This window comes from Bradyrhizobium sp. USDA 4502 (assembly GCF_054063355.1).
In genome coordinates this window covers 4,871,801-5,328,883 of the sequence record NZ_JBSSGF010000001.1, presented here as the reverse complement: position 1 = coordinate 5,328,883, position 457,083 = coordinate 4,871,801, and the positions used below count along the sequence as shown (strand labels likewise).

Here is a 457,083-nt window from a genome sequence, read left to right as displayed (position 1 = left end):
CCGTAAGTGGCGGCTCCAGTCGAGATCGTCGAAGCCGACCACCGACAGGTCGCGCGGCACCGAAAATCCATCGCGCTCCGCCTCGAGCAACACGCCGTAGGCGATCACATCGTTGCCGCAGACGACGGCGGTCGGACGATCCTTCAGGTTGAGGAGATAGCGGGCTGCTTCGCGCGCGTCGTCCAGCGTGTAGGGCACCTCGACATGCCATTGCGGAGGGAGCTCCAGGCCGTTCTCGGTGAGCGCGCGGCGAAAGCCGGCGACGCGAGCGCTGGCGCGGTCGTTGTTGCGCTGGAGCGCCGAGACGATCCCGATGCGGCGGTGGCCAAGCTCGATGACGTGCGCGGCGGCGCGGTGGGCGGCCGCTTCGTTGTTGGTTCCGACGCAAGGGTGGGGTCGATCAGGCTGGTAGATGCCGACATTGATGAAGGGAACCGCGTTGTCCGCAAGCAACTTGCGCAGTCCCTCGTGATGGCAGTCACCGCGCAGCACAAGTCCATCGACGCCGCGGCTGATCAAATTGCGCGCTTGCTGCAATTCGACGTCGAGATCGTAGCCGCTCGTGGTGAGAAACAGCATGTATCCGACCGAGGAGAGATACTGCTGGAGCGAGGCGATGCCGCGCGCGAACATCGTGTTGTCGATGGTCGGAACGATCGCGCCGAGCGTGCGCGAGCGCCGTGACGACAGGATGCGCGCCGGCGCATGCGGGATGTAGCCGAGCGCGTCGATGGCCTGTTCGATGCGCGCCCGCAGGGAAGGGCTCACCGCATCGGGATTGTTCAGCGCGCGCGACACCGAGGCGGTTGAGACGCCGGCACGGGCTGCTACGGCGCGGATGCCCTGTTTCACGGATTTGGCGTTGGTCAATCGCATCAATGTAACGTTACATTCGATGGAGCAAACCGCGTGGTAGCGGTAATCTCGTAAATTTGCCGCAGAATATCCGGTTTGTCCATTGCTTGACACAACCGATGTGAAGTCTAAATTGTAACCGTTTTCAAGCCGCATTCAAAATGGCCACCAGCTTAAGGCGGCCAGCCGGGAGGAGAGTTCGATGAAGGTCAGGATGCTCGCGATGCACGTCGCGTTGCCCGTTCTCGCGATCGTTGCCGTCAGCGCGCAGGCTCATGCGGCCGATTTCGACTGGACGAAGTTCAAGGGCAGGACTGTCACCTTTCTCGCCAATAACAATCCGGTCGCGCAGGCGCTGCTGACCTACAAGGCCGATTTCGAGAAGCTGACCGGCATGACCCTGAAGGTCGACGGCTATCAGGAACAACAGATGCGCCAGCGTCTGGTCACCGTCATGAATGCGAACAGCGACGAGGTCGACGTGTTCATGACGCTGCCTTCGCGCGAGGGCGAGCAGTTCGCCGCGGCCGGCTGGTACGGCGATCTCACTGCGATGGCCAAGAACGAGGTGGCCAAGGAATACGACCCGGCCGGCTTGAGCCAGGCCCTGCTCAAGGCTGCGACCTTCGGGGGCAAGCTGACCAGCATGCCGATGAACATCGAAGGTCCGATCTTCTATTACCGCACCGACATCTTCAAGAAGTGCGGCATCGAGGCGCCAAAGACCATCAAGGATGTCGAGGCGGCGGCCGAGAAGATCAAAACCTGCGACAGCGCTGTCACGCCCTTTGTCTCGCGTGGCCTCAAGCCCGCGGTCGCCTACACCTTCAGCAACATGCTGCACAACATCGGCGGTAGCTACATCACAGGCGGCAAGTCGAACCTCTGCTCGGCCAAGGGCAAGGAAGCACTCGACACCTATAGCCGGCTGCTGCGCGACTTCGGTCCGCCGGGTGTGGTCAACTACAGCTTCCAGCAGATTTCGGCGCTCTACCGCAGCGGCCGCGCCGCGATGGCATTCGAATCCTCGAATGAGTTGCGCACGGTGATGGAGGGCGGCGCGCGCCTGAAGGACACCGGCCTGTTGCCGTTCCCGGCAGGCGAGGCCGGCCAGGTGCCGACCACGATTGGCTGGGGCATGGCGGTGTCTTCGCACAGCAAGCAGCCGGACGCAGCCTGGTACTTCGTGCAGTGGGCAACCAGCCCCGAGGTGCAGAAGAAAATGGCGCTCCAGGGCATTGCCCCGCCGCGGCCGTCGGTTGCCCAGGATCCTGAGTACCGCAAATGGATCGACGAAGAACCCGTCCGCAAGGAATGGCAGGCTGCGCTCGATGTGCTGGCCACGAAGGGCTCCTCCGAGGTCGGCTATCCCATCATCGCCAATCCGGAATCGCGCGAGTTCATCGGCCAGGCCGTGCAGGACCTGATCCTGAAGCAGAAGCCGATCGACCAAGCCTGTGCCGATGCTGACAAGGCGCTCGATGCGCTGATCGCCCAGAAGTAACCGCTTGATGCCGGTAGGCTCGTGCCTGCCGGCGCCTCACTCTCAAGGAAACGGACGCATGTCGGACGCGGCTGCGACACTCACGCAGGACCGGCAGAAGCTGGAAATGACGGCGCTATCGGCGCCGGCCGTGATCTTTACGGTCGCGATGATCGCGTTTCCGGTCGTCTATACGATCTGGCTCGGCTTCCAGACATTCTCCTCGACCGGCAAGCAGTCCTTTGCGGGCCTCGCCAATTACTCGAAGCTGATCTCCGACTACGAGTTTTGGCACGGGCTCTGGATCACCATAGCGCTCTATGTGCTGTCGTTGGTGCTCCAGCTCGTCTTTGGCGTGTGGCTGGCTCTGGTGTTGTTTCACGCCAGGCGCCTGCCGGGAATCGTGCGCTCGCTGTTTATCTCCCCATTCATGATGCCGCCGGTGGTGGCGGGCATGATGTGGCTGGTCATCCTTGATCCCTCGCTGGGCGCGGCCAACTACATCCTCCAGTCGCTCGGCCTGCCGCCGTCGGACTGGCTGGCGTCGCCGACGTGGGTTATCCCGACCGTCGCTCTGATCGACAGCTGGCAGTGGACGCCATACGTCGCCTTGATCGTGCTGGGCGGCCTGCAATCGCTGCCGCCGAGCGTCTACGAGGCTGCGCAGATCGACGGGGCATCGCCGTTCAAGACCTTCCAGCGCATCACTTTGCCGCTGCTGCTGCCGACCATCGTCACCGCGGCCATCCTGCGCAGCGTCGATCTCCTGCGTTTCTTCGACATCATCTACATCACGACCCAGGGCGGGCCGGGCAACGCCTCGAACACGCTCAACATCTACGGCTTCCGGGTGGGTTTCGAGTTCTTCAACATCGGTTACGCCAGCGCCCTGATGCTGACGCTGACGGCGATCGTGTTCGGCGCCGTGCTCGCCTTCAACCGCCTGCGCGGCGCCGTGGCGTGGTGATGTCATGACGGATGCCGCCAACACCGACCGCTGGATCCGCTGGCTCAACACCGTGCAGCTCGTGCTCGCCGGCGTGCTCATCATGGCGCCGACGGTCTGGATGGTGTTGTCCTCGTTCAAGCCGTCGTTCGAGGTGACGGCCTATCCGCCGACGCTGATCTTCACGCCGACGCTCGACAATTATGTCGAGCTGACCAAGACCACGCCGTTCCTCAGCTATGCGCTCAACAGCCTCATCGTCACCGTCGGCTCGACGGCGCTCGGCTTACTGTTCGGCATCCCCGCCGCTTTCGCCGTCTCCTGGACACGGATCTCGTGGCCGGCGATCCTGACGCTCGCGGCGCGCATGGCGCCGGGCACGCTGTTCCTGCTGCCGTGGTACGTCATGTTCCGGCAGGTCGGGATGATCGGCTCCTACACCGCGTTGATCCTGAGCCACGCGGTCATCACGCTGCCGATCGTGATCTGGGTGCTGCTGCCATCCTTCGACGGCATCCCGCGCAGCGTCTTCGAGGCGGCGCAGGTCGACGGATGCAGCGTCACGCGCATCCTCTGGCGTATCGCGCTGCCGCTGGTGGCGTCCGGCGTCGCCGTCTCGGCGATCCTCGCCTTCGTCTTCTCATGGAACTACTTCCTGTTTGCGCTGGTGCTCTCCAACGGCGACACCAAGACGCTGATCGCGGCGGCCTTCAACTTCATCGGCGAAGGCTCGACGCAATGGGGCGCTCTCATGGCCGCGGCGACGCTGATCGCACTGCCGCCGCTGGTGCTGGCTGCCCTGGTTCAGCGCTGGCTGGTGTCCGGACTGACGCTCGGTGCGGTGAAAGGCTAGGTATCTGATGAACGTATCACCCCGTCCGAATTCGATCATGCAGGCCGCGGTCTTCCACGGCGGCGACCGCATCACCATCGAGCGCGTGGCAATGCCTGACGTCGGCACAGGTGAAGTGCTCGTGCGCGTTTCGCGCACCGCGCTGTGCGGTTCTGACTTCAAGCTCTGGCACAAGGGCGCAGAGTTCACCGCCGGCCATGAGATTTTCGGCGTGGTCGAGCAGCCCGGTCACCGGCTGCATGGTCGCCGCTGTGCCGTCTATATTCCACTCCACTGCGACCATTGCGCGGCCTGCAAGCGCGGCGATACCCAGATGTGCCTGGAGGTCTCCAGCCTGATCGGCTGGAACCGGCCGGGCGGCTACGCCGAATACGTGCCGGTGCCGGAAAATTGCCTGCTGCCGGTGCCCGATGACATCGAGGACAGCCTTGCGCCGCTCTTGCTCGACACCATCGGCACGTCGGGCCACGCCGTGCGTTTCGTCAGCCGCGTGGTGCCGCCCGGTGAGGCCGGACCTGTTCTTGTCATGGGCGCCGGGCCGGTCGGCCTCGGCGTCGTGCTGGCGCTCCGTGCGCTCGGCTACAACGACATCTACGTTGCCGACCCCAATGCGACGCGGTTGAAGATCGCGCAATCCTTCGGCGCGAAGGCGCACCCCGTGGGCGACACCTCGAAGCGCTTTGCTCTCATCATGGAATGCTCCGGCGCGCATGCGGCGCGCAACCTCGGCATCGAGCTCGTCCTGCCGCGCGGCGCGCTGGTGCTGGTCGGCGAGAACGCCGCGCCCTGGACCATCGAAGAGGGCAAGGTGTTCCGCCGCAAGGACTTCTACATGATCCGGACCTTCTACTTCCCGGTCTCGGATTTCGAGCCGAACATCGAATTGCTGCGCAAGTTCAAGGACGAATACCGCGTCCTCGTCGACGGCGAGTTCGGCCTGTCGGCCCTGCCTGAGAATTTCGCCCGCTTTGCCAGGGGCGAACTGATCAAGCCGGTACTGGCGCTGGGTTAGGCGATCATGGCCTCGATCTCGATCCGCAACCTCGTCAAGCGCTACGGCAGTTTCACCGTGATCCCCGATCTCAATCTGGAGATCGCGGACCATGAATTCGTGGTGTTCGTCGGGCCGTCCGGCTGTGGCAAGTCGACCCTGCTGCGAATCATTGCGGGTCTCGAGCCGATCACGTCGGGTGACCTTTACATCGGCGACAAGCGCGTCAACGGCGTGCAAGCTGCACAGCGCGATATTGCGATGGTGTTCCAGGACTACGCGCTCTATCCGCACATGCGCGTCTACGACAATATGTCGTTCGCATTGGAGCTGCGGGGAACGCCAAAGGCGGAGATCGATGCGCGCGTGAAGCGTGCCGCCGCGCTCCTGCACATCGAGCCCTATCTCGATCGCAAGCCGAAGGAGCTCTCCGGCGGACAGCGCCAGCGCGTCGCCATGGGCCGTGCAATTGTGCGCAATCCCAAGGCGTTCCTGTTCGACGAGCCGTTGTCCAACCTCGATGCAAAATTGCGCGGGCAGGTGCGGGCCGAGATCAAGGCGCTATCGCAGGAGCTCAAGACCACCATGGTCTTCGTGACCCATGACCAGATCGAGGCCATGACGATGGCCGACCGGATCGTGGTGCTCCAGAACGGGACGATCCAGCAATACGACACGCCGGAGACGGTCTACGAGCGGCCGGCCAACCAGTTCGTCGCCGGCTTCATCGGCTCGCCGGCCATGAACTTCTTCCCGGTCGAATGGCGTGAGGAGCGCGCGATCCTTTCGCAAGGCGCAACGGCGGTGCCGCTGGACGGCGAAGCCGCAAGCCGCCTGCGGCAGGCCGGAAACGCCGTGCTCGGCATTCGTCCTGAACATTTTGCCGTCGCGACCGATGCGGCCGACGGCATCGCCATCAACGTCAAGCTGGTCGAGCCGCTCGGCTCGGATACGCTGATCCATTTCGATCTCGCGGGCGTCTCCGCGATCGCAAGGGTCGATCCAGCGCTGCGACCAAAGCTCGGCGACCGCCTCAGCTTGCGGCCGCAGCCGGGCAAGACGCATTTGTTCGATGCAGCGAACGGGCAGGTTTTGCGGTGAGCGCATCGGCGAACATAGCAGCTCTTTCGGCGCTCGCGGATGTGGCGTCGGGAGCCAGGGGCGTCCAGGTGATCTGCCTTGGGCTATCCGCGCTCGATCAGGTCTGGCGCGTCGATCGGCTCTTTGCGGGCAACAGCGAGAAGATAAAGGCCATCGACTACGGTACCCTTGGCGGCGGAATGGCCGCCAATGCCGCGGTCGCGGTCGCGCGGCTCGGTGCCTCCGTCGCGTTCTGGGGGCGGGCAGGGGACGATGCCGCCGGGCACGAGATGCGGTCGGCTTTTGCGGCCGAAGGTGTCGACGTCGAGAATTTCCGGCTGTTTCCCGATGGCCGCTCATCGGTCTCGGGGATCATTGTCGACAGTTCGGGCGAGCGGCAGATCGTGAACTTCCGTGGTCTCTTTCCGGAAGCGGCCGATTGGCTTCCGCTTGAAGCCGTCGCTCGCGCATCCTCGGTGCTGGCGGATCCGCGCTGGGTGGAGGGCGCCGCGACGCTGTTTCGCGAGGCGCGTGCGCGCGGCATTCCGACGGTACTCGACGGCGATATGGCTGATGCCGAGGTATTCGAGCGACTGCTGCCCCTGACCGACCACGCGATCTTTTCCGAGCCTGCGCTCGCTTCTTTCGCCGGATCTGCCAAAGACGAATCTCTCGCAGCACTGGCGCGGTTCGGCTGCAGTGTCATCGCCGTCACGCGCGGCGAGGGCGGCGTCAGTTGGTACGAGAATGGCCAGCTGCACCGGCGCGCCGCCTATGCCGTCGATGTCGTCGATACCACCGGTGCTGGCGATGTCTTCCACGGCGCTTATGCCCTTGCGATCGGCGTCGGCCTCGATGTGGGCCACGCCATGGCGTTTTCCGCAGCCACGGCCGCGATGAAATGTCGCCACGCCGGTGGCCGCAACGGAATCCCCACCATCAACGACTGTCTTGCATTCATGAGGACGAAGCCATGAGAACGATTGGAAAGAACCGCGGGCTGGGCCGCCTTGCTGACGCGGAAGGCCACTTTCGCATGGTGGCGCTGGATCAGCGGCCGCCGCTGTTCGATGCCATTGCGAAGGCGAAGGGAATCACGCGGGATCAGGTCGAATATTCCGACGTCACTGCGGCCAAGCGGCTCCTCGTCGAGAACCTCGCACCGCATTGCAGCTCGATGCTGTTCGACCCGAATTTTGCCGTGCCCGCAGCGATCGATCTGTTGCCGCCGCGCTGCGGCCTGATCATGACGCTGGAGGAGCATCGCGTCGAGGAGACCGCGGGCGGTCGCAAGTCGCGCGCGATCGCCAACTGGAGTGTGGAGAAAATTCGCGCTATGGGCGGCGACGCCGTCAAGGTGCTGGCCTGGTATCGGCCGGATGCGGACGCCGCGGTCAACGAGCATCAGAAGCGCTTCGTGCGCGAGATTGGCGAGGAGTGCGCCCGCCATGACGTTCCCTATGTTCTTGAACTGCTGGTCTATCCGTTCCTTGGCAGCGCCAATCACACCGCCGATTACGTGGAATCGCCCGGCAAGCTGCCGGGCCTCGTCATCGATAGCGTGCGCGAGTTTGCCAAGCCCGAATACGGCGTCGATCTCCTGAAGCTTGAGAGCCCTCTCGCGGCCAACAGTCTGCCGGCCCGTGACGGCAGCGCCGAAGCCAAGGCCGCGCAGAAGGAATTCGATGCGATCGGCGATATCTGCCGCGAGCGGAGCATTCCCTGGGTCTTGCTGTCGGGCGGCGCCGCGCCGGAAAAATTCGAGCGCGTCCTCGACTTCGCCTATGCCGCGGGCGCGGGCGGTTTCCTGGCCGGCCGCACCATCTGGCTCGATGCCGTCCTGAAGAATTTCCCGGACCTTGCGGCGGTCTCGGCGGGCCTGCGCAAGGATGGCCTCGGCGTGCTTGAGCGGCTCAACAAGCTGACGACGGCCAAGGGCACGCCGTGGAAAGCGCGCTTTCCGGTATTCACTGACATCAAGCAGGAGGGTGACTTCGCGCGCGCCTACTGAAACGGTAACGGCTCAACGTGTCTTGGTGGGCCGGGCAGGACTCGAACCTGCAACCAGACCGTTATGAGCGGCCGGAAAAGGGATGCGGTTGTAAGCTTGATGTGCTCAGTTCGCTTGCCGAGGGAATCCGTGTATCAGATAATCCGCCGAGATGCGTCCCGGTCCCCAAGCCATGATCCCGAGCGCCATCGCCGCCCAGGTGAGGTGGATCGGCCAGCCGTCGGGCACGGTGAGTTCGACAATCATGGTCATGAACAACAGCCCGAGTGCGGCAAAGCGGGTGCCAAGGCCGAGCACCAGCAGCACCGGAAAGGTGATCTCGCCGCATCCGGACAGGAATGCCATCACCGCAGGTAGCGGATAGTGATAGGGCCCGCCTGGCAGGTGCAGCATGAACTCGTCGGTAAACAGCGTCACCGCGGTGTCGCTCAGCTTGAGGAAGCCGGTCCATTTCAGGATGCCGGATTTCCAGAACGGCACCGCCAGCGCCACGCGCATCACGAATTGAACCAGCGACGGCAAGGCCACTGTCTGGATCAGGTGCTCGGCCTTGTCAGCGAGGTGGCTCAGCCGGTGGCGTTCACTGGCGCCAAAATGCTGATCGATGACCATCATGCTTCTCCGAAATTGATTGATGTGAAAGCGCCAGCCTCGATCATGCCCGCGATGTTCGCCGCGATGTCGAAGCCGGGCGAGGACTGAAGTGCCGACGCTGCGGCGTCGCCAAGCGGCCGTCCCGACATCAGGTTTGTCAGAAATACCGCGCCGCCCTCGGGCAGATGGCGCACGACGACGTCCATCTCGGGCCGGGTGATCAGAGCATCTTCCGGCGTTCCCGCGTCGATCTGACCCGGCATCTCTCCGCCGCGATTGGCGGCGAAGATCGTCACCGCCGCGAAAGGCGAGCGGACGAGTCCTGCTGCAGGATGTGCGGTGAACACCACATCCGCCAGCCGCTCCGGCGGAACCAGAGCGAGCACATCCCGTGACAATGGCGCGGCATCGGCGGCATGATAGGCGTCGAGCCAGGCCCGCTCGATCCGCGCGACATCCGCTAGCCAGGGCATGGCACAGGCATATTCGTAGGTTTCGATGAACGCGGGAAAGTCGCGGCCATAGTCGAGCAAGAGCGGCGATGTTGGCGGCGAGGCCCGGACATGGAAACGCGCCATGGCACGGAAGAACTCGACGCCCGTGATGCGCTGGACCGCAGGGTAGACCGCGGCAAGCGCATCGATCAGGCTGACCGTGACGTTGTTGCGATAGACATTGTAGCGCCGGACCGCCGCCTTTCCGTTCGGCCCGGTGACGAGCGAGGGTGTCTCGCGCCCGGGGTCGATCAGCGCAGCCGCGAAGCGCGCCGCGTAGGACGAGAGCTCCTCCTCAAGCGGCAGCATAGCGCATCTCCCGCTGGTGGCGGTCGAGGATTGCTTGCGCCGCGGCCGCTTCGGCCTTCAGCACGGGCCAGTCCGGAATTTTGCTGTCCCATTCGACCAGCGTCGGGACGGAACCACAGCGCGAGACGACGATCTCGAACAGCTTCCACACCGCGTCCGTGACCGGCCCGTCATGGCTATCGATCAGGAGCAGGTCGCCTTCATCGTCGAGCTGCTCGGCATGACCGGCGAGATGGATTTCGCCGACGCGTGACAACGGAAAGTCGGAGAGATAGTCGAGCGCGGAGAAGCCGTGATTGTTTGCCGAGACAAACACATTGTTGATGTCGAGCAGCAGTCCGCATCCGGTGCGCTCCGCGACGCGGCGGATGAACTCGGTCTCGCTCATCGTCGATTCGGTGAACGCGAGATAGGTCGACGGATTTTCCAGCAGCAACGGCCGCCAGATGGCGTCTTGCACTTGATCGATATGATCGCAGACCCGTGCGAGCGTCGCTTCGGTATAGGGCAGCGGCAACAGGTCGTTGAAGTAGGTGGTTTCGTGGGTCGACCAGGCGAGATGTTCCGAAACCAGCGCAGGCTCGTAACGCTCGACGAGATCGCGGAAGCGCTTCAGATGCGCCTTGTCGAGCGGCCGTTCGCCGCCGATCGACATGCACACACCATGCAATGATACCGGATGATCGCGGCGCACGGCTTCCAGCGCTCGATGCGGCGGCCCGCCCGCGCCCATGTAATTCTCTGCATGCACCTCGAAGAAGCCACGCTGCCGTCCCGCGCCAAGGATCGCAGCAAGGTGCCCGGGCTTGAAGCTGGTGCCAGCCAGGCCATGTACGGCAAGCGCGGGAAAGCGGGGAGGCTCGGCTGCGAGCAACCGGGACGAGATCGCAGCGTTCATGTCGTCTCTCCGCTTTCTCTATGATCGTGAACGTCTGCCGTGCGGTGCGACTAGACCGGCTTGAGCGATCCGGTCTTCCCGTTCGGAAGCTGGATGCTGGTGCAGGTGCCGCCCTGCACGAACTTCCACGCATTGCCCTGAAAGTCGACCGTCGAGGTGCCTTGGCAAGTCGTGCCGGGGCCGGCCGCACAATCGTTCTGGCCCTTCAGCGCGACGCCGAAGCACTTCTCCTTGTGGGCCGCGGTCGCTGCATCCGCCTCGGCCTTGGTGAGGGGAGCGGCGGTGGCAAGGGTTGCAAGCGCGGTCGAAACGGCGCCGGCAAGGACAAGCGAGCTGATGACATTCTTCATAGATCTCTCCACATCGTTATTTTGCGTCGCCTCCTGAGGCGTCGGGGGCGCATCGAAAGGTTCGTTCCGTTCGCTGCCGCCGTTACGGTTTTGGCAGCTCACGAATCCGTGACTTCGCTGCAGGTGTCCCGCAAATGGCTCTTGTGCCGTCTGCGTGCCGATCAAATACGCTGACATCGACCGGAGCCTCCAATGCCTTGTCGCTATGGAAACCGGGCGGGTCGAGCATTGGCGATGGCGACGCTCCGCCTGTCATAATTCCGAGACGTAACAATCTGCCGGACGCAAGCGTATCGCCATCAAGCTCTCCGACCGCCGGCGAAGGCCAACATGAACGCCTTTGAACGCTCAAGCGCCCTCGAACGACCGCGGTCACCGTCTTCGGCGAGGATGCTGACGATCAGCATTCGTCTTGCCGTCTCGGCGCTGGTCCTTACGGCGATCCTGCTCACCGCAGCAGCCTCGAGCCTGCTCTGGTGGCGCACGGCCGAATCGATCAGCCGGCAGCTCGCCTCGACGATCAACGAACAGATCGTTGCTGCCGTTCGCAAAGAGGTGTCTGCGATCGTCAATGAAGCGCGCACCGCCCACACTGCCGTGCGCACGCTGTTCCTGCAGAACGTGCTCGATACCCGCGAGGCCGACAAGCGCGAGTTCGTGTTCCTATCACAATTGCAGTCGCAAGCGACGATCTCCTGGGTCGCCTTCGGGTGGCCCGACGGTTCCTTCTTCGCCGCACATAAGCTCGGTGACGGTCACCTCGAGATGATGGAGATCTCGAAGATCGACCATGTCGGCCAGCGCCGGATCGACGAATATCAGGTTATCCCCGGCGACATCGAATTTGAATCCCGCCGTTTCGAACCCACAGACTTTAGCGTCACGATGCAGGACTGGTTCAAGATCGGCATGGAGGCCAAGGGCCCGCAGTGGTTTGGAGTCGTCGACCATCCGATCGGCCCGCGCCCATCGATCGCCTTCGCGGGGCCGATCGATGTCTATCAGGAACGTCAGGGCGTCCTTGCGATCATCATTGAATACACCAGGCTCTCCCGTTTCCTCGCCCAGCTCGAGGTCGGCCGCACCGGAACGGCTTTCATCCTCGGTGCCGGCGACGAATTGATCGCGGCTCCCGACAAGAACGCCGACGAACTGCATCCCGCGCACAGCCGGATCGATCTGTTGCCGTTGGCGCGCATGGCTCTGACACTGGCCGGCGAGGAAGGTCGCAAGGAAGCCTGGCGGCGGCGGCTTACCCTCGATGGCGCAGCCTATGAGGTTGGGCTGACGCCCCTACCATTTACCGGCTGGTGCCTGGCGACCGTGATCCCTGAGGCTGAGTTTCTTGGCCCGGTCGAAACCACGTTGCGACGGCTCATCATCGGTCTTGCCATCGGTGCGCTGCTCGCCGCCCTGTTCTCTGCGATGCTGGCGCGGTCGGTGATCGCCGCACCGCTCGCCCGTGTGGTCGGCGAAATCCGACATGTGGAAAGTTTTGCGCTGGACCAGGTGCGCCGCCACCCGTCGCGGCTCGCCGAGATTTCGAGCCTTTCGGGCGCGATAGCCGAGATGGCGCAGGGCTTGTCTGCTTTCCGCAAATTCATCCCGGCCGATCTGGTCCGGTCGCTCCTTCGCCAGGGCATCGAGGCGAAACCTGGTGGCTCGATCCAGGAGCTGACGGTAATGTTTATCGATGTGGCCGGCTTCACCGGGCTTTCCGAGCGGATGGGGGATCGCGTTGTGCCGCTGTTGTCGCGATATCTCGATGTCGCCTCCGAAGTCATCGTCGCCCACGGCGGCACCATCGACAAATTCATTGGCGACGCTGTGATGGCATTCTGGGGCGCGCCGACAGCGCAGGCCGAACATGCCCTGCTCTGTTGCCGTGCAGCACTCGTCTGCCGCCAAAGCATTGAGGCCGCGGGCGTCAGGGACGACCAGGGCCATCCCCTGCAAATCCGGATCGGCATCAATTCCGGCCGCATGCTGGTTGGCAATGTCGGCTCCGAATTGCGGCTGAACTATACCGTGATTGGCGATGCCGTGAACGTGGCGAGCCGCCCTCGAAGGCGCCAACAAGCACTATGAGACGCAAATTCTGATCGGCGCCGAGACCAAGCGCCTGGTTCAGGGGGCCATGATCACACGCGAGATCGATCGCATAGCCGTCTACGGCAAGACAGAAGGCCTCGCCGTGCATGAACTGATCGGTTCGGCTACAGGCGACGCTTACCCGGCCTGGATCATCGATTACGAACAGGGACTGCTTCAGTATCGCAAGCGCGACTTCGCCAGCGCCGTACGCTGCTTCGAGGCTGTGTTGCGCCAGCGTCCTCACGACAGGCCGACTGAACTGATGCTCGACCGCTGCAAGCTCCTCGAGCAGTCGGGTGTTGACGACACGTGGTCACCTGTCGTGACACTTCAATCGAAATAGCCGACCCGCCGGCACCAGACAGACGACCGGATGCTGCCCATGCTCGAAAGCGGCAGCATTCGATATCGAAGAAGGTGCCGGCCCGCTGGTCAATCCTGAGTTCTGGCGGGAAATACCCTATCCGTGGGCTGTCGGTTCGCTTGTCCACGAGGCGATGAGATCGGCGTGGCTAGGTGAGGTCCCTCTTGCCGACAAGGCTCTCTTCGCTGCGGAAGCTGGATCGGACGAGTAATTCCCCCATCGCGCAATCCTGTTCCTGGCGCGCACCTTATTCCGCCGCCACCGGCATCAATTCCATCTGCTCATGCAGGATCACGCCCGACAGCGGATCAAACTCGCCAACCCACGGCGCGTGTTCAAGGGCTGCTCTCGTGTGCGAGTAACCAGCGTCCCACCGCTGCATGATGCCGCGCGGGCTGAAATCGATGTCCTTGGTGTGGGTTTCGCGATCAAGCTGCGGCGCAAGCAGACGCACGACGTGCATGCGTGTCTGACAGCCGTAACCGACCAGTTCGCGCACCTCCGGGGTGTTGCGTTCGCTGTCGGGCAGCCGTTTGGCCAATTGGTTGATGATGTGACGCAACCGATGCGCCTGCTGCTGGCGTGCGATGTGGCTCATGATGCGGCTGGAGTATTGGACATCCTTGTGTCGATTCAGCACCTCCGCCATCGTGGTCGGCTCCAGGCCTGCAGGATTCCACAGATGGACAGCGAAGATCAGCGAGTTCTTGCGGGGATTGTCATCGAACACGACTTCAGTCGGCGTGTTGGACAGAATACCGCCGTCCCAATAGAGCTCGCCGTCGATGCGGACGGCGGGAAAGGCCGGCGGCAATGCGCCGGAGGCCATAATATGCCTGATGGTGAGCTCCCCGTCGCGGCTATCGAAATAGTGCATCTGGCTGGTCCGCACGTGGGCGGCCCCGACCGTCAGGCGCGGCGAACAGCTATTGAGTAGCTTGACGTCGACGAGTTCGCACAGGGTCTGCTCCAGTGGCGCGGTCGAGTAATAGCCGGCCCGTTCGGCACCCAGCGGGTAGCTGTCACCCGCATGAGCAAGGGCATTTGGACGAAAAAAGCCGGGAATTCCGTGGGTGATGGTCGCCCAGTAGGATAGCCGGTCATTGAAGTCGGGAAAGGCCGTCCGGATGTTCCAGACCGGATTTTGCTCCATCCGTTTCCAGAACTCTTTCAGGCGTGACAGCCGGTTCTCGACCGGATTGCCGGCGATGAGGCTGGCATTGATGGCGCCGATCGATGTGCCGATGATCCAGTCCGGCTCTATGCCTGCTTCGTGCAAGGCTTGATAGACACCTGCCTGGTACGAGCCCAAGGCGCCGCCGCCTTGCAACACCAGAACGACCTGGCCGGGGAGATCCTTGGCCAGCCATTTGATATTTCGCGACGAAGTTCTGTCCTGCATGTTGTGCTCCCATTCCGGCCTGGTCTAATATTCGCAAGCGCGCCCGGCTCTGTTACGAGCGTCGTCTCAATGTGCTGTCCAACCGCCATCGACCGGCAAAGCAATTCCGGTAATCGACGCGGCTGCTTCGCTCGCCAGGAAAACCGCCAGCGCACCGATCTCCTCGACTGTCGCAAAGCGCTTATTCGGTTGCTGGGCTAGCAGCACGTCGCGGATCACCTGATCCCGAGAGATTCCATTCGCCTTGGCTTGTCCATCGATCTGAGCTTCGACCAGCGGGGTATAGACATAGCCAGGGCAGATGGCGTTGCACGTAATACCTTCCTCGGCGATTTCGAGCGCCGCTACCTTTGTCAAGCCGACAATGCCGTGTTTGGCGGCGACATAGGCCCCCTTGAACGGCGAGGCGACCAGCCCATGCGCAGATGCCACATTGATGATGCGGCCGAATCCTTGTTTGCGCATCGCCGGCAGTGCCAGCCGCGTGGTGTGGAACGCGGACGATAGATTGATCGCAAGGATCTGATCCCATTTTTCGACCGGAAACTGGTCGAGCGGTGCGACGTGCTGAATACCGGCATTGTTGATGAGAATGTCGAGCCGACCAAAGTCGGCCAGCGTCACCGCGACCATCTCGGCGATCGCATCTGGCGACGTCATATCGGCCGCTGAATAGCCGACCTTGACGCCATGATCGGCTTCTATCGCATCCTTCGTCCTGGCGATCTCGGCCGCGGCTCCGAAGCCATTCAGCATCACGTTTGCGCCAGCCGCGGCAAGCGCGCGGGCGATGCCAAGCCCGATCCCGCTGGTTGAGCCGGTCACCAGGGTTACTCTGCCATCGAGCATTCTTGCGTCCATTGCGGCATGCGATTTGATCTGGACATTCATCTTCTGAATCCCGCTTGCGTCGTCGGTGGTATCCGACGATCGCCAAAATCTGCATCGCAAAATGGATTCACGGAAATACCCTTTGACTTCCAAAACCATAGGTGCGCGCTATGGCCGCCTTGGCCCTCAATCGGCTAGACTGTGAGCCGGATCAGGGGAGTTCGGCCATGGAAATGCATCAGGTTCGGTACTTCCTCGCGGTCGCGCGGACGCTCAACTTCACGCGTGCTGCCGATGAGTGCAATGTCACCCAGCCATCGCTGACGCGAGCAATCAAGCAGCTCGAGGCAGAGCTTGGCGGCGACCTGTTTCGCCGCGAGCGTCCGGCCGGATTGACCGAGCTCGGTCAGCGCATGCACCCCTTGCTGAAGCAATGCTACGAGGCCGCCGCCGGCGCGCGCTCGCTCGCCTCGTCATTCAAGAGCGGCGAGATCGGCGCGCTGAGAATCGCGCTCACCCACTCGATCGATCTGTGTCTGCTGATTCCCTTCCTCGATCAGATCAAGCGCCAGTTCAATCGGCTGGAATTCCGTTTTCTCCGTGGCAATGGCCGCGAAGTCGGAGACATGCTGAAGAAAGGCGAGGCGGAGCTAGGAATTGCAGCTGAGCTCGACCCGAATTGGGGGCGGCTCGACACCTGGCCGCTATTTACGGAGGACTTTCAGCTCGTCGTCAACGCTGACCACCGGCTTGCCGATCAGGACAGCATCGACCTCGATGATCTGCGTTCCGAACAGCTTTTGTCGCGTGGATACTGCGAGTATGGCCCGCGCTTGAACACCGTCTTGCGAGAGCACGGCATAGACGTCGATCATTGCCACGAAATCTCGAGCGAGCGCGATCTCATTGAGCTGCTTGAGGCCGGTATCGGCATCGCCGTGGTTCCTGACACCTCGCGGATACCGCAGACGCTCAAACGTACCTCGGTCGAGGGACTCGATGCCCGACGCACGGTCAATCTCTACGGCGTCGCCGGTCGCGAGCGAACTGCGGTCGCATCTGCCGTCATGCGCATGCTGCGTGGCACGGATTGGCGGCAGTTTTTGGAGAAGAGCCGAGCCGCGTGAGAGTACCAATGCACGCGGGTCGCCCGGAAGCGCCTACCTCGCGTCCTTCAGAGCTCCGAGTAGATCCTCGATCGCCATGCGGCGCCGGAAGTCGGGATCAACAAAACGCGTTTTGACGATGCCATCGCATCCGATCACAAAGGCCGCAGGAATCGGCAACACCCAACCGTCGTTGCCGTGAAAGCTCGGCATGTCGAGATAAGAGAGAAGCCGCTCAATCTCTGCACCAAGCCAGATCGCCAGGTTGAGGGACAGCGCATAGCCATTGTCGAGATCGGTCAGCACTGGAAACGGTGCTCCGGCTTCGGACTTGAATTCTGCCGCATATTCCTGTGTCTCGGGCATGACGGCGACGACGTCCGCCCCCAGAGCCTTGATGCGGTCATAGGCCTTGATCACGGCCCTGACATTGAGTCGGCAATACGGGCACCAATGGCCGCGGAAAAACATCACCGCCACCGGGCCTCGCTCGAGCAGAGAGGGCAAGGCGATTAGGCGACCGCTTTCGTCGGGTAGCACGAAAGGTGGCATCGGCTCGCCAGGACGCGGCGCGTTTTCGCCGCCGCCATTTTCGTTGACCCTGATAACGAGGCGATCGACTGCGTCGCCATAGGCCGGAAAGATTTCCCGGCCTGCTGCCGCATAGGCTTGGAGCTGCTCGTTGAGAGTGCCTTCCATCTCCCGGCAGCGCTGAAAGGCGACCTTGAGCCGCTCGGCGTCGGCTGGGGAAAGCGATGTCATCCCTTGCTCCCGTATGTTTGACCTTCAGATGGCAATTCCTGCGCGGACCGCCCACCAGAGGCGCCTTTGTCTCCGCCAGGAGCATTGCACAAAGCACGATAGCATTGGGCTATCGATATCAGAGCGGGCCCGCATTTCGTGTTGGACGCCTGAGCGGGGATGGCCGTCCCCCGAGGGGTTTTCTATGTCCCGCTATAACGTACTGTGAATTGGCAAATTCGCTACCGTTCCTTTCCTGATGTCCATCGTGGGCCATGCCGGTCATGAACTTGGAGATATGTTCGGCCTTGCAATGAAACTCGGCACCCGCGGGAGCGAGCTTCGTGACCACATCTCCGCCTGTCCGACCTTCGCGTCCGACATCAAGCACATGCTCGGCCGCGCTTGAGTCGCATAGCTCGCCGCTATCGACTCAACAGCCAACCGGCATTTCCCGAAGCAAGGGCCTTGCGCGATGCTCCTGACACGCCGGCCAGCCTTTCGGGGCCGCGACATCAAGGAGACAACAACATGTTCAATGACATCGCAACCTCGCGCAAGATCCGGCGAGCTCTCGGCGTCGCGAGCGCCATTGCCATTTCGCTCGCGACAGCATCCGCGGCTTTCGCCGGCGAATGTCCCGCCGACAAGATGAAGGCCAATGCCCGCTCGATGGTGGACTACAAGCCGGTTGGTGTTACCGACGTGACGCTTGGCTCCATCGATCTCGGCAAGCAACCCGCGCATATCGAGGGACGCGAACTGCGCTTCCGCAAGCTGACCATCGAGCCCGGTGGCATCGTGCCCTGGCACAGCCATGACGATCGGCCGGCGCTGATCTTTGTCCAGCAGGGCGAGGTCGTCGAATACGCCAGCAACTGCGTCGACCCAATTGTGCACAAGGCAGGTGACCTGCGACCGGAGGTCTACGGCACCTCGCATTGGTGGAAGAACCTCGGCAAAGAGACCGTCATTCTCTATGTCGGCGACGTTCGCAAGGATCCGACTGACCACAACATGTAACGAGTGCTCCAGCCCCACGCCTCGTTACCGGATGTGACGACCCGGGAGCCACGTGTTGGCCCCGCACGCCCGGGCGTCACATCCCCCTTCGATCACAGGAGCTGCGGCGATGACTGATATGCCGATGGAAGTCACAGCAAAACCAATGCAAGAGCACGGTCATTCGACCGGCGTGGCGCTGCGATCTCTGGTGATCGGCCTCACCGCATTCCTGACCGTCGTCGACCTGTTCGCAACGCAAGCAATTCTGCCAACTCTGACGCGGCACTACGGCGTCACGCCCGGTGCGATGGGCTTCGCCGTCAATGCCAGCACGATCGGCATGGCAGTCGCAGGACTGGTGGTCGGATCCTTCAGCCCGCACATCGATCGCAGGACCGGCATTCTGGCAAGCCTGCTTCTGCTCGCGATTCCGACGAGCTTGCTTGCCGTCGCACCGAACCTTGCCGTCTTCACCATTCTTCGCATCATGCAGGGCCTCTGCATGGCGTCAGCCTTTACGTTAACCCTTGCCTATCTGGGCGAACAGTGCAGCGCAATGGATGCTGGCGGCGCCTTCGCCGCCTATATCACCGGGAACGTCGCAAGCAATCTGATCGGACGTCTCATCTCGGCGTCCGTGTCCGACAATCTGGGCCTGGCGACGAATTTCTATTTCTTTGCCGTGCTCAATCTCGCAGGCGCGCTGCTGGTCTACTTCACAATCAAGCGCGTCCAGCCCATGCACTCCATCGGCCCGGCACAATCGCCACTTTCGGCAATGATAGAGCATTGGCGCGATCCGGCGCTACGCGCGGCCTTCGGCCTTGGCTTCTGCATCCTGTTCGCGTTCATCGGCACCTTTACCTACGTCAACTTCATCCTGGTCCGCGCCCCACTGTCGCTCGGTATGATGGGGGTGGGTTTTGTCTATTTCGTATTTCTCCCCTCCGTCGTCACGACGCTGCTGGCTGGCAAAGCGGTGGCACTGTTCGGTATGCGCCTAACACTTTGGGGCGGTCTCGCTATCGCCGCTCTAGGCCTGCCACTGATGCTCTCATCGCACCTTGCGGATGTGCTCGCGGGGATGGTGCTGATCGGGGTCGGCACCTTCTTTGCGCAAGCCTGCGCCACAGGCTTCGTCGGGCAGGCGGCGCGAACAAACCGCGGGGTTGCCAGCGGCACCTACCTTGCCTGCTATTTCTTCGGCGGCCTGGTCGGCAGCGCGGTGCTTGGTCAATTGTTCGATCATTTCGGATGGGCGGCCTGTGTAGCAGGCGTGGGTGTGGTGTTGGCATTGGGGTGCATTTTGACCGCAAGCCTCAGGATCCCGGTGTCCGGTCGATAACACGAGTGGTGGGCCCGGCAGGACTCGGACCTGCAACCAGACCGTTATGAGCGGCGCAACAAGATCGGCTTCGTTGATCTTGCTGCACCATGCTTGAGTTCGATGGCGTTCGTCGCGCTTTTGGTGAGGTCGTTTTCTGGCGCGAAACCGGTGCGGTTCGCGGCAATGGCGGATTTCGGCCGAAGCTGAGGCTGCTCGCGCGCCCAATCGCTTTGTTGAACGTTCAGTAAAGTCGCATACTAAACATGCTGGCTGCGGCTGACCTTCCGGCTTCCCTGTTATCGGGACGGACCGAATTGCGTCCTCCGGACCAGGTCGGCAATCGTTGTTCGCCGCATTCGCTGCAATTATGGGGAAATTTGCTGCATTGCAAACGTCGACGCTTGCGCGTGCGAGCGTCGGGAATATTTTCGCCAAGGTCGCGAGAACCGGCTTGACGGGCCAAAAAATTTAGTACTACGTTTAGTAATACAAAAAACTAAACATCGCGCATCGAGCGCCGATGTGCAGGAGGAGCCCAAGCCATGCCGGAGCCGTCTCCGGCAGCGGTCCGTCTCGTCCTTCACTCATCGCTCCTCAAACTCGGTTTCAGGGTCTTGGCGTCGCTCCGGCAGGGCGCGCTGAGCGGGTTGGACGCTTCAACGAGAGAGGAAACGGATATGCGGACATTCAATTGGCTGAGAAGCTCGGCGGCCACCACGGTTCTCGGGGCGGCGCTGCTGGGGATATTTGGCGGGGGCGAAGCTGCGGCCCAGGGTAAGCAGCTCACGCTGTGCTGGGCGGCATGGGATCCGGCCAACGCGCTGGTCGAACTCGGCAAGGATTTCACCAAGCAATCCGGCATCGAGATGAAGTACGAGTTTGTCCCCTGGACGAGCTACGCGGATCGCTTCCTCAACGAGCTCAACTCCCACGGCAAGCTCTGCGACCTGATCATCGGCGACAGCCAGTGGATCGGCGGCGCCGCCGAGAACAAGTGGTACGTCAAGCTCAACGATTTCTTCGACAAAGAACACATCTCGATGGACGACTTCGTCCCGGCGACCGTTGTCGGCTATTCGCAGTGGCCAAAGAATTCGGCGAACTACTGGGCGCTGCCGGCGATGGCCGACGCCGTGGGCTGGACCTATCGCAAGGACTGGTTCTCGCGGCCCGACATTCAGTCGGCTTTCAAGGCCAAGTACGGTCGTGATCTGGCGCCGCCGAAAACCTATGACGAGTTGAAGCAGATCGCGGAGTTCTTCCAGGGCCGCGAGATCGACGGCAAGAAGGTCTATGGCGCCTACATCTTCACCGAGCGCGGCTCCGAAGGCATCACGATGGGCGTGACCAACGTGCTCTACAATTACGGCTTCAGCTACGACAATCCGAAGAAGCCGTACCAGATGCAGGGCATCGTCAATTCCGCCGATGCGGCCAAGGGGCTGGAATTCTACAAGGAGCTCTACAAGTGCTGCACCGCGCCGGGCATGACCAACGCCTACATGCAGGAAGGGCTCGATGCCTTCAAGTCGGGCCAGGTGGCGATGCAGATGAACTGGTTCGCCTTCTTCCCCGGCCTCTACAAGGATCCGAATGTCGGTGGCGACAAGATCGGCTTCTTCGTCAATCCGGCCGGCCCGAACGGGCACTTCACCCAGCTCGGCGGACAGGGCATCTCGGTGGTTGCAACCTCCGACCGCAAGGACGACGCGCTCGCCTATATCAAGTGGTTCGCGCAGCCCGCCGTGCAGCAGAAATGGTGGCAGATCGGCGGCTACTCGGCGCTCAAGGCGGTGGTCGACGCGCCGGACTTCCCGAAGAGCGCGGCGTTCGCGCCGCAATTCCTGGAGTCGATGGGCATCGTCAAGGACTTCTGGGCCGAGCCGTCCTACGCCCAGCTGCTGCTTGATATGCAGAAGCGGGTGCACGACTACGTCGTCGCCGACAAGGGAACGGCGCAGCAGGCGCTCGATCTCCTGGTCAAGGACTGGACCAAGGTGTTCAAGGAGCAGGGCAAGCAGGTCGCCTCGCAATAGCCCGAACGCCGCGTCCCAACTGAACTGGCTTCCCCGAGGTCAGCCTCGGGGAAGCCGAACCAGCCAGCCGATGGACAAGATGACGACGATCCTGCAACCCGACCATGCTACGATCCCGGGCGTGAGCGAGCCCGCCAAATCCCGCGCCGCGCGCCGCGGCCATGGTCTGTCCGACCGGACCATCGCATGGCTGTTCGTCGCGCCGACGATTGCGCTGCTGCTCGCGATCAACATCTTCCCGCTGGTCTGGATGATCCGGCTGTCCTTCACCAGCCTCAACCTCAGCATGTCCTATTTGCCGCTGCGGTTTGTCGGGCTCGACAATTTCAGCGACATACTCAACGACGAGGACGTCTGGTTCCGGCTCCAGACCACGGCGCAATTCGTGATCTGCTCGGTCGCCTTGCAGGTGGTGGTCGGCTTTGGGCTCGCGCTTCTGATCAACCGTCAGTTCCGCGGCCACAGTTTCTGGACCACGATCATCCTGCTGCCGATGATGCTGTCACCGGCGGTTGTCGGCAATTTCTGGACGCTGCTGCTGCAGCCGCAGATCGGCCCGTTCAACTATCTGATCAGCTTGTTCACCGGTGTGTCGCCGAGCTCTTTCAGCATGACAGGGCAGGTCGCGCTCGCGCCATGGACCATCGTGCTCGTCGACACCTGGATGTGGGCGCCCTACGTGATGCTGATCTGTCTCGCCGGGCTGCGCTCGATCCCGGATTACATCTACGAGGCGGCTGAAGTCGATCGTGCCTCGGCCTGGCGGCAGTTCTGGTCGATCACGCTGCCGATGACGGTGCCGTTCCTGATGCTGGCGGTGCTGTTTCGCGCGATCGAGAACTTCAAGATGTTCGACATGGTCAACCTGCTGACGTCCGGAGGGCCAGGATCGACCACCGAGCTCGTATCGATCACACTGAAGCGCGCGGCATTCGAGAAGTGGCGCACCGGCTATTCCTCCGCGCTCGCCATCATCCTGTTCGTGACCGTGTTCGGGGCCGCCAACATCTACGTCAAAGCGCTCAACAAGGTGAAGCAACGATGACCGCTGCCGTAGCCAAATCCGTCCTGGCCAGATCCAGCGCACACTCGATCGTCGAGGCCTCGCCGCGCACCAAGGCATTCGCTGGCGCTCTCGTCATCCTCTATGCGTTGATCACGATCCTGCCGCTGCTCTGGATCGTCGCCACCGCCTTCAAGTCGCAAAGCGATGCCATCGCCTATCCGCCCAAGGTGATCTTCGAGCCGACGCTCGAAGGATATGTCAACCTGTTCACGGTACGCACCCGCCAGACACCTGATTTCATCGCCAAGTTGCCGCCGCCGGAGACCTGGTATGACAAGCTGGTCCGCAAGCATGACATGGTCATTGCCGGACCGTCCAAAGTCGTCCCGCGCTTCGTCAACTCGCTGATCATCGGGTTCGGTTCGACTTTCCTCGCCGTCTTCCTCGGTACGCTCGCGGCCTACGCCTTCTCGCGCTTCCGCATTCCGTTGGCCGACGATCTCCTGTTCTTCATTCTGTCGACGCGGATGATGCCGCCGGTCGCGGTCGCGATCCCGATCTATCTGATGTACCGGCAGCTCAACCTGACCGACACCAGGCTCGGAATGATCCTGCTCTATACCGCCGTGAACGTCTCGCTCGCGGTCTGGCTGCTCAAGGGGTTCATCGACGAGATTCCGCGCGAGTACGAGGAGGCGGCCCTCGTCGACGGCTACACGCGACTGCAGGCGCTGCGCAAGGTGGTGCTGCCGCAGGCCGTCACCGGAATCGCGGCGACCGCGATCTTCTGCCTGATCTTCTCCTGGAACGAATACGCCTTCGCGGTTCTGCTGACCAGCGGTGAGGCGCAGACCATGCCGCCCTTCATCCCTTTCATCATCGGTGAGGGCGGGCAGGACTGGCCGGCGGTTGCCGCCGCGACCACGCTGTTCGTCGTCCCGATCGTCATGTTCACCGTGCTGCTCCGCAAGCATCTGTTGCGCGGCATCACCTTCGGAGCGGTGCGCAAATGAGCGGTTCAGCTGTTGTTAAGGAGGCCAAGGGAACCAAGGGGACATTGCACCGCTTCTTCAGCCGCGGGCGCTGGGAGGCCGTTGCGATGACTCTGATCGGGGGCGGCATCTTCATGCTGGTGCAGCCCTTCTCGATCGATCTCTACAGCTATTCATTCGTGACGATTCTGGCCGGCACGGTAGGCTTCGTCGTCGTCAGCCACTTTCCGGAATAGGGACATGGCTCAGATCCGCATCGAAAATCTTCGCAAGTCGTTCGATCAGTTCACCGCGGTGGAAGGGTCGACCTTCACCATCGACGACGGCACTTTCTTCGCGTTGCTCGGCCCTTCCGGCTGCGGCAAGACCACCACCTTGCGCATGATTGCCGGCCTCGAGCTGCCGACCGAGGGCAAGATCCTGCTCGACGGGGAGGACGTCACGTTCCACCGCGCCGCCGCCCGCGATATCGCGTTCGTGTTCCAGCTGTTCGCGCTCTATCCGCATATGAATGTCGGGCAGAACATCGGCTTCCCGCTGAAGTGCCAGGGCATGGCGCGGCACGAGATTCGCGAGCAGGTGCAGGAGACCGCGCGGATGCTGCGGATCGAGCATCTGCTGTCGAGCAAGACATCAAAGCTCTCGGGCGGCGACCGCCAGCGTGTCGCGCTCGGGCGAGCCATGGTGCGGCGCCCGAAGGCCTTCCTGATGGACGAGCCGCTGGGCGCGCTGGACGCCGAGTTTCGTCATCTGATGTGCGGCGAGCTGCGCGATTTGCACGATCGCATCAAGGCGACCACGGTCTATGTCACTCACGACCAGCTCGAAGCAATGTCGATGGCCGACCAGATCGCAATCATGAACAAGGGGCGCGTGGAACAGATCGGCACGCCGCAGGAGGTTTATGACCGGCCCGCCAGCATGTTCGTCGCGGACTTCATCGGCTCGCCACCGATGAACTTCCTGCGCTTCGAGGGCGGCCTGCGATCTGGTGACCGGGCGATCAATTTTCACGACACCAGGCTCGTGGTGCCCGAGATCCGCGAGGACCGCGCCAGCGCCGCGCTGGCCCTCGGGATTCGTCCAGAACATATTCGATTCACCGACGCCGGATCCGTTCGCGGCGAGGTGTTCGGCGCGGAATATCTCGGCACGACGCAGATCGTCACAATCGACACCGCCTATGGACGGGTTGCGGCGCGGCTGCCGTCGAGCGCCTCGGTGCGGATCGGAGAGACCGTCGGCCTCGAATTCAACTCCGTTCGACTCTCATTGTTCGATGCCGGCAGCGGCCTTGCAATCAGGACCGCCGGCGAGGAGGGAGGGCGCCATGGTTGACGTCAGCTTGCGCAACATCAGCAAGCGCTTCGGCGCGGTGGAGGCGGTGCGCGACCTCTCACTGACGGTGAACGACGGTGAGTTCCTCGTCCTGCTCGGGCCGAGCGGTGCCGGCAAGACCACGACGCTGCGGCTGATCACCGGGCTCGAGAGCCCCGACGCCGGCTCGGTCATGATCGGCGGGCGCGACGTGACGCATGATCCGCCGGGTTCACGGGACATCGCGTTCGTGTTCCAGCAATATTCGCTGTATCCGCATCTGTCGGTCTATGACAACCTCGCATTCCCGCTGCGCTCGCCGGCACGGCGCGTGCCGGAGCCGCTGATCCGCAAGCGTGTCGAGCAGACCGCGGAGCTCCTGCACATCGCCAGCAAGCTGAATAATCGTGCCACCCGCCTGTCGGGAGGTGAGATGCAGCGGGTCGCGATCGGCCGTGCGCTGGTGCGCGATCCCTCGATCTATCTGATGGACGAGCCGCTGTCGTCGCTGGATGCAAAGCTTCGCGCCGAGCTTCGCCTCGAGCTGAAACGGATCCAGCTCGAGCTCGGCGCGACCATCCTTTATGTGACCCACGACCAGGTCGAAGCCATGACGATGGCGTCAAGGATCGGTGTGATCAAGGACGGCCGGCTGCTTCAGCTCGGCACGCCGAGGGAGGTCTACGAAAATCCATCCAGCAGCTACGTCGCGTCGCGGCTCGGGACGCCCCAGATCAATTTCCTTCCCGCACGGCTGTTATCCGATGTGGCGATACCGCCGGAAACGGAGACGGTCGGCATCCGCACCGAGCACCTCCAGATCGCCGCGCGCAACGGCGGGCAGATGGTCGGTCGGGTGCATCGCGTCGAGCATCTCGGCGAGCAGAATCACGTTCACCTCGACTATAAGGGCGAAACGCTGGTGACGCTGGCGGATCCGCATCAGCCGCTGCGGGCCGGCCAGGAGGTTGAATTGCAACTGGTGCGTCCGCTGTGTTTCGACCGCGCGGGGCAACGCATCGGCGCGATGGTCCAATAGAGGAGCGAGAGGTTCAGATAGATGTCTGTGCAACCGGAGACATTCAGGTCGCTGCTCAAGGCGGCCGCCGAGCAGGTCATCGCCAGCGCGCCGGAGCTCACGAGCCTGGACCAGGCGATCGGCGACGGCGACCACGGGACCAACATGAAGCGCGGCTTCGAAGCCGTGCTCGGCAAGCTCGATGCCATCTCGGCGCAGCCGCTCAACGAGGCATTCAAGGCGATCGGCAAGACCCTGGTCATGACGGTCGGCGGCGCCTCCGGCCCGCTTTATGGCAGTTTCTTTCTCGCCGCGGGCGAGGCGCTGTCGCAAGACAAACACCTGCCTGACGATCTCGCCGACGTGTTCGGTAGCGGAGTGGACGCGGTGAGCGCGCGGGGCCGCTCGCAGGCCGGCGAGAAGACGATGCTCGATGTGCTCGTTCCGGTGCTGGAGACACTGAAAGCGGGCGCCGGCCAGCCCGATTTGATCGCGCGGGTGCGCATCACCGCAGCTGAAGCGGTTGAGCGCACAGTGCCGATGCAAGCCACCAAGGGCCGGGCGTCGTTCCTCGGTGCGCGCAGCGTCGGTCATGTCGATCCCGGGGCACGATCGAGCTGCGTTCTGCTGCACGCTGTGTGCGCTGGCCTGGAGGCGCGGCAATGACCGATACCGTAGGGATCGTGATCGTCTCGCATTCCCGGGATATTGCCAAGGGAACCGCGGACATGGTGCGGCAGATGGTCGGCAGCGAGGTCAAGGTCGCCTTCTGCGGCGGCAATCCCGATGGTGGTCTCGGCACCAGCGTGCCGCTGATCATCGACGCCATCAACGATGCCTGGTCGTCAAAAGGCGTTGCTGTGCTTGTCGACCTCGGCGGCGCCGAGACGAACAGCGAAATGGCGGTCGAAATGCTGGAGCCGGCGCGGCGTGATCTCGTTGTCGTCTGCAACGCCCCGATCGTCGAGGGCGCCGTCATGGCGGCGACCGAAGCTGCGGGCGGCAGCTCGCTGGCCCAGGTCAGGGCCGTGGCCGAGGAACTCTCTGCCGACTGAGCCGGCGGGGAAGCGATGATGGATGATGAGCATGCTTGATAAAGCGGACGAACAGATCTTCACCGGCAGTGTGCGGTTGGTGCATGCGGTTGGCATGCACGCGCGCCCCGCGGTCAAGCTGACCAAGCTCGCCAAGAAGTTCCAGGCGCAGATCTCGGTGCGAGTCGCGGGCGCGCCTGAATGGATCAATGCCAAGAGCGTGGCCAAGATCATGGCAATGCGCGCGGCACACGGCAGCACGATCGATATCAAGGCCTCCGGCAGCGATGCCGAGGTCGCGGTCGCGGCGTTGGTCGATCTGATCGCGAGCGATTTCCCGGATGGAGCACCATAGCATGCAGGGCGGCGCTGCAGGGCTGGCCTACCGCGGCAGGACCGCCTCGATCGGCTTTGCCCATGGCCCGTTCGTCCGTGTCGACGCGGGCGCGGCCGGCGAGCGTGTGGCCGGCACACTGGTCGAGGAGGCGCTGGCCTTGCGCAATGCGATCGACGTCGCGAGTGGCCAGATCGCGGATCTTGCCGCCAGCGCCGGCGGCGAAGCTGCGCAGATCCTCGAATTCCAGGTTGCGCTGCTGGAGGATGAGGATTTGATCGAGGCGATCTTCGCGTCGATCGGCGAGGGACGTCCAGCCGATATCGCATGGCGTTCGACGCTCGACGCGCACATCGCCGACTACAATTCCGCGCCGGACGACTATCTGAAAGCGCGTTCCTCCGATCTTGCGGATTTGCGCGACCGCGTGGTCCACGTTCTGCGTGGCGACCAGGGGCAGCCGCTGAAGGTCCCGAGCGGGGGCGTGATCTGCGCCGACGATCTGCCGCCATCTCGATTCCTCGAGATCGACTGGTCCGGCGGCGGTGGCCTGGCGCTGTTGCGCGGCAGCCCGACCAGCCATGTCGCGATGCTGGCGCGCGCGCGCGGCATCCCGATGGTGGTGCAGCTCGGTTCAATTCCAGACATCGGCACCATGGCGTTGCTCGACGGCGAAGGCGCGACGCTGGAACTCGATCCCAATGCCGAACAGGTCCGTACTTTCGAGAAGCGGCGCGACAGCCATCTCAAGAGCAGGGCATCCGCGCGCGCAATCCTGCGGCGGCCGACAGCCTCCTGGCGCGGCGAGCGGATCAAGCTCTTCATCAATATCCAACGCGTCGAGGATCTCGAGCATGCCGACGCGCAATATGCCGACGGCATCGGCCTGATGCGCACCGAGTTCCTGCTGACGGAGCGTGGTGGCCTGCCCGACGAAGAGACACAGTTTCAGGCGTACGATGCGGTGTTGCGTTGGGCCGGCCAGCGGCCTGTCACCATTCGCACGTTTGACGCGGGCGGCGACAAGCCGGTGCCGGGCTTCACGGTGGACGGCGAAGCCAATCCGTTCCTCGGGGTGCGCGGCCTGCGCCTGTGCCTCGCCCGGCCCGAGATCTTTGCGGTTCAGCTCCGCGCGCTGGCGCGGGCCGCGGTGCGCGGCAATCTCAAGGTCATGTTCCCGATGGTGACGTCCGCCGACGAGCTCGAGGCGGGACGGAAGCTGTTCGCCGCCGCCGTGCAGCGCTTGCAGGCGGACGGCGTTGCCGCGATGCTCCCGGAGCTGGGAATCATGGTCGAAGTCCCGGCGGCGGCCCTTGCGGTATCTAGCTTCAAGGCCGCCTTCTTCTCGATCGGCTCGAACGATCTCGCGCAATATGTCCTGGCTTGCGATCGTTCCAACGGAGCTCTCGCCCCATTGATGGACCCTCTGCATCCCGCAGTGCTCGAACTGATCGCGCGGACCGCGGAGCACGGCCGCCGCGCCGGCATCAGCGTCAGCCTGTGCGGCGACATGGCGGGTGATCCGCGCTGCCTGCCCGCTCTGCTGAATTGCGGACTGCGCGAATTGTCCGTGAACGCCTCGGCGCTGGCGCAGATCAAGCACACCATCGACCGGCTGAGCAGCGGAGGCAGCGTTGGCTGACACGGCGGCCGATGAAGCGCCCGAAGCGGGCGCGGTTGCGGTCTACAAGCGCATCTTCAAGGAAGTCCTTGAGAGCCGCCCGTCCGGCATGCGGCTTCGACTGGCCCATGCCATGGGCAAGAACCGCAGCTTCGTCAGCCAGATCAGCAATCCCGCATATCCGGTGCCGATACCGGTGCAGCATCTCAACACGATCTTCGATGTCTGCCACTTCCCGCCACAGGCGAAGGCAGCCTTCCTTCGCGCCTATGCGCGCGCACATCCGCGCCGCGTCGGCCGGTTGAGCGAAGGCTCGCACGAGCGGACGCTGACGCTGCATCTGCCAGACCTCGGCAGCGCCAAGCGCAACGCCGAGCTCGACACGCTGCTCCAGGAGTTCACACGGCGACTGATTGCCATCATGCGGGAAAAATAGGCGAGAAACGCCAAACGGACGAAGCGGGGAGAACACAATGAAGAAGTTCATCAATGCGGTCGACAACGTGCTCGCAGAGAGCCTCGACGGCTTTGCCGCCGCGCATGCCGACCTCGTCATGCTCGGCCCTGAGCGGAAATTCGTCCGCCGCCGCGAGCTGAACTCGAAGAAAGTCGCGCTGGTCTCGGGCGGCGGCAGCGGACACGAGCCGCTGCATGCCGGCTTCGTCGGCTACAGCATGCTGGATGCCGCCTGTCCCGGCCAGGTGTTCACTTCGCCGACGCCGGACCAGATCGTCGAGGCCGCACAGGCGGTCGCGGGCGATGCCGGCGTCCTGTTCATCGTCAAGAACTATGCCGGCGACCGCATGAACTTCGAGATGGCAGCCGAGATCGCCGAGGGTCGTATCGCCACCATCGTGACCGATGACGATGTGGCGGTCGAGAAGTCGACCTACAGCACCGGGCGGCGCGGCGTCGCCGGCACGTTGATTGTCGAGAAGATCGTCGGCGCCGCCGCCGAGAGAGGCGCCGATCTCACCTCCTGCGTGGCGCTCGGCGAGCGCATCAACGCACAGACGCGCTCGATAGGCGTTGCGCTGACCAGCTGCACCGTCCCGGCTGCGGGCACGCCGACCTTTGCACTTGGTGACGACGAGATGGAGATGGGGGTCGGCATTCACGGCGAGCCGGGCCGCCGCCGCGTCAAGCTTGCGGAGGCCGATGCGATCGCATCGGAAATGACGGCAGCCATCGCCGGCGATCTCGCGGCGCCCGCGGGCTCCGAGGCGCTGCTGCTCGTCAACGGTTTCGGCGGCACGCCGACAATCGAGCTCTATCTGATGTACAACGCGGCGCGCCGGATGCTCGAGGAGCGAGGCCTGCGCATCGCCCGTTCGCTGGTCGGCAGCTACGTCACATCGCTGGACATGGCGGGCTGCTCGCTCACCGTGAGCCTGCTCGACAGCGAGTTCACCGCGCTCTGGGATCATCCCGTGCGCACGGCCGCATTGAAATGGTGACCGCCGTGGCGGGCGGCCGCTGATTTTCAGATTGCGCCCTGACCGACGATGGGCCGGGTCTCAGGCATGCACCGGAAGTCTGCCGGTTCACCCTCCCTGAAACTTGCCGTGCCCTTCGGGCGCGGCATCTTTTTTGCGTGGAGTAGACAGGATCTCCGGCGATCGTGAGTGCCAAGCCATTGATTTATTGCTGGGCCCGGCAGGACTCGAACCTGCAACCATGAACGGGCATAGCGGTTCGGTTGTGAATTTGCCCTTGGATGCTTGCTCCACAATTCGCCTGACGCGGAGCATTTGGACTGTTCGGACGGCGTTAAGAGGCAGCAGAACCGAGTGAAGGATGAGGATTGGATACAAGCCGTCGAAGAACGCGTATGCGATGAACGCGACATTGCTCAAGATGGCCGTGATCCTGAGCTGGAGCATCGTCTTCATGCAAAACGTGGCGAAGACGAGAAGAGATGCGAGATAGCCGGCGGCTTCAACCCAGGACTTCGAGCCGCAAAGCAAAACGTCTGAGCCGCGCATTTCCGCGTCTTTCTATGAACTTGCCCGTGAAGAGCGCGACGACGCCTGCACCTGTGGCTCAACGGGCCTGGATACCGAAGCAAACGCAAAAATCAGATGCTGATCGGCTAGAAGAATCCGGCACTGAGATCCAGCCCATAACTCACCGACAGCAGCCACACCAAGAGGGCGGCTCCACAGAACAACCCGGTCTGCTTGAGGACGTTTGCCTGCAATGACGATGCGGGGAATACCCGGACAAAAGCGTTTGCAATCGCAGCAATTGCAGCGGCGCGCATGATGATCTCCAGGAGTTGGCAAATGGTGCGCCAACAGCGCCTCGATCAGGGAATGTTGATCGCCGGCAGCGGGCCAGTGGGTCGGATCAACGCTTTAGCAGGTTGCTCCTGCGTGAAGGCCGCGAGTGCAATCAAAACGGCGCATAATAGGGCGATGAAAAAGCCGAGACGCCACCGCCGCTCCGTCCGGTCGTCGTCGGGCGTGTCAAGCCGGCGCGCGCCCGTTGCTGTGCGCATCGTTAATCTCCGAATATCGTGACGGTGAGAAGGCCAGTCTTCCCAACACCCGCACTGAATATCTCGCCAGTTGATGCGTCTGGGAACTACCTAGAAAGGTGGTCCGGTGTCTCCTATGCTTGCTCGAAGGTCGGTGACCTGCGCACTCGGTTCGGGGGGGACATGTATCTATCGACGGATTCCACCAATCCGCAGAATCAAGATGTCTATGCACTCTGGGATCGGCTGGCCGAGTTCTCCGTCGGCGACGGCGACGCCGCACTGATACATCTGCTAGCCGCACTGCGTACCATGTTGTCGGCACGCAATGTGCTATGGGGTGTGGTCGTGCGATTGCCTTCGCCGAAGCGGGCCGATCCCTTGCTCGGTTGGCGTCCGCGCCTCGTCCGGGTGCTGGACCCGATACCGGCGGTGGCTGCATCCGTGCAGAAGCAGTTCGATACGCTCTGGTCCCGCGACGTCGACCTGTCTCAGATCCTTTCCATGTCGGGAGATGAGCCGTTCCGCGTCCGCCTGCTGTTCGAAGCGCTGCCGCCGGAATGGTTCGAGGGCGAGCATTATCGGCGGCACTATCTGGACGTCGGCTTCGCCGACAGCATTTCCGTGCGCATAGCGCTCAATGACGACGTGAGGATTCGCCTGTTCGTATTTCGCGATGCGGAGGCCCCTCGCTTCTCGGCGCAGGACGGCCAGCGTCTGGGCTTCGTGATGCGCGGGTTGAGATGGTTTCACCGTCAGCAACTGCTCAGCCACGGCCTGCTCATCGCCAATGCACCCCTGACACCTGCTGAACGCAGGGTGTTGCTCGCACTGCTCGACGGGCACACCGAAAAGCAGATCGCGCAGAGGCTTGACCAAAGTCCGAACACCACGCATTTCCACGTCAAGTCGATCTACGCCAAGTTCGGCGTGCGCAATCGCTCGGCGCTCACCGCGCTGTGGCTCGGCAAGCTGCGATAACGAACTTACAGTTGATTTGCTGGTGGGCCCGGCAGGACTCGAACCTGCAACCAGACCGTTATGAGCGGCCGGCTCTAACCATTGAGCTACAGGCCCCGCCGCCTTGCGGGCCGCGGGGCGCGGCCGGCAACGGTGCGGGCTCCGTTTACAGGCTGACTGCGGTTTCGGCAATGCCGCCCGCACCCCTGTGCCGACGCCGCCGGGCCAGCCACGTCTTGCGGCCGGCATCGCTGGAACAGCGGCCGGCAGCCATCCTGCCTGGCCCTCCGTTTCCCTGGCGACCGGCGCCTCAATCCACCGAGACGCTGGCAAACTCGACGACTTTGCGCCATTTCTCGGTCTCGTCGGCCACCAGCTTGCCGAATTCGGCCGGGGCCATCGGCTTCGGGATGCCGCCGACCTCGGCAAGGCGCGCCACGAGCTTGGGATCCTTCAGCGCTTCGCCGACCGCCGCATTGAGCGCGTCGACGATCTCCGGCGGGGTGCCCTTCGGCGCCGAGATGCCGTAGAAGCCGACCGCCTCGAATCCCGGCACGGTCTCGGCGATCGCCGGCACGTCGGGCACGCTCGCCCAGCGTTTCGGCGAGGTGACGCCGAGCGCGCGGACGTTGCCGCCGCGGGCCTGCTCCAGCGCCGACGGCAGATTGTCGAAGATCAACTGCACCTTGTTGGAGATGATGTCGGGGAAGGCGATCGCGGATCCCCGGTACGGCACATGCAGCATGTCGCACTTGGTCATCGCCTTGAACAGCTCGGCCGACATGTGCACCGAGGTGCCGTTGCCCGACGAGGCATAGGAGATCTTGCCGGGATTGGCCTTGCAGTAGTCGATGAACTCCTGGACGGTCTTCACCGGCATCGCGTTCGACACCACCAGCATGTTGGTGAGCTGCATGATGCTCGCGACCGGGGTGGTATCGCGCAGGAAGTCGAACGGCAGCTTCTTGTAGAGCGAGGTCGAGATCGCGTTGTTGGGTGCGACGAACAGCAGCGTATAGCCGTCAGCGGGCGAGTTGATCGCGGCCGCGGCGGCGATGTTGCCGCCCGATCCGGTGCGGTTCTCGACGATGAATTGCTGGCCGAAATGATCCGACAGCCACTGGCTCATGATGCGGGCGACGATGTCGACCGGACCGCCGGCGGCAAACCCGATCACCCACCGCACCGGGCGGTTCGGATAGTCGGATGCGGATGAGGGGGCAATCGAGGCGAGGCAGCAAATCAAACCAAGCAAAGCGACACGCGCGAACCGGATCATCGTCTCTCCCGTCATTTTCTTGTGACTGTTGCCGGCATCGTTTCACAAAACGCTGGCTTTGCCTACGATGTCGCCCGTGCGACGATAGTCGGGTTCGTGTGGAATGCTTGAGGCTCGGGATGAAATTCGCTGTTATGATGTGCGCCGGCGTGCTGCTGCTCGCGGGCGGGGTGGCGGCGCAAGAGGGGAGCAAGACCATTTCCAAAACCACGATCAGTTTCGCCACGGCGACACCGGGTGGCGGCTTTCCGCTCTATGGCAATGCCTTCGCCGAGGTGATGAATGCGGCGGACGCGACGCTGTCGATCGAGCCGCGCAACACCAAGGGCTCGAATGAGAACATCCCGCTGCTCGAGGCCGGCAACGTCGATATCGCGACCGTGGCCGGCGAGCCGTCCTATGAAGCCTTCATGGGCATCGGCCGGCCGAAGGCCACGAAGCTGAAGATCCTCACCGCGATGTATTCGAGCCCGGGCATGTTCGTGGTGCGGGCCGACAGTCCCTACAAGACGATCCAGGACCTGGTCGGCCAGCCCGTCGCGTTCGGCGCCAAGGGCTCCGGCCTGCCGATCCTGTCGCGCTACATCCTCGACGGCATCGGACTGAAGCAGGACGAGGACTTCAAGTCGATCTATCTCGATCACGCCGGCGACGGGCCCGCGATGGTCGAGGACGGCCGCGCAGCCGCATTGTGGGGCGCCGGCATCGGCTGGCCCGGCTTCACCAAGATGGCCGAGAGCGCCACCGGCGCGCGCTTCATCGCGCCGACCACGGACGAGATCGCCCGCATCCGCGCCAAGCACACTTTCCTCAAGCCGCTGACGATCCCCGCCGGCAGCTATCCGAAGCAGACCGCAGCGATTTCTTCGGTCGGCTCCTGGAGCTACATCCTGGTGCGCGAGACCTTGCCTGACGATGTCGCCTACCGGCTGGCGAAGACGCTGCACGGCATCGAAGCGACCTTCTGCAACAAGCTCGCCCAGGCGTGCGAGACCACGGCGGCGAACACGCTCGCCGCCGCGCCTGATATCAACCTGATCCACCCCGGCGTGCTCAGATATTTCCGCGAGATCGGGGTGGCGAAATGACTTCTGCATGGACGCGCTATCGCGTCTATGCAGAGGTCATTCCGGGACGCGCGAAGCGCGAACCCGGAATCTCGAGATTCCGGGTTCGATGCTGACGCATCGCCCCGGAATGACGACCTTCGGTCGTCATTTCTTCGCCATCGCGCAGGCCGGGTCCGGCGGGCCGAACGCGTCCTCGCCGGAGATCTTGGCCAGGATCTTGTAATAGTCCCACGGATATTTCGACTCGGCCGGGGTCTTGACCTGCACGAGCCAGAGGTCGTGCACCATCAGATTGTCCTCGCGCAGCTTGCCGTTGCGGGCGAAGAAGTCCTCGACCGGCTTCTCGCGCATCTTGGCCGCGACCTTGAGCGGATCGTCGGTGCCGGCATCCTTGATCGCGTTCAGATAGGCGGTCACGGAGGAGTAGACGCCGGCCTGCCACATCGTCGGCATCCGGTTCATCTTGGCGAAATAGCGCTTCGACCACTCGCGGGTCTTGTCGTCCATGTCCCAGTAGAACGAGGTGGTCAGCAGCAGGCCCTGCGCGGCCGACAGCCCGATCGAGTGGATGTCGGTGATCAGCGCCAGCAGCGCGGCCATCTGCTGCCCGCCGGCGAAGACGCCGAACTCGGCGGCGGTCTTGATCTCGTTGGTGTTGTTGGGCGGTCCGCCGGCAATGCCGATGATCTTGGCCTTCGAGGCCTGCGCCTGCAGGATGAAGGACGACAGATCGGGCGTCGCAAACGGCGGCCGCACCGCGCCGAGCACCTTGCCGCCGTTCTTGGTCACGATCGCGGAGGCGTCCTTCTCCAGCGAGTGACCGAACGCATAATCGTCGGTGATGAAGAACCAGCTGTCGCCGCCGCGCTTCACCACCTCCTGCGCGGTGCCGACCGCGAGCGCCCTGGTGTCGAATACCCACTGTATCGCGTAGGGCGAGCAGAACTTGCCGTGGAAATCGGTCGCGCCGGTCGAATGCGTGATGAAAAGCTTCTTTTTCTCGTTGGCCATGTTCTGCACCGCGAGCCCGACCGCCGAGACCGGCACGTCGACGATGAGGTCGACCTGATCGACGTCATACCAGCGTCGCGCGATGGTCGCGCCGATATCCGGCTTGAGCTGGTGATCGCCGACGATCACCGAGATTGGCTTGCCGAGCACCTTGCCGCCGAAATCGTCGACGGCCATCTGCGCGGCGGTGACCGAGCCTTGGCCGGTCGGCGTCGAGGCGGGGCCGTTCATGTCGGTCAGCACGCCGATCTTGACGATGTCGTCGGATACCTGCGCCGATACGCTCGGGGAGGCCAGCAGCGCGGCTGCGAGCGTCCCGAACATGGCTAGTCTGGTGGCCTTCATTCTGTCTCCCTCCTGAATTGGCGCATTGGCCATTATTGGTTGTGCCGGGCCTTCGGGGACCCGGTCATATTGGTTTCTTTTGCAACTATATTGGGGACCGCGTCAACGCGCCATCGGTCTAATGACGCAGCCCCGGTGCGGCGAGAGACAGTTTCTTTCGGGGCCGATTCAGTCCATAGCGAGCCATGGTCACCGCCCAGCGCCTTCCGCCTTCGCTCACCCCGCTCGTTGCGGCACTGGCTGCCGTGCTGCGCGACGTCGGACCGGTCCAGCCGATCGCGTTGCCACCGGCCGACGCCTTGCGCTGCATTGCGGCCGAGATGCCGGCCTTGCGCGCCTATCCGCCGCGCGATGTCGCGGTCAGCGACGGGTGGGCGATGCGCGCCAATGACCTGGTCGGCGCGTCGTCCTATGCGCCGTTGCCGCTGGCCGAACCTCCGGTCTGGGTGGCGGCAGGCGCTGCGATGCCTGATGGCACCGACTGCGTGGTCGATGCCGATGCCGTCGATACCTCCGGTCCGCTTGCGCAGGTGCTCGCCGAAGCAATCCCGGGGCAGGGCGTCAGGCGTGCCGGCAGCGACATCGCCGTTGGGCGCACCGTGATCGCAGCAGGGGAGCCGCTGCTGCCGCGCGGCCTGCTGCTCGCGCGCGCGGCCGGACTGCAGATGTTGCGCGTGCGACGGCCGCGGCTTCGCATCGTCAACGTCGCCAATGGTGAGCTGACCGCACAACTGATCGCTGACACCGCGCGCCTCGCGGGCGCTGAGGTCGTCGGCATCGAGGCGGCACCCGATGTGGCGGCGATTGCAAACGCACTCGAACCAGACGGCTGCGATCTGATGGTCACGATCGGCGGCACCGGCGTTGGTCACACCGATGCCGCGGTGAATGCGCTGGCAACGCGTGGCGCACTGATCGCGCACGGCATTGCCCTGCAACCGGGGCGCACCGCAGCGGTCGGCCGTATCCACACAACGCCGGTCGTCGCCTTGCCGGGCGCGCCGGATCAGGCTTTCGCGGCCTGGTGGGCGATTGCGCTTCCCCTGCTCGACCGCCTGTCGGGCCGGCGCGCGCGCAAAACACTGGCGCTGCCGCTGGAACGCAAGATCGCCTCCGGCGTCGGCGTTGCCGAGGTCGTGCTGCTGATACGCGAGCAAGGTTCCTGGGCGGCGCTTGCGACCGGCGACCTGTCACTCGATGCCATCGTGCGCGCCGAAGCCCTGCTGATCGTGCCCGGCGCTGCCGAGGGCTTCGCTGCGGGCGCGGTTGTCGATGCCTATATGTTGCGGGAGTGAGTTCCCGAGATGAACAACACGTTCACGCCGAAACCCAACCCGTCCGTCGAGCAGGACCAGTTCCTGACCATCCTGTCGCGCGAGGAGGCGCTCGCGCGCTTCGAGGCGGCGCTGTTCCCGCGCCAATTGCCGTCCGAGAAACGGCTGCTCGCCGATGCGCTCGGCCGTGCGCTGGCGGAGGACGTGGTGGCGCCGATCGATGTGCCGCCATTCGATCGCTCCAATGTCGACGGCTTTGCGGTGCGCTCGGCCGATCTGGCGCGCGCCGGCGAGGCCGCGCCGGTGCAGCTCGCGCTGAACGACGAGACGATTTCGTGCGGGACCGCGCCCACCATGCCGGTGCTCCCGGGTACTGCAACCGCGATTGCGACCGGCGGTCCGGTACCGCGCGGCGCTGATGCCATCGTGATGGTCGAGCACACCCAGCCTGCCGGCCACGGCACCATCGAGGTCCGGCGTGCGGCGTCGCCCGGCCAGTTCGTGTCCTATGCCGGCTCCGACATCGCGCGCGGCGAGGCCCTGCTGCGCGCGGGGACGATGATCGGGTCGCGCGAGATCGGCATGCTCGCGGCCTGCGGCATCGCCGAGGTTGCGGTGACGCGCCGTCCGCGCGTCGCGATCCTCTCGACCGGCGACGAACTGGTGCAGCCGGGTGAGAAGCTGCGGCCGGCCGCGATCTACGACACCAATGGTGCGATCGTCACCGCGGCGATTGCCGAGAACGGCGCCGACGCGGCGTTCCTTGGCGCGATCGCCGACAACGAGGCGATGCTCGAGGCCGCGATGCGCAAGGCGCTGGCGGACAGCGACATGCTGGTGCTGTCAGGCGGCACCTCCAAGGGCGCGGGTGACGTCTCGCACCGGATCATCGCTCGCCTCGGCAAGCCCGGCATCATCGCGCATGGCGTGGCGCTGAAGCCAGGCAAGCCGCTGTGCCTTGCGGTGTGCGACGGCAAGCCGGTGGTCATCCTGCCGGGCTTTCCGACCTCGGCGATGTTCACCTTCCACGACATGATCGTGCCGGTGCTGCGCCGGATGGCCGGGCTGCCGCCGCGATCGGATGCCAAGGTGGCGGCGAAGGTGCCGGTGCGCATCGCCTCCGAGCTCGGGCGTACCGAGTTCGTGATGGTGTCGCTGGTCGAGGGCGCCGACGGCCTGATCGCCTATCCCGGCGGCAAGGGCTCGGGCGCGATCACCTCGTTCGCGCAGGCCGACGGCTTCCTGAAGATCGAGGCGCTGGCCGACCAGTTGCCGGCCGGCAGCGAGGCCGAGGTGACGCTGTTCACGCCGCATGTGCGGGTGCCCGATCTCGTCATCATCGGCAGCCATTGCACCGGGCTCGATCTTGTCACGGCGCCGCTGGCGCATGCCGGTCTCGTGGTGCGCTCGATCGCGGTCGGTAGTCTCGGCGGGCTCGCTGCCGCCAAGCGCGGCGAATGCGATCTCGCCCCGATCCATCTGTTCGACGACAAGACCGAGACCTACAACACGCCGTACCTGGCCGACGGGCTCGAACTGGTGCCGGGCTGGCGGCGCATGCAGGGCATCGTGTTTCGCAAGGACGACACGCGCTTTGCCGGCTTGAGCGCAGAGCAGGCGGTGCGCGCCGCGCTCGCCGATCCCGCCTGCCTCATGGTCAACCGCAACCAGGGCGCCGGCACCCGCATCCTGATCGATCGCTTGCTGGCGGGCCGCCGGCCCGACGGTTACTGGAATCAGCCGCGCTCGCACAATGCGGTTGCGGCCGCGGTGGCGCAGCGCCGCGCCGACTGGGGCATGACCATCGCGCCGGTCGCCGATGCGTCGGGACTCGGCTTCATACCGCTCGCCGAAGAGCATTATGACTTGGCATTGGTGACGGCGCGCAAGCAGCGGCCCGCGGTGCAGGCCTTTCTCGACGCACTGGCGTCGGATGAAGGGCGGGCTGCATTGACGAAGGCGGGGTTCAGGCCGGCGTAGCCGGTGTGCCGCTCTGCCGCACCATCACAGCTGTCGTCCCTGCGAAAGCAGGAACCCATACGCCGCGGCGGGTTTTGAGAAACGGGACTGGTCGTTCCAGCATCGCGTAACAATTTGCATTTGTGGTTATGGGTCCCTGCTTTCGCAGGGACGACACTGAGTTTGTTGCGCTAGTTGTGAGTCAAAACATCCGCATTCTCGCGACATTCGGGGACTTCCTGACGCGGTGTGCCGAAGGCACCCTGATCACTCGCTCAGCTTGCGGTCCAGGAAGTCGACGTAGGAATTGTCCGGGTCCAGTTTGACGGCCAGGCGAAGCGCGGCCCGGGCGGCGGACTTGTCGCCGTCGGCCGTGGCCTTGTGCTCGTCCAGGATCGCATTGGCCACCGTGCGCGCGGTGTCGAGACGGGCCTCGTCGATGGAACGGTCGGCAAGATAGGCTTCCACCGGCTCGCGGAGGCGCTTCAGTTCGTCCACGCTGACCGAACCCAGCGGATACCAGTTATAATATTCAAGACGCGGCCGATCATCCGTGAGGCTCGGCACATCTCCGACAAAGGCTGCGAGTTTTTCATCGGCGGCGATGAACGTCGCCAGGAAATCCTCGGGCGAGCCGAGGCCGTTTGCCGTCAGGTCTTCAGCCACCGCGGGCTTCGACATGCGCATGGCGAGCTCGCGCGGATCGATGTTCAACGGTTCATCGGAGGCGATCGCCACGCCTTCCATTCTGGACGGCAGCCACAGCGAGACATGCTTGAACTGGCCCATCATGGCCTTGAGTATCATCTTCGGAAGAATGCCGCGGTTGAAATCCAGCGGCACCCATTGCGCGAGAACGGCGCCGGGACGCATCTTCTGCTTTGCCAGCGCATAGAATTCCTCCGTGTAGAGGTTGATGACGCCGGCATCATGGGGCGGTGGCGGCTCGAGCGTGATGACGTCAAATGTCTCCTTGGTCCCCAGCAGGAAGTGGCGCCCGTCCGCGACGATCTGATGGACCTTGGGATTTTGATAGAATTGCTTGTTGATCGGCACGAAGTGGGGCGCGAATTCGAACACCGTCGATGCCAGATCGACCGCGTCGATGGATTGCAATTCTTCATGGGTGCTCACCGCTCCCACCGTGGTTCCGGTCCCGATGCAAATGACGACAGCCGTTTCAACCGGGCCCTGGTGCAGCAGAACGGGATAGTGCCCCATCGCGGCCATGTAGCGTCTGCCCTCGGGACGGTTGTTGGCATAGCTCTTCGAATTCACCACCAACTGCTGATAGGTGCCCGCCGCCTTCTCGCGATACTCGACCACCGCAAACGTCGCTTGCCGGGTTTCCCGCAACTCGAGCACATTGGCGCCTTCAATCGCGGTCAGGACCCGCTCCAGATAGTGCGGAGTGAAGAGCAGCAGTGCTACGGCGATGACGCTCGCGGCGATCGTCCCCTGCCGCCACAGGCTCCTTTCTCTCAGAAGATCCGGCTGCGACACGGTGGTCGCGACGAACAGCAGGACGTTCACGACAATCAGCGCGGTGAGCGCACCCTGGCTGCCCAGATACGGGATCAGCAGAAAGCCCGCCGCCAGCGAGCCCACGACGCCGCCAATCGTGTTCAAGGCGTAGAGCGTGCCGATCCTGCGGCCCAGCGCGCTCATCTGCATCACGGTCAGCTCGCTGGCCAGGGGAAAGCTGATGCCGATCAGCGTCGTCGGCAGCAACAGGGCGACAGCGCAGACCAGGAAGAATGAAACGTCGCCTCCCAACAGCTCCTGCACCGGGACTGGAAGCAGGCCCGATACGATGGGAGACAGCGCTACTCCCATGGTCCGCGCCTTGCCGAGCATTCCGACGGTCAGCGTGGCTGCAACCGCGATCAGCAGCTGCGTCACGGCGAAGTATCGCAGCAATTGATCCTTGCGGGGGGCGAGCAGCCTGGCGCAGATCAGGGCGCCGATCACGAGCCCCAGCAGGTAAACGCCGAGCATGCCCGAGAACGCGTAGACGCTCGAGGTGCTGACATTGGTCAGGAATCGAAACCAGACCACCTCATAGGCGATCGATACAAAACCGGAGCACGCGAAAATCCAGATCAGGACCGACGTCCTGCCACTCGCGGTCGCGGCGGTTTGCACCGGCGCCTGTGCCGCGACCGGCAAGAGCGGGCTTGCGCCGCGCGCAACGAACAGGGCCACAACGCCGACGCAGACATACAGCGCTGCCGCAACCAGGCTCGATCCCGCGATGCCCCAAAGGCCCATCAGCACAAAGCCGACCGCCAGGGTGCCGATGGCGGCGCCCAGGGTGTTGAACCCGTAGAGCAGACCGATCCGATTGGCGAGGTCGGTTTGTGTGCGGGTCAGGAATCTCACCAGGAAGGGCAGGGTCGCGCCCATCAACATCGTCGGCAGCGACAGGATGGCGAGCGACACGGCGACCATGAGAGGCGGCCGGAATGGCGACTCCAGATCGAGCATCGGTGACAGCCAGCCCACCCATGTCGGCCAATGCGACAGAAACGCGGTGACCGCGAGAGAAACGAGGGCGAGGGCGAGTTCGAGCAACCCGTAAATTTTCAGCGGGCGGCTGACGGTGTCGGCGATCCGGCCTCCCAGGGCGCTGCCCAGCGAGAGACCGAAAAAGAAGCTTGCCACCGTGACGCTGACGGAGACGGTCGCGCTTCCCAGCACGAATTGCAGTTGCTTGAACCAGAGAACCTGCAGGATCAGCGATGCCGCGCCCGATGCCAGAAAGATCGCCGTGACCAGAACCCGGTTTTTCAGGCTCACGGCGTCTCGAACGTCACCACGATTGCGCACTGGACCGCTCTCCCGTTGAACGGAGAACAGGTAAGGCGAATGCTCTTAATATTGCCTTATGGCGGAGCAGCGCTGCGCGGCAGCCGTATCCCATTGAAATTGCTCGTAAAATTGCCGTTTGGCGGATGCTTGCAGGGGGCCGAACGATCGCGCTGTGAGAGGGCCTTTTGCGTTGCGGATCCAGCTCAATGCCGCATCGCCGTCTCCACGAACTCCAGCACGGAGCGCGGGACCTCTTCGTATTCGACGAAACGGCGCCGAAGCTCGTCGGCAATGTCGGTCGTGACGTCGCGCGACCATCCTTCGTTGGTATTGAAGGCCACGATGCGGACCGGACGGCTGTACTGGTCATCCAGCAGGCGGCGGATCAGCGTTTTCCGGTCAGTGCCTTCTTCGTCGGTTTCGCTCCAGGCACGGCCCAGTCGGCCAAAATCGTTCAGCACCAGATAGGTGTCGTGATCGATTGAATGCGGCACAATCGAAGGCGAGCGAGGCATACATAGTCCTCCATGCTGCACATTATCGTGTTCCGATCGCCCTGCGTATCGGAAATTTCGAGGTAAATCCGCTGGATAGCGGGATCGCGCGTGACGTGAGCGGGGGCTGCAACATGCATTGGAGCAAACCGTCCCGTCGCTGGTTATCTCTTGTCACCGACATGGGCCCTGTTGTGGATGTCGGTGGTTGAGCGACCGATGGGGCTCCCACCCGCTCGAGGAGCGGAGCGATGTTAAGAAGGCTTCGTTTTAGGAATACAACGCTGGAAGAAGTGCTGGCAGTCGATACGCAGCGGCCGCGGAAGAGGCTACGGATGCGTGACCAGCCCCCGAGAGAGAGCCGATCGGCAAGGCTGGCCAAGCCGGGGCGGCCTGTCAGTCAACGAAACGACTGACCCTGCGGGATAGCGAGCCGAGCCCAACTTGCGCGGCGGCCCGTGAACGGGTTCGCCGATTGCGGCGACCAATCCATCATGGCATTCGACACCGCCAACTTCCGTAAGATTGCCGCGCTCGTCGCGGCGGCCGGCACCTTGTTCTGGCTCTACACCTTCTACGCCATCGCCCATGTGCCGCCTGGCGACGGTACCGGCTTCCAGTGGCTGGCGGTGTTTCCGCTCGGCCTAGTGTTCGGCCTGTTCTTCCTGCCGGCCTGGCTGCTCGTCGCCATCGGCCGATTGCCGAGATTCACCGCGGCGCTTGGGGTCTGTGGCCTGATCGCGTTCGCGGTGCTGTGGGCGCAGCTGCTGCAGGAGTTTCCGAGGGCAGTCCTCTAGCGCGCCAGCCCATCCTCATCCGCCGGCGAGCCTGGCATGACATTGCTCCAAGGCTGATATAAGCAGCGTTGGGCGCAAGTCGCGGCTTTCCGCCATCACGGCTGGTCCCGGCCATCCATGTCGGGCGGAACCGCGGGCGTGGATACCCAAACGATTGGCATGTCTTCGGAGACGCGTATGAAAGTGATTGGCCTCGCGGGCTGGAGCGGTGCCGGCAAGACCACCCTGCTGTCGCGGGTGATCCCCTGCCTGCTGGGCCGCGGCCTGCGCGTCTCCGTGATCAAGCACGCCCACCATGAATTCGATGTCGACGTGCCCGGCAAGGACTCCTGGGTGCACCGGCAGTCCGGTGCGACCGAGGTGCTGGTGTCGTCGACGCGGCGTTGGGCGCTGATGCACGAGCTGCGCAGCGCCGTTGAGCCGCGGCTGCCGGAGCTGCTCGCCAAGATGGCGCAGGTCGATCTGGTCGTGGTCGAAGGCTTCAAGCGCGAGCCGATCAACAAGATCGAGGTGTACCGCGCCGCCAACGGCAAGCCGCTGCTGTTTCCCGACGACCCGCGCGTGGTCGGGATCGCCAGCGACGTCGCCGTTGCAACCACGCTGCCGGTCGCGCATCTCGACGACATCGAGGACGTTGCCGAATTGATGCTGCGCGCCGCGATCCCCGTCGACGACGTGCTCGCGTCGGCTCCGGCCGAAGGCTGACGTGGACGAGGAGGCGGCGTTGACGATGCCGCGCGGCTTCGCCATGGTCGAACCATGACAACGACGAAGCTCGATCTCACCGGCCTGAAATGCCCGCTGCCGGCGCTGAAGACGCGCAAGGCCCTCCGGAGCGTGACGGCGGGAGATTTCCTCGAGGTGCACTGCACCGATCCGCTTTCGGTGATCGATATCCCGACCCTGATCCAGGAGACCGGCGACAAGGTCGAGATCACCGAACGAAGCGACGCCCGGATCGTTTTTTTGATCGAGAAGATCAATGGAGCGATAGGCAATTCGAATGCTGCGTTGCCGCGTACGCGCTAGATGCAGCTTGATATCTACCTTTTGCCTATCGACACCTATTTTCCATTCTGCGCGAATTGATAATGTCCGCCGGGTTGTGGTGATGGCGTTGTGCTCGAGTGTGGGCGCATCGACGGACAACGACTGGGCCCGTGCCCAGATCACGGGCTGCACGGCCGGGCATATCCGGTCGTATTGGGGGTTAGCATTTCCGGAATGTGCGTGGTTGGTCCCGACGCATTGAGGAAATGTGCGGAGCTGCCGGCTGACGCTGGCCGCAATGGGCTGAGACGGGATCGAAGATGCAGATGCGCCTGTCGTAATGGCGGCTGCAGGGGAGGTGTCAATGACCACAGTGAGCAGCGCCGGACGCGTATCCGCGACAGGCGCAGGTTTCCTCGACAAGGAACATACAATCGCGACCGCCGGCTTCAACCGCTGGCTGGTGCCGCCGGCCGCGCTCTGCATCCATCTGTGCATCGGCATGGCTTACGGCTTCTCGGTGTTCTGGCTGCCGCTGTCGCGCGCGATCGGCCTGACCGCGCCGAAGGCGTGCCCCGACATCTCGCTGGTGCAGGAGCTGTTCACCACCACCTGCGACTGGAAGGTCGCGAGCCTCGGGTGGATGTACACGCTGTTCTTCGTGCTGCTCGGCGTCTCCGCCGCGATCTGGGGCGGCTGGCTCGAGAAGGTCGGTCCGCGCAAGGCCGGCTTCGTCGCGGCGCTGTGCTGGGCCGGCGGTCTCGTGATCGGCGCGCTCGGCGTCTACACGCACCAGCTCTGGCTGATGTGGCTCGGCTCCGGCGTGATCGGCGGCGTCGGCCTCGGCCTCGGCTACATCTCGCCGGTGTCGACGCTGGTGAAATGGTTCCCCGACCGGCGCGGCATGGCGACCGGCATGGCGATCATGGGCTTCGGCGGCGGCGCGATGATCGGCGCCCCGCTCGCCGACAGGCTGATGAACTACTTCAAGACCCCGACCTCGGTCGGCGTCTGGGAGACCTTCCTCGCCATGGGCGCGATCTACTTCGTGTTCATGATGATCGGCGCGTTCCGCTATCGCATCCCGCCGGCCGGCTGGCAGCCCGAAGGCTGGACGCCGCCGACGAAGGCCAACGCGATGATCTCGAGCAAGCACGTCCATCTCGACAACGCGCACAAGACGCCGCAATTCTGGCTGATCTGGTGGGTGCTCTGCCTGAACGTGTCGGCGGGCATCGGCGTGATTGGCATGGCCTCGCCGATGCTGCAGGAGATCTTCGCGGGCAAGCTGATCGGCCTGCCCAATGTCGGCTTCAACCAGCTCGATGCCGGACAGAAGGCGCAGATCGCGGCGATCGCGGCCGGCTTTGCCGGATTGCTGTCGCTGTTCAACATCGGCGGCCGCTTCTTCTGGGCGTCGCTGTCGGACAAGATCGGCCGCAAGAACACCTACTACACGTTCTTCATCCTTGGCATCGCGCTCTACGCGCTGGCGCCGACCTTCGCCGCGATGGGATCGAAGCTGTTGTTCGTGCTCGGCTTCGGCATCATCCTGTCGATGTATGGCGGCGGCTTCGCCACCGTGCCGGCCTATCTCGCCGACATGTTCGGCACCCAGTTCGTCGGCGCCATCCACGGCCGTCTGCTGACGGCTTGGTCGACCGCCGGCATCATCGGTCCTGTCGTGGTGAACTACATCCGCGAGTTCCAGCTTGCCGCCGGCGTGCCGCGGGACCAGCTCTACAACACCACGATGTACATCCTGTGCGCCATGCTGATCGCGGGCCTGATCTGCAACTACCTGATCAAGCCGGTCGATTCGAAATGGCATATGAGCGACGCCGAGGTCGCCAAGCTGCAGGATGCGAGCGCCAGTGCCGCGGCGGCCGGACCGCACGGTTCCTACGGGATCGGGTTCGGCGGGCTCGACGCCAAGGCGGCGCTGTTCTGGCTGTTCGTCGGCATTCCGCTGGCGTGGGGCGTCTACATGACGCTGCTCAGCGCGGTCAAAATCCTCTGATCGCAGTTCATGCCGCGCGCGGGCCATCTGGCATCCTGCGCGCGGCTTGAAAGCGTTTTCGAGCGAAGTGGATGCCGGTTCGCGTGAAGAAGACGCGTCAAACAAGAAGCTCTACGCCGTTCAAATCAACAGATAATCAAGGGACATTTCAGTCATGTTTCGTACCGCAAGCTGTCTTGTGGCCGCCTTGCTTCTCGCCGGCGCGCTGCACACCGCGTCAGCCCAGACCACCGAGGCCAAGCCGTCGAAGGTCAAGCTGACCATGCAGAAGCTGAAGGACATGAAGGCGAAGTGGAAGGCCAACAAGCCAAAGCTGAAGGTCTGCCGCGCCGAGGTGAAGTCGAAGGGCCTGACCGGCGACGACCGCTGGTTCTACATCGAAGAATGCATGGGCAAGAGCTGAGCGGCACCGCTCCGCTATCTGCAACGCAAGAGGGCGTGACGGCGATCGCTGTCACGCCCTCTTGTTGCGTTTGAGACGCGATCACTCCGCGGCGGCGGGCGTCGTCTTGGCGGCCTCCAGCGCTGCTGCGATCGCCTCGTCGACCCGTTCGAGCCAGATGAACTCCAGCTTGGCGCGGGCGCCGGCGGGGATGTCGTCGAAGTCGCGCTTGTTGCGCGCCGGCAGCATCACCCGGGTCAGGCCGGCGGCCGCGGCCGCGACCACCTTCTCCTTGATGCCGCCGACCGGCAGCACCAGGCCGCGCAGCGAGATCTCGCCGGTCATCGCGGTGTCGCTGCGCACCGTGCGGTCGGTCAACAGCGAGGTGAGGGCGGTGAACATCGCAACGCCCGCGCTCGGGCCGTCCTTCGGCGTCGCGCCGGCGGGAACGTGGACGTGGATGTCGCTCTTCTCGAACACGCCGGGATCGATGCCGAGCTGGGAGGCCCGGCTCTTCACCAGGGTCAGTGCGGCCTGCACGCTCTCGCGCATCACCTCGCCGAGCTGGCCGGTGAGGATCAACGCGCCGCGGCCCGGCGTGCGCGACGCCTCGATGAACAGGATGTCGCCGCCGACCGGGGTCCAGGCCAGCCCGGTGGCAACGCCCGGGATGCTGGTGCGCATCGCGATCTCGTTCTCGAACCTCGGCTGGCCGAGCAGCGAGACGATGTCCTTCGGCGCGATGGTGACGTGGCTGGTGCTGCCCTCGGCGATCTGCACCGCGACGTTGCGCAGCACCTTGCCGATCTCGCGCTCCAGGTTGCGCACGCCGGCCTCGCGGGTGTAGCTGCGGATGATCAGCCGCAGCGCATCCGGATCGATCTCGACCTGCTCGGCCTTGATGCCGTTGGCCTCGAGCTGGCGGCGGACCAGATAGCGCTTGGCGATCTCGAGCTTCTCGTCCTCGGTGTAGCCGGCGAGACTGATCAGCTCCATGCGGTCGAGCAGCGGGCCGGGGACGCCGTCGAGCATGTTGGCGGTGGCGATGAAGACGACGCGCGAGAGGTCGAACGGCACGCCGAGATAATTGTCGCGGAAGGTGCCGTTCTGCTCGGGGTCGAGCACTTCGAGCATCGCGGCCGACGGATCGCCCTGGATGCCACGGCCCATCTTGTCGATCTCGTCCAGCATCATCACGCAATTGCGCGCGCCGGCCTTCTTGATCGCCTGGATGATGTTGCCGGGCAGCGCCCCGATATAGGTGCGGCGATGGCCGCGGATCTCGGCCTCGTCATGCACGCCGCCGAGCGAGACGCGGACGAATGGCCGCGCCATCGCGCGCGCGATCGATTGGCCGAGCGACGTCTTGCCGACGCCGGGCGGCCCGAGGAAGCACAGGATCGGCGCCTTGCCGCCGGGCGCGAGCTTGCGCACCGCGAGATATTCGATGATGCGGCTCTTGATCTTCTCGAGGCCATAATGGTCCTGGTCGAGGATCTTGCGCGCCTCCGCGATGTCGATCGGCTTCTCCTCCGGAATGCTCCAGGGCAGGTCGATCAGCCAGTCGAGATAGCTGCGCACCATGCCGGACTCGGCCGCGGCCTCCGGCATCCGCTCGTAGCGGCGCAGTTCCTTCTGCGCCTGGCTTTCGGCCTCCGGCGGCATCTTGGCCTCGACGATCGCCTTGGTCAGCTCGGCGACTTCCGCGGCCTTGCCGTCGCCTTCGCCGAGCTGGCGCTGGATCGTCGCCATCTGCTCGCGCAGGATCGCCTCGCGCTGCCGCTCGTCGAACACGGCCTTGGTCTTCTGCCCGATCTCCTGGCTCAGCCGCAGCACCTCGATGCGCTCGGCGAGGTGACGCGACACCTTGTCCATCCGCGCCACGAGATCGATGGTTTCCAGGATGTCCTGCTTCTCCGACGGCTTGATGTCCATGTAGGACGTCGCAAGGTCGGCAAGGGTTGCCGGCGAGGTGGTGCCCTGCAGCGCGGCGATCAGCTCCTGCGGCACCTGCGGCAGCAATTGCGCGGCCTCCAGCGCCTGGCGCTGCAGATTGAGGAAGCGCGCCTCGATCTCGGGCGAGGTGGTGGTCGGCTCCGGGATTTGCAGCACGCGGGCCGCGAGGAACGGCGTGCCCGGCAGATAGTCGAGCACGCGCATGCGCTGCACGCCCTGGCAGACCAGATGGTGGGTGTCGTCGGCGCCGGTGATGTAGCGCACGATGTTGGCTGTGGTGCCGACGCGGTAAAGCCCGTCGGGGCCGGGATCGTTGGTCTCGGGATCGCGCTGCAGCAGGATGCCGATCGGCCGCTGCTCGCGTACCGCCTGCTGGGCCGCGGCAATCGACGTCGCGCGGGCGATCGTGATCGGAATGATGACATCCGGAAACAGCACGGTGTTGCGCACCGGGACGATGATCAGCGCGTCGCTCGGGATCGGCGTCGAAGTCGATGCTGGGCTTGAAACGTCTGAGGCAGCCATGTCGAAATCCTTTAGCTCGACTTTCCGAGCCGCAGGCCGACGCAACCATGCGCGGCAAAGCGGCTGATGGTGTAGCGGCCGGTCGGCAGCGCGATGCGGCGCTCGAACCGGCCCTGCGGCAGTTCGAGGCGCAGGATGCGGGCGTTGCGGAGTTCAGGGGGCAGGGTGCGGCGGCCGGAGATCACCAGCGTGCCGCCGTCGAGCGCGGCCTCGACCTCGTCGGGATCGACCCCCGGCAACGCGACCAGGATCAGGATTTCATCCTCGGTCTCGATCACGTCGGTCGGCGGTTCCCAGCTCGGCTCGGTGCTTCCCGCGCGCGGGTGCAAATTGAGGAAGCTCTGGTGCAACCGTTCGGCGCGGGCGAGCGCCTCGATCGCATCCGACAGCATCCAGTTGATCTGATCCTTGGGCCGCATGGGCACTCTCCACGTCGCATTGGGAGGCGAGGTTAGCGGTCTTGCCGCCGACCGTAAACCGGCCCCTCGCGCGGCTGATCGAGGGTAAAATTGTCCGAAATCTCGCGATTTGCGGCATGACCGCGATGCACGGACCGCAGCCGGACGCTTATGCTGCGGCTATGTGACAGGGCCGCGGCTGCTCTCGAATTCCTACGGCCTTCCACGCATCTTTTGCCGTGATGCGGCGCGCTCGCGCGCGCCGCCAAACGGGAAGGTGGCACATGACCTTGCTCCATTACCACGATGCCCGGCCGCACGGTTCGGCCGGCGCCATGCCCTTGATGCTGCGGCGAACCGTCAGGCGGATCGGCCTCGTCTTCAGGACTGTTCACCGCGCGATCGCCGCCGCCAAGATTCATCGGCTCCGCAATGAGCTGCTGCTGCATCGCGGCCACGAGGATTGGGCGCGGACCAACCTCAACGTCGGCATGCTCGGCGGCGACGCCGAGAGATATCCACGGGCGCCGGTCGTGCTCGGCGAGAAATGGGACTACTGAGATGCGCACAGTTTCGTTCATCGCTGCCCTGCCGCGCCGCGCCGCAGAAGGGCTGCTCGCATTCCTCGCCTGGATCGGCGAGGAGCCGATCAGCGGCTACCGGCCCGAGGCGCATTACATGCGCGGTCCAGGACCTGCGTGGCGGGCCAAGCATCGCGGGCGTTAAGCCCCGAACCCATCCGCGTCATTGCGAGGAGCATGGCGACGAAGCAATCCATATCTCCGCATGTGGCGCGATGGATTGCTTCGCGGAGCCTGTCATCGGGCGCGCGTTCGCGCGACCCGTTGGCTCGCAGTGACGTGCAGAGGCCGCGGCGCCTACGAGACCCACGATCCCGAGCGCGCCGACCTTGAGCGACCGTCGTTTCTGCTCCCAAACCAGTTCACGTCGCTTCACGTCGCGGCGCCAGATGATCGAGCAGGTTCATCGGCAGCGGGAACACCACGGTCGAGGAGCGCTCGCCGGCAATGTCGTGCAGCGCCGCGAAGTAGCGCAGCTGCATCGCTTGCGGCTCCTGGGCGAGGATCCGGCCGGCCTCGACCAGCTTCTCGGCGGCCTGCTGCTCGCCCATCGCGTTGATCACCTTGGCGCGCCGCAGCCGCTCCGCCTCGGCCTGCTTGGCGATCGCCCGCACCATCGTCTCATTGAGATCGATATCCTTGATCTCGACCCCGGTGACCTTGATGCCCCAGACGTCGGTCTGCCTGTCGAGGGTCTCCTGGATATCGGCGTTCAGCTTGTCGCGCTCCGCCAGCATCTCGTCGAGCTCGTGCTTGCCGAGCACCGAGCGCAGCGTGGTCTGCGCAAGCTGGCTGGTCGCAGCCATGTAGTCGCTGACCTTGATGATGGCGCGCTCGGGATCGACGATGCGGAAGTAGAGCACGGCGTTGACCTTGACCGAGACGTTGTCGCGCGAAATCACGTCCTGCGGCGGCACCACCTGCACCACCACCCTGAGATCGACCTTCACCAGCTGCTGCACCACCGGAATCAGGATGATGAGCCCCGGGCCCTTCACCCCGGTGAAACGGCCGAGCGTGAAGATGACGCCGCGCTCGTATTCGCGCAGCACGCGCACGGCCTGGGTCAGGAATACGATGATCAGCAGCGCGATCGCCGCATAGGTGAAATAATCAAGCATCATGCCTTACCTCCTTCGCCGGGAGAGGCCGGCGTGCGCCGTACCACCAGCGTCAAATCGATGATGTTGGCGACCTCGACCGTGTCTCCCGCCGTGAATGTCTCGGTGCTGCGCGCTTGCCAGCGTTCGCCGTTGGTGAAGACGTGACCCGTGGTCTCGGACCAGTCGAGCACCTCGGCCGATAGCCCGCGCATGGCTTGCGCACCGATCCGCACCGGGCCCTTGCGCGCGCGGCGGAGCGCGCCGAGCACGACGAGAATGAGCCCGGTGAACATCGCGGCGACGATGCCGATGACCGGCCATGACAGCCGGTATCCGGGCGCCTCGATCCGAAACAGCATGGCTGCTCCAAGCACGAAGGCGACGATTCCTCCGAGGCCGATCACGACGGTCGGGTTGAAGGCTTCGATTGCGAGCAGCGCGATCCCGACCAGCATCAGGGCGAAGCCCGCGTAGTTGATCGGCAGCATGTTGAGTGCGTACAGACCGAGCAGCAGGCAGATCGTCCCGACAACCCCGGGCGCCACGGCACCGGGCGACATGAACTCGAAGATCAGGCCGTAGATGCCGACCATCAGGAGAATGAATGCGATGTTGGGGTCGGTGATGACCGCAAGCGCGCGCGCGATCCAGGTGGGATCGATGGCCTCGATCGCGGTGTCCCTTGTCGCCAGGCGTTGCGTCTTGCCGCCGGGAAGCTCAATGGTCCGGCCATCGACCTGCCTGAGCAGGTCGGCCGGGTCGCGCGCGGTGAGATCAATGACGTTGGCCTGCAGCGCGGCGTTGGCGGAGAGGGTGGCGGCATCGCGGACCGCCTTCTCGGCCCAGTCGGCATTGCGGCCACGCAATTCGGCGAGGCTGCGGATGAAGGCAACGGCATCATTCGTCACCTTCGCCGTCATGGCATCCTTGGTTTCGGACGGATGGCCGCCGTCCTTCTGGTCCTTGCCGCCCTTGTCCGGAGTGCTGCCCGGCAGCCCCGGTATCGGGCCGCCGATCTGCACCGGCGTCGCGGCGCCGATATTGGTGCCGGGCGCCATGGCCGCGAGATGGGTCGCATAGAGGATATAGGTCCCGGCGCTCGCGGCATGGGCGCCGGATGGCGCAACGTAGCCGACCACGGGAACGGGCGAGGCCAGCACGTCGGCGATGATCTCACGCATGCTGGTGCTGAGGCCGCCCGGCGTATTCAAACGCAGGATAACAACCTCGGCGTGGCGCTCGGCGGCCTTGGCCAGGCCGTCCTTGACGTAGCTGGCCGCTGCCGGCCCGATTGCCCCGTCGATTGAAATGGTCAGGGCAAGATGGCTGTTGTCCGCGGCCGGACCGGGACGGATGGAGATAACCAGAGCGACCAGGACGGTCGCAACAACGAGGGCCGCCTTGAAGGTGGTGTGCACGGCAAGCACTCCCTTGCCGTGGATATGGGGCGCCGTTTCGGAACCTCAAGTTGGCGCCGTGTCACGGGCACCGTGTGCTGATCGCATTGTGCATTGCGATGGGTCATGTCGGGTCGGCAAATCTCAATGCGCGGCTGCGAGGTACTCGTCGGCAAGCTCAGCCATCGCCTGCGAGACCTCGGCCTTTGCCGACCCGTTCAATTGCACGATCGGCAGCCGCGTCGTCGGCGGCATGAATCCCAGAAGCGCCAGCGCGAACTTCAATGCGGCGGGATGCTCGCGCTCCAGCAAGGTCGCAAGCGGCACCAGCCGCTGGTGCAACTCCCGCGCCTGATACAACCGTCCCTCGCGGAAATGCCTGTGAACGGCCACGTACAGATCGGGCGCGACGTTCGTCACGACCGAGATGCAGCCATCGCCACCGGCGGCGAGCCAGGCCAGCGAGGAGGCGTCGTCGCCGGTCAGCATCCGGAATGCCGCCGGCAGGCGTGAGCGCAGGCGCGCCAGCCGGGCAACGTCACCGCTGCCGTCGCGCAAACCCACGAAGCGTGGCGATGCGGCGAGCTCGAGCAGGGTCTCGTCGGCAAGGCCCTTCACCGTGCGCGACGGAATGTCGTGCAGGATGACAGGCAGCGTGGTGGCCGCGGCGACCGCGTGGAAATGCGCCGCAGTGCCCCGTGGCATCGGCTTGTTGTAATAGGGTACGACCGACATGACGGCATCGGCGCCGCCCGCTTCCGCGGCCCGGGTGAATGTGACGGCGCGATCGGTCGCGTTCGATCCGGCGCCGGCGATGATGCGAACCCGCTTGCGCGCGACGCCGGCCGCGATCCGGACCAGCTGCGCACGTTCCGCGGGCTCCAGCGTCGCGCTTTCACCTGCGGTCTCGCCGACCACCAGCGCGGTGGCGCCGGCCGCGATCTGGCGCTCGCACAGCCGGCCGAACGCCTCCGCGTCGATCTCGCTCCGATGGTTGAAGGGGGTCGGAAGATCGGGGATGAAGCCCGACAGCCATCCGGCCGTGTCGGCTTTCGCAGCCGTTTGCCAGGTCATGGGTGGCTCACGCCACGCGGATTGCGGGGAAGCTCGCGGTCTCGCCGCGCATATCGAGCTCGATCTCACGCGACAGCTCGACGATCATTTCAGGATGCTGGCCGTTCTCGAACAGCGCGTATTTGACGGCCTGGGCGCGGTTGACGAACAGGCCGCCATAGAGGCCGTTCTGTTGCTGGGCGACCCACTGGCCGTGATGGTTGCGGCCGATGAAGACGACGGTGGACGCGGCGCTACACGAGGGAGGTTCGACGAGTTTCACGGTGGTGGTCCTTCTTTTTGTTTCTGACGCGTTTTCCTCACGCGAACCGCGTATCCGTCTCGCTCGAAAACGCTTCAGTCACGGTCACGCGATCAATGTCTGATTTGCGGGATATGAAATCGAGCGCGTGCGAGCAGCGACTTCATAGGAGCGGCATAGGATTTGTGAGGATGGTCTAGAGGCGCTGGACGATGCCGGTGCCGAGCGCGCACAGCGCGACATAGGCGGTCATCTCGTCCCAGTGATTGAGGTTTGCGGCAAACGGCATTTCGCGCTTGGCGATCCCGGCGAAGGCGCAGATCACGGCCGACATCCACAACAGCGTGACGAGGCCCTTGCCGAAGCCGGCGCCGGCGAACACGGCAAAGCCGATCATGATGGCAAGCCGGAAGCCGAAGCGGACCATGACCTGGACCGACTGCAGCTGCCGCGGCAGTTGTTTGGTGTCCACGGCCGCGCCGCCGTCAGCCGATATTGTCGACGAACAGCGGCTCGTACAGCGCGCGCGTGTCGCGACGGACGGTCGGCACGCTGGTTCGGCTATCGGGCGTCGAGATGCGCTGCGCCTCCACGAAGGCGCTGAGGATCGCGAGTGCAAGATCGGTGTGGTGGGTCTCGATCGACTGGTCGAGCCAGTCCGGCAGCTCGCGTTCGCGCGACAACGCACAGTGCCACTCGCCCTCGTCATAGACCAGGCGGCGGATCTGCCATTGCGGCAGTTCCAGATCGAGCAGCGCGATCGCGGCGTCGGTCCAGGCGCCCGACTGGATCAGCCGCTCGACCCGGCGGGTCTTGCCGCTCTCTCCGACCGAGGGAAAGCGCCGGCAGGTCTGGCTGATGATGTCGGCCATGAATTCGGCTGTCACCGCATAGGCGTCGCGCAGCCGTTCGCCGAGATCGATGGAGGTGTTCTGGGAAAGCACTGACATGGCGTCATCTCGTCTTGCGCGGCCCAGGGTATTGGCCGCAAGCCAAAAATGGCCGGACCGCCATTTGAAAACGAGATGAGGCGGGGGACGGAGATATAGGGATTCCATAAAGACCAAGCTGTCGTCCTGGCGAAAGCCAGGACCTGAGTTCACAAACGAAGTGCAACACTTCCTTGAGGAGGTGTTGCCATGGGGCGGACTTACAAGCAGCTCTCTCTGGACGACCGATGCGAGATTGCCTGCCTATCGGCCAATGGCAGCTCGGTCCGGCAAATCGCGGCAGCTCTGGATCGCTCGCCATCAACGATCTCTCGGGAACTGAGGCGCAATCGGGGGAGCCAGGTCGGCTACAAGCCGAGCTATGCCCAGCACCAGATGCGAGCGCGGCGCTGGACGGGCGGACGCCTCGAACGGGAGCCCGGCCTGCGCCGGGACGACGGCTGCGCAGCTCGTGGCACTTATAGGATTCCTATAACGTCCTTATTCGCCACCTCTCGAAAACCTATGCCCCGGATGGCACCTCACGGCCATCCGGCGCGGAGCCCTTATACGGTCGTCCCGCGCCTCTCGGATGCATAGGAGTCTCACATGATGGACATTCTCATGGCGGCGCTTGCGATCGGCTTCTTCGCGGCCGGCATCGGCTACGCCTACGCCTGCGAACGGCTGTAACGGAGGCGACGATGATCTTCGATTACTCGCTCGCCGGCCTCGTCTCGCTCGGCCTGCTGTTCTACCTCACTTACGCATTGCTGCGGCCCGAACGCTTCTAGGCGGCCCGCGATGTCAGCGCTTTGCACAATTCTGTTAGCCGACGCGATGTTGACCGGGCTGTTGCTCGGCTTGTTCGCGTCGATGCTGCGCTTCGCTCCTATTCGAAAGGTTTGACGCAATGACCGTCATCGGCTGGATTCAAATTATTCTGTTCTGCGCGATCGTTGCCGCGCTGGTCAAACCGCTCGGCTGGTACATGACCCGCGTGTTCAACGGCGAGCGCACCTTCCTGTCGCCCGTGCTGCGCCCGGTCGAGCGCGGCATCTACTGGGTCGGCGGCGTCGACGAGCGGCGCGAGCAGCACTGGCTGACCTATACGGTCGCCATGCTGCTGTTCCATGTCGGCGGCTTCGCCATCATCTACGGCCTGATGCGGCTACAGGCGGTGCTGCCGTTCAACCCGGCCGGACAGTCGGCGGTCGCTGAGGACCTCTCCTTCAACACCGCGATCTCCTTCATCACCAACACCAACTGGCAGAACTACGGCGGCGAGAGCACGCTGTCCTATCTGGTCCAGATGGTCGGCCTGACCCATCAGAATTTCCTGTCGGCGGCGACCGGCATCGCGCTGGCGATGGCGCTGATCCGCGGTTTCACCCGCTCGTCGATGCGCACCGTCGGCAATTTCTGGGTCGATGTCACGCGCTGCACGCTTTACGTGCTGCTGCCGATCTGCGTCGTCTACGCGCTGTTCCTGGTCTGGCAGGGCATGCCGCAGACGCTTCATCCCTATGTCGACGCCACCACGCTGGAGGGCGGCAAGCAGACCATCGCGCTCGGACCGGTGGCCTCGCAGGTTGCGATCAAGATGCTCGGCACCAACGGCGGCGGCTTCTTCAACGCCAACGCCGCGCATCCGTTCGAGAATCCGACTGCGCTGTCGAACCTCGTGCAGATGGTCTCGATCTTCGCACTCGGCGCCGCCATGACCAACGTGTTCGGCCGCATGGTCGGCAACGAGCGCCAGGGCTGGGCGATCTTCGCCGTGATGGGTATCCTGTTCGTCGCCGGCGTCACCGTCACCTACTGGGCGGAAGCCAACGGCACCTCGGCGCTGCACGCGCTCGGTCTCACCGGCGGCAACATGGAGGGCAAGGAGGTCCGCTTCGGCATCGTCGCGTCCTCGCTGTTCGCCGTCGTCACGACTGCCGCCTCCTGCGGCGCGGTCAATGCCATGCATGACAGCTTCACGGCGCTCGGCGGCATGATCCCGCTGATCAACATGCAGCTCGGCGAGGTCATCATCGGCGGCGTCGGCGCCGGCTTCTACGGCATGTTGCTGTTCGTCGTGCTGGCGATCTTCGTCGCCGGCCTGATGGTCGGCCGCACTCCGGAATATGTCGGCAAGAAGATCGAGGCGCGCGAGGTCAAGATGGCGATGCTCGCGATCCTGGTGCTGCCGCTGATGTATCTCGGCTGGACCGCGGTCGGCGTGGTACTGCCGTCGGCGGTGGCCTCGATGGCGAACTCCGGCCCGCACGGCTTCACCGAGGTGCTGTACGCGTTCACCTCGGCGACCGGCAACAACGGCTCGGCCTTCGCGGGCCTCACCGGCAACACCCTGTTCTACAATCTGACGCTCGCCTCCGCGATGTTCGTCGGCCGCTTCTTCATGATCGTGCCGGCGATGGCCATTGCAGGTTCGCTGGTCGAGAAGAAGTCGATCCCGGCCTCGGCGGGCACCTTCCCGACCACCGGCGGGTTGTTCGTCGGCCTCGTCATCGGCGTGATCCTGATCATCGGCGGTCTCACCTTCTTCCCGGCGCTGGCGCTCGGGCCGATCGTCGAGCACCTCGCCATGAACGCCAACACCCTGTTCTGATCGAATTGTCCGGAGTGACAACCATGGAAACCACAAGACTGCAAAAGCAGGTGACGGCGTCGACCATGTTCGACCCGAAGATCCTGGTGCCGGCGATCCGCTCGGCCTTCGTCAAGCTCGACCCCCGGCTGATGGCGAAGAACCCCGTGATGTTCGTGGTCGAGGTCGTGGCCGCGTTGACCACGGTGATCTTCGTCCGCGACCTCGTCACCGGCAGCGCCAATCTAGGCTTCACCTTCCAGATCATCCTCTGGCTCTGGTTCACGGTGCTGTTCGCCAACTTCGCCGAGGCCGTCGCCGAAGGCCGCGGCAAGGCGCAGGCGGAATCGCTGAAGAAGACCCGCACCGAGAGCCAGGCCAAGCTGCTCACCGGCACCGACCGGACCTATCGCATGGTTCCCGGCACCTCGCTGAAGGTCGGCGACGTCGTGCTGGTCGAGGCCGGCGACAACATCCCGTCCGACGGCGAGGTGATCGAAGGCGTGGCCTCGGTCAATGAAGCCGCGATCACGGGTGAATCCGCGCCCGTGATCCGCGAGTCCGGCGGCGACCGTTCCGCGGTCACCGGCGGCACCCAGGTGCTGTCGGACTGGATCCGTGTCCGCATCACCGCAGCCCAGGGCTCGACCTTCATCGACCGCATGATCAAGCTGGTGGAGGGCGCCGAGCGGCAGAAGACGCCGAACGAGATCGCGCTCAACATCCTGCTGGCCGGCCTCACCATCATCTTCGTGTTCGCGACGGTGACGATCCCGAGCTATGCGGCCTATGCCGGCGGCTCGATCTCGGTCGTGGTGCTGGTGGCGCTGTTCGTGACGCTGATCCCGACCACGATCGGCGCGCTTCTGTCGGCGATCGGCATCGCCGGCATGGACCGCCTGGTGCGCTTCAACGTGCTGGCGATGTCCGGCCGCGCGGTGGAGGCTGCCGGCGACGTCGATACGCTGCTGCTGGACAAGACCGGCACCATCACGCTCGGCAACCGCCAGGCGACCGCATTCCGTCCGATCCGCGGCGTCGCCGAGCAGGACCTCGCCGACGCGGCGCAGCTTGCCTCGCTGGCCGACGAAACGCCGGAAGGCCGCTCGATCGTGGTGCTCGCCAAGGAGAAATACGGCATCCGCGGCCGTGACATGCATGAGCTTGCCGCGACCTTCGTGCCGTTCACCGCGCAGACCCGCATGAGCGGCATCGATGCAGGCACGTCGTCGGTCCGCAAGGGCGCGGTGGACGCGATCCTGGCCTATGTCGACGGCGGCTCGCCCCGCACCGTCGCCTCGGGCAACACCGTCCGCGCGGTCGCGGCGACGATGAGCGCCGAAGCGCGCGAGATCCAATCGATCGCCGACGAGATCGCCAAGGCCGGCGGCACGCCGCTGGCCGTCGCCAAGGACGGCAAGCTGCTCGGCGTCGTGCATCTCAAGGACATCGTCAAGGGCGGCATCCGCGAGCGCTTTGCCGAATTGCGCCGCATGGGCATCCGCACCGTGATGATCACCGGCGACAATCCGATGACCGCCGCGGCGATCGCGGCCGAGGCCGGTGTCGACGACTTCCTGGCGCAGGCAACCCCCGAGGACAAGCTCAAGCTGATCCGCGACGAGCAGTCCAAGGGCAAACTGGTCGCGATGTGCGGCGACGGCACCAACGATGCGCCGGCGCTCGCTCAGGCCGATGTCGGCGTCGCCATGAACACCGGCACGCAGGCCGCCCGCGAGGCCGGCAACATGGTCGACCTCGATTCCAACCCGACCAAGCTGATCGAGGTGGTCGAGATCGGCAAGCAGCTGCTGATGACCCGCGGCGCGCTGACCACGTTCTCGATCGCCAACGACGTCGCGAAGTATTTTGCGATCATCCCGGCGATGTTCCTCGCGTTCTATCCGCAGCTTCAGGTGCTGAACGTGATGCACCTGGCGAGCCCGCAGAGCGCGATCCTGTCGGCGATCATCTTCAACGCGCTGATCATCATCGCGCTGATTCCCTTAGCGCTGAAGGGCGTCAAGTATCGCGCGGTCGGTGCCGGCGCGCTGCTCGGCCGCAACCTGATGATCTATGGCTTGGGGGGCATCATCATCCCGTTCATCGGCATCAAGGCGATCGACCTCGTCGTCGCCGCCTTGGGCCTGGCTTAACCACAACGTCATTGCGAGGAGCGAAGCGACGAAGCAACCCATCCATCCGTTATGCCGATCCATGGATTGCTTCGCTTCGCTCGCAATGACGAAGGAGATTTAGGAGACCTGTCATGTTGAAAGAAATCCGCCCCGCCATCCTCGTGCTGGTCCTGCTGACCGCGATCACGGGCCTTGCCTATCCTCTCGCCATCACCGGCATCGCCGGCGTCATCTTCCCGCGGCAGGCGCAAGGCAGCCTGATCGAGCAGGATGGCAAGGTGATCGGCTCCGCCCTGATCGGGCAGGAGTTCAAGGAGGACAAATATTTCCATGGCCGGCCGTCGGCGACGGTCGCGCCCGATCCGAACGATTCCACGAAGACCGTGCCGTCGCCCTACAACGCGGCCAATTCCGGCGGCTCCAACCTCGGCCCGACCAGCAAAGCGCTGAACGACCGGGTCAAGGAGGATGTCGAGAAGCTGAAGGCGGAGAACCCGTCCGCCAGCGTGCCGGTCGATCTTGTGACCACGTCGGGCAGCGGGCTCGATCCGGACATCTCGCCGGACGCCGCGCTGTTCCAGGTGCCGCGGGTCGCCAAGGCGCGCAGCATGTCCGAGGACGCGGTGCGCGAGCTGGTGACGCAGAACACGCAGGGCCGCTTCGCCGGCGTGATCGGCGAGCCCCGTGTTAACGTTCTTGCGCTCAACCTGGCGCTCGACGCGGCAAAGCCGAAATAGGGGAGTAGGCTGCCCCTCGCAGGATGACTATATTGCGGTATGGCCAATCAGCGCGACCCTGATAAACGACCCTCGCCGGATGCGCTGCTGGAGGCGGCGCGTCGGGAGACCGATCGATCGGGGCGGCTGAAGATATTCATCGGCGCCGCCCCCGGCGTCGGCAAGACCTACGAGATGCTCTCGAGCGCTCACGCCCGCCTCAAGGCGGGCGTCGACGTCGTGGTCGGCGTCGTCGAAACCCACGGCCGGGTCGAGACCGAGACGCTGCTCAGGGGTCTCGAGGTGCTGCCGCGGAAGCGGCTGACCTATCGCGACCAGACGCTCGAAGAGATGGACCTCGATGCATTGATCGCGCGGCGGCCGCAGCTCGCGCTGGTCGACGAACTCGCCCATACCAACGCGCCGGGCAGCCGGCATCCCAAGCGCTATCTCGACGTCGAGGAGCTGCTGTCGCACGGCATCGACGTCTATACCGCGATCAACATCCAGCACATCGAGAGCCTCAACGACGTCGTCGCGCAGATCACCCATGTGCGGGTGCGCGAGACGGTGCCGGACTCGGTGGTCGATCGTGCCGATGCGATCGAGCTGATCGACCTGACGCCCGACGATCTGATCCAGCGGCTGAAGGAGGGCAAGGTCTACGTGCCCAAGCAGGCCGAGCGGGCGCTGGAACACTACTTCTCGCCCGGCAATCTGACCGCGCTGCGCGAGCTGGCGCTGCGCCGCACCGCCGAGCGGGTCGACGAGCAGCTGCTCAATCACATGCAGGCCAATGCGATTGCCGGCCCCTGGGCCGCCGGCGAGCGCATCCTCGTGTGCCTGAGCGAGGATCCGCGCGCAGCCGGCCTCGTGCGCTACACCAAGCGTCTCGCCGACCGGCTGCATGCGCAATGGACCGCGGTCAGCATCGAGACGCGGCGCAGCCTGCAACTTTCCGACGAGCAGCGCGATCGGCTGGCCGACACCATGCGGCTCGCGGAATCGCTCGGCGGCGAGGCGCTGACGCTGCCAGGCGTCGGCCGCCGCATCGCCGACGACATCATCAATTTCGCCCAGGCCAACAACGTCACCCAGATCATCATCGGCAAGTCGACGCGCTCGCGCTGGTTCGAGCTGACGCATGGATCCGTGGTGCACGATCTGGTGCGCCGCGCCGGCAATATCAGCGTCAACGTGATCGCCGGCGACGAGCTGCCGGTCGGCAAGGCGGCGGTGCAGACCGCGCAGCGGCAGGAGCCGTTCAATCCGCGGCCCTATCTGATGGCGCTGCTGCTGGCGGCGCTCGGGCTCGGCGCGGCCAAGCTGATCCAGCCGTTCTTCGGCATCGAGAATGTCGACCTGGTCTTCCTCACCGCCGTGGTCGGCGCCGCGGCGCGCTACGGCCTCGGGCCGTCGTTGCTGGCGAGCGTCGCGGCCTCGCTGTGCTACAATTTCTTCTTCCTGCCGCCGGTCTATACCTTCACCATCACTGACCCGACCAATGTCGCGGCGTTCTTCTTCTTCATGCTGATCGCGCTGCTGGTCTCCAACGTCGCGGCGCGGGTGCGCACCCAGGCTGACACCGCGATCAGCCGCGTCCGCACCACCGAATCGCTCTACGCCTTCAGCCGCAAGCTTGCCGGCACCGCGACACTGGACGACGTGCTGTGGGCGACCGCCTACCAGATCGCGCTGATGCTCAAGGTGCGCGTGGTGCTGCTGCTGCCGGAGGACGGCATGCTGACCGTCAAGAGCGGCTATCCGCCGGAGGATCAGCTCGATCAGGCCGATCTCGCCGCCGCCAACTGGGCCTGGGGCAATGACCGCCCGGCCGGCCGCGGCTCCGACACGCTGCCGGGCGGAAAGCGGCTGTTCCTGCCGATGCGCACCGGCCGCGGCCCGATCGGGGTGATCGGCATCGACGACGACCGCACCGGGCCCTTGCTGACGCCGGACCAGCGCCGGCTGCTCGATGCGCTGGTCGATCAGGGCGCGCTGGCGATCGAGCGCGTGCTGCTGGTCGAGGACATGGATCGCGTCAAGCGCACGGTGGAATCCGACCGGCTGCGCGGCGCGCTCCTGACCTCGATCTCGCACGATCTCAAGACGCCGCTGGCCTCGGTGCTCGGCTCGGCCTCGGCGCTGCGCGACCTCGGCGCCAACCTGAGCGATGCGCAGAAGCACGATCTGCTCGCCACCGTGATCGACGAGTCCGAGCGGCTGAATCGGTTCATTGCCAATCTGCTCGACATGACCAAGCTGGAATCCGGCGCGATCGTGCCGAACACGGCGCGCCATGATGTCGGCGAGATCGTCGGCAGCGCGCTGCGGCGGGCGAGCAAGATCCTGGTGCATCACCGGGTGTCGCTGGAGCTCGCGGCTGATCTGCCGATGCTGGAGCTCGACGCCGTGCTGTTCGAGCAGGTGCTGTTCAACCTGCTCGACAACGCTGCCAAATACGCCCCGTCGGACACCACGATCTCGATCCGCGGCGCCCGCGACCGCGACACGATCGCACTGCAGATCCTCGACGAAGGCAACGGGATTCCCGCGGCCGAGCTCGAAAGCGTGTTCGACAAATTCTATCGCGCCGAGAAGGGCGACCATGTCCGCCCCGGCACCGGCCTCGGGCTTGCGATCTCGCGCGGCTTCGTCGAGGCGATGCGCGGCACGATCGCGGCGGCCAACCGCGCCGACCGCAGCGGCGCCGTTATTACGATCCGCCTGCCGATCCCCGCCGACACCAACGCGCTGGACACTGCTGCATGAACGCCACGCCGATCAAGGTCCTGGTCATCGACGACGAGCCGCCGATCCGCAAGCTGCTGCGGATGGGGCTGAGCACGCAGGGCTACGACATTCTCGAGGCATCCAACGGCAAGCTGGCGCTGGAGATGCTGGCCGAGGGGCCGGCGCTGATCATCCTCGACCTCGGATTGCCCGACATCCAGGGCCACGATCTCTTGCGCATGATCCGTGGCCGCAACGAGAGCGTGCCGATCGTGGTGCTGTCGAGCCGCGGCGACGAGGCCGGCAAGGTGCAGGCGCTCGACCTCGGCGCCGACGACTATCTGACCAAGCCGTTCGGCATGGACGAATTGCTGGCGCGGCTGCGCGCGGCGCTGCGGCACCAGTTGCAGGTGCAGGGTGAGCGGCCGGTGTTTCGCTCCGGCGATCTTTCAGTCGATCTGGTGCGCCGGATCGTCAAGGTCGGCGACAGGGAGATCAAGCTGTCGCCGAAGGAATACGACCTGTTGCGCGTGCTGGTGCAGCATGCCGGCAAGGTGCTGACCCACCGCTTCCTCTTGAAGGAATTGTGGGACGAGCTGACCGACGCGCAATATCTGCGCGTCTATGTGCGCCAGCTACGCCAGAAGATCGAGGCCGACCCGGAGCGTCCGCAATTCGTGCTGACCGAGACCGGCATCGGCTATCGGCTGCGCGCGGCGGACTAACATGTAGCCCGGATGAGCGAAGCGATATCCGGGGCACCTCCCGCATGTCGCTGCGCTCATGCGGGCTACGTTGGTGCCGTCGCCCGACGACACCAAACGGAACTTTCGCTGCCATCGAGGCTTGTTTTCCGTTAGCGGGAGACAAGCCATGGCAAGGAAATATTCGCGGAAGGCATCGGGCGATGTCGAGCGTGCGATGAAGAAACGCAAGGCCGGCACGCTGCGCAGCGGCCGTTCCAAGAAGAAGGTGAAGAGCCGCAAGCAGGCGATCGCGATCGGCTTGTCCGAGGCGCGCGCCAAGGGCAGGAAAGTGCCGAAGAAGTCGTCGAAGAAGACGGCGAAGAAGCGGAAGACGACCAAGAAGCGGAAGAGCTCGAAGAAGAAGTAGGGCAAGCTGCCTGCTTTCGTCATGGCCGGGCTTGACCCGGCCATCCACGTCGTTCTGACCAAGTCGATGGATGCCCGGGTCAAGCCCGGGCATGACGAGTGGAATTTGCCTCACCCCGCCTGGCGTCGCCGCGCGCTTGAGCGGTGCGCCTTCTTGGCGGCGCGGCGATGCGCGGTCGGGCGGCGCGCGGTGGAGCGCGAGCGCCTTGCGCCGCTCTTGCCGCCCTTGAGGCTCTGCTGCAGCGCGTCCATCAGGCTCACGACGTTGCTTGGCTTCTCCGCGCGCTCGGCGGCCTTGATCGGCTTGCCGGCTGCCTTGCGGCGGACCAGGGCCTTCAGCGCGGTCTCATACTCGTCCTTGAATTTCGACGGATCGAAATGCGCGGCCTTGCTGTCGAGGATATGGCCGGCGAGCTCGATCATGTCCTTCGTGACCTTCGGGCTCTTGATGTCGTCGAAATAATCGTCGGCATCGCGCAGCTCGTAGGGGTAGCGCAAGGTGGTGCCGAGCATGCCCTTGTCGAGCGGCTCGATCGCTATCACATGCTCGCGGTTGGTCAGCACGATCCGCGCCAGCGCGACGCGGTCCTGATCCTTCATGGCGTCGCGGATCACCGCGAACGCGTCGACGCCGGCCTTGCCGTCGGGCCTGATGTAGTAGGGGTGGTCGAGATAGCGCTTGTCGATCTCGCCCTCGGGCACGAAGCTGTCGATGTCGATGGTATGGTTGCTCTCGATCTGCACCGCTTCGAGCTCGTCCTTCTCGATCTCGACATATTTGCCCTTGCTGACCTCGTAGCCGCGGCCCTTCTGATCGCCCTCGACAACGTCGCCGGTCTCGGTATCGACCATCTGCTGCTTCAGCCGGTTGCCGGTCTCCCGGTTGATCATGTGGAAGCGGGTCTTCTCGACCGCGGTCGAAGCCGGGTAGAGCGCCACCGGGCATGACACCAGCGAGAGCTTGAGCGTGCCTTTCCAGTGGGCGCGGGGAGCGGCCATGATCGCCTCCAAACAGCTTGAGTTTGGAACTTGAACGGATACCGTGGGTTTTGGTTCCTGATGGCCGCACGGAGGCGGCGGCCGTCGTTTGCGCCGAGGGTTTGCCGAGGTTTGTTGTGTCGCTGAGAAACCTGTCCACCTATCGCAAGAAGCGCGACTTCGAGAAGACCAACGAGCCGTCGGGCGACGTCAAGGTCGCACCCAGCAAGCAGCGGCGCTTCGTCATCCAGAAGCACGACGCGACGCGGTTGCATTACGATCTGCGGCTCGAATTCGACGGCGTCTTCAAGTCCTGGGCGGTGACGCGCGGGCCCTCTCTCGATCCGCATGACAAGCGGCTGGCGGTGGAGGTCGAGGATCATCCGCTCGACTATGGCGATTTCGAAGGCACCATTCCCGAAGGCCAGTACGGCGGCGGCACCGTGCAGCTGTGGGATCGCGGCACCTGGGAATCGGACGATCCCGAGCGCGGCTTCAAGAAGGGCGACCTGAAGTTCACGCTTGAGGGCGACAAGCTGCACGGCAGCTGGGTGCTGGTGCGGATGAAGGGCGACCGCTTTGGCGGCAAGCGCACCAACTGGCTCCTGATCAAGCACCGCGACGAATATGCCGTTGACGGCAACGGCGAGGAGATCCTCGACGAGGACCGTTCGGTCGCCTCCGGACGCTCGATGGCGCAGATCGCGGCCGGCAAGGGCCGGGCGCCGAAGCCGTTCATGCTGGCCAAGGGCAACGGCAAGGCCAAAGCGGACGCGGTCTGGCAGTCCAACCATGGCATGGCTGCGGACGCGCGCGCCAGGACCAAGGCGCCGGCGCCCAAGGAGCGGCTGAAAGTGGCGCGGCAGGCGAAACCGAAGCAGGTATCGGAGATGCCCGATTTCGTCGCGCCGCAGCTCTGCGCCGCGGTGGAGTCTCCACCCAACGGAACGGGCTGGTGCCACGAGATCAAGTTCGACGGCTACCGCGTACAGTTGCGTGTCGAAGACGGCGAGGCCGTGCTGAAGACGCGCAAGGGGCTCGACTGGACCGCCAAGTTCGGCGCGATCGTAAAGGAGGCGGAGAAGCTGCCCGACGCGCTGATCGATGGCGAGATCGTCGCGCTCGACAAGAACGGCACGCCGCATTTTTCGACGCTGCAGGCCGCGCTCTCCGACGGCAAGACGGATCGGCTGATCTTCTACGCGTTCGACCTGCTGTTCGCCGGCACTGAGGACCTGCGCCCGCTGCCGCTCGCCGAGCGCAAGACGCGGCTGAAGCAATTGCTCGCGGCGCGCAAGGGCAAGAACCACCTGATCCGCTATGTCGAACATTTCGAGCAGCGCGGCGAGGCGGTGCTGGAATCCGCGCGCAAGCTCGGCCTCGAAGGCATCGTCTCCAAACGGCTCGACGGCGCCTACCTTTCCAGTCGCTCCGACGACTGGACCAAGGCAAAAATCCGCGCCGGCCATGAGGTGGTGCTCGGCGGCTGGAAGACCACCAATGGCAAATTTCGCTCGCTGATGGCGGGCGTCTATCGCGGCGATCATCTGGCGTTTGTCGGCATCGTCGGCACCGGCTTCGGCCAGGACACGGTCCGCCGCATCATGCCGGCACTGAAGGCGGCGGAGGCGGACAAGAACCCGTTCGGCGGCAAGGACGCGCCGAAGAAGACCCGCGACGTGCACTGGCTCAAGCCGGAGCTGGTCGCCGAGATCGAGTTTGCCGGCTGGACCGACGCCGGCAATATCCGCCAGGCCGCCTTCAAGGGCCTGCGCCAGGACAAGCCGGCGCACGAGGTCGAGGCCGAGCGGCCGGTTGTAACCAAAGTGGTGAAGCCGATGGCCAAGGGCGTGGCGAAGAAGGGCACCGGGAAGGCGTCCAGCGAGGTGATGGGTGTCGTCATCTCGCACCCGGACAAGGCGCTGTGGCCCGATGCGGGCGATGGCGAGCCGGTGACCAAGCTCGACCTCGCGAACTATTTCGAGGCGGTCGGCGAATGGATGATCTCCTATCTCAAGGGCCGGCCGTGCTCGATCGTGCGTGCGCCCGACGGCATCAAGGGCGAGACCTTCTTCCAGCGTCATGCGATGGCCGGCACATCAAAACTGCTCAAGCTTGCGAAGGTCTCGGGCGACCGTAAACCCTATTTGCAGATCGACCGGATCGAGGGCCTGGCAGCAGTCGCGCAGCTCGGCGGTCTCGAGCTGCATCCCTGGAATTGCGCGCCCGATGCCTATGACACGTCGGGCCGGCTGGTGTTCGATCTCGATCCCGCGCCCGATGTTGCATTCACCGACGTGATCGACGCCGCCAAGGACATGCGGCAACGGCTGACCGCGGTCGGCCTCGAAAGCTTCTGCAAGACCACCGGCGGCAAAGGTCTGCACGTCGTCACACCGCTGCTCGCAGGCAGCAGGGACAAGGTGACGTGGAAGGAGGCCAAGGCGTTCGCGCAGGCGGTCTGCCAGTGGATGGCGCAGGACGATCCCGAGCGCTATCTGATCAACATGTCCAAGGCCAAGCGCACGGGAAAGATCTTCCTCGACTATTTGCGCAACGACAGGATGTCGACGGCGGTCGCGGTGTTGTCGCCGCGGGCGCGGCCGGGGGCGACGGTGTCGATGCCGCTGACCTGGCCGCAACTGCGCGGTGATCTCGATCCGAAGAAATTCACGCTGCGCACCGTGCCGGCTTTGCTCGCGAAGACGAAGGCTTGGGATGGCTACGAGGACGCGGCCTCGTCGATCAAGTCGGCGATGAAGAAGCTCGCGGCCAAGTAAGCGCCGTCCAACGAAGCACCACCCGCTTTCGCGGGTGATGCTGGTCGTCGATATCGGCAGGACGCAACGCTACCAAGGGCTACAGTCGTCCCATCAGGAGCAGGATCAGCAGAATCACGACGACCAGGCCGAGCCCGCCGCCGCCGTAATAGCCGGTACCGTAAAACGGTCCGCCGCCGATGCCGCTGAAGCCGCCAAGCAGCGCAATGACCAGGATGATGAGAATGATCGTTCCAATTGACATCTAGCGTCTCCTCAGCCCCGCGGGCCCGTCTCGTTTCTGCCCTTCGGGAAGGAAAACAACCCGTAACTGTGAAGGTTCCGGAGTTGGCGCTGCGATAAACCTGTGTGGTTCTTCCGTTTGCCTTGGAACAGAACTACATCAACCAAATCCATGGAGGAGTGCATCGCAATGTCGGCGCCGCTGATCGTTTCGATACCCCATAGCCTCGGCCGCGACGAGGCGATGCGCCGCTTGAAAACGGGCCTGTCGCGCGCGACGGCGAACCTGCCGGTCATGAGCGTCGACGAGGAGCGCTGGGACGACAACCGGATGAGCTTTCGCGTCCGGGCGCTGGGGCAGGTCGCAGCCGGGCATGTCGATGTCGAGGAGTCCCATGTGCGGGTCGAGGTGACGCTGCCGTGGCTGCTGCAACGGTTCGCCGAGGTCGCGCAGGCGGCGATCCGCAAGCGCGGGCAATTGCTGCTGACCAAGCGCTGACGCAGGACGTCAGGCGTGCGAGCGGGCCGGCCTTGCGGTGCGTTTCGTCCCCGCGACCTTTGTCTTGAGCACGGCAACCGGCAGATTGCCGAACAGTTCCGGGAGCTGAATCCGGGTTGCGCCATCCCTGAGCGCATATCCCGTCACGTCGATTTCACCTTCAAAAGCCTCGGGGCGCGGCCAGCTGCGGCCGCCCTGCGTGAACGGGGCGAATGACCTTGCCACCGCAACGATGGCCGCCTCGCGGCCATGGCGCCGCGCGAAGGCAATGACGTGATCGCGGTGCGGGCCGCTGACCGCGAGCGGCATGTAGTCGCCGCTGGTGAACACATCGGCCAGCTCGTTGCGGAGCCGTAGCAGATGCCGCGTCCATGCGAATTTGAGACGGCCGTCGCGCCAGTTTTGCGCCAGCGCATCCCAATCCGGCATCTCCAGCGCGGCGAGCATTCCTGCCCGTTCGGTAAAGTCGACCGGGCGGCGGTTGTCCGGATCGACCAGCGAAAGATCCCAGCTTTCGGTACCCTGGTAGAAATCCGGCACGCCCGGCATGGTTGCCTTCAGCGTGATCTGGCCGAGCGAATTCAGCGCGCCGATCAACGCGGTCCGTTGCGCCAGCGTCCCCAGCGCATCGAGGAATTCCGGCGAGGTCTTGCGATCGAGGATCCGCTCGATGAAGGCTTTCACGCCGGCCTCGTAAGGCTGGTGCGGATTGAGCCAGCTGGTTTCCTGCTTGCCCTCGCGCGCTGCCTTTAGCGCGTAGGCCTGGATGCGGGCGGCGAGCGACGTATCATCGGGATCCCAGGCGCCGAGCAGGGCCTGATACAGCATGTATTCGAACGTCGCCGATGGCGCGCGCATCTCGCCGTCGAGCACGAGATGCGGCGCATTCAGCACTTTCCAGCGCGCCACCGCGCTGGTCCACTCGCCAGGGATTTCCGCAAGCGCCATGATGCGGGTGCGGGCGTCCTCGCCGCGCTTGGTGTCGTGGGTCGCGGTCGCCGTCATGCCGTGCGGCCATTCGCGGGCGCGGGCCTGCATCATGGCGTGAAAGGCCTCCGCTGCGATCGCACCCGCCGCCGGATCGCCGCCAACCTCGTTGAGCGCCAGCAGCCGGTGATAGCGATAGAAGGCGGTATCCTCCAGCGACTTCGCCATCATCGGCCCGGTGAATTGCTGCACCTTCAGCGCGAAGCGTCGCACCCGCGGCGCGCCATGCGGCGGCCGGCCGGGCTGCAAAAGGTCCATGGTCAAGGCATCGCGCAGGAAATCGAAGATACCCTCGTCGGCGGCGAACCAGTCGGCGCGAGCGCGCTCGATGGTCTCGCTGATCAGCGTGCGGTCATGCGCGGCGGGGCCGGAGGCGGTCAGATAGGTCCGATAGACCGGAAAGTGCAGCACATAGAGCTCGAGCGCCTGCCGCAGACTGTCGCCGGAGAAGTCGCGGGTCGAGTAGTGTCCGCTGGCAATGCGCGCAAGCAGCCGCGCCAGCACGGTGAATTCGCTGGTGAGTAGCGTCTCCAGCACGCGTTGCTTGGCCTCGCGCAACACTGGCGTCAGGTTCGGCGACTGGTTGCTGATCTGGCGCCAGATCTCGTTCAGTGGATCGAGGCCGCGACCGTCGACCAGTGCCTGGCTGATCGTGTTCATCCATTCATAGCCGGTGGTGCCGTGAACGCCGCTGAATCTCGGCAGCTTCTCGTGCTCGCCGAGGATCTTCTCGATCACCATGTAGAACGGCCCGGCCTTCGCGCCCTGCGCGGAGCGGATCAGGCGGCGCAGCCGCTGGAAGTATTGCGCGGGATCGCGCAGGCCGTCGATATGGTCGAGCCGCAGGCCCTGCAGCCGGTCTTCGGCGATCAGCCGCTTCACGAGGCTGTGGCTCGCCTCGAAGGTCGCGGCGTCCTCGACCCTGAGGCCGGCCAGCGTGTTGACGTCGAAGAAGCGGCGATAGTTGATGTCGCTGGACGCCAGCCGCCAGTGGCCGAGCTTGTAGTGCTGGCGTTCCAGCAAATGATGCAGGGCCAGCGTCTGGGTCGGGCGGTCCTCGCCGGCGCGATAGGCATCGAGGCCGCGTGCGATGATGTCGGCGCCGCCCTCGATCGCCTTGATCGCCGCCTTCAGCGCCGGCGCTTCGACGCGGTTGGGGCGACGCAGCGCCCGGTATTGCGCGGCGAGCTCGAGCATCGCGCGTCCGGTCGGGCTGTCTTCGGCCGCGGCCTCGCGGACGATGGTGCGCAGCACCTCGCCATAGCGCTCCGGCGCGATCGGCAGGCGGTGCTCGAAATACCAGGCCGAGAAGCTGCCCTCGTTCGCGTCATAGCGCAGCTCGATGTCGCCGCGCTCCAGCGCCTGGCCATAGGACGAACCGAGGATCGGCAGCAGCACGCCGCCGCGCGCGCGATAGGGCAACTGGTCCCAGTCGATGTCGAAGGAGACCGCGTGCGGCGACACCGGTCCCCATTCCAGCACATCGAGCCACCACGGATTGTCGGCGAAGTGAACGCCGACATGGTTCGGCACGAAATCCAGGATCAGGCCGAGATCATGGCGCTTCAATGCGTCGCTCAGCCGCGCAAAGCCCTCTTCGCCCCCGAGCTCCGGGTTGAATTTGGTGTGGTCGACGACGTCATAGCCGTGGGTCGAGCCCTTGCGCGCCTTCATGAAGGGCGACGCATAGACATGGCTGATGCCGAGCGCCTTCAGATACGGCGCCACGCCGGTGGCGGCATCGAAGTCGAAATCGGCAGTGAGTTGCAGACGGTAGGTTGCGATCGGGATCGCCGGAGGCATTGTGCTATCCGATGTGCCAGCGCACCGCCCAGCCGGGGAGGTCGCTCGACAACGCGCCGCCCCAGATCGCAGTTCCCTTCGGCTCCGGTCCATCGGGGATGTCGCGAGCGGACAAATTGGCTGTCAGCCGCAGCGTGCTGCCGTCGCCCATCTGCCAATGCGCCGTCAACAGGTCGCCAGCCACGATGGCATCGCCGAAACGGCACCCTTTGAGCCGGGGCATGATCTCCTGCCGGCGAACGGCGAGCAGGTCGCGCACCAGCGCAAGCCGCGCGCGCGCCGGATCATGGCCGAGCGCCGCCCAGTCGAGCACGGCCGACCGCACCGTTTCGTCGGCAAGCGGGTCGGGAATGTCGTTGCCATATTTGGCATAGGCCCAGGCGAACTCCTTGCGCCGTCCGGCGCGGACGGCATTGGCGAGGTCGCCCTTGAAATCGCAGAAGAACGGGAAGGGCGTCGTCGCGCCCCATTCCTCGCCCATGAACAGCATCGGCGTGGTCGGCGCGATCAGCGTCACCGCCAGCGCCGCCGCGACCGCCGCCGGCCGGGCAATGCTGACGAGACGATCGCCGAGCGGCCGGTTGCCGATCTGGTCGTGGTTCTGCAGGAAGTTGATGAAGCAGGTCGGCGACAGCATGCCGCTCGGCTCGCCGCGGGCCTTGCCGCCCCAGAACTCCGAGACTTCGCCCTGGTAGATGTAGCCGGACGACAGCGCGCGTGCGAGGTCCTGCTTCGGCGCCCGGTAGTCGCCATAATAGCCCTGCGTCTCGCCGGTCAGCAGCACGTGCCAGGCGTGATGATAGTCGTCGTTCCATTGGCCGCGGAATTTGCCGTGCGGCGGATCCTCGGCGGCATCGAGCAGGCTTGCAATGTTGTCGCCGTTTTCGAGCACGAGGTTGATATAACGGCCGGTCTCGGTGGCGAGCTTGCCGGCGGCATTGCTGAAGTCATGGAGCACCGAGACTTCGCCGGCTTCGACGATGGTGTTGACCGCATCGAACCGCAGCCCGTCGAAGCGATAGTCGCGCAGCCAGCTCACGACGCTGCCGATCGCAAACGCGCGCACCTCGGGCACACGATAATCGATCGCGCTGCCCCACGGGGTGTGCGCGTCACTGAAGAAGGACGGCGCATAGCGGCCGAGATAATTCCCCTCGGGGCCGAAATGGTTATAGACCACGTCGAGCATCACCATCAGCCCGCGCAGATGCGCTTCGTCGATCAGGGTCTTGAGGTCCTCGGGCCGGCCGTAGGCGCTGTCGGGCGCGTACCACAGCACGCCGTCATAGCCCCAGTTGCGCTTCCCGGCGAAATCCGCCAGCGGCATCAGCTCGAGCGCGGTGATGCCGGTCGCCACCAGATGATCGAGCTTGTCGATCATGGCGCGATAGGTGCCCTCGCGGGTGAAGGTGCCGACATGGGCCTCGAGGGCGACGGCCTCATGCCAGGGACGGCCGCGCCAGTCCGTCGCGCGCCACTTGAAGGCGGCGTGGTCGATCACCTCGCTCGGGCCGAACACGTCGTCCGGCTGGAATGCGGAGGCGGGATCCGGCACATCGACTTCGTCATCGATGCGGAATTTGTAACGCGTGCCGGCGCGCGCGCCCGGGATCTCGGCGACGTACCAGCCGGCTGCATCGCGCGTGAGCGGATGCGGTTTGTCGATCAGGAGGTCGACGCGCTTGGCCGCTGGCGCCCAGAGCCGGAAGCGCGTGCCGTCAGATGTCAGCTCGGCGCCGAAATGTTGTCTGTTCATGTGGAGCCTGCAAATGCCAGCACCGAGCGCGGGGGTGCCTTGGTATCGGCGCCGGATGCGAATTGCTCAGCCGTTTGCTCGGCCTTGGTCGTGTTCAAGACCTGCCGCCAGCTCTTGTATTCCGCCATCCTCGGCATCCTGAACACGATCTCCTGCGGTGCGGCATTGAGCACGATAAAGATCGGCGCCTGTCCTGGTTCCATCGGCCCCAGCACATAGGCGAGGAATCGGCTCTCCGGGAATTTCCAGTCGGATTCCTTCATCTCCTCCGCTGCCGGCGTCAGCCAGAGCACGCCGTAGCTGCCGTCGGTGCGGCGGCCGTCGAGCCAGCGCTGGCAGCGGATCTGGCCGAAGCGCTGGCGCAGCGCAGTGAGGTGGCCGATGAAATCGATGGCGTCGTCGTCCGTACCGAGGTTCTCCCAGCCGATCCAGCCGGTCTCGTTGTCCTGGCAATAGGCGTTGTTGTTGCCACCTTGCGTGTTCGCGACCTCGTCGCCGGCGAGAATCAAAGGCGTGCCCTGTGCCAGCAGCAGGCAGGCCAGCGCATTCTTCCGCAGCTGCCGGCGCAGTGCGATGATGGCGGGATCGTCGGTCGGGCCCTCATGGCCGCAATTGTTGCTGTGATTGTCGTTGGAGCCGTCGCGATTGTCCTCGCCATTGGCCTCGTTGTGCTTCTCGTTGTAGCTGAAGAGATCGGCGAGCGTGAAACCGTCATGCACCGTGATGTGATTGACGCTGGCGCGGGTCGCGCGGTTGTCGTGGTGAAACAAATCCGAGGATGCGGTCATGCGGCCCGAGATGTCGCCGATCAGGCTGCCTTCGCCGCTCCAGTAGCGCCGCATCGCGCTGCGATAGCGATCATTCCATTCCGACCATTGCGATGGAAACGCGCCGACCTGGTAGCCGCCGAGACCGAGGTCCCAGGGCTCAGCGACCATCTTGGCGGTCGCCAGCACCGGGTCCTGGCGGATCGCGGTGAGGAAGGGGTGGTTGCGATCGAACCCGTTCGGCCCGCGCGCCAGGGTGGTGGCGAGATCGAAGCGGAAGCCGTCGACATGGCAGACCTCGACCCAGTAGCGCAGCGAATCCATCACCATCTGCAGCACGCGCGGATGGGTGAGGTTGACCGAGCTGCCGCAGCCGGTGAAGTCGTCGTAGAAGCGCGGGTTCTCGCGGTTCAGCCAGTAATAGGAGGCATTGTCGATGCCGCGGAAGCACAGCGTCGGGCCCATATGGTTGCCCTCGGCGGTGTGGTTATAGACGACGTCGAGCAACACCTCGATGCCGGCATCGTGCAGCCGCGCCACCGTGGTGCGGAAGGAATCGAGCGCATTGTCCTGGGCGTAGCGCGCCTCCGGCGCGAAGAAGGCGATGGTGTTGTAGCCCCAGTAGTTCGCCAGCTTCTTCTCGACCAGGATACGGTCGTCGATCAGGCCGTGGATCGGCAACAGCTCGATGGTGGTGACGCCGAGCCGCTTGAGGTGGGCGATCATCGCCGGTGACGACAGGCCGCCATAGGTGCCGCGCAGGTTCGGCGGCACGTCCTCGCGCTTCTGCGTCAGGCCCTTGACGTGGGCCTCGTAGATGATGGTGTCTTCCCAGGGGATATGCGGCCGGATCTCGCGGCGGCCCCAGTTGAAGGTCTCGTCGACCACGACCGCCTTCGGCATGCCGCGGGCATTGTCGCGCCGGTCGAACGAAAGGTCCTCGCGCGCGCTGCCGGTGCGGTAGGCGAAATGCGCATCGCTCCATACCAGCCGGCCGGCGAGCCGCTTGGCGTAGGGGTCGAGCAGCAGCTTGTTGGCGTTGAAGCGATGGCCGCGCTCCGGCGCGTAGGGCCCGTAGACGCGATAGCCGTAGAGCTGGCCCGGCGAGACGTCGTTGAGATAGCAGTGCCAGACGTCTTCGGTGCGCTCCGGCATCTCGATCCGCTCGAGCTCGCGGCGACCCTGGCCGTCGAACAGGCACAGCTCCACCTTCTCCGCGTTCGCCGAGAACAGCGCAAAATTGGTGCCTCTGCCGTCCCAGCTTGCACCGAGCCGTGCGGACGTACCCCCGGTCAGTCGCATCAATCAGCTTTCCGGTACGAGGAAGATCGCAGCCAGCGGCGGAATGGTCAGGCTCAGCTCGGGCGTGGCGTCCTCCGATGCGCGCACCTCGCCGACATTGCCGACATTGGTGCCGCCGTAATGCGCGGAATCCGAGTTGAACACCTCGTGCCACTTGCCCGCGAACGGCACCGGGACGCGATAGTTGCGGTAGACGTTGGGTGAGAAGTTCGCGATCACGAGGCAGCGTGCGCGCTCAGCATTGCCCTTGCGGATCCAGGCAAACACGTTGTTGTTGGCATCGTCGGTGATGACCCATTCGAAGCCGGCCTGGTCGCAGTCGAGCTCGTGCAGCGCCGGCAGCGCGCGATAGAGCCGGTTGAGGTCGCGGACCAGGTTCTGGATGCCGCTGTGCCTCGGCTGTTGCAGCAGATGCCAATCGATCGAGTAGTCGTGATTCCACTCGCGTTCCTGGCCGAACTCGCAGCCCATGAACATCAGCTTCTTGCCGGGGTGGCCGAACATGAAGCTGTAATAGGCGCGCAGATTGGCAAAGCGCTGCCAGTCGTCGCCGGGCATGCGGCCGAGGATCGAGCGCTTGCCGTGCACCACCTCGTCGTGGGACAGCGGCAGGATGAAATTCTCCGAGAAGGCGTAGTGCAGGCCGAACAGGATGTCGCCGTGATGGTATTTGCGGTGGATGGGATCCTTGCCGATATATTTCAGCGTGTCGTGCATCCAGCCCATGTTCCACTTGTAGCCGAAGCCGAGCCCGCCATACTCGACGGGACGCGACACCTGCGGCCATGCGGTGGATTCTTCCGCCGCCGTCGTCGCCTGCGGAAAATGCGCGAACAATTCGGTGTTGAAGCGGCGCAGGAAGTCGATCGCCTCGATGTTCTCCCGGCCGCCATATTTGTTCGGAATCCAGCCACCGGCGGGACGGCTGTAGTCGAGATAGAGCATGGAGGCGACGGCATCGACGCGCAGCCCGTCGATGCCGTAGCGATCGAGCCAGAACAGTGCGTTCGACACCAGGAAGTTGGTGATCTCGGTGCGCCCGTAATTGTAGATCAGCGTGCCCCAATCGAGGTGACGGCCCTGCAGCGGATTGGCGTGCTCGTAGAGCGCGGTGCCGTCGAAATTGCCGAGCCCGTGCGGATCATCGGGGAAATGCCCGGGCACCCAGTCGAGCAGCACGGCGAGCCCTGCGCCGTGGCAGGCGTCGATCAGCGCGGCGAAATCGTCCGGCGAGCCGAAGCGGCTGGTCGGTGCGAACATGCCCGTCGGCTGGTAGCCCCAGGAGCCGTCGAACGGATGCTCTGATATCGGCAGGAATTCGACATGGGTAAAGCCCATGTCGCTGGCATAGGCCGGCAGCTGCTCCGCCATCTCGCGATAGGTCAGCCACTCGTTGCGCCCCTTGCGCCGCCACGATCCGAGATGGACCTCGTAGATCGACATCGGCGAGCTCAGCGCGTTGACGCGATCCGGCGCCGGGCGCGGATGCGGGATCTTGCGCTCGTCGATCACGATCGAGGCGGTCTTCGGGCGCACCTCGGCGGCGAACGCCAGGGGATCGGACTTCAGCGGCAGATGCTGGCCGTTGCGCCCGATGATCTCGAACTTGTAGTGGTCGCCGACCCTTGCACGCGGGATGAACAGTTCCCAGTAGCCCGAGCCGCGCACGCGCATCGGATGCCGCCGTCCGTCCCAGAAATTGAAGTCGCCGACCACGCTGACCCGGCGCGCATTCGGCGCCAGCACCACGAAGCCGATGCCGTCGACGCCGTCGAGCGTCATCGGATGCGCGCCGAGCGTGTCGTAGACGCGCTGATGCGTGCCTTCGCCGAGCAGATAGAGATCGAAATCGCTCAGGATCGGCGGAAAGCGGTAGGCATCCTCCAGCTCGACGACGTTGTCGCCGAAACGGGCGCGGAGCTGGTAGCGCGTCGAGCCGTTCGGCAGGGGGCCTGCGAACAGGCCGGCGTCATGGATCCGCGCCAGCTGTGCGGTCTCGCCATGCTCGCCGATCGCCTCGACATTGCTGGCATCGGGCAGGAAGGCGCGCACGACGTTGCGGTCCCCCTCGGGGTGAAGCCCGAGATAGTGGAAGGGGTCGGAGTGGCGGCCCTCGATGATGGCATAGGCCTCGGCGGGCAGTTTGCTCATGCAACCTCATGCGGCTGTTGCGCCAGGATCCTCAGCAGGCCGGTGAGCGGCACCCGCAGCCAATCCGGCCGGTTGGCCAGCTCATACTCGATCTCATAGAAGGCTTTCTCAAGCAGGAAAAAATTGAGCAGGCGGTCGGCCGTCTTGGCGTCGGCGGGCCACAGCCGCTGGCCGGCCACCGTCTCGCGATAGGCCGCCAGCAGGGTATCCGCGGCCTGGTCGCGCCATTCGGCCAAGGCGAGGCTCAGCCGGCCGCTCTCGTCGGGGGAGACCTTGAGCGTGCGTTCCAGCGCGGCGGTCGCCGCATAGTCGATCGAACGGATCAGGCCGGCGACGTCGCGCGCCGGCGGTGCCTTGCGCCGCCGCTCGGCGATGGTGCGGCCCGGTCCGCCGTCGAAATCGATGATGAAGACGTCGTCCTTGACCACCAGCAACTGACCGAGATGCAGGTCGCCGTGATGGCGGATGTTGAACCCGTCGGTTTCTCGCGGCAGCAGTGCCTTGAGCCGCTCCGGCAGCGTGTCGTGCTGGGCCTGCAACTGATCGGCCAGCAGCCGGTCGGCCTCCTTCAGGGAGCCGCGCCGCTGCTTCAGCGTATCGAACACGCGCTCGGCCCGCGCCATGATCTCGTCGGCCCAGCGCTGCAGGTCGTCGGGCTTGGTCGGCTCGGGCGCGAAGTCCGGCAGGTCGCGGTTGCTGGCGAGCGCCAGATGCAGCTCGGCGAGTCGCTTTCCGCTATGCGACATGTGGCGCAGATAGGTGGCCTGGTCGCCGTTCTCCACGGGGTGCTCGCTCACTGTCAGCAGGCGCTGCCGTTCGACCAGGCGGTCGAGGTGTGCGCCTGCGATGGTCCAGAGGTCGCCCTGGTTGACGACCATCGCATGCAGGACGGCGATGGCGCTGCGCTTGTCGCCTTCGATCAGCTCGGCGGTGCCGAGCAAGGCAGGGGTGTTCGGAAAGTTGACCACCTCGGTGAGGAAGCGGCCCATCTCGATCTCCGGATTGATGCCGACCTCGAGCTTGCGGTAGATCTTGGTGACATATTCGTTGTCGACCAGCGCGGTCGAATGCGGCTGATCGTTCTCGAAGACCCGGATGCGCTCCGGCTGCCGCACCGGCCGGTCGGAGAAGCGGCTGGTCGGCCGGAATTCGAGCTTGAGGCCTTGCTCGCCTTCGTCGACCGTGAGGTTTTCCCGCAGGTTGCGCAGGAACAGGCCGGTGAAGATCTGGTCGGTGGCGACATCGAGCAAGGTGCCCTCGCGCGCGCCCTGGCGTATCGCGGCGAATGCGCGCGGATTGTAGCGCTCGCGGTCGAAGCGCACCCACTCGATCTGCATCGGCAGCACGTAGCGGCTGGTGGTGCCGCGCTGCGTGGTCTCGAAGAAGGCGAGCCACGGCCGGTTGTCGCCGATGTCGCAGAACGGGATCGCGGAGACCAGCATCGGCTGGATCGCGCTCGCGGATCGTTCCGGATACCAGCGCGTGCGGGCGAGATGGCCGGGCAGCACGTCGTGCTCGAACACGCCGCGGGTGCGCGCCAGTGACATCCAGGTCGAATTCAGCGGCACCACCAGCGTCTCGAATTCCGGCACCGCGCGCGGCGTCACCGGCTCGGACTTGTCGCGCTCCTGCAGCTGGAACCAGTAGAAGCCGTATGGCGCGAGCGTGATCATGTAGGGCAGCTCGCCGATCGCCGGGAAGCGCGTGCGCCCGAGCATCTCGAGCGGAATGCGGTCCTTGAAGGCGGAGAGGTCGAGCTCGGTGGCCTGCGCCGACCGCGACAGATTGGCGACGCACAGGATCGCCTCACCCTGGTACTGGCGCACATAGGCCAGCACCGAGCGGTTCTCCGGGCGGATGAAGGTCATGGTGCCGCGCCCGAAGGCAAGCGTCGACTTGCGTACCGCGATCAGCCGCTTGGTCGCCGACAGCAGCGACGACAGGCTGCGTGACTGCGCCTCGACATTGACGGATTCATAGCCGTAGACCGGGTCCATGATCATCGGCGCGTAGAGCCGCGCCGGGTCGGCGCGCGAGAAGCCGCCGTTGCGGTCCGGCGACCACTGCATTGGCGTCCGCACGCCGTTGCGGTCGCCGAGATAGATATTGTCGCCCATGCCGATCTCGTCGCCGTAATAGATGATCGGCGTGCCCGGGAACGACAGCAGCAGCGAGTTCATCAGCTCGATCTTGCGCCGGTCGTTGTCCATCAGCGGCGCAAGGCGGCGGCGGATGCCGACATTGATGCGGGCGCGCGGATCGTTGGCGTAAGTCGACCACAGATAGTCGCGCTCGACGTCGGTGACCATTTCCAGCGTCAGCTCGTCGTGATTGCGCAGGAACAGCGCCCACTGGGCAGCGGCCGGAATGTCGGGCGTCTGCCGCAGGATGTCGGTGATCGGAAAGCGGTCTTCCTGGGCGATCGCCATGTAGATGCGCGGCATCAGCGGGAAGTGATAGGCCATGTGGCATTCGTCGCCATGGCCGAAATATTCCTGCACGTCCTCCGGCCATTGATTGGCTTCGGCCAGCAGGATCTTGCCCTTGGCATAGGCGTCGAGCTCCTGGCGCAGCCGCTTGATGATGGCATGCGTCTCCGGCAGGTTCTCGTTGTTGGTGCCGTCGCGCTCGCACAGATAGGGAATGGCGTCGAGCCGGAAGCCGTCGACGCCGGTGTCGAGCCAGCGCTTCATCACCTGCACGATGGCGCGCACCACGCGCGGATTGTCGAAATTCAGGTCCGGCTGGTGCGAGAAGAAGCGGTGCCAGTAGAACTGACCGGCCTCCGGATCCCAGGTCCAGTTCGACTTCTCCGTATCGGTAAAGATGATCCTTGTATCGAGGTATTTCTGGTCGGTGTCGCTCCAGACGTACCAGCTGCGCGCGCTCGAATTCGGCGGGCTGCGGCGCGCGCGCTTGAACCACGCATGCTGGTCCGAGGTGTGGTTGACGACCAGCTCGGTGATGACGCGCAGGCCGCGCTTCTTGGCCTCCTGGATGAAGCGCTTGAAGTCCTTCATCGTCCCGAAATCGGGATTGATGTCGCCATAGTCGCCGATGTCGTAACCGTCGTCGCGGCCGGGCGAGGGATAGAACGGCAACAGCCACAGCGCGGTGACGCCGAGCTCCTGCAGATAGCCGAGTTTCTCCGTCAGCCCCGCGAAGTCGCCGATGCCGTCATTGTTGCTGTCGGCAAATGCCTTGACATGCAGCTGGTAAATGATCGCGTCCTTGTACCACAGCTGGTCCGCAGTCTCGGTTGCGACCTTCTCCTGGGTATTGACGGAGGAGAATACGTTCATGACGGCTCCTTCAGGCGACACAGCGCAGCAGCAACGCGGGATCGCGCGCAGGATCTATACGTAGACGGATGCCTCCCCATTCGAGCGCGTGGCGCTCGCCGGTGACAAGGTCTTCCACTGCCGAGACGGGCCGGCGGGCATCGCCACGGCCGACCATGACGTCGCCGAGCGGCAGCCAGACCTCACGCAGCTCGGCTGACAATGCAATCGCGGCCGCGATCACATTGCTCTGATCGACCGCCTCCTTGATGAAACCGATCACACCGCCGTCATCGACACTGATAAAGCGCAAATTGGCGAATTGTTGCAGGGCCGGATTGCCGCGTCTGATCCGGTTGAGAGCTGCGATATAGGGCTTGATGTTCCCCGGCTGCTCCCAGTTGCAAACCTTGATCTCGTACTTCTCGGAGTTGAGATATTCCTCGCGGCCGGGGACCGGCGTGTGCTCGAGCAATTCGAAGCCGCTGTAGATGCCATAGCTGCTTGAAAGCGTCGCGGCCAGCGCGAGACGCGACTTGAACATCCAGGATTCGCCGCTTTGCAGGTGGAAGGGCAGGACGTCCGGTGTGTTGACGAAGAAATTCGGCCGAAAGAAGTCACGCTCGGGATAGGAGGTCAACTCGCCGAGATATTGTTCGAGCTCAAAGCGCTGCGTCCGCCAGGTGAAATAGCTGTAGGACTGCGTGAAGCCGAGCTTGGCGAGGCCCTTCATCAGTTTCGGGCGCGCGAAGGCTTCCGCGAGGAACAGCACGTCCGCGTCGCGGTCCCGCACCTCGCGGATCAGCCACTCCCAGAACGCCAGCGGCTTGGTGTGCGGATTGTCGACCCGGAAGATCCTGACGCCCTGTTCGACCCAGAACAGCACGACGTCGCGCAGCGCGCGCCACAGGGCGCCGGCGTCTTCGGACCCGAAATCCGGATTGACGACATCCTCCCAGCGCTGCGGTGGATGCTCGGCCGTGCGCATCGATCCGTCCGGGCGCCGCTTGAACCACTCTGGATGCTCGGTCAGCCAGGGATGATCGGGGGAGCACTGCACGGCGAAATCGAGCGCGACCTCGAGGCCATGCGCCTGGCATGCCGCCACGAAGGCGCTGAAGTCGTCGAGCGTGCCGAGTTCCGGATGCACGGCGTCGTGGCCGCCCTCGGCTGCGCCGATCGCATAAGGGCTGCCGGGATCGCCCGCCTGCGCGATCGCGGCATTGTTGCGGCCCTTGCGGTGCTGCCGGCCGATCGGATGGATCGGCGCGAGCAGGACGACGTCAAAGCCCATCGCGGCGATGTCGGGAAGCCGCGCGATGCAGTCGTTGAAGGTTGCATGCATGCCCGGTGTCTTGCCCTGGCTGCGCGGAAACATCTGGTACCATGCGCCGCTGCGCGCCCGCGGGCGATCCGCGGTCAGCGGGTAGAGCTGCGATCGCATCAGGTCGCGGCGAAACTGGCTGCCGGCCATCGCCTCCCGCAATTCGGGCGCGAGCAGCGCACCTGGTTCGCCGGTCTGCAGAAAGATTTCGCACTGCCTGATGATGACGGCCGCCGCCGCCGGGCTGCCGGCCTGCGCCTGGGTCAGCATGCCCGCGCCTTCGAGCGCGTCCAGCGTGTGATCGCTGCCGTCGCGCGGCGTCTGCTCGAAGCGATGCCGCCAGCTGGCGAATTCATCGGTCCAGGCCTCGATCGCGAAGGCGTAGCGGCCGGGCCGGTCGGGCACGAAAGCGCCGCCCCAGCGGTCATCGCTGTGCGCCGTCATCGGCGCGACCTGCCATTCGCTGTCGCCCTCGCGCCGCCACACCAATGCCGCCGATATCACGTCATGTCCGGCACGGTAGATGTCGGCCCACACTTCGACAGGTTCGCCCACAATGCGCTTGACCGGAAAGCGGCCGCCATCAACCGACGGATAGACATCGGTGATATGAAAAGTGCCATGGGCACTCTCGACAGGCCGGAGGGTTTTGTTCACGGTGATGCCGCCATTAAAAATGCAAATGACGTCCCGGCGCCGGGAAGGAGGAGCGCCAGACCCATATAGAAAGCCGCTCGCCGGGCAATGGTTCCCGGTGGGAACGCCGGATAGGGTAGAGCGTTGAACATCAACTATCCCTTTCCCGTATCTGTACAATTTAGCAACGATCCACCAACCGTTGCGAGCAGGCAGCGTGCCGAATGGACCTTTACGCCAAAGCCCAGACCCTGGGAATCCAGACCGAGTATATCGATGGCAGCGGTCACCGCCGTGTGACAACCCCCGAGGCGCTCACGGCGATCCTCGACGCGCTGCCGCCGCAGGCGCCCCGTCGGATCATCGCCGATCCCGTGGTGGTCAGAGGCGGCCAGGCTGCGCAAACACAGTTCTCGGAGGCTGCCCGGCTTCCGGTGCAATGGAAGCTTGCGAATGGCACCGGGGTGCTCGCGCAGGGCGAGGCGCGTGAGCGCAGTGTGACGTGGCCGTCCGGTCTGCCCGAAGGCGTGCATCGGCTGCAACTGTCGGACGCATCGGGCGCCAGCGAGGAGCTGCCACTGCTGGTGGCGCCGCACGGCGCCTTCGGCGGCGAGTTCGACCGCTGCTGGGTGATCGCGGTGCAACTCTACGGCGTGCGGTCAGCGCGCAACTGGGGCATCGGTGACTTCACCGACCTGCAGCACCTGCTCGAATTCGCCCACCGGCTCGGCGCCGACGGCGTCGGGCTCAATCCGCTGCATGCGCTGTTCGACGATCGGCCCGGCGATTGCAGCCCGTACTCGCCGAACAGCCGGCTGTTCCTCAATGGGCTTTACATCGACGTCGAGCAGATTCCCGAATTCCGCGTCGATGCCGAGACCAAGGCCGCGCTGGCACCGCTCCGCAGCCACGACATGGTCGACTATGTCGGCGTCGCGGCGCAGAAATGGCCCGCGCTGCGCGCGGCGTTCGCGGCCTTCAAGGCCAACCCGGGCCTCGGCCGCTGGCAGGATTTCGAGGCCTATCGCAACGAGCAGGGCACGCTGCTGTCGCGCTTCGCCTGCTTCGAGGTGATGCGGCACAAATTCAACACGCCGTGGTGGGAATGGCCGGACGAATGGCGGCAGCCGAGCGACGCAGCTTGTGCAAAATTGCGCCGCTCGCGCGACTCTGCCGCCGAGGTCGAGTTCGTCGAATTCGTGCAATGGACCGCGGACCGTCAACTCGGCGCCTGCCAGGCGCTGGCGCACAAGCGCGGCATGCGGGTCGGGCTTTATCTCGACGTCGCCGTCGGCGTGCAGTCGGACGGGTTCGACGCCTGGAATGAGCAGATCGCGATCTCGCGCCATCTCGGCGTCGGCGCGCCGCCTGACCCGCTCAACACGGCGGGCCAGGACTGGGGGCTTGCCGGCTTCAATGCTGCGGGTCTTGAACAGCGCTCGTTCGAGCCGTTCAGGCAGATGCTGCGCGCCTCGATGCACCACGCCGGCGCGATCAGGCTCGACCACGCGTTCGGGCTGAAGCGGCTCTATCTGGTGCCGCGCGGCTTCGGCCCGGCCAATGGCGCCTATGTGCTGATGCCGTTCGAGGCGCTGCTGGCGGCGACCGCGCAGGAGAGCGTGGCGAGCCGCTGCGTCGTGATCGGCGAGGACCTCGGCACCGTACCTCCCGGGTTCCGCGAGCAGATGAACGGCTGGGGCATCTGGTCCTATCTTGTGATGATGTTCGAGACCGACGACCGGGGCGTCTTCCGCAACGCCGACTACTATTTGCCGGATGCGCTGGTGACCTTCAACACCCACGACCTCTCGACCTATGCGGGCTGGCGCTCGTTCAGCGACCTCAAGACCAAGCGTGCGCTCGGGATCGATCCCGGCGAGACCGACGAGGGGCGCTGGCACGCGCTCGGCCAGCTCGACGACGTGCTGCGCCGGCACGACATCCACGCGAACGATTTCTATTCGGTGGCGAGCTTCCTGGCACGGACGCGGTCGCGGATGATGGCGGTGTCGATGGAGGACCTGCTCGGCATTGTCGAGCAACCGAACATCCCCGGCACCGTCTACGAGCATCCGAACTGGAAGCGGCGGCTCCCGGTCTCGATCGAGCATCTCGCGTCGGCGATCGACGTCGACGCCCTCAAGCGCGCGACCCGCGAGCGCTCGCACACCGGGTAGCGCGGAGCGTAGCGCGTGGCCTCTCGTATCGAAGACTATGGACTGATCGGAGATTGCGAGACCGCCGCGCTGGTTGGCCGCGACGGCTCGATCGACTGGCTGTGTTGGCCGGCGTTCGATTCCGACCCCTGCTTCGCGGCGCTGCTTGGCACGTCGAGGAACGGTCGCTGGCTGCTGGCGCCCACAGGCGAGATCAAGCAGACCTCGCGGCGCTACTGGGACGATACGCTGATCCTGGAGACCCGGTTCGAGGTGGAAGGCGGCGCGGTCGCGCTGATCGACTTCATGCCGCCGCGCGGCAACGCCTCCGATGTGGTCCGCCTCGTTCGCGGCGTCAGCGGCCGCGTCAAGATGCGCATGGAGCTGGTGATCCGCTTCGGCTTCGGCGTCGATGTCCCCTGGGTTCGGAAGAATCCGGATGGTGACGGGCTTCTGGCGATCAGCGGGCAGGACATGACCGTGCTGCGCACGCCGGTCGAAACCCGCGGCAAGGATCTGACCACGATCGCCGATTTCGAGGTCGGCGAAGGCGATACCGTGCCGTTCGTCCTGACCTATGGACCGTCCTATCACCCGGTGCCGGACGCGATCGACCCTGAGGCTGCGCTGAAGGACACCGAGGAATATTGGCGGGAATGGTGCAGCCGCTCGACCTATGACGGCAGCTATCAACGCGCCCTCGTGATGCGCTCGCTGATCACGCTGAAGGCGCTGACCTTCAGGCCGACCGGCGGCATCGTCGCGGCACCCACCACGTCGTTGCCGGAAAAGCTCGGTGGCGCGCGCAATTGGGACTACCGGTTCTGCTGGCTGCGCGACGCCACCTTTACGCTGCTGGCCCTGATGAACTCGGGCTACACCGAGGAAGCGGCAGCCTGGCACAACTGGCTGCTGCGGGCCGCAGCCGGCGCGCCGGCCAACATGCAGATCATGTACGGCATCCTGGGCCAGCGACGCCTCCTGGAATGGGAGGCAGGGTGGCTGTCCGGCTATGAAGGGGCGCAGCCGGTACGCGCCGGCAACGCCGCGCATGCGCAACTTCAGCTCGACGTCTATGGCGAGCTGATCGACGCCTTCCATCAGTCCCGCATGGCCAAGCTGAAGCTCGACGAAGAGAACTGGTCGCTCGAATGCACCGTCGTCACCCATCTCGCCGATGTCTGGGATCAGCCGGATCACGGCATATGGGAACGCCGTGGCACCCCCAGACACTACGTGTTCTCCAAGGTGATGTGCTGGGTCGCCTTCGACCGCGCCATCAAGAGCGCGGAGCGGTTCGGCTTCAAGGGGCCGCTGGTCAAATGGCGGGTGCTGCGCGAGGCCATTCATCGCGACGTCTGCCAACGCGGCTTCGATCCCGGCCTCAACAGTTTCGTCGAGAGCTATGGCTCAAAGTTGCTCGACGCCAGCCTGCTGCTGCTGCCGTCGGTCGGCTTCCTGCCGTCGGGCGATCCGCGCATCTGCGGCACGATCGACGCGGTCGAACGGCACATGATGCGCGACGGCTTCGTGCTGCGGCACGATCCGCGCGAGGTGTCCGATGAGGTCCAGCCGATCGAGGGCGCGTTCCTGGCCTGCAGCCTGTGGCTTGCCGACGCCCATGTGCTGGCGGGAGATGTCGACAAGGCGCAGACCATGTTCGACCGCGTGGTGGCGGTCGCCAACGATCTCGGACTGTTGGCCGAGGAGTTCGATTCCGGCGCCGGCCGGCAGACCGGCAATTTCCCGCAGGCGCTGACCCATATCGCGTTGATCAACACCGCGCACAATCTCAGCGCCGCCAGAGCCGACGCCGAGAAGCCCGCGGTGCAGCGGTCGACTTAAACCACCGCGGCGATGCCGCCCTCCGTCTTCCGCTTGCGGGACCGCCGCAGGTCCGCGCTGCCAAAATATCGAAAACAACCCCATGCAAAGGAGCCGGCAGCTGCCGGCATTCGGCCAGGCAACTTGACACGTCGGGCAAATCAAGAATATATTTCCAATATTCCGAAATCGTGCGAGTGTGATCGGCCGCCTCAAGGAACCGCGGATTGGTCGGGTGACAGATCTCGCCGTGACAAAGGGCCGCGTGATCAGCGTGACGCGATCACATGATCGATTTGACTCGATTGCGATGTAGCGGACTGTAACGGCGATCACGCTGCGGCCCGCGCTCGATCACGCGTGGGGCGATCGTTCGCACGCCTCAGCGAAGCTGCAACACCGTGTCCATCGCGCGTGCGAAACCGTCCTGCTCGTTGGATTCGGTGACATGGGTGGCGCGCGCCTTCACGTCATCGCTGGCATTGCCCATCGCGAAGGAGACGCCGCTTCGCGCGAACATCGGCAGATCGTTCTGCATGTCGCCGATCGTGGCGACGTTCTCCAGCGGCACGCCAAGGCGCTTCGCGATGCCCTCGACGAAGGTGCCCTTGTCGTGGCCCGGCGGGGTGACGTCGAGATAGTAGGTCTGCGAGCGGACCGCGGTGGCATCACGGCCGACCATCTGCTGCATCTCCGCCTCGCAGCGTTGCAGCAGGGCCGCATCCGAACTCGCGCCGACGATCTTGCAGGCCTGATCGAGATAGGGCGTGAAATCGCCGACGATGGTCGGATCATGCTTGATCGTGTGCTGCTCGTGGGCGGTGTACTCGCCGTCAGGATTCCGCGTCAGCCAGCGGTCGTTGGTGAACAGCCAGATGTCGACGTCGCGTTCGCGCAGCATGTCGATGCAGCGTTTTGCGACCGCGGCCGGGATCAAATGCTGCTCGAGGGGCTTGAGCTGCGGATCGACGATCGAAGAGCCGTTGAATGCGCCGATCGGCTGTGTGATCGCAAGCGGCGCAACCAGAAAGCCCATCCCGATCGTCGGCCGGCTGGAGACGATGGTGAAGCCGATGCCGGCCTCGTGCAGCCTGCGCACTGCCGCCCTGGCGCCGTCGGTCAAGGTCTTGTCCTTGGTGAGCAGCGTGCCGTCGACATCGGATACGACAAGGGCGATGCGGGTCATGTGCGGTCCAGCTTCAGTTGAGTGACGATGTCTTCGACGATGGTTTCGACCGGACGGTCGATCGCAACCGTGATCGGGCGTTCCTCCGGGGTCGGCGGCTCCAGCGTCTTGAACTGGCTGGCGAGCAGCCCCGGCGGCATGAAATGGCCCTTGCGCGCGCCGAGCCGCGTGGCGATCAGCTCCTGCGAGCCGTCGAGGAAGACGATGCGGATATCGTCGCGGCCATGCACCAGGATGTCGCGATAGGCGCGCTTCAGCGCGGAGCAGGCGATGACGGCGCGTTCGCGGACGCCGCAGGTGCGGTCGATCTCGTCGGCGATCGCGCGCAGCCAGGGCCAGCGATCCTCGTCGGTGAGCGGCTGGCCGGAATGCATTTTGGCGACATTGCTTGGCGGATGAAAACTGTCGCCGTCCTCGAAGCGCCAGCCGATCCTGATCGCCAGGCGGTCGGCGATGGTGCTCTTGCCCGAACCCGACACGCCCATCACGACCAATGCGCAGGGGTTTTGTCCGTCACCCACGAAAGTCCTCCGGCAGCGCGGCCTGATCGATCAGCCAGACGGTCTCGCCCAGCGATCGCGCGCGGTTTGCCGGCAGGTTCTCGCCTGCGAAGAGGCGCGTCAAGATCGCGCGCTTGTTCTCGCCCGCCACCTCGAACAGCATCTCGCGGCAGGAGGCGAGGGCGGGCAGGGTCAGCGACACGCGCGGTACGAACGGCTCGACATTGGCCTTCGGCACGCCGACCACCCAGCGCTGCGTTTCCTCGACCGCGGGATAACCCGGAAACAGCGACGCGGTATGGCCGTCGGGGCCGATGCCCATCAGCACCAGGTCGAACAGCGGTCGCTTCGGATCGAGCTGTTCGGCGCCGTAGAATGCCATCAGCTCGTTCTCGTATAGCGCCGCGCTGGCGTCGGGATCCCTGAGATCGGCGGTGTCGGTCGCGATCGGATGGACATTCGCGGCCGGTGCACAGCGGTCGAGGAAGGCCTGGCGCGCCATGCTCATGTTGTGCAGCTTGTCCTTGCGCGGCACCAGGCGCTCGTCGCCGATGAACCAGTCGACGCGGTCCCACGGAATCCTCGCGCGATAGTCTGGCGTCGCCAGCAGCTGGTAGAGCGCCTTGGGGCTGGAGCCGCCGGTGAGGCAGACGGCGATCCGGCCGCTGTTCTGGTCGATCCTGGCGATCACCCGCTCGGCGGCCGCCTGCGCCAGTGCCGCCGGATCGGCGACCGTGATGATCTGGCGCTTGCCGGTCGCGGTCATGTCAGCCCAGCTTCCGCCAGCTGCGGCCGTCGCGCGTCAGCAGCGCATTGGCGGCCTCCGGGCCTTCGCTGCCGGCCTTGTAGGGTTGCAGGCCACGGCCGCCGGCGCTCTTCCAGGCGTCGATGAAGGGCTGCACCGCCTGCCATCCGGCCTCGACGCTGTCGGCGCGCTGGAACAGCAGATTGTCGCCGATCATGCAGTCATAGATGAGTGTCTCGTAGCCGGTCGACGGCTCGGCCTTGAAGTAGTCCTTGTAGCGGAACTTCATCTCGACGCCGTCGATGTTGATGGTCGGGCCGGGTACCTTGGTGTTGAACTGCAGCTCGATGCCCTCGGTCGGCTCAGTGGAGATGACGAGGTAGTTCTGCGACAGGCGATCGACCGACGTGTCGCGGAACATAGCGAACGGCGCCTGCTTGAACTTGATCGCGATCTCGGTGCGCTTGGTGGTCAGCGCCTTGCCGGTGCGCAGGTAGAACGGCACGCCGGCCCAGCGCCAATTGTCGATGGTCAGCTTCAGCGCGGCATAGGTCTCGGTCGAGCTGTCGGGCCTGACGTCGGGCGTCTTGAGAAAGTCCTCGATCTCGGTGTCGCCGATCCGGCCGGCGCGATACTGGCCGCGCACCGAATTGTGCAGCGCCTCCTGTTCGCTCTGGGTCTGGATCGCGCTCAGCACCTCGGCCTTTTCGGAGCGCACCGCGTGGGCGTCGAACCGCGCCGGCGGCTCCATCGTCACCAGCGACAGCAGCTGGAACAGATGGTTCGGCACCATGTCGCGCAGCGCGCCGGTGGCGTCGTAGAAGCTGCCGCGATGACCGACGCCGAGCTTCTCGTCGACGGTGATCTGGATATGGTCGATGTGGTTGCGATTCCAGATCGGCTCGAACATGCCGTTGGCGAAGCGCAGCACCAGGATGTTCTGGACGGTTTCCTTGCCGAGATAGTGATCGATCCGGTAGATCTGGTGCTCGTCCATCAGCTTCAGCAGCGCGGCATTCAACGCCCTGGCCGACACCAGATCGGTGCCGAACGGCTTTTCGATGATCAGCCGCCGCCAGGCGCCGTTCTCTTCCAGCATGCCGGTGCGCCCGAGCTGCTCACTGATCGGCAGGAAGGCGCTCGGCGGGGTCGCGAGATAGAACAGCCGGTTGCCACCGGTGCCGCGCGCCGTCTCGAGCTTGTCGAGCCGTTCGTTCATGGCATCGAAGGAAGCCGGATCGCGCGGATCGGCCTCGATCGAGGTGACGCATTCGAACAGCCGCTTTGCGATCGCCTCGTCCACCGGGCGGGTGGCGAACTTGCGCAGCCCCTGCATCAGGCTGTCGGTCAGCTGCTCGCTCGACATGCCCTTGCGGACAATGCCGACGACGCAGAATTTGTCCGGCAGCAGATTGCCGGCGGCGAGATTGTAGAGCGCCGGGATGACCAGCCGGTGCGTCAGATCACCGGTGGCGCCGAAGATGATGAAGGAGCAAGGATCGGGTTTCTTCTGCACGTGACCTTCCGCGGTTCTCTTCAAGCTTTTTATGCCTTTTTCGGCGGCTCCTTGTGGCCGCCGAAACCTGCGCGCATCGCCGAGAGGATCTTCTCCGCGAAGGTGTGATCCTTGCGCGAGCGGAAGCGCGTGTAGAGCGCGGCCGTCAGCACCTCGGCCGGCACGGCCTCGTCGACCGCGGCGTTGACGGTCCAGCGGCCTTCGCCGGAATCCTCGACAAAGCCGGAATAATCGTCGAGCGTGTGGTTCTGCGCCAGCGCCGATGCCGTGAGGTCGAGCAGCCAGGACGGGATCACGCTGCCGCGCCGCCAGACTTCGGCGATGTCGGCGATGTCGAGGTCGAAGCGATGCTCGGCCGGCAGCGCCTCGATATTGGCGTTCTTCAGGATGTCGAAGCCTTCGGCATAGGCCTGCATCAGGCCGTATTCGATACCGTTGTGGATCATCTTGACGAAATGCCCGGCGCCGATCGGGCCGGCGTGAATGTAGCCCTGTTCGATGCGCGGATCGCGGCCCTCGCGGCCGGAGGTGCGGGGAATGTCGCCGATCCCGGGCGCCAGCGTCTTGAAGATCGGGTCGAGCCGGTCGACCACTTTCTTGTCGCCGCCGATCATCATGCAGTAGCCGCGCTCGATGCCCCAGATGCCGCCGCTGGTGCCGACATCGACGTAATGCAGCCCGCGCTCCCTGAGCGCCTTGCCGCGGCGGACGTCATCCTGCCAGAAGGTGTTGCCGCCATCGATGATGACGTCGCCTGGCTGCATCAGCTTCGACAGCGCCTCGATGGTGGCTTCGGTGATCTTGCCGGCCGGCAGCATCACCCAGGCGGTGCGCGGCGCCTCCAGCTTGAGGACGAAATCCTCCAGCGACGAGGACCCGGTCGCATTGTCGGCGACGAGCGCCGCGACGGCCTTCGGATCCTTGTCGTAGACCACGGTGGTGTGGCCCTGGGTCATCAGGCGCCGGACGATATTGCCGCCCATCCGCCCGAGGCCGATCATGCCGAGTTGCATCCCTCGCCTCCGTCAGTTCAGTGCAGCCGAGATCGCGGCATCGAGCGCCGCGAGCCCGGAGCTGAGATCGCCCTTGAGATGCACGCGCAGCGCGCGCCGGCCGCGCTCGGTGAGCACGTCGAAATCGCCGCGCGCCTGTGCCGCCTTGATCACGCCGAAGCTCGCCTTCTGGCCGGGCACCGGCAGGTCCGCCGTATCGTCGGTCGTGACCTGCAGGAACACGCCGCTGTCGGGGCCGCCTTTGTAGGCCTGCCCGGTCGAATGCAGGAAGCGCGGACCGAACTCGGCGCAGGTCGCAAGGTGTCTTGCGTCGCGTACCTTCAGCCGCATCGCCTGCATGGCGTCGATGGTGTCGCCATCGCGCTCGATATAGGCGAGCAGGGCGACATAGTCGCCGCGGCCGGAGCGCGAGAGGTGCGCCTTGATCCAGGAGTCGAGATCGCCGTTCGCACCGGCCTTGCGCAGCTCCTCGGCGTTCTGCGCGTCGGTGTAGAGATCGACCCCGTCCGCCGACACCACCGGCTGTTCGGCCGGCAGCGACCCGGTCTTCTCGAACGCTGCCGTCAGTTCGCGGGTCTTGATCTTGGCGGCTTCGACGTCGGGCTGGTTGAACGGGTTGATGCCGAGGATCGACCCGGCGACCGCGGTCGCGATCTCGAAGCGGAAGAACTCCTGACCGATATGGTCGATCGACTTCATCACGATCCGAACCACGGGATGGCCGGCGGCCTCGAGCGCCGCGAGCTTGGCCTCATGCGCTGCATCGTTCTCGCCATCGGTGCGCAGATCGATGAAGAACCGGTCGTTGCCGTAGACCGCGGCGTCGCCAATCGTCTCGCCCTCGATCGGGATCAGGCCCTTGCCGTCCTTGCCGGTCGATTCCGCGATCAGCTGCTCGGCCCAGGCGCCGAAATCGGCAATGTCCGGCGAGGCGAAGATCGTCACCTTGTCGCGGCCTTCGAGCCCGGCGATGCCCATCGCGAGCCCGAGCTGCACGCCCGGGTTCTCCTGCGGCGGCACGTCGGCACCGCAGGAGCGCACCATCGCGAGCGTATGGCCGAGCAGGCTGCGGACGTCGATGCCGGCAGCGGCCGCCGGCACCAGACCGAACGGCGACAGCACGGAATAGCGGCCGCCGATCGCGGGGTCGCCGTAGAAGATGCGGGCAAAGCCCTGCTTGATCGCGACCTTCTGCAGCGATGAGCCCGGATCGGTCACCGCGATGAAGCGGTGGCCGGCCTTGTCCTTGCCGATCGCCTTCGCCACCCGATCGAAGAAATAGTCCTTCATCACGTTCGGCTCGGTGGTGCCGCCGGATTTGGAGGAGACGATGAACAGCGTCCTTGCGATGTCGACATACTCCTCCATCGCGCGCACCTGCGCCGGATCGGTGGAATCGAGCACGTGCAGCCGCGGGAAACCGGACCGGTGCGGGAAGGTCTGGGCCAGGACCTCCGGCCCAAGGCTCGACCCGCCCATGCCGAGCACGACGGCATCGGTGAAGTTCTGCCCCTTCACGCGCCGGGCGAAGTCCTCGTAGTCGGCGACATCAGCGGTGGCCGCGCTGGTGAGCCAGCCCAGCCATTTGTCCTCGTCGTCGCCGGTCCAGACCGATTTGTCCTTGTGCCAGAGCCTTCGGATCCGGGCGGAGGCGCGCCATTCCTCGGTGCTCTTCTCGACCGCCTTCTCGATGGTGGCGCCGAGCGCGAGCTTCTGGCGGTCGATGCCGCCGCCGAGCGAGGTGGCGCGCTTGTGGGCGACCGCGCCGTAGAGCTTGTCGGCCGCGTCGGCGAACAGCTTGACGCCGTCCCTGACCAGCTCCTCGGTAATCGCATCGAGCGAGATGCCGGACTTCTCCAGCTCTTCCAGCACGTGGCGGGCGTCCTCGACATTCTCCTCGAGGCTGTCGCGGACCTTGCCGTGGTCGCGGAAGGCATCGAGCGTTGCCGGCGGCACGGTGTTGACGGTGTCGGGGCCGATCAGCTCCTCGACATAGAGCACGTCGCTATAGTCCTTGTTCTTGGTGCCGGTCGAAGCCCACAACAGCCGCTGCGGCTTGGCGCCCTTGGCCGTCAGCTTGTCCCAGCGGTTGCCAGCGAACAGGTGCTTGTAGTCCTGATAGGCGAGCTTGGCATTGGCGATGGCGACCTTGCCCTTCAAGGCCGCGAGCCGCTCCTTTTCGTGCGGATCGTTGGCCTTGGCGATCTTCTCGTCGAGCTGCTTGTCGACGGCGGTGTCGATGCGGCTGACGAAGAAGCTCGCGACGCTCGCGACATGGGAGGGATCGCCGCCCTTGCCGACGTATTTCTCCAGGCCCTTGAGATAGGCCTCGGCGACCTGGCGATAGACCTTCTGCGAGAACAGCAGCGTGATGTTGATGCTGATGCCTTCGCCGATCAGGTACTCGATCGCCGGCAGGCCCTCGGGCGTCGCCGGCACCTTGACCATCAGGTTCTTGCGGTGGACGTCCTTCCAGAGCCGTTCGGCTTCCGCGATCGTGCCCTTGGTGTCCATCGCGAGATAGGGCGACACCTCGAGGCTGACGAAGCCGTCGCCGCCGTGGCTCTGGTCGTAGACCGGGCGCAGCACGTCGGCGGCGTGCTGGATGTCCTCGACCGCGAGGTGCTCGAACAGGTCGGCGACCGAGCGGTCGCCGCTCTTGAGGGCCTTGCCGATCGCCCCGTCATATTCATCCGAGCTGCCGATCGCCTTCTCGAAGATCGAGGGGTTGGACGTCACGCCTTTGACGCCGTCGGTCTCGATCAGCCGCTTCAGGTCGCCATCGGCGACGAAGCCGCGCGCGAGGAAGTCCAGCCAGACGGCCTGACGGTGATTTTCGAGTGCTTTGACGGGGTTCATGGGTGCCTGTTCTCGTTCGATCGAGGGTCGATTTTTGGGTTCCCGGGCAGCTTTCGGGGGCGGAGGGGGATTGTCAACATGGCGGGAGCCCCGGGCGGAATATCAGCATTTCCAAGGGATAACGCCATTCACAACAGTTCGATCCGCTCGGACGCTGTGCGAGCAGACCCCCATCTCAGCACATTTTTATGACGCGTTGCGGCGCAGGACCGCGCGTCAGGGGCGCAGGTAGAGGTAACCTTGGGATTGCAGCTCGGCGAGGCGGACCACCCCGCCGCGCTCGGCGGCAACGAAGCCGGGGAGCAAGTCGGCGAGGCCGATGTTCTGCGATTTCATGGTGTTGCCGCAGGCGGCGAACTCGATCCCATCCTTGGTGAACCGCGCGACATGTTTTGACAGCTCGGGATTGGCGGCTGCTGAATGAAACGCCTTCAGCGCCCGGCCGTGCACCACCAGCGCAATCGTCACATTGCCGGGGCCGCCGACGCCGTCGAGATGGTTCTGGATGTTGCCGATCACGAAATTGACCTTGTCGAGGTCATCGAGGTGATAGACCACCTTCAGCTTTTGCGGCGGTGCTTCGGTGGCGGCGCCGGCCTGGGACGCTGCCAAGACGGCGCCGATCGCTGAAAGCGTGCCCCAGAGGATGCTGCGTCGGCGCATGGCGTCTCTCGCGCAATTATTGTTGATCCAGTGTTGTCCCTTTGGGCAAACCTATCATTTGTGGCGGAGCGCAGCGAGTTCCTTGCGGTCGGTCACAAGTTCGGCGCATTCGCCCAAGTCCGCGCGATCGACGCGAAAGATCTTGTCGTCGGCGCCGGCGAACAGCGCTTCGCCCGCATCGTCGTCGGGCTTGTTGCGATTCCACACCATGATGCGGCCAAGGCGCGCAATCACGGATTTATTGTCCTTGGACAACGCCACGGTGATACCGCCGCCCTCGCAATCCACGCCGCATTCGAAGCGTATTTCGTGGCCGGATTCGGCCGCGATGGCATGATTGCAGTAGCCGCTGGAGTCGAAATTGCCAGGGCGGTGGCGGTACGCGACGCCGAGCCGGAATGAATAGTTGGTGGCCTTGTCCTCCGGAGCGTCTTCCGCTGACACCAGCAGCTTCATCGCGCTGACCTTCTGCTTCGGATGCTGCGCCAGATGATTTGCATCGTAGCGCCGCACGAAGCAGGCATAGGCTTTCGCGCCGGGCGGGCCCGCGAACATCCTGTTGTCGAAGGCGGCCGCCGCGGCCTTGTCGACGCCTTCCTGCGCCTGAACGGCTAACGGCGCGCCGGTCCAGGCGGCGGCTGCGAGTGCGACAACAAGGAGCGCCTGCTTCATGACCGGCTCGGGAATAGCCAGCGCCTCCAAGGTGTCATCTTTAAAGCGCGGCAATGGTGCCGCGCGGAACTGCGCGGGCTCGTTGCCTTAGTCGCGGCGACAAGGAGGCACGTTCAACCGCGGCTGAACGTTTGTTCATGAGAGTCTATGGCGCGTGCATCTTGACGCCACGGCTGAACGGTCACACTTTTTCAGGGAAGCCCAACGTCCATCGCCGGACGGGAAGTTGCCCGCTCGGATGTCCGCTTCGGAGGCCTGGGCCCCGGTAAACCACGGATGTGGCGAGGGGGTTACAGCCACCAAAAACAAGGGGATATTGATGAACCATTAAGCTTCCTGCCTGTTGATAAGGCAGAGGCTGCACGCGCCGTGCATTGCCGAACTGAGTCGGTCGAGTGTCCAATGGACTCAGCGTGCCGACGCTGATTCGATCCTAGGACGCTCTTGTTACGACTCGTGTCAGTCGTGCGGCGATACATATCGTGGAGAGAGGGATCATGTACAACGATTCTTTGTTCAACGCCTTCGCAAGGTCGTTTGAAGCGCGAAGCCAGACCGACATGTCGATGGCCGAGTATTTGGAGTCGTGTCGAAGTGATCCGATGCGATATGCAAATGCGGCCGAGCGGTTATTGGCGGCAATCGGTGAGCCCCAGATGATCGACACGGCCAAGGACCCACGCCTTGGCCGTATCTTTTTGAACCGTACGATCAGGTCGTATCCGGCCTTCGCCGGGTTCTACGGCATGGAGGACACGATCGAACGCCTCGTCGGCTTCTTCCGTCACGCCGCGCAGGGCCTCGAAGAGCGCAAGCAGATCCTCTATCTGCTCGGGCCGGTCGGCGGCGGCAAGTCATCGCTCGCCGAACGCATCAAGGCGCTGATGGAGATTCATCCGATCTACGTGCTGAAGGCGGGCGACGAGCTGTCGCCGGTGTTCGAGAGCCCGCTTGGGCTGTTTGATCCCGAGACGCTTGGCCCGATGATCGAGGAGAAGTACGGCATTCCGCGCCGCCGGCTGAGCGGGCTGATGTCGCCCTGGGCCTACAAGCGGCTCGAAGCCTTCGGTGGCGACATCTCGCAATTCCGCGTCGCGCGCATCCAGCCTTCAAGGCTGCGCCAGATCGCGGTTGCCAAGACCGAGCCCGGTGACGAGAACAACCAGGACATCTCCTCGCTGGTCGGCAAGGTCGACATCCGCAAGCTCGAGACCTACGCCCAGAACGATCCCGACGCCTACAGCTATTCCGGCGGCCTCAACCGCGCCAACCAGGGCGTGCTCGAGTTCGTCGAAATGTTCAAGGCACCGATCAAGATGCTGCACCCGCTGCTGACCGCGACGCAGGAGGGTAACTACATCGGCACCGAGAATATCGGCGCGATTCCGTTCACCGGCATCATCCTCGCGCACTCGAACGAAGCCGAGTGGCAGAGCTTCAAGACCAACAAGAACAACGAGGCCTTCATCGACCGCATCTGCGTCATCAAGGTCCCGTACGTCCTGCGGGTCACCGAGGAGCAGAAGATCTACGAGAAGCTGATCCAGGGCTCCGAGCTTGCCGCAGCACCTTGCGCTCCGGCGACGCTGGAGACGATGGCGCGCTTCTCGGTGATGTCGCGGCTGCGCAAGCACGAGAACTCGACGCTGTTTGGCAAGATGCGGGTCTATGACGGCGAGAGCCTCAAGGAATCCGATCCGAAGGCGCGCAGCGTTCAGGAGTACAAGGACGCGGCCGGCGTCGACGAGGGCATGGACGGCGTCTCCACCCGCTTTGCTTTCAAGGTGCTCGCCTCGACCTTCAACCATGACACCACCGAAGTCGGCGCCGATGCGGTGCACCTGATGTATGTGCTGGAGCAGGCGATCCGCCGCGAGCAGCTGCCTGACGAGACCGAGAAGCGCTATCTCGAATTCATCAAGGCCGACCTCGCGCCGCGCTATGCCGAGTTCATCGGCAACGAGATCCAGAAGGCCTATCTGGAATCCTACGCCGACTACGGCCAGAACCTGTTCGACCGCTATGTCGACTACGCCGACGCCTGGATCGAGGATCAGGACTTCAAGGATCCCGACACCGGTCAGCTGATGAACCGCGAGCTCCTGAACCAGGAGCTGACCAAGATCGAGAAGCCGGCCGGCATCGCCAACCCGAAGGACTTCCGCAACGAGGTCGTCAAGTTCTCGCTGCGCTCGCGGGCCCATAACGGCGGCAAGAACCCGAGCTGGACCTCCTACGAAAAGGTTCGCGACGTGATCGAGAAGCGGATATTCTCGCAGGTCGAGGATCTGCTTCCGGTCATCTCGTTCGGCTCCAAGAAGGACGGCGAGACCGAGAAGAAGCACGGCGAGTTCGTCGAGCGGATGGTGGAGCGCGGCTATACCGAGCGCCAGGTCCGCCGGCTCGTCGAGTGGTACATGCGGGTGAAGCAGGCCGGCTAATGCGCGATCCGGAAAGCCGGCACCGGCTTTCCGTTTCGTCTCGTCCCGTCCAATAAAATGCGATGCGACTGTCATGATCGCATCCGGTGAGGCAGATGCAACGTGGTCATGCATATCGTCGATCGGCGGTTGAATCCGGGTAGCAAGAGCCTGGAGAACCGCCAGCGCTTCCTGCGGCGCGCCAAGGCGCTGGTGCAGGGGGCCGTCAAGAAGTCGTCACAGGACCGGGACATCAAGGATGTCCTGGAAGGCGGCGAAGTGACAATCCCGCTGGACGGCATGGACGAGCCGCGGTTCCGGCGCGAGGGCGGCACGCGTGACATGGTGCTGCCCGGCAACAAGAAGTTCGTCGAGGGCGACTGGCTGCAGCGCCCGAACCAAAGCGGCGCCAAGGGCTCCGGCGCAGGCGAGGGCGACAGCGAGGACGCCTTCCGCTTCGTGCTCAGCCGCGACGAATTCGTCGATCTCTTCCTCGACGACCTCGAACTGCCCGATCTTGCCAAGCGCAAGCTCGCGGAAACCGAAAGCGAAGGCATTCAGCGCGCCGGCTATGCGACCTCCGGCTCGCCCGCCAACATCTCGATCAGCCGCACGGTGAGCCGGGCGCTGGCGCGACGCGTGGCACTGCGCCGGCCGCGCAAGGACGACATCGAGGCGCTCGAGGCGGAGCTTGCCGAATGCGATGACGATGCGCGGCGCCGCGAGCTGCTGGCGCTGCTCGAAGCGCTGAAGGCCAAGGCCAAGCGGATCCCGTTCATCGATCCGATCGACATCCGCTATCGCCGCTTCGAGACGGTGCCGAAGCCGGTGGCGCAGGCCGTGATGTTCTGCCTGATGGACGTATCGGGCTCGATGTCCGAGCACATGAAGGATCTGGCGAAGCGGTTCTATATGCTGCTCTACGTGTTCCTGAAGCGGCGCTACAAGCACGTCGAGATCGTGTTCATCCGCCATACCGACCGCGCCGAGGAGGTCGACGAGGACACCTTCTTCCACGGACCGGCTTCCGGCGGCACGCTAGTGTCGAGCGCCTTGGTCGCGATGAACGACATCGTCCGCACCCGCTTCCGTCCGGCCGACTGGAACATCTACGCCGCCCAGGCCTCGGACGGCGACAACATGACCTCGGACAGCGCGCTGACCGGTCACCTCCTGACCGACAAGATCCTGCCGGTCTGCCAGTTCTTCGCCTATCTCGAGGTCGGCGAAGCCGCCAACTACACCTTCGACATGCCGGACTCCTCGCTCTGGACGCTCTATGAGCGTCTGCGCAACGAGGGCGCGCCGCTGTCGATGCGCAAGGTGAGCGAGCGCGGCGAGATCTTCCCGGTGTTCCAGGACCTGTTCAAGCGCCGCAGCAAGCAGGAAAGGGTGTAGCGTGATGGGTTCTTCCGGGGAACGGCTGTTCGAGGGCGCCGATTGGGATTTCCAGACCTTGCAGCGGGTCCACGACGCCTGCGAGAAAATCGCGCGCACCGAGCTCGGGCTCGACGTCTATCCCAACCAGATCGAGGTGATCACCGCCGAGCAGATGCTCGACGCCTATTCCTCGGTCGGCATGCCGCTGTTCTACAAGCACTGGTCATTCGGCAAGCAATTCGCGTTCCAGGAAGCGTCCTATCGCAAGGGCCTGATGGGCCTCGCCTATGAGATCGTGATCAATTCCTCGCCGTGCATCTCCTATCTGATGGAGGAGAACACGGCGACGATGCAGACGCTGGTGATCGCGCACGCGGCGTTCGGGCACAATCACTTCTTCAAGAACAACTATCTGTTCAAGCAGTGGACCGATGCCGACGGCATTCTCGACTATCTGGAATTCGCCAAGGGCTACATCGCGGTCTGCGAGGACCGCCACGGCCGCGAGACGGTGGAGCGGACGCTCGATGCCGCGCATGCGCTGATGTCGCATGGCGTCGACCGCTATCCCGGAAAGAAGACGCTCGATTTGCGTGCCGAGGAGAAGCGTGCCGGCGAGCGCCGGCAGCACGAGGAAAGCGTGTTCAACGATTTGTGGCGGACGGTGCCGAACACCAAGGCCAAGAGCAAGGCTACGCTCACGGCCGAGCGCCGCCGCGCGCTGCTCGGCTTGCCGCAGGAGAACATCCTCTATTTCCTCGAGAAGACCGCGCCGCGCCTTGCACCCTGGCAGCGCGAGCTGATCCGCATCGTCCGCCACATCGCGCAGTATTTCTACCCGCAGGGCCAGACCAAGGTGATGAACGAGGGCACCGCGACCTACGTCCATTACCGCATCATGAGCCGGCTGCATCAGCAGGGCCGGCTCACCGACGGCAATTTCCTCGAATTCCTGCAGTCGCACACCAATGTGGTGTTCCAGCCCGAATTCGACGACCGCCGCTATTCCGGCTTCAATCCCTACGCGCTCGGCTTCGCCATGATGCAGGACATCGAGCGGATCGTGAAAAATCCGGAGGACGAGGACCGCGAGTGGTTCCCCGATATCGCCGGCAAGGGCGACGTCGAGGGCGTGCTGCGCGAGATCTGGAGCAACTACCGCGACGAGAGCTTCATCAACCAGTTCCTCAGCCCGGCGCTGATCCGGCGCTTCCGCATGTTCCATTTGCACGACGACCCCGCGGAAAGCCAGGGGATCAAGGTCGACGCGATCCACGACGAGCGCGGCTACCGCCGGGTCCGCCGCGAACTGGCACGGCAATACGACGTCGGCTTCGTCGACGCCAATATCGAGGTCGTGGATGTCGATCTCGACGGCGATCGCCGCCTGATGCTGCGCCACACCACCGTGAAGGGCGCGCAACTCAACGAGACCGACGCGCGGCGCGTGCTGCAACACCTCGCCGATCTGTGGTCCTACGACGTCGCGCTGACCGAAATCGACGGCACCGACAAGGTGCTGAAGGAATACGTCGTCAGCCCGCGCGCGGCTGCGGTCGCGGCCTGAGGATCACGCTCTCGCTGACATGAGCGCGGCGCACACCGCCGCGCGGAATGCGAGTCTTGCTCGGTGAACCTTCATGTCTATCGAAGGCTCACATCATGAACATGCCGGCAACATTCCGACTTGAAAGCGCATGGCGTTCTATGCGCGAACGCGATTGCCGGCATGCGGAAATCTCGCGAGACGTTCTTGGTGATTGCCTGCGCGGACGCGATGGATAATGTGCGCCGCGTCAAGAAAACCAAGAAAAGGATATGCTCTTGTCAACTCGCTCCCGCCTGGCGGGCTTTCTCGCCTTCACCGCGCTCACGGCCTCGTTGACCTCGCCGTCCGTGGCAGCCGATACCGCGATCAAAATAGGAAACACCGCGCCCTATAGCGGCCCGGCGTCGGCCTACGGCACGATCGCGCGTGCCGAAGCCGCGTATTTCCAGATGCTCAACGATCAAGGCGGCATCAACGGCCGCAAGATCGACTTCGAGAGCCTCGACGACGCCTATTCGCCGTCGAAGACCGTCGAGCAGACCCGCAAGCTCGTCGAGCAGGACGAGGTGCTCGCGATCTTCAGCGCGGTCGGCACCGCGCCGAACATCTCGGTGCAGAAGTACCTCAACATCAAGCGCGTGCCGCAGCTGTTCGTGTCCTCCGGCGCGACGCGCTGGAACGATCCAAAGCAGTTCCCGTGGACGGTCGGTTTCAATCCGACCTACGAGCTCGAAGGCCGGCTCTACGCAAAATACATCCTGAAGACCAAGCCGGATGCGAAGATCGCCGTCATCACGCCGAACGAGGACGCCGGCAAGGACTATCTGAGGGGTTTCAAGGACGGGCTCGGCGAGCATGTCGGCCAGATCGTCGCCGAGACCACGTATCTCACGACCGATCCCACCATCGATTCCCAGATGGTGACGATGCGCGAGTCCGGCGCGGACGTCTTCTTCGCGGAGGCGACGCCGAAATTCGCGGCCCAGGCGCTGCGCAAGGCGGCGAGCATGGGCTGGAAGCCGCTGACCATCCTGCCGACCGTCTCGAACTCGGTCTCCGCGGTGCTTGAACCGGCCGGTCTCGAGAACGTCATCGGCGTCGTGACCGGGCTCTATCTGAAGGATCCGACCGATCCGCGCTGGGCCGACGATCCCGCGCAGAAGGAGTTTGCGGACTGGATGAAGAAGTACCAGCCGAATGCGAGCCCGGGCGACCTCTTCAACGTGCAGGGCTACACGGTGGCGCAGGTCATGACGGCGGTGCTGAAGAACTGCAACGGCGACTACAGCCGTGCCAACATCATCAAGCAGGCGACCAATCTGAAGGCGCTCGAGCTGCCGATGCTGTTGCCCGGCATCAAGGTGCAGACCGAGCCCGACAATGTGACGCCGATCCGGCAAATCCAGATGGCGCGGTTCGACGGCAAGTCCTGGGCGCTGTTCGGCGACGTCTTGAGCGACAAGTAGCCGTCACCAACTCCGCTGTCGTCCCTGCCTAGTGCACAATTGCACACGGGAGGACGACACGGAGTGTGCTGCCGCTGCTCAGCGCAGGCTGGCGTTGATCTTGTCCAGCACGGCTGAACCCGGGCACAGCGCTTGTTCGTCGAGCGTGTTGAGCGGCGTCTCGACGGTGTCGAGATGGGTGTGCAGATCCTCGGCATCCGGATCGACATAGAGCAGGCCAGTGACGATCTGGCCCTTGGCCGCGTGCTTCTGCAGGAAGGTCATCGCGCCCAGACGATCATGCGGATCGTAATCGGCGTCGAGCTTGCGCAGCGCGAGCCGCGAGCCGTCATGCTGCTCGACCACCTGCACGGTGCCCGGCGCATAGTCGACGCTGATCGGATCGCGGCCGACCAGCACGTCGAGGCGGTTCACCGCGTCATTGTGCTCGCGGACATAGTCAAAGCTCTTGGTCGAGCCGGCGTGGTTGTTGAAGGCGATGCAGGGGCTGATCACGTCGATGAAGGACGCCCCCTTGTGGCGGATCGCAGCGGCAATCAAGGGAACCAATTGGGTCTTGTCGCCGGAGAAGCTGCGCGCCACGAAGGTGGCGCCGAGTTGCAGCGCGATCGCGACCAGGTCGATCGCATTGTCGGTATTGGTGACGCCCTTTTTCGATTTCGAGCCGCGGTCGGCGGTGGCCGAGAACTGGCCCTTGGTCAGACCGTACACGCCGTTGTTCTCGACGATGTAGGTCATGTTGACGGCGCGCCGGATCGAATGCGCGAACTGGCCGAAGCCGATCGAGGCGGAATCGCCGTCGCCGGAGACGCCGAGATAGATCAGGTCGCGGTTGGCCAGGTTGGCGCCGGTCAGCACCGACGGCATGCGGCCGTGCACCGAGTTGAAGCCGTGCGAATTGCCGAGGAAATAGTCCGGCGTCTTCGACGAGCAGCCGATGCCGGAAATCTTCGCCACCCGGTGCGGCTCGATCGAGAGCTCGTAGCAGGCCTCGATGATCGAGGCGGTGATCGAATCGTGGCCGCAGCCGGCGCACAGCGTCGAGATCTTCCCCTCGTAGTCGCGGTGGGTATAGCCCAGCTCGTTCTTCTTCAGGCCGGGATGATGAAACTTCGGCTTTGCAATGTAGGTCATGTCACGGCCTTGCGGAGAGGGGTCACCTTGAGATGATCCTGGTGGTCGCCGATCGCGCCCGCGATGAAGCGCGCGGTGATCGGCGTGCCGTCATAGTGCAGGATCGGCACCAGCCTGACGGGGTCGATGCCGTTCTCGTTGACGATCAGCTGGCGAAGCTGCGCGTCGCGGTTCTGCTCGACCACGTAGACGAAGTCGTGGTCGGCGATGAAGCTCGCGACGCTGGAGTGGAACGGGAAGGCGCGGATGCGCATGCGGTCGAGCTGGTGGCCGCGCGCCTCCAGGATCCCGATCGCCTCGTCCATCGCGGGCGAGGTCGAGCCGAAATAGATCACGCCGTATTTGGTGGGCTTTGCCGCATTGGCCTGCAGCGGCCGCGGCACCATGTCCTGCGCGGTCTCGAACTTGCGCACCAGGCGTTGCATGTTGTCGGCGTAGACCGCGCCTTCCTCGGAATAGCGCGCGTAGCGGTCGCGCGAGGTGCCGCGGGTGAAGTAGGAACCCTTGGTCGGATGCGTGCCGGGATAGGTGCGATAGGGGATGCCGTCGCCGTCGACGTCGAGATAGCGGCCGAAGTCGCGGCCTTCCTCGAGCATCTCCGCCGTCATCACCTTGCCGCGGTCGTATTGCTTGGCGTCGTCCCACTTCAGCGGGCGGCACAGCCGGTGGTTCATGCCGATGTCGAGATCGAGCATCAGGAAGATCGTGGTCTGCAGCCGCTCGGCGAGGTCGAAGGCGGCCGCGGCGAACTCGAACGCCTCCGCCGGATCTTCCGGGAACAGCAGCACATGCTTGGTATCGCCGTGCGAGGCATAGGCGCAGGCGATCACGTCGCATTGCTGGGTGCGGGTCGGCATGCCCGTCGAGGGGCCGGCGCGCTGGATGTTCATGATCACGGCCGGGATCTCGGCGAAATAGGACAGGCCGATGAACTCAGTCATCAGCGAGATGCCCGGACCCGACGTCGCGGTGAAGGCCCGTGCGCCGTTCCAGGAGGCGCCGATCACGATGCCGATCGAGGCGAGCTCGTCCTCGCCCTGCACGATCGCGTATTTCGCCTTGCCGGTCTCGGGATCGTGGCGGTACTTCTTGCAGTGGCTGGTGAAGGCTTCCGCCACCGACGATGACGGCGTGATCGGATACCACGCGCACACGGTGGCGCCGCCATAGACGGCGCCGAGCGCGGCCGCGCTGTTGCCTTCGACGAAGATGCGGTCGCCGACCTTGTCGGACTTCTTCACCCGCAGCCCGACCGGGCATTTCAGGTTTTGCAGCGCCCAGTCGCGGCCGAGATGCAGCGCATGGACGTTGGAGGACAGCAGCTTCTCCTTGCCCTTGTACTGCTCGCCGATGAGCTGCTCGACCAGCTTGGGATCGAGGTCGAGCAGGGCACAGAGCGCGCCGAGATAGATGATGTTCTTGAACAGCTGGCGCTGCCTGGGATCGGTGTAGGTCGAGTTGGTGATCGCGGTCAGCGGCACGCCGATGACGGTGATGTCCTCGCGGAATTTCGACGACGGCATCGGCTTGGTCGAATCGTAGAACAGATAGCCGCCGGGCTCGATCGAGGCGACGTCCTTGTCCCAGGTCTGCGGGTTCATCGCCACCATCAGGTCGACGCCGCCGCGGGCGCCGAGATGGCCGTCCTCGGTGACGCGCACCTCATACCAGGTCGGCAGGCCCTGGATGTTGGACGGGAAGATGTTGCGTGGCGAGACCGGTACGCCGTGGCGCAGGATCGAGCGCGCGAACAGCTCGTTGGCGGAAGCCGAGCCCGAACCGTTGACGTTGGCGAAGCGGACGACGAAGTCGTTTACGCTGCTGATCGGGCTTTGGACTGACATGTTGATCCCGCTTGAACCATATCGATGAGGTACTTCTGCATGTCCCAGGCGCCGGTCGGGCAGCGCTCGGCACACAGCCCGCAATGCAGGCAGACGTCTTCGTCCTTCACCATGACGCGGCCGGTCTTGAGGTCGCCGGAAACGTACAGCGCCTGGTCGTGATGCGGCGAGGGCGCTTTCAGCCGCTGCCGCACCTCATCCTCTTCGCCGTTCGGGGTGAAGGTGATGCAGTCCATCGGACAGATGTCGACGCAGGCGTCGCACTCGATGCAGAGCGGCGCGGAAAACACCGTCTGCACGTCGCAATTCAGGCAGCGCTGCGCCTCGCCGAGCGCGAGCTTGAGGTCGTAACCGAGCTCGACCTCGGCGCGGATGTCCTTCAGCGCGACCACCTTGTCGCGATGCGGCACCTTGAAGCGCTTGTCGGCGGAGATGTCGTTGTCGTAGCTCCACTCGTGGATGCCCATCTTCTGCGAGGAGACGTGCACCTCGGGCAGCGGGCGCTCGTTGATGTCCTCGCCGGACAGCATGCGGTGGATGGAGAGCGCGGCGTCGTGGCCATGCGCCACCGCCCAGATGATGTTCTTCGGCCCGAACGCCGCATCGCCGCCGAAGAACACCTTCGGATTGGTCGAGACGAACGTCTTGGGATCGACCTTCGGCATGTGCCACTTGTCGAATTCGATGCCGCAATCGGCTTCGATCCAGGGGAACGCGTTCTCCTGGCCGACCGCAACGAGCACATCGTCGCAGGGCACGGTCTCGTCAGGCTCGCCCGAGGGCACCAGACTGCGGCGGCCCGTGGCGTTGTACTCCGCCTTCACCTTCTGGAAGGTAACGCCGATCAGCTTGCCGGCCACATGCTTGAACGCCACCGGCACCATGTAGTTCAGGATCGGGATGTCCTCGTGAAGCGCGTCTTCCTTCTCCCACGGCGAAGCCTTCATTTCCTCGAAGCCGGAGCGGACAATCACCTTGACGCTTTCGCCGCCGAGGCGGCGCGCGGTGCGGCAGCAATCCATCGCCGTGTTGCCGCCGCCGAGCACGATGACGCGGCGGCCGATCTTGTCGACGTGGCCGAACGACACGTTGGCCAGCCACTCGATGCCGATATGGATGTTGGCGGCGCCCTCCTTGCGGCCGGGGATGTCGAGCTCGCGGCCGCGCGGTGCGCCAGAGCCGACAAAGATCGCGTCATAGTTCTCGGCGAGCAGCTGCTTCAGGCTGTCGACGCGCTGACCACCCTTGAACTCGACACCGAGGTTCAGGATGTAGTCGGTCTCCTCGTCGATCACGCTGTCGGGCAGGCGGAATTTCGGAATCTGGCTGCGCATCATGCCGCCGGCCTTGGGATCGCCGTCGAACACGGTGCAGTGATAGCCGAGCGGCGCGAGATCGCGCGCCACGGTGAGCGAGGCAGGGCCGCCGCCGACCAGCGCGATGCGCTTGCCGTTCTTCGGCCCGGGCTTCGGCAGCCGGTGCTTGATGTCGTCCTTGAAGTCCGCGGCGACGCGCTTCAGGCGGCAGATCGCGACCGGGTTGTCCTCGACCCGGCCGCGGCGGCATGCCGGCTCGCATGGACGGTCGCAGGTGCGCCCGAGAATGCCGGGGAACACGTTGGACTTCCAATTGATCATGTAGGCGTCGCTGTAACGCCCCTCAGCAATCAACCGGATGTACTCGGGAACAGGGGTGTGTGCGGGACAGGCCCATTGGCAATCGACTACTTTGTGGAAGTAATCAGGCGCCGAGATATCAGTCGGTTTCATTCCTACCTTTGACCCGCGCGAAAATGCCAGACCCGCGCGGCCTTATCGTTGACGACGAACGCTCACGTGGCGTTGTTCTGGTTTTTGAATTGGATCATAGGCTTATCTTATTAGAGCCGTTCCAGAGAAGGCAAAGGCTAAATTGTCCGATCATCAGCTTTCGCGCGGCTGATGCGCGTGTAGCGTTAATCTCGATTGCGTTATGTGGCGGTGCAGCATGATCTGCATCGCCACGCTTGCTTGAGAAAATGTTTTTCGGGACAGCGCTTCGCACGCTTCCGGATCAGGCTTACTCGCGCGGAAGGTCGCTCTTCGCGATATCCCACAACAGCTTGTAGACTCCGCTGGTGACCACGAGCGGCTTCAAGGCTGCATTGCCGGTGATGCCTGCGGCCGCTGCGGGGACCGCGCCGACGTCGGTGGCGTCGATCAGCACGAACCAGTCGCCGGCGCCGGGATCGGGTTTCGCCGCATCCGGCGTGAGCGGTTTCGACAGGTCAGGGTCGTTCTCCAGGAGGTGCATCGAGATGATGCCGTCGCGCGAAGCTGGATCGAGTTGCTCCCGCAATGCAACGCGAAGTTTGTCCGCGCCTTCGGCAGGCGGGCGCAGGCGGATGATGCCGAGGGCTGCGCCCCTGCCGACGCCGCGGCTGATCGTGATGCGGGCAACGCCCCGGATCATGTTCTGAAAGCGCGCGATATTGGCCTTCGACCAGTCGGTCTGGTTGGCGAGCGCCTTGCGATAGGCCGGGCTCTCGAGCACATCGAAGGTCGCGGTCGAGTAGAGGCTGAGATATTTCGGCTTGCCATCATGGGCGACGTAGCGGCGGGCTTCCAGGAAGCCGTCGATGGCGACCCGTTCCTCGAGATGTTCGCGGTCGTACCAGCGATTGAATTCAGCTTCGTGCAAGCTGTCGATATCCATCGAAGTCAGCAGCATGCCTTGTCCGGCGATTGGCATCGAGTGCTCCTTTTTTGCCTGTTTTATCCACGCAATATCGCCTGATCGCGCAAACCAGGGAAGCCGGTTCCCGTCACCACAGACCAAGGATTGCCACAATTGCTGCAATGCTGTTCAGCACCGGTTCACAGAGGTAGCATTTCATTCGTTACGCCAACTCTCGAGAAGAAAAGGGACGACCACCATGGCACGCATTCTGTGGGCATTGATCGTCGGTCTGGTGTCGCTCGCCTCGCTTCCCGTGCATGCGCAGGATCAGGAAAAGCGTCTCGCACTTGTCGTCGGCAACGGCGCCTATGAGGCCGGCGCGTTGCAAACCGCCGCGAACGACGCCGGCCTGATCGCGCAGACCTTGCAGGCCGCCGGCTTCGACGTGATCGGCGCACGCGATCTCGATGGCGAGACGCTGCGCAAATCGTTCCGCGATTTCATGCAGAAGGTGCAGGAGGCGGGGCCCAATGCCGTGGCCTTCGTGTATCTCGCCGGCTACGGCGTGCAGCTCACCGGCGAGAACTATTTCGTGCCGGTCGACGCCAAGATTGCCCGCGACACCGACGTGCCGGTCGAGGCGATCCGCATCTCCGACTACAGCCATCAGCTCTCGGCGCTGCCGATCAAGGCCGGCGTGATCGTGCTCGATGCGGCGCGCAGCAATCCCTTCGCCAAGGAGGGCCAGCCGCTGGCCGGTGGTCTTGCGCTGGTCGATCCCGATCCGAAGATGCTGATCGGCTTCAACTCGGCGCCCGGCACCGTCGCCCCTGACGGTGCGCCGCCGTACGGGCCTTATGCGCAAGCGTTGGCGGAAATGATCCGCACCGGCGGCCTGACCTTGCCCGAGGTGTTCGACCGCGTTCGCCTGCGCGTCAACGAGATGACCAAGGGCGCCGAGATCCCGTGGGATGCGCACAAGGTCGACGCGCCCTTCATGTTCTTCGAGCGCAAGCCGGACGCGCCGCCGCAGCAGGTCGATGCCGGGCTGCGTACCAAGCCGATCCGCGATTTCTCGGCGCAGGATGCCTACGCCGCGGCGCTGGAGCGCGACACGCTGCAGGGCTACGAGGATTACCTGCAGGCCTATCCGAACGATCCGCTGGCCAAGCGCGTGCGCGCGATCGTGGCGGCGCGGCGCGAGGCGATCACCTGGCGGCGCACCTACAACGCCGACTCGACTGATGCGTATTGGTCGTATCTGCGGCGCTATCCGCGCGGGCCGCATGCCTACGACTGCCGGCGCCGGCTCGCCTATCTGTCGGCCGCGCTGGAGCCGCCGGCGCAGTTCACGGTGCTCGACTACGACGTGCCGCCGCCGCCGCCCGACGAGATCGACTATGTCGACCGCCCGGTGCTGTATTACAGCGATCCGGTGTTCGCCTTCGCGCCGCCACCGCCGCCGCCGGTGTTCTTCCTGCCGCCGCCGCCGCCGGACTTCGTCGTGCTGCCGCCACCGCCGCCGCCGATCGGCCTGTACGTGCTGCCGACGCCGATGTTCGTGGCGATGCCGGCCTATGTCGCCGCACCGGCCTATGTCGTGCCGCCGCAGAACAACATCGTGTTCAACAACATCCACAACACCACGGTCATCAACACGGTCATCAACAATCCCAACCCGACGCCGGCGCAGCTCCATGCGGCCGGGGTGACGGCGGCGATGGGCGGCGCGCCGGTGACGGCGGCACCGCGACTGCCGGCCGCGGCGATGCAGCGCGCCAATCTGCCGGGCGCTCCGCAAGGCGCGACGCCCGCGCAGGGCGCGGCGATGGGAGCTCCGCGCGCCGCACCGAACGCTGCCGCGGCGCCGAACGCTGCTGCCACTCCGAATGCTGCCGCCGCTCCGAATGCGATGGGCGCGCCGGGCACGCCGGGTGCGCATACACTGCCGGGCGCGAAAAATGGACCGCCGCTGCCGCAGTCGGCGACCGCACCGGCCAATGCCATGCAGCATGGCGCTGTGCCGCCGGGAGCCGCACAACCCGGCGCCGCGCAACCTGGCGCAAAGCCGAATGCGGTGGTGCCGGGCAAGCCGGCGACTGCCATGGCGCCTGCCAATGCGCAGCCTGCTCCTCCGGCCAAGCCCGGTGTCGCGCCGGCGACCAGCGCGCCCGCCTCACCCGCGGCCGCCGGCAAGCCAGGTGCGCAACCGCTCCCGCATGCGGCGACCGCGCCGACCGCAAACGTGAAGCCCTCGGCGGCACCGTCACCGGCGAACCGCGCGATGTCGACACGGCCGACCCCGGCCGCGCGCCCGGCACCCGCGCGCGCGGCGGTGTCGCCGGCGCCGGTCTCCCGGCCCGCGCCGGCGCATGCGGCAGCTCCGCCGGTCCATGCCGCAGCTCCGCCCGTGCGGGCTGCGGCTCCGCCGGCGCGGCCGGTTGCCCCGCCACCTCGTGCTGCGGCTTTGCCGCCGCGTCCGGCTCCGGCACCGGCTCCGCGCGCCGCGCCGCCACCACGGCCGGCGATGCAGGTGCAACACGCAGCGCCGTCACCGCGGATGGCGGCGCCACCAAGGCCCGCGGCCGCGCCACGGGCAGCGCCGGCATGTCCTCCCGGCAAGTGCAAACATTGAGGGAAGCAGGGAGTCGGTCGAGTTCTTCACCGGCTCCTGATGTCGAGGGTGTTCCGGCGGCGGTCTAGCGCTTGGCCGCAAGGTCGGCGATCGCCTTCATCACGGCGTTGCGGATGCCGGGATCGTAGAGGATGTGGCCGGCGCCATCGATGATGCGGACCTCGCTGCCCGGCCAGCGCGCGGCGAGCGCGTGCGATGTTGCGGGCGGGCACAACAGATCGTAACGGCCCTGCACCAGGATGCCGGGAATGCCGGCGAGCCTGCCGGCCTCACTCATCAATTGATGCGGCCGCATGAAGCAATTGTTGGCGAAGTAGTGCGCCTCCATGAACGGCGTCGAGGGCAGGGCGCCCGAGGCCTTGAGGTCGAGCCGCGTCTGCTTCGGTGTGTGCTCCGACAACGCGCGTTCGGTGTCGTGCCAGGCGCGCGCGGCCGGCGCATGCAAGGCGGCGTCGGGATCGAGGATGCGGCGATAATAGGCCGCAAGCGGTGCTGCGCGCTCGCTCTCGGGCAGGAAGTTGAGGAAGTCCTCATGGAGGGCGGGATAGAAGCGCGGCAAGGCGCGCAGGAAAACGTCGTCCAGCTCCTCGGCTGTGCCGAGAAACGTCGCGCGGAGCACCAGCCCGCTGACCCGCTCAGGGTGGGCCTGCGCATAAGCCAGCGCCAGCGTCGCGCCCCAGGAGCCGCCGACCACCATCCAACGCGCGAAGCCGAAGCGCTCGCGGATCTTCTCCATATCCGCGATCAGGTGCTGCGTCGTGTTGTTGTCGCGGCTGCCCTTCGGCCGGCTGCGGCCGCAGCCGCGCTGGTCGAACAGCACGGCGTGAAAGCGCTCGGGATCGAACAGCCGGCGATGATCGGGCTGACAGCCGCTGCCGGGGCCGCCATGCAGATAGACCGCGGGAATGCCGCCCTCGCGCCCGACGCTCTCGACATGGAGATCGTGGCCATCGCCGACGTCGAGCCATTCCGACGTCAGCGGCGCAAAGGGATCGGCACGCCTCGCGGCCTTGCCGACGTCGGCGTCAGGCGCCATTGCGCTTGTCCTGGGATTCGTTCCGGGGGTGGTCCGTCTCCAACGTGCCGCCGGCGAAGTTGCGATACAGGAAACGGTTCTGCGTGCCGGCGGATTCCCGCTCGGCCTGCTTGAAGATCTCCTCGTGTCGCGGCGACAGCGCGCAGGCCGGGTCGGTGTTGCCGGCATCGCCGGTCAGCGCAAAGGCCTGGCAGCGGCAGCCGCCGTAATCGATCTCGCGGAATTCGCAACTCTTGCACGGCTCCGGCATCCAGCCGGTGCCGCGATAGCGGTTGAAGGCCTCCGAGTTCTGCCAGATCCAAGCGATCGAATGATTCGAGCGCACCGATTCGAATTCGAGCCCGGTGATGCTTTCGGCGGCGTGGCACGGCAGCACCTTGCCGGCCGGCGAGATGTTGAAGAACTGGCGGCCCCAGCCGCCCATGCATTTCTTCGGCCGCAGCGCGTAGTAATCCGGCACCACATAGTCGATCGCAAGCGTGCCCTTCAGGCGCATTTGGGCTTCCTCGACGATGCGGCTGGTCTCCTCGATCTGCTCGATCGTCGGCATCAGCGCGGCACGGTTCTTCAGCGCCCAGCCGTAATACTGCACGTTGGCGACCTCGAGCCGGTCGGCGTCGAGGTCGACCGCCATCTGGATGATGTCGGTCAGCTGATGCAGGTTCTGCCGGTGCATCACCGCATTCACCGTGAGCGGCAATTCGAGCTCGCGCGTCCATTTCGCGACCTCGAGCTTCTTCTTGTGCGCGTCCTTCAGCCCTGCCACGCGGTCGGCGACGTTGGGCTCGTTGCCCTGAAAACTGATCTGCACATGGCTGAGGCCGGCGTCGGCCAGCGCCGAAAGCTTGTCCCTGGTCAGCAGCACGGCCGAGGTGATCAGGTTGGAATAGAGCCCGACATCGGTCGCGTGCTGCACCAGCTCGACGATGTCCTTGCGCGCGGTCGGCTCGCCGCCGGAGAAATGGATCTGCAGCACGCCGAGCTCGGCAAGCTCGCTCAGCACCTTCTTCCATTCGTCCGTGGTGAGCTCGGTCGAGCCGCGGTCGAGCTCGACCGGGTTCGAGCAGTAGGGGCATTGCAGCGGGCAGCGGTGGGTGATCTCGAGCAGCACCGCGAGCGGGATGCCGTAGGTCTCGGCCGCCGAGCGGCGGCTCTCCAGCACGGCGAGCCCATCGCTTGGGGCTGCGCTCGGGCCCGGCGCTGTCGTCTTGTTGTCGGCGAGCGTGTCACTCATGCTGTGCTCTCGCGCGCTTCGGTGAGAAAACCCTTGTCGGCCAGATCCTGCAGCATCGCGACCACGTCGGTCGCGATCGCCTCGCGTGGAGCGGCGTATTTTTCCGCGAGCTGGTCCACCATCTCGGCGACGCTGTGCATGCCGTCACACAGCTGCAGCACCTCGACCGCGATGTCGTCCGGCGCCAGCACGCGCTCCGGCGCCAGGATCACCCAGACCTGCCGCGTCTCGTCGAATTTCAGCTTGGTATGGCGCGGCAGTTTCGGCCGGCTGGTCTCGCTGACGCTGATGTTGCGGCTGGCCATGATGTTGTCTCTAACCTGTCTTCGGCACGAAGGCGCCGGGCGGAATCTGGCCGTCGACATACGCATGATACAGCGCGTCGAGCTGCACCCACAGCACGTTGGTCTTGAAGATCAGCGCGTTGCAGACCGCTTCGCGCTCCGCCGGCGTCTTGGCGTGCTGCTTGACATAGTCGAGCGCGAAACCGGCGTCGCGCGGCGCCTGGGTCAGGCGGCGGCTGAAATAGCTCATGATGTCGGGGTTGACGAAGTCGTAGTGCTTCAGCATCCCCGAGATGCGCTCCTCGTGCAGGTTCGGCGCGAACAATTCGGTGAGCGAGGAGGCGATCGCTTCCAGCGGCGTGCGATCGCGGCAGAAATGCACATAGGCTTCGACGGCAAAGCGCGTCGCCGGCAGAATGCCTTCGGTGGACTCCACATAGGCCGTGTCGAGGCCGAGGCCCTCGGTCAGCTTCAGCCAGCGCTCGATGCCGCCCTCATTGCCGAGATCTCCGTCATGATCCTCGATGCGGTGGCGCCATTCGATCCTTGTATTGCGGTCGCGGAAGCGCGAGATCACCATCGCGTCCTTCAGCGGGATCGTGCTCTGGTAGTAATAGCGGTTCAGCGCCCAGGCCTGGACCTGGCCCTTGTTGAGCTTGCCGCCGTGCAGCAGGCGGTGGAACGGGTGCAGGCTGTGATAGCGCGTGGCACCGATCGTGCGCAGCGTCGCCTCCATCTCCTCGGCAGTGTCGAGCGTGATGCCCTTGCCGATCGAGAGCGCGGTCATTCCTGAGGTCAGCACGACATTCACAGCACGATCTCCGTTCCGTCGGAGGGAATCTGCCAGCCCGCCTGTTCGGCCGCCTTGCGTTCGGCCGAGGTCCCAAGCAGCGCCGGGTTGGAGTTGTTGATATGCAAAAACACTTTTCGTCCGATGTCGAGCCCGGCGAGGCTTTCGATCGCACCCTGATCGCCCGACATCGCGATATGGCCCATGCCCTGGCCGGTCTTGTTGCCAAGGCCCGCCGCGATCAGTTCGTCGTCGCGCCACACCGTGCCGTCGAAAAACACCAGCGGGGCGCCCTTGAGCCGCGATTTCAGGTCGTCAGTCACCCGTGCGCAGGCGGCCAGGAAATAGAAATATTTGCCGCTGCGCCGGTCCGCAATACGCAGGCCGAGCGTATCGCCGACGCCGTCGGCGCCCGCCGGATGCGCCTTGCCCTCAAGATACCACGCGCCCTTGCCGGGAACCTCAAACGGCAGCACCTCGAGCCCGGACGGCGATCCGTCGGGCAGGGCCGGTTCGAAGGCCTGGTCGACCGCGATCGGCCGGCGCTCGACGTTCTTGTCGCTGAGCACGTTGAAGATGCTGTTCGAACGCAGGATCGCAAGCACCCGCTCATGCGCGTAGATCGTGAACGGCGAACCCTCGCGCATCGACAATAGCCCGGCGACCGCGTCGATCTCGCCATTGGTGAGGATGACGCCCGCGATCGGGCTATGGCGCAGTGCGCCGTGCTTCGGATGCAGCTGTGGCGTGGCAATCAACTGCTGGCGCAGATCCGGGGATGCATTGACCAGGAACCAGTGCACGCCATCGCCGCTGACGGCGATCGAGGCTTGCGTGCTCTGCAGCTCGGGATGGTCGCTTCGCGCCGTCCTGCAGACGGCACAGCCGCAGTTCCACTGCGGAACGCCGCCACCCGCCGCGGCACCCAGGACGACGACACGAAGCATGATCCGTCCCCTGGAGAAGCTTGGCCCTGGAGAAGTTTGTTGGACCCAGAAACGTTACGAGGTGGACCCCGGATTTGAAACACACTCCCTTGCTCGGGAGCGCGTTACGCCCGGATGTCCACCTGCGCTAAAACGCTAAACGTGTAGAGGGCGCTGCCGCTTACTTGCGGGTTGCGCACATATACATGTTGATTTCCATGCCGACCGACACTTCGACGATCTTCGGTGCTTTCCAGGCCATTTGGCTCTCCTTGTTGCAACCGGACGAACTTTCCGCCCTGCAGAGTAAACTACTGTGGTTGGAAAAGTTCGCCAGTTAAATTTTCTGTAAGGTGCCGCCTCGAAGGGCATGCTGCACTGCGGCAAGCAAATCTTACCCACTCACAAATTTGTGCGCGCGTTTCCCGTCAAAAGCCCGTGGCATCAGACCTTTTTCCTGTTGTTCGCCACACGGTGAATGGTGATGTTGGAATAAGTAAACAGCAGCCCGCGGTCCTCCGAAGGTCCCGGTGGCGATCCATGCTTCCCCGTGACGGGAGGCGACTAACCGAGCCGAGTTCAGCCGATGCCACGCTATTTCTTCAACACCCGTATCGGTGACGAGCTGATCTCCGATCCCGACGGCGAAATCCTGCGGGACCCCGATCGTGCGTGGGAAATGGCGCGGGCGATGATTCGCGAACTGCTCAAGACCGAGGGCGCCGATGGCGCGCTGCTCAGCGCCGTGATCGAGGTGACCGACGACGAGGGCGAGGTCGTGCTGGAGTTTCCATTCACCGAGGCGATTCTCGATCGCCCGGACCATTCGATGACAAGGCACTGACGCGCGCTGGCCCGCCGCGCGGCCACAACCATGCGTTGGCCGATGCCAGCATGTTTCCGATTGCAATTGTCCGGACAAATTCGCAAGACTATGAACGGAAAGCCGAACCGCGCCGCGTGACGTCAATGGCGCAATCAACAACGGCTTCCACCCAGGGGAGATCTTCATGAAAAAACACTCGTTCGCACCGCGCAGCTTGCTGCTCGCGGGGGCCATGCTCGGGGCGTTCACGCTCTCTGCTGCGGCGCAACAGCCGGCCGCGCCGGCGGCAGGTGCCGCCCCCGCCGCCCAGCCGCTGCCGCCTGGCTCGCCCTTGATCGGGCGTCCGGACAATGAAGCCGCCGCCAAGCTCGCGCCGGTGGCGCCGCCGCCGCTGCCGTCCGCGCCCGACAAGCTGCCGCTCGCCAAGCTCAAGGCGCCGGCCGGCTTCAATGTCGAGGTCTATGCGGCCGGCATGGCCAATGCGCGCTCGCTGGCGCTCGGCGACAAGGGCACGGTGTTCGTCGGCAGCCGCCTCGTCGACAAGGTCTATGCGATCGTCAACAAGGACGGCAAGCGCTCGGTCAAGGTGATCGCCTCCGGCCTCTATCGTCCGAACGGCGTCGCCTTCAAGGACGGCACGCTCTACATCGCCGAACTCTCGAAGGTCTCCAAGATCGACAAGATCGAGGACAATCTGGATAACCCGCCGAAGCCCACCGTCATCTACGACAAGCTGCCGAAGGACGAGGCGCATGGCTGGAAGTTCATCGCCGTCGGTCCCGACAACAAGCTTTATGTTCCGGTCGGACAGCCCGGCAACAACGTGCTGCATGATGCCGACCACGGCCAGATCCGCCGCATGAATCTCGATGGCTCCGGCGCCGAGGTCTACGCGCTCGGCGTGCGCAACACGGTCGGCTTCGACTGGAATCCCGAGAACAAGCAGATGTACTTCACCGACAACGGCCGCGATTGGCTGTCGGAGACGGTGCCGGAAGACGAGCTCAACCGCATCACCAAGGCGGGCGAGGATTTCGGCGCGCCGTACTGCTACCAGGGCAACATCATCGACCAGGAGCTCGGCTGGGGCAAGACCTGCAAGGACTACACCGCGCCGGTCGGCCTGATGGGCCCGCATACCGCGTCGCTCGGCATGCGCTTCTACACCGGCAGCATGTTCCCGAAGACCTACAAGAACGTGATCTTCGTCGCGCGTCACGGCTCCTGGAACAAGTCGCAGAAGCAGGGTGGTGACGTGGTCGCCGTCAGGCTGAACAAGGACGGCACCGTGAAGTCGATGGAGCCGTTCCTGACCGGCTTCCTCGAAGACAACAAGTATGTCGGCCGCCCGGTCGACGTGATGCTGCTGAAGGACGGCTCGCTGCTGGTCTCCGACGACTGGAACGGCGCGGTCTATCGCGTCAGCTACGGCAAGCCGAAGGTCGCCAATCAGTAACAACCACCAACGTCATTCCGGGCTGGTGCGACAGCACCAGACCCGGAATCTCGAGATTCCGGGTTCGCCCTTCGGGCGCCCCGGAATGACACTGAAAGTCAGGAGCAGCCGATGCGTAAGTTCATGATCCCTGTGCTCCTGTTTGCATCCGCTCTTTCCGCAAATGCCGAGACCATCCAGGAGCGCGCCGCGGCGTGCTTTGCCTGCCATGGCGAGCATGGCACGTCGGAGACCGAGAACACGCCGTCGCTTGGCGGCCAGACGGCGCCCTATGCGCTGATCCAGCTCTTCATGTTCCGCGAGAAGCTGCGGGTGTTCGACCCGATGAACGAGATGGCGAAGCCGCTGACCGACGACGATTTGCGCAGCTTCTCGGATTTCATCGCGACCCTGCCGAAGCCCACGCCGCCCGCTGACGCCGGCGATCCGGCGCGGATGGCGCGGGGCCAGGCGCTGGCGCAGCAGAACCGCTGCAACAGCTGCCACAACACCGATTTCTCCGGCAAGGAGAATGTCCCGCGCATCGCCAACCAGCGCGAGGACTACCTCGCCAAGACGCTGGCCGAATACAAGGACAACAGCCGCCATGGCTATGACGCCACCATGGCCGACGTGATGCAAACGGTCACCAAGGAGCAGATCGGCGACCTTGCCTATTACATCGCGCATGTCCGCTGAAACATCAGGCGGCGGACCGCTGGCCATGTTCTCCGCGCGGCGCTAAAACGCAGCGTCACACGGAGTTGCACATGCAGGATATTTGGCGTCTGTCGGCGGCCGAGCTCGCCAGCCTCATCAGATCGAAGAAGGTGTCGGCGAAGGAGGCAGCGGAGGCCGGGCTCGCCCGGCTCGACGCGGTCAACCCGAAGCTCAACGCGGTGGTCGATCACCGGCCGGACGACGTGCTGGCGCAGGCGGCCAAGATCGATGCGGCCATCGCGCGCGGCGAGGCGGTCGGGCCGCTCGCCGGCGTACCCGTTACCATCAAGGTCAATGTCGACCAGGAGGGCTACGCCACCACCAACGGGCTGAAGGCGCAGCGCGATGTCATCGCCAAGGTCGACAACCCGGTGGTCGCCAATCTGCGCAAGGCCGGCGCGGTGCTGCTCGGCCGCACCAATTGTCCGGCGGTCTCCTACCGCTGGTTCACCACAAACCTCATTCACGGCGACACCAAGAACCCGCGCGATCCCGGCATCACCCCGGGCGGCTCGTCCGGCGGCGCGGGCTCCGCGGTCGCGGCCGGCATCGGCCACATCGCGCACGGCACCGATATCGCCGGCTCGGTGCGCTATCCGGCCTATGCCTGCGGCGTGCACGGCCTGCGGCCAAGCATGGGCCGCATCCCGGCCTTCAATTCGGCTTTGCCGGAGCGGCCGATCGGCCCGCAGATCAGCGCGGTGTCGGGCCCGCTGGCGCGCACCGTCAACGATCTGCGCATTTCGCTCGCGGCGATGTCGGCGCCGGACTATCGCGATCCCTGGTATGCGCCGGTGCCGCTTGAGGGTCCGCCGCGCGAGAAGCGCGTTGCGATGTGCCTCAATCCGGATGGTCTCGATCCGGTGCCGGAAGTGATCGCCGCGGTGGCCGACGCCGGCAAGCGCTTGCAGAAGGCCGGCTGGATCGTCGAGGAAGTTGCAAACACGCCGTCCTTGCGCGAGGCGGCCGAAATCCAGACCCGGCTCTGGCTCGGCGACGGCTATGAGGCCCAGCTCGCCTTCGCCGAGCGCGAGGGCGATCCCGGCGCACTGGCCTGCCTGCGCGGCGTCCGCGCCCGGGTGCATCCGTTCGACCTGTCGCAGGCACTGACCCGCCGCGCGACCCTGACGCGCGAATGGTTCGCCTTCTTCGAGAAATATCCGGTGCTGCTGATGCCGGTGTCCGGCGAGCTACCGTTCCCCGACCATCTCGACCGCAAGGACGAGGCGTCGTTCGCGCGGGTGTGGCACGCGCAGCTGCCGCAGATCGCGATCCCGTTCATGGGGCTTCCCGGGCTCGTCGTCTCCACCGGTCTCGTCGGACGGATTCCGGTCGGCGTGCAACTGGTGGCCGGACGCTACCGCGAGGATCTCTGCCTTGCCGCTGGTGAAGCGCTCGAGGCCGGTGGCACGCCGTCGTCTCCGATCGATCCGGTCAGTTGAGATGGCGACCGTTTACGATTTCACCGCCAAGTCGCTCGCCGGCGACGACGTGCCGCTGCAGCGGTTCGAGGGCCAGGTGCTGCTGATCGTGAACACGGCGAGCGCCTGCGGGTTCACGCCGCAATACAAGGGCCTGCAGGAGCTGCACGCCGGCCTCTCGGCGCGCGGCTTTGCCGTGCTCGGCTTCCCCTGCAACCAGTTCGGCGCGCAGGAGCCGGGCGATGCGAAGCAGATCGCCGCGTTCTGCGAGACCAACTACGCCGTGACGTTTCCGATGTTCGCCAAGATCGACGTCAATGGCTCAGGTGCGCATCCATTGTACGAACACCTGAAACGTGAGAAGTCGGGCCTGCTCGGGCCCGCGATCAAATGGAACTTCACCAAGTTCCTGGTCGATCGCGCCGGCAAGGTCGTGGCGCGGCATGCGCCGACCGCCCGGCCCGAAGGATTGAGGAAGGATATCGAGGCGCTGCTATGAGCGACGACAACGACACCAACGACCAATTCCCCGACCGCCTCTCGGTCGATCCGAACAGCCCGTACTACAATGCGGATATTCTCGCCCGCGATGTCGGCATCCGATTCAAGGGTGTCGAGAAGACCAATGTCGAGGAGTACTGCATCAGCGAAGGCTGGGTCCGCGTCACCGCGGGTAACGCCAAGGACCGTTACGGCAATCCGCTGACCATCAAGGTGCACGGGCCGGTCGAGCCGTATTTCCGGGACAAGACGTAGCAACCGTCATTCCGGGATGGTCCGAAGGACCAGACCCGGAATCTCGAGATTCCGGGTTCGATGCTTCGCATCGCCCCGGAATGACGTGCCTAACAAATTGCGAAAGCAGCGCCATGTCCGTCCGCATCGTCGACGTCCGCGAAATCACAAAACCGATCTCCTCGCCGATCCGCAACGCCTATATCGACTTCACGAAGATGACCTCGAGCCTGGTGGCCGTGGTCACCGACGTGGTGCGCGACGGCAAGCGGGTGGTCGGTTACGGCTTCAATTCCAACGGCCGTTACGGGCAGGGCGGTCTGATCCGCGAGCGCTTTGCGCCGCGCCTCAAGGAAGCCGATCCGAAATCGCTGCTCGATGCCGATGGCGGCAATCTCGATCCGGACAAGGTCTGGTCGACGCTGATGTCGAACGAGAAGCCGGGCGGCCATGGCGAGCGCTCGGTCGCGGTCGGCACCATCGACATGGCGGTGTGGGACGCGGTGGCGAAGATCGCGGGCAAGCCGCTGTTCCGGCTGCTCGCCGAGCGCCACGGGCTATCAGCCAATCCGCGCGTCTTCGTCTACGCAGCCGGCGGCTACTACTATCCTGGCAAGGACCTCGGCGCGCTGCGCAAGGAGATGCGTGGCTATCTCGACCGCGGCTACAACGTCGTGAAGATGAAGATCGGCGGCGCGTCGCTTGGCGAGGACCGCGAGCGCATCGAGGCGGTGCTGAAGGAGATTGGCAGCGCGGCGCAGCTTGCGGTCGACGCCAACGGCCGCTTCGATCTGGAAACCGCGATCGCCTACGCCAAGATGTTGCGTGAGTATCCGCTGTTCTGGTACGAGGAGGCCGGCGACCCGCTCGACTACGCGCTGCAAGCCGCGCTGGCCGAGTTCTATCCCGGCTCGATGGCGACCGGCGAGAACCTGTTCAGCCACCAGGATGCGCGGAACCTGATCCGCTACGGCGGCATGCGGCCGGACCGCGACTGGCTGCAATTCGATTGCGCGCTGTCCTACGGGCTCTGCGAGTATCAGCGCACGCTCGAGGTGCTGAAGACCCACGGCTGGTCGCCGAGCCGCTGCATTCCGCATGGCGGCCACCAGATGTCGCTCAACATCGCGGCCGGCCTCGGCCTCGGCGGCAATGAGAGCTACCCCGACCTGTTCCAGCCCTATGGCGGGTTCCCGGATGGCGTGCGCGTCGAGGGTGGCCACATCGTGATGCCCGACCTTCCGGGCATCGGCTTCGAGGGCAAATCCGATCTCTACAAGGAGATGAAGGCGCTGGCGGACTAAGTCCGGCCCGCGAGTGCCGATCCGCTGGGCGCGGGGTGGGCATGAGCTTGCTCGCAAAATAATGTGAGCAATGCTCAAGAAATTATTGAACGTTGCTCATTTCCGGATATACTCATGAGAACAGGGCGTCTTTGTCCCGGATGATCGGGAGCAGGCGCAAAAACCGGCCGTGAGGATAGCCGTATGCCATATTCAGCCAAGGATCTCCGGGACGCCGCCAATGCCGGAGTGATCAGCCCCGCCGATCTGGAACGGTTGCTCGCTTTCCTGGCGAGCAGCGCCGGGCAGGGGCCGGCGGGCGATGCAAGTCCCGCCGCCAAATTCGATGCCGCGCATGTGCTCTGGTACGCCGGCGCGCTCATCGTGATCGGTGCCATGGGCCTGTTCTCGACCCTGGCCTTCACCCAGATGGGCGGCCGCGCGCTCACGGCATGCGCGATCGCCTATGCGGTCGGGTTCAGCGTGGCGGGTCACCACCTCTGGCACGACAAGAATCTGCGGGTTCCCGGCGGCCTGCTGATCGCGATCGCGGTCTCGATGGCGCCGCTCGCGGTCTACGGCATCCAGGACGAGCTTGGCTGGTGGGGCAAGTTCGGCAAGCCGGGAACCGTGCAGGACTTCTACGTCTGGGTGAAGGGCAGCTGGATCTTCATGGAGATCGCGACCGTCGCCGCCGGCGTCGTGGCGCTGCGCTACTACCGCTTCGCCTTCATCGTCGCGATCATCTCGGTCGCGCTGTGGTTCATGTCGATGGACCTGGCGCCGTGGTTGAGCGGCGTGGCTCACGCCGATTTCGAGATGCGCCGCAGGGTGTCGATCTGGTTCGGGCTTGCCGTGCTCGCGGTCGCGTGGATCGTGGACTATCGCAGCCGCAACGGCGACTTTGCGTTCTGGCTGCATCTGTTCGGCCTGATGGCGTTCTGGGGCGGAATTAGCGCGTCCGAAGGCTCAACCGAATTGAGCAAGGCGGTGTACTGCCTGCTCAATGTCGGCCTGATCGTGATCGCCGTGATTTTGATGCGGCGCGCCTATGCGGTGTTCGGCGCGTTCGGAATCTGCCTCTATCTCGGCCATCTCGCCGACGTCGTCTTCAAGGACTCGCTGTGGTTTCCGTTCTCGCTGTCGCTGATCGGCATTGCCGTGATCGCCGCAGGCCTGCTCTACCATCGCAACGAGCGTGCGATCACCGGCTGGATCGATGCGCATCTGCCGGCGGGGTTGCGGCCGCGGTCCGCAACCGCGTGACCGCGACGTCCTGATCGTTTTAGAACCGCTACAATCTGGAATCGCTACAAGAAGTGCGGCGCGCAAGCGCCGCTCTTCGTTTCCAGGCGCAAATCCGGAAGCCAACAGAAACCATTCGCATCCTTGACTTTTCCAACCCTGCGCTCGCCGCGAGGTGTATCCGCGTCCATTCGTCGCGATTTTATTCCGTCGTCACGCAAAAATTTTCTCGCGCCCGTCGTCTGGACGCACAGCGCCTCACCTCTCTAGAGGACGGCGCATCGCCTTCAGCGAAGGCGAGAGTTGCTTGGGGACGACGTCATGACATCAAGAACACAAGCCCATCGTCGCACTGTCTTGCTTGCGCTGCTCACGGCGAGCTATCTCGCGCTGAGCGTTCCGCTCGCAACATCTGCCGCACAGGCGCAATCGGCGCCGTCGCAGGCCGGCGCCTCGTCGCTGCCGCCGGTGACCGTCACCCCGCCGGCCACGCAACGCCGCCGCAGCGCGCCGTCGACATCGCGTAACACCGCCGCAGCACGAGGCCGCCGCACCCAGACGGCACGGCGGATCGCGCCCGCGGCGGCGGCAAAACCGTTCGCGGAATCGCAGGACGCCCGCACCGGCACATCGGGCTATTTCACCAACAGCACGTCGGTTGCGACCAGGACCAACACCGCCATCGTCAACATCCCGCAATCGCTCAACGTGATCACGCGGGAGCAGATCCGTGACCAGAACTATCAGGGCCTCACCGACGTCACCCGCTATGTCCCCGGCGTTGCCGTGCACCAGGGCGAGGGCAATCGCGACGAGCTCGTGATCCGCGGCGTCGATTCCAGCGCCAACTTCTTCGTCAACGGCTTTCGTGACGACGTGCAGTATTTCCGCGACATGTACAACGCCCAGAGCATCGAGGTGCTGAAGGGGCCGAGCGCACTAACCTTCGGCCGCGGCGCCGGCGGCGGCCTGCTCAACCGCACCCTCAAGGAGGCCGACGGCAACCGCGTCTACGAGGCGACGGCGCAGACCGGCTCGTGGGGCGATCGCCGCGTCAGCCTCGATGCCGGACAGGCGATCAACGACAACGTCGCAGCAAGGCTCAACGTGTTCTACGAGGGTGCCGACGCCTTCCGCGATTTCAATCATCTGGAGCGCTACGGCATCAATCCGACGGTGACGCTGAAGCCCGACGACAACACCAAAATCAAACTGAGCTACGAGTACTTTCACGACGAGCGCACCGCCGATCGCGGCAATCCCTCGCAGGGTCTGCCGGGCGGCGCGACCCGCTTCAACCCGACCACGCCGTTCGCGCCGAACGGCGACTTCTCGACCTTCTTCGGCAGCCCAAGCCTGAACACTGCGCAGGCGACGGTGCAGACCGGCATGGCCATCATCGAGCACGATTTCGAGAACGGGCTGACGGTGCGCAACGGCACCATCGCCGCCGACTACCAGAAATTCTATCAGAACGTCTATCCGACCGGCGGCCCGCTCGCCGGCGCGGTCAATCCCGCCGACACCGCGGTCAACCTCGGCGCCTATCAGCACACGACGAACCGCGACAATGTCTTCAACCAGACCGATTTCACCTACAAGACCTGGACCGGGCCGCTGTTCCACACGGTCGGCTTCGGCACCGAGTTCGGCCGGCAGACCGGCGTCGATATCCGTAACACCGGCGTGTTCCCGAACGGAACCAACACCATCGTGCAGAACCCGTTCGCGCCGACCTATTTCGGCCCGGTGACGTTTCTTCACCACCTCACCGGCACCAATAGCGACGGCGTCACCACGCCCGATTCGAACAGCCGCTACGCGCTGAACATCCAGTCCGGCTATCTCAGGGACACCATCGAGATTTCGCGCGCCGTGCAGATCATCGCCGGCGCGCGGTTCGATCGCTACGACATGTCGGCCACCGACATGAACACCAACATCAATCGCAATCGCGTCGACAATCTGGTGTCGCCGCAGGGCGCCCTGATCATCAAGCCGATCGATTCGATGTCGGTCTATACCGCCTACAGCGTCTCGTTCCTGCCGGCCTCGGGCGACCAGTTCAGCGCGCTGAACGACGGCACCCTGATCCTGCAGCCGCAGCGCTTCGAGAATGTCGAGCTCGGCATGAAGTGGAACATCAATCCGAAGCTGCTGTTCTCGACCGCGGTCTACAATCTGAACCGCACCAACCAGCCGATCGCCGACGGCAACAATCCCGGCTTCTTCTTTCCCTCCGGCAGCACGCTCACGCGAGGCGTCGAGGCGAGCCTGACCGGCTATGTCACCGAGCAGTGGCAGTCGTCGCTGGCCTATGCCTACACCGACGCGAAGATCACCGGCGCGACCTCGGCGACCGTCGTACCCGGCAACCGCGTCCAGCTGGTGCCGTACAATCAGTTTGCCTGGTGGAACAAGTATCAGTTCACGCCGATGTGGGCGGCCGCGCTCGGCGTGATCTATTTCGGCGATTCCTTCGCCTCGTCCGACGACACGGTGCGGCTGCCGGGCTTCGTGCGCTTCGATGCGGCGATCTATGCCAAGATCGACGAGACCTGGAGCGCCCAGCTCAACGTCGAGAACATTTTTGACAAGGGCTATTGGGCGTCGGCCGACGGCAACAACAATATCTCGCCGGGACAGGGGCGGACGGTGCGGCTGATGGCGCGGGCGAGGTTCTAGGCGGCGGCCATGATGAATGCTGGGACGTCATTGCTGTCGCCCCGTCATCCTGAGGAGCCGCAAAGCGGCGTCTCGAAGGATCGACGGCCACCGGCCGGGCCGTGCATCCTTCGAGGCTCGCTCCGCTCGCACCTCCAGCGACAATGGCGAAGCCATTGCGCGGGGATGACGGTGTTGGAATGCGAGCGCTCCCAGTCGTCGTTGCAATGACGTGGATAGAGCGGCGTCCTACCCCAACCGCATGTCCAGCAGCCGCCGGCCTTCGCCCTTCAACAGCTTCTTCACCGCGCTCGAGGCGATCACCTCGCCATTGTTGGCGTAGGCTTCGTGGTTCTTCTCGATGTCGTCGAGGCGGTAGAGGTAGTTGACCATGATGCCGGCGGATTCGCGCAGGCCCTTGGGTGAGAGGTCGCCGAGCCAGTTGATCCGCTCCAAGCGTGCGCCGTTGCCGAGATGGAAGCGCGCGACCGAATCGATCAGTCGTCCCTTCGGCGTGCGCGCCTTCAGGAAATAGTAGGCGGCAAGCGGCTCCAGCACGGCGCGCAGCTGGGTGGCGAGCTCGGCGTTCTCGAACCAGTCGGGCTTGCCGAGGCTTTCCAGCAGCTGGCGGTCCTCCTCTGTGAGCGGCACGTCGTCGGCCTGCTTGACCCACTGCATGAAGCCCGGCACCGGCGACAGAGTCACGAAGTTGTCGAGCTTCGGCAATTCGCGGCGCAGCTCCTCGACCACCTGCTTGATCAGGAAGCTGCCGAAGGAGATGCCGCCAAGGCCGCGCTGGGTGTTGGAGATTGAATAGAACACTGCGGTGCGGGCGCGCTCGACCGGCACCGGCTCGCGCTCTTCGGCCAGCAGCGGCGCGATTGCGCCCGAGATGGCTTCCGTGAGCGCGACCTCGACGAAGATCAGCGGCTCGTCGGCCAGCGCCGGATGGAAGAAGGCGTAACAGCGGCGATCGATCGGATCGATGCGGCGGCGCAGATCGTCCCAATCGCGGATCTCGTGCACCGCCTCATAACGGATGATCTTCTCCAGAATATTGGCCGGAGACGACCAGTCTATCCTGCGCAGCACGAGGAATCCCCTGTTGAACCAGGACGAGAGCAGATGCACCACGTCGCGATCGAGCGCGGCAAGGTCCTTGTTGCCCTTCATCAATGAAAGCAGATCCGAGCGGATCGACACCAGCTCGCCAGTGCCGCCCGGCGCGCGATTGAGCCGGCGGATCAATTCCTGGCGGCGCGGCTCGGAGGCGAAATGCAGGTCGCTGGCGTCGTCGCCATTGGCTTTGGCGCGCCAGCTTTCGATCGCCTGCGCCAGCTTGGCGTGATCGGGGCCGAAATCGCGGGCCAGCGTCTGGAAGAACGACAGCCGTCCGGCGGCATCGAGGTGGTGGTAGCGGTCGAGTACTTCGCGCGCCATCGCGGTGCCGGAGGCTTCGCCGCGGCCGGACAGCAGTGCTTCGCACAATTCCAGCAGTTCGGACGCATCCTGCTTGTCGTTGGCCGGGCTGGCGCGGCCGAGCAGGACGCGGCCGCGTTCGGAAATCGTCGAGAGCAGATCGGAGAAGAAGGCATTGGCCATGAGCAGGTCGTATCCAGCAGGTCGTATCCAATGAAGCCGGACCTTACACGGGATTTAAGGTCGGGAGCACAGCAATCAAGCGCATGGATCGTACGGAAATATGTCGCAGCGCGACAGCGGTATAATTCGTCGTCGCTGCGCCCGGTGACAAACCCGGTTCACGTTTTCTCGCACGTTTTCTCCGCGAACGCGGTCGGTGTCTTGCCGGTAACCTGGCGGAACGCGTGGGAAAATGCCGGTACGCTGGCATAGCCGAGGTCGGAGGCGACCTGCTTGACCGAAACATTCGCGCTGCTCGACAGGCGCTCGATCGCGGCCGCGATGCGGGCGCGCTGGCACCAGCTCTTGAACGAGAGCTGCGTTTCCGCCGAGAACAGCCGCGACAGCGTCCGCGCCGAGGTGCCGACGGTGCGCGCCAGCGCATCGATGTCGTGGTCCTGCGTCGGATCGGCCAGCACGAGGTCGGCGGCGCGGCGGCAGCGCGGCTCCTGCGGCAACGGGATGAAGGTCGCGGAGTCCTCGGCCTGGTGCAGCTCCAGCATCACGAGGCGGATCAACAGATCGGTGCGCTCGCGTCCGCATGAGGCGTCGAACAGCGCGAGGATCGCCTGGTGCACCAGCGGCGACACCCGCACCACGAATTCGTGGTCGAGGCTGTCACTGCGCTTTTCGCGCGCGAGCCAGGCCTGGTCGAAATACAGCGTGCGCATCTCGATGTCGGCAAGCACGTCGATCGCGTGCGGGAGCAGGGCAGGGACCCACACCGCGCGGTCCGGCGGCACCAGCCAGCGCCCCTTCGGCGTCGTCACCTGCATGGTGCCGCTGGCGGCATAGACCAGCTGTGCCTCGCGGTGCATGTGCGGGTCGAGCCGGACGCCCTTGCGGTAGGTGCGCGCCACCAGATGCACGCCGTCCCCGGTGACGCGCCGGTCCTGGTGGAGGGCTCTTATTGGCGGCTCAGCGATAGTCATTGGCGACATCCCGTCAGGACAAGCACCTATAACCTATTTTCGAGCAATTGAAGAATCGCGTGAGAGACGTGCCGATGAACAGTCCTAGCAACAGTCCAAGCCGGGTGATCACCTTCGTCAACGCCGCCCATTTCATCGATCACTACGCGATGCTGATCTTCGCCGCCGCCGTCATTATCATGGGCCCGGCGCTCGGCATGGCCTATTCGGAACTGCTGCCCTATGCGACCCCGGGCTTCATCGCCTTCGGCGCCGGCTCGCTGATCACCGGCTGGCTCGGCGACCGCTGGAGCCGCCGCCACATGATGGTGATCTTCTTTGTCGGCATCGGCCTGTCGATGATCTCGGTCGGCTTCGTGCAGACGCCGCTGCAGCTCGGCGCCGCGCTGCTGGCGATCGGCGTCTTCGCCTCGATCTATCATCCGGTCGGCACCGCGATGATCGTGTCCTATGCCGAGAAGCTCGGCGCCCAGATGGGGATCAACGGCGTCTGGGGCAATCTCGGCGTTGCCTCGTCGGCGCTGGTCACCGGCGTGATCGGCCAGTATCTCGGCTGGCGCTGGGCCTTCATCGTGCCCGGCACGGTCACCGTGCTGATCGGCATCGCCTTTGCGATGACGGTGGTGCATGAGGACCGCAAGGGCTCCAGGCAGGCCGCAGCGCAGGTGCGGGTCGCCAAGGAGGACATGTGGCGGGTGGTGCTGTCGCTGCTGATCGTGGTGATCGCGATCTCCACCACCTTCAACGCGGTGACGGTGGCGCTGCCGAAGCTGTTCGCCGAACGGCTCGCCGACCTGACCAAGAGCCCGGCGCTGCTCGGCGTGATCGCGGCCGGGGTCTATGTGTTCGGCGCGATGACGCAGTACACCATCGGCAAGCTGCTCGACAGATATTCGCTGAAGACGGTGGCGCTGCCGCTGTCGTTCCTGCTGGCGCCGTTCCTTTATCTGGCGGCGAGCCTAAACAACCTGCCGCTGATCGTGGTCTCGATCGGCATCGTGATGGGCGCGTTCGGGCAGGTCACGGTGAACGATGCCATGGTCGGCAAGTACACCACCGAGGAATGGCGCTCGCGCGCCTATGCGGTGCGCTATTTCGTCGGCTTCACCGCGGCCGGCGCGTCCGTCGGCCTGGTGGCATGGCTGTACGACCAGGGTGGCTTCTCGATGATGCTGCGCGCGTTCGCGGCGCTCTGCCTGCTGGCGATCGCCGCCGCGATCATCCTGCCGCGCGAGATCCGCACCCCGGCCGCGCAGGCGGGCTGACGCAGGCGTTTTGCCGCCCGTTTGCCGTTGCGACGAGGCGTGCCCGCCCGACCGGCGGGCCTCGGCCGACGGCGGACAACCGTGACATGGTCACGCTTCGCGAACTTTGTCCCGACCCGCAGGTGTGGTAGGTTGAAACGGGCCTCGGGGACGAAGGCGCCGGTTGCGCCTTGAACACGTCTTTGCGGAGCAGCCGGAGCGCTATGGGAGAAATTCGCGACTTCAAGTCAGGCCGGTCACAGGCCGACAATACCCAGCCTCCCGGCGATTCAATGCCGCGGCGCCTCGCGGCGATCGTAGCGGGCGATATCGCCGGCTACAGCCGGTTGATGCAGCTCGATGAGGAAGGCACGCATACGCGCGTCAAGCGGACCCTGCGCGATCTGATCGAGCCCACCATTGCCGAGCACCACGGCAAGCTGGTCAAGACCACCGGCGACGGCTTTATCGCGATGTTCGACAGTCCGGTCGAGGCCGTCCGCTGCAGCATCGTCATCCAGCAGAACATGATCGGCCGCAACGCGGCGATCGCGAGAGATCACTGGATCGAGTACCGGATCGGCGTCAACCTCGGCGACGTCATCATCGAGCCCGACGATATCTATGGCGACGGCGTCAACGTGGCCTCGCGCCTGGAAGGGATCGCAGCGCCGGGTGATGTCTTTATTTCCGGCGGCATCTACGAGCAGATCAAGCACAAGATGGTCTGCGGATACGAATCGCTCGGCGACCGCAAGGTCAAGAACATCACCGATCCGGTCCGGGTTTATCGTGTGCTGCCGGACGCCGCTGCGTACCAACGGACGCGCAGGCGCCGCGAGTCCGTCCTGCTCACGCTGCTCGGACTGGCGGTCGCGATCATCGCCGGAGGCGTGCTGTGGTATCTGCTGGCGCAACCGCGCGGCAAGCCGGCCGATGTGGCACAGGCGCCTCCGGCACCGGCGGCATCGCCTGCCGTCCAGCCGCCGGCACCAAGCCCGGCTCCGACCCAAACCGCAAGTCCGACCCCGGCGGCACCGACACAGCAAGCGTCGCCTCAACCCGCGCCCTCGGCGAGCCCTACCCCGGAGCTGCCGGAGCCCGAACTGGTCTCACTTCAAGCCGGCAGCTTCTCGATGGGAAGCAATGACGATCCGTCGGAGCGGCCGATCCGCCGGGTGACGGTCAAGCCCTTTGCCATGGGCAAGTATCCGGTCACGGTCCGCGAATGGAACGCCTGCGCAACGGCCAAGGCCTGTGGCTTCACGGCCAGCGGCAAGGACGACGTTCCGGTCACCAATGTGAGCTGGAGCGACGCGAAGCAATATGTGACCTGGCTCGCCGAGCGCACCAAGAAGCCCTACCGGCTTCCGAGCGAAGCCGAGTGGGAATACGCGGCGCGCGGCGGAACGCAATCGAAGTACTGGTGGGGCGACCAGGTGCAATCGGGCCACGCCGGATGCAAGGATTGCGGCGGCGACAGTTCGGCCGAGCAGCCGGTCAAGGTCGGCAGCTACAAGCCGAATCCGTTCGGCCTCTACGACATGGGCGGCGGGGTCGATCAATGGGTCGAGGATTGCTGGCACAGGAATTACCAGGGCGCGCCGACCGACGGTGCGGTCTGGTCCGGCGGCGACTGCGCCTCCCATGTCATCCGCTCCGGCTCGTGGAAGAATGACGCACGCTATGTGCGTCCGGCCAATCGCGATAATTACGACACCAATGTCCGTTATCCGACCCACGGTCTCCGGGTTGCGCTGTCTCCCTGAGCGATCATCCCTGATCGCCAGGCTTCATGGAGGGGCTATGAAAAGTTTGGGCTTGATCATGCTCGCTGCGGCACTGACGCTGTTCGCGGCCCCGGCCGACGCGCAGAACAAGCCGGCCGGCAAGGACACCAAGCTGTATTTCATCTGGCCACGCGACGGCGCTAAGCTGAAAAGCCCGTTCTGGTGCCGCTTTGGGCTGCGCAACATGGGCGTCACCCATGCCGGCGACGACTACCCGAACAGCGGCCATCACCACCTTCTGATCGACGTGAATGAGCCGTTGAATGCGAATGAGCCGATTCCGTCGGACAAGTCTCATCTGCACTTCGGTGCGGGCCAGACCGAGACGCAGCTCGATCTGGCTCCCGGCAAGCACACCCTGCAGTTGGTGCTGGGCGACGCCAAGCACTATCCATTCAGCCCGCCGGTCGTCTCCGAAAAAATCACCATCCGCGTGAGATAGGCCGATACGGATAGCTCCCTTGCGAGAACCGGCGCTTGCACAAGGCCGCGCCGTGCGGTTTGTTGCGCGCCTGCCGGACAGCAAGATTCGGTGTGGAGGACGTCCGATGTCGTCTCGACTGCTGCGTCTGGCTGGCTTCGTTCTGGGAGTGATTGTCATGGCCACATCAGCGGATGCCGACGCCTTGAAGGATCAGATCGCGCCGACCGGAAAGCTCCGGGTCGCGATCGCGATCAGCCCGGCCGGCGGCGCGTTCTGGTCGACCAAGACCGAGAACGGCTATGCGGGCGTTCCCGTCGACCTCGGCCGCGAGATGGCGGCGCAACTCGGCGTCCCCGTCGAATATGTCGTGCACCAGAATTCCGGCCAGATCACCGACGCGGCGGCTAAGAACACCTGGGACATCACCTTCCTGCCCAAGGATCCCGAGCGCGAGACCAAGATGACGTTCGGGCCGATCTACGAGGTTGCCGACGCCACCTATATCGTCAAACCCGGCTCGACGATCACGAATTTCGCCACGCTCGACCAGGACGGCGTCAAGGTCGCCGCCGTCAATGCCACCACCACGATGCGCGGCGCGATCGCCCATCTCAAGCACGCCAAGGTCACGGGCTATCAGACCTATGACGAGATCTTCAATCTGCTGAAGAGCGGCGAGATCGACGCCTTCGCATTGTCGCGCGATCAGCTCAATGCGATGGCGAAGAAGATCCCGGGCACGCGCGTGCTGCACGAGACCTTCAAGCAGACCGTCACCGCGGTCGCGGTACCGCTCAACCATCCGCTCGCCGCGGCCTTCGCCACCAGGTTCATGACGGAGGCGATCGCCAACGGCACGCTCCGCAAGGCCTACGACAACAACGGGCTGAAGGGCGCGCCGGTCCGCACCGAGGTGAAGTGACGTAGCGGTGCGTATCGACCCTTTCCCCGTCACCCCAGCGACAAAGGCGAAGCCTTTGCGCGGGGATGACGGTGATGGAGGGGCGCGCATCCTCTGGGCGACATCTGGGCATGCTGCATAATTCCGCGCCATCGCGCCATGCGGTTCCTGCGCCACCAGCCTAACTCATTGTATTAACAGGGATTTAAAGCCAAGCGCCAGCGTCGCCGCTTGGCACATCCATTGCTTTTGATTGCACCAGTCAATGACGACTGCCGTTCTCCGGATTGCCGAGGCCAGTGCTGGCCGAGGCGAGGGGATCAAGGTGCCCGGCCCGGGCGTCTCGAGCAATCGTTGCAGCCCCATCTCCCCGGACGGACGAGCATTTCAACCAACCCGCGTCGCTTCCGGCAGGCAACCGGCGCGGCCGAATTGCGCAAGGGGATTTTACGAATGGCCTATCTCGCTCCGTCCGAATTCGTCACCAAGATGGTGGATGCCGGCGAATCCAAGATCTTCATGTCGACCCGCGACACCGTGATCCGCGCCTATATGGCCGGCGCGATCCTCGCGCTGGCAGCCTGGTTTGCCGTGACGATCAACGTCAATACGGGTCAGCCGCTTGTCGGAGCATTGCTGTTTCCGGTCGGCTTCGTCATGCTCTATCTGCTGGGCTTCGATCTATTGACCGGCGTGTTCGTGCTCTCGCCGCTGGCGCTGCTCGACAAGCGCCCCGGCGTTACGCTCGGCGGCGTGCTGCGCAACTGGGCTCTCGTGTTCATCGGCAATTTCGGAGGCGCGCTCACGCTGGCGTTCATGATGGCCTTTGTCACGACATTCGGCTTCACGCAGGAGCCCGACAAGGTCGGCATGACCATCGGCAACATCGGCGAGGGCCGGACGCTGGGCTACGCGGCGCATGGCGCGGCCGGCATGGCCACGCTGTTCATCCGCGGCATGCTCTGCAACTGGATGGTTTCGACCGGCGTCGTCGGGGCGATGATCTCCACCACGGTGCCCGGCAAGGTGATCGCGATGTGGATGCCGATCCTGGTGTTCTTCTACATGGTGTTCGAGCATTCGGTGGTGAACATGTTCCTGTTCCCGTCGGGACTGATGCTGCATGCGAAGTTCTCGATCATGGACTACCTGATCTGGAACGAGATCCCGACCGTGCTGGGCAACCTCGCCGGCGGCCTCGCCTTCACCGGGCTCACGCTCTACACCACGCATGTGAAGACGGCGCCGAAGCGCCAGCGCCTCGCGGCTTGATCCTCGACGACTTATGGGGCTCTCCTGTCGCGGAGGGCCCCATTGACTTTGGGACGGTCGATGCCGCGCGCGCTGACAATATCGGTCGGGCAATTCTCTGATCAGGGCCGCAAGGACGCCAATCAGGACTTCCACGGCGCCTTGATCCCCGAGGAGCCGCTGCTTGGCCTGAAGGGCATCGCGGTGGTGCTTGCCGACGGCATCTCCTCGAGCAGCGTCGGCCGCATCGCCGCCGAGTCCGCGGTCAAGAGCTTCCTGACCGACTACTACTGCACCTCGGAATCCTGGTCGGTGAAGACCTCGGTGCAGCGGGTGCTGGAGGCGACCAATTCCTGGCTGCACGCGCAGACCAGGCGCAGCCAGAATCCCTACGACAAGGACAAGGGTTACGTCTGCACGCTGAGCGCCCTGGTCGTCCGGTCGACCACCGCGCACCTGTTCCACGTCGGCGACTCCAGGATCTACCGCGTCGCCGGCAACAGCCTCGAGCAACTGACCAACGACCACCGCGTCGTGATCTCCTCGCAGCAGAGCTATCTCGGCCGCGCGCTCGGCGTGAACCCGCAGCTCGAGATCGACTACCAGGCTCTCCCGCTGGAGCGCGGCGACATCTTCCTGCTGGTGACCGACGGGATCTACGAGCATGTCCCAGCGCGGCAGCTGGCGAAGACGATCAAGGACGGCGCCGCCGATCTCGATGTTGCCGCGAAATCGATCGTCGAGCAGGCCTATGAGAACGGCAGCCCGGACAATCTCACCGTGCAGATCGTCCGGATCGACGAATTGCCCGACGGCGATGCCGGCGAGGTGTTCGGCCAGCCGACCGAACTGCCGCTGCCGCCGCTGCTCGACGCACGGATGCTGTTCGACGGCTATCGCATCGTGCGCGAGCTCCACGCATCGCACCGCAGCCACATCTATCTCGCGGTCGATGAGGACAGCGCCACCACGGTCACGATCAAGATCCCCTCGATCGACCTGCGCGACGATCCCTCCTATCTGAAGCGCTTTGTGATGGAGGAGTGGGTCGCTCGGCGGATCGACAGCCCGCATGTGCTGAAGCCGTTTCTGCCGCAGCGCAAGCGCAACTTCCTCTACGTCACGATGGAATATATCGACGGTCAGACCCTGACGCAGTGGATCACGGACAATCCCGCACCGGCGCTGGAGACGGTGCGCGACATCACCGAGCAAATTGCAAAAGGGCTGCGCGCCTTCCACCGCAAGGAGATGCTGCATCAGGACGTCAGGCCCGACAACATCATGATCGACAGGACCGGCACGGTGAAGATCATCGATTTCGGCTCGACGCGGATCGCTGGTGTCGCCGAGGCAGTGCCGGCGGGCGTCGAGGACATCCTGGGCACCCAGCAATACACCGCGCCGGAATATTTCCTCGGCGAGGGCGGCACCGCGCGCTCCGACCTGTTCTCGCTCGGCGTCGTCACTTACCAGATGCTGACGGGACGCTTGCCCTACGGCGCGCAGATCGCGCGGGCACGGACGCGATCCGACTTCAACCGGCTGGTCTACCGACCGGCCGCGCATGGCGGCCGTGATGTCCCGACCTGGGTCGACGGCGCGCTGGAGCGCGCCGTGCATGCCAATCCGCTCAAGCGCTACGAGAGCTTTTCGGAATTCTTGTTCGACCTGCGCAATCCCAACGCAAAATATCTGACGACGTCATCGACCCCGCTGATCGAGCGCAACCCGGTGCTGTTCTGGAAGTCGACCACCCTCCTGCTGGCGCTGGTCGTGGTGCTGCTGCTCGCCTACGGCGCGCATCATTGGCGGTAGTGTATCTAGTCGCCATCTAGTCCCGTCACCCTGAGGAGCCCGCACTTGCGGGCGTCTCGAAGGGTCGACGGCCACCAGCCGGGCCGTGCATCCTTCGAGACGCCCGCAAGTGCAGGCTCCTCAGAGCCTGACTGAAAAATGGGTGAGTGATCTCAGTGGGGTGTGATTCCATCGGATTTGCAAAGATTCGAGGGAGAGCACGATGCCCTGGACCAAGATCACTCGGGAGCAATATCGGCGGGACGATCTGCGTTATGCAAGCGATATGACCGATGCGGAGTGGGCGCTGATCAGACGCCTGTTGCCGCGAGCGAACCGGCGCGGCCGGCCGCGTAAGACGGAGCTGCGTCGTGTGATCGAAGCGATCCTCTATATCGTTTCGACCGGCTGCCAGTGGCGGGCGTTGCCGCAGGAGTTCCCGCCCTATTCGACGGTGCAGGGCTATTTTTATAGATGGCGGGATACAGGCCGGTGGCAGAGGATTGTCAGCGTGCTTGTCCGACGGGCGCGAAAAAAGCTTGGACGGACACCGAAGCCGACGGCAGCCGTGATCGACAGTCAAAGTGCGCCGACCACGCAAGCTGGCGGACCGCGCGGCTACGATGCAGGCAAGCGCATCTACGGCCGCAAGCGGCACATTGTGACGGATACCAATGGCCTCCTCCTCGGGGTTCATGTTCATCCCGCCAACGTTCAGGACTGCCATGGCGCCGTACCGCTGCTGAAGAACGTGCGGATGAACTTCCCCCGGCTGCGCCACGTCTTTGCCGACCGGATCTACCGCGGAAATCAACTCCTCGACGCGCTCTCAGACTGCGGTCCATGGACTGTCGAGATCGTCGAGCGGCCTCAAGGCGTCAAAGGCTTCCAGCTTCTGCCGAGGCGGTGGGTGGTTGAACGCACATTCGCTTGGTTCGGCAGATGCCGCCGCCTCGCCAAGGACTTCGAGGCGACGGTGGCAACCGAAGCTGCCTGGCTGCTGATTGCACACATCAGGCTCCTGACCCGCAGACTCGCGGCTGCAGCTAAGGTTGGGTGATTTATGAGTCAGACTCTCAGGATGACGGGGAGGGAGTAGAACGGGGAGAGAGTCGGACGCCGCTAATGCGTCCCACCCGCCGCAATCGGATCGAGGCCGCTCTTCACCAGCGCGTCGTGCGCATCCGGCGAGGCGAGGAAGCTGATCAGCGCCTTGCCGGCCTCACGCTCCTTTGCAACCGTCGCGATCCCGGCAGAAAACACCGTGATCTTCTGCAACGGCTCCGGCAGTGGGCCGACGATCTCGATGCCGGCGACCGGCTTCAGCTCGGAGATCTGCTGCAGGCCGATCTCGGCCTCGCCCTTGGCGACGATCTCGCCGACCGGGGTCGCCGGGATCATCCGCGCCTTGTCCTTCATCTGATCGGCGATGCCGAGCTTTGCGAACATCTCGGTCGAGACATAGACGCCGCTGGCGCTGTCGGAATAGGCGACAGACTTCGCCGCCAGCAGCGCCTGCTTGACGGTGTCGGCCGAGCCGATGTCCGGTTTTGGCGCGCCGGCCTTCACCGCGATGCCGATCGGCGACTTCACGAGGTCGACGCGGCTGTCGGCCAGCACTTTGCCCTGCTTGATGAGATCGCCGAGCGCATAGCCGACCATGATCAGCACGTCGGCCGGCTCGCCGCGCTCCAGCCGCACCGGAATGGCGTTCGTCGTGGTACCCATCGACGGCCCGAAGGCGGTCACCACCTTGTGCCCGGTCTTGCGTTCGAACTCCGGCACCAGCGCCTTGTAGGCCGCCGTCAGCCCGCCCGAGATCATGACATGGACTTCGGCGGCAGTTACGGCTGAGGTGAAGGCGAGGGCGCCGATCACGGCAAGCGTGAGGGCACGGAAGGCAGTGGGCGCGCGCATGGAGTTTCTCCCTGGACGATTCTTCGGAAGCGGGTCGTCGTGGCCGGGGAGACTACTGCGCGAGGGCAGGCATGGCTAGCGCCACACCGTCATTGCGAGGAGCGCAACGATACAGATGGAGCATTGTCGGGAGGCGAGATTTCGTAGCCCGGATGAAGCGGAGCGAAATCCGGGGGCGGCTTCTCCGCGGAAACACCTTCCCGGATTGCGCTTCGCTTCATCCGGGCTACGGGGAATCTGTCACGAATTCACATGCACGAAGTCGCGCAGCAGCGGGTAGATCTCGTTGTTCCAGCGCTTGCCGGAAAACACGCCGTAATGGCCGACGCCGGCCTGCATGTGATGCACCTTGCGATAGGTGCGGACTCCGGTGCAGAGGTCTTGCGCGGCGAGCGTCTGGCCGATCGAGCAGATGTCGTCCTTCTCGCCTTCCACCGTCATCAACCCCATGCGCCGGATCGCCGCCGGATTCACCGGGCGGCCGCGATGCATCAGCATGCCCTGCGGCAACAGATGCTCCTGGAACACGTCGCGCACCGTCTCGATGTAAAACTCCGCCGGCAGATCCATGACCGCGAAATACTCGTCGTAGAAGGTCTTGATCACAGCGGCCTTGGCGGTCTCGCCCTTGGCGAGATGATCGGCGAGATCGATGTGCTGCTTGATGTGCCGCTCCAGGTTCATCGACACGAACGCCGTGAGCTGCACGAAGCCGGGATAGACCTGACGCAACGCGCCCTTGCACTGCATCGGCACGTAATTGATCAGATTGTCCTCGAACCATTTGATCGGCTTGCTCTTGGCGAATTCGTTCACCTTGGTCGGCTGGATCCTTGTGTCGATCGGCCCGGCCATCAGGGTGAGCGAGGCCGGCCGCGCCGGGTGATTGTCCTCCGACATGATCGTGGCGGCCGCCAGCGCCGACACCGAAGGCTGGCAGATCGCCACCATATGCGCGCGCGGGCCGAGCTGGCCGAGGAAGTCGATCAGATGGTCGGTGTAATCCTCGAGCCCGAAGCGGCCCTTGCTGCGTGGGATGTCGCGCGGGTTGTGCCAGTCGGTGATGTAGACGTCGTGGTCCTGCAGCAGCGTCTTCACGGTACCGCGCAGCAGGGTGGCAAAATGCCCGGACATCGGCGCCACCAAGAGCAGCCGCGGTTGCTCCGGTCCGTCCACCTTCCTGAAATGCAGCAGCGAGCCGAACGGCGTGGCATAGGCGACCTCCTCGGTCACCTCTAACTCCCTGTTGCCGACCGTCACGCTGCCGATGCCATAAGGGGGCCGCGCGTAGGTCAGGCTGGAGCGCGAGATCAGCTCGAGCGCGGCCGCGAGCCGGCCATACATCCGGTCAGCGGCGCCCTGCGGCACCAGATTGAGGTATTTCAGCGCCGCTGCAGCCCCGGTCCGCCATGGCGCCGTGAGGTCCATGTGGTTCTGATAGGCTTGGTACATCATTGACATCATACGCATCCACCCGTGGCCTGGCTTGCCATGCAATATCGACGCCAGAGGCGGGCCGGCCGCCCGGCAAATTGGCACGTGGCTTGCTGCAAAAGCTGATGGCTCCGGGTGCGCGGCGGCTGAACCGGCGCGCGATATCCGGGAGCTGAGGACGCGTTCAGGCGTGAGGGACCGATATGGCGAAAGCGACACTCACCATCAGCAGCAAGAATTACTCCTCCTGGTCGCTGCGCGGCTGGCTGCTGGCGAAATTCGCCGGGCTCGACTTCGAGGAGGTGGTCACCGCGCCCGACGACCCGTCGGCCCGCGCCGAGCTGCTGCTGCTGTCGTCCTCGATCCTGGTGCCCTGCCTGCGCCACGACGGTGCGACGGTGTGGGATACGCTGGCGATCGGCGAGTATCTCAACGAGATCATGCCGCATGCCGGGCTGTTGCCGGAAGACCGGATTCAGCGCGCGCATTGCCGCTCGATCTCGGGCGAAATCCATTCCGGCTTCACCACGCTGCGCTCTTCGCTGCCGGTCAATCTCAAGGGCCATTTCCCCGGCTTCAAGATCTGGTCGCGAGCGCAGGCCGACATCGATCGCGTCTGCACCATCTGGCGCGATTGCCTAGGCGCGTCGGGCGGGCCGTTCCTGTTCGGCGAGCGCCGCACCATGGCGGACGCGATGTATGCGCCGGTCGTGACCCGCTTCATGACCTATGACGTCAAGCTCGAGCCTGCACTTGCGGTGTATGCCAGCACCATCATGACGATGCCCGAGATGCAGGAATGGATCGAGGCCGCAAAGGCGGAGCCGGCCGACGTCGAGGAGCTCGAGGTCGAATATTAGGCAGCGCCCGTGCCGGCCTGCCTGCATCGGCGGCTCAAGCACGAGGCAAGCCTTGCTCAATGGACGTGCCACCGGCGTCGGGTACCTGCCATGCGCGACGGACGCGCGCGACAGCCACTGAGGCGCAAATTCGCGCCTCGCTCCAAATGCTTCCGCGGCGATATCAGCGCATGGCGAGACGGTTCGCCGCAGCCCAATCCGGCTGGCAAGGATTTCGCATGGCATGACCGAGCTGTGACCGCGACGATGCGACGCTGCCGAAAATTTGGACGCCGAGCCGCGCCGCGATCTCGCGAACACGAGAACCGTGGAGGCTTGAAATGAACCAGCACGCCGTCGTCAGCAAATTCTCCCACGTCAAACCCGGTGACACCGAGTTCAAGGGCGGAGGTCTGCGCGACTTCTTCCTGTATCGCGATCTCGGCATCGCCGATGCCACCAGCGGGCAGGTGATCTGCCACCTGGTCAAGGCCAATCCCGACATGCCGCCGGAGCAGGGCACCGGCTGGCACAAGCATCTGTGCGATTTTCAGATCGTCATCATGACCAAGGGCTGGGCGCGCTTCATGTACGAGGACAAGGAGACGCTTGTCGAGGCCGGCGACGTCATCCATCAGCGTCCCGGCATCACCCACTACCTGTTCGATTACTCGAAGGACATGGAATACCTCGAGATCGTCAGCCCGGCCGATTTCAAGACCGTGGACGTGCCGCCGGCGACCGAAGCGGTGCCGCCGATCACGCCGTGGAAATGATCGCCAGGCAGGACAGAGAGGAGGGATCGCAATGTCGTCTGCGGAGGAGTTAACTTTTGTTATCGGCCGCTGGCTGCGGCCGATCGTCATGCTTCTGTATGTGGTGCGCAGCCTGGGGCTGATGACCACATCTAGCCGTGAACAACGCAGTACGCTGCTCGATCAGTGATTCGGACGCGGTTCGTTCCACCCGCGTTCCAAATCTTAAGGCACGGTGTGCGCGCGTCGCGTTTTGAAACAGCGCGCGCCGATGCCGGCCTCAGGCCATGCCCGCCTGCTTCTCGCGCGGCTTCCGCCAGGCGATGACATTGGCTTCCAGCGCGCCGCCGGTGGTGTCATTGCGCCACTGGCCGTTGACGAAGCGGCAGGCGAACGGCAGCTGATACGTTCCGCTATGATCCTCACAAAGTACTTCCACGCGCTGTTCCGGCGCAGGTTCGCCATTGCCGTCGAATTGCGCCAACCGTTTTTCGCGCGTTGCCATGCGATCTGTCTCCACTGCCCAAGGTCGAGCCAAAAGGGATCGAACCAAACAAGTTCCGAAGGCCCCCGTCCCCACGAGTAGTCCCGTAATGGGTGAAGCACACCGCTTGAATGCGGTTTCAGTGTGGTATGTCTGCCTCGCTTTCAGCGTCGCGAGCACAAAACTGTGAATGACGCATTTGCCTGGAGACGCCGATGACCGCTCGTTTTGTTCTCGCCTTGCTGGCACCGCTCGCACTCGGCGTCGCCGGAACCGCGCATGCGCAGGACGTTCCCGGCATCGAGATCTGCACCGTCGAGAAAACCATGGAGCGGCGTACCAGCTGTCTGCAGAGCAATGTCGACTTCCTGCAGAAGACGATCAACAAGCTCACGTCGGATCATCAGCAGAAGCTCGACGCCGCCAACCGACAGATCGCGAGCTTGCAGAGTTCGGTCGCGAGCTTGCAGAAGCTCGTCACCGATCTGCAAACAGCGCAGGTCAAGCTGACCGAGGATCTGAAGAAGAAAGCCGACGCGCCGCCGGCGAAGGATGCCGCGCCGGCTGCGAAGGACGGGACGAAGTAGGAAATCGTCATTGCGAGCGAAGCGAGGCAATCCATCCCACCGCGCGTGCGGAACGATGGATTGATTCGTCGCTTCGCTCCTCGCAATGACAGGGTCTCAGCTACGCCACCCGATACTGCTCCATCACGTCGCGATCCGGCTCGTAGCCGAGGCCGGGTCCCTGCGGCACGGCGACATGGCCGTTGGGGTCGACGTCGATGCGGTCGCCCCACAGGCAGGCGGGACGCTTCATGAAGAACACCTCGATCAGCCCGGCGTCGCGGATCGCCATCAGATGCAGCGTGGCGAGGAAGCCCGGCCCGAAATAGGGCGAGTGCGGAATCACCTGGACGCCGAACTCGTCGGCGAGGACGGCCACCCTCAGAAATTCGGTGATGCCGCCGACCTTGATCACGGAGGGCTGCGCGTGACTGACCGCGCCCGCGGTCATCATCTGGCGGAATTGATGCACGGTGCAGGCGTTCTCGCCGGCCGCGATATCGAGCCGGCCTTCTCTGCGCACCTCGGCGAGCGTCGCAAAATCCTCCGGCGGCCAGACCGGCTCCTCCAGGAACAGCGGCGCGGCCTGCTTGCAGTCGCGCGCGAACTGGATCGCCGCGGGTCCGTCCAGCGGGCAGTTCATGTCGACCATCAGTGGCACGTCGGGGCCGATCGCCTCGCGCGCGGCGGTGACCGCAGGCACGGTGGTCTCGTGCAGCTTGATCGCCGAATAGCCCAGCTTGATCGCCTTCTTGCATTCGGCGGCGATATGCGCCGGATTGCCGATCCGCATCAGGCTCGCATAGGCCGGGATCGTGCTGCGCTTCGCGCCGCCGATCAGTTGATGCAGCGGCACGCCCTTCACCTTGCCGGCGAGATCCCATAGCGCGATGTCGAGCGCCGAGATCGCAAACATCGTGATGCCGTAGCGGCCGAACAGATGCAGGTTGCGCTGGATCTGCTCCATCGCGGCGGGGATGCTGGCGGCGTCGGGCACCTCGAGGCCGCGCGCCTGCGGTGCGATCATCTCGGCCACCGCCGTGCAACTCGTCTTCGGGCAGACATAGGCGAACGCATCGCCCCAGCCGGTGAGGCCGGCATCGGTCGAAACCTCGACCAGCACCATGTCGAGCGCCGAGATCGCGGAAGCTCCCTGGCGGAAGCTCGCGGGCCCGGCGTCGTAGGGAATGCGGATATGGTAGGCGCGGACGTCGGTGATTTTCATTGTTGTTGTCCTTCCGATCGCAGGATGTGCCTGGAATTCGTGGTGGCCGGACACTTGAGCTTGAAGAACGGCGGCGCTTCGGCTGGTCTGGGTTCCGGTCATCGCAAATCTTGCTCGTAACGAGTCTTGCTTGCGACAAGTCTTGCTCGTGAATCATGTCGAAGACGTGGATGCCCGGCGCACGGCCGGGCATCACGAACCGCAAAGTTGTGGAGGAAAGCCCTCAACTGCTCTTCTCGCCGCTCATGATGGGGCCGAACCGCTCCCAGCTCTCGCCCTTGAAGCGCATCATCTGCAACTGCTCGATCGGCGCATAGTCGTCCGGCCCGGTCTTGATCTTGGTGCCGGGCAGATAGATGCCGATCTCGAGGTTGAGGCTAGCCGCCTGCTTCATCAGGTTCTCGCGGGTGAGATTGTCGCCGCATTGCCGCAGCACCTGCTCGAGCCCCTTGGCGACACCATAGCCGAATACGGTGGCGGCGTCGTCGAGGTCGCCTTCGGGATACCACTTGGTCATGAAGGCGCGCCACTCGGTCATCGCCGGATCGTTCTTCCACTCGGCATCCTTGGGGTCCTTGAGATACGCCGTGGACAGCACGCCCTGGCTCGCTTCATAGCCGGCCGGCTTCATCACGCCACCGATCGAGCCGGAGACGTTGGTCAGGAACTGTACCGGATGCCAGTCGAGCTCGGCGGCTTTCTTGATCGCCTGCGCCGCGAATTTCGGCGTTGCAATGTTGACGAAGATGTCGGGGTTGGCGCCCTTGATCTGCACGATCTGCGAATCCACCGTCGGTGACGAAGTCTCGTAGGAGGATTCGACGACGATCAGCTTCTTGGCCTGGTCGCCGAGCCCGTCATGCAGGCCGATCAGATAGTCCTTGCCGAAATCGTCGTTCTGATAGAGCACGCCGATGGTCTTGCCCGGATAGTTCTGCAGAATGTACTTGGCATAGATGCGCGCTTCGACCTGGTAGCTCGGCTGCCAGCCCATGGTCCACGGGAAGTTCTTCGGATCATTCCACTTGGCCGCGCCGGTGGAGACGAACAGCTGCGGCACCTTCTTGGCGTTCATGTATTTCTGGATCGCGGTATTGCCCGGCGTGCCCAGCGGATTGAAGATCAGGAGCACCTCGTCGCTTTCGACCAGCTTGCGGGCCTGCTCGACCATCTTCGGCGGCGAGTAGGCGTCATCGTAGGAGATGAAGTTGACCTTGCGGCCGTTGATGCCGCCTTCGCTGTTGAGCTTGTTGAAATAGGCGGCTTCGGTCTTGCCGATCGTGGCGTAGGCCGACGCCGGACCGGAATAGGGCATGATGTTGCCGACCTTGATCTCGGTGTCGGTTGCGCCCGGATCGTATTTCTTCTGCGCGTTGGCGGCGCTGGCGACGGCGATGGTCAAAAGCCCCGCAAGCGCCGCTGATTTGACGCAGTTGGCATAGCTCAAGCGTTGGTGGTGCATCATTGTCCTCCCTGACATGCTGGCCGCGGCTCTTGCAGTCTTGATTATCGGGCAGCTTGATGAGCCGTCGGATCGATGCGTTGGCGAGTATGCACGATTGCAACATTGTTGCCAGCGACGGCTTTGCGGGTAAATTTCCGTGGAGCGGAACCGCGGTTTCGCCGTCGGGCAGCAAGGACTGTCAAATGCCGCGCGCGGCAGCCGTGCATGATGCCCGAGCTTTGCAGGAAAGCCGTCATCCATAAATCCAGCCCAGAAGGCGCTCTGGTATATCGAAAGCCATCTCGGCGCGCCGCTGACGCTCGACGAGATTGCCGCCGTAGCCGGCGTCTCGCGCTTCCATCTGGTACGGGCGTTCGCGGAGGCGACCGGGTTCTCGGTGATGCGTTATGTGCGGGCCCGGCGGCTCAGCGAAGCCGCGCGCCAACTCGCGGCCGGTGCGCCCGATATTCTCAGCCTCGCGCTGGATGCGGATTACGGCTCCCACGAAGCATTCACCCGCGCGTTTCGCGACCATTTCGGCGTCACGCCCGAGACGGTGCGCGCGACAACGTGTCTGACGACACTCAATCTCCAGGAGCCGATCACCATGATCTCGACAGCTCTCGACCACATCGATCCGCCGCGCATCGCCACCGGGAAGGCGTTCCTCGTCGCCGGCATCGGCGAGCGTTACAACCACGGCAATGGCAGCGATGCCGGCATTCCGAACCAGTGGCAGAGTTTCCACCAGCAATGTGTGCATATTCCCCGTCAGATCGGCAATGTCGCCTATGGCGTCTGCTGCAATGGCGATGATGCCGGCAATTTCGATTACATCGCCGGCGTCGAGGTCGCCGATTTCTCCGACCTGCCGCGCGAGTTCGCGCGCGTCCGGATTCCCGAGCAGAAATACGTCGTGTTCACCCACGCCGACCACATCTCGACCATCCGCCGCACCGTCAACACGATCTGGAATCGCTGGCTGCCGCAATCCGGCATGAAGGTCGCGGACGCGCCGAACTTCGAGCGCTACGACGAGAAGTTCGATGCGAGTACCGGCAATGGCGGGCTGGAGATCTGGGTGCCGGTGAAGGAGTAGCGGGCGCCGGTGCAGCAAACCCTGGTGTCGCCCCCGCGAAAGCAGGGACCCATGACCACCGATGCTTGTTATTTGCGTGACGCTAGAATGACGAGACCCACCTACAACTCTCGCCGCGGAGTATGGGTCCCTGCTTTCGCACTAGGGCATTTACACATCTCTTCGAGGCTAGAAAACCGACTCATCATCAAGGGGTTAGCTACTAGGCGAGAGCCGAAATCGGCGGGCGCAACCCTAGTGCAGATGAGTAAGTTCTCTGCGGTTTTCGGCCAACTCTTTGAGAAGACTCCGGAAAGACTGCGGAGGATATGTATATACGCTAGTGCTTTCGCAGGGACGACACCGTCGATCGTGCCGACGTTGTTGGGTGAGCCATACACCTGAGTTGCCCGGGCCAACAAACTCGATGTCGTCCTGGCGAATGCCAGGACCCATTACCCCAAATGGCAATTGTTGCGCGACGCCGGGGCCGCGATCTCTTTCACCATCAAATTCGGTGGCCATGGGTCTTGGCTTGCGCCAGGACGACAAATATTTTGCGACGGGCGGTGCAACAAACTGGGTGTCGTCCCTGCGAAAGCAGGGACCCATAACCGCCGATGCTGCTTATTGTGCGATGTTGGAACGACGAGTCCCCGTCACAACTTCGGCCGCAGAGCATGGATCCCTACTTCGCAGGGACGACACCGTCTTGTTGTTCGCGAGTGCCTAGATCAATGAGAGCGCGCCAGGCAGAACGCGACGACCTCTTCCAGCGCGGTCTTCATCGGCGAGGGTGGGAACAGCGCCAGCGCGTCGACCGCCATCGCGCCGTAGTGCTGGGCGCGGCTGATGGTGTCTTCCAGGGCGCGGTGCTTGGTCATCAGCCCGATCGCGTGATCGAGGTCGGCCGACCCGATCTCGCCGCGCTCCAGCGCGCGGATCCAGAACTTGCGTTCGGTATCATTGCCGCGGCGGAAGGCGAGCACCACCGGGAGCGTGATCTTGCCCTCGCGGAAATCGTCGCCGACATTCTTGCCGAGTTTTGCGGATTTGCCGCCATAGTCGAGCACGTCGTCGACGAGCTGGAAGGCGATGCCGAGATTCATGCCGACCGAGCGGCACGCGGTCTGCTCGGCCTTCGGACGGTTGGCGATCACGGGGCCGACCTCGCAGGCGGCGGCGAACAGCTCCGCGGTCTTGCCGCGGATCACCGCGAGATATTCGTCCTCGGTGGTCGCGGTGTTCTTGGCGGCGGCAAGCTGCATCACCTCGCCCTCGGCGATGGTGGCGGCGGCGGCGGAGAGGATGTCGAGTGCGCGGAGCGAGCCGACCTCGACCATCATCCGGAACGCCTGGCCGAGCAGGAAGTCGCCGACCAGCACGCTGGCCTCGTTGCCCCACAGCATCCGCGCGGACAATTTGCCGCGGCGCAGCTCGCTCTCGTCGACCACGTCGTCATGCAGCAGGGTCGCGGTGTGCATGAACTCAACCGCGGCGGCGAGCTTGATATGGCCGTCGCCGGAATAGTCCGCGAGCTGGGCCATTGCCAGCGTCAGCATCGGGCGCAACCGCTTGCCCCCGGAGGAGATCAGGTGATTGGCGACCTCGGGGATCATGGTGACCTCGGAGCCGGTCCGCGAAAGGATCGTCGCGTTGACGCGCTCCATGTCGGCGGCGAGAAGTCCCACCAGCCCGTCGATCGAAGCATTGGACGGGCTTTCGAAGGGTACAATAACCGCCACGCTGGTCTCCAATTTTGCCGAATACGCACTATGCTCAGCTATAACAATAGAAACTGAGCGGTGCAGCGGCAAGGCCATCAAGTTATTGACATGTGGCGCAAGTGCCGCACTGCCGGGGCGACAGGAGAGCGTATTTTGCGGGAATTGGTACGGACCAATGACATGGTGCTGGTCTCCGCCATCGGCGCGCTGCTCGACAGCGCTAACATCCATCATCTGGTGCTGGACCAGAACATGAGCATCATCGAGGGCTCGCTCGGCGTGCTGCCGCGGCGGATCCTGGTGCATGAGGACGACAACCACGAGGCCCGCCAGCTCCTGACCGATGCCGGCCTCGGCCACGAATTGCGGGCCGATGACTAGAGCGTTTTCGAGCGAAATGGGCCCCGGTTCGCGTGAAGAAAACGCGTCAAAAAGCGAGTCTCCGGCCGCCGGGATCACCGAAGACGGATTTCTCGGTGGCCAATTGCGCCTGCGGCAACCCCGCAGCGGCCACCGCGCCGGCCATGACGCGATCCTGCTCGCCGCGGCGACGCCGGCTCGATCAGGCGACCGCGTCGTCGATCTCGGCTCCGGCGTCGGCGCGGCCGGGCTGGCGGTGGCGCGGCGGGTGAGGGGGATCGATCTCGTCCTGGTCGAAATCGACCCGGCCCTGGCCGAGCTTGCGCGGAATAATGCCGCCACCAACGCGATCATGGCGAAGGTGATCGTGCTTGATGTCGAAGCCGGCGCCGCAGCCTTCGATGATGCCGGCCTCGGGCCGGATAGCGCCGACGTCGTGCTGATGAACCCGCCGTTCAACGATCCGTCGCGGCACCGCGCCTCGCCGGACGGTGTGCGCGAGCGCGCCCATGTCGCGAGCGCGACCACGCTGGCCGGCTGGGTTCACGCGGCGCGGCGGATTCTCAAGTCGAACGGGCAGCTTGCGCTGATCTGGCGGGCCGACGGCATTGCCGAGGTGCTGGCTGCGCTGGACCGTGGTTTTGGCAGTGTCGAGATCCTGCCCGTTCACGGCGACGGGGCGTCGCCGGCGATCCGAATCCTGGTGCGGGCGACCAAGGGCGGCCGGGCGCCGACGCGGCTGCATGCCGCACTGCTGCTCAATGAAGAGTCAGGCGTGCCCAATAAATGGGTGCAGGAGATTCTGGCCGGGAAGGGGGATTTGCCGCTGGCGCGGCGCTAAAAAGATCATGCTCGAACAAGAAGCCAAGGCGCGATGGCATTGCGCTTTAGCGGGCAGGCATGCTGCCCACGTCGTCAGAGGCACTAAATCACTGCGAAGCCGTTTCCGACTGGCGGTCCGGCGTGGACGTGAAGTGGATCGCCGCCAGGAGTGTACCGATCAGCAAAATCAGCAGATAGATTTTCATGAGTCCCTCTCCGCCCGCGCATTGCAGCCCCAATGACAAAATGCAAAACGCGTTCCACGGATTCCAATGACAGTGGCGTGATAAAAAGTGGTTAATTCGAGGTAACGGCATGAGTGAACAAATAAGTGATCACGCTGGACGTTCGGGACTGCTCGAACGCGTGCAGGCAGTGTTGCCGGCGCGCTTCAGGCGCGGCGCGGCCGTCGTGCCGGTGGTGCGGCTGGCAGGCGTGATCGGCGCGGTGACGCCGTTGCGGCCCGGCATGACACTCTCCGGCGTCGCCAAGATGCTGGAGCGCGCCTTTGGCACGCGGAATGCCAAGGCGGTAGCGCTGGTGATCAATTCGCCGGGCGGCTCGCCGGTGCAGTCGCGGCAGATCTATCTGCGCATCCGGCAACTCGCCGCCGAGAAGAAGCTGCCGGTGCTGGTGTTCGTCGAGGACGTCGCGGCGTCCGGCGGCTACATGATCGCCTGCGCGGGCGACGAGATCTATTGCGACCCGTCCTCGATCCTGGGCTCGATCGGCGTGGTCGGCGGCAGCTTTGGCCTGGAGGGGCTGATCAAGAAGATCGGGGTCGAGCGCCGGCTGTATACGGCGGGGAGCCACAAGGCGATGCTCGATCCGTTCCTTCCCGAGAACCCGGACGACGTTGCCCGGCTGAAGGCGATCCAGCGCGAGATCCATGCGATCTTCATCGCGCTGGTGAAGCAGAGCCGCGGCAGCCGCCTCAAGGGCGCCGACGACATGCTGTTTACCGGTGAATACTGGGCCGGCGATACCGCGATCGGTCTCGGGCTCGCCGACGGCATCGGCGACATCCGCTCCACGCTACGGGCCCGCTATGGCGACAAGGTGCTGACCCCGGTGATTGCGCCGGCCAGCGGCTTGCTGTCCGGCCTGCTCGGCCGGCGGGCGCCGGGGGCAGGGTCGCTGGCGGCGCTGGACGGGCTGGCCGCGCTGCCGGACGAGGTGATCTCGGCGCTGGAAACCCGGGCGATTTGGGCCAGATTCGGGCTGTGAACACAGGGATGTGAGCGCGCCATTTAGCCCCAAAACCGCGATTGCGGCGCAGGCCGCCTTGCGCGAGAATGCCTGTCGTTGGGGGCCTGACAGACGTGAACGACAAGGATCGACCGATGCCGCCGCTGATTGCATTCGCAGGCGTCTTGGGAAGCCTGGCCGTGGTCCGCTGGGCGTACAAGACGGCCGTCCGGATCAACCAGGAACTCGAAGAGGCGCGATTGTCCCGCGTGGCCGAGGCCACCCGCGCGGGCGAAATCAAGACCCTGCGCCGCGACCCCGTGACCGGGGCCTATCGCCCGGGCTAGGGCTTGGATCTCCCTCGCCCCGCTCTTGCGGGGAGAGGGGCTGTTTCCGCAGATTCGAAAGACCTAAGTTCGCGGAGAGTCCCCCTCACCCGAAATGCGCGCTGCGCGCGAATTTCGACCTCTCCCCGCAAGCGGGGCGAGGTGCAGAAACATCCTCCATCGCCTTGATTCCATTGGCTGCCGCCGATACGGTCCCGCGCGCCTCACACCCCCTCGCGAGATCGATTCCAACGATGGATGCCCTGCCTGACCACATGCGCCCGGAACGTTCGTTCCAGGGCTTCATCCTGGCCCTCCAGCGGTTCTGGGCGGAGCAGGGGTGCGTCATCCTGCAGCCCTACGACATGGAAATGGGCGCCGGCACCTTCCATCCCGCGACCACGCTGCGCGCGCTGGGGCCCAAGCCCTGGAACGCGGCCTATGTGCAGCCCTCGCGGCGGCCCAAGGACGGTCGCTACGGCGAAAACCCCAACCGCCTCCAGCACTACTACCAGTTCCAGGTGATCATGAAGCCGTCGCCGCCGAACCTTCAGGACCTGTACCTGAAGTCGCTGGCCGCGATCGGGATCGACGCCGCCGTCCATGACATCCGCTTCGTCGAGGACGACTGGGAAAGCCCGACGCTCGGCGCCTGGGGCCTCGGCTGGGAATGCTGGTGCGACGGCATGGAAGTGTCGCAGTTCACCTACTTCCAGCAGGTCGCCGGCGTCGAATGCGCGCCGGTCGCGGGCGAGCTTACTTACGGACTCGAGCGGCTCGCGATGTATGTGCAGGGCGTCGACCGCGTCTACGACCTCAACTTCAACGGCCGCGAGGGCGCCGAGAAGGTCACCTATGGCGATGTTTTCCTGCAGGCCGAGCAGGAATATTCGCGACACAATTTCGAGCACGCCGACACCGCGATGCTGTTCGAGCAGTTCAGGATGGCCGAGGACGCCTGCCGCAAATATCTCGCCGCCGGCTGGCGTGAGGGTGGGAATCAAAAGGAACATCTGATGGCCTTGCCGGCCTACGACCAGTGCATCAAGGCGAGCCACGTGTTCAACCTGCTCGACGCCCGCGGCGTTATCTCGGTGACGGAGCGGCAGAGCTACATCGCCCGCGTGCGCGACCTGGCGAAGGCCTGCGGCGAGGCATGGATCCACACTGAAACGGGCAGGGCGGTCTGATGCCCGATCTTCTCCTCGAACTGTTCTCCGAAGAAATTCCCGCGCGCATGCAGGCGAAAGCGGCCGACGATCTGCGCCGCATGGTGACCGACAAGCTGGTCGCTGAAGGCCTGGTGTACGAGGGCGCCAAGGCGTTCGCAACCCCGCGCCGTCTTGCGCTCACCGTGCACGGCATCCCCGCGCGCCAGCCCGACCTGAAGACCGAACGTCGCGGCCCGAAGATCGGCGCCCCCGATGCGGCGGTGCAGGGCTTTCTGAAAGCGACCGGTCTCACGTCGCTGGAAGAGGCAAAGATCCAGAAAGACGCGAAGGGCGACTTCTACATCGCGCTGATCGAAAAGCCCGGCCGCGCTGCGATCGACGTGATCGCGGAGATGCTGCCGGTGATCATCCGGACCTTCCCCTGGCCGAAATCGATGCGCTGGGGCGCGCGCTCGGCGAAATCAGGCTCGCTCACCTGGGTGCGCCCGCTGCACGCCATCACCGCGACCTTCGGTCTGGAGACCGAGGAGCCCGACATCGTCAAGTTCTCCGTCGACGGCATCGAGGCCAGGCAGAGCACCTATGGCCATCGCTTCATGGCGCCGGGTGCGATCTCCGTGCGCCGCTTCGAGGATTACGAGGCCAAGCTGAAGGCCGCGAAGGTGATCCTCGATCCGCAGGCGCGCAAGGACATCATCCTCGAGGACGCCAAGGAACTGGCGTTCGCGCAGGGCCTCGAACTGGTCGAGGACCAGGTGCTGGTCGATGAGGTCTCGGGCCTCGTCGAATGGCCGGTGGTGATGATGGGATCGTTCGAGAAGGAATTCCTGTCGATCCCGGATGAAGTGATCCGCGCCACCATCCGCAACAACCAGAAGTGCTTCGTGGTCAGGGATCCCAAGACGGGCAAGCTGACCAACAAGTTCGTGCTGACCGCCAATATCGAGGCGCCCGACGGCGGCAAGACCATCGTCGCCGGCAATGAGCGCGTGATCCGTCCGCGGCTGTCCGACGCAAAATTCTTCTACGAGACCGATCTGAAGACCAAGCTGGAAGACCGGCTGCCGAAGTTCGAGCAGATCGTGTTCCACGAGAAGCTCGGCACCCAGGCGGAGCGCATCAAGCGGATCGAGCGGCTCGCCGCCGAGATCGCGCCGCTGGTCGGCGCCGACGTCGCGAAGACCAGGCGCGCCGCGCGCCTCGCGAAAGCCGATTTGCTGACCGAAGTGGTCGGCGAATTCCCGGAGTTGCAGGGCCTGATGGGCAAGTACTACGCGCTGGCGCAGGGCGAGGATGCGTCCGTCGCCGCCGCGAGCGAGGACCACTGGAAGCCGCAGGGGCCGACCGATCGCGTGCCGACCGATCCGGTCAGCGTCGCGGTCGCGCTGGCGGACAAGCTGGACACGCTCGCCGGATTCTGGGCGATCGATGAGAAGCCGACGGGTTCGAAGGACCCGTTCGCGCTGCGCCGGGCAGCGCTCGGCGCGATCAGGCTGATCGTCGAGAATACGCTGCGCCTGCCGATCCTGAAGACGGCCAAATCCGCGTTGCTCGGATTGTCGCTCAAGGCCGATGCCGAAACGCTGCCGAACGATCTGCTAGCCTTCTTTGCCGACCGCCTGAAGGTCCAGCTGCGCGATCAGGGCGCGCGCCACGATCTCGTCGATGCCGTGTTCTCGCTTGGTGGCCAGGACGATCTGCTGCTCGTCGTCCGGCGCGTCGAGGCGCTCGGCAAATTCCTCGACAGCGACGACGGCAAAAACCTGCTCGCTGGCACGAAACGCGCCAGCAACATTCTCGCGATCGAGGAGAAGAGGGACAAGCGGACCTTCGACGGCGCGCCTGACGCCGCGCTCTACAAGCTCGACGAAGAGAAGACGCTGGCCAAGGCGATCGACCAGGTGAAGGCCGAAGCGTCCGCCGCCGTCGCCAAGGAAGACTTCGCCGCCGCGATGAGCGCGATGGCCAAGCTGCGTCCGGCGGTCGATGCGTTCTTCGACAAGGTCAAGGTCAACGACGACGATCCGAAGGTGCGCGAAAACCGTCTGAAGCTGCTCAACGAGATCCGGGCCGCGACGCGCGCGGTAGCGGATTTCTCCCGGATCGAGGGCTGATCGATGGACCGCGCAACGCTCGCCGCTTACGACAAGGATGCGGCGGCGTTTGCGCAGGACTGGCACGACCAGCCGGCGCCGGTCGATCTGCAAGAAATCGTCGCGCGCTTCTTCATCAAGGGCGGCGCAACCGCCGATATCGGCTGCGGCAGCGGCCGCGAGGTGGCCTGGCTCAATGCCCACGGCTTTCCGGCCAAAGGCTATGACGCCTCCGAGGGTCTGCTCGCGGAGGCCCGCGCCCGCTATCCGGCGCTGCGCTTTGCCCGCGCCGAACTGCCCGATCTGTCGGGCATCGCGGCCGGCAGCTTCGACAATGTGCTGTGCGAGACCGTGATCATGCATCTCGACCACGCGCTGATCGCGCCGTCGGTGCGCCGCATGTTCGATATCGTGAAGCCCGGCGGCATCTTCTATCTGAGCTGGCGCGTCACCGCGGGTGATGATGCGCGCGATGCGCATGGCCGGCTTTACGCGGCGTTCGATACCGCGCTGGTGCGGACCGAACTTGCAGCGGCCGAATTGCTGCTCGACGCTGAGGTCGTCAGTGCCTCGTCCGGCAAGGTCATTCACCGGCTGGTCGCCAGCAAGGGCAGGCGATGATGGCGCGGGTCGCGACATGCGCCTGCGGACGGCTCCGCGTCACCTGTCAGGGCGAGCCCACCACAGTAGCGCTGTGTCATTGCCTGGAGTGTCAGAAGCGAACCGGCAGCACCTATGGCGTCGCGGCGTTCTTTCCGCGCGCTGACGTCGAGCCGCAGGGCGAGGCGCGCGAATACAGCCGCATCGGCGGCAGTGGATCTGCCGTGGTGTTTCATTTCTGCCCGAATTGCGGATCGTCGGTCTATTGGGAGCCCGGTCGCGCGCCGGACCTGATCGGCGTTGCGGTCGGCGCCTTCGCGGACCCCGATTTTCCCGCACCGTCGCAATCGGTCTTCACGCAGCGCCGCCACGCCTGGGTCGTCGACAAATAGACCACCGCCGCAGCGATCTGCGTCGCGCTGGAAATATTTCGACACAATTTGCAATTTGTTAACCATGCCCTGCGAAGGTCCTGACGAAGCAACGATTTCTTAAGACATCGCCCCTCGCGCCAATGCAGGGACCGCCCGATGACCTCGATCGGCACCACGCCCAATCCCTACGCCCAATATGGTTCGGCCTATGCGCGGGCAGCAGCGACGCCCTCGCTGGCGGCGACCTTGTCGGGCGACGGCACCGCCGGGCGATCTGTCGGCGTCCTCGACATCCAACGCCGCAACCAACCTCACGCTGTCGGACGCCGCCCGCGCGCAGCTCGCCAAGGCGCCGCTGCCGGATTTCGCAAGCGTCACCAGCGATGCACGTATCACGCTCGACCGGCTCTACACGGTCGCCGGCGTCAAGGCACCGATCGTCGACGGCAAGACCACCATCGATCTCTCGACGCTGGACCGTCGCTCGCTGTTTGCGATCTCAACCAACAATGGCGGCAAGTTCACCCCGGACGAGCAGGTGGTTGCGGCCACCGAGCTGAAGCAGCGCTTCGACAAGGCGATGGAGCCGTCGCTGGCGACCACGCGCCTGACCGGCGACTACAGCATCAGCTACAAGGCCGCGCTCGATTATCTCGATGGTGCGAGCGATGAGGAGAAGGCCACCGCAACCTGGGCCAGCCAGCGCGCCGCGGTGCTGAAGGGCTATCAGGCGACGCAGCAGGATCCGAGCACGGCGCCATCGGGAATTTCCGGCGATCCGATCGCGGCCGCGCTGGCGGGGACGGCGCCTCCCACAAAGAGCACGACGCGCGACTTCAGCAGCATCGCCAGCGACGTGCGCGCCTTCCTCGATCGGCAGAAGAGCGAGGCGGCGAAGAGCGGCAAGGAGCTGGTCTACGATTCCCGCCGCAAGACCGGACAGCTCGCCGACCTGTCCTCGCTTGACAACCGCTCGCTCTCGGCGATCTCGCTGAACCAGGACAAGAAGTTCTCCACCGAGGAGATCTTCGCGGCCAAGCAGGAACTCAATACGCGGACACGTCTCGCCGTGCTCGACGCGCTGAAGCAGAGCCAGACCGCCGGCGATCCGCGCCAGTTCAGCCTCGGCATCCTCAAGCAATATTCCTCGATGAGCGCGGAGGAGCGCCAGGCGGCCAACTGGACGCAGGATTTCCAGGACGCCGCGATCAAGAGCTACAAGTCGACCTCGACGTTGCTCTCGATCCTCAAGTCGTAACCCGGCACGGCATCAGAACGGAAGAGCCCCGCCCGGAGGGGAAACCGGGCGGGGCTTTCTGGTCCGGTCGATCCTCGCGCACATCCGCTTGCGCGGCGCCCGGACTGTCGTTCAGGCGATCGTGCTGACGTTGATCTAGTCGACCACCTGAACGATCCGTCGCGAACGCGGCTCGACCAGAACGGTCTCACCGTTCACGACGGTGTAACGATAGGGCGTCGCGCCGAACCGTTGCGGCACGTCGTAAGTGGTCACGCCGGCGTCCGGTAGCACTGTGCCGACCACGATGCGATCCGGAACCGTGTAGTTCGGCACGCGCTCGCGCACGATGTACTCGCGGAAGGCCGGACGCTGCTCGACAGTAATGCCCTCGTCATCATCGACTGCAACCGGCGGGCCACCGCGGACGACGCCAACGGTCTGGGCCTGTGCGGCAACAGCCGGCACCGTGATCGCGGCAGCAACCGCTGCAACGGCAAGTAATCTGTTTCGCATGGCTCGCTCCATTCTTTTTCGGTGCGCGCCAGCCATCGCCGATGCGCACGGCGAGCCAATGCATCGGCTGCGGTGATGTTCCGGAAAACCGCCGCCATATACGCGGCAATTTGGAGCAATTTTCGTGAGTTGCGGGAACTCGTCGGCGGGACCTGCGTCTTGATGTGGGAACTTCCCTCAGCGGATAAACTGCCGCTCGATTCGCTCCTCCAAGCAACCCCCGGAGAAAACTTCAATGACCATCACCGCTGGGCATCTACCTGCTATCGTGGCTCTGATCGCGGGCGTCCTGATCCTGATCATGCCGCGGCTCCTCAATTACATCGTCGCGATCTATCTGATCTTCGTCGGGCTCGTGGGGATGGGTCTGCTGCGCTGGCTGCACCTCTAGCGGGAAAGAGGGGTTTCGCGGCTTGCGCGGAACCCCTCAAAATGGTGTAAGGCGCGCATCTTCGACCCCTCCTTCCGGATTGTTGTCTGACATGGCCAAAGCCGTCGCGAAGTCCAAGAAAACTGCTGCGAAAACTGCCGAGAAAACAGCAGCGAAATCAAAGCCCTCCGCCGCAGCCCGCAAGGCCGCTCCGGCGCGCAAAGCACTGAAGAAGAGCGCCCCGAAGGCGGCGCCGAAAGCCGCCCCCAAATCGGCTGCAAAGCCCGCCGCAAAGCCCGCTGGCAAGGCGCCGGCGAAGGCCATTGCGAAGAAGGCGGCCCCGGCTGCGATCAAGGCCGGCAAGTGGGTCTATACGTTCGGCGACGGCAAGGCCGAGGGCCAGGCGACCTTGCGCAATCTGCTCGGCGGCAAGGGCGCCAACCTCGCGGAAATGGCCAATCTCGGCCTGCCGGTGCCTCCCGGCTTCACCATTCCGACCTCGGTCTGCACCTATTTCTACGAGCACGACAAGACGTATCCGAAGGAATTGAAAGCACAGGTTGAGAAGGCGCTCGACTATGTCGGCAAGCTGACCGGCAAGACTTTCGGCGACGCCAAGAACCCGCTGCTGGTCTCGGTCCGCTCGGGGGCGCGCGCCTCGATGCCGGGCATGATGGACACCGTGCTCAATCTCGGCCTCAACGACCGCACCGTCGAGGCGCTGGCCGAACTCTCCGGCGACCGCCGCTTCGCCTATGACAGCTATCGCCGCTTCATCACGATGTATTCGGACGTGGTGCTCGGCTTCGAGCATCATCACTTCGAGGACATCCTCGACACCTTCAAGGACGGCCAGGGCTATTCGCTCGATACCGACCTGACCGGCGACGACTGGGTCGAACTGGTCGGCAAGTACAAGGAAGCGGTTGCCAAGGAGACCGGTCACGACTTCCCGCAGGATCCGCACGATCAGCTGTGGGGCGCGATCGGCGCGGTGTTCTCATCCTGGATGAACGCCCGCGCGGTGACTTATCGCAAGCTGCACGACATTCCGGAATCCTGGGGCACCGCCGTCAATGTGCAGGCGATGGTGTTCGGCAACATGGGCGAGACCTCGGCCACCGGCGTCGCGTTCACCCGCAATCCCTCGACCGGCGAGAGCAAGCTTTACGGCGAGTTCCTCATCAACGCGCAGGGCGAGGACGTTGTCGCCGGTATCCGCACGCCGCAGGACATCACCGAGGAGGCGCGCCAGGAATCCGGCTCCGACAAGCTGTCGATGGAAGCCGCGATGCCGGTCGCGTTCAAGGAGCTGACGCGGATCTACACGCTGCTCGAGAAGCACTACCGCGACATGCAGGACATGGAGTTCACGGTCGAGCAGGGCAAGCTGTGGATGCTGCAGACCCGCGGCGGCAAGCGCACCGCGAAGGCGGCGCTGCGCATCGCGGTCGAACTCGCCAATGAAGGCCTGATCTCGCGCAAGGACGCGGTGACGCGGATCGATCCGGCCTCGCTCGACCAGCTGCTGCACCCGACCATCGATCCGGCCGCCAAGCGCGACGTGATCGCGACCGGCCTGCCGGCGTCGCCTGGTGCTGCCTCGGGCGAGATCGTGTTCTCGTCGGACGAAGCGGCCAAGCTGCAGGCCGACGGGCGCAAGGTCATCCTGGTCCGCATCGAGACCAGCCCGGAAGACATCCACGGCATGCACGCCGCGGAAGGCATCCTCACCACCCGCGGCGGCATGACCTCGCACGCGGCGGTGGTCGCGCGCGGCATGGGCAAGCCCTGCGTCTCCGGCTGCGGCACCATCCGCGTCGATTACGGCCGCGGCACCATGAGCGTGGGCTCGCGCACCTTCAAGACCGGCGACGTCATCACCATCGATGGCTCGGTCGGCCAGGTGCTGGCCGGCCGCATGCCGATGATCGAGCCGGAGCTGTCCGGCGAGTTCGGCACGCTGATGGGCTGGGCCGACGAGGTCCGCAAGCTCGGCGTTCGCGTCAACGGCGATACGCCAGACGACGCGCGCACCGCGGTGAAGTTCGGCGCCGAAGGCATCGGCCTCTGCCGCACCGAGCACATGTTCTTCGAGGAGACCCGCATCCGCACCGTGCGCGAGATGATCCTCTCCGAGGACGAGCAGTCGCGCCGCGCCGCGCTGTCGAAGCTGCTGCCGATGCAGCGCGCCGACTTCGTCGAGCTGTTCGAGATCATGCAGGGCCTGCCCGTCACGATCCGCTTGCTCGATCCGCCGCTGCACGAGTTCCTGCCGCACACCCAGGCCGAGATCGAGGAAGTGGCGCGTGCCATGAACACCGATCCGCGCAAGCTCGCCGACCGCGCCCGCGAACTCTCCGAGTTCAACCCGATGCTCGGTTTCCGCGGCTGCCGTCTTGCGATCGCCTACCCGGAGATCGCCGAGATGCAGGCGCGTGCGATCTTCGAGGCTGCCGTCGAAGCCGGCAAGCGCACCGGCAAGCCGGTCGGTCTCGAGGTGATGGTGCCGCTGATCGCGACCAAGGCCGAGTTCGATCTGGTCAAGGCGCGGATCGATGCGACAGCCAACGCGGTGATGAAGGAAACCGGCGTCAAGCTGAGCTACCAGGTCGGCACCATGATCGAGCTGCCGCGCGCCTGCCTGATGGCGGGCGAGGTGGCCGAGACCGCGGAGTTCTTCTCCTTCGGCACCAACGACCTGACGCAGACCACCTACGGCATCAGCCGCGACGACGCCGCGAGCTTCCTCGGCACCTATGTCGCCAAGGGCATCCTCGAGATCGATCCGTTCATCTCGGTCGATCGCGACGGCGTCGGCGAGCTCGTCAGGATCGGCGTCACCCGCGGCCGCAAGACGCGTCCGAACCTCAAGGTCGGCATCTGCGGCGAGCACGGCGGCGATCCCGCGTCGGTCGCGTTCTGCCACGAGGTCGGGCTCGATTACGTCTCGTGCTCGCCCTATCGCGTGCCGATCGCGCGTCTCGCCGCGGCGCAGGCCGCGCTCGGCAAGGAGATCGCCAGCCAGGCGTGAGCGATCTTACAGTTCAGAGAGTGCGATGGCCGGGACAAAGTCCCGGCCATTTTTGTTTGTTGAGGCAGCCTGAAAATATAGCGTCATTGCGAGCCAACGGGTCGCGCGAACGCGCGCCCGATGACAGGCTCCGCGAAGCAATCCATGTTTCCACTTGCCGAGCCATGGATTGCTTCGTCGCTGTCGCTCCTCGCAATGACGGCGGGTGGCTACCGTGCCTGCAACACTTTGTTCACCATCTCCGTTGACCTGTTGTTTACGACTTTCATGCGCCGCGCGTTTACCAAGGCGCGCAATGCAACGCGCGAAACATGCGCGATTGCTTGAGTGTAGCGCGCGAGCAACGCCGATTAACTCCGCGGCAACCTAAACGGTTTAGCAACGAGAAAGGTCGAATTGCGCGGATGTACCGCGTTCGATTGCACTCAGTAAGCGTTGCGTGAGCGTACGATGTTTGTGTCGCGTAACCAGCCGAAGGGCGCACGTCTTGCGCTCTTCGGTCTCGGTCTTGGCATCTTCGCACTGATGCCGACCGAGATCGGATATCAGGATATTGCCTCGCTCCTGGCCCGGCAGCCCGGCGTCGCCGAGCGCTGGCAGAAGCGCGTCTTCGCCTCCGCCGTCGGCTCAATCCAGGTCGCGACCTACAGCTTCGGCCGTCCGATCGGCACGTCCGCGCCGCAAGCGCCGCAAATCCTGCTCGCAAGACTGGACAGTTCGAACCTCGACATCACCGGAACGGTGACGCGCAATCCGATCACAGCCCCGCCGCCGCGCTACCAGGCATCCGATTTTCCCAAGGTCGATCGCACCATGAAGGGCGATCGCCTCGTCGTCCGGCGGCCCGATCAGGTCGAACCGGCGGAGCCTGCAAATACGGCGCCGGCGAACGAGGATCCGGCGACATCGAATTCGTCGGTCAAGGGCATGAAGACCGCGACCGCACCGGCCGACAGCGCGCCGCTCGATCCTGAATTGCAGGAGGCGCTGCGCGCGCCGCCCTTGCCGCAATATGCCAAGCCGTCGCCGCAGCAGAACGACGTGTCGCTCTCGCTCGAGGCCAGCCCGCTCGACGATCTGAAGCCCGCGCCCGCAAAGCCCGCTGCTGCGCCCGCCGATGCGGCGCGCGAGCGCGACCCGTTCGCATTCCAGACCGCCAGCCTGTTCTTCGGCTCGTCGCTCGGCACGCCGGAGAACCTCGAGCGCTGGCAGCCCGGCGAGGCGCCGGTTGTCGTACCGCCGGCAGCAACGCCCGATCCCGACATGAAGGTGATGGCGTCACTGCCGGTCGATGCCGACGGTCCGGTCAAGGCCGGCGAGATGGGCGAGAGCATCGCGCCGAAGGGCGAGGTCAATGCGGACGACCAGCACACCAAGACGCCGGCGGAGCGGCTCGGCCTGTTCGACGAGAAGTCGCGCGCCAAGTCGGAGAAGTGCCTCGCCGAGGCGGTCTATTTCGAAGCCCGCGGTGAAGCGGTGCGTGGCCAGATCGCGGTCGCCCAGGTGGTGCTGAATCGCGCCTTCTCCGGCAAATATCCGGAGACGGTGTGCGGCGTGGTCTACCAGAACAAGAATCGCCATTACGCCTGTCAGTTCACCTTCGCCTGCGACAACGTCGCTGACGTCGTCCGCGAGCCCGACATGTGGGACCGCGCCAGGAAGATCGCGAGGGCGATGCTCGACGGCGAATTGTGGCTGCCGGAAGTCGACCGCTCGACCCACTACCACGCCTATTGGGTGCGACCGTCTTGGGTCAGCGAGATGAAGAAGATGTACAAGTTCGGCGTCCACACCTTCTATCGCCCGCGCGCCTGGGGCGACGGCAGCGACGCGCCGAGCTGGGGCAACCCGGCCGAGACCGCCAAGATCTCGGCGCAGCTCGCCGAGGCCGCCCAGAGCTCGGCCGAGCAGGCCAGCGCCCGGCGATAGGGCCTTCTGCCTCCCGTTCCGCGGCCGGCGTGCCCCGGAATGACGGTCATCATCCTCTCCGATTCTGCAGAGCAGCCCTGCAGGCGAATATTTTTCTCCGGCCCCTCTTGGGGTTTTCATGCACCTGCATTAACTCCCCGTAACGTTCGGCGGGGCGGCTCCCCGCGCAGCAGTTGCGGGGGAAGACAAGATGGCCGTTACCACCGGGGATCTTCGACCGACGTCGGGCACGTGGCGCACGCCGCTTGTCATCATCGTCTGTGGCTGCGCGATTGCGCTGCTGAGCTTCGGGCCGCGCTCCAGCCTCGGCTTCTTCGTGCAGCCGATGAGCCATGAATTCACCTGGGGCCGCGACGTGTTCGGCCTCGCGCTGGCGCTGCAGAACCTGTTGTGGGGGCTCGGCCAGCCGATCGCCGGCGCGATTGCCGACCGCTTCGGGCTGCTGCGTGTGATGGTCGTCGGCGCACTGCTTTACGCCGCGGGCCTGCTCCTGATGCGTTACTCGGCGACGCCGCTCTCGCTCAACCTTGGCGCCGGCGTCTTGATCGGCTTCGGCCTGTCGGGCTCATCGTTCAACCTGGTGCTGTCGGCGTTCAGCAAGCTGCTGCCGCCCGCGCAGCGCGGCATCGCGCTCGGCGCCGGCACCGCCGCGGGCTCGTTCGGCCAATTCCTGTTCGCGCCGTTCGGCGTCGCGATGATCGACAATTTCGGCTGGCAGACCGCGCTCCTCGTATTCGGCGCACTGATGCTGCTGATCCTGCCGTTGTCGCTGGCGCTCTCGACGCCGCCGGCGGAGACGAATGACGCCGCGCCGGCCGATCAGCAGTCGTTCAAGACCGCGCTGGCGGAGGCATTCGGCCATCGCTCCTATGTGCTGCTGGTGCTCGGCTTCTTCACCTGCGGCTTCCAGCTCGCCTTCATCACAGTGCATCTGCCGGCCTATCTCGCCGACCGCGGCATTCCGGCATCGACCGGCGGCTGGGTGATCGCGGCGATCGGCCTGTTCAACATCGTGGGCTCGCTCAGCGTCGGCTGGCTGCAGAACGTCTTCCCGAAGCGCTACATCCTGTCGGTGATCTACTTCACCCGCGCGCTGTCGATCGTCGCCTTCATCTCGTTCCCGATCACGACCTTCTCGGCGATCGCGTTCGGCGCGATCTCCGGCCTGACCTGGCTCTCCACGGTGCCGCCGACTTCGGCGCTGGTGGCGCTGATGTTCGGCACGCGCTGGTTTGCGACGCTGTACGGCTTCGCCTTCGTCAGCCATCAGGTCGGCGGCTTCCTCGGAGTCTGGCTCGGCGGCATCGTGTTCGAGCAGTACGGTTCCTACACCCCGATCTGGTGGCTGTCGGTGCTGTTTGGCGTGCTGTCCGCGCTGATCAACCTGCCGATCGTCGAAAAGCCCGTCGTCCGCCCGGTTGCGCAGCCTGCCTGATGGGGTAAACCATTTCCCCGAAACCAAGATTACGGGGAGTGCACATCGTGGCAACGTTCAAGGCAATCAGGATCGACAAGGCGGACAAGGGTACCACCGCCGCACTCACCCAATTCGACGAAGCCGAGCTGATGGACGGCGACGTCACCGTCCGCGTCGAGTGGTCGACACTGAACTACAAGGACGGCCTCGCACTGACTGGCAAGGCACCGGTGGTGCGCCGGTTCCCGATGATCGCCGGCATCGATTTCGCCGGCACGGTCGAGCAATCCAGCCATCCGGACTGGAAGGCGGGCGACAAGGTCGTCTGCAACGGCTGGGGCATGGGCGAGACCCATCTCGGCGCCTACGCTGAAAAGGCCCGCGTCAAGGGCGACTGGCTGGTGCGGCTGCCCGACGGCATCTCGGCCCGCGATGCGATGGCGGTCGGTACCGCCGGCTATACCGCGATGCTCTCGGTGCTGGCGCTGGAGAAGCATGGTCTCACCCCGAAGAGCGGCCCCGTGGTGGTCACGGGTGCCGCCGGCGGCGTCGGCTCGGTGGCGATCGCCGTGCTGTCGAAGCTCGGTTACCACGTCATCGCGTCGACCGGGCGGATGTCGGAGACCGACTATCTCAAGGGTCTCGGCGCCACCGAGGTGATCGACCGCGCCGAACTGTCAGGTGCGCCGAAGGCGCTGGCGAAGGAGCGCTGGGCCGGCGGCGTCGACAGCGTCGGGTCGACCACGCTCGCCAACCTGCTGTCGATGACGAAGTATGGCGGAGCCATCGCGGCCTGCGGTCTGGCGGCCGGTATGGATCTGCCGTCTTCGGTCGCGCCCTTCATTTTGCGGGGCGTGTGCCTTCTCGGCATCGATTCGGTGATGTGTCCGATCGAACTGCGGAGGACCGCCTGGCGCCGCCTTGCCAGCGATCTGGATAAGGCAAAACTGGCTGATATCACTCACGAAATCGCCCTGGACGAAGTCATGGGCTTTGGCGCGAAAATCCTCGGTGGCCAGGTCCGGGGCCGCATCGTGGTAAAAATAGTCTGAGGACGTTCAGACTTTACCAACCAAGCTGCTCCAATGTTGCCACTGTTGGTATGGTAAGCAGCGGGTAAAGAGACTTGCGGCATGATCCCGGGGGGCCGGGTTTCCTCGCGCAGACGTCGAAAAGCGTTGGTGCGGGGGTCATGCGCAACAAGGAGCGAGTGCCCGCGCTCGTCAGTGGAGTAGCTCATGCTTGCGCGTTTGGTGTTGGGGGCCGTCACGGCCGGAGCAATGGTCGTGCCGGCATTCGCGGGCATGATGAACGCCGATGAGGCCCGCAGATTCGTCGCCGGCAAGGTGTTCGCGTTCACCTGTTTCGATGGCACCCGCGGTGCCGGCCGCATCCTCGACGATCTGGGCGCGGCAGGCTCGGTCCAGTTCTCCGGCTCGGGGCCGATCCGTCACCTGCGCCTGCCCGGCAACACGCTGCAGATCCGCGGTCAGAGCGTTTGCGCGTCGCTGAAGGGCATTCCGTTCGAACCGTGCTTTAATCTCGACAAGCAGGACGACCGCTCGTTCCGCGGCTCGGTTTCCGGCATGGGCTTTGCCTATTGCGATTTCCATCATCAGGGCGGCCAGCAGATGCTGATGGCGCGCGCGGCGGCGCGTCCGCGCTCGCTGCATCCACGCACCCGATCCGCGGATGCCTCGCAGACCGAAGTGTCGCGCGTTGAGACGCCGCAGGTCGGAAGCGCGAAGCTCGAGCCGGTCAAGGCCGAGCCCGCCAAGGTCGAGAGCGCGCCGGAATTGCGCCGCTCCACCGACTAACCTTTCATCTGCGCGCTAGCGGGAATAGCGCCGCCAAGCCGTAGTCATACGGATGGCGGTCGCCACGCCTTGCTCGCTACTCAATACCTGGCGTTCGCCGTGAGGCGGGACATTGGGGACTCTGATTTTGAGTAGTCATATGGCGCAATATTTTTTTCGAATTAGTGATGGCGATTACGCTGGTGCATCCGACCACGCGACGGAGTTTGAAAGCCGCGACGTGGCCTGGGCCGAGATGACCAAGGTCTGCGGAAATTTCCTCGGCAGCATTTCGCGCAATCTGAAGCAGAACAGCGAATGGCACATGGAGCTGCTCGACGAGGGCAGAAAACCCGTGTTCAGGATTCGACTGGTCGCCGAGTCCGTCGACTGAAGCTGCCTTTCAGGACGGCAAGTCCTAACCCTCAGCTTGCGCGAGCGGCGGAGCGGTTCGCCTGCGAAACAGGATCCGCTGATACAGCCAGCCGATCGCGACCAGCACGATGCCAAGGCACATGAACGACAGCGCCCGGTAGACACCCGTGAGCGTCGACATGTCGATCAGGAACGCCTTCAGGATCGTCAGCCCGATCACCGCAGCCGACGCGAGCCGCGCCCGCTGCGAGTCGACGACGATGCCGATGCCGAGCAGCGCGACGCCGAACATCAGCCAGGCGATCGAATAGGTGTATTGCTCCGCGCCCGTGGTCTCGCCGCGCGTCAGCACCGGTCCATGGTAAAGCCTGCGGATCTCGAACGTGACGTAAGCGAGCGCGAGGACCAGCGCGCCGGCGGCGATCGTGTTGGCATAGCCGGCAGGACGATGGCCCGCCACCGCATAGGACAGCAGCAGCGCCAGCACCGCCGGCAGCGCGTAACCGAGCAGCAGCAGGTTGATGAAGCTGCCGCCGACGCTTTGCGGCCACAATATCGGGTTCTCCAGCGCCAGCAGCCCGAACAGGCTGGCAAGCCCGGCGAACGCGGTCAGCAGGATCGCGCCGATATTGTGCACGATGCTGCCGCTGCGCAGGCGTAGCCGCTCCAGTCCGATCGCCATCGCAAGCGTCGCGCCGACCTGCAGCGCGACCTCGGTCAGCCCGGCGCTGGCATAATAGACATCGCCGCTGTTGACCGCGTGGCGGATCTCCATGAAGGCAAGCAGCACCGTGAACAGGATCGCGGCGGATTCGACGATGCGCAGCGGGACGTCGTCGCCGCTGCGGCGCAGGAAATGGCTTGCCGCCCAGAATGACAGCGCCGGCACGCCATAGCCCCACAGCAGCCAGTTGAAGATCGGCGTGGTGCCGACGGCGTCGCCCGCGATCCGCGGCTCATAGCCGATGCGCAGCACGACGATGCCGGCCAGGATCGCGGCAAGCCAGCGCAGGAACGGAATCGGCCGCTGCACCGACAGCCACGCCGTGCCCATCGACACCAGCGCGAGCGCGATGGTGAGCCAGCCCTTGTCGAGCGCGAAGGTCAGCGCCAGCGCCAGCGAGGCGAGGGCGCCGGTGGCGGACAACGCAATCGAAGGCGACAGCTCCCGCCGCTCGTCGCGCCGGGTCAGCACCTCGGTCGCGGCTGCGTAGGCCGCCGCCAGCAGCACGGCGAGGACCGCGAACGGGATCGAGCGGTCGAGATGCGCGATGCGTGCATAGAGCGCGACCAGCAGCGCGACCGGCGTGAACACCGCCGCCGCGGCCCAGGTCACCGTGACCTTCGTGGTGGTAAAACGGAATTGCGCGAGGAAGCCGGCGATGCCGAAGGCGGCCGCGAACAGCGCGGCGGTGACGAGATGCAGCGAGACCGAGCCGTCGGTCGCGGACGGGCCGATGCCGGGAATCGCACCGCCAGGCAGCACCAGCATGTCGACGTTGCGGCGGACGGCCCATTCGCCGAACACAATGAACACGAAGATCGACGCGGCGCCGATCGCACGGGTAGCAGCAGGCGCGCGCCAGGCGACAAAAAGGCTGCCCGCCGTCAGCAAGGCAAAGCCGATCATCGCGACGTCGGCGTGCGCGCTGTTGAGCACAATCAGCATCGCGCCGAGCAGATAGGCGGCGAGCGAGCTAGATGAAATCGGCTCGATCTCCTCGCCGTCGCCGTCGGGACCGAACATGAAGCCGCAGACCACGAGCAGCGCCGCCAGCACGAAGCCCGCGATGACATGGAAGACGTGCGGCGCGATCATCTCGGGCCCGCATTGCAGGCAAGGGAAAGTCCACAGCAGCGCGAAGGCGATCGTCGTGACCGCGAGCCAGCGCCACAGCCGGATCCGGGCGAGGCCGAACGCCGCCGCCGTGACGATGGCGAGGTAGACATAGAGCGACCAGAAGTCGGGCTTGTCTGACGACACCAGGAGCGGCGTGACGAAGGCGCCGACGATGCCGAGCCCGGCCAGCGCGGGTCCGTGCAGCAGCGCGGCCGCCAGCGTGCCGAGCGCGACCATGCCGAGCAGGATGAAGGCGGTTGCCGGGGCGAGGAAGTCATACAGCGCGTAGGCGGCGTAGACGGTGGCGAATGCCACCGCGGTGCCGGCGGCGGTGAGGATCGCCGGGATGTTGGCGATCGGCAGCGCCGCGATGTTGGAGATGCTTTCCTGGCGCCTGGTCCATTCACCGGCGCCGAGCAGCGCCAGCGCAAACAATCCGCCGAGCATCGTGCGAACGCCGGGGCCGAGCAAACCGGCCTCGATCGAATAGCGCACCATGAAGAAGCCGCCGAGAGCGAGCGTCAGGCCGCCGATCCACACCACCCAGCGCGTGCCGAGCGTCTCCTCGAAGCCGGGCGCCGGCTGCGGCGGAGCTGGCGGCTCCGGCAGGGGCGGCGGTGCGGCGCCTGCAGCGTCCGCGGCTGGCTCGCTCTGCGCGGCCGGTTCGCCGGGAGCCGCCTCCGGGAGCGGTGGCGGCGCGACGGAAGGCGCCGTCGGCGGCGTCTGCTCGAACTCCTGCAGCGGAGTCAGCGGCGGCGGCATGGCCGTCCGCGCGGCGGCGCCGCCCGCGGCCTCGATCGCATCCAGGCGGCGCTGCAGCAGGTCGATCCGGCCCAGCGCCTTGCGCGCGAAAATGATCGCGACGATGGCGAGGACGAGCGTCAGGAAGTCGAACGGCGAATCGAACATTGGGCCTCCGGCAGGACGCGCCGGACTTGGCCAGCCGGCGGCCCGTCGCAACCTAGTAGTGCAGTGAGGAGGACCGGAAGTTCAAGCGATCGGGCGTGACCGGCCGCGCTTAGTCCAGATCGATGCGGAAGGGCCGGCCTTCGACGCTCATGCTGCCGGGACCCATCGCGTCGAGTGCACGCAGCATCCGGCCCTCGCGTCCCAGCGCCTTGTCGGCGAGGCTGACGATCAGCCGGTTGGGAGCCGCGATCGGCGAGGCCTCGCGGATCATCCGGGCGATGGACATTTCGTCGCGGTGCGGGTTGAGGGCGCAGACCGTCGCGAATGCGCTCGCGGTCGAGCGGCTGATGCCGGCGTAGCAATGCACCACCATCGGTGCTTGGCGATCCCAGCCGCGCACGAAGCTCAGCACCTTCTCGATATGCGACTCGTTGGGCGCAACGAAGCCGTCCATCTGTTCGATGATGTCGTCCATCGACACTTTCAGGTGGTTGGCCGGCAGCACGGAAGGCGGCCGCTGCACCTGGTCGACATTGGCCATCACGGTCAGCACATGGCTGGCGCCGGTGGCGCGAACCGTGTCGGAGAGTGCGGCAAGCGAGCAGACGTGAAGCATGATGATCCTTCTATCGGGGGTGCCGGACTATAACGGCTGCACCCGAACGGGCAAAGGCGGGGGTGCCATGCCGATTCGTCGTTTTGCGGCGCAACCAACGGCACGTTTTGCGGTGCCGCCCTACGAGGCGTGCAACGCCTTGAATCGCTCGAGAAACTGCTTTTCGGCCCGCGCTGCGGTCCATGGCGTCAGATAGTCGCGCTCGGTTGCTTCGGGCAGTTCCGGATCGCGGCCGAACAGCCGCTTGGCCTCGGCTTGCGAAAATCCCGCCAGATGCGTCGCCTCGAGATAGGCGGCGCCGCGATCGGCGGCCTTGATCTGCTGGGTGATCTCGTCCGCCAGCACGGCGGGCAGGCCGAAGCGGATATGGATCGCGCCGAGCAGCCGTTTCTCCACCGCTTTGTATTCGCCTGACAGCACCGCCTTGAACGGCGAGATCATGTCGCCGATGACATATTCCGGTGCGTCGTGCAGCAGTGCCGCGAGACGATGGCGGATGTCGACGCGCGGCATCTGCTGGCGCATCACGGCTTCGACCAGCAGCGTGTGCTGGGCCACCGAGAAGATGTGCGCCCCGCTGGTCTGGCCGTTCCAGCGCGCAACCCGCGCCAGTCCATGCGCGATGTCGACGATTTCGATATCGAGCGGCGACGGGTCGAGCAGGTCCAGCCGGCGTCCCGACAACATCCGCTGCCAGGCGCGGGTTGTCTCCGTCGATTTGCGCGCCGTCATTTCTTCTTGAGTCGCGGTGTGCGGAGCTTGCCGCTGCAGCTCTCGTGGCAGAAGCAGGTCACGAGGTGATCGTTGACCATGCCGGTCGCCTGCATGAAGGCGTAGACGATGGTGGGACCGACGAACTTGAAGCCGCGCGCGCCGAGCTCCTTGGAGACCTTGATCGAGACCGGCGTCGAGGCCGGCACGCTCGCGGTGGTCTTGAATTGATTGACCTTCGGCTTGCCGTCGACGAAGTCCCACATGAAATTCGAGAAGCCGGGGCCTTTCTCCATGATCTCCAGATAGCCCTTCGCACTCGCGACCGCGCCTTCGATCTTGGCGCGGTTACGGACGATGCCGGCGTCGTTCATCAGCGCGTGCACCTTCTTGGCGTTGTAGCGCGCGATCTTCTCGGGCTGGAAATCGTCGAAGGCTTTGCGGAAGTTCTCGCGCTTGCGCAGGATCGTGATCCAGGACAGACCGGCCTGGAAGCCGTCGAGGATCAGCTTTTCATAGAGCGCGCGGTCGTCATATTCCGGCACGCCCCATTCATTGTCGTGATAGGCGACGTAGAACGCATCCTCGCCCGGCCAAGGGCAGCGTGTCTTGCCGTCGGGGTGCAGTTGCGCGGTACGGCTCATGCGACGGTCTGCTTGGGTGTGATGCGGACGGCGTCAGGTTCGGCGAGGTGAATCGACAGCCCGCCCGCGGTCAGCGGCAGGCCGGCGTCGAGCGCATCGGCGACGCGGTCGATGCGGACCAGCGCGAGACCTTTCTCGCCGGCGGTTGAGCCGATGGTGCCGACCTGCTTGTCGCCAGCCAGGATGGTAGCGCCGGCTTCGGGCGCGGGGCCGTCGAGGACGATCTTCACCGTGCGGGTGCGCGCCGTGCCGCGGTGCTGCATGCGCGACACCACCTCCTGGCCGACATAACAGCCCTTGTCGAAATCGACGCCGTTGAGGCGATCCATATTGGTCTCGTGCGGGAAGGCGTCGCCATACATGAAGTCGAGCCCGCCGCGCGGCACGCCGGTGGTGATCCGATGCGCCTCGTAGGCGCTGGAGTCGACGAGATCGGCACCGATCAGCTCAGCGAGCTTCTGCTTCAAATCTTCCGGGATCAGGATGCGCCAGCCGAGCGCTGGGTTGCGCGGATCGGCGAACGCGAGATCCGGCGTCGCCGCCGGCTCGCCATCCCAAGCTGCCAGCACACCGAGGCTGTCGGACAGGTTCTCGACCACGACCTTGGCGCGCAGCTTGTAGAAGCCGAGCTTGTCGGCAAGGCCCTTGGCGAGCGCGCGCGGCGCGTCGATCAGGAAGCCGCCGCCATGACCTGAGGGTATCTCGGTGATCAGGAAATCGACGATGATCTTGCCTTGCGGCGTCAGCAGCGCGCCAAACCGGGCCTGTCCCGCGCGCAACTCGGCGATGTCGGCGGTGATGAGGCCGTTGAGGAAGTTGCGGGCGTCCTCGCCAGAGACCTTGACCACGCCCCGATCTGGAAGAAACGCTGCTTTCATTCGCAAATTGGCTCTTTTCCAAGTTCCTTGGGAAACGCGCAGGCCGCGATATCCCCTGCCAAGCTAAGGCGCTAGAGTGTGCCGAACAAGGCCCGCGCGACAGCCGAAAGCGGGCGTCGAGGACCGATGAATCAGCATTTTGACACCATTCTAAAATCCGGCACCGTGGTCAATCAGGACGGCGAGGGCGTGCGCGATATCGGTATCGCGGGCGGCCGCATCGCCGCGATCGGCTCACTCAGTCAGGCCTCGGCCGGCGAGGTGATCGACTGCAAGGGCCTGCACATCCTGCCCGGCGTGATGGACACCCAGGTGCATTTCCGCGAGCCCGGGTTGACCCAGAAGGAAGACCTCGAGACCGGCTCGCGCAGCGCGGTGATGGGCGGGGTCACCGCCGTGTTCGAGATGCCGAACACCAATCCGCTGACGGTCACCGAAGCGGCCTTCACCGACAAGATCAAGCGCGGCCGCCATCGCATGCATTGCGATTTCGCGTTCTTCATCGGCGGCACCCGCGAGAACGTGCAGGATCTGCCGGAGCTCGAGCGCGCCCCGGGCTGCGCCGGCGTCAAGGTGTTCATCGGCTCCTCCACAGGCGCGCTGCTGGTCGAGGACGACGAGAGCCTGCGGCGGATCTTCCAGGTGATCCGGCGCCGCGCTGCGTTCCACGCCGAGGACGAATACCGTCTCAACGAGCGCAAGCCGCTGCGGATCGAGGGCGATGCTCGCTCGCATCCGGTGTGGCGCGACGAGACCGCGGCGCTGATGGCGACCGAGCGCCTGGTCAATCTCGCGCGCGAGACCGGCAAGCGCATCCACGTGCTGCACATCTCGACCAAGGAAGAGATTCTATACCTGCGTGACCACAAGGATGTCGCCTCCTGCGAGGCGACGCCGCACCACCTCACCATGGCCGCGCCGGAGTGCTACGAGCGGCTCGGCACACTGGCCCAGATGAACCCGCCGGTGCGCTCGGCCGATCACCGCGCCGGCATCTGGTACGGCATCGAGCAGGGCATCATCGACGTGCTCGGCTCGGATCACGCGCCGCATACGCTGGAGGAGAAGGCCAAGACCTATCCGGCCTCGCCGTCGGGCATGACCGGTGTGCAGACGCTGGTGCCGCTGATGCTCGATCACGTCAATGCCGGGCGGCTGTCGCTGGCTCGCTTCGTCGATCTCACCAGCGCGGGGCCTGCGCGCCTGTTCAACATCGCCCGCAAGGGCCGCATCGCGGCCGGTTACGATGCCGACTTCACAATCGTCGACCTGAAGCGCAGCGAGACCATCACCAACAAATGGATCGCCTCGCGCGCCGCCTGGACGCCTTATGACGGCGTGCGGGTGCAGGGCTGGCCGGTCGGCACCTTCGTGCGCGGCCGGCGGGTGATGTGGCAGGGCGAAGTCACGACGCCATCGACCGGCGAGCCGGTTCGGTTCCTCGAGACGCTGAAGCAGTAGGTTCGCGTTTGACGCGTTTTCTTGACGCGAACTGGCGACCCACTTCGCTCGAAAACGCTATCGTTTTACTGCTTGGCCAATGCCAGCGAGAACTCGCCGTTGCGCACGCGCGCGGCGAGGCCCTCGGCAAATTTCGCCACCGCGTCCTCGCCATAGGTGCCGACGAGCTCGGCGAGCGCCGCAAACAGGCTCGCCTGCGCGAGGCAGTCGCCATCGACGCCGTCGTGACGCGCTTCAGCCCAAGCCTCGTTCAGGTAGCCCAGCGCGGCCTGCTTCTGCTCGTGGTCGGGTCGCGGGTCTTGGTGATGGGGGAAGGACGCTGGATGGCGCATGAAACTCTGCAAATTGACTGCGCGCGGTCCGAGGAGCGAACCACTGCGACGTGCGAGATGTATCACGCATGCAGGTACCGCCTAGCCCACATCTTTCGAAAAGGTTAACGGCGGCCCCGGCATTTAAAGGGGAATTCCGGATATCCGGGCCGCGATCAGCCGAATGAGCTGTGGATATGGTCCAGCACCGCGCGCGGCGTGGCGCACAGATGGCTGGCGCCGGCCTCGGTCAGCTCCTCGGGCGTGCCGTAGCCATAGGTGACGCCGACCGCCCGGATGCCGTTTCGATTCGCCCCGATCACGTCGTGGCTGCGATCGCCGATCATCAGGGATTTGGCCGGATCGGCCCCGGTCTGCGCCAGCGCATAGGTGAGCAGGTCGACCTTGTTGACCCGGGTTCCGTCGAACTCCGAGCCGAACACGTGGTCGAAATAGCCGCCGAGGCCGAAATGCGCGATGATCCGCGTCGCGAACACATGCGGCTTCGAGGTCGCGACGAACATCCGGCCCGGTGCCCGGCGCAGCTCGGCCAGAACCTCCGCGATGTCGGGATAGACCGCGTTCTCGAACAGCCCGACATCGCCGAATCTTTCGCGGTAGAGCGCGACCGCGCGGTCGGCGAGCTCCTCGCCGCCGAGCAGCATCGCAAAGCTCGCCCTGAGCGGCGGCCCGATGCACCAGGTCAGTTCATCCTGCGAGGGAACCGGCCGGCCGAGCTTTTCCAGCGCGTACTGGATCGAGCCGGTGATGCCGGGCTTCGGGTCGGTCAGGGTGCCGTCGAGGTCGAAGAAGATCGCCCGTTCAGTTGGCATAGCGGGCCGTCAGGTCGCGCGAGATTTTCGAGCCCTCCTCGATGTAGCGGCGGATCGCCACGGTGGCCGCGGGCGTGCAGGTCCGGTAGGTCTGCTGGAAGCCGTTATAGCCGCGGTTGAAGCCTGCGATCATGCGGGCGCGGCGGTCGCCGGAGGGGGTCTCGGCATCGATCAGCGCCTGCATTTCGTTGCGCCATTTGGCGCCCTCGTTGGAGCCGCAGATGCCGCGCAGATAGTGCAGGGCGCCGAGGATCTCGGCCAGCCGCTGCAAATCGCCGTCGAACGGCGCAGCCGCGTCCTGCGCCCGGGCGGGCGTCGCAAGGCATGCCGACAACAGGATCACAAAAGCGAGAAAGGCTTTGATCATCGGGGTTCCGGAATGGCCGTGGTATGCCCCCTCAATGCGCCCGAGGCAAGGCGGCCGAGCCCCCCAAAGCCGCTAAAACGGGCCTCAAACCAGCCGCCGGGCGGCCGCAATCACCTCATGCAGGCCGCCGGTGACCTTGAGGTCGCCGATCTCCTCCGGCGCCAGCCATTTGAAATCGTCGTGCTCGTCGTTCAGGTGAGGCTCGCGGGACGCCCAGCGCGCCGCGAAGGTCATGATCAGATAGTGTCCGGTGCCGGGGCGGGTCGGCAGCACCTCGCGCCAGCCGGCGAGGCCGACGATCTCGACCTTGAGGCCGGTCTCCTCGTCGATCTCCCGGTGCAGGGCGGTATGCAGCGATTCGCCGAACTCGACCCGGCCGCCGGGCAGCGAATAGAAGCCCTTGCCGGGCGAGCGGGCGCGGCGCACCAGCAGCACCTTGTCGTCGCGGAAAATCACGCCTGACACGGCGAGCTGCGGGCGGATCGGAGGTTCGGGAGAGGTCAAGGTGATTGGCAGCCGGTTGTGAAGACCATCATGCCCGATATCTCAGGCGCCCGCCATGATGCTGTCGACATCGGCCTCTGCGGCGCCGTTGATGATGCCGGCGGTCTGCATCACCAGCGGCTTGACCCAGACGATCGCCTGCTCGGCGAGCGCGACCCGGCTCTTGTCCTGCTGCAATTGCCGCATCGCCGCCCCGACCTCGGTCAGGATCTTCGTCATGCTGTCGGTGAGCTGGTCGAATTCGGCCCGGATTGCGGCGTCCGCGGTCTCATAGGCCTCGATCGCGAGATCGCGTGCCCGGAAATTCGACGCGGTGAAATGCTCGGCATAGGACAGCGGCTGCCATTCGAGGAAATCGCTGGCGCATTCCGGCAGGTCTGGGACCATCTCCAGCAGCATGATGGCTTCGTTGAAGTGATTGAGGTAGTCGGTGGCAAGCCCGGTGCGGGGATTGATGTTGGCGGCGCGCAACAGCGCCGCCCGCGCCTCATCGGGGTACGTCGGTCGCGGGGAAGAGTCCGCTATGGCGGCCGTTGAGGTCATTGATCGCAGTCTTTAACGGTCCAAGTTAAGGCAGAATAAACGGATACCACTCTGGACGGCAAATGTGCGGACGCTTTGTCATAACCTCGCCGCCGGCGGCCTTGCGCGAGATGTTCGGCTATATCGAGCAGCCGAATTTTCCGCCACGGTATAATGTTGCGCCGACCCAGCCGATCCCGGTGGTGCTGCTGCAGAATGGCGGCCGGCATTTTCAATTGATGCGCTGGGGCCTGATCCCGTCGTGGGTCAAGGACCCCAGGACCTTCTCGCTCCTGATCAACGCGCGCTCCGAGACGGTGCGCGAGAAGCCGGCCTTCAAGAACGCGATCAAGCGGCGCCGGGCGCTGATCCCCGCCGACGGCTATTACGAATGGCAGGATGCCGGCGGCCGCAAGCGGCCGTTCTTCATCCATCGCCGCGACGGCCATCCGCTCGCCTTCGCCGCGCTTGCCGAGACCTGGATGGGGCCGAACGGCGAGGAGCAGGATACGGTCGCGATCGTCACTGCGCCGGCCAGTCCCGACCTCGCGCAATTGCATCACCGCGTGCCGGTCACGATCAGGCCCGAGCAATTCGCGCGCTGGCTCGACTGCCTGCCGAACGATGTCGACGACGTGATGCCGATGCTGAAGGGCCCCGAGGTCGGCGAGTTCGCCTGGCACCAGGTCACGATGCGCGTCAACGCGGTCGCCAATGACGATGCGCAATTTCTGCTGCCGATGACGGCGGAAGAAATCGCCGCGGAGGACGCGCCGCAGCCGAAGAAGGCCGCGCCGAGAAAGGCGCCTGTGCGGGAGGATGACGGGCAGGGGTCGTTGTTCTGAGGGCTCACTGAACCGGCGTGATGCAGCGCGGATTTGCGTCAGCTCTCTCCACATCGTCGTCCTGGCGAAAGCCAGGACCCATAACCACCGAATTTGCTTGTGAACGGGAACGCGGCCCCAGCGTCGCGCGACAATTGAGATTTGGGGTAATGGGTCCTGGCCTTCGCCAGGACGACGATGAAGATGGACCTCGATTCAACCGGTGCGCAATTGTGCACCTGAGGGCTCGCGCCAAGTGGCACGCTCCGGCATGACAGAGCCAGAGATCACCCCTTCACGTGTGCCACGCCCTCGATCTCGATCAGCATCTTCGGATTGGGCAGCGCCACCACCACGCAGGTGGTGCGTGCGGGGTAGGGGGCGGGGCCGAACGCGCCGGCATACAGCGCGTTCATCGTCGCGACGTCGCTGGAGCGCGTCAGCAGCACGTTGACCTTGACGAGATCGCGCATCGTCGCGCCCGCCTCGCTCAGCACGCGCTTGATATTGGTCACGACATTGGCGAACTGCGCCTCGAAGCCGTCGGGCAGCTCGCGATTGGCGTCAAAGCCGGGAATGCCGGAGATGAACAACAAATCGCCGACGCGGGCGCCGAACGAGAGTGGCGGCGCCTGGACGCCGGGCGGAGGGGGGAAGTGCTTGATTGTTGTCTTTTCAGTCATTGGGTCACCCGTCTGCGCGAGATGGAAGGGGAGAAGTTTCGATGGCGCGCGGCGCCGCGGCACGCCGGCGCCAAAGATTCCTGCCGAAGAGATTCTGGCCGATCATGCCGGCGAGCATCGCGACGACGAAGACCACGATCGGCAGCGAGAGGCCGGCGAGATTGACCAGTGCCGGCCCGGGGCAGATGCCGACGAGGCCCCAGCCGATGCCGAACAGCACCGCGCCGGCAACCAGCGGCGCATCGATGTCACGGCGGTCGGGCCAGAGGAAGCGCGCCGAGAAGGCGGGCGCGACGCGCCGCCGCGCGATCGCAAAGCCGGTTGCTGCGACCGCAACTGCGCCCGCCATCACGAAGGCGAGCGTCGCGTCCCACGCGCCGAACAGATCGAGGAAGCCGAGCACCTTCTGCGGATCGGTCATGCCGGAGATCAGAAGCCCTGCGCCGAAGATCAGGCCGCAGACAAAGCTTGCGAGAGGTGCCATCGCTAGCCTCCGATCCCGTGCCTGACGATTGCGACCGTCGCGATCGCCGTCAGCATGAAGATGCATGTTGCCACGATCGAACGGCCGGACAGCCGCGCGAAGCCGCAGACGCCGTGGCCCGAGGTGCAGCCATTGCCCATCCTTGTGCCGAATCCGACCAGCAGTCCCGCGATCGCGACCACCACAAGGCTCTCATTCATCGCCGGCCGCGGCAGCGGCGCGCCGAACAGCGCCGCAATCAGGGGCGCTCCGATCAGTCCCGCGATGAACGCGATGCGCCAGGAACGATCGGCGCTGCGGTCGGCGCTGCGGTCGGCGGTATCGGCCTGCAGCGCGCCGCCGACGATGCCGGTGACCCCGGCGATTCGCCCGATCAACAGCATCAAGAGCGCGGCGGCAAGCCCGATCAGCGCGCCGCCGGCAAGGCCGGAAAGTGGGGTGAAATCGTGCATCGATGCAGATCCTGTTGCGCAAACTCCTCAGCGATCCGGCAAAGCGGTGGGCGCGCATGCGCCAGTGGTCGCGCGGCTGCAGAGGCGATGATAGACTCCGCACCATCAGGAACAAGCGCAATCCCGCATGTTTCGCGGCATTTCAGCGATGCCGCCGGTCGGCTGGATTGCCGCGATTCGCTCTCACTTCGTCCGGAGAATCCCCCATGAAATTGCCATCCGTCGCCCGCGCCGCGCTGCTCGCGCTGGCGATGCTCACCGGAACGTCCGCCGCCCTGGCTGACGAGGGCGCGGTGACGCTCGTGATCTTCAAGGGCGGCTGGGTGTTCGGCGGCTCCGCCGGCAAGGGCGTCATGACCTTCCACGGCCAGACCTATGGGCTCACGGCCGGCGGGCTGGACTATGGGCTCGTGTTCGGCGGCTCGCAGACCACGCTGCAGGGGCGGGTGCGCAATATCCGCCGTCCGCAGGATATCAACGGCGTCTATGCCGCGGCGGGCATGGGCGTTGCGCTCGGCGCCGGCGTGCGCGGCATCCTCTTGACCAACCAGAACGGCGCGGTGCTCGAATTGAGCGGCAAGCAGGTCGGCCTGATGGCCAATGTCGATCTCAGCGGGCTTGCGATCACGTTGAAGGAATAAGCGTTCGGTCTCGTAGCGATCTCGTAGGATGGGTAGAGCCAAGCGAAACCCATCGACTTCGGTGCGCCGGGAGAGATGATGGGTTTCGCGGAGTTTATCATCGGGCCGCGCTTTGCGCGGACCCGTTGGCTCTACCGATCCTACGATCCTACGATTCCGTGATCCACTCGGCGAGTTCGCGCCACGGCTGTAAGGTCCAATGACCCGAGGCCGCGCCGGATGGCGACGGCAGCACGAACACTTCGGGAAAGCCATTCACCGATGGCTGCCGACCGAGCACGAGCGCGTTGGTCGGCCTGTTGTAGAACAGGCTCGCCGCCTTCCTGCTGGTGAAGGCGACGGTGTTCGGCCGATAGGTCTCGATCTTCGTCCGGAAGCCCGCCACGTCGAACGACTGCCTGTTGATTTCGTGATCCATCCCGGCGCCGGTCTTGGAGAGATCGGTGAAGCCGATGCCGAGCGCGAGCAGCGCCGCGAACTCGTCCGGCCGATAGCGCCGCGGCGTGATGCCGGCCTCATGCAGCGCACGCCAGAACCGGTTGCCGGGATGCGCGTAATAATGCCCGACGGCGGCTGACCGCGTGCTGGCCGCGGTGCCGACGAACACCAGGCGCAGATTGGCGCGGAGCTGGTCGGGGAGGCGGTGGGAATTGTTCGCGGGCATTCAAAAAAACAGGATGGAGCGTTAGTGGGAGGTGTAGCCCGCATGAGCGTAGCGATATGCGGGACGGAAACAAACCGGATGTCGCTTCGCTCATCCGGGCTACAGGCCATCGCCCTTGCATTGGACGATTGCATCACGCCGCCCGCAAAACCTTCATCGCAAATTGGCGCGAAGTTCGCGGACGCCTCTCCCCAAGCGCTCGCGCAGCAGCGTTCGCAGCGTGGCTCCGTCTTCATAGCCAACTTCGGCGGCGATCGCTTCGATGTCGAGGCCGCTGCCATGCAGCAGCGATTGCGCGCGCTCGACGCGAAGATCCTGGAAGTAGGACAGTGGTGATTTGCCGAGCACCGCTTCGCAGCGGCGCTGCAACGTGCGCGGGCTGGTCGCGAGCGCATCGGCCGCGTCCTGCAGCGAGAAGCCCTGTCTGAGATGCTCGCGGGCCCAGCGCTCGAAGCGCTGGATCAGCGGATCGGCCTGCGCCAGATGGTTCGGGATGATGAAGAGCGATTGCGACGAGCGCAGGTCCGCCAGCAGATAGCGCGAGACGACGGACGCCAATTCGGGGCTCACCTGCCGGATCAGCCAGAGCGCGAGATCGAGATGGCCCATCGCGGCACCTGCGGTGACGCCGATGCCGGAAGGAACGAGCATGCGCGCTTCATCGAGCCGGACATGCGGGTAACGCTGCCGGAAGAGCGGCGCGAGCCACCATGTCGTCGTCGCGTCCTGATGATCGAGCAGCCCGGTCTCCGCCACGATGAATGAACCGATGCAGGAGGCGGCGATCCGTGCGCCGCGTTCGTGCCACTGCACGAGTTGCTTCGTGGCTTGCTTCACGTCGCGCCGTTCGAGCGCGGGCACCAATTGCTCCGGCAGTCCCGTGTTGAGTGCGGGGACGACCACCCAATCCGGTTTGACGTCCGCCGTGACGGCCTTGACCGGAATCCCGAGGCCTTGGCCAGACCGCACCTTCTTGCGCATGCCATAGACCGAAACGTCAAAGCGAACCGTGCCGCCCATCTGCTGCCTGGAAAACTTGTCGGCGAGGGACAGGGCGTCGAGCATGGCCGTAAGCCCGGTGTCCCAAAGTCCCTCGAGCGCGAGGATCGCGATATTCATTGGCGTAAATGCCTTCAAAGTTGTCGCTTGCGACAATCGTCGTCCGGCCGCTGCCGAGCTAAGCCTCTTTCCGCGAACGCTCTGGACGACGCCGCACGTGACCGGAGAAGCCGGCCTAAATTACTGACAGAACGCGATTTCCGTCAATGATCGGCTTCCATCTGGCTTGGCGTAAACGGCATCAAAATTGTCGTTTCCGCCTGGCTCGGCGCGGATTGCGGCGTCGGTTCGTTCGCACCAACCCTCGACCAAACAGGAGAACAGTCATGAAAGTCTTCGCGATCGGATCGGCCACCAAGCCCATCACCGACGAGCAGCGGAAGGAGATCATGCCGAAGGAAGTCCCCGACACGCTGCGGCTCTACCTCGACGGCAAGATCGAGCAATTCTGGTTTCGCGACGACAAGCCCGGCGTGGTGTTTCTGATGAACGTCGACTCGGTCGATCAGGCCAAGTCGACCATCAACGCGCTGCCGCTCGCGGCCGGCGGCATTCTCGCCTTCGAGATGATTCCGGTCGGCCCGCTCAAGCCGCTTGGCCTGCTGCTTCAGGGCAGGTGAGCGGCGCGGGTATCAGCGGCGTCGGCACTGCGCTCCCTCTCCCGCTCGCGGGAGAGGGCTGGCGTGAGGGTTCGCTCCGCGAGCGATATCGTGGAGAGAGCCCCACGCAACTAGCGTACCGGCTCCTTGATCTCTTCTTCCGTCGTGACCGCTTGCGACGGCCCTGTTGCGCGCACCATCAGGAACGTCCCCGAGAACCTTGTGCCGCGAATGCTCCAGCGGCCGTCGATTTCGGTCGCATCGGCATTGACCGCACCTTCATAGTGGACGGTGTTGTAGCCGTAGCCCGGCGGCTCGTAGCGTTTGACGAACGTAACAGCGCTGCCGGAGCGCTGGCCCGCAAGCGAGGCATTGTGCGTGCTGATCGGACAGCCCGGCATCACGCAGGGTTCGGTCACGCTGCCGCCGAGCGCGCCGCCGGCGTCGATCAGCGTCGCCAGGAACGTGACCATGCCGCTCGGCTGAACATAGCTGCCGTCCCAGACGCCGGTGAGATTGTCGGTCATGTCGCTTGCCCGGATTGCGCTCGGTGAAATTGCAGTGATCGATGTGGTGCATGCAGCGCCTCAACGCAAGTCGTGCCCGATCGCGCGGTTGCTTGCAGGTGCAAAAGGGTCTGTAATCCGCTCAAACAGATCAAGAAGAATTCGGGAGCGGACATGACAGGAGAGGCGAAAACCCACTTTGAGGTGATCGTGGTCGGCGCCGGCGTCGCGGGCATCTACCAGATCAAGCGGCTGGCCGATCTCAGCATCGACGCCACCGTGCTCGAAGCCGCGCCCGATCTCGGCGGCACCTGGTACTGGAACCGCTATCCGGGCTGCCGCTTCGATTCCGAGAGCTACACCTATGGCTTCTCATTCTCGCGCGAGCTGCTCGACGAGTGGCACTGGAAGGAGCGCTTCTCCGGCCAGCCCGAGAATCTGCGTTACCTCAACTACGTCGCCGACAAGTTCGACCTGCGCAAGTACATGCAGTTCAATTGCAAGGTCGATATCATGCAGTTCGACGAGACGCGCGACCTCTGGCAATTGAGGATCAGTGACGGCCGCGAACTGACCTGCCGCTTCGTGGTGCTCGCGATCGGGCTGTTGTCGGCGCCGACCATGCCGCGCGTGCCTGGCATCGATGACTTCAAGGGCCGCTCGTTCCACACCTATTACTGGCCGCACGAGCCCGTCGATCTCGCCGGCAAGAAGGTCGCGGTGATCGGCACCGGCGCGACCGGCATCCAGCTGATCGGCGAGATCGCCGACAAGGTCGGCGAGCTCACGGTGTTCCAGCGCCGGCCGAACTGGAGCGCGCCGCTCAACAACTCTGCGATCTCCGTTGACGAGATGGCCGAGATCCGCGGCCGCTATGACGAGATTTTTGCTGCCTGCGCGTTGACGCCGGGCAGTTTTGTCCATGGCCCCGACAAGCGCGGCTTCTACGAGGTGAGCCGCGAGGAGCGGCTCAAGCTGTGGGACAAGCTCTACGACGAGCCCGGCTTCGGCATCTGGCTCGCGAACTTCCGCGAGATCTTCATGGACGAAGCCGCCAATGCGGAGCTCTCGGAATATATCGCGGGCCGCATCCGCCAGCGCGTGAACGATCCTGATGTCGCCGAGAAGCTGATCCCGCGGGATCACGGCTTCGGCGTGCAGCGCCTGCCGCTGGAGACCCGATATTTCGAGGCGTACAATCGCGACAATGTGCAGCTCGTCGATCTCTCCGAAACGCCGCTGGTGCGCGTCACCGAAAAAGGCCTCCGCACCGCGGCGCGCGACTACGATTTCGACATCATCGTCTACGCCACCGGCTTCGACGCCATCACCGGCGCCTACGACCTGATCGATATCAGGGGCATCGGCGGCGAGAGCCTTGCCGACAAGTGGAAGCACGCGCCGTCGACCTTCCTCGGCATGCTCGTGCACGGCTTCCCGAACCTGTTGATGCCGACCGGCCCGCAAAGCGCCTCCGCGTCGACCAACTTCCCGCGCGGCATCGAGAACGGCGTCAACTGGTGCACCAACCTGCTGCAATACATGTGGGACCGCGGCCTGACCCGCGCCGACGCGACCCTGGAAGCGCAGCAGCGCTGGACCGCGCATGTCGTCAAGATGTACGAGATCATGCTGATGCGCAAAGCCAAGTCGTGGTTCACCGGCTACAACTCCAACGTCGCCGGCCACGAGGAGGGGACGGTCCGCTACTTCGTCTACAACGGCGGCACGCCGAAGTTTTTGGGGATCATCAACGGGGTTGCGGAGAAAGGGTATCAGGAGATTGCGTTTGGTGCGGGGGCGCGGGGCGGTGTGCAAGCAGCTGTCGGGGCGACGGCGTAGGATTCAGGAATAGTCCGGTAGCCCGCATGAGCGTAGCGATATGCGGGACAGGTAAACCCCGGATATCGCTTCGCTCATCCGGGCTACTTGCTCAAGCCGTCGCCGCCGAATGTCACATCGAGCAGCGAACATACGGCGTCTCGATGGGCACCGGTGCCTTGGAGCTGAGTATGATCTTGTTCTCTCCGGAGAGTGTTATGTCGAATGACACGTCCGAAACCGCGACGCCGTCCGAGCACGCCGCAATCACGCGAACATTCTGCCCGTCATCATGCAGCGATTTGACGGTGCATTTTTGAAACGTGCCGGTGATTTGCTTGCCCTGGACGATCAAGCCTCCCGCGTTGAGATCGGCATCTTTCTTGAACGCGAGCTTGTTGTTCTCCTTGGTGAAGACCTGGTTGCAGGCCGAGGCGTCGATCGTCCAGGCTCCGCTCAAATCCGCAGCCTGTGTCGAGGCCGCTTGCGCAACGAGAAGCACGAATAGCACGGCGTTGAAGGTTCTCATGAAACTCTCCAATCAAATTGTCATTGGGCTACTGGACTCTCTGCGAAACGAACGTGGAATGGCGCTCAATCGTCTATTTGAGAAGAGCCATGATAACATGTCCGGCGCGGCTTTCATCGCTTTTTGAGCATCGTAGCATACGATGAGATGAAGGGTTTTCGTTGATCCAGGTCAATGGTTCTCCGGGGCTCTTGGGCCGGTCGCTGTCGTGATCGGGCCATCTGGACACGCGCGATGGATTGAGTGAGTGCTCCAGAAGCAAAAGGCCGGGCTTTCACCCGGCCTTTCGTTTTCGATGGATGCCCAGGTTTTGCCTGGGCATGACGAGCGCGAGGGTTAAAAGACCCTGTTGCTCTCCTTTACCTTGTCCGCGTCGAGATACACGTTCTCACCCATCTCCTTGAACTTGGCGCTCATCTGCGCCATGCCCTGCTCCTTGTCGTTGAGCGTCGCGGCGTAGTCGCGGACGTCCTGGGTGATCTTCATCGAGCAGAATTTCGGGCCGCACATCGAGCAGAAATGCGCGACCTTGTGGGCTTCCTTCGGCAGGGTCTCGTCGTGGAAGTTCTTCGCGGTGTCGGGATCGAGGCCGAGGTTGAACTGGTCCTCCCAGCGGAAATCGAACCGGGCACGGCTGAGCGCATCGTCGCGCAGCTGCGCGGCGGGGTGGCCCTTGGCCAGATCAGAGGCGTGGGCCGCGATCTTGTAGGTGATGACGCCGGTCTTGACGTCGTTGCGGTCGGGCAGGCCGAGATGCTCCTTCGGCGTGACGTAGCATAGCATCGCGCAGCCGAACCAGCCGATCATCGCCGCGCCAATGCCCGAGGTGATGTGGTCGTAGCCCGGCGCGATGTCGGTCGTCAGCGGCCCGAGGGTGTAGAACGGCGCCTCGCCGCATTCCTTGAGCTGCTTGTCCATGTTGATCTTGATCTTGTGCATCGGCACGTGGCCGGGGCCCTCGATCATGACCTGGCAGCCCTTGTCCCACGCGATCTTCGTCAACTCGCCGAGCGTCTCGAGCTCCGCGAACTGCGCGCGGTCGTTGGCGTCGGCGATCGAACCCGGGCGCAGACCGTCGCCGAGCGAGAACGAGACGTCATACTTGCGCATCAGATCGCAGATCTCGTCGAAATGCGTGTACAGAAAACTCTCCTTGTGATGCGCGAGGCACCACTTCGCCATGATCGAGCCGCCGCGCGACACGATGCCGGTGACGCGGTTGGCGGTGAGGTGGATGTAAGGGAGGCGCACGCCGGCGTGGATCGTGAAATAGTCGACGCCCTGTTCGCACTGCTCGATCAGTGTGTCCTTGTAGAGCTCCCAGGTCAGCTTGACGGGATCGCCGTCGCACTTCTCCAGCGCCTGGTAGATCGGCACGGTGCCGATCGGCACCGGCGAGTTGCGCAGGATCCATTCGCGGGTGGTGTGGATGTTGCGCCCCGTCGAGAGGTCCATCACGGTGTCGGCGCCCCAGCGGATCGCCCACACCATCTTGTCGACCTCTTCTTCCACTGATGAGGTCACCGCCGAATTGCCGATATTGGCGTTGATCTTGGTCAGGAAGTTGCGGCCGATGATCATCGGCTCGAGCTCGGCATGGTTGATGTTGGAGGGAATGATGGCGCGACCGCGTGCGATCTCGTCGCGGACGAATTCCGACGTGATGAAGGCGGGTACCGCAGCGCCGAAGCTCTCGCCGTCGGCGAGCGCGGCCTCGGCGCGCTCGAGCTGTCGCTTGCGGCCGAGATTCTCGCGCTCGGCGACGTAGATCATCTCCTTGGTGATGATGCCGGCGCGGGCGAACTCGAGCTGCGTGATCTTGTGGCCGTCGAGGCCGCGCAGCGGCCTGTGGTGCGCGGTGAACGCCTTGGCGGCGTGCGAGGCGCCGACATTGCCGTTGTCCTCCGGCTTGATGGTGCGGCCCTCATATTCCTCGACGCCGCCGCGCTCCTTGACCCAGGCGAGGCGATTGCGCGGCAGGCCGGCGTTGACGTCGATCGTCACGTTCGGGTCGGTGTAAGGGCCCGAGGTGTCGTAGACCGGCAGATTCGGCTCGCCGGCGCCCTCCGACAGCATGATCTCGCGCAGCGGCACGCGCAGATCGGACGCGGCCTCCGGCGTCGCAAAGATCTTGCGTGAGGCGGGCAGCGCGCCGGTGGTGACGGCGGGACGGGTGGTGTCGGGATTGGAGCGGATGTTCATGAGGGATCCTCCTTAATCTTGTCGTCATTCCGGACGGTCCGTTAGGACCGATCCGGAATCTCGAGGTGGTGGCGCGAGATTCCGGGTTCACGCTTCGCGTGCCCCGGAATGACGCTGGTGAGAGTTACGTGCATCACGCGGCCTCCGCGCTGAGGCCGAGCCATTGTCTGACCCGCGCGTCTGGGTCGGGGTTCTGGGTGACGTCACTGACGACGGCGATCGAATCGGCGCCGGCGGCGAAGATCTCGGCCGCATGCTCGAACTTGATGCCGCCGATCGCGACAAGGGGGATCCCGCCGATCCGCTTCTTCCACTCGGTGATCTTCGGAATGCCCTGCGGCTCGAACCGCATCGATTTGAGCGTGGTGAAGAAGATCGGGCCGAGCGCGACATAGTCGGGCTTGGCGGCGAGCGCGGTGGCGAGCTCGGCGTCGTCATGGGTGGAGATGCCGAGCGTCAAGTTCGCTTTGCGGATCTCGCCGAGGTCGGCCTCGGCGAGGTCTTCCTGCCCGAGATGCAAATGCTCGGCGCCGGCGACGATCGCCGCGCGCCAATAGTCGTTGACCACGAGCTTGGTCGGCGTGCCCTTGGTCACTGCGAGCGCATCGCTGACGATCTGCAGCGCCCCGGCATCGTCGAGCTCCTTGGCGCGCAGCTGGATGGTGCCGACGCCGAGTTTTGTCAGTCGCTCGACCCATTTGATGCTGTCGACGACGGGATAGAAGGGATCAGGATACGGCATGCCAGAACGGGGTCCCAACGACAGGGGTGGACGGGGAGGCGAAGTCGCGGGCTTCCATCAGCCCGGCTTCGTAAGCGGTGCGGCCGGCCTCGACGCCGAGGCGGAAGGCATTGGCCATCGCAACGGGATCGGCGGCTTTGGCCACGGCGGTGTTGAGCAGAACGGCGTCATAGCCGAGCTCGAGCGCCTCGGCGGCATGCGACGGCGCGCCGAGCCCGGCGTCGATCACCAGCGTGATGTCGGGCAGGCGGTCGCGCAACAGCTTCAGCGCGTCGCGGTTGGTGATGCCCTTGGCGCTGCCGATCGGTGCTGCCCACGGCATCACCACCTTGCAGCCGGCGTCGACCAGCCGCGAGGCGACCGAGAAATCCTCGGTGCAATATGGGAAGACTTCAAAACCGTCCTTGATCAGGATGCCGGCCGCCTCGACCAGGCCGACCACGTCGGGCTGCAGCGTGTCGTTGTCGGCGATCACCTCGAGCTTGATCCACGGCGTGCCGAACAATTCGCGCGCGAGCTTGGCGGTGGTCACCGCTTCCCTCACGCTGCGGCAGCCCGCGGTGTTCGGCAGCACGGTGACGCCGAGCTCGCGGATCAGCGACCAGAACGCATCGCCCGTCTTGCCGCCCGCCGCTTCGCGCCGCAGCGACACCGTAACGATGCTGGCGCCGGAGGCGCGGATCGCGTTCTGCATGATCGCAGGCGAGGGATACAGCGCCGTGCCGATCAGCAGGCGTGACGGGAAGGATTTGCCGTAGAAGGTGACCATGTGTCTCCTCAAACTATGCCGTCGTCCCGGCGAAAGCCGGGACCCATAACCACGACCGGAAATTGTCGGATGGGACGTCTCCCCGCGTGCTTCACTGAAGGGCCGCTGAGTATGGGTCCCGGCTTTCGCCGGGACGACGTGGGGAGGGAGCTTGCGAATAAGCTCACATCACCCTCCCTGCCGCGGCGTGATGATCTCGATCTCGTCGCCGGCTTTCAGCGCGGTGTCGGCCCAGCGGCTCTTCGGCACCACGTCGTAGTTCAGCGCGATCGCGAAATGCGTGCCCTCGTAGTCGAGCTCGGCCAGCAGCGCATCGACGCTGGAGGCCGCGATCTCCCGCTGCTCGCCGTTGACGATCACGCGCATTGCATCACCTCATTGTCGATTTCGCCGCGCGCGAGGTAGGCGAGCGTCAGCTCGGCCAGCGCCGGCGCCAGCAGAAAGCCATGACGGTAGAGTCCGTTCACCGTGATGCGTTCCTGCTCGATCCTGATTTTCGGGAGATTGTCGGGAAATGCAGGGCGCAGGCCGGCGCCGAATTCGACGATGCGCGCCTCGGCGAATGCCGGATGCACGACATAGGCGGCCCCTAACAGCTCCAGCGCCGAGCGCACGCTGACGCCGTTGTCCTCGGCCTCGATCGAGGTCGCGCCCAGCATGAAGCGGCCGTCGCCGCGCGGGATCACGTAAAGCGGCCAGCGCGGATGGATCAGCCGCACCGGGCGCGCCAGCTCGATCTCGGAGGTCTCGATGATGATCATCTCGCCCTTGACGCCGCGCAAGCTCGCCTCGCGGTCGCGCGCGGCAAGGCCGCGGCAGTCGATCACGACGCCGTCGAGATCGGTTGCCTCGGCGTCGCTGCCGAACTTGATGGCGCCGCCGGCCTTGGCGATCGCGGCATGCAGCCGCGGCAGCACGCGGCGCGGCTCGACATGGCCCTCGTCGGGATAGAACAGGGCGTCACGGAAACGGCCCTCGAGCGACGGCTCGAGCGCGCGAACGCCCTCGGCGTCGATCCGGCGATGGCCGGTGGTGAGGCGGGCAAAGCGCTCGAAATCGGCGCGGTCGCGCGGATGCGCCACCACCAGCGAGCCGTTGAACGGGGTTTCCGGAACATGCTGCCGCCACAGCTCGAGCGAGCGGATGCCGAGCCGGGAGATCACCGGCTCGGAGGCCTCCGCCTCGCACCAGGGCGCCAGCATCCCGCCGGCCCAGTGGCTTGTGGATTCCGTCATCGCGGCGTCACTGCGCTCATGCAGGGTGACGGCACGTCCGGCCTCTGCGAGCAAGAGCGCATGCCAGGCGCCAGCTATGCCTGCGCCGATGATGGAAACGGGGGAATCCCCCCGCGGTCTTGACGTCTGATACATCCCTGTCCCTTCGCCGGCATGACCCGGATCAGGTTCAAAGGGTCACCGCGGTCCCGGACTATTCGCCTACTGGCTAGTCCAAGCTTGCGGTATCTCAGCTCCTCCTTCGGAGCACCCCTCGGAACGCCCCTAATGTAGGCGGATGGGCTCGTGTGTCAACTTGTATGCCAGACACGTTTGACAGGCGGTGTCGAGGATGGCCGGCACGCGTCGTGGGGCTGCGCGGACGCGATCGGTGCTATTTTTCGGCCTGTTCCGGCTTCGGCTCGGCGGTATCGGCCGTCATTTGCTCCGACTTGGCGAATTCCTTCGGCGGTGCACCCGCGCCGCCATGCTTCGCTTCCTTCAGGTGATCCCCGCGCTGGCGCTTTGCGACGTAGTAATACCCGCCCGCGAAATAACGCACGGCTCGATCGTGATTGCCATCGGCGGCGCGATAGGCGCCGGCGAGGTACTTGATGCCGTATTTGAGGTTGGTCTGGGGATCGCGCAGACCCTCGGCGGTACCGGTGTAGCCGAGGCCGCGTGCAGTGCCGAGCTTGATTTGCATCAGCCCGATCGCGCCGCCGCGTCCGATCAGCTGCGGATGGTACTTGCTCTCGCGCACGATGACGCGATGCACCAGCTCTTCCGGTACGAGGTTGGCCTGGGCCTCGGCCGCCACCATCGCCTCATATTGCGCGCGCGATTGCGCCTGCGCGCTCGCGCAGGACGCCAGCACCGCGATTGCGGCAAGGCAGCCAAGGGCTTGTACGGTCTTCATCTCAATCGCTCGGGCTTTCAGATGCGCGTCGGTTCTGCGGTCTCATTGGTACGGCGAGCGGGCAGGAATGTGGCAAAACCTTCGCATCAGCGAACGTTAATGCATCCGTGATTGTCCGGTCATGGGGTGAAGGGACGACGCGATTGCAAGACGGATGCTTCAAATTGTTTGCTTCAATCGTCTCAGCCAAAAATTGTCTTGGCCTGCAATTTCCTTCTAATTTTTCTGACTAATTTTGCCGCACGCTCCACAGCAGTTTGTCGTGCAAACGAATCAATGAAGGTCTAGACTTCATCCACGACAGAGTGCGCGATCGTTCAGTCAGCAGCTCTGTCCAAGCACGCAAGAAACAACATTCGGGAGATGCGCCATGGTCCGTCAGGACACCGGCTATATGCCTCGCGAAAATCCCTGCGCGCAATGCGGCAAGCCGATCGCCCGCCCTGATTGGGTGGAGCACAGCGAAGGCCGCTCCTCGTTCCTGTGGAATTGCCGCGCCTGCAATTACCGCTTCGAGGCCATCGCGATCTACGAGGAAGCGGAGCTCATTACGCCGCTCGCCGCCTGACGTCTCCTCATCGCATCAGCTTCGCCTGATCAGGCCGCGGATTTCTGCCGCTGCAATTGCTGTTGCCGCGCCGGCAATTCGATCCGGACCACGAGTCCGTGCGGCTTGCGATCGTGCAGCGACAGCGTGCCGGCATGCGCGAGCACGATGGCGTTGGCGATCGACAGACCAAGGCCGAAGCCTTCGGCCTCATCCATGTTGCGCGCCTGGTCGCCGCGCACGAACGGCTCCAGCACGCTCGCCTTGTGCGCATCCGAGATGCCGGGCCCGTCATCCTCGATATCGACGACGAGGCGGTCGGGCTTGACGTCGAGGCGGACGGCAACTTCGCCGCCGAACCGCACGGCATTCTCCACCAGATTGGTGATGCAGCGATGCAGGTCGGCCGGCCGCGCGGTCGCCATCGCGTGCTGCGGGCCCGTGTAACTGACCTTGTGTCCCATGTCGGCGAACTGATCGGTGACGAGGTGCAGCGTGCTCGCGATGTCGACCAGCGTCATCTCCTCGAGCTTGCGGTCGTTGCGCAGGAACGACAGCACCGATTCCAGCATCGAGCGCATCTGGTCGAGGTCGCGCAGCATGCGGTGGCGGTGGGTCTCGTCCTCGATGAATTCGGCGCGCAGCCGCATCCGCGTGATCGGCGTGCGCAGGTCATGGCTGATCGCGGCCAGCATCTTGGTGCGATCGTCGATCAATGCGGTGATGCGCTCGCGCATCCGGTTCAGCGCCCGGGCCAGCGAACGAATCTCCTCCGGACCGCGCTCGGGCAGCGGCGCGGCGGCGCCGTTCAGGCTGAAGGTCTCGGCGGCCTTGACGAAGGACGACAGCGGCGCGGTCAGCGCCCATGCCGCCCACAGGCCGAGCAGGGTGACGCTGATGACGGCGAACAGCACCGTCATCATCCACGGTCCACCCCAGAACGGCCGCATGTGCTGATCCGGCGTCAGGTTGGCGGCGAACATGGCGCCGTCGGGCAGGCGGATCGCGACGCGGCGAATTTCGCCGTCATGCGGCGTGCCGCCAGCCTCGCGCGGCAGCAGGAAGATGCGATAGCCGGCGCCGAGCCGGCGCAGCGCGTGCAGGCTCGGCGTGTCGGTTTCGGTGAGCGCGCCGGCATCGGCCGGCAGGTCGCCGATCGCAAGTTGCGGGAAGGCACGGGCGACGTCGGCCACGAGCCGCGGCCGCTCCGACGCCGGGGCATGCCCGAGCAGCTGCGCGGCGGCGGCGAGCTGGGTGTGCCAGCGGTCCGAAGGCTCCACCCGATCAGGGCGATGGATCAGGAAGGTGGCGGTGATGATCAAATGCAGCGCGACGATCGAAACGACGACCAGCGCCGCCATCTGGGCGCCGATCCCCCGCAGACTCAGCACGCGCAGCAGCTTCATGGTCAATTGTTCGTGGCGGCAACCGCCTCCACCCTCGGCGTGAACACATAGCCGCCGGAACGCACCGTCTTGATCATGGTGGCTTCCTGCGGATCGGGCTCGATCTTGCGGCGGATGCGGCTGACCAGCACGTCGATCGAACGTTCGAACGAGCCGGCGCTGCGGCCCTGGGTCAGGTCGAGCAGGCTGTCGCGCGACAGCACGCGGCCGGGCCGCTCGCAGAAGGTGCGCAGCAGGTCGAACTCGGCGCTGGTCATGGCGACGCGTGCGCCTTCGGGGTTGCGCAGCTCACGCAGGCGGATGTCGATACGCCAGCCGAGGAAGGTCAGCGTGGTCGCGCCCTCGATCGCGCTGGCGTTGCGCGCGGCGGCCTGCCGGCGCAGCACTGCGTTGATCCGCGCCAGCAGCTCGCGCGGGTTGAACGGCTTTGCCAGGTAATCGTCGGCGCCCATCTCGAGGCCGAGGATGCGGTCGACGTCCTCGCCGCGCGCGGTCAGCATGATGATCGGCGTCTGCGATTCCGCCCGCACCTTGCGGCACAGGCTGAGGCCGTCCTCGCCGGGCAGCATGACGTCGAGCACCAAGAGATCCACGCGGTGGTCGGTCATCGCCTTGGCCATCTCGCGGCCGTCGGAGGCGGTCGTGACATGACAAGAATTGGTACGGAGATATTTTGCGATAAGGGACCGCGTCTCGCGGTCGTCCTCGACGACAAGGATATTGGGCGCAGCCTGGGTCATACCGATCTTTTGTCCGTGATTCGGGGAAAGCGGCTCAGGAATTTTGTTTCAGTATGTGTCTGAAATCTTGCCCGGCTATTCGGGTTAACAGGTCGGCCGCAGGGAGAAAAGTTATCGTTCTGTCATCAATCCTATGCCCTGAAATGCGGGCAGAACCCTCTCGGGACAGCGCATCGGCCCCTGGTCGTCGTTATGGCGGCCGGAGAAAGGGAAGGGCGGCTGTCATATCCGGGGGCGGAACCCGTTACCCCGGCGACGCGTTATTTCCCTTTCGGGTCAAGGAGGGTGAGATGGCTGTCGAGGTCGAGACCAGGCCGCATCAGCTCATTGCAAGCGACCGGGTCGAGGGGACGGCGGTGCGCCGGGCCAATGGCGACATGATCGGCCATATCGAGCGGCTGATGATCGACAAGATCTCCGGCAAGGTATCGTACGCGGTGTTGAGCTTCGGTGGCTTCCTGGGCATTGGAACCAATTTGATCCCGCTGCCCTGGGGCCGGCTGCACTACAACCCGAAGTTCGAGGCCTATGAGCTCGACATCGAGGACGAGGAGCTGAAGCGCGCGCCGTCGTTCCGTGCCGACAAGGATTTCGATTGGGGCGATCGCTCGCAGGAAGTCGAGCTGCATCGCTTCTACGGCGTGCCGCCCTATTGGGGCGGCTTCTGATCGCGCGGCAACATGTGCGCATGACGACGCTCGCCGATCGATGATGCGGTCGCCGGGACGAGCGCGCGGCTTGTGCAGCGCGGTTCGCCGGGACGACTTAGTGAGCCAAACATCGTCACATCATGGACTGCGCGTCCGGCGCAGTCGTGAGGCTCAACCGCAAGCTTGGTTGAGAGATCACGATACCTTTCGTCAAGCGGCGCAGCGTTTCCGTGCGCTGAAAGGTCCTCACCCTGTTCCTCGGCATTTAAGCGGCTTTTGAGCGCAGGTCCGTTAGGAACGGTTGCGAAGATGACGGGTTTTCCCAGCATCGATTTTGCGAGAGGAGAGCCATCAATGTTGGTCAAATCCATCATCGCCGGCCTCGCCGGCACCGCGCTGCTTGCAACCGTCGCCGTTGCGCAGACGCCAACCGATAAGGGCGACAAGATGTCTCCTGCGGCGTCGACGTCAGCCACGTCAGCCACGTCGCCGGATTCGTTCAAGGGCAACTGGCGCGCGTCGAAGGTCGTCGGCCTCAGCGTGTACAACGATGCCAATGAAAGCGTCGGCTCGATCAATGATCTGCTGATGGAGAAGGGCGGCGCCATGAAGGCGGTCGTGATCGGCGTCGGCGGCTTCCTTGGCGTCGGCGAGCACCTGGTCGCGGTCCCGATCGACAAGGTGAAGTTCGTGAACGAGCCGATCGCCTATACCGGCGCCTCGAACACCGGCAGCACAAGCAAGTCGACGACCACCACCACGGGCGCGGCGCCTGCGGCGGCGACGTCGAAGCCGAATCCCTGGTATCCGGATCATGCCGTGTTCAATGCGAGCAAGGATGAGCTGAAGGCGATGCCGGAATTCAAGTATTCGATCGACTAACGCATCGCGTCACCTGCAAGAGAAGAGCGCGTCCGGTTGCTGCCGGGCGCGCTTTTTTTCTGGCCGGATGGATAAAATTTGGGAAGAGTGTAGGGAGTAGGTCAGGCGATCCAATTCGGACAGCGCGTTGCAATCATCATCAACCCTTACGTGATCATTCGTCAAATGGCTGAAGAACCTGATGAATGACAAGGAGCGCGATGGCGGCGATCCCGCGGTAGCCCGGATTCGCGGCCGCTACCCGCAATACACGCGGCGCCGGTTGGCAGGCTTTGCGGAGCGGCTGCAACAGAAGGTTCATGCCGGCCGCGTGCCGGTCACCTCGCTCGCGCTTGCCGGTCCCACCGAGCGGATCAGCCTCGAGGACGCGCTCAAGCTCGATTATCGGCCGGTCCCATTGGGCGAGACGCTGGGACCGCTATGGGCGACTTATTGGGTGCAGGTCGTGGCCGAGGTGCCGCAGGCCTGGGCCGGCTCGCGCGTGGATCTGTATTGGGACAGCCGCTCGGAAGCGCTGCTTTGGCTCAACGGACGTTCCTCGCAGGGTCTCAATCCCGGCCGCCACATAGCGCCGCTCGTTCAGTCGGCGAGCGGCGGGGAGACGATCAGCATCCATGTGGAGGTGGCCTGCAACGGCCTGTTCGGTGCGTTCTGGAGCGATCCGCAGGCCTACGCGCTGGTCGCCTGCGAGCTGCGCCGCTTCGATCCCGAAGCTACGGCATTCTATTTCGACTACGAGGTGCTGCGCCAGCTCGAGGCTGACCGCGACCCCACGACAAAGTCGAGGTCATACGGAGCTGTCGGAGAGACGGCGCAGCCGGCGCTGGATCGGACCTGGGCGGGGCGCCTGCTGCACGATCTCAACCGCATCTGCAACATCACCGATCCCGACGATCGCGCGACCTGGCCGGCGGCGCGGGCGATCCTCGATGGCCTGCTCGCGGCACGAAATGGCAGCATCACCCACGAGATGTCGGCGATCGGCCACGCCCATCTCGACACGGCATGGCTGTGGCCGCTGGCGGAAACCCGGCGCAAGGCGCAACGCAGCTTTTCCACGGCGGTGGCGCTGATGGAGCGCTATCCCCATTTCAAGTTCGCCTGCTCGCAGGCCTATCAGTATGCCGTCATCGAGCAGAATGACCCTGACCTGTTCGCCCGAATTCGCGCCAAGGCCGCCGCCGGCCAATGGATTCCGGTCGGCGGCAGCTGGATCGAGCCGGACTGCAATCTGCCGTGGGGCGAGTCGATCTGCCGTCAGTTCCTCTACGGTCAGCGCTATTTCGAGCGAACGTTCGGCGCGCGCTCCAGCGTGTTCTGGAATCCCGACGTGTTCGGCTACGACGCCCAGCTGCCGCAGCTGATGCAGTCGGCGGGGATGTCGCGCTTCCTGACCCAGAAGCTGTCGTGGAACAAGTTCACCTCACCGCCGCATCACAGCTTCCATTGGCGCGGACTGGACGGCAGCACGGTGCTGGCGCATTTCCCCCCGGCGGACACCTACAACGGATCGGCGCAGGTCGCGGAGCTCCGCTATCACGCCGCCAATTACAAGGACGCCGACCGTTCGTCCGACGCACTCTATCTGTTCGGCTATGGCGACGGCGGCGGCGGTGCCGACGAGACGATGCTGGAGACGTTGCAGCGCGCAAGGGACTTGCAGGGGCTGCCGCGAATCCAGATTCGCTCCGTCGACGAGTTCTTCGACCGCCTGGCGATATCAGCGCCGGATCTGGCGACGATCGAGGGCGAGCTCTATCTCGAATATCATCGCGGCACCTACACCACGCAGGCCGAGACCAAGCGCCTCAACCGCGCTTGCGAGGCCGGCCTTCAGGCACTCGAATTCGTGACCACTGTCGCGGCTGCCTGCCGGCAACCGGCACCGTCAGCACAGGAGATCGAAGCGCTGTGGCGCACGCTGCTGGTCAACCAGTTTCACGACATCATTCCCGGCAGCAGCATCCGCGAGGTCTATGAACGTGCGGAGGTCGAACTCGCTGGCGTGGCGGAGGAGGCCGGGCGTCGCACGCAAGCCGTGCTGGCGACGCTGTGCGATCCCGAAGACGGCAATTGGACACCCGTCAACACGCTGGGCTGCGCGCGTGCCGAGGTCGCGTCCGACCCCGACGGCGAGCTTCGTCACATCGTCGCCGCGCCGTTTGCGGCGGGTGAAACGACGACGACCGACGATCGCGTTGTGGTCGCCGCCGATCTGGACGGCTTCGTGCTGTCGAACGCGCGGCTCGAAGCGCGCATTGATCGCAGCGGGCTCGTTTGGTCGCTGCTGCATGTTGCGACCGGCCGCGAGACCTTCGCATCACCGGCAGCCCGGCTGCTGCTGCTCGATGACCGGCCGCTCGATTTCGAGGCATGGGATATCGATCCGTTCGCGCTGGAGACCGCGCGCGAGGTGACAGAGGAGGTGAGCTGCGCCGTGCTGTCGGATGGCGGACTGCGCGGCGAGGTCCGTTTCGAGCGCGGGCTCGGACGCGCAAGCCGGCTCACGCAGGTGATCCGCCTCGATGCCGGCGCCGATCATCTCGAATTCGAAACCACGGTCGATTGGCAGGAGCGCAAGACGGCGCTGAAGGTCATGTTCCCCGTCGCCTGCCGTGCATCGAACGCAACCTATGAAACCATGTTCGGCGCAACCGAGCGGCCGACGCATGCCAACACGGATGCCGACGCGGCCAAGTACGAGGTGCCCGGGCATCGCTGGGCCGATCTCGCCGAGCCGGATTTCGGCGTGTCGCTGTTCAGCGACCGCCGTCACGGCTATTCGGCGTTCGGCAATCAGCTCGCGTTGACGCTGCTGCGCGGCTCCGAATTGCCTGATCCGCAGGCCGATATCGGGCGGCACCGGATGCGCTATGCGATCTATCCCCACCACGGCGACTGGCGCAGCGCGGACACGGTCGGGCGCGCCTTGCGGTTCGAGCGTCCGGTGCTGTGGACGAAGGGAAAACCGCACGCGCCGTTGCGACACTCGCTCCTGACCGCGTCCCCGGCCAACGTGATCGTCGATACGATCAAGCCCGCCGAGGATGGAGACGGCTGGGTGGTGCGGCTGTACGAGAGCGCAGGCATCCGCACCGCCGTGACTCTCGATTTCGGCGTCGACATCGCGTCGGTGTGGATGAGCAACACCCTGGAAGACCGCATCGAGACCCTGCCGACCGAGGATCGGGGATGCCGCCTGGCGCTGCGTCCATTCCAGATCGCAACGCTGCGGGTCTGCCAGGCGTAGTGATTGCAGTGACTTTCGCCCCGGCTTGCGCGGAGAGACCGGATCGCATCGCCAGATGCGATCCGGTGTGGCGTAGCCGTCAGTTCGACTTCACCAGCGGACAGCCGCCCTTGTCGAGCGGGCGGAACGCCTCGTCGCCGGGCACGGTGGCGATCAGCTTGTAGAGGTCCCACTCGCCCTTGGATTCCTCGGGCTTCTTGACCTCGAACAGATACATGTCGTGCACCATGCGGCCGTCGATCCGGATATGGCCGTTCTTGGCGAAGAAGTCGTTGACCGGCGTGGCGCGCATCTGGGCCATCACCTTCGGCGCCTCGTCGGTGCCGATGGCCTCGATCGCCTTCAGGTAATGCATGGTCGCCGAATAGAGGCCGGCCTGGATCATGGTCGGCATGTGGCCGACCTTCTCGTTGAAGCGCTTCGAGAAGGCGCGGGTCTCGTCGTTCATGTCCCAGTAGAAGGCGTCGGTGACGATCAGGCCCTGGGTCGCCTTGATGCCGAGCGAATGCGTGTCGGTGATCTCCTGCAGCAGCGCGATCATCTTCTGGCCGCCTTGGGTCAGGCCGAACTCGGAAGCCTGCTTCAGCGCGTTGGTGGTGTCGCCGCCGGCGTTCGCCAGTGCCACGACCTTGGCCTTGGAGGCCTGCGCCTGCAGCAGGAAGGACGAGAAGTCCGACGAGTTGAGCGGATGACGCACGTCGCCCAGCACCTTGCCGCCACTCTCCTTGACGACATTGGCGGCATCGCGTTCCAGCGCCATGCCGAAGGCGTAGTCGGCGGTGACGAAGAACCAGGTGTCCTCGCCGCGCTTGACCATCGCCTTGCCGGCGACGTTCGATAGCGCATAGGTGTCGTAGGTCCAGTGCACCGTGTTGGGCGAGCAGGCGGTGCCGGTGATATCGGAGGAGCCGCCGCCGGAATTGATGTGGATCTTGTTCTTCTCGCGCGTCAGCGCCGAGATCGGCAATGCGACCGACGAGGTCGGCACGTCGAGGATCGCGTCGACCTTGTCGTTGTCGTACCAGTTGCGTGCGATGTTGACGCCGACGTCGGGCTTGTTCTGGTGATCGGCTGCGATCACCTGCACCGGCTTGCCTTTCACCTTGCCGCCGTAATCGGCGACCGCCATCTCGACGGCGGCGACCGAGCCCTTGCCGGTGGCGTCCGCATAGAGGCTCGACATGTCGGTGAGCACGCCGATCTTGACGACATCGTCGGAGATCTGGGCGTTCGCCGCGGTCCCTGAGGCCGCGAGCGCGAGGCCGGCCGCCGCTGCGGCCAAGAGTGTTTTCATCGTGTTTTTCTCCCTGACTTTTTCGTTGAGGGTTGCTTCCACCGGGGCGTTCTAGCCGCTGCGACAAGCTGTCGCAAAGACGACTTTTTGAGCATGCGCGCGGCAAGTGTTCCCCCTCTCCCCGCTCTTCGCGGGGAGAGGGTTGGGATGAGGGGCCTTATCCACGGGTGGCGATTGTCGTGAGACCTGTACCCCCTCACCCGGATTGCTTCGCAATCCGACCTCTCCCCGCAAGCGGGGCGAGGTAAGAGAGCAATCCGCTCGGGCAGTGTCCTACAGCGCCGGTAACGCGGTGACGGCGGCCTTGATGCTGCCGTCGGTTTCCACGATCACCCGCAACGTCTTGGAATCGAAGTCGATCCCGGCCAGCCGGATGCTGTTGACCTCGGCGTCGACGCGGATGCCCTCCTCGTTCTTCTGCAGGTCGGCGATGGCGGCGGCGACCTTGCGCTGCGCGTTGGTCGCGAATGGCTTCAGGTCGACCACCAGCCGATCGTTGAGGGTCTGCTGCATGTGCGGGATCGCCGCGCGTGCGGCGGCGCCGAGCAGGCCGAACGCGGCCTCGGATTCCACCGCCAGCTCGACGTCGGTCAGCCGCAGCGTCTGCGACGGCTGGTCGAGCCGCGGCCGGCCCCAGATGTGCACGGTTGCCTCGGCGCCCAGCCCGAACCAGCTGGCCTTTTCCTTGGCGTGCACCAGGAGCGAGATCAGAAGCCGGTCGCCGGAGGCGGCGATGCTCGCGCTTTTGACGGTTACGTCGACCGGACCGGAGCCGTCCTCGGGGAAGGTCTTGCCCTTGAGCTGTGCCTCGACCAGCTGGCTCAGCGTGGTGAAGGACAGGTCGACCGGCAGGCCGATCGCGACCTGGCTCGGCATCGGCGGCACGATCGAGAGTTTTTCGGGGAACGGGCAGTTCGGGGTGGTCTGCGCCTCCGTGATCCGCGTTTCGGCCTCGATCCCCATCGTCAGGATCAGCGAGGACGCATCGACCTTCGGCTGCGCGGCGATCGCGCGGGTCGGTCGCAGTTCGAGCCACATCGGCGGCATCGAGGTGGTGCCGCCGGTACCTTGCAGCGGGATCGAGCGGCAGGCCTTGGCCCATTGCGTGCGGGCGTTGTTCTGGAACACCGGGTCGTTGTGCAATCGGGCCTCGACCACGGAAATCTGGTCGGCGACCGCCTTGTCGATGACAGGCTTGACCTGGGCCGGCACGCTGATGCGGACGCCGGCCGTCGACAGGCTGGTGTCGCCGAGATTGACCTGTGCCTGCAGGTTCGGCTCGATCCGCCAGGATGCACCGAGCTTCGGGCGCGCGGTGAGGGTGACGTTGCCCTTGATCTCGGCGTTGGCGTTGATGTTCTTGATGTTCACGGCGCCGATCTGCTTGGCGACATTGCCGCCGAGCAGGCTGCCGAGCGCGTCGTTGACCGCGCCGGTTGCCTTGGCGGACAACGCGCCGGTGACCTTGAGCGTGCCGTTGATCGGGGTGGTCAGCGTCAGCACGTCCTGCGCGCCGGTGGCGGCGATCGGCCCGCGCGATGCGGTCCAGCCGATGTCGGCATTTTGCAGGATTTGCTGGACCGGGTTGTCGGCCTTGCCGCCGAACGTCTTCGGCGCGCCGCGTTCGGCGGCGTCGCGGATCGCCGACAGCGCGACCGAGACCTGCGCCACGATCGTCGAAGAACGCGGCGCCTGCGGCAGCGGCGGCAGCTCTGCGAGCTTCGGCTGCTGCACGGTGACGCTCGGCGCGAGCCAGTCCATTGCCTTGAGGCTGATCACGAACGAGACCAGCACCACCGCGATCCCGAGCGCTATCGTCCTTGGATGCATCGGTAGACGCATCATTCCCCCGGATGAAAATCAACTTGACGGCTTGTACAGGCCCCCCGACGAGGGCGCCAGTGTGGCGGGATCAAGCTGCTTCAGGGGCGGAAGGCGTTAAGGTTGATGAACGCGACAACGGCCCCGGCACGAGAATGCCGGAGCCGTGGTCGAGGACGCCTTTATTAAGGACGCCTTGGAGGGGAGGGGCTTAGCGGACGGCCGAGCCGAGATCGGCGCGGCGGTCGGTCATCGGCAGCACGATCACCTTGGTGCCGACGCTGACCCGCGAATAGAGGTCGGAGACATCTGCGTTGGTCAGGCGCAGGCAACCGGAGGACACGCGGGTGCCGATCGTCTCCGGCGCGTTGGTGCCGTGGATGCGGTAGATGGTGCCGCCGAGATACATGGCGCGGGCGCCGAGCGGATTGCCGGGGCCGCCGGCCATGTGGCGCGGCAGATAGGGCTGGCGGGCGATCATTTCCGGCGGGGGCGTCCAATCCGGCCACTCTGCCTTCTTGGTGATGGTCTGGGTGCCCGACCAGGTGAAGCCGTCGCGGCCGATGCCGATGCCGTAGCGCATGGCCTGGCCGTTGCCGAGCACGAGATAGAGATAGGTGTGCGGGGTGTCGATGATGATGGTGCCGGGCGCCTCGCGCGTCGGATAGGCGACGACCTGGCGGCGCAGGCGGGCGGGCAACTCAACCGAACGGTCTTCCTCCTGCGCCTGCGGCATCGACTGCACCGGCGGCTGCACGGCCTCGGTCGGCGGCGTCAGGATGAAGGGGAACATCGGCAGCGGAGCGGCCGCGGCGGAATTCGAAAAAGCGACGGTGCCAATCGCCAGCGCACCGAAGGCGGCGGCAGCGAGACGTGAGTTCAGCTTGATGGAATTGAACATTGTCGACCCCTGTTGTTTGCGCCCTGCGCGCCAGTTCCGGCGCGTCGTTGGGTCAAAGCAGTACAGGTGAGGCGTTTCAGGACGTTTGCACGAAATCGCCAAAATGGTTTCGTGCCGTTAGGGAATTGTTTCGTGCGTGTTTCGTCGCACGGTTAAGGCCGGGTTGCCGGGAAGGGGTTGTCCCGCCGCAAGACAGTCTTCCTGGCACGGCGCTTGCTGTCCCAGCGCATTGGTTTCGGAATGGAGTGGAAATGATGCTGGGGCACACGATCGGCAGCATGCTGGATCGGCAGAAGGGCTTCGGCCCCGGGTTCGATTTTCTCCGTATCGCACTGGCGATTTCCGTCGTCGCCGCCCACGCGCCCTATGTCGCGGGCGGCAGTGGCGACGGCGAGCAGGCGTGGATCGCCTGGTTTCCGCACTACGCCATTCTCGTGATGTTCTTTGCGCTGAGCGGGTTTCTGATCGCGGCCAGCGGGCTGCGGCTCTCGCTGAGGGAGTTTCTCACCAATCGCGGCATGCGGATCATTCCGGCGCTTGCGGTCGAGATCGTGCTGTCGGCGCTGATCCTCGGACCGATCTTCACCGCGCTGCCGCTGTCGGACTATTTCACCAATTTCGGCACCTACAAATACTTCACCAACATCATCGGCCTCGTGAACTACGTCCTGCCCGGCGTGTTCAGCGGCAATCCCGCGCCGGAGGTCAACAGCTCGCTGTGGACGGTGCCGTTCGAATATGGCTGCTACGCGCTGATGACGGTGTTCATCCTGTTCGGCCTGTTGCGCAAGCCGCCGCTCATCGTGCTCGGTGCGCTCGTGCTGGTCGGCATCGGCCTTGCGCTCGTACTCACCGGGCATGGCGCGCAACCCTCGCAACTGCCCGCCGGGGTCGCCGGTACGCTGCATGACAGGATCTTCAGCACGGCGCCGTTCCTCGGACGCGGCGCGAAGCTGCCGGTCGCGTTCATGCTCGGCATCGCGATCTATCTCTATCGTGACCGCATTCCCTACAACGGAAGGCTTCTCGCCGCGTGCTGCGCGCTCTGCGCGGGCGCCGCGCTGCTCGGTCCGGCGGACTGGATGAGCCAGCCGGTGCTCAATCTGCTGATCGCCCCGGCGCTGGTCTATATCACCGCCTATCTCGGCGTTTCGAAGCTGCCGAGGCTGCCGCTGATTTCGCGCGGCGACTATTCCTACGGCATCTATCTCTACGGCTTTCCGGTGCAGCAGGTTGTGCGGGTATGGCTGCCGCACGCGCCCGTGATCGTTCAGTTCGCGATTGCGCTGCTGCTGATCACGCTGTTCGCCGCGTTCTCCTGGCACTGGATCGAGAAGCCGATCCTGAAACTGCGCAGCCGCTTCTCCTTCGTGGCGCGCGAGCGCCTTGCGCCGGACGACGCGTCCGCGCCGCGCCAGGACATTGCGCCTCTTGCCGTTGCCGCGAACGTCGTCCGCAGCAGACACTCCTCCTGACGAGGAGCCAGCACCTTCGCCGTTCAGGAGCTGAGATATCCGGCCGATCCGTCCCACAGCAGCTTGGCCGCGGTGATGACCAGAATGGCGTAGCAGGCGCGGTACAGCGCGCGCTGGTCGAGACGTTCGTGCAGCCGCCATCCGGCCCAGACGCCAACCGGCACCGCCGGCACGCAAAGCGCCATCAGCATCCACAGGCTGCGCGACGGCGTGGCCAGCACGAGCCACGGGCCGGCCTTCAAGAGGTTGCCGACCGTAAAGAACAGGCTGGTGGTGCCGGCGTAGAGCGCCTTCGGCATGCCGAGCGGCAGCAGATAGATCGCAAGCGGCGGCCCGCCCGAATGGGCCACCATCGTGGTGACGCCGGAGGACAGGCCGGCGAACGTCGCCTTGAACGTCGAGCGCGGACGCGGCTTGATCTCGCCGCCGCCGAGAAACCACAGCGCGGCGAACACCAGCGTCACCACGCCCATCACGATCTCGACGGCATGCCGGTCGAGATCGCGCAGCACGAAATAGCCGAGGCCGATGCCGATGACGAGCGCCGGCAGCAGCATCGCGAGGTCGATGCGCGACCACGTGCTCGGGCGCCAGAACCGCAGCGCGGTGACGTCCATGACGACGAACAATGGTGCCAGCAGCGCGCCCGCCGCGATCGGGTCCATCGCCAGCGACAGCAGCGGGATGCCGACGATGGCAAAACCGCCGCCGAACGCGCCCTTCATGAAGGCGATCAGGAAGACGCCGGCGAAGGCAACCGCGAGCACGAAAGGCCCGGGCAGGTCAGCGACGATGGACGTGATCATGGTGTCGTGCGAAGCGTTGTGGTCAGTACTCAACATGGCCACGCGCGCCTGCATGCGCAATCCAAACATTGCTCTCGGTGCACATTGCTCTCGGTGCAATTCGGCGTGCACGCGGCCTAGCCGGCGCGCATCCGCGGCAGGCCCGGCTTGTCGCCGTTGATCACGGCGCGGCGGTCGGAGACGGCGTGATGGAATTGCTCGAGCGTCAGCCCGATCACCGAGAGATCGCCTTCCTCGATCGCGCCGTCGTCGTAGCAGTCGAGCGCCTCGCGCAACAGGGCATCCGCTTCGCCCTGCATGGCGGCGAGCTGTTCCGGCGTCTCGGCGCCGCGCACCTGCGAGATCAGGGTCAGCAGATTGTCGCGATGGGTGATGTAGTGCTCGCGCTCGTCGCGCTTCACGTAGTGGCGCAGCCAGGCGCCGGCCGAGCCGAGGCCGGAGAGCAGCAGGATGCCGCCCCAGATGTAGTCGGAGTATTTTTCGAGGAAGGTGCGCTCGGTGCCGTCGATATAGGCGGCCGCGCCCTGATGCGCCGGCAGCGCGGCGTCCTTGTCGGTGTCGGGCTTCTCGATCTTTGCCGCCGCCGGCAGATCGCGCGCGACCTGGAGGCGCAGCGTGAACAGCTGCCGGTCGAGCGCGCCGACGGTCGCCTCGCTCAGCGCATGCTGCGCGATGATGAGGTGATTGACGCTGACGGTCTCAACCTTGTCCTCGGGCCGCGCCGGCGACGAGGAGAAGATGCTGCCGGCGATCTCCTCGGACTCATAGCGCGGATGCTTCTGCGCGATTGCCTCCGAGACATCGACCGGGAGGAAGACCGGCTCGCCGCGCGCGGCCGCCGTCGCTGTAATCGCTTCCGCCGTCACCTTGCTGTCGAGCGGGCCGACGGTCATGTAGGCATCGAGCGAGGGATCGCGCGCGAGGTCGGCGATCTTGTTGACGGCGAACTGGCTGACCGCGACCTTGTCGGGGTTGACGCCGGATTCGGTCAGGATCACGCGCAGCAGCGTGACATTGGCCTGGGTGCTGCCGACCACGCCGACCTTGTGGCCGGCGAGATCGTCGATGCTCTTGATCTTCGCGGACCGCCGCTTGCCTTTGGCGCCCGAGGGCGCCCACAGCACGACGACATTCTTGCGCAGGATCGCAACCGACTCGGCGCTCGCGGGCAGATCGAGGTCGCCGCGCACCACCGCGAGGTCGACCTTGTTCGCCGTGAACAGCGCGATGCTCTCGGCGGAGCCCTGCGTCGTGACCGGCTTCAGCCGCACCGAGCTGCCGTCGTGCGTAAAGACCTGGGCGAAACCCTGGATCAGCTTGACGTCCTCGCTGCCGGTCGGGCCGACCGCGATCGCGAGCGTCACCGGACGCAGCGCGTAATACAGCGCGCCGGCGGCGAGGCCGAACACAAGCATGCCGGCCGCAAGGATCAGCAGCGACGAGTTTCGTCGCCTGAGCCTGCGGCGCTTGGTGCCGGGATTTTCACTCTGCTCTGACATCTGGCTGTCACGTTACACGAAAAACCGGCCGTTTGCCGTGAAAAACAACCTAACATTTCGATGACGTCATACGTTTGAAACATCCATGTCAGAACGTCGTGCGAGCAGAATCAAGATTAACGATTTGGATCTCCTGCAATGCGCATACTCGTTGCGACCGATGCCTGGCATCCGCAAGTCAACGGCGTGGTCCGGACGCTGACGTCGCTTGCGCGCAGCGCAGCCGGGCTCGGCGCCGAGATCGAATTCCTCACTCCCGACGGTTTCCGCTCGGTTGGCGTGCCGACCTATCCTGGCCTGCGCGTGGCGCTGCCGAACCGCCGCGAGATCGCGCGCCGGATCGAGGAGGCCGCGCCCGAGGCGATCCACATCGCGACCGAAGGGCCGATCGGCTGGGCGGTGCGCGGCTATTGCCAGCGCAACAAGCTCGCCTTCACCACATCCTATACAACGCGCTTCCCGGAATATGTTTCGGTTCGCACCGGAATTCCCGACAGCGTCGGCTACGCGGTGCTGCGCCACTTCCACGCCGCCGGGTCGATGACGATGGTCGCGACCGACTCGCTGCGCAGCGAGCTCGCCGAGCGCGGCTTCCGCAGGCTCGGCTTCTGGACCCGCGGCGTCGACACCAGGATCTTCAATCCGGACCAGCCGGCGGTGCTCGATCTGCCGCGGCCGATCTTCATGACCATGGGCCGCGTCGCGGTGGAGAAGAACCTCGACGCCTTCCTGTCGCTGGACCTGCCGGGCTCCAAGGTCGTGGTCGGCGACGGCCCGCAAAGGGCGGCATTGGAACAGAAATATCCCGACGCGATTTTCCTCGGCGAGAAGAAGGGGCAGGATTTGACCTCGCACCTCGCCGCCGCCGACGTCTTCGTGTTCCCGAGCCTGACCGACACCTTCGGCGTCGTACAGCTCGAGGCGCTGGCCTGCGGCACGCCGGTCGCGGCATTCCCGGTCACCGGCCCGAAGGACGTCATCGCCAACCATCCGATCGGCGCGATCGACAACGACCTGCGCAGCGCCTGCCTGCGCGCGCTGACGATGTCGCGCGCGGACTGCCGCAATTTTGCGTTGGAGCGTTCCTGGGAAAACAGTGCGCGTCAGTTCATCGGCAATCTGGCCACGCTGCAGCCGAGCCGCGCGCTGCGGCCCGCCCGCCGCGTTGCCGGCCGCAGCGCGGTTCCGAATTAACAGCTCAATCGAACGAGAGGCGAGAGACGATCTATGGCTGAAATCATCAAGCTGGGTGCCGACCGTTCCATGGACTTCGACCGCGAGACGGTCGAGCAGGCCTATGACCGCTGGGCGCCGATCTACGACCTCGTGTTTGGCGGTGTGTTCAGCAAGGGCCGGCAGGCCGCGATCCAGGCCACCAACAAGATCGGCGGCCGGGTGCTCGAGGTCGGCGTCGGCACCGGCATCTCGCTGCCGCTCTACAGCCAGAACGTCCGCATCTTCGGCACCGACATCTCGGAAGCGATGCTGGAGAAGGCTAAGAAGCGGGTCGCGGAGCGGGGCCTGAAGAATGTCGAGGGCCTCGCGGTGATGGACGCCGAGAAGCTGGAATTCCCCGACAATTCGTTCGACGTGGTGATGGCGCAGTATGTGCTGTCGGCGGTGCCGAACCCGGAAGCCGCGCTCGACGAGTTCGCCCGCGTGGTGCGTCCGGGCGGTGAGCTGATCATCCTGACCCGCGTCAGCGCCGATGCCGGCGTGCGCCGCTTCATCGAGCAGAAGCTGCAGCCGGTGGTGCGCCCGCTCGGGTTCCGGACCGCCGAATTCGCCTGGTCGCGCTACACCAAATGGCTCGCGGGCGCGCGCGGCATGGAGCTCGCGGAGCGGCGCCTGATTCCGCCGCTCGGCCACTTCTCGCTGGTCCGCTTCCGCAAGGCGGATGTCGCCAAAGCCGCCTGAGGCGGCCCGGCCAGGCGGCCCAGCCCGCCGCTCCTCCCGGGTGAGGTAGCGCACAGCGCACCCCAGGCCGGGAGGCTGCGATCTCCTTCGCCTGATCTCCGCAGATCTTCTCGGGATGAGGCGAGACCCTGCTCCGGTTGCGTCAAGGCGTCGCTCCGCATTGTCATATGTCATTATGATGATGTCACACGCGATACATCGAATCCCTGTAAATCCTGTTCCGAAAGATGTTGGGGGAACCAATGATCAAGAATTTCCTGCAAGAGCTGCGTACCCAGCGTTGGGATGACCATCGCTTCTACCATCACAGCCGGATCAACCAGAGCCTGCACTTCGTCAGCGCGCTGAGCTTCCTGTTCGCCTATGTGATGCTGTTCTTCGATCCGGTCGTGTCGGCGCTGGTCGGCTGGCTGGTCTCGATGACCTCGCGCCAGGCCGGTCACTTCTTCTTCGAGCCGAAGGGCTACGACCACGTCAACCAGGCGACCCATGAGCACAAGGAAGACATCAAGGTCGGCTACAATCTGCAGCGCAAGGTCGTGCTGATGGCGATCTGGGCGCTGTCGCCGATGGTGCTGTACTTCGATCCGACGCTGTTCGGCCTGTTCAAGCCCTGGGTCACGATGGGCGACTTCACCCGCCAGGTGGCCAAGATCTGGCTCGTGGTTGGCATCGGTGGCCTCTTGTTCCGCACGATCCATTTGTTCTTCATCCGCGACGTCGAGACCGGCCTCGTCTGGATGACCAAGATCGTCACCGACCCGTTCAACGATCTGAAGCTCTATCACAAGGCGCCGCTGTTCCTGATGAAGGGCGAACTGATCGATCCGGGTCTCGAGAAGCACGTCAAGCACGCCTGATCGGTTGCCCTCAGCGTCTTCAAGCTGCGTCATGCCCGGGCTTGTCCCGGGCATCTACGTCTTAGGATTACGGCGGATCATCACTTGAGCGCCTTCGACCGCGCGTACACGTCACCTCGCCCCGCTTGCGGGGAGAGGTCGGATCGCGCCAGCGATCCGGGTGAGGGGGGCTCACCACGAGTCCGTCCATTTCCGATTTTATGGATGCAGCCCCTCACCCCAGCCCTCTCCCCGCAAGAGCGGGGCGAGGGAGTAGGAGGGCCGCGCGTTGCCTCAGCGCCTGAACTTCACGGTGACGACCCAAACGCCGTCATTCCGGGGCGATCGCGCCAGCGAGCGAACCCGGAATCTCGAGATTCCGGGTTCGATGCTGTGCATCGCCCCGGAATGACGGTGTGCTCAGCGGCCGAACCTCACGGCGACCATCTCCTTCAGGATCTGCCGCTTGATGTTCTTGTTGGTAAGGCCGGCCTTGTGCCACCACCAGCCGTCGCGCTTCATCTTCTCGGCTGCCGCAACGAAGCGGTCGCTGACCTCGGCGAAGTCGGCGTCGGTGTAGTTCAGGGTGAAGATCAGGCGGCCGGTGCCGACCCAGCTCAGCGCCAGTCCCTCGGCCCGCAGATAGTATTGCAGCATCCAGTTGTAGCGGGACGGCTCGGTGTAATAGACGGTCCAGATCGACGAGATGTTGCCGACCCGAACTGGAAGGCCTTGCGCGGCGAGGCGGTCGTTGAGCGCCTTGGCACGGCCGTTCCAGGTCTCGTCCAGCCCGTTGTAGATCGAGCGGAAGTTCGGGCTGGCGAGCCGGCTCAGGAACTCGTCCATCGCCGTCATCACATAGGGATGCGAGTTGAAGGTGCCGCGGGCGAAGCAGATGTCGGCCGGGCGGTCGTCGCGGAAGCGCCGCATCAAATCCTTGCGGCCGCACACCACGCCGACCGGAAGCCCGCCGGCCAGGCTCTTGCCGTAGGTCGCCATGTCGGCCTTGACGCCGAAATATTCCTGGGCGCCGCCGGCGGCGAGGCGGAAGCCGACGAACACCTCGTCGAAGATCAGGACGATGCCGCGTTCGGTGCACACCTCGCGCAGCTTCTTCAGCCATTCGGTGTAGGCGGCGCGGTCGTATTTGGAGGAGCGCGAGGAGTCGACCAGCGCGGAATCGCCGGGCGCGTTGGAATTGGGATGCAGCGCCTGCAGCGGGTTGACCAGCACACAGGCGATGTCGTTGCGCGTCCGCAGCACGTGCAGCGTCTTCTCCGACATGTCGGCGAGCGTGAAGGTCTCGTGCGGCGACACCGGGTTGCCGACGCCGGGCTGCACGTCGCCCCACCAGCCGTGATAGGCGCCGGCGAAGCGCACGAGGCGCTTCCGCTTGGTGTGGTAGCGCGCGAGCCGCACCGCCTGCATCACCGCCTCGGTGCCGGACATGTGGAACGAGACCTCGTCGAGGCCGGACAGCTCGCACAGCCGTTTGACGTTGTCGGCAATGATCGGGTGGTAGGGGCCGAGCACGGGGCCGAGCGCGTGGGCGCGCTTCTCACCCTCGGCGATGCACTCCTTGTAGAAGTCGTTGCCGAAGATGTTGACGCCGTAGGAGCCGGTCAGGTCGTAGAACACATTGCCGTCGACGTCGGTGACGGTGACGCCGCTGGAGGCCTCGACGAAGGCCGAGGTGCCGAGATGTTCGCGCACCAGGCGGCTGTACTGGAACGGCACGCGGTAGGTTTCGGTGAACTGCAGGTCGGAGATGCGCTCCGTGACCTCGGCGGTCAGCGCGCGGCCCTTGGGGTAGCGATCCCCGTAGAGGCCGGCGAGGCGGAAGAAGCCGTCCTGGCGCTGCATCGCGACGTCCTTCGGCGCGCCGTCGGAGCGGAAGAAGTCGTCGATGTCGAATTCGTAGTGCGGGACCATCCGCGCGACCATCTTGGACATCTTGGAATGTCCGGTCAGCGAGCGGTGCTTGGCACGCGAGAGCGCGATGCGGGCCTGAATTTTGGGGAAAGCTGCGGCGGCGCCGGCAAGCGCGGCGGCGGACAGCGAGAGAATCGGAAGGGATGTTTCCATGACAGAAGCGCTAGCCTCAGCACCTAACAGATTCATGACAGTCAAGGGCCTGATCTCGGCATTCACCCAGCAGGAAGACCTCAATTTCCTGCTCACCAACCGGATTCCGCGGGCGGCGCTGACCCGTTTCATGGGCTGGTTCTCCAAGGTCGAGAACCCCCTGGTGCGCGACGCCTCGATCGCCTGCTGGAAGCTGTTCTCCGACCTCGATCTGTCGGAGGCCAAGAAGACCGAGTTCAGGAGCCTGCACGATTGCTTCACCCGCGAGCTCAAGCCCGGCCTGCGTCCGGCAGCGGCCGATCCCGCCATCATCGCGAGCCCGTCGGACGCGATCATTGGCGCGCATGGGCGGATCGAGGACGGGCAATTGTTCCAGGTCAAGGGCGCGCCCTATTCGCTGCTCGATCTGGTCGGCGATCCGGCGCTGGTGGAGCAGCACCGGAACGGCCGCTTCGTCACACTGCGGCTGACCTCGAGCATGTATCACCGCTTCCACGCGCCCTATGATCTTGCCATCGACAAGGTGGCGTTCATTCATGGCGACGTCTGGAACGTCAATCCGATCGCGCTGAAGCGGATCGAGCGGCTGTTCTGCAAGAACGAGCGCGCGGTGCTGCGCGCCAAGCTTCCAACCGGCGAGGCACTGACGCTGGTTCCGGTCGCGGCGATCCTTGTCGCGAGCCTCCGCCTGCATTTCCTCGACATTACGCTGAACGCGCAGTCGCGGGGTCCGGTGGATTTTTCCTGTAACGCGCATGTGAAGAAGGGCGATGAACTCGGCTGGTTCGAACACGGCTCGACGATCATCGTGCTGGCGCCCGGCAATTTCGAATTCCCTGACAACGTCGCGGAGGGAACGCGGATCAAATGCGGCGAGCCGCTGCTGCGGAAGCCTTTATAGCCTTGTTTCCATCGCGCTCATCGTTTGAGCATGAAAACTGGCTTCCACTTTTCGCGATCATGCATAGAATGGTCGGGATCGTCGTGCGACGATCCTAAATCGCAAACCTGATGGACACGAGATGGCGCGGACGCCTGTTCTGGCGGCGGGAGGCATTGTGCTGCGGCGGGACGCACCGCAGCGCTTCGCCGTAGTGCGGCTGCGCAAGCGCAATGAATGGGTGTTGCCGAAAGGCAAGCTCGACGACGGCGAGACGCCGCGCGCCGCTGCCGAACGCGAGGTGCTCGAGGAAACCGGCCACGACGTCGACGTGCACGAATTCCTCGGCACGCTGGTCTATGATTCAGGCGGCCGATCCAAGGTGGTGCATTACTGGCGCATGGATGCCGGCGGCAAGCCGGTGCGGGCGCTGATGAGCGACATCCGCGAGGTGGACTGGCTGCCGCTCGATGAGGCACTCGAGCGTCTGTCACGCGGCTATGAGCGCGCGTTCCTGGAAAATGTCGGACCGATCGCGTTGCAGGCCGCGGCGATCGCCGAGCGCGAGCGGCGCGCGCGGGCGAGAGCCGTGGCCGCAGAGCGCCGTCGGATTCGCGAAGGAGCTGTGCCACAGGTCATCGACGAGCAGGAGGTCGCCGACGCGCCTGATGTTGCCGATGCGGCTACGCCGGCGGAGACGCCGGCCATCGATCAGCCGCCGCTGGTGCAAAGCGAGCCCGATCCGCCGGCCATGGCGCCGCAAGACGTTCCGGTGGCCGCACCCGATGCAACTGCCGAGACCGAGCGGGGCGCCGAGACGGTCATCCCTGAACAAGCGCCGCCATTCGTGCACGAGGTCGTGCCGGCCGGCGCGGCACCTCAGCCCACGCCGCGCAAGAATCTGATCGAACGCGTGCGCGACTGGCTGCGCCGCGCGGCGTGATCACCCGCACATCTGACGTCGCGCCGTTGGCTGCCAGGCGTCAATGTCACGCTGCAAGGCAAGACACTCGGCAAGACGCTTGGGCGAGCCCAGGTCACGGGCCAGAAGCTGTGCCGCATGAACTTCGGCCATGGCGCCGCGAACATCTCCATGCTCCAGCTGGAGGCTGGAGATCTGAAGCCGCAGCCGCACGATCTGGACCCGCCCTTCGATGCTGGACCACAGCTGGCGGGCGAGATGGAGATGCCGCATGGCTGTTTCATGGTCCTGCCGGGAAAGCGCGAGGATCGCCTGTGCTTCGTTGGTGAGTGCGCGGATCGAGGGCATCGGCCAGCGATCCGGACTTCCCGACAGTTCGCAGATCAATGCCTTCGCTCGAACGGTCCGATGCGTGTGCGCGGCAACCAGCGCCAGATGCGCGAGCAGGATTCCGCGTCGCTGCAGCGTCCACCAGGTCTTGCCGATCAGGCTCCGCTCGAGGCTTGCATAGGCGGCCTCCGCTTCCCCTCTTGCGAGCAGCAGCATGGCGCGGCCCGGCTCCGGACACCAGCCCAGCGTGTAAGCCCTGTCATAGGCTTCGAGCGCTGCGTCGTCATTGCCGATCGCCGCCTGAATATCGCCCAGCACCCGGTTGGCATCGCCAAGCGACCAGGGCGCATCGCTGGTGAGGCGCGCGAGCGCGTCCTGAATGCGCGCCAGCGCTTCGTCGAGCGAGCCTCGGATGCCGAGCACCTCGGAGCGGTGCAGCTGGCACGAGCCCGTCAATTCCATGCCGCTGCCCGAGCAGAAGTTCTGGTAGCTCCGCGTCCACTGGTCGGCGCGTGCCCAATCTCCGAACATCCGGGCCGCCCAGAGGATGTTGCAATAGAGGTTGCCGCCCATGATCGGGTCCAGATTGTTGCTGGACAGGGCAACTGCGGCGGCATGGTCCTGATCGGACAGTCCTCCGTGTGTGTCGCCGAGGCACAGCCGATAGAAGCCGCGATAGGCCAGGCTCAGCGCTTCGATATTGATCGCATCCTTGTATCGGACGGCGGTGTAGGCAGCATCGGCCAACGCGAGTGCCTGTTCCGGTTCGCCATCGAAAGCAGCCAGTTTCGACTTCATCCATAACACCAGGGCCGTCGTCGGAGGATCGTCGAGCGTTGAAGCCCAATCTTCCGCCCGCGCGAGCCAGCCCTTTCCGATCGCGGCCTGGCCGCTTTCGAAATGCAAGGCCGAGAGTGCTATCGCGTCGACCGTGGCGCCTGCGGCGTCACCGGCCTGGCTGCGTGCGCCGACCGCGCGAACCAGAATCGGAATCGCTGCCGTGGCCCTGCCGAGGCACTGCAGGGCGAGCGCCCAATCGTGCAGATCTTCAGCGTTGAGCTGGCCGCTTTCATCCGCGCTCGCGAACAGGGTCGCTGCCTGCAACCACAATTGTCCGGCCGCTGCGCGTCGGGCGAGACCGATTGCACCGACGGTGCCATCGACTTGCTTAGGGTCGATCCGTTCCGGCTGCCGGATCTCGGACTCGAGGAAGAAGCGATAGCCTTTGCCCGGCAGATTTCGGATCGCGCCGTCCATGCCGCCGTTGCGCAGCGCGGCGCGCAACGCACTCACCGCCCGCTGCAGCGAGTTGTCTGTGACCGTCACATCCGGCCAGACGGCTTCGAGGAGTTCTTCCTTGGGGATGACCCGGTCGCGGTGTCGAACCAGATAAATCAGCAGATCGAACACACGCGGCTGCAATGGGACCTCTTGGCGCGCGCACAGCAACACGCGTCCAGCTTCATCAAGCTCGAACAGTCCAAATGAGAATGCCATGTGTATGAGTGCGGGCTCGGCGGAAAAGGTTCAGGCAAGGATCAGACAAAGATCAGGCAATGATCAGTCCGCGGTAAGGACAGTCGGCATCGACAGCGCCTATAGCTGATCATGGCTCGCCATGAGCGCCTGCCGTTCAATAATTGCAACCGAGGAGATTTCGATGGAACTCTATGTCATTCGCCGTCCGAGCGCCTGGGCGAACATGAGCGAGCTGGAACTCGCCGGCGCAACGTCCGCAAGGGTCGGCGACGAGCAGATGCCGGACCGTGTCCGCTGGATCCGCAGCTACGTGGTGCACGAGGCGGATGGTCGCATCGGCACATTCTGCATATACGAGGCGCGTGACGGTGACTCGATCCGGGAGCATGCGCGCTGCGTCGGCATGCCGGGCGAGGAATTCTACAAGGTCGCGGCAACCGTGGTGGTGCGTGGTGATCCGGTCCAACCGCCCATTGCAGCCGAATGACGCCTGCGCGGCGTCGCATGGCGTATCCCGACCAAACCTGATCCGGAGCGCCATCACACTTCGATCAAGGAAACAATTATGTCGATTTCATTCATGGAATCCATTTCAAGTCCGGTACGAAGGCATTTTTCCTTCCTGCTTTTGCGGATCCGCCGGATCGTCAATCAATCGGTCGCAGGCATGCTCGCCCATCGCGAGCGGCAGGCCAGTCGCCTGATGCCGCGCGAGGCCGGCGGCCAGTCGAAGGGTGCCGGGAACCGCTGCTCACGGCCGATCGGGCGAAGCGCGCTGCTCGGGCTGGTGATCGCGGGTTTGTCCTCGCCCGTGTTCACCCGAGCGGAGGAACCTGTCGTTCCGGAGCATCGTGCAGCTCCGGCGCAGCAGGCCGCCTCGACGCAGCGTAGCAGCCACGGCTGCAGGCATCGCTCGGACTGGAGCATAGTTGCCGCATCGACCATCCCGGTCCTGCTCGACCGCCGCACATAGCGCGCAGCACATTTGAAGTCATTGCACTGCTCGACGCCGTTTTTTGGCGCAACCCGCGGACTTTCGGCGAAGCCGGCGGCCTCGCCGCGAGCCGCACCACATTTTCAAAGGAGATGCACATGAACGTTCAGACCGAAATGCCGGCCATCGATCTCGCCGCCGTCAAGGCGCGCCAGCAAGCCACCTGGAGTTCGGGCGACTACGCGATCGTCGGCACCACGCTCCAGATCGTCGGCGAGATGCTCTGCGAGGCAGTCGACCTGCGCAGCAATCAAATGGTGCTCGACGTCGCCGCCGGCAACGGCAATGCGACGCTGGCCGCGGCACGGCGCTTTGCCGACGTGGTCTCGACCGACTACGTCGCGGCGTTGCTCGAGCGCGGCCGCGAGCGGGCGGCGGCGGAGCATCTGCCCGTCACGTTCCAGGAGGCGGACGCGGAGAAGTTGCCGTTTGCCGATGCCAGCTTCGATGTCGTGCTGTCGACCTTCGGGGTCATGTTCACCGCGGACCAGCAGCAGGCGGCGAATGAACTGCGCCGCGTCTGCCGCATCGGCGGCAAGATCGGCCTCGCAAGCTGGACGCCGGAAGGCTTCATCGGCCAGCTGTTCAAGACCATCGGGAAGTATGTGCCGCCGGCGCCGGGCGTGAAGTCTCCCGCGCTGTGGGGCACCGAGGCGCATCTCGGCGCCTTGTTCGGCCCGCAGGCGACGCTCGATGCCAGGCGCAGGCACTTCAATTTCCGTTACAGGTCGCGCGAGCATTTCCTCGAGATCTTCCGCACCTATTACGGGCCCGTGCTGAAGGCGTTCGGGGCGATCGATCCGGTCAAGCAGCAATTGCTCGCCGCCGACATGTTCAGCCTGATGGACCAGTTCAATATCGCCAGGGACGGCACGCTGGTGATCCCGAGCGAATATCTGGAGGCCGTGATCACCAGGCGCGGCTGACCTGCCGCTCGGCATTGGTCGATCTGTGCATGGCGCCGGCGTAACTCGCCGGCGCCATTCGCTCGTTGATCGACATTGCTGTGATCTCAGTTACTGGCGCTTGTCCCTGGGTGGAGGCTTCGCGCCGCGCGGCGGAGGCGGCGCGCGCCGTTGCTGGAAGCCCGAACGCGCCTGCACCGCGGGCCGTTGCATGCCCGGACGTACGCCCGGTGCGGCTTGCTGGATACCGGGTCGGATCTGGCCGGGCGCCTGCGGCACGGGCTGCGCGGTGCCTTGTCGCGGCGCGCCCGGTTGACCCGGCTGGGCCGCTGGTGGTCCTGGCTGGCGCACGCCGCCCGGCGCCTGGGTGCGGCCGGGCTGCAGACCGCCTTGACGTGCCGGCGATTGTTGTCCGCCGGGTTGCGTCGCGCCGCCTTGGCGCGCGGGCTCTTGCGTGGGGGCTTGGCGCGTTGGCTGTTGTCCCGCCGGCTGTTGTCCGGCTGGCGTCTGGACGCCGGGCGCGTGCGGCAGCGTCGCGCCGCCGGGTTGGCCGGGCAGCGCATGCTGTGCGCCGCCTTGCTGCTGCGTGCCGGGCCGCTGCTGCGAACCTTGCCGGCCAGGCGTGCCCGGTTGCTGGCCGGGACGGTTCGGCTGACCGGGCTGCTGCATCTGGCCCGGACGGTTTTGCTGACCCGGCTGCTGCGGCGTGTTGCGGTTCTGGCCCGGCAGGCCGTTCTGCCGCTGCGGGTTCGGCTGCACGGGCTGGCCGCGGTTCGGATAGGGCGCGGCCGGATTGGCCCTGCGGAAATCGGGATTGGCGCGGCGGAAGTCGCGCTGCTCGGTCACGACCTGGCGGCCCAGCGTCTGCGCGCTATGGACCTGGCGCACAAAGCCCTGGTCGCGCGTGATCTGTTGCGGCGAGATTGTCAGCGGCACCGCGGCGAAGCGGGCGCCGCCGGTGCCCGGACGAATCGCAAAGCCACTCGCGCCGCGCGTCAGCACGCCGAGCGAAGCGCCACTGCGGTCGTTGACCTCGATGCGGCCGACATGTCCGTCGGCGTCGGGATAGAGCTTGATGCCGACATTCCTGCTGGTCGCGGTGGCGCCTTCGGGCACCTCGACGAGGCCGGTGGTGCCGCGGATGCCGAGCGTCGCGGTCGGGGTCGAGATCTTCATGTCGCCGGTCTTGGCGACCGCGGCGGCAACGAAGGCCGCCGTTCCCTTGGTGACGTTGAACAGCGCACTGTTCTGCTGGCCGCCGTCCTCATAGACATAATTGTCGATCGTGATCCTGGCATTGGCGCGCAGGTTGAAGGTGGTGCCGTCGTTGAAGGTGATGCCGAGCGAGGAGGTCGCTGATGTCGCGACCTCGTCATTGGCAAAGATGTCGTCGCGGATCTGCAGCGGCGTCGCGGTGTTGTTGCGCGTGACGGTCGCGGTTCCTGTCAGTGTTGCCACGTTGCCGATCGGCTCGGGCGCCGCGGGCTGCGCGCTCGCGGCCGGCGCCGGCGTTGCAGGCGCGGGTGTTGCAGGAGCGGGCGTAGCCGGCGTCGCACTCGGCGCCGGGGCGGGCGCCTGTGCAGGCTGCGCCTGTGCGAGCCGCGTCAAGTCCGGCGCGGCATTGGCCGTTGGTTGCCAACCGATCGTGACGCCGGCGCCAAGCAGAAGCGCAAAGAGAAAGCTGCGGCGCATCGCCATCGATTCCCGGGGGAGGCAGTGGGGACGGCAATTGAGCCGCGTCAGGCTGAATGCCGGATGAACGGTCGTGCCTTGTTGTCATGGCGGACCGAAACGATCAAGCACCGCGCTCCGTTGCCGGAAGCGCGGTGCTTGGTCGCTGTTGGGGTTTTGCTTAGCCGCGCTTGTGAGGAGTGATATTGAGCGGTTTCGCCGGCTTGGCCGCGGGCGCATAACTCGCGGGTTGCGCAGCCGCCGGCGGCACGTAATGGAACACCGCCTTGCAGCCGTCGCTGAGCAGCGCGCGCTGACGGATCATGCAGGCGGTGACGCGATCGACGTCGGGAATTTCCGAGCTGCACAGCCGCATGGCGTCGCTGGTGCACATCTGCTGCTGCTCGTCGGTGTAGGCATAGGACGCCGAGGTCAGCAGACCGAGCGTGAACGCGGTTGCCGCCAGCAGTTTGCCGTGACGAAGCGCGGAAGCGGTGAAAGCCATCATGTCCCCCTTGTGATCGCGCCGAAGCAGCGCGTTATCGAACCGATCACTAGGCAGGCTTGGTTTCAGCAATTCTTCGTCGTCATGGCAAAATGGTTTCGTCGCGCGGGCCGTTTGTTTCGTCAACAACACCCCGATCGGGGGTTACGGCGCCGCGGGCGCCGGTGCTCCTTCGAGCGCGAGCACAGCCTCGCGCTGCGTCTCCGGCATGGCGCGGATACGGCGCCTCGCGGTGAGGCGGAGCGCGGCAAAGCCGCCGAGGAATACCACGATCTTGCTCACGATGCCGAAGATCGGCATCACGACGGCCCATGTCGTGATCTCGCAGGTCAGCGCGACGACGGCGTTCACCGCGGCGGAGATGAACATCAGGGCGGCCCAGGCATAGCCGACCTTGACGGCGACATCGGGCACGACCTTCTGTGCGATCTCGGGCAGGTAGCGGTTGAGCCAGCCGGGCTTCAGCATCACGACGCCGACGATGGCGTAGATCACGCTCGGCTTGAACAGCACGAAGCGCGGGTCGTGGGTCAGCAGCGTGGCGGAGCCGGCGGCGACAACCAGGAACAGGCTGAGCCATTCCATGGTGTCGATCCGTTTGCCGCGCACCATCTGGACGCCGATCTGCACGACGCCGAATGCGATGCCGAGGCCGACCGCAAGCGCGGTGTTGTGCGTCAGCAGGAACAGAACCAGAAACACAAGCGTCGAGGCGAGATCGAGGGCCAGCAGCCTGGCCGCGGTGAGAAAATGCTTCATTGGTTGCCGGTCGCCTGCAGGTTCAATTCATTTTCGACAATGCGGCTCTTATAGCGGGTCCGGCGACGCACATGAAGCGACCGCCGGGCAGATACAAGCCATTACCTGAAGGGCGACTCGCAAAACTCGCCCGCCGTTGCACGGCGCAGCCCTGCTCCCGCATCGCATTCGGGCCCTTCGTTGCGATCGTCGAGTCGTAGTTGTGGCGGAGTGAATGCAAAACAGCAAAGCGCCGGCGGGGGCGGCCGCCGGGCGCTGAACTCATGCCTGTCGAATGTCCTAGAACACGCCGAGAATAATGGCGCCGACGAAGGCTAACGCGATGTACGCGGCCACAATGCTCAGCTTGCTCAGCAGAGGACTCGCGAAATCCATTGGGGAAACTCCCTCGGTTCACACAACGCTGCCCGCATTAACGTCAAAGCTAGCAAGGGGTTCCAGGCCGAAAAAGGCAGTCTTGTTGTCAGGCTCGCAATTCGCGGCGATGCCGCATTGCGATGCGCGGCTCAAATGGCCGCCAAATCAAGGCGTTGACGCGCCGCAAATATATTCAGCGGCGGCGCCGGTTCCAGGCGCCGATAGCAGTACCCGCTTGGATGTCCGTCGGTTGCTCTCGCCCCTGTGTCGTTGCGCCGCAAGGCAGCATCGTCATTTGTTGTGCGCCTGTCACAAACCATACCCAGATTGCCGCCCGCAATGACCGGGGCTCTACCCCGGTAATAAGTACTTGGGGGCGTTACGTGAAATCTGAGTTTCTGAGCCGCGCAAGCCGGCTTGCGCTGGCTATTTCTGCGACTTCGTTGGGGTTCTCCTGTCCGGCACTGGCCGCAAGCTTCAGCACTCCTCCGAACAGCACGACGGCGCAGACCGTCTCCAACAATGACGCCGGCTCGGTCGGCGCCGGCAGCAGCCTGTCGGTGACGGGCACCGCGATCACCTGGATCACCGGCCTGTCGTCGCCCGGCGTCGTCATCACCAACAACGGCACCATCTCGGCGACCTCACGCGGCATCGACACCTCGAGCAGCGCCATCAGCGGCAATCTCACGCTGATCAACAATGCCGGCGCGCTCTTCACCGCGTCCAACGATGCATTCCGGATCAATGGCGGCCTGAGCAGCGGGTCGGTCACCGTCGACAATGCCGGCACCATCCAGTCGACGGGCAACGGCCGCGTCTTCGACTTCGTCAACGCGACGTCGAACACCACCGTGTTCTCGATCACCAACCAGAGCGGCGGCACCATCAGGTCATCAGGCAGCGACGTAATGCGGATCGGCGGCGGAACCACCACGATCACCAATTCCGGCATGATCGACGCGACCAATACGGCCGGGTCTCGCGCGATCCGCGCCACCACCAATCTCAACAACGTGATCTCGCTGTCGGTCGTCAACAATGCGGGCGCGACGATCCAGTCGGCGGACGACGCCATCCAGATCAACGGCGCATCGGGCAGCAACAGCACGACCGCGGCCAGGTTCTCGGTCGACAATGCCGGCACCATCAAATCGGCGACCGGGCAGGCGATCGACTTCGACAATCTCACCTCGACCGCCGCGAGCGTTCACATCACCAACCGCGCGACCGGCCTGATCACCGCGGCCAATGCGGATGCGATCCGTCCCGGCGAAAACTTCACCATCGACAATTACGGCCAGATCATCGCCAATGGCACGATCGATCCCGCAACCGGCCGGCCCAGCGCCGATGCGATCGATCTTCAGGGCGGCCACAACGGCACCGTCAACAACTATGCCGGCGGCCTGATCTCGGGTGCCAAGAACGGTACCGCGGGCGACGCCGGCACCATCACGGTCAACAATTTTGCCGGCGCAACCATCATCGGCCGCAACGGTGCGGGCGTCGGCGGCGGTAACGCCATCGTCACCAATTACGGCACCATCACCGGGGCGATCGACGGCGTGTCCACGCGCAGCGATGGCGACGGCATCGATATCGACAATGTCCTGACGCTGACCAATTACGGCATCGTCCAGGGCACCGGCGCGACCGGCGCCGATGACGGCGGCCGCTTCAACAACAGCGAAGGCCTTGCGATCGGCGGCGGCACCATCCGCAACTACGGCACCATCAGCGGCGCCGCGGCGGGCATCGCAGCGGATCGGCGGCGCTCGACCTGATCAACTATGCCGGCGCCACCATCGTCGGCAACAACAGCTATGCGATCCGCTCCGAGAACAAGACCGGCAATGCCGCCGTCGACAACGACAGGATCGTCAACTACGGCACCATCATCGGCAACGGCACGATTCCCGATCCCAATGGCGTTACGCTGCTGCAGAACGGCACGCCCGATACCGGCTCGATCGGTACGCTGAACGGCGTGACCTATACCGGTACCGGCTCGACCCGCTTCATCCGCGGCGACGGCGCAGCGATCCAGACCGGCGAGGGCGCCGACGTGCTGTCGAACTACGGCACCATCATCGGCAATGCCGGCCGCGCGATCAGCATGGAAGGCGGCGACGACACGCTCAATCTCTATGGCGGCTCGACCATCAGCGGCCGGATCGATGGCGGCGTCGGCACCGACACGCTCAACCTGTTCGGGCCAGGCTCGGGCACGCTCTCGAACGTGATCAATTTCGAGGTGCTCAACGTGCAGGGCGGCGTCTGGACCGTGACCGACGCGCAGAGCTACCAGGCCGGCGCCACCATCGGCGCCGGTGCGACGCTGCTGGTCAATGGCTCGCTTGGCAATGCCGTGACCGTCAATGCCGGCGGCACGCTCGGCGGCAATGGCAGCGTCGGCAATGTCCTGGTCAATGGCGGCACGCTGTCGCCGGGCAATTCGATCGGCACGCTCACGGTGCAGGGCAGCCTGACCTTCACCGCCGCATCGACCTATCTGGTCGAAGTGTCGGCCGCGGCGTCCGATCGCACCAACGTGACAGGTGCGGCAACGCTCGGCGGCGCCACGGTCAACGCGTCCTTCACCGGCACCACGTTCCAGAAGCAGTACACCATCCTCAACGCGGCCGGCGGTGTCAGCGGCAGCTTTGCCGGGCCGGTCAACAGCAATTTGCCATCGAACTTCATCTCCAGCCTGAGCTATGACGCCAACAGCGTCTATCTCAATCTGGCGCTGAATTTTGCCGCAACCGCCAGGCTCAGCGGCAATCAGGCCGCGGTCGGCCATGCGATCAGCAACGCCTTCAACAGCACGGGCAGCATTTCCGCCGCGTTCGGCGCGCTGACGCCGGCCGGGCTGACGCAGGCGTCGGGCGAACTCGGCACCGGCTCGCAGCAGACCACTTTCGATGCCATGAACATGTTCCTCGGCGTCATGACGGATCCCTTCACCGAAGGGCGCGGTGGCATGCGCGCAAGGGGCGGCGCGTCGCAATTCGCTGATGACACCATGAACTACGCGTCGACTGGCATGTCGCGAGCGAATGGCGCGCGCGACGCCTATGCCGCGATCTATCGCAAGGCACCGCCGCTGCAACAGACGTTCGAGCAGCGCTGGAGCGTCTGGGCGGCGGGCTTCGGCGGCGGGCAGAGCACCGATGGCGGCACCGCCATCGGATCGAATTCGACGACGAGCCGCATTTTCGGTGTCGCTGTCGGCGCCGATTACCGGATCTCGCCCGACACGATTGCCGGCTTTGCGCTCGCCGGCGGCGACACCAATTTCACCGTGGCCAATGCACTCGGCGGTGGACGCTCCGATCTGTTCCAGGCCGGCGCCTTCATCCGTCATGGATTCGGGCCGGCCTATCTGCTGGGCGCGCTGGCCTATGGCTGGCAGGACGTCACCACTGATCGCACGGTGACGATCGCCGGCATCGACCGGCTGCGCGCGCAGTTCAACGCCAATGCGCTGTCGGGCCGGATCGAAGGCGGCTATCGCTTCATCACGCCGTGGTCGCTGGCGCTGACGCCCTATGCCGCCGGACAGTTCACGACCTACGATCTGCCTGCTTATGCCGAGCAGGTGCTCTCGGGATCGAGCGCGTTCGCGGTGGCCTATGGCGCCAAGACCGTCACCGCCACGCGCAGCGAACTCGGCCTCCGCAGCGATCGCTCGATCGCGTTGCAGGATGGCATTCTCAGCCTGCGCGGCCGCCTTGCCTGGGCGCACGACTACAACACCGATCGCAGCGTTGCCGCGACATTCCAGACGCTGCCGGGCGCGTCCTTCGTGGTCAACGGTGCGGCGCCGGCGAGCGATGCGGTGCTCACCACCGCGAGCGCGGCGATGAACTGGACCAGCGGCTGGTCGGCGGCGCTTACCTTCGAAGGCGAGTTCTCCGACGTCACGTCGTCCTATGGCGGCAAGGGTGTCGTTCGCTACACGTGGTGATGACATCATCTCGGCAGGGCGCGTGTTGCCCTGCCGGGTTCCGCTGCATGGTTAAGGACAGCTGAAAACAACGCATCGAAATGCGTTGAAGAGTCTTTAATCAAATTCGCAGAACCTCCGCGCCATGACGCGTGGAGTTCGTTTGTATCTCGTCGGCTCCCTTGTCCTTGTGTCGCTTGCTGGTTGCGGTCGCGGTCTGTTTCAGACCGCCGAGCGCGAACCGTGGCGGGCCGAGGCCGAGGCCGCATGCCTGAAGTCGGGCGCGGTCAAGGAGAGCGCCGACCTCGTCCGCATCGATCCGATCTCCGGTCCCGGCGTCTGCGGCGCCGAGTTCCCGCTCAAGGTCGCCGCGCTCGGTGAAGCCAGTTCGGCTTACGGATTTGCCGACGACAGCCTGCGCCCGCCGGCATCAGTCGGCAACCAGCCGCGCTGGCCGATCAACCGCCAGCTGCCTCCGCCGCCCGCGCAGGCGCCGTATTCCAATCAGGCCGTCGGCCAGCCGAGCTATGGCAACGAGCCGGGCTATGGCAGCCGTCAGAATGGGCCGGTCTCGCTGTCGGCGCCCGGCGTTCCGCCGCAGCAGGACGAGATCGATTTGCCGCCGGAAGGCTCGCCCGACGCCAGGGGCGAGCGACCTTATTATCCCGGCCTGCCATCCAATCCGCAGCGCGGCAGCGCGGCCGCGCCCTATTCACCGGCACCGTATTCCCAGCAGCCGCCCGGCGCGCCACCGCCGCCGCGGCTCGGTCCCTCGAGCGGCAATCCGGTGGTGACGGTCGGCCCGGTCGCAGTGAAGCCGGCGGCAACGCTGGCGTGCCCGATCGTCTCGGTGCTCGAGCGCTGGCTCGCCGATTCCGTACAGCCGGCGGCGCAGCGCTGGTTCGGCGCGCGCGTCGTCGAGATCAAGCAGATTTCGGCCTATTCCTGCCGCGGCATGAACGGCAATTCGCACGCGCATATTTCCGAGCACGCCTTCGGCAATGCGCTCGACATCGCAGCCTTCACGCTGGCTGACGGTCGCCGCATCACCGTGAAGGATGGCTGGAGGGGCCTGCCGGAGGAGCAGGGCTTTCTGCGCGATGTCCAGGCCGCCGCCTGCCAGCAATTCACCACGGTGCTGGCGCCGGGGTCCAACGTCTATCACTACGACCACATCCATGTGGATCTGATGCGCCGGGCCAGCCGGCGTCTGATCTGCCAGCCCGCCGCCGTCTCGGGCGAGGAGGTCGCGGCGCGTGCCGGCGGCCGTAACCCCTATGCAACGCGCGAACCTTATGTCACAGGATCGCTCGGCGGCAGAAAGCCGGCCCCGCGGGGTAAGGCGGGGGTCAACGAAGAAGACGAATTCGCCGACGAATAGGGACGCGTCTGATACCCGTATTTTTACTGGGTGACACCGTGCAAACGGTAGCCACTTTTATGCTGCATATGCTTCGGAGCCGGGCGCACCCGGCTGATTTCTGGGGGATAGCTTTGCAAGACGCGCCGATCATTCTCGTCATCGAAGACGATCGTGATCTTCAGATGATGGTAGAGGACTCCCTGAGGGACGGCGGCTATGAGCCGGCGATCGCGGGCTCGGGCGAGGAAGCGTTGACGCTGCTGAAGGCGTTCCGCACCAAATACTCAGCACTGGTCACCGACATCCGCCTGCTCGGCCGGCTCGACGGCTGGCGCGTGGCGCGCGGCGCCCGCGAGATCGACCCGTCATTCCCGGTGCTCTACATCACCGGCGGCGGCGGCGACGAGTGGCCGACCCGGGGCGTGCCGGACAGCGTGCTGCTGAACAAGCCGTTCTCGCCCGACGAACTGGTCGCGGCCGTGGCCAAGCTGCTCAAGAACGGCGCGCCGGCCTGAGCGACTGATCGTTCCTGCGATTTGACGATGCGCACGTTGTGCGGGCAAAACGTGCCGGCATGAATGATTTCGCACAGTCGATCACGGCGGCGGCATCGCTGATAGCCGGTCGCGATCCGGTCCTGCTTGGGATCGTCGCATTGTCGTTGCGCGTCAGCCTGCTGGCGAGCCTGCTCGCGCTTCTGATCGGCGCGCCGATCGGCGGCTGGCTTGCGATATCGAGGTTTCGCGGACGGCAGGTGGTGATCGTGCTCGCCAATGCCTGTCTCGGCCTGCCGCCGGTCGTGGTCGGCCTCGGGCTTTATCTGCTGCTGTCGCGATCCGGACCGCTGGGCTTCGCCGGGCTGCTGTTCACGCCGACGGCGATGGTGGTGGCGCAGGTCATCCTGGCGACGCCGATCGTGGTTGCGCTGGTGCATCGTCCGGTCGCGCTGCTGTGGGCGGAATATGCCGATTTGATCCGCACCGACGGCCTGTCCCGCCTGCGCAGCCTTGCGCTGGTGTTCTCGCTCGGCCGCGCCTCGCTGCTCACCGCGTTCCTCGCCGCCTTCGGCCGCGCCATCGCGGAGGTCGGCGCCATCATCATCGTGGGCGGCAATATCAGCGGCTATACGCGAACGATGACGACCGCGATTGCGCTCGAGACCAGCAAGGGCGAGCTGGCGCTCGGCCTCGGGCTCGGCGTCATCCTGCTTGCGCTGAGCGTCAGCGTCAGCACGATCGCGTTTCTGCTAGTGCGCGGCGTTGGGGAAAAATAGCTGCTCGCCGCCGACCTTGTAGCCGGCAATGGCCGACTGCCCGGCCTGCGAGACCAGCCAGTCGATGAAGGCCTCGCCGTCCGCGGCCTTCACCGTCGGGTGCTTGGCCGGATTGACCAGCATCACGCCGTACTGGTTGAACAGCCGCCGGTCGCCTTCGGTCAGCACGGCGAGCTCGCCGCGGTTCTTGAACGACAGCCAGGTGCCGCGGTCGGACAGCACATAGGCATTCGACGCGGATGCCATGTTGAGCGCCGGACCCATGCCCTGGCCGATCTCGCGATACCACTGGCCCTTCGCTGAGCCGAGATCGACGCCGGCCGCTTTCCAGAGCCGCAGCTCGGCCTCGTGCGTGCCGGAGTGGTCGCCGCGCGAGATGAAGGCCGAACTCGTCGCAGCGATCTTGCGCAGGGCATCCGCGACATCCTTTTCGCCGGCGATATGCGCCGGATCGGCCTTCGGGCCGACGATGACGAAATCGTTGTACATCACGTCATATCGCCTGGTCGCAAAGCCCTCGGCCAGGAATTTCTCTTCGGCCACGCGATCATGCACGAACACCACATCGGCATCGCCGCGCCGTCCGATGTCGAGCGCCTGTCCGGTGCCGACCGCGACCACCTTCACGGCAATGCCCGAGGTCTCCCAGAACCGCGGCAGCAGATAGCCGAACAGGCCGGACTGTTCGGTCGATGTCGTCGAGGCGACGGTGATGGACCGGGTCTGCGCGAGTGCGGGACCGGCGAACAGCAGCGCGGCGGCGATGACAAGGTGTCGAAGGAGGGATGTCATGTGAATACTGCGTACCGGAGAACGATGTCGGTCACCATGCCGCATTTCGTCCGGTGACGCAAAGCAGGAGCGATGTCGCGCGCTGCGATCGGCGGTGATAGGGTCGCCTCGAACGAAGCAATAAGAAGGGATATCAGGTCATGGCTTTGGAGAAGGTCGCGCTCGTTACCGCAGGCGGCAGCGGCATGGGAGCGGCGGCGGCGCGGCGCCTCGCGGCCGATGGTTTCCGCGTTGCGATCCTGTCGTCGTCGGGCAAGGGCGAGGCGCTGGCAAAGGAGCTCGGCGGCCTCGGCTTCACCGGCTCGAACCGTTCCAACGATGATCTGAAACGCGCCGTCGACGGCGTGGTGGAGCGTTGGGGCCGCATCGATGCGCTGGTCAACAGCGCCGGCCACGGCCCGCGCGCGGGTGTGCTCGAACTGACCGACGAGCAGTGGCACACCGGTCTCGACGTCTACCTGATGAACGTGATCCGCCCGACGCGTCTCGTCGCGCCTCGCATGCAGGCGCAGAAGTCGGGCGCGATCGTCAACATCTCCACCGCCTGGGCGTTCGAGCCGAGCGCGATGTTTCCGACCTCGGCGGTGTTCCGCGCCGGGCTCGCCGCGTTCACCAAACTGTTCACCGACAGTTACGCCGCCAGCAATGTGCGCATGAACAACGTGCTGCCGGGCTGGATCGACAGCCTCCCGGCAACCGACGAGCGCCGCGACAGCGTGCCGATGAAGCGCTACGGCAAGGCGGAGGAGATCGCCGCAACCATCAGCTTCCTCGTCTCCGACGGCGCGGGCTACATCACCGGCCAGAGCATCCGCGTCGACGGCGGCCTGATGCGGTCGATTTGAGGCAACTGCTAACCCGTCATCCTCAGGGTCTGACTCATAGTCAGACTCTGAGGAGCAAGTGAGCTCGAGCTTCACAAGCGGCTCCAAATGTTCGCCGTCGTCCCGGCGAAAGCCGGGACCCATAACCACCGACGGTTATCGTTGCGGATCGGTGAAATGACGAGTCCCGTCCACAACATCCGCCGCGGAGTATGGGTCCCGGCTTTCGCCGGGACGACATCAAAGTGTGCGGCGCCGTTCGTACCCGTTGCGTCGCCACAACTTACGTCACCAGTTGCGTCTACGCGCTGCGCGGCGCGCTCCAGGCCGCGGGCGTCACAATTGCGGCGACCTCTGATTGCGTTTGTCGTGATGACAAACTGAAGGCGCAGGGCTAGCCTTCCGTCAAATCAAAACATACCGGAGGAATGGCATGCCAGACGCAGCAGTTGCAGCACGCGCTTCAGACTCCACGCAGAGCGGAACCACGCAGCAGGTCGACGTTGCGGTGGTCGGCGCCGGCTTCGCCGGACTTTACCTGCTGCATCGGTTGCGCAAGGCGGGCTTCTCGGCGATCGCGCTCGAAGAGGGCGCCGACGTCGGCGGCACCTGGTACTGGAATCGTTATCCCGGCGCGCGCTGCGACATCCAGACCATCGACTACAGTTACACTTTCGATCCCGAGCTCGATCAGGCCTGGACCTGGTCGGAGAAATACGCGACCCAGCCGGAAATCCTGCGCTATCTCGGTTTCGTCGCCGACCGTTACGATCTGCGTCGCGACATCAGGTTCGGCACCAAGGTTACGCAGGCGACCTGGAATGATGCGACCTCGCGCTGGCAGATCTCGACCAACAACGGCGCCAACGTCTCGTGCCGCTACTACATCATGGCGACCGGCTGCCTGTCGTCGCCAAAGCCGCCGGAGATCGACGGCGTCAAGGACTTCAAGGGCGAGATCTATTTCACCGGCCGCTGGCCGCATCAGGGCGTCGATCTCAAGGGCAAGCGCGTTGCCGTGATCGGCACCGGATCGTCGGGCATTCAGTCGATTCCTTTGATCGCCGAGCAGGCCGCGCAGCTCACCGTGTTCCAGCGCACCCCGAACTTCGCGCTGCCCGCGGGCAACGGCCCAGCGCCCGAGGATCGCAAAACCTATTTCGAGAGCGACCGTGCTGCCTATCGCGACCAGGCGCGCTGGTCGATGGCCGGCGTGCCCTATCCGCAGCAGACCGTGGTGAGCTGGCAATTGAGCGACGCCGAGCGCCGCGAGCGGTTCGAGAAGGCGTGGGCGGCGGGCGACCTCGTCCACATCCTGACCCAGCTCTGGGCCGACCAGGCGGTCGATGTCGACGGCAACAGGTTGGTCGCCGACCTGATCCGCGAGAAGATCGGCGCCGTGGTCAAGGATCCGGAGACGGCGGCGGCGCTGGCCCCGCACGATCATCCGTTCGGCGCCAAGCGTCCCTGCCTCGATACCAATTACTACGCGACCTACAACCGTCCCAACGTGACGCTGGTGAATCTGCGGCAGGAGCCGATCAAGGGGATCACCACCAGCGGCATCTTCACCAACGGACGCAAGTTCGACGTCGACGTCATCGTGTTCGCCACCGGCTTCGACGCGATGACCGGGGCGATCATGGCGGTGCATCCGATCTCCGGCCGCGGCGGCAAGTCGCTGTCGGATGTCTGGGCGCACGGACCGCAGACCTATCTCGGCGTCACCGTCGCGGGCTTCCCCAATCTGTTCATGATCACCGGCCCCGGCAGCCCGTCGGTGCTGTCGAACATGGCTGTCTCGATCGAGCAGCATGTCGATTGGGTGGTGGAACGGATCGCCGCGCTGCGCGACGCCGGCTTCACCACGATGGAAGCGACCGAGACCGCGCAGGTCGGCTGGGAACGGCACATGGCCGATTGCGCGACGCTGACGCTGCACCGGCTCGCCAACACCTGGTACACGGGCGCCAACGTGCCCGGCAAGCCGCAGGGCGTGATGCCTTATACAGGCGGCGTCGGTCCGTATCGCAGCATCTGCAACGAGGTGGTCGGCCGCGGCATGCTCGGCTTCAGGCTCACGGGCCCCGGCGTTGCCGAGCAGTGCAATGACGGCGAGATCGTGCGCCTGCAGCCGGACGTGCGGCTGGTGCTGAATCTACTTGGCGAGATGAACCTGCCGCCGCTCGAGACGATGGGGGCGCAGGGCGCGCGCGACTTCCTCACCGAATTCAACAAGGGGCGTCCCTTTGGCCGCCCGGTCGGCGAGGTAGGCGGCGGCATGCTGCAGGGCGCGGACGGTCCGTTGCCGTACAAGCTCTACCGGCCGACGACGTCTGGGCCGCATCCGATCGTGGTGTATTTCCACGGCGGCGGCTGGGTGCTCGGCGACGAGATGTCGGATGATCCGTTCTGCCGCGACCTGTGCCGGCGCACCGGCATGATCGTCGTCAGCGTCGGCTATCGCCATGCGCCCGAGCATCGCTTCCCGGCCGCGGCCGAGGACGGTTTTGCGGCGACGCGCTGGATCGCGGCCCATAGCGCCGAGCTCGGCGGCAGGGCAGGGCCGCTGCTGGTCGCGGGCTGGAGCGCCGGCGGCAACCTTGCGGCCGTCACCTGCCAGCTCGCGCGCGATCGCGGCGGGCCCGAGATCGCGGGCCAGCTCCTGATCTGTCCGGTCACCGATTCCACATTCGACCGGCCGTCCTATGTCGACAACGCGACCGGCTATTTCCTGACCCGCGGGCTGATGTACTGGTTCTGGGACCTGTACTGCTCGCCGGCCGACCGCACCGACCCGCGCGTCGCGCCGCTGCGCGGCAAGCTCGAAGGCCTGCCGCCGACGTTCATCGCGACCAGCGAGTTCGATCCGTTGCGCGACGAGGGCATCGCCTATGGCGACGCGCTCGCCAAGGCCGGCGTCAAGGTCGAGCAGCTCAAGGCGCAGGGCCACTTCCACTCGTCGTTCGTGATGGTCGACGTCATCATCACCGGCGTTGCCGGCCGCGTGAAGATGGCGAAGGCGCTGCGGCGCTTCGCCGGCCTGCCCGAGGAGGTCGAGCAGGACAACGTCGCTACGCCGGAGGTCAACGCGGCGGCGAACTAGCTCGGGTTTGAATTGCAGCCGCGCTCCCTCTCCCGCTTGCGGGCACTTGCGGGGGAGGCGCGTTGCGAAAATATCGAAAACAACCCCATGCAAAGGAGCCGGCGGTGGCAGGCGTTCGACCTAGCGGCGTTCGACCTAGCCACTGTTCGACCTAGCCACTTGACACGTCGGGCAACTCACGGATATATTTCTAATATTCCGAAATCTCTCGCTCTAACCGAGCTCGAACGTCGTGACGCCGAACACGCGATCGATCCGGAGTGGCGGGATCGCGCCGGTATACATCCGCGCGGTCTCGAACACCGGCGACAGCCCGAGGCCTTGCGCCAGCGCGACGGCGTCGCGGTTGACCGCGGGGACATCGAGGAAGACCTCGCCGCTGCCCGCACTCGCGAGCAATGCCGCGACAACGGCCTCGGCGCCGGCACGGTCATCGGCAACCAGCGGACCGATCTTGCGGCCGGTCCGGCACGGGCGGATCACGCCCCAGCCGGCCAGCCTGCCGTCGCGCATCAGCGCGCGCCCGACATGTCCTGACGTGTTGATCCAGGCGCGCAGGAATGCCGGCCGCGGTGCGGGAAACACAGTGGCGTCATCGGCCTCGATCAGCGCCATCGGCAGATCGGTCAGCGCGACGGTGCCGTCGCTCGGCGCGGATGGTGCGGCGACAGTGCCGCCGCAGCGCACATTGGCGTAAGCGAGCGCGAAGCCGGACTTCTGGTAGTTCGCCTGCTGCGCCACCACGCCATCGAGCCCGATCACGCGCGGGCGCGCATGCGCGATGGCCGCATTCCAGATCTTCAGGCCATGGCCGCGGCCGCGCAGATCCGGACGCACGATGTAGAAGCCGAGGAAGGCAAATTGCGCGCCGTAATTGACGCAGGAGATCACCGCGGCCGGCTCGCCATCGAGCTGGCCGATGAAGAAGCCCTGCGGGTCCTCGGCGGCAAAGCAGGGCGCATCTGCGAGACCAGGATTCCATCCCTCCGCCGCGGCCCAGTCCACCGCGAGCGCGATCTCGTCCGGCTGCATCTGTCGGATGGTGAGGTCGTTCATGGTCGATCGCCTCGTCGTGCTGGAGTTATTGATCGTGCACATCGACGGCTGGAGAACAATACCCCCCGTGACGATCTAAAGAACGTACGTCCGTCATGTTGATGAGGCTGCCAACGAGTCCGCACAAAGCGCGGCCCGATGATAAACTCCGCGGCCGTCTCAAGCACGACGGCCACCAGCCGGGCCGCGCATGCTTCGAGGCTCGCTACGCGAGCACCTCAGCATGACGGGACGAAGAGCGCGCTGGTCCGCGATAAGACGTCGATCTCACCCGGCCTTCGGCCGGTACGCCGCGAAGAACACGCGCGTCGCGCTGTCTACGACGGTTGCGATCCGCTCCGGCGAGGGCGACGGCTTGGCCTGGAAGATGAACGCCTGGAACAGCGTCGCCTGGCACATCTGCATGAATTGCCAGGCCGCGAGCTGGTAGTCGTCGATCACGAGCTCGCCGAGCGCGGCGCGCGCCTCGAGATAGGCGGCGAAGCGGTCGACGGTGTGGGCGATGACGTGGGTGTAGAACCGGCTGCCGAGCTCGGGCATCCGCTCGGCGATCGCCATCACGGTGCGGATCGCCGAGCCGCCGCCGGGCCGGCACAACACCGCGACATAGGCGCGGCCGAATTCGGGGAGGGTGGTGTCGACGTCGCGCGCCGGATCGAAATTGAAGGCGACCTTGCCCTGCTCGAGCTTTTCCTCCTCGACGATCGCCGCGAACAGCCCGGCCTTGTCGGGGAAATAGACGTAGAGCGTGCCCTTGGAGACGCCGGCAGCGCGCGCGATCTCGCCCATGCTCGCGCCGTCAAAGCCGAGCTCCAGGAATACCTTGCGGGCGCCGTCCAGGATCTGGCGGCGTTTCGACGATTCCTCCTCGCCGACGGACTGGAGGGAGGTTCGGGGCGCTGCAACCATTGATTTAGCTTCTCGGGAAAGAACTCAACCCAAAGTAGGAAAGGGAAGAATCGAAGCTTTATAATCTAGCGGGCGGGAATGTATATTGACCGAACCGTTCGGTCAATGGTATCTTGGGAGTGACGATGCGCCGCACGGCCCTTATTCCGCCATCGCGCGCGTCAAGATTTTTGTGGGGAGCCTCGGCCATGGCCGCAGCACGGGATCAGGCTGCACGCATTGTTCGTTCCGAGCCTGAGATGGCCGAGGACGCGATCGCGCGCGATGCATCCGCCGATCTCGGCGAGCAGGGCCGTGCTGACGAAGCTAAGCGTCCCGCGGAGGCGCCGCCCGCGTCTGCGCCCGAACAGCCGGCGGCTTCGTCCACTGCGGCGCCGGCGCCGAAATCCGGCAAGCGCAAATTCGTGATGATGGGCGTGGTCGGCCTGCTCGCGCTCGCTGCCGCGAGCTATGCCGCCTATTACCTGATGGTCGGGCGCTTCTACGTCTCGACCGACGATGCCTATGTCCGCGCCAACAACTCCATGCTCGGCGCGCGCGTCGCGGGCCATATCGCGGCGATCCTGCCCGGCGACAACGCGCTGGTGCGCGCAGGCGACGTAATCTTCCGGATCGATGATGGCGACTACCGTATCGCGGCCGACGCCGCGCGCACCAGGATCGCGACCCAGCAGGCGACGATCGAGCGCATCGGCCGCGCCAGGTTGCGGCGGCGGCGAGTTCGGTCGAGCAGGCGCAGGCCCAGCTCGTGTCCGCGCAGGCCGGCCTGAAGCGCGCCGATCTCGATTTCGATCGTCAGCAGGCGCTCAGCACCAAGGGTTTTGCCTCGCGTGCCACCTTTGAAGTCTCGGAGGCCGGCCGCGATCAGGGCGCGGCCAGCGTGCGATCCGCGCAGGCGGCCTATGATGCCGCCAAGGACAATGTCGAGGTGACCAAGGCGCAGCAGGCCGAGGCCCGCGCCCAGCTCGCCGAATTGCAGACCCAGCTCGCCAAGGCCGAGCGCGATCTCGAATTCACCAACGTCCGCGCGCCGGTCGACGGCACCTTCTCCAACCGCCTGGTCAACACCGGCGACTACATCAATGTCGGTCAGCGGCTCGGCAATGTGGTGCCGCTCGACGGCGTCTACATCGACGCCAACTATAAAGAGACCCAGCTCAAGCGCATCCGCACCGGGCAGCGCGTGACGATCAAGGTCGACGCCTACGGCTTCCGCAAGTTCACCGGCCTCGTCGACAGCATTTCGCCGGCGGCAGGCTCGGTGTTCACCTTGCTGCCGCCCGACAACGCCACCGGTAACTTCACCAAGATCGTGCAGCGCCTGCCGGTCCGCATCCGCGTGCCTGCCAGCGTCGCCAGGCAGGGCCTCTTGCGCGCCGGCATGTCGGTCTACACCACCGTCGACACCCGCGAGGGCGCGGCCGATGCCGACGCCGAAACCGATCTCGACGCGCCGATGATGATCCATCCGCAGTGATGTCTTGAAGCTTCGGACAGAGTCCGAGGCTCGGAGCCGATGAGCCCATGGCTGATACGACCACTGCTTCACCCTCGATGATGACCGGCGCCTCGGAGTCCGAGCGCATCCAGCCGAAGCGGCTGGTTGCCTTCATCATCATGGTGTTCGGCATGTTCATGTCGATCCTGGACATCCAGATCGTCTCGGCCTCGCTGTCCGAGATCCAGGCCGGCCTGTCGGCATCCTCGACCGAAGTGTCGTGGGTGCAGACCGCCTATCTGATCGCCGAAGTGATCGCGATTCCGTTGTCCGGATTCCTGTCGCGTGCGCTTGGCACGCGGCTGTTGTTCGCGATCTCCGCGTTCGGCTTCACCGCCTCGAGCCTGCTGTGCGGCTTCGCCTCCTCGATCGAGCAGATGATCCTGTGGCGCGCGCTGCAGGGTTTTCTCGGCGCCGGCATGATCCCGACGGTGTTCGCCTCGGCCTACACGATCTTCCCGCGCACCAAATTCCACATCGTGGCGCCGATCATCGGCCTCGTCGCGACGCTGGCGCCGACCGTTGGACCGACCGTCGGCGGTTACATCACCGACCTGATGTCGTGGCACTGGCTGTTCTTCATCAACATCGTGCCCGGCGTCATCATCACGGCAGGCGTGCTGGCGCTGGTCGATTTCGACCAGCCGAACTTCGCGCTGCTCGAGCGCTTCGACTGGTGGGGCCTGATCTTCATGGCCGGTTTCCTCGGCTCGCTCGAATATGTGCTGGAGGAGGGTCCGCAATATGAGTGGCTGCAGGACACCTCGGTCGCGGTCTGCGCCGCGATCGGCTTCGTCTCGGCGGTCGCGTTCTTCTGGCGCGTCTTGACCGCGGAGGAGCCGATCGTCGATCTCTACGCCTTCAGTAACCGCAACTTCGCGGTCGGCTGCGTGCTGCAGTTCTGCATCGGCATCGGGCTCTATGGCCTGACTTACGTCTATCCGCGCTATCTCGCGGAGGTCCGCGGCTACAGCGCGCTGATGATCGGAGAGACCATGTTCGTCTCCGGCGTCACCATGTTCTTGATGGCGCCGGTGGTCGGGCGGCTGATGCAGAAGGTCGATCTGCGCTACATCATCGCCTTCGGCCTCGTGACCTTCGCGCTCGGCTCCTGGCAGATGACCTGGATCACCCGCGACTATGATTTCTACGAGCTGCTGCTGCCGCAGATCCTGCGCGGCATCGGCATGATGTGCGCGATGGTGCCGACCAACAACATCGCGCTCGCGACATTGCCGCAGGATCGCGTCAAGAACGCCTCCGGCCTGTTCAACCTGATGCGCAACCTCGGCGGCGCGGTGGGTCTCGCCGTCATCAACGAGGTGCTCAACGACCGCACCGATCTGCACATCTCGCGGCTGCATGACCGCGTGACCTGGGGCAACACCACCGCGGTCGAGACCCTCAACATGTTCACCCAGCGCATGCAGGGCATGGGCGATTCCGCCATCATGGCGATGAAGCAGCTCTCGCAGATCGTGCACCGCCAGGCAGCGGTGATGGGCTATGGCGATGCCTTCTTCATGCTGTCGCTGTTCTATGTCGCGCTCAGCCTTCTGGTGCTGTTCGTCAACAAGCCACCGTCGATGACCGCGAGCGGCGGCGACGCGCATTAGGTGTCATCTGTTTTTCGTAGCCCGCATGAGCGAAGCGACATGCGGGACCGATCTCAGCAGTTCATCACTAAGCGTGACGCGGCGCCGAATATCGCTTCGCTCATCCGGGCTACGAAGCTTCCAGATCTCAGGCGCTGATCTGTATTGACGCAAGCGTCTGCTAGTCTGCAGTATTCTAACATCGTAGCCCGCATGAGCGAAGCGACATGCGGGACCGATCTCAGCAGTTCATCACTGAGCGTGACGCGGCCCCGGATATCGCTTCGCTCATCCGGGCTACGAAGCTTCGAGATCCCAACCGCTGATCTGTATTGACGCAAGCATCTGCTGATCTGCAATATTCTAACATCGTAGCCCGCATGAGCGAAGCGACATGCGGGAGCGATCTCAGCAGTTCATCACTGAGCGTGACGCGGCGCCGAATATCGCTTCGCTCATCCGGGCTACGAAGCTTCGAGATCCCAGGCGCTGATCTGTATTGACGCAAGCGTCTGCTAATCTGCAATATTCTGGCATCGTAGCCCGCATGAGCGAAGCGATATGCGGGAATGCTGCGGGAGCTGGGGCATGGTCAGATACCGACGCAACTTCATCCCGGGCGGTACCTTCTTCTTTACGGTCACACTCGATGACCGGCGATCCAGCCTACTCGTGGATCATATCACGGCGTTGCGGGATGCGTTCGGTACCGCCCGTCGCGAACGTCCGTTCTCCGTCGACGCAGTGGTGGTGCTCCCCGATCACCTCCACGCGATCCTTACACTGCCGCAAGGCGATTCCGATTTTGCAGGTCGTTGGCGTCGGATCAAAGGACACTTCAGCAGCCGGTTGCTTGCTGCCTCGATAGACCTGAAGCGTCGATCGAATGGTGATCTGGCGCTTTGGCAGCGGCGGTTTTGGGAGCACACAATCCGCGATGAAGATGACTGCGCGCGGCACGTTGATTACATCCATTTCAACCCAGTCAAGCATGCCTTGGTCCAGCGTGTGTGTGACTGGCCACATTCCTCGTTTCATCGCTATGTGAGGGAGGGTGCGTTGCCATTCGACTGGGCGGGCGATGCGGGAGAAGGCGGAAGTTTTGGCGAACGTCCTGAGTGAGGAGAGTTGGTGGATCGTCATTCGTAGCCCGCATGAGCGAAGCGATATGCGGGACCGATCTCAGCAGTTCATTACTGAACGTGACGCGGCCCCGGATATCGCTTCGCTCATCCGGGCTACGGACTGCCAGCCGATTGGGTGGGTGACGCGGGAGAAGGCGGAAGTTTTGGCGAACGTCCTGAGTGAGGAGAGTTGGTGGATCGTTACTTGTAGCCCGCATGAGCGAAGCGACATGCGGGGAGCGCGCTGACCAGATTCGATGATCGCAACCGGGGCGCCCGGATATCGCTTCGCTCATCCGGGCTACGAACGTGTGCCGTTGTCGCCGGGCTGAGTGCATCGCATCGGCGCGCGGGCTGCGCCCGGTCGCGTGAATAGCTGGTGTCGCCGACACATTGACGCACTCACGCCGATGTTACCTTGCCAATCGCGCGTGATGCATTTATAAGCAGCGCTTCCTTACTCGAACCGGGGAGATGCGCATGAAGCCGTTTATTTCGCAGATCGCGCGCCCGCGTTCGACGGTGCTGGACGCCTTTACGCGTTAGCTCCCTGCGCTGATCGAGCCTGATCCCCGATCAGCAAAACGTCCCAACAATTTATCGACAATTTCCAGCGGCGCTCGCGGTCGGATTCCGCCCGCACGTCGCCTCAGATGGAGCCGGCGCGCGCTGCAAAAGCGTGGCCGGAATGTGCCATGACCTCTCTGACGACCAAGCGGCCGGCCGCAATCCGGATCGTGCTCCCCTTTGTCTTCCGCCATTGGCTGGAACAGCCGCTGCGTGCCTCCGCGGTGACGGCGGGATTCCTCGGCGCAACCGCGGCCGACCTGTTCATGCCGGTGTTTTCCGGCCATCTGGTCGACGCGCTGACCGCGGGCGCGACCGATGCGGCCGCGCGCCATGCGGCGATGCTGGCGTTCGGCGCCATCGTCGGCCTCGGCGCGCTGTCGCTGGTGCTGCGGTTGGTCGGCATCCAGACCATCGTGCCGTTCACGCTGAAGACGATGTCCGATGTCGGGCAGCAGGCCTTCATGCGGGTGCAGCGCTTCTCGACCGACTGGCACGCCAATTCGTTCGCCGGCTCCACCGTGCGCAAGATCACGCGCGGCATGTGGGCGCTCGATTTGCTGAACGACACCATCCTGATGGCGCTGCTGCCGTCGGTCGTGGTGCTGGTCGGCTCGATGATCCTGCTCGGCGTGCATTGGCCGCAGCTCGGCGCGGTGATCGCGGTCGGCTCGGTGATCTATGTCGCGATGACCATGATGTTCCAGGTGCGCTACGTGGCGCCTGCCGCGCGCGTTTCCAATGCGTGGGACACCAAGGTCGGCGGCACGCTGGCCGACGCCTTGACCTGCAACGCGGTGGTGAAGTCGTTCGGCGCGGAGACGCGCGAGGACATGCGGCTCGACGGCGTCATCAGCCGCTGGCGCCGGCGGGTGCGGCGGACCTGGTTCCGCTACAACCACACCTCGACGGCGCAGCTCGTGGTGCTGCTGTGCTTCCGCGCCTCGGTGATCGGCGGTGCGATCCTGCTGTGGGCGCAAGGCCGCGCCACGCCGGGCGACGTCACCTATGTGCTGACCAGCTACTACATCATCCACGCCTATCTGCGCGATGTCGGCATGCACATCAACAACCTGCAGCGTTCGGTGAACGACATGGAGGAACTGGTGCAGATCCATGGCGAGCCGCTCGGCATTGTCGATGCGGATGATGCTGGGACGATCGACATCCAGGGCGGCCGCATCGTGTTCGACGACGTCACGTTTCACTATGGCGGCCATCGCCGGCCGCTCTATGACGCCCTGTCGGTCGACATCGACGCCGGCGAGCGGGTCGGCCTGGTCGGCCGCTCCGGCTCCGGCAAGACGACCTTCGTCAAGCTGGTGCAGCGGCTCTATGACGTCTCCGCTGGCCGGATCCTGATCGACGGTCAGGACATCGCCAAGGCGACGCAGCAATCGCTGCGCAGCCAGATCGCGATCGTGCAGCAGGAGCCGATCCTGTTCCACCGCACGCTGGCGGAGAACATCGCCTATGGCCGGCCGGGCGCCGGCATGGAGGCGATCGAGCAGGCGGCGCGGCTTGCCAATGCGCACGACTTCATCATGCGGCTGCCGAAGGGTTACGGCACGCTGGTGGGCGAGCGCGGCGTCAAGCTGTCGGGCGGCGAGCGGCAGCGCGTGGCGCTGGCACGCGCCTTCCTGGCCGATGCGCCGATCCTGATCCTGGACGAGGCGACCTCGAGCCTTGATTCGGAATCCGAGGCGCTGATCCAGCAGGCGATGGAACGGCTGATGAAGGGCCGCACCTCGATCGTGATCGCGCACCGGCTGTCGACCGTGCGCAGCATGGATCGCATCCTGGTGTTCGACCGCGGCGAGATCGTCGAGCAGGGCACCCATGAGGTGCTGGCCGCGCGTCCCGGCGGCATCTATCGCGGCCTGTTCGAGCGCCAGGCGACCGAGTTCGGCCAGGCCGCGGCTGAGTGAGATGGCGCATGGCTGGAGCGCCGGTTCTGATTGGATCAGAACCGGCGCTCCCGTATCGCCCGCGCTATTTCGGCGCCAGCCCGTTCCACACCAGCGCGACGCCGGACAGGAACAGCAGCAGCAGCACGACGTCGGAGAAATTGCGGTCGCTGAGCGCGTGATAGAGCCGCGCGCCGAGCCAGGCGCCGAGCAGCGTCCCCGGAAACGCGCACGCCACCAGCCAGATGAGCTCGGGCTTCACCAGGCCGCTTGCGATCTGCACGCAAAGCGCGGCCGCCAGGATCGTGAAGTTGAAGATCTGGAACACGCCGCGGCGCTGCTGCTTGCCCCAGCCGCGCACGCTGGCCCACAGGATCGGCAGCGGGCCGGACAGTCCGGCGAGGCCGCCGAGGATTCCGCCGGCAAAGCCGATTGCGCCGTCGGCCCATTTGCCGCCGAAGGCGATCGACATCGGCTTGCGCTGCAGGAACAACGCGGTCGGAAACACCAGCAGGAAGACGCCGATCGTCAGCTTGAAGACCTCGGGGTCGGCCCGCGCGATCAGCAGGATGCCGATCGGCACGCCGGCGAGGCCTGCGATGACGAACGGCCAGACCAGACGGAAATCGATGCTCTTCCAGATCGACGGCAAGGTCGAGAGCTGCGCGATGACCGAGCAGACCAGCACCAGCGGCACCGCGAGCGTCGGCGGCAGCACATAGAGCCAGATGCCGAGCGCCATCAGCGCGGTGCCGAAGCCGGCAAGGCCGGAGACGAAACCGCCGGCAAGCGCGCCGAAGAACAGGATCGCATAGCTTGCCGGGGTCATCGAGGCCTTTCAATCGTCATTCCGGGGCGATGCGCAGCATCGAACCCGGAATCTCGAGATTCCGGGTCTGGTCCTGCGGACCATCCCGGAATGACAAAGGGAGGGGAGCGACTGCACGTTTACACAACGTGCATCGTGGGTACACTTCAAAATCGCCGCTCATCAACGATAATCGGAATGGAAGCATCCCCAATGACTGCGAGCATGCCTGCGAACTCACAAAAAACCTTTCTGGTCTGTCACGGCGCCTGGTCGGCAGGCTGGGCATGGAAGAAGATGCATCCCCTGATGCAGGCCGCCGGGCATCGGCTGGTCACGCCGAGCTACACCGGGCTTGGCGAGCGCGCGCACCTTGCGCATCAAGGACTCGACCTCGAGGCGCATATCCAGGATGTGCTCAGCGTCATCAGTTACGAGGACCTGCACGACATCGTGCTGATCGGGCACTCCTATGGCGGCATGGTCGCGACCGGCGTCGCCGACCGGGTGCGCGAGCGCATCGCGCAGATGATCTATATCGACGCCTTCGTGCCGCGCGACGGCCAGTCGCTGTTCGATCTCAACGAATCGGCGATCGAGACCATGCGTGAGTTCGCGAGCGACGGCGACGGCTGGCGTATTCCGCCGATGCCGGTGCCGCCGGACACGTCGCCCGCTGACGTCGCATGGCTGAGCGCGCGGCGCGTCGACATGCCGATCAAATGCTTCGAGCAGAAATTGCGGTTGAAGCACGGCGAGACCAGCCTGCCGCGCAGCTACATCTACGCCACCCGCGCCACGCAGGCCGACACGTTCGGCCAGTTCGCCCGGCGCATCAGGAACGAAGCCGGCTGGCGCTATTTCGAGATCGACGCCAGCCACTCGCCGAACGTCACCGCGCCGGAGGTGCTGATGGCGATGCTCATGGAAATTGCCGCCTAGTCGGGGCGATGCCAAAGATCGCACCCGGCATCCCGAGCTTCGCGGCGCATTGCTCTCGAAAACGCCGCGGCGCCGTGGACAGAAGGTGCGGGCTCTTCGCCATGTGGCGCGGCCCGCACGCATGCCCTGCGATCAGTCGGCGCTGGCCTTTTCCTGCATCGCCGCCTGCAGTTTCTTGATGTCCGCGGGCGTGAGTTGCGGCCGGTCGACCTTGATGGTGAGTTTGTTGAGCTTGGCCGTCAACGGGAATGGAGGCTTGTAGTCTGCATCGTTCACGCCCGTGAGCGTGTCGGAGCCGATGTCGAAGCTCTCGTCCCACTGGAGGATCATCGGCAGCGTCTTCTCCATCTTCTGGCTGGCAACCGCCTTGCCGTCGACCTTCAGCGTGCCGGTGCCGGGCTGAGCGAGGCCGCTGAAATCGTTGTACGCGAGCGTGCCGGCACCAATGCCGTCGTATTTGAAATCGAACTCAACCGTGTGTTGGCCCGGCGACAGCGCATCAGGGCCCTCCCACCTGATGCGTTCGAGATCGACCATGTTCCAGAGGAAGACCGGTTTGCCCTGCAGCAGGTAGAAGCCATAGCCGGCGAAGCGGCCACCCGAAGTCAAGATCATGCCTTCGGCACCGCCCTGCGGCACATCAATGTCCGCGGTGATCGTGTACGAGGTATTGAGCAGCGCCGGCGAATCCCCCTGCGGCAATCCCGTCATCGGCCGCGTGTACACGAATTCCTTGCGGCCGGCGGTGATGTTCGGGCGCGGCGCCACGATGCGGGCCGCGACTGAAGCATCGAGCGGGAAAACTTGATACTTCCTGGCTTCGGAAACGAACTTCTGCCGCATCGCCTTGACCTTCTGAGGGTTCTGCGCCGCGATGTCGTCGGTCTGGCTGAAGTCGTTGTTCAGGTTGTAGAGCTGGAAGACCTGATTGTTGAGCGGGTCCGGGTTCGCCGGGCCGAACGTCTGCCACGGCGCGCGGTTGACTTTGGTGGAGAGCATCCAGCCCTCGTCATAGAGAGCCCATTGGCCGAACATCTCGAAGTACTGGGTCTTGTGACGCGAGGAGGTCTTCGCGTTCGCCGCGTCGAAGGTGTAGGCGAAGCTCGTGCCTTCGATCGGCGCCTGCTTGATGCCGTCGACGACTTCGGGCGCGCGGATGCCCGCCGCTTCGAGGATCGTGGGGACGACGTCGATCACATGCACGAACTGCTCGCGCAAGGCTCCCTTGTCCTTGATGCGTGCCGGCCACGACACCACCATGTTCTGGTTGATGCCGCCGAGCCTGGAAGCGTTCTGCTTGAACCAGTCGAACGGGGTATCAAATGCCCATGACCAGCCGGCCGACATGTGGTTGTAGGTCTGTTCGGTGCCCCAGACGTCGTAGAACTTCATCTGCACGTCTGCCGGCAACTCGTTCAGGCCGTTGAAGAACGCAACCTCGTTTGGCGTGCCGAGCGGTCCACCTTCGGCGCTGGTGCCGTTGTCGCCGTTGATGTAGATGACAAGCGTGTTGTCGAGCCGGCCGAGGTCCTGGAATTGCTGGATCACGCGGCCAATCTCGTGGTCGCTGTAGGCGGCGTAGGCGGCAAAGACCTCGACCTGGCGGATGAAGAGCTTTTTCTCCACGGGGCTCAACTGGTCCCACGGCTTCAGCATTTCCTTGGGCCATGGTGCGAGCCTGGTGTTCCCGGGAACGACGCCGAGACGCTTCTGGTTCTCGAGGATGCGCTCGCGCAGCTTCTCGTAGCCATCGTCGAACAGATGCATCGCGCTGATTTTGTCGACCCACTCCTTGGTGGGGTGATGCGGCGCGTGGGTGGCGCCGGGCGCGTATTTGATGAAGAGCGGCTTCGACGGGTCGGTCTGGTGCATCCGCGTCATCCAATCGATGGCGTCGTCGGCCATCGCGGTGACCAGGTTCCAGGTGCCGGGCGGCTTGCCCTGGAACGGATAAATCTGCGTCGTGTTGCGGAAGAGGTTGGGCTCCCACTGGTTGGCGTCGCCGCCGACGAAGCCATAGAAATACTCGAAGCCCATACCGACCGGCCATTGGTCGAACGGCCCGACCTGGCTCGCGGCAAAGGCTGGCGTGTTGTGCTCCTTGCCGAACCACGAAGTGCCGTAGCCGTTGTCGAGCAGGATCCGACCGATTGTGGCTTTATCCTTGCCGATAATGCTGTTGTAGCCCGGGAAGCCGGTCGACTGCTCGGAGACCACGCCGAAGCCAGCCGAATGGTGATTGCGCCCGGTGATCAGCGCGGCGCGGGTCGGTGAGCAAAGCGCGGTGGAGAAGACGCGGTTGTAGCGCAGGCCGTCATTGGCGATGCGGTCCATCGCCGGCGTCGGGATGACGCCGCCAAAGGTGCTCGGCACGCCGAAGCCGGCGTCGTCCGTGATGATCAGGAGCACGTTCGGTGCGTCCTTGGGCGGGACGATACGCGACGGCCACCACGGCTTCGACTGCAGGGCGCCGTCCTTGATAATGCCGCCGAACTTGGGATCGGGTGGCGGAAGCTGCCTTCCGTCGATTGCTGTCGTGGCGCTGGGCGAGCCCGGTGCACCGGTGCCTTGCTGGGCTAGCGCCGACGTGGAGATGAGCAATCCAAGCGTAAGAGCTGACACAGCTTTGGGGCAATGCATGGCGACGCTCCCAAAATAAAAAATATGGGCAGCGTCACCTGTGATGGCGGTCGCAACATTGATGTACATCAAGCCGGAAAGCGCGGGCGAGGATTGGAGCGATCCCGACCAGGTCAGCGGCATTGACCAATGCCGCTGACACGCCCGCGCTGTCCACTTCGGCATACGGCAGGCCGCGCGCAACCGCGACGGCTGACGTATGCCGCGGGATGCCGATGCCGCGCCGGAATCAATCAGCCGCTTGTTTGCCCGGGATCATGCACCGCGCGCGTCGCGGACGGCTTGAGCGACCTTCGTCGCCTGCGATACGCGTCCGATCTTTGCGCCTGCAATGATCTTTCGTCGGCGTTCGCTTGGCTTCGACGCCATGCCTTCGCCCGCGGGGGCTCCAGCCGGGGGACGCGTCGTGAAGTTCGCGGCCCGGTACAGCGCGAGGGCCTTTCGCGCAGCTTCGACATGTGCGGTCCGGGCTGCCAAATTGTGCTGACGCCTCAGCTCCGTGTTGACCCGTTTCAGCGCTGCCGCGAAGACCTGTTTTCGCTCTGAAGCATGCTTGGCGGTTCCTGGAAAGCTCGTGCCGCGAGCCTCGGCCTTTCCGCGGCTCTCTCGCTGCTTCTGTCGGCCGACCGTTCGCTCCTTGTCGCGCATCTTGCGCAAGCGGGGTCGCATGGCCTCGAGCTCGCTCACCTCGACGCCGTAGATGGCGGGATGATGCGTCAGGCGGATTGCTTCATATTCTTCATGGCTGAGGATGCTGCGTTCGAACTTGCAGGCGACCGACATTCCTATTCCTCCTTTTGATCTTCTTGAATCTCGGGGCAGAAGGACACGTCCAGCTGTAGCGGATCATAGCTGCAATGCCGCCGGATGGCCAATCTGCCACTATCCAAACTCGGCCAGCGCTTCGATCGCAGTGATCGATTGTCTTGCTGTGGCGTCAAAGCACAGTGGCTCCTACTTTGGGCTCCTACTGTTCTGCTTCGTCGTCCTTGAGACGAATCCCCTCAGTCCGCAGAGCCGCAAACAGAGCCGCGATATCTTCGGGCTCCATATTGTTGGGGCACATCCCGTTCAGTTGCTCGGTCGTGATCGTGCCGGTACTCCTGGCGATGTCTCTTGCCTTCGCCATGATCTTCTGAAGGTCCATCTGCGATCCTCCGCGAGGGGCACACTCTACGCCCGCGACCCCATGCATGTCGCCTTTTAAGAAACGTGGGCCTGTGGCGGCACTGAAGCGATCGGTTCGCTTCGCTTCGAGTTGAGATAATATCGTTCGAAGTTCGCCGTCGGAATTGCGCAGCGACCGCAACTTTGTCTCGCATGTTCGGCTAAACTGCGACATAATCAGTATCTCGCGTGCTGGTGAGCATGGATTCATGAACCGCAGCCCCGTGCTCGTAGACCTGGCGCTTCAAGGCGGGGGATCGCACGGTGCGTTCACGTGGGGTGTCCTGGATCGGCTTCTCGAAGAACCATGGTTTCAGATTGCGGGCATATCCGGGACATCGGCCGGAGCGATGAATGCAGCCGTGCTGGCGGATGGTTGGACCGCGGGCGGCGCTGCCGGCGCGCGCGAAGCGCTTGAAAAATATTGGCGAAGCGTCTCGCGCGCCGCCGCATTCAGTCCGTTGCAACGCTCGCCGCTCGACCGCCTGATGGGACGCTGGTCGCTTGACAGCTCCCCGGCCTATCTCTTCACCGATTTGATGTCGCGGATGCTTTCACCCTATGACCTCAATCCGCTTGGCTTCAATCCGCTACGCGACATATTGAACGACAGTATCGATTTCGAGCGTCTTGCACGCGCGCCGATCAAGCTCTTCATCACCGCCACGCGCGTGCGTACGGGCCGCGGACGGATTTTTCGCAACGCGGAGATTACCGCGGATGTCCTGCTTGCGTCGGCTTGCCTGCCAACGATGTTTCGCGCGATCGAGATCGATGGCGAGCCCTATTGGGACGGCGGCTACGCGGGTAATCCCACGATTACGCCGCTCGTTCGCGAGACCGACGCGCGCGACACCGTCGTCGTCCAGATCAACCCGACCGAGCGTCCGGAGCAGCCGCGCACGGCCGCTGACATTCTCAACCGGCTTAACGAGATCTCGTTCAACTCGCCGCTGGCAAAGGAGCTGCGGATGATCGCGTTGCTTCGCCAGGTCGCCGACCCCGGTACTGGGGAAGGCGCCCGCTGGGCGCAGATGAAGACGCACCGGATCAAGAGCGACATGCTCGCGACGTTCGGTTCGTCATCCAAGCTTAATGCCGAATGGGCGTTCGTGGCCAAGCTGCACGAGGAAGGGCGGCGAGCCGCCGGCGAATTCCTCGAGGCGCATGGCGCCGATCTCGGTGAGCGTTCGACCGCAGATCTCGATATTCTGCTGGCGGAGTGCTGAGACGATGGGTCTTCTCGGCATTCTCGTCGGGCTTGGACTGCTGGTCTGTCTTGCTTTCCGCGGTTGGAGCGTGCTGCTGCTCGCACCGCTCTGTGCGCTGGTGGCCGCAGCTTTCGGTGGCGAGCCGCTGCTTGCCAACTGGACGCAGACCTTCATGGGTAGTGCGTCGGAGTTTCTCGCGCAGTTCTTCCCTATTTTTCTGCTTGGCGCCGTGTTCGGAAAGCTCATGGATGACAGCGGCGCGGTCGCTGCGGTCGCGGGCTTCATCTCCCGGTGCCTGGGCGAACGCCGGATCATCCTCGCGGTCGTGCTCGCAGGCGCACTGGTTACCTACGGCGGCGTCAGCCTGTTCGTCGCCTTCTTTGTCATCGTTCCGATGGCGCAGTCGCTGTTTCGCACGGCGGGGATTCCACGTCGTCTGGTACCGGCGGCGGTCATTCTCGGGACTTCGACCTTCACCATGTCGGCGCTGCCGGGCACGCCGTCGATACAGAATGCGATACCGATGCCTTTCTTCGGCACGACCCCCTTTGCCGCACCGGGCCTCGGCGTTGTCGCCTCGATCATCATGCTGGGCGTCGGGCTGTGGTGGCTTCTTCGCGCGGAGAAGGCAGCGCATCGCGCAAAAGAGGGATATGGCGACGAGCCGCCGGTGCCGGCGGATGCAGCCGACGATGAGCTGTTGCGCGAGCGGGCTACGACGGCGCGGGAATTCGACCCGGCGGAGCTCCGCCACGGATATCACAGCGATGCCGCCGTCCCGATTTTCAACGCCTTGCTTCCCCTGATCGTCGTCGTCGCCGTCAATCTGGTGATGTCGCTGGTTGTGCTGCCTCGGCTTGATTTCTCGTTCCTGGCCGAACAGCGGTGGGGAAATACATCGCTGGCTGCCGTGGCCGGCGTCTGGTCGGTGGTCGTGGCGTTGGCGGGAGCGATCGTGACGGTCATCCTCTGCAACTGGACGCGGCTGCCCGCATTGCGACGAACCATGGATGCCGGTGCCAACGCGTCGGTCCTGCCGGCGCTGAGCGTCGCAAGCCTTGTCGGATTCGGCGCCGTTATCGCCTCGCTTCCCGCTTTCGGCGTGGTGCGGGACTGGGTGTTGCGAATTGAAGGCGGTCCATTGGTGTCGCTCGCGGTCGCGACGAACATCCTTGCCGCGCTGACGGGGTCGGCTTCCGGCGGCTTGACGATCGCGCTCGATGCGCTGGGACGGACCTATATGGATCTTGCCGCGGAGGCGGGTATTGACCCCGGCCTGTTGCATCGCGTCGCGGTGATCGGTTCGGGAACGCTGGACATTCTACCTCACAACGGCGCTGTCGTTAGCCTGCTTGCGATCTGTGGGCTCAAGCATCGCGATAGCTATCTCGACATTGTCATGGTCGGCATTGTGAGTTCTGTCATTGCTCTCGCAGCGGTGATTGCGATCGGCACCGCATTCGGGTCGTTCTGACGCAAGACGATGGGTTGGCTCTACTTCCCGCCGGCGCGCGTAGCTGGAACGATGCTGATCTGAAAATGGCGAGGGGCCCGGCGTGTCGCGCCGAGCCCCTCATGGTCCATCTTCAAGACGCGTTTTCTTCACGCGAACCGGAAATCCACTTCGCTCGAAAACGCTTTAGAATATCAGCCGGCCTGTAAGCCGGGTTCTGTAGGGCACCATTCTTGCGAATGATGCGCGACGGCCATTCCTCTGGGACAAGGTTCGCACCTTGCCTCGGGCAACCTACCCGGACAGCGGGCCTGACATCGCCCTGCGGTGTTATCGCGCGTGCGCGAACTAACCGCGTTGCCGTCCCTATTCGGTTTTGCTCCCGGTGTGGTTTGCCATGCCGTCTCCGTTGCCGGAAACGCGGTGCGCTCTTACCGCACCTTTTCACCCTTACTTCCTCCGAAGAGGGAGCGGTTCGTTCTCTGTGGCACTTTCCCTGGGGTCGCCCCCGCCGGATGTTATCCGGCACCGCATGTCGATGGAGCCCGGACTTTCCTCCCCCGCGGCCTTTCGGCGCTTGCGGGAGCGGCCGTCCGGCCGACTGACGGGTTACGCATGCGGGCTTTGGCCGCCCGCGTCAAGCGATTGCGATGGTTAACCTTGGCCTGGCGCGCGGCTGGCTCTCGATTTTGACATTCGCAGAGGAGAGGCCTTTGATATCGATTTGATCGATCCAAAGGTCGAGGCGCCATGGATACCGAACTGGCCCGGACGTTCCTGACGGTGGTGAGCGCCGGCAACTTCATCACCGCGGCGGAGCGGCTGCATGTCAGCCAGTCGACCGTTAGCACCCGCATCCACACGCTCGAGCAGCAGCTCGGCTGCGTGCTGTTCGTGCGCAACAAGGCCGGCACCACGTTGACGCCGGCCGGCCGCCAGTTTCAGCGCCACGCCTCGGTGCTGGTCCGCACCGTCGAGCAGGCGCGCCATGATGTCGGAATCCCCAAGGGATTTTCCGCGACGCTGGTGGTCGGCGGCCGCATCGGACTTTGGGAAGAGTATCTGCTGCGCTGGCTGCCGCTGATGACGCGGGCGCATCCCGACATCTCGATCCGCGCCGAGAGCGCGCTCGAGCCCGAGCTGATGCAGGGGCTGGTCGAGGGACGCATCGACATCGGCGTGATGTACACGCCGCAGAGCCGCCCCGGCCTCAAGGTCGAGCAGCTGTTCGAGGAGCAGCTCATCCTGGTGTCGACCGATCCGAAAAGCGCACCGGAGCCGGGACCGGGCTATGTCTATGTCGATTGGGGCCCCGAATTCTACGCGCGTCACGCCACGCTGTTTCCGAATTTCGCCGGCCCCGCGCTGACGGTGAATATCGGCTGGCTCGGATTGCAGCATCTTTTGGAGAATGGCGGCTCTGGCTTCTTCGCGCGTCGTATCGTGGAGCCGCTCCTGAAGGCGCGGCGGCTGCACGCCGTCGCCGGCGCACCTGGCTTTGCGATGCCCGCCTATGTCGCCTATCCGGCTGACAGCCAGGACGATCATCTGGCGCGCGCGGTCGAGACCATGCATCGGCTTGCCGCGTCGCAGGTTAATGCGAGCGCGGACCTGCCGCGGGCCAGGCCTGCCGCGCGGCGGCGGCGCTGACCGCGATTTCTATCGGCATCTCCGATCGATTCCATCGGCTTTCTTCGCTTGTCAGCGCAAACGTCCACGTTCACAGCAGGATCGGGATCAGCAGGAGGTCAAACGATGGATATTGCGGCAGAAGTGGGAGACGCGTTGCTCAAGGGAGCCTCCGACGCGATCGTTGCGACCGATGTCGAAGGCCGTATCACCTTGTGGAATCCCGGCGCGGTCAGGATGTTCGGCTTCAGCGCCGAGGAGGCGATCGGACAATCGCTCGATTTGATCATTCCGGAGAATCTGCGCGCGCGTCACTGGGCCGGCTTCCGGCACACGATGGCGACCGGGACGAGCCGCTACGGTCAGGGCGATCTGCTGTCGGTGCCGGCGCTGACCAGGCACGGGACGCGCATCTCCGTCGAATTCACCATCGAGATGCTGCACGATGCGGCGCACAAGGTCGCCGGCACCGTCGCGGTGATGCGCGACGTGACCAAGCGTTTCGAGGAGCTCAAGGAGTTGCGGCGCCGCGCCGCGCAGCAGGCCGCGACATCGTCGTAAAGGCCGGGAAGCCATGCCGTCATTGCGAGGAGCTCGCGACAAAATTGCGAAGCAATTTTGCGCTGAAGCGACGAAGCAATCCATCGCTCCGCACATGCGACAGATGGATAGCTTCGCTTCGCTCGCAGTGACGCGGATAAGGCTACAAGCAAATGCCAGGTTCTCGGTCATCCCCTCCGGAGCCGATCACGGCCGCTGGAGCTACTTTCCCGATCGCAGGCGGGTCTCCGCCAGCGCGGTCACAAGGCCGATGACCAGCATCGAGGCCACGATGTCGGCTTCCGCACCGAAACCAAATGCGATCACCGTCGCTGCGGCGACCGCCGCAAGGATCGCGATGGTCAGCCCTTCGTCGGCGATCAGCTGACGCAACGCCTTCAGGCGCGTGATGCCCCGTTGCATTGCCTGCTCACACGCCGAGCGGATTGCCGCCCGCGGCGATGTTCGAGGCGACCTGACTGGCGTGGTGGCGCGGTTTCGCCACGATCCGGCTGCGCAGGATTCGGTACAGCATCGACAGCAGGAGCCGGGAAAGGCGTGTGGCTGTCTGCGGCAGTGGTGTCATGGCGAAGTCCTCCGGGCATGCGAAGGCTACGCGCTGCCATGAATTTAACAAACGAATAATATTGGCGATTACTATCGGATTATCCGATATAAGCTGGTTCTGCGGCCCGCCGGGCCGGTGAGACATTCACGCCTGGCGGCCAAAATAATTTATCCTGACGATGTCGTCCTGCGTGTCGCCCGTTCGACTGGGTGTCGGCGATCCAGCCGATCAAGAGGAGTTCTCAAGATGCAATATCTGTTGCTGATCTACCGGAGCGACGCGGAATATGGCCGCATGAATGCCGACGACCGCAAGGCCCTGTCGGCGGAATATGGCGTCTACACCCAGTCCATCATCCAGAGCGGACACTTCAAGGCGGGTGACGGGCTGCAGCCGGTGTCGACCGCGACCACCGTTCGGGTGCGCGACGGCAAGACGCTGACAACCGACGGGCCGTTTGCGGAAACCCGCGAACAACTCGGCGGCTATTATCTGGTCGATGCCAAGGATCTCGACACGGCGCTCGGCCTCGCGGCGCGGATTCCCGGCGCCAAGACCGGCTCGATCGAAGTCAGGCCGGTGATGATCTACGACAAGTGATGGTTTCGTCGTTCCGGGGCGCGCGAAGCGCGAACCCGGAACCTCGAGATTCCGGGTTCGATGCTTCGCATCGCCCCGGAATGACGGTGAGACCATGACCCCCAGCCAGATCGAAAAAGTGTTTCGCGACGAGGCGGGCCGGGCGCTCGCAACGCTGATCCGTCTCGTCGGCGATTTCGACCTGGCCGAAGATGCGCTTCAGGATGCTTTTGCCGTGGCGCTGCAGCGCTGGCCGATCGGCGAATTCCCCTCCAATCCGCGTGCCTGGCTGGTCAATGTCGGCCGCAACAAGGCGATCGACCGCGTTCGCCGCGCGGCGACGTTTCGCGGCAAGCAGCAGGAACTGACGCATCAGATCCTGCTCGATGCAGAGTCCTCGCCCGAGCCGGCCGATGCAACGCTCGACGACGACATGCTGCGGCTGATCTTCACCTGCTGCCATCCGTCGTTTGCGGCGGAGGTCCAGGTCGCGCTGACCTTGCGCACGGTGTGCGGGCTGACGACGGTCGAGGTCGCGCGCGCCTTCCTGGTGAGCGAGGACGCCATGGCGCAGCGCCTCTCGCGCGCCAAGCAAAAGATAAAACTCGCCGGCATTCCCTATGAGGTGCCGGAGCGTGAGGCGCTGGAGCCGCGCCTCACCGGCGTGCTCGCGGTGATCTACCTCGTCTTCACCGAAGGTTATGCGGCGACCGCCGGCGAGGATCTGATGCGGCCCGATCTTGCCCGCGAGGCGATCCGGCTGGCGCGGCTGATCGATGCGCTGATACCGGCGCGCGGCGAGATCAAGGGGCTGTTGGCGCTGATGCTGCTGCATGATGCGCGCCGCGCCGGCCGCCAGACCGCCGGCGGCGATATCGTGCTGCTCGAGGAGCAGGACCGTTCGCTGTGGGATTTCCAGCAGATCGCCGAAGGCCTCGAACTGGTCGAGGAGGCGCTGCGGATGCCGGGCCGGCCGCAGTCCTACGCCGTGCAGGCGGCGATCGCCGCGCTGCACGCGCGGGCGCCGAGTTACAAGGACACCGACTGGCCGCAGATCGCCGGTCTTTACGAGGTGCTGCTGCGCATCAGCCCGTCGCCGGTGATCGAGCTCAATCACGCCGCCGCGGTGTCGATGGTCGATGGTCCGGCGCGCGCGCTCGACCTGATCGACGCGCTGGACGCGCGCGGCACTTTGAAGGGATATGACCAGTTGCCCGCGGTGCGCGCCGACCTGCTGCGCCGCCTCGGCCGCAAGGATGAAGCGCGGCAGGCCTATCTCGCCGCAACGGCAGCCACGCAACTCGAACCGCTGCGCCGGCTCTATGCGCGGCGCATCGCCGAGATGGGGTGACGCACCCCATCTCTTGCGTGGCCAGTGACGGCGCGCCATTTATCCACGATGGTCAGCGCGCCGTGAGGCGTTGAGCGTGCTCAGTACCCTGTCTTTGCCTTGGCGCCGGTGCTCGATTGCCCGGTCGTCGTCCCCTTCGACATGCCGGTCGTGGTGCCGGGTGCCATCTTCTTCTGCGCGTGATGGACCTTCTGGGTCTTGTGATGGGTCGACGACATGGTCTTGCTTTGGGTCGACATAGCGCCAGCGGCTGCCGGAGCGACAATGAGGCCGACGGCGGCGGCTCCTGCGATCAGTGCTTTGAACATGGACGAATCTCCACTCGGACCGCCCCACCTACAAAGACCGCTCATGCCGAAAAGTTCCAACGTGCACGCACACTTGGCCGGTAAATGCACCGCTTCTTGCAACGACGGACGGAGGCGAGCCTAGTGTCCCGAATCCGAAGTTCGCATCATTTGCCGCACCTTCGGAGCGAACTTCGGATTCGATAAGGACACTAGCAAACTTATGATTCTAGTGTGCTTTATGAATGCGAAGTTCGTGAAAGTGGCTGCCGCGAAATCGCACGAACTTCGCATTCAGCACACTAGCTCGACGCGACCACCGTCGCCGCATCCGGCGGCAGGCTCTCGAGCAGCGCGTGCAGTGTGGCCATGGTGGAACGGTCGGCGATCCCGTCGATGCGCTCCGGGCGGAAGTGGCGCTGGAAGGCGGTGACGACCTCCATGGTCGGGCCGTCGAACTTGCCGTTGTTCGGGATGTTGTAGCCGTAGCGCCGGAACGCGGCCTGCATGTTGGAGACGCTGTCGCTGATCGCACCGAGCTGCAGCGCGTCGCCGCGCACGATCGGCGCCGGCTGCACCCAGTGCCCGACGCCGGAATTGGCCAGCGAGTGCCACGGGAATTTCTCGCCGGGATCCTTCTTGCGTCCCGGCGCGACGTCGGAATGGCCGAGCACGCGATGCGGGACCACCTTGCGGCGAAGCATGATGCCGCGGCACAGCGCGATGACAGCCGCGATCTGGCGCAGCGGAAAATCCGGATAGCCCCAATCGTGGCCGCGATTGACGATCTCGACGCCGATCGAGCAGGAGTTGATGTCGTCATCGCCGGCCCACGCCGACACGCCGGCGTGCCAGGCGCGCTTGCTCTCCGGCACGCACTGCACGATGCGGCCGTCCTCGAGCACGATGTAGTGCGCCGAGACCTCGGTGCCGGCCGTGCAGAGCTGGGTGATCGCACCCTCGACGTCGGGCATGCCGGTGTAGTGCAGCACGATCATATCGGGTTGCCGGCCATTGGCGCGATCGCCGAAGTTCGCCGACGGGATCACGTCGGAGGCGATCGAGGAATCCGGCGTGAACGTCTTCGCGTCCGCCACCCCCTTTGGAACAGGGAGGGCGCGCTGACGCTTCGAATCAGCGTTGCCGGACGAAGACGAACTTGAAGCCATACGAATCACTCAAACCCGAACCAGGAGAAAGCATTTTGACACATGGATAAACAAATAGGCGTTTACTATTCCTTTACCGTGCGGGCCGCGCAATCGACCCCTGCCGGTTCCACGATCCGCACGATGCGCTGCGCCATTGTGCCCGGAGTGGGTCGCGAGGGTATCACTCGAATGCGGATCAAAGCCGCGCGATTCCGCTAACCGATCATCAACGTTTTCTTAACGTTAAGTGCCGTTACTGAGAGGTGAAGTGCCGAACCGGTTTCGGGGGACGGCCCAAGGACGCTGAGCCCCGCTGTTTGCGCGAAATCCCATGGAAACCCTCCCAATTCCGGTCGGATATCAGGATTTGCGGCCGAGGACGGGAGTTGGCGCTGGCGTCACGCAGCGGCTTTTTCACGCGTTTTCGAGCGAAGTGGATACCGGTTCGCGTGAAGAAAACGCGTTAGGACAGGAATCCAGAGCCCCGTTCCGGTCCAATCGGAACGAAGAGGGCTCTGGGCGCGAGGATTCGAGGCGCAATGAGTCGGCGCGCACCCAGCTTGCATGCCAGTTACGCGGCCCCGCCCGGGAGCGGCGCATGAGCGAGCGTGCGCCGCGTCACATTTCGGTGCTGGGCCGCGAGGCGGTCGCGTATCTCGCGCCGCGCGCCGGCGGCATCTATGTCGACGCGACCTTCGGTGCCGGCGGCTACAGCCGGGCGATCCTCGATGTCGCCGAGACCCGCGTGATCGGCATCGACCGCGACCGCACCGCGATAACCAGCGGCTTCGATCTGGTCGACGGCGCGGGCGGACAGCTGACGCTGGTCGAGGACCGCTTCTCCAATCTTGCCGAGGTCTGCGCGGCACAGGGGGCGGATAAGGTCGACGGCGTCGTGATGGATGTCGGCGTCTCCTCGATGCAACTCGACCAGGCCGAACGCGGCTTCTCGTTCCGCCTCGGCGGTCCGCTCGACATGCGGATGGCCCAGAGCGGCCCGACCGCGGCCGACGTGGTCGCGACCGCTTCCGAGAAACAGCTCGCCGACATCATCTATATCTTCGGCGAGGAGCGGCATTCGCGCGGCGTTGCCCGCGCCATCGTCGCCGCGCGCAAGGACGCGCCGATCACGACGACCGACGCGCTTGCCGATATCGTCGCGAAGGTCGTGCGCGCCAAGCCGAACGAGATCCATCCGGCGACGCGGACCTTTCAGGCGCTGCGCATCTTCGTCAATGAGGAGCTCGATGAGCTCTATCTGGCGCTCGCAGCGGCCGAGCGCGTGCTGAAGCCGGGCGGCCGGCTCGTCGTGGTTTCGTTCCATTCGCTGGAAGACCGCATCGTCAAGAATTTCCTCAGCCTGCGCGGCAAGGTCTCCGCCGGCTCACGGCATTTGCCCGAAATGGCGCAAGCGGCGCCGAGCTTTCAGATCCTGACCAAGCGGCCGGTGACGCCCGATGAGGCCGAGCTTGCCGCCAATCCGCGCGCGCGATCGGCCAAGCTGCGTGCCGCCGAGCGCACCGCGGCGCCGATGCACGCCGACGACGACCTGCCGTCATGGCCGCGGCTGTCCGACCTGAAGCGGGGAGGGTGACGATGCGCCTTCTCCATCTCCTCGTCATCGGCATGCTGATCTTCGCGGCGTCCTATGTCTACCGCATCAAGATGGAATCGACCGCGCGCGTCGAACGCGTGCTGCAGCTCAACGCCGAGATCCGCGAGCAGCGCAATGCGATCGCCGCGTTGCGCGCCGAATGGGCCAAGCTCGATGCGCCGCTCCGACTGCAGGGCCTCGCCGAGCGCCATCTGCCGCTGAAGCCGGTCAACGCCAACCAGTACGATTCCCTGAAGAACCTGCCGGAGCGGCCGCCGAGCTTCACGCGGCCCGGTTCGCGCGATCCGATCGGCGCGATGATCGACACCATCGAGGCCGCCGCGGCGCCCGACAGCACCACCGGATCGATCGACAAGGCGGCGACCGACCAGCCGGCCGCCGACCAGCCTGCGCCCGAAGACTCCGGGCAGGGCGGGGGAGACCAGCAATGACGGGACCAGCCATGACCGATCCGGCACCCGCCAACACACCGGCCGTGAAACCCGCCGAGCCCTGGAACCAGCGGCTGATCCGCACGCTGCTGTATGGCAGCAATGTCGACCGCGCCGCCAAGGCGCGCGCGCGCGTTGGTCTTGCCATCCTCGCTTTCGCCGCGGTCTATTGCGTGCTGGCGGGGAGGCTGGTGCTGTTCGCCGTCGGCGCCGACAGCCACGGCGCGCGCCGCACCGCCTCGCAGGACGCCATCGCGACCGCGCGGCCCGACATCACCGACCGCAACGGCGAAATCCTCGCCACCGACGTCAAGGCGCCGAGCCTGTTCGCCGAGCCGCGCCGGCTGATCGACAAGGACGAGGCGATCGAGCTCTTGACCGGAGCCTTGCCCGATCTCGACACCAGCGAGGTGCGCGACCGCCTGTCGTCGCGCAAGGGCTTCGTCTGGCTGAAGCGCGAGATCACGCCGAAGCAGCAGAACGACATCCATCGCCTCGGCCTTCCCGGCGTCGGCTTCCTGCGCGAGAACAAGCGCGTCTATCCGACCGGCAACGAGGTCGCCCACCTGATCGGCCTCGTCAACATCGACAACCAGGGCATCGCCGGCATGGAGAAGTGGCTGGACAGCAACGGGCTGGCCGATCTGCATCGCGCGGGTTTCGCCACCGACCGGCTGCAGAAGCCGGTGGAGTTGTCGGTCGACCTGCGCGTCGAGCACGCGCTGCGCGACGAACTGCTCAAGGCGAAAGAGAAGTTCAAGGCCAAGGCCGCCTCCGGGCTGGTCTCCAACGTGCGCACCGGCGAGATCGTGGCGATGGTGTCGCTGCCGGATTTCGATCCGAACAATCCGAAGGAGGCGCACGATCCCGATCGCATCAACCGCCTGACCACCGGCGTCTACGAGATGGGCTCGACCTTCAAGGCGTTCACGCTGGCGATGGCGCTGGATAGCGGCCGGTTCGACCTCAACTCGATGTGGGATGCGCGTGGCCCGCTGCACTACGGCAAGTTTGCGATCCATGACGATCACAACATGGGCCGCATGATCAACATGAAGGAGGTGTTCTACTATTCCTCCAACATCGGCGCCGGGCGCATTGCGCTGGCGATGGGCGTCGACGCGCACAAGGCGTTCCTGCGCAAGATGGGCCAGCTCGAGCGGCTGCGCACCGAATTGCCGGAGAGCGCGTCGCCGATCGTGCCGAAGAAGTGGGGCGAACTGAACACCGTCACCATCTCGTTCGGTCACGGCATCGCGGTGGCGCCGCTGCAGGCGGTGATGGGTATCGACGCGCTGGTCAACGGCGGCTACCTGATTCCGCCGACCTTCCTGAAGCGCACCGAGCAGGAGGCGATGGCGCTCGCCAAGCGCGTCATCAAGCCCGAGACCTCGGACAAGATGCGCTATCTGATGCGGCTCAATGCCGAGATCGGCACCGCGAAGAAGGCCGACGTCAAGGGCTACTATATCGGCGGCAAGACCGGCACCGCGGAGAAGGTGATCAACGGCCGCTACGCCAAGAAGCGCGTGCTCAACGCCTTCACCGCGATCCTGCCCGCCGACAATCCTAAATACCAGCTTCTGATCATGCTCGACGAGCCACAGCCCCTGAAGGAAACCTACGGGTTCATCACCTCGGGCTGGAATGCGGTGCCGACCGGCGGCAATGTGATCGCCCGAATTGCGCCGCTTTTGGGCGTTGAACCGCGATTCGACCTGCCGCCGTCCGACCGCCTTATTCTTGCGGCATCCAGAACAACCCAGTAAGGCGTATACTCACGCGGCGCCAGAACGGCGCCGGCCAGACTGGAAGATCATGAGACTTCGCGACCTCTTCAGCGATGATGCCACGATCGATCCGAGTGCCTCCTCGCTCATTGTCGGAGGGCTTGCGGTCGACAGCCGCGCGGTGAAGCCGGGCGATCTGTTCTTCGCGCTGGCCGGCAGCAGGACCGATGGCGCGCGCTTCGTCGATGCGGCGATTGCCGCCGGCGCGGTCGCGGTCGCCAGCGACCATCTGCCGCAAGGTCACGCCCGCGCTCCCTTCGTCATCACGCCGAATCCGCGCCGCGCGCTGGCGCTCGCCGCGGCCAAATTCTTTTCGCGCCAGCCGGCAACGATCGCGGCGGTGACCGGCACCAGCGGCAAGACCTCGGTCGCAGCGTTCACGCGCCAGATCTGGCAGCGGCTCGGTCATTCCTCCGCCAGCATCGGCACCATCGGCCTCGTCTCGGACAAGCGCACGGTCTACGGCTCGCTGACCACGCCGGATCCGATCGCGCTGCATCGCCAGCTCGACGAGATCGCGAGCGACGGCGTTACCCATCTGGCGTTCGAGGCGTCCTCGCACGGCCTCGACCAGTATCGTCTCGACGGCGTGCGCATCGCGGCCGGCGGCTTCACCAATCTGTCGCGCGACCATATGGATTATCATCCCGATGTCGCACATTACCTCAATGCAAAGCTCCGGTTGTTCCGCGATCTCGTCGCACCAGACGGCGCCGCGGTGATCTCGGCCGATCATGACTGTTCGGGCGAGGTGATCGATGCGGCGCGCTCGCGCGGCCTGCGCATCATCGCGGTCGGGCGCAACGCCGATGCAGGCGATGGCATCAAGCTCCTCGATGCCACCATCGAAGGCTTTGCCCAGCGGCTCCTGATCGAGCACCGCGGGCGCAAATATGCGATCCGGCTGCCGCTGGTCGGCGAATTCCAGATCGAGAATGCGCTGGTCGCGGCCGGGCTCGCGATCGGCACCGGCAGCGCCGCCGATGACGTGTTCGGCTGCCTCGAACATCTCGAAGGCGCCAAGGGTCGGCTGGAATTCGTCGGCGAGCACAATGGCGCGCCGATCTTCGTCGATTACGCCCACAAGCCCGACGCACTCGCCAAGGCGCTGCAGGCGCTGCGGCCCTATGCCAGGCGCAAGCTGGTCGTGATCTTCGGCGCCGGCGGCGACCGCGACGCCGGCAAGCGTCCGATCATGGGCGCGATCGCGGCCGAGAATGCCGATCAGGTCATCGTCACCGACGACAATCCGCGCAGCGAGAAGCCGGAGGCGATCCGCGCCGCGATCTTGGCGACGGCGAAGGGCGCGCGCGAGATCGGCGACCGCGCCGCGGCGATCCGCGCCGGCATTGCCGGCCTCGCGCCGGGCGATGCGCTGGTCGTCGCCGGCAAGGGCCACGAGGTCGGGCAGATCGTCGGCAACACGACGCTGCCGTTCAGCGATCATGAAGCGGTCGCCAGTGCACTGGCTGCGGAGGGCGCATGAGCACGATGTTGTGGACCTCGGATGCGATGGCGACGGCGATGCGCGCCGCCACGCAAGGCGCGCTGCCGGGCGGCGTCACCGGTCTCTCGATCGACAGCCGCACCATCGCGCCCGGCGAGGCGTATTTTGCGATCAAGGGCGACGTCCATGACGGCCATGCCTTTGTCGAGGCGGCGCTGAGGGCCGGTGCCGGGCTCGCGGTGGTCGAGACCGCGCAACGGGCAAAGTTTCCCACTGATGCGCCGCTGCTGGTGGTCGACGACGTGCTCGCCGGCCTCGTCGAGCTCGCGCATGCCTCGCGCGCGCGGCTCAACGCGCAGATCGTCGCGGTGACCGGCTCGGTCGGCAAGACCTCGACCAAGGAGGCGCTGCGCCGCGTGCTGTCGGCGCAGGGCGAGACCCATGCGTCGGTGGCGTCGTTCAACAATCACTGGGGCGTGCCGCTGTCGCTGGCGCGCTGCCCGGCCAGCACGCGCTTTGCGGTGTTCGAGATCGGCATGAACCATGCCGGCGAGATCACGCCGCTGGTGAAGATGGTGCGCCCGCACGTCGCAATCATCACCACGATCGAGCCGGTGCATCTGGAATTCTTCGCCGGCATCGAGGCGATCGCCGACGCCAAGGCGGAGATCTTCGCAGGGCTCGAGCCCGGTGGCGCCGTCGTGCTCAACCGCGACAACGGGCAATTCGCGCGGCTGCAGAAGCAGGCCAAGCAGGCCGGCATCTCGCGCATCGTCTCGTTCGGCGCCGACAAGCGCGCCGAAGCACGGCTGCTCGACTTGTCGCTGCACGCGACCTGCTCGGCGGTGCATGCGGATATTCTGGATCACGACATCACCTACAAGATCGGCATGCCCGGCCGGCACATGGCGATGAACTCGCTCGCGGTGCTCGCCGGCGCTTCGCTGCTCGGCGCCGATATCGCGCGCGCGGCGCTGTCGCTGTCGCAGCTCGAGGCGCCGACCGGCCGCGGCTTCCGTCGCACCCTCGAGGTCGGCCATGGCGAGGCGATGCTGATCGACGAGAGCTACAACGCCAACCCGGCCTCGATGGGCGCCGCGCTGAACGTGCTCGGTCAGGCCCAGACCGGGCCGCATGGCCGCCGCATCGCGGTGCTCGGCGACATGCTCGAGCTCGGGCCGACCGGGCCCGAACTGCACCGCGGCCTCAACGAGGCCGTGACCGCCAACCGCATCGACCTCGTATATTGTTGTGGTCCGCTGATGCGGAATCTGTGGGATGCCCTTTCCACCGGCAAGCGGGGAGGCTATGCCGAGAGTTCGGCGGCGCTCGAAGCGCAGGCGGTCGCCGCGGTCCGTGCCGGTGACGTGATCATGGTGAAGGGCTCGCTGGGATCGAAGATGAAGCTGATTGTCAGCGCGCTGGAAAAACGCTTCCCCGACAGGGCCGCGCACGAAGAAGCGGTATAGGACCCTCGAATGTTCTACTGGTTGATCGAACTGTCCAACACCGTTCCGGGGTTTGGGGCGTTCCGCAGCGCTTTGAACGTGTTCCGCTACATCACCTTCCGCACCGGCGGCGCGATGGTGACCGGCGCATTGTTCGTGTTTCTGTTCGGGCCCTGGATCATCGATCACCTGCGGCTGCGGCAGGGCAAGGGCCAGCCGATCCGCACCGATGGTCCGCAGTCGCATCTGATCTCCAAGAAGGGCACGCCCACCATGGGCGGGCTCATGATCCTGTCCGGGCTCGTGGTGTCGACGCTGCTCTGGGCCAATCCGCTCAATCCCTATGTCTGGATCGTGCTGGCGGTGACGCTCGGCTTCGGCTTCGTCGGCTTCTATGACGATTATTTGAAGGTCACAAAGCAGTCGCACAGCGGCTTCGCCGGCAAGCTGCGGCTGCTGATCGAGGCCGCGATCGGGCTTGCCGCCACCTACGCGCTGGTCCGGCTCGGGCGCGACGTGTCGTCGACCTCGCTCGTGATTCCGTTCTTCAAGGACCTCGTGATCAATTTCGGCTGGTTCTTCGTGATCTTCGGCGCCTTCGTGATGGTCGGCGCCGGCAACGCGGTGAATCTCACCGACGGCCTCGACGGTCTTGCCATCGTGCCCGTGATGATTGCCGCCGCAAGTTTCGGCATGATCTCGTATCTGACCGGCAACGCGGTGTTCTCGGATTACCTGCAGATCAATTACGTCGCCGGCACCGGCGAACTGGCGGTGCTGTGCGGCGCGGTGCTTGGCGCGGGCCTCGGCTTCCTCTGGTTCAACGCGCCGCCGGCCTCGATCTTCATGGGCGACACCGGTTCGCTGGCGCTCGGCGGCATGCTCGGCGCGACGGCGGTTGCGGTGAAGCACGAGATCGTGCTCGCCGTGATCGGCGGCCTGTTCGTGCTGGAGGCGGTCTCGGTCATCGTCCAGGTCACCTCGTTCAAGCTCACCGGCAAGCGCGTGTTCCGGATGGCGCCGCTGCACCATCATTTCGAGCAGAAGGGCTGGACCGAGCCGCAGATCGTGATCCGGTTCTGGATCATCTCGGTGATGCTGGCGCTCGCCGGCCTGTCGACGCTGAAGCTGCGCTGATGGTTTCGCATCCCATTGACTGTCATTCCGGGGCTCGCGCAGCGAGAACCCGGAATCTCGAGATTCCGGATAACCGCTGCGCGGTTTCCGGAATGACAGGGAGATAGACATGATCCCGGTCACCTCCTTCTCCGGCAAGACGGTCGCGGTGTTCGGGCTCGGCGGCTCCGGGCTCGCGAGCTGCCAGGCGCTGAAGGCCGGTGGCGCCGAGGTGATCGCCGCCGACGACAATGCCGACAACGTCGCCAGGGCGGCGCAGGCCGGCTTCACCACCGCCGATCTGCGCACCGTGTCGTGGGCGAATTTCGCCGCATTGATCCTGACCCCGGGCGCGCCGCTGACCCATCCGGCGCCGCACTGGAGCGTGCTGAAGGCGCGCGAGGCGGGCTGCGAGGTGATCGGCGACGTCGAACTGTTCTGCCGCGAGCGGCGCCGCCACGCGCCGAACGCGCCGTTCGTCGCCATCACCGGCACCAACGGCAAATCGACCACCACCGCGCTGATCGCGCATCTGATGAAGGTCGCCGGCTACGACACCCAGATGGGCGGCAATATCGGCACCGCGATCCTGTCGCTGGAGCCGCCGCGCATGGGTCGTGTCCATGTGATCGAGATGTCGTCCTACCAGATCGACCTCGCACCGTCGCTCGATCCGTCGGTCGGTATCCTGATCAACATCAGCGAGGATCACATCGACCGCCACGGCACGCTCGAGCATTACGCCGCGGTGAAGGAGCGGCTGGTCGCCGGCGTACAGGCCGGCGGCACCGCGATAACAGGCGTCGACGACATCTGGTGCCGCAACATCGCCGACCGGCTCGATCGCGCCGGCAAGCGCGTGGTGCGCATCTCGGTGAAGAACCCGCTGCCCGACGGTCTCTATGTCGAGCACGAGACCATCGTGCGTGCCTCGGGCGCGGCGCGCGGCGAGATCGCGCGGCTGGGCGGCATCGGCTCGCTGCGCGGCCTGCACAATGCGCAGAACGCCGCCTGCGCCTCGGCCTGCGCGCTGGCGATGGGGATCGCGACCGACGTCTTGCAGAACGGCCTGCGCAGCTTCCCGGGTCTCGCGCATCGCATGGAGCAGGTCGGCCGCCGCGGCAACGTGCTGTTCGTCAACGACTCCAAGGGCACCAATGCGGATGCGGCCGCGCATGCGCTGTCGTCGTTTGCCGACATCTACTGGATCGCCGGCGGCAAGCCGAAGGCCGGCGGCATCACCAGCCTGACCGAATATTTCCCGCGCATCCGCAAGGCCTATCTGATCGGCGAGGCGGCGGCCGACTTCTCCGGCACGCTGGGCGAGCGCGTCCCGCACGACATGTCCGGCACGCTCGACGTCGCGATCGCCAGCGCCGCGCGCGATGCCGAGGCGTCGGGGCTCGCGGAAGCCGTTGTGCTGCTGTCGCCGGCCTGCGCCTCGTTCGACCAGTACCGCAATTTCGAAATCCGCGGTGCCGCCTTCCGCGACATCGTGCAGGCGCTGCCGGGCGTGAAGCCGGTGGTGTGACGATCACGTAGGGCGGATTGGCACAGCGTAATCCGCCGTTCGGTGCCGGGCGATGACACCGAGATGAAGTACGCAGTGACGGTGCGTCGTATCGCGCGAGAACCATCCTCATCGTCGTCCTGGCTTTCGCCAGGACGACGTCGGGATGGGGGCTCATTCACCTCCCTCAAAAGTTACCCATCCCGTTAACCCCTTGGAAACCATCCTGCGCCACGAATGGACGTTATCTCTGCCATCTGGGGACGCCCATGCTCGCCCGTGACCAACGCACCCCGTTCTCGGACTGGTGGTGGACCGTCGACAAGCTGCTGCTTGTCGCGATCGCCGCGTTGATGCTGGCCGGCGTCATCCTGTCGCTGGCGGCGAGCCCGCCGGTGGCGACCCGGATCGGGCTCGATCCGTTCCACTTCTTCAACCGCCACGTCATGTTCCTGGTGCCGTCGCTGATGGTGCTGATCGGCGTCTCGTTCATGACGCCGCGGCAGATCCGGCGCACCGCGCTGATCGTGTTCGCGGTCTCGATCGCGCTGATCGTGCTGACGCTGCTGATCGGACCCGAGGTCAAGGGCTCGCGGCGCTGGATCACGCTGCTCGGCGTCAACATCCAGGCCTCCGAAGCCGCAAAACCCTCTTTCGTCATCGTCGCTGCCTGGCTATTTGCGGAATCGACCAAGCGGCCGGAGATGCCGGCGACCTCGATGGCGCTGGTGCTGTTGCTGACGCTGGTCACGCTGCTGGTGATGGAGCCCGACTTCGGTCAGACCATGCTGATCCTCACCGTGTGGGGCGCGCTGTTCTTCATCGCGGGCATGCGGATGATCTGGGTGTTCGGGCTCGCCGGCGCGGCGGGCGCGGGCCTGTTCGGCGCCTATCTGCTGGTGCCGCACGTCGCCGGCCGCATCAAGCGCTTCATGAATCCCGCCTCCGGCGACACCTTCCAGGTCGACACCGCGATGGAGGCGTTCTGGAACGGCGGCTGGTTCGGCCTGGGGCCGGGCGAGGGCATCGCCAAGCGCAGCCTGCCGGACAGCCACACCGACTTCGTGTTCGCGGTCGCGGCGGAGGAGTTCGGCATCATCCTCTGCTTGATGCTGGTCGCGCTGTTCGGTTTCATCGTGATCCGCACGCTGACCCGCGCCTATGCCACCGAGGACATGTTCTCGCGCTTCGCAGCCTCGGGGCTTGCGATCCTGTTCGGCGTGCAGGCGACCATCAACATGGCGGTCAATCTGCAATTGATTCCGGCCAAGGGCATGACGCTGCCGTTCATCTCCTACGGCGGTTCCTCGTTCGTGTCGCTTGCCTATGGCGTCGGCATGATGCTGGCGCTGACGCGGCAGCGGCCGCGCACCGAGATCGAATCGATGGAAGGCGCCAGCGCTCAGCGCGCCTACGCGTAGGTGAACCCTTGTTGTCATTGCGAGGAGCGAAGCGACGACTTGTCCGCCGAAGCCTCGGCGAAGGCGGAAGCAATCCATCCCGCCGTTCTGCGGGGCGATGGATTGCTTCGCTTCGCTCGCAATGACGATGTAAAAAGGCGGCCATGGACAACGCGCCCCTGATTCTGCTGGCGGCCGGTGGCACCGGCGGCCATCTGTTCCCGGCCGAAGCGCTCGCCGTGGAATTGATCAGGCGTGGCCTGCGCGTCCGGCTCGCCACCGACGGCCGCGCGCTGCGCTATTCCGGCCTGTTCGGCCGGGAGAGCATCGACCTCGTGCCGAGCGCGACCGTGCGCAGCCGCAACCCGATCTCGCTGGCGCGCACCGCGCTGATGCTCGGCTACGGCACGCTGGTCGCCGCCAGTCTGGTGCGGCGGCTGAAGCCCGCGGCCGTGGTCGGCTTCGGCGGCTACCCGACCTTGCCGCCGCTGATGGCGGCGCGGCTGCTCGGCGTTCCCGGCATCATCCACGACGCCAATGCGGTGCTCGGCCGCGCCAATCGTTTCCTCTCCGGCCGCGTCAGCGCGATCGCGACCTCGCTGCCCGGCGTGCTCGATCGCGATCCCGCGCTTGCCGGCAAGGCCACCACGGTCGGCACGCCGATGCGGCCGGCGATCCTTGCGGCTGCGGCAGTGAAGTACACGCCGCCCGAGGCGAACGGTCCGCTGCGCCTGCTCGTCGTCGGCGGCAGCCAGGGCGCGCGGGTGATGAGCGATATCGTGCCGCCGGCGATCGAGCAGCTCGCGCCCGCGCTGTGGAGCCGCCTGATCATCACCCAGCAGGTGCGCGAGGAAGACATGGATCGGGTGAGCGCGGTCTACGATCGGCTCAAGATCAATGCCGAGCTCGCGCCGTTCTTCGCCGACCTGCCGGCGCGCCTCGCCTCGAGCCAGCTCGTGATCTCGCGCTCGGGCGCCGGCACGGTCGCCGAGCTCGCCGCGATCGGCCGGCCCTCGATCCTGGTGCCGCTGCCGGGCGCGATCGATCAGGACCAGTTTGCCAATGCCGGTGTGTTGTCGCAGGCGAACGGCGCGCTGCGCATCGCGCAGGGCGACTTCACGCCCGAGCGGCTGGCCGCCGAGATTTCGGCCTTCGCCACCGAGCCCGTGAAACTGACCGCGATGGCGGCGTCGGCGCGCGGCGTCGGCCGGCTCGATGCCGCCGAGCGGCTGGCCGATCTGGTGGCGAAAGTGGCCGGAATTTAGGCCGCTTTCGAGGAATTTCGGCCGTGGGACGCCATGGCCGGGCTTGTCCCGGCCATATCAGTCTTTCATAAGTCGGAGAATTGCCGGTGTGAGTCCGGAGACGATGAAGGTGTTAGCATCATGAGACTGCCGCGCGAGATCGGACCCATTCACTTCGTCGGGATCGGCGGCATCGGCATGAGCGGCATCGCCGAGGTGCTGATCAATCTCGGCTACACCGTGCAGGGTTCCGATGCTTCGGACAATTACAACCTCGACCGCTTGCGCAAGAAGGGCGCCAAGGTCTCGGTCGGCCACGCCGCCGAGAATGTCGACGGCGCCGATGTCGTCGTGGTCTCGACTGCGATCAAGCGCGACAATCCCGAACTGATGGCGGCCCGCGCGCGACGCATTCCGGTGGTGCGGCGCGCCGAGATGCTGGCAGAGCTGATGCGGCTGAAGAGCTGCGTCGCGATCGCCGGCACCCATGGCAAGACCACCACGACGACGATGGTGGCGACCCTGCTCGACGCCGGCGGGCTCGACCCGACCGTGATCAATGGCGGCATCATCAACGCCTATGGCTCCAACGCGCGGCTCGGTGCCGGCGACTGGATGGTGGTCGAAGCCGACGAGAGCGACGGCACCTTCCTGAAGCTGCCGTCCGATGTCGTCATCGTCACCAATATCGACCCCGAGCATCTCGATCACTTCAAGACCTTCGAGGCGATCCAGGACGCGTTCCGCAATTTCGTCGAGAACGTCCCGTTCTACGGCTTTGCCGTGATGTGCACCGATCACCCGGTGGTGCAGACGCTCGTTGGCAAGATCGAAGACCGCCGCATCATCACCTACGGCCAGAACCCGCAGGCCGATGCGCAGCTCAAGGAGCTGACGCCGATGGGTGGCGGCTCGAAATTCTCGGTCGCGATCCGCGATCGCAAGTCCGGCGCGGTCCACGAGATCGCCGATATCATGCTGCCGATGCCGGGGCGCCACAACGCATCGAATGCGACGGCCGCGATCGCAGTCGCGCACGAGCTTGGCGTGTCCGACGACGTCATCCGCCAGGCCATGGCCGGCTTCGGCGGCGTCAAGCGGCGCTTCACCAAGACCGGCGAGACCAACGGCATCACCGTGATCGACGATTACGGTCATCATCCAGTCGAGATCGCAGCCGTGCTGAGGGCGGCGCGGGAATCCGTCAACGGCAAGATCGTCGCCGTGGTGCAGCCGCATCGCTACACCCGCCTGCAATCGCTGTTCGAGGAATTCTGCACCTGCTTCAACGACGCCGATGCGGTCGTGGTCGCCGAGGTCTATCCGGCCGGCGAGGCGCCGATCGCCGGCGTCGACCGCGACCATTTCGCCGCCGGCCTGCGCGCCCACGGCCATCGCAACGTTGTCCCGCTGCCGAACGCGGGCGAGCTCGCGAAGATCGTCCACGGCCTCGCCAAGCCCGGCGACCTCGTCGTCTGCCTCGGCGCCGGCAACATCACGCAATGGGCCTACGCACTGCCCGGCGAATTGAAGGCGCTGGGGTGATGATGGCCTCGTATCCATCCACGTCATGGCCGGGCTTGTCCCGGCCCTCCACGTCCTCACTGCACTATCGTGTCGTACAGGTCTTCCCAGTTCGGGTTCGCCGCGATGATCTTGCGGATCTTCCAAGCGCGCGGCCAATGCTTGATGGTGTGTTCGCGCTGGATGGCTGTATGGATGCCGTCAAAGTGCTCAAAGTAGACGAGTCGCTTCAGTCCGTATCGCTTGGTGAAGCCATCGACGAAGCCGGAACGGTGCTCGAATATCCGGCGGACGAGATCGCTCGTTACCCCGACGTAGAGCACGCCGTTCGGACGGTTGGTCAGAAAATAAACGTATCCCCCTTCCATGTGGAGATACTGCAAGACGTGGATGGCCGGGACAAGCCCGGCCATGACGGATGGAGAGGTCACCCATGACCTTCCCCGACATCACGCCCGACCTGAAAGCCGCGATGCCGGAGCTGCGCGGGCGGCTGCTGGCGAACCAGTCGCTGGCCGAGTTGACCTGGTTTCGCGTCGGCGGCCCGGCACAGGTGTTGTTCACGCCGGCAGATGAAGATGACCTCGCATATTTCCTGAAGCGCCTGCCGCAGGAATTGCCGGTCTATGTCGTCGGCGTCGGCTCCAATCTGATCGTGCGCGATGGCGGCATGCCCGGCGTCGTGATCCGGCTCGCGCCGCGCGCGTTCGGAGAGACCAGCGCGGCCGGCGATGTCGTCACCGCCGGCGCTGCGGCGCTCGACAAGCGCGTCGCCGAGACGGCTGCGTCTGCTGACATCGGCGGGATGGAATTCTTCTTCGGCATTCCCGGCACGGTCGGCGGCGCGCTGCGCATGAATGCCGGCGCCAACGGCGGCGAGACCAAGGACGTGCTGATCGAGGCCACCGGCATCGGCCGCGACGGAACGAAGCATACGTTCGACAATGCCGACATGAAGTTCGTCTACCGCAACAGCGGCGCCGATCCGTCGATCGTGTTCACCTCGGCGCGCTTCCGCGGCACGATCACCGATGCTGAGGCGATCCGCGCCCGCATGAACGAGGTGCAGGGCCATCGCGAGACCGCGCAGCCGATCCGCGAGAAGACCGGCGGCTCGACCTTCAAGAATCCGCCCGGCAACAGCGCCTGGAAGCTGATCGATGCCGCCGGCTGTCGCGGCCTCAAAATAGGCGGCGCGCAGGTGTCAGAGATGCACTGCAATTTCCTGATCAACACCGGCAACGCTACCGGGCACGACATCGAGACGCTCGGCGAGACGGTGCGTGAACGGGTCAAGCAAAGCAGCGGAATTGAGCTATACTGGGAAATCAAGCGGATCGGAAATTCATCGTAGTCGTCATTCCGGGGCGATGCGCAGCATCGAACCCGGAATCTCGAGAGTCCGGTCTGGTGCTTCGGACCATCCCGGAATGACGGAAGCAGCGAAGACAGGCAAAGAAGATGCAGGTGACCATTCTGTTCGGCGGCACCAACAAGGAGCGGCTGGTCTCGGTGGCGAGCACGCAGGCGCTGCACCGCGCGCTGCCCGACGCGGACCTCTGGTTCTGGGACGTCGACGACACCGTGCACGCGGTGACGTCGGAAAAACTGCTCGGCCACACGCGTCCGTTCGAGGTCGACTTCAAACCCGACGGTCGCGGCATCGCACTCGACCAGGCGCTCGACAAGGCGGGCGCCGAGCAGCGCGTGCTGGTGTTCGGCCTGCACGGCGGCCGCGCCGAGAATGGCGAATTGCAGGCGATGTGCGAGATGCGCAATGTCGCGTTCACCGGCTCCGGCTCGGCGTCGTCGCATCTGGCGTTCGACAAGCCGTCGGCAAAGCGTTTCGCCGCGATCGCAGGCCTCAACGCGCCGCAGGGCATCAATGTCGAACAGATCGATGACGCCTTTGCGAAACACGGCAAGCTGATTGCAAAACCCGCCAAGGACGGATCGAGCTACGGGCTGATCTTCGTCAACGCGAAGCAGGATCTCGTCGCGGTCCGCAATGCCGCGAAGCATGAAGAGTATCTGATCGAGCCGTTCGTGTCGGGCGTGGAGGCGACCTGCGGCGTGCTCGAGCAGTCCGACGGCTCCGTGTTCGCGCTGCCGCCGATCGAGATCGTGCCGGGGGAGGGAACCTTCGACTACACAGCCAAATACCTGCTGAAGTCGACCCAGGAGATCTGTCCCGGCCGCTTCGCGCCCGAGGTCAGCGCCGCGATCATGGACCATGCGCTGCGGGCGCACCGCGCGCTGTCCTGCACCGGCTACTCGCGCAGCGATTTCATCGTCTCGGCCAATGGCCCGGTCTATCTCGAGACCAACACTCTGCCGGGGCTCACCGCGGCATCACTGTACCCTAAGGCCTTGAAAGCACAGGGTATCGCCTTTGCCGACTTCCTCACCGACCAGATCGAGCTGGCCCGCCGCCGCGTCCGAAGTTAATGCCCGGCCGGGGGGAACCCGCCCTGGTCGGCCGGATGGAACCCGGGCGCTGTTGCTAAAATGCTAACGAGTTCGCGGCAAAGTACTCACAGCGTTGGTCAAAACACGCTCCAGGCCGAAGTCATTTACCCTTTGTTTACCAGGAAGCCCGAAGGTTAACGCTGGCGGCGCATGTAGCGCTTGGCTGCCGGGGCGTGAGCTGTCGCGGATTACCGCTTCGAGGATCGCAACCAGGGAACAGGGGGCCACTCTAATCCCACCGGTCTAGCCGAGACGTGATTTGTGCCGGGACCCGCGGGGTTTGCGGGCGCAACATGTGACGAGCTCGTGCAATGGATGGTGCAGGACGCCTCACCCGATCGCTGCGATCGCTGGGGCCTCAAGCTGACCTGAGAGCAGCCGCTATTGGAGCGGCGGTGCTACTGCGCGAGTATGTCGGCGCCCATCTCGCACGCCGCAGGCGGCGTCCCGCCAAGCGGCCGCAAGTCATCATCGATCGCGAGCCGCCGAACCGCTACATCCTGATGGTCGAACGCTATCTGCCGCGCCGCATCGGGCTGGTCGCGACGCTCGCGATCCTGTTCGGCAGCCTGGGCCTTGGCATCGTCAAAGGTGGTCATGTCGAGGAATTCACCACCGCGCTCAGCGATGCCCGCAACGCGCTTGCCAATACCGCCGGCTTCCGCATCACCACCGTCGGCATCAACGGCCGCAAGCAGCTAAGCCAGGACGAGGTGCTCGCGATCGGCGGCGTCAACGGCCGCTCCTCGCTGCTGTTCCTCGACGCCGACACCGTGCGCGCCAAGCTGAAGGCCAATCCCTGGATCGCGGATGCCACGATCCTGAAGCTCTATCCGGGCCGGCTGCAGATCGACATCGTCGAGCGCACCGCCTTCGCGCTGTGGCAGCAGAACGGCCGCCTGTCGGTGATCGCCTCCGACGGCGCGGTGCTCGAGCCCTACGTCTCGCGCCGCTTCCTCAATCTGCCGCTGGTGGTCGGCAAGGGCGCCGACGTCAGGGCCCACGACTTCCTGGCGCTGCTCGACCGTTATCCGCAGGTCCGTTCGGTGACCAAGGCCGCGATCTTCGTCGGCGAGCGGCGCTGGAACCTGCGCCTCAAGGACGGTCTCGACGTCCGCCTGCCGGAGAACGACGTCGGCAACGCGCTCGCTGCGCTCTCCAGGCTCGACAAGGACGAGAAGCTGTTCTCGCGCGACATTGTCGCCGTCGACATGCGCCTGCCCGATCGGCTGATCGTGCAATTGTCGGAGGACGCCGGCAAGGCGCGCGACGAACTGTTCAAGGACAAGAAGTCCAAGAAGAAGGCCGGTGACTCCGCATGACCGGCCTCGATCGCAACCTGACCCCGAAGACCCGCCCGATGCAGAAGCGCACCGCGATGGTGGCTTCGCTCGATGTCGGCTCCAGCAAGATCGCCTGCATGATCGCGCGGCTGAGGCCATCGCCGCCGAACGAGGCGCTGCGCGGACGCACCCATGCGGTCGAATTGATCGGCTACAGCCAGATTCAGTCGCGCGGCGTCAAGGCCGGCTCCGTGGTCGATCTCGCCGAATGCGAGAAGGCGGTGCGCCACGCGGTGGCGTTGGCCGAGCGCATGGCCAAGGTCCGTGTCGAATCCGTCCTGCTGTCGGTCTCCGGCGGCCGGCAGCACGGCCAGCTGGTCGAGGCCGCGGCCGATATCCGCGGCGGCTCGGTGACCTCGGACGATATCAGCCGCGTCACGTCCGCCGGCATGCGCCACGCCGCCGGCGCGGGCCGCACCGTGCTGCACGCGCTGCCGGTCGGCTACGCACTCGACGGCGTCAAGGGCATCCGCGATCCCCGAGGCATGGTGGCGCGCCAGTTCGGCGTCGACATGAACGTGGTGACGTCGGACGCGACGGTTGCCAAGAACCTGATGCTGGTGGTCGAGCGCTGCCATCTCAACGTCGAAGCCATGGCGTCGAGCCCCTATGTCGCGGGCCTCTCGGTGCTGACCGATGACGAGGCCGATCTCGGCGCTGCCGTCGTCGAGATGGGCGCGGGATCGACCACGATCGCGACATACTCCGGCGGACGTCTCGTGCACGCATCCGGATTTGCGCTGGGCGGACAACACATCACGATGGATCTTGCGCGCGGCATCGGCGCGTGCATTGCGGATGCCGAGCGAATCAAGACCTTATACGGCACGGTGCTGACCGGCGGTTCGGACTCGCGCGAGCTGATGTCCGTTCCCACTGCAGGCGATGATCGGGAGACACCGCAAATCGTGTCCCGCGCCACGATTGCGAACATTGTCCGGCATCGCGCCGAGGAGATTTTCGAAATGGTCCGTGACCGGCTCGCGGATTCCCCCTTTGCGGCAGAGCCGAGGGCGCGCATCGTGTTGAGCGGCGGCGCCTCGCAGCTCACCGGCACCGTCGAGCTTGCCACCCGCATCCTGAACCGTCAGGTCCGCATCGGCCGTCCGCTCGGCTTCGGCCGGCTGCCGAACGAGGCGAAGGGCGCCTCATTCTCGGTGCCGACGGGCCTCCTGGTCTATCCGCAATACGCACATCTTGAACATGTCGAACCGCGGCGCACGCGGCAGCTCAGGACAGGGACAGACGGTTACTTCGGAAAGGTCGGACGATGGCTTCGCGAGGGCTTCTGATGACCGCACCCCGGCTCACTGCATTTTCACCAGCTCCGGCGGCCAGCGGCCGGGACGAACCAACGCGCGCATAATCGAGAGAGGCAACCATGGCACTCAATCTGACACCCCCTGACATCAGCGAGCTGAAACCGCGGATCACCGTCTTCGGCGTCGGCGGCGCGGGTGGTAATGCCGTCAACAACATGATCACCGCCGGGTTGCAGGGCGTCGACTTCGTCGTCGCCAACACCGACGCGCAGGCGCTGACCATGTCGAAGGCGCAGCGCATCGTGCAGATGGGCACCCAGGTCACCCAGGGCCTCGGCGCCGGTTCGCAGCCCGACGTCGGCGCTGCGGCCGCGCAGGAGGTGATGGACGAGCTGCGCGATCACCTCACCGGCGCCAACATGGTGTTCGTCACCGCCGGCATGGGCGGCGGCACCGGCACCGGTGCTGCACCCGTGATCGCCAAGGCCGCGCGCGAGATGGGAATCCTCACCGTCGGCGTGGTGACCAAGCCGTTCCACTTCGAAGGTCAGCGCCGCATGCGCACCGCCGAGCACGGCATCGCCGAGCTGCACAAGGTGGTCGACACGCTGCTGATCATTCCGAACCAGAACCTGTTCCGGGTCGCCAACGAGAAGACCACCTTCGCCGACGCCTTCGCGATGGCCGACCAGGTGCTGTACTCGGGCGTCGCCTGCATCACCGACCTGATGGTCAAGGAAGGTCTGATCAACCTCGACTTCGCCGACGTCCGCGCCGTGATGCGTGAAATGGGCAAGGCGATGATGGGCACCGGCGAAGCCACCGGCGAGAAGCGCGCGCTGACCGCCGCGGAAGCCGCGATCGCCAACCCGCTGATCGACGACAGCTCGATGAAGGGCGCCCGCGGCCTCTTGATCTCGATCACGGGCGGCAAGGACCTGACCCTGTTCGAGGTCGACGAAGCCGCCACCCGCATCCGCGAAGAGGTCGACGCAGACGCCAACATCATCGTCGGCGCCACCTTCGACGAATCGCTCGACGGCGTCATTCGCGTCTCGGTGGTCGCAACCGGTATCGAGCAGGCCGCGATCGCCTCCCGCGCCCAGGCTCCCGCCGCGCAGCAGTCGGGCGGTTCGCCGGAGAGCCGGCTGGCCGATCTGACCGCCCGCCTGCGTGCCGACAATCAGCGGATGGCCGAACGTGCCCAGAAGCTGGAACCGCCGACCGGCGTGACGGTCGCCCCGATTGCAGCTCCCGCCGCTCCGCAGCAGCGTCCGGCCGTCGAGCGCGCCGCGCTTGCGGCGATCGCCGCCGCGGTTGCTCCCGACAGCGCGCCGGCCGCCCAGGCGCCGATGCAGCCGGCCTCCTACGGTGACGTCACCGTGCGGCCGATTGCCCAGAAGCCCTCGCTGTTCCCGGACCACGAGGCCGCCCGGGCCGAGCAGCATGAGCCGATGCCGCCCGAGACCTTCATCCCGCAGGCGGCGGAACGGTCGCCGGTCCGTGCTCCGCGGATGCCGAAGTTCGAGGATCTGCCGATGCCGGCGCAGGCCGAAATCCGCCAGGCCAGCGGTGACGGCGAACCGGAACACCCGCAGAAGACCCGCCTGTCGCTGCTGCAGCGACTGGCCAATGTCGGCCTCGGCCGCCGCGACGAAGAGACCGAGCCGCCGATCGCGGCCCGTTCTTCCGGTCCGGCCATGCCGACGATGCCGCCGCTGCCCGAGCGCAAGCCGGCCCGTAGCGTCGCCCAGCAGATCTCGGCGAACGAATCGCCGGTATCCGAATATGCAAAGCGCCCAGCGCCGCAGGGTCTGGACGCTCATGGCCGCCAGGCACCTGTTGCCCCGGCGCCACAGGGCGACGACCATCTTGATATCCCGGCCTTCCTGCGCCGGCAGGCAAACTGAAGTTTGTTACAATCTTGGCCACGAAGAAGGCCTCGGCGGGGAACCGCCGGGGCCTTTTCCTTGGCGCGGGCAGGCGATCGCGCCGGATGAACAAGCAACTGATTTTAAATGATTAATTATTCTTTCGGTGGTCAGATGGCGCGTCGCCGAGGACCGCTTTCGCTGCCGTAGTTTGGTTTACCTTGGGCGTGAATGCGGCGGAGATGGGGTAACAATCGGTAAAGAAGCGTGAGTTGGCGCGGTTTAGGGCCGTGACTATGGTCTGCCGTGACTTGGGGAGCTCAAGCGAGTCGGCCTTGGGGAAATTTGGCCACTTGAATTGAGTGAAGTCGGGTAGTGGGCATTATCGAATGAAGTTCAGCCGTCAAACAACGCTTCGGTCGCAAGCCACCGTGACTGGCGTAGGCGTTCATTCCGGTCTTCCTGTCAGTCTCACCATGGGACCTGCACCTGTTGATGCGGGTTTTATTTTTGTCCGCACGGGTCTCGACGGTTCCGACCGCGAAGTCGTGGCTACCGCCGATGCGGTGATCGCGACCGAGTTCGCGACGGTGCTGGGTGACCGCGAAGGGCCGCTGGTTTCCACCGCCGAGCACGTGCTCGCGGCGCTGCGCGGCATGGGCGTCGACAACGCCACCATCGAAGTCGACGGCGCGGAAGTTCCGATCATGGACGGCAGCGCTGCAGCGTTCGTCGCGGCCATCGATCAGGCAGGCATTGTGACCCAGCCCGGCGTCCGCCGCTTCATCCAGGTTTTGAAGTCGGTGAATGTCAAGATCGGCGAATCGGTCGGCGAGCTGCGTCCGTTCGCCGGCGGGTTCCGCGCCGAAGTCGAGATCGATTTCACCAACCAGGTGATTGGCCGCCAGACCTTCTCCTTCGATCTGTCGCCGGAAGGTTTCCGCCGCGAGGTCGCACGGGCCCGCACGTTCGGCTGCATGAGCGACGTCGCGCGGCTGTGGGGTGCAGGCTTCGCGCTCGGCGCGTCCTTCGACAATACCGTGGTGTTCGACGAGGCCCGTCTGCTCAACGCCGAGGGCCTGCGCTACGCCGACGAATGCGCCCGCCACAAGGTGCTCGACGTGATCGGCGATCTGGCGCTGGCCGGCCTGCCGCTGCTCGGCAGCTACCGTTCGGTACGAGGCGGCCACAAGCTCAACAACGCGGTGCTGAAGGCGCTGCTCGCCGACCGCAGCGCTTGGCGGGTGGTCGAATCGGAGACGGCTCGGCGGCCGGCCCGTGGCCATGTCGAAGCCGGTGCAGGCACCGTGGGCGGTCTCGTCGCCCCGGCCTATGGCCCGGACGTGTCCTGATCGCCCAAGTCCTGATCGCCTGGCCGGTCGGGCCCAATTTCCGTAATAACCACAGCAGGCTGTGAGCTTCGTCGGGTCGCCTTATTCCCGGCGGAATGGCTCCGTATTCGGTTGGTCCACGGTCATTTTTCGGCTAAGCAGGCCTGCGGTTGCGAGTAACGGCAGTCAAGGCACTGGAAATATTGCATCCATGACCGCGGTTCATGGGTGGAGTGGGGTCGCCGTTAACCGCATCAAAGGCGTCAGGTTTTAAAATCCATGTCGGCAATGCGTATGGCGCTCGAATCACGCAATTCTTCTGACGTCTCCGGCCTGACCAAGGCCGCGCGCACGCTGCGTTTTGCGGCGGGCCTGATTGTGCTGGCCATGCCGCTCAGCGGCTGCGGCACCGGCGCGCTGTGGGACAAGTTCATGGCCAAGGACGACACCTTCGTCGATGAGCCCGCGGACAAGCTCTACAATGAGGGCTTGTACATGATGAACGAGAAGAAGGACCTGAAGGCCGCGTCGAAGAAGTTCGAGGAAGTCGACCGTCAGCATCCCTATTCCGACTGGGCGCGCAAGTCGCTCTTGATGTCGGCCTATTCGTTCTACCAGGCGGGCGACTACGACAGCTGCATCGGCTCTGCCACCCGCTACGTCACGCTGCATCCCGGCAGCCCGGACGCGTCCTACGCCCAGTACCTGATCGCGGCATCGCATTTCGACCAGATCCCGGACATCTCGCGCGACCAGAGCCGTACCGAGAAGGCGATCGCGGCGCTCGAAGAGGTGGTGCGCAAATATCCGACCTCGGAATACGCCACCCAGGCCAAGTCCAAGATCCAGGCTGCGCGCGACCAGCTCGCCGGCAAGGAAATGGCGGTCGGGCGCTATTACATGGGCAAGCGCGACTTCACCGCCGCGATCAACCGCTTCAAGACCGTGGTCACGCAGTACCAGACCACGCGCCACGTCGAGGAGGCGCTCTACCGCCTCACCGAGGCCTACATGGCGATCGGCATCGCCGGCGAGGCGCAGACCGCGGCCGCGGTGCTCGGCCACAATTTTCCAGACAGCCGCTGGTACAAGGACGCATATAATCTAGTAAAGTCCGGCGGTCTCGAGCCGAGCGAGAATCAGGGATCCTGGATCAGCAGGACCTTCAAGAAGATAGGTCTCGGCTAGGAATTGTCCTCGCATGCTGGCGCGTCTGTCGATCCGTGACATCGTCCTGATCGAACGGCTCGATATCGAATTTTCCCGTGGCCTCGCGGTGCTGACCGGCGAAACCGGCGCAGGCAAATCCATCCTGCTCGATGCCTTTGCGCTGGCGCTCGGCGGCCGCGGCGATGCCGGACTGGTGCGCCACGGCGCCGAACAGGGGCAGGTCACCGCCATGTTCGACGTCCCGAAGGGGCATCCGGCGGCCGGCATCCTGGCCGAGAACGGCCTCGACGACACCGGTGAGATGATCCTGCGCCGCGTGCAGCTCGCCGACGGCCGCACCCGCGCCTTCATCAACGATCAGGCGATCAGCGTGCAGACCCTGAAGGCGGTCGGTGCCGCGCTGGTCGAGATCCACGGCCAGCATGACGAGCGCGCGCTGGTCGACGCCTCCACCCACCGCCAGCTGCTCGACGCCTTCGCCGGACACGAGAAGGAGGTCGCGGCGCTGGAAGCGTTGTGGGATATCAGGCGGACCGCCAATGCCGATCTCGACGAGCATCGCGCCGGCATGGAGCGCGCCGCGCGCGAGGCCGACTATCTGCGCCATGCCTCGCAGGAATTGAAGACGCTGTCGCCGAAGGAAGGTGAGGAGACCGAGCTCGCGGGTCGCCGCACCACCATGATGCAGGGCGAGAAGATCGCAACCGATCTGCGCGAGGCGCAGGAGGCGATCGGCGGTTCGCATTCGCCGGTGGCGTCGCTGTCGGCCGCGGTACGGCGGCTGGAGCGGCGCGCCGCCAATGCGCCTGCGCTGATCGAGCCCGCGGTCAAGGCGATCGATATTGCGATCAACGCGCTGGAAGAAGCCGACCAGCACCTCAACGCCGCGCTGGCGGCGACCGATTTCGATCCGGCCGAGCTGGAGCGCATCGAGGAGCGGCTGTTCGCGCTGCGCGCCGCCTCGCGTAAATATTCGACGCCGGTCGATCTGCTGGCCGCGCTGGCGGCGCAATATGCCGGCGACGTCGCGCTGATCGATGCCGGCGCCGACCAGCTGAAGAAGCTGGAAGCGGCCGCCGCTGAAGCCGACAAGCGCTATGCGGCGGCTGCCGCCAAACTGTCGGCGGCGCGCACCAAGGCCGCCGAGAAGCTCAACAAGGCCGTCAACGCCGAGCTTGCGCCGCTCAAGCTCGAGCGCGCGAAGTTCATGACCCAGGTCGAGAGCAACGCGGCCGCGCCGGGGCCGCAGGGCATCGACCGTGTCGAGTTCTGGGTGCAGACCAATCCGGGCACCAAGCCGGGGCCGATGATGAAGGTCGCCTCCGGCGGCGAGCTGTCGCGCTTCCTGCTGGCGCTCAAGGTCGTGCTGGCCGATCGCGGCTCGGCGCCGACCTTGGTGTTCGACGAAATCGACACCGGCGTTGGCGGCGCGGTGGCCGATGCGATCGGCTCGCGGCTGGCGCGCCTCGCCGGCAAGGTGCAGGTGATGGCGGTGACGCACGCGCCGCAGGTCGCCGCCCGCGCCAGCCAGCATCTCCTGATCTCCAAGGACGCGCTCGACAAGGGCAAGCGGGTCGCCACCCGCGTCAACGCGCTCGCCGCCGACCACCGCCGCGAGGAGATCGCGCGCATGCTGGCCGGCGCCGAGATCACCGCGGAGGCGAGGGCGGCCGCGGAACGGCTGCTCCGGGCGGCGACAGCGTAATCTCTCCCCTCGTCATTCCGGGGCGATGCGAAGCATCGAACCCGGAATCTCGAGATTCCGGGTTCATCGCTGCGCGATGCCCCGGAATGACCACCTCAGGTACAGATCGACTCGTACAAGTCATTCCACTGCGGATTGCTCGCTTCGATCAATTGCGTCTTCCAGGCTCGCTTCCACTTCTTGAGCTCCTTCTCGCGTGATATCGCGGAGATCGGGTCGTCGTAGATTTCGAACCAAACCAGCTGCGTGATGTTGTATTTGGACGTGAAGCCTGGGACGGCCTTCATTCGATGTTCGTAGACCCGCCGCACGAGATCGTTGGTGATCCCAACATAGATTGCTCCGTCTCGTCGACTTGCTAGAATGTACACGTAGTACGACATGAGCCCCATTTCCCACACAGTCATTCCGGGGCGATGCGAAGCATCGAACCCGGAATCTCGAGATTCCGGGTTCGGTCCTGACGGACCGCCCCGGAATGACGAAAAACTATAGCGCGCCCGTCGCATGGCTAAAGCAGCAAAAAAGAAAGAACTCTCCGACGTCGACAAGCTCACCAAGGCCCAGGCCAAGGTCGAGTTGATGCGCCTTGCGCTCGAGCTCGAAGGTCACGACAAGCGCTACTATCAGGACGATGCGCCGAGCGTCACCGACGCCGAATACGACGCGCTGCGGCAGCGCTACAATGCGATCGAGAAGCGCTTTCCTGAATTCGTCACCGCGGAATCGCCGTCGCAGAAGGTCGGCGCCGCGCCGTCGGGGCGCTTCCGGAAGGTTCGCCATTCGCTGCCGATGCTGTCGCTCGACAACGCGTTCGCGGAAGCCGACGTGGTCGATTTCGTCGGGCGCATCACGCGCTTCCTCAAGCTGCCGGATGACAAGATCGATTTCTCGGCCGAGCCGAAGATCGACGGGCTCTCGATGTCGCTGCGCTACGAGGGCGGCGAACTCGTCACCGCGGCAACCCGCGGCGACGGCGCCGAGGGCGAGGACGTCACCGCCAACATCCGCACGCTCGAGGACGTGCCGCAGAAGCTGAAGGGCCGCAACGTGCCCGACATCTGCGAGGTGCGCGGCGAGGTCTACATGACCAAGAAGGCGTTCCTCGCGCTCAACGAGCGGCAGAAGGCGGCCGGCGACACCATCTTCGCCAATCCGCGCAATTCGGCGGCCGGCTCGCTGCGGCAGAAGGATCCCACAATCACTGCCTCGCGGCCGCTCGGCTTCTTCGCCTATGCCTGGGGCGAGATGAGCGCGCTGCCGGAGGATACCCAGACCGGCATGATCCACTGGTTCGAGCGGTGCGGTTTCAAGACCAATCCATTGACCAAGCTGTGCCACTCGGTCGAGGAGCTGATCGCGTTCCATCGCAAGATCGAGGAGCAGCGCGCCGAGCTCGACTACGACATCGACGGTGTCGTCTACAAGGTCGATCGCATCGACTGGCAGGAGCGGCTCGGCTTCGTGTCGCGCACGCCGCGCTGGGCGATCGCGCACAAATTCCCGGCCGAGCGCGCCATGACGGTTTTGCGCGACATCGAGATCCAGGTCGGGCGCACCGGCTCGTTCACGCCGGTCGGCAAGCTCGAGCCGGTCGGTGTCGGCGGCGTGATCGTGCAGAACGTCACGCTGCACAATGAGGACTACATCAAGGGCATCGGCAACAAGGGCGAGGTGCTGCGCGAGGGACGCGACATCAGGATCGGCGACACCGTGGTGATCCAGCGCGCCGGCGACGTGATCCCGCAGGTCGTCGACGTCGTGATCGACAAGCGGCCGAAGAGCGCGAAGGAATTCCACTTCCCAAAGAAGTGCCCGTGCCCGCTGCACACCGACGTGGTGCGCGAGGAGACTGCGGCCGGCGAGGAGGGCTCGCGCGCCCGCTGCACCGGCGAGTTCGCCTGTCCGTTCCAGAAGGTCGAACACCTCATTCTGTTCGTGTCGCGCCGCGCCTTCGACATCGACGGTCTCGGCGTGAAACAGTTGCAATATTTCTTCGACGAGGGATGGGTCAAGGAGCCGGCTGATATCTTCACGCTGCAAAAGCGCAACGCGAAGCTGAAGCTGGAGGACATCGAAGGCTACGGCGAGACCTCGGTGCGCAATCTGTTCGCCGCGATCGACAGCCGCCGCAGGATTGGCCTCGAGCGCTTCATCTACGCGCTCGGCATGCGCCATGTCGGCGAGACCACCGCGCTGGCACTGGCGCGCGGCTATGGCTCCTGGGATGCGTTCCACGATGCCTGCCTCAAGGTCGCCAAGGGCGACGAGGATGCGATGGCGGAGATGGATGCGCTCGACCAGATCGGCGACACCGTGATCAGGAGCATCGCCGACTATTTCGGCGAGAGCCACAATCGCGGCATCGTCGAGCGGCTGACCGGCGAGCTCGACGAGATCATCGACGCCGAGAAGCCGAAGAGCAATTCGGCGGTGGCCGGCAAGACCGTGGTGTTCACCGGATCGCTCGAAAAGATGACACGTGACGAGGCCAAGGCGACGGCCGAGCGGCTGGGCGCCAAGGCGGCCGGCTCGGTGTCGAAGAAGACCGACTATGTCGTCGCGGGGCCGGGCGCCGGCTCGAAGCTTGCCGAAGCGCAGAAGCACGGCGTCCAGGTGCTGACCGAAGACGAGTGGCTGAAGCTGATCGGGGAGTAGGGTTGTCCGTCATTCCGGGTTCGATGCTGCGCATCGCCCCGGAATGACGAACTGCTCACATCATCCCCTGCTCATCCTCCTCGGCCTGCGCGATCAGCTCCTCGCTCACCACCACCTTCCGTCGCGGCACGACGAAGATCATGGTGCAGGCGCAGGCGATCGAGATCGCGAAGATCGCCGCGGTCAGCGGCAGCGTCGTGGTGGAGTGGCCGCCGAGATAGGCGCCGAATTGCGAGATCAGCGAGCCGATGCCCTGCTGCAGGAACCCCATGGCGCCCGAGGCGGTGCCGGCGGCTTCGGGCCGGATGCTGATCGCGCCGGCGGCGGAATTGGCCATCACGAAGGCGTTGGCGATCATCACGATCATCTGGGTGCCGAACAGCCAGAGCGGGGTCTGGTTTACTCCAGTAAAACTCCAGACCAGGTTCAACAGGCTGCCGCCGACCTGCAGGGCGAGGCCGAACCAGATCAGTTTCTCCAGCGAGTGCCGTGGCGCGAAGCGCACGCACAAGAGATTGCCGACGAAGTAGCCGAACCCCGTCATCGCGAACCACGCGCCATACTCGGCGCTGGTCCGGCCCATCTGGGTCACCACGATGTAAGGGCCGCCGCCGGCGAAGGCGAAGATGATCTGCGACGCCAATACCTGGCACAATAGATAGCCGACGAAGGCGCGGCTCGTCATCAGCTTGCCGAGGTCGCCGCGAAAGCTGCTGCTCTCGGCGCGGTCGCGGCGGGTTTCCGGCAGCGCCAACGCGATGAAGATCGTGGTGATCAGCGACGCCGCGGTGATGAGATAGAGGATCGCGCGCCAGCCGAATGTGGTCTCCAGCAGGCCGCCGGTCAGCGGGCTCACCATCTGCGCGATCATCAGTGCGGCGACGACGAGGCTGATCATGGCGCCGACCCGCTCGCGCGGATAGAGATCGCGGATGATGGCACGGCTGATCACCATGCCGCTGGCGCCGCCGAGCGCCTGGAAGAAGCGCGCCGCGATCAGTTGCGGCAAGGTCTCGGCGAACACCGAGCCGACGCCGGCCACGACCATCAGGCCGAGGCCCGCGAGCAGCACCGGCCGGCGCCCGAACCTGTCGGACAGCGGCCCCATGATCAGCTGTGAAAGCGCGATGCCGACCATGTAGAGCGACACGGTCATCTGCGCGATCGAAATGTCGCGGCCGAATGTGGTCGCCAGCACCGGCAGCGCCGGCACCAGCATGTAGAGCGAGATCGGCGCCACGCCCGTCATCACGACGAGCATCAGCAGCATGACCTTCGATGTCGCGATGTTGTCTTTGGCCGCGCCGGGCGGCTTGCCCATCACGCCGTGCATTCAGGTCCGATCCAGCATTGTGGAAAGACTGTAGCGTGCCCGTCCGCGCGGAATACGGGTGTTTCGGCATACGCCCATGCGATTTCAGGAGACGCGGTGACGATGTTTCGTCTCGCGCAATAAACGCTCTGTCGTCAGCTGCGAATTCCGCTGTCGTCCTCGGCGAAAGCGGGGACCCAGTACTCCAGAGGCAGGCGTATTTGAATTGATAGGCCGCGGCGTACTGGATCCCCCGCTTTCGCGGGGGATGACACAGAGCGTTGGGGGGGGGGACGACGTCGAGCGTGCGGATGCCTGGGCGCGCCGCTACTTCAGCGCCGCCGTTGCCTCGTCCAGCCACAGCTTGGTGGCGTTGTCGTCGAGATGCGGCCGCACCACATGCGCGACGCGGGCGTGGTAGTCGTTGAGCCAGCTTAACTCGTCCGGGCTCAGCATGCTGACCTCGATCAGGCGGCGATCGATCGGCGCCAGCGTCAGCGTCTCGAATGCATTGATCGGCCTCTCGGCGCCGGCAATGTCGGTGCCGATCACGAGCTCGAGGTTCTCGATCCTTATGCCGTAGGCGTCGGTCTTGTAGTAGCCGGGCTCGTTCGACAGGATCATGCCGCGCTTCAGCGGCGTGGTGCCGAGCTTGGAAATCCGCGCCGGCCCTTCATGGACGCTGAGATAGCTGCCGACGCCGTGGCCGGTGCCGTGCTCGAAATCAATCCCGGCCTGCCAGAGATATTGCCGCGCCAGCGTGTCGAGCTGCGCGCCGGTGGTGCCGTCGGGGAAGATCGCGCGGGCGATCGCGATATGGCCGCGCAGCACGCGGGTGAAGCGGTCGCGCATCTCGTCGGTCGGCTTGCCGATCGCGATGGTGCGGGTGACGTCGGTGGTGCCGTCCTCATATTGTGCGCCGGAATCGATCAGCAGGAGATCGCCGGGCTCGATGCGGCGGTTGCTTTTGCGCGTCACGCGGTAGTGCACGATGGCGCCGTTCGGTCCGGTGCCGGCGATGGTCGGGAAGGAGACGTCCTTCAGCGCGCCGGTCTGGCGGCGGAACGTCTCCAGCGCCTCGACGGTATCGATCTCGGTGAGGCTGCCGGAGGGCGCCTCGCGATCGATCCAGGCGAGGAAACGCACCAGCGCCACCGCGTCGCGCTGATGCGCCGTGCGCGTGCCCTCGATCTCGGTGACGTTCTTGACCGCCTTCAAGAGGCTGACCGGATCGCTGCCGCGCATCGGCTTGCCGCCGGCACCCGCGATCAGGCGGCTCAGGGCGTCGGCTGCGGTCGCGCTGTCGAGCGCGATCGAGGCGCCGCGCTTGGCGAGCTCGGTGAGTTTTGCCGCCAGCGCCGCGGGCTGCTCGACATCGGCCGATTGCTCGAGATGGTCGCGTGTCGAGTTGGACAGCTTGCGCTGATCGATGAACACCAGCGGCCGGCCTTCCTTCGGTACCAGCGCATAGGACAGCGGCAGCGGCGTATGCGAGACGTCGGCGCCGCGGATGTTGAAGGTCCAGGCGACCGCGTGGCTGTCGGACAGCACCAGCGCGTCGACGCCGAGCTTGTTGATCTCGAGGCGGATGCGCTTGAGCTTCTCGGCTTCGATCTCCCCGGAAAACTGCGCGCCGTGGATCGTGACCGGACCGAGCGGCGGTGCCGGCCGCTCGTGCCAGATCGCATCGAGCGGATTGCTGTCGACGGCGACCAGTTCCGCGCCGGCCTTGGCGCAGGCCGCTGCCAGTCGTTCGGCTGCCGCAGAAGTGTGCAGCCAGGGGTCAAATCCTAGGCGGTCGCCGGCCGCCAGATGCCGGGTCAGCCAGTGCTCCGGCGGCGGATCGACCAGCGGCTCGACCTGCCAGGCCTTGCGGTCGACCTGCTTGCCGGCCTGCAGCGTGTAGCGGCCGTCGACGAACAGGGCGGCCTCCTTGCTCAGCACGATCGCGAGCCCGGCCGATCCGGTGAAGCCGGTCAGCCAAGCGAGCCGCTCCTCGGAGGCCGCGACATATTCATTTTGCTGCTGGTCGGCGCGCGGAACCACGAATCCGGTCAGCTTGCGCCGCGCCAGCTCCTCGCGCAGCGCGCTCAAGCGGGCAGTCAGCGCCACGCCGCCTTCAGGCTCTTCGAACGTCTGGAAATGGGCTTCGAACATCGCCGTCGCACTCTCTTCGGATGGGGCATGACCTTCGCGCGAGCGCGATCAAGCATGACCATATTTTTGGCATAACTTATGCTTGAATATGGCATAGTGGAATTGGCCGGACGATGTCCACTGCACGTCAACGGTCAAGCGTACGGGGAGTGTCCAGGAGTGTCTCAACTCAACGGTGAGGAGATGCACGATGCCTGCATTCACGTTTGAGAAGATCTCGCCGCCGGTCCGCCGCGGCCCGATCGCGCCGGTCGAACAGAAGCAGCGCGGCGTCATCGTCCAGATGCTGGACCGCCTTGTCGAGGCGCGCGCCAAGCGTGCGGCCGGTCAGGGCAAGGTCGAGACCAACCGTAGCGATTCGCCAGCGCCCGAATAAACAACCCGCGGATCGCGGCTACCGTTCCAGGTCGGACGCCTTCGCCACGGTCACATTGACGACCTTGCCGTCCTCGAGCTCGCGCACGATCCGCTCATCGGGGCCGACGATGCCGAGATCGAATTCGCGCTCGGGCGTCACGAGCGTCATGCGCTGGCCGGCGATCACGACGACGGTCATGTCGAGCGTCTCGCCGGAGATCGCCCATTCCCTGAGCTCGTTGCAAAACGGCTCTTTGCGCCAGGCGTCGGGGAAGCCCGGATCGCATCTGACCTCAAGACCATCTTCCGACGTGGTCAGGACGAGCTTCGACCTGGAAGGCTTCCAGTGCTCCTCCAGCAGCTCGTTCGCCAGCCAGACGCAGCTGAACGAGCGGCATTCCGCCGGCCGGCCCGGATAGGTCCGGCAGCCGCGCCCCGGCTTGCAATGCGGGCACCACGTGTTGGCGGGCTTGGCCAGTTCCTCGATCGCCATCACCTTGCAGCAGAGCGTGCAGTCGCCGCACTGTCTGCCGGTCGCGGTCACTTCACGGAGCGCAGCAGCAGGCTGCTCCAGCCCTCGATCCTCAGATGCCGCAGCGGCACCAGCCCGCGGGCACGGTAGGCGGCGATGACCGCCGGCGCCTGGTGCGTCAGCAGGCCCGAGAGAATGACCTGCGCCGACGAGGCGAGGTGGCGCGCCATCGGGCCGGCCAGCTGCCGCAGCGGATTGGCGAGGATGTTGGCGAGCACCAGGTCGAACGGACCGTCCTCGGCAAAGCGCGGAGCGGCAAAGCCGGTGGCGCGGATCACGTCCACCAGATCGCCTGCGCCGTTCAGCCGGGCATTCTCCTCGGCGACCCTGACCGACGGCGGGTCGATGTCGCTTGCCAGCACCTTGCCGTGCAGCGCCTTGGCGGCGGCGATCGCCAGCACGCCGGTCCCGGTGCCGAGATCCAGCACGCGGCGGGGCTGATACGCTTTCAGCACGTGGTCGAGCAGCAGCAGGCAGCCGCGGGTGGTGCCCGTGATGGCCGGTGCCGAAGGCCAGCGCCGCCTCGATCTCGATCCCGAGCTTGTTGGGGGGGATCCGGTGCCGGTCATGCTGGCCGTGGACGATAAAGCGGCCGGCCGCGACCGGGACAAGATCCTCCAGGCTGGCCTTGACCCAGTCCTTGGCCTCCACGGTATCAAAGACTAAAGTAGATGCGACATTCTGCCGCACCACTTGGCCGACCAGCTCGCGCAGTAAATTTTGGTCCGGCGGCTCGGCAAAATGGACGGTGACGTCCCAGCGGCCATCCGGCCGCTCGAAGGCCGCAAACGCCGCCTGATCCTCGAAAAACAGCTCGGAAAGCGTGTCTACCACGCGCTTTGCGGTCGATTCATCTGGAAGGGTGACGCTGGCGCGGTGTGTGGACGGGGTCATCGGAGGCCGGTAGCGCGGTTTTTGTTAAAATTTCAAGCCGGATTCAATCGAATATCGCGAGAATTGAGAGGTTCCCGGTTCAGACAACCTTAGATGTTGCAGTACTACTACGGTGGCGGAACTGGGAACACCCTTCGTTCCAAGGCATCACAACCAAGGGCAGGGCTGCAATGAAGGCTTTTATCGTTAAGTTTTTGCGGAATGAATCCGGCGCGACCGCCATCGAATACGGACTGATCGCGACCGGTATCGCCATCGCGATCATCGCTGCGGTGAATGGCGTCGGCACGGCACTGAGCGGGACCTTCAACTCGATCAGCGGCTCGCTGAAGTAATTTCTCGAACGGCGTTCTCAGGGAAGCACCGGGCGACATGTCGCCCGGTGTTTTCTTTTTGACCGATTGTCCACAGAGCCACACGCAGCTTGTCGACAAGACATCAACTGCGTTTTCCCGGGATTGTGAGCGTCTGTCGCACAGCCGGTCCACAGTGGCGTCCACCGGTTATCCCGTCTTGAGGCAAGGCCGCCGTCCACCGCAGGCCCACAGCTTCTCAACACGCCTGTCCACAGCTTGTCCCGCGGCGCGCGGTGTGTCGTCTACGAGAACAGCGCGCGATGGTCGGCCAGGATGGCCCGCGCGGCATTGTGGCCGGGGGCGCCGGTGACGCCGCCGCCGGGATGGGCGCCGGAACCGCAATGGTAGAGGCCCTTCAGCGGTCCGCGATAGTCGGCATGGCCGAGCATCGGCCGCGCCGAGAACAACTGGTTCAGTGTCAGCGCGCCGTGAAAGATGTCGCCGCCGAGCAGGCCGAATTGCCGCTCGAGGTCGAGAGGCGACAGGACCTGGCGGCCGATCACGCTGCCTGCGAAGCCGGGGGCGTAGCGATCGACGGTTGCGATCATCAGATCGGCGACCTCTTCGCGATGATCGTCCCACGATCTGCCGTCGGGCAGTTGCGGCGCGACGTGCTGGCAGAACAGGCTCGCGACATGCTGGCCCGGCGGGCTCAGGCTGTCGTCGAGCGTCGAGGGGATCAGCACCTCGACGACCGGCGCGCGGCTCCAGCCGAATTCGCGCGCATCGTGCCAGGCGCGATCCATGTAGCCGAGGCTCGGAGCGATGATGATCCCCGCCGTAAGGTGATCCCCTAGGCCGGGCAGCGCGGTGAACGAGGGCAGGGCATTTAGCGCCACATTCATCCTGAACGTGCCGGACCCGTTCCGCCATCGGGAGATGCGCGCGCGAAACTCGGGCGCCAATGCGCCTTCCGGTACCAGGCGTGTGTACAGCAGCTTCGGATTGACGTTCGAGACGACGTATTTGGCGCGCACGGTCTTGTCATTGTCGAGGACGACGCCGACGGCGCGCTCCTTCTCGACGATCACCTCGCGGACGGCAGCATCGGTTTCGATCTCGACGCCATGGCCGCGCGCGGCACGCGCCATTGCCTGGGTGATCGCACCCATGCCGCCGATCGCGTGGCCCCAGACGCCCTTCTTGCCGTTCACCTCGCCGAACGCATGGTGCAGCATCACATAGGCCGAGCCGGCCGCGTAGGGGCTGGCATAATTGCCGACGATGGCATCGAAGCCGAACAGCGCCTTGACGAGGTCGTTCTCGAAGCGCTCGTCGAGCATCTCGCCGGCCGATCGCGTGAACAGGTCGAGCAGATTGCGCTGCTGTTCCAGCGACAGCCGGCGCAGGATGTTGGCGGTGCCGAGCGCGTTGAAGGCCTCGCTGATCGCGCCGATGCCAAAGCCCTCGACGAGGTTCGGCGGCGCGCGCAGCACGAATTGCCGCAGCACGTCTGCGATGGCTTCGAGTTCCCCTGAGAACACGCCGATTGCGGCCGCGTCCTTTTGGCTGAGCTTTTCGACCGACTCCCGGGTCCGGCCTTCGCCCGTCAGCAAATAGCTGCCGTCGGGCGAGGGGAGGAAGTTCTGCGCGCGCCGCTCGACGATCCGGAGGCCGTGATCGGCAAGTTTCAGGTCAGAGATGATCTGCGGATTGAGCAGGCTCACCGTGTAGGCGGCGACGGAGTTGCGGAAGCCCGGACAAAATTCTTCGGTGACCGCGGCGCCGCCGACTACCTTGCGGCGTTCCACGACCTTCACGCGCAGCCCGGCCATCGCGAGATAGGCCGCGCAGGTGAGGCCGTTGTGCCCCGCACCGATGATAACGACGTCTGTTTCGTTCATGTCCGCTTCAAGAAGCAGTGATTACAGCCTGCTGTGGCGCCGCAGCGCCGCGTCGTCAAGTCCGCGTGACCGCCGTTTCTTGTCCGTGATAGTGCCGTATGCTCAACTGAAATCCTCCGGTGGGGTGCCACCGGACTGTCCGCCTCCGGCGCCCGCCGGGTCCATGCCGGAGCTTTCATGACGTCTGAGCCGACCGCCTCGCGCAACCGGCTGGTGCTGGTTGTCTACACCGCCGCGATCTTCGTCAGTGCCCTGTTGCTGTTCTCGGTGCAGCCGCTGTTCACCAAGATGGTGCTGCCGCGGCTCGGCGGCTCGCCGGCGGTGTGGTCGGTGGCGATGGTGTTCTTCCAGTCGCTGCTGCTCGGCGGCTACGCCTATGCGCATCTCTTGATGAAGCTGAACGGCCGTATTGCGCCGGTCGTGGTGCATCTGGTGCTGCTCGTCGTCGCGTTGCTGACCTTGCCGCTGGCGATCAGGAGCGGCTGGGGCGAGCCGCCGACGTCCGGCTATGCGATCTGGCTGCTCGGCCTGTTCGCGGTTTCGATCGGCCTGCCGTTCTTCGCGCTCGCCGCCAACAATCCGCTGCTGCAGGCCTGGTTCGTGCGCACAGGACATCCCAATGGTCCCGATCCGTATTTCCTCTACGCATCCTCGAACATCGGCAGCTTCCTCGCGCTCTTGTCCTATCCGGTGCTGCTCGAGCCGATGTTTACGTTGCGCACCCAGAACCTGATCTGGACCGGTGGTTATGGTCTGCTGATTATTCTGATCGCAAGTTGCGGCGTGCTGCTGTTGCGGTCGCCGGCCAATGCCGCCGCGCTCGACATGCAGGTCGATGACGCCAATGCGCCGGCGCCGTCCTGGCCGCTGCGGGCGCGCTGGATCTTCCTCGCCTCGGTGCCGTCCGGCCTCTTGATCGCGGTGACGGCGCATATCTCGACCGACGTCGCCGCCGCGCCCCTGCTGTGGGTGCTGCCGCTGTCGCTGTATCTCTTGACCTGGGTGCTGGTGTTCCAGTCGCGGCCGCTATTGCCGCACAAATGGATGCTGCTGGCGCAGCCGCTGGCGATTGCCGGCGTCGTGATCCTGCTTGCGGTCGGCGGCGAGCAGAACCTGCTGCTCACGCTCGGTGGCCATCAGCTCTGCTTCTTCATCATCGCGATGGCCTGTCACGGCGAGCTCGCGCGCACCCGCCCGGCGGCGAAATATCTCACCGGATTCTACGTCGCGCTGTCGTTCGGCGGCATGGTCGGCGGCCTGTTCGCGGGGCTTATTGCGCCCTTTACTTTCTCGTGGGTCGCCGAATATCCGATCCTGCTGGCGCTTGCGGCGCTATGCCGTCCGCCCGGCGGCGCGGAGCGGCTGCCGCGCTGGAGCGCCTGGTACTGGCCGTTCCTCGCGGTGCTGGCGGTGGCGCTGATCGCGCCGAGCTATTCGGCCGGCGACATCTTCAACTGGTTCGACGTGCACCGGGTCTGGGTGATCGGCGCGGTCGGCGTGCTCTCGGCGCTGCTGGCGCTCGCGCTGAACGCCAATCGCTGGAAGATCTTCGCCACCGTCGTGGTCGCGCTGGTGGTGCTGCGCGCCTATCCATCCGACGACGGCCGCGTCGAAACCGTGCGCAGCTTCTTCGGCGTGCACAAGATCGTGGTGACGCCGAACGGGCAGTATCACGTGCTGATGCACGGCACCACGATCCATGGCGCCGAGAAGTTCAAGAACGATGACGGCACGCCGGTCGCCGGAATGCCCGAACCGATCAGCTACTATCACAAGGACGGCGGCATCGGGCGGGCGATATCAGCGATCCGCGAGCGTAAGGGCGCGCCGCTGAAGGTGGCGGTGATCGGGCTCGGTTCGGGGACGCTGACCTGCGCGTCGGCCCCCGGCGAGGACTGGCGCTTCTTCGAGATCGACCAGTCGATGGTCGATACCGCGCGCGATCCGAAATACTTCACCTACATCCAGAACTGCGAGCCGAACCTCAAGCCCGTCATCGGCGACGCGCGGCTGACCTTCGCCAAGGAGCCGGACGGCGCCTACGATCTGATCATCGTCGACGCCTATTCGTCGGACGCGATCCCGATCCATCTCGCGACCGAGGAGGCGATGGCGATCTACAAGGAGAAGCTGGCGCCGCAGGGCGCCGTCGTGATGCACGTCTCCAACCGCCACCTCGAGCTTGCCAGCGTCGTGGTCGGCATCGCCGACGCCAACGACATGAAGAGCTGGGTCTACAGCGAGGATTCCGGCCGCGACAACGAGTACATCTTCTCGACCTCGGTCGTGGTCTCCGCGCGCGAGGAGGAAGACGTCGGCAAGCTCGCATCGTCTGATGTCTGGACCGAGACCGAAGCCGACGAGAAGCAACGGGTCTGGACCGACGACTATTCGAACGTGCTGGGTGCAGTGTACCGCCGACTGCGCGACGGCGAGCAGTAGGACCTGCAAGCCGAGCCAATCGCGGCGGCTTCCGCGCGATAATTCTCTAGCGATCGGCTACCAGCAGTCTGGCGAACTGGGGCTTGACGATCGCGGCAAACATTCCGGGATCGTCGAAAGCCCTCGCCGAGAGCATTGCCCCATGAACCGATGCCATCAGCATCTGGGCCTCCTCGTGCGGCCGCTGGTCCAGCCGGAACAGATGCTGTTCCGCGCCGGCCTGCAGCACCGAGGTGAGCCATCCCGCAAGATGATGGAAATGGGCGCGGACGCGCGATGCGACCTCGTCCGGCAGCATCGGCATCTCGCCGGCAAGCATCGCGCAGACGCAGAACGGCAGCGAGGCATCGCCGATGCACGCCTGCCAGAAGTTCACGTAAGCCTGCAGTTGGTCGGTCGGGCTCGCGAATTGCTCCTGAAGCGACTTCAGGCCCAGCGCGGTCTGCTGCCGGTAGCGATCCACCAGCGCCGAGACCAGCTCGGCCTTGGTCGGGAAGTGATGGTGGATGCTCGCCTTCCGGATACCGATGGCGTCGGAAATGTCGGCATAGCTGAAGCCGTTGTAGCCCCCCGCGACGATGAGGGGCTGCGCGACGTCGAGAATTTTTTCAGAAGTCGAAATCATCACGTTCACGTTATGCCTACCTTCCAGTAGGTAAATTACAAAGGTAAATCAAGGCCTTCCTCTCCACACAGGGCGTCCGAGCGCCAGATTGACTCGGAATTGTTGTCTACCTACTAGTAGGACGATAAACAAGGAGCCTGTCAATGCAAAGCCACCTTTCGACCCAATCCACCTGGCTGCGATCCTATTATCTCGGGCGCGCCATCTTCTCGGTCGCCTGGGTCGCCGCTGCCGTTCTGTTTAGCGGCCAAGCCGGCCCTGCCGGGGTTCTGTTCGTGATCTACCCGGCGTGGGACGGCATCGCCAATCTGGCTGATGCCCGGGTCAATGGCGGCCTGAAAGCCAACCCATCCCAGGCCCTGAATGTCGTGGTCAGCGCGATCACGACGCTCGCCGTGATCGTGGCGCTCAGCCACAGCAGCTATGCCGTCCTGGCCGTGTTCGGGGTTTGGGCGATCCTCGCGGGCGTGCTGCAATTGTACACCGGCGTCAGGCGCTGGCGTCATTATGGTGCGCAATGGGCGATGATCCTGAGTGGCGCACAGTCGGCACTCGCCGGCGGCTACATGATCAGCCAGTCCATCGGCACCGTTGCGCCGACCATTCTCGACGTCGCTCCCTATGCGGGCTTCGGCGCGTTCTATTTCCTGCTTTCCGCAATCTGGCTCGTTGCCACCGGCTATCGCCACGCGCGCGCCTAGTGTCAAAGCAAGAAGCTGGAGCTCCGTTCCAGTTCAACCGGAACGGAGAGCTGTCCGGCAGCACCGGAGGAGCGCCAGCTCGCCTTCAGCGCGACGCGACTATTTGTTCTCTGGCGGCGCCGCACCCGCGGAGGCGGGCGTCGAGGCAGCGAGCAGCGGCATCGTCGGCGTGCTCTCGCCCGCATCCTCGTCTAGGAATTGCTCCACGCCGGCCTGGATCGACGATTTCGCGCTGTCCGGGCCGCGGTCGCTGAGATCGTTGTGCTGGAATTCGGTTCTGACCACCTTGATGCCGAGTCTCGCACAGGTCTCGTCGTCCGGCACGACGCCCGGATCGGCCTTGAACACCGGATCCCTGGAGCGAAACGAGAGGATCTTGATCTTGCCGTCGGTGATGAAGGGGACGCGCAGATTGTCCAGCGTGACGACCTTCTTGACCAGGTCGGGATGCTGCTTGGCGAAGAACATCGAGATGTCGCCGCCGTTGGAATGGCCGATCAACGTCAGCTGGCGATAGTTTGCGTTCGGATAGACCTTCTTGAGCTCGTCGATCGCATACATGATGTTGAAGACGCCGCGATTGTACTGCATGCGGCGGCCTACATATTCCTCGCCGACCTTGGTAACCATCGGCGCGTCGGTGTCGAGATCATGCTGAATGCTGATCACGAGGTATCCGCGCGACGCGAACAAATTGGTGAGGAACGAGTACTCGGTGTTCTTGACGGTGTTGCCGTGGCTCAAGATCGCGACCGGCAGCTCGATCATCTCGGCCATTGCCTGCATTTGCCGGTCGCGGCGCACCGCGACCTCGACCGTGACGTCGCGGTCGTCGCGCAGAACGTCGTGGAACGTCAGCGTCGTGTGACGGATGGCCCATCTGTCCGTCGTGAAATAAGCGGCCATCGCCACGACGCACAGGCAAAGGACAATGATGCCCCGTTTCATGTCGACCTCTGATCTTGCCTACGTGACCCGCGCTTCTCGCCCTGATTTCATCGGGCATACAGCGTGAATCGGCCTCCAGGGGCCAAGCGGGCGCTTGTGCCGCCGAATATCGGGCTAGTTTTACAATCAGATGACGACGGGCCGCGGCGCACGTTGACGGACGCCCTTTGCGACGGTCACAAGCGGGTGAGGGGAGCGTGAACTGACGGCGCCCTGCCTGCGGCGCCGTCACGGATCAAGAGCGTGCGGCAGATTTCTTTTGACGCGTTTTCTTCACGCGAACCGGCGCCTACTTCGCTCGAAAACGCTCTAATCCTGATAGGTGTTGCCGTAGAAGCCGCGCGGCTGATAGGCGGGGCGCGGCTGGTAGTAGCCTTGCGGCGCCGGCGCGTAGCCCTGATTGCCGTAATACTGCTGCTGCTGGCCATAGGCCTGCGCATCGTAGACGCGGCGGCTTGACGGTGGTGCCGGATAGCGGCGATCGGTCGAGCTGCCGTCGGCCGGATAGATGTAGCCGTCATCGGTGCGGGCCTGCGCCGGATAGTCGCGCGGCTGCGGCGTCAGCACGACCGGGTCGCCGGCGGCGGCGGTGCCGTACTGCTCGTCATATTGCTGCGGCGCGCGGCGGGCGACGGCGGTGCCATTGCGCCCACGCGGATTGCGCGCCAGCGCGACCTGCGACGAGCCGGTCAGCGTCACGGTGGTGTTGAGCACGCCTTCCTTCTGGACCAGCGAGTAAAGCGTGGTTGCGTTGTCGCGCGACAGCCGCACGCAGCCATGCGAGGCCGGCGAGCCGAGGCGGCTGACCGAGTCGGTGCCGTGAATCGCGTGCCCGATCTTGGTGAAGAAGATCGAGTGCGGCATCGGCGCGTCGTCGAATTCCTTGGAGTAGTGATCCTCTTCCATGCGGAAGGCGCGGAAGCTGCCGTTCGGCGTTTCGCGCGACGGGATGCCGGTCGAGACCGGCCAGTGATAGCGCGCGACGCCGTCGACCGCGACGGTCATCTGCTGGTTGTCCTTGTCGATGGTGATATCGACCTTGGCCTGTGCGGCGCCGGCGGTGAAGAGCATCACGGACGTGAACGCAATGAGGAACGAACGCATTTTACCTTTGGCCTCCAGGCCTGCTCGCGAAGCCGCGGCTCTCCGTCCCCGGCAATCAATATGCACGGAATCCGAACTTGGTTCCAGTGGCGGGCCAAGGCCGTGATCAATTGCCATGGTTAATCCCGTGCGCGGCGCAAACAAGGCCGAAGCCGGGCCTGCCTGTCACGGCGGGCTGACTTTTTCGCGAGCAGGCCGCGACCACGGCCCGATTGGTCTCCGACACGCAACCATTTGGCCGCATGGGCGTTTAACAATCCCGCCCGGCGGCGCGTTCGCGCCGCGCATCAAGGAATCCAGATGAACAACACCAAGGTGAAGACCGCGGCCGTCGTCCCAGCCGGCCTCTCCGCGCGGCTCCTGCTTGCGGCCGCAGCCCTCGCTTTGACGCTGGTCGCAGTCCCCCATGCAGGCCATGCCCAGGGCATCGTCCGCGGCGCTCATGAGGGCGCCTATGAGGGCAACCGGGTCGCCGGCCCGGTGGGCGGCGTGGTTGGCGGCGCCGTCGGCGCCGGTGTCGGTGGCGCCATGGGCGCGGTCAAGGGCGTGTTCGGCATCCCGGATCGCGGTTACCGCCGTGGCCACCGCTGCCGCGGCTATTACCGCCACGGTCATTTCCACTGCTATTGATCGTTGAAGAACCTGTAGCCCGGATGGAGCGAAGCGAAATCCGGGTTCTGCAGGCTTGGCGATAAGGTCCCGGATTGCGCTTCGCTCTATCCGGGCTACGGGCGAGCGTCATTCCGGGGCATGCGAAGCATGAACCCGGAATCTCGAAGTGACGGCGCGAGATTCCCCGATGCGCAATTGCGCATCTGAGGTTCGCGCTAAGGCGCGCCCCGGAATGACTTGCTTGCAAGTCAGTTCTTCAGCCGGTAGCCGGTCCTGAAGATCCACGCCACGATGGCCATGCAGGCCACGAGGAATCCCACGGTCATGCCGAGGCTCAGCGGCACGCTGACATCGGCGATCTCGTAGAAGCTCCAGCGGAAGCCGGAGATCAAATAGACCACGGGATTGAGCAGGGTGATGGTGCGCCAGCCCGACGGCAGCATGTTCACCGAATAGAAGCTGCCGCCGAGGAAGGTCAGCGGTGTCACCACCAGCATCGGGATCATCTGCAGCTTCTCGAAGCCGTCGGCCCAGATGCCGATGATGAAGCCGAATAGGCTGAAGGTGACCGCCGTCAGCACCAGGAACGTCAGCATCCACACCGGATGCTGGATATGCAAGGGGACGAAAAGCCCGGCCGTCGCCAGGATGATCAGGCCGAGGATGATCGACTTGGTGGCGGCAGCGCCGACATAGCCGATAACGATCTCGAAATAGGAGATCGGCGCCGACAGGATCTCGTAGATCGTGCCGACGAATTTCGGGAAGTAGATGCCGAACGAGGCGTTGGAGATGCTCTGGGTCAGCACCGACAGCATCACGAGCCCCGGCACGATGAAGGTACCGTAGCTGACGCCCTCGACCTCGGTGATGCGCGAGCCGATCGCGGCGCCGAACACCACGAAATACAGCGAGGTCGACACCACGGGCGAGACGATGCTCTGCAGCAGCGTGCGCCAGGTGCGCGCCATTTCGAACAGGTAGATCGCCCGGATTGCGCGGTAGTTCATGGCGCCCTCACGAGGCTGACGAAGATATCCTCGAGCGACGACTGCCTGGTATCGAGGTCCGAGATGCGGATGCCGGCATTGCGCAGATCGTTGAGCAGGCTGGTGATGCCGGTGCGATCGCCCTTGGTATCGTAGTCATAGGTCACGGTGCGGCCGTCGTCGGACAATTCGAGATTGTAGGCAGACAGAACATCGGGAATGGCCTCGAGCTTGTTCTGCAATTGCAGCGTCAGCTCCTTCTTGCCGAGCTTCTGCATCAAGGTCGCCTTGTCCTCGATCAGGATGATCTCGCCCTTGTTGATGACGCCGATGCGGTCGGCCATCTCCTCGGCTTCCTCGATGTAGTGCGTGGTGAGGATGATGGTGACGCCGGAAGCCTGCAGCGTGCGGACCACCTCCCACATGCCCTTGCGCAATTCGACGTCGACCCCGGCGGTGGGCTCGTCGAGGAACAGGATCTGCGGTTCGTGCGACAGCGCCTTGGCGATCATCACGCGGCGCTTCATGCCCCCGGACAGCGTGATGATCTTGTCGTCCTTCTTGTCCCACAGCGACAGGTCGCGCAGCACCTTCTCGATATGGGCGGGGTTCTTCGGCTTGCCGAACAGGCCGCGGCTGAAGCTGACGGTCGCCCACACCGACTCGAACGCGTCGGTGTGCAGTTCCTGCGGAACCAGCCCGATCATCGACCGCGCCGCGCGATAGTCGGCGATGATGTCGTGCCCGCCGATCGTGATGCGGCCCTCGCTCGGATTGGCGATGCCGCAGATGATGCTGATCAGCGTGGTCTTGCCGGCGCCGTTCGGCCCGAGCAGCGCGAAGATCTCGCCTTTGACGATGTCGAGATTGATGCCCTTCAGCGCCTTGAAGCCGGAGCCATAGGTTTTCGAAAGATTGGATACGGAGATGATCGGCGACATGGAGAGTCGGTGAGCGTGAGGGAGGGGGCGCGCGCGGATTGGGGCCCGGGCAGGCGCGTGATGCGGGTTCAGCCCAGATAGGAACGCACGGTCCGTTCTGCAATCGGTCGGCGAGGGAGAAATTTATTCTGCAGCGTGCACCGCTCCCGCTTGCGGGCAGGGCCATTGCATACGGCGCTTGCGGCCTCTGCAACTCACGTGTCCACGTATCGAGGCCGGGCTCGAACGAGGCTGATAGCCTGCCGCCTCAGGGGCGCACTACCAAAATATCGAAAACAACCCCATGCAAAGGAGCCGGCGGCCGGCGGCGCATATTGCAACTTGACCCGTCGGGCAAATCAGCGGTAATCTTCTATTATCCCGAAATCGTGGAGGCGCCGCTCGCCCCGGGGACATCGTATACGGGCGGGAGGGGACGCAGTTCCGACGCCCCGATATTCAATCCAATCAGTGCTTCTTGGCTGATTTCGCCGGCTTCTTGGCGGCGGCCGTCGGGGCAGGGTGCGCGGGCGGCGCGCTGTCGGCGACCTTCGCGACCAGCATGATCTGCACCTGGTTGTTGACCGGCGCGTTGGGTTTGGTCGGGTCGAGCAACTGCTCCTCGCCGAGCCCGACCGACTGCAGGCGCTTCGCGGTGATCTTGAAGGTGTTGACCAGGATGTCGCGGATCGCGTCGGCGCGCCGCTGGCTCAGCAGCACATTGTTCTCGCGTCGTCCGGTCGATTCGATGTGGCCGACGATCAGGAAGGTGTAGGGCAGCAGCGAGGAGTGCGTCAGCGCATCGGCGATCCGCCCGACCGTCTGATACGACTCCGGCAGCACGATCGGCGTGTCGACGTCGAACGCGATGTCGACGTTAAACGTCGGCAGCTTGGTCAGGTCGGGAGCGATCGGCGGCCGCTTCGAGGGCGGTGGCTCGTTCTTCGATCGCGACTTCGATCGTTCGGCCACCTGCTGGCGCAGCGCAGGGACATCGACCTCGGCATCTGTCTCAAAATGATTGAGCTTGGCGATGACGTCGTCGCGTGTGATGGCGGTCTGCGCCGGCGCTGGCGCAATCGACATCGCCAGCAAAGCCAGCGTGCCCAGCAGGGCCAAAAGGCCAGGATCGCGCAAGCCTCGCCTCGACAGCCGCATCATTGATACCCCGCGTCATTGATCGCCTGGGTGCAATTGCGGCTGAGGCCCTTGGCGCTGACGAGGCAGGGCACCGACTTGCTGGTCTCCTTGGTCGAGCCGCCGCAGACCTTGACGATCTCGCGGGTGCAGGCATTCGCAACGGTGACGCGCGCCGCGATCCGCTTCTGGATCGCATCGAGGGTGGAGAAGTAGCTCTCCTTGCACTGCGGCGAGATCACGTCGCGGTTGCGCGACAGGCATTCCTTGAGGCGGTTGGAGTCGAGATTGACGCCGCGGCAGTTCGCGGTGATGTCTGCGCCGCAGGCCTTGGCGAGCTGGGCTGCCGAATCGCCAAAGCTCATCGTCTCCGCGACCGCCAGCGACGGCGCGGTGAGCGCGATGACAAAAAGGAAAAACCTCCCCCGGACCATGGATCCATCTCAACCCATGAAATCAACTGGGGTCAAGGGCTACCAACAGAGAAGACCGCCAAAGAAGGTCGCCAAAGAAAGGTCGCTATGTCACACCCGTTGCACAAAGCTGTCGACCACCTTCTTCTCGCCGGCCTTTTCGAAGGCGATGGTCAGCTTGTTGCCGTCGATCTTCACCACATGGCCGTAGCCGAATTTCTGGTGAAATACCCGGTCGTCCAGCGAAAAATCCGACGTTGTGCCGGTGGACTTCGCCACCAGCTCGCCCTCGATCACGACAGGGCCGCGCTTGGTGCGATTGAAGCTTTCAGAGGAAAAGGAGGATTGCCGCTCCTCGAAGCCGCTGCCGCTACGGCCCCCGCCGCCGCGGTTGCGGTTGGCCTGGGCGCGCTGCCAGCCCGGGGTCGAATAGCTCGAGCCGAATGATTCGAGGTTGTCGAAGCGCGAGGCGCCATAGCCGCCGCTGCCGCCCCAGCCCGATCCGCCCTTGGATTCGGTGATTTCGACATTGTGCGCCGGCAGCTCGTCGAGGAAGCGCGAGGGGATCGTGGTCGACCAGGTGCCATGGATGCGGCGGTTGGTGGCGAAATAGATCTTGGCGCGGCGGCGCGCCCGGGTCAGCCCGACATGGGCGAGGCGGCGCTCCTCCTCGAGCCCGGCGCGGCCCTGTTCGTCCAGCGTGCGCTGGCTCGGAAACAGGCCTTCCTCCCAGCCCGGCAGGAACACGTTGTCGAATTCCAAGCCCTTGGCCGAATGCAGCGTCATCAGCGACACCGCCTCGTCGCCGGCCTCGCCGTCGCGGTCCATCACCAGCGAGATATGTTCGAGAAACCCTTGCAGGTTCTCGAATTCCTCCATCGAACGCACCAGCTCCTTGAGGTTCTCCAGCCGGCCCGCGGCATCAGCCGAGCGGTCCTTCTGCCACATCTCGGTGTAGCCGCTCTCGTCGAGCACGATCTCGGCGAGCTCGGTATGCGAGGTGACCTCGCGCTGGGCGCGCCAGCGGTCGAACTGCATGACGAGATCGCGCAAGGAGCCGCGCGCCTTCGGCTTCAGCTCGTCGGTCTCGACCACGGCGCGCGCCGCCTCGAACAGCGGAATGCGGCGCTTGCGGGCATGGTCGTGCAGCAGCTGCACGGTGGCGTCGCCGAGCCCCCGCTTGGGCACGTTGACGATGCGCTCGAAGGCGAGATCGTCGGCCGGCGAATTGATGGTGCGCAAATAGGCCAGCGCATCGCGGATTTCGGCGCGCTCATAGAATCGGGGGCCGCCGATCACGCGGTAGGGCAGGCCGAGCGTGACGAAGCGGTCTTCGAACTCGCGCATCTGGAACGAGGCGCGCACCAGGATGGCGACGTCGTTGAGGTTCTCGCCCGCGCGCTGCAGTTCCTCGAGCTCCTCACCGATCGCGCGCGCTTCCTCTTCCGAATCCCAGGAGCCGGTGACGGTGACCTTCTCACCGTCGACATCCTCGGTGCGCAGCGTCTTGCCGAGCCGGCCTTCATTATGCGCGATCAGATGCGAGGCCGCGGCCAGAATGTGGCCGGTGGAGCGGTAATTGCGCTCGAGGCGGATGACCCTGGCGCCGGGGAAATCGTGCTCGAAGCGCAGGATGTTGTCGACCTCGGCGCCGCGCCAGCCATAGATCGACTGGTCGTCGTCGCCGACGCAGCAGATGTTCTTGAGGGGTTGTTGCGTGGTGACGTTTTCCTCGTCATTCCGGGGCGCACCGCCAGGTGCGAACCCGGAATCTTGAGTTGAGTCCTCATTGCTTCGGGATTCCGGGTTCGCCTCTTCGAGGCGCCCCGGAATGACTGGCGCGTTGGTTGCTCCCGGAATGACGTCGGCAAGGCGTCGCTCCGGCCGCGACGGCGCCTGCGACAGCAGGCGCAGCCACAGATACTGCGCGACGTTGGTGTCCTGATATTCGTCGACCAGGATGAACTTGAAGCGGCTCTGGTACTGCCGCAGCACGTCTGGATTTTCGCGGAACAGCCTGATGTTCTCGAGCAGCAGGTCGCCGAAATCGGCCGCGTTGAGGATCTTCAACCGCTCCTGATAGGTCGCGTAGATCTTGCCGCCCTTGCCGTTGCCGAACGAGGCGGCTTCGCCCGCCGGCACCTGCGATGGCGACAGGCCGCGATTCTTCCAGCCATCGATCAGGCCGGCCAGCATCCGCGCTGGCCAGCGCTTGTCGTCGATGTTCTCGGCCTGCAGCAATTGCTTCAACAGCCGCACCTGGTCGTCGACGTCGAGCACCGTGAAGTTGGATTTCAGCTGCACCAGCTCGGCATGGATGCGCAGGATGCGGCCGCCGATCGAGTGGAAGGTGCCGAGCCACGGCATGCCCTCGACCGCCTGGCCGAGCATCTGCCCGAGCCGCAGCTTCATCTCGCGCGCCGCCTTGTTGGTGAAGGTCACCGACAGGATCTCGTGCGGCCGCGCGCGGCCTTGGCTCAGGATATGCGCGATGCGCGTGGTCAGCACGCGCGTCTTGCCGGTGCCGGCGCCGGCAAGCACCAGCACGGGGCCGTCGAGCGTCTCGACCGCCTCGCGCTGCTCCGGATTGAGGCCGCTCAGATATTGCGGACCGGCCGCCGCCCGCGCACGCGCGGCGATGCCGCCAGCCGCCGGCTGGTGCTCGGGAACGCCGTGATGGGGCAATTTGCTCGGCTCGGTCATTGGCGAATCGTCTCGGCCCCACGATGACACCGCAGGATGGTGAAGGGGAGCCTTCTTAACAGGGATTGAAGGCCATATAGGGCCTGATCGGCCGTTTTGACAGGTTTTATCGCGATCGACAGGAACGCTTTCGCCGGCAGCCCACCATCAATGCTGGTTCCGGAAATCAACGAAAATTTCGCGGTTTCACGCTCAGGAACCCGCGTTTCCCGGCCGGATTGTTTCAACGGGTGCGCGCCGGACGAAGGTCCGCGCCCGAGAAACAGCAAGGAAACGAAGCGGAGTTTTGATCATGCTGAGCTGGGTCGTCACGTTCCTGGTCATCGCCCTGATCGCGGGCATTTTGGGCTTTGGCGGCATCGCCGGCGCCTCCGTCGAAATCGCCAAGGCGATCTTCTTCATCGCCGTCATCCTGTTTCTGGTGTCGGCGGTGGTCGGATTGGTGCGCGGCCGCACAAGGGTCTAGCGAGGCCGCGAACCGGCGGCCGCTTCGCTTGAAAACGGCAAGTTATTTCGCCGAGGGCATCGCCACGTTGCGGCCGATGCCCTCGGGACGTGGTACACCCGCATAGCTGTCGACGACCGCGCGAGCGCGGGCGCGGATATCGGGCGGAAACGGCGCCACCTTGCGCGCCTCCATGTCGATGTGCAGCGTGAGGTTTTCCGAGGTCGCGGAGAGCCAGCCTTCGGTGGCATGGCGCAGCTCCTCGAACGTGTGCAGCCGCTTCTCGTCGGCGCCGAGCAGGTGGACGTGGACTTGCACGGGATCGCCGAGATGAATTTCCCTGAGATAGCGGACGTGGCACTCGGCGGTGAAGGTCGAGCACTGCCGCGCCTTCATGTAGGCCGGCCCGATGCCGAGCTGCAGCCACATCTCGTCGATGGCGCGGTCGAACATCACGTTGTAGTAGGCCATGTTGAGATGGCCGTTGTAGTCGATCCATTGCGGCTCGATCTGCATCACCGAGGATCTGAACGGGGCCGGCGGAAGCGGCATCTCGCTCGTGGCAGTCGCTGAAGTCATGATCCATCCCCGGTTTGCTGGCGTTCGAGCATGAGCTTTTCTGTGACTCCGGCGTCCACTTTTTCAAGTCAGGCTCTCTTGACCCCTTATACAAGCTTTGCCACGGTCGGCTAAAGGTGGGAGGAAATTTGACGTGGCGACAACGATTTCGGGCAATGTGACGCGACCTGATCCGCAGGCCCTGAAGCGCGCGATCGACGCGCTGGCGGCGCGGTTCGGCAACCGGCTCGTCACGTCGCAGACGGTGCGCGAGCAGCACGCCCATACCACCACATGGCTGCCGACCCAGCCGCCGGACGCCGTCGTGATGGCGCAGGAAACCGCCGACATCCAGGACGTGGTGCGGATCTGCGCCGCCAATCGCGTGCCGGTCATCGCCTTCGGCACCGGAACCTCGCTCGAGGGGCAGGTCAACGCGCCCGCGGGCGGCATCTGCATCGATCTGCGCGACATGAACAAGGTGCTCGAGGTGCATGCCGAGGACCTCGACTGCGTGATCCAGCCCGGCGTGACGCGGAAGGCGCTCAACGAGCATCTGCGCGACCAGGGCCTGTTCTTTCCGATCGATCCCGGCGCCGATGCCTCGCTCGGCGGCATGACCTCGACCCGTGCCTCTGGCACCAACGCGGTGCGCTACGGCACCATGCGCGAGAACGTGCTGGCGCTGAAGGTGGTGCGCGGCGACGGCGAGATCATCACGACAGGCACGCGCGCCAAGAAGTCGTCGGCCGGTTACGACCTGACGCATCTGTTCGTCGGTGCCGAAGGCACGCTCGGCATCATCTCCGAACTGACCATCCGCCTGCGCGGCATTCCCGACACCATCGCGGCGGCGGCCTGTTCGTTCGACACGGTGCGTGGCGCCTGCCAGGCCACGATCCTTGCGATCCAGACCGGCATTCCGGTCGCCCGGATCGAGCTGCTCAATGCCGCGCAGGTGAAAGCCTGTAATAGCTATTCGAAGCTGTCGCTGCCGGAGACGCCGCTGCTGCTGCTGGAATTCCACGGCAGCGAGGTCGAGGTCGCCGAGCAGTCGAAGAATTTCCGCGACATCGCCGCCGAATGCGGCGGCGGCGACTTCACCTGGACCACCAAGCCTGAAGACCGCACCAAGCTGTGGCAGGCCCGGCACGACGCCTACTGGTCGGTGAAGGCGCTGCGCCCCGGCGACAGCATCGGCGTGGTTGCGACCGACGTTTGCGTGCCGATCTCGCGGCTCGCCGACTGCGTCACCGAGACCGAGGAGGATCTGCAGCGGCTCAACCTGCTGTCGCCGATCGTCGGCCATGTCGGCGACGGCAATTTCCACTGCTCGCTGCTCTGCGACGTCAACGACAAGGGCGAGATGGCGCGCGGCGAGGAGTTCATGCACCGCCTGGTCGAGCGCGCCCAGGCCATGGACGGCACCTGCACCGGCGAGCACGGCATCGGCCAGGGCAAGCAGAAATACTTGCAGGCCGAGCTCGGCCCGGAGGCGCTCGACGCGATGCGGGCGCTGAAGCAGGCACTCGACCCGCAAAACATCTTCAATCCCGGAAAGATCGTCCCGGCCGCCTGAGGCGTCGTCACGCCGCGCAGCGTTCGCGAGCCCGCGCGCGGCGCGTGTTATACGCGGAACTTTTCCGCCCGCCCGGCGTCTCTCTTGTGCTGTGCTGTGTTGCCGCGACGTGTGTGGTGCGCGGAGGGAGGACGCCGTGATCGGACGGGCAATCGGAATTGCGGTCGTGGTGCTTGCGATGGCGCTGTCGGGTGACGCGATCGCCCGAGGCGGCGGCGGACACGGCGGCGGCCATGGCGGAGGACATGGTGGCGGCCATGGGCATGGTGGCGGCCATGGGCATGGTGGTGGCCACGGGCACGGCGGTGGCCATGGACGTGGCGGGCATGGCTTCGGCCACATGCATTTTGGCGGCGGCCATCATGGCGGGGTCGGCCGTTCGCACGCGATCTCGCGATCAGGCTTTGCCGGCCACGGCGCCTTCGCATCGCGCGGGGGCGGCAATTTCGGCCGGATGCGAAATGCCGCGATCGCACCAGGCCATATGCGCAATACGTTCAACTCGCTGTCGCGCAACGGCGCATTGCGCAACGGCCGGCTGTTGAGCAACCCGGCGGCGCGCGCGCAGATCGCCGCGGCCGCGGCGCTCGCCGGCTGGCACGGCGGGGCGGTGGCCAACGGATGGTGGCAGCATCCCGGCGGCGGCTATGGCTGGGTCGGTCCGCTGTTCTGGCCGTTCGCGTACAATGACATCTACGACTACGCGATCTGGGGCGACGACATCGGATTCTGGGGCTACGGCTATCCGGATATCTATGCCGGCATCTTCGGGCCTTATGGGTATGACGATCTCAGGGGCTATCTGCCGGAGCGCCGGACGGGCCGCCGTTACCGCGGCGGCGGGCGCATCGAGCAAATGTGCGGCAATGACAGCCGTTCGGTCGCCGGCCTGCCGGTGGATCAGATCGCGGATACGGTGCAGCCGACCGAAGCGCAATCGGCGGCGCTCGGCGAACTCGGCAACGCGTCGCTCGCGGCTGCCCAGGTCATTCGCGCAGCATGTCCTGCGCAGGTGGTGTTGACGGCGCCGAACCGCCTCGCCGCCATGCAGCAGCGGATCGAAGCGATGGTCACCGCGGTCGGAATCGTGAAGCCTCCGCTGGACAAATTCTACGGCCTGCTCGATGACGAGCAGAAAGCGCGGCTCAACGCGCTCGCCGAGAACCAGCGCAAGGAAGCCGCGGCGCGCGATCCGAACGCGACGGTCGCCCAGAGCTGCGGCGCTGCGCAACCGGCGATGCAGGAATGGCCGACCGGCGAGATCGAGGCGCGGCTGCAGCTCAGCGACGCCCAGCGCGGTGCGCTTCAGGCGCTGCAGGATGCCAGCGCCGACGCCGCGCGGAAGCTGAAGGCCGCGTGCCAGACCAACGAGGCGATGACCCCGCCCGCACGCCTTGCCTTCGTTGCCAGGCGGCTCGACGTTATGCTGCAGTCGGTCAAGGACGTCCGCGCCGCGCTTGAGAATTTCTACGCCACGCTCAGCGATGAGCAAAAGGCGCAGTTCGAGGCGATCGGGCCGAAACGATCGGCTTAGAGCCTCGTCGGTTCGCGTGAAAACGCGGCAAGCGAAAACCCCGCAGCCTCGGCTCTGATGCAATCAGAACCGAAACGGGCTTTATTCCATGAGTTCGACATCAATTCGCGCGCGGATCGGCCGCGGGTGTGGCCGCCGGGCCATAGTGTGCACCTCTTGCTCGGCACCGAGTCGACTCTGCGGTTCACAGGTTGCGCCAAGGCCAGCTATGTTTGCCGTGCATTCAAGGTGCGGCGATGTGGTGGTTCAGCAAGGACGAGCACAAGGATATCTGGGACGATCCCGTCGCGCATCCGCTCGGCGACATCGAAGCTGCGCAGCGGATCCGTGCGATCTGCCGCGATGCCGCCGGCTGCGCCGAGGCGGTCGGCTCGCCCGACAAGCGCTCAGCGAAGAAGCAGCAGATCGAGCGTGATCGCTACGAGCGTGCCGCCAAGGTCGCGATGGAGACCGCGATGAAGATCTCCGACGAGTTGGTGCGGGATTCCGCGGTGCGCGAGATCGTCGGTCTCTGCATGAAGGCCAATAACATCAAGACGGGGCGGGCGCTGCTGCGCGCCATCCACGCGGGCTCGATCAAGGCGGAAGTTTTGAGGGAGCATCCGACGCTCGAGGGCGAGCAGGCCTGAGGTCGTCCGGTAGCCCGGATGGAGCGTAAGCGAAATCCGGGACGGTTCATCAACGCGCGAGAAATCCCGGATTGCGCTTCGCTTCATCCAGGCTATGCAGCTGAGTCGCCCTAAATTTGTAGCTCCGTCATTGCGAGGAGCATAGCGACGAAGCAATCCATGCTTCCGCATACGCCACACGATGGATTGCTTCGCTTTGCTCGCAATGACGGAGGATCGTGCGTAGCCCGCATGAGCGAAGCGATATGCGGGAACGGTTTCCCGGGTATCGCTTCGCTCATGCGGGCTACGGACTGATCTCACCAACCTCTACGCCTGTCCGCCGAGCGTGCGGACCGCTTCGTCGACGCTGCGGAAGACGTGGTCCCGCGGCAACACCTCGTAGAGACCGAAGCGCCCGAAGGCGTCCTGCGCGCGCTCGGATTCGAGCCGCGCCACCGCCACCGTCACGCCGTCATCGCGGCATTCGCGAAACAGGTCGCGCAGCGCCTGCGCCGCCGTGAAATCGATCTCGATCATGCCGCTGGCCTCGATCACCAGCAGCCGCGGGTTGGGTGTCGTCGCGCTGATGGTTTTGAGCACGCCGCTGTGGAAGCTTTCCGCGTTGAGGAACGACAGCGGCGCCTGCAGGCCGACGACGGCAATGCCGGGCGTGCGCTCGCCTGTGACGTGCGGGCCCGTCGGCCACCAGATCGTGGTGCCGGGCACATGGACGAATTCGGCAAGCTGGCCGCGCGTCGTGGTCCAGATGCCGTGCAGCAGTGACAAGGCGATGCCGACGGCGACGCCTTGCTCGATCGGCAGCACGATGATCGCGGCTGCGGTCGCCACCACCAGCAGGAATTCATAGAACGACTGACGGAAGATCGCGACGATCTGCTTCACGCGGATGATGCGCAGCGCCACGAACAGCAGGACCCCGCCGAGTGCCGCATCGGGCACGTGCTGCAGCAGCGTCGCGCCGAACGCGAGCAGCGCGAGCACGATGGCCGCGGCAAACAGCCCCGAGAGCTGCGTACGTCCGCCGGTCTCCGACACGATGCCGGTTCGCGGCGGACTGGCGTTGACCGGAAATGCGCCGAACAGTCCGGACAGCAGGCTGCCGGCACCGGCGCCGAGGAAGTCGCGATCGACGTCGGCCGGCTTGTCCGGATCGGACAGGAACGAGCGCGTCGTCGCCGCGGTCTGCACCATGATGACAACGGCGATCAGGATCGCCAGCGACAACAGCTTGATCCAGCGCTCCGGCGCGATGTCCGGAAACGATGGCGTCGGCAGCGTCCCGGGCACGGTGCCGACCACCTTGACGCCCTTGCTTTCGAGATGGCCGGCGATCACGGCGACGGTGGCCACGACAAGGCCGATGAGCGCGCCCGGAATGCGTGCGCTGATCTTCTCCGATCCGGCGACCAGCGCCAGCACGCCGAGGCCGATCGCCAGCGTGTAGAAATTGGTTTGACCGATCTTCTCGGTGAGCACCCCGAGCTTGTAGAGCGTCGGCCCGTCCGGCGTGGTCAGGCCGAGCACGCCGGGCAATTGCGAGACCAGGATGTGGACCGAGATGCCGGCAAGGAAGCCGACCGTCACCGGCGTCGACAGCAAATTGGCGATCCAGCCGAGCTTGAACAGGCTGCCGGCGATCATGATCGCGCCGACCATCAGCGCCAGCGCCATCGCCAGTGCCTGATAGTCCGGCGAGCCGGCGGTAGCCATCAGCGCGAGGCCGCCGGCGAAGATCGGCGTGATCGTGGAGTCGGCGCCGCAGGACAGGAAGCGGTTGGCACCGAACATCGCAAAGCCGAGCGAGCCGGCCATGAAGGCGAAGAAGCCGATCTGCGGCGAGAAGCCGCCGAGCCGCGCGGTCGCCATCTGCTCCGGGATCGCAATCGCGGCGAGCGTCAACCCGGCGATCAGGTCACCCGGCAGGTCGCTTGGCCGGAAGGCCCTGAGCGAACGGAAGATCGGCCAGCTGGCGCGTGTCTGACGATCCTGGCCCATCGGTGCCCCGTGAGGATTGCGGCGATTCCCCGATAGTCCGACATCGCGCGGCCAAAAGCCAGCCGACGGCAGCCTGCGCTGGCGCGCAGGCCTAGCCGATATTTTGCAGCGCCGGGAAGGTTTCCAGCAGCCAGACGCTGACGCTCGAGACTGCGCCGGTCAGGAAGCCGATGCCGGTGACCACCATCAGCACGCCCATCACCCGCTCGACGGTGTCGAGATGGCGCTTCATCCGCGCGAACAGCGAGGAGAACTGCTTGACCATGAAGGCCGCAAGCAGGAACGGGATGCCGAGCCCGGCGGAATAGACCGCGAGCAGGCCGGCGCCTTTTGTCACCGTGGCCTCGGCGGCCGCGATCGAGAGGATCGCGGCGAGGATCGGCCCGATGCATGGCGTCCAGCCGAAGGCGAAGGCCAGACCCATGACGTAGGCGCCCCACAGCCCGACCGGCTTCGGCGCGGTCAGCCGCCCCTCGCGCATCAGCAGGCCGATCCGGGTCACGCCGAGGAAGTGCAGGCCCATGATGATGATGACGATGCCCGCCAGGATCGAGAGCTCGGCCGACCAGGCGCGCACCAGCCCGCCGACGAAGGACGCGCTGGCGCCGAGCGCGACGAACACGGTGGAGAAGCCCAGCACGAACATCAGCGCCGCCGTCATCACCGCGCGCTTGGAGGCCGCGGTGGCGCCGTCCTGGTTGACCTGCTCGATGGTCGCGCCGGTCAAATAGATCAGATAGGGCGGTACCAGCGGCAGCACGCAGGGCGAGAGGAAGCTGACCAGACCGGCGATCAGGGCCGCCGGGATCGAGACGTCGTGCATCAATGAAACCTTCGCAGAATAGCGCTCCTGTCTTGGCGTCTACGCGGCCAACAATCCAGAAGTTTCGTCGTCGCAGCCTTCAACTATGGTCACAGGGTCGTGTGCGGGTCGACTCTGACGTGGCGGGCGCGGAATGACGGTGAGGTGAGCACGCCGCGCGGCTCCCACTCTCGCAAGGGGGGAGGGAACCCTTCTGGCGGTGCCTCGCTCACGCGCCAATCACTGATGCCCATTTTTGACCTGCAAGCGGCACCACACATTCGCTGTCGTCCCGGCCTAATGCGCAATTGCACACGGGGGTCGGGACCCATAACCACCGCTGAGCTAGGTTGCGCGACGCTGGAACGACGAGTCTCACCGACAACATCGGCCGCGGCGTATGGGTCCTGGCTTTCGCCGGGACGACGATTGGGATGTAGGTCGCGCCCCATATTCGATGTCGTCCTGGCGAAAGCCAGGACCCATTACCCCAAATGTCAGGTTGCGCGACGCTGGGGCCATGATCCCGGTCGCAACCACTTGCGGTGGTTATGGGTCCTGGCTTTCGCCAGGACGACCATGTGGAAGCAGTGAGCGCATCACGACCGCAGTCACCAACATCATCGGCGCTTGGCTGGACGTGGCGTGTCGAACTCCCGGCCACGGATTCGCACCAGGTCGTCGGCGGAATTCGTCAGCAGCACGACCGTGGCTGTGCGCGCCGTCTCCGCATCTCCGGCGGCGATCGCGTCGAGCACCGCGCGGTGCTCGCGCAGCGCCCGCGGACGGTGCGAGCCCGGCGCTGCGATCGTAAAACTCTGGCGCAGCGTGATCTCGAACATCTGCGCGATCGGCCAGAAGAATTCGTTGCGGGTGGCGAAATAGATCGCCTGGTGGAACGCGATGTCGGCGGCGACGAACTCCTCGTTGGTCTTTGCCGCATCCATGCCGTCGCATCCGGCGCGGATGCGGGCGACGTCGACCTCATCGGCATGGGTCGCCGCGAGCGCTGCCGCGGCGGGCTCGACCGCGGCGCGCAGCTGGAACAGCTTGGCGAGGTAACGGTCGATCTCCGCGGTCTCGAGATGCCAGCGCAGCACGTCGGGATCGAGCTGATTCCACTGCTCGGGCGGCCGAACCCGCGTGCCGCTCTTGGGCCGCGACTCGATCAGGCCCTTGCCGGTCAAGGTGCGGATCGCCTCGCGCACCACGGTGCGGCTGACGTCCATCATCTCGCAGATCCGGATTTCCGGCGGCAGCGTTTCGCCGACGCCGATCTCGCCGCGCACGATGCTGCTGCCGACGCGGTCGGTGACCTGGCTGTGCACGCTTCGACGCAACGCGTTGGATGTCTGGAACATCGAGGGCCTCGCTGCGGTTGCAGCCTGCGCCGCCGCCGAGCCGCGCCCTTGCACAACCGTATCCGTTTTGTCATACATTATGACAAATCGGCTGCCAAGCTCACGCCGTCAGGCGGGTGGCCAACACAATAAAGATCCGTCCCCGGGGAGGAGCACCAACATGACGTCGAACCGCGTGAGCCGCCGCATTGTGCTGCAGTCGTCGGTCGCAGCGACCGCGTGGCTTGCCGCCGCGCCCGCCATCATCGGCCGCGCCGAGGCTGCGGTGATGAAAATGCGATGCTCGTCGTCGCTTCCGAACGATCCCAAATACGCCAATGGCCGCGTCTACTACGACAATCTGGTCAAGAGTCTGAAGGCGAACGGACTCGGCGAGCAGATCGAGGTCACCTTCTTCCCCGATAACCAACTCGGCCAGGAGATCGACGTCATCAACTCGGTGAAGCTAGGGGTGATCGACCTGATGGTGTCCGGCTCGTCGATCTCGGCGAATCTCGTGCCGCTGGTCGGCACCTTCGACCTCGGTTACCTCTTCACCAGCTTCCAGCAGCAAACCAAGGCGTTCGACGCCGGCGCGGCGAAGCCGATCGAGGCTGCGCTGCTCAAGGGCGCCGGCATTCACATCATCGGCTGGGCCTATAATTTCGGCGCGCGCAGCGTGCTGGCGAAGAAACCGGTGAAGACGCCGGAGGATCTCGCCGGCCTGAAAATCCGCACCTTGCCCAATCCGATCATCACCGAATGCCTGCGGCTGATGGGGGCCGCCGCGACGCCGCTGGCGTTCGGCGAGATCTATACGGCGCTGCAGGCCGGCGTGCTCGACGGCCTCGAACACGATCCGCCGACCATCCTCGCCAGCAAGTTCTACGAGACCGCGAAGCACTACGCGCTGACCCAGCACATCTTCTCGCCGCTCGCGGTCTATTTCAGCGACACCAGCTTCAACCGCATGGCTCCCAAGCTGCGGGAAGGCTTTCTCGACGCGGCGAACAAGGCCGCGATCGACACCCGCGCGCACGGCCTTGCGGTGGAAAAGGAGGCGCTGGCGGCGCTGGTGGAGAAGGGCGTCACCGTCGTCGAATGCGACAAGGAGGCATACCGCAAGCGCGTGCTGCCGCAGACCGACAATTTCATCAAGGCGCGGCCCGAGGCCAAGGCCGTCGTCGACCTGATCCGCGCCACCCAGGCCTGAGGTCGGCGCATGTCAGTCGCCGCAGTCGAGGCGAGAAGCAGCGCTGATCGGATTACGGCGCCGCTGCTTGCCGTCAGTGATGCGACCGCCGCGCTCCTGCTTGCCGCCGATCTCGTGGTGGTCTGCGTCTCGGTGCTGGCCCGCTTCCTGTTCAATGCGCCGGTCGAATGGTCCGACGACGTCGCCCGCGGCCTGATGGTCGGGTCGAGCTTCTTCGGCGCGGCAAGCGCGCTCGCCCGCAGCGAGAATCTCGGCGTCGCCTTCTTCGTCAACATGCTGCCGCCGGGCGTGCGGCGGGTGGTCGACGCGGTCGGTGCGCTGCTTGTCACCATCATTGCCGGCTATGTCGCGTTCAACGCCGTCAAGATGGGCTGGCTGACCACCGGTCAGACTTCCGGCTCCGGCCTGCCGCTGGAATGGACATTCTATCCAATGGGCGTCGGCGCGGCGTTTATGACGATCTTCGCGTTCGAGACGTTCTGTGGCCGGCCGCTGCGCGACATGACGGTGGCCATCGTCGCGACTGCCGTCATCGTGGGTCTCTATCTCGCTTGGGATGCATTCGCACCATCGTCCGTACCGTCATCGCAAACGTTGATGCTGATCGGCTTCCTCCTCACGCTGTTCGGCGGACTGCCGATCGGTTTTGCGCTGGCGCTGGCGGCGCTGATCTTCATCTGGGTCGAGGGCACGCTGCCCGGCGTGATCTTCGCCCAGCAGATGGCGCGCGGCATCGACAATTTCGTGCTGCTCGCGATCCCGTTCTTCATCCTGGTCGGCTACCTGATGGAAGCCAACGGCATGTCGGTCCGGCTGATCGAATTGCTGCAGCGCGCGGTTGGACGGATGCGCGGCGGGCTCAACGTCGTCATGGTGATGTCGATGGTGCTGTTCTCCGGCATCTCGGGCTCCAAGATGGCCGACGTTGCCGCGGTCGGCTCGGTGCTGATCCCGGCGGCGCGCCGCTCGCGGCAGAACCCGGGCGGAGCGGTGGCGCTGCTCGCCGCCTCCGCTGTCATGGCGGAGACCATTCCGCCCTGCATCAACCTCATCATCCTCGGCTTCGTCGCCAACCTGTCGATCGGCGGACTGTTCGTCGCCGGCATGTTGCCGGCCGCGCTGATGGCGCTGGCGCTGATCGCGGTGTCGATCATCTTCGGCAAGCGCCCCGCGGCGAACGTGGAAGCCGAGCCGCGCGCCGCGGTATCGGGGCTCTGGACCGGTGCGATCGCCTCGTTCGGGCTGATCTTCATGATCTTCTTCGGCTTCAAGAGCGGCTTTGCCACCGCGACCGAAATCTCCGCCTTCGCCGCGGTCTACGCCATCGCCGTCGGCAGCCTGCTGTTCCGCGAGCTCGGCGCGAAGAGCCTCGCGCACTGCTTCGTCCAATCGGCTGTTCGTTCGGGGCTGGTGCTGTTCATCGTCGCCGCGGCGCAGTCACTGGCCTTCATCCTGACGCTGCAGCAGGTGCCGCATGCCGTCGGCGACCTCATGCTGGCGATCTCGGGCAGCCACGGCGTCTGGCTGTTCATGCTGCTGTCGATCCTGGTGCTGGTGGTGATGGGCTCGGTGCTCGAAGGCGCCGCGGCGCTGATCATTTTCGGCCCGCTGCTGCTGCCGGTTGCCGTCAAGCTCGGCATCGATCCGCTGCATTTCGGCGTCGTGCTTGTGATCGCGATGGGGCTCGGGCTCTTTGCTCCGCCACTCGGCCTTGGGCTCTACGGCGCCTGCCTGATCGGCAACGTGCCGATCGAGCAGACCATCAAGCCGATCGCGGGCTATCTCGGCCTGCTGTTGCTGTGCCTGCTGGTGATCGCCTTCGTGCCGGCGATCAGCACGGCGTTGCCGCATGCGCTCGGCTATTAGGGGAGTAGGATCGTGAAGGTGCTGCTCGCCCATACCCCGCAGATGCGCCGCGACTATTATGGCGAGCGCAGCCTGAGCGGCCTGCGCGCGGTCGCCGACGTCAAGCTGCACGAAGGCGAGGACGCGCTCGATGCGGCGGTGCTGGTCGAGGCCGCGGCCGATGTCGACATCATCGTCGCTGACCGCATGACGCAGGGGCGAGGGGAGATCTTTCCGCAGCTGCCGAAGTTGCGCGCGTTCGTGCGCTGCGCGGTCGATATCCGCAATATCGACGTGGCCGCGGCCTCCGCCGCCGGCGTGCTGGTGACGCAGGCGAGCGCCGGCTTCGTCCGGTCGGTCGCCGAGCTCGCGCTCGGCTTCATGGTCGATCTGTCGCGCGGCGTCTCGCGCGCCACCGCGGATTATCACGCGGGCAGGGCGCCCGAGGTCGTGATGGGCCGCCAGCTGGCGGGAAGCGCGATCGGCATCATCGGCTATGGCAGCATCGGGCGCTATCTTGCCGGGATCGCAAAAGTGCTCGGCATGAATGTGCTGGTCGCCGATCCCTACGTAACGATCGATGATGCGGCGATCGGGCATCTGCCGCTCGACGATCTGCTGGCGCGCGCCGACTACGTTGTCTGTCTCGCGATCGCCAACGCGCAGACCGAGAACCTGATCGGGCAAGCCGCACTGGCGCGGATGCCGAAGCACGCATTCTTCATCAACCTTTCGCGCGGAAACCTCGTCGACGAGGCGGCGCTGTCGGCCGCGCTGCGCGATGGCCGCATCGCGGGTGCCGCGATAGATGTCGGCCGCGCGCCGGACCAGATGCCGACGCCCGAGCTTGCGAAGCTGCACAATGTGATCGCAACGCCGCATGTCGGCGGCCTGACGCCGCAGGCGATCGAGCATCAGTCGTCGGAGACGGTACGCCAGGTTGCGAAGATCGTTGCCGGCGAGATACCCGTCGGCGCGGTCAATGCCGGCTACTGGATGCGGCGGCCTCGGCCATGAAAGTTTGGCGAAGCCCAATGTCGTCCGCGGGGCTGGACAAGAGCTTCGCATCCGGCCCAGACTTGGCCCGCATAACCGCGGCCCCTGAGCGCGCGGACAATCAATGAACGGACGTCCCGCAACAAACGACGGGCGCCGAGAGGGAAACAGGGAGGCATCACATGGCTATTTCACGCCGTGACGTTTTGTTGGGCAGCGCCGGTGCATTGGGCGCCGCATCATTTTCCTTCCCGGCGCCTGCCATCGCACAGTCGGAACCGATCAAGATCGGCTGTCTCGCGGCGATCACCGGTCCGAGCTCGGCGCCGACCGTCGGCTTCAATCGCGGCGTCAACTTCGCGGTCGACGCCATCAACGGCGCCGGCGGGGTGAAGGGCCGCAAGATCGAGCTCGTGATGCGCGACACCCAGGGCGATCCGACCAAGGCGGTGAACGCCACGCAGGAGCTGATCAGCCAGGCCAAGGTGCACGCAATCTGGGGTCCGCTGAACTCGGGCGAGGCGCTGGCGACGACGCCGATCATGGCGCGCGCCAAGATGCCCGACCTGCACCCTTGCGTCGTCGAGACCCTGATCGACCCGGTCAAGTTCCCCAACGCGTTCCGCATCGCGCCGTCGAACAACCAATGGGACGATGCCGTGCGCAATTACTGTCTCAAGATCCTCAAGGTGAAGAAGGTCGCGGTGATCGGCGACACCACCGGCTATGGCGTCACCGCGGTCGGCGCTTCCGTCGCGGCGTTCAAGAAGGATGGCGCGGAGGTAGCCTATCAGGCCAATATCGACGCCACGCAGCCCGACATGACGCCGGACATGCTGCGCACCAAGAATGCCGGCGCGGAAGCGATCGTGGTGTGGAGCGTCTCGACCGGTATGGAGGCGCGCATGTTCAACACCCGCGCCGCGATGAACTGGGACGTGCCTTTCGTCGGTCATCCCTCGATGGCGTCGGGCGAGCTTGCGAGCCTGGTCGCCAAGCCGGAGAACTGGAAGAAGGTCTACGCGATCGGCTACAAGAGCTGCAGCTATGACGGCGCCGGCAAGCTGCCGCCGAAGAGCGCGGACCTGGTCGCGCGCCTGACCAAGGCCAACATCGCGCTGAACGACACGCTGTTGTGGTGGGTCGCAGGCGGCATCGATTGCATCGAGCTGATCGCCAAGGCGGTCGCCGAAAGCGGCTCGACCGACAGCGCCGGCATCATCAAGTACTGGAACACGCTGTCGACCTATCCTGGCTATTTCGGCAATTACCGCTTCTCGCCGACCGAGCACAACGGCTACCTGACCGAAGAGATCGTGATGTCGGAAGCCTCTACCGCCAAGGACGGCACCTTCGCGCTGGCGCCGGGGTATACATAGAAGGGCGAGGGCGCAGCCGATGCTGGCCTCGATCCTTGCATCCGGTCTCGCGGCGGGCGCGATCTACGCGCTCGTCGGCGTCACCTACAACACGATGTTCTCGACCTCGCGGGTGATGAGCTTCACCGCCGGCCAGCTGGCGATGCTGGGCGGCGTGTTTGGCTCGATGTTCACGCTGAAGCTCGGCCTGCCCATTGCCGTCGGCTTCGTGCTGACGCTGCTCTGCTGCGCGGTGATCGGAATCATCACGGAATTCGTCGCGGTGCGGCCGGTGCTCAAGAGCCTCGACCAGCATCTCTACGTGCTCTCGACCCTCGCGGTCGCGCTGATGATCCAGCAAATCACCGCGATCAAATGGGGCACCGAGCCGCAGCCGTTCCCGCGCATCGCGGGATTCGGCGAGGGCGTTTGGGACGAGAAATTCTGGCTGCCGGTCCTCGCCTGCGCCGTCACCATCATCGGCCTTGAATATCTCTACCGCCGCACCCTGGTCGGCCGCGCGTTCCTTGCCATCGCCGAGGATAATTTTGCGGCGCGGGCGCTCGGCCTGCCGGAGTGCAATCTGCGCGTCGCGAGCTACGCGCTCGCCGGCGTGGTCGGCGGCATCGCCGGGTTTTCCGGCGGGCAGTTGCTGCTGGCCTTCTTCGCCAACGGCGCGCTGCTCAACTTCTACGGCTTCGTGCCGGTGGCGCTGGGCGGGCTCGGCAATAACAGAGGCGCGATCATCGGCGGGCTGGCGCTCGGCCTGTTCCAGCAGGCGGCGAACTTCCTGGTCGGCGGCATCTTCTCCTCGGTCGCGGTGTTCACGCTGTTCATCGTGGTGCTGCTCGCCGCGCCGCAAGGGCTGTTCGGCGCCTCGACCGCGCGGAGAGTGTGATGACGTCGGTCGTGGCCACGCCGTCCCGAACCGACAGCGGCGTGTGGCGCGCCGCGCTGCCGCACGTCCTGCCGTTCCTCGGCATTCTGGTGGCGGCGGTGCTGCTGCCGTTCGTCAGCAACGATTACTGGGTGCTGATCGGTACCCGCATGGCGATCTACTGGGTGCTGGTGTCGGGCCTCAATCTGGTGGTCGGCTTCGCCGGTCACCTTGCGATCGGCTATGTCGCGCTGCTGACGCTCGGCGCCTACACGACGAGCGTGCTGGTTGCCGGCAACGTGATGCCGGCGCTTCCGGTATTCGTCGCCTTGCCGATCGCCGGCCTGATCGGCGCGATCTTCGGCGTGGTGGTCGGTCTGCCGGCGCTGCGCCTGCGTACCTTCTACTTCGCCATGTCGACGCTTGGCTTTGCGACCATCGTGACCCAGATTGCGCTGGCCTGGCAGAGCGTGACCGGCGGCGGCATCGGCATTGCAGGTCCCGAATTCCCGCCGCCGTTCAATACGCCGTGGGGCTTCTACGCCCTCTGCATCGCCTTCGCCGCGCTGACCACCTGGATGAGCGCCAATGTCGCGCGCAGCCGGTTCGGCCGCGCGCTGATCGCGGTGCGCGACGCCGAGGTCGCCGCTGAGGCCAGCGGCATCTCCAAGCCGAAAATGCTGATCGCGATCTTCCTGTTCGCCGGCGCGCTGGCGGCGATCGCCGGCGGATTGTTCGCGACCCTGCAGACCTACATCACGCCCGATGCGTTCACTTTCGATCTCTCGGTGCTGTTCTTCATCGCGATCCTGATCGGCGGCCGCGGCTCGATCCTCGGGCCCATGCTCGGCACCATCATCCTGACCATCCTGCCCGAGATCGCGGCGCCACTCGCGGCGTGGTCGACCTTCCTCTACGCGGTGCTGCTGCTCGTGATCGTGCTGGTGATGCCCGGTGGCATCGCGGCGCTGCTCGATTTCCGCAACCGCCGGCCGCTCGCCAGCAACCGCGCCATCGTTCCGCGTCCCGCTGCACTCGCCGACATCGTGCGCCGCAGGGACGGCGGCAAGACGCTGCAGCTGCGCGGCATCGCGCTGAGCTTCGGCAATGTGAAGGCGATCGATGGTCTCGATCTCGATATTGCGCCCGGCGCGATCCACGGGCTGATCGGACCGAACGGCAGCGGCAAGACCACGACGCTCAACGTGATCTCGGGCTATTATGCCGCCAAAGCCGGCACCATGACGCTTGGCGGCGAAGTCCTGGCCGCGGGCCAGCCGGTCAAGCGCGCCGCGTGCGGCATCGCGCGCACCTTCCAGACGCCGCGGGTGATCGGCGAAGCCTCGGTGCTAGAGAACGTCATGATCGGCGGCTCGATCGAGGGCCGTGCCAATTTCGTCGAGGCGATACTCGCACTGCCGCGCAACGGCGCCGACGAGCGTCTGCTCGCGGCCAAGGCGTACGCACTGCTCGGCGTCGTCGGCCTCGAGGCGCTCGCCGACATACGCGCCGATCGCCTGCAGCACAGCGAACTGCGCTTCATCGAGATCGCGCGGGCGCTGATGCTCGATCCGGACTTCCTGCTGCTCGACGAGCCCGCCGCGGGTCTCTCCAATGACGAGATCGAGCGGCTTGCCAGCCTGATCAAGGCGGTCTGCGGCCGCGGTACCGGTGTGCTGCTGGTCGAGCACCATGCCGATCTGATCTTCGATATCTGCCACGAGGTCACCGTGCTCAATCTGGGCCGGACGCTGGCGGCGGGAACCCCGGCGGAGATCCGCGTCCACAAGGAGGTCGTCAGTGCCTATCTCGGCGGCTGAACCGTTGCTCGCGGTCAATGGGCTGCAGTCCGGCTATGGCAAGATCCGTGTGCTGCACGGCATCGACATCACGATTGGCGCCGGCGAGGTCGTGGCGCTGCTCGGGCCCAACGGGGCCGGCAAGACCACGCTGCTGCGCGCGATGTCCGGACTGTTGCCCGTCACTGCCGGACAGGTCCGGTTCGGCGACCGCGACATGACCAACGCCACGCCGCGCGATGCCGCGCGTGCCGGGCTGGTGCATGTGATCGAGGGACATCGCGTGTTCACGCAGATCTCGGTGACCGACAATTTGCTGCTTGCCGGCTATGACCTGCCGCGCGCCGAGCGCGCCGTGCGCATCGAGGAGGCATTGGCGTTCTTTCCCGAAATCGCCGAGAAGCGGCATGAACGCGGCGGCGCGCTGTCGGGCGGGCAGCAGCAGATGCTGACGGTGGCGCAGGGCCTGGTCCGCCGGCCGCGGCTGTTGATGCTCGACGAGCCGTCCGCCGGACTGTCGCCGGTGCTGATCGATCGCGTCCTCAACGTCATCGGCCGGCTGCGCGAGCAGGGCACCTCCGTGCTGCTGGTCGAGCAGCTCTTGGAGAAGGCACTCGCCTGTGCCGATCGCGTCTACGCGCTGGTGCAGGGTGCGATCGCGCTGGAGGCGCCGACCGGAGAGAGCGACCTCGCGCATCGGCTCGAGCGCGCCTATTTCGGCCATGAGAGCCACGCGTTGCAGACCTAGCCAATGCAACCTGTGTGCTCGACGCCAACGGCCACGCAACTTGTGATCGGATGCGGCGTCGACTGCCGTTGTGGCGCAATCTGCACGTGCGCCATAAAATGACACGACAGGTGCAGGCGGCTTTGCTAAGCTTCACAGCGATGCCCGATTGTGATCATTGTCGCGTTGTTTTTAAGACTTGTTGCGGTTGCCTGCGTCTGCAGCTCTCTTCAAGAGGCCTACGATGCAATGTTTGCGTTGCGGTTGTCAGAACAGGGCGACCAATGAGTATTGCGAAGGGTGCGGGGCCTCTCTCGGAATTACGTGTGAAGCTTGCGGCCACCTGAACGGATCAAGCAGCCGCTTTTGCGGAAAGTGTGGCGCTGCGTTGGCGACGGCGATTGACGCGACCCGGGTTCAGCCGTCGCACGAGCATGCCCTGAGGAGCCTGCATGCCAAGGGCGGGGAGCGGAAGCGCCTCACGATCCTTTTCGCTGATATCAGCAACTCGACGGGCATCATCGATAGCCTCGGAGATCCCGAACTGGGCATGCGGCGCTTGCAGCCGGTGCTCGACCTGATGAACGAGGCGGTTCACCGCTACGGCGGCGTCGTCAACAAGGCCCAAGGCGACGGCGTCATGGCGATGTTCGGCGCCCCGCAGCCTCATGAGGATCACGCCGTTCGGGGCTGTCTCGCGGCGTTGGCGATGCAGGATGACGTCAAGCGGCTGCATGACGTCGATATGCAAATCCGCGTCGGCGTCCACACCGGTGAGGTCGTCTTCCAGGCCATCGAGCACGGCATCTATCAAACCTATGATGCCGCGGGCGCGAACGTGCACCTCGCCAGTCGACTGGAGCACCTTGCCGAGCCCGGCACCATTCTGGTCTCGAGGGAAACCTACGCTGTCGCGAAGCAGTTCGTGGAGGTGGAGTCGCTTGGCGAGCAGGCCATTCGGGGGCTCGCGGCTCCCGTCGAGGTGCTCAGGCTGAGGGGCCTTCAGCATGCGCCGTCGAGCGGTGTGTTCCGGACCGGACGACGGTTGAGTCCCTTGACCGGCCGCGCCGACGAGTTTGCGGCGCTGACAGCTGAACTCGAGAACACCCGCAAGGGAGATGGCCGGGTGATCGGTGTCGTCGGCGAAGCCGGCATTGGAAAGAGTCGCCTTTGCTTCGAATTTGCCGAGAGTTGTCGCAGCAAGGGCATCCGCGTCTTCGAGGCGCGTGTGCTCGCGCACGGCCGCGCAACGCCGTTTCAGCCGGTGCTGGCGCTGCTTCGGGATATTTTCGGCCTTCGCATCAAGGAGGAAGCGCCGGACGTTTCGCGCCGCCGTATCTTCGACCGGCTGGCGGCGATGCCGGTCTCCGATCATCTGGCACCCGTGCTGCTGGAATTCCTCGGTCTGGCGGACCCGCACCAGCCCGCGCCGAAACTGGATCCCAAGGCCCGCAAGGCCCAATTGCTCGATTTCGTCGGCGAACTGGTACGCGCCGCACCTCGTGACAATGTGACGGTCGTCCTGATCGACGATCTGCACTGGATCGATCCGGCGAGCGAGGAGTTTGTCGAGGCCCTTGCCGACGCCGTGGTCGGAACCACGACGATGCTGCTGGTCAATTTCAGGGCCGGATTGAGCGCGCCGCTGATGCAGCGGTCGCATTATCGGCAGATCAACATGGCGCCGCTTGGGCCCGCGGAGGCGCAATCGATCTTGCGCGATCATTTTGGTACCGACCCGTCGCTGGCGCTGTTGAGCCGGAACATCGTCGAGCGCGCGCACGGCAATCCGTTCTTCCTGGAAGAGCTCATGAGCGCCCTCGTCGAGCGCGGCGACTTCGAGGGCGAGAAGGGCGCGTACCGGCTGAAGGGCGGCATCGACACAATCCCGCTTCCGACGACCGTGCAAGCAGTGGTCGCGGCGCGCATCGATCGCCTCGACGAACACGCAAAAAGAGCCCTCGAGGTCGCTTCGGTTGCCGGGCGCGAGATTTCGTTGTCGGTTCTCGATGCCGTTGCCGGACTGGCGAAGGCCGAGCTGCTGGAAGCCGTGGGACATTTGCGACGCGCCGAATTGCTCTACGACGTGCCTCCCTTCGAGCAGCGGCTGATCGCGTTTCGTCATCCGCTGATCCAGGAAGTCGCTTATCTGTCGCTGTTGCACGAGCGGCGCCGCGAGCTTCACGCGGCCGTCGCGCAGGCGATCGAGAAGCTGTTCAAGGATCGCGCCGAGGAACGGGCGTCGCTTCTCGCCTACCATTGGGAGCATGCCGGCGAACATTTGAAGGCGGCGCAGCAGCACATGCGTGCGGCGGTCTGGGTCGGCGCGAACGATCCCAGTCAGGCCTTGCGGAGCTGGAAGAAGGTGCGTGAACTGCTGACGCACCAGCCTCCGTCGCAAATGACCGACTATCTGAAGATGATGGCCTGTGGCCAGATCGTGAATTTCGGCTGGCGCGAGGGAATTTCCGCCGCCGATGCGCAGGTCTATTTCGAGGAAGCCCGCGGCCTCGCGCTCGCGATGGGGGACCTGCGCGCCAACACGCTGATTCACGCTGCCTACGGCCGGATTTTGGCGAATGGCGGCTCGGCCGACGAATATGTCGAGCGGGTGCTGGAAGCCAAGGCGCTTGCCGACACCGGCACCGACACCAGCGTCCAGGTCACGCTGAAGGCCATTCTCTGTCATGCGCTCCGGCTCTCGGGGCGGATGTCGGAGGCGCTGCAGATGAACTTGGAGGCGGCCGCGCGCGCCTCGGAGATCGTGAAGTCGGACCGGGAGACGCTTGGATTCGACGTCGAGGTCTGGTTGACCGCCATGCGCGGGCAGACGCTCGTGATGCTAGGGCGCGGGTCCGAGGCCCGGCCACTGCTCGATCGCGTGCTGCAACTGGATGGCAGCCAGGTCGATGCCATTCACTATGTCATTCCGAGCCTCGCCTATGTCGACCTCGCCTGGTCCGAAGGCGACGTCGGACTGGCCCAGCACCACGCCGATCGCGCCTTCTTGCTCGCGGTCAAAAGCGGCAATCCATATTTGCGCGTCTACGCCCAGGCCAGCCGCGGCGTGTCCCATATGGTGGCAGGTCGGATCACATCATCGATCGAGGACCTGACGGCCGCGCTCGACTTCGCGCGAACCCGCAAGGCCGGCCTCGAAAACGAAGCACGGATTCTCGCCGATCTGGCGAACGCGTATCGGCAGAAGGGAGATGCGGCGGCGGCGTTGTCCGCCGTCGACGAGGCGATTGCGGTTGCGGTCAAGCGGCACGCGCGCATTCCGGAATGCCTTGCCCGATCGGTTCGCGCCGATCTGCTGTTGCGCTCCGGGCGCAGCGATGAGGCCGAGGAGGGCACGAAGGAACTGGACCGCGCGACCGCGCTGCTTCACGAGACCGGCGCGATGATCTTCGCGCCCTTTGTCGGTGGCGCGGGAAAGACGGTCAAAGCGAGTCGAAGTTCGAACGAAGCCAATAATATTTGAATTGCGAGTGAATTTGTTCTGATCCCATTCGGATGATCTCATGTTGTTCGCGAATATGACGGGCGAACCGGTCGGCAAAGGAAGCGCCCGCACGCGCAGGGACGCGCTCCTTTGCGACATCCTTGCCGATTTCAGGCGTGCGTTTCCCGATCTGCTTTTCGAACTCGACGAAGGCAGCGCAACCGTCAATGCCCAGGCCTTCATTCGTGGCAACGACCGCGTCGTGCGGATCTATGGCGGACTGGCTTACCACGCGGCGATGAACGCCGATGGCCTGGTCTTCGCCGTGCTTCACGAAGTCGGACACCATCTGTCGAAAGGCGGCCGGCTCGCCGCCAATTCCGAGCTCGGTTGCGAGTGCGCGGCGGACCGCTGGATTCTCGCCAAGGGCGCAGCCCGGCTACGCAAGCAGACCGGGCGCACGCTCTCGATTGAGCGCGCGGTATCGAGCATCGAGCAGTTGACTGCGCTTGCCGCTTGCGGCCTGAGAGCTCGCAAGCGCGGTCCAAGCGTGTGCTGGGCCGATCATTGGCCGAGGCGCAAACATGTACTGGTTCGACCGGAGGCCGCGCCGGCAATTCCGCGGTGCTATCTGTCCGAGTTCTTACGACTGAATCAAATTGCACAAAGGGAGACGACAAATGGGTGCGCTACTTCCCGTCGGCAGCGGTCCCGATGCTGAAATCGTGGACCGGTTGAATGAGCTCTTCAGCGGCAAGGATCTGGCTACTCTTCGCAAGCACAACAAGAAAGAAAAGCTGTTTGATCCGAGCCACAGGTTGCGGCGCGTGGCGTTCCGCATCGGTGCCTATCCGAGCAAGGACTACGGGAAGGATGATGCCAAGCGGAAATGGTTCTTCTTTCTCCACCATGTGCTGCCTCAGGAGACGCAAGAGGCGATCAAGAAGATCCTGGGCGACGCGATGACCCGAACCGCGATCAAGGCGGTGAAGTTCTCGGTCGAGGAAAACAGCGTGGTGACCCATCCGCATCTGTTTCCGAGCAACAACGAGCCGCTCGCGAACTACCTGAATGGGGCCGGTACCGCCTATCTTGTCCATCTGGTCGTGCAAGGGCCGATGGATGACAGCGCCGAAGATCCGCCCGGCGACAACGACCCGGACAGCGGTGAACAGCCGATCGCCTGGCCCGAGCTTTCGCTCCGCAGGCCAACGTTCAGGCGCACCAAATCAGGCGGCGGGAAGCGCGCCGGCAAGAAGAAGGTCGTTGGCAAGAAGAAGGCAGCCAAAAAGTCGGCCAAGCGTCCGCGCAAGCGTTGACGAGGCGGTCACGGCGGTTGATTGTGGCGGCAAGGGTCGACGGATGCGTCGGCCCTTCTGTCTCCAGGTCGTCCTGAATCTGGCTGGTGGCAGCGCCTGCTGCCGGCTGCCCAAGTGTCCGCTACGGCGCCGGTCCAGCCTGTTCCGTTGCGGATGGAATGCTGCGTCCGATGCGACTTCCCTTTTTCTACGGCTGGATCATCGTCGCGGTGACCTTCGTCACCATGGCGATCGGCGTCAACGCGCGTACGGCGTTCTCGCTGTTCTATCCGCCGATCATCTCGGAATTCGGCTGGGAGCGCGGCATCACGGCGGGCGCCTTCTCGTTCGGCTTTGTCGCCTCGGCGATCGCAAGTCCGCTGATCGGCCGGTTGATGGACCGCGGCGGTCCGCGCGCGGTGATGGAGCTTGGCGTGCTCTTGATGGGCTCGGGCCTGCTGCTGGCGCCGCTGACGACGCAGCCCTGGCACCTCTATCTCACGATCGGCGTGCTGGTCGGCGCTGGCAGCGTCTGCCTCGGCTATTCCGGACAATCGTTGTTCGTGCCGAACTGGTTCCTCCGCCGCCGCGGACTTGCGATCGGGCTCGCCTTCGCGGGCGTCGGCATCGGCTCGGTGACGCTGCTGCCGTGGGTGCAGCACATGATCGAGCACACCGGCTGGCGCACCGCCTGCACCGCAATGGGGATCGTGGTGCTGGTCGTGCTGGCGCCGATCAATCTCTTGCTGCACAAGCGGCCGGAGGACATCGGCCTGCAGCCCGACGGCGATGCCGCGCCGACGGCGACGTCAGCCAGGCCGGCATCGAATATCGTCGACCCCGTGTGGGCCGGCACCGACTGGACGCTGTCGCGTGCGCTGCGCACCGCGCGGTTCTGGTGGATCGCGATCGGTTATTTCTGCGGCCTGTACATCTGGTACGCGGTGCAGGTGCATCAGACCAAATTCCTGCTCGACATCGGCTTCAGCTCCAGCGTCAGCGTCTGGGCGCTTGGCGTCGTCAGCCTGCTCGGCATTCCCGGCCAGATCTGGCTCGGGCATCTCTCCGATCGGATCGGCCGCGAATGGGTGTGGGCGATCTCCTGCTTCGGCTTCGTGATCTGCTTCGCCGCGCTCGCCGCCTTGAAATACTGGCCCAACATGACGCTGATCTATCTCATGGTCTTCACCCAGGGCGCGCTTGGTTATGGCCTGACATCCGTGATGGGACCGGTCGTGCTGGAGATCTTCCAGGGCAAGCATTACGGCAGCATCTTCGGCACCGTGATGCTGGCTGCGCTCGCCGGCGGCGCTGCAGGCCCCTGGATCACCGGCCAGCTCTATGATCTCTCGGGCAGCTATACCAGCGCCTTCCTGCTCGGGATCGCCGTCAGCCTGCTGTCGGCATTTGCGATCTGGCAGGCCGCGCCCCGCAAGGTCCGCGCCGTCGCCGGACAGATGCACAAGGCCGCAAGCGCGGCCTGACGCATCAGGCCGACGAAACGCCGATGGCGCGCTGCAGGTCGGTGATCGCGCGCAGGCAGCTGTCGGCGGGGGTGGTTTCCGGATCGATCAGGCGGTGCAGGCGGAAACCATCTTCCAGCGCCAGCACGATCGCTCCGGTCCAATCCGGATCGAGTCTGCCGTTCCGGCCGCTGTTCTTCTGCGCAGTCGTGACAATGTCGGCGATCAGCTTGCGCCGCGCGCGCAGACGTTTGGCGAGCTCGGGCCGGCGCTTCTCGGCGCGCGCCACGAACAGGATCATCTCCATGTGCAGGAGAGGGGAGCGGCCGAGCGGATCCTGCCGGCTGCGATCCATGGTGCGCAGCGCCTCGAGGAAGTCGGCCAGGTTGCTGTGCCGGGCGAGCAAGTCGAGATTGCGCCGGATCGATTGCTCGACGTGATCCTCGAGCATCGCGAAGATCAGCTCGTCCTTGCTCTTGAAGTTCGAATAGAAGGCGCCGCGGGTGAAGCCCGCCGCGGCCGCGATCGCCTCGATGCTGGCGCCGCCGATGCCCTGTTCCTCGAACACCCGCGCCGCAGCCTCGAACAGCTTCTCGCAGGTGTCGTCCCGTGTCGGTCTGGTTCGAACCCTTGACATCGGCGCATTTTAGGGCAGAATGCAACTCGATACAAGAGTGTATCGAGTTGCATTCGACAGAACCAGAACAGCCGCATCCGTGATGATGCGGTCTTGAGGATGACACCAGGGCACGCCAGCCTTTTAGGCATCGGCGTAGCGAGCGAACGAGGTCACCATGAACGAGCAAGTTCAGCCGGCGAGCGGCGAGCCGCTTTTCAATCCACTGGCGCCTGAATTCATTCGCAATCCCTATCCGTATTACGAGCGGCTGCGCCGCCTCGATCCGATGCATGTCAATGTGCACGGCGCTTTCGTCGCCAGCCGGCACGCCGAGGCGAGCCTCGTGCTGCGCGACAAGCGGTTCGGCAAGGATTTTGCCGAGCGCTCGATCCGCCGCTACGGTCCGAAGATCATGGACGAGCCGGTCTTCCGCAGCATGAGCCACTGGATGCTGCAGCAGGATCCGCCCGACCACACCCGCCTGCGTGGCCTTGTCGTCAAGGCTTTCACCGCGCGGCGGGTCGAGGACATGCGGCCGCGCATCCAGCACGTCGTCGACGAGACGCTCGACCGCATCATTCCGCAAGGCAAGATGGACTTGATCGAGGATTTCGCGTTCCGCCTGCCGGTCACCATCATCTGCGACATGCTCGGCATCCCCGAGGAACATCGCGAGGCCTTCTACAACGGTTCGCGCGATGGCGGCCGCATCCTCGAGCCGGTGCCGCTGACGCCCGAGGAAATCAAGCAGGGCAACGCCGCCAATGCGATGGCGGCGATGTATTTCCATCAGCTGTTCGAGCTGCGCCGCAAGCAGCCCGGCGACGACCTCACCACCCAGCTGGTGCAGGCCGAAGAGGACGGCCAGAAGCTCACCAACGAGGAACTGACCGGCAACATCATCCTGCTGTTCGGCGCCGGCCACGAGACGACCGTGAACCTGATCGGCAACGGCCTGCTGGCGCTGTTCCGCAACCCGGACCAACTCGCGCTGCTGAAGGCCAATCCCGGCCTGATCACCAACGCGATCGAGGAGTTTCTGCGTTACGATTCCTCGGTGCAGCTGACCGGCCGTGTCGCGCTGGAGGATATCGACGATCTCGGTGGCAAGCGCATCCCGAAGGGCGAGAGCGTGCTGTGCCTCCTGGGCTCGGCCAATCACGACGAGACTGTCTACCCCGACCACCCCGAAAGGCTCGACATCCGGCGGCCGAACGTCAAGCCGCTGTCGTTCGGCGGAGGCATCCATTTCTGTCTCGGCGCCCAGCTGGCGCGGATCGAGGCCGAGATCGCGATCTCGACACTGCTGCGCCGAATTCCCGACCTGCGGCTCGATGACGCGGAAAATCCGGAGTGGCGCCCGACCTTCGTGCTGCGCGGGCTGAAGCGGCTGCCGGCGAGCTGGTGACGTTCCCGCGGGCAGCGATCCGCGGCGAGGCCGGCACACGCACGCTTGAACGGGAAATCAACCATCTGTCCAGAGTCCCAGCAGTAAACCGGCTGTGACTTCGCCGTACTTGTCTCTATATTTGGGTTGCTCCGGCCAGAGGTTGGCAAAGGGTTCAGCATGAGGAGGCTGCCCCGGAGCTGGCTCAAAGGGAGACACCGTGCAGACGACGCTGCTCGGCCTGGCAATTGCCTTCATTCTTGCACTGGTCGCGGCGCTGGTCGGTCCATATTTCGTTGACTGGAACCAGTTCCGGCCGCAGTTCGAGGCGGAGGCGTCCAAGATCATCGGCGTGCCGATTCGCGTCGCCGGCAATCTCGACGCGCGTCTGCTGCCGGCACCCTCGCTGCGGTTGAAGACGGTCACCGTCGGCGGCGCCAACGACCTCGGCAAGATTCGGGCTGCCAATCTCGACGTCGAACTCAGCCTGAGCTCGCTGATGCGCGGCGAGTGGCGCGCGAACGAGCTCACCATCAACGGCGTGTCGCTCGATCTCGGGCTGGACCCGAAAGGGCGGATCGACTGGTCGCCGTCGAGCGGGAGCTTCAACCTCGCTTCGCTGGCGATCGACCGGCTCAACCTGACCGGCCGCATCGCGCTGCATGATGCAGCGAGCCGCAGCACGCTCGAGCTCAACGACATTGCCTTCAGTGGCGACGTCCGCTCGCTTGCCGGCGCGATCCGGGGTGACGGCAATTTCATGTTCGACGGCAACCGCTACCCGTTTCGGGTCTCCTCGGGGCAGAGCGCCGATGGCAGCGGCACTCGCCTGCACTTCAGCATCGATCCCGGGCAGCGGCCGGTGTCGGCCGATCTCGACGGCATCCTGACATTCGAGGCCCGCGCGCCGCGGTTCGAGGGCACGCTGACGCTGGCGGGTGCGCCCGGTCAGCGCGGCGGCGATGCGCCGCCATGGCGGATCGCGGCCAAGGTGAAATCGGATTATTCGGCGGCGCGGCTCGACCAGATCGACGTGAGCTATGGCGCCGAGGACCGTGCGCTGAAGCTCGCCGGCAATGGCGATCTGCGTTTCGGTGCGTCGCCGCTGCTGCGCGCCTCGCTTACGGCGCGGCAGCTCGACGGCGACAAGTTCGCCGCCAAGGATAGCAGCAATGGCAATGTCGAGCCGGTCCGCGTGCTGCCGGCGATGCGCGCGGTGTTGTCGGGTCTTCCGCAAAGCCCGATACCGGCGCAGGTGGAGCTGGCATCCGAGCAGATCATGCTCGGCGGCCGTCCATTGCAGGACATCTCGGCGGAGCTGCGATCGGATGCGAAATCATGGACGGTGCGCCGGCTGGAATTTCGCGCGCCGGGATCCACGCGGGTCTCGATGAGCGGTGCCAGCGCGCAAGCTGGAGCGGCGAACAGCTTCAAGACCGCGCTCAACATCGAATCGTCCGATCCCGACGCGCTGATGACCTGGCTGCAGGGGCGCGGCGACGCCACCTATCGCAGCCAGAGGCCGCTGCGTTTGCGCGGCGACGTCATGGTGTCACCATCGGGCTTTTCGATCGATGCGATGAAGGCGGAGATCGAAAGCGGCACGCTCGAGGGCCGCGTCGCGGTTACGTACCGCGAGGCAACCAGCGGCTCGAAGGTCGAGGCGCAGTTGAAGGCGGATCGGCTCGATCTCGACGCGACCGCGGCATTGATCCGCTCGCTGGCCGGTCCGCAAGGCGAATGGCCCGACGAGGCGCAGCTGTCGCTCGACGTCGGGCGCGCGGTCTCTTCCGGGCAGGAATTGCGGCCGCTGCTGGCGAAGATCGCCTATAGCCCGAAGAATGTCGTGCTCGAGCGCGTCAAGATCGGCCAGCCCGACAACGTCACGCTCGACGGCAGCGGCAATTTCGACCGCGCCAATTCGACCGGCAAGCTCGCGGTCGACGCGACCGCCGCGTCGCTTGGCCGGCTGACCGCTGTGGTTCAGCCGTTCGCGCCGGCGCTGGCCGCGCGGCTTGGCGTGCTCCGCGCGGATGCCGGCCCGGTTCGCGCCAGGCTCGCGCTCGACCTCGGCAAGGGCAAGGCTGCCGACCGCGTCAGCGCGCGCGCGACGCTCGATCTCGACACGCCGCAGCTCAAGGGCAATACGGTGATTTCGGCGACGCCACAGGTGGCCGCGATCCGTGCGCTGGACTTCGATGCACTTCGCCGCCACGAGGTTGCAGCGGAGACGAAATTCTCGGCAGGCGATGGCAACGCTTTGCTGGCGCTGCTTGGGCTTGACCATGCGGTCGCAGCCGGTGCCGGTTCGACGCAATTCGAGGGCACGGCGATCGGCGCGTGGGGCGCGCCGTTGCGGCTGAAGGCAAGGCTCTGGGGCGCAGGGCTCGACGCGGATGCCGAAGGGACCGCGGAGCCTTGGACCAAGGACGGGGCCAACGCGGGCAAATCGAGCATCAGCCTCCGCGTCCGCAGCGCCGACATCAGTCCGCTGCTCAATCTGAAGCCAGCCGATCCGGTCGCAAACATCCGCCTGTCGTCGAAGCTGACGCTCGCGGGCGACAAGCTGACCTTCGACGATCTCGACAGCATCGTCGCCGGTTCACGGCTGCGCGGTCATCTGGCGCTGACGCTCGCCGATCAGAAAAGCGTCGACGGCGAAGTCGGTCTCGATCAGATCACGCTGGCGCCGATTTTCGCGGCCGCGATCGGCGCGGCCGGTCACGATGCGACGGAGCCGCTCGGCCAGGGCCTCACAAGCGCCTGGCGCGGCAAGGTCACGTTCGAAGCGCTGCATGGCCTGCTGCCGGGTGGCGCCGAACTGCAGCCGGTCAGCGGCACCATCAGGTCGGACGGGCAATCGCTGACCTTCGACGGCATCAAGGGCAAGCTCGGCGGTGGCGAGGCGACCGCCACCATCGATGCGCGACAGGGCGCCAACGGACTTGCGCTCAGCGCCAATGTGCAGCTGTCCGGCATCGACAGTTCAGCCTTGCGCTACCGCAGTCTCGCGATGCCCAAGGGGCGCGCTTCGATGCAGATGACGTTGTTGACGCAGGGCCGCAGCGCCTCGGCGTTGACCGGCGCGCTGTCCGGCAGCGGCACCGTGACGCTGGAGGGGCTGAGCCTTCCGGGCCTCGATCCGCGCGCCTTCGAGGTTGCGATCCGCGCCAGCGATTCCGGGCAGGCGACCGACGACACGCGGCTGCGGCAGATCGTCGAACCGGTGCTCGCGAGCGGCGCGCTGTCGATTGCTTCGGCGCAAATCCCCTTCAACATCCGCGACGGCCGTCTCCGGGTCGGCGCCACCACGCTCGCGGCGAACGGCGCCAATGCGATCGTATCCGGCGGCTACGACATTCCGGCCGACCAGGCCGACATCCGCGCCGCCCTGGCATCGACGCAGGTCGGCACGGCCAACAGCCGACCGGAAATCCAGCTGCTTGCCGTTGGCACGCCCGACGGATTGTCGCGCAGCATCGACATTGCGGCGCTGTCGTCGTGGCTTGCGGTGCGCGCGATCGACCGGGAGACCAAGCGGCTCGACGCCATCGAGCGCGGCGAACCGGCGCCGCCGCCGACCCAAACGGCGCTTCCGCATCCGGCCGAGCCGGCGCCGGATGCATCCAACCCGAATTCGGCAGGCGTGCCTTCCGCCAACTTGCCGGGGCCTGGTCCTGATCCGCGCCGCGTGCCGGCGAAGCCGAAGATCGTTGCGCCGCGGCCGCCGACTGTCCCGCCGGCCGCCACCGCGCCCGCCATTGCGCCGCCCGCGTCGCTTGCGAGCCAGCCGCAGCTGGCGCCGCTGCCGCCGCCGATCGAGGTCAAGCCGGCGCCCGGCGCGGCCAGGCCAAAGCCGCTGCGGCCCCCGCTGTCGCTGACGCCGCAGGTCGCCAATCCACCGCAGCGGCCGGCGATGCAGAACTAAACGCGCTTTCAAGCGAAGTGGGCACCGGTTCGCGTCAAGACAGCGCGTCAAACGAAGCGCTGGCTCATGATCGGTGCTGGAGAATATTGATCAGCTTGCCGAAGGGATCGCGGACGAAGAAGCGCCGCACGCCCCACGGCTCGTCCGCCGGTCCGTATTCGATCGCGATGCAGGCTGCCTTCATTCGGCGCAGGGCCTCGTCGAGATCGTCAACCTCAATGGAGAGATCAGGCACCGGCGTGCCGGAGCCACCTTCGGAAGCGAAGCTGATTTGAGCCTGCATTGTTTCGGATGAGCCATAAGTCGCAACCCAACCGAAATCCATCAGGGGCTCGAGGCCAAGCACGTCGCGATAAAACGACTTCGCTGCCGCTGTGTCCGGTGCGGCAACGTTCGCGACGATCCGATTGACCTTCATGCTGAGCCCGCGCAGCGGAACGACCGTCTACTGGTGGCGACGGTCGGAGACGGCCGTCAGGCCTGCTGACGCGTGTCAACCTGTTGCGGCCTGACATCCGTGGGCACCGCCGGCGTGGCGCGCGAGCGGAAGTAGTCGAGCACGAACAGCCGGATCGCGGAGGACAAATTGCCCTGCTGACGGTTGTTGTCGATCTCGCCGACCAACTCCGACAGCGTCATGTTCCGCAGACCGGAAATCTCCTTCATGCCATTCCAGAAGGCTTCTTCGAGGCTGACGCTGGTCTTGTGTCCGGCGACGACAATCGAGCGCTTGACGACGGGAGACTTCATGATGCGTCTCCATTTTCGATGCGGTGCTGATCGAGCACACGCGCGTTGCGCTCGCCGAGGAATTCGTCACGCGCTCGTTCGGATTTGGTGCGACCGAATAGCGCACGATTGGCTTCGGCCTGCTTCGCTGCTTGTTCGCGCTCACCGCGCTTCTTGAATCGTTTCAAGTTGACCACGTCGCCCATGCTCGTCGTCCTCATCGTCCCCAGAGCGGAATTGGTGATGCATCGTGACGAAAGCAAGAGCAACTGCGCTACGCGCCCGGCTCGATATCCATCCCGAATCCCCGTTTGATGCTCTGATAGCATCAAAGAATCCGTTTCGCTCTGCGAAAACTAGACGTCTGTACCATGCGCCAGCGCAGAGCTCATAGGTAACGCGCCTTAGTCTTTAGGCGTTATGATCCATAATTATATCACGCGCGCTGACCGTAATTATCCGGACAATGCGCGCTTCGCTTTAGCCCGGGTGTGTCATTTTGTCCGGCTGCACGAGGCGATCAAATTCATCCGCGGAAACAAATCCGAGCCGCAAAGCCTCTTCCTTCAGCGTCGTTCCGCGCGCATGCGCCGACTTGGCGACCTTGGCTGCGTTGTCGTAACCGATCTTCGGTGCGAGTGCGGTGACCAGCATCAGCGAGCGCTGCATCAGTTCGTTGATGCGCTTTTCGTCGGCGCGTATTCCGACAACGCAATGCTCGGTAAATGAGCGGACAACGTCAGACAGCAACTGAATGGAATTTATCATACAGTATGCCAACACAGGCTTGTACACGTTCAACTCGAAATGGCCCTGGCTGCCGGCGACGGTGATCGTGGTCTGATTGCCGAACACCTGGCAGCAGACCATGGTCATGGCTTCGCACTGGGTCGGGTTGACCTTGCCCGGCATGATCGACGAGCCCGGCTCGTTCTCGGGCAGGATCAACTCGCCGAGGCCCGAGCGCGGGCCCGAGCCGAGCAAGCGGATATCGTTGGCGATCTTGAACAGGCCGGTCGCCACCGAGTTGATCGCGCCGTGCACCAGCACATAGGCGTCGTTGGAAGCCAGCGCCTCGAACTTGTTGGCCGCGCTGGTGAACGGCAGCTTGGTGATCTTGGCGACGTGGCGCGCGAAGGTTTTCGCAAATCGCGGCTTCGAGTTGAGGCCGGTGCCGACGGCGGTGCCGCCCTGCGCGAGCGGAAACAGATCTTTCACCGCGACGCGCAGCCGCGCGATGCCGCTCTCGACCTGCGCGGCGTAGCCGGAGAATTCCTGGCCGAGCGTCAGCGGCGTCGCATCCTGGGTGTGGGTGCGTCCGATCTTGACGATCTTGGCAAACGCCTTCTCCTTGTTGCGCAACGCGCGATGCAGTTCGGTGAGTGCCGGAATCAGATCGGCGACGATGCGGCTCGCTGCGGCGATATGCATCGCGGTCGGAAACGAGTCGTTCGACGACTGACTCATGTTGACGTGATCGTTCGGATGAATCGGCTTCTTGGCGCCAAGCTCGCCGCCGAGCATCTGGTTGGCGCGGTTGGCGATCACCTCGTTCACGTTCATGTTGCTCTGCGTGCCCGAACCGGTCTGCCAGACCACCAGCGGGAAATTGTCGTCGAGCTTGCCTTCGATTACTTCCTTGGCTGCGCGGATGATGGCGCCGGCGCGGCGCGCATCGAGCTGGCCGAGCTCGCGATTGGTCTCCGCGGCCGCAAGCTTCACGATGCCGAGTGCATGGACGATCGCGATCGGCATGCGGTCGTGGCCGATCTTGAAATTCTGCCGCGAGCGTTCGGTCTGCGCGCCCCAATAGCGGTCGGCGGGAACGTCGATCGGACCGAAGCTGTCGGTCTCGCTGCGGGTCTTTGCCTTGGAGGGGATCGTCGATCGAGCCATCATGCTTTCCGTGGATGCTTGCCGTTGCGTCATCAAAACGTGGCCCGGCGCGGCAACGCGACAGCGTCCGCGTGAAGGGCACGTTCATACAGAAGGTAGGCCGCGATGACGATTTGTCATCCCGATCCCGGCAAGCATCCTACAAGGTCGAGGCGTGATCTGCGCTTAGATTATTTCTTGCGGAAGCGGTCCAGCCGCACGACCTCGGCGCCTTCGCTGGGCTTCGCGGGCTCCTGCTCGGTCTCGGCGCTCTCGGTCTCGGCCGCTGCGTGGGCCGCAGGGGCGGGCAGGGGAGAGGCCGGTGCGGTGGCGGGAGGGGCTTCTTCGGACAATGCGTCCGAGACATCGAAGCGCAAATCGAACGGCGCGGACGGATCGAGGAAGCGCGTCACCGCGGCGAACGGCACGGTCAGCCGCTCGGGAATCCCGCCGAACGACAGGCCGACCTCGAAGCGATCCTCGGTCACCACCAGATCCCAGAACTGGTGCTGCAGGATGATGGTCATCTCCTCCGGATACTGCGCGAGCAGCCGGGGCGACAGCTTCACGCCGTCGCCGTGCGACAGGAAGGTGATGTAGAAATGATGCTCGCCCGGCAGGCCATGCTCGGCGGCGTCGGACAGCACCCGGCGCAGCACCCCGCGCAGCGCATCGCGCGCCAGCACGTCATATCGGATGTGATCGGTCGCCATGGTGATCCTGTCGCTTCGAAAATGCCCGCCGGGGCGGCGCCGGACCGTCCGACTCGCCCTTTTGCCATGCTACCCCGCCGGGAGCCGGAAATCAGCAGGGCTGGCCGCTGAAATGCGCGCGGACGCCCGATTGGGAAGCAAGGGATAAAGTGGAGGCTTCTGTTGCCAGGTGCCTCCGAACCCCGCCTAGCGGAGCTTAACCCGCTAGGACTTTAAGATGGTCTTTCAAACTGCGTTACGCAGCCTGAGCAACCGGAGCAAAGTTGTCGTTGGCAACTATTGCATTGGCCCGATGTCGGCGGAACCATACCGAGAAAAAACACGCCCTTTACGCCCTCGTCGATCCTATTTCGCCCCCGCCGAAAGCCACCGCGACGGATGGGTTTTGGTGGAGGCGCCGGGTACCGCCCCCGGGTCCGAATGGTTTATTGCGACGGTCATTTATTTCCATAGCCGGCGAACCGGCACCCCCAATATAGCGGCAAAGTCTTAGAAAAACAGAGCCGATTCAGGTCCTTTCGGCTGTGAAAACCCGCCGATTTGGGGCTGGCCAAGGTCTTGGCGCTGTCCCGGCGCCGTTCTAGGTTTCGTCCATGCCCCCGGAATCTCCGCCGGTTGCCGCCCCGGCGCCGGATGCCCCCGTACCATCGCCGCCCCACCAGCCCGGCCTGCTCGAGCTGTTCCTGGCCTTTGCCAAGATGTCGCTGGCCGGCTTTGGCGGGGTTCTGGTCTGGGCCCGCCGCGCGATCGTCGAGCAGCACCGCTGGATGACCGCGGAGGAGTTCAACGAGACCTTCGCGCTGTGCCATTTCCTGCCAGGTCCGAACATCGTCAACCTGTCGGTCGTATTCGGCTCGCGCTTTCGCGGCATAGCCGGCGGGCTCGCGGCCTTCGCCGGGCTGGTCGGGCCGCCGATGGTGATCGCGACCATCCTTGCCGCGCTCTATGCCCGTTACGGCGACATCGACGTGCTGCGCCGGACGCTCGCCGGCGTCGCCTGCGCCGCGGTCGGGCTGCTGTTCGCCGTCGTCTTCAAGATGATGATGCCGCTCCTGAAGCGGCGCGATGTCACGGGCCTCGTCATTCTGGCTGCTGTTTTCGTCGCGATCGGACTGATCCGCTGGCCGCTCCAGATCGTGCTGCTGGTGGCGATCCCGCTCAGCATTGCGACGACGGTCCTGGCGCGCCGCATGGTGCGGGCATGAGCTCGGAGTCCAACCCGATCGCGGCGCTGGTCTGGACCTTCGGCCTGATGTCGCTGTTTGCGGTCGGCGGCGCCAATTCGGCGATTCCCGAAATGCACCGTGCCGCCGTCGACGTGCATCACTGGCTGACCGACAAGCAGTTCGCCGACGTATTCGCGATCTCGCAGCTCTCGCCGGGGCCGAACGTGCTGATCGTGACCTTGATAGGCTATTCTGTCGCAGGCGTCGCCGGGGCGTTGGCCGCGACGGTGGCGATGTGCGGACCGACCGCGCTGCTTGCCTATTATGTGAGCCGTTTCCTCGATCGCTCGCGCGAGGCGCGCTGGCCGGCGATGATCCAGGCGGCACTGGTTCCGCTGTCGATCGGTCTGATGGCGGCCTCCGGCCTGATCGTGGCGCAGACCTCAGACCAAAGTTGGATCGCGGTCCTGATCACCATTGTCGCGGCCGCGCTTGCTTTTGCGACGCGGATCAACCCTTTGTGGATGTTGCTGGCCGGAGGCCTTTTGGGTTTCGCTGGCGTTATCTGACGAAAATCGCTAGCAAGGCTTTCGGTCAACGCACCACAAACCAAGCCATTCAATCAAAACGGGCGGGACAGCCCTGACGGGGGAAGCGAAGTCATGAGCGATACGCCGAGCGAGGCGCCGGTCAAATCGATCTTGCCGAAATGGGTGCGCGGTCCGCAGGATTTTGTCGGCGGGCTCGCCATGATGGCGGTTGCGCTGTTTGCCTTGTGGGCCTCGAGCGATTTGCAGGGCATGCACGGATTTTCGTTCGGCGCCGGAACCGCGCCGCGCATGTTCGCCGTGCTGCTGCTGTTGCTCGGCGGTGGTGTCGCGCTGATGGGAGTTCTGCAGAATGGCCCGCATATCGCGGCCTATTCCTGGCGCGGCCCGTTGTTCGTATCCGCCGCAATCGTGTTCTTCGCATTGGCGATCCGGCCGCTCGGGCTTGTGGTCTCCGCCTTTGCCGCCTTCATGATCGCGGCGATGGGCTCGCAGGAGACGAAATTGGTCGAGGCCATCATTGTCGGCGCCTGTCTGACCCTCGGCTGCGCGCTGCTTTTCCCCTATGTGCTGGGACTTCCGATGCCGATGTTCCCGCGTTTCCTGATCCAGTGAGGGCGTGATGGAACTGTTTGCCAATCTCGCCCACGGTTTCGCGGTCGCATTCTCGCCGATCAACCTTCTGATGTGCCTGATCGGCGCACTGGTCGGCACGCTGGTCGGCGTGCTGCCGGGCATCGGCACCATCGCCACCGTCGCCATGCTGCTGCCGATCACCTTCGGCCTGCCGCCGGTCGGTGCGCTGATCATGCTCGCCGGCATCTATTACGGCGCGCAATATGGCGGCTCGACCACCTCGATCCTGGTCAATATTCCGGGCGAGGCGACCTCCGTCGTCACCGCGCTTGACGGCCACCAGATGGCCAAGCAGGGCCGCGCCGGTCCGGCTCTGGCGATCGCCGCGATCGGCTCGTTCTTCGCCGGCTGCGTCGCGACCGTGCTGATCGCCGTGCTCGGCGCGCCGCTGACCAAGCTCGCGCTGGCGTTCGGTCCGGCTGAATATTTCTCGCTGATGGTGCTCGGCCTGATCTTCGCGGTGGTGCTCGCCAAGGGCTCGGTGCTGAAGGCGATCGCGATGATCGTGTTCGGCCTGTTGCTGTCGATGGTCGGTTCCGACATCGAGACCGGCGCCTCGCGCATGGCCTTCAACATCCCCGAACTCGCCGACGGTCTCGGCTTTGCCACCGTGGCGATGGGTGTGTTCGGCTTCGCCGAGATCATCCGCAACCTCGACCACGGCGCCGAGATGAACCGCAACCTGGTGCAGCAGAAGATCACCGGTCTGATGCCGACCAGGAAGGACATCGCGGATTCCACGCCTGCGATCCTGCGCGGCACCGTGCTCGGCTCGATCCTCGGCATCCTGCCGGGCGGCGGCGCCGTGATCGCGTCGTTCGCGGCCTATACGCTGGAGAAGAAGCTGGCGAAGGATCCGAAGCGGTTCGGCCGCGGCGCGATCGAGGGCGTGGCGGCGCCGGAAAGCGCCAACAACGCCGCGGCGCAGACCTCGTTCATCCCGCTGCTCACGCTCGGCATCCCGCCGAACGCGGTGATGGCGCTGATGGTCGGCGCGATGACCATCCACGGCATCGTGCCGGGTCCGCAGGTGATGCAGAAGCAGCCCGATCTGGTCTGGGGCATGATCGCCTCGATGTGGATCGGCAATCTGATGCTGATCATCATCAACCTGCCGTTGGTGGGCATCTGGGTCCGTCTGCTGCGCGTGCCGTACCGCCTGATGTTCCCCTCGATCGTGGTGTTCTGCGCGATCGGCATCTACTCGGTGAACAACGCGCCGGTCGACGTCGTGCTCGCCGGCGTGTTCGGCCTGGTCGGCTATTGGCTGATCAAGCACGATTTCGAGCCGGCACCGCTGCTGCTCGGCATGGTGCTGGGCCCGCTGATGGAGGAGAACCTGCGTCGCGCGCTGTTGATCTCGCGCGGCGACTGGAGCGTGTTCGTCTCGCGGCCGCTGTCGGCGGTGCTGCTGGCGATCGCGGCCGGTCTCCTGGTGCTTGCCGTGCTGCCGACCTTGCGTGCCAAGCGCGACGAAGTGTTCGTGGAATCCGAGGGCTGAGCGAGCCGTCGGCCCTGCGTCGGCGCGCCGCAGGCGGAAGTCGAATCGACACTCGATGTCGTCCCGTGAAATGAAAATGCCGGCCGATTTGGCCGGCATTTTTATTGGTCAAACGATCACCGGGAGGAATTGAGATGATGTCCATTCGCTCGCTTGCGGGCGCATGCCTTTCGGCATTTGTCGCGCTCGGCGCATTCGCCGTACCGGCGTCTGCGCAAAATTATCCGACCCGCACCATCACCATGATCGTGCCGTTCGCAGCCGGCGGCCCGACCGACGTCATTTCGCGCATCGTCACCGCGCACATGGCGCAGACGCTGGGACAGAGCATCGTCATCGAGAACGTGGTCGGCGCCGGCGGCACCACCGCGACGACGCGCGCCGCACGTGCCGCCAATGACGGCTATACGTTGATCACAGGGCATATGGGCACGCACGCTGCCTCCGTGCCGCTCTATCCGAAGCTTGCCTACCACCCGGAAAGGGATTTCGAGCCCGTCGCGCTGCTCGCCGGCACGCCGATCCTGATCCTTGCCCGCAAGGACTTTCCGCCGAAGGACCTCAAGGAATTCGTCGCCTACGTGAAGGCCAATGCCGAGAAGGTCAACGCCGCGCATGCCGGCATCGGTTCGGTCTCGCACGCCTCCTGCGAGCTCCTGAACTCGATCCTCGGCATCAAGCCGGTCGGCGTGCCCTTCAACGGCACCGGCCCGGCCATGAATGCGCTGGTCGCCGGCCAGGTCGACTACATGTGCGACCAGATCGTCAACGCGGTGCCGCAGATCAACGCCGGCACCATTAAGGCCTATGCGGTCGCGACCCCCGAGCGCAACCCGTCGCTGCCCAATGTGCCGACCACGACGGAAGCCGGCTTGCCGGCCTTCCAGGCCCAGGCCTGGAATGCGATTTTCGCGCCGAAGGGAACTTCGCCCGCCATCATCGCCACGTTGAATGCCGCGGCCATCAAGGCGCTCGACGATGAGAATGTCCGCAAGCGCCTGCTCGACCTCGGCAGCGTGATCCCGGCACCCGCCAACCGTACGCCGGAGGCGCTCGCGACCCTCGTCAAGAACGAGATCGCGAAGTGGACGCCGGTGCTCAAGCCGGCAACTTAATCCAGTACAATCAAGTGGATAGGATAGGGGCGGGACGCGAGTTCCGCCCCTTGTCGTTTGGCGCGGAGTGCTCACTTTTCAGGGTATAATCGGTGTGTTCAGCCGAATCAGCGTGCCGACCGGCGGCCTTGGTCGCTACATTGGCCGTTCTCTCGAAAGCCCGAAACAGACGCCATGAACCAGTATCACGACCTGCTCGAACGCATCCTCGCCGACGGCGCCGAGAAGCACGACCGCACCGGCACCGGGACGCTGTCGATCTTCGGTCATCAGATGCGTTTCAACCTCGCGGCCGGCTTCCCGATGCTGACCACCAAGCGGCTGCCGCTGAAGGCGATCGTGCACGAGCTGCTCTGGTTCCTCGCCGGCGACACCAACATCAAATATCTCAACGACAACGGCGTCACGATCTGGGACGAATGGGCCGACGCCAACGGAGACCTCGGTCCGGTGTACGGCTCGCAATGGCGGTCGTGGCCCGCGCCGGATGGCCGTAGCATCGACCAGATCGCTGGCGTGGTCGAGATGATCAAGCGCAATCCGGATTCGCGGCGGCTGATCGTCAGCGCCTGGAATCCGGCCGAGGTCGACAAGATGGCGCTGCCGCCGTGCCATTGCCTGTTCCAGTTCTATGTCGCGAACGGCAAATTGTCCTGTCAGCTCTATCAGCGCTCGGGCGACGTCTTCCTCGGCGTGCCCTTCAATATCGCCTCCTATGCGTTGCTCACCATGATGGTCGCGCAGGTGACCGGGCTCAAGCCCGGCGATTTCGTGCACTCGCTCGGCGACGCGCACCTCTACTCGAACCATCTCGAGCAGGCGCGCCTGCAACTGACGCGGCCGACGCGGCCGTTGCCGACGATGGTGATCAATCCGGACGTGAAGGATATCTTCGAGTTCCGCTACGAGGACTTCAAACTCGAAGGTTACGACCCGCATCCGCACATCAAGGCCGAGGTGGCGGTATAAGTTGCGGTCCGAGGGATTGAATGTCGCTGACGATCCGCCGCGCGCGGCCCGATGAGGCCGGACTGGTGTTCTCGCTGGTCCGCGAACTCGCCGAATACGAAAAGCTTCTGCATGAGGTTCACGCCAGCGAGGCCGATATCGCCGAGGCGCTGTTCGGCGCCAACCCACAGCTCTATTGCGACATCGCGGAATGGAACGGCGAGCCTGCCGGCTTCGCGGTCTGGTTCGTCAACTTCTCGACCTTCGCCGGCCGTCACGGCATCTATCTCGAAGACCTCTTCGTGCGTCCGGCGCTGCGCGGCAAAGGCATCGGCAAGGCGCTGCTCGTGCATCTGGCGAAGCAATGCCTCGCCAATGGCTGGTCGCGCCTGCAATGGGCGGTGCTCGACTGGAACGCGCCGTCGATTGCATTCTACAAGTCGCTCGGCGCCGAGATGATGGACGAATGGACGATTTGCCGCGTCTCCGGCGAGGCGCTGTCGGCTCTCGCGGAAGGGGCACGCTGATGGAGATCGTGCTCGTCGTTGCGGTCGCCGAGAACGGCGTGATCGGGAGCGACAACGCCATTCCGTGGCGGCTGAAATCCGACCAGCAGCGTTTCAAGGCGATTACGTTGAACAAGCCCGTCGTGATGGGACGCAAGACCTTCGAATCCCTGCGCAGGCCGCTGCCGGGCCGCACCAACATCGTGGTGACGCGCGATCCCAACTACCGCGCGCGCGGCGCCATCGTCACGACGTCGTTTGACAACGCCCGCGCCATTGCGCTTGGCGACGCGCTGCGGCGTTTCGCCACTGAGATTGCCGTCATCGGTGGCGCGGAAATCTACGCGCAATGGATGGGCACCGCCGATCGCCTTGAGATCACCGAGGTCCATGCCCGGCCGGACGGCGACACGCGGTTCGACAAAATCGATGCGCAGCTATGGGACGAGGTGGCGCGCGTGCGAAATCCGGCAGGCCCGGACGACAGTGCCGACTTCTCCTATGTGACATATCGTCGGCGCGGCCGGGGTTAACCAATGTTTGCATTGACAATTATGCCCCGGCGCATAGCTCGTCCGGCCAGGAAGCTTGCGTTGTAAGGGCCCTAGCGGTCCCCTATAACCGGGCCGGACATTCGAGGCCGGGCGTCCCGTCCGGACTTGCCGAGGAGATGTTTGATGCCGTGGAAAAATCAAGGCGGGGGGCCCTGGGGCTCGGGTCCGAAAGGGCCATGGGGCACCGGTCCGCAGTCAGCCGGGCCAAGGCCGCCAGATCTTGAGGATCTGCTGCGGCGCGGCCAGGACCGCCTGCAGCAGTGGCTGCCCGGCGGGCATTTCAGCGGCATGGGCGTCGCGCTGGTGCTGGTCGCCGCGCTGGCGATCTGGTTCGCGACCGGCATCTTCCGCGTGCAGTCTGAAGAGCTCGGCGTCGTGCTGCGCTTCGGCAAGTATGTCCGGGATGCGCAGCCGGGCCTGCGCTATCACCTGCCATATCCGATTGAGACAGTGCTGCTGCCGAAAGCGCTGCGCGTCAACACGATCTCGATCGGCATGACGCTGATCGACGATCCCGCTCGCCGCGGCCGCACCATGCGCGACGTGCCGGAAGAGAGCCTGATGCTGACCGGCGACGAGAACATCGTCGACGTCGACTTCACGGTGTTGTGGCGCATCAAGCCGGGTGGGGCCGGCGCCTATCTGTTCAATATCCAGAATCCCGAAGGCACCGTGAAGGCGGTTGCCGAAAGCGCGATGCGTGAGGTGATCGGCCGCTCGCAGATCCAGCCGATCCTGACCGGGGCGCGCAACGTCACCGAGCAGAGCGTCCAGGAGCTGATGCAGAGGACGCTCGATACCTACAACGCGGGCATCCAGATCACGCAGGTGCAGATGCAGAAGGTCGATCCGCCGGCGCAGGTGATCGACGCATTCCGCGACGTGCAGGCGGCGCGCGCCGACCTCGAGCGCAAGCAGAACGAGGCACAGACCTACGCCAACCGGATCGTGCCGGAAGCGCGCGGTCGTTCCGCGCAGATCCTGCAGGCCGCCGAAGGCTACAAGGAGCAGGCGGTCGCCGACGCCAAGGGCCAGAGCGCACGCTTCCTGAAAGTCTATGAAGAGTACAAGAAGGCACCCGACGTGACGCGCGAGCGCATCTATCTGGAGACCATGGAAAAAGTGCTCGGCGGCTCCGAGAAGCTGGTTTATGACGGCGGCCCGGGCCAGAACATCGTGCCCTACCTTCCGCTCGGCGAACTGACGCCGCGGCGTCCGGCGGCACCGGCCACGACCGGCCAGCAGCAGGGAGCCACCCGATGAGGTCCCCCGTCACCGGCATTGTGTTCCTGATCATCCTCTTCATTGTGCTCGCCGTCGGCTACAGCTCGGTGTTCACCGTGCAGCAGACCGAGCAGACCATTGTCTTGCGGTTCGGCGAGCCGGTCGACATCGTCACCGAGCCCGGCCTGCACTTCAAGGCGCCGTGGAATTCGGTGATCAACGTCGACAAGCGCATCCTCGATCTGGAAAACCCGTCGCAGGAGGTGATCGCCTCCGACCAGAAGCGGCTCGTGGTGGACGCCTTCGCGCGCTATCGCATCAAGAATGCATTGCGCTACTACACCAGCGTCGGCTCGATCCAGGCCGCCAATCTGCAGCTGACCACGCTGCTGAACGCAGCGCTGCGCCGCGTGCTCGGCGAGGTCAACTTCATCACCGTGGTGCGTGACGATCGCGAGAAGCTGATGCAGCGGATCCGCGAGCAGCTCGACAGGGAAGCGGACGGATACGGCATCGAGGTTGTCGACGTCCGCATCCGCCGTGCCGACCTGCCGGAGCAGAACAGCCAGGCCGTCTACAACCGGATGAAGACCGAACGTGAGCGCGAGGCGGCCGAGTTCCGTGCCCAGGGCGACCAGAAGGCGCAGGAAATCCGCTCGAAGGCCGACCGCGAAGCGACCGTGATCGTCGCCGAGGCGAACTCGGCCGCGGATCAGACCCGCGGTGCCGGCGACGCCGAGCGCAACCGCCTGTTCGCCGAAGCCTATGGCAAGGACAAGGACTTCTTCGCATTCTATCGCTCGATGACGGCGTATGAGAACGGCCTGCGTTCCAGCGACACGCGTTTCCTGTTGCGGCCGGACTCGGAATTCTTCAGATACTTCGGCGGTGCAAGCGGCAAGTTGCCTGAGGCGGCCGCCGCGCCGAAACAGTAACGTCACGACTTGAACATCAGGACTTGGCGGCGATGCGGATGACGCTTCGCCGCCGACCAAAAACAACAAGCATCGAGCGGGAGGCTGCCATCCGATGAAGTCCATAGCGTTCGGCGACTTCCTCATCGGGTTGGGAATCCTGTTCGTGCTCGAAGGCATCCTGTTCGCGGCAAGCCCCGCCTGGATGCGCCGGGCGATGAAGAGCGCGCTGGCGACGCCCGACAATATCCTGCGCATCGTCGGTATCGGCTCGGCGGTCGCCGGGCTTGTGCTGATCTGGGTGGTGCGAAGATAGTCGCCGTTCCGGAGCATGCGAAGCATGACCGCTAATGCGCGATTGCGCATCGGGGAACCTCGAGATTCCCCAAGGCGCGCAATTGCGTCCCCGGGGTTCAGCCCTGTCGGGCTGCCCCGGAATGACAAGCAAGACTGAACATAATCGTGAGCCTCTCGCAGCCGGTTTTTCGCCGAAATGTCCGGGTGAGATGCTTGCGCCGTATGCCCGTTCGGGCGCACTCTGTAACTAGCGCATTTGAACCCGTTTGCCTCTGGAGAAACTCCTACATGACCGCTGCCAGACCAGCCCTGAGCCGCCGCTTCCGCATGATGGGAGCCGCGATCTCGATCGGTGCTGCGAGCATGCTGAGCTCCGTGCCGGCGTTCGCACGCGGTCCTGAAGGCATCGCCGACATCGCCGAGAAGGTGATCGACGCCGTCGTCAACATCTCGACGTCGCAGACCGTCGAGGCCAAGGACCGGACGATGCCGCAGCTGCCGCCGGGCTCGCCGTTTGAGGAATTCTTCGACGACTTCTTCAAGAACCGCCGCGGGCCGCCTGGCAAGGGCGGCGACAAGAGCGGTGAGTTCCAGCCGCGCAAGACCAACTCGCTCGGCTCGGGCTTCATCGTCGACACCGCGGGCATCGTCGTCACCAACAACCACGTCATCGCCGACGCCGACGAGATCAACGTCATCCTCAACGACGGCACCAAGATCAAGGCCGAGCTGGTCGGCGTCGACAAGAAAACCGACCTCGCGGTCCTGAAATTCAAGCCGCCGAAGCCGCTCACCGCGGTCAAGTTCGGCGACAGCGACAAGATACGGCTCGGCGACTGGGTGGTCGCGATCGGCAACCCGTTCAGCCTCGGCGGCACGGTGACCGCGGGCATCGTCTCGGCCAAGAACCGCGACATCAGCCAGGGCCCGTATGACAGCTACATCCAGACCGACGCCGCCATCAACCGCGGCAATTCCGGCGGTCCGCTGTTCAACCTCGATGGCGAGGTGGTCGGCGTCAACACGCTGATCATCTCGCCGACCGGCGGTTCGATCGGCCTCGGCTTCGCGGTGCCGTCGAAGACCGTGGCCGGCGTCGTCGACCAGTTGCAGAAATTCGGCGAGCTGCGCCGCGGCTGGCTCGGCGTGCGCATCCAGCAGGTCACCGACGAGATCGCAGACAGCCTCAACATCAAGCCGGCGCGCGGCGCGCTGGTTGCCGGCGTCGACGACAAGGGGCCGGCCAAGCCGGCGGGCATCGAACCCGGCGACGTCGTCGTCAAGTTCGACGGCAAGGACGTCAAGGATCCGAAGGATCTGTCGCGCATCGTTGCCGACACGGCGGTCGGCAAGGAAGTCGACGTCGTCGTCATCCGCAAGGGCAATGAGGAGACCCGCAAGGTCACGCTCGGCCGGCTCGAGGACAACGAGAAGGTTCAGCAGGTCAACGCCAAGTCGAAGGACGACACCGCCGAGAAGCCGGTGACCCAGAAGGCGCTCGGTCTCGACCTCGCGGCGCTGAGCAAGGACCTGCGCACCAAGTACAAGATCAAGGACAGCGTGAAGGGCGTCGTCGTTACCGGCGTTGACGGCAATTCCGATGCCGCCGAGAAGCGGCTGTCGGCGGGCGATGTCATCGTCGAGGTGGCGCAGGAGGCGGTGTCGAGCGCCGCTGACATCAAGAAGCGCGTCGATCAACTCAAGAAGGACGGCAAGAAGTCGGTGCTGCTGCTGGTCTCGAACGGCGACGGCGAACTGCGCTTCGTCGCGCTCGGCGTGCAGTAACATTCACATACGTCATTCCGGGGCGGTCCGCAGGACCGAACCCGGAATCTCGAGATTCCGGGTTCGATGCTTCGCATCGCCCCGGAATGACGGTTTGCTACCCCGCCACGAACTCATCCCGCCGGTAGCCTTGCGCGTACAGCAGCGCGGTGAGATCGCCGTGGTCGATCCGGACCGCGGCCGCGGCCGCGACCGCCGGCTTGGCGTGATAGGCTACGCCGAGGCCCGCAGCCTGGATCATGCCGAGATCGTTGGCGCCGTCGCCCACCACAAGGGTGTCGATCTCGTCGAGATCGAAGGACTCGGTGAGCTCGATCAAGGTGGCGAGCTTGGTGGCGCGGCCGAGGATCGGCTCGACCACCTCACCGGTCAGCTTGCCGTCCACGACCTGCAACTGGTTGGCGCGGTTTTCCTGAAAGCCGACCTTCGCCGCGACCACCTTGGTGAACAAGGTGAAGCCGCCCGAGATCAGGCAGGTATAGGCGCCGTGCGCGCGCATGGTCATGACCAGTTCGCGGCCGCCCGGCGTCAGCGTGATGCGCTTGTCGAGCACCTCGTCGACCACGCTGACCGGCAGTCCCTTGAGCAGCGCCACCCGCTCGCGCAGCGCGGACTCGAACTCGATCTCGCCGCGCATGGCACGCTCGGTGATCGCAGCGACATGGGCCTTGAGCCCGGCGAAGTCGGCGAGCTCGTCGATGCACTCCTGGCCGATCATGGTGGAATCCATGTCGGCCAGAAAAAGCTTCTTGCGCCGGGCGATCCGAGGCTGCACGACGATGTCGATCGGCAGGTCGCCGCGGGCCTGGCGAACGCGTTCCTCGATTGTCTTGATACCGTCCCTGCTGCTGTCCTCGCTTTCGAACGGAATGTCGGCGGCGACTTCGTTGAACAGCCACTGCGCCGGGCCGGGTGAGGGCAGCACGGCCCGCGCACCGTCGACGATGGTGGAGTCGAGCGCGGGGGTTGCAGGATTGCAGATCAGCGTGGCAACGAGGGACATGCAGGCGCATTCGGGATTGTTGAACAAGGCAGTGCTTATCGCAGGGCCGACCGCCAGCGGCAAGTCGGCGCTGGCGCTCGAACTCGCGCAGCGGACCGGCGGGGTCGTGATCAACACCGACTCCATGCAGGTCTATCGTGACCTCCGGATCATCACCGCGCGGCCGACCGCAGGCGAAGAGGTGCTGGTTCCGCACCGGCTCTATGGCCATGTCGACGCCGGCGTGAATTTCTCCGCCGGCGCCTGGGTGGCCGATGCGGCGAAGGTGCTCGGCGAGGCGCGTGCGCAGGGACGGCTGCCGATCTTCATCGGCGGCTCGGGCCTCTATTTCAAGGCGCTGACGCGCGGCTTGTCGGCGGTGCCGCCGATCCCGGCCGATGTGCGCGACGGCGTGCGCGCACGGCTCGAGCAGCTCGGCGTCGAGGCGCTGCATGCCGAGCTTGCAGCGCGCGATCCGGTGTCGGCCGAGCGGCTGAAGCCGCGCGACCGCACCCGCATCGCGCGCGCGCTCGAGGTGGTCGAGGCCACCGGCCGCCCGCTGCCGGACTGGCATCGCGAGGGCCTGCCGCCACTGCTGCCGCCGGGCGATTTTCATGCGCTGTTTCTCGCGCCGGCGCGCGAGAGGCTCTATGCACGGATCGACGCCCGGTTCGGTGTCATGCTCGATGCCGGCGCGCTCGACGAGGTCGCGGCGCTGGCGGCGCGTGGGCTCGATCCGTTGCTGCCGGCGATGAAGGCCCATGGGGTGCCGGCGCTGATCCGGCACCTGAGGGGAGAGATCAGCCGCGAGGAGGCCGCCGAGATCGGCCGGGCCGACACCCGCCATTATGCGAAGCGCCAGTTCACCTGGTTTCGCCATCAGCTCCCGGAATTCGAATGGGTCGAGCCGGATGCGGCCGGCAAGTGGCTGCGAGAGCAAGTCCCGTAGCCCGGATGGAGCGCAGCGCAATCCGGGGACCGGCCCCTCCGCGCGGAGGCTATCCCGGATTGCGCTGCGCTCCCATCCGGGCTACCGGGCCGGCGGTCCCGCACGCCCGTCAGCCATGCGCGTTCGCCCGCGCAAAAACACTCGCCGAACGAGCGGAACCCCGGTAGAGTACGGAAATCGCGAAAGTGCTTGCCTTGCCTTGACATTCAGGCTTTGGCCGCTATGTTCGCGCAACCTTTGGGAAGACTGGGTCGTATCGTGCGCAACATTATTACCAAACTGCTTATCGCCGTCGTACCCAGGCACACCGCCGGGGATGGCTAGCGGCCATCCAAATTCGGGCGGTGTGCATGGGGCCTCTAGGGCCCCTTTTTATTGCCCGAAGCCGAACTGACGAGAACTGACAAAAGCCGCGCAAAAACAAGCGCATCCGGAGCGAACCATGACCGACAAGAGCCACGATCCCAATCAGATGACCGGCGCCGCGATGATCGTGCGCGCGCTCATCGATCACGGCGTGCAGCATGTCTTCGGCTATCCCGGCGGTGCGGTGCTTCCGATCTACGACGAGATCTTCCAGCAGAGCGAGGTCGAGCACATCCTGGTCCGTCACGAGCAGGGCGCCGGCCATGCCGCCGAAGGCTATGCCCGCTCGACCGGCAAGCCCGGCGTGGTGCTGGTGACGTCGGGCCCCGGCGCCACCAACATGGTGACGCCGCTGACCGACGCGCTGATGGATTCGATCCCGCTGGTCTGCATCACCGGCCAGGTGCCGACCCATCTGATCGGCAACGACGCCTTCCAGGAGTGCGATACGGTCGGCATCACGCGGCCCGCCACCAAGCACAATTGGCTGGTCCGCGATGTCAATGACCTCGCCAGGGTGCTGCACGAGGCCTTCTATGTCGCCACCACCGGCCGGCCCGGCCCGGTCGTGGTCGACGTGCCGAAGGACGTGCAGTTCGCGACCGGCACCTATCATCCGCCGCGCAAGTCGGACGTGCACATCTCTTACACGCCGCGCGTCAAGGGCGACGCGACCCAGATCCGCAAGGCGGTGGCGCTGCTCGCCAATGCCAAACGTCCCGTGATCTATTCCGGCGGCGGCGTGATCAATTCGGGTCCTGAGGCCTCGAAACTGCTGCGCCAGTTGGTGGAGGCGACCGGCTTCCCGATCACCTCGACCCTGATGGGGCTGGGCGCCTATCCCGCTTCGGGCCCGAACTGGCTCGGCATGCTGGGCATGCACGGCACCTACGAAGCCAACATGACGATGCATGATTGCGACGTCATGCTGTGCGTCGGCGCGCGCTTCGACGACCGCATCACCGGCCGTACCGACGCCTTCTCGCCGGGCTCGAAGAAGATCCACATCGACATCGACCCGTCCTCGATCAACAAGAACATCCGCGTCGACGTGCCGATCATCGGCGACGCCGGCAACGTGCTCGGCGATTTGCTGCAGGTGTTCAAGGCAGAAGCCAAGAAGCCGGACATCAAGTCGTGGTGGCAGCAGATCGCGCAATGGCGCGCGCGCAACTCGCTGTCCTACCGCAAGAACAACGATATCATCCTGCCGCAATACGCGATCCAGCGCCTGTTCGAGCTGACCCGCGGCAAGGACACCTACATCACGACCGAGGTCGGTCAGCACCAGATGTGGGCCGCGCAGTTCTTCGGCTTCGAGGAGCCGCACCGCTGGATGACCTCGGGCGGTCTCGGGACCATGGGCTACGGCCTGCCGGCCGCGGTCGGTGTGCAGGTGGCGCATCCGGACAGCCTGGTGATCGACATCGCCGGCGACGCTTCGGTGCAGATGACGATCCAGGAGATGTCGACGGCGGTCCAGTTCGAGCTGCCGATCAAGATCTTCATCCTGAACAACCAGTACATGGGCATGGTTCGGCAATGGCAGCAGCTGCTGCACGGCAACCGCCTGTCGCACTCGTATTCCGAGGCGCTGCCCGACTTCGTCAAGCTCGCCGACGCCTATGGCTGCGTCGGCCTGCAGGCGACCAAGCCGTCCGATCTCGACGGCGCGATCAAGGAGATGATCTCGATCAAGCGCCCGGTGCTGTTCGACTGCCGCGTCGCCGCGCTGGAGAATTGCTTCCCGATGATCCCGTCGGGCAAGGCGCATAACGAGATGCTGCTGCCGGAAGAGGCGACCGATGAGGCCACCGCGAAGGCCTTCTCCGGTGGCAAGGCGCTGGTGTGATGATGGATCGGCGTGGAGCACTCTCTTTTCACCTCGCCCCGCTTGCGGGGAGAGGTCGGATTGCGCGCAAGCGCAATCCGGCTGAGGGGGAGTCTCCGCGAATCCGTCTCTCACCATTGCTCTGGAAGCAGCCCCTCACCCCAACCCTCTCCCCGCAAAGAGCGGGGAGAGGGAACTTATCGCGCGCTCGAATGGAGGGCGGCTCCCATGTTTGACCTCAACGAGCTCGAGCGTGCACACCGGATCGTCGGCACCGCGGTGCCGGCGACGCCGGCGCACGCCTGGCCGCTGCTGGCCGAGCGGCTCGGCACCGAGGTCGTCGTCAAGCATGAGAACCACACGCCGACCGGCGCCTTCAAGGTGCGTGGTGGCCTGGTCTATCTCGAACGGCTGAAGCGCGAGCGGCCCGACGTTCCCGGCATCATCTCGGCGACGCGCGGCAATCATGGCCAGAGCCTGGCGTTCGCGGCAGGGCGTCAGGGCGTGTCGGCGACGATCTACGTGCCGCGCGGCAACTCGGTCGAAAAGAACCGCGCCATGCACGCGTTCGGGGCCGAGCTCGTCGAGCACGGCGACGACTTCCAGGCCGCGCGCGAAGAGGCCGAGCGCCGCGCCCAATTCGCCGGCCTGCACATGGTGCCGTCGTTCCACCCGGACCTCGTGCTGGGTGTCGCGACCTACGCGCTCGAACTGTTCCGTACCGCGCCCGATCTCGACATTCTCTACGTGCCGATCGGGCAGGGCTCCGGCATCTGCGGCTGCATCATGGCGCGCGACCTGCTCGGGCTGAAGACCGAGATCGTCGGCGTGCAGTCGACCGAGGCGCCGTCCTACGCGCTGTCGTTTGCGGCCGGAAAGATCGTCACCACCGAGACTAGCAACACCCTTGCCGACGGCATGGCGACGCGGATTCCGGACGCGGATGCGTTCGCGCTGATCCGCAAGGGCGCCTCGCGCATCGTGCAGGTCAGCGACGACGAGGTCGGGCAGGCGATCCGCGCCTACTGGACCGATACCCACAATCTCGCCGAGGGCGCGGGCGCTGCGGCGCTCGCGGCCGCGCTGCAGGAAAAGAGCAGGCTCGCCGGCAAGCGGGTCGGCCTGATCCTGAGCGGCGGCAATATCGATTTCGATCTGTTCCGGACCTGGATCGGAACGGATGCTGCGCCGGCCGCCGAGCGGGCGGTGGCGTGAACAGAATGTAAGGGGACGACCATGAACCAGCCCGCATCCGCCTACTTCCTCGAAGAGCGTCACGATCCCAACGAGACGCACACTTTGTCCGTGCTCGTGCAGAACGAGCCCGGCGTGCTCGCGCGCGTGATCGGCCTGTTCTCCGGCCGCGGCTACAACATCGAGAGTCTCACCGTCTCGGAGACCGAGAGCCAGAAACATCTCTCGCGGATCACGATCGTCACCACCGGCACGCCGATGGTGATCCAGCAGATCAAGCATCAGCTCGACCGCATGATCCCGGTCTACCGCGTCGTCGACATGACGCTGACCGGCAGCTCGATCGAGCGCGAGCTTGCGATGGTCAAGGTGCGGGGCGGTGGCGATCACCGCGTCGAGGCGCTGCGGCTGGCGGATGCGTTCCGCGCCCGGGTGATCGACGCCACGACCGAGAGCTTCGTGTTCGAGATCACGGGCAATTCGTCCAAGATCAGTCAGTTCATCGACCTGATGCGTCCGCTGGGCCTGGTCGAGGTGTCACGAACCGGGGTGGCCGCGATCACGCGCGGGCCGGAAGGGATGTGAGGCATGTTGGCGCGCGACTGGTACTACACGCAACGGCGGCAGGTCGGTCTCGATACCGCGGTGGCCTCGATCTATGACGTCAGCGAGGACAGCGATGTCCGTGCCCGCCAGGCGCTGACCATGCTCGGCGTCAAGCCGGGCTGGCGGATCGCCGATATCGGCTGCGGCAACGGCGTGCTGGCCACCGAGGCGGCATTGATGGGCGCCGAGGTCGACGCCATCGACATCTCGCCGGCGATGATCGGGCTTGCCGAGATCTATGCGCGCGACCGCAAGGCGAAGATCCGGACCCAGCCGGCCGGCCTGCTGTCGTTCGCCTACCAACCGAATTCCTACGACCTCATCGTCAGCGAGTTCACGCTGCACCATCTGCCGGACTTCTGGAAGGCGGTGGCGCTGTCGCGAATCTTCAACGCGTTGAAGCCCGGCGCGAACTTCTACCTGCGCGACATGGTGTTCGTCGGCATGCCCGACGGTGTCGATCGCGATGTCGAAGGATGGGCCGACTTCTCGATCAAGAATCACGGCTTCGAGCGCGAAAGCGTGATCACCCATATGCGCGACGAATACTCGACCTTCGGCTGGGTGATGGAGCGCATGCTGACCGAGACCGGTTTCACGCTGGTCTCCGTCGACTACCACGCGCCCCTGCACGGCACCTATCTGCTGCGCAAACCGAAGCCCGACGAACAGATCTAGATCCCGACCGAAACGGAAGCAAAAGAAGAACAACAATGAAGCCGGCCGATGTTGGCATCGCCGTCATGGTCGCGGTGATCTGGGGGCTTGCGTTCGTCGCAAGCCGGATCGCGCTCGATGAGTTCTCGCCGGAGCTGATGACGACGCTGCGCTTCGCCATCGCCGCGCTGCCGTGCCTGTTCCTGCGCAAGCCCGGCGTTTCCTGGCCGCTTCTGATCGCGATCAGCTCAACGCTGTTCCTCGGCCAGTTCCTCGCACAGGCCTTTGCGATCGCGCATGGCGTTCCCGTCGGGCTTTCCAGCGTGATCGTGCAGAGCCAGGCGCTTTTCACCATCGCCTTCGCCGCCCTGGCCTTCGGGGAAATCCCGACACGGAGCCAGGCAATCGGCATCGCGATCGCCGCGCTCGGCCTGCTGATGATCTGCGGGACGGTCGGCTACGACTTCAGCGTCGCCGCGTTTGCGATCATCATGATCTGCCCGATCAGCTTCGCGATCGGCAATCTTCTCCTGCGGCAGGCGAACGGCGCGCCGATGTTCGATCTGTTCGCCTGGCTGTGCCTGTCCGCCGCGGTGCCGCTTGCAGTGCTGACCTTGATCACCAACGGGCCGCAGCCGACCTGGCATGCGCTGACCCACATGTCGCTGACCGGGCTCGTCTGCATGCTCTGCCTCGGCGGCATCTCGACCAGCATCGCCTATTGGCTGTGGGGCCGGCTGCTGCGGGATTATCCGGCGGCGCAGGTGGTGCCGTTTGCGCTGCTGGTGCCGTTCGTCGGCTCTGCCGCGTCGAGCATCGTGTTCGGCGAGACATTCGGGCCGCTGCGGCTGGCCGGCATGGTCACCGTGATCGCCGGCATCGCCGTGATGCTGCTGTCGAAGCGGCCAAAAGCTCTGCCGAAAGTCGCGTGAGGGCACCATGTCGAATTCGCTGCTGTTTGCCTTTGTCGTGTTCGCCGTCGTGATGTTCTTCACGCCCGGCCCCAACAACATCATGCTGCTGTCGTCGGGGCTGACCTACGGCTTCCGCCGCACGGTGCCCCATATCGCCGGCATCACCGTCGGCTTCGCCTTCATGGTCGGCGCGGTCGGCGTCGGGCTGGGGACCGTCTTCATCGCCTATCCGGTGCTGCGGACGATCCTGAAATATGGCGGCGTCGCCTACCTGATCTATCTCGCCGTCGTCATCGCCATGGCCGAGCCGCCCTCGGCGGACGAGGACGACAGGGGCGGCCGCGGCCCGATGACGTTCTGGGGCGCCGCCATGTTCCAGTGGATCAATGCCAAGGGCTGGGTGATGGTGATCGGCACCATCACGGCCTATGCGGCGATTGCCGCCTTTCCCTGGAACATCGCGATCCAGGTCGGCCTGAGCCTGATCCTGGGGACGGTGTCCTGCGTCGTCTGGGCGCTGTTCGGGACCGCCTTGCGGCCGATCCTGACCTCGCCGCGGGCGATCCGCGCCTTCAATGTGGTGATGGCCATCCTGCTGCTGGCCTCGCTCTACCCGGTCTTCATGGACGCATGATGCCGCACCGCGCCATGCGAGATGAGGGTTTCCCCTGAGGGGGAAAATGCTCTAGACAACGCCGGAAATTCGCGGGCGCCCGGCGGTTCTGACCTTCCGAAAGCCTGATTCATCGGCCGATTTTGGCCCCCTTTCAAACGAGGAAACCACGATGCGAGTTTACTACGATCGCGATGCCGACCTGAACCTGATCAAGGGCAAGAAGGTCGCCATCGTCGGCTACGGCAGCCAGGGCCACGCCCACGCTCTGAACCTGAAGGATTCCGGCGTCAAGGAAGTGGCGATTGCGCTGCGCAAGGGTTCGGCGTCGGCCAAGAAGGCCGAGAACGCCGGCTTCAAGGTGATGGAAGTCGCCGAAGCCGCCAAGTGGGCCGACCTCGTCATGATGCTGACCCCGGACGAGCTGCAGGGTGACATCTATCGCGAGCACCTGCACGACAACATGAAGAAGGGCGCGGCGCTCGTGTTCGCCCACGGCCTCAACGTGCACTTCAACCTGCTCGATCCGCGCGCCGACCTCGACGTGCTGATGATCGCGCCGAAGGGCCCCGGCCACACCGTGCGCTCGGAATACCAGCGCGGCGGCGGCGTGCCCTGCCTGATCGCGATCGCCAAGGATTCGTCGGGCAACGCCCATGACCTCGGCCTCAGCTATGCCTCGGCGATCGGCGGCGGCCGCGCCGGCATCATCGAGACCACCTTCAAGGAAGAGTGCGAGACCGACCTGTTCGGCGAGCAGGTGGTGCTCTGCGGCGGCTTGGTCGAGCTGATCAAGGGCGGCTACGAGACGCTCGTCGAGGCCGGCTACGCGCCCGAGATGGCCTATTTCGAGTGCCTGCACGAAGTGAAGTTGATCGTCGACCTGATCTATGAAGGCGGCATCGCCAACATGAACTACTCGATCTCCAACACCGCCGAATACGGCGAGTACGTCACCGGTCCGCGCATCGTCACGGCCGAGACCAAGGCGGAGATGAAGCGCGTGCTCGCCGATATCCAGGGCGGCAAGTTTGCCCGCGACTGGATGCTGGAGAACAAGGTCAACCAGACCTCGTTCAAGGCCACCCGCGCCAAGCTCGCCGCGCATCCGATCGAGGAAGTCGGTGCCAAGCTGCGCGACATGATGCCCTGGATCAAGAAGGGCGCGCTGGTCGACAAGAGCAAGAACTAACAGGCGAGGCCTGTCATTCTGGGACGGTCCGCAGGACCGAGCCCGGAATCTCGAGATTCCGGGTTCGCCTCTTCGAGGCGCCCCGGAATGACGCTGTGATGAAAAAGGGTGGGCGCGTTGCCCACCCTTTTTCTTTGTCGCAGAGGCGCAGCGGCCGCTAGCCGGCCGCCATCGGCTGCTTCTCGATCCTGTTGTGCAGCTGCCAGAACCGCACCGTGCGCTGCGCGGTTTCCAGCGAGAGCCGGCGGTAATCGCGCTGCGCGATCTCGAGCGTCGCATTGTCGAGCGGCAACGGCAGCGGCCGCTTGCGCAGGATGCTTTCGACCGTCGGCCAGTTGAGCCGCGCCGAGCGGCACGGGATCAGGATCAGGTCGGAGCGAAGGCCGAGCATCAGCCGTTCGATCATCGCGATCGGCATGTCGTTGAGCACGGCGAGCGCGACCGTGACCTCGTCGAGCTTGCCCTCTTCGGCGAATTTGTAGACGGCCGCATCGTCGAGCTCGTTCAGCTGCTTCATCAGCTTGACCAGCTCTTCGGCGATGCCGTAGTTGCGGCGCGGCGCCGCGGCCTCTTCCTGGGCGATGTCGTTCAGCACCTGGCTGATCTCCTCGCGCGCCCTGGGCGACGCGATCGAGAGCAGGCGGGCGCGCACAGTATCCTTGGCGCGCTGCAGCAGGTCGCGCAGCAGCTTGGCCGGAATGTCGATGCGCAGCCCGAGGATCTCGACCAACTCGTCGTCGCCTTCGGCGCGGGCGACGATGCTGGAATAGCCGTTGTCGGAGAACTGCGCGCCGGCGTTCTTGGCGAGACGCCGGATCACCTTGTCCTCGCCGCGGTTGATGATCACGTCGGTGACGGAAGGCGGCAGGTTTTCCCGCGCGGAGATTGCGAACAGGTGGTCCTGGCCCTTGCTGCTCGCGATCTCGCGCAGGGCGTCGTTCGAGAGGCGGCTGGAGTGGGTCAGTACGTCGCCGGCGACGCTGATGTCGTCGTCCCAGGCGAGGTGCTGGATCACCTCGAACGGCGCATAGTCGAGCGGTGCGAGCCGCTTGCTGAGCTCGGCCCGCGCACGCGTCTCGACGCGCGCGACCAAGAGGCAGAGCACGTCGTCGAACACCTTGACCTGTTCATCGTTGAGGCGGTCGCCGTCGTTCAGGAACAGATCGGTGACCTGCCGCAGCGTCTGCACGCGCTTGGCTGATGTCCCGTCCCGGACCGCATCCTCGAGTTCGGCGATAATCGATTGTGACGCCTGTTGCGCCATCGATGGGCAACCTTGTTTTTGTTGAATGACACCTGTTTGCGCACCATGCGGGGCGCGGTCTTACACCTGCGTTAAGGTGGAACACGGTGCAAATACGGTGTGCGTCGCATCCTTAACAGGCTGCGACCGGACTCGATTCAATGCGCGCTTTCGGCTTGGCGGAAGCTGATGCCCGTGCATTTTAAGAGATCGTTTAGGACGATAGGCGCCGCGCGACGGAAAAGATGTCGATCGACGCGGCACGTCCGCGCAATTGCGTCGAGCCGAGCGGCTCGACGACTAAATCCCGATCCGGCGGCAGCAGGCGCAGCAGGTCGCCCGATACCAGCAGCGGACGGCCGGCCTCCTTGCAATGCGCCTGCAGCCGCGCCGTGACGTTCACGGTGTCGCCGAAATAGGCGATCTGTCGCCGCGAGTCCCCGCATTCCGCGGTGACGACCGGACCGGCATGCATCCCGGCTCGAAACGCGGGCACCACGCCGAACTCCTTGCGATATTGATCGGCCCGCTTGGCGAGGCGATCCTCGATCGCGAACACGCAATCGAGATACCGCCGCGATCGCCCGTCGGCATTGGCCGACCAGGTCACGATCACTTCGTCGCCGACATAGGCGTGGACTTCGCCGCCGTGCGACACGATCGGCTCGTCGATGTCGAAGAAGAAGCGCGTCAGCAATTCCTGCACGCGCAGCTCGCCCATCGACTCCGCTAGCGTCGTCGAGCCGACCAGGTCGAGGAACAGCAGCACGCGCTCCTCGCGCACCGGCTGCCGATAGCGTCCGAGCACGATGCTGAGCAGCGTGTGCCCGCCGATCATCCGGACCAGCTCGTAGATCGTCGTGATCGGGATCGACAGCAGCAGGCCGACGCCAATGATCTTCAGGAAGGTTTCGCGCATCCACTTGGCTTCGAGCCCATGCCCGTAAAGCACGATTTCCAGCACGATCGCGGCGGCCGCAACGGTGACGGCGAGGATCACAGAGCGGCCGATCAGCTCGACGATGAGTGATTGCCGTCGCAGCCAGCCACCACGTGCGGCCAGATAGAGATGCGTCGCCCAGACGATCACCGTGAGGGCTGCGCCGTCGAGGGCGCTGCGCAGATAGTTCGCGACGGAAGCCTCGTCGGACTCGTCGAAGGCGTAGCGAAACAGCCCGCCGACCAGCAGGCCGACCACGCCCAGAATGATCGCAGGCATCACGGCGCGACGCATGGTCCCCTCCATGCATATGAAATATCCTGCGCGGACCGGGAAGGCCAGCCGCGGCGCGGCCGGCGGTGGACGGGATGCATCGCGGCGGCACTCATGTATGCTGCGACGACAGGATCGATCGAACAGGGAAAGTGGCATGACATCGGCTGTCACCACTGGCGCGTGCAGGCTCATGGCCGTTCTGGCGGCTGTCTCCATCGCTTTCACCGCGCCGGTTACCCGCGCCGGCGATCAGAGCGTTGGCGAGCCATCCTGCGACGGCGGCACCTACCAGATGGTCGAATGCCTCAAGGCCAAGACCGCGCAGTGGGACAAGCGGATGAACGTCGCCTACCAGAAGGCGTCGAAGGATGCCGCCGACGACAAGCAGCGCGAACAGCTGCGCACCGCGCAGCTGCTATGGATCCAGTATCGTGACGCCAACTGCCTGTATTACGACCTCGGCGAGGGCACTATCGCCCGGCTCGATGCCGGTGAATGCATGCGCAGCATGACCGAAGCCCGCGCTAAGGAACTGGAGAATCTTGGCCATCAGTGAGCCATCTTCCGGAGTCAGGACCGAGGTCATGACTGATGGAAAGAGCCAGGACGAATTGACCCAGCTTGCGGATGAGGCGTTGCGCGCCCAGCCCGGCTGTGAGACCGCGCGCGTGCCGGCGATCGCCGGGCTGCCCGATGCGCAGATCGGACGCAACTGGGAGATTCCGAACGTCGTGCTCGGCGACAGCCTGATCAGCGACGTCGACCGCGCGGTGCTATCGGTTCATCGCCAGCTCGGCCGCAAGTTTCACCTCGTGTGAGGCGACTTGATCTCAGCTCGCCTGCGCCTGACGTGGCGCGGGCCGGCCGGCCATGCTGATCATCCTGAGCGCGAACACCGCAGCGAGCGGCACGAGGAATAGCGCGTAGAGCGGCATCTCGGGAATCCGCTTGCCGAACGAGACCATGAACTGCAGCAGCAGATAATAGCCGCCGATCAGATGCAGCCTGCGCCAGGCGCGCGGGCCGAGCAGTGCAGCCGTGCGATCGAACGAAGTCGCGGTCAGCGCGATGATGGCGAGATAGCCGATACCGCCGAAGACGTAGGAGACGATCGAGGTCGCGGCCGCAAAGCCGGGCGGATCGAGCATCGCGAAGGCGGCGATCGCGACCGCATGGATGGCGTGCGAGGCCGCGAAGGTGAAGCCCAAATAACGGCGGTTGCGGCGCTGCCAGTGCGTCCAGGCGTTCGGCCACAGCCGCGCCAGCGCCGCCGCCGAGAAGGCGAGGCAGAAGAACAAGAGCGAGGTCCGCGCCGTGAAGCGGATCACCATCCGCACGCCCTCGACCTCGAACTGCCGCATCGCGGCGATCCAGATCGAAAGTCCGATCAAGGTGAGGGTGAGCAGGCCAAACAGCCGCCAGCCCTCGAACCAGTTGCGACGCGTCGCCATATCCGCCTCCCGTTTTATGTAATCACCAGTTACATTTCGGCCCCACGCGCGGTCAATCTGTGTAATCATCGCTTACATTCACAAGCGGGTGATGCTAGAGGTGCGCCATGCGCCGCCCCGCCAAAAGCCCGCCCACCGGCCGCCGGCCCGCCAAGCCGCGTCCGGCCGCGACGCGGGCGCAGGCGGCGAGGCCGTACCACCACGGCGACCTCCGCCGGGTCCTTATCGATGCCGCCATGCAACTGGTCGGCGAGGGCGGCCCGGAGGCGGTCAGCGTGCGCGAGGCCGCGCGCCGGGCCGGGGTCTCGCCGGGCGCGCCGTTCCGGCATTTCCCGAGCCGGGACGCGCTGATGAATGCGGTGGCGGAGGAGGCGCAACGCCGCTTTCGCGCCGAGATCGAGGCGGCGTTGGCCGAGGCGCCGCCAGGCGATCCGCTCGGCCGCTTCCGCCATCTCGGGATCGCCTATCTGCGCTGGGCGATGAAGAACCCGACCCATTTCGAGATCATCTCCAGCCGCCGCTTCTTCGACCACGACCGCTCGGCCGCCGTCTCCGGCGACAATGCCGAGTTGATCGGCCTGACCGAGCGCACGCTGGCGGAGGCATTTTCAGCTGGCCAACTCGGGACGCGCGACCTCAGGCAGGTCCAGATCGCCGGCCGCGCGCTGGTCTATGGCTTCGCGCGGATGCACATCGACGGTCATTTGCCGCGCTGGGGTGTCGGCGATGCGGAGGTCGAGCAGATGGCTGCCGACATCGTCGATCTCTTCATCGCGGGTATCGCGAGCCACGCCGCGCCGGCCGCAAAAGTTTAAGGCGCGCGCACTGCCTGCCGCGGCCAGGCTTGGGCAGGCAAATTCATTGCGCGTTCATAACGATTCAATTACGGTTTTGTGACGCGGCCCAGACACCGGCTGTGCCGCATGCCTCCTGGCCGTTGCCAGTCAAGGCGGTGGCATTGCGCCGGGTTGTATTGCGTCCCGCCCATGGCGCCCGCGCCTCAGCAGAACTCCTCCGTTGCCGCACTGGCCGGCGGTCTTGCCGCGCTTGGCATCTGGCGGTTGATGGCGGTCGCGGCACCGCATTTCGGCGCGCTGATTCTGATGCTGCGCACCGAGACCGATTTCGGCTCGCGGCTTTGCTTCCTGCTCACCTGGGGAATCCTGAACTTCCTGTTCATCGCGCTGCTGCGCCGGCCGGCGCTGTCGGGCGCGCTGTCGCTGACACTGGTCGTGGTCTTGGTGCTGCTGTCGCGCTTCAAGCACGACGTGGTGCAGATGACCGCGAACTTCGTCGACCTGATGGTGATCGACCGCGACACCGCGGCGTTCCTGCTGACGATCTTCCCGAGCCTGCGCTGGTCGATCATCGGCGCCGGCCTCGTCACGCTGCCCCTGATGTACGCGCTGTGGTGGCTCGATCCGTTCCGCATTCGCCGGCTGCCGGCTGCGGCGGCCTGCCTCGCCTGCACCGCGGCGCTCTCGGGTTATGCCTTCGCCTGGCCGGATGAAGCCTGGCGCGGCTATTACGACGACGGCTACCTCTCGAAGTTCGCGCGCTCCGGCGTCACGGCCGTGTCCGATTTCGTCGCCTACGGCTTTATGGAGTCGGATCCGACCGCGAGCGATCAGCTCAAGATGCCCCTGGTCGATGCCTGTCATCCCGCCGGGCGGCGGCCGAACATCATCATGATCCATGATGAATCGAGTTTCGACATCCGCGCCGCCTCCGGCGTCAAGGTGCCGCCGGGCTATGGCAGCCAGTTCAAGTCCTACGACGGCGTCGCGCGCAAATTCCTTGCCGAGAGCAATGGCGGGCCGAGCTGGTTCACCGAGTACAACGTGCTTGCGGGATTGTCCTCGCGCTCGTTCGGCCGGTTCTCCTATTTCGTCACCCGCATCGCATCGGGGCGCGTGGAGCGCGGCCTGCCGTTGGCGCTGCGCCGCTGCGGCTACGACACGCTCTCGCTCTATCCCGCATTCGGCGCCTTCATGAGCGCGCGCAACTTCCAGACCACGACCGGCATCCAGCGCTTCTACGACGCGCATGACCTGCATGCGAAGGATGTCGAGCCCGACAGCTTCTTCTACGACAAGGCGCTGAAGCTGATGGCCGAGCAGAAGACGTCAGGCACGCCGCTGTTCGCCTTCGTCTATCTCGCCGCCAATCATTTCCCCTGGGAAACCAAATTCCGTCCCGAGTTGCTGCCGTCGTGGAAGCGGCCGGGCAATACGCCCGCGGTCGACGAATATCTGCGCCGGCAGGCGATGAGCGCTGGCGACTATGCCGGCTTCGTCGCGGCGCTGAAGAAGAAGTTTCCGGCGCAGCCTTTCCTGATCGTGCGTTACGGCGATCATCAGCCGGAATTCTCGCCGCAGCTGCTCGATCCCGATCTCGACGAGGCCGGCATCGGCAAGAAGCTGATGGATTACGATCCGCGTTACTATGCGACCTACTATGCGATCGACGCCGTCAACTTCGAACCCGTGAAGAGCCCGGCGGTGATGGACACGATCGACGCCGCCTATCTGCCGCTGGTGATTCAGGAAGCCGCGGGCATTCCGCTCGATCCGTCGTTCGAGGAGCAGAAGGCGATCATGCTTCGCTGCAACGGCGCATTCTATTCCTGCAAGGACGGCGCAGAAGCACGCCGCTTCAATCGCCTGTTGATCGACGCGGGGATCATCAAGGGACTTTGAGCATGCTTCGCGGCCTTCGGGCTAAGGCGGAAGCAATCCATTGTCGCCAACCGCAACTGCGCTGCGAGCTCCTCGTGACAACCGCTCCGCACATCACAGCGATCGCATCGTGAACTAGACTAACGTCGGTAGACGAAGGTCGTCGCGCGAAACCGCGCGCATTACTCATTTGTAATTACGCCGCCGAGATTTCGTCACGATTGTTGCGATTATCTGTCGCGCCGCTGCCACGGTGTTCATCAGCGCAGCGTCAAGTCAGCCAATCCCGCCCTTCTTGCAGGAGTGTTTGCCCATGCGAGCGCTCGATGTTGCGCGCCTTGTCGCCGCCTTCGGACTTGCTATCCCCCTTGCCGTTCCCTCAGCCTCCGCCGCGGAGCCGCCGCACGATATCAAGGGGCTCTACTTGATGACGGACTATCCGGCCGTCACCATCAGGCCCGGCACCACCTCCAACATCTCGCTGCGTCTGCAGAATTACGATCTCGGCCCGCAGCGCTACAAGCTATCGGTCGGGGGCGTGCCGAGTGGCTGGACTGCGACGCTGCTCGGCGGCGGCCAGCCGGTCGCGGCCGCGATGCCGGCGCCCGACTCCAGCGTGCCGCTGCAGCTCCGGCTCGACGTGCCAGCCAACGCTTCGCTCGCCGAGCAAACCCTGACGGTGAAGGCCGAAGGGCAGGGCAGCGAGGCGACGTTGCCGATCGTGGTCGCGCTCGCCAAGGAGTTGCCGGCAAAGCTGACGGTGACGTCGAAACTTCCCGAATTGCGCGGCAGCCCGAAATCGAATTTCGAATACACGCTGACCATCAAGAACGACAGCGGCCGCAACCTGGTCGCAAGCTTCGCCGCGGCGGCGCCGCAAAACTTCGAGACCTCGTTCACCGAGGCCTATGGCACACAGGAATTGTCGTCGATCCCGATCGATGCCGGGCAATCCAAGGACATCAAGCTCAAGGTGCGGCCGCCGAGCGCGATCGATGCCGGGCATTTCCCGGTCAAGGTCACCGTCAACGCCGAGGATGCGTCGGCGCAGACCGAGGTGGCACTCGACGTCGCGGGCCAGCCGCAGCTTCAGCTCTCCGGCCGTGACGGGCTGCTGAGCGCGCGTGCGGTCGCCGCCGAGCAGAGCACGATCCCGGTCGTGGTCACCAATAGTGGCACTGCGCCGGCCGACAACATCGAGCTCGCCGCGACGGCGCCGAGCGGCTGGAAGGTCACGTTCCAGCCCGCCAAGATCGAGCGTCTGGTACCCGGCAAGGACACTGAGGTTCAGGCGCTGGTGACGCCGAGCGACAAGTCGCTCGCCGGCGACTACCAGCTCGCGATGCGCGCTACCTCGCGCGGCGAGACGGCGTCGAGCCAGTTCCGCGTCACGGTGAGCACTTCCACCGTCTGGGGCATGGCCGGCGCCGGGGTGATCGGCGTCGCGCTGCTGTTGATGCTGGGTGCGGTTGCGAGGTTCGGACGGCGATGAGCGAGCAGCGGAACAACAGTGCTGCAACACGGCCCGACACCGTCATCGCGGCACGCGATCTCACCAAGCGCTACGGCAAGACCAGCGTCGTCGACGCCATCAATTTCGACATCGCCAAGGGCGAGGTGTTCGGGCTGCTCGGCCCGAACGGCGCCGGCAAGACCACGACCATCCTGATGATGCTCGGGCTCACCGAGATCTCGGCCGGCCGGGTCAGCGTGCTCGGCTTCGATCCCGCGCGGCAGCCGTTGCAGGTCAAGCGGCGGGTCGGCTATCTGCCCGACGCTGTCGGCTTCTACGACCACCTGACTGCGGTGGAGAACCTCGCTTACGCCGCCAAGTTGATGGGCCTATCGATGGCCGAACGCTCGCGGCGGATCGCGGCGGCGCTCACCCGCGTGCGTCTGCTCGACGTCGCCGACAGGCGCGTCGCGACGTTTTCGCGCGGCATGCGGCAGCGGCTCGGGCTCGCCGAGATCATCGTCAAACGCGCCGAGATCGCCATCCTCGACGAGCCGACCACGGGTCTCGACCCGCAGGCGACGATTGAATTTCTCGACCTGATCAGGGAGTTGAAGGCTGAGGGCGTTACCGTGCTGCTGTCGTCGCACATGCTCGACCAAGTGCAGCGCGTCTGCGATCGCGTCGCGCTGTTCCGGGCCGGGAAGATCGCGATGATGGGTTCGGTGGCCGAGCTCTCGGTCCAGGTGCTGGGCGCTGGCTTCGTCGTCGAGGTCGAGGCCGACGGCGCGGGCATTGCGCGGCGGCTCGCGGCGATCCCGGGCGTCGGCAATGTCGAGACGCTCGCCGATGACCGCTTCCGCATGACCGCCGACCGCGACGTCCGGGCCGATGCCGCGCGCGCGGTGGTCGCGGCCAACGGCGCGTTGCGGCGGCTCTCGGTCGACGAGCCGAGCCTCGAGGCGATCTACGCCCATTATTTCCAGGCCACCCCGTCAGGAGGCGTGCGCGATGCGGCGTGAAGGTTCAGCATTCCAGGGCGTCGGTGCCGTCCTCGTCAAGGAGCTGTCGGACAACATCTCGAGCGTCCGCATGCTGATGCTCGAGCTTCTGATCGTGCTGACCGCGATGGCGGCGCTCTATGAGGCGATCGTCGCGCTCCGCCAGAACACCGCGGAGGATCCACTCCTGCTGTTGCGGCTGTTCACGGTGAGCCAGGCGCCGCTGCCGTCCTTTGTCGCCATCCTCGGCTTCCTGATTCCGCTAATGGCGATCGGGCTCGGCTTCGACCTGATCAACAGCGAGCACAACCGGCGCACGCTGTCGCGGATTCTGGCGCAGCCGATCTATCGCGACGCGCTGCTGCTCGGCAAATATCTCGCCGGGCTCGCGACCATCGCGATCAGCCTCACCGCGCTGTGGCTGCTGGTGATCGGCCTCGGCCTGATCTTCCTCGGCGTTCCGCCGGGCGGCGAGGAGATCGCTCGCTCGCTGGCCTTCCTCGTGATCGCGATCTTCTATGCAGGGGTCTGGCTGTCGCTCGCGATGCTGCTCTCGATCGTGTTCCGCTCGCCGGCGACCGCGGCATTGGTGGTGCTCGGCATCTGGTTGTTCCTGACCGTGTTGTGGCCAATGCTGGCGCCCGCGATCGCCCAGGCCATCGTGCCGCCCGATCCGCGCTTCGCCGCGCTCGGCCTCGATACGCCGGGCACGGCGATCTGGACCCAGCTGCTGCAGCGCTTCTCGCCCAATGATCTGTTTGGCGAGGCGATGCTGGCGGTGCTGTCGCCGACCACGCGCACGCTCGGCCCAATGTTCCTCGACCAGATCCGCGGCGCGGTGATGGGGGCCCCGTTGCCGTTCGGCCAGAGCGTGATGATCGCCTGGCCGCAGACGGTCGGCCTGATCGCCTGCACCATCGTGCTGTTCGTCGCCGGCTACGTCCTGTTCCAGCGCCAGGAGGTCAGGGCCTGAGGCGCAGAGCGCGGCCGTTCAGTGGGGCCCAATCTTGTCCCACAGCCAGCGCGCCACGGCGTCGGGCGACGATGATGCGTCATTGCCCGACGCGCGCAAATTCGCCTCGCGCATCCCGGCGATATCGATCTTGCCGAGCAGCGGCCGCAGCGCCGCCTTGAGCGTCTCGTCGTCGCGCCGCTTTGGCGACAGCAGCACGATGGCGTCATAGGGCGGGATGGCGTGCCTGTTGTCCTCGAGCGTGACAAGATCGTATTTCGCGATCAGCCCGTCGCTGGTGTAGCCCGCGATCACGTCGACCTCGCCGGAGGCGACCGCCGCATACATGAAATCCGGCTGCATCTGACGCTGGGCGCGGAACGTCAGCCCATAAGCCTTCTGGATGCCGGCCCATTCCGGCCGCGAGAAGAATTCATAGTCGCCGGCGATCGACATCGTCGCGGCGCGTGACGCGACGTCGGCGATCGAATGGATGCCGAGCTCTTCGGCGCGCTTCCTCGGCATCACCAGCGTATAGGCATTCTCGAAACCGAGCTCGCCGAACAGCGTGATGTCTTGCTTCGCCAGCGTTGTCTGCAATTCGCCCAACAGCTCGGCGCGGGGCTTGATGTCGGTGTGGTGGAACTGGTTGGCCCACAACGTTCCGGAATAGTCGACATAGACATCGATATCGCCGGCCGCGAGCGCGTCGAAGATCACGTTGGAGCCGAGGCCGGCGCGGGTCGTGGCCGGAAGGCCGGCCGCCCGTAGCCGCTGCGCGATCAACGCCGACAGCACATATTGCTCGGTAAACGTCTTGGCGCCGACCACGATGCCCGCATGCGGGCGCGCGATCGCGGGCACCAGCGTCGTCGCGATCAGGGCGGCGATACCGAGCCCGCCGAGCGCCGTCCGGATGCGGCTGCGATTGCGCAGGCCGTTCTCGATCAGCGCCAGCAATTGGTCAACCACAAGCGCGAGCACGGCCGCAGCGAAACAGCCGAACAGCACGAACACCCAGTTCTGGGTCTGCAATCCCGCGAAGATGTAGTTGCCGAGGCTGGTCTGGCCGATCGGCGTCGACAAGGTGGCGGTGCCGATTACCCATACCGCCGCGGTGCGGATCCCGGCCATCATCACCGGCAGCGCCAGCGGCAGCTCGACCATGGTGAGCGATTGCCGCGGCGTCATGCCGACGCCCTGGGCGGCTTCCAGCACCGCCGGATCGACCCCGGACAGACCGGTGATGGTGTTGCGCAACACCGGCAGCATCGAATAGAGCGCGAGCGCCAGCACGGCGGGCAGGAAGCCGAAGGCGGAGAAGCTGAAGCCGAGCCACGCCGCGGTCAACGCGGCGAGCGCCAGCAGCAGCGGATAGAACAATGCGAGCAGCGCGAGACCGGGCACGGTCTGCACGATGCTGGCAAGCCCGAGCAACGTCGTGCGCAGCACCGGCCGGTTACGCGCGATGATCGCAAGCGGCAGGCTGATCAGGAGCCCGAGCGCCAGCGCGGCGACGCTGACCCGCACATGATTGCCGAGATAGTCGGGCAGATGGGAAAGCGCCTCGCTCCAGCGCGGATCGGCTGATAGAGTCATGCCGTGTCGCCCCGCGGCAGCAAAGCGCCCAGGCGTTCAGCCTGCCGCCGCGGCGTGTGCATCAGTTCACCGACATAGCCATCGGTGCTGGCCGAGAGTTCCGCCGGCGTGCCCTGGGCCAGCAGCCTGCCGCCGCGCATCACCGCGACACGATCGGCCAGCAGCAACGCCTCGGTCATGTCGTGGGTGATCATGACCGTGGTCAGGCCGAGCTCGCGGTGCAGCGTTCGATAATCGTCGCCGAGCGCGTCGCGGGTGAGGGGATCAAGCGCGCCGAACGGCTCGTCCATCAACACGATGCGCGGCTTCGCAGCCAGCGCACGCGCGACGCCTATGCGTTGACGCTGGCCGCCGGAGAGTTCGTGCGGCAAACGCTCGCGATATTGTGAGTTGTCGAGCCGCACAAGGTCGAGCAGTTCATCGACCCGCGCCGAGATTTCCGCCTGCGTCCAGCCGAGCAGATGTGGCGTGATGCCGATGTTGTCGGCGACGGACAGATGCGGAAACAGCCCACCGCTCTGGAAGACATAGCCGATGCGGCGCCGCAGCAGGATCGGGTCGATGCGGCTCACATCCTCACCCTCGACCGCGATCCGGCCGTGGTCGGCTTCGATCAGGCGATTGGCGAGCCTGAGCAGCGTCGTCTTGCCGGAGCCCGAGCCGCCGACAATCGCCAGGAATTCACCCTCGGCCACGTCAAGCGAGACGTCGTCGACCGCCACCACGCGACCACTGTCAAAACTCTTGCCGACATGCGCATAGGCAATCAGCGGCGTTGCGGGCATTCCAGGGCGACCTCATGTCTCACCGTCGTTAACGACAGTGATAGCCCATAAATTGGACTTTGACTCGAGGCGCGGGCGCCTGCGCGGTGGTTTCGCAGGCTGTTCCGGTCGAAGCGGATCAGCCCCGTCCGGGGCTGTGAGCACACATCACACTTCGTTCTTGGGTACGTACTTGCCCATGATGCATTTATAGCTCTGCAGGTGCCATTCGTGATACGGCCCCTTGGCGAGCCAATCGGCGATGCCGATCTGCGCATTCACTGCGCAGGCGCGCCCATGGTGATGCCGGATTGGTCACTCGTGGTGACGACCTTTTCCATGCAGAGTTGAGCATTGCAGAGGATGGCGACGAGCGTAACGAGCATGACGGCCTTTATCAGTGGGGTTAACCCGGTCTGACCCGAATCATGCAGGGTTCATGCCACTATCAGCAGCTCTGGCGTCGCAGCCGACAAGACCGGGAAAGTACGGCCGGAGCGAATCGTCACGGCCGTCAGCGCGTAGCCGCACGCCCGTAGATACGCTATAGTCGCTGCCCAACTACGGCGTGAGATCGGGGCAAGCGAGGAACGTTGCGCGGTCGGGGGCTGCATCGATGATGACGTTACCTGAGTTGGCGGCAGGTGCTTTGGAGAAGTTTCTCGCCACGCATGTCAGCCGCACCTTCGGCGCTTCGCAGGCGCGCTTCGGCGAGCTCCTGCCGGCCGCCGCGCGCATCGCGCTGGAATGCATCGGCAACAGCGACGCGCTCTACCACAATGTCGAGCACACCATGCTGGTCACGCTCGCCGGGCATGACATCATCCGCGGCCGCGCGCTGCACACCCACGTCACCGCCGAGGATTACACCCACACCATCATCGCCTGCCTGACTCACGACATCGGCTATGTGCGCGGTCTTTTGAAAGGCGATGGACCCGATGGCTACGTCATCGATGCCTCCGGCAAGAAGGTGGTGCTGCCGCGTGGCTCGTCGGATGCCGGCCTGATGCCGTATCATGTCGACCGCTCGAAGCTGTATGTGCTCGACAGGCTCGAGGCCGTCCTTCCACTCGATCGCGAGCGCGTCGCGCGCAACATCGAGGGTACGCGGTTTCCGGCGCCCGAAGGCCAGCAATATGACGATGAGGCGTCGATCGTCCGGGCGGCCGATTTCATCGGTCAGCTCGGCGATCCCAACTATATCAGGAAGGCCAACGCGCTCTATCACGAGTTCGAGGAGGTCGGCATCAACCGCCAGCTCGGCTATGAGTCGCCGGCCGATATCGTCGACCGCTATCCGCAATTCTACTGGAACATGGTTGCGCCGCACATTCAAGGCGCCATCAACTGCCTGAACATGACGGCAAGCGGCCGCCAGTGGATCGCGAACCTCTATAGCAACGTGTTCCGCGCCGAGCGCGAGGTGACGCTGTCCGGCCCGCAAATCTGACGCCGCGGCCTTTCAGCACGGATTGTGCTGCGTTCCCCAGCCGTTCGCGTGGTGTCCACATTTAGGCCTGCTTCGTCGTTGCACAGTCCATAGAAATCAGCGACCTTGCGCCATGGACCCCTCCAGCGACCGTGTTTTCGACCCTTTCAGCATGATCTCCCGTTTCGCTCAATTGATTGCGGCTGCCGTTCTCTGCTGGCCGGCGCTGGCCGTTGCCGCCGGTCCGGTCTACGACGTCGATCTGTACGCGTTGATGTCCGGCACCTGCCGCAACGTGACCGTTGCGGGCCGCAGCTACACCTGCAAGGCAGTCGCTTACTTCCACACCCTGCGCGGCCGTTCCGAATTCACCGTGGTACTCGACGATCCCGCCGACAAGAGCCACATCATCTCGTTCTCCGGCGAGAGCACCGAGCGCACCCAGGACAATCTGTTCGAGCTCGCGGTTGACCGCATGTTGCTGAAGTCCAGCGACCGCCCGCGGGTGGATGGTCTGCCGGTGCCGCTGGTCGAGATGTCGACGGGCTCATGCCGTCAGGTCGGAAGCTTCATCACGCGGCAGGTGTCCACCATCACCTGCGCCGCCACCGACCAGAACGGCAAGAAATACGAGCTGAGCTTCGAGTCGGACGGCTCGCCGATGACGTTGCGGCGGTTGCGGCAATCGACGCTGCCGTCCGAACGGCAGCGGGCGCGCCAGATCGCGCAGCTCGAATGCCGTCTCAAGGCGCGCGCCGCGCAAGTGCTGCCGCGGGACACGACGGCCTTCATGATTCGCTGCCTCGGAGAGGGCGACGGCAAGCCGGCCGACGAACAGCGATAGCCACGCGCCCGGCGATCCGGACCAGGCTTGAGGAGAATTCGATGCGCTTGAAATTCATCATCGTCGCCGCCCTCGGCGCTGGTCTCGCCGAGCCCGCCGCCGCGCAAATGTACGATCCGAACTATCCGGTGTGCATGGAAGTCTATGGCGGCAGGCTGACGCCCGAGTATATCGATTGCAGCTACACGTCGCTTCCGCAGTGTCAGGCGACGGCCTCGGGGCGCTCCGCGACGTGTTCGGTCAATCCGTTCTACAAAGGTCCGAAAAAGCCGCCAAAGCAACGGGGGCAGCGACAACGCCAATCCGCCAACTAGCGCGCTCAGGCTTGCCGCCTGCCGTTGCTCAAGACTGTATGGCCGTCGTGTCCCCAGTGCGGTTGACTAACTCCGGCAGTTGTGAGGAAACGGTCCGAGCAATAAGGAGAATCCGATGCGCCTGAAACTTTTCGCGATCGCTGCGTTCGCGGTTGCGCTGGCCCGACCTGCCGCCGGACAGGCCTATGATCCGAACTATCCGGTCTGTTTGCATCTCTACAACGGGCCGATGGCCGGAGACCACATCGATTGCAGCTACACCTCGATCCCGCAGTGTCAGGCGACCGCATCGGGTCTCTCTGCGATGTGCATCGTCAATCCCTTCTTCGCTCCTCCGCCACCACCCCCGGAACGTCCGGTGCGCCGCGGACGCCATCCCGTTCAGTGAGGCGGGCCCGCGAAACTCGTCCCGTCAAAGCGGCACACGCAAGGCATCGTAGGTGAACAGCCAATCATAGCGCTCGCGCACCCGGTCCGGCTGCCATTCGCGCGAGACATAGGCGTCGGCGCCTTCGGCGTCGGCAAGCGCGGGATTATGGAAGCGCCTGGCATTCTCGGCCGACTTCACCACGATCGCGTTCGTCCGCGTCAGCCGTGCGGTCTGGTAGCGCTGCAGCGCTTCCTCGGGCGGGAAGCCTTCAAGACAGCGCGCCAGCACCATGCCGTCCTCGATCGCCATGTTGGCGCCCTGGGCCAGGAACGGCAGCGTCGGATGCGCGGCGTCGCCAAGCAGGCAGGCGCGCCCGACGACGAAGCGATCGAGCGGGTCGCGGCCGAGCAGCGCCCATTTGTAGGGAATATCGAGGCTCGCGATAATGGTGTGGATCTGCGGATTCCATCCGGCAAAGGCTCCGCTGCAGGCCTCGCGCGTGCCGCGTTCGGTCCACGATTCGACCGACCAGCTCTCACCCTCGAAGATACCGACGAAGTTCAACAACTCGCTGCGGCGAACCGGATAGGTGATGACGTGGCCGCCCGGGCCGATCCAGTTGGTGCCGACGTCGCGCCTGAGCGGTGACGGTAGCCGTTCCATCGGCACCAGTCCGCGCCAGGCGGCCACGCCCGAAAAGAACGGCTTGGTGTCGCCGCCGATCTGCCGGCGAATTGCGGAGTGCACGCCGTCGGCGCCGACCACGACGTCGCCGCGCCGACGCTCGCCGTTGGCAAAGTCCAGCCAGATGCCGTCGCCGTCCTGGTCAAATCCGGTGCAGCGGCTGCCGAGATGCAGCCGCCCCGGCGCCCGAACCGTGAATGCGTCGACCAGCACGCGGTGAAAGTCGCCGCGATGCACCATCCAGTAGGGCGCGCCATAGATCGCGCGCGAGGAGGCGCCGAGGTCGAACAGTTTCCAGGTCCGCCCGGTGCTGAACAGCCTGATCTCCTTGCCCGAGGGCTCGCAGGCGATGGCCTGCATCTCCTGCTCGAGGCCGAGCGCGATGAGGACGCTGGTGCCGTTGGCGCTGAGCTGGACACCGGCGCCGAGCTCGCGCAGCTCGGACGCCTGCTCGAAGATCTCGACTTCGATGCCACGCTGCAGCAGCGACAATCCGGCGACGAGACCGCCGATCCCGGCGCCGGCAATCAGGACCTTTGGCTTGCGGTCTGTACTCACGCGAACACCGCTATCTGCGCGTGATCAGGAAGTCGTCGGTGAATTCGCCGCGCGACAGCTTGACCGGGATCTCGCCGACGCTGCCGATCTCGACGATCTCCGAGCCGGACTTGTTATCCTCAGGGGTTAACAGCTCGATGCGCTCGGCGATCCGCTCCGCCTGCCAATCGGTCAGTTTCCAGGCAAACCGGCCGCCGAGATCGCGCATGCCGAATTCGTCGTCGGCAGGCGCTAGCACCAGCGCGTCGCGCGAGACGGCACCGGGAATCCGCTCCGCGACGGCAATGGTCTGCGGGTCTTCGGCAAAGCGCCGCAGCAGCATTGCCAGGGCGGCGAGATCGGCAGCTTCGCCGAGGAACAGGAACAGCGGATGAAAATCGCTCGGCATGTATTCAAATCGCAGCATGATCGTCGGTCCGTTGACTGGGACTACTCGCTGAGCACCTTGATGACGTCCTGGGCGTGGCACAGCTCCACCGTGCCAACGTCGGCGGGCCGGGCAGGGCACTCCAGATAGCGCACCTGCAGCCACTGGCCATCGTCCATGTTCTCCACCACTTCGGCGACGACGCCGGCCTCCAGTTTCAGCCGCGTCCCCACCTTGATCGCCATCACGTCAATCATCGCTACCCCTGCTACGCTTGGCCCACTCTGAATTGGCCTCGTTCAGAAGAACGTGGTGAGATTCTTGGCCAGCAGGATGTTCTGTTCAAGCAATATCTCGCGCCGCGCGATCTTCCAGCCATTGTCGGTCAGGCGCAGCGTGTCGTTGCGGCGGCCGACGAAGATGTAGGTCTCGTACTCGACGCGGTTCTGGTAGACGAGGAAGCGGCTAGTGACATCCAGCTCGCGCGCCGCGTCGATATCCGGCTGCGCGCCCTTGATCTGCGCATTGCTGACCATGTGCGTGATGCGCGACAGCGGCTCCTCGGCATAGTGCACGCCGGTCAGGATCTGCTCGACCCGCTTGGTCAATGTCCACTTGTCCTCGTCGAACCAGCTGATGCCTTCGCCGCGTTTGGTGTTCTCGCGCGCGGCCTGCTGGCCGAACTTCACGTTGCGGCGGATCGGCATGAAATAGCTGATGTCATCGGTGAGTAGCTCGAGCCAGTCGCGGAAGCGACGGTCGTCGAGCAAATCGGCCTCATGATAGTAGAAATCCTCGACATCGGCCTTCAGCCGGTAGTAGGCCGCCGATCGCTCGATCGCAGCGTTGCCGGCGTGTTGTTGTTGGTCCTGATCCTGAACGGTCGTCGTCATCGCTATCTCCTCATCAGGCATCGCAGGGGTTGTCAGAGCGCCGGCTTGGGCGGAATCGGTCCGCCCTGCTGGGCGAAGCAGCCGACATCGATCACGGTGCCGGACAGCGTTTCGGCTTCCGGCGACAGCAGGAAGGCGACCACATTGGCGATGTCGTCACCGGCGGCGACGCGGCCCGCGGCGGTGCCCGGCGCGCCCTTGCCGAAACGCGCCGCATCGCCGCCGACACGACCGAGGCTCATGCCGCTGACGATGCCGCCGCCGCCGGGAATCACGGTGTTGACGCGAATACGCTGGTGGAAGAAGTCGTAGGCCATCGCTGCGCTCAGCGCGACAACGCCGCCCTTGCTTGCGCTGTAGACCGCCATGTTCGGCTTGCCCCAGCCGGCGCCGGAGCCGACGTTGACGATCGAGCCGCCGCCTTGCGCGATCATGTGCGGGATCGCGGCGCGGCTGGTCAGATACGGTCCCTTCAGGTTGACGGCGATGATCCGGTCGAACAGCGCCTCGTCGGTGTCGAGCACCGTGCCGAGCGGGCCGATCGCGGCGTTGTTGACGACGCCGTCGATGCGCCCGAACCGCGCCATCGTGTGCGCGACCACCTTGGCGACATCGCCGGCCTGTGACACATCGGCTTCCATCAGTTCGGCGGAGAGCCCTTCGCGATCAAGCTCCTGGCGCAAGGCCGGAATGGCGTTCTGCGCGGTACTCGAGACCTGCGCCGCCTCGAGACCGAAGGCGACCACCGCGTGGCCGCGCCGCGCAAGGCCGAGCGTGATCGCGCGGCCGATGCCGAAGGTGCCCCCGCTGACGAGGACGGTTTTTGCGGGCGCGGTCATTCTGCGGCCTGCCGGTTGCCAGCGGGTGATCCGAGCAACTCGTGCCAGTCGCCGCCCTGCATGTAGGTGGTCCAGCGGCGATAGAAGCCGCGCGCGATCTGCTCGGTGACTTGCGTCGAGACATCGCCGCCGAGCGGATGATCGGTGACGTAGGCGCCCATCGACTGCTGATAGTTGAAGGGATAGCGCCGCGCGACCGTGCCGGTGCTCGCCGCGGTGGCATAGAGCCAGTTCTCCATGTCGTCCTGTTCGGTCATGCCGGCAGGGCCGGAGTAGCGCATGTAGTAGCGGCGCAGATATTCCTTGGCTTCCTTCGGCGCATCCTTGTCGACCAGGAAAAAGCGCCAGCCTTCGGTCGAGGTCGGGCTGTGCGGATGCCAGGCGCAAAGTCCGCGCGGCTGACGGCCGTGATAGGAGGTGTTGGGGAAGATCGTGCCGACGAACGGCAGCAGCCGCGCCCCTTCGCCGAGCCGCCGTTTGCGCTCCTCGAAACAGTGCCGGAAGTATTTTTCGAGGATCGGGTTGTCGAGGAAGGACTCGATATATTCATTGGCCTCCGGCTGGATCGCGCTGTGCACGCCATGGCCTTCCGGAAAGCTGATCCAGACGTGCTGTGCCTTCTCCAGCTCGTCGTCGCGGCGGCCCTTCTTGCCGGCGGCAGCGCTCGGCCCGATGCCGATCAGGTCGACCGAGCGATGGCTTGGATTGTGATAGGTGTCGCCGAGGAAATTCTCAGCAGCGAATTTCCAGTTGGCGGGGAACACCCATTTGTGGACGCCGATCACCTCGGAGCCGCCCTCGCGGCCGTCGCGGCAGTCGAGCGCCTGGTCGAGATGGATCTTGGCATCGCCGAGATAGGTGATGAAGTCGGGCGCATCCTTGTCCCAGGTCGCCCAGATCGAGCCCTTGTAGTTGCAGAGCTTCGCCACCGAGACCAGCGAGTTGGCCTCGCGGTCGAGCACCCCGTCGTACAGCGTCCGGTGCAGCGGAACGCCCTGCAGCCTGCCGTCGGTGGTGTAGGTCCAGCTGTGATAGGGGCAGGTGAACAGCGACGTGTTGCCTTGTTCGTAGCGGCACACCTTCATGCCGCGGTGCCGGCACGAATTCAGAAAGACGTGGATCTCGCCCTTCTTGTCGCGGCAGAGGATCACGGATTCCTCGCCCATCCGCGAGGTGTAGAAATCGCCGGGATTGGGCACCAGGCTTTCGTGCCCGACCAGCAGCCAGGCGCGCGTGAAGACCTTGTCGAGCTCCTGCCGATAGATATCGGCGTCCACGAAGATCTCGCGGCTGATGAAGCCACCCTTGACGTCAACAAGCTGATCGAAATCGTTGCGAAGCGGCATCGGCTCCTCCTTGTCTGGCCTGCGCGACCGTCAGTCGCGGTGAATGATGGTGCGTCCTACTTGTCGAGCTTGCAGCCGCCGGTTCCCTCGGGGCGGAACGCCTTGTCGCCGGGGATGGCCGCGATCTTCTGGTAGTAGTCCCAGGGATATTTGCTCTCGTCCGGCTTCTTCACGCGGTAGAGCGAGAGGTCGTAGACGACGCGGCCGTCTTTGCGGATGTGCGCGGGGCGGCCGAAGAAATCGACCGGTAGCTTGCGCATCTCGGCGTTCACCGCCTTCGCCTCGTCGCTGCCGCCGGCCTCGATCGCCTTCAGATAGTGGCGCACGGCGGCGTAGGTCGCGGCCTGCAATTTGATCGGTTCACGCTTCTCAATCTCGATGAAGCGCTTGGCGAAGGCGCGGGTGCCGTCGTCATCATCCCAGTAGTATTGGGACGCGATGTACATGCCCTGCGCGTCGCGCAGGCCGATCGAATGGACGTCGGAGATGAAGGTCAGCATGCCGACGATGGTCTGCCCGCCCTGTTGCAGGCCGAATTCGTGGGTCTGCTTCACCGCGTTGACGGTGTCGGCGCCGGTGCCGGCCAGCGCCACCACCTTGGCGCCGGAGCTCTGCGCGGCCAGCAAAAAGGATGAGAAGTCGGTGGTGTTGAAGGGATAGCGCACCGCGCCGAGCACCTTGCCGCCCGTATCGGTCACCGCGCGCGAGGCGTCCTTCACCATCGCGGTGCCGAACGAGTAATCGACCGCGACGAAGAACCATTCCTTGCCGACGCGGCGGCTCAGCTCGCCGACCAGGCCGGCCGACAGTGCGTAGGTGTCGTCGGCCCAATGCGTGACGACGGGCGAGCATTTGTCGCCGGTCAAATCGGACGTCGCGGCGCCCGAGACCAGCGCGGTGCGGTTGCTCTGCGTTGCAAGGCCGGCGACGGCGAGTCCGACCGAGCTCACGGCGAGATCGGTCACCGCGTCGACATGCTCGACGTCGAACCATTGCCGCGCGATTCCGACCGCGACGTCCGGCTTGTTCTGGTGATCCGCCGAGATGATCTCGATCGGCTTGCCCAGCACCTTGTTGTGAAAATCCTCAGCGGCAAGCTTGGCGGCGGTCACCGAGCCCGGCCCGCCGAGATCGCGGCCGCTGCCGTAGTCACCCAGCACCGCAATCCGCACTACGCCGTCCGAGATGCCTGAGCCGTCGGGGGCGGCGTGCGCCAGCGGCGCCGAAAGCATCAGCGTGGCGATCGCGGCGGCGGCCGATCTGCGCGAGGCGTTTGTCTGCAGCAATTCCAATCCTCCCGTCGATTTTCACGTGTCCATCTAGTGGACATTATTCTCATAATTTGCGATACTAGCCGCGCGGGCCGATTGGTCAAGCGCGCTGGATGCAGCGCGCCCCTGCCGATTTTGCGGATGTAGACGGATGGCAAAGAAACCGAAGGCGGAAGTTCACGACGCCGAGCAGGGGGCGTCAGGCGTGCGGGCGGTCGACCGCGCCATCGCGATCCTGCAATGCTTCACGCCGGATCAGCCGGCGATGAGCGTGATCGAGATCCAGAAGCGGGTCGGGTTGAGCCGGCCGACGCTCTATCGCCTGCTACAGACGCTGGCGCAGCGCGACCTGATCCAGGCCGAAGGCGACCCACAGCGTTTCCGGCTGTCGCACGGCGTGATGAAACTGGCCCATGTGTGGCTGAAGGGTCTCGAGGTGGTCGCGATCGCCCGCCCGGTCGTCGAGGGCCTGCGCGAGGCGACCGGCGAGACCGCAGCGTTGTTCCGCGAGCAGGACGATCGCGGCATCTGCATCCTCGAATGCGAGAGCCGTCACGTGCTCTCGATCAGCCGAGGCGTCGGCCACAGTCTGAGTTTGATCCAGGGATCGACCGGCAAGGCGATGCTGGCCTTCATGGACCCGACGCGGCAGGCCGCGCTTCTTGCCAGCATTGCAAAGAGCGCGGATCGCGCGCGGCTCGAGGACGCGCTGACCTTTGCGCGGCGCAACGGCTATGCAACCAGCCATGGCGAAATCTTCGCTGGCGCGGTCGCCGTCTCCGCGCCGTGTTTCGATCACCGCGGCGAGGTCGTCGGTTCGGTCGGCCTCTACGGACCGAGCGCGCGCATCGACGAGCGGAAGCTATTGGAATATTCAAAGCTGGTGCGCGAGGCCGGCCGGCAGATTTCGGTCCTGCTGGGCTATCAGGACGGCGCGCCCATCGCATAGCGCTTCAACACCGCATAGAGCATGTCGTGCGTCGGCGTCGGGACGCCGAGCTTGCGGCCGAGCTCGACCACCTTGCCGTTCAGCCACGGCAGTTCGAGCCGGTTGCCGCGCTCGAGATCGAGCGCCATGGAGGCCTTCATCGCCGGCGGCGCGTGTCCGATGAAGTCGAGCACTTTCGTCAGCGCATCCGGCGGCAGCTTGATGCCGCTGGCGTGCGCGACGGCGATGATCTCCTCGCAAGCCGATACGAAGAGCGGGCGCAAATCGGGATCGTCGCGCAGCTTGCCGATCGGCAGCCGCGTGACCGCGGTCATGCCGGCATTGGTGGCGAGGCCGACGAACTTCATCCAGAGCTCGGTGTTGATCTGCTCGCTCAAGGTCGCGTCGAAGCCGGCCTTCAGGCAGAGATCGAGCAGCGCCTCGCCGCGCGGTGTGATGCGGCCGTCGAGCTCACCGAAGATCATGCGCATGAAGGTGCCGACCTGGTTGATGACGCCAGGCTTGATGATCGAGGCCGAGATCTGCGCCACGCCGCCCATCACGGCGTTGCGTCCCAGGATCGGGACCAGCCTGTCGGGCGCGTCGATACCGTTCTGCAGCGGGATCACCGCGGTGTCGGGGCCAACCATCGGCCTGATGTGTTGGCCGGCGCTCTCGACGTCCCACAGCTTGACGCAGAACAGCACGATATCGACCGGGCCGACGCTTGCCGGATCGTCGGTCGCCTGGGTCGGGACCAGATGGGTTTCGCCGCGGCCGCCCTGAACCTTCAGCCCCTCGCTGCGCATGGCGGCCAAATGAGCGCCGCGCGCGATAAAGGTGACGTCCGCGCCGGCATGCGCGAGCGCCGCACCAAAGCCGCCCCCGACGCCTCCGGCGCCCACCACTGCGATCCGCATGATTGTCTCCTTGTCCGTCGCTTTGGCCCGCAGCCTCGACGATGTCGGCGCAATGCGCAACCCGGTTGCGCAATTGAGCAACCCTGGCCTGTCTGAAAATCGCGTGACCACAGCCTTGTTTGCTAGGCCATCTTCCTGCGTTGACTTGCCCGCCCGAACCGCTAAGCCATCTCGGAAAGTTCGGGAGGGATGCGAGGCGATGACGGAGCCGACGGCGGTCGCGCTTGACAGTGCGACGGTGGCGTTTCGGTTGGCGGATGGACGCGTCTATACCGCGGTCGAACAGGCCAATCTTTCGGTTGATCATGGCGAGTTCGTCGCCATTGTCGGACCGACTGGATGCGGGAAATCGACGCTACTTAATGTCACGGCCGGGCTGCTCAAGCCCGCGGCCGGAACGGCAAGGATCTTCGACAAGCCGCTGAGCGGCCTCAACCGTGATGCCGGCTACCTGTTCCAGGCCGATGCACTGTTCCCCTGGAAGACCGCGATCGACAATGTCGCGATCGGGCTCGAGATATCAGGCACGCCGCGCGCCGAGGCGCTCGCGCGCGCACAGAAATGGCTGACCTCGGTCGGGCTCGGCGCCTTCGCCAATCGCTATCCGCACATGCTGTCGGGCGGCCAGCGCAAGCGTGTTGCGCTGGCGCAGGTCCTGATCCGCGATCCGAAGATCCTGCTGATGGATGAGCCGTTCGGACCGCTGGACGCCCAGACCCGGCAGATCATGGGCAATCTGCTGCTGGAATTGTGGAGCGCCGACCGCAAGGCGGTGCTGTTCGTTACCCACGATCTCGAGGAGGCGATCGCGCTGGCCGATCGCGTCGTGATCATGTCGGCCGGTCCTTCCGCGCGCATCATCGGCGACTGGCGCGTCACGCTGCCGCGGCCGCGCGACATCGCCGAGGTCCGGATGGAGAATGATTTCCATGCCCTGCACCGCGAGATATGGGGCGTGCTGAAGGACGAGGTGATGAAGGGCTATGTCCAGTCGACGCAGGCGGGAGCTGCCTGATGTCGCGCGTCACGCTGCTGTCCCTGCAGGTTCTCGTTGCCGTCGTCACGCTGGTACTGTGGCAGCTCTTCTCCACCGTGCCGGTGTTCGGCAAGGTGCTGCTGCCGCCGTTCTTCTTCTCCAATCCGGTCGACGTCTTCAGCCAAATCGTGAAATGGTTCTCGACCGGGGTGATTTGGAAGCATCTCGCGATCACGCTGTGGGAATCCATCCTCGCCTTCGTGATCGGCTCGGCCGGCGGCATTCTGGTCGGCTTCTGGTTCGCGCGCCAGCCGCGCGTCGCCGCGGTGTTCGATCCCTATGTGAAAATGGTCAACGCGTTGCCGCGCGTGGTGCTGGCGCCGATCTTTGCGCTGTGGTTCGGGCTCGGCGTCTGGTCCAAGGTCGCGCTCGGCGTGACCCTGGTGTTCTTCATCGTGTTCTTCAACGTCTACCAGGGCGTCAAGGAAGTACCGACCACGGTGCTCGACAATGGCCGCATGCTCGGCATGAACGAGCGGCAGCTGATGCGCCACGTCTACTGGCCGTCGGCGCTGTCCTGGATGTTCTCCTCGCTGCACACCTCGGTCGGCTTTGCGGTGGTCGGCGCGGTGGTCGGCGAATATCTCGGCTCCGCCGCCGGCCTCGGCTACCTGATCCAGCAGGCCGAGGGCGTCTTCGACGTCGCCGGCGTGTTCGCAGGCATGTTCGTGCTGTCGGCCTTCGTCATCCTGATCGACATGGGCGTGACGATGGTCGAGAATCGGCTGCTGGTGTGGCGGCCGACGCCGGTGACGCGGGACTAGGGCACAAGCTTGGCGCGTCCGGAACGAAAGAGGCCCCCAGCGTTGGTGGCCTCTCCGCATTCAAGACGCGAAAGGATCAGGTCTTGTATCCTTGACTGGTGCACCACCATGAGGTGCCCCAGCTATCATGGCCTAACTTGAGCAGGAATTCCCGGCATTCGTTGTAGCTGTGGAAACGTTGGACGAGACGTGGCGCGCACGGCACCGGCGCCGGATTGGGCCAGCTGCTGGTGACGGAGCAACCAGACGGGTGCGTTTCCGCGGCGGCCTGTGTGATGACCTTGCGCTTGTTCTCAGCATTCGCAGATGCAATCGAAACGATTGCGACAGCTAGGCCTGCGACGCAAAGTGACGAGGCTTTCATGTGGCAATCTTCTCCCATCCACCGTTGGCTCGGTAGTGGGGCACTATACCATAGGTCGCATCAAAGGAGCGCTTCAATTCGCGTTTCGCTTCGTGAACGGCGCCGACGATATGTCCGTTCATTTCGCCGGTGCGGCGTTCATCAACCCGCGAATCTTCTCCGCCACCTCGGGGTCGATCGGATTGTAGACGATCATGCTGAGGTCGGGCCGGCCGTCGACCGCGAACGCCGAATATTCGAACTTGACCGGGCCCAGGATCGGATGCCGAAGCTGCTTGACGCCTTCGCCGTGCGTTCGCACGTCGTTGTCGCGCCACAGCGCCGCGAATTCCGGACTGAGCCGGCAGAGCTCGTCGACGAACGGCTGCACCTCGGCTGCGGCACCGGCACGTGCCGCGTCCACCCTGAAGGCGCCGACCACGAAGCGCGCCACGCTGGCCCAGTCATGTTGTGCCGCGCGGACGCGCGGATCGAGGAACATGAAGCGCAGCACGTTGCGCTCGCGCGGCGGCAGCGATCCGTAGTCCGTCAGCATCACGGTCGCGGCCCGATTCCAGGCGACGATATCCCAGGTTGCGGTGCGTATCACGGCGGGGCGCGGAACGGCGTCCGCGCGTCGGCCATGCGTCTTCCCCAGGTTCACGATCCTGTCAGGCAGGGTCTCATCACCCCCTTGATCGCGGTGTACCGCGAAAAGGGCGTGTGCGCCTATCTCGGCGACGGGCAAAATCGTTGGCCGGCGGCGCATGTTCTCGACGTGGCGCGTCTCTACCGGCTGGCCATCGAAAAGGCTGAGCCGAACGCGAGGTATCATGCCGTCGCGGAAGAGGGGGTCTCGATGCGCGATATTGCCGAAACGATCGGACGGCGGCTGAAGCTGCCGGTCAAATCCATCGCCCCGCAAGAGGCGCAAGCCTTCTTTGGCTGGCTCGGCACGTTCGCGGCATACGACATGGCGGCTTCCAGCGAGCAGACGCGCAGGAAGCTTGGATGGCAGCCGACCGGGCCGGGGTTGATTGCCGATCTCGAACAGCTGGTCTATTCCGCGCAATAGGAAGCAGCGCAGTAGGATGCGTAGGGTGGGATAGCCGAAGGCGTAAGCCACCCGACGCATCTACGCTGCGGCTCAGAGCGGGAAGCACCGCATGTAGGCGGCGAACAATGCTTCGTCGCTGTAGCTCACCAGCTTCGCGGCAATCGCGTCGGCCAGTTCGAGGTCGCGGTTCTGCACGCGCAGCCAGGCCTGGGAATCGGCGGTGATGGTCAGAGCCGCCTCTCCGACATGCCGTCCCGGCACCACCTGGAGATCTTTGCCCTTGATCGCAACGGTCATGTCCAGCGCGCTCGTGCCGGTGAAGCGCAGATGCGTCACGAAATCCAGACCTCGGGCCCTGCCGCGCTGGAATCCGAGCGAGAGCGAAAAGATATAGGCCTGCAGGCTGCCGGTATGGCGGCCGGACGTGACATGCTGAAGCTTTTTGTGCGGAAAGCGCCGCGTCACCGTGTCCTCGGCGTCGGTATCCGGGATCACGTAGACGAACTCGTCCTTGTCGATCAGCGGCTGCACCACATCGGAGAAGTGGGCGTCGCGATCGTGGAGGAAGGGGCCGATCACGTCTTCGCCGGCCGGGCAGGCCGAAATGCAATAGGCCGCCTTGTAGCCAGGCTTGAACGACAGCGATTGCCAGATGTTTAGCGTCTCGGTGCGGGGAACGCGGGCACGATAATCCCTTGCGTCCTTTGCATCCGCGACCTTCTCCACCCATTGCGAGAAGTTGCCGAGAAAGTCGTGATAGTTGTGGGTGTGGCAGGACAGGAAGTCGAAGCCGCCGTCGGGCTTGATGGCGCCGACCGGGCAGGCGGCGACGCACAATTTGCACTCCAGGCAGGGATTGTAGTCGATCGGATGGTCATGGGCGTCGACCTCGCATCCGAGCAGGATGGTGCCGAGCAGGACGAAGCTGCCGAATTTCGGGTGGATGACGCTGCGATGGATTCCCATGCGGCCGAGACCGGCCTCCACCGCGATCGGCTTGTGCTGAACCATCATGATCCTCGGCAGATCCATCTCCATCGGGAACGCGGCAACCGAGTTGCAGGCCGGGATGCCGTGCTCGTCGAGCGCGCGAACGATGGCGCGCGCGGTTTCGTTGACGTGATCGTAGGTGCTGTGGAATTCCTCGTTGGCGACCGAGCGCGAGGGCGAGCGCACCGGCTCGCGGTTCATGTGGCAGACGATCGCGAGCAGGGAGCGCGTCCGGCCATAGACCTTGCGAATGAAGTCCCGCTGCGGCGCGATGGCGGCCCGTTCGAACTCGATGATGCCGACATCATCAGCTCCGCATCGCCGCGCGATATCCTTGATCAGTTCCGATGAAACCGGGACGTCGCGGACCGGTTCGCTGCTGCGAGCGCGCACAGCCCTGACCGTGGGGTGATCGTCCAGGCTCATGGGTCTAGCTTTCTATGAAATGACGATCGTCATCCTATGGAGCGAACGAACTTGAGGCAAGTGAATTATCTGTCAAGTGTCATGTCATGGAACCGGCGCTGGCGCGCGCGACTTTCGTCATTGCGAGGAACGAAGCGACGAAGCAATCCATGGGTCCGCCTATCCGGAGAGATGGATTGCCTTCGCTTCGCTCGCAATGACGTTGAGGATGGCCGTAATCAATCCAGCAGCTTGGTATCATCCGGCGCCTGCGGCGGCGTCTTGATCGCGATGGCCTTGATGGCGCGGCCGTTCGGCTTGGTGCCGCCATGCGGCGTGCCCTTCGGGATCACGATCAGGTCGCCCGGCTTCACCGTCACTTCCTTGTCGCCGAGCCAGACCGTGCCGGTGCCTTCGAGGACGAACTGCATCTCGTTGGTGTTGGGATGCATGTGCTTCGGCACATTGCCGTCCTGGATAGAGACGGTGGCGCCGTCGGCGGAGACGAACATCTTGGAACGGAAGCCGACCTTGTTGGCGTCGCCGAGCTTGTCGCCCTCCATCTCGCCGGTGTGGATGACCTGCGCCGTGATGTTTTCGGCGGCGAGCGCCGGCCGCAGCAAATGGGTGATGCCACAGCCCGCGGCAAAGGCGGTAGCGATCGACAGCGCGGTTGCAATACGATTCATGAAGACCTCCCTTGATGTTTCCCTTGAAGTATTCTTGGTGCTTATGGTTTTGGCGCTTCTTCTGCGTTTTCTTGTATCCGCGATGCTATGCCGCCCCCGCAGGCTTGACCAGCTGTCGGAAAGTCGCCTTCTCAAGGCCTGCCGGCTCCTCTATCTTGCCGGCCAGTCGAACGGAGGACGTCATGAACAAACTGCTTGGCAAGCTTGCCGGAATGCTGCTGGCGCTGACCCTGTCCACGGGCCTTGCCGCGGCGCAAAGCAAGATCACCATCGCGGTCGGGGGCGGCGCTTGCCTGTGCTATCTGCCCACCGTGCTGGCCAAGCAACTCGGCGAATACGACAAGGCCGGGCTCGCGGTCGAACTGGTCGACCTCAAGGGCGGCTCGGATGCGCTCAAGGCCGTGCTCGGCGGCAGCGCCGACGTCGTCTCCGGCTATTTCGACCACTGCGTCAATCTTGCGGCCAAGAAGCAGGAGCTGCAGGCCTTCGTGGTCTATGACCGCTATCCCGGCCTCGTGCTGGTGGTGTCTCCGAAGCACACCGGCGAGATCAACTCGATCAAGGATCTCGCCGGCAAGAAGGTCGGCGTCAGCGCGCCGGGCTCCTCGACCGATTTCTTCCTGAAATATCTCTTGAAGAAGAACGGCCTCGATCCTACGGGCACCGCCGTGATCGGCGTCGGCCTCGGCGCCACTGCGGTGGCGGCGATGGAGCAGGGCCAGATCGACGCCGCCGTGATGCTCGATCCTGCCGTCACCGTGCTGCAGGGCAGCTACAAGGACCTCAAAATTCTCAGCGACACCCGCACCCAGCACGATACGCTTGCAGTGTTCGGCGGCGAATATCCCGGCGGCGCGCTGTATTCGACCGCGGCCTGGGTCAACGGCCACGAGAAGGAGGTGCAGGCGCTGACCAACGCGATCATGGCGACGCTGGCGTGGATCCATTCGCACAGCGCCGAGGACATCATGGCCAAGATGCCGGATGAGATCGTCGGCAAGAACAGGGCGCAGTATCTCGCCGCGCTGAAGAACACGATTCCGATGTATTCGGAAACCGGCAAGATGGACCCCAAAGGCGCGGAAGCTGTGCTCGCGGTGTTCAGCGAAGGGTCACCCGATGTCGCGAAGGCCGGCATCGACGTCACCAAGACCTACACCAACAAGTTCGTCGATCAGGCCAAGAAGACCACCGGAAGCGGAAAGTAAACGCGTACGGACATGCAGTCTCCGCTCATTTGTCGTGTCACCGCGCTCGACCTTGCCTTGCAGCGGCGTCCCTGGCCGTTCGCGGACGAGCGGCGCGCCGAGATCGACGCGCATTTCGCCGAGCAGCAGCGGCTGAACCCGAACCTGTGGAACGGCCGCGTGCTGCTCGGGCGCGATCCGGTCTTCGCCGGCGAGCGGCTTAGCGCGAGCTATTTCGAGACCGATTTCGCGAGCTTCCTCGCCTGGCGCGACTGGGGCTTTCCGGACCACGAGGTGTTCAACGGTTTCGGCATGGGGGCGCTGCTCGCCAGCGACGGCGCCTTCGTGTGCGGGGTGATGGGCGAGCAGACCGCGAATGCCGGACGCATCTATTTTCCCTCCGGCACGCCCGACCTCGACGATATTAGGGGCGACACGGTCGATATCGCCGGCAGCGTGATGCGCGAGCTCGAGGAGGAGACGGGACTGTTGCCGTCGGATTGCCGCGGCGACGCCGACTGGCACTGCATCTACACCGGGCCTGCGCTTGCAATGATGCAGATCCTGCGCGTCGATATGCCTGGTGACGCGTTGCGGGCGCGGATCGAGGCCAATCTCGCGCGCCAGGCAAATCCCGAGCTTGCCGGCATCCATCTGGTGCGCAGCCGCGCCGATCTCACTCCGGCAATGCCGCGCTTCGTCACCGCGTTCATCGAGACGCAGCTGCCGGCCTAGGCAAAGGAATGCGCAATGACCGGTCAAGCCACCGCTGCCGCCGCATTGACACCGGCAATCGCCGACGGTCCTAAAACGATCAAGGTCATCATTTCGGGTGGCTTCGCCGCGGTCTACCGAGACGTGCTGCCTGAATTCGAGCGAAGCACGGGCATCAGGGTGGAGACCGGATCGGGCGCGTCGGAGGGGACGGGTCCGAAGACGATCAGGCACCAGCTTGCGAACGGCACCAAAGTGGACGTGGTTATCCTTTCGCGTGAGGGACTTCGAAGTCTGATCGAAGATGGCCGAATTCGTGTGGGATCGGAAGCCGGACTGGCGACGGCACCTTTGGCCGCGGCGATTCGGGCGGGCTCTTCCAGGCCGGACATCGGCAACGGTGCCGCGCTCAGGCAGGCTTTGATCGACGCCGGCGAGGTGGTGGCGCCGAGCAGCACGAGCGGGCAGTACGTCCGCGACAAGGTTTTCCCCAGGTTGAACTTGCCGGACACGGTTAGGCTCACCCTCGAGGCGCGCGGAACCGAGGCGGCCGAAGCGCTGAGAGCAGGCAAGGCAAATCTGTCGATCGGCCCGACCAGCGAACTGGTTCAGGAGAGCGGCATCGAAGTTGTCGGCCTGCTGCCGCCAGATCTCCAGCTGGTCCAGACCTTCACGGCCGCGATCGTCAGCGACGCGCAAGCGCCGGAAGCAGCCAAGCGCCTGATCGATTTTCTTGTCTCGGACAGCGATATTTTGCTCACGGCCATCAAACGAGCCGGCATGGAACGGCCTCGCGGATAAATTGCCGCGGCCAAGCGCACGCCGGAGCACCGCGCGTCGGCACCGTTCCGCCGAAACTTTGCGCAAGCCTGCGCGGTGCGGACGCAGCCATCGCGCTTGACATCATCGGCCGCTCCCCCTGTGATAGGGCCGCACGACAACAAAAAATGCAGTGCACAATCTCTGGGGAGGGATTCATGCCGGTCAGGAGGGCTGCCCGCTGGCTTGCGGGTCTATCTGTCGCGCTTGCGGCGCTTGGTGTGGCCAATGCAGCGCATGCGCAGGACAAGAAAATCAAGATCGGCGTGATCTTCGATTTGACCGGCCCGCTGGCCGGCGGCGGCTCCGAGCTGCAATACACCGGCGTCAAGATCATGCTCGACCATTACGCCAAGACCGGCGTCGAGGGTTACAAGGTCGAGGCCGTCTATGCCGACGCGCAGAGCAAACCCGACATCGCGATCAACGAGGCCGTCCGCCTGCTCGAGCAGGAAAAGGTCGACATGGTGATGGGCTTCTTCTCCTCGGCGCAATGCGTGCCGGTGTCGGCGCGGGTCGAGCAGATGAAGAAGTTCATGTGGATCACGACCTGCATTTCCTCCGGCGTGTTCGACGGCAAGAACTACAAATACGTGTTCCGTCCGCAGGCCGCCGGCAACCAGTACGGCATGATGACGACCGACTTCATCGCGCAATACTCCATGTCCAAGTTCGGCAAGGAGCCGAAGGATCTCCGCGTCGCCATCATCCATGAGGACGGCGCCTATGGCGTCGACGTCTCCAAGGGCAATGAGGCCGGCGCCAAGAAGGCCGGCTTCAACATCGTGCTCAAGGAGGGTTATTCGGCGACCGCGCCCGATCTGTCGGCGCTGGTGACCAAGCTGAAGCGCGCCAAGCCCGACGTGATCTTCCACACCGGCTACAATCCGGACATTACCCTGCTGTTCCGCCAGGCCCGCGAGCAGGGATTGAAGTTCGGCGCCATTGTCGGCCATGGCGCGGGCTACGGCGTCTACGAAAAGCTGAAGGAAGGGCTCGGCACCGACGCCAACTATCTCTTCAACACCGACCCGATCTCGATCTGGCTTGCCAACCAGAAGAACATGGATCCCAAGCTGCCGCCGGTCATCAAGATGGTCGGCGAGGAGTTTGACCGGCTGAAGCCCGGCGTGCCGATCCGATCCGCCCATGTCGGCATCGGCGCGGCCAACGCCTATGTCTTCCTCGACGACGTCTTGCCGCGCGCGATCAAGAAGTATGGCGGCGTCGATCCGGATGCGCTGCGCAAGGCCGCGCTCGACACCGACATACCCGAGGGCGGCACCATGCTCGGCTATGGCGTGAAGTTCTATGGCGAGGGAGAGCAGTATGCCGGGCAGAACGCGCGCTCGTTCCCGGTGGTGCTGCAATATATCGACGACAAATCCTATGTGGTGTGGCCGAAGAGCCAGATGCAGCGCGAGACCGAGCTGCCGCTGCCGGCCGGCACCACCTACAGCTACAAATAGCTCGCTCGCGAAGGGAACTGCCGTGCTCGCCGTCGAAGGCCTGGTCAAGCGGTTTGGCGGCTTTCGTGCCGTCAACAACGTGTCGTTCCGCGTCGAGCAGGGCGAGATCCTCGGCCTGATCGGCCCGAACGGCTCCGGCAAGAGCACGATCTTCAACATGCTGTCGGGCACCTTGCCGCCGACCTCCGGCTCGATCCTGTTCGACGGCCACGAGATCGCGGGGCTCGCCCCGCACCGGATCATCAACCGTGGCATCGGCCGAACCTTCCAGATCCCGCGGCCGTTCCATCGCCTCAGCATCTTCGAGAACGTCGTGCTCGCCGGCTTCTACGGCCAGGGCCGCCACAGCCGCGGCAAGGCCGAGGAGGCGGCCGAGCGGGCGCTCGCGATGGTCGGGCTGCCGACCGATCGTCACGCCAGCGTCGAGGGCCTGGGCGCCGCCGGGTTGAAGAAGCTCGAGCTCGCCAAGGCGCTCGCCACCGGCCCGAAGCTGTTGCTCGCGGATGAGAGCCTTGGCGGCCTTGACGAGGCCGAGATGGACCAGGCCGCCGACATGCTGCGTCGGATCCGCGACGAGCTCGGCATCACCATCATCTGGGTCGAGCACATCATGGGCGTATTGATGCGCGTGGTCGATCGCGTGATGGTGCTCGATCACGGCGAGAAGATCGCCGAGGGCCTGCCGGCCGATGTCGCCGGCGACGCAAGAGTGATCGAGGTCTATCTCGGCACCGATGCGGATGCGAGCCTCGCAGCCGCGGCCGCAGCCCAGGCGCGGCGCCGGATCGGGGCGTGAGCGCATGCTGGAATTGAAATCGATCGACGCGGGCTATGGCAGCTTCCAGGCGCTGTTCGACGTCAGTCTCGACGTCAAGGCGGGCGAAGCGGTCGGCGTGATCGGCCCGAACGGCGCCGGCAAGACCACCCTGATGCGGGTGATCTCAGGGTTGATCCGCCCGATCAGGGGCACGATCGCGATGGAAGGCGTGAACGTCATCGCGACACCTCCGCATCGCATCGTCAGCCTCGGGATCGCGCATGTGCCGGAAAATCGCCGGTTGTTTCCCCGGCTCACCGTCGCCGACAACCTGAAGATGGGCGCCTACATGCCCGGTGCCCGCGCGCATTACGCCGAGCGGCTCGACTTCGTGTTCGAGCTGTTTCCGCGCATGAAGGAGCGCCAGCACCAGATGGCCGGGACGATGTCGGGCGGCGAGCAGCAGATGTGCGCGATCGGCCGTGCGCTGATGTCGAACCCGAAACTGCTGCTGCTCGACGAGCCGTCGGCTGGCCTCGCGCCGGTCGTGGTGCAGCAGGTGTTCGAGCTCGTCAAGCGCATCCGCTCAAGCGGGCTGACGGTGCTGATCGTCGAGCAGAACGTGCAGCAGGTGCTGCGCGTGGTCGACCGCGCCTATCTGCTGGAAGCCGGCAGCATCCGCGCCGCCGGGTCAGCGGCGGAGCTCGCGGCGAGCGACACCATCAAGCAGGCGTATTTGGGGGTGTGAGGGGGTAATGATCGTGAATCGAGCAAGCGCACTCACATATTTCCCCGTCATCCCCGGACGAACGCGTTTGCGTTCGCTCGGGAGGCGCGCGCTCTTGCGCGCCTCGAAGGATGAATCGGCCACAGACGGGCCGTGCATCCTTCGAGGCTCGCTCCGCTCGCACCTCAGGATGACGGTTGCGCTAGTTCGAGTTCGGCCAGATGACGACGCCTCGGTCTAAGGCGGAGCCACCATGCAATCCTTCCTCGACATCTTCGACATCTACCTGCTGGAGGCCGTCATCAACGGCATCCTGCTCGGTGGCGTGCTGGCGCTGCTTGCGCTCGGGCTCAACCTGATCTTCGGCGTCATCGACGTAACCTGGATCTGCTACGCCGAGCTCGTGATGATCGGCATGTACGGCATGTACTATCTCGTGCAGTATTACGGCCTGCCATACTGGGCGGCGGCGCCGCTGGTGATCCTGCTGGTGGCGCTGCTCGGCGCCGCGCTGCATTTCTTCGTGATCGCCCCGCTCCTGACCGCTCCGCCGATCAACCAGCTGCTCGCCACCGGCGGCGTGCTGTTCATCCTGCAGAGCTTTGCCACCGTCGCCTTCGGCATCGACTTCCGCAATCTCGGCATCCGCCTGCCGGTGCTCGCGCTCGGCGAGATGAATTTCAGCTACGCGCGATTGCTGTCGTTCGCCGCCGCGCTGCTCGGCATGATCGGCGTCTATCTGTTCCTGACCCGCACCTTCAGCGGCACCGCGATCCGCGCCATCGCGCAGGACCGCCAGATCATGCCGCTGATGGGCGTCGATCCCAAGCGCATCTATCTCGTCACCTCGGCGATCGGCGGCGGGCTCGCCGGCCTCGCCGCCTGCCTCCTGGTGCTGCAATATGACGTGCATCCGTTCGTCGGCCTGTCATTCGGGCCGATCACCTTCCTGATCTGCGTGCTCGGCGGGCTCGGCAATTTCATCGGCGGCTTCATCGCCGCCTTCGTGTTCGCCGAGATCATCTCGCTCGGCGGCCTGTTCTCCGATCTCGAATGGGGTTACGTGCTGGCCTTTGCCTTCTTCATCGTCATGATGTTCATCCGGCCCGCGGGCCTCCTGGCGAGGCGCTCGTGAACAGGCAAGCCGCCGGCTGGATCATCGCGCTGATCGCGCTCGTCGCGGTGCCCTTCGTGCATCGCGATCCCTATCATCTGCACGTGCTGGTGCTGATCCTGATCTGGTCGTTCGCCTACACCTCGTGGTCGATCATGGGGCGCTTCGGCCTGGTCTCGCTCGGCCATGGCGGCTTCATGGGCATCGGTGCCTATGTCACCGCGCTGCTGTGGAACCATCTCGGCGTGTTGCCCTGGATCGGCATTCCCCTCAGCATGGTAACCGCCGGCGTGCTCGCGCTCGTCGTCGCCTATCCCTGCTTCCGCTTCCGCATCACCGGGCATTATTTCGTGCTGGTGACGCTGGCGCTGTCGGGCATCGTGCTGCAGGTCATCACCGCGACCCGGGACTATACCGGCGGCTCGCTCGGCTACACCCCGCAGCGCGCCCCGAGCGGCAAGGGGCTGCTCGCGCTGCAATTCGACGAGAAGACCACCTGGTATCTGATCGCGCTCGCGGTCTGGCTCGCCGGCCTCGTGATCTGGCGCGCGATCGATCGCAGCATGATCCGCCATGCCATGGAGGCGATCTCGGAAGACGAGGATGCCGCCGCCGCCGCGGGCGTCAACGTCACCGCCGAGAAGCTCAAGATCACCCTGATCAGCGCGCTGATGACCGCGCTGTCGGGCGCGCTCTACTGCCAGTACCAGATGTTCATCTCGCCCGACACGGTGAGCGGCATCGCGGTCTCCCTGCAGATGGTGTTCGCGGCGATCGTCGGCGGCGTCTATGTCGCGCTGGGACCGACGGTCGGCGCCGTCATCACCATCGTGCTGGCCGAGGTGCTGCGCATCTCTTTCGGCACCAAGGCGGTCGGCTGGGACAATCTGGTCTATGGCGTGCTGCTGGTTCTGTTCATCATCTTCCTGCCCAAGGGCATTCTTGGTAGCGTGATCGACCGGATCAAATCGCCACGCAAGCCGTCGAGAAGCCATGAGCAACAAACCGTCCCCGTCGCTCGCCGATGAACTGAAGCCCTTCGTCGCGCCGTTCCGCTTCGACGGGTCGGGCGAATTTCACCTCAAATCGTATCCGACCGCCGAGAAGGGCGGCATCGACAAGGACGCCGGCGGCAAGATCATCGAGGCCAACCGCAAGCGGCTCAACGGCTTCCAGGAGAAGCTCTACGCCCAGGACCGCTGGTCGCTGCTGCTGATCTTCCAGGGCATGGATGCCGCCGGCAAGGATTCCGCGATCAAGAGCGTGTTCGAGGGCGTCAATCCGCAGGGCTGCGAGGTTTCCTCCTTCAAGCAGCCTTCGACCAGGGAGCTCGACCACGACTTCATGTGGCGCGCCATGATCGCGCTGCCGGAGCGCGGCCGCATCGGCATCTTCAACCGCTCCTATTACGAGGAGTGCCTGGTGGTGCGGGTGCATCCGGAAGTGCTCGACAAGCAGAAGATCCCGAAGAAGCTGGTGACCAAGGACATCTGGCGCGAACGCTTCGAGGACATTGCGTCGATCGAGCGCTATCTGTCGCGCAACGGCACCGTGATCCTGAAATTCTTCCTCAACGTCTCCAAGGAGGAGCAGCGCCAGCGTTTCCTCGACCGGCTCGAGGAGCCGGCCAAGAACTGGAAGTTCTCGATGGCCGACGTCGCCGAGCGCAAGCTGTGGGCCAAATATCAGGCCGCCTATCAGGACATGATCCATCACACCGCAACCAAAGAGGCGCCCTGGCACATCGTGCCGGCCGACCACAAATGGTTCGCCCGCGTCGTGATCGGCTCGACCATCGTCAACGCCCTCGACGGGCTCGACCTGAAATTCCCCGAAGTCGACAAGGCCGACTTGAGCGAATTCAAGCGCGTCCGCGCGGCGCTGGAGGCGGAAGGCAAGGGCGGGGCGGGCGAGAAGACGTCTGCAAAGAAGTAGGCGCCGCGTCCCATGTTTGTCGCATGCGGATATTCCCAGCGCGTACCGGCCGCTCGCAAGGCAATCTTAATGAATTGACGCAACATGGGGGCATGACAACCACAGATTTAGCGACAGGCAGTCACAACGCGAACGATGTCGCACTGACGGGCGTGCTATGGGCGCCTGTCCTGCTGTTCCTGGCTGGTTGCTTTGCTGCCTTCCATTGGTCCGGATTCCGGCACGTCGATGTCAATTGGGCCGGCTATGGCGGGATGGCAGCGATCTTGCTCAGCGCCTACCTCGTGACAAAGGGACTGCGAATCCAATTCGTCCAATTGTTCATAAACTGCTGGTCGCAGAATCTGGTGGTTGCGATCGCCGCGACGATGTTGACCTATGCCGCCGCGACAGTCGGCCGTCCCTTGATCGACGACCAATTGCTGCGTGCTGATCAGCTGATCGGATATGATTGGAGAGCTTATGCGGGGTTCTTCGCGGGCTCGGACACGATGGTCCGCATCGTGAGCGAATTCTATAACTCGATTTTTTATCTACCCAATGTTGTGATCCTGGCGCTGGCCATCAAGAAGGATGTCAAGACGCTTGAGAAATTCATCCTGGCGGCGATCATATCACTGCTGCTGACGATTGGGATTTTTGCCCTGGTTCCGGCCACCACGGCGTGGACCCATCTGCATCTCAGCGATACCGAGATATCCTCGTTCCGGAATTTGCCGCTGTCGTCCGACGGCTGGATCGACGAGCTGATCCGGATTCGCGAAGGAAGCCTCAGAAGCCTGCGCAATTTCCAGGGAAAGGGACTGATCGCGTTTCCTAGCTTCCATTGCGCGGCAGCCCTGATCCTGATCTGGGCAAGCTGGAACATCCGCTGGCTGCGCATCCCGATGACGCTCGTCAATCTGGGCATGATCCTGGCAACGCCGATCGTCGGCGGTCACTACGTCGCGGACCTGATCGGCGGTCTGGTGATCACGATCGTGTCCGTGATCCTCGCTGGTTGGCTTCACACCTGGATGCTGCGGCACGTGGCTGTGGTCCGGCGAGGAGCATGGGCGATGATACCCGCGGTGCAACGAGCTGAGCCCCGGGCGGAAGTCAGGTGAGGGCGATCGCGCCCCCGCCATGCGGCAACGATAGGTCAACCCAACTGACCATCTTTACCCATTGCGGCAGCTTGCCATAATCGTCTAGAACGACGGCGCACAGCGCGTCCCGGCAACCAACCGTCAATGGTTTTGCCCGAGAATTTTGGCGCTCAACAGGGTCTGGCAATGCTGATTCGCGGCCAAATTGATGGGATTTCGGGGGAGGTGGCCCAGGCTACCGCCACGTTCCCTGCCGCAGCGCCCACCCTGCTTATTGGCGGCCTTCTTCTTACCTGCCCCTGAGGGCCGGCTGGGCGTTTGCGCCTGGGCACTCAGGGGTTTGTACGAGATCACCGAACCCTGATATCGCCCAGGTAATTGCTCAAGGAGCAACATGACGGGCGCAAAGCTTAAAGGAATTTCTGACATGGCCACCGCGAACAAGTCCGAGAAGGACCGCGTCATCATTTTCGACACCACCTTGCGCGACGGCGAGCAGTGCCCCGGCGCCACCATGACCTTCGAGGAGAAGCTCGAGGTCGCCGAACTCCTGGACGACATGGGCGTCGACGTCATCGAGGCCGGCTTCCCGATCACCTCGGAAGGCGATTTCCAGGCGGTCAGCGAGATCGCCCGCCGCTCCAAGAACTCGGTCATCGCGGGCCTGTCCCGTGCCCATCCGGCCGACATCGACCGCTGCGCCGAAGCCGTGAAGTTCGCCCGCCGCGGCCGCGTCCACACCGTGATCGCGACCTCGCCGCTGCATATGCGGGTGAAGTTGAACAAGACCCCCGAGGAGGTCATCGAGACCTCGGTCGCGATGGTCGCCCGCGCCCGCAACCAGATCGACGACGTCGAATGGTCGGCCGAGGACGGCACCCGCAGCGAGATGGACTATCTGTGCCGGATCGTCGAAGCGGTGATCAAGGCCGGCGCCACCACGGTGAACATCCCCGACACCGTCGGCTACACGGTGCCGGAGGAATACACCCACTTCATGCGCACGCTGATCGAGCGCGTGCCGAATTCCGACAAGGCGATCTTCTCGGTGCATTGCCACAACGACCTCGGCATGGCGGTCGCGAACTCACTGGCCGGCGTCGTCGGCGGCGCGCGGCAGGTCGAGTGCACCGTCAACGGTATCGGCGAGCGCGCCGGCAATGCCGCGCTGGAAGAGATCGTGATGGCGATCAATGTGCGGAACGACAAGTTTCCGTTCTGGAACAAGATCGACACCACGCAGCTCACCCGCGCCTCGAAGGTGGTGTCCGCGGCCACCTCGTTCCCGGTGCAGTACAACAAGGCAATCGTCGGCCGTAACGCGTTCGCGCATGAGAGCGGCATCCATCAGGACGGCGTGCTGAAGGACGCCTCGACCTACGAGATCATGCGGCCCGAGATGGTCGGCCTGAAGCAGTCCTCGCTGGTGCTCGGCAAGCATTCCGGCCGCCACGCCTTCATCCACAAGCTGGAGGAGATGGGCTACAAGCTCGGCGCCAACCAGCTGGAGGATGCCTTTACGCGGATGAAGGCGCTGGCCGACCGCAAGAAGGACATCTACGACGAGGACATCGAGGCGCTGGTCGACCAGGAGATGGCGGCCGCGCACGACCGCATCAAGCTGACCTCGCTGACCGTGATCGCCGGCACCCATGGCCCGCAGCGCGCGACCATGAAGCTCGACGTCGACGGCCAGATCAAGATCGAGGAGGCCGAGGGCAACGGCCCGGTCGATGCCGTCTTCAACTGCATCAAGCGCCTGGTGCCGCACGAGGCCAAGCTGGAGCTCTATCAGGTGCACGCGGTGACCGAAGGCACCGACGCGCAGGCCGAGGTCTCGGTGCGTCTGGCACATGAAGGTCGCTCGATGACCGCCCGCGCCGCCGATCCGGACACGCTGGTCGCCTCCGCAAAGGCCTATCTCGGCGCGCTGAACAAGATCGTGATGAAGCGCCAGCGCGACGTCCCGGCCAAGGCTGCGGGCTGACGAGCGAGATCGACCGACAAAGTTGAAACGCGGCGCCTCGGTGCCGCGTTTTTCGTTCGGGCGTGCAGATCTAGAGCGAGAGTCCCTCCGTCATTGCGAGCGTAGCGAAGCAATCCATCTCTCCGATTCCTGATACATGGATTGCTTCGTCGCTTCGCGCCTTGCAATGACGGCGGTAGTTGGCCAGATTGGAATAAAATTAGATCATTCCGGTTACCGTTGGAATAATTTACCAATAATCCGTCTCATTCCGCACTGCTTTGGAATCTTCCGCGCCATCTCCAGCGCTACGCTGCGTTCTTTCCTGGGGAACGCCGTCCATGCCGATCTCCTCCATCGTGACAGACCTTCCGCGCGCCGCCACGCCGGCGGAGACCGCGCTGACGCGCCGGGTCGACCTGACAACGCTTCGCCTGTTCGTCGCGGTCTGCGACGAGCAGAACCTCACCCGCGCCGCGCAGCGCGAGGGGATCGCGGCGTCGGCGGTGTCGAAGCGGATGAACGATTTCGAGCTGGCGTTCGGCGTCACGCTGTTCAAGCGGCTCGCCAAGGGCATGGCGCTGACGCCGGCCGGCGAGGCGCTGCTGCACCACGCCCGGGTGACGCTGCTCAATGTCGAGAAGATCGCGGTCGAGCTGTCGGAATATTCGCAAGGCGTCCGCGGCCATGTCCGCATGCTCGCCAACCTCTCGGCGATCGTGCAATACCTGCCCGAGGATCTCTCCGCCTTCTTCGCCGCGCATGAATTGCTCCGCGTCGATCTGCAGGAGCGGCCGAGCGGGCAGGTGGTGCGCGGCATCGAGGAGGGCGCGGCCGAGATCGGCATCTGCTCGGCCGAGGCCGACAGCCGCGCGCTCGAGGCCTTCCATTATCGCTACGACAATCTGGTGGTGGTGATGCGCGCCGACCATCGGCTGGCCGGCCGCGAGACATTGCTGTTCACCGAGACGCTCGATTTCGACCATATCGGCTTGCACACCGCGAGCTCGATCTATCTGCGCTCGCAATATGCGGCGACGCAAGCCGGCAAGGCGATGCGGCTGCGCATCAATGTGCCCGGCTTCGATGCGGTCTGCCGCATGGTGCAGGCCAATATGGGGCTCGGGCTGATCCCCGACCGCGCCTTCGAGGTGGTCGGCGCCGGCATGGGCCTTCGTGCGATCCCGCTGCGCGACGATTGGGGACGGCGCGAGCTGAAGATCGTGGTCCGCGACACCACGCATCTGTCGGCAACCAGCCGTCTGATGCTGGACTATCTGCGGGCGATCGAAACGGATCGGGTCGGCCGGGTTGGCGGACGGGCCAGCTAAGCGATCAACGCGAAGCGTTTGCGCGACGATCATGCTCGAACCATGAGCCAAAGCGCGATGACGATCCGACCCAATCTCATCGCCCTTTGGCGTCTCCCGCATCGGCGGGCGACACGCGAGCCGCGGGATTTCCGGAACGTGAACACGAAGTGCGGCAATCTGTCACACGAGTGTTGCGATCGGCCCCGTATGAGGAAACCCATTCCAATTTTCAAAGAATGGGGGGTCTTCGCATGTTCAAATCAATCGCCAAATCGCAAACAACTCCGGAAACATTTCGCCGCGCGATTGTCCGGCGCCTGATCGCGGGTACGGCGCTCTCACCGGTGCTTTTTGCGGTCCATCCGGCGTTGTCCCAGACCGCGGGCAATCCGCACGAATTGCTGGTCAGCACGGCGGTCTATGCGGGCAACCCATCGACCGTCACCGTAGGCCAGACATTGCCGACCGGCGCGACGGCTGTGGCCGACGGCAGCTATCCGGGGGTCTTCAACAACGTGGCTGTCGATTCGAATTTCGGCGTGACCGCGCCGGTGGTGATCAAGAAATTTCATCTGGAAGGCCGTCGGCTGCGCGAAATCGGCGCGCTGACCGTCCCGGCGGACGTGGCGGTGACGAGCTTCAGCTCCAAGTCTGAACTGTCGCTGCATTTGTCGCCCGACGGCAAGGCCGTGACGTTCATGGGCTACGACGCGGCGGTGAACCAGCTGGACGTTTCTAACTCCAATTCGCCGAACCACGTCGACCCGACCAATCCGGACACCGGTGTGCATGCGCGCGTGGTCGCGGAGCTGGATTTCGACGGCTCGCTGCACCGGACCAAGGTCAATGTCTATAGCGGCGACAATGGCCGCGGCGTGATCCGCGCCAACAAGGTCAATGGCACCCAGGCCGACCAGTATTTCACGGTCGGCAACGCCGGTAACGGCAGCGGCACCCAGCCGGTGCTTGTCGTCAACGACACCGGCGTTCAACTTGCGACGCCCGCTGTCGATGGTTCCGACGCCGTGGTTGGCGTGCAGCAGGGTACGCCCGGCAGCAAGAATGGCTTCCAGTTCGGCTTCTCGGTTGCCCAGCTCGGCTTTGCCGCCGATAAGTCCGGCAAGGACGATAATTTCCGCGGTCTCGCGATCTCCGACAACACGCTTTACGTGACCAAAGGCAGCGGCGGCAACGGCATCAACACCGTCTATCAGGTCGGCCAGCCGGGCGTGCTGCCGACCCGCGAGACCGCCGCCTCGACGGCGTTCAACATTCTTCCGGGTTTCCCGAACAATCCCTCGGCGAACTCGGGCGCGAACGGCTTCTATCCGTTTGGCATCTGGTTCGCCGACGCGACGACGCTTTATGTCGCCCAGGAAGGTGACGGCAATCTCGCCGACGCCGCCACGTCACCGACCGCAGGTCTTCAGAAGTGGGTCTATGTCAACGGCAGCTGGAGCCTTGCCTACACGCTGCAAAAGGGCCTGAACCTCGGCACGCTCTATCATGTCAACGGCTATCCGACTGATCCGGCAACCGGCGGCCTGCGCAACATCACCGGCCGCGTCAACCGCGACGGCACCGCGACGCTTTTCGCGGTGACGTCGACCGTAGGCAACTCGGTCGAGCCCGGCGCCGATCCGAATCAAGTCGTCACCATCACGGACAGGGTCGCGGCGACAACGCTTCCGGCGAACGAAGCCTTTGACGTGGTTGCGCCGCCGGCGTTCGGTATGGTCTATCGTGGCGTGTCGTTCGCTCCCGTCAATTGCGATGGTGATCACGGCCGGATGAAGGATAATGGCCGCGGCCACGACAAGGACTCGCAGGACGACGTCTGCGGCCCGACCCGGATCGCCGCGGGGCACTGATCGCCGCGACCCAGCGGAGCCTGTGCCGGCTGCTTCCGGTCAGGCTTCGGCTGGATCAGGCGAGGCACGATCGGCTGAACCCGATCGCGCTTTCCGTATTGCACCAGCCTCACGATCTCCCTGCAGAATCTTCATGCGGCAGGGGCCTTCCGGTTGCCGCTTCGCGGGTTAGGTAGTGGGGTGCGATTCACTGCAGCGGAGTGCCGGCGCGCATGAATCGTGACGCCATTGGCCGTCCAGTGCATCCATCCGGGACGCTACACAGGGCAGGAGTGCGATGATGGTGGACACGATTTCCAGCGTTCGAATCCCGGACAGCAAGATCGCGCGGGAAGCCGCCGAGCTGGTGCGGCAACATGAGACCGAGATGTTGTTCAATCACTCGGTCCGCGTGTTTGTGTTCGGCGCGCTCAAGGGTGCCAGTCAAAATCTGAAGTTCGACGCTGAACTGCTTTATGTTGCCGCGCTGTTTCATGATCTCGGCCTCGTCGATCATTTTCATACCGACACCAAACGGTTTGAGGTCGACGGCGCCGATGCGGCGCGCAAATTTCTCAGGAGCCACGGCATCGCCGAGCCCAAAGCAGACCTGGTGTGGGAGGCGATCGCATTGCACACCACGCCCGGCATTCCGCAATACATGCGGCCGGAAATCGCGCTCACCAATGCGGGCGTATTGGTCGATGCCGTCGGCGTCGGATACGATGACTATACGGCCGAGCAGCGCGACGGCGTCCTTGCCGCGTTGCCCCGCGGCGATTTCAAGAACGAGTTCATCGAGGTTCAGACCTGCTCGGCCCTGAAGAAGCCGCAGACCACGTTCGGCTCTGTCAATTTCGACTTCGTCGCGGAGCGCGATCCCACATTTCACAGGCCGAACGCCTGCACCCGGATCCGCAGCACGCCGTGGCCGAGCTAAACGGCACGGCGGATATCAGCCGCCGTCGAGCGCGGCGAGGCGGTCGGCTTCCGCGATGTCCTCGACGGTATTGGCATTGAAGAACGGATCCAGCGGCTCGGTCGGCCACTCGACCGTTGCGAGCGGATAGCGCGCGGTCCAGCGGTCGATCTTGCGCACGTCCTCGACGACAAGCGCCTTGCGCAACTCGTTCCGCAGGCGCACGCTCCAGAGGCCGATGACGGGATGCGTCTGCCCGCCGGATGAAGCGACCGCGAGCTCGGCATTCTGCGCTCGACGCGCTTCTTCGAGGCGCGTGACGAGATCGCGCGGCAGAAACGGACAGTCGCCCGCGGCGCTGAGCACCCATTGCGCATCCGGCCGGTTGGCGGCGGTCCAGTCGAGCGCGGCCAGGATGCCGGCGAGGGGACCGGGATAATCGGCGACATCGTCGGCGACGACCGGAAGGCCGAACGTGGCGAAGCGCGCCGGGTCGCCATTGGCGTTGATGATCAGCCCACTGCATTGCGGAGCGAGACGGTCGATCACCCGCTGCAGAATGGTGCGGCCCGCGATCTTGCGCATCGGCTTGTCGCCGCCGCCCATCCGGCGCGCGAGGCCGCCGGCGAGCAGCACGCCCGGGATGCTAGTCCCCGGAATGTCAGTCATTGTCGGTCTCGCCCTTGCGCTTGTGACGCATCGATTCCTCTTCGACATAGTCGAGGTTCTGGTCGTAGACGATCCGCTCCTCACCGGACAGCGCGATGAAGCGCTTGCCGCGGGCGCGCCCGACCAGCGTCAACCCGACCTGCCGCGCCAGATCGACGCCCCACGCCGTGAATCCGGAGCGGGAGACCAGGATCGGGATCCCCATCCGCACCGTCTTGATCACCATCTCCGAGGTCAGCCGGCCGGTGGTGTAGAGAATCTTGTCGGCCGGATCGACATTGTGCCGGTAGATCCAGCCCGCGATCTTGTCGACGGCATTATGCCGGCCGACGTCCTCGGTGTAGCACACCGGCGTCGCCTCCTTGCACAGCACGCAGCCGTGAATGGCGCCGGCCTCCAGATAGAGCGACGGCATCGTGTTGATGGTGTGCGTCATCCGGTAGAGCCAGGAGGTTCGCAATTCGGCTTTCGGCAGCGCCACCTTCTCGACGGCTTCGAGCAGGTCGCCGAACGCCGTGCCCTGGGCGCAGCCCGAGGTCTGCGTGCGCTTCTTCAGCTTGGCCTCGAAATTGGTGTGGTGCGCGGTGCGCACCACGACGACCTCGAGATCGTCGTCATATTCGACCTCGGTGACGACGTCGTCGTATTTGAGCATGTTCTGGTTCAAGAGGTAGCCGAGCGCGAGGTATTCGGGATAGTCGTTGATCGTCATCATCGTGACGATCTCCTGCGCGTTGAGGTACAGCGTCAGCGGCCGCTCGACCGGCACCTTGATCTCGGTCCGTGCGCCGGTCTGATCGACGCCGACCACGCGCTCCGTCAGGCGTGGATCGTCCGGATCAGGAACAATGATGGGAGCGGTGGTCTTCTCGGGCACTGCTTGACGTCCAGATGGGTTCACATGGCATCGCAGCTAGGGATATAAGCACGTTCGGAGACTGACTGGCGACTCTCCGCCGCGTCGCGGGAACTGCCATCGATCGGTCCGGCTTTAAGGATAACGCCGCAGTTCGCGATCCGGGTCGAACAAATCTTGTCGATGGCGAGGACTGAGGGAGATCATGGCGCAGCTTTCGGACGACTGCTTCGCATTCGGCGGACCGATGATGTCGGTCGATGAGGCCGTCGCGATCATCGCCGCGCGGGTCAAGCCTGTCGGCGAGACCGAAGCCGTTGCCCTCGTGGATGCGGACGGACGCATCCTGGCCGGCGACATTGTCGCGCCGCTTGCGCTGCCGCCGTTCAAGAATTCCGCCGTCGACGGCTACGCGGTATCCGGCGCGGACCTGCCGGCGAGCGGCGAGCGCGCGTTCCCCGTTGCCGGACGGGTGCAGGCGGGCGCGTCGGCGCAGCCGGCGCAGCCCGGACAGGCGGTGCGGATCTTCACCGGCGCGCCGATGCCCGAAGGTACCGACACCGTGTTCATGCAGGAAGACGTGCGGATCGACGATTCCGGGCGCGTGATCCTGCCGTCCGGCCTGAAGGTCGGCGCCAATGTGCGCCCCAGCGGCGAAGACATTCCGCGCGGCCATGTCGCGCTGGCGGCGGGCCGGCGGCTGCGCCCGCAGGATATCGCGGTCGCCGCGGCCTTCGGGCTCACCACGCTCGATGTGGTGCGTCGGCTTCGCGTCGGGGTGTTCTCGACCGGCGACGAACTAGCCGCGCCCGGCAGCGCGCGCGCCGAAGCGCAACTGTTCGATTGCAACCGTTTCATGCTGATGGCGATGCTGCGGCGGCTCGGTTGCGAGGTCGGCGATCTCGGCATCCTGCGCGACGAGCGGGCCGAGCTCGCCGCGGCGCTCAAGCAGGTCGCGCGGCGCTACGACCTGATCCTGACCACCGGCGGGGTCTCGACCGGCGAAGAGGACCACGTCAGGGCCGGTATCGAACAGGCGGGCTCGCTGGTGCTGTGGCGGATGGCGATCAAGCCCGGCCGCCCGGTGGCGATGGGAATCATCGACGGCACGCCGCTGATCGGCCTGCCCGGCAATCCGGTGGCGAGCTTCGTCACCTTCGTTCATGTCGTGCGGCCGACCGTGCTGGCGCTATCGGGCGCTGTGCCGTCCCCCTTGCTGCCGATGCCGGTGCGGGCGGCCTTCAGCTACAAGAAGAAGAGTGGGCGGCGCGAATATGTCCGCGTCTCGCTGCGACGGGCGACGGACGGTACGCTGGAAGCGAACAAGTTTCCTCGCGAGGGAGCCGGTCTGCTGTCGTCGCTGATCGAGACCGATGGACTGGTCGAACTCGGCGAGTCGGTGGTGCGGGTTGAACCTGGCGATGCCGTCGGCTTTCTCGGCTACGCCGACCTGCTGTGAGAGCTGAAACGCGGTCGGGACCGCGCAGCGCGACGGGTGCGCGATAGCAAAATCAGATCGCCCGATAGGCAAACATAAACAATGGCCTACGCGGCAACCCGACGCTGCTAGAGACGTTCTAAAACTGCTTGCCTCTGGCATACCAGAGAATAGAGTTCGTCGAAGCAGTGCAATTCGCGCAAAGCGTGGTTCCCAAGGCGAGGCTTCATGAGTCGAGACGACGTTCACAAGGTTCGTGCGTTCGAGCATCCCGGACAGGGCAGGAAGCGAGCGAAGGCCACGCCCAAGGGACGCCAGGTCGACCCCGTGGCCGCCCATGAGATCGAGACGCTGCTCGGCGATCGTCCGAGGCGGCGCGACCTCCTGATCGAGTATCTGCATCTGATCCAGGACAAATACCATCAGATCTCGGCGGCGCATCTTGCCGCGCTCACCGACGAGATGAAGCTGTCGTTCGCCGAAGTGTTCGAGACCGCCACCTTCTACGCGCATTTCGACATCGTGAAGGAAGGCGAGGCTGACATCGCGCCGCTCACCGTACGTGTCTGCGATTCGCTGACCTGCGCGATGCTCGGCGGCGAACAGCTGTTGAAGGATCTGCAGAACCGCGCCGGCCCCGGCATCCGCGTCGTGCGCGCACCGTGCGTCGGCCGCTGCGACACCGCGCCCGCTGCCGAGGTCGGCCACAACTTCGTCGATCATGCGACCGTCACCAATGTGCTGGCGGCGGCGAAGAGCGGCGACACCCATGTGCACCTTCCGCCATATGTCGACTACGACGCCTATGTGGCGGGCGGCGGATACCGGCTGCTGGCGCGCCTGCGCTCAGGCGAGCTGCCGCGCGAAGACCTGCTGAAGGCGCTCGACGATGCGTCGCTGCGCGGCCTCGGCGGCGCCGGTTTTCCGACCGGCCGCAAGTGGCGCGCGGTGCTCGGCGAGCCCGGTCCGCGATTGATGGCGGTGAACGGCGACGAAGGCGAGCCCGGCACGTTCAAGGACCGCTATTATCTCGAGACCGATCCGCATCGTTTCCTCGAGGGCATGCTGATCGGCGCCCACGTGGTCGAGGCGCCGGAAGTCTACATCTATATCCGCGACGAGTACCCGGCCTGCCGCGACATCCTCGCGCGCGAGATCGCGAAGCTCCCACCGGGTGGTCCGACGCTGCATCTGCGGCGCGGCGCCGGCGCCTATATCTGCGGCGAGGAATCCTCGCTGTTGGAATCGATCGAGGGCAAGCGCGGCCTGCCGCGGCACAAGCCACCATATCCGTTCCAGGTCGGGCTGTTCGGCCTGCCGACGCTGATCAACAACATCGAGACGTTGTGGTGGGTGCGCGACATCGTCGAGAAGGGCGCCGATTGGTGGAAGAGCCACGGCCGCAACGAACGCCACGGCCTGCGCAGCTTCTCGGTGTCGGGACGCGTCAAGGCTCCTGGCGTCAAGCTCGCTCCCGCCGGCATCACGCTGCGCGAGTTGATCGACGAGTTCTGCGGCGGCATGGCCGACGGCCATACCTTGCAGGCCTATCTGCCGGGCGGTGCATCCGGCGGCATCCTGCCGGCGTCGATGGACGACATCCCGCTCGATTTCGGCACGCTGGAGAAATATGGCTGCTTCATCGGCTCCGCCGCCGTGGTCGTGCTTTCGCAGGCCGATGACGTCAGGGACGCCGCGCTGAACCTGATGAAGTTCTTCGAGGACGAGAGCTGCGGGCAGTGCACGCCGTGCCGCGCCGGAACCGAGAAGGCGGCACTGTTGATGCAGCAGCCGGTCTGGAACAAGGAACTGCTAGACCAATTGAGCCAGGCGATGCGCGATGCGTCGATCTGTGGCCTCGGTCAGGCGGCCTCCAATCCGCTGACCTCCGTGATCAAATATTTTCCGGACGGCTTTCGTCCGCAGCAAGCCGCCGAGTAGGCAAGGCCGAGCAGACGAATTTCGACGAGGACTTGAATGAGCAACAATCAGAACTCAGGCCTGACGATTCAGTTCGAGCTCGACGGCCAGCAGGTCGAGGCGCGGGCCGGCGAGACGATCTGGCAGGTCGCCAAGCGCCAGGGCACCGAGATCCCGCATCTGTGCTATTCGCCCGCTCCGGACTACAGGCCGGACGGCAATTGCCGCGCCTGCATGGTCGAAATCGAAGGCGAGCGCGTGCTGGCGGCGTCCTGCAAGCGGATGCCGACGGTCGGCATGAAAGTGAAGTCGGCCAGCCAGCGCGCCGTCGCGGCGCAGAAGATGGTGATGGAGCTGCTGGTGGCGGACCAGCCGGCGCGCGAAACCTCGCACGATCCGGACTCGAAATTCTGGCACTGGGCCGAGAAGACCGGCGTGACCGAAAGCCGCTTTCCCGCGACTGAACGCTGGCACGCCGACACCAGCCATCCGGCGATGAGCGTCAATCTCGACGCCTGCATCCAGTGCGGCCTCTGCGTGCGTGCGTGCCGCGAGGTGCAGGTCAACGACGTGATCGGCATGGCCTACCGCAACCACGACGCCAAGATCGTGTTCGACTTCGACGATCCGATGGGCGAATCGACCTGCGTCGCCTGCGGCGAGTGCGTGCAGGCCTGTCCGACCGGCGCGCTGATGCCGGCGGTCATGCTCGACGACAAGCAGACCCGCGTCACCTATCCAGACAAGAAGGTGGATTCGCTCTGTCCGTATTGCGGCGTCGGCTGCCAGGTCACCTACCAGGTCAAGGATGAGAAGGTGATCTACGCGGAAGGCCGCGATGGTCCCGCCAATCACAACCGGCTCTGTGTCAAGGGCCGCTTCGGCTTCGACTACATCCATCACCCCAATCGTCTGACCAAGCCGCTGGTGCGGCTGCCCGGCGTCAAGAAGGATGCCAACGACCAGGTCGATCCGGCCAATCCCTACACCCATTTCCGCGAAGCGACATGGGAGGAGGCGCTCGATCTCGCTGCTGCGGGCTTGCGCAAGATCCGCGACGAGAAGGGCGCCAAGGCGCTCGCCGGCTTCGGCTCGGCCAAGGGCTCGAACGAGGAAGCCTATCTGTTCCAGAAGCTGGTGCGCACCGGCTTCGGTTCCAACAATGTCGATCACTGCACGCGGCTGTGTCACGCCTCGTCGGTGGCGGCGCTGTTCGAGGGATTGAGCTCAGGCGCGGTGTCGGCGCCGTTCGCGGCCGCGGCCGACGCCGAGGTGATCTGGGTGATCGGCGCCAATCCGACCGTGAACCATCCGGTCGCCGCCACCTACATCAAGAACGCCGCCAAGCGCGGCGCCAAGCTCTATGTGATGGACCCGCGCCGGCAGACGCTGTCGCGCCACGCCACCGAGCACCTGCAATTCAAACCGGGCAGCGACGTCGCGATGCTGAACGCGATGATCCACACGATCATCACCGAAGGCCTGACCGACGAGCAGTACATCGCCGGCTATACCGAGGGCTATGACGAGCTGAAGGCGAAGATCCAGGAGTTCACGCCGGAGCGCATGTCCCAGATCTGCGGCATTCCGGCGGAGACGCTGCGCGAGGTTGCACGCGCCTACGCCCGCGCCAAATCGTCGATCATCTTCTGGGGCATGGGCATCAGCCAGCACGTCCACGGCACCGACAATGCGCGCTGCCTGATCGCACTGGCCCTGATCACCGGCCAGGTCGGCCGCCCCGGCACCGGGCTGCATCCCCTGCGCGGGCAGAACAATGTGCAGGGCGCCTCCGACGCCGGCCTGATTCCGATGTTCCTTCCGGACTACCAGCCGGTCGGCCGCGACGACATGCGCGGCGCCTTCGAAAAGCTGTGGGGACAGGAGCTCGATCCGGTGCGCGGCCTGACCGTGGTCGAGATCATGAACGCGATCCACGCCGGCGAAATCCACGGCATGTATGTCGAGGGCGAGAATCCCGCGATGTCCGATCCCGACCTGCAGCACGCGCGCGAGGCGCTCGCCAAGCTCGATCATCTCGTCGTGCAGGACCTGTTCGTCACCGAGACCGCGTTCCACGCCGACGTCATCCTGCCGGCTTCGGCGTTCGCCGAAAAGTCCGGCTCCTTCACCAACACCGACCGCCGCGTGCAGCTGGCGCGCGAGGTGATCAAGCCGCCGGGCGATGCAAGGCAGGATCTCTGGATCATCCAGGAGATCGGCAAGCGGATGGGACTGCCCTGGAACTATGCGGGGCCGGGTGAGGTCTTCACCGAGATGGCCGAGCTGATGCCGTCGCTGAAGAACATCAGCTGGGAGCGCCTGGTGCGCGAGGGCGCGGTGACCTATCCGGTCGACGATCCCGACAAGCCCGGCAACGAGATCATCTTCACCACCGGCTTCCCGACCGAAAGCGGCCGCGGCAAGATCGTGCCGGCCAAGGTGATCCCGCCTGACGAACTGCCCGACGACGAGTACCCGATGGTGCTGTCGACCGGCCGCGTGCTCGAACATTGGCACACCGGCTCGATGACGCGCCGTGCCCAGGTGCTCGACCAGATCGAGCCCGAAGCGGTCGCGTTCATGACCCCGAAAGACATGCACAAGAAGGGACTCGCGCCCGGCGACTTCATCCGTCTCGAGACGCGCCGCGGCGCGGTCGAGGTCAAGGTGCGTGCCGACCGCGACGTGCCCGAGAACATGGTCTTCATGCCGTTCTGCTACGCGGAAGCGGCGGCCAACCTGTTGACCAACCCGGCGCTCGACCCGTTCGGCAAGATTCCGGAGTTCAAGTTCTGCGCGGTCCGCGCCGAGAAGATCGATATCCGGACCGCGGCGGAATAGCGGTCCGGGGACGAAGCGCGGAAAGCCGCCCGCCGGCTACTCGCTCGCCCGACACAGCACCGCAAGCACCGTCGATCGACGTCCGCTCAGAGCGTAAGAGCGGGGCGTCGCTGCGGCGTGGACCCATGTCGCCCTTTGCCCCAAAGCGGACCTGTTTGAGAGCCCGGAAGTTGCCATTTCCACGAGAACTCGCGTATGCATGACGTGCAGGATCGCAGTGTGAGAAATTCAGATGACGATGGAGCTGAGGGGCGCGAGAGGCGAGGGATTTGCGACGATTGCCGCTGAAGGGCGCGTGCTGGATTCCTGGTTTCTTCAGCTGCGCCTGGTCGCGGAGGCCGACAAGACGGCAACGGTGCGGCTGGCGAGCGACGAGATCACCAGATCGTTGGGCGAGTCGGCGGACGGATATGCGCGACACGACGACATTCGCAATGTCGACATCGTTCCAATCCGCACAGAAATTGGCTCCCTTGCATCTGCACCGACTGACGTGCACGACGCGTATCTTCGACTCCATCTGCTGAGCCACCGGCTCGTCCAGCCGAATTGCCTGAACCTCGAGGGAGTTTTCGGTCTCTTACCTAACGTCGCCTGGACGACCCTCGGTCCCTGTGAGTGCTCTCGTGTACCGGACGCGCGAATGGAGGCACGAAAGCGTGCCCTCGCGTTCGAGGTGACAGGCGTGGATAAATTTCCGCGCATGACTGACTATGTGACGCCCGCAGACGTGAGAATTGCAGATGCGGATCGCGTAAGGCTCGGAGCCCACTTGGCCCCGGGCACGACCGTCATGCATGAAGGCTTTTGCAATTTTAACGCGGGTACGCTCGGTCCCTGCATGGTCGAAGGCCGGATCAGCGCCGGTGTGGTTGTCGGAAGCGGCAGCGACGTTGGTGGCGGAGCGTCGATCATGGGCACTCTGTCCGGAGGAGGGAAAGAGAGGATTACAGTCGGTGAGCGCTGCCTGATCGGAGCCAACGCCGGTATCGGCATTTCATTGGGTGACGATTGTATCGTCGAAGCGGGCTGTTACGTCACGGCAGGCGCGCGCATCCTTTTGGAGGATGGCCGAGTCCTGAAAGCCAAAGAACTCTCGGGCCAGAAGGGCCTGCTTTTTCGTCGGAATTCCCAGAGCGGTGCCCTTGAGGCAACCAAGCGTACGCCAAATTGGGACGGCCTCAACGCGCAACTTCACAGCTAGTCCCCGTCCGTCAGGGGACGATCACCACTCGGATTGCGATCTGTTTGGCGCGATCGCTGTTCACCACCAGTATGGCCACCGCCACGCCTCATAGAGGCGCCACGACGACACCAGGGGCGGGGCGTATGGATCGACCCGGTCGTCTTCAGGGCGATATTGATATCGTGGAACAATATAATAGTCCCACGGAGTTGGCCTTATCACGGGCGTCGGGATAATGACCCTCCTTGGTTCATGAACGACTTGTGCCTTCCGCGCCCGGGCTTCAGCACCAGACGTCCCGAGGTTGCACAGCACGAGGGCCGCTCCGAGAGCGCACGCGACGGTCATTATCTTCATGCATCGGCCTCCTTTGCCTGAGAGTGCAAAAGGACTCAAAGCAAGGCAAGCTAATTCGCTCTCGACCGGCTTGAATGACAGCTTGTGGGGCCCGTAGCCGACCTTTGCTCAGAAGGGCCGCGCGGAAGCCGGAGCCCGCACCCATGATCGATATGAGTACGCGCCCCGGTTCGGCTCTAACTCGACAAGGTCTCAGTAGTCCCAGAACACCGGCACCCAACGGAAGGCGTCACCCTCGACCGCGACATGTCCGACGGACGGGAACGGCATATGCGTGGCAACCAGCAGCTCGCGGTTCGCCGCCAGTTCCCGCAACAGACTGATCCGGGCGCGGGCCGCCTCTTCGGGATCGTGCTCGAAGCCATTGTGCCATTCGGGGTGCTCGAACCCGACCGCGAACACGAGGTCACCGGCGAATGTCAGCCGGTCGCCGCCGGACGCCAGACGAACGACGCTGTGGCCGGGAGTGTGGCCGCCGCTGCGACGGACGACCACTCCGGGCGCCACCTCGTGCTCCTCGTCGAACAGCCGCAGCTGGCTCTGGTATTCCTTCCTGAACCGCTTGGCCGTCGCACGAAGCGCGTCGGGGAAACCCGGCGGCATCGAGACGCGGGAGAAATCGGGCGCCTCCCAGAACTTGACCTCGGCAGCCGCCACATGGATCCGCAGGTCCGGACGCAGCCGCTCCTTCACGCCCTCGACGAGCAGCCCGCCAACGTGGTCCATGTGCATGTGGGTCAGCACCACGTCGGTCACGGACCCAAGATCGATACCGGCCGCCTCCAGTCGCTTGACCGTCTGCCCGGCCTTCGGCAGGTGCAGGTCCGGGTCCGACCCCAGCCCGGCGTCGACGAGGATGGTTTTCCCGCCGCTTCGCACCACGACCACGTTCAGCGCCCAGTCGAACGCGTCCGGCGGCAGGAACATGTCGTCCAGCCAGGCCGCGCGGACGGCCGGCTCGGCATTGTGCGCCAGCATCTTGGTCGGCAGCGGCAGCACCCCGTCGCTGACGACCAGCACGTCGATCTCGCCGATCTTCAGCGCGTAGCGCGATGGCACCAACTCGTTTGGCCCCGGCTGACCGGCGTGCGAGACATTGTCGAGGTTCATGCTTGTCTCCTGGGTATTGCGGATCATCTGGTTCATCGTTGAAAACTCCTGCGTTCGATCCTGATGTTCGATCCCGGCGGGCCGCATTGTTTCCGCCCGTGGATTGGACATGGTGGTGATCTAACGGATCGGGTGGGGCGCCGCCCCAGAGCGGTTGCCGTCGCTGTAGAGCGATTGCTGCCAACGCATGCGGGCCGCCGCACGCGAGCGCTGGGGACGAAACGGGAGGCAGCAGGCCATCGCCATGCCCCTAGCCACGTGCGACACTTCGGATTGGCGAAGCCGGTTCAACCCAGGACTAATATCTCCTCGTCGAGACCCCGGAATACGAACGTTCGGAGCAATTCATGGCCAAGCATCGGATCTATACAACGAGCTTCGCAAGCGTTTACCCGCTCTATGTCGCGAAAGCGGAGAAGAAGGGACGCACCAAAGCGGAGGTTGATCAGGTGATCTCCTGGTTGACCGGCTACGGTTCGAAGGAGCTGGAAGCTCAGTTGGAAAAACAAACCGACTTCGAAACGTTCTTCGCAAAGGCGCCTGAAATGAATCCTTCGCGGGCCTTGATCAAGGGCATGGTGTGCGGTGTCAGGGTTGAGGAAATCAAAGAGCCGACCATGCGGGAAATTCGTTACCTGGATAAACTGATCGATGAGCTGGCGCGTGGAAAGGCCATGGATAAAATCCTGCGGAGGGAATGACGCCTGATCGACCGGATTCCGTTCGCTCGGCGAGGCGACACCGGACGCTGGTGCGTCGCCCGCAATGACGAAAGGACCGGGGAGGGCCGCTACCACTGAGTTGCCCGACGGCGCAAGCCTTCGCAGCAAAAATATTTCGCTTTATCCGAAGCGTGGCTCGGTGTATGGTCTGCCCGTCTCACCCGACACGAGGGGCGCTTCGCGGTCGTCACGAACGTGGGTCGAGATGCGGTGGACGCCGATTGCGCAGTTGACGAACGTGCATGAGGCGGACGGTGAAGTCGTGTGGTCCTGACGCCCTAGCGGCAGGTGTCTTTTCCGATTGCGCAGTGCGCGTTGCGAAGACGGTGACAACCAAGCCCAGTCTCGCCGGGGAGAGCACGAAGTAAGCCGTAGCCCATCGCGCAGGGAAAGCCGGGTTGTTTCCGGTTACACCTGTGGTCCTACCCCCGAGCTTTCTACCCATTGCTCGGGGCCCATGGGTGCGATCGGCACCCGGCTTTCCCTGCGCCCTCTGCTTGAGGTGAGGGCGGAACAAGATGCAAAGCTCGGACGCAATGCGCCGCGAGACTGCGGAAGCATGAGCCACACGTGGTCCAACACATTCAGTGTCGTCTTGGCGTCAGTGTCGTCTTGGCGAAAGCCAGGACCCATTACCCCAAATGAGACTTGTTGCGCGATGCTGGGGCCACGACCTCGTTCACAATCAAATGCGGTGGTTATGGGTCCTGGCTTTCGCCAGGACGACAACGAAGAGTCACATCTGCAAGATTTGCCGCGGCGTATGGATCTCTGTTTTCGCAGGGCGACAGCCGGCAAGAAACACGCGCAGCATTCGCGCCCGGCGAACCCGCCATTGCCAAACCTCGCATTGACCTCATTGCCGTGGCCGGGCACAGCGTGCGGGCGGTGTCATTGAACGGTCGCAAGAGCCGAAGGGGATACCGCCGCATCGAATTTTGCAGTGCAGCAATGGTGCAATTGGCCCCTGCTAAAGGGGCAATGGCAATCGTCTTTGCTTGTCTGTAATGGTGCGACCGGATGTCTCGGGGCCGGTATTCGCGCTCCGCAATTACGCGGGAGGAAACATGCGTAAACTCATATTGGCTGCGGCGTCGATCGCGGCTTTGACCTTTGTCGGGCCTGCGGCGGCGCAGTCGCCGATCGTTCTCAAATTCAGCCACGTGGTGGCCTCGGATACGCCGAAGGGCAAGGCGGCCGACAAGTTCAAGGAACTCGCCGAGAAGTACACCGGCGGCAAGGTGAAGGTCGAGGTCTACCCGAACTCGACGCTTTACAAGGACAAGGAAGAGCTCGAGGCGCTGCAGCTCGGCGCGGTGCAGATGCTGGCGCCGTCGAACTCGAAGTTCGGCCCGATCGGCATCAAGGAATTCGAAGTCTTCGATCTGCCCTACATCCTGCCCGACCTGAAGTCGCTGCGGAAGGTCACCGACGGGCCGCTCGGCGCCCAGCTGCTCAAGAAGCTGGATTCCAAGGGCATGACCGGTCTCGCCTATTGGGACAACGGCTTCAAGCAGATGAGCGCGAACAAGAAGCTGGTCGCGCCCGCCGACTACAAGGGGCTCAAGTTCCGCATCCAGTCGTCGAAGGTGCTGGAAGCCCAGTTCCGCGCGCTCGGCGCGATCCCGCAGGTGATGGCATTCTCCGACGTCTACCAGGCGCTGCAGACCGGCGTGGTCGACGGCCAGGAGAACACCTGGTCGAACATCTACACCCAGAAAATGCATGAGGTGCAGAAGTACGCCACCGTCACCAATCACGGCTACATCGGCTACGTCGTGGTCGTGAACAAGAAGTTCTGGGACGGCCTGCCGGCCGATATCCGCGAGCAGCTCTCCAAGGCAATGAAGGAAGCCACCGAGTTCGGCAACAGCCAGTCGGCCAAGGAAAACGACGACGCGCTCGCCGAGATCAAGAAGGCCGGCAAGACCGAGATCGTCGCGTTGACGCCGGAGCAGGACGAGGCGATGCGCAAGGCGATGATGCCGGTCTACAAGGACGTGGCATCGCGCGTCGGCCAGCCGTTGATCGACGAATTCCTCAAGGAAACCGGCCGCAGCCCGATGAACTAGCTGCGATGCTTCGCCGCTGAGGCGATGCCAGACGAGCTCCCTCTCCCGGTTCTTGCGGGGAGAGGGTTGGGGTGAGGGGCCTTCTCCGCGAACGCGGCTCCAGATGTGCTCGCGGAAGCTCCCCCTCACCGGAAATTCAAGCTGCGCTTGAATTTCGACCTCTCCCCGCACGCGGGGCGAGGTAGATCGGAGGCAGCTCCGATCGACGGCAACAGTCACGCGGGACTTGAACCGCAAACATAGTGAACGCCGCGGCCGCGTGAGGTCGCGGCCAGGGTGCCGTGGCCGGTTGCCGCATCAGGCCATGACAGGGGAGATCAATGCTGCTTAAAATTCTGGACCGGCTCGAGGAAATCATCATCGCGAGCCTGATGGGGGCCGCGACGCTGCTGACCTTCGTCACGGTCGTGCACCGTTTTCTGGTCGACGTTCCCGTGCTCTATCCGTACCTGTTCGGCATCAATCTCGCATGGTCGCAGGAACTCTGCATCTACATGTTCATCTGGATGGCGAAGTTCGGCGCCGCCTATGGCGTGCGCGCCGGCGTCCATGTCGGCGTCGACGTCCTGATCAACCGGCTCAACGATTTCTGGCGCAAGCGCACCATCACCTTCGGCCTGCTCGGCGGCGCGCTATTCACCGGGATCGTCGGCACCATGGGCGCCAAATTCGTGTTCGAATTGATGCATACCGACCAGGTCTCACCGGATCTCGAGATCCCGAGCTGGATCGTCTACGCCTGCATTCCGCTCGGCTCCTATCTGATGTGCTTCCGCTTCCTGCAGGTGTGCTGGAATTACTGGTGGACCGACGACCTGCCGCACCATGACGCCTCCCATGTCGATGGCGTCGAGACCAGCAAGACCGCGCCCGTCGCGCTTGGAGAAGCGTGATGAGCGCCGCACTTATTTTCGGACTGCTGTTTGCCCTGATGCTGACGGGCATGCCGATCTCGATTTCGCTCGGCCTGACCGTGCTCACCTTCCTGTTCACCATGACCGAGGTGCCGATCGAGAGCGTCGGCCTGAAGCTGTTTTCGGGCCTCGACAATTTCGGCATCATGGCGATCCCGTTCTTCATCCTGGCCGGCACCTTCCTGACCCGCGGCGGCGTCGCGCGGCGCATGATCGCGTTCACGACCTCGCTGGTCGGGCATCTGCCCGGCGGCCTTGGGCTGGCCGGCGTCGCGGCCTGCGCGATGTTCGCGGCGATCTCGGGCTCGAGCGTCGCCACCGTGGTTGCGATCGGCTCGATCATGATGCCGGCGATGGTCGATCACGGCTATCCGAAGCGGTTCGGCGTCGGCGTGATCTCGACCTCGGGCGCTCTCGGCATCCTGGTGCCGCCCTCGATCATCCTGGTGCTCTACGGCGTCTCCACCAACACCTCGATCGGCGCGCTGTTCATGGCCGGCATCGTGCCGGGCGTCGTGCTCGCGCTGATGCTGGCGGCGGTGACTTTCTTCGTCGCGCAGCGCAACGGCTATCCGAAGATGCCGCGCGCGACCATCGGCCAGCAGTTCAAGGCGTTCCGCGAAAGCATCTGGGGCCTGCTGCTGATCGTGATCGTGCTCGGCGGCATCTATGGCGGCATCTTCACGCCGACCGAAGCCGCAGCGGTCGCCGCGACCTACGCCTTCTTCATCACCGTATTCGTCTACAAGGAGCTGAAGCTCTCCGAGGTGCCGAAGGTGCTGCTGCAGGCGGCGAGCATGAGCTCGATGCTGCTCTACATCATCACCAACGCGGTGCTGTTCTCGTTCCTGATGACGCACGAGCAGATCCCGCAGGAGATGGCGGCCTGGATCATCGACAAGAACTTCTCGGTCTGGATGTTCCTGCTCGTCGTCAACATCATCCTGCTGCTCGCCGGCAACGTGATGGATCCGTCGTCGATCCTCCTGATCATGGCGCCGATCCTGTTTCCGCTGGCGACCAAGCTCGGCGTGCACCCGGTGCATCTCGGCATCCTGATGATCGTCAACACCGAGGTCGGGCTGTGCCACCCGCCGGTCGGGCTCAACCTCTACATTGCGAGCAGTATCGCCAAGATGGGCATCAGCGAGATCACCATCTCGGTGTTGCCATGGCTGTGCGCGATGCTGGTGTTCCTCGGCCTGATCACCTACGTGCCGGAGATCTCGCTGTGGCTGCCGCGCTTGCTCGGCATGATCTAGCGCAAACAACAGACATCCAAAGCGCGACCTCGCGCCTTGGATGTTTCTGCGGTGCAATGAAAGCGGATTACATCTTGGTAACAGAGCTCTCTCTGTCCAATCCGTAAGTTGAAGGCGCGGGCGGGCGGCATCATCTTCGAGCAACCTTCAAAGGAGGTTCGTATGAAGAAAGTTCTGCTCGCCGGCATCGCGGCGCTCACGATTGCCGGTTCGACCGCGGTCTATGCCCAGCATCGTCCCTGGTTCCACGGCCATATGCGGATGAGCCCCGAGGATCGGGCCGCCTTCCTCGACGCGCGGATCGCCGCCGTCCACGCCGGGCTGAAGCTCAACGCCGATCAGGAGAAGCTGTGGCCGCCGGTTGAGGCCGCGGTGCGCGACTTCGCGAAGATGCGGCTCGATCGTGCCAATGCGCGGATGGCCGCCGAGAAGACCGATGCGGACAAGTCGCAGAAGCCGGATGATCCGGTCGCCCGCCTGCGCGAGCGCGCCGGCAACATGGCGGCGACCGCGACGTCGCTGACGAAGATCGCCGATGCCGCCGACCCGCTCTACAAGACGCTCGACGACAACCAGAAGCGGCGGCTGAGCATGCTGACCCATATGGAAGGGCGCGGCTTCGGCGCCGAAGGCTGGCGCCGCCACCGCCTAGAGCGCGGCATGGACCGCTGGGAGCGCGGCGGCCGCGGCTTCGATCACGACCGTTTCGACCGCGACGATGGCCCTGATCAGGAGCGCTCCGGCCGGCTCTGAGCGCTGTCCGCCGGCACCCTCGCCAAGTCTATGAAAGGCCGCCGGATTCCGGCGGCCTTTCGGTTGTCAGAAAGTCGGGAAAACTTGCTTGAGCTTGCTGGACATCGGGGAATCGCTTTGCTAAACGACCGCTCTCTTGCGAGGGTCATTTCCGGACAAGTTCCGGGCGCATAGCTCAGTTGGTAGAGCAGCTGACTCTTAATCAGCGGGTCCCAGGTTCGAGCCCTGGTGCGCCCACCAAGGAAAAGGCCTTCTTTTCCAGTACCTTCGCGAGATGGCGGTCGAGACCAAAACGAGTCTCGTGCGACGTTTTTTGTGGACGGCCGTCGCGCGACCGCATTGCTACGCGACTTTCCCTTTGTCTCTGTATCTTCACCCCATTCGATACAGCGCGCAGATCGGATGGTATAGGTCGATAATGTGCTCGTCGTAGAATAGGATATTAGGGCGAGCAAAACGGACAATCTGCTGGCCCGTCGCCGCAGGGTACGGCTTGCTGCAAAACCAGAACCGGACCGTTCGGGTCGGGCGTTCGATTCGCTCCCCCGCTACGCGTTCCCACTGTTTCCTGCCAACCTACGATCTTCCCTGATCCCCCCACGCTTGTGGCAGCACCAGAAGCCACCGTCGCGCTACGCCTTCGCATCTGGTATCAGGCAGGAATATCCTCGTTTGGCGAGGCGCTCGTGGTACATGCCGGCATGGAGCGTGCAGTCTCCCGCCATCACACCTATCGTAGCGCCCACCAGCCCTCGGTCCGCGAGCGCGTCTGCGACGGCGTCCACGATGTGGAGGATCGGTACCGAGGTTCTGACCTTCCGCACATTGTCCGAAGGCGGGACAGCCTAGCCGCGACACGGATGTAGACGTTCGCATGGTCACGCCGCGCCAATGTCAATTTCGAGTTGCTTCAGAATCTTGCTGGGGGTCGTGTCAAGTGCTTTCGCCAAGCGAAAGAGCGTGACGATCGTGGGGGATTTCAGCCCTCGTTCGATCTGACTCACATACGTCCGATGAATAGTCGCCCGATCGGCCAGCTCTTCCTGCGAAAGGCGAGCAGAAAGCCTTAGGCCAGCAATGATTTTTCCGAAGGCCAGATTGGGGCTTTTCACACCCTCACAGTGTTGCCTTGAACACTAAAGGACTACAGACTATAGTATTCAAGCTCGCAGCCTTGGGGGCGCGGCTATTGGAAGGGATTATGCAGGAGACACCGCCGCTCGATCCTGATGTGGCTGACCTGGCTCCCACTGAGCCGGCGCCGACATTCTACGATGAGCAGCACGTTGTGACTTACATTCGCCTTCTGCAGGCCGAGGGTGAGGGGGCGGACTGGCGGGACGTGGCCCGAATCGTCCTACATATCAATCCGGAGCGTGAGGCGGACCGCGCGCACAACGCATACCAGAGCCATCTCTCGCGCGCTAAATGGATGACGGAACGGGGACGTGTCTTACGTGGTGTAGGGTCGAATTAGAAGAAATCCGTCGATTCAAGCGCGGATATAGAAATCGTATCCCCCAGCCAATGTGTGGTGATCCGGAGGCACCACGTGGTGTCAAACTAGGGACTTCCCACTACGCGGTCGTTTGTAACTATTGCGCCGCAATCCTTGTTGGCTGCTGCATATCGGAGGACGCAAAGCCTGAGTTCGACAGGCGGCCCCAGTGACAACCCGCTTCAGATGGTCATTGACGGTTGCGAACAGGTATGCGTCGAATGCCATTGGCACGGCGGTAGCCCTCGCCAGAGCGAGTTCGCGGAGGTCTTCCGAATAGGGTCGCATCATCCATGCTGGCCGCCGTTCCCCAGCGTGGAGTTTGAATCAGAAATCGTCTCTGGGAATCTCGATTCCGGCAAAAGAACATGCTCTAGGCGCGAGCCAATCGCGAGTCGCGTCAGGATCAGCCGAGCAAGTGTCTACCGCGTTGTCGGACGCGAATAAGGATGCGTGGCTGTTAACCACTCTTCTGTGCATCGTGTATGTAGGCGCAAATCTTCAAATCATGAGAGATCAATAATGCAGGTGGGGAAGAACGAGACGCTTGCTGGAGTTCGCTTGATCAAGTTGCGGGACTTTCTCAGGTTTCACGAGGTAAGCTTTCCCGCTGAGGCCATTGGAGAGCAGTTCAAGGTCAATGGCGGCCGGAAGCAGGAAATCGAAGAGGCCCTGGTCAGGGCGGGCTATGTGACACGTCACGAGGAAGACAAAACGCGCTATCTAGTTGCACCTCTTGGGATGCAGCTATGCAATGCGAGGTTCATCTCGCGTATTTCGAGAGAGAAGGCCGAAGCCTTACTCCAATCCTTTCTGGTTCGCGTGGTTAGCATCAATGAACGCGACGAGCTCACGCACAAGGTTACTGGGGTGCGCGTATTTGGCAGCTATCTCACCGATAAGGCGGATTTGGGCGACATTGATCTCGCGGTTGCGATCAAAGCTCGGCGTGAATCCCACGTCAAAGAAAGCGTAGAGCGGGCGAACCAATCGGTTAGGGCAATCCGCAGCTTTCTCGACAGGATCACCTTCGGTCGTTCCGAAGTGAAAAAGCTTCTGAAAGGCGGCAGTCCCTATCTGTCCGTCCATGAATTCGATGAGGTGGATGAGTTGGGAATTCCCTACAAGGTGCTGTTCCCAAGCAATGGGGCCAACTAACAGTTCGGGGACTGCGTAACGGCAAAACGTGCCTTGAGCCCGATCGCCTGCCAGATACTCCAGAGCCCGGCTTCCGGCAGGAAGTTGGGCTCTTCCTACCCGCAAACCGCAGGATCGAAACCAAGGCGCCGCGCGGCACGATCGCGACTTCTCCTGCACCCGCCACGAGGGTTAACAGGCAATGCAACGAACGATTATGACCGTGCGACGGATGCCCATTTTCGGTCGGACAAGCCCGGGGATGCGACCGGCAAGTCATTGATTGTTCTCAATCCATGGTTGACTCTTAATCAGCGGGTCCCAGGTTCGAGCCCTGGTGCGCCCACCAAGCTTTTCAATAGCTTAGGTTAGCCCTCGTAGTTGTCATTCCGACAAACGGCCGCGTCTATTCCGACAAACCGGCTGCTTTTGTTCGCTTCTCGCGGCGCTTCCGGGTCCCCGAGATCAGCTGTTTACGGGTCCGCTTTGCATAGATCGGCAATTGCCGTGCAGACCTGTGGCGGCCGGCTGCGCGCAGTTCCGCGTCGGTCAGGTCGCTGTCGGCACCCTCGGTGAAGCCGCCGTGGCGGAACGAGGTGAATGAAAGCTCGGATCGAATGCCGGCCGCGGCGACAATGTCCTTCACGACGCTGCGCAGGTAGCGGAGGTCCGTGCGCTCAGTATCCACGGTGGCGGAGTACGCGACTTGCGGTGCGCGTGATCGCGCCTGAAGACCAGACCCGAAACCGTGACCTGCTTGATGGCATCGAGCTCGGCCATCAGTTCGGGGAAAAGTGATTCGCCCCGATCATCGAAAAGCGGCCACCAGGCTTCCTCGCCGTTCTTCGGATGCACGATCTTCACGCTATTGGGCCGCTCCTTGGGGCGGTAGTGCGAAATCTCAAAAGCTCCGACGACATGCTCCTCGCGCTGCAACCACTCCGTCAGCCCGTGAGACCGCCAGCTGTCGAAGGCCGGCAGAAGAACGTACTCGGCGCGCTCAACGGCCGCATTGTAGTTCTCACCGAGTCCCTTCGCCTTGACGTGACACCCTTGCGCACGTGCCCACGTTGGAGGCTCGAAGAAGTAGGCCCATCGGCCGTTGCGCAACGGCTTTCGCCTGCAATACCGAGGCAATCTCAGAGCGGTCTTGGGAGGTTTCGTACTAGCGCCCGAAGAGAGCCTGCGCGAGCGCGACGACTTACAGGCCGACGTTCCGCTGGCCGAGGCGGTGTCCCGCCTGCGGGCGAGGGCCCGGCCGGGCACCCTTGCGGCCGAAGCATGCGACGGTCGGGGCTTCGGTGGGTGTTGCCCCAAGTAAGCGTTTCGAGCATCTGCGCGATGAGCACCATGCCCAACCTCTCATGACCCAATTCCCTGGCATTCTCCCGCGAGCAAAATCAATCGCATCTGACGGAGCGAATGATCGGGTCAGTTTTGCGCAAAATGCGCAATAGGTCTTGAATACTGCGCGATATGAGCATATACGGCCACCGTTTGCTCGTTTTTATAGCAAAACGCGCAAAATGATCGGAAGTGCGCGGTGTGCGGGAGGACAACAGAAATGCAGGTTCCAATTAAGCGGGCGATCGAGAGCGTGCCGGGCGGGATGATGGTGGTCCCTCTGTTGGTCGGGGCGCTTATTGCCACCTTCTTTCCCGATACCCCGAAGTTTTTTGGCTCCTTCACCGGCGCACTGTTCTCTGGCGCGCTGACAATTCTCGCCGTGTTCTACGTTTGCATGGGCGCGAGCATCGACTTCCGCGCGACCCCCTACATTGTGAAGAAGGGCGGCACCCTGCTGATCGTGAAGGTTGGCGTGGCCGTTGTCCTCGGCCTGATCTTCGGCCGCATTTTGGGAGAGACACCGGTCGCAGCTGGCATGTTCGCGGGTGTCTCGACGCTCGCGATCGTTGCCGCCATGAACGACACCAATGGCGGTCTCTATATGGCGTTGATGGGCCAATATGGACGTCCGCGTGACGTCGGCGCCTATACTGTCATGTCGCTGGAGAGCGGTCCTTTCCTCACTATGATCACTTTGGGCGTCGCCGGCCTCTCGGCATTTCCATGGCAGACCCTTGTGGGCGCTATCCTGCCTCTGGTGGTGGGTATGATCATCGGCAATCTCGACAGAGAGATGCGCGACTTCCTGAGCCGCGCGGTGCCTGTGATGATCCCGTTCTTCGCCTTCGCGCTCGGCGCCGGCCTCGATCTGTCGAAGGTTTGGCAGGCCGGCCTGCTCGGCCTCGGCATGGGAGTGGCCGTGGTGGTTGTGACCGGCATCCCGCTGTTCCTCGCCGATCGCATCACTGGCGGGAATGGTGTCGCGGGTGTTGCGGCGGCCTCGACGGCCGGTAATGCGGCGGCCGTCCCGGCGATTGTCGCCGCGGCGAATCCAGCCTATGCGGACGCGGCGCGGCCGGCGACTATCCTCGTCGCGGCGTGCGTCGTGGTTACCGCAATCCTCGTGCCGATCGTCACCGCCTGGACAGCCCGCGTTGTTGGTCGCGACGTCGAGGAGCCTGCAGAAGAGAACAACGTGGCTTCTGCCGGCAAGATGCCCCCCGCGGCGCGCTCGGTTGTCACTGAGGCAAGTCACTGAAGCAGGTCGCTGAAGATGGCCCCTAAAGCGTTTTCGAGCGAAGTGGATACCGGTTCGCGTCAAGAAAACGCGTCAAGCCAAAGCTGGCTGATCGTCGCTGACGATCTCACCGGTGCCGCGGACTGTGCGATCGCCTTCGGCAGAAGGGGGCGTGCGGCTGCGGTGACGTGGGGTGAGGTGACCGACGCGTCGGGCTACCAGCTGCCCGTCCTGGCCTACGATGCCGCGAGTCGAGGCCTTTCGGCCGGGGCCGCTGCAGCCCGCCATGCCGATGTGCTGGCGCGCCTTTGCGAAGGCGGACGTATTCTTTTCAAGAAGATTGACTCGACGCTGCGGGGGCAACCTGCAGCGGAGACTGCCGCCGCGCTTGCGCATCTCAAGTCACGGTCGGGTCCGGCCTTTGGCGTGTTCGCGCCGGCCTTTCCGGCCACCGGCCGGACCACCATCGACGGGCGTATCCTGGTCAGAGGCCGCCCCCTCGAGGAGGCCGAGGTCTGGCACCGCGACCACACCTACCCGAATGCCGATCTTGTCGACGTTCTCGCGACCGCGGGCGTTCGCGGTGAGAAGGTCAAGCTCGCTGCCGTGCGCGGTGGCGATCTCAAAGCCACGTTCGCGAGGCTCGCCCGGGAGGGCGACGTGGTCGCGGCCTGCGACGCCGAGACTGAACACGATCTGCGTTTGATCGCGGAGGCGAGCCTGCATGCATCGCCCGCAACCTTCTTCATCGGCAGCGCCGGCCTCGCGCACGCGCAGGCCGGCCTCGAAGTGAGCCATGGCGTCGAGCCGCTGCGCATTCCGACGAGCGCATCCGGCACCCTGATCGTGGTGGGCTCGCTCGCCGGCGCATCTCGCGCCGCCGCGCGCGAGCTGGAGGCGACCGGCACCGTGGCGCATTTCCCGGTCGCGCCGGAGACGCTGCTCAACGATGGTGCCGGCCGGGCGGCGCTCGCCGCGGACGTGATGAAACGACTTGCCGGCGGCGGCGATACACTGGTTGAGATCATGATGGATGATCACCCCGACATGTCGCTCGGCCCGCAGCTCGCCAAGGGGCTCGCCGACGCTCTTGAGGCCGTCGCACCCGCGATCGGCGCCTTCGCTGCGACCGGCGGCGAAACCGCCGCGGCGATGCTGTCGCGCTTCGGCGTCAACGGCATCCGTCTTGCCGACGAAATCGAGCCGGGCGTGTCGCTCGGCCTTACTCTTGGCCGATTGTCTGTTCCGATCGCCACCAAAGCGGGCGCGTTCGGTGACGAGAACAGCCTCATCCGCATCAGCGAGCGGCTTCGCGCCGTCCGAACCAGAGGAAGTTTCATATGACTCGTCCGACCATTGCGATCACCATGGGAGATCCGGCCGGTATCGGGCCCGAGGTGATCATGAAGGCGCTGGCGCAGCCGCAGGTGCAGGCGATCTGCAATGCGCTGGTGATCGGCGACTCCAACCGTCTGCGCAAGGCCGGTCAGATCGTCGGCGTGCCGCTTGAGGTCGATGCGTTGAGCGACGCGAAGCAGGCGAATTTTGCTTCGAAGGCCGTGCAGTGCGTTGACCTGAAGCTGGTGCCAGACGATCTGCCGTTCGGCATGGTGTCGGCGACGGCAGGTGAGGCGGCATATCGCTACATCGAGAAAGCCGTGCAGGTGGTGCAGGCAGGGCTCGCGCAGGGCATCTGCACCGCGCCGCTTTCCAAGGAAGCGCTGCATGCGGCCGGCCACAAATATCCCGGCCATACCGAGCTCCTGGCGCATCTGACCGGCACGCCGGAAGTATCGATGATGCTGGTGTCGCCGAAACTCCGCGTCATTCACGTGACCACGCATATCGGCCTGCTCGATGCGATCGAGAAGATCGAGCCTGGCCTCGTCGAGCGTGTCATCGCACGCGGGCATGACGTGCTGGTGCGCGCCGGCGTCGTCAATCCGAAGATCGGCGTCTGCGCCATCAATCCGCATGCCGGCGAGAACGGGTTGTTCGGTCGCGGCGAGGAAGCCGCGAAGATCGCGCCGGCCGTGGAAGCCTGTCAGCGCAAGGGCTGGGACGTGCACGGCCCCCTGCCTGCCGACACGCTGTTCTTCCTGGCCGGCCGCGGCGACTACGACATGGTGGTCGCGATGTATCACGATCAGGGCCATGGACCCATCAAGGTGCTGGGGCTGGAAGCCGGCGTGAACATCACTGTTGGTCTGCCGGTGATCCGCACCTCGGTCGATCACGGGACCGCCTTCGACATCGCGGGCAAGGGCATCGCCGACGAGCGCAGCCTGATCGAAGCGCTGCGGCAGGCGGTCGATCTCGCGCCGAAGAAGGCGGCTTGAGGGGGCTGCGCGGGCTCCTCAGGATGAGGAGCGAGATGCGCGTTAAGCGCTGACATTGCGCGGTCGATACATCGTGGTATGCATCGGCCGTGCCGCGAAGCCGATACGGTCGAGCTCGGCTGACGGCAATGAATCCGGGGGCTGAGGTTCGATGTCGATGCGCAGCAAGGAGCGTCACGCTCGTCTGTTGGAAGCACTGAACGCGGGAGAGATCGATGTCGACGATCTCGCGCGGCGCTTCGACGTCTCCGCTTCCACCGTGCGGCGCGACTTGCAGCATCTTTCCAGGAACAATGCCGTGCGCCGCACCTATGGCGGCGCCATTCTCACCGCCCACGCGAATGAGACGACGCTCGAGCAGCGCCTCGCGGTTCAGGGCAAACAGAAGCAGGCGATCGCGCGCGCGGCGATCGATCTGATCGAGGACGGCGACACGCTGATTCTCGATGCCGGCTCGACGGTCGCAGCCTTCGGCCGACTGCTGCAGCATCGGCGGCTGCGCATCATCACCAACAATCTTGCGCTGCTGCCCTTCTTCGCCAAGGCTCCGAGCATAGAGCTTGTGGTGCTGGGCGGCGCGCTGCGCACCACCAGCATGAGCACCATGGGGCCGCTCGCCAATGAGGCGCTGCGCCGCATGACCGCGGACCGCGCCGTCATGAGCGCCGACGGCGTGGTGAATGGCCGTGGCCTGTGCGAAGCGGATCTCGAACAGGTCGCACTGAAGTCGCTGATGATGCAGCAGTCGAAGGAAGTCATCGTTCTCGCCGACGCCAGCAAGCTCGGCCGCGCCGAACAGATGGCCTGGGCGCCGCTGCCGCCGCGCTGGACTCTGGTGACTGATGTCGGCGCATCTGAGGAGCAGTGCAAGCGTCTCGCCGACGCGGGAGCGCGCGTGATCGTTGCCGGCGTTCGCTGAGCCGGCATCGCAATTTTTCGCGTGATCGGAGAAAAATATCGACCGAGGCGGGGTTGCGCAAGGAATCGCTGAACCGGGGCGCAATGCCGTCAACTTGAATCGCCATATGCTAGGTGGCGATCACCAAACGAGGTTCGCCATGGCGTGCAAGTCTTGGAGTGGTTCTTGGAACGGCACTTGGATCGGCTCTTGGATCAGCCGGCTTGGCGCGCCGCTCGTCGCTTTTGTTTTGACCGTCGCGCCGTTGGCTTCGCCGGTGCACGCCGTTGAGGACGCTCGCAAGGTGAGCGTGGTGTCGTTCGGCCTTTTCGGCGATCAGGGCGTGTTTAGACGCGAGGCGACCGGCGCAGCACAGGTCGTAGCGGGTCGTTTCGGGAGCGGCCCAGTCAACGTGCAATTCAATTCGAAGAAAGGCGGAGGTGCAACGATTGAAGGCCTGGCTAAGTCCTTGCAGGCGGCGGCCAATGGGATGGACGCCGAGAATGATGTTCTGTTCTTGATTCTCACCTCGCACGGCTCCCCCGACGGGCTTGCAATCAAAGCCGGGCGGCTTACGCAAACGCTCACGCCGCCCCATCTCGCCGCCATGCTGGCGCGGACCGGCATGCGATACAAGGTGGTGGTCATCTCTGCCTGTTATTCCGGGGTCTTTATCCCTCGTCTCGCGAACCCCGATACGTTGGTCATCACCGCGGCCGATGCCGACCATTCATCGTTCGGCTGTCGGGACAAAGCCAAGTGGACCTACTTCGGCAACGCCTTTTTCAATGTCGCACTCCGGCAAGCCAGAAGCCTGAAGAACGCCTTTGTCGTTGCACGCTCGCTCGTCCAGCAGCGAGAACTGCGCGCTCGCTTCGAGCCGTCGAATCCCCTGATGGCAGGCGGCGCAAACGTGCAGCCGTTGCTCATTGCGCGTCCTTGAGGACCGGCCGCGTTTGCGGCCGGCGCCTGTGGGTGCCGTCCACCTCGTCCATGTTGATCTGGTCACCGCATCGCGCCGCATGTCTGCTACTGGGCCCCTTAGCGGACTTGATTGGCGTTATGGCTGACTTCCGCTTTGCCGGAGATAGCCGACTTCACCGCCAAAGGGAGAGACTGCTTCTGTCGGTGCCTCTCCGTCGGCCGAAGGCGAGGATCGTGGATGGCACTGTCGCGTCCACTCATCAGCAGGTGAGCTTACCTGACGCCGTTGCGCACGTATCTGGTGCGGTTTCTGGTGCGGTCGTCGCGCTGCGGGCAACGAGAACGAAGTAAGCTATTGATCTCATTGGTGGACCCGGCAGGACTCGAACCTGCAACCAGACCGTTATGAGCGGTGGGACAATCGTCGCCGCTGTTAAGTTTTCTGCCTTTTCGTCGAATTCGACCACGTTCGCCACCCTTCGTGCGGGTTGTTATTGGCGCGAAACTGGTGCGGATTGTCTGTAGTCGAATCTTGGACCAGGACGTTGCGTTCTGTAGGTGATAACGTGAGAACACACTCAAGCCCAGCGATCGACGGCAAGCGACCTCCATACGGTAGCGTGCCGGCAGATCGCCGCGGCCGGCCAAGGTCAGCCTCATAATGCAGGCTATGGGAAGTAATCAAAAGCGGTTCATGACAAGCCAGGCGAAACATAACGTGAGTTTCTGGGAGCGTCTAAAGACAGAGGCATCTGCTGAGTGGCGCGCCTACACCGAGCATCCCTTCACGAACGGATTGGCAGACGGCTCGCTCGCCGAACCGGCATTTCGTTATTATCTTGCTCAGGATTACTTGTTCCTCATCGAGTTCGCGCGCGCCTACGCGCTCTCGGTCTACAAATCGCCCAAGCTTGCCGACATGCGTGAAGCAGCGGCCGGTCTTTCGGCCATCCTTGATGTCGAGATGAACCTTCATGTGACACTCTGTGCCGGTTGGGGTCTGTCCCCAAGCGACCTTGAACAGACCCCTCCGGCGGCCGAGATGCTAGCCTATACTCGCTACGTGTTGGATGCTGGAATGCGCGGCGATCTGCTGGCACTCAAGGTGGCGCTGGCCCCATGCGTGATCGGGTACGCGGAGATCGCGAAGCGGCTGGCTGCACAACCCGATGCGAACGCTGCGACGAACCCCTATCGCGTGTGGATTGCCGAGTACGCTGGTGCGCCATACCAAGAGGTCGCGGCGAAAGCGGGAGCACACTTGGAACGTCTCGCTGATCTCTACGCCACCCCGGCCGGCGAGGCAGAGCTGATTGCGATCTTCAAGGAAGCTACTCGTCTCGAGGCAGACTTCTGGGAGATGGGCTGGCGCGCGGGCCAGCGTGTCGAATAGCGCTTCGGAAATTGTCAGGCTTATAACCTGAAGGTCATCGGTTCAAATTTGTTGGCAAAGCTATCCGCAGATTTGGTCTCAACTGGGCTCTCTTTGATCATTTTGGACACTTGGCCACGCTGAAGAGCACGGGTGGTTCCGAAGTGCACTTTGCAGTGCGGCTCGGCTTTGCAACGCTTTGAAATCGTAGCAAATGCGAACGCTCCGACCTGTCTCCGATGACGTTCGCGTCATCGGATCCGGCGCCGAATCGGCCACGGGGAGCTGAATCAAAATCAATCGCGGATGGCAGGCCTCAAGTGCCGACCATCATCTTTCGTGGCATCGCCACACCACGGTGCATCCCGACAACGGCGACCGGAGCATCCATCGGTCCGCCAAAAGCGGGTGTCCGACAACGAGGGTACTTAGCGGACGAGTACCGCACGACCGATACCCCCACCTGTGAACTTCCTGACGACGCGCCAATGTTGGCTATGAACCTTCAGCTGCTGCTAGTCGATCAACGGTGATGCCCACATCAGGTGCCTGTAGCTCACGTCTTGGTTGCCGCGCTATTTGGCCGCTTGCCCTTCATCCCAACGTTGGCATCACGTACTCCGCGCCACTGCGAATACCGGTCGGCCAGCGCGTCGTAATCGTCTTCAACCTGGTATAGAACCGCACGCCTTCTGGTCCGTGCATGTGGTGATCGCCGAACAGGGAGGCTTTCCAGCCACCAAATGAATGGAAAGCCATCGGAACAGGAATCGGCACATTGATGCCGACCATCCCGACCTGGATCTGGTTGGCAAACTCGCGTGCCGCGTCGCCGTCGCGCGTAAAGATCGCGGTGCCATTGCCGAACTGGTGCGCGTTGATCAGGGCGGCGGCCTCGTCATAAGACGAGGCGCGTACGACCGTTAGGACCGGTCCGAATATCTCTTCGCGGTAGATCGTCATATCGGATGTGACGCGATCGAACAGCGTGCCGCCGGTGAAGTAGCCTTTCTCGTAACCCTGGCGGCGAAATTCACGACCATCCACCAGCAGCGTCGCACCTTCGGCGACGCCGGCATCAATGTAGCCTCGTACCTTGTCGCGATGTTGCTGGCTGACAAGCGGACCCATCTCGCTCTCCGGGTCCATGCCTGGACCGATGTTCAACGCATGAATCCGGGGTACGAGCTTTTCGAGCAAGGTCTTTGCCGTCGTCTCGCCGACAGGGACCGCAACCGAAATCGCCATGCAGCGTTCGCCGGCCGAGCCATAGGCCGCGCCCATGAGCGCGTCGACAGCCTGGTCCATGTCGGCATCCGGCATGATGATCATATGGTTCTTGGCACCGCCCAGAGCCTGGCAGCGCTTTCCGTGCAGAGTTGCAGTTTCGTGGATCGATCGTGCGACAGGTGTCGAGCCAACGAAGCTCACCGCTGCGACATCAGGATGCGTCAACAGCGCGTCGACCGCTTGTTTGTCGCCGTGAACGACGTTGAACACGCCGTCCGGCAGCCCGGCCTCTTTCAACCATTGCGCCAGGAGGATGGACGCGGAGGGAACCTTCTCGGAGGGTTTCAGGATGAATGTGTTGCCGCAGGCAAGTGCCACCGGAAACATCCACATCGGAACCATCGCCGGGAAATTGAACGGCGTGATGCCCGCGACGACCCCGAGCGGCTGGCGCAACGAATGACTGTCGACGCGCGTGCCGACGTTCTCGGTGATCTCGCCCTTCAAAAGCTGTGGCGCGCCGGTGGCAAACTCCACGACTTCCATTCCGCGCTGTACTTCCCCCTTTGCGTCGGAAAAAACCTTGCCATGCTCTGACGTGATCACGGCCGCGAGCTCATCGAGCCGTTCCTCGAGGATACGGAGGAAACGATTGAGGATGCGCGCGCGCCGCAGCGGCGGAGACTTGGCCCAGTCGGGAAAGGCGGTCCGTGCGGCCGCGACCGCCGAAGCGACATCGTCGGCGCCGGCAAGCGGCACGGTCCCGGATTGCTCGCCTGTCGCAGGATTGTAGATCGGCGCGGCACGGCCGTGCAAAGACGTGACCGGGGCGCCATTGATGAAATGCGGAACGGGATGGGTCATTTGCGGAGTCTCCTCGATGAAACGAATGGCGGCTAGGCGATGCGGGACCGATCCGCGTCGTCGAGCACCATGCTGGCGCCCTTGCGCGCGATCATTGCGGTTGGGGTGTTGGTATTTCCCGATGTGATGGTGGGCATGATCGAGGCGTCGATGACCCGGAGCCCGTCGATGCCTCGCATGCGAAGGCGCGCGTCAAGCGGTGACAGCGGATCCGCCTCGGGCCCCATCCTGATGGTGCCGACCGGATGAAAGATGGTCGTGCCAATGTCGCCGGCAGCGTGCGCGAGTGACACGTCATCGTCGGCGACGTACGGGCCGGGCAGAAATTCCTCGGGTGCGTAACGAGCGAGCGCCGGCTGGCGCATCAGCGTGCGGGTGACCCGAATGGCGTCCGCCGCGACGAGCCGGTCCTCGGGCGTGGCAAGATAATTTGGCGCGATGCGTGGCGGGGCATTGGGGCTGCTGGACTCGATCCGGACCGTGCCCCGTGATGTCGGCCGAAGATTGCAGGCGGCGACCGTGATCGCAGGAAAGCGGTGCAGCGGTTCGCCGAACTTGTCGAGCGAGAGAGGCTGGATGTGAAACTGGATATTGGCTCTCTCATGCGTGGGGCTCGATCGGGTGAAGATGCCGAGCTGTGAAGGCGCCATGGTGAGCGGGCCGCGCCGGCGGAAGACGTAGTCGAGCCCCATGAGGGCGCGGCGGCCAAGCGAATGGTACGTTTCGTTCAATGTGCGAATGCCGCTGACCTTGTAGATCGCGCGCTGCTGAAGATGATCCTGCAGGTTGTGTCCGATGCCCGGACCATCAAGCGCAATCTCGATACCCAACGGGCGGAGCCAGTCGGCGGGTCCTACGCCGGAGCGATGCAGGATCTGCACGGAGCCGAGCGCGCCGGCACACAGGATGACTTCCCGCTTGGCAGCGACATCGACGGATTGACCGTCTCGGACCAGACGCAGGCCGGTCACGCGACGGTTTTCGATACGGAGCCTGTCCACGCAGACATTGGTCTCGAGGCGGAGGTTTGGTCGGCTCAAGGCCGGCTTCAAAAAGCCTCGCGCAGAGGACCATCGTCGTCCGCGCTTCTGGTTGACGTGGAAGTAGCCGGCGCCCTCGTTGTCACCGGTGTTGAAATCCAGGCTGCGCGAAATGCCCATGTCCTCGGCGGCCGTCGCCACGGCGTCGAGAACCGGCCACGACACGCGCGGCGGCTCGATCCGCCAGCCGCCTCCCGTGCCGTGGAGGTCGCTCGCGCCCATGAAGTGATCTTCGAGATTGCGAAATTCCGGCAGCACATCATCCCAGCCCCAGCCCTCCAAGCCGAGCTGACGCCATCCGTCGTAGTCCGCTGCCTGGCCGCGCATCGAGATCATCGCATTGATCGCGGACGAGCCGCCGATCACCTTGCCGCGGGGATAGGCCAGCGCGCGTCCATTCAATCCCGGCTCCGGGTCCGTCTTGAACATCCAGTCGGCGCGCGGATTTCCGATGGCAAACAGATAGCCGACCGGAATGTGAAACCAGATCCAGTTGTCCCTCCCGCCTGCTTCGAGCAGAAGGACGCGGTTGCGCGGGTCTTCGGACAGCCGGTTTGCGACGATGCAGCCTGCGGTGCCTGCACCGACAACCGCATAGTCAAAATCCCCGTCGATCCGCATCAGGCCTCTCTTCTCTCTCCGCGCAATGTTGCCGCTGGATGGCATGGCGGATTTGTGCTCTCAATGCCAGAAACTGCGACTTCTATTTGCAAAAATGCGAGAGCCCCGAATGGATTGGGATGATCTGCGAGTCTTCCTCCAGGTAACGCGGAGCGGCCGGATGTCCGAGGCCGCGAAACTGCTCGGCATCGACGATTCAACGGTCGGACGTCGTGTCCTCCGCCTCGAGCGGTCGGTCGGGATGCCGTTGGTCGAAAGGGCGGGGCGGCGGACGGCGGTGACCGAGCAAGGCCGCCGGCTCGCGGACATCACGGAGGAACTGGAGTCGATCATCCTGCGCGACATCGCGGGGTTAGCCGACGCGCAATCAGTGGTGAATGGGCGCGTTCGGATTGGTGCGCCCGAAGGGCTGGGGGCCGGATATCTCGGCAGCAAGATCTTCCTGTTGTCCGCCGCGCATCCCGAGCTCGAAATCGAACTGGTCGCCTTGCCGCGGACCTATTCGTTGGCGGCACGCGAGGTCGACATCGCCATCACGCTTGACCGGCCGGTGGCGGGGCAGGTCGCGGCTCAAAAGCTGACCGACTACACGCTCGACCTCTATGGTTCGGATATCTACTTCCAGCGGATGGGCCGTCCGAGGTCACTGCAGGATCTCAGAAAGCACGTCTTCGTCGGGTACATCCCCGAGCTCCTTTTTACCCAGCAGCTCAACTTTCTTGACCTGGGTGACGGTGTGGAAGTCGTGCCGACGATCCGCACCAGCAGTGTGATCGCACAGGTCGACGCGGTGGTCAGCGGCGCGGCTATCGGCGTTCTGCCGCGTTATCTCGCTCGCGAGCGACCGGGGTTGAAGGTTCTGCTCGGGGACAAATTCCAGGCAACGCGCAGCTACTGGATGTCTGTCCACGATGATACCCGTCGACTTCGCCGCGTCCGCGTGGTGCTCGAGGCGGTCGCTGCCGCGGTTCGGTCCGACCGCAGGTCCTTCCTGCGATGAATTGGACGCCCGTCGTATTTCGTGCGGCGGCTCGCATTCGTCATGGCCGAAGTTTTTACGGTTGCTGCATTGCAACGAGTCCCGGCCTCTGACATACTTTGGATGCGGCTCGCATGGTCGAGATCGCCCTGAACGCGAACAGTGTGGTTCTCGACCTCTGCTAAGGGGGACGGGGACCATTTTTTTTGGGTGAACGCTGATGGATATGGAGACTTGGCGCGTCGGTGTCTTGTTTTCTGAGACCGGAGTGACCGGTGCGATCGAGCGCACGCAGCGGGCGGCTACGCTTCTTGCGATCGATGAAATCAATGCCGCGGGCGGAGTCTGCGGACGGCGCATCGAGCCGGTGGCTTACGATCCCGCGTCGACACCGTCCCGCTACCGCGAGCTGACGGTGAAGTTGCTCGACGAGGATCGGGTGCGCGTCATCTTCGGCGGGCACATGTCGAGTACCCGAAAGGCGATGCTGCCGATCGTCGAAGCGCGGAGCGCGTTGATGTTCTATCCGACGCTCTACGAGGGCTTCGAGTATTCGCGCCACTGCATCTATACCGGCGCAGCTCCCAATCAGAATTCGGTTCAGCTGGTGGATTATCTCACCAGGAACCACGGCAGTCGCGTATTTCTGGTGGGGTCGAATTACGTCTACCCTTACGAATCGAACCGGATCATCGCGGACCTGTTTGCGGGTGCCGGAGGTCACTCGGTCGAAGAAATGTATGTGCCGCTCAATCTGACCGCCGGCCACATCGCAAAGATCCTCGACAGGGTGCGCGCCACCAGACCCGACGTGATCTACTCCACCATCGTCGGCGCCGGCATCGTGCCGTTCTACACCGCCTTCAAGGAGGCCGGATTTGACGGCCGGCAGCTTCCGATCGCCAGTCAATCGACCAGCGAGGCCGACGTCGTTCTCATGCGGCCCGATGTTGCCGAAGGCCACGTCACGGCGGCGCCATTCTTTCAGTCCGTCGATACGCCGGCGGCCCGCGCGTTCGTTGCGGCCTATCACAAGCGGGTGGGGAACGATTGGCCGGTGACGGCGCCGGCGGAAGCGGCTTACTTCTCGGTTCACCTCTTCGCGGCGGCATTGGAGCGCAGTCGTAGCGATCATCTCGAAGAGCTGCTGCGGTCGCTCTGGGAAGTGGAGTATGACGCGCCGCAAGGACCGGTCCGGATCGACGGTAACACCAACCACACGCATCTATGGCCGCGCGTGGCACGCGTCGATGCCACCGGAAATTATCGCGTCGTTCACGACGCCGGCGTGAGGGTGGCACCCGACCCGTTCATGCTGGAAGTCCGCTTCCAGCACGAATCGGGGAGTGCATGGGCACTGTCCTACTGAGCGAGGCCGAACTCCATGTCTGTCGCTCTTCTCAAGGACCTTCGCGATCTCGATGTCGCTGTGATTCATCCATTCGATGCCGATGGCGAACGGCTCGTCGAGCATCTGCGCCGCATCGGGTGCATGGCGAACCTGTTGTGGCCGGTGCCGCCGTCGGTGCCGCAGGGATGCGATATCGTCTTTCTCTCGATGGAAGACGAGGCGCGCGAGGAAATCGGGCAATTGCTGAGGTCGATGCCGAATCCGCCGCCGACCATCCTCGCCATTGTGAGCTACGAGAATCCATCGATGCTGCAAATGGTGCTCGAGAGCGGGGCGTTGTCCGTGATCGAGCGACCGATCAAGCCGTTTGGCTTGCTCACCAATCTCGCCATTGCCCGCAATCTCTGGCTGCAGCGGCAACGCCTTTTGAAGGAAGCGCGCAAGTACAAGAGGAAGGTTCTCGGCGATCAGAAGATCGCGCGCGCCAAGGCGATTCTGATGGCGGCAAACAATTTGAACGAGCAGGATGCCTACGCGAAGTTGCGTCAGGAGGCGATGGCGCAGCGTCTTCCGATCGACGAGATCGCGAACGCGGTCATTAATTCCGAAACGCTCTTGCGTTAGATAAAAAACGATGCTTGTATCCGGCAACATCTGAAACAGATGTTCCTGGCGCATCCCCTCAATCCTTGAGGCCATGTTCTAGGTGTGTAGCGCGCAAGCCGCGTTACACTGCGGCGATGAAGCCCGCCCAGTCCTCTGACCGAGGATGGTGCGGGTTTTTTGTTTGCCTGCTGACAAGGCCGTCAGCCCATTCACCTCGAGATGATCGTCACGTCGACATGTTTGTTCGACCGATGGCGCTCGCCTTGATCCCGGCGGGTGCTGGCGGAAGTTCGCCGGCGCGGGACGAAGGGAGACGGATGTTTTTCCGCTTTCATCGACTTTTGGAAACAGGGGAAGTTCTATGAACGTAAGTCGCCGTCATCTTCTGAAAGCCGCCGCACTCGGCTCGGCCAGTCTTGCCGCGCCGCAGATCGCGAGCCGTGCCTTTGCCGCCGAACCGATCAAGGTCGGCGCGCTCTATTCGCAAACAGGCAATCTGGCCGTGGCGGAGAAGCTTCTCGCCAACGGCGTCTCGATGGCCGTCGCCGAGATCAATGCCGCGGGCGGCGTGTTTGGTCGTCCCGTCGAGGTGGTCGTCGAGGACGGCGCGTCCGATCCGAAGACGTTCTCCGAAAAGGCCTCCAAGCTGATCGTCAAGGACAAGATCATGACGGTCTTTGGCTGCCACACCTCGGCGAGCCGCAAGGCTGTGCTGCCGATCTTCGAGAAGCGCGGTGCAATGCTGTTCTACCAGACCCATTACGAAGGCTTCGAGTGCTCGCGCAACGTGATCTATTCCGGCGCCGTGCCGAACCATCAGCTCGCGAACTACATCCCGTGGATCGTGAAGACCCTGGGCAAGAAGAAGTTCTTCATCGTCGGTTCGAACTACATCTACCCGCGCGAGATGGCCAAGGTCTCCAAGAAGCTGATCGAGGCCGCAGGCGCCCAATGGGTGGCCGACGAATATCTCGAGCTCGGCCATTCCGAGTGGGCGGTCATGGTGAAGAAGATCAAGGAGTCGGGTGCGGACGTGGTGCTGTCCAACGTCGTCGGCGACTCCATCATCGCATTCTATCGGGAATTCAAGAACCAGGGCATCTCGCAGGCCGAGATTCCGATTTGCGCGACGGTGACGTCGGAGATCGAGATCGCCGCCATGGGCGCGGATTACGCCGCCGGCAGCTATACCTCGTTCCCGTATTTCATGTCGCTCGACATGCCCGGCAACAAGATCTTCATCGAGCGTTTCCGCAAGTTCGTCAACGATCCGAAGCAGGTCACCTACCATTCGCTGGAAGCCGCCTATTTCCAGGTGTTCCTGTGGAAGCAGGCGGTGGAGAAGACCAAGGATCTCAGCGCACAGGGGATCCGGACCGGCATCGCCGGCGAGAGCTACGAGGCGCCCGGCGGCACGGTGACGATCGACGCCGACAATCTGCATTGCTGGCTGACCCCGCGCATCGGGCAGTGGCAGGCGGACGGCCAGAGCAAGGTGGTCGATGCCTATCCGCATCCGATCAAGCCGCTTCCGTACTTCGCCTATGGCGAAACCGAATCGAATCTCTTCTGCACCTCGAAGGGGCTCGATACGTCGAAGCTCAAGATCTGAGCTCATCATTCAACCCGTGAGGCGATCGCCGCCTCACGGACCCTCGCAGCGGCAGGTGCTGGATTGCGGTACGCCTCATGATCGACGTTCTTTTCATCGGCCTCAGCCTGGGCTCGATTCTACTGCTGGTCGCGCTCGGTCTTGCGATCACCTATGGCGCCATGGGCGTCATCAACATGGCGCATGGCGAGATCGTGATGGCGGGGGCCTACGTGGCCGTGCTCTCCGGGATCTGGTTGAAGACCAGCTTCTATGTGGCGTTACCGCTCGCATTTCTCGCCGCTGCAGCCCTTGGCTGGATCATCGAACGTCTGGTGGTGAGCCGCCTCTACGGACGGCTTCTCGATACGCTGCTTGCGACGTGGGGAGTCTCCATGCTGATTCAGCAGGCGATCCGGCTCGAGTTCGGTTTGACGTTCCTGGGAATCCACATCGACGGACTGGGGACCGGTCTGCAGAACGTCGCAGTGCCTGCTGAACTTCAGGGGGCGGTCAACATCGCGGGCGTCGAACTCAACGCCTATCGCGGCTTCATCGTGCTTGTGACCGTGGTGCTCACGGCGCTGACCTGGTTCATCATGTATCGGACCTCGCTCGGGATGAAGGTCCGAGCGATCATCCGCAACCCGAAAATGGCGGCCGCGTGCGGCATCGACGTGAGGAAGGTCAATGCGCTGACCTTCGCTTACGGTTCGGGATTGGCCGGTGTCGCCGGCGTCATGATGTCCGGGTTCAAGGGGGTCTCGCCCGATCTCGGCTCCAGCATGGTCGTGGACGGCTTCATGGTCGTGGTCACCGGCGGGCTTGGAAGCCTCGTCGGCACGATCATGGCGTCCGGACTTCTCGGCGAGACCAATGCGCTCGTCGCCGTGGCGACCAACGACATCCTGGCGCGTGCCGTGGTGTTCGCAGCCGTAATTCTCGTCATCGTTCTGAAGCCCGAAGGGCTCTTCTCGTTCAAACGGCGCTGAGCTCCATGACTCTCGATCGCAAGCTGACACTTTGCGCCTACGCGCTGTTCATCGCCGCAATTTTCGCGGTGCCGCTGTTCGTTGAGGAATTCGGACTGAACCGGATCGCCAAGTTCCTCGTCTATGGCATGCTCGGCATCGCGATCGCGCTGTCGTGGGGTTATGCCGGTATCCTCAATCTCGGGCAGGGGCTCTTCTTCGGGCTCGGCGCGTACATGCTGGCCATGTCGTTGAAGCTGGCCAGTCCGACCAGCCTGCAACAGGGGGCGGACAGACCGGTACCGGACTTCATGCTCTGGAACGCGGAGCCCGGTGCGCCGACCGAGCTGTGTTGCATCAACAAGGCATCATTCCTCTGGCTGCCATTCCAGCATCAGGGCTTTGGTCTCGTGATGGGAATTGTGCTGCCCGTGGTCGTGGCGGCCTTGCTCGGCATCATCGTCTTCCGCAAGCGGATCGAAGGTCCATTTGTCTCGATCATTACGCTGGCCCTGGTGCTCCTCGTTCGCCTCGTGCTGGTCGACGCGCAACCGGTCACGGGTGGCTTCAATGGGCTGACGGACCTCGCCTCGCTTGAGATATTCGGCTTCGAGTTCGATCCTTACAGCAAGGGCACGTACTGGCTGGTCGCGAGTATCTTGACCGTGACCCTGGTGGCGACGCGCCTGATCGTCGAGACCCGGGCCGGTCTGGTGTTGCAGGCGGCGCGGGACGACCAGCGGCGCGTTCGCTACCTCGGCTTCGATGTCTCGCTCTACCAGACGTTCTTCTTCTGCGTGGCGGCGGCGATCGCCGGCCTGGCGGGCATGCTCTACGTGATCGTCGCGCAGTTTGCCTCGCCGACCTTCATGGATCTCGCCTTCTCCGTCACGATGGTGGTTTGGGCGGCCGTGGGTGGCCGTGCCTCGATCCTGGGCGCGTGCGTCGGAGCAATTCTGATCAATATGATGGAGGCCGGCATCAGTGAAACGGAGACGCTGGTCGGAGCCTGGAAAGCGATCATTGGCCTGGTCTTTGTGCTGACCGTGCTGTTCCTGCCTCGAGGTCTCGGTGGGCTCCTGCATGGTCTGATCGGACGGCTTGGCGCGGTCGCGCGCGGCAAGCCGCGTGTTGCTCACGTTCCGGTCTCCAGCGCGGCTGTCACCGAAACGAAGGAGGCTTGAGGATGTCGGCGGTCGCTATCACGATCGACGGACTCGGCGTGAACTTCGGTGGCTTCAAGGCGGTCGACAACGTCTCGCTGACCGTCGATGACGGGGAGCTTCGTGTTCTGCTCGGCGCGAACGGGGCCGGGAAGACCACGCTGATGGATCTGGTCAGCGGAAAGACACCGAGCACGGAAGGGCGCGTCTGGGTCTACGATACCGAGATCACAAACTGGCCTGAGCACCTGATCGCGCGTGCAGGTGTCGGCCGGAAATTTCAGATCCCGAGCGTCTTTCGCGACCTGACCGTGAAGCAGAATCTCCAGGTCGCGAGTTGCCGACGCACCAGCGTGATGGCGAACCTCGGTTTCGGCCATCCGGCGATCGCGCGCGAGAAGGTCGATCGCGCGATCGAGCTGATCGGGCTCCGTGACCAGATCAATACTGCCGCGGCCGATCTCAGCCATGGCCAGACGCAATGGCTCGAGCTCGGAATCCTGATGGTTCAGAACCCAAAAGTGATCCTGCTGGACGAGCCGACAGCCGGCATGACGCAAGCGGAAACGATGCGAACCGCGGAGATCATCAACGGCATGAAGGGGCAGCACACGATGCTCGTGGTCGAGCACGATATGGGCTTCGTGCGCGAGATTGCGCAGCGGATCACCGTTCTTCATCTCGGTCGCGTTCTGGCCGAGGGCGAGATTTCGGAGATCGAAGCGAACCCGAAGGTCCGCGCGGCCTATCTCGGATCAAAGGGGTTGTCGTGACGCTCCAGCTTTCCAATATCGACAGTTTCTACGGCCGTAGCCACGTTCTCCACGGCTTGTCGCTTACCATTCCGGCGGGACAGGTGACGAGCGTCGTGGGCCGGAACGGCACCGGCAAGACGACGCTTTTGAGGACAATCATGGCGCTGACGGATCACGCCGACGGGCGGATCGTCCTCAATGGCGAGGATCTGTCGGCCAGGCCGACGCATTTGAGGGCCGCCGCCGGGATCGCCTACGTGCCGCAGGGGCGCGAGATCATCGCGGACTTCACGATACGGGAAAACATCCTGATGGGCTGCTTTGCCCGCCGCGACGGCAAGCGTGTGGTGCCGGACTTCATTGGGGAGCTGTTTCCCTATCTCATCGAGAACCTCGACCGGCCCGGCGGCTTGCTTTCCGGCGGGCAGCAGCAACAGCTCGCGATCGCCCGCGCGCTCGCAGCCGACCCGAAGGTGTTGCTGCTCGACGAGCCGAACGAGGGGATCCAGCCGTCGATTGTCGAGGAGATCGAGCGCATCATCGTTCGCCTCAATCGCGAGATGGGGCTCACCGTCGTCCTCGTCGAGCAGAACATCGACTTCGTTCGCTTTGCGTCTCACAGCTTCGCGATGCTCGAGAAGGGGCAGATCGTGGCGTCTGGGCCGATCGCCACTCTCACCGACACGCTCGTTTACGAGCACATGGCCGTCTGACGGCATCCTCCGGAGTACATCAATGACGACACCCACGAGCTACCGCGCCGCAACGGTTCAGTTCGAGCCGACCATGTATGAGAAGGAGCGCAATATCGAGCGTCTGCTCAAGCTCTGCGCTGAGGCTGCGGCCGAGGGAGCGCGCCTGATCGTCACGCCCGAGATGGGGACGACGGGGTACTGCTGGTACGATCGCGACGAGGTCAAGCCGTTCGTCGAGACCGTGCCTGGCCCGTCGACCGACCGTTTCCAGCGGATTTGCGAGCAGCATGATTGCTACATCGTGCTCGGGATGCCCGAGGTCGATCCTGCGACCGAGCTCTACTACAATACGGCCGTCCTCATCGGACCGAACGGGATCGTCGGCCGGCATCGCAAATCGCATCCCTATATCGCCGAGCCCAAATGGGCGGCGAACGGCGACGTCGCGCATCAGGTCTTCGATACCGAGCTCGGTCGGATCGGAATGCTTGTGTGCATGGATCTGCACTTTTTCGAGACCGCACGCATCGAGGCGGTCGCGGGCGCCGACGTGATCTGCCACATCTCGAACTGGCTGCAGGAGCGCACGCCTGCGCCTTACTGGATCAATCGGGCATTCGAGAACTCATGCTACGTGATCGAGGCAAACCGTTGGGGATTGGAGCGTACGGTACAGTTCTCGGGTGGTAGCTGCATCATCGAGCCGGATGGTCGCGTCGCGGTGTCGATCGATAGCGGGGACGGCATCGCTTATGCGCAGGTCGATCTGGGCAAGTCGCGCAAGCGGGAAGTGCTCGGTGAGAAGGTGTTCGAGAAACGGCGCCCGGAGCTCTACCCGGAGCTGATGACCAACAGTTTTACCTGGAATCCGGGAGACTTTTTCAAGCTCTACGGCTACCAGCCCATTCCAAAGGGGAAGTTGTCGCAGCTCGCGGTCGTGCAATTTTCGCCGGCAGACGATGTTGCTGCAAACCTGGCGACCATCGAACATCGCGCCCGCGATCTTGTCGCAGCTGCCCAACCCGACATGATCGTGTTTCCTGAGTTGTCATTGACCGGGTTGACCGATCCGGCCGCGCGCGCCGAGGGAGTGGAGGGGCCCGCCGTCAAGGCGTTGACCAGGATCGCCATGAAGCTGCGAACGTATATCGTTGCCGGTCTTGCCGAGCGCGATGGCGATGGCATCTACAACGCGGCGGTCCTTGCGGGGCCCGAGGGCCTCGCCGGGAGCTATCGCAAGATCCACCTCGGCAACGCCGATATGGGATGGGCGACGGCGGGCGACAGATGGAAGGTCTTTGATCTCGCGTTGGGCCGGGTCGGCATCGCCATCGGCCACGACGCCCTCTATCCCGAGGCCATCCGCTCCCTGGCGCTTCGCGGATGCGACATCGTCGCTTGCCCGTCGGCGATCGCGGGCGTCTTCACCGGATCGCACGCGGGGACTGCCATCCCGCACAACTATCCGATCCCGAAAGGCGCCGATCCCTATCATTGGCATGCGTTCCGCACGCGCGGCGGCGAGAACAACATCTATCTGGCGTTCGCGAACGTGTTCGATCCTCCGCGCGGCTTCCTGGGGGCGAGTGCGGTGTTTGGTCCGGACAATTTCGTCTTCCCGCGGCAGGAAACCGCGATCCTCGATCAGGAAGAGGGCGCCGTCGCCACCATCGATACGAGCAATCTCGATACGCCGTATCCGACCAATATCGTGCGACGGAAGGATCTCGTTATGATGCGCTTGCCACATCACTACTTGCCACTTGTGACGTGGCACCAGTAGCAAAGTGGGAATGATCCTTTCGATTTCCTGCGACAGATGTCGCTTTCGCTCGACGGAAGCCCGAGGTCTGTCAACATTCCTCTGCGTAAAGCTCCGCTCGCCATGCACACTCACGTCCCAATCTCGGGCGTTAGTTGATGAAGAACTGTTGGCACTAGACGTCTCCCTAACTGATCCAGCGCCGATAGTGCGCTGTTGCGCCCGTGCTCCAGCGTGACGTCGTGACACTCGTGCTCGAAGTGGGTGCCTTGCCGAGCGGGAACGGCGTCGCGGGCCGACGCGACGCCGTCGTCTACATCGATGGCCGTGGCTAGAACTTAACCGTAACGCCGCCGTAAACGGTCGATTCAGGGCAGGTGTTGGTGCTCTGGCCTGTAGCGGCGATCGTGCAAACGCCGGGTGCGGCGTTATGGTCGAGGCCGAACTTGTTCTGCCAGCAGCGATAGGCGACCCATCTGCGGATCCGGCTAGTTTTTCCAAATGCCCATTGAAATCGCTGAATGATCGAGCGGATTTTGATTCCGCCATTCTGAATTTGCTCAAGCTGCGCGTTGGTACTGAGAATCCAGGAGCTTACGGTAGCTTCGATTGCTCGCTTGGAAGCCAAGCATTTTCAGAAGCATCGCTCTGCCGGCAACCATGCGCTGACCTTGCATTTCGGCAGCGCAAAGAGGCACGATTTCGCTGTCTCTTGATCAGCGGCTTCTTCGAGGTGTGCCCGACTGGCGAGCGACAAAAGACGCCCGGTTCGCTAACCGTCTACCCAAGCGATCTGTCTCACACCGTCGGATAATTGTTGCGCTCGAGCCTGCGCGCGAACGAAAAGTGCACGTATCTGGTGCGGTTTCTGGTGCGGTCGTCGCGCTACGGGCAACGAGAACCGAGTAAGATATTGATCCTCTTGGTGGGCCCGGCAGGACTCGAACCTGCAACCAGACCGTTATGAGCGGGAGAATAGCGATCAGCCTCGTCGCCTTTGCCGCGCATTCGGTCGCTTCTGCTCGCGTTTTGGTCGCCAGCCAGCGATCAGTCAAAACGTCTCGGTAATCTTGCTCAGGCGAGGGGGACGATCCGGGTCAAATCCGCGCGCGCATGCCGCCTGCTCGATCATCCGATAGGCCGGAACGAGCATGGTGATCGGGTCGGTGGCGGGGTCATCCTCGACCAACCAAGGCAGCGAGCCATGCGGTCCGCCGCAGAGATGCAGCGCGATCTTTTGCTCACGCAATTCCTCTGCCAGTGCGTCCACCGTGGCCGCCGTTTCATCCATGAGGCGCATCATGACAACTGGCGTGCGCGATGATAGCGCGGCACGTGGCCCATGCTGCAGCTCGGCGGCGCTCAGTCCGATCGAGGGCAGGCGCATGATTTCCGAAAGCTTGAGCGCGATCTCCTTCGCCGAGCCCAGGCCCAGGCCCCGAGCCGCCACAAACACAGCTGATGCCTTGACGAGATCATCGGCAATCTCCGACCAGTCGAGCACCAGCGCGCGGTGCAGGCGCTCGGGCAGCCGGTCGAGGGCTGACCGCAGCGCACGATCTTGCGCCAGCTCGGCAACCAGTCCGGCACTGGCGGCCATCGAGCCGATCACGGTCTTCGTGGCCGCTACGGAGTGTTCTTGGCCGGCTTCGATCGGAACGACGAATTCCGCTTCGTCAGCCACCGGCGACGACGTCGCATTGACGATGGCAATCGTGCGTGCGCCCGAGGCTCGTGCCGACCTGGTCGCTGCGACGAGATCCGGGCTGCGCCCCGATTGCGAGATTACGATGAACAGCGCATCGCGGAGCATCAAAGGTGTGCGAAATGCCGTGATCACCGAGGGAGCACTTGCTGAAACGGGAAGGCGAAGCCGCGTCTCGACAAGATATCTCAAGAAAACCCCGGCATGCCCGGAGCTTCCCCGACCACACACGACGCACAAAGGGGCGGAGTCAATCCCAATCCGCTGTGCGATGTCGCGCAAGGCGGGTCGGCTGCGAACAATGTTAGCGACAACATCCGCGCTTTCCCCGATTTCGCTCGCCATCGCGGATGTCGTCACGGCTCAACCACTCCGCCTCGGCCGCGTCCCGCCGCTCCCTTTGGGAGTCGGTCACGATGCGAGTCACGATTCTTGGCAAGCTCGACAAACACTTGCCGAAGGTTGCCGTCACAGTTCTCCAGAACGGTCTTCGCATCAACCCTGTCGACACCGAGCGCCAGAAGGACTGCAATCTTGATGTCTCCCTCGGCCTGCTCGAGCGAGCGTGCCGCGTGCGACGGATTACAGCGCGCGATTTGCGCCACCATGGCCTCGGCGCGCCGCTTCAGCTTGGCATTGGTCGGCGGCATGTTCACCATCATGCCGCGATATACCCGGCCAAGGCGCAGCATGATCCCCGAGGAGATCAGGTTGAGCACGACCTTCTGCGCGGTGCCCGCCTTCATCCGCGTGGAGCCGGCGATCAGCTCTCGGCCGGTCTCGACCAGGATCGGAAACTTTGCCAATGCCAGCAGTGCGGTGCCGGGATTGTTGGCGACACCAATCGTTACTGCATCGAAAGACCCTGCCTGCTGCAGCGCCGCGACCGTGAACGGCGTTGTGCCGCTGGCGGCTACCGCAATCACCACGTCGTGCGGCGTGAGTCGTGCGGCGCTGATCTGCGTGACTGCATCATCGACATCGTCCTCCGCGCCCTCGATGCTGGTGACGAACGCGCTGTCACCGCCGGCAACGACGAAGCGAACGCGCTCGCGGGGCCAAGCGAAGGTCGGCGTCAGCTCGGCGCCGTCCTGGACCGCCACGCGGCCTGACGTGCCAGCGCCGACATATACAATGCGTCCGCGGTCGCCCAGCACCGTCTTGGCCGCTTCGGCTGCCGCGGTGATCGCGGGAAGGGCATGGCCGATCGCGGCGACCGCCGCAAGCTGGCCCTCCCACATCGCTTCCATCGCTGACGTCAGCGACCATGCATCAAGGTCGGTAAATCTGGGATCGACTTCTTCGGTGGCCATATCGGTGATCCAAGCACCATCAAACGCGGAACTTCGAAGCCTGTTCATGGTCAGTTTCTCTCTTGGGCGGGTCCAGCTTGCGCAGGTCGAGCCGCCCTCGGGCCACAAGCAGCGCGCCGGCCGCTGCGTCGGCGTCAGGACGCCTCAGGCGAGCGCGCAGGTCAGGCGTTAGCCAGGGCGTAATCGCATCCGCGAGCCCGCCCACCAGCGCGAGCCGGTCAATTCCTTTAGCCAGGAACAGATCAAGCAGATCGCCAATGGCATCGGCCGCGCGTTCGACAATGCGGCGGCCGACCGGATCGCCCTGATTGGCATGCCGCATCACGGTCGGCGCGAACGCGGCGTAGTCGGTGGCCCGAGCTTCTTCAGACCACGCCACGGCCTGATAAGGATCTTGATCGAATGCGCCCAGCACCTCTGCAAGCAATGGTGTCAGCTCGCCGCGGCGATCCGCGGCCCGCAGCGCCAGTCGAACGACCTGCAGGCCAATGTCGGCGCCGCTGCCTTCGTCCGAGACTGGGAAGCCGTAACCGGCGATGCGGATCTCGCTGCCGCCAATCAGGCCGACACCCACCGAGCCCGTGCCGGCCACCACGATGGCCCCGTCCGCGCCGCTATGGGCGCCGAGACAGGCAGCTAGGCCATCGCTGATGAAGATAACGGACGCAAAGGGATGCGGGATCTCTTTGAGCGCCGCTTCCGCGCCCCGGCGACCAATGCCGGCGAGGCCAATTCCGGCGTGCATCCGCGCGAAATCCTCGCGCGTCAGTTCGGACTGTGCGGCCGCCGCTTCGGTGGCCTCCATGATGGACCGCCAGGCCCTGTCGAAGCCAATCCGGGTCGTGGCAGGCCCCGAGCTTGCTTCACCGAGTACCCTGCCGTTTTCGTCCTCGATCCGGGCGCGGCAGCGGGTTCCGCCCCCATCGATGCCGAGATAGGTGGTACCTTTTGTTTCCATGAGAAGTTAACGCAAGGATTTAGCTCCGGGTCCCTGAAGCCCGTTGTGTACATATAGGGACCTGTACAGCACGGGACTCGCCTCACGAGTCCGTGATTGCCATTCTCGGATCAGCACTTATGGGCCAAGCTGGGTCTTCCGTGGTTTTCTCGATTGCTGCGCAGCACATCTTTGACGGTGCCGACATGCGCGGGCCGGGGTTGGTCAGGATATCGCAGGGGCGGATCGAAGGCATTACCGAGGAAGCGCGCGCCTCGATCCACCTTCCCCGAGATGCGATACTTGCACCCGGATTCGTCGATGTTCAGGTGAACGGAGGCGGCGGCGTTCTTCTCAACGACCAGCCAACGGAGGCCGGCGTTCGCCGCATCGTCGAGGCGCACCGCAAGGCCGGCACCACGGGCTGTTTGCCAACCCTCATCACCGATCGAAGCGAGGTCATCGAACGATTGGCTGTAGCAGCTCAGGCGTGCCTCGAAATTCCTGGCGTGCTCGGCTTTCATCTGGAAGGTCCGGCCCTCAACAGGTCTCGCAAGGGCATTCATCCGGAAGCCGAGATACGCGTGCCCGATCGGCGCGATCTCGCCGCCATCAAAAGCTTCGGGGACCGCGGTCGCTCCATGGTGACCTTGGCCCCGGAATGCGTGTCCGCGTCCATGATCGATGAATTGATCGGCGCCGGATTGCGTATCGCGGCCGGCCACAGCGACGCCACCGCAGCCGAAATCGGGCAGGCGGTCGATCGCGGTGTCTCGGGGGTGACCCATCTGTTCAACGCCATGTCGCAGTTGAACGCCCGAGAGCCGGGCTTGGTGGGCGCCGCGCTGGGAGATGACCGGTTGTTTGCAGGGATCATCTGCGACGGCATCCACGTTGACCGCGCCGGCTTGCGTGTTGCCTTGCGCTGCAAGGGACGCGATCGATTGATGCTGGTTACCGATGCCATGCCATTGGCGGGCACGAGCGACCGGAAATTCCTGCTGCAGGGAAGGGAGATCACGTTGCATGACAATCGCCTGACTGACCGGGATGGCACGCTCGCGGGCGCTCACCTCAGCATGATCGAGGCGGTGCGCAACGCTGTTGCGCTTATCGGAATCTCCCTTGTCGATGCTCTTATCATGGCTTCCCGGACGCCCGCGGCATTTCTAGGCCTTGGGTCCGAGCTTGGACGGATCGCGCCCGGATACCGCGCGGATCTTGTCGCCTTTAATCCGAACTTTGAGGTCATTGGTACATGGATAGGCGGTGTTGGTTCGATGGGCGAGGCGAACAAGGCTTCCGAGCGAGGTTAGATGCGCAACCAGCCCATCGTCGTGCAGAAATATGGTGGTGCCTGCCTTGAAACACCGGCGAAGATTCGCGCGGTTGCGCGCAGTCTCGCCGACCTGCACGGCAGTGCGAAAGGCACCTCTGACCGGGAAAAATACGCCTTGTTCCTTCATCCTTCCAAGTAAGCTGTTGCAATCGCAGCAAATGCGAACGCCCTCCGAGCGCACCATAATTCCAGAGCGGGGATACGACGTCGCTATTGGCTTCACACTGGCCAAGCATCCGGCTTGAGAATTGGTGAGAAATTGCGCGAAGTCACTTGCTACCATAAGGCGCGCGTTGCGCTGGTTAGTCAATGTTGCTGACGGTAATTCCCCGGAATTGCTGGCGCGCCAAACCCGGTCTGGGATGCCTCATTCAACGCATCCGGTTCTTGTCAAGTCAACGTCCGCCCTGCATTCGCATCGAACATATTTGGAGATGATCATGCGTAGCATAGCCTTGATGATTGCATTCGTGATCTCGTTTACCGCACCGGCGTTAGCTCAAAAAGCCGAGATCGAGGCCATCAATGCGAAATGGATTGAATTGTTCAACAAGGGCGACTTCTCGGGAGTTGCGTCACTCTACAGCACGGATGCGACCGCATTCCCGCCAGGTACCGCGATGGTTCACGGCCGATCAGCCATCGAGGCAATGTGGAAAAGCATGGCGGAACAAGTTGGCGATCCGAAGCTCGCAACCCTTGACGTTAAGCCCCTTGGCCCAACCGCGGCGCGCGAGATTGGGACGTTCGCCCTCAAGACCAAGGGACCGACACCGAAGGATGTGACTGGAAAGTATGTCGTGGTTTGGGAGAAGGTCGGCGATGATTGGAAGCTGACCACCGACATCTGGAACGAGGGCAACTAGGCAACTCTGTTCATTGCTGTGCTTCGCGCTTACGTTGAGTTGGCTGATGCACGGTCGAAGGCGCGCGCGATCGGGGCCCCATGGCATCGCTTGGCAGCGCCCAGCTTTCGCCGGAGCCAATGTGTTAAACTGGCTGAGATGTCTCGCGATCGGTGCTTCCATTTGCAGATGTGCCTTCGCAGGTCTCTGCAATGTGCTACCCTTATCCCTATTGGCCATAGGTATACCATGACAGGTATTGCAGAGTGGCTGGCATCGATCGGTTTGGGAGAGTACGCCGATCGTTTCGCAGAGAACGCTATCGACCTCTCGGTCGTCGGCGATCTCACGGAGCAGGACCTCAAGGACCTCGGCGTCCTGCTTGGGCACCGGCGCAAGATGCTGCGCGCGATTGCGGCACTTGAGGATGATGTCGCTGCATTGGACCAAGCGGCTGCCAAACCAGCGCCGCGAGACGGCGCCGAGCGGCGCCAAATCACGGTCATGTTTTGCGATCTGGTGGGCTCGTCCGCACTTTCGGCCCGGCTGGACCCGGAGGACTTGCGCTCGATAATCGGCGACTATCACGCCTGCATCGCTGAGGTTATCGCCCGGAGTGAGGGCGTTATCGCGCGCTACATGGGGGATGGCGTGCTTGCCTATTTCGGCTACCCCCTGGCGCACGAGGACGATGCCGAGCAGGCGACACGTGCGGGGCTGTCACTGGTCGATGCCGTGGCCAACCTTCAGACAGATATCGGCACCAAGCTGCAGGTTCGCGTTGGCATCGCTACCGGTATGGTCGTCGTGGGCGATCTGATCGGCGAAGGCGCCGCCAAGGAGCAGGCGGTGATCGGTGAGACACCGAATCTGGCTGCTCGTCTGCAGCAGTTCGCCGAGCCCGGTACGGTGCTGATCTCCGAGAGTACGCGCCAGCTCACCGAAGGATATTTCGAATACTGCGATCTCGGCTCCATCGCGCTGAAAGGATGGGCGGAGCCAATACCTGCCTGGCAGGTGCTCGGGACGACTGGAGTCGAAAGCCGCTTTGAGGCTCAGCACAGGACTCGATTGACGCCCTTGATCGGGCGAGACGAGGAGATCGAGTTGCTGTTGCGGCGCTGGCAGCACGCCTCTTCGGGCGAAGGTTGCGTAGTGGTTCTAACTGGAGAGCCAGGTATCGGTAAGTCGCACATCGCGCTGGCGCTTCAAGAGCGGCTCCAAGCCGAACCACACATTACGGTCCGCCATTTCTGCTCGGCGCACCATACCAACAGTGCGTTGTATCCGTTCATCGACAATCTCGAACGTGCTGCCCGGTTCGAAAGAGGCGAAGCGCCGACGGAGAAGTTTGCCAAGCTTGAAGCTCTGCTGTTGCGGTCTGGCGCCGACGCAGATCGTGTGGTGCCGGCTCTAGCAAACCTTCTGTCGCTACCGGTCAGTGACCGCTACCAGCTGCCCGAGCTCAGTCCGCAGAAACGCAAGGAGATGACGTTGGCGGCATTCTCGGCTCAGCTCGAAGCGTTGGCGGCGCGGCAGCCAGTGTTCATCATCTTTGAGGATGCCCATTGGTCGGACCCGACTTCGATGGAGCTGCTCACGATTACACTGGAAAAGGTACCACGACTCCGAGTGCTGCTGCTCATCACCGCGAGACCAGAGTTCACGCCGCCCTGGCCTGGTCATGCACATGTGACGACCGTCTCGCTTACACGTCTGAATCGGCGCAACGGGGCGGCCTTGATCGAGCGCGTCACGGCAGGCAAGACGCTCCCGGAGGAGGTCTTGGACCAAATCCTCGCTCGCACCGACGGCGTGCCCCTGTTCGTCGAGGAACTGACCAAGGCGGTGCTCGAAACCGGCTTGCTGCAGGAGCGAGACGACCATTACGTGGTCAGCGGTCCGCTACCCTCGTTGGCGATTCCAACGACATTGAACGCATCGCTGATGGCTAGGCTCGACCGATTGGCCCCCGTGAAGGAAGTTGCTCAGATCGGCGCCGTTGTGGGGCGCGAGTTCTCGTACGAACTGCTGAGCGTGGTCGCCAAGCTGCCAAGGCAACGGCTTGAGGAGGCGCTTGCCCAGTTGGTTCAGGCGGAGTTGATATTCTGCCGAGGCGAGATACCCCGGGCGGTCTACACCTTCAAGCATGCGCTCGTGCGGGACGCTGCCGAAGCGGGACTTCTGAAGAGCCGACGCGCAGCGCTGCATGCCGCCGTCGCCAACGCTTTCGAGCAACGATTCCCGGAAATTGTGGAGTCTCAACCCGAGACTCTCGCACTCCACCTTACCGAGGCGGGATTGTTCGAAAAGGCGGGACAATATTGGCTCCAGGCAGGCAAGAAAGCGGCCATGCGCTCCGCCAACCTCGAAGCGATCGCACACTTGCGCAAAGGCATTGAGGTCTCGGCCCATTTGGCCGACGGTGCGCTTAAAGACCGGCTGGAGCTTGATTTCCAGTACGCGCTCGGGCCCTGCCTCATTGCCACCCAGGGGCCGGCCTCGCCCCAGGCGGTGGCGACCTTTGCGCGAGCGCGCGAGCTGTGCCAGCGGCTCGGAGATCCCCCCGAGCGACTACAAATCATGTTTTGGTTGACCACCGCGAGCGTCATTCGCGGCGAGTTGCCGGTCGCCGAGGAAATGATCTCGGTGTTGCTCGATCTTGCGGAGGGTCGGGGTGATCGACCAACGTTGCTCAACGCGATGCGTGGGCAAGGGATGATACGCCTTTTCATGGGAAATCTCGTAGGTGCCCAGGAGGTGATCGAACGGGCCTTCGAAGCGTTCGAAGCGAGCAGCGAGCATGATAGATTGGCGGCGCGTGCTGCCGGCCAGGATGCGGGTGTGGCCGACCTGGCTCTGATGTCATGGGCGCTCTGGCTGCAGGGCCGTGCTGATACGGCACTCGCGCGTGTAAATGCCGCCCTTCAGCGTGCCGACGTCATCAGTCATCCGCATTCGCAGGCCTATGGATGCTATTATGCATCCATTCTCCACGCTCTTCGGGGTGACTTCCGAAAGGCACACCGTTATGCTGATCGTTGTCTCGCCTTGTCGGAAGAACTCGGATTCCGGCAGTGGCGAGGATTGGCTCGCGCCATCCGGGGGATAAGCGCCACCTTCCTTGATCCTTCGTCCGCTGCGCTCGAGGAAATCCGCGCGGCGATGAACGAATATCGCGGCGCGGGCTATCAGCTTGGCATCACAGCCCTGTATGTGCTCCTGAGTGCCGCTTTGTTGTCGAGCCATCAAAGCGAAGCCGCGCTCGAACTGATTGAGCAGGGTCTCGCTACAACCGGCCGCAATAGCGAACGGATATTTGAGGCCGAGCTGTATCGATTGAAGGCGCGCGTATTGCTCGTCCGCGATGCACCGGAGGCCAGCACCGATGCACGATCACTGCTCGATCACGCATTGACAACTGCAAAAAGCCAACGCGCCAAGGCCCTTGAACTTCGAGTAGCAGTAGACCTCGCCAACTTGTGGATCGATCAGGGCAGAACCAGCGAAGCGCTCGACCAGCTCGTGCCCATCTACGGCTGGTTCGTCGAGGGTCTTGAAACGCAGGATCTGAAGCAGGCAAAGGCATTACTCGACCGACTGCAGTAATTGCGCCTCGACTGCGGATATTGGAGCTTGGCTCAGCAGGTCGGCCTCAAGGCTGCTTTTACCTTGCCGTTACGCAGCCCGCCTTCGACATTCGTGATATGCCTCCTTAACCTCTCGCCATCCCGCCTCATCGCTTTCCGCAGGATTCTCATTTATGAAATGTGGCCCGTCATGCGGCGGACGTTTTCCGTCTTCGTAGTATGCCTTGATTGCTTGTTCAGCAGCGATCCTTCCCAACTTTCTCCCGCTGTCCAGGTTGCTGTGGTTCCATTTGAAACTGATGTGCCCCGGCACATGAATCTCGACGATTGTGCCCTTCCACGGATGCTCTCCGGATTTTGGCTTGTCGTACCGCACGTGGTATTTGAAGAGCTTGACATCATCTTCGCCAACGGTCGCTGCGAACAATTGGCAGAGATTGGCCAGGGCATCGTGAAGGTTTTCCGGTTTGCGGACTTGCTTTGAATCGACGATCCTGCTCACCCATATCTCGTCCAGCTCATCGCCCGGCTTATGATGCTCCTGGAGCAAGCTCTCGAAGTTGACCGTATCGACCAGTGCTCCTTCGCAGTAGGTAACTCCGTCGATCTCTACGGTTTCTTCGACGAAGGGAAGGGCTGAACACGCACATAAGCTGGATGCGCTGATAGGCACTTTGTACTCTTTCCCGTCGACCTTCTTGTTCTCATCGACCTTCTTGGGCATTGGGCGGTTGGAAAACAACGCGAGTTTATGCTCATCGAGATTCCAGGCGTTGTGGAATATGAATGGCTTTTCGGGTCTTCCCAGCGCGTCGAAATTTATGCTCTTCATAAACTGGCTGTGTGGATAGTTAATCCTGGAGAGGCCGGTGACTTGGGACAGATACATCATTGACGTTAGGTAACGAACGAAAGGATTTGGTGCCAGCACCTGATTAAGAACCCATCTGTTTACGTCTCCCTCATCCGGGCTCGTGAACTTCTTCCCGCCGTCCGTGTCGGGCTGTTGAGCGAACCAGAGCGACATGGATTCCCTGAAGGCATTCGCGACCCTGTTTGGGTCCCACAAATCCTTATAGGTATTGGGATCTGCGACGAAGTTGGTCAGAGCCTTGCCGATGCTTTCCCAATCCGGGCCGAACACCGTGTTTATGGGAAAGCGCCTATAGCTTTCGTCGTCCCGAAACACGCCATTCTTGAAGAATTGATGGGTCTGTTTCGCCCTGTCCTTATTGTCAACGTTGTCAAACTGATTGTAGACGATCCCAACCCAGGCGCCGATGCAGGACAATGCCCACACGTCAAAGGTTATACCTGCGTTGGCAAGAGCTTCCAGAACTCCAATGTGCAGCCCTGCCGCCGGACCACCACCGCCGAGCGTAATCGCCCTCTTCACCATTGGTTCCTCCATCAAATTTTTTGCATGGCTTATTCTCTGATCAAGTTTCTGAACCGCGTAAAACTAAAAGACTGGTCGTTTGCTGGGTCCGCGGGCTTTCGGCCGCACCGAATGCCGTTGAATCCAACTCGACAACTCATTGATCGCAGCGTTGCGAAACACAATACGTGCGACGGAACGGTACGTCGAGGTTCGGCGCCTTCTCGAGCCTGCTGATCGCACTGGGCGCACGCCGGCCAAGAGCTCGAGCAAGCGTATCGCGGTCTGGCCCGCCCATTTGTGAACCAATTCACGGAAGATATTTATCGCTGATGTTAGTAGGGGAGATGTTGTCCAATTGTGGCTTCCGCTTCTGGCCCATCGCGACATATTGCGCTGCCGCACGAACTTGGTCGCTATAGGAGCAAAGCGGACGTAGTCACCAGTCACATGAGGCCGTCGGATCTATAGGCCACTCTATACGATGGGCAGGCCGAATGCGCCGCGTGGCAGGCTCAATCTCTTCAGACAGACGGGTCTTCTTTGGCCCAGGGGCCGCGCGGAGGATAAAGCACGTCCAGCCTGTCGCAGACCTTGGCCAGACTGTTCCCGGTAATTCCGAATTCCTCGGCCGGCCGGATCCATTCACCAAGCCATTGATGTAGAAGCAATAAAACATCAGCGCCAAGGCGTGGCGAGATCCCCCTAACCTTCGCGGACCAGCCGCCTTCGCTTCTGGCAGATGCCCAGCTCGATACGAGTATAGGCCTGACGAACAAAATAAGCCGAGATTTCGAGAGGAAATCCCTGCCTAGCTAGAGCAACGTGACACCTGAAGTGCGTCGCCAAGGCAAATGGCGATCCAAGCGCCGTCGGCGAGCTCGCAGCGATGCTGATTTGACAATGGCAGAACAAGATCTTGCCGATGGAGAAACGTCAATTCTGTGTCCTGGTTTCGGACAGCAGCCAGTCGCGGAATGCAGCAATCTCCGGCCTGCCAACGTCGGTTTCGCGGCCGACGAGGTGGTAACTGTCGGCGGTTCGTGCCACCAGCGGATGGATCGCCAATAGTCGCCCCGCTTTGAGATCGTCCTGGACCAGTTCCAGATGCGCCACCGCGATGCCGAGCCCGTCGATCGCCGCTTGATAGGCTAGCGAGGAATTGCCGAACGACAGTCCTTCGCGAAAGCTCCCGGGTGTGACGTCCGCCGCCTCAAACCAGATCCGCCAATCGTGCGGGCGCTTCATTGAATGAAGTAACGTACGGTCGAGCAGCTCTCGTGAATCGTGCACGGGTGGATGCTTGTTGAATTCGGCGGGGCTACAAACCGGCAGCAGCTCGATCGGAAACAGCGTGTCGTAACGCACGCCGGGCTTTGGAATGGCGGGAGTCTGGATGGTGAAGTCCACCTCGCCAGCGCTCACATCGACGAGATCGTTGGCGATCGTGACCTGCACATTGATGCTTGGGTAAAGGGTATGGAAGCGCGCGAGCCGCTTGACCAGCCATTTCATCGCCACCGTGGGAAACAGCCGTATCCGCACCACGCGATTCTGCTTGTCCCGGCGGCTGACCTGGGTCGCGAGTTCGATGCGATCAAAGGCTTCGGCAATGGCCTGCGCGTACTGTTCGCCCTGCGTCGTCAGCTTGACGTCGCGTTGATTACGGACGAACAGGCGCAGGCCAAGGAAGGCTTCGAGTTGGGCGATATGCCGGCTGACGGCGCCCTGCGAGACGTTGAGTATTTTGGCGGCGTGGGTGAAGTTCTCGGAGCGGGAGGCGACCTCGAAGACGCGAAGTGCATTCAGCGGGGGCAATTTTCGGGCCATCAGCGCCTCCCACTGAGGGCTGATCGCGTCCGCGCCGCATTCTCTGTGTTGCTCTGAAGATAAGTCATCGTCGTGATGAGTAAATTAGCATACTCGGCCCAAAGCATTCCGCTTATTTTGCCCGCATAAGCGGCGCTGAACGCCGCTACTTGCGGGAGAAACGCTTTCTATGACCACCCCCGTTAACGCCGCGGGCCGGCTTGACCGGCTCCCGATGGGCGCATTCCAGTGGCGGATTCTCAGCCTGATCGGCCTCGGGATGTTCTTCGACGGTTTCGACAACCAGATGGCCGCCGGCGTGTTGGGCGCCCTCGTTAAGGAGGGCTGGTCGAACATGGAGACCAATGCCCACTACATTTCCATCACCTTTGCCGGCCTCGCCATTGGCGCGCTGATGACGGGGTTGGTCGGTGACCGGTTCGGCCGGCGTTTTGCCTATCAGTTCAATCTTCTGATTTTCGGCAGCATGTGCCTGCTCTCGATGCTCGCGCCCTCGATGACCTGGCTGATGGCGATGCGTTTCTTCATGGGAGTAGGGATCGGCGCAGAATATGTCTGCGGTTACGGCATGGTCAGCGAGTTTGTGCCGCCGCAACGGCGCGGTTGGGCGCTTGGCCTGATCAGCCTGGTGTCGATGGCATCGACATTCGCCGTGAATTTTACCGGACTATTCGTCATTCCGGCACTGGGATGGCGGCCGATGTATCTGATCGGCGGTTGCGGCGCATTATGGGTCTGGTTCCTGCGCCGCAAGCTTCCGGAGTCGCCGCGCTGGCTCGAAGCGCGCGGCCGTTATGAAGAAGCCGAAAAGATCATGCAGGATATCGAAGCTGAAGCCTCGAAGGCGGGGCCGCTCTCGCCGGTGACATCAGTGGCCGCGCCTGCGCCGGCCCGGGTACCGATCTCCATCCTGTTCTCGCGCGGCGTCGTCACCCGCACCTTGCTCGCGATGGCGGTTTGCATCACCTGCCTGGTCGGTTCCTACAGCTTCTCCTATTGGGTGCCGACCTTCTTCGTCAAACAGGGGCTGAGTGTCACGAAGTCGCTCAGCTTTGCGACCGTCATGGCGCTGGGCAGTTCGCTCGGGCCGCTGGTCGGCATGCTGACCTCCGACTGGATTGGACGCCGTCGCGGCACCATGTTTGCGGCCTTATGGTGTGGCGTGTTCGCGCTGGCGTATTCGCAGCAGACCGACCCCGCCTGGGTGCTGATCTTTGGCTTCCTGTTGCAGGGCGGCATGAGCCTGATGATCGGCTTCGGTCTCGGCGGCTACACGCCGGAGTTGTTTGCAACCGAATATCGCTTCCGCGGCTCTGGCATCGCCCAAATGACGGGGCGGATTGCTGTCATCGCATCGCCCTACATGGTTGTGTCGCTCTATGACAATTATGGTCTCCCATCAGTGCTCTACGCCATTGCGTCGCTTTATCTGCTGTTAGCGCTTGGTATTCTCTTGTTCGGTATCGAAACCAACCAGCGCTCCCTGGAATCGATCGCGCCAGCGCGCGATGGCGAAGCGGCGGTGACAACATCGCGCTCCGCTGAAAGCGCGGCCTGATCTGATCGCAATCCCGACATCCACACCAGAGCTCACGAAAAAGGAACTGCACATGGATCAAACGCTGCTCATCTTGGGCGATACCAACATCCAGAACCGCGAAGATCCTTTCAGCGCATTCGTCAATGTGCGTGACATGCTGACATCGGCCGATGTCTTGTTCGGACAGCTGGAAGGCCCGCTTGCCGAGCCCTCGACCGATCCCGCGCGGCCCGATATCCCGCACAAGAAGGGTTGGCGCCATTCGGGCGCCAAGGTAGGTCCGGCGCTCAAGAAGGCGGGCTATGTCGGCGTGAGCTGCGCCAGCAACGTGGCCTATCCCGCGAGCGCCGCCGTCGCCAGCGTCAAGGCGCTTGATTCGGCGGGGATCCTCCACTGTGGCGTTGGCGAAACGCTGGCCGAGGCCAGGAAGCCGGCAATCATCGAGAAGAACGGGGTTCGTTTCGGCTTCTTGAGCTACACATCGGTGTTCTGGCCGAGCAATCACGCCGCGTCAGCCAACAGCCCCGGATGCGCCACCATCAAGGCCCACGCCGCCTATGAGCCGGGCCCGCGCGCGCTGGAAATGCCGGGTGCTGAGCCGATCACGCATACATTCGCAGACGCCGACGAACTCGAGGCCATGCGGGACGATGTCCGCGCTCTGCGGACCAAGGTCGACCTTGTGATCCTTTCATGCCATTGGGGCGTGTCGTCCAAAGAGGAGCCAGTCGCATATCAGCGCGAAATAGCCCGAGCCGCCATCGACGTGGGGGCAGACATGGTGTTCGGCCACCATCCGCATGTGGTCCAGGCCGGCGAAATCTATCAGGGTAAACCGATCTTCTACAGCCTTGGCAATTTTGCGTTCGACTGGGACGTTATGCGCGGCCGTCATCTCGATGGTCTGGCGCTGCGGTGCTTGATCGCGGGGAAGAAGATCACCGAAATTGAATTACTACCGGTCCGTCGCAACGAGCACAACGATATCTGCGTACATAGTGCAGACACCGGCGCGGGCAAGGACATTCTCGGCCGTTTCGAGCAGCTGAGCAGGAAACTCGGAGACTCAATCGTCTTGTCGAGGGCCACTCACCTGCGGCTTGAGGGTATGTAAGGTTAACGCGGCTGCTGACTCCCCCGAGCCGTTGTTTTGCCGAGCGATATCCAATCAGGGGAGCAAGAGGCCTCGCTCCTGACTGCGAGGAAAGCGCCTGCCGCCTGTCAAACATTCTCCTTGGGCGGAAAAGCCCTGGATTTTCCATGTACCACCGTATCGCACTCACCATGCGATGCTCGTCGCCTTTGTGAACTTGCGCGCGAACGAAAAAGAAGCACGTATCTGTGCGGTCGCCGCGCTGGGAGACAACGAGTATCCAGTAAGATGTTGATCTTCTTGCACTCAAACCTGCAACCAGAACGTATGAGTGGCCGAACGAGGGTCGTTGACCTTTCGTCTCAGGGGCGAAGTCGCACTGACGGTCTCATGCTCCGAGCACCGGCTTCTTGCCGGTGAAGGCCCTGAGTATATTCGCCGTCAGGCGCGAAAGACCGTTGTCGCAGCCGTTCCAGGCCAGCGCGCCGGCATAGGCGATGGAGCCAACCGAAAACACCCAGCCGCCTCCATCGATCGGAAACAGGACCATGTCCGATCTCACCACGTCAGGCCGCTGTGCGCCTCCCTGATCCGGGAGCGAAAGAGTGAGATCCTCGATGACGAGCTGATACTCGTTGCCAAGCCCGGTCGAAGTCCCGAGCACGTAGGCATGCTCGGGACTTCCGAGCGTAACGTCGTACCTGTCGACCTCGTCTCCCACCGCTCCACCCAGCACATAGCCGTAATCGCCGACGATTTCCTCAGTGATGCCGTCGAACAATTTCGCGGCGGGCGAATTGTAGCTCGCCTCCAGACGCCGATAGCCGCAGCCCTTCGACCATCCCTCCGATGCGAAGCCCACGCCCAGCATCTTGTTCGGGGCGCGGCCGCGCGTGCGCCAGATGCCGCCGGCTTCAGTCGTCGCAACATGGGTCCGTTCGCCATAGGGGGCATCCCAGCAGCGCGTGCCGCTGTTGTCGCGGCGCACCTCGATGACCCAGGGCTTTGCACCGAGCCGGCTCGTTACCCAGTAGAAGCCGTTGCCGCCAAGATACATGACCCGTCCGCCGTCATGCAGGTATCCGTCGAGGATATCGAGGCCGGTTCGTGTCCAGTATTCCGGGTGCGAGCCCGTGACGATCGCCGCGTACCGGTCGGCCAGGTTGCGGCCGCCACGTTCGAAATCCTCGTCGGTTGCGACATGATATTCGATGCCGAGGTGCTCCAGCCATTCGACGATGTACATGTCGACGGGAAAGTGACGGTATGAGCCCGTTAGCCAGTTCGGAAAACCAGGGCGGACGTTGAACAGCGGTCGTCTGCGGCCCGAATAGCGAACCGGCGTTCCGTCGGCATGGGTATCGTAGCAGGAGCGGCCCGGCTCGGGATGTGAGAACAGGTACTGTTCGTCCTCGGGCACCACCTTGTCATGAGGCATCACCGATGAGAAATCGAGCGAAGCCAGGTGGTCGTTCGCATAGGCCAGATAGGTGTTGGTCGGCACCAGGAACAGCACGGGTGCCGAGGTGCCCAGGACCGGTCTGACAAACAGCGGAAAATGATTGCGGCGTCCGCCGGCCTCGAGCCGAACTGCGTAGACTCCGCTTTGAAGGTCCTCCGGCAGGCGGAATTCGAGATTATACCTCCAGCCGGCATCCACCATGTCGTCGTCGTGGAATTGCAGCGCACAGTACTGCTCGGGAACTTCGACGAAGGAGTCGCTTCGCCCGTCCCAGTTGCGTCCGGTCACACCGCGCTCGACGCCGTTGACAAGGTGCCCCTGTTCGCCTCCAGCGTCCGGCTCAATCGTCTCCGACGCGAAGTCCCTGCCGAGTTTCCATGCTGCCCATGCCGGCTGCGTGGGAGTCTTCCCCGCGTGCCATGCGGCGATCATCTCGGCGGATGGCTTCGCGAGGTGCAGCGTTGGCGAGTCGATCTTGCCATTATATGGCTCCAGCGGCGACCCGGACCGGCCGATGCCGGCCGCCGCGAGCAGGAGCGTTGCCGCATTTGCCGTCGCGCCGGTTGCCGCGCGGAGCGTGCGTTGTGCCCCAACCTTGGCATCAAGACGCCTGAGGTCGATGCAGACCTCGCCGTCGCCGATGGTAGTCAGGATCGAATACCAGTGTTTGGCGATGATCGCATCCGGCAAGACTGCGAGCGTTGCGCTGCCCATTCGAAGCGCAAGACCGCCTGAGATGATGACGAGCGCGACGTCGCCAATCGACCAGATGGCCTGGGGCGCGCTCCGCTCGGGGACGGTCGGCCATGCCCAGCAATGGACGCTGATCGCCGCATCGTTGATCGGTGAGGGAAGCGGAAATTCGGCGTGCGAGCCGACCACCGTGGATTGCACGCCGCCGGAAACGGTGCGGTCGAGCACCGACGAGAAATCGACCACCTTGCCCTCGATCGCTTCGTCGCGCCCGGGACCCGAGACCAGTCGCACGAGGCTTGCGCGGACGGTGGCGTGCGGCGTGCTGATCGCGAGCCGGACGACATCGCCGGGCTCGCAGGACCACTCCTCGAAATAAGCCTGGATATCCATCTGACGCCGCCCACGCTCGCTGGTTAAGTCCGCTTCGGACGCGCAATGTCCGAGCGCGCGCCCATCATTCGCGGATCAAAGCCGGCGGGGAAACATCTGTTGCGGCATTCTGGAGTCCGGGAGCAACAACACTGGAGAAGCGGACAGGCGCGCCGCGGCTGGTCCCGAAAGTCCGCGTCACAATCCGCGCAGGAACCGGTCGCCGAGCGCGACCGTTCCGTCGGTGTAGCCCGTACCCAGGCGTCGTGCGGTTTCGGTGTCCGAATGCGAAGCGAGCCAGGCCCGTCAGCAGCATGCGCCTGAGCATCACGAACGCAGGCAGCATGGCCTCGTCGTCGCGCGAGACCGGTGCGACGGTCCGGTATCCCGCAAGCCACGACTGCTGGAGCAGGTCCATCACCGGCTCGTGCTCGATGAAGCTGACGGCCGCGGCGAAGTCATAGAAGAACCACGAGAAGCCGCAATCGTCGAAGTCGATGACGCCGAGCCGGTCGCCTTCGACGAGCAGGTTGGCGAGGCGGAGGTCGGCGTGAACGAGGCCAAACCGCTGCTCGCCCCGTCCGTAAGCCTCGACGCGCCGTTCAAGTTCGTCGGCGACCCTTTGCAGTAGCCTGCGGCCATCGTCGCGCAGGCCAAGACCGGCGCGCCAGTCACCCCATAGTGGCCGGCGGCCCAGCATGGCATCGAAATCCCAGACCTTGCGCTGGAACGTTGATGGCATTGTCCATCGGCGGCTGTGCGCGTGAAGCCGCGCGCTGGTCGCGCCGAGCTTGCCGAACCAGGGCAGCAGGTGGCCAGATCGTCCGAGGCGTCCGGCTCCTTGCCGCTGAGGAATTCGAATGCAACGACGTGTCGTGTCGCGCCACTCAGGGGAATGGGGCATAACAGGTGTCCCTCCCGATCGGCGACCGGGCGCGGCGTGAGCACCACGTTGTCTGCGATCACGGCGTCGATCCAGGCGAACTCGGACGCAATCTCGTCAGGCGAGTGATAGCCGGGCCGCTGCACGCGCAACACGAGTTTTTGCCGAGCGGCCGGATCCTGCGCGAGAAAGGTGGTGTTCTCGGAATGGCTGAGAAAGGCGAGCGTCGATTGCGATGATAGTCCCCAGCGCGGCAGGCTCGCGGCAAGAGAGGCCTGCATGCTCTCGATGAGGCCGGGAGTCATCATCGCGGCCAACCGACCGTCTCGGGTTCCGCGAGGTCAAGAAGGCTCGCGATGATGCGATCGGGAACGACGTCCGCCACCGCATTGAAAGGGACGTCGCTGGCGAGCAGGATCGACCGCATGCCGGCGGCCTTTCCTGCTGCGATATCGGTGCCGATCTGGTCGCCGACCATGACGGTCTCATGCCGGGCGGTGCCGAGATGCGCCAGCGCCTGTTCGATCAGGAACGGTTGCGGCTTGCCTAGCACGATCGGCTTCGTATTGGGAACGGCCGCTGCAA

Annotated in this window: 404 protein-coding genes, 4 tRNA genes, 2 other RNA genes, 9 pseudogenes and 1 riboswitch (2 of these 420 only partly in view); of the genes and pseudogenes, 250 read left to right on the top strand and 169 right to left on the bottom strand. The window is 64.5% G+C overall.

Features of this window, described 5'->3' with window-relative positions; translation table 11 throughout:
• Window positions 1-876, bottom strand: the 5' portion of a protein-coding gene (locus ACVW1B_RS24855; protein WP_057021071.1) for a LacI family DNA-binding transcriptional regulator. It extends 159 nt beyond the left edge of the window; the window shows 876 of its 1,035 coding nt (coding positions 1-876); the start codon lies at window positions 874-876; its stop codon lies off the left edge, out of view.
• A gap of 181 nt (window positions 877-1,057) precedes the next feature.
• On the opposite strand from ACVW1B_RS24855, the gene ACVW1B_RS24850 reads away from it, so the two are divergent.
• Genes ACVW1B_RS24850 through ACVW1B_RS24820 form a run of 7 tightly spaced genes read left to right on the top strand, consistent with a single transcriptional unit; the run spans window position 1,058 to window position 8,219 of the window.
• A complete protein-coding gene (locus tag ACVW1B_RS24850; protein ID WP_456822328.1) occupies window positions 1,058-2,359 on the top strand; it encodes an ABC transporter substrate-binding protein in 1,302 nt (433 codons plus the stop codon).
• 58 nt (window positions 2,360-2,417) lie between these two features.
• On the top strand, window positions 2,418-3,305 hold the full coding sequence (locus tag ACVW1B_RS24845) for a carbohydrate ABC transporter permease (protein ID WP_456822327.1): 888 nt from the start codon (window positions 2,418-2,420) through the stop codon (window positions 3,303-3,305).
• A 4-nt stretch (window positions 3,306-3,309) separates the two neighbouring features.
• Complete coding sequence (locus tag ACVW1B_RS24840; RefSeq protein ID WP_028335651.1) at window positions 3,310-4,137, top strand: carbohydrate ABC transporter permease; 828 nt, start codon at window positions 3,310-3,312, stop codon at window positions 4,135-4,137.
• A gap of 7 nt (window positions 4,138-4,144) precedes the next feature.
• Window positions 4,145-5,149, top strand: a complete 1,005-nt coding sequence (locus ACVW1B_RS24835; RefSeq protein ID WP_253607375.1) for a zinc-dependent alcohol dehydrogenase family protein — start codon at window positions 4,145-4,147, stop codon at window positions 5,147-5,149.
• 6 nt (window positions 5,150-5,155) lie between these two features.
• Window positions 5,156-6,229: an ABC transporter ATP-binding protein gene (locus ACVW1B_RS24830; protein ID WP_456822326.1), complete on the top strand. Its 1,074-nt coding sequence runs from the start codon at window positions 5,156-5,158 to the stop codon at window positions 6,227-6,229.
• Window positions 6,226-7,185 (top strand): sugar kinase, encoded by a 960-nt coding sequence (locus ACVW1B_RS24825; RefSeq protein ID WP_456822325.1) that lies wholly within the window; start codon window positions 6,226-6,228, stop codon window positions 7,183-7,185. Before ACVW1B_RS24830 ends, ACVW1B_RS24825 begins: the two co-directional genes overlap by 4 nt.
• On the top strand, window positions 7,182-8,219 hold the full coding sequence (locus ACVW1B_RS24820; protein WP_283069289.1) for a tagatose 1,6-diphosphate aldolase: 1,038 nt from the start codon (window positions 7,182-7,184) through the stop codon (window positions 8,217-8,219). The genes ACVW1B_RS24825 and ACVW1B_RS24820 overlap by 4 nt, the downstream gene beginning before the upstream one ends.
• Window positions 8,220-8,242: 23 nt before the next feature.
• Here ACVW1B_RS24820 and ACVW1B_RS24815 read toward each other — a convergent pair.
• The 5 genes and pseudogenes from ACVW1B_RS24815 to ACVW1B_RS24795 all read right to left on the bottom strand — a co-directional run bounded on the left by ACVW1B_RS24815 (window position 8,243) and on the right by ACVW1B_RS24795 (window position 10,864).
• Window positions 8,243-8,385: transfer RNA gene (locus tag ACVW1B_RS24815), tRNA-OTHER, on the bottom strand.
• Window positions 8,352-8,831, bottom strand: a pseudogene (locus tag ACVW1B_RS24810) (DoxX family protein); the annotation flags it as partial. The pseudogene ACVW1B_RS24810 and the gene ACVW1B_RS24815, both read right to left, overlap by 34 nt.
• Window positions 8,831-9,616, bottom strand: a complete 786-nt coding sequence (locus ACVW1B_RS24805) for an HvfC/BufC N-terminal domain-containing protein (protein ID WP_456822324.1) — start codon at window positions 9,614-9,616, stop codon at window positions 8,831-8,833. The gene ACVW1B_RS24805 and the pseudogene ACVW1B_RS24810, both read right to left, overlap by 1 nt.
• Complete coding sequence (gene bufB, locus ACVW1B_RS24800; protein WP_310881842.1) at window positions 9,603-10,514, bottom strand: MNIO family bufferin maturase; 912 nt, start codon at window positions 10,512-10,514, stop codon at window positions 9,603-9,605. Before bufB ends, ACVW1B_RS24805 begins: the two co-directional genes overlap by 14 nt.
• Before the next feature lie 50 nt (window positions 10,515-10,564).
• Window positions 10,565-10,864, bottom strand: a complete 300-nt coding sequence (locus ACVW1B_RS24795; protein ID WP_038377692.1) for a BufA1 family periplasmic bufferin-type metallophore — start codon at window positions 10,862-10,864, stop codon at window positions 10,565-10,567.
• A 390-nt stretch (window positions 10,865-11,254) separates the two neighbouring features.
• On the opposite strand from ACVW1B_RS24795, the pseudogene ACVW1B_RS24790 reads away from it, so the two are divergent.
• Window positions 11,255-13,301, top strand: a pseudogene (locus ACVW1B_RS24790) (adenylate/guanylate cyclase domain-containing protein).
• Window positions 13,302-13,569: 268 nt separating this feature from the next.
• Here the strand turns inward: ACVW1B_RS24790 and ACVW1B_RS24785 are convergent.
• A complete protein-coding gene (locus tag ACVW1B_RS24785; RefSeq protein ID WP_456822323.1) occupies window positions 13,570-14,724 on the bottom strand; it encodes a patatin-like phospholipase family protein in 1,155 nt (384 codons plus the stop codon).
• A 66-nt stretch (window positions 14,725-14,790) separates the two neighbouring features.
• The gene (locus tag ACVW1B_RS24780) at window positions 14,791-15,615 is read right to left on the bottom strand and encodes a 3-hydroxybutyrate dehydrogenase (RefSeq protein ID WP_253607386.1); all 825 of its coding nucleotides are present in this window, start codon (window positions 15,613-15,615) and stop codon (window positions 14,791-14,793) included.
• Window positions 15,616-15,782: 167 nt separating this feature from the next.
• On the opposite strand from ACVW1B_RS24780, the gene ACVW1B_RS24775 reads away from it, so the two are divergent.
• Window positions 15,783-16,682, top strand: a complete 900-nt coding sequence (locus tag ACVW1B_RS24775) for a LysR family transcriptional regulator (RefSeq protein WP_310881918.1) — start codon at window positions 15,783-15,785, stop codon at window positions 16,680-16,682.
• A gap of 33 nt (window positions 16,683-16,715) precedes the next feature.
• Here the strand turns inward: ACVW1B_RS24775 and ACVW1B_RS24770 are convergent, their stop codons facing one another.
• Complete coding sequence (locus ACVW1B_RS24770) at window positions 16,716-17,423, bottom strand: peroxiredoxin-like family protein (protein WP_225645767.1); 708 nt, start codon at window positions 17,421-17,423, stop codon at window positions 16,716-16,718.
• 510 nt (window positions 17,424-17,933) lie between these two features.
• Here ACVW1B_RS24770 and ACVW1B_RS24765 point away from each other — a divergent pair.
• The 14 genes from ACVW1B_RS24765 (at window position 17,934) to dhaK (ending at window position 30,549) form a co-directional block, all read left to right on the top strand.
• Window positions 17,934-18,425 (top strand): cupin domain-containing protein, encoded by a 492-nt coding sequence (locus ACVW1B_RS24765; RefSeq protein WP_225159961.1) that lies wholly within the window; start codon window positions 17,934-17,936, stop codon window positions 18,423-18,425.
• A 109-nt stretch (window positions 18,426-18,534) separates the two neighbouring features.
• Entirely contained in the window at window positions 18,535-19,752 is a 1,218-nt protein-coding gene (locus tag ACVW1B_RS24760; protein WP_310881839.1) for an MFS transporter, read from the top strand.
• A 659-nt stretch (window positions 19,753-20,411) separates the two neighbouring features.
• On the top strand, window positions 20,412-21,770 hold the full coding sequence (locus ACVW1B_RS24755) for an ABC transporter substrate-binding protein (protein ID WP_456822322.1): 1,359 nt from the start codon (window positions 20,412-20,414) through the stop codon (window positions 21,768-21,770).
• A 70-nt stretch (window positions 21,771-21,840) separates the two neighbouring features.
• Entirely contained in the window at window positions 21,841-22,815 is a 975-nt protein-coding gene (locus ACVW1B_RS24750; RefSeq protein WP_310881838.1) for a carbohydrate ABC transporter permease, read from the top strand.
• Entirely contained in the window at window positions 22,812-23,789 is a 978-nt protein-coding gene (locus ACVW1B_RS24745) for a carbohydrate ABC transporter permease (RefSeq protein ID WP_456822321.1), read from the top strand. Before ACVW1B_RS24750 ends, ACVW1B_RS24745 begins: the two co-directional genes overlap by 4 nt.
• Entirely contained in the window at window positions 23,786-24,004 is a 219-nt protein-coding gene (locus ACVW1B_RS24740; RefSeq protein ID WP_057021016.1) for a hypothetical protein, read from the top strand. The genes ACVW1B_RS24745 and ACVW1B_RS24740 overlap by 4 nt, the downstream gene beginning before the upstream one ends.
• A 4-nt stretch (window positions 24,005-24,008) precedes the next feature.
• Entirely contained in the window at window positions 24,009-25,106 is a 1,098-nt protein-coding gene (locus ACVW1B_RS24735) for an ABC transporter ATP-binding protein (protein ID WP_253607392.1), read from the top strand.
• Window positions 25,099-26,124: an ABC transporter ATP-binding protein gene (locus ACVW1B_RS24730; protein WP_076823867.1), complete on the top strand. Its 1,026-nt coding sequence runs from the start codon at window positions 25,099-25,101 to the stop codon at window positions 26,122-26,124. Before ACVW1B_RS24735 ends, ACVW1B_RS24730 begins: the two co-directional genes overlap by 8 nt.
• Before the next feature lie 21 nt (window positions 26,125-26,145).
• Entirely contained in the window at window positions 26,146-26,769 is a 624-nt protein-coding gene (gene dhaL / locus ACVW1B_RS24725) for a dihydroxyacetone kinase subunit DhaL (RefSeq protein ID WP_253607393.1), read from the top strand.
• Entirely contained in the window at window positions 26,766-27,158 is a 393-nt protein-coding gene (gene dhaM / locus ACVW1B_RS24720) for a dihydroxyacetone kinase phosphoryl donor subunit DhaM (RefSeq protein WP_028163196.1), read from the top strand. Before dhaL ends, dhaM begins: the two co-directional genes overlap by 4 nt.
• Before the next feature lie 31 nt (window positions 27,159-27,189).
• Complete coding sequence (locus tag ACVW1B_RS24715) at window positions 27,190-27,492, top strand: HPr family phosphocarrier protein (protein WP_253607394.1); 303 nt, start codon at window positions 27,190-27,192, stop codon at window positions 27,490-27,492.
• 1 nt (window position 27,493) lies between these two features.
• Window positions 27,494-29,113 (top strand): phosphoenolpyruvate--protein phosphotransferase, encoded by a 1,620-nt coding sequence (gene ptsP / locus ACVW1B_RS24710; protein ID WP_456823065.1) that lies wholly within the window; start codon window positions 27,494-27,496, stop codon window positions 29,111-29,113.
• Window positions 29,106-29,528, top strand: a complete 423-nt coding sequence (locus ACVW1B_RS24705) for a hypothetical protein (RefSeq protein ID WP_253638989.1) — start codon at window positions 29,106-29,108, stop codon at window positions 29,526-29,528. The genes ptsP and ACVW1B_RS24705 overlap by 8 nt, the downstream gene beginning before the upstream one ends.
• 37 nt (window positions 29,529-29,565) lie before the next feature.
• The gene (dhaK, locus tag ACVW1B_RS24700) at window positions 29,566-30,549 is read left to right on the top strand and encodes a dihydroxyacetone kinase subunit DhaK (protein WP_456822320.1); all 984 of its coding nucleotides are present in this window, start codon (window positions 29,566-29,568) and stop codon (window positions 30,547-30,549) included.
• Window positions 30,550-30,636: 87 nt separating this feature from the next.
• On the opposite strand, the gene ACVW1B_RS24695 is transcribed toward dhaK, so the two are convergent.
• The 3 genes from ACVW1B_RS24695 to ACVW1B_RS24685 form a co-directional block, all read right to left on the bottom strand.
• Window positions 30,637-31,077, bottom strand: a complete 441-nt coding sequence (locus ACVW1B_RS24695) for a hypothetical protein (protein WP_456822319.1) — start codon at window positions 31,075-31,077, stop codon at window positions 30,637-30,639.
• Between the two features lie 107 nt (window positions 31,078-31,184).
• Complete coding sequence (locus ACVW1B_RS24690) at window positions 31,185-31,355, bottom strand: hypothetical protein (protein ID WP_225645778.1); 171 nt, start codon at window positions 31,353-31,355, stop codon at window positions 31,185-31,187.
• Between the two features lie 45 nt (window positions 31,356-31,400).
• Complete coding sequence (locus ACVW1B_RS24685; RefSeq protein WP_092085983.1) at window positions 31,401-31,592, bottom strand: hypothetical protein; 192 nt, start codon at window positions 31,590-31,592, stop codon at window positions 31,401-31,403.
• Window positions 31,593-31,616: 24 nt separating this feature from the next.
• Between ACVW1B_RS24685 and ACVW1B_RS24680 the strand changes: the two genes are divergently transcribed.
• A complete protein-coding gene (locus tag ACVW1B_RS24680; protein ID WP_229158057.1) occupies window positions 31,617-32,552 on the top strand; it encodes a helix-turn-helix transcriptional regulator in 936 nt (311 codons plus the stop codon).
• Between the two features lie 20 nt (window positions 32,553-32,572).
• On the opposite strand, the gene ACVW1B_RS24675 is transcribed toward ACVW1B_RS24680, so the two are convergent.
• Together ACVW1B_RS24675 and ACVW1B_RS24670 are read right to left on the bottom strand one after the other, a co-directional pair.
• A tRNA-Ile gene (locus ACVW1B_RS24675) sits at window positions 32,573-32,648 on the bottom strand.
• A 193-nt stretch (window positions 32,649-32,841) separates the two neighbouring features.
• Entirely contained in the window at window positions 32,842-33,810 is a 969-nt protein-coding gene (locus ACVW1B_RS24670; protein ID WP_456822318.1) for a Bug family tripartite tricarboxylate transporter substrate binding protein, read from the bottom strand.
• 119 nt (window positions 33,811-33,929) lie between these two features.
• Here ACVW1B_RS24670 and ACVW1B_RS24665 point away from each other — a divergent pair, with 119 nt between their 5' ends.
• Complete coding sequence (locus tag ACVW1B_RS24665; RefSeq protein ID WP_456822317.1) at window positions 33,930-34,898, top strand: TAXI family TRAP transporter solute-binding subunit; 969 nt, start codon at window positions 33,930-33,932, stop codon at window positions 34,896-34,898.
• Window positions 34,899-35,024: 126 nt separating this feature from the next.
• On the opposite strand, the gene ACVW1B_RS24660 is transcribed toward ACVW1B_RS24665, so the two are convergent.
• Window positions 35,025-36,236, bottom strand: a complete 1,212-nt coding sequence (locus ACVW1B_RS24660; RefSeq protein WP_057014858.1) for an ABC transporter substrate-binding protein — start codon at window positions 36,234-36,236, stop codon at window positions 35,025-35,027.
• Between the two features lie 185 nt (window positions 36,237-36,421).
• Between ACVW1B_RS24660 and ACVW1B_RS24655 the strand changes: the two genes are divergently transcribed.
• Both ACVW1B_RS24655 and ACVW1B_RS24650 read left to right on the top strand, forming a co-directional pair.
• A complete protein-coding gene (locus tag ACVW1B_RS24655) occupies window positions 36,422-37,531 on the top strand; it encodes a molybdopterin-binding protein (protein ID WP_456779526.1) in 1,110 nt (369 codons plus the stop codon).
• Between the two features lie 9 nt (window positions 37,532-37,540).
• On the top strand, window positions 37,541-39,490 hold the full coding sequence (locus ACVW1B_RS24650) for a molybdopterin biosynthesis protein (RefSeq protein ID WP_456822316.1): 1,950 nt from the start codon (window positions 37,541-37,543) through the stop codon (window positions 39,488-39,490).
• A 246-nt stretch (window positions 39,491-39,736) separates the two neighbouring features.
• Here ACVW1B_RS24650 and ACVW1B_RS24645 read toward each other — a convergent pair whose 3' ends face one another.
• Both ACVW1B_RS24645 and ACVW1B_RS24640 read right to left on the bottom strand, forming a co-directional pair.
• On the bottom strand, window positions 39,737-42,268 hold the full coding sequence (locus ACVW1B_RS24645; protein ID WP_456822315.1) for a fused MFS/spermidine synthase: 2,532 nt from the start codon (window positions 42,266-42,268) through the stop codon (window positions 39,737-39,739).
• Between the two features lie 215 nt (window positions 42,269-42,483).
• Window positions 42,484-42,741, bottom strand: a complete 258-nt coding sequence (locus ACVW1B_RS24640) for a hypothetical protein (protein ID WP_311988559.1) — start codon at window positions 42,739-42,741, stop codon at window positions 42,484-42,486.
• Window positions 42,742-43,268: 527 nt separating this feature from the next.
• On the opposite strand from ACVW1B_RS24640, the gene ACVW1B_RS24635 reads away from it, so the two are divergent.
• The 5 genes from ACVW1B_RS24635 to ACVW1B_RS24615 all read left to right on the top strand — a co-directional run bounded on the left by ACVW1B_RS24635 (window position 43,269) and on the right by ACVW1B_RS24615 (window position 46,984).
• Window positions 43,269-43,571 (top strand): hypothetical protein, encoded by a 303-nt coding sequence (locus ACVW1B_RS24635; RefSeq protein WP_456822314.1) that lies wholly within the window; start codon window positions 43,269-43,271, stop codon window positions 43,569-43,571.
• A gap of 177 nt (window positions 43,572-43,748) precedes the next feature.
• Entirely contained in the window at window positions 43,749-44,276 is a 528-nt protein-coding gene (mobB, locus tag ACVW1B_RS24630; protein WP_092085647.1) for a molybdopterin-guanine dinucleotide biosynthesis protein B, read from the top strand.
• A gap of 54 nt (window positions 44,277-44,330) precedes the next feature.
• Window positions 44,331-44,600: a sulfurtransferase TusA family protein gene (locus tag ACVW1B_RS24625; RefSeq protein WP_253607409.1), complete on the top strand. Its 270-nt coding sequence runs from the start codon at window positions 44,331-44,333 to the stop codon at window positions 44,598-44,600.
• 325 nt (window positions 44,601-44,925) lie between these two features.
• Complete coding sequence (locus ACVW1B_RS24620; RefSeq protein ID WP_092085775.1) at window positions 44,926-46,581, top strand: OFA family MFS transporter; 1,656 nt, start codon at window positions 44,926-44,928, stop codon at window positions 46,579-46,581.
• Window positions 46,582-46,735: 154 nt separating this feature from the next.
• Window positions 46,736-46,984 (top strand): hypothetical protein, encoded by a 249-nt coding sequence (locus ACVW1B_RS24615; RefSeq protein ID WP_456822313.1) that lies wholly within the window; start codon window positions 46,736-46,738, stop codon window positions 46,982-46,984.
• Window positions 46,985-47,065: 81 nt separating this feature from the next.
• Here the strand turns inward: ACVW1B_RS24615 and lon are convergent, their stop codons facing one another.
• Together lon and ACVW1B_RS24605 are read right to left on the bottom strand one after the other, a co-directional pair.
• Window positions 47,066-49,444, bottom strand: a complete 2,379-nt coding sequence (gene lon, locus ACVW1B_RS24610) for an endopeptidase La (protein ID WP_456822312.1) — start codon at window positions 49,442-49,444, stop codon at window positions 47,066-47,068.
• An 11-nt stretch (window positions 49,445-49,455) separates the two neighbouring features.
• Entirely contained in the window at window positions 49,456-49,863 is a 408-nt protein-coding gene (locus tag ACVW1B_RS24605) for an Hsp20/alpha crystallin family protein (protein ID WP_028332710.1), read from the bottom strand.
• Between the two features lie 263 nt (window positions 49,864-50,126).
• Between ACVW1B_RS24605 and ACVW1B_RS24600 the strand changes: the two genes are divergently transcribed.
• Complete coding sequence (locus ACVW1B_RS24600; RefSeq protein WP_225164560.1) at window positions 50,127-50,402, top strand: hypothetical protein; 276 nt, start codon at window positions 50,127-50,129, stop codon at window positions 50,400-50,402.
• A 1-nt stretch (window position 50,403) separates the two neighbouring features.
• Window positions 50,404-50,568 carry a hypothetical protein gene (locus ACVW1B_RS24595; protein ID WP_176937025.1) on the top strand — a complete coding sequence of 55 codons (165 nt, stop codon included), beginning with the start codon at window positions 50,404-50,406 and terminating at the stop codon, window positions 50,566-50,568.
• 217 nt (window positions 50,569-50,785) lie between these two features.
• Here the strand turns inward: ACVW1B_RS24595 and ACVW1B_RS24590 are convergent, their stop codons facing one another.
• The 6 genes from ACVW1B_RS24590 to ACVW1B_RS24565 form a co-directional block, all read right to left on the bottom strand.
• Window positions 50,786-51,547 (bottom strand): slipin family protein, encoded by a 762-nt coding sequence (locus ACVW1B_RS24590; RefSeq protein ID WP_028332707.1) that lies wholly within the window; start codon window positions 51,545-51,547, stop codon window positions 50,786-50,788.
• Window positions 51,544-52,953 carry an NfeD family protein gene (locus ACVW1B_RS24585; RefSeq protein WP_456779529.1) on the bottom strand — a complete coding sequence of 470 codons (1,410 nt, stop codon included), beginning with the start codon at window positions 52,951-52,953 and terminating at the stop codon, window positions 51,544-51,546. Before ACVW1B_RS24585 ends, ACVW1B_RS24590 begins: the two co-directional genes overlap by 4 nt.
• A 114-nt stretch (window positions 52,954-53,067) precedes the next feature.
• Complete coding sequence (dapA, locus tag ACVW1B_RS24580; protein ID WP_456779530.1) at window positions 53,068-53,997, bottom strand: 4-hydroxy-tetrahydrodipicolinate synthase; 930 nt, start codon at window positions 53,995-53,997, stop codon at window positions 53,068-53,070.
• Window positions 53,998-54,004: 7 nt separating this feature from the next.
• Window positions 54,005-54,259, bottom strand: coding sequence for a hypothetical protein (locus ACVW1B_RS24575; protein ID WP_310883472.1), 255 nt, complete (start codon window positions 54,257-54,259; stop codon window positions 54,005-54,007).
• A 175-nt stretch (window positions 54,260-54,434) separates the two neighbouring features.
• Window positions 54,435-54,710 carry a hypothetical protein gene (locus ACVW1B_RS24570; RefSeq protein WP_028332704.1) on the bottom strand — a complete coding sequence of 92 codons (276 nt, stop codon included), beginning with the start codon at window positions 54,708-54,710 and terminating at the stop codon, window positions 54,435-54,437.
• A 13-nt stretch (window positions 54,711-54,723) separates the two neighbouring features.
• Window positions 54,724-55,188, bottom strand: coding sequence for a hypothetical protein (locus ACVW1B_RS24565; protein WP_456779531.1), 465 nt, complete (start codon window positions 55,186-55,188; stop codon window positions 54,724-54,726).
• Window positions 55,189-55,377: 189 nt separating this feature from the next.
• Here ACVW1B_RS24565 and ACVW1B_RS24560 point away from each other — a divergent pair.
• From ACVW1B_RS24560 to ACVW1B_RS24525, 8 genes and pseudogenes are all read left to right on the top strand, one after another.
• Window positions 55,378-55,620, top strand: a pseudogene (locus ACVW1B_RS24560) (helix-turn-helix domain-containing protein); the annotation flags it as partial.
• Window positions 55,621-55,871: 251 nt separating this feature from the next.
• Window positions 55,872-55,961, top strand: coding sequence for a K(+)-transporting ATPase subunit F (locus tag ACVW1B_RS24555; protein ID WP_016846764.1), 90 nt, complete (start codon window positions 55,872-55,874; stop codon window positions 55,959-55,961).
• A 119-nt stretch (window positions 55,962-56,080) separates the two neighbouring features.
• Window positions 56,081-57,784, top strand: coding sequence for a potassium-transporting ATPase subunit KdpA (gene kdpA / locus ACVW1B_RS24550; RefSeq protein ID WP_438073593.1), 1,704 nt, complete (start codon window positions 56,081-56,083; stop codon window positions 57,782-57,784).
• A gap of 23 nt (window positions 57,785-57,807) precedes the next feature.
• Complete coding sequence (gene kdpB / locus ACVW1B_RS24545; protein ID WP_456782148.1) at window positions 57,808-59,919, top strand: potassium-transporting ATPase subunit KdpB; 2,112 nt, start codon at window positions 57,808-57,810, stop codon at window positions 59,917-59,919.
• A 113-nt stretch (window positions 59,920-60,032) separates the two neighbouring features.
• Window positions 60,033-60,638 carry a K(+)-transporting ATPase subunit C gene (locus ACVW1B_RS24540; RefSeq protein WP_253607417.1) on the top strand — a complete coding sequence of 202 codons (606 nt, stop codon included), beginning with the start codon at window positions 60,033-60,035 and terminating at the stop codon, window positions 60,636-60,638.
• 39 nt (window positions 60,639-60,677) lie between these two features.
• Entirely contained in the window at window positions 60,678-63,389 is a 2,712-nt protein-coding gene (locus ACVW1B_RS24535; protein ID WP_253607419.1) for a sensor histidine kinase, read from the top strand.
• Window positions 63,386-64,075 (top strand): response regulator, encoded by a 690-nt coding sequence (locus tag ACVW1B_RS24530; protein ID WP_028342451.1) that lies wholly within the window; start codon window positions 63,386-63,388, stop codon window positions 64,073-64,075. The genes ACVW1B_RS24535 and ACVW1B_RS24530 overlap by 4 nt, the downstream gene beginning before the upstream one ends.
• A 148-nt stretch (window positions 64,076-64,223) precedes the next feature.
• Window positions 64,224-64,463 (top strand): DUF6496 domain-containing protein, encoded by a 240-nt coding sequence (locus ACVW1B_RS24525; protein ID WP_456779533.1) that lies wholly within the window; start codon window positions 64,224-64,226, stop codon window positions 64,461-64,463.
• Window positions 64,464-64,573: 110 nt separating this feature from the next.
• Here the strand turns inward: ACVW1B_RS24525 and ku are convergent, their stop codons facing one another.
• Entirely contained in the window at window positions 64,574-65,461 is an 888-nt protein-coding gene (gene ku, locus ACVW1B_RS24520; RefSeq protein WP_456779534.1) for a non-homologous end joining protein Ku, read from the bottom strand.
• A 116-nt stretch (window positions 65,462-65,577) separates the two neighbouring features.
• On the opposite strand from ku, the gene ligD reads away from it, so the two are divergent.
• A complete protein-coding gene (gene ligD, locus ACVW1B_RS24515) occupies window positions 65,578-68,220 on the top strand; it encodes a DNA ligase D (RefSeq protein ID WP_456822311.1) in 2,643 nt (880 codons plus the stop codon).
• A gap of 79 nt (window positions 68,221-68,299) precedes the next feature.
• Here the strand turns inward: ligD and ACVW1B_RS24510 are convergent, their stop codons facing one another.
• Complete coding sequence (locus ACVW1B_RS24510) at window positions 68,300-68,464, bottom strand: DUF3309 family protein (RefSeq protein WP_076823921.1); 165 nt, start codon at window positions 68,462-68,464, stop codon at window positions 68,300-68,302.
• A gap of 168 nt (window positions 68,465-68,632) precedes the next feature.
• On the opposite strand from ACVW1B_RS24510, the gene ACVW1B_RS24505 reads away from it, so the two are divergent.
• A complete protein-coding gene (locus ACVW1B_RS24505; protein WP_456792683.1) occupies window positions 68,633-68,941 on the top strand; it encodes a polyhydroxyalkanoic acid system family protein in 309 nt (102 codons plus the stop codon).
• 9 nt (window positions 68,942-68,950) lie between these two features.
• Here the strand turns inward: ACVW1B_RS24505 and treY are convergent, their stop codons facing one another.
• From treY to ACVW1B_RS24475, 6 genes are read right to left on the bottom strand one after another with little or no spacing between them, the layout of a single operon-like run.
• The gene (treY, locus tag ACVW1B_RS24500) at window positions 68,951-71,731 is read right to left on the bottom strand and encodes a malto-oligosyltrehalose synthase (protein ID WP_456779537.1); all 2,781 of its coding nucleotides are present in this window, start codon (window positions 71,729-71,731) and stop codon (window positions 68,951-68,953) included.
• A gap of 4 nt (window positions 71,732-71,735) precedes the next feature.
• Window positions 71,736-73,487, bottom strand: a complete 1,752-nt coding sequence (gene treZ / locus ACVW1B_RS24495; RefSeq protein WP_456779538.1) for a malto-oligosyltrehalose trehalohydrolase — start codon at window positions 73,485-73,487, stop codon at window positions 71,736-71,738.
• The gene (gene glgX, locus ACVW1B_RS24490) at window positions 73,484-75,556 is read right to left on the bottom strand and encodes a glycogen debranching protein GlgX (RefSeq protein ID WP_168856920.1); all 2,073 of its coding nucleotides are present in this window, start codon (window positions 75,554-75,556) and stop codon (window positions 73,484-73,486) included. Before glgX ends, treZ begins: the two co-directional genes overlap by 4 nt.
• 3 nt (window positions 75,557-75,559) lie before the next feature.
• The gene (glgB, locus tag ACVW1B_RS24485; protein ID WP_456792681.1) at window positions 75,560-77,707 is read right to left on the bottom strand and encodes a 1,4-alpha-glucan branching protein GlgB; all 2,148 of its coding nucleotides are present in this window, start codon (window positions 77,705-77,707) and stop codon (window positions 75,560-75,562) included.
• Window positions 77,704-81,009, bottom strand: coding sequence for a maltose alpha-D-glucosyltransferase (treS, locus tag ACVW1B_RS24480; protein ID WP_253607431.1), 3,306 nt, complete (start codon window positions 81,007-81,009; stop codon window positions 77,704-77,706). Before treS ends, glgB begins: the two co-directional genes overlap by 4 nt.
• A gap of 10 nt (window positions 81,010-81,019) precedes the next feature.
• Window positions 81,020-82,969 (bottom strand): alpha-1,4-glucan--maltose-1-phosphate maltosyltransferase, encoded by a 1,950-nt coding sequence (locus tag ACVW1B_RS24475; protein ID WP_456792679.1) that lies wholly within the window; start codon window positions 82,967-82,969, stop codon window positions 81,020-81,022.
• A 203-nt stretch (window positions 82,970-83,172) separates the two neighbouring features.
• Between ACVW1B_RS24475 and malQ the strand changes: the two genes are divergently transcribed.
• Together malQ and ACVW1B_RS24465 are read left to right on the top strand one after the other, a co-directional pair.
• Window positions 83,173-85,125 (top strand): 4-alpha-glucanotransferase, encoded by a 1,953-nt coding sequence (malQ, locus tag ACVW1B_RS24470; protein WP_456792678.1) that lies wholly within the window; start codon window positions 83,173-83,175, stop codon window positions 85,123-85,125.
• A 15-nt stretch (window positions 85,126-85,140) separates the two neighbouring features.
• Entirely contained in the window at window positions 85,141-86,949 is a 1,809-nt protein-coding gene (locus ACVW1B_RS24465; RefSeq protein WP_456779540.1) for a glycoside hydrolase family 15 protein, read from the top strand.
• A gap of 361 nt (window positions 86,950-87,310) precedes the next feature.
• Here the strand turns inward: ACVW1B_RS24465 and ACVW1B_RS24460 are convergent, their stop codons facing one another.
• The 8 genes from ACVW1B_RS24460 to ACVW1B_RS24425 form a co-directional block, all read right to left on the bottom strand.
• The gene (locus tag ACVW1B_RS24460; RefSeq protein WP_092085690.1) at window positions 87,311-88,114 is read right to left on the bottom strand and encodes an HAD family hydrolase; all 804 of its coding nucleotides are present in this window, start codon (window positions 88,112-88,114) and stop codon (window positions 87,311-87,313) included.
• A complete protein-coding gene (locus tag ACVW1B_RS24455) occupies window positions 88,111-88,599 on the bottom strand; it encodes a gluconokinase (protein WP_057014886.1) in 489 nt (162 codons plus the stop codon). Before ACVW1B_RS24455 ends, ACVW1B_RS24460 begins: the two co-directional genes overlap by 4 nt.
• Before the next feature lie 28 nt (window positions 88,600-88,627).
• The gene (pgl, locus tag ACVW1B_RS24450) at window positions 88,628-89,380 is read right to left on the bottom strand and encodes a 6-phosphogluconolactonase (RefSeq protein WP_456792677.1); all 753 of its coding nucleotides are present in this window, start codon (window positions 89,378-89,380) and stop codon (window positions 88,628-88,630) included.
• Window position 89,381: 1 nt separating this feature from the next.
• On the bottom strand, window positions 89,382-90,875 hold the full coding sequence (zwf, locus tag ACVW1B_RS24445) for a glucose-6-phosphate dehydrogenase (RefSeq protein ID WP_456792676.1): 1,494 nt from the start codon (window positions 90,873-90,875) through the stop codon (window positions 89,382-89,384).
• A 29-nt stretch (window positions 90,876-90,904) separates the two neighbouring features.
• Window positions 90,905-91,888, bottom strand: coding sequence for a phosphogluconate dehydrogenase (NAD(+)-dependent, decarboxylating) (gene gnd, locus ACVW1B_RS24440; protein ID WP_456779542.1), 984 nt, complete (start codon window positions 91,886-91,888; stop codon window positions 90,905-90,907).
• Between the two features lie 12 nt (window positions 91,889-91,900).
• Window positions 91,901-94,747: a bifunctional transaldolase/phosoglucose isomerase gene (locus ACVW1B_RS24435; protein ID WP_456792675.1), complete on the bottom strand. Its 2,847-nt coding sequence runs from the start codon at window positions 94,745-94,747 to the stop codon at window positions 91,901-91,903.
• A gap of 216 nt (window positions 94,748-94,963) precedes the next feature.
• Window positions 94,964-95,410, bottom strand: a complete 447-nt coding sequence (locus ACVW1B_RS24430) for a DsrE family protein (protein ID WP_283069417.1) — start codon at window positions 95,408-95,410, stop codon at window positions 94,964-94,966.
• A 54-nt stretch (window positions 95,411-95,464) separates the two neighbouring features.
• On the bottom strand, window positions 95,465-96,082 hold the full coding sequence (locus tag ACVW1B_RS24425) for a hypothetical protein (protein WP_456779544.1): 618 nt from the start codon (window positions 96,080-96,082) through the stop codon (window positions 95,465-95,467).
• 497 nt (window positions 96,083-96,579) lie between these two features.
• Here ACVW1B_RS24425 and ACVW1B_RS24420 point away from each other — a divergent pair, with 497 nt between their 5' ends.
• From ACVW1B_RS24420 to ACVW1B_RS24405, 4 genes are all read left to right on the top strand, one after another.
• Window positions 96,580-98,523 carry a PrkA family serine protein kinase gene (locus ACVW1B_RS24420; protein ID WP_038382967.1) on the top strand — a complete coding sequence of 648 codons (1,944 nt, stop codon included), beginning with the start codon at window positions 96,580-96,582 and terminating at the stop codon, window positions 98,521-98,523.
• 108 nt (window positions 98,524-98,631) lie between these two features.
• Entirely contained in the window at window positions 98,632-99,900 is a 1,269-nt protein-coding gene (locus ACVW1B_RS24415; RefSeq protein ID WP_076823957.1) for a YeaH/YhbH family protein, read from the top strand.
• Window positions 99,901-99,904: 4 nt separating this feature from the next.
• Window positions 99,905-101,449, top strand: coding sequence for a SpoVR family protein (locus tag ACVW1B_RS24410; protein ID WP_057014891.1), 1,545 nt, complete (start codon window positions 99,905-99,907; stop codon window positions 101,447-101,449).
• Between the two features lie 251 nt (window positions 101,450-101,700).
• The gene (locus ACVW1B_RS24405) at window positions 101,701-102,897 is read left to right on the top strand and encodes an ABC transporter substrate-binding protein (protein ID WP_310882989.1); all 1,197 of its coding nucleotides are present in this window, start codon (window positions 101,701-101,703) and stop codon (window positions 102,895-102,897) included.
• 78 nt (window positions 102,898-102,975) lie between these two features.
• On the opposite strand, the gene ACVW1B_RS24400 is transcribed toward ACVW1B_RS24405, so the two are convergent.
• From ACVW1B_RS24400 to ACVW1B_RS24385, 4 genes are all read right to left on the bottom strand, one after another.
• The gene (locus ACVW1B_RS24400) at window positions 102,976-104,031 is read right to left on the bottom strand and encodes a 2-oxoacid:ferredoxin oxidoreductase subunit beta (protein ID WP_028332672.1); all 1,056 of its coding nucleotides are present in this window, start codon (window positions 104,029-104,031) and stop codon (window positions 102,976-102,978) included.
• Window positions 104,028-105,875, bottom strand: a complete 1,848-nt coding sequence (locus tag ACVW1B_RS24395) for a 2-oxoacid:acceptor oxidoreductase subunit alpha (protein ID WP_176937027.1) — start codon at window positions 105,873-105,875, stop codon at window positions 104,028-104,030. The genes ACVW1B_RS24400 and ACVW1B_RS24395 overlap by 4 nt, the downstream gene beginning before the upstream one ends.
• The gene (locus ACVW1B_RS24390) at window positions 105,845-107,644 is read right to left on the bottom strand and encodes an FAD-dependent oxidoreductase (protein ID WP_310882990.1); all 1,800 of its coding nucleotides are present in this window, start codon (window positions 107,642-107,644) and stop codon (window positions 105,845-105,847) included. Before ACVW1B_RS24390 ends, ACVW1B_RS24395 begins: the two co-directional genes overlap by 31 nt.
• Window positions 107,645-107,933: 289 nt before the next feature.
• The gene (locus ACVW1B_RS24385) at window positions 107,934-108,605 is read right to left on the bottom strand and encodes a DUF4286 family protein (RefSeq protein ID WP_253607452.1); all 672 of its coding nucleotides are present in this window, start codon (window positions 108,603-108,605) and stop codon (window positions 107,934-107,936) included.
• Window positions 108,606-108,789: 184 nt separating this feature from the next.
• Between ACVW1B_RS24385 and ACVW1B_RS24380 the strand changes: the two genes are divergently transcribed.
• Window positions 108,790-111,168, top strand: coding sequence for a caspase family protein (locus ACVW1B_RS24380; RefSeq protein WP_310882991.1), 2,379 nt, complete (start codon window positions 108,790-108,792; stop codon window positions 111,166-111,168).
• Between the two features lie 64 nt (window positions 111,169-111,232).
• Here the strand turns inward: ACVW1B_RS24380 and pip are convergent, their stop codons facing one another.
• The 6 genes from pip to pqqA all read right to left on the bottom strand — a co-directional run bounded on the left by pip (window position 111,233) and on the right by pqqA (window position 115,700).
• Window positions 111,233-112,204, bottom strand: coding sequence for a prolyl aminopeptidase (gene pip, locus ACVW1B_RS24375; protein ID WP_092085712.1), 972 nt, complete (start codon window positions 112,202-112,204; stop codon window positions 111,233-111,235).
• On the bottom strand, window positions 112,194-113,438 hold the full coding sequence (gene pqqE, locus ACVW1B_RS24370; protein ID WP_253607455.1) for a pyrroloquinoline quinone biosynthesis protein PqqE: 1,245 nt from the start codon (window positions 113,436-113,438) through the stop codon (window positions 112,194-112,196). Before pqqE ends, pip begins: the two co-directional genes overlap by 11 nt.
• A complete protein-coding gene (gene pqqD / locus ACVW1B_RS24365; RefSeq protein ID WP_253607456.1) occupies window positions 113,435-113,743 on the bottom strand; it encodes a pyrroloquinoline quinone biosynthesis peptide chaperone PqqD in 309 nt (102 codons plus the stop codon). The genes pqqE and pqqD overlap by 4 nt, the downstream gene beginning before the upstream one ends.
• Window positions 113,744-113,753: 10 nt before the next feature.
• The gene (gene pqqC / locus ACVW1B_RS24360) at window positions 113,754-114,509 is read right to left on the bottom strand and encodes a pyrroloquinoline-quinone synthase PqqC (protein WP_057015091.1); all 756 of its coding nucleotides are present in this window, start codon (window positions 114,507-114,509) and stop codon (window positions 113,754-113,756) included.
• A gap of 20 nt (window positions 114,510-114,529) precedes the next feature.
• Window positions 114,530-115,459, bottom strand: coding sequence for a pyrroloquinoline quinone biosynthesis protein PqqB (gene pqqB / locus ACVW1B_RS24355; RefSeq protein ID WP_310882992.1), 930 nt, complete (start codon window positions 115,457-115,459; stop codon window positions 114,530-114,532).
• A 160-nt stretch (window positions 115,460-115,619) separates the two neighbouring features.
• Window positions 115,620-115,700: a pyrroloquinoline quinone precursor peptide PqqA gene (gene pqqA, locus ACVW1B_RS24350; RefSeq protein WP_035635412.1), complete on the bottom strand. Its 81-nt coding sequence runs from the start codon at window positions 115,698-115,700 to the stop codon at window positions 115,620-115,622.
• A 324-nt stretch (window positions 115,701-116,024) separates the two neighbouring features.
• On the opposite strand from pqqA, the gene ACVW1B_RS24345 reads away from it, so the two are divergent.
• From ACVW1B_RS24345 to ACVW1B_RS24305, 9 genes are all read left to right on the top strand, one after another.
• Window positions 116,025-116,282: a DUF6894 family protein gene (locus tag ACVW1B_RS24345; protein WP_310882993.1), complete on the top strand. Its 258-nt coding sequence runs from the start codon at window positions 116,025-116,027 to the stop codon at window positions 116,280-116,282.
• Between the two features lie 166 nt (window positions 116,283-116,448).
• A complete protein-coding gene (locus ACVW1B_RS24340) occupies window positions 116,449-117,720 on the top strand; it encodes a PQQ-dependent sugar dehydrogenase (protein ID WP_156436013.1) in 1,272 nt (423 codons plus the stop codon).
• Window positions 117,721-117,831: 111 nt separating this feature from the next.
• The gene (locus ACVW1B_RS24335) at window positions 117,832-118,398 is read left to right on the top strand and encodes a c-type cytochrome (protein ID WP_253625784.1); all 567 of its coding nucleotides are present in this window, start codon (window positions 117,832-117,834) and stop codon (window positions 118,396-118,398) included.
• A 71-nt stretch (window positions 118,399-118,469) separates the two neighbouring features.
• On the top strand, window positions 118,470-119,861 hold the full coding sequence (locus ACVW1B_RS24330) for an amidase family protein (protein WP_310882994.1): 1,392 nt from the start codon (window positions 118,470-118,472) through the stop codon (window positions 119,859-119,861).
• A gap of 1 nt (window position 119,862) precedes the next feature.
• Window positions 119,863-120,339 (top strand): glutathione peroxidase, encoded by a 477-nt coding sequence (locus ACVW1B_RS24325; RefSeq protein ID WP_168856944.1) that lies wholly within the window; start codon window positions 119,863-119,865, stop codon window positions 120,337-120,339.
• A complete protein-coding gene (locus tag ACVW1B_RS24320; RefSeq protein WP_253625786.1) occupies window positions 120,336-120,596 on the top strand; it encodes a DUF3297 family protein in 261 nt (86 codons plus the stop codon). Before ACVW1B_RS24325 ends, ACVW1B_RS24320 begins: the two co-directional genes overlap by 4 nt.
• 113 nt (window positions 120,597-120,709) lie before the next feature.
• On the top strand, window positions 120,710-121,879 hold the full coding sequence (locus ACVW1B_RS24315) for a mandelate racemase/muconate lactonizing enzyme family protein (protein WP_456779546.1): 1,170 nt from the start codon (window positions 120,710-120,712) through the stop codon (window positions 121,877-121,879).
• 183 nt (window positions 121,880-122,062) lie between these two features.
• Entirely contained in the window at window positions 122,063-123,124 is a 1,062-nt protein-coding gene (locus tag ACVW1B_RS24310) for a hypothetical protein (RefSeq protein WP_310882996.1), read from the top strand.
• 300 nt (window positions 123,125-123,424) lie between these two features.
• The gene (locus ACVW1B_RS24305) at window positions 123,425-125,788 is read left to right on the top strand and encodes a TonB-dependent receptor (protein WP_456792674.1); all 2,364 of its coding nucleotides are present in this window, start codon (window positions 123,425-123,427) and stop codon (window positions 125,786-125,788) included.
• Window positions 125,789-126,016: 228 nt separating this feature from the next.
• Here ACVW1B_RS24305 and ACVW1B_RS24300 read toward each other — a convergent pair whose 3' ends face one another.
• A complete protein-coding gene (locus ACVW1B_RS24300) occupies window positions 126,017-127,369 on the bottom strand; it encodes a malonyl-CoA decarboxylase (RefSeq protein ID WP_310883473.1) in 1,353 nt (450 codons plus the stop codon).
• Window positions 127,370-127,527: 158 nt separating this feature from the next.
• Window positions 127,528-128,340 carry an AraC family transcriptional regulator gene (locus ACVW1B_RS24295; protein ID WP_310883474.1) on the bottom strand — a complete coding sequence of 271 codons (813 nt, stop codon included), beginning with the start codon at window positions 128,338-128,340 and terminating at the stop codon, window positions 127,528-127,530.
• Between the two features lie 74 nt (window positions 128,341-128,414).
• On the opposite strand from ACVW1B_RS24295, the gene ACVW1B_RS24290 reads away from it, so the two are divergent.
• The 7 genes from ACVW1B_RS24290 to ACVW1B_RS24260 all read left to right on the top strand — a co-directional run bounded on the left by ACVW1B_RS24290 (window position 128,415) and on the right by ACVW1B_RS24260 (window position 136,807).
• Window positions 128,415-129,605: an MFS transporter gene (locus ACVW1B_RS24290; RefSeq protein WP_253607465.1), complete on the top strand. Its 1,191-nt coding sequence runs from the start codon at window positions 128,415-128,417 to the stop codon at window positions 129,603-129,605.
• A 203-nt stretch (window positions 129,606-129,808) separates the two neighbouring features.
• On the top strand, window positions 129,809-131,353 hold the full coding sequence (locus ACVW1B_RS24285; protein WP_310883475.1) for an SUMF1/EgtB/PvdO family nonheme iron enzyme: 1,545 nt from the start codon (window positions 129,809-129,811) through the stop codon (window positions 131,351-131,353).
• 37 nt (window positions 131,354-131,390) lie between these two features.
• A complete protein-coding gene (locus ACVW1B_RS24280; protein ID WP_092085737.1) occupies window positions 131,391-131,816 on the top strand; it encodes a DUF4399 domain-containing protein in 426 nt (141 codons plus the stop codon).
• 157 nt (window positions 131,817-131,973) lie between these two features.
• Window positions 131,974-132,720, top strand: a complete 747-nt coding sequence (locus ACVW1B_RS24275) for a transporter substrate-binding domain-containing protein (protein WP_456822310.1) — start codon at window positions 131,974-131,976, stop codon at window positions 132,718-132,720.
• Between the two features lie 432 nt (window positions 132,721-133,152).
• Complete coding sequence (locus ACVW1B_RS24270; RefSeq protein WP_310883477.1) at window positions 133,153-133,971, top strand: formate/nitrite transporter family protein; 819 nt, start codon at window positions 133,153-133,155, stop codon at window positions 133,969-133,971.
• Between the two features lie 60 nt (window positions 133,972-134,031).
• Entirely contained in the window at window positions 134,032-135,768 is a 1,737-nt protein-coding gene (locus ACVW1B_RS24265) for a bifunctional protein-serine/threonine kinase/phosphatase (RefSeq protein ID WP_310883478.1), read from the top strand.
• Between the two features lie 202 nt (window positions 135,769-135,970).
• Window positions 135,971-136,807, top strand: a complete 837-nt coding sequence (locus ACVW1B_RS24260) for an IS5 family transposase (RefSeq protein ID WP_225164260.1) — start codon at window positions 135,971-135,973, stop codon at window positions 136,805-136,807.
• A 62-nt stretch (window positions 136,808-136,869) separates the two neighbouring features.
• Here the strand turns inward: ACVW1B_RS24260 and ACVW1B_RS24255 are convergent, their stop codons facing one another.
• Window positions 136,870-137,664, bottom strand: a complete 795-nt coding sequence (locus ACVW1B_RS24255; protein WP_310883488.1) for a substrate-binding domain-containing protein — start codon at window positions 137,662-137,664, stop codon at window positions 136,870-136,872.
• A gap of 240 nt (window positions 137,665-137,904) precedes the next feature.
• On the bottom strand, window positions 137,905-139,128 hold the full coding sequence (locus ACVW1B_RS24250; protein ID WP_310883489.1) for a polyhydroxyalkanoate depolymerase: 1,224 nt from the start codon (window positions 139,126-139,128) through the stop codon (window positions 137,905-137,907).
• 173 nt (window positions 139,129-139,301) lie between these two features.
• Here ACVW1B_RS24250 and ACVW1B_RS24245 point away from each other — a divergent pair, with 173 nt between their 5' ends.
• The 3 genes from ACVW1B_RS24245 (at window position 139,302) to ACVW1B_RS24235 (ending at window position 140,882) form a co-directional block, all read left to right on the top strand.
• A complete protein-coding gene (locus tag ACVW1B_RS24245; RefSeq protein ID WP_168857485.1) occupies window positions 139,302-139,958 on the top strand; it encodes a glutathione S-transferase family protein in 657 nt (218 codons plus the stop codon).
• A gap of 320 nt (window positions 139,959-140,278) precedes the next feature.
• Window positions 140,279-140,713, top strand: coding sequence for a cupin domain-containing protein (locus ACVW1B_RS24240; RefSeq protein WP_057014914.1), 435 nt, complete (start codon window positions 140,279-140,281; stop codon window positions 140,711-140,713).
• 31 nt (window positions 140,714-140,744) lie between these two features.
• Window positions 140,745-140,882 carry a hypothetical protein gene (locus tag ACVW1B_RS24235; protein WP_016848367.1) on the top strand — a complete coding sequence of 46 codons (138 nt, stop codon included), beginning with the start codon at window positions 140,745-140,747 and terminating at the stop codon, window positions 140,880-140,882.
• Between the two features lie 90 nt (window positions 140,883-140,972).
• On the opposite strand, the gene ACVW1B_RS24230 is transcribed toward ACVW1B_RS24235, so the two are convergent.
• On the bottom strand, window positions 140,973-141,197 hold the full coding sequence (locus ACVW1B_RS24230; RefSeq protein WP_225161055.1) for a hypothetical protein: 225 nt from the start codon (window positions 141,195-141,197) through the stop codon (window positions 140,973-140,975).
• Between the two features lie 194 nt (window positions 141,198-141,391).
• On the opposite strand from ACVW1B_RS24230, the gene ACVW1B_RS24225 reads away from it, so the two are divergent.
• A complete protein-coding gene (locus ACVW1B_RS24225; RefSeq protein ID WP_253607475.1) occupies window positions 141,392-141,763 on the top strand; it encodes a hypothetical protein in 372 nt (123 codons plus the stop codon).
• 100 nt (window positions 141,764-141,863) lie between these two features.
• Here ACVW1B_RS24225 and ACVW1B_RS24220 read toward each other — a convergent pair whose 3' ends face one another.
• Window positions 141,864-142,967 carry a mandelate racemase/muconate lactonizing enzyme family protein gene (locus ACVW1B_RS24220; protein ID WP_456822309.1) on the bottom strand — a complete coding sequence of 368 codons (1,104 nt, stop codon included), beginning with the start codon at window positions 142,965-142,967 and terminating at the stop codon, window positions 141,864-141,866.
• 223 nt (window positions 142,968-143,190) lie between these two features.
• Window positions 143,191-144,432: an ABC transporter substrate-binding protein gene (locus ACVW1B_RS24215; RefSeq protein WP_310883486.1), complete on the bottom strand. Its 1,242-nt coding sequence runs from the start codon at window positions 144,430-144,432 to the stop codon at window positions 143,191-143,193.
• Between the two features lie 238 nt (window positions 144,433-144,670).
• Here ACVW1B_RS24215 and ACVW1B_RS24210 point away from each other — a divergent pair, with 238 nt between their 5' ends.
• Window positions 144,671-145,510: an AraC family transcriptional regulator gene (locus tag ACVW1B_RS24210; protein WP_310883485.1), complete on the top strand. Its 840-nt coding sequence runs from the start codon at window positions 144,671-144,673 to the stop codon at window positions 145,508-145,510.
• A 713-nt stretch (window positions 145,511-146,223) separates the two neighbouring features.
• On the opposite strand, the gene ACVW1B_RS24205 is transcribed toward ACVW1B_RS24210, so the two are convergent.
• Window positions 146,224-147,234, bottom strand: coding sequence for a polyprenyl synthetase family protein (locus ACVW1B_RS24205; RefSeq protein ID WP_057015096.1), 1,011 nt, complete (start codon window positions 147,232-147,234; stop codon window positions 146,224-146,226).
• A gap of 135 nt (window positions 147,235-147,369) precedes the next feature.
• Between ACVW1B_RS24205 and ACVW1B_RS24200 the strand changes: the two genes are divergently transcribed.
• The 9 genes from ACVW1B_RS24200 (at window position 147,370) to ACVW1B_RS24160 (ending at window position 155,409) form a co-directional block, all read left to right on the top strand.
• Window positions 147,370-147,597 (top strand): putative signal transducing protein, encoded by a 228-nt coding sequence (locus ACVW1B_RS24200; RefSeq protein WP_026193157.1) that lies wholly within the window; start codon window positions 147,370-147,372, stop codon window positions 147,595-147,597.
• A gap of 16 nt (window positions 147,598-147,613) precedes the next feature.
• Window positions 147,614-148,417 carry a tRNA1(Val) (adenine(37)-N6)-methyltransferase gene (locus ACVW1B_RS24195; protein WP_310883029.1) on the top strand — a complete coding sequence of 268 codons (804 nt, stop codon included), beginning with the start codon at window positions 147,614-147,616 and terminating at the stop codon, window positions 148,415-148,417.
• 296 nt (window positions 148,418-148,713) lie between these two features.
• Window positions 148,714-149,625, top strand: a complete 912-nt coding sequence (locus tag ACVW1B_RS24190; RefSeq protein ID WP_057014921.1) for a S49 family peptidase — start codon at window positions 148,714-148,716, stop codon at window positions 149,623-149,625.
• Window positions 149,626-149,741: 116 nt separating this feature from the next.
• Complete coding sequence (locus ACVW1B_RS24185) at window positions 149,742-149,933, top strand: hypothetical protein (protein WP_026193154.1); 192 nt, start codon at window positions 149,742-149,744, stop codon at window positions 149,931-149,933.
• A gap of 233 nt (window positions 149,934-150,166) precedes the next feature.
• Window positions 150,167-151,102: a glycine--tRNA ligase subunit alpha gene (locus ACVW1B_RS24180; protein WP_092085757.1), complete on the top strand. Its 936-nt coding sequence runs from the start codon at window positions 150,167-150,169 to the stop codon at window positions 151,100-151,102.
• Window positions 151,102-153,198: a glycine--tRNA ligase subunit beta gene (glyS, locus tag ACVW1B_RS24175; RefSeq protein WP_456822308.1), complete on the top strand. Its 2,097-nt coding sequence runs from the start codon at window positions 151,102-151,104 to the stop codon at window positions 153,196-153,198. The genes ACVW1B_RS24180 and glyS overlap by 1 nt, the downstream gene beginning before the upstream one ends.
• A gap of 3 nt (window positions 153,199-153,201) precedes the next feature.
• Window positions 153,202-153,798: a class I SAM-dependent methyltransferase gene (locus ACVW1B_RS24170; protein WP_310882999.1), complete on the top strand. Its 597-nt coding sequence runs from the start codon at window positions 153,202-153,204 to the stop codon at window positions 153,796-153,798.
• Entirely contained in the window at window positions 153,798-154,169 is a 372-nt protein-coding gene (locus ACVW1B_RS24165) for a GFA family protein (protein WP_310883000.1), read from the top strand. The genes ACVW1B_RS24170 and ACVW1B_RS24165 overlap by 1 nt, the downstream gene beginning before the upstream one ends.
• Window positions 154,170-154,359: 190 nt before the next feature.
• The gene (locus ACVW1B_RS24160; RefSeq protein WP_456822307.1) at window positions 154,360-155,409 is read left to right on the top strand and encodes a hypothetical protein; all 1,050 of its coding nucleotides are present in this window, start codon (window positions 154,360-154,362) and stop codon (window positions 155,407-155,409) included.
• A gap of 135 nt (window positions 155,410-155,544) precedes the next feature.
• Here ACVW1B_RS24160 and ACVW1B_RS24155 read toward each other — a convergent pair whose 3' ends face one another.
• The gene (locus ACVW1B_RS24155; protein WP_310883002.1) at window positions 155,545-155,904 is read right to left on the bottom strand and encodes a DUF1236 domain-containing protein; all 360 of its coding nucleotides are present in this window, start codon (window positions 155,902-155,904) and stop codon (window positions 155,545-155,547) included.
• Window positions 155,905-156,139: 235 nt separating this feature from the next.
• Between ACVW1B_RS24155 and ACVW1B_RS24150 the strand changes: the two genes are divergently transcribed.
• The 8 genes from ACVW1B_RS24150 to ACVW1B_RS24115 all read left to right on the top strand — a co-directional run bounded on the left by ACVW1B_RS24150 (window position 156,140) and on the right by ACVW1B_RS24115 (window position 164,844).
• Complete coding sequence (locus ACVW1B_RS24150; RefSeq protein WP_016844375.1) at window positions 156,140-156,295, top strand: DUF3096 domain-containing protein; 156 nt, start codon at window positions 156,140-156,142, stop codon at window positions 156,293-156,295.
• 91 nt (window positions 156,296-156,386) lie between these two features.
• Window positions 156,387-159,308, top strand: a complete 2,922-nt coding sequence (gene ppdK, locus ACVW1B_RS24145) for a pyruvate, phosphate dikinase (RefSeq protein ID WP_310883003.1) — start codon at window positions 156,387-156,389, stop codon at window positions 159,306-159,308.
• A gap of 144 nt (window positions 159,309-159,452) precedes the next feature.
• Window positions 159,453-159,635 carry a hypothetical protein gene (locus ACVW1B_RS24140; protein WP_310883004.1) on the top strand — a complete coding sequence of 61 codons (183 nt, stop codon included), beginning with the start codon at window positions 159,453-159,455 and terminating at the stop codon, window positions 159,633-159,635.
• Between the two features lie 123 nt (window positions 159,636-159,758).
• Entirely contained in the window at window positions 159,759-161,237 is a 1,479-nt protein-coding gene (locus tag ACVW1B_RS24135) for a cell wall hydrolase (RefSeq protein ID WP_310883005.1), read from the top strand.
• A gap of 190 nt (window positions 161,238-161,427) precedes the next feature.
• Window positions 161,428-162,672 carry an MFS transporter gene (locus ACVW1B_RS24130; RefSeq protein WP_076824017.1) on the top strand — a complete coding sequence of 415 codons (1,245 nt, stop codon included), beginning with the start codon at window positions 161,428-161,430 and terminating at the stop codon, window positions 162,670-162,672.
• A gap of 47 nt (window positions 162,673-162,719) precedes the next feature.
• On the top strand, window positions 162,720-163,706 hold the full coding sequence (gene acuI / locus ACVW1B_RS24125) for an acrylyl-CoA reductase (NADPH) (protein WP_026193152.1): 987 nt from the start codon (window positions 162,720-162,722) through the stop codon (window positions 163,704-163,706).
• 186 nt (window positions 163,707-163,892) lie between these two features.
• Window positions 163,893-164,471, top strand: a complete 579-nt coding sequence (locus tag ACVW1B_RS24120) for a hypothetical protein (RefSeq protein ID WP_028332627.1) — start codon at window positions 163,893-163,895, stop codon at window positions 164,469-164,471.
• Between the two features lie 139 nt (window positions 164,472-164,610).
• The gene (locus ACVW1B_RS24115; protein WP_016844381.1) at window positions 164,611-164,844 is read left to right on the top strand and encodes a DUF6894 family protein; all 234 of its coding nucleotides are present in this window, start codon (window positions 164,611-164,613) and stop codon (window positions 164,842-164,844) included.
• Window positions 164,845-164,868: 24 nt separating this feature from the next.
• On the opposite strand, the gene ACVW1B_RS24110 is transcribed toward ACVW1B_RS24115, so the two are convergent.
• The 5 genes from ACVW1B_RS24110 to ygfZ form a co-directional block, all read right to left on the bottom strand.
• On the bottom strand, window positions 164,869-167,574 hold the full coding sequence (locus ACVW1B_RS24110) for a DUF2339 domain-containing protein (RefSeq protein WP_310883006.1): 2,706 nt from the start codon (window positions 167,572-167,574) through the stop codon (window positions 164,869-164,871).
• Window positions 167,575-167,683: 109 nt separating this feature from the next.
• Complete coding sequence (locus ACVW1B_RS24105) at window positions 167,684-168,190, bottom strand: tyrosine phosphatase family protein (RefSeq protein WP_028332625.1); 507 nt, start codon at window positions 168,188-168,190, stop codon at window positions 167,684-167,686.
• 120 nt (window positions 168,191-168,310) lie between these two features.
• Window positions 168,311-168,922, bottom strand: coding sequence for a YfbR-like 5'-deoxynucleotidase (locus tag ACVW1B_RS24100; protein WP_057014933.1), 612 nt, complete (start codon window positions 168,920-168,922; stop codon window positions 168,311-168,313).
• Complete coding sequence (locus ACVW1B_RS24095) at window positions 168,919-169,545, bottom strand: DNA-3-methyladenine glycosylase I (RefSeq protein ID WP_310883007.1); 627 nt, start codon at window positions 169,543-169,545, stop codon at window positions 168,919-168,921. Before ACVW1B_RS24095 ends, ACVW1B_RS24100 begins: the two co-directional genes overlap by 4 nt.
• Entirely contained in the window at window positions 169,542-170,423 is an 882-nt protein-coding gene (gene ygfZ, locus ACVW1B_RS24090; RefSeq protein ID WP_310883008.1) for a CAF17-like 4Fe-4S cluster assembly/insertion protein YgfZ, read from the bottom strand. Before ygfZ ends, ACVW1B_RS24095 begins: the two co-directional genes overlap by 4 nt.
• Window positions 170,424-170,549: 126 nt before the next feature.
• On the opposite strand from ygfZ, the gene ACVW1B_RS24085 reads away from it, so the two are divergent.
• Window positions 170,550-171,884, top strand: a complete 1,335-nt coding sequence (locus tag ACVW1B_RS24085; protein WP_310883009.1) for a dihydroorotase — start codon at window positions 170,550-170,552, stop codon at window positions 171,882-171,884.
• Between the two features lie 65 nt (window positions 171,885-171,949).
• On the opposite strand, the gene ACVW1B_RS24080 is transcribed toward ACVW1B_RS24085, so the two are convergent.
• From ACVW1B_RS24080 to ACVW1B_RS24060, 5 genes are all read right to left on the bottom strand, one after another.
• Complete coding sequence (locus ACVW1B_RS24080) at window positions 171,950-172,216, bottom strand: hypothetical protein (RefSeq protein WP_253607501.1); 267 nt, start codon at window positions 172,214-172,216, stop codon at window positions 171,950-171,952.
• A 155-nt stretch (window positions 172,217-172,371) separates the two neighbouring features.
• Window positions 172,372-173,028, bottom strand: a complete 657-nt coding sequence (locus ACVW1B_RS24075) for an HAD family hydrolase (protein ID WP_057014937.1) — start codon at window positions 173,026-173,028, stop codon at window positions 172,372-172,374.
• Window positions 173,018-173,395 carry a TIGR02301 family protein gene (locus ACVW1B_RS24070; protein WP_310883010.1) on the bottom strand — a complete coding sequence of 126 codons (378 nt, stop codon included), beginning with the start codon at window positions 173,393-173,395 and terminating at the stop codon, window positions 173,018-173,020. Before ACVW1B_RS24070 ends, ACVW1B_RS24075 begins: the two co-directional genes overlap by 11 nt.
• An 84-nt stretch (window positions 173,396-173,479) precedes the next feature.
• On the bottom strand, window positions 173,480-173,899 hold the full coding sequence (locus ACVW1B_RS24065) for an NUDIX hydrolase (RefSeq protein ID WP_310883011.1): 420 nt from the start codon (window positions 173,897-173,899) through the stop codon (window positions 173,480-173,482).
• Window positions 173,900-173,941: 42 nt separating this feature from the next.
• Window positions 173,942-174,442, bottom strand: coding sequence for a hypothetical protein (locus ACVW1B_RS24060; RefSeq protein WP_057014940.1), 501 nt, complete (start codon window positions 174,440-174,442; stop codon window positions 173,942-173,944).
• A 62-nt stretch (window positions 174,443-174,504) separates the two neighbouring features.
• Here ACVW1B_RS24060 and ACVW1B_RS24055 point away from each other — a divergent pair, with 62 nt between their 5' ends.
• Window positions 174,505-175,266: an SOS response-associated peptidase gene (locus ACVW1B_RS24055; protein WP_310883012.1), complete on the top strand. Its 762-nt coding sequence runs from the start codon at window positions 174,505-174,507 to the stop codon at window positions 175,264-175,266.
• Window positions 175,267-175,532: 266 nt separating this feature from the next.
• Here the strand turns inward: ACVW1B_RS24055 and ACVW1B_RS24050 are convergent, their stop codons facing one another.
• From ACVW1B_RS24050 to ACVW1B_RS24040, 3 genes are read right to left on the bottom strand one after another with little or no spacing between them, the layout of a single operon-like run.
• A complete protein-coding gene (locus ACVW1B_RS24050; RefSeq protein ID WP_310883013.1) occupies window positions 175,533-175,928 on the bottom strand; it encodes a RidA family protein in 396 nt (131 codons plus the stop codon).
• Window positions 175,929-175,932: 4 nt separating this feature from the next.
• A complete protein-coding gene (locus tag ACVW1B_RS24045; protein ID WP_310883014.1) occupies window positions 175,933-176,412 on the bottom strand; it encodes a DUF6691 family protein in 480 nt (159 codons plus the stop codon).
• A 2-nt stretch (window positions 176,413-176,414) separates the two neighbouring features.
• Window positions 176,415-176,864, bottom strand: coding sequence for a YeeE/YedE family protein (locus tag ACVW1B_RS24040; RefSeq protein ID WP_310883015.1), 450 nt, complete (start codon window positions 176,862-176,864; stop codon window positions 176,415-176,417).
• A gap of 206 nt (window positions 176,865-177,070) precedes the next feature.
• On the opposite strand from ACVW1B_RS24040, the gene ACVW1B_RS24035 reads away from it, so the two are divergent.
• On the top strand, window positions 177,071-177,505 hold the full coding sequence (locus ACVW1B_RS24035) for a hypothetical protein (RefSeq protein ID WP_028332611.1): 435 nt from the start codon (window positions 177,071-177,073) through the stop codon (window positions 177,503-177,505).
• 148 nt (window positions 177,506-177,653) lie between these two features.
• On the opposite strand, the gene ACVW1B_RS24030 is transcribed toward ACVW1B_RS24035, so the two are convergent.
• Together ACVW1B_RS24030 and ACVW1B_RS24025 are read right to left on the bottom strand one after the other, a co-directional pair.
• Window positions 177,654-178,169, bottom strand: coding sequence for a mismatch-specific DNA-glycosylase (locus tag ACVW1B_RS24030; RefSeq protein ID WP_310883016.1), 516 nt, complete (start codon window positions 178,167-178,169; stop codon window positions 177,654-177,656).
• A gap of 153 nt (window positions 178,170-178,322) precedes the next feature.
• A complete protein-coding gene (locus ACVW1B_RS24025; protein WP_310883017.1) occupies window positions 178,323-179,288 on the bottom strand; it encodes a GlxA family transcriptional regulator in 966 nt (321 codons plus the stop codon).
• Between the two features lie 266 nt (window positions 179,289-179,554).
• Here ACVW1B_RS24025 and ACVW1B_RS24020 point away from each other — a divergent pair, with 266 nt between their 5' ends.
• Window positions 179,555-179,848, top strand: a complete 294-nt coding sequence (locus ACVW1B_RS24020) for a hypothetical protein (protein ID WP_310883018.1) — start codon at window positions 179,555-179,557, stop codon at window positions 179,846-179,848.
• A 110-nt stretch (window positions 179,849-179,958) separates the two neighbouring features.
• Here ACVW1B_RS24020 and ACVW1B_RS24015 read toward each other — a convergent pair whose 3' ends face one another.
• On the bottom strand, window positions 179,959-180,354 hold the full coding sequence (locus tag ACVW1B_RS24015) for a hypothetical protein (protein ID WP_310883019.1): 396 nt from the start codon (window positions 180,352-180,354) through the stop codon (window positions 179,959-179,961).
• Between the two features lie 153 nt (window positions 180,355-180,507).
• On the opposite strand from ACVW1B_RS24015, the gene ACVW1B_RS24010 reads away from it, so the two are divergent.
• The gene (locus ACVW1B_RS24010; RefSeq protein ID WP_310883020.1) at window positions 180,508-182,175 is read left to right on the top strand and encodes a flavin-containing monooxygenase; all 1,668 of its coding nucleotides are present in this window, start codon (window positions 180,508-180,510) and stop codon (window positions 182,173-182,175) included.
• A gap of 112 nt (window positions 182,176-182,287) precedes the next feature.
• On the opposite strand, the gene ACVW1B_RS24005 is transcribed toward ACVW1B_RS24010, so the two are convergent.
• The 7 genes from ACVW1B_RS24005 to ACVW1B_RS23975 form a co-directional block, all read right to left on the bottom strand.
• Window positions 182,288-182,683 (bottom strand): hypothetical protein, encoded by a 396-nt coding sequence (locus ACVW1B_RS24005; RefSeq protein WP_057014948.1) that lies wholly within the window; start codon window positions 182,681-182,683, stop codon window positions 182,288-182,290.
• Window positions 182,684-183,019: 336 nt separating this feature from the next.
• A complete protein-coding gene (thiC, locus tag ACVW1B_RS24000) occupies window positions 183,020-184,885 on the bottom strand; it encodes a phosphomethylpyrimidine synthase ThiC (RefSeq protein WP_310883021.1) in 1,866 nt (621 codons plus the stop codon).
• 133 nt (window positions 184,886-185,018) lie between these two features.
• Entirely contained in the window at window positions 185,019-185,627 is a 609-nt protein-coding gene (thiE, locus tag ACVW1B_RS23995; protein ID WP_057014950.1) for a thiamine phosphate synthase, read from the bottom strand.
• Window positions 185,614-186,396, bottom strand: a complete 783-nt coding sequence (locus tag ACVW1B_RS23990) for a thiazole synthase (RefSeq protein WP_310883022.1) — start codon at window positions 186,394-186,396, stop codon at window positions 185,614-185,616. Before ACVW1B_RS23990 ends, thiE begins: the two co-directional genes overlap by 14 nt.
• 168 nt (window positions 186,397-186,564) lie before the next feature.
• Entirely contained in the window at window positions 186,565-186,762 is a 198-nt protein-coding gene (gene thiS, locus ACVW1B_RS23985) for a sulfur carrier protein ThiS (protein WP_057014951.1), read from the bottom strand.
• On the bottom strand, window positions 186,753-187,766 hold the full coding sequence (locus ACVW1B_RS23980) for an FAD-dependent oxidoreductase (RefSeq protein ID WP_310883023.1): 1,014 nt from the start codon (window positions 187,764-187,766) through the stop codon (window positions 186,753-186,755). The genes thiS and ACVW1B_RS23980 overlap by 10 nt, the downstream gene beginning before the upstream one ends.
• Window positions 187,754-187,895, bottom strand: a riboswitch (TPP riboswitch). It overlaps the preceding gene by 13 nt.
• Window positions 187,896-188,004: 109 nt before the next feature.
• The gene (locus ACVW1B_RS23975; protein WP_310883024.1) at window positions 188,005-188,529 is read right to left on the bottom strand and encodes a lytic transglycosylase domain-containing protein; all 525 of its coding nucleotides are present in this window, start codon (window positions 188,527-188,529) and stop codon (window positions 188,005-188,007) included.
• A gap of 370 nt (window positions 188,530-188,899) precedes the next feature.
• Between ACVW1B_RS23975 and ACVW1B_RS23970 the strand changes: the two genes are divergently transcribed.
• Window positions 188,900-189,097, top strand: a complete 198-nt coding sequence (locus tag ACVW1B_RS23970) for a hypothetical protein (RefSeq protein WP_028332600.1) — start codon at window positions 188,900-188,902, stop codon at window positions 189,095-189,097.
• A gap of 29 nt (window positions 189,098-189,126) precedes the next feature.
• Here the strand turns inward: ACVW1B_RS23970 and ACVW1B_RS23965 are convergent, their stop codons facing one another.
• Entirely contained in the window at window positions 189,127-190,482 is a 1,356-nt protein-coding gene (locus tag ACVW1B_RS23965; RefSeq protein WP_310883025.1) for an ATP-binding protein, read from the bottom strand.
• A 2-nt stretch (window positions 190,483-190,484) separates the two neighbouring features.
• On the bottom strand, window positions 190,485-191,222 hold the full coding sequence (locus tag ACVW1B_RS23960; RefSeq protein WP_018273044.1) for a response regulator: 738 nt from the start codon (window positions 191,220-191,222) through the stop codon (window positions 190,485-190,487).
• 290 nt (window positions 191,223-191,512) lie between these two features.
• On the opposite strand from ACVW1B_RS23960, the gene ACVW1B_RS23955 reads away from it, so the two are divergent.
• On the top strand, window positions 191,513-191,890 hold the full coding sequence (locus ACVW1B_RS23955) for a PRC-barrel domain-containing protein (protein ID WP_028344225.1): 378 nt from the start codon (window positions 191,513-191,515) through the stop codon (window positions 191,888-191,890).
• On the opposite strand, the gene ACVW1B_RS23950 is transcribed toward ACVW1B_RS23955, so the two are convergent.
• Window positions 191,872-192,246 (bottom strand): hypothetical protein, encoded by a 375-nt coding sequence (locus ACVW1B_RS23950; protein WP_310883026.1) that lies wholly within the window; start codon window positions 192,244-192,246, stop codon window positions 191,872-191,874. The genes ACVW1B_RS23955 and ACVW1B_RS23950 overlap by 19 nt on opposite strands.
• Here ACVW1B_RS23950 and ACVW1B_RS23945 point away from each other — a divergent pair.
• Entirely contained in the window at window positions 192,227-192,754 is a 528-nt protein-coding gene (locus ACVW1B_RS23945; RefSeq protein ID WP_225164377.1) for a PRC-barrel domain-containing protein, read from the top strand. The two genes, ACVW1B_RS23950 and ACVW1B_RS23945, sit on opposite strands and share 20 nt — an antisense overlap.
• 181 nt (window positions 192,755-192,935) lie before the next feature.
• Window positions 192,936-196,004 carry an alpha-mannosidase gene (locus ACVW1B_RS23940; RefSeq protein ID WP_310883027.1) on the top strand — a complete coding sequence of 1,023 codons (3,069 nt, stop codon included), beginning with the start codon at window positions 192,936-192,938 and terminating at the stop codon, window positions 196,002-196,004.
• A 79-nt stretch (window positions 196,005-196,083) separates the two neighbouring features.
• On the opposite strand, the gene ACVW1B_RS23935 is transcribed toward ACVW1B_RS23940, so the two are convergent.
• The 3 genes from ACVW1B_RS23935 to ACVW1B_RS23925 all read right to left on the bottom strand — a co-directional run bounded on the left by ACVW1B_RS23935 (window position 196,084) and on the right by ACVW1B_RS23925 (window position 200,020).
• The gene (locus tag ACVW1B_RS23935; RefSeq protein ID WP_310883028.1) at window positions 196,084-197,298 is read right to left on the bottom strand and encodes an ABC transporter substrate-binding protein; all 1,215 of its coding nucleotides are present in this window, start codon (window positions 197,296-197,298) and stop codon (window positions 196,084-196,086) included.
• Window positions 197,299-197,571: 273 nt separating this feature from the next.
• The gene (locus tag ACVW1B_RS23930) at window positions 197,572-199,140 is read right to left on the bottom strand and encodes a DUF4403 family protein (RefSeq protein ID WP_310880712.1); all 1,569 of its coding nucleotides are present in this window, start codon (window positions 199,138-199,140) and stop codon (window positions 197,572-197,574) included.
• Window positions 199,141-199,330: 190 nt separating this feature from the next.
• Window positions 199,331-200,020 (bottom strand): L,D-transpeptidase, encoded by a 690-nt coding sequence (locus tag ACVW1B_RS23925; RefSeq protein ID WP_168857511.1) that lies wholly within the window; start codon window positions 200,018-200,020, stop codon window positions 199,331-199,333.
• Between the two features lie 254 nt (window positions 200,021-200,274).
• Between ACVW1B_RS23925 and ACVW1B_RS23920 the strand changes: the two genes are divergently transcribed.
• Window positions 200,275-201,495 (top strand): acyltransferase family protein, encoded by a 1,221-nt coding sequence (locus tag ACVW1B_RS23920; RefSeq protein ID WP_310880711.1) that lies wholly within the window; start codon window positions 200,275-200,277, stop codon window positions 201,493-201,495.
• Between the two features lie 23 nt (window positions 201,496-201,518).
• On the opposite strand, the gene ACVW1B_RS23915 is transcribed toward ACVW1B_RS23920, so the two are convergent.
• Both ACVW1B_RS23915 and ACVW1B_RS23910 read right to left on the bottom strand, forming a co-directional pair.
• On the bottom strand, window positions 201,519-202,301 hold the full coding sequence (locus ACVW1B_RS23915; RefSeq protein WP_310880714.1) for a sulfite exporter TauE/SafE family protein: 783 nt from the start codon (window positions 202,299-202,301) through the stop codon (window positions 201,519-201,521).
• Between the two features lie 116 nt (window positions 202,302-202,417).
• On the bottom strand, window positions 202,418-203,800 hold the full coding sequence (locus ACVW1B_RS23910) for a TAXI family TRAP transporter solute-binding subunit (RefSeq protein ID WP_310880710.1): 1,383 nt from the start codon (window positions 203,798-203,800) through the stop codon (window positions 202,418-202,420).
• Window positions 203,801-203,938: 138 nt separating this feature from the next.
• Between ACVW1B_RS23910 and ACVW1B_RS23905 the strand changes: the two genes are divergently transcribed.
• The 3 genes from ACVW1B_RS23905 (at window position 203,939) to ACVW1B_RS23895 (ending at window position 206,577) form a co-directional block, all read left to right on the top strand.
• Entirely contained in the window at window positions 203,939-204,994 is a 1,056-nt protein-coding gene (locus ACVW1B_RS23905) for a glycosyltransferase family 4 protein (protein WP_310880709.1), read from the top strand.
• 33 nt (window positions 204,995-205,027) lie between these two features.
• Window positions 205,028-205,717: a class I SAM-dependent methyltransferase gene (locus ACVW1B_RS23900; RefSeq protein ID WP_028332588.1), complete on the top strand. Its 690-nt coding sequence runs from the start codon at window positions 205,028-205,030 to the stop codon at window positions 205,715-205,717.
• 242 nt (window positions 205,718-205,959) lie between these two features.
• Window positions 205,960-206,577 carry a hypothetical protein gene (locus ACVW1B_RS23895; protein ID WP_057014961.1) on the top strand — a complete coding sequence of 206 codons (618 nt, stop codon included), beginning with the start codon at window positions 205,960-205,962 and terminating at the stop codon, window positions 206,575-206,577.
• A 399-nt stretch (window positions 206,578-206,976) separates the two neighbouring features.
• On the opposite strand, the gene ACVW1B_RS23890 is transcribed toward ACVW1B_RS23895, so the two are convergent.
• Window positions 206,977-208,641: an aminotransferase class III-fold pyridoxal phosphate-dependent enzyme gene (locus tag ACVW1B_RS23890; RefSeq protein ID WP_310880708.1), complete on the bottom strand. Its 1,665-nt coding sequence runs from the start codon at window positions 208,639-208,641 to the stop codon at window positions 206,977-206,979.
• A gap of 34 nt (window positions 208,642-208,675) precedes the next feature.
• Here ACVW1B_RS23890 and asd point away from each other — a divergent pair, with 34 nt between their 5' ends.
• Both asd and ACVW1B_RS23880 read left to right on the top strand, forming a co-directional pair.
• On the top strand, window positions 208,676-209,542 hold the full coding sequence (gene asd / locus ACVW1B_RS23885; RefSeq protein WP_310880707.1) for an archaetidylserine decarboxylase: 867 nt from the start codon (window positions 208,676-208,678) through the stop codon (window positions 209,540-209,542).
• 121 nt (window positions 209,543-209,663) lie between these two features.
• Window positions 209,664-210,464, top strand: a complete 801-nt coding sequence (locus ACVW1B_RS23880; RefSeq protein WP_456822306.1) for an NUDIX domain-containing protein — start codon at window positions 209,664-209,666, stop codon at window positions 210,462-210,464.
• Here the strand turns inward: ACVW1B_RS23880 and ACVW1B_RS23875 are convergent, their stop codons facing one another.
• Entirely contained in the window at window positions 210,465-212,270 is a 1,806-nt protein-coding gene (locus ACVW1B_RS23875) for a winged helix-turn-helix domain-containing protein (protein WP_253607526.1), read from the bottom strand.
• A 163-nt stretch (window positions 212,271-212,433) separates the two neighbouring features.
• Between ACVW1B_RS23875 and ACVW1B_RS23870 the strand changes: the two genes are divergently transcribed.
• From ACVW1B_RS23870 to ACVW1B_RS23860, 3 genes are all read left to right on the top strand, one after another.
• Window positions 212,434-212,739, top strand: a complete 306-nt coding sequence (locus tag ACVW1B_RS23870; RefSeq protein WP_057014965.1) for a nickel-binding protein — start codon at window positions 212,434-212,436, stop codon at window positions 212,737-212,739.
• A 78-nt stretch (window positions 212,740-212,817) separates the two neighbouring features.
• Window positions 212,818-213,225, top strand: coding sequence for a hypothetical protein (locus tag ACVW1B_RS23865; protein WP_310880705.1), 408 nt, complete (start codon window positions 212,818-212,820; stop codon window positions 213,223-213,225).
• A gap of 119 nt (window positions 213,226-213,344) precedes the next feature.
• Complete coding sequence (locus ACVW1B_RS23860) at window positions 213,345-214,172, top strand: class I SAM-dependent methyltransferase (protein WP_310880704.1); 828 nt, start codon at window positions 213,345-213,347, stop codon at window positions 214,170-214,172.
• 90 nt (window positions 214,173-214,262) lie between these two features.
• Here ACVW1B_RS23860 and ACVW1B_RS23855 read toward each other — a convergent pair whose 3' ends face one another.
• From ACVW1B_RS23855 to ACVW1B_RS23845, 3 genes are all read right to left on the bottom strand, one after another.
• Window positions 214,263-215,849 (bottom strand): FecR domain-containing protein, encoded by a 1,587-nt coding sequence (locus ACVW1B_RS23855; protein WP_310880703.1) that lies wholly within the window; start codon window positions 215,847-215,849, stop codon window positions 214,263-214,265.
• A 154-nt stretch (window positions 215,850-216,003) separates the two neighbouring features.
• Entirely contained in the window at window positions 216,004-216,327 is a 324-nt protein-coding gene (locus tag ACVW1B_RS23850; protein ID WP_310880702.1) for a hypothetical protein, read from the bottom strand.
• Between the two features lie 144 nt (window positions 216,328-216,471).
• Window positions 216,472-217,086 carry an inner membrane-spanning protein YciB gene (locus ACVW1B_RS23845; protein WP_092087682.1) on the bottom strand — a complete coding sequence of 205 codons (615 nt, stop codon included), beginning with the start codon at window positions 217,084-217,086 and terminating at the stop codon, window positions 216,472-216,474.
• A gap of 740 nt (window positions 217,087-217,826) precedes the next feature.
• Here ACVW1B_RS23845 and ACVW1B_RS23840 point away from each other — a divergent pair.
• The 5 genes from ACVW1B_RS23840 to ACVW1B_RS23820 all read left to right on the top strand — a co-directional run bounded on the left by ACVW1B_RS23840 (window position 217,827) and on the right by ACVW1B_RS23820 (window position 224,031).
• Window positions 217,827-219,230, top strand: coding sequence for a beta strand repeat-containing protein (locus ACVW1B_RS23840; RefSeq protein ID WP_456822305.1), 1,404 nt, complete (start codon window positions 217,827-217,829; stop codon window positions 219,228-219,230).
• 203 nt (window positions 219,231-219,433) lie between these two features.
• Complete coding sequence (locus tag ACVW1B_RS23835; protein ID WP_456822304.1) at window positions 219,434-221,416, top strand: autotransporter domain-containing protein; 1,983 nt, start codon at window positions 219,434-219,436, stop codon at window positions 221,414-221,416.
• A 124-nt stretch (window positions 221,417-221,540) separates the two neighbouring features.
• Window positions 221,541-222,776 (top strand): extensin-like domain-containing protein, encoded by a 1,236-nt coding sequence (locus tag ACVW1B_RS23830; RefSeq protein WP_310880700.1) that lies wholly within the window; start codon window positions 221,541-221,543, stop codon window positions 222,774-222,776.
• Window positions 222,777-222,889: 113 nt separating this feature from the next.
• Complete coding sequence (locus ACVW1B_RS23825) at window positions 222,890-223,273, top strand: response regulator (protein WP_456822303.1); 384 nt, start codon at window positions 222,890-222,892, stop codon at window positions 223,271-223,273.
• A gap of 59 nt (window positions 223,274-223,332) precedes the next feature.
• Window positions 223,333-224,031 (top strand): ABC transporter permease, encoded by a 699-nt coding sequence (locus tag ACVW1B_RS23820; protein WP_016845814.1) that lies wholly within the window; start codon window positions 223,333-223,335, stop codon window positions 224,029-224,031.
• Here the strand turns inward: ACVW1B_RS23820 and ACVW1B_RS23815 are convergent.
• On the bottom strand, window positions 224,005-224,823 hold the full coding sequence (locus tag ACVW1B_RS23815; RefSeq protein WP_310880699.1) for a substrate-binding domain-containing protein: 819 nt from the start codon (window positions 224,821-224,823) through the stop codon (window positions 224,005-224,007). The genes ACVW1B_RS23820 and ACVW1B_RS23815 overlap by 27 nt on opposite strands.
• A 140-nt stretch (window positions 224,824-224,963) precedes the next feature.
• Between ACVW1B_RS23815 and ACVW1B_RS23810 the strand changes: the two genes are divergently transcribed.
• Together ACVW1B_RS23810 and ACVW1B_RS23805 are read left to right on the top strand one after the other, a co-directional pair.
• A complete protein-coding gene (locus ACVW1B_RS23810) occupies window positions 224,964-225,668 on the top strand; it encodes an SDR family oxidoreductase (RefSeq protein ID WP_253607534.1) in 705 nt (234 codons plus the stop codon).
• 412 nt (window positions 225,669-226,080) lie between these two features.
• Entirely contained in the window at window positions 226,081-228,753 is a 2,673-nt protein-coding gene (locus tag ACVW1B_RS23805; protein WP_456822302.1) for a flavin-containing monooxygenase, read from the top strand.
• A 213-nt stretch (window positions 228,754-228,966) separates the two neighbouring features.
• On the opposite strand, the gene ACVW1B_RS23800 is transcribed toward ACVW1B_RS23805, so the two are convergent.
• Together ACVW1B_RS23800 and ACVW1B_RS23795 are read right to left on the bottom strand one after the other, a co-directional pair.
• On the bottom strand, window positions 228,967-229,809 hold the full coding sequence (locus tag ACVW1B_RS23800; protein ID WP_310880697.1) for a GNAT family N-acetyltransferase: 843 nt from the start codon (window positions 229,807-229,809) through the stop codon (window positions 228,967-228,969).
• Between the two features lie 267 nt (window positions 229,810-230,076).
• Entirely contained in the window at window positions 230,077-230,718 is a 642-nt protein-coding gene (locus tag ACVW1B_RS23795; RefSeq protein WP_057014977.1) for a TetR/AcrR family transcriptional regulator, read from the bottom strand.
• 188 nt (window positions 230,719-230,906) lie between these two features.
• Here ACVW1B_RS23795 and ACVW1B_RS23790 point away from each other — a divergent pair.
• The 4 genes and pseudogenes from ACVW1B_RS23790 (at window position 230,907) to ACVW1B_RS23775 (ending at window position 237,430) form a co-directional block, all read left to right on the top strand.
• Window positions 230,907-232,195: pseudogene (locus ACVW1B_RS23790) on the top strand (HlyD family secretion protein).
• Between the two features lie 47 nt (window positions 232,196-232,242).
• A complete protein-coding gene (locus ACVW1B_RS23785; RefSeq protein WP_310880695.1) occupies window positions 232,243-233,832 on the top strand; it encodes a DHA2 family efflux MFS transporter permease subunit in 1,590 nt (529 codons plus the stop codon).
• 567 nt (window positions 233,833-234,399) lie between these two features.
• The gene (locus ACVW1B_RS23780; protein WP_310880694.1) at window positions 234,400-234,933 is read left to right on the top strand and encodes an REP-associated tyrosine transposase; all 534 of its coding nucleotides are present in this window, start codon (window positions 234,400-234,402) and stop codon (window positions 234,931-234,933) included.
• Window positions 234,934-235,630: 697 nt separating this feature from the next.
• The gene (locus ACVW1B_RS23775) at window positions 235,631-237,430 is read left to right on the top strand and encodes an ABC transporter ATP-binding protein (RefSeq protein ID WP_310880693.1); all 1,800 of its coding nucleotides are present in this window, start codon (window positions 235,631-235,633) and stop codon (window positions 237,428-237,430) included.
• A 64-nt stretch (window positions 237,431-237,494) separates the two neighbouring features.
• On the opposite strand, the gene ACVW1B_RS23770 is transcribed toward ACVW1B_RS23775, so the two are convergent.
• Window positions 237,495-238,238 (bottom strand): sulfite exporter TauE/SafE family protein, encoded by a 744-nt coding sequence (locus ACVW1B_RS23770; protein ID WP_018273026.1) that lies wholly within the window; start codon window positions 238,236-238,238, stop codon window positions 237,495-237,497.
• Window positions 238,239-238,442: 204 nt separating this feature from the next.
• Between ACVW1B_RS23770 and ACVW1B_RS23765 the strand changes: the two genes are divergently transcribed.
• On the top strand, window positions 238,443-239,159 hold the full coding sequence (locus ACVW1B_RS23765; RefSeq protein ID WP_456779570.1) for an alpha/beta fold hydrolase: 717 nt from the start codon (window positions 238,443-238,445) through the stop codon (window positions 239,157-239,159).
• Window positions 239,160-239,291: 132 nt separating this feature from the next.
• Here ACVW1B_RS23765 and ACVW1B_RS23760 read toward each other — a convergent pair whose 3' ends face one another.
• The 3 genes from ACVW1B_RS23760 to ACVW1B_RS23750 all read right to left on the bottom strand — a co-directional run bounded on the left by ACVW1B_RS23760 (window position 239,292) and on the right by ACVW1B_RS23750 (window position 242,946).
• On the bottom strand, window positions 239,292-241,799 hold the full coding sequence (locus tag ACVW1B_RS23760; RefSeq protein WP_310880691.1) for an arylsulfatase: 2,508 nt from the start codon (window positions 241,797-241,799) through the stop codon (window positions 239,292-239,294).
• A 255-nt stretch (window positions 241,800-242,054) separates the two neighbouring features.
• Window positions 242,055-242,582: a hypothetical protein gene (locus tag ACVW1B_RS23755; RefSeq protein ID WP_310880690.1), complete on the bottom strand. Its 528-nt coding sequence runs from the start codon at window positions 242,580-242,582 to the stop codon at window positions 242,055-242,057.
• A 184-nt stretch (window positions 242,583-242,766) separates the two neighbouring features.
• Complete coding sequence (locus ACVW1B_RS23750) at window positions 242,767-242,946, bottom strand: hypothetical protein (protein ID WP_310880689.1); 180 nt, start codon at window positions 242,944-242,946, stop codon at window positions 242,767-242,769.
• 229 nt (window positions 242,947-243,175) lie between these two features.
• On the opposite strand from ACVW1B_RS23750, the gene ACVW1B_RS23745 reads away from it, so the two are divergent.
• Complete coding sequence (locus ACVW1B_RS23745) at window positions 243,176-244,195, top strand: patatin-like phospholipase family protein (protein WP_310880688.1); 1,020 nt, start codon at window positions 243,176-243,178, stop codon at window positions 244,193-244,195.
• 4 nt (window positions 244,196-244,199) lie between these two features.
• Window positions 244,200-245,651, top strand: a complete 1,452-nt coding sequence (locus ACVW1B_RS23740; RefSeq protein WP_310880687.1) for a GntP family permease — start codon at window positions 244,200-244,202, stop codon at window positions 245,649-245,651.
• Between the two features lie 169 nt (window positions 245,652-245,820).
• Here the strand turns inward: ACVW1B_RS23740 and rnpB are convergent.
• Window positions 245,821-246,235: RNase P RNA component class A (gene rnpB / locus ACVW1B_RS23735), an RNA gene on the bottom strand.
• 145 nt (window positions 246,236-246,380) lie between these two features.
• Between rnpB and ACVW1B_RS23730 the strand changes: the two genes are divergently transcribed.
• Window positions 246,381-247,280: a LysR family transcriptional regulator gene (locus ACVW1B_RS23730; protein ID WP_168859073.1), complete on the top strand. Its 900-nt coding sequence runs from the start codon at window positions 246,381-246,383 to the stop codon at window positions 247,278-247,280.
• Between the two features lie 105 nt (window positions 247,281-247,385).
• Window positions 247,386-247,820: a PAS domain S-box protein gene (locus tag ACVW1B_RS23725; RefSeq protein WP_092087651.1), complete on the top strand. Its 435-nt coding sequence runs from the start codon at window positions 247,386-247,388 to the stop codon at window positions 247,818-247,820.
• 201 nt (window positions 247,821-248,021) lie between these two features.
• Here the strand turns inward: ACVW1B_RS23725 and ACVW1B_RS23720 are convergent, their stop codons facing one another.
• Window positions 248,022-248,222 (bottom strand): hypothetical protein, encoded by a 201-nt coding sequence (locus ACVW1B_RS23720; protein ID WP_057014987.1) that lies wholly within the window; start codon window positions 248,220-248,222, stop codon window positions 248,022-248,024.
• A 7-nt stretch (window positions 248,223-248,229) separates the two neighbouring features.
• Window positions 248,230-248,385 (bottom strand): hypothetical protein, encoded by a 156-nt coding sequence (locus ACVW1B_RS23715; RefSeq protein WP_176937094.1) that lies wholly within the window; start codon window positions 248,383-248,385, stop codon window positions 248,230-248,232.
• 228 nt (window positions 248,386-248,613) lie between these two features.
• Between ACVW1B_RS23715 and ACVW1B_RS23710 the strand changes: the two genes are divergently transcribed.
• Together ACVW1B_RS23710 and ACVW1B_RS23705 are read left to right on the top strand one after the other, a co-directional pair.
• Entirely contained in the window at window positions 248,614-248,967 is a 354-nt protein-coding gene (locus ACVW1B_RS23710) for a YciI family protein (RefSeq protein WP_057014988.1), read from the top strand.
• A gap of 94 nt (window positions 248,968-249,061) precedes the next feature.
• A complete protein-coding gene (locus tag ACVW1B_RS23705; protein WP_310880686.1) occupies window positions 249,062-250,297 on the top strand; it encodes an RNA polymerase sigma factor in 1,236 nt (411 codons plus the stop codon).
• An 80-nt stretch (window positions 250,298-250,377) separates the two neighbouring features.
• Here the strand turns inward: ACVW1B_RS23705 and ACVW1B_RS23700 are convergent, their stop codons facing one another.
• Together ACVW1B_RS23700 and ACVW1B_RS23695 are read right to left on the bottom strand one after the other, a co-directional pair.
• On the bottom strand, window positions 250,378-250,605 hold the full coding sequence (locus ACVW1B_RS23700) for a hypothetical protein (protein WP_016840052.1): 228 nt from the start codon (window positions 250,603-250,605) through the stop codon (window positions 250,378-250,380).
• Window positions 250,606-250,886: 281 nt separating this feature from the next.
• Entirely contained in the window at window positions 250,887-251,753 is an 867-nt protein-coding gene (locus ACVW1B_RS23695) for an N-acetylmuramoyl-L-alanine amidase (RefSeq protein WP_310880685.1), read from the bottom strand.
• Between the two features lie 580 nt (window positions 251,754-252,333).
• Between ACVW1B_RS23695 and rsmH the strand changes: the two genes are divergently transcribed.
• The 10 genes from rsmH to murC all read left to right on the top strand — a co-directional run bounded on the left by rsmH (window position 252,334) and on the right by murC (window position 265,281).
• Window positions 252,334-253,329 (top strand): 16S rRNA (cytosine(1402)-N(4))-methyltransferase RsmH, encoded by a 996-nt coding sequence (rsmH, locus tag ACVW1B_RS23690; RefSeq protein WP_310880684.1) that lies wholly within the window; start codon window positions 252,334-252,336, stop codon window positions 253,327-253,329.
• A gap of 2 nt (window positions 253,330-253,331) precedes the next feature.
• The gene (gene ftsL, locus ACVW1B_RS23685) at window positions 253,332-253,781 is read left to right on the top strand and encodes a cell division protein FtsL (protein ID WP_253625833.1); all 450 of its coding nucleotides are present in this window, start codon (window positions 253,332-253,334) and stop codon (window positions 253,779-253,781) included.
• Window positions 253,782-253,792: 11 nt separating this feature from the next.
• Window positions 253,793-255,550: a peptidoglycan D,D-transpeptidase FtsI family protein gene (locus ACVW1B_RS23680; RefSeq protein ID WP_253609923.1), complete on the top strand. Its 1,758-nt coding sequence runs from the start codon at window positions 253,793-253,795 to the stop codon at window positions 255,548-255,550.
• Window positions 255,551-255,599: 49 nt separating this feature from the next.
• Entirely contained in the window at window positions 255,600-257,057 is a 1,458-nt protein-coding gene (locus ACVW1B_RS23675) for a UDP-N-acetylmuramoyl-L-alanyl-D-glutamate--2,6-diaminopimelate ligase (protein WP_310880683.1), read from the top strand.
• Entirely contained in the window at window positions 257,054-258,487 is a 1,434-nt protein-coding gene (locus ACVW1B_RS23670; protein WP_310880682.1) for a UDP-N-acetylmuramoylalanyl-D-glutamyl-2,6-diaminopimelate--D-alanyl-D-alanine ligase, read from the top strand. Before ACVW1B_RS23675 ends, ACVW1B_RS23670 begins: the two co-directional genes overlap by 4 nt.
• 9 nt (window positions 258,488-258,496) lie before the next feature.
• On the top strand, window positions 258,497-259,603 hold the full coding sequence (gene mraY / locus ACVW1B_RS23665; protein WP_016846578.1) for a phospho-N-acetylmuramoyl-pentapeptide-transferase: 1,107 nt from the start codon (window positions 258,497-258,499) through the stop codon (window positions 259,601-259,603).
• Window positions 259,604-259,712: 109 nt separating this feature from the next.
• Window positions 259,713-261,113, top strand: coding sequence for a UDP-N-acetylmuramoyl-L-alanine--D-glutamate ligase (murD, locus tag ACVW1B_RS23660; protein ID WP_456822301.1), 1,401 nt, complete (start codon window positions 259,713-259,715; stop codon window positions 261,111-261,113).
• Between the two features lie 248 nt (window positions 261,114-261,361).
• Complete coding sequence (gene ftsW, locus ACVW1B_RS23655; RefSeq protein ID WP_028342184.1) at window positions 261,362-262,513, top strand: putative lipid II flippase FtsW; 1,152 nt, start codon at window positions 261,362-261,364, stop codon at window positions 262,511-262,513.
• Window positions 262,514-262,656: 143 nt separating this feature from the next.
• On the top strand, window positions 262,657-263,757 hold the full coding sequence (murG, locus tag ACVW1B_RS23650) for an undecaprenyldiphospho-muramoylpentapeptide beta-N-acetylglucosaminyltransferase (RefSeq protein ID WP_456822300.1): 1,101 nt from the start codon (window positions 262,657-262,659) through the stop codon (window positions 263,755-263,757).
• 120 nt (window positions 263,758-263,877) lie between these two features.
• Window positions 263,878-265,281: a UDP-N-acetylmuramate--L-alanine ligase gene (gene murC / locus ACVW1B_RS23645; RefSeq protein WP_310880679.1), complete on the top strand. Its 1,404-nt coding sequence runs from the start codon at window positions 263,878-263,880 to the stop codon at window positions 265,279-265,281.
• Between the two features lie 56 nt (window positions 265,282-265,337).
• Here the strand turns inward: murC and ACVW1B_RS23640 are convergent, their stop codons facing one another.
• On the bottom strand, window positions 265,338-265,673 hold the full coding sequence (locus ACVW1B_RS23640) for a GIY-YIG nuclease family protein (RefSeq protein WP_310880713.1): 336 nt from the start codon (window positions 265,671-265,673) through the stop codon (window positions 265,338-265,340).
• Between the two features lie 20 nt (window positions 265,674-265,693).
• Here ACVW1B_RS23640 and murB point away from each other — a divergent pair, with 20 nt between their 5' ends.
• The 9 genes and pseudogenes from murB to recN all read left to right on the top strand — a co-directional run bounded on the left by murB (window position 265,694) and on the right by recN (window position 276,411).
• Window positions 265,694-266,614 carry a UDP-N-acetylmuramate dehydrogenase gene (gene murB / locus ACVW1B_RS23635; RefSeq protein ID WP_456822299.1) on the top strand — a complete coding sequence of 307 codons (921 nt, stop codon included), beginning with the start codon at window positions 265,694-265,696 and terminating at the stop codon, window positions 266,612-266,614.
• Between the two features lie 107 nt (window positions 266,615-266,721).
• On the top strand, window positions 266,722-267,708 hold the full coding sequence (locus ACVW1B_RS23630) for a D-alanine--D-alanine ligase family protein (RefSeq protein WP_092088695.1): 987 nt from the start codon (window positions 266,722-266,724) through the stop codon (window positions 267,706-267,708).
• Window positions 267,709-267,776: 68 nt separating this feature from the next.
• Window positions 267,777-268,101: pseudogene (locus ACVW1B_RS23625) on the top strand (D-alanine--D-alanine ligase); the annotation flags it as partial.
• Window positions 268,041-269,051, top strand: coding sequence for a cell division protein FtsQ/DivIB (locus tag ACVW1B_RS23620; RefSeq protein ID WP_057015001.1), 1,011 nt, complete (start codon window positions 268,041-268,043; stop codon window positions 269,049-269,051). The pseudogene ACVW1B_RS23625 and the gene ACVW1B_RS23620, both read left to right, overlap by 61 nt.
• The gene (gene ftsA / locus ACVW1B_RS23615) at window positions 269,048-270,364 is read left to right on the top strand and encodes a cell division protein FtsA (protein ID WP_310880677.1); all 1,317 of its coding nucleotides are present in this window, start codon (window positions 269,048-269,050) and stop codon (window positions 270,362-270,364) included. Before ACVW1B_RS23620 ends, ftsA begins: the two co-directional genes overlap by 4 nt.
• Before the next feature lie 89 nt (window positions 270,365-270,453).
• Entirely contained in the window at window positions 270,454-272,244 is a 1,791-nt protein-coding gene (ftsZ, locus tag ACVW1B_RS23610) for a cell division protein FtsZ (RefSeq protein WP_092088690.1), read from the top strand.
• A 350-nt stretch (window positions 272,245-272,594) separates the two neighbouring features.
• Window positions 272,595-273,557, top strand: coding sequence for a UDP-3-O-acyl-N-acetylglucosamine deacetylase (lpxC, locus tag ACVW1B_RS23605; protein WP_310880676.1), 963 nt, complete (start codon window positions 272,595-272,597; stop codon window positions 273,555-273,557).
• A gap of 258 nt (window positions 273,558-273,815) precedes the next feature.
• Window positions 273,816-274,724 carry an outer membrane protein assembly factor BamD gene (locus tag ACVW1B_RS23600; RefSeq protein WP_028332540.1) on the top strand — a complete coding sequence of 303 codons (909 nt, stop codon included), beginning with the start codon at window positions 273,816-273,818 and terminating at the stop codon, window positions 274,722-274,724.
• A gap of 13 nt (window positions 274,725-274,737) precedes the next feature.
• Entirely contained in the window at window positions 274,738-276,411 is a 1,674-nt protein-coding gene (gene recN, locus ACVW1B_RS23595) for a DNA repair protein RecN (protein ID WP_310880675.1), read from the top strand.
• Window positions 276,412-276,506: 95 nt separating this feature from the next.
• Here recN and ACVW1B_RS23590 read toward each other — a convergent pair whose 3' ends face one another.
• The gene (locus tag ACVW1B_RS23590; RefSeq protein ID WP_057015104.1) at window positions 276,507-276,794 is read right to left on the bottom strand and encodes a GIY-YIG nuclease family protein; all 288 of its coding nucleotides are present in this window, start codon (window positions 276,792-276,794) and stop codon (window positions 276,507-276,509) included.
• Between the two features lie 124 nt (window positions 276,795-276,918).
• Here ACVW1B_RS23590 and ligA point away from each other — a divergent pair, with 124 nt between their 5' ends.
• Window positions 276,919-279,069 (top strand): NAD-dependent DNA ligase LigA, encoded by a 2,151-nt coding sequence (gene ligA / locus ACVW1B_RS23585; protein ID WP_310880674.1) that lies wholly within the window; start codon window positions 276,919-276,921, stop codon window positions 279,067-279,069.
• A gap of 55 nt (window positions 279,070-279,124) precedes the next feature.
• On the opposite strand, the gene ACVW1B_RS23580 is transcribed toward ligA, so the two are convergent.
• Together ACVW1B_RS23580 and ACVW1B_RS23575 are read right to left on the bottom strand one after the other, a co-directional pair.
• Window positions 279,125-280,402, bottom strand: coding sequence for a multidrug effflux MFS transporter (locus ACVW1B_RS23580; RefSeq protein WP_310880673.1), 1,278 nt, complete (start codon window positions 280,400-280,402; stop codon window positions 279,125-279,127).
• Window positions 280,403-280,708: 306 nt separating this feature from the next.
• Window positions 280,709-282,538: an aminopeptidase P family protein gene (locus tag ACVW1B_RS23575; protein WP_310880672.1), complete on the bottom strand. Its 1,830-nt coding sequence runs from the start codon at window positions 282,536-282,538 to the stop codon at window positions 280,709-280,711.
• Between the two features lie 190 nt (window positions 282,539-282,728).
• Here ACVW1B_RS23575 and ACVW1B_RS23570 point away from each other — a divergent pair, with 190 nt between their 5' ends.
• On the top strand, window positions 282,729-282,914 hold the full coding sequence (locus ACVW1B_RS23570) for a hypothetical protein (RefSeq protein ID WP_057015008.1): 186 nt from the start codon (window positions 282,729-282,731) through the stop codon (window positions 282,912-282,914).
• An 18-nt stretch (window positions 282,915-282,932) separates the two neighbouring features.
• Here ACVW1B_RS23570 and ACVW1B_RS23565 read toward each other — a convergent pair whose 3' ends face one another.
• Window positions 282,933-283,439 carry a hypothetical protein gene (locus ACVW1B_RS23565; RefSeq protein WP_310880671.1) on the bottom strand — a complete coding sequence of 169 codons (507 nt, stop codon included), beginning with the start codon at window positions 283,437-283,439 and terminating at the stop codon, window positions 282,933-282,935.
• Window positions 283,436-284,321, bottom strand: a pseudogene (locus ACVW1B_RS23560) (50S ribosomal protein L11 methyltransferase). The gene ACVW1B_RS23565 and the pseudogene ACVW1B_RS23560 overlap by 4 nt, the downstream one beginning before the upstream one ends.
• Before the next feature lie 170 nt (window positions 284,322-284,491).
• Here ACVW1B_RS23560 and ACVW1B_RS23555 point away from each other — a divergent pair.
• The gene (locus tag ACVW1B_RS23555; protein ID WP_016841571.1) at window positions 284,492-284,656 is read left to right on the top strand and encodes a Flp family type IVb pilin; all 165 of its coding nucleotides are present in this window, start codon (window positions 284,492-284,494) and stop codon (window positions 284,654-284,656) included.
• Window positions 284,657-284,919: 263 nt separating this feature from the next.
• On the opposite strand, the gene ACVW1B_RS23550 is transcribed toward ACVW1B_RS23555, so the two are convergent.
• A complete protein-coding gene (locus tag ACVW1B_RS23550; protein WP_310880669.1) occupies window positions 284,920-286,521 on the bottom strand; it encodes a phytoene desaturase family protein in 1,602 nt (533 codons plus the stop codon).
• Between the two features lie 177 nt (window positions 286,522-286,698).
• Between ACVW1B_RS23550 and ACVW1B_RS23545 the strand changes: the two genes are divergently transcribed.
• Window positions 286,699-288,963: a spermidine synthase gene (locus tag ACVW1B_RS23545; protein ID WP_456822298.1), complete on the top strand. Its 2,265-nt coding sequence runs from the start codon at window positions 286,699-286,701 to the stop codon at window positions 288,961-288,963.
• A gap of 46 nt (window positions 288,964-289,009) precedes the next feature.
• Here ACVW1B_RS23545 and ACVW1B_RS23540 read toward each other — a convergent pair whose 3' ends face one another.
• Window positions 289,010-289,597, bottom strand: a complete 588-nt coding sequence (locus ACVW1B_RS23540) for a TetR/AcrR family transcriptional regulator (protein WP_253607569.1) — start codon at window positions 289,595-289,597, stop codon at window positions 289,010-289,012.
• A 134-nt stretch (window positions 289,598-289,731) separates the two neighbouring features.
• Here ACVW1B_RS23540 and ACVW1B_RS23535 point away from each other — a divergent pair, with 134 nt between their 5' ends.
• Window positions 289,732-290,289 carry a DUF308 domain-containing protein gene (locus ACVW1B_RS23535; RefSeq protein WP_310880667.1) on the top strand — a complete coding sequence of 186 codons (558 nt, stop codon included), beginning with the start codon at window positions 289,732-289,734 and terminating at the stop codon, window positions 290,287-290,289.
• A 99-nt stretch (window positions 290,290-290,388) separates the two neighbouring features.
• Here the strand turns inward: ACVW1B_RS23535 and ACVW1B_RS23530 are convergent, their stop codons facing one another.
• Window positions 290,389-291,237 (bottom strand): alpha/beta fold hydrolase, encoded by an 849-nt coding sequence (locus ACVW1B_RS23530; protein ID WP_310880666.1) that lies wholly within the window; start codon window positions 291,235-291,237, stop codon window positions 290,389-290,391.
• A gap of 309 nt (window positions 291,238-291,546) precedes the next feature.
• The gene (locus tag ACVW1B_RS23525) at window positions 291,547-292,341 is read right to left on the bottom strand and encodes a L,D-transpeptidase (RefSeq protein WP_076824155.1); all 795 of its coding nucleotides are present in this window, start codon (window positions 292,339-292,341) and stop codon (window positions 291,547-291,549) included.
• A 300-nt stretch (window positions 292,342-292,641) separates the two neighbouring features.
• Between ACVW1B_RS23525 and ACVW1B_RS23520 the strand changes: the two genes are divergently transcribed.
• Entirely contained in the window at window positions 292,642-292,971 is a 330-nt protein-coding gene (locus ACVW1B_RS23520; protein WP_018273009.1) for a hypothetical protein, read from the top strand.
• Between the two features lie 230 nt (window positions 292,972-293,201).
• Here ACVW1B_RS23520 and ACVW1B_RS23515 read toward each other — a convergent pair whose 3' ends face one another.
• The 5 genes from ACVW1B_RS23515 to ACVW1B_RS23495 form a co-directional block, all read right to left on the bottom strand.
• On the bottom strand, window positions 293,202-293,963 hold the full coding sequence (locus tag ACVW1B_RS23515; RefSeq protein ID WP_028342160.1) for an ABC transporter permease: 762 nt from the start codon (window positions 293,961-293,963) through the stop codon (window positions 293,202-293,204).
• Entirely contained in the window at window positions 293,960-294,883 is a 924-nt protein-coding gene (locus tag ACVW1B_RS23510) for an ABC transporter ATP-binding protein (RefSeq protein ID WP_225643686.1), read from the bottom strand. The genes ACVW1B_RS23515 and ACVW1B_RS23510 overlap by 4 nt, the downstream gene beginning before the upstream one ends.
• A gap of 447 nt (window positions 294,884-295,330) precedes the next feature.
• A complete protein-coding gene (locus ACVW1B_RS23505; protein ID WP_076824165.1) occupies window positions 295,331-296,023 on the bottom strand; it encodes an OmpA family protein in 693 nt (230 codons plus the stop codon).
• Window positions 296,020-296,433, bottom strand: coding sequence for a hypothetical protein (locus tag ACVW1B_RS23500; protein ID WP_057015016.1), 414 nt, complete (start codon window positions 296,431-296,433; stop codon window positions 296,020-296,022). The genes ACVW1B_RS23505 and ACVW1B_RS23500 overlap by 4 nt, the downstream gene beginning before the upstream one ends.
• A 90-nt stretch (window positions 296,434-296,523) precedes the next feature.
• On the bottom strand, window positions 296,524-299,115 hold the full coding sequence (locus ACVW1B_RS23495; RefSeq protein ID WP_253607572.1) for an ATP-dependent helicase: 2,592 nt from the start codon (window positions 299,113-299,115) through the stop codon (window positions 296,524-296,526).
• A gap of 292 nt (window positions 299,116-299,407) precedes the next feature.
• On the opposite strand from ACVW1B_RS23495, the gene ACVW1B_RS23490 reads away from it, so the two are divergent.
• The gene (locus ACVW1B_RS23490) at window positions 299,408-299,581 is read left to right on the top strand and encodes a DUF1328 domain-containing protein (protein ID WP_016846258.1); all 174 of its coding nucleotides are present in this window, start codon (window positions 299,408-299,410) and stop codon (window positions 299,579-299,581) included.
• A gap of 42 nt (window positions 299,582-299,623) precedes the next feature.
• Here ACVW1B_RS23490 and ACVW1B_RS23485 read toward each other — a convergent pair whose 3' ends face one another.
• The gene (locus ACVW1B_RS23485) at window positions 299,624-300,112 is read right to left on the bottom strand and encodes a thioesterase family protein (protein ID WP_253609925.1); all 489 of its coding nucleotides are present in this window, start codon (window positions 300,110-300,112) and stop codon (window positions 299,624-299,626) included.
• Between the two features lie 160 nt (window positions 300,113-300,272).
• Here ACVW1B_RS23485 and ACVW1B_RS23480 point away from each other — a divergent pair, with 160 nt between their 5' ends.
• The 3 genes from ACVW1B_RS23480 to ACVW1B_RS23470 all read left to right on the top strand — a co-directional run bounded on the left by ACVW1B_RS23480 (window position 300,273) and on the right by ACVW1B_RS23470 (window position 303,860).
• Window positions 300,273-301,697, top strand: coding sequence for an FAD-binding oxidoreductase (locus tag ACVW1B_RS23480; RefSeq protein WP_310880664.1), 1,425 nt, complete (start codon window positions 300,273-300,275; stop codon window positions 301,695-301,697).
• 136 nt (window positions 301,698-301,833) lie between these two features.
• A complete protein-coding gene (locus ACVW1B_RS23475) occupies window positions 301,834-303,231 on the top strand; it encodes a Spy/CpxP family protein refolding chaperone (protein ID WP_310880663.1) in 1,398 nt (465 codons plus the stop codon).
• A gap of 236 nt (window positions 303,232-303,467) precedes the next feature.
• Entirely contained in the window at window positions 303,468-303,860 is a 393-nt protein-coding gene (locus ACVW1B_RS23470) for a hypothetical protein (protein WP_028332513.1), read from the top strand.
• Window positions 303,861-304,169: 309 nt separating this feature from the next.
• On the opposite strand, the gene ACVW1B_RS23465 is transcribed toward ACVW1B_RS23470, so the two are convergent.
• The 3 genes from ACVW1B_RS23465 to ACVW1B_RS23455 all read right to left on the bottom strand — a co-directional run bounded on the left by ACVW1B_RS23465 (window position 304,170) and on the right by ACVW1B_RS23455 (window position 308,021).
• Entirely contained in the window at window positions 304,170-305,858 is a 1,689-nt protein-coding gene (locus ACVW1B_RS23465; RefSeq protein WP_253607576.1) for a SulP family inorganic anion transporter, read from the bottom strand.
• A gap of 91 nt (window positions 305,859-305,949) precedes the next feature.
• Window positions 305,950-306,681: a cytochrome c biogenesis CcdA family protein gene (locus tag ACVW1B_RS23460; protein ID WP_016846251.1), complete on the bottom strand. Its 732-nt coding sequence runs from the start codon at window positions 306,679-306,681 to the stop codon at window positions 305,950-305,952.
• Between the two features lie 599 nt (window positions 306,682-307,280).
• On the bottom strand, window positions 307,281-308,021 hold the full coding sequence (locus tag ACVW1B_RS23455; RefSeq protein ID WP_310880662.1) for a FadR/GntR family transcriptional regulator: 741 nt from the start codon (window positions 308,019-308,021) through the stop codon (window positions 307,281-307,283).
• 160 nt (window positions 308,022-308,181) lie between these two features.
• Between ACVW1B_RS23455 and ACVW1B_RS23450 the strand changes: the two genes are divergently transcribed.
• From ACVW1B_RS23450 to ACVW1B_RS23400, 11 genes are all read left to right on the top strand, one after another.
• Entirely contained in the window at window positions 308,182-309,213 is a 1,032-nt protein-coding gene (locus tag ACVW1B_RS23450; protein ID WP_253607581.1) for a TRAP transporter substrate-binding protein, read from the top strand.
• 9 nt (window positions 309,214-309,222) lie between these two features.
• Complete coding sequence (locus tag ACVW1B_RS23445) at window positions 309,223-311,079, top strand: TRAP transporter large permease (protein WP_253607583.1); 1,857 nt, start codon at window positions 309,223-309,225, stop codon at window positions 311,077-311,079.
• Between the two features lie 12 nt (window positions 311,080-311,091).
• Window positions 311,092-312,075 (top strand): NAD(P)-dependent oxidoreductase, encoded by a 984-nt coding sequence (locus tag ACVW1B_RS23440; protein ID WP_310880661.1) that lies wholly within the window; start codon window positions 311,092-311,094, stop codon window positions 312,073-312,075.
• A 161-nt stretch (window positions 312,076-312,236) separates the two neighbouring features.
• Complete coding sequence (locus ACVW1B_RS23435; RefSeq protein WP_253607585.1) at window positions 312,237-313,433, top strand: ABC transporter substrate-binding protein; 1,197 nt, start codon at window positions 312,237-312,239, stop codon at window positions 313,431-313,433.
• Window positions 313,434-313,452: 19 nt separating this feature from the next.
• The gene (locus tag ACVW1B_RS23430; protein ID WP_310880660.1) at window positions 313,453-314,310 is read left to right on the top strand and encodes a branched-chain amino acid ABC transporter permease; all 858 of its coding nucleotides are present in this window, start codon (window positions 313,453-313,455) and stop codon (window positions 314,308-314,310) included.
• Window positions 314,310-316,109, top strand: coding sequence for a branched-chain amino acid ABC transporter ATP-binding protein/permease (locus ACVW1B_RS23425; protein ID WP_310880659.1), 1,800 nt, complete (start codon window positions 314,310-314,312; stop codon window positions 316,107-316,109). The genes ACVW1B_RS23430 and ACVW1B_RS23425 overlap by 1 nt, the downstream gene beginning before the upstream one ends.
• On the top strand, window positions 316,090-316,836 hold the full coding sequence (locus tag ACVW1B_RS23420) for an ABC transporter ATP-binding protein (protein ID WP_310880658.1): 747 nt from the start codon (window positions 316,090-316,092) through the stop codon (window positions 316,834-316,836). The genes ACVW1B_RS23425 and ACVW1B_RS23420 overlap by 20 nt, the downstream gene beginning before the upstream one ends.
• A gap of 223 nt (window positions 316,837-317,059) precedes the next feature.
• Window positions 317,060-320,299 (top strand): AAA family ATPase, encoded by a 3,240-nt coding sequence (locus tag ACVW1B_RS23415; RefSeq protein ID WP_310880657.1) that lies wholly within the window; start codon window positions 317,060-317,062, stop codon window positions 320,297-320,299.
• A 40-nt stretch (window positions 320,300-320,339) separates the two neighbouring features.
• Entirely contained in the window at window positions 320,340-320,981 is a 642-nt protein-coding gene (locus ACVW1B_RS23410) for a hypothetical protein (protein ID WP_310880656.1), read from the top strand.
• Entirely contained in the window at window positions 320,941-321,579 is a 639-nt protein-coding gene (locus ACVW1B_RS23405) for a hypothetical protein (protein WP_253607591.1), read from the top strand. The genes ACVW1B_RS23410 and ACVW1B_RS23405 overlap by 41 nt, the downstream gene beginning before the upstream one ends.
• A gap of 170 nt (window positions 321,580-321,749) precedes the next feature.
• Entirely contained in the window at window positions 321,750-323,042 is a 1,293-nt protein-coding gene (locus tag ACVW1B_RS23400; protein WP_456779583.1) for an MFS transporter, read from the top strand.
• A 4-nt stretch (window positions 323,043-323,046) separates the two neighbouring features.
• Here the strand turns inward: ACVW1B_RS23400 and ACVW1B_RS23395 are convergent, their stop codons facing one another.
• Complete coding sequence (locus ACVW1B_RS23395; RefSeq protein WP_028342330.1) at window positions 323,047-323,658, bottom strand: TetR/AcrR family transcriptional regulator; 612 nt, start codon at window positions 323,656-323,658, stop codon at window positions 323,047-323,049.
• Between the two features lie 157 nt (window positions 323,659-323,815).
• On the opposite strand from ACVW1B_RS23395, the gene ACVW1B_RS23390 reads away from it, so the two are divergent.
• Together ACVW1B_RS23390 and ACVW1B_RS23385 are read left to right on the top strand one after the other, a co-directional pair.
• Window positions 323,816-325,048: a cytochrome P450 gene (locus ACVW1B_RS23390; RefSeq protein ID WP_310880654.1), complete on the top strand. Its 1,233-nt coding sequence runs from the start codon at window positions 323,816-323,818 to the stop codon at window positions 325,046-325,048.
• 199 nt (window positions 325,049-325,247) lie between these two features.
• Window positions 325,248-328,955, top strand: a complete 3,708-nt coding sequence (locus tag ACVW1B_RS23385) for an AsmA family protein (RefSeq protein WP_310880653.1) — start codon at window positions 325,248-325,250, stop codon at window positions 328,953-328,955.
• A gap of 64 nt (window positions 328,956-329,019) precedes the next feature.
• On the opposite strand, the gene ACVW1B_RS23380 is transcribed toward ACVW1B_RS23385, so the two are convergent.
• The 6 genes from ACVW1B_RS23380 to ssrA all read right to left on the bottom strand — a co-directional run bounded on the left by ACVW1B_RS23380 (window position 329,020) and on the right by ssrA (window position 332,776).
• Entirely contained in the window at window positions 329,020-329,373 is a 354-nt protein-coding gene (locus tag ACVW1B_RS23380; protein ID WP_076824248.1) for a VOC family protein, read from the bottom strand.
• Window positions 329,374-329,429: 56 nt separating this feature from the next.
• On the bottom strand, window positions 329,430-329,705 hold the full coding sequence (locus ACVW1B_RS23375) for a ribbon-helix-helix domain-containing protein (RefSeq protein WP_024580116.1): 276 nt from the start codon (window positions 329,703-329,705) through the stop codon (window positions 329,430-329,432).
• Window positions 329,702-329,890: a DUF4169 family protein gene (locus tag ACVW1B_RS23370; protein WP_016841076.1), complete on the bottom strand. Its 189-nt coding sequence runs from the start codon at window positions 329,888-329,890 to the stop codon at window positions 329,702-329,704. The genes ACVW1B_RS23375 and ACVW1B_RS23370 overlap by 4 nt, the downstream gene beginning before the upstream one ends.
• A gap of 274 nt (window positions 329,891-330,164) precedes the next feature.
• A complete protein-coding gene (gene fumC, locus ACVW1B_RS23365) occupies window positions 330,165-331,583 on the bottom strand; it encodes a class II fumarate hydratase (protein WP_196238196.1) in 1,419 nt (472 codons plus the stop codon).
• A gap of 167 nt (window positions 331,584-331,750) precedes the next feature.
• On the bottom strand, window positions 331,751-332,272 hold the full coding sequence (locus ACVW1B_RS23360; RefSeq protein WP_057015035.1) for an SspB family protein: 522 nt from the start codon (window positions 332,270-332,272) through the stop codon (window positions 331,751-331,753).
• 148 nt (window positions 332,273-332,420) lie between these two features.
• Window positions 332,421-332,776, bottom strand: a transfer-messenger RNA (tmRNA) gene (gene ssrA / locus ACVW1B_RS23355).
• An 89-nt stretch (window positions 332,777-332,865) separates the two neighbouring features.
• Between ssrA and ACVW1B_RS23350 the strand changes: the two genes are divergently transcribed.
• The 12 genes from ACVW1B_RS23350 (at window position 332,866) to ACVW1B_RS23295 (ending at window position 343,466) form a co-directional block, all read left to right on the top strand.
• Window positions 332,866-333,477, top strand: coding sequence for a chromate transporter (locus ACVW1B_RS23350; RefSeq protein WP_310880652.1), 612 nt, complete (start codon window positions 332,866-332,868; stop codon window positions 333,475-333,477).
• Window positions 333,474-334,007, top strand: a complete 534-nt coding sequence (locus tag ACVW1B_RS23345; RefSeq protein ID WP_076824254.1) for a chromate transporter — start codon at window positions 333,474-333,476, stop codon at window positions 334,005-334,007. The genes ACVW1B_RS23350 and ACVW1B_RS23345 overlap by 4 nt, the downstream gene beginning before the upstream one ends.
• Before the next feature lie 93 nt (window positions 334,008-334,100).
• Window positions 334,101-334,601 carry a tripartite tricarboxylate transporter TctB family protein gene (locus ACVW1B_RS23340; RefSeq protein WP_057015038.1) on the top strand — a complete coding sequence of 167 codons (501 nt, stop codon included), beginning with the start codon at window positions 334,101-334,103 and terminating at the stop codon, window positions 334,599-334,601.
• Between the two features lie 7 nt (window positions 334,602-334,608).
• Window positions 334,609-336,123 carry a tripartite tricarboxylate transporter permease gene (locus ACVW1B_RS23335; RefSeq protein ID WP_018272999.1) on the top strand — a complete coding sequence of 505 codons (1,515 nt, stop codon included), beginning with the start codon at window positions 334,609-334,611 and terminating at the stop codon, window positions 336,121-336,123.
• A gap of 134 nt (window positions 336,124-336,257) precedes the next feature.
• Window positions 336,258-337,238: a tripartite tricarboxylate transporter substrate binding protein BugD gene (locus tag ACVW1B_RS23330; RefSeq protein WP_310880651.1), complete on the top strand. Its 981-nt coding sequence runs from the start codon at window positions 336,258-336,260 to the stop codon at window positions 337,236-337,238.
• Between the two features lie 174 nt (window positions 337,239-337,412).
• Window positions 337,413-338,207 carry a thymidylate synthase gene (locus ACVW1B_RS23325; protein WP_310880650.1) on the top strand — a complete coding sequence of 265 codons (795 nt, stop codon included), beginning with the start codon at window positions 337,413-337,415 and terminating at the stop codon, window positions 338,205-338,207.
• Window positions 338,208-338,227: 20 nt separating this feature from the next.
• The gene (locus tag ACVW1B_RS23320; RefSeq protein WP_310880649.1) at window positions 338,228-338,713 is read left to right on the top strand and encodes a GNAT family N-acetyltransferase; all 486 of its coding nucleotides are present in this window, start codon (window positions 338,228-338,230) and stop codon (window positions 338,711-338,713) included.
• Window positions 338,713-339,225: a dihydrofolate reductase gene (locus ACVW1B_RS23315; protein ID WP_283069694.1), complete on the top strand. Its 513-nt coding sequence runs from the start codon at window positions 338,713-338,715 to the stop codon at window positions 339,223-339,225. Before ACVW1B_RS23320 ends, ACVW1B_RS23315 begins: the two co-directional genes overlap by 1 nt.
• A gap of 144 nt (window positions 339,226-339,369) precedes the next feature.
• Window positions 339,370-340,509, top strand: a complete 1,140-nt coding sequence (hflK, locus tag ACVW1B_RS23310; protein ID WP_028342342.1) for an FtsH protease activity modulator HflK — start codon at window positions 339,370-339,372, stop codon at window positions 340,507-340,509.
• A complete protein-coding gene (gene hflC / locus ACVW1B_RS23305) occupies window positions 340,506-341,405 on the top strand; it encodes a protease modulator HflC (protein ID WP_310880648.1) in 900 nt (299 codons plus the stop codon). The genes hflK and hflC overlap by 4 nt, the downstream gene beginning before the upstream one ends.
• Before the next feature lie 94 nt (window positions 341,406-341,499).
• The gene (locus tag ACVW1B_RS23300; RefSeq protein ID WP_028332483.1) at window positions 341,500-341,700 is read left to right on the top strand and encodes a DUF2065 domain-containing protein; all 201 of its coding nucleotides are present in this window, start codon (window positions 341,500-341,502) and stop codon (window positions 341,698-341,700) included.
• A gap of 269 nt (window positions 341,701-341,969) precedes the next feature.
• On the top strand, window positions 341,970-343,466 hold the full coding sequence (locus tag ACVW1B_RS23295) for a Do family serine endopeptidase (protein WP_456822297.1): 1,497 nt from the start codon (window positions 341,970-341,972) through the stop codon (window positions 343,464-343,466).
• 97 nt (window positions 343,467-343,563) lie between these two features.
• On the opposite strand, the gene serB is transcribed toward ACVW1B_RS23295, so the two are convergent.
• Window positions 343,564-344,469 carry a phosphoserine phosphatase SerB gene (serB, locus tag ACVW1B_RS23290; RefSeq protein WP_456822296.1) on the bottom strand — a complete coding sequence of 302 codons (906 nt, stop codon included), beginning with the start codon at window positions 344,467-344,469 and terminating at the stop codon, window positions 343,564-343,566.
• Here serB and miaA point away from each other — a divergent pair.
• The 8 genes from miaA (at window position 344,468) to ilvC (ending at window position 352,770) form a co-directional block, all read left to right on the top strand.
• Window positions 344,468-345,397 (top strand): tRNA (adenosine(37)-N6)-dimethylallyltransferase MiaA, encoded by a 930-nt coding sequence (miaA, locus tag ACVW1B_RS23285; RefSeq protein WP_456823064.1) that lies wholly within the window; start codon window positions 344,468-344,470, stop codon window positions 345,395-345,397. The genes serB and miaA overlap by 2 nt on opposite strands.
• Window positions 345,398-345,839: 442 nt before the next feature.
• A complete protein-coding gene (locus ACVW1B_RS23280) occupies window positions 345,840-347,615 on the top strand; it encodes an acetolactate synthase 3 large subunit (RefSeq protein WP_016841059.1) in 1,776 nt (591 codons plus the stop codon).
• 207 nt (window positions 347,616-347,822) lie between these two features.
• Window positions 347,823-348,809 carry a threonine dehydratase gene (locus tag ACVW1B_RS23275; protein WP_456822295.1) on the top strand — a complete coding sequence of 329 codons (987 nt, stop codon included), beginning with the start codon at window positions 347,823-347,825 and terminating at the stop codon, window positions 348,807-348,809.
• Window positions 348,810-348,830: 21 nt separating this feature from the next.
• A complete protein-coding gene (gene ilvN / locus ACVW1B_RS23270) occupies window positions 348,831-349,373 on the top strand; it encodes an acetolactate synthase small subunit (protein WP_016841057.1) in 543 nt (180 codons plus the stop codon).
• Between the two features lie 3 nt (window positions 349,374-349,376).
• The gene (locus ACVW1B_RS23265; protein WP_028332477.1) at window positions 349,377-350,072 is read left to right on the top strand and encodes a class I SAM-dependent methyltransferase; all 696 of its coding nucleotides are present in this window, start codon (window positions 349,377-349,379) and stop codon (window positions 350,070-350,072) included.
• A 35-nt stretch (window positions 350,073-350,107) separates the two neighbouring features.
• Window positions 350,108-350,983 (top strand): EamA family transporter, encoded by an 876-nt coding sequence (locus ACVW1B_RS23260; RefSeq protein WP_057015046.1) that lies wholly within the window; start codon window positions 350,108-350,110, stop codon window positions 350,981-350,983.
• 7 nt (window positions 350,984-350,990) lie between these two features.
• Window positions 350,991-351,599, top strand: coding sequence for a LysE family translocator (locus ACVW1B_RS23255; protein WP_456779589.1), 609 nt, complete (start codon window positions 350,991-350,993; stop codon window positions 351,597-351,599).
• A 151-nt stretch (window positions 351,600-351,750) separates the two neighbouring features.
• On the top strand, window positions 351,751-352,770 hold the full coding sequence (gene ilvC / locus ACVW1B_RS23250) for a ketol-acid reductoisomerase (protein ID WP_018272993.1): 1,020 nt from the start codon (window positions 351,751-351,753) through the stop codon (window positions 352,768-352,770).
• A 157-nt stretch (window positions 352,771-352,927) separates the two neighbouring features.
• Here ilvC and ACVW1B_RS23245 read toward each other — a convergent pair whose 3' ends face one another.
• Window positions 352,928-354,034: a DUF2336 domain-containing protein gene (locus ACVW1B_RS23245; RefSeq protein ID WP_456779590.1), complete on the bottom strand. Its 1,107-nt coding sequence runs from the start codon at window positions 354,032-354,034 to the stop codon at window positions 352,928-352,930.
• A 193-nt stretch (window positions 354,035-354,227) separates the two neighbouring features.
• Complete coding sequence (locus tag ACVW1B_RS23240) at window positions 354,228-355,247, bottom strand: adenylate/guanylate cyclase domain-containing protein (RefSeq protein ID WP_456779591.1); 1,020 nt, start codon at window positions 355,245-355,247, stop codon at window positions 354,228-354,230.
• Window positions 355,248-355,383: 136 nt separating this feature from the next.
• Between ACVW1B_RS23240 and ACVW1B_RS23235 the strand changes: the two genes are divergently transcribed.
• Window positions 355,384-355,785 carry a lysozyme inhibitor LprI family protein gene (locus ACVW1B_RS23235; RefSeq protein WP_456779592.1) on the top strand — a complete coding sequence of 134 codons (402 nt, stop codon included), beginning with the start codon at window positions 355,384-355,386 and terminating at the stop codon, window positions 355,783-355,785.
• Window positions 355,786-355,813: 28 nt separating this feature from the next.
• On the top strand, window positions 355,814-356,047 hold the full coding sequence (locus ACVW1B_RS23230) for a hypothetical protein (protein ID WP_168857163.1): 234 nt from the start codon (window positions 355,814-355,816) through the stop codon (window positions 356,045-356,047).
• 12 nt (window positions 356,048-356,059) lie between these two features.
• Here ACVW1B_RS23230 and ACVW1B_RS23225 read toward each other — a convergent pair whose 3' ends face one another.
• Window positions 356,060-356,680 (bottom strand): hypothetical protein, encoded by a 621-nt coding sequence (locus ACVW1B_RS23225; protein ID WP_456779593.1) that lies wholly within the window; start codon window positions 356,678-356,680, stop codon window positions 356,060-356,062.
• 107 nt (window positions 356,681-356,787) lie between these two features.
• Between ACVW1B_RS23225 and ACVW1B_RS23220 the strand changes: the two genes are divergently transcribed.
• The 5 genes from ACVW1B_RS23220 to ACVW1B_RS23200 all read left to right on the top strand — a co-directional run bounded on the left by ACVW1B_RS23220 (window position 356,788) and on the right by ACVW1B_RS23200 (window position 362,785).
• Window positions 356,788-357,495: a TetR/AcrR family transcriptional regulator gene (locus tag ACVW1B_RS23220; protein ID WP_253607604.1), complete on the top strand. Its 708-nt coding sequence runs from the start codon at window positions 356,788-356,790 to the stop codon at window positions 357,493-357,495.
• Window positions 357,496-357,666: 171 nt separating this feature from the next.
• Window positions 357,667-359,379: a sulfatase-like hydrolase/transferase gene (locus ACVW1B_RS23215; protein ID WP_057015052.1), complete on the top strand. Its 1,713-nt coding sequence runs from the start codon at window positions 357,667-357,669 to the stop codon at window positions 359,377-359,379.
• A gap of 292 nt (window positions 359,380-359,671) precedes the next feature.
• The gene (locus ACVW1B_RS23210; RefSeq protein ID WP_456779594.1) at window positions 359,672-360,850 is read left to right on the top strand and encodes a COG1470 family protein; all 1,179 of its coding nucleotides are present in this window, start codon (window positions 359,672-359,674) and stop codon (window positions 360,848-360,850) included.
• The gene (locus ACVW1B_RS23205) at window positions 360,847-361,833 is read left to right on the top strand and encodes an ABC transporter ATP-binding protein (protein WP_092089964.1); all 987 of its coding nucleotides are present in this window, start codon (window positions 360,847-360,849) and stop codon (window positions 361,831-361,833) included. The genes ACVW1B_RS23210 and ACVW1B_RS23205 overlap by 4 nt, the downstream gene beginning before the upstream one ends.
• Window positions 361,823-362,785 (top strand): ABC transporter permease, encoded by a 963-nt coding sequence (locus tag ACVW1B_RS23200; RefSeq protein ID WP_456822294.1) that lies wholly within the window; start codon window positions 361,823-361,825, stop codon window positions 362,783-362,785. Before ACVW1B_RS23205 ends, ACVW1B_RS23200 begins: the two co-directional genes overlap by 11 nt.
• A gap of 18 nt (window positions 362,786-362,803) precedes the next feature.
• Here ACVW1B_RS23200 and ACVW1B_RS23195 read toward each other — a convergent pair whose 3' ends face one another.
• On the bottom strand, window positions 362,804-364,363 hold the full coding sequence (locus ACVW1B_RS23195) for an ABC transporter permease/substrate-binding protein (protein WP_456779596.1): 1,560 nt from the start codon (window positions 364,361-364,363) through the stop codon (window positions 362,804-362,806).
• On the bottom strand, window positions 364,360-365,148 hold the full coding sequence (locus ACVW1B_RS23190) for an ATP-binding cassette domain-containing protein (protein ID WP_253607606.1): 789 nt from the start codon (window positions 365,146-365,148) through the stop codon (window positions 364,360-364,362). Before ACVW1B_RS23190 ends, ACVW1B_RS23195 begins: the two co-directional genes overlap by 4 nt.
• 595 nt (window positions 365,149-365,743) lie before the next feature.
• Between ACVW1B_RS23190 and ACVW1B_RS23185 the strand changes: the two genes are divergently transcribed.
• The 4 genes from ACVW1B_RS23185 (at window position 365,744) to ACVW1B_RS23170 (ending at window position 368,105) form a co-directional block, all read left to right on the top strand.
• A complete protein-coding gene (locus ACVW1B_RS23185) occupies window positions 365,744-366,580 on the top strand; it encodes a metal-dependent phosphohydrolase (protein WP_310880641.1) in 837 nt (278 codons plus the stop codon).
• Window positions 366,581-366,731: 151 nt separating this feature from the next.
• The gene (locus ACVW1B_RS23180; RefSeq protein WP_229190056.1) at window positions 366,732-367,403 is read left to right on the top strand and encodes a hypothetical protein; all 672 of its coding nucleotides are present in this window, start codon (window positions 366,732-366,734) and stop codon (window positions 367,401-367,403) included.
• Window positions 367,404-367,444: 41 nt separating this feature from the next.
• Complete coding sequence (locus ACVW1B_RS23175) at window positions 367,445-367,717, top strand: DUF3551 domain-containing protein (protein WP_456822293.1); 273 nt, start codon at window positions 367,445-367,447, stop codon at window positions 367,715-367,717.
• 115 nt (window positions 367,718-367,832) lie between these two features.
• On the top strand, window positions 367,833-368,105 hold the full coding sequence (locus ACVW1B_RS23170; RefSeq protein WP_016844297.1) for a DUF3551 domain-containing protein: 273 nt from the start codon (window positions 367,833-367,835) through the stop codon (window positions 368,103-368,105).
• 24 nt (window positions 368,106-368,129) lie between these two features.
• Here the strand turns inward: ACVW1B_RS23170 and ACVW1B_RS23165 are convergent, their stop codons facing one another.
• Genes ACVW1B_RS23165 through ACVW1B_RS23135 form a run of 7 tightly spaced genes read right to left on the bottom strand, consistent with a single transcriptional unit; the run spans window position 368,130 to window position 374,066 of the window.
• Complete coding sequence (locus tag ACVW1B_RS23165) at window positions 368,130-369,329, bottom strand: FAD-dependent monooxygenase (protein ID WP_456779598.1); 1,200 nt, start codon at window positions 369,327-369,329, stop codon at window positions 368,130-368,132.
• A gap of 10 nt (window positions 369,330-369,339) precedes the next feature.
• Window positions 369,340-369,735, bottom strand: coding sequence for a hypothetical protein (locus ACVW1B_RS23160; RefSeq protein WP_225162579.1), 396 nt, complete (start codon window positions 369,733-369,735; stop codon window positions 369,340-369,342).
• A gap of 23 nt (window positions 369,736-369,758) precedes the next feature.
• Window positions 369,759-369,953 (bottom strand): SH3 domain-containing protein, encoded by a 195-nt coding sequence (locus tag ACVW1B_RS23155; protein ID WP_028342366.1) that lies wholly within the window; start codon window positions 369,951-369,953, stop codon window positions 369,759-369,761.
• A gap of 42 nt (window positions 369,954-369,995) precedes the next feature.
• Window positions 369,996-370,589, bottom strand: a complete 594-nt coding sequence (locus ACVW1B_RS23150) for a 3-phenylpropionate/cinnamic acid dioxygenase subunit beta (RefSeq protein ID WP_456779599.1) — start codon at window positions 370,587-370,589, stop codon at window positions 369,996-369,998.
• 32 nt (window positions 370,590-370,621) lie between these two features.
• Window positions 370,622-371,428 carry an SDR family NAD(P)-dependent oxidoreductase gene (locus tag ACVW1B_RS23145; RefSeq protein WP_310880635.1) on the bottom strand — a complete coding sequence of 269 codons (807 nt, stop codon included), beginning with the start codon at window positions 371,426-371,428 and terminating at the stop codon, window positions 370,622-370,624.
• Window positions 371,425-372,774 carry an aromatic ring-hydroxylating oxygenase subunit alpha gene (locus ACVW1B_RS23140; RefSeq protein ID WP_456822292.1) on the bottom strand — a complete coding sequence of 450 codons (1,350 nt, stop codon included), beginning with the start codon at window positions 372,772-372,774 and terminating at the stop codon, window positions 371,425-371,427. Before ACVW1B_RS23140 ends, ACVW1B_RS23145 begins: the two co-directional genes overlap by 4 nt.
• Window positions 372,775-372,830: 56 nt before the next feature.
• Entirely contained in the window at window positions 372,831-374,066 is a 1,236-nt protein-coding gene (locus ACVW1B_RS23135) for an ABC transporter substrate-binding protein (RefSeq protein WP_456822291.1), read from the bottom strand.
• A gap of 130 nt (window positions 374,067-374,196) precedes the next feature.
• Between ACVW1B_RS23135 and ACVW1B_RS23130 the strand changes: the two genes are divergently transcribed.
• Window positions 374,197-374,994, top strand: a complete 798-nt coding sequence (locus ACVW1B_RS23130) for an IclR family transcriptional regulator (protein ID WP_456822290.1) — start codon at window positions 374,197-374,199, stop codon at window positions 374,992-374,994.
• Here ACVW1B_RS23130 and ACVW1B_RS23125 read toward each other — a convergent pair.
• Window positions 374,970-375,893, bottom strand: a complete 924-nt coding sequence (locus ACVW1B_RS23125) for a ketopantoate reductase family protein (protein ID WP_456822289.1) — start codon at window positions 375,891-375,893, stop codon at window positions 374,970-374,972. The genes ACVW1B_RS23130 and ACVW1B_RS23125 overlap by 25 nt on opposite strands.
• 199 nt (window positions 375,894-376,092) lie before the next feature.
• On the opposite strand from ACVW1B_RS23125, the gene ACVW1B_RS23120 reads away from it, so the two are divergent.
• Both ACVW1B_RS23120 and ACVW1B_RS23115 read left to right on the top strand, forming a co-directional pair.
• Window positions 376,093-376,908: an ABC transporter ATP-binding protein gene (locus ACVW1B_RS23120; RefSeq protein WP_456779603.1), complete on the top strand. Its 816-nt coding sequence runs from the start codon at window positions 376,093-376,095 to the stop codon at window positions 376,906-376,908.
• Complete coding sequence (locus tag ACVW1B_RS23115; RefSeq protein WP_456779604.1) at window positions 376,908-377,693, top strand: ABC transporter permease; 786 nt, start codon at window positions 376,908-376,910, stop codon at window positions 377,691-377,693. Before ACVW1B_RS23120 ends, ACVW1B_RS23115 begins: the two co-directional genes overlap by 1 nt.
• Before the next feature lie 482 nt (window positions 377,694-378,175).
• Here ACVW1B_RS23115 and ACVW1B_RS23110 read toward each other — a convergent pair.
• A pseudogene (locus ACVW1B_RS23110) lies at window positions 378,176-378,658 on the bottom strand (MmyB family transcriptional regulator); the annotation flags it as partial.
• A gap of 3 nt (window positions 378,659-378,661) precedes the next feature.
• On the opposite strand from ACVW1B_RS23110, the pseudogene ACVW1B_RS23105 reads away from it, so the two are divergent.
• Window positions 378,662-379,111: pseudogene (locus ACVW1B_RS23105) on the top strand (NAD-dependent epimerase/dehydratase family protein); the annotation flags it as partial.
• A 72-nt stretch (window positions 379,112-379,183) separates the two neighbouring features.
• Here the strand turns inward: ACVW1B_RS23105 and ACVW1B_RS23100 are convergent.
• Both ACVW1B_RS23100 and ACVW1B_RS23095 read right to left on the bottom strand, forming a co-directional pair.
• Window positions 379,184-380,509: a 4Fe-4S binding protein gene (locus ACVW1B_RS23100; RefSeq protein ID WP_456779605.1), complete on the bottom strand. Its 1,326-nt coding sequence runs from the start codon at window positions 380,507-380,509 to the stop codon at window positions 379,184-379,186.
• 218 nt (window positions 380,510-380,727) lie between these two features.
• Window positions 380,728-381,177, bottom strand: a complete 450-nt coding sequence (locus ACVW1B_RS23095; RefSeq protein WP_225162591.1) for a cupin domain-containing protein — start codon at window positions 381,175-381,177, stop codon at window positions 380,728-380,730.
• A 182-nt stretch (window positions 381,178-381,359) separates the two neighbouring features.
• On the opposite strand from ACVW1B_RS23095, the gene ACVW1B_RS23090 reads away from it, so the two are divergent.
• The 14 genes from ACVW1B_RS23090 (at window position 381,360) to ACVW1B_RS23025 (ending at window position 397,056) form a co-directional block, all read left to right on the top strand.
• Window positions 381,360-382,385 (top strand): ABC transporter substrate-binding protein, encoded by a 1,026-nt coding sequence (locus tag ACVW1B_RS23090; RefSeq protein ID WP_456779606.1) that lies wholly within the window; start codon window positions 381,360-381,362, stop codon window positions 382,383-382,385.
• Between the two features lie 12 nt (window positions 382,386-382,397).
• Window positions 382,398-383,099, top strand: a complete 702-nt coding sequence (locus tag ACVW1B_RS23085; RefSeq protein ID WP_438073271.1) for an NUDIX hydrolase — start codon at window positions 382,398-382,400, stop codon at window positions 383,097-383,099.
• Between the two features lie 15 nt (window positions 383,100-383,114).
• Window positions 383,115-383,879, top strand: a complete 765-nt coding sequence (locus ACVW1B_RS23080) for a substrate-binding domain-containing protein (RefSeq protein ID WP_456822288.1) — start codon at window positions 383,115-383,117, stop codon at window positions 383,877-383,879.
• Window positions 383,880-384,055: 176 nt separating this feature from the next.
• Window positions 384,056-385,366 (top strand): ABC transporter substrate-binding protein, encoded by a 1,311-nt coding sequence (locus ACVW1B_RS23075; RefSeq protein ID WP_076824302.1) that lies wholly within the window; start codon window positions 384,056-384,058, stop codon window positions 385,364-385,366.
• A 22-nt stretch (window positions 385,367-385,388) separates the two neighbouring features.
• Entirely contained in the window at window positions 385,389-386,162 is a 774-nt protein-coding gene (locus ACVW1B_RS23070; RefSeq protein ID WP_050385458.1) for an ABC transporter ATP-binding protein, read from the top strand.
• A 4-nt stretch (window positions 386,163-386,166) separates the two neighbouring features.
• Window positions 386,167-386,871 carry an ABC transporter ATP-binding protein gene (locus ACVW1B_RS23065; RefSeq protein ID WP_253607624.1) on the top strand — a complete coding sequence of 235 codons (705 nt, stop codon included), beginning with the start codon at window positions 386,167-386,169 and terminating at the stop codon, window positions 386,869-386,871.
• A gap of 232 nt (window positions 386,872-387,103) precedes the next feature.
• Window positions 387,104-387,985 carry a branched-chain amino acid ABC transporter permease gene (locus ACVW1B_RS23060; protein WP_456792628.1) on the top strand — a complete coding sequence of 294 codons (882 nt, stop codon included), beginning with the start codon at window positions 387,104-387,106 and terminating at the stop codon, window positions 387,983-387,985.
• A complete protein-coding gene (locus ACVW1B_RS23055) occupies window positions 387,982-388,992 on the top strand; it encodes a branched-chain amino acid ABC transporter permease (protein WP_456779607.1) in 1,011 nt (336 codons plus the stop codon). The genes ACVW1B_RS23060 and ACVW1B_RS23055 overlap by 4 nt, the downstream gene beginning before the upstream one ends.
• A complete protein-coding gene (locus ACVW1B_RS23050) occupies window positions 388,958-389,899 on the top strand; it encodes a polyphosphate kinase 2 family protein (protein WP_456792627.1) in 942 nt (313 codons plus the stop codon). The genes ACVW1B_RS23055 and ACVW1B_RS23050 overlap by 35 nt, the downstream gene beginning before the upstream one ends.
• Before the next feature lie 92 nt (window positions 389,900-389,991).
• The gene (locus ACVW1B_RS23045) at window positions 389,992-391,005 is read left to right on the top strand and encodes a phosphatase PAP2 family protein (RefSeq protein ID WP_456822287.1); all 1,014 of its coding nucleotides are present in this window, start codon (window positions 389,992-389,994) and stop codon (window positions 391,003-391,005) included.
• A 409-nt stretch (window positions 391,006-391,414) separates the two neighbouring features.
• Window positions 391,415-392,974 carry a 2-isopropylmalate synthase gene (locus tag ACVW1B_RS23040; protein WP_038383406.1) on the top strand — a complete coding sequence of 520 codons (1,560 nt, stop codon included), beginning with the start codon at window positions 391,415-391,417 and terminating at the stop codon, window positions 392,972-392,974.
• 320 nt (window positions 392,975-393,294) lie between these two features.
• Window positions 393,295-394,284: a LysR substrate-binding domain-containing protein gene (locus tag ACVW1B_RS23035; RefSeq protein WP_253607628.1), complete on the top strand. Its 990-nt coding sequence runs from the start codon at window positions 393,295-393,297 to the stop codon at window positions 394,282-394,284.
• Between the two features lie 233 nt (window positions 394,285-394,517).
• On the top strand, window positions 394,518-396,137 hold the full coding sequence (locus ACVW1B_RS23030) for a hypothetical protein (RefSeq protein WP_456792625.1): 1,620 nt from the start codon (window positions 394,518-394,520) through the stop codon (window positions 396,135-396,137).
• A gap of 280 nt (window positions 396,138-396,417) precedes the next feature.
• Window positions 396,418-397,056: an HD domain-containing protein gene (locus ACVW1B_RS23025; RefSeq protein WP_456792624.1), complete on the top strand. Its 639-nt coding sequence runs from the start codon at window positions 396,418-396,420 to the stop codon at window positions 397,054-397,056.
• A 15-nt stretch (window positions 397,057-397,071) separates the two neighbouring features.
• Here ACVW1B_RS23025 and mobA read toward each other — a convergent pair whose 3' ends face one another.
• Window positions 397,072-397,704 (bottom strand): molybdenum cofactor guanylyltransferase MobA, encoded by a 633-nt coding sequence (mobA, locus tag ACVW1B_RS23020; RefSeq protein WP_456792623.1) that lies wholly within the window; start codon window positions 397,702-397,704, stop codon window positions 397,072-397,074.
• The gene (locus ACVW1B_RS23015) at window positions 397,697-398,581 is read right to left on the bottom strand and encodes a formate dehydrogenase accessory sulfurtransferase FdhD (protein WP_082653657.1); all 885 of its coding nucleotides are present in this window, start codon (window positions 398,579-398,581) and stop codon (window positions 397,697-397,699) included. The genes mobA and ACVW1B_RS23015 overlap by 8 nt, the downstream gene beginning before the upstream one ends.
• A gap of 184 nt (window positions 398,582-398,765) precedes the next feature.
• On the opposite strand from ACVW1B_RS23015, the gene ACVW1B_RS23010 reads away from it, so the two are divergent.
• From ACVW1B_RS23010 to dapD, 4 genes are all read left to right on the top strand, one after another.
• Entirely contained in the window at window positions 398,766-400,019 is a 1,254-nt protein-coding gene (locus ACVW1B_RS23010) for a molybdopterin molybdotransferase MoeA (protein WP_456792622.1), read from the top strand.
• Window positions 400,020-400,226: 207 nt separating this feature from the next.
• Complete coding sequence (locus ACVW1B_RS23005) at window positions 400,227-401,939, top strand: NADH-ubiquinone oxidoreductase-F iron-sulfur binding region domain-containing protein (RefSeq protein ID WP_456792621.1); 1,713 nt, start codon at window positions 400,227-400,229, stop codon at window positions 401,937-401,939.
• A 36-nt stretch (window positions 401,940-401,975) separates the two neighbouring features.
• Window positions 401,976-404,762, top strand: coding sequence for a formate dehydrogenase subunit alpha (gene fdhF, locus ACVW1B_RS23000; RefSeq protein WP_456779614.1), 2,787 nt, complete (start codon window positions 401,976-401,978; stop codon window positions 404,760-404,762).
• 232 nt (window positions 404,763-404,994) lie between these two features.
• Window positions 404,995-405,966: a 2,3,4,5-tetrahydropyridine-2,6-dicarboxylate N-succinyltransferase gene (dapD, locus tag ACVW1B_RS22995; RefSeq protein WP_456779615.1), complete on the top strand. Its 972-nt coding sequence runs from the start codon at window positions 404,995-404,997 to the stop codon at window positions 405,964-405,966.
• A gap of 531 nt (window positions 405,967-406,497) precedes the next feature.
• Here dapD and ACVW1B_RS22990 read toward each other — a convergent pair.
• Window positions 406,498-407,451: an MBL fold metallo-hydrolase gene (locus ACVW1B_RS22990; protein WP_092090555.1), complete on the bottom strand. Its 954-nt coding sequence runs from the start codon at window positions 407,449-407,451 to the stop codon at window positions 406,498-406,500.
• A gap of 311 nt (window positions 407,452-407,762) precedes the next feature.
• Between ACVW1B_RS22990 and ACVW1B_RS22985 the strand changes: the two genes are divergently transcribed.
• The 6 genes from ACVW1B_RS22985 (at window position 407,763) to ACVW1B_RS22960 (ending at window position 413,378) form a co-directional block, all read left to right on the top strand.
• Window positions 407,763-408,116: a DUF2200 domain-containing protein gene (locus tag ACVW1B_RS22985; RefSeq protein ID WP_057020632.1), complete on the top strand. Its 354-nt coding sequence runs from the start codon at window positions 407,763-407,765 to the stop codon at window positions 408,114-408,116.
• Window positions 408,117-409,204: 1,088 nt separating this feature from the next.
• Window positions 409,205-410,209 (top strand): TRAP transporter substrate-binding protein, encoded by a 1,005-nt coding sequence (locus ACVW1B_RS22980; RefSeq protein ID WP_028342401.1) that lies wholly within the window; start codon window positions 409,205-409,207, stop codon window positions 410,207-410,209.
• Between the two features lie 320 nt (window positions 410,210-410,529).
• Complete coding sequence (locus ACVW1B_RS22975; protein ID WP_057020631.1) at window positions 410,530-411,102, top strand: TRAP transporter small permease; 573 nt, start codon at window positions 410,530-410,532, stop codon at window positions 411,100-411,102.
• A complete protein-coding gene (locus tag ACVW1B_RS22970; protein ID WP_168857133.1) occupies window positions 411,102-412,385 on the top strand; it encodes a TRAP transporter large permease in 1,284 nt (427 codons plus the stop codon). The genes ACVW1B_RS22975 and ACVW1B_RS22970 overlap by 1 nt, the downstream gene beginning before the upstream one ends.
• A 162-nt stretch (window positions 412,386-412,547) precedes the next feature.
• Complete coding sequence (locus tag ACVW1B_RS22965; RefSeq protein ID WP_028332421.1) at window positions 412,548-413,138, top strand: Spy/CpxP family protein refolding chaperone; 591 nt, start codon at window positions 412,548-412,550, stop codon at window positions 413,136-413,138.
• Between the two features lie 164 nt (window positions 413,139-413,302).
• Window positions 413,303-413,378 (top strand) — tRNA-Lys (locus ACVW1B_RS22960).
• Between the two features lie 638 nt (window positions 413,379-414,016).
• Here the strand turns inward: ACVW1B_RS22960 and ACVW1B_RS22955 are convergent.
• Entirely contained in the window at window positions 414,017-414,250 is a 234-nt protein-coding gene (locus tag ACVW1B_RS22955) for a helix-turn-helix domain-containing protein (RefSeq protein WP_253589666.1), read from the bottom strand.
• A gap of 89 nt (window positions 414,251-414,339) precedes the next feature.
• On the opposite strand from ACVW1B_RS22955, the gene ACVW1B_RS22950 reads away from it, so the two are divergent.
• From ACVW1B_RS22950 to ACVW1B_RS22940, 3 genes are all read left to right on the top strand, one after another.
• Complete coding sequence (locus ACVW1B_RS22950; protein WP_253589667.1) at window positions 414,340-414,615, top strand: DUF2285 domain-containing protein; 276 nt, start codon at window positions 414,340-414,342, stop codon at window positions 414,613-414,615.
• A 543-nt stretch (window positions 414,616-415,158) separates the two neighbouring features.
• Window positions 415,159-415,794, top strand: coding sequence for a hypothetical protein (locus ACVW1B_RS22945; RefSeq protein WP_456780046.1), 636 nt, complete (start codon window positions 415,159-415,161; stop codon window positions 415,792-415,794).
• A gap of 238 nt (window positions 415,795-416,032) precedes the next feature.
• A tRNA-Ser gene (locus ACVW1B_RS22940) sits at window positions 416,033-416,122 on the top strand.
• 57 nt (window positions 416,123-416,179) lie between these two features.
• Here ACVW1B_RS22940 and ACVW1B_RS22935 read toward each other — a convergent pair.
• Together ACVW1B_RS22935 and ACVW1B_RS22930 are read right to left on the bottom strand one after the other, a co-directional pair.
• Entirely contained in the window at window positions 416,180-416,419 is a 240-nt protein-coding gene (locus tag ACVW1B_RS22935) for a hypothetical protein (protein WP_456780047.1), read from the bottom strand.
• Window positions 416,416-416,883: a hypothetical protein gene (locus tag ACVW1B_RS22930; RefSeq protein WP_456780048.1), complete on the bottom strand. Its 468-nt coding sequence runs from the start codon at window positions 416,881-416,883 to the stop codon at window positions 416,416-416,418. Before ACVW1B_RS22930 ends, ACVW1B_RS22935 begins: the two co-directional genes overlap by 4 nt.
• Window positions 416,884-417,337: 454 nt before the next feature.
• On the opposite strand from ACVW1B_RS22930, the gene ACVW1B_RS22925 reads away from it, so the two are divergent.
• The 6 genes from ACVW1B_RS22925 (at window position 417,338) to tenA (ending at window position 423,911) form a co-directional block, all read left to right on the top strand.
• Window positions 417,338-418,378 (top strand): 2-keto-3-deoxygluconate permease, encoded by a 1,041-nt coding sequence (locus ACVW1B_RS22925; protein ID WP_225164475.1) that lies wholly within the window; start codon window positions 417,338-417,340, stop codon window positions 418,376-418,378.
• A 15-nt stretch (window positions 418,379-418,393) separates the two neighbouring features.
• Window positions 418,394-419,701, top strand: a complete 1,308-nt coding sequence (locus tag ACVW1B_RS22920) for a four-carbon acid sugar kinase family protein (RefSeq protein WP_456822286.1) — start codon at window positions 418,394-418,396, stop codon at window positions 419,699-419,701.
• A complete protein-coding gene (gene pdxA / locus ACVW1B_RS22915; RefSeq protein ID WP_456792619.1) occupies window positions 419,698-420,696 on the top strand; it encodes a 4-hydroxythreonine-4-phosphate dehydrogenase PdxA in 999 nt (332 codons plus the stop codon). Before ACVW1B_RS22920 ends, pdxA begins: the two co-directional genes overlap by 4 nt.
• Before the next feature lie 151 nt (window positions 420,697-420,847).
• Entirely contained in the window at window positions 420,848-421,615 is a 768-nt protein-coding gene (locus ACVW1B_RS22910; RefSeq protein WP_310880616.1) for a DeoR/GlpR family DNA-binding transcription regulator, read from the top strand.
• Between the two features lie 139 nt (window positions 421,616-421,754).
• Window positions 421,755-422,537 carry a C13 family peptidase gene (locus ACVW1B_RS22905; protein WP_456780052.1) on the top strand — a complete coding sequence of 261 codons (783 nt, stop codon included), beginning with the start codon at window positions 421,755-421,757 and terminating at the stop codon, window positions 422,535-422,537.
• Window positions 422,538-423,236: 699 nt separating this feature from the next.
• Window positions 423,237-423,911: a thiaminase II gene (gene tenA, locus ACVW1B_RS22900; RefSeq protein WP_456794116.1), complete on the top strand. Its 675-nt coding sequence runs from the start codon at window positions 423,237-423,239 to the stop codon at window positions 423,909-423,911.
• A gap of 573 nt (window positions 423,912-424,484) precedes the next feature.
• Here the strand turns inward: tenA and ACVW1B_RS22895 are convergent.
• A complete protein-coding gene (locus ACVW1B_RS22895) occupies window positions 424,485-425,984 on the bottom strand; it encodes a CoA-acylating methylmalonate-semialdehyde dehydrogenase (protein WP_456792618.1) in 1,500 nt (499 codons plus the stop codon).
• Between the two features lie 32 nt (window positions 425,985-426,016).
• Window positions 426,017-427,645 (bottom strand): GMC family oxidoreductase, encoded by a 1,629-nt coding sequence (locus ACVW1B_RS22890; protein WP_456822285.1) that lies wholly within the window; start codon window positions 427,643-427,645, stop codon window positions 426,017-426,019.
• 25 nt (window positions 427,646-427,670) lie between these two features.
• Between ACVW1B_RS22890 and ACVW1B_RS22885 the strand changes: the two genes are divergently transcribed.
• From ACVW1B_RS22885 to ACVW1B_RS22845, 9 genes are all read left to right on the top strand, one after another.
• The gene (locus ACVW1B_RS22885; protein WP_456792616.1) at window positions 427,671-428,645 is read left to right on the top strand and encodes a LysR family transcriptional regulator; all 975 of its coding nucleotides are present in this window, start codon (window positions 427,671-427,673) and stop codon (window positions 428,643-428,645) included.
• 196 nt (window positions 428,646-428,841) lie between these two features.
• Window positions 428,842-429,993 (top strand): transporter substrate-binding domain-containing protein, encoded by a 1,152-nt coding sequence (locus tag ACVW1B_RS22880; RefSeq protein WP_253609930.1) that lies wholly within the window; start codon window positions 428,842-428,844, stop codon window positions 429,991-429,993.
• Between the two features lie 15 nt (window positions 429,994-430,008).
• On the top strand, window positions 430,009-430,599 hold the full coding sequence (locus tag ACVW1B_RS22875) for an ANTAR domain-containing response regulator (protein ID WP_092083068.1): 591 nt from the start codon (window positions 430,009-430,011) through the stop codon (window positions 430,597-430,599).
• Window positions 430,600-430,942: 343 nt separating this feature from the next.
• Window positions 430,943-432,193 carry a transporter substrate-binding domain-containing protein gene (locus ACVW1B_RS22870; protein WP_456792615.1) on the top strand — a complete coding sequence of 417 codons (1,251 nt, stop codon included), beginning with the start codon at window positions 430,943-430,945 and terminating at the stop codon, window positions 432,191-432,193.
• 77 nt (window positions 432,194-432,270) lie between these two features.
• The gene (gene urtB / locus ACVW1B_RS22865; RefSeq protein WP_253607646.1) at window positions 432,271-433,164 is read left to right on the top strand and encodes an urea ABC transporter permease subunit UrtB; all 894 of its coding nucleotides are present in this window, start codon (window positions 432,271-432,273) and stop codon (window positions 433,162-433,164) included.
• A 5-nt stretch (window positions 433,165-433,169) separates the two neighbouring features.
• The gene (urtC, locus tag ACVW1B_RS22860; RefSeq protein WP_456822284.1) at window positions 433,170-434,327 is read left to right on the top strand and encodes an urea ABC transporter permease subunit UrtC; all 1,158 of its coding nucleotides are present in this window, start codon (window positions 433,170-433,172) and stop codon (window positions 434,325-434,327) included.
• A 2-nt stretch (window positions 434,328-434,329) separates the two neighbouring features.
• Window positions 434,330-435,079 (top strand): urea ABC transporter ATP-binding protein UrtD, encoded by a 750-nt coding sequence (gene urtD / locus ACVW1B_RS22855; RefSeq protein WP_456792614.1) that lies wholly within the window; start codon window positions 434,330-434,332, stop codon window positions 435,077-435,079.
• The gene (urtE, locus tag ACVW1B_RS22850; protein WP_456822283.1) at window positions 435,076-435,774 is read left to right on the top strand and encodes an urea ABC transporter ATP-binding subunit UrtE; all 699 of its coding nucleotides are present in this window, start codon (window positions 435,076-435,078) and stop codon (window positions 435,772-435,774) included. The genes urtD and urtE overlap by 4 nt, the downstream gene beginning before the upstream one ends.
• A gap of 22 nt (window positions 435,775-435,796) precedes the next feature.
• Entirely contained in the window at window positions 435,797-437,539 is a 1,743-nt protein-coding gene (locus ACVW1B_RS22845) for a nitrilase-related carbon-nitrogen hydrolase (protein WP_456792612.1), read from the top strand.
• Window positions 437,540-437,849: 310 nt separating this feature from the next.
• On the opposite strand, the gene ACVW1B_RS22840 is transcribed toward ACVW1B_RS22845, so the two are convergent.
• The 4 genes from ACVW1B_RS22840 to ACVW1B_RS22825 all read right to left on the bottom strand — a co-directional run bounded on the left by ACVW1B_RS22840 (window position 437,850) and on the right by ACVW1B_RS22825 (window position 441,494).
• Window positions 437,850-438,146 (bottom strand): hypothetical protein, encoded by a 297-nt coding sequence (locus ACVW1B_RS22840; protein WP_456792611.1) that lies wholly within the window; start codon window positions 438,144-438,146, stop codon window positions 437,850-437,852.
• 423 nt (window positions 438,147-438,569) lie between these two features.
• On the bottom strand, window positions 438,570-439,568 hold the full coding sequence (locus tag ACVW1B_RS22835) for an SIS domain-containing protein (protein WP_456780059.1): 999 nt from the start codon (window positions 439,566-439,568) through the stop codon (window positions 438,570-438,572).
• 11 nt (window positions 439,569-439,579) lie between these two features.
• Window positions 439,580-440,536, bottom strand: coding sequence for an N-acetylmuramic acid 6-phosphate etherase (locus ACVW1B_RS22830; protein WP_057020623.1), 957 nt, complete (start codon window positions 440,534-440,536; stop codon window positions 439,580-439,582).
• A gap of 19 nt (window positions 440,537-440,555) precedes the next feature.
• Window positions 440,556-441,494: a BadF/BadG/BcrA/BcrD ATPase family protein gene (locus ACVW1B_RS22825; protein ID WP_076834256.1), complete on the bottom strand. Its 939-nt coding sequence runs from the start codon at window positions 441,492-441,494 to the stop codon at window positions 440,556-440,558.
• Between the two features lie 119 nt (window positions 441,495-441,613).
• Here ACVW1B_RS22825 and nagA point away from each other — a divergent pair, with 119 nt between their 5' ends.
• The 4 genes from nagA (at window position 441,614) to ACVW1B_RS22805 (ending at window position 447,266) form a co-directional block, all read left to right on the top strand.
• Window positions 441,614-442,789 (top strand): N-acetylglucosamine-6-phosphate deacetylase, encoded by a 1,176-nt coding sequence (gene nagA, locus ACVW1B_RS22820; RefSeq protein ID WP_456823063.1) that lies wholly within the window; start codon window positions 441,614-441,616, stop codon window positions 442,787-442,789.
• A complete protein-coding gene (locus ACVW1B_RS22815) occupies window positions 442,790-442,951 on the top strand; it encodes a hypothetical protein (RefSeq protein WP_456822282.1) in 162 nt (53 codons plus the stop codon). It abuts the gene before it with no gap.
• 301 nt (window positions 442,952-443,252) lie between these two features.
• Window positions 443,253-443,678 (top strand): YybH family protein, encoded by a 426-nt coding sequence (locus ACVW1B_RS22810; protein ID WP_253607656.1) that lies wholly within the window; start codon window positions 443,253-443,255, stop codon window positions 443,676-443,678.
• Window positions 443,679-443,906: 228 nt separating this feature from the next.
• Window positions 443,907-447,266 carry an AAA family ATPase gene (locus ACVW1B_RS22805; protein ID WP_456822281.1) on the top strand — a complete coding sequence of 1,120 codons (3,360 nt, stop codon included), beginning with the start codon at window positions 443,907-443,909 and terminating at the stop codon, window positions 447,264-447,266.
• A 69-nt stretch (window positions 447,267-447,335) separates the two neighbouring features.
• On the opposite strand, the gene ACVW1B_RS22800 is transcribed toward ACVW1B_RS22805, so the two are convergent.
• On the bottom strand, window positions 447,336-448,646 hold the full coding sequence (locus tag ACVW1B_RS22800; RefSeq protein ID WP_456792609.1) for a patatin-like phospholipase family protein: 1,311 nt from the start codon (window positions 448,644-448,646) through the stop codon (window positions 447,336-447,338).
• A 915-nt stretch (window positions 448,647-449,561) separates the two neighbouring features.
• On the bottom strand, window positions 449,562-450,455 hold the full coding sequence (locus ACVW1B_RS22795) for a LysR substrate-binding domain-containing protein (RefSeq protein ID WP_456780064.1): 894 nt from the start codon (window positions 450,453-450,455) through the stop codon (window positions 449,562-449,564).
• Between the two features lie 169 nt (window positions 450,456-450,624).
• On the opposite strand from ACVW1B_RS22795, the gene ACVW1B_RS22790 reads away from it, so the two are divergent.
• Window positions 450,625-452,013, top strand: a complete 1,389-nt coding sequence (locus tag ACVW1B_RS22790) for an MFS transporter (RefSeq protein ID WP_456822280.1) — start codon at window positions 450,625-450,627, stop codon at window positions 452,011-452,013.
• 52 nt (window positions 452,014-452,065) lie between these two features.
• On the top strand, window positions 452,066-453,109 hold the full coding sequence (locus ACVW1B_RS22785) for a CapA family protein (RefSeq protein WP_456822279.1): 1,044 nt from the start codon (window positions 452,066-452,068) through the stop codon (window positions 453,107-453,109).
• A gap of 367 nt (window positions 453,110-453,476) precedes the next feature.
• On the opposite strand, the gene ACVW1B_RS22780 is transcribed toward ACVW1B_RS22785, so the two are convergent.
• From ACVW1B_RS22780 to ACVW1B_RS22765, 4 genes and pseudogenes are all read right to left on the bottom strand, one after another.
• Window positions 453,477-455,636, bottom strand: a complete 2,160-nt coding sequence (locus tag ACVW1B_RS22780) for a N,N-dimethylformamidase beta subunit family domain-containing protein (protein ID WP_456822278.1) — start codon at window positions 455,634-455,636, stop codon at window positions 453,477-453,479.
• A 64-nt stretch (window positions 455,637-455,700) separates the two neighbouring features.
• A complete protein-coding gene (locus ACVW1B_RS22775; RefSeq protein WP_456823062.1) occupies window positions 455,701-456,357 on the bottom strand; it encodes a phosphotransferase enzyme family protein in 657 nt (218 codons plus the stop codon).
• A 98-nt stretch (window positions 456,358-456,455) separates the two neighbouring features.
• Window positions 456,456-456,779, bottom strand: a pseudogene (locus tag ACVW1B_RS22770) (phosphotransferase enzyme family protein); the annotation flags it as partial.
• Between the two features lie 23 nt (window positions 456,780-456,802).
• On the bottom strand, window positions 456,803-457,083 hold the final stretch of the coding sequence (locus ACVW1B_RS22765) for an HAD-IIA family hydrolase (RefSeq protein ID WP_245311788.1). It continues 529 nt past the right edge of the window; only the last 281 of its 810 coding nucleotides appear in the window; its start codon lies beyond the right edge, outside the window — the gene reads right to left on this strand; it ends in the stop codon at window positions 456,803-456,805.

Coding starts and splice junctions, on each gene's coding strand:
- ACVW1B_RS22890 (WP_456822285.1), bottom strand. CDS start 427,645: ATGCGGATCGACGGGGATTTTGACTATGCGGTTGTCGGTGCAGGCACC.
- treY (WP_456779537.1), bottom strand. CDS start 71,731: ATGCCTCCGGCGATCCCGATCGCAACCTACCGTCTGCAACTCACTGCC.
- ACVW1B_RS24095 (WP_310883007.1), bottom strand. CDS start 169,545: ATGAGCCGTACCGCGCAACTGCACCCCGACGGCAAGACACGCTGCCCT.
- ACVW1B_RS23460 (WP_016846251.1), bottom strand. CDS start 306,681: ATGCACGACGTCTCGATCCCGGCGGCCCTGATCGCCGGTCTGGTCAGC.
- ACVW1B_RS24270 (WP_310883477.1), top strand. CDS start 133,153: ATGGCCTATCTCGCTCCGTCCGAATTCGTCACCAAGATGGTGGATGCC.
- ACVW1B_RS24795 (WP_038377692.1), bottom strand. CDS start 10,864: ATGAAGAATGTCATCAGCTCGCTTGTCCTTGCCGGCGCCGTTTCGACC.
- ACVW1B_RS23715 (WP_176937094.1), bottom strand. CDS start 248,385: ATGACACCACTGCCGCAGACAGCCACACGCCTTTCCCGGCTCCTGCTG.
- ACVW1B_RS24310 (WP_310882996.1), top strand. CDS start 122,063: ATGCCATATTCAGCCAAGGATCTCCGGGACGCCGCCAATGCCGGAGTG.
- lon (WP_456822312.1), bottom strand. CDS start 49,444: ATGGCTGCCTCAGACGTTTCAAGCCCAGCATCGACTTCGACGCCGATC.
- ACVW1B_RS23955 (WP_028344225.1), top strand. CDS start 191,513: ATGGCTGTCGAGGTCGAGACCAGGCCGCATCAGCTCATTGCAAGCGAC.
- ACVW1B_RS23435 (WP_253607585.1), top strand. CDS start 312,237: ATGGCTATTTCACGCCGTGACGTTTTGTTGGGCAGCGCCGGTGCATTG.
- ACVW1B_RS23950 (WP_310883026.1), bottom strand. CDS start 192,246: ATGATGGATTTGACCAACATTGATGGCTCTCCTCTCGCAAAATCGATG.
- ACVW1B_RS24130 (WP_076824017.1), top strand. CDS start 161,428: ATGGCCGTTACCACCGGGGATCTTCGACCGACGTCGGGCACGTGGCGC.
- ACVW1B_RS24390 (WP_310882990.1), bottom strand. CDS start 107,644: ATGAAACCGACTGATATCTCGGCGCCTGATTACTTCCACAAAGTAGTC.
- ACVW1B_RS23745 (WP_310880688.1), top strand. CDS start 243,176: ATGAACCGCAGCCCCGTGCTCGTAGACCTGGCGCTTCAAGGCGGGGGA.
- ACVW1B_RS23235 (WP_456779592.1), top strand. CDS start 355,384: ATGACATCGGCTGTCACCACTGGCGCGTGCAGGCTCATGGCCGTTCTG.
- ftsL (WP_253625833.1), top strand. CDS start 253,332: ATGCGCCTTCTCCATCTCCTCGTCATCGGCATGCTGATCTTCGCGGCG.
- ACVW1B_RS23975 (WP_310883024.1), bottom strand. CDS start 188,529: ATGAAGACCGTACAAGCCCTTGGCTGCCTTGCCGCAATCGCGGTGCTG.
- kdpA (WP_438073593.1), top strand. CDS start 56,081: ATGACCGTCATCGGCTGGATTCAAATTATTCTGTTCTGCGCGATCGTT.
- ACVW1B_RS22985 (WP_057020632.1), top strand. CDS start 407,763: ATGGCCAAGCATCGGATCTATACAACGAGCTTCGCAAGCGTTTACCCG.
- ACVW1B_RS22950 (WP_253589667.1), top strand. CDS start 414,340: ATGCAGGAGACACCGCCGCTCGATCCTGATGTGGCTGACCTGGCTCCC.
- murC (WP_310880679.1), top strand. CDS start 263,878: ATGAGACTGCCGCGCGAGATCGGACCCATTCACTTCGTCGGGATCGGC.
- ACVW1B_RS24345 (WP_310882993.1), top strand. CDS start 116,025: ATGCCACGCTATTTCTTCAACACCCGTATCGGTGACGAGCTGATCTCC.
- ACVW1B_RS23575 (WP_310880672.1), bottom strand. CDS start 282,538: ATGTTCGAAGCCCATTTCCAGACGTTCGAAGAGCCTGAAGGCGGCGTG.
- ACVW1B_RS23760 (WP_310880691.1), bottom strand. CDS start 241,799: ATGCATTGCCCCAAAGCTGTGTCAGCTCTTACGCTTGGATTGCTCATC.
- ftsW (WP_028342184.1), top strand. CDS start 261,362: ATGCTCGCCCGTGACCAACGCACCCCGTTCTCGGACTGGTGGTGGACC.
- ACVW1B_RS24425 (WP_456779544.1), bottom strand. CDS start 96,082: ATGAAGCAGGCGCTCCTTGTTGTCGCACTCGCAGCCGCCGCCTGGACC.
- murD (WP_456822301.1), top strand. CDS start 259,713: ATGATCCCGGTCACCTCCTTCTCCGGCAAGACGGTCGCGGTGTTCGGG.
- ygfZ (WP_310883008.1), bottom strand. CDS start 170,423: ATGAAAGCAGCGTTTCTTCCAGATCGGGGCGTGGTCAAGGTCTCTGGC.
- ACVW1B_RS23175 (WP_456822293.1), top strand. CDS start 367,445: ATGCGCTTGAAATTCATCATCGTCGCCGCCCTCGGCGCTGGTCTCGCC.
- ACVW1B_RS23445 (WP_253607583.1), top strand. CDS start 309,223: ATGTCAGTCGCCGCAGTCGAGGCGAGAAGCAGCGCTGATCGGATTACG.
- ACVW1B_RS23780 (WP_310880694.1), top strand. CDS start 234,400: ATGGTCAGATACCGACGCAACTTCATCCCGGGCGGTACCTTCTTCTTT.
- ACVW1B_RS23350 (WP_310880652.1), top strand. CDS start 332,866: ATGCCCCCGGAATCTCCGCCGGTTGCCGCCCCGGCGCCGGATGCCCCC.
- hflC (WP_310880648.1), top strand. CDS start 340,506: ATGAGGTCCCCCGTCACCGGCATTGTGTTCCTGATCATCCTCTTCATT.
- ACVW1B_RS24850 (WP_456822328.1), top strand. CDS start 1,058: ATGAAGGTCAGGATGCTCGCGATGCACGTCGCGTTGCCCGTTCTCGCG.
- fdhF (WP_456779614.1), top strand. CDS start 401,976: ATGAGCAACAATCAGAACTCAGGCCTGACGATTCAGTTCGAGCTCGAC.
- ACVW1B_RS23065 (WP_253607624.1), top strand. CDS start 386,167: ATGCTGGAATTGAAATCGATCGACGCGGGCTATGGCAGCTTCCAGGCG.
- ACVW1B_RS24555 (WP_016846764.1), top strand. CDS start 55,872: ATGATCTTCGATTACTCGCTCGCCGGCCTCGTCTCGCTCGGCCTGCTG.
- ACVW1B_RS23935 (WP_310883028.1), bottom strand. CDS start 197,298: ATGAAAACACTCTTGGCCGCAGCGGCGGCCGGCCTCGCGCTCGCGGCC.
- ACVW1B_RS23225 (WP_456779593.1), bottom strand. CDS start 356,680: ATGGCGACGCGTCGCAACTGGTTCGAGGGCTGGCGGCTGTTTGGCCTG.
- ACVW1B_RS23060 (WP_456792628.1), top strand. CDS start 387,104: ATGCAATCCTTCCTCGACATCTTCGACATCTACCTGCTGGAGGCCGTC.
- ACVW1B_RS24845 (WP_456822327.1), top strand. CDS start 2,418: ATGTCGGACGCGGCTGCGACACTCACGCAGGACCGGCAGAAGCTGGAA.
- ACVW1B_RS24510 (WP_076823921.1), bottom strand. CDS start 68,464: ATGTCAATTGGAACGATCATTCTCATCATCCTGGTCATTGCGCTGCTT.
- ACVW1B_RS23330 (WP_310880651.1), top strand. CDS start 336,258: ATGATGTCCATTCGCTCGCTTGCGGGCGCATGCCTTTCGGCATTTGTC.
- kdpB (WP_456782148.1), top strand. CDS start 57,808: ATGGAAACCACAAGACTGCAAAAGCAGGTGACGGCGTCGACCATGTTC.
- ACVW1B_RS24135 (WP_310883005.1), top strand. CDS start 159,759: ATGTTTGTGTCGCGTAACCAGCCGAAGGGCGCACGTCTTGCGCTCTTC.
- ACVW1B_RS23860 (WP_310880704.1), top strand. CDS start 213,345: ATGAACGTTCAGACCGAAATGCCGGCCATCGATCTCGCCGCCGTCAAG.
- ACVW1B_RS24110 (WP_310883006.1), bottom strand. CDS start 167,574: ATGTTCGATTCGCCGTTCGACTTCCTGACGCTCGTCCTCGCCATCGTC.
- ACVW1B_RS23710 (WP_057014988.1), top strand. CDS start 248,614: ATGCAATATCTGTTGCTGATCTACCGGAGCGACGCGGAATATGGCCGC.
- ACVW1B_RS24420 (WP_038382967.1), top strand. CDS start 96,580: ATGTACAACGATTCTTTGTTCAACGCCTTCGCAAGGTCGTTTGAAGCG.
- ACVW1B_RS23915 (WP_310880714.1), bottom strand. CDS start 202,301: ATGATCACGTCCATCGTCGCTGACCTGCCCGGGCCTTTCGTGCTCGCG.
- serB (WP_456822296.1), bottom strand. CDS start 344,469: ATGTCCCTCGTTGCCACGCTGATCTGCAATCCTGCAACCCCCGCGCTC.
- ACVW1B_RS22910 (WP_310880616.1), top strand. CDS start 420,848: ATGTCGATGCGCAGCAAGGAGCGTCACGCTCGTCTGTTGGAAGCACTG.
- glyS (WP_456822308.1), top strand. CDS start 151,102: ATGCCCGATCTTCTCCTCGAACTGTTCTCCGAAGAAATTCCCGCGCGC.
- ACVW1B_RS22905 (WP_456780052.1), top strand. CDS start 421,755: ATGGCGTGCAAGTCTTGGAGTGGTTCTTGGAACGGCACTTGGATCGGC.
- ACVW1B_RS24755 (WP_456822322.1), top strand. CDS start 20,412: ATGCGGACATTCAATTGGCTGAGAAGCTCGGCGGCCACCACGGTTCTC.
- ACVW1B_RS22845 (WP_456792612.1), top strand. CDS start 435,797: ATGACGACACCCACGAGCTACCGCGCCGCAACGGTTCAGTTCGAGCCG.
- ACVW1B_RS23590 (WP_057015104.1), bottom strand. CDS start 276,794: ATGTCGTACTACGTGTACATTCTAGCAAGTCGACGAGACGGAGCAATC.
- ACVW1B_RS24745 (WP_456822321.1), top strand. CDS start 22,812: ATGACCGCTGCCGTAGCCAAATCCGTCCTGGCCAGATCCAGCGCACAC.
- ACVW1B_RS24455 (WP_057014886.1), bottom strand. CDS start 88,599: ATGGGCGTGTCGGGTTCGGGCAAGAGCACCATCGCCGACCGCCTGGCG.
- ACVW1B_RS24330 (WP_310882994.1), top strand. CDS start 118,470: ATGCAGGATATTTGGCGTCTGTCGGCGGCCGAGCTCGCCAGCCTCATC.
- ACVW1B_RS22810 (WP_253607656.1), top strand. CDS start 443,253: ATGCGTAGCATAGCCTTGATGATTGCATTCGTGATCTCGTTTACCGCA.
- ACVW1B_RS24565 (WP_456779531.1), bottom strand. CDS start 55,188: ATGTCAGTGCTTTCCCAGAACACCTCCATCGATCTCGGCGAACGGCTG.
- ACVW1B_RS23240 (WP_456779591.1), bottom strand. CDS start 355,247: ATGCGTCGCGCCGTGATGCCTGCGATCATTCTGGGCGTGGTCGGCCTG.
- ACVW1B_RS24760 (WP_310881839.1), top strand. CDS start 18,535: ATGACTGATATGCCGATGGAAGTCACAGCAAAACCAATGCAAGAGCAC.
- ACVW1B_RS23370 (WP_016841076.1), bottom strand. CDS start 329,890: ATGGGCGACGTGGTCAACTTGAAACGATTCAAGAAGCGCGGTGAGCGC.
- ACVW1B_RS24165 (WP_310883000.1), top strand. CDS start 153,798: ATGGCGCGGGTCGCGACATGCGCCTGCGGACGGCTCCGCGTCACCTGT.
- ACVW1B_RS24185 (WP_026193154.1), top strand. CDS start 149,742: ATGCCGCCGCTGATTGCATTCGCAGGCGTCTTGGGAAGCCTGGCCGTG.
- ACVW1B_RS23555 (WP_016841571.1), top strand. CDS start 284,492: ATGAAGGCTTTTATCGTTAAGTTTTTGCGGAATGAATCCGGCGCGACC.
- ACVW1B_RS23260 (WP_057015046.1), top strand. CDS start 350,108: ATGAAGCCGGCCGATGTTGGCATCGCCGTCATGGTCGCGGTGATCTGG.
- ACVW1B_RS24070 (WP_310883010.1), bottom strand. CDS start 173,395: ATGATCAAAGCCTTTCTCGCTTTTGTGATCCTGTTGTCGGCATGCCTT.
- thiC (WP_310883021.1), bottom strand. CDS start 184,885: ATGAACATCCGCTCCAATCCCGACACCACCCGTCCCGCCGTCACCACC.
- ACVW1B_RS23010 (WP_456792622.1), top strand. CDS start 398,766: ATGGCGCAGCTTTCGGACGACTGCTTCGCATTCGGCGGACCGATGATG.
- treS (WP_253607431.1), bottom strand. CDS start 81,009: ATGAACGTATTCTCCTCCGTCAATACCCAGGAGAAGGTCGCAACCGAG.
- ACVW1B_RS23750 (WP_310880689.1), bottom strand. CDS start 242,946: ATGGACCTTCAGAAGATCATGGCGAAGGCAAGAGACATCGCCAGGAGT.
- ACVW1B_RS24085 (WP_310883009.1), top strand. CDS start 170,550: ATGAATCAGCATTTTGACACCATTCTAAAATCCGGCACCGTGGTCAAT.
- ACVW1B_RS22925 (WP_225164475.1), top strand. CDS start 417,338: ATGCAGGTTCCAATTAAGCGGGCGATCGAGAGCGTGCCGGGCGGGATG.
- ACVW1B_RS23485 (WP_253609925.1), bottom strand. CDS start 300,112: ATGCCGCTTCCGCCGGCCCCGTTCAGATCCTCGGTGATGCAGATCGAG.
- glgX (WP_168856920.1), bottom strand. CDS start 75,556: ATGCGACTGACCGGGGGTACGTCCGCACGGCTCGGTGCAAGCTGGGAC.
- ptsP (WP_456823065.1), top strand. CDS start 27,494: ATGCAGGGCGGCGCTGCAGGGCTGGCCTACCGCGGCAGGACCGCCTCG.
- ACVW1B_RS24215 (WP_310883486.1), bottom strand. CDS start 144,432: ATGATGCACCACCAACGCTTGAGCTATGCCAACTGCGTCAAATCAGCG.
- ftsZ (WP_092088690.1), top strand. CDS start 270,454: ATGGCACTCAATCTGACACCCCCTGACATCAGCGAGCTGAAACCGCGG.
- ACVW1B_RS23905 (WP_310880709.1), top strand. CDS start 203,939: ATGCGCATACTCGTTGCGACCGATGCCTGGCATCCGCAAGTCAACGGC.
- ACVW1B_RS23280 (WP_016841059.1), top strand. CDS start 345,840: ATGACCGACAAGAGCCACGATCCCAATCAGATGACCGGCGCCGCGATG.
- ACVW1B_RS24835 (WP_253607375.1), top strand. CDS start 4,145: ATGAACGTATCACCCCGTCCGAATTCGATCATGCAGGCCGCGGTCTTC.
- ACVW1B_RS24715 (WP_253607394.1), top strand. CDS start 27,190: ATGCTTGATAAAGCGGACGAACAGATCTTCACCGGCAGTGTGCGGTTG.
- ACVW1B_RS24040 (WP_310883015.1), bottom strand. CDS start 176,864: ATGCACGATTTCACCCCACTTTCCGGCCTTGCCGGCGGCGCGCTGATC.
- ACVW1B_RS23180 (WP_229190056.1), top strand. CDS start 366,732: ATGATCTCCCGTTTCGCTCAATTGATTGCGGCTGCCGTTCTCTGCTGG.
- urtB (WP_253607646.1), top strand. CDS start 432,271: ATGATCGACGTTCTTTTCATCGGCCTCAGCCTGGGCTCGATTCTACTG.
- ACVW1B_RS23200 (WP_456822294.1), top strand. CDS start 361,823: ATGCGGCGTGAAGGTTCAGCATTCCAGGGCGTCGGTGCCGTCCTCGTC.
- ACVW1B_RS23675 (WP_310880683.1), top strand. CDS start 255,600: ATGAGACTTCGCGACCTCTTCAGCGATGATGCCACGATCGATCCGAGT.
- pqqB (WP_310882992.1), bottom strand. CDS start 115,459: ATGCTTCGTGTCGTCGTCCTGGGTGCCGCGGCGGGTGGCGGCGTTCCG.
- ACVW1B_RS24235 (WP_016848367.1), top strand. CDS start 140,745: ATGTCGTCTGCGGAGGAGTTAACTTTTGTTATCGGCCGCTGGCTGCGG.
- ACVW1B_RS23980 (WP_310883023.1), bottom strand. CDS start 187,766: ATGTATCAGACGTCAAGACCGCGGGGGGATTCCCCCGTTTCCATCATC.
- pgl (WP_456792677.1), bottom strand. CDS start 89,380: ATGACCGCGACCGGCAAGCGCCAGATCATCACGGTCGCCGATCCGGCG.
- ACVW1B_RS23570 (WP_057015008.1), top strand. CDS start 282,729: ATGCCTGCATTCACGTTTGAGAAGATCTCGCCGCCGGTCCGCCGCGGC.
- ACVW1B_RS24045 (WP_310883014.1), bottom strand. CDS start 176,412: ATGGCACCTCTCGCAAGCTTTGTCTGCGGCCTGATCTTCGGCGCAGGG.
- ACVW1B_RS24055 (WP_310883012.1), top strand. CDS start 174,505: ATGTGCGGACGCTTTGTCATAACCTCGCCGCCGGCGGCCTTGCGCGAG.
- ACVW1B_RS23115 (WP_456779604.1), top strand. CDS start 376,908: ATGTCGCGCGTCACGCTGCTGTCCCTGCAGGTTCTCGTTGCCGTCGTC.
- ACVW1B_RS23140 (WP_456822292.1), bottom strand. CDS start 372,774: ATGCCGCTTCGCAACGATTTCGATCAGCTTGTTGACGTCAAGGGTGGC.
- ACVW1B_RS23895 (WP_057014961.1), top strand. CDS start 205,960: ATGATCAAGAATTTCCTGCAAGAGCTGCGTACCCAGCGTTGGGATGAC.
- ACVW1B_RS23080 (WP_456822288.1), top strand. CDS start 383,115: ATGACCGGTCAAGCCACCGCTGCCGCCGCATTGACACCGGCAATCGCC.
- ACVW1B_RS23275 (WP_456822295.1), top strand. CDS start 347,823: ATGTTTGACCTCAACGAGCTCGAGCGTGCACACCGGATCGTCGGCACC.
- ACVW1B_RS24785 (WP_456822323.1), bottom strand. CDS start 14,724: ATGCAGGACAGAACTTCGTCGCGAAATATCAAATGGCTGGCCAAGGAT.
- ACVW1B_RS22800 (WP_456792609.1), bottom strand. CDS start 448,646: ATGGTGAAGAGGGCGATTACGCTCGGCGGTGGTGGTCCGGCGGCAGGG.
- ACVW1B_RS23970 (WP_028332600.1), top strand. CDS start 188,900: ATGGTCCGTCAGGACACCGGCTATATGCCTCGCGAAAATCCCTGCGCG.
- pqqE (WP_253607455.1), bottom strand. CDS start 113,438: ATGAGTGACACGCTCGCCGACAACAAGACGACAGCGCCGGGCCCGAGC.
- ACVW1B_RS23940 (WP_310883027.1), top strand. CDS start 192,936: ATGAATGACAAGGAGCGCGATGGCGGCGATCCCGCGGTAGCCCGGATT.
- ACVW1B_RS24250 (WP_310883489.1), bottom strand. CDS start 139,128: ATGATGTCAATGATGTACCAAGCCTATCAGAACCACATGGACCTCACG.
- ACVW1B_RS24260 (WP_225164260.1), top strand. CDS start 135,971: ATGCCCTGGACCAAGATCACTCGGGAGCAATATCGGCGGGACGATCTG.
- ACVW1B_RS23520 (WP_018273009.1), top strand. CDS start 292,642: ATGAACAACACCAAGGTGAAGACCGCGGCCGTCGTCCCAGCCGGCCTC.
- ACVW1B_RS24285 (WP_310883475.1), top strand. CDS start 129,809: ATGGGAGAAATTCGCGACTTCAAGTCAGGCCGGTCACAGGCCGACAAT.
- ACVW1B_RS22970 (WP_168857133.1), top strand. CDS start 411,102: ATGAGCGCCGCACTTATTTTCGGACTGCTGTTTGCCCTGATGCTGACG.
- ACVW1B_RS22945 (WP_456780046.1), top strand. CDS start 415,159: ATGCAGGTGGGGAAGAACGAGACGCTTGCTGGAGTTCGCTTGATCAAG.
- ACVW1B_RS24100 (WP_057014933.1), bottom strand. CDS start 168,922: ATGACGGCGCGCAAATCGACGGAGACAACCCGCGCCTGGCAGCGGATG.
- ACVW1B_RS22980 (WP_028342401.1), top strand. CDS start 409,205: ATGCGTAAACTCATATTGGCTGCGGCGTCGATCGCGGCTTTGACCTTT.
- ACVW1B_RS23075 (WP_076824302.1), top strand. CDS start 384,056: ATGCCGGTCAGGAGGGCTGCCCGCTGGCTTGCGGGTCTATCTGTCGCG.
- ACVW1B_RS23190 (WP_253607606.1), bottom strand. CDS start 365,148: ATGCCCGCAACGCCGCTGATTGCCTATGCGCATGTCGGCAAGAGTTTT.
- ACVW1B_RS23495 (WP_253607572.1), bottom strand. CDS start 299,115: ATGACCGAGCCGAGCAAATTGCCCCATCACGGCGTTCCCGAGCACCAG.
- ACVW1B_RS24600 (WP_225164560.1), top strand. CDS start 50,127: ATGACCTTGCTCCATTACCACGATGCCCGGCCGCACGGTTCGGCCGGC.
- ACVW1B_RS24615 (WP_456822313.1), top strand. CDS start 46,736: ATGTTTCGTACCGCAAGCTGTCTTGTGGCCGCCTTGCTTCTCGCCGGC.
- ACVW1B_RS24255 (WP_310883488.1), bottom strand. CDS start 137,664: ATGCGCGCGCCCACTGCCTTCCGTGCCCTCACGCTTGCCGTGATCGGC.
- ACVW1B_RS24415 (WP_076823957.1), top strand. CDS start 98,632: ATGCATATCGTCGATCGGCGGTTGAATCCGGGTAGCAAGAGCCTGGAG.
- ACVW1B_RS22870 (WP_456792615.1), top strand. CDS start 430,943: ATGAACGTAAGTCGCCGTCATCTTCTGAAAGCCGCCGCACTCGGCTCG.
- ACVW1B_RS22830 (WP_057020623.1), bottom strand. CDS start 440,536: ATGGCCACCGAAGAAGTCGATCCCAGATTTACCGACCTTGATGCATGG.
- ACVW1B_RS23795 (WP_057014977.1), bottom strand. CDS start 230,718: ATGGTTGCAGCGCCCCGAACCTCCCTCCAGTCCGTCGGCGAGGAGGAA.
- ACVW1B_RS23215 (WP_057015052.1), top strand. CDS start 357,667: ATGGCGCCCGCGCCTCAGCAGAACTCCTCCGTTGCCGCACTGGCCGGC.
- ACVW1B_RS22990 (WP_092090555.1), bottom strand. CDS start 407,451: ATGAACCAGATGATCCGCAATACCCAGGAGACAAGCATGAACCTCGAC.
- lpxC (WP_310880676.1), top strand. CDS start 272,595: ATGAAGTTCAGCCGTCAAACAACGCTTCGGTCGCAAGCCACCGTGACT.
- mobB (WP_092085647.1), top strand. CDS start 43,749: ATGAAAGTGATTGGCCTCGCGGGCTGGAGCGGTGCCGGCAAGACCACC.
- ACVW1B_RS23255 (WP_456779589.1), top strand. CDS start 350,991: ATGTCGAATTCGCTGCTGTTTGCCTTTGTCGTGTTCGCCGTCGTGATG.
- ftsA (WP_310880677.1), top strand. CDS start 269,048: ATGACCGGCCTCGATCGCAACCTGACCCCGAAGACCCGCCCGATGCAG.
- ku (WP_456779534.1), bottom strand. CDS start 65,461: ATGGCCGCTCCCCGCGCCCACTGGAAAGGCACGCTCAAGCTCTCGCTG.
- ACVW1B_RS24695 (WP_456822319.1), bottom strand. CDS start 31,077: ATGCGCGGCTCAGACGTTTTGCTTTGCGGCTCGAAGTCCTGGGTTGAA.
- asd (WP_310880707.1), top strand. CDS start 208,676: ATGACAGTCAAGGGCCTGATCTCGGCATTCACCCAGCAGGAAGACCTC.
- ACVW1B_RS24840 (WP_028335651.1), top strand. CDS start 3,310: ATGACGGATGCCGCCAACACCGACCGCTGGATCCGCTGGCTCAACACC.
- thiS (WP_057014951.1), bottom strand. CDS start 186,762: ATGCGCGTGATCGTCAACGGCGAGCAGCGGGAGATCGCGGCCTCCAGC.
- ACVW1B_RS22790 (WP_456822280.1), top strand. CDS start 450,625: ATGACCACCCCCGTTAACGCCGCGGGCCGGCTTGACCGGCTCCCGATG.
- ACVW1B_RS24035 (WP_028332611.1), top strand. CDS start 177,071: ATGAAATTGCCATCCGTCGCCCGCGCCGCGCTGCTCGCGCTGGCGATG.
- ACVW1B_RS23195 (WP_456779596.1), bottom strand. CDS start 364,363: ATGACTCTATCAGCCGATCCGCGCTGGAGCGAGGCGCTTTCCCATCTG.
- ACVW1B_RS23395 (WP_028342330.1), bottom strand. CDS start 323,658: ATGTCAAGGGTTCGAACCAGACCGACACGGGACGACACCTGCGAGAAG.
- ACVW1B_RS23185 (WP_310880641.1), top strand. CDS start 365,744: ATGATGACGTTACCTGAGTTGGCGGCAGGTGCTTTGGAGAAGTTTCTC.
- ACVW1B_RS24590 (WP_028332707.1), bottom strand. CDS start 51,547: ATGATGCTTGATTATTTCACCTATGCGGCGATCGCGCTGCTGATCATC.
- ACVW1B_RS24430 (WP_283069417.1), bottom strand. CDS start 95,410: ATGCGCCGACGCAGCATCCTCTGGGGCACGCTTTCAGCGATCGGCGCC.
- ACVW1B_RS23805 (WP_456822302.1), top strand. CDS start 226,081: ATGCCAGACGCAGCAGTTGCAGCACGCGCTTCAGACTCCACGCAGAGC.
- miaA (WP_456823064.1), top strand. CDS start 344,468: ATGCAGGCGCATTCGGGATTGTTGAACAAGGCAGTGCTTATCGCAGGG.
- ACVW1B_RS24140 (WP_310883004.1), top strand. CDS start 159,453: ATGTTTCCACTTGCCGAGCCATGGATTGCTTCGTCGCTGTCGCTCCTC.
- ACVW1B_RS23325 (WP_310880650.1), top strand. CDS start 337,413: ATGAACCAGTATCACGACCTGCTCGAACGCATCCTCGCCGACGGCGCC.
- ACVW1B_RS24020 (WP_310883018.1), top strand. CDS start 179,555: ATGAAAGTCTTCGCGATCGGATCGGCCACCAAGCCCATCACCGACGAG.
- ACVW1B_RS24620 (WP_092085775.1), top strand. CDS start 44,926: ATGACCACAGTGAGCAGCGCCGGACGCGTATCCGCGACAGGCGCAGGT.
- ACVW1B_RS24230 (WP_225161055.1), bottom strand. CDS start 141,197: ATGGCAACGCGCGAAAAACGGTTGGCGCAATTCGACGGCAATGGCGAA.
- ACVW1B_RS23890 (WP_310880708.1), bottom strand. CDS start 208,641: ATGGAAACATCCCTTCCGATTCTCTCGCTGTCCGCCGCCGCGCTTGCC.
- ACVW1B_RS24670 (WP_456822318.1), bottom strand. CDS start 33,810: ATGATCCGGTTCGCGCGTGTCGCTTTGCTTGGTTTGATTTGCTGCCTC.
- ACVW1B_RS23960 (WP_018273044.1), bottom strand. CDS start 191,222: ATGACCCAGGCTGCGCCCAATATCCTTGTCGTCGAGGACGACCGCGAG.
- ACVW1B_RS23040 (WP_038383406.1), top strand. CDS start 391,415: ATGGCCACCGCGAACAAGTCCGAGAAGGACCGCGTCATCATTTTCGAC.
- ACVW1B_RS24150 (WP_016844375.1), top strand. CDS start 156,140: ATGACCATCACCGCTGGGCATCTACCTGCTATCGTGGCTCTGATCGCG.
- ACVW1B_RS23630 (WP_092088695.1), top strand. CDS start 266,722: ATGCAGGTGACCATTCTGTTCGGCGGCACCAACAAGGAGCGGCTGGTC.
- ACVW1B_RS24535 (WP_253607419.1), top strand. CDS start 60,678: ATGGCCAATCAGCGCGACCCTGATAAACGACCCTCGCCGGATGCGCTG.
- ACVW1B_RS23050 (WP_456792627.1), top strand. CDS start 388,958: ATGAGCAACAAACCGTCCCCGTCGCTCGCCGATGAACTGAAGCCCTTC.
- ACVW1B_RS24300 (WP_310883473.1), bottom strand. CDS start 127,369: ATGGCCAATGCCTTCTTCTCCGATCTGCTCTCGACGATTTCCGAACGC.
- ACVW1B_RS24400 (WP_028332672.1), bottom strand. CDS start 104,031: ATGACCTACATTGCAAAGCCGAAGTTTCATCATCCCGGCCTGAAGAAG.
- ACVW1B_RS23700 (WP_016840052.1), bottom strand. CDS start 250,605: ATGTTCAAAGCACTGATCGCAGGAGCCGCCGCCGTCGGCCTCATTGTC.
- ACVW1B_RS23505 (WP_076824165.1), bottom strand. CDS start 296,023: ATGATGCGGCTGTCGAGGCGAGGCTTGCGCGATCCTGGCCTTTTGGCC.
- ACVW1B_RS24730 (WP_076823867.1), top strand. CDS start 25,099: ATGGTTGACGTCAGCTTGCGCAACATCAGCAAGCGCTTCGGCGCGGTG.
- ACVW1B_RS24335 (WP_253625784.1), top strand. CDS start 117,832: ATGCGTAAGTTCATGATCCCTGTGCTCCTGTTTGCATCCGCTCTTTCC.
- ACVW1B_RS23810 (WP_253607534.1), top strand. CDS start 224,964: ATGGCTTTGGAGAAGGTCGCGCTCGTTACCGCAGGCGGCAGCGGCATG.
- dapA (WP_456779530.1), bottom strand. CDS start 53,997: ATGACCTGGCAAACGGCTGCGAAAGCCGACACGGCCGGATGGCTGTCG.
- ACVW1B_RS24080 (WP_253607501.1), bottom strand. CDS start 172,216: ATGCGCCATCCAGCGTCCTTCCCCCATCACCAAGACCCGCGACCCGAC.
- pqqA (WP_035635412.1), bottom strand. CDS start 115,700: ATGGCCTGGAAAGCACCGAAGATCGTCGAAGTGTCGGTCGGCATGGAA.
- bufB (WP_310881842.1), bottom strand. CDS start 10,514: ATGAACGCTGCGATCTCGTCCCGGTTGCTCGCAGCCGAGCCTCCCCGC.
- ACVW1B_RS23360 (WP_057015035.1), bottom strand. CDS start 332,272: ATGGCGACCGATCACATCCGATATGACGTGCTGGCGCGCGATGCGCTG.
- fumC (WP_196238196.1), bottom strand. CDS start 331,583: ATGATGGCTCGATCGACGATCCCCTCCAAGGCAAAGACCCGCAGCGAG.
- ACVW1B_RS23320 (WP_310880649.1), top strand. CDS start 338,228: ATGTCGCTGACGATCCGCCGCGCGCGGCCCGATGAGGCCGGACTGGTG.
- ACVW1B_RS24655 (WP_456779526.1), top strand. CDS start 36,422: ATGGTCACCGCCCAGCGCCTTCCGCCTTCGCTCACCCCGCTCGTTGCG.
- ACVW1B_RS23580 (WP_310880673.1), bottom strand. CDS start 280,402: ATGCACGGCGTGATGGGCAAGCCGCCCGGCGCGGCCAAAGACAACATC.
- ACVW1B_RS24780 (WP_253607386.1), bottom strand. CDS start 15,615: ATGAATGTCCAGATCAAATCGCATGCCGCAATGGACGCAAGAATGCTC.
- ACVW1B_RS24340 (WP_156436013.1), top strand. CDS start 116,449: ATGAAAAAACACTCGTTCGCACCGCGCAGCTTGCTGCTCGCGGGGGCC.
- thiE (WP_057014950.1), bottom strand. CDS start 185,627: ATGCCGTATCCTGATCCCTTCTATCCCGTCGTCGACAGCATCAAATGG.
- ACVW1B_RS23300 (WP_028332483.1), top strand. CDS start 341,500: ATGAAGTCCATAGCGTTCGGCGACTTCCTCATCGGGTTGGGAATCCTG.
- ACVW1B_RS24805 (WP_456822324.1), bottom strand. CDS start 9,616: ATGCTGCCGCTTGAGGAGGAGCTCTCGTCCTACGCGGCGCGCTTCGCG.
- ACVW1B_RS24115 (WP_016844381.1), top strand. CDS start 164,611: ATGGCGCAATATTTTTTTCGAATTAGTGATGGCGATTACGCTGGTGCA.
- ACVW1B_RS23845 (WP_092087682.1), bottom strand. CDS start 217,086: ATGAAGCATTTTCTCACCGCGGCCAGGCTGCTGGCCCTCGATCTCGCC.
- ACVW1B_RS23390 (WP_310880654.1), top strand. CDS start 323,816: ATGAACGAGCAAGTTCAGCCGGCGAGCGGCGAGCCGCTTTTCAATCCA.
- ACVW1B_RS23425 (WP_310880659.1), top strand. CDS start 314,310: ATGACGTCGGTCGTGGCCACGCCGTCCCGAACCGACAGCGGCGTGTGG.
- rsmH (WP_310880684.1), top strand. CDS start 252,334: ATGAGCGAGCGTGCGCCGCGTCACATTTCGGTGCTGGGCCGCGAGGCG.
- ACVW1B_RS24410 (WP_057014891.1), top strand. CDS start 99,905: ATGGGTTCTTCCGGGGAACGGCTGTTCGAGGGCGCCGATTGGGATTTC.
- ACVW1B_RS23450 (WP_253607581.1), top strand. CDS start 308,182: ATGACGTCGAACCGCGTGAGCCGCCGCATTGTGCTGCAGTCGTCGGTC.
- ACVW1B_RS24265 (WP_310883478.1), top strand. CDS start 134,032: ATGCCGCGCGCGCTGACAATATCGGTCGGGCAATTCTCTGATCAGGGC.
- glgB (WP_456792681.1), bottom strand. CDS start 77,707: ATGAGCAAACTGCCCGCCGAGGCCTATGCCATCATCGAGGGCCGCCAC.
- ACVW1B_RS24105 (WP_028332625.1), bottom strand. CDS start 168,190: ATGCTTCACGTCTGCTCGCTTGCCGCACTCTCCGACACGGTTCGCGCC.
- ACVW1B_RS23545 (WP_456822298.1), top strand. CDS start 286,699: ATGACGTCTGAGCCGACCGCCTCGCGCAACCGGCTGGTGCTGGTTGTC.
- ACVW1B_RS23470 (WP_028332513.1), top strand. CDS start 303,468: ATGTGGTGGTTCAGCAAGGACGAGCACAAGGATATCTGGGACGATCCC.
- hflK (WP_028342342.1), top strand. CDS start 339,370: ATGCCGTGGAAAAATCAAGGCGGGGGGCCCTGGGGCTCGGGTCCGAAA.
- ACVW1B_RS24320 (WP_253625786.1), top strand. CDS start 120,336: ATGAGCGACGACAACGACACCAACGACCAATTCCCCGACCGCCTCTCG.
- ACVW1B_RS24220 (WP_456822309.1), bottom strand. CDS start 142,967: ATGAAAATCACCGACGTCCGCGCCTACCATATCCGCATTCCCTACGAC.
- ACVW1B_RS24240 (WP_057014914.1), top strand. CDS start 140,279: ATGAACCAGCACGCCGTCGTCAGCAAATTCTCCCACGTCAAACCCGGT.
- ACVW1B_RS22815 (WP_456822282.1), top strand. CDS start 442,790: ATGCGCAACCAGCCCATCGTCGTGCAGAAATATGGTGGTGCCTGCCTT.
- ACVW1B_RS23830 (WP_310880700.1), top strand. CDS start 221,541: ATGACGCGTGGAGTTCGTTTGTATCTCGTCGGCTCCCTTGTCCTTGTG.
- ACVW1B_RS24595 (WP_176937025.1), top strand. CDS start 50,404: ATGCGCACAGTTTCGTTCATCGCTGCCCTGCCGCGCCGCGCCGCAGAA.
- ACVW1B_RS24015 (WP_310883019.1), bottom strand. CDS start 180,354: ATGACCGACAATCTCACCGGCGTCTGGGACGGCAGCTATGTTCAGCCG.
- ACVW1B_RS23220 (WP_253607604.1), top strand. CDS start 356,788: ATGCGCCGCCCCGCCAAAAGCCCGCCCACCGGCCGCCGGCCCGCCAAG.
- ACVW1B_RS23095 (WP_225162591.1), bottom strand. CDS start 381,177: ATGAATCGTATTGCAACCGCGCTGTCGATCGCTACCGCCTTTGCCGCG.
- ACVW1B_RS22805 (WP_456822281.1), top strand. CDS start 443,907: ATGACAGGTATTGCAGAGTGGCTGGCATCGATCGGTTTGGGAGAGTAC.
- ACVW1B_RS23785 (WP_310880695.1), top strand. CDS start 232,243: ATGGCTGATACGACCACTGCTTCACCCTCGATGATGACCGGCGCCTCG.
- ACVW1B_RS23150 (WP_456779599.1), bottom strand. CDS start 370,589: ATGACGACGACCGTTCAGGATCAGGACCAACAACAACACGCCGGCAAC.
- ACVW1B_RS23210 (WP_456779594.1), top strand. CDS start 359,672: ATGCGAGCGCTCGATGTTGCGCGCCTTGTCGCCGCCTTCGGACTTGCT.
- ACVW1B_RS22795 (WP_456780064.1), bottom strand. CDS start 450,455: ATGGCCCGAAAATTGCCCCCGCTGAATGCACTTCGCGTCTTCGAGGTC.
- ACVW1B_RS23870 (WP_057014965.1), top strand. CDS start 212,434: ATGGAACTCTATGTCATTCGCCGTCCGAGCGCCTGGGCGAACATGAGC.
- ACVW1B_RS24540 (WP_253607417.1), top strand. CDS start 60,033: ATGTTGAAAGAAATCCGCCCCGCCATCCTCGTGCTGGTCCTGCTGACC.
- dapD (WP_456779615.1), top strand. CDS start 404,995: ATGACGATGGAGCTGAGGGGCGCGAGAGGCGAGGGATTTGCGACGATT.
- ligA (WP_310880674.1), top strand. CDS start 276,919: ATGGCTAAAGCAGCAAAAAAGAAAGAACTCTCCGACGTCGACAAGCTC.
- ACVW1B_RS23430 (WP_310880660.1), top strand. CDS start 313,453: ATGCTGGCCTCGATCCTTGCATCCGGTCTCGCGGCGGGCGCGATCTAC.
- ACVW1B_RS23265 (WP_028332477.1), top strand. CDS start 349,377: ATGTTGGCGCGCGACTGGTACTACACGCAACGGCGGCAGGTCGGTCTC.
- ACVW1B_RS24770 (WP_225645767.1), bottom strand. CDS start 17,423: ATGACATCGCTTTCCCCAGCCGACGCCGAGCGGCTCAAGGTCGCCTTT.
- gnd (WP_456779542.1), bottom strand. CDS start 91,888: ATGCAACTCGGCATGATCGGCCTCGGGCGGATGGGCGGCAATATCGTC.
- ACVW1B_RS23125 (WP_456822289.1), bottom strand. CDS start 375,893: ATGCGGATCGCAGTGGTGGGCGCCGGAGGCGTCGGGGGCGGCTTTGGT.
- ACVW1B_RS23415 (WP_310880657.1), top strand. CDS start 317,060: ATGCAATGTTTGCGTTGCGGTTGTCAGAACAGGGCGACCAATGAGTAT.
- ACVW1B_RS23725 (WP_092087651.1), top strand. CDS start 247,386: ATGGATATTGCGGCAGAAGTGGGAGACGCGTTGCTCAAGGGAGCCTCC.
- ACVW1B_RS24460 (WP_092085690.1), bottom strand. CDS start 88,114: ATGACCCGCATCGCCCTTGTCGTATCCGATGTCGACGGCACGCTGCTC.
- ACVW1B_RS24625 (WP_253607409.1), top strand. CDS start 44,331: ATGACAACGACGAAGCTCGATCTCACCGGCCTGAAATGCCCGCTGCCG.
- ACVW1B_RS24275 (WP_456822310.1), top strand. CDS start 131,974: ATGGCCACATCAGCGGATGCCGACGCCTTGAAGGATCAGATCGCGCCG.
- ACVW1B_RS24315 (WP_456779546.1), top strand. CDS start 120,710: ATGTCCGTCCGCATCGTCGACGTCCGCGAAATCACAAAACCGATCTCC.
- pdxA (WP_456792619.1), top strand. CDS start 419,698: ATGACTCGTCCGACCATTGCGATCACCATGGGAGATCCGGCCGGTATC.
- ACVW1B_RS24405 (WP_310882989.1), top strand. CDS start 101,701: ATGCTCTTGTCAACTCGCTCCCGCCTGGCGGGCTTTCTCGCCTTCACC.
- ACVW1B_RS24765 (WP_225159961.1), top strand. CDS start 17,934: ATGTTCAATGACATCGCAACCTCGCGCAAGATCCGGCGAGCTCTCGGC.
- pqqD (WP_253607456.1), bottom strand. CDS start 113,743: ATGGCCAGCCGCAACATCAGCGTCAGCGAGACCAGCCGGCCGAAACTG.
- dhaK (WP_456822320.1), top strand. CDS start 29,566: ATGAAGAAGTTCATCAATGCGGTCGACAACGTGCTCGCAGAGAGCCTC.
- ACVW1B_RS23755 (WP_310880690.1), bottom strand. CDS start 242,582: ATGTCGGTCGCCTGCAAGTTCGAACGCAGCATCCTCAGCCATGAAGAA.
- ACVW1B_RS23030 (WP_456792625.1), top strand. CDS start 394,518: ATGTTCAAATCAATCGCCAAATCGCAAACAACTCCGGAAACATTTCGC.
- ACVW1B_RS24830 (WP_456822326.1), top strand. CDS start 5,156: ATGGCCTCGATCTCGATCCGCAACCTCGTCAAGCGCTACGGCAGTTTC.
- ACVW1B_RS23405 (WP_253607591.1), top strand. CDS start 320,941: ATGGGTGCGCTACTTCCCGTCGGCAGCGGTCCCGATGCTGAAATCGTG.
- ACVW1B_RS23670 (WP_310880682.1), top strand. CDS start 257,054: ATGAGCACGATGTTGTGGACCTCGGATGCGATGGCGACGGCGATGCGC.
- ACVW1B_RS23035 (WP_253607628.1), top strand. CDS start 393,295: ATGCCGATCTCCTCCATCGTGACAGACCTTCCGCGCGCCGCCACGCCG.
- ACVW1B_RS23765 (WP_456779570.1), top strand. CDS start 238,443: ATGCCTGCGAACTCACAAAAAACCTTTCTGGTCTGTCACGGCGCCTGG.
- ACVW1B_RS24735 (WP_253607392.1), top strand. CDS start 24,009: ATGGCTCAGATCCGCATCGAAAATCTTCGCAAGTCGTTCGATCAGTTC.
- nagA (WP_456823063.1), top strand. CDS start 441,614: ATGGGCCAAGCTGGGTCTTCCGTGGTTTTCTCGATTGCTGCGCAGCAC.
- ACVW1B_RS24170 (WP_310882999.1), top strand. CDS start 153,202: ATGGACCGCGCAACGCTCGCCGCTTACGACAAGGATGCGGCGGCGTTT.
- ACVW1B_RS24075 (WP_057014937.1), bottom strand. CDS start 173,028: ATGCCAACTGAACGGGCGATCTTCTTCGACCTCGACGGCACCCTGACC.
- urtD (WP_456792614.1), top strand. CDS start 434,330: ATGTCGGCGGTCGCTATCACGATCGACGGACTCGGCGTGAACTTCGGT.
- ACVW1B_RS23340 (WP_057015038.1), top strand. CDS start 334,101: ATGAGCGATACGCCGAGCGAGGCGCCGGTCAAATCGATCTTGCCGAAA.
- ACVW1B_RS23775 (WP_310880693.1), top strand. CDS start 235,631: ATGACCTCTCTGACGACCAAGCGGCCGGCCGCAATCCGGATCGTGCTC.
- ACVW1B_RS23865 (WP_310880705.1), top strand. CDS start 212,818: ATGTCGATTTCATTCATGGAATCCATTTCAAGTCCGGTACGAAGGCAT.
- ACVW1B_RS23005 (WP_456792621.1), top strand. CDS start 400,227: ATGAGTCGAGACGACGTTCACAAGGTTCGTGCGTTCGAGCATCCCGGA.
- ACVW1B_RS23515 (WP_028342160.1), bottom strand. CDS start 293,963: ATGAACTACCGCGCAATCCGGGCGATCTACCTGTTCGAAATGGCGCGC.
- ACVW1B_RS24280 (WP_092085737.1), top strand. CDS start 131,391: ATGAAAAGTTTGGGCTTGATCATGCTCGCTGCGGCACTGACGCTGTTC.
- ACVW1B_RS24120 (WP_028332627.1), top strand. CDS start 163,893: ATGCTTGCGCGTTTGGTGTTGGGGGCCGTCACGGCCGGAGCAATGGTC.
- ACVW1B_RS23930 (WP_310880712.1), bottom strand. CDS start 199,140: ATGCGTCTACCGATGCATCCAAGGACGATAGCGCTCGGGATCGCGGTG.
- ACVW1B_RS24665 (WP_456822317.1), top strand. CDS start 33,930: ATGAAATTCGCTGTTATGATGTGCGCCGGCGTGCTGCTGCTCGCGGGC.
- ACVW1B_RS24180 (WP_092085757.1), top strand. CDS start 150,167: ATGGATGCCCTGCCTGACCACATGCGCCCGGAACGTTCGTTCCAGGGC.
- ACVW1B_RS22780 (WP_456822278.1), bottom strand. CDS start 455,636: ATGGATATCCAGGCTTATTTCGAGGAGTGGTCCTGCGAGCCCGGCGAT.
- ACVW1B_RS22825 (WP_076834256.1), bottom strand. CDS start 441,494: ATGGAAACAAAAGGTACCACCTATCTCGGCATCGATGGGGGCGGAACC.
- ACVW1B_RS24025 (WP_310883017.1), bottom strand. CDS start 179,288: ATGAATATCGCGATCCTCGCGCTCGAGGGACTTTGGGACACCGGGCTT.
- ACVW1B_RS23920 (WP_310880711.1), top strand. CDS start 200,275: ATGCTGGGGCACACGATCGGCAGCATGCTGGATCGGCAGAAGGGCTTC.
- ACVW1B_RS23510 (WP_225643686.1), bottom strand. CDS start 294,883: ATGTCGCCGATCATCTCCGTATCCAATCTTTCGAAAACCTATGGCTCC.
- ACVW1B_RS24660 (WP_057014858.1), bottom strand. CDS start 36,236: ATGAAGGCCACCAGACTAGCCATGTTCGGGACGCTCGCAGCCGCGCTG.
- ACVW1B_RS23770 (WP_018273026.1), bottom strand. CDS start 238,238: ATGACCCCGGCAAGCTATGCGATCCTGTTCTTCGGCGCGCTTGCCGGC.
- ACVW1B_RS24650 (WP_456822316.1), top strand. CDS start 37,541: ATGAACAACACGTTCACGCCGAAACCCAACCCGTCCGTCGAGCAGGAC.
- ACVW1B_RS22965 (WP_028332421.1), top strand. CDS start 412,548: ATGAAGAAAGTTCTGCTCGCCGGCATCGCGGCGCTCACGATTGCCGGT.
- ACVW1B_RS23800 (WP_310880697.1), bottom strand. CDS start 229,809: ATGAACGACCTCACCATCCGACAGATGCAGCCGGACGAGATCGCGCTC.
- ACVW1B_RS23910 (WP_310880710.1), bottom strand. CDS start 203,800: ATGTCAGAGCAGAGTGAAAATCCCGGCACCAAGCGCCGCAGGCTCAGG.
- ACVW1B_RS24305 (WP_456792674.1), top strand. CDS start 123,425: ATGACATCAAGAACACAAGCCCATCGTCGCACTGTCTTGCTTGCGCTG.
- ilvC (WP_018272993.1), top strand. CDS start 351,751: ATGCGAGTTTACTACGATCGCGATGCCGACCTGAACCTGATCAAGGGC.
- ACVW1B_RS24740 (WP_057021016.1), top strand. CDS start 23,786: ATGAGCGGTTCAGCTGTTGTTAAGGAGGCCAAGGGAACCAAGGGGACA.
- ACVW1B_RS23130 (WP_456822290.1), top strand. CDS start 374,197: ATGGCAAAGAAACCGAAGGCGGAAGTTCACGACGCCGAGCAGGGGGCG.
- ACVW1B_RS24295 (WP_310883474.1), bottom strand. CDS start 128,340: ATGACTATCGCTGAGCCGCCAATAAGAGCCCTCCACCAGGACCGGCGC.
- ACVW1B_RS23160 (WP_225162579.1), bottom strand. CDS start 369,735: ATGCTGCGATTTGAATACATGCCGAGCGATTTTCATCCGCTGTTCCTG.
- ACVW1B_RS24225 (WP_253607475.1), top strand. CDS start 141,392: ATGACCGCTCGTTTTGTTCTCGCCTTGCTGGCACCGCTCGCACTCGGC.
- ACVW1B_RS24030 (WP_310883016.1), bottom strand. CDS start 178,169: ATGCCCGCGAACAATTCCCACCGCCTCCCCGACCAGCTCCGCGCCAAT.
- ACVW1B_RS22775 (WP_456823062.1), bottom strand. CDS start 456,357: ATGCCATCAACGTTCCAGCGCAAGGTCTGGGATTTCGATGCCATGCTG.
- ACVW1B_RS23245 (WP_456779590.1), bottom strand. CDS start 354,034: ATGGCGCAACAGGCGTCACAATCGATTATCGCCGAACTCGAGGATGCG.
- ACVW1B_RS23880 (WP_456822306.1), top strand. CDS start 209,664: ATGGCGCGGACGCCTGTTCTGGCGGCGGGAGGCATTGTGCTGCGGCGG.
- ACVW1B_RS23990 (WP_310883022.1), bottom strand. CDS start 186,396: ATGGTCACCTTCTACGGCAAATCCTTCCCGTCACGCCTGCTGATCGGC.
- ACVW1B_RS24525 (WP_456779533.1), top strand. CDS start 64,224: ATGGCAAGGAAATATTCGCGGAAGGCATCGGGCGATGTCGAGCGTGCG.
- urtC (WP_456822284.1), top strand. CDS start 433,170: ATGACTCTCGATCGCAAGCTGACACTTTGCGCCTACGCGCTGTTCATC.
- ACVW1B_RS23815 (WP_310880699.1), bottom strand. CDS start 224,823: ATGACATCCCTCCTTCGACACCTTGTCATCGCCGCCGCGCTGCTGTTC.
- ACVW1B_RS23530 (WP_310880666.1), bottom strand. CDS start 291,237: ATGAAACGGGGCATCATTGTCCTTTGCCTGTGCGTCGTGGCGATGGCC.
- ACVW1B_RS24685 (WP_092085983.1), bottom strand. CDS start 31,592: ATGCGCACAGCAACGGGCGCGCGCCGGCTTGACACGCCCGACGACGAC.
- ACVW1B_RS22785 (WP_456822279.1), top strand. CDS start 452,066: ATGGATCAAACGCTGCTCATCTTGGGCGATACCAACATCCAGAACCGC.
- ACVW1B_RS23720 (WP_057014987.1), bottom strand. CDS start 248,222: ATGCAACGGGGCATCACGCGCCTGAAGGCGTTGCGTCAGCTGATCGCC.
- ACVW1B_RS23100 (WP_456779605.1), bottom strand. CDS start 380,509: ATGAGCCTGGACGATCACCCCACGGTCAGGGCTGTGCGCGCTCGCAGC.
- ACVW1B_RS23875 (WP_253607526.1), bottom strand. CDS start 212,270: ATGGCATTCTCATTTGGACTGTTCGAGCTTGATGAAGCTGGACGCGTG.
- ACVW1B_RS23490 (WP_016846258.1), top strand. CDS start 299,408: ATGCTGAGCTGGGTCGTCACGTTCCTGGTCATCGCCCTGATCGCGGGC.
- ACVW1B_RS24010 (WP_310883020.1), top strand. CDS start 180,508: ATGACAGGAGAGGCGAAAACCCACTTTGAGGTGATCGTGGTCGGCGCC.
- ACVW1B_RS24380 (WP_310882991.1), top strand. CDS start 108,790: ATGGCACGCATTCTGTGGGCATTGATCGTCGGTCTGGTGTCGCTCGCC.
- ACVW1B_RS23375 (WP_024580116.1), bottom strand. CDS start 329,705: ATGAAGTCTCCCGTCGTCAAGCGCTCGATTGTCGTCGCCGGACACAAG.
- ACVW1B_RS23085 (WP_438073271.1), top strand. CDS start 382,398: ATGCAGTCTCCGCTCATTTGTCGTGTCACCGCGCTCGACCTTGCCTTG.
- ACVW1B_RS24395 (WP_176937027.1), bottom strand. CDS start 105,875: ATGTCAGTCCAAAGCCCGATCAGCAGCGTAAACGACTTCGTCGTCCGC.
- ACVW1B_RS23695 (WP_310880685.1), bottom strand. CDS start 251,753: ATGGCTTCAAGTTCGTCTTCGTCCGGCAACGCTGATTCGAAGCGTCAG.
- ACVW1B_RS23045 (WP_456822287.1), top strand. CDS start 389,992: ATGACAACCACAGATTTAGCGACAGGCAGTCACAACGCGAACGATGTC.
- ACVW1B_RS23025 (WP_456792624.1), top strand. CDS start 396,418: ATGGTGGACACGATTTCCAGCGTTCGAATCCCGGACAGCAAGATCGCG.
- ACVW1B_RS23680 (WP_253609923.1), top strand. CDS start 253,793: ATGACCGATCCGGCACCCGCCAACACACCGGCCGTGAAACCCGCCGAG.
- ACVW1B_RS23820 (WP_016845814.1), top strand. CDS start 223,333: ATGAATGATTTCGCACAGTCGATCACGGCGGCGGCATCGCTGATAGCC.
- ACVW1B_RS23740 (WP_310880687.1), top strand. CDS start 244,200: ATGGGTCTTCTCGGCATTCTCGTCGGGCTTGGACTGCTGGTCTGTCTT.
- ACVW1B_RS24505 (WP_456792683.1), top strand. CDS start 68,633: ATGTCGGCGCCGCTGATCGTTTCGATACCCCATAGCCTCGGCCGCGAC.
- ACVW1B_RS22875 (WP_092083068.1), top strand. CDS start 430,009: ATGTCTGTCGCTCTTCTCAAGGACCTTCGCGATCTCGATGTCGCTGTG.
- dhaM (WP_028163196.1), top strand. CDS start 26,766: ATGACCGATACCGTAGGGATCGTGATCGTCTCGCATTCCCGGGATATT.
- ACVW1B_RS23850 (WP_310880702.1), bottom strand. CDS start 216,327: ATGGCTTTCACCGCTTCCGCGCTTCGTCACGGCAAACTGCTGGCGGCA.
- ACVW1B_RS23205 (WP_092089964.1), top strand. CDS start 360,847: ATGAGCGAGCAGCGGAACAACAGTGCTGCAACACGGCCCGACACCGTC.
- ACVW1B_RS23535 (WP_310880667.1), top strand. CDS start 289,732: ATGCAAAGCCACCTTTCGACCCAATCCACCTGGCTGCGATCCTATTAT.
- mraY (WP_016846578.1), top strand. CDS start 258,497: ATGTTCTACTGGTTGATCGAACTGTCCAACACCGTTCCGGGGTTTGGG.
- pqqC (WP_057015091.1), bottom strand. CDS start 114,509: ATGACCGCGCTCTCGATCGGCAAGGGCATCACGCTCGACACTGCCGAG.
- ppdK (WP_310883003.1), top strand. CDS start 156,387: ATGGCCAAAGCCGTCGCGAAGTCCAAGAAAACTGCTGCGAAAACTGCC.
- ACVW1B_RS24435 (WP_456792675.1), bottom strand. CDS start 94,747: ATGAACCCCGTCAAAGCACTCGAAAATCACCGTCAGGCCGTCTGGCTG.
- ACVW1B_RS23730 (WP_168859073.1), top strand. CDS start 246,381: ATGGATACCGAACTGGCCCGGACGTTCCTGACGGTGGTGAGCGCCGGC.
- ACVW1B_RS22920 (WP_456822286.1), top strand. CDS start 418,394: ATGGCCCCTAAAGCGTTTTCGAGCGAAGTGGATACCGGTTCGCGTCAA.
- ACVW1B_RS23315 (WP_283069694.1), top strand. CDS start 338,713: ATGGAGATCGTGCTCGTCGTTGCGGTCGCCGAGAACGGCGTGATCGGG.
- ACVW1B_RS23600 (WP_028332540.1), top strand. CDS start 273,816: ATGTCGGCAATGCGTATGGCGCTCGAATCACGCAATTCTTCTGACGTC.
- ACVW1B_RS23230 (WP_168857163.1), top strand. CDS start 355,814: ATGACTGATGGAAAGAGCCAGGACGAATTGACCCAGCTTGCGGATGAG.
- ACVW1B_RS22835 (WP_456780059.1), bottom strand. CDS start 439,568: ATGGCGAGCGAAATCGGGGAAAGCGCGGATGTTGTCGCTAACATTGTT.
- ACVW1B_RS24690 (WP_225645778.1), bottom strand. CDS start 31,355: ATGCGCGCCGCTGCAATTGCTGCGATTGCAAACGCTTTTGTCCGGGTA.
- recN (WP_310880675.1), top strand. CDS start 274,738: ATGCTGGCGCGTCTGTCGATCCGTGACATCGTCCTGATCGAACGGCTC.
- ACVW1B_RS23500 (WP_057015016.1), bottom strand. CDS start 296,433: ATGGTCCGGGGGAGGTTTTTCCTTTTTGTCATCGCGCTCACCGCGCCG.
- ACVW1B_RS24635 (WP_456822314.1), top strand. CDS start 43,269: ATGGCATTCGACACCGCCAACTTCCGTAAGATTGCCGCGCTCGTCGCG.
- ACVW1B_RS23925 (WP_168857511.1), bottom strand. CDS start 200,020: ATGTTCAATTCCATCAAGCTGAACTCACGTCTCGCTGCCGCCGCCTTC.
- ACVW1B_RS23965 (WP_310883025.1), bottom strand. CDS start 190,482: ATGAAGCTGCTGCGCGTGCTGAGTCTGCGGGGGATCGGCGCCCAGATG.
- ACVW1B_RS24060 (WP_057014940.1), bottom strand. CDS start 174,442: ATGACCTCAACGGCCGCCATAGCGGACTCTTCCCCGCGACCGACGTAC.
- murG (WP_456822300.1), top strand. CDS start 262,657: ATGGACAACGCGCCCCTGATTCTGCTGGCGGCCGGTGGCACCGGCGGC.
- ACVW1B_RS22975 (WP_057020631.1), top strand. CDS start 410,530: ATGCTGCTTAAAATTCTGGACCGGCTCGAGGAAATCATCATCGCGAGC.
- ilvN (WP_016841057.1), top strand. CDS start 348,831: ATGAACCAGCCCGCATCCGCCTACTTCCTCGAAGAGCGTCACGATCCC.
- ACVW1B_RS24005 (WP_057014948.1), bottom strand. CDS start 182,683: ATGAGAACCTTCAACGCCGTGCTATTCGTGCTTCTCGTTGCGCAAGCG.
- ACVW1B_RS24750 (WP_310881838.1), top strand. CDS start 21,841: ATGGACAAGATGACGACGATCCTGCAACCCGACCATGCTACGATCCCG.
- ACVW1B_RS24245 (WP_168857485.1), top strand. CDS start 139,302: ATGGCGAAAGCGACACTCACCATCAGCAGCAAGAATTACTCCTCCTGG.
- ACVW1B_RS23465 (WP_253607576.1), bottom strand. CDS start 305,858: ATGGGCCAGGATCGTCAGACACGCGCCAGCTGGCCGATCTTCCGTTCG.
- ACVW1B_RS22895 (WP_456792618.1), bottom strand. CDS start 425,984: ATGACCCATCCCGTTCCGCATTTCATCAATGGCGCCCCGGTCACGTCT.
- ACVW1B_RS24050 (WP_310883013.1), bottom strand. CDS start 175,928: ATGACTGAAAAGACAACAATCAAGCACTTCCCCCCTCCGCCCGGCGTC.
- ACVW1B_RS23855 (WP_310880703.1), bottom strand. CDS start 215,849: ATGGCGATGCGCCGCAGCTTTCTCTTTGCGCTTCTGCTTGGCGCCGGC.
- ACVW1B_RS23410 (WP_310880656.1), top strand. CDS start 320,340: ATGTTGTTCGCGAATATGACGGGCGAACCGGTCGGCAAAGGAAGCGCC.
- ACVW1B_RS24160 (WP_456822307.1), top strand. CDS start 154,360: ATGCGCGGGCAGCAGCGACGCCCTCGCTGGCGGCGACCTTGTCGGGCG.
- ACVW1B_RS23550 (WP_310880669.1), bottom strand. CDS start 286,521: ATGAACGAAACAGACGTCGTTATCATCGGTGCGGGGCACAACGGCCTC.
- ACVW1B_RS24190 (WP_057014921.1), top strand. CDS start 148,714: ATGAGTGAACAAATAAGTGATCACGCTGGACGTTCGGGACTGCTCGAA.
- ACVW1B_RS23620 (WP_057015001.1), top strand. CDS start 268,041: ATGGATGGTGCAGGACGCCTCACCCGATCGCTGCGATCGCTGGGGCCT.
- ACVW1B_RS22885 (WP_456792616.1), top strand. CDS start 427,671: ATGTTGCCGCTGGATGGCATGGCGGATTTGTGCTCTCAATGCCAGAAA.
- ACVW1B_RS23090 (WP_456779606.1), top strand. CDS start 381,360: ATGAACAAACTGCTTGGCAAGCTTGCCGGAATGCTGCTGGCGCTGACC.
- ACVW1B_RS23380 (WP_076824248.1), bottom strand. CDS start 329,373: ATGAAGGTCAATCGGATCGTCGCGAACGTTGCCGCACCGGACACAGCG.
- ACVW1B_RS23525 (WP_076824155.1), bottom strand. CDS start 292,341: ATGCGTTCGTTCCTCATTGCGTTCACGTCCGTGATGCTCTTCACCGCC.
- ACVW1B_RS23170 (WP_016844297.1), top strand. CDS start 367,833: ATGCGCCTGAAACTTTTCGCGATCGCTGCGTTCGCGGTTGCGCTGGCC.
- ACVW1B_RS24605 (WP_028332710.1), bottom strand. CDS start 49,863: ATGCGGCCCAAGGATCAGATCAACTGGATGCTGTCGGATGCGATCGAG.
- ACVW1B_RS23295 (WP_456822297.1), top strand. CDS start 341,970: ATGACCGCTGCCAGACCAGCCCTGAGCCGCCGCTTCCGCATGATGGGA.
- ACVW1B_RS24775 (WP_310881918.1), top strand. CDS start 15,783: ATGGAAATGCATCAGGTTCGGTACTTCCTCGCGGTCGCGCGGACGCTC.
- ACVW1B_RS24530 (WP_028342451.1), top strand. CDS start 63,386: ATGAACGCCACGCCGATCAAGGTCCTGGTCATCGACGACGAGCCGCCG.
- ACVW1B_RS23155 (WP_028342366.1), bottom strand. CDS start 369,953: ATGATTGACGTGATGGCGATCAAGGTGGGGACGCGGCTGAAACTGGAG.
- ACVW1B_RS24290 (WP_253607465.1), top strand. CDS start 128,415: ATGAACAGTCCTAGCAACAGTCCAAGCCGGGTGATCACCTTCGTCAAC.
- ACVW1B_RS23900 (WP_028332588.1), top strand. CDS start 205,028: ATGGCTGAAATCATCAAGCTGGGTGCCGACCGTTCCATGGACTTCGAC.
- ACVW1B_RS24155 (WP_310883002.1), bottom strand. CDS start 155,904: ATGCGAAACAGATTACTTGCCGTTGCAGCGGTTGCTGCCGCGATCACG.
- ACVW1B_RS24195 (WP_310883029.1), top strand. CDS start 147,614: ATGGGCCCCGGTTCGCGTGAAGAAAACGCGTCAAAAAGCGAGTCTCCG.
- ACVW1B_RS23120 (WP_456779603.1), top strand. CDS start 376,093: ATGACGGAGCCGACGGCGGTCGCGCTTGACAGTGCGACGGTGGCGTTT.
- malQ (WP_456792678.1), top strand. CDS start 83,173: ATGGACCTTTACGCCAAAGCCCAGACCCTGGGAATCCAGACCGAGTAT.
- ACVW1B_RS23945 (WP_225164377.1), top strand. CDS start 192,227: ATGTTGGTCAAATCCATCATCGCCGGCCTCGCCGGCACCGCGCTGCTT.
- ACVW1B_RS23705 (WP_310880686.1), top strand. CDS start 249,062: ATGACCCCCAGCCAGATCGAAAAAGTGTTTCGCGACGAGGCGGGCCGG.
- ACVW1B_RS23345 (WP_076824254.1), top strand. CDS start 333,474: ATGAGCTCGGAGTCCAACCCGATCGCGGCGCTGGTCTGGACCTTCGGC.
- ACVW1B_RS23145 (WP_310880635.1), bottom strand. CDS start 371,428: ATGACCGCGCCCGCAAAAACCGTCCTCGTCAGCGGGGGCACCTTCGGC.
- ACVW1B_RS24820 (WP_283069289.1), top strand. CDS start 7,182: ATGAGAACGATTGGAAAGAACCGCGGGCTGGGCCGCCTTGCTGACGCG.
- pip (WP_092085712.1), bottom strand. CDS start 112,204: ATGGCGCCTGACGCCGACGTCGGCAAGGCCGCGAGGCGTGCCGATCCC.
- treZ (WP_456779538.1), bottom strand. CDS start 73,487: ATGAACAGACAACATTTCGGCGCCGAGCTGACATCTGACGGCACGCGC.
- ACVW1B_RS23640 (WP_310880713.1), bottom strand. CDS start 265,673: ATGGCCGGGCTTGTCCCGGCCATCCACGTCTTGCAGTATCTCCACATG.
- ACVW1B_RS24325 (WP_168856944.1), top strand. CDS start 119,863: ATGGCGACCGTTTACGATTTCACCGCCAAGTCGCTCGCCGGCGACGAC.
- mobA (WP_456792623.1), bottom strand. CDS start 397,704: ATGACTGACATTCCGGGGACTAGCATCCCGGGCGTGCTGCTCGCCGGC.
- ACVW1B_RS23455 (WP_310880662.1), bottom strand. CDS start 308,021: ATGTTCCAGACATCCAACGCGTTGCGTCGAAGCGTGCACAGCCAGGTC.
- ACVW1B_RS23400 (WP_456779583.1), top strand. CDS start 321,750: ATGCGACTTCCCTTTTTCTACGGCTGGATCATCGTCGCGGTGACCTTC.
- ACVW1B_RS24385 (WP_253607452.1), bottom strand. CDS start 108,605: ATGCCAATCGCCGGACAAGGCATGCTGCTGACTTCGATGGATATCGAC.
- ACVW1B_RS23335 (WP_018272999.1), top strand. CDS start 334,609: ATGGAACTGTTTGCCAATCTCGCCCACGGTTTCGCGGTCGCATTCTCG.
- dhaL (WP_253607393.1), top strand. CDS start 26,146: ATGTCTGTGCAACCGGAGACATTCAGGTCGCTGCTCAAGGCGGCCGCC.
- murB (WP_456822299.1), top strand. CDS start 265,694: ATGACCTTCCCCGACATCACGCCCGACCTGAAAGCCGCGATGCCGGAG.